At 59.9% G+C, this 461,373-nt stretch carries 392 protein-coding genes, 4 tRNA genes and 5 pseudogenes (2 of these 401 running past the window's edge); 219 read left to right on the top strand and 182 right to left on the bottom strand.

The genetic code is table 11. From position 1 onward, the window contains the following. The 9 genes from B1722_RS03915 to B1722_RS03875 form a co-directional block, all read left to right on the top strand. A protein-coding gene (locus B1722_RS03915) for a carbon-nitrogen hydrolase family protein (RefSeq protein WP_086791439.1) crosses the window boundary here: on the top strand, positions 1-454 show its 3' portion. Its footprint begins 308 nt before the window's first position; 454 of the gene's 762 nt are visible here — the last part of the coding sequence; its start codon lies off the left edge, out of view; it ends in the stop codon at positions 452-454. After that, positions 451-894 (top strand): N-acetyltransferase, encoded by a 444-nt coding sequence (locus B1722_RS03910; RefSeq protein ID WP_086791424.1) that lies wholly within the window; start codon positions 451-453, stop codon positions 892-894. The genes B1722_RS03915 and B1722_RS03910 overlap by 4 nt, the downstream gene beginning before the upstream one ends. Before the next feature lie 127 nt (positions 895-1,021). Further along, positions 1,022-1,663: a UvrY/SirA/GacA family response regulator transcription factor gene (gene uvrY, locus B1722_RS03905; protein ID WP_024012761.1), complete on the top strand. Its 642-nt coding sequence runs from the start codon at positions 1,022-1,024 to the stop codon at positions 1,661-1,663. A gap of 2 nt (positions 1,664-1,665) precedes the next feature. Next, positions 1,666-3,489, top strand: coding sequence for an excinuclease ABC subunit UvrC (uvrC, locus tag B1722_RS03900; RefSeq protein ID WP_086791422.1), 1,824 nt, complete (start codon positions 1,666-1,668; stop codon positions 3,487-3,489). A 32-nt stretch (positions 3,490-3,521) separates the two neighbouring features. Further along, positions 3,522-4,082 carry a CDP-diacylglycerol--glycerol-3-phosphate 3-phosphatidyltransferase gene (gene pgsA / locus B1722_RS03895; RefSeq protein ID WP_003225417.1) on the top strand — a complete coding sequence of 187 codons (561 nt, stop codon included), beginning with the start codon at positions 3,522-3,524 and terminating at the stop codon, positions 4,080-4,082. Positions 4,083-4,142: 60 nt separating this feature from the next. After that, a tRNA-Gly gene (locus B1722_RS03890) sits at positions 4,143-4,218 on the top strand. Positions 4,219-4,264: 46 nt separating this feature from the next. Then, positions 4,265-4,338: transfer RNA gene (locus B1722_RS03885), tRNA-Cys, on the top strand. A 194-nt stretch (positions 4,339-4,532) separates the two neighbouring features. Then, positions 4,533-4,619 (top strand) — tRNA-Leu (locus B1722_RS03880). Between the two features lie 340 nt (positions 4,620-4,959). Then, positions 4,960-5,400: a hypothetical protein gene (locus tag B1722_RS03875; RefSeq protein ID WP_041064518.1), complete on the top strand. Its 441-nt coding sequence runs from the start codon at positions 4,960-4,962 to the stop codon at positions 5,398-5,400. Positions 5,401-5,552: 152 nt separating this feature from the next. Here B1722_RS03875 and B1722_RS29545 read toward each other — a convergent pair whose 3' ends face one another. The 11 genes from B1722_RS29545 to B1722_RS03825 form a co-directional block, all read right to left on the bottom strand. Continuing rightward, the gene (locus tag B1722_RS29545) at positions 5,553-5,714 is read right to left on the bottom strand and encodes a hypothetical protein (protein WP_174376922.1); all 162 of its coding nucleotides are present in this window, start codon (positions 5,712-5,714) and stop codon (positions 5,553-5,555) included. A gap of 200 nt (positions 5,715-5,914) precedes the next feature. Further along, positions 5,915-6,421, bottom strand: coding sequence for a peptide-methionine (S)-S-oxide reductase MsrA (gene msrA / locus B1722_RS03870; RefSeq protein ID WP_041064515.1), 507 nt, complete (start codon positions 6,419-6,421; stop codon positions 5,915-5,917). Positions 6,422-6,629: 208 nt separating this feature from the next. Continuing rightward, positions 6,630-6,914 (bottom strand): hypothetical protein, encoded by a 285-nt coding sequence (locus B1722_RS29730; RefSeq protein WP_041064512.1) that lies wholly within the window; start codon positions 6,912-6,914, stop codon positions 6,630-6,632. Positions 6,915-7,021: 107 nt separating this feature from the next. Further along, entirely contained in the window at positions 7,022-7,252 is a 231-nt protein-coding gene (locus B1722_RS03860; RefSeq protein ID WP_007964939.1) for a hypothetical protein, read from the bottom strand. A gap of 121 nt (positions 7,253-7,373) precedes the next feature. Then, positions 7,374-7,604, bottom strand: a complete 231-nt coding sequence (locus B1722_RS03855; RefSeq protein WP_086791420.1) for a hypothetical protein — start codon at positions 7,602-7,604, stop codon at positions 7,374-7,376. Between the two features lie 192 nt (positions 7,605-7,796). Beyond that, a complete protein-coding gene (locus B1722_RS03850) occupies positions 7,797-8,825 on the bottom strand; it encodes a DNA topoisomerase IB (protein ID WP_086791418.1) in 1,029 nt (342 codons plus the stop codon). A 69-nt stretch (positions 8,826-8,894) separates the two neighbouring features. Next, entirely contained in the window at positions 8,895-9,974 is a 1,080-nt protein-coding gene (modC, locus tag B1722_RS03845; protein WP_086791416.1) for a molybdenum ABC transporter ATP-binding protein, read from the bottom strand. A gap of 3 nt (positions 9,975-9,977) precedes the next feature. Continuing rightward, complete coding sequence (gene modB / locus B1722_RS03840) at positions 9,978-10,658, bottom strand: molybdate ABC transporter permease subunit (RefSeq protein ID WP_041064496.1); 681 nt, start codon at positions 10,656-10,658, stop codon at positions 9,978-9,980. After that, positions 10,659-11,426: a molybdate ABC transporter substrate-binding protein gene (gene modA / locus B1722_RS03835; RefSeq protein WP_041064493.1), complete on the bottom strand. Its 768-nt coding sequence runs from the start codon at positions 11,424-11,426 to the stop codon at positions 10,659-10,661. Between the two features lie 166 nt (positions 11,427-11,592). After that, positions 11,593-12,657: a nitronate monooxygenase family protein gene (locus B1722_RS03830; RefSeq protein ID WP_041064490.1), complete on the bottom strand. Its 1,065-nt coding sequence runs from the start codon at positions 12,655-12,657 to the stop codon at positions 11,593-11,595. Between the two features lie 114 nt (positions 12,658-12,771). Then, the gene (locus B1722_RS03825; protein ID WP_086791414.1) at positions 12,772-15,231 is read right to left on the bottom strand and encodes an autotransporter; all 2,460 of its coding nucleotides are present in this window, start codon (positions 15,229-15,231) and stop codon (positions 12,772-12,774) included. Positions 15,232-15,420: 189 nt separating this feature from the next. Between B1722_RS03825 and B1722_RS03820 the strand changes: the two genes are divergently transcribed. Together B1722_RS03820 and B1722_RS03815 are read left to right on the top strand one after the other, a co-directional pair. Then, positions 15,421-16,404 carry an MDR family oxidoreductase gene (locus B1722_RS03820; RefSeq protein WP_041064484.1) on the top strand — a complete coding sequence of 328 codons (984 nt, stop codon included), beginning with the start codon at positions 15,421-15,423 and terminating at the stop codon, positions 16,402-16,404. Between the two features lie 62 nt (positions 16,405-16,466). Further along, entirely contained in the window at positions 16,467-16,925 is a 459-nt protein-coding gene (locus B1722_RS03815) for a GyrI-like domain-containing protein (RefSeq protein ID WP_086791413.1), read from the top strand. Here the strand turns inward: B1722_RS03815 and ada are convergent. From ada to B1722_RS03790, 5 genes are all read right to left on the bottom strand, one after another. Beyond that, entirely contained in the window at positions 16,922-17,989 is a 1,068-nt protein-coding gene (ada, locus tag B1722_RS03810; protein ID WP_041064478.1) for a bifunctional DNA-binding transcriptional regulator/O6-methylguanine-DNA methyltransferase Ada, read from the bottom strand. The genes B1722_RS03815 and ada overlap by 4 nt on opposite strands. 86 nt (positions 17,990-18,075) lie before the next feature. Next, entirely contained in the window at positions 18,076-18,741 is a 666-nt protein-coding gene (gene alkB / locus B1722_RS03805) for a DNA oxidative demethylase AlkB (protein ID WP_086791548.1), read from the bottom strand. Between the two features lie 5 nt (positions 18,742-18,746). After that, positions 18,747-19,457, bottom strand: coding sequence for a 2OG-Fe(II) oxygenase (locus tag B1722_RS03800; RefSeq protein WP_086791411.1), 711 nt, complete (start codon positions 19,455-19,457; stop codon positions 18,747-18,749). A 94-nt stretch (positions 19,458-19,551) separates the two neighbouring features. Next, positions 19,552-19,728, bottom strand: coding sequence for a hypothetical protein (locus B1722_RS29535; RefSeq protein WP_162531605.1), 177 nt, complete (start codon positions 19,726-19,728; stop codon positions 19,552-19,554). A gap of 23 nt (positions 19,729-19,751) precedes the next feature. Continuing rightward, the gene (locus tag B1722_RS03790; protein WP_041064472.1) at positions 19,752-20,054 is read right to left on the bottom strand and encodes a DUF1883 domain-containing protein; all 303 of its coding nucleotides are present in this window, start codon (positions 20,052-20,054) and stop codon (positions 19,752-19,754) included. A 212-nt stretch (positions 20,055-20,266) separates the two neighbouring features. On the opposite strand from B1722_RS03790, the gene B1722_RS03785 reads away from it, so the two are divergent. Beyond that, positions 20,267-20,623, top strand: a complete 357-nt coding sequence (locus tag B1722_RS03785; RefSeq protein WP_041064469.1) for a hypothetical protein — start codon at positions 20,267-20,269, stop codon at positions 20,621-20,623. Positions 20,624-20,695: 72 nt separating this feature from the next. Next, positions 20,696-20,926 carry a hypothetical protein gene (locus B1722_RS03780; RefSeq protein ID WP_027612691.1) on the top strand — a complete coding sequence of 77 codons (231 nt, stop codon included), beginning with the start codon at positions 20,696-20,698 and terminating at the stop codon, positions 20,924-20,926. Between the two features lie 2 nt (positions 20,927-20,928). Here B1722_RS03780 and B1722_RS03775 read toward each other — a convergent pair whose 3' ends face one another. Both B1722_RS03775 and B1722_RS03770 read right to left on the bottom strand, forming a co-directional pair. Further along, a complete protein-coding gene (locus B1722_RS03775; protein ID WP_084234123.1) occupies positions 20,929-21,216 on the bottom strand; it encodes a hypothetical protein in 288 nt (95 codons plus the stop codon). 152 nt (positions 21,217-21,368) lie between these two features. Further along, positions 21,369-21,554 carry a hypothetical protein gene (locus B1722_RS03770; RefSeq protein ID WP_007964653.1) on the bottom strand — a complete coding sequence of 62 codons (186 nt, stop codon included), beginning with the start codon at positions 21,552-21,554 and terminating at the stop codon, positions 21,369-21,371. Positions 21,555-21,812: 258 nt separating this feature from the next. Here B1722_RS03770 and galU point away from each other — a divergent pair, with 258 nt between their 5' ends. After that, on the top strand, positions 21,813-22,652 hold the full coding sequence (galU, locus tag B1722_RS03765; RefSeq protein WP_007912230.1) for a UTP--glucose-1-phosphate uridylyltransferase GalU: 840 nt from the start codon (positions 21,813-21,815) through the stop codon (positions 22,650-22,652). A gap of 342 nt (positions 22,653-22,994) precedes the next feature. On the opposite strand, the gene B1722_RS03760 is transcribed toward galU, so the two are convergent. Next, positions 22,995-24,743 carry a phosphoethanolamine transferase CptA gene (locus tag B1722_RS03760; RefSeq protein WP_086791409.1) on the bottom strand — a complete coding sequence of 583 codons (1,749 nt, stop codon included), beginning with the start codon at positions 24,741-24,743 and terminating at the stop codon, positions 22,995-22,997. Positions 24,744-24,942: 199 nt separating this feature from the next. Then, positions 24,943-25,125: a DUF6026 family protein gene (locus tag B1722_RS03755; RefSeq protein ID WP_041064455.1), complete on the bottom strand. Its 183-nt coding sequence runs from the start codon at positions 25,123-25,125 to the stop codon at positions 24,943-24,945. 249 nt (positions 25,126-25,374) lie between these two features. On the opposite strand from B1722_RS03755, the gene gnd reads away from it, so the two are divergent. Genes gnd through B1722_RS03740 form a run of 3 tightly spaced genes read left to right on the top strand, consistent with a single transcriptional unit; the run spans position 25,375 to position 28,702 of the window. Then, a complete protein-coding gene (gnd, locus tag B1722_RS03750) occupies positions 25,375-26,379 on the top strand; it encodes a phosphogluconate dehydrogenase (NAD(+)-dependent, decarboxylating) (RefSeq protein WP_305809626.1) in 1,005 nt (334 codons plus the stop codon). Then, a complete protein-coding gene (zwf, locus tag B1722_RS03745; protein ID WP_041064450.1) occupies positions 26,376-27,899 on the top strand; it encodes a glucose-6-phosphate dehydrogenase in 1,524 nt (507 codons plus the stop codon). The genes gnd and zwf overlap by 4 nt, the downstream gene beginning before the upstream one ends. Beyond that, positions 27,896-28,702 (top strand): Cof-type HAD-IIB family hydrolase, encoded by an 807-nt coding sequence (locus B1722_RS03740; protein WP_041064449.1) that lies wholly within the window; start codon positions 27,896-27,898, stop codon positions 28,700-28,702. The genes zwf and B1722_RS03740 overlap by 4 nt, the downstream gene beginning before the upstream one ends. A 101-nt stretch (positions 28,703-28,803) precedes the next feature. Here the strand turns inward: B1722_RS03740 and nhaB are convergent, their stop codons facing one another. The 3 genes from nhaB to B1722_RS03725 all read right to left on the bottom strand — a co-directional run bounded on the left by nhaB (position 28,804) and on the right by B1722_RS03725 (position 32,209). After that, on the bottom strand, positions 28,804-30,306 hold the full coding sequence (nhaB, locus tag B1722_RS03735) for a sodium/proton antiporter NhaB (RefSeq protein ID WP_086791407.1): 1,503 nt from the start codon (positions 30,304-30,306) through the stop codon (positions 28,804-28,806). A 68-nt stretch (positions 30,307-30,374) separates the two neighbouring features. Beyond that, positions 30,375-31,664, bottom strand: coding sequence for a hypothetical protein (locus tag B1722_RS03730; protein ID WP_041064447.1), 1,290 nt, complete (start codon positions 31,662-31,664; stop codon positions 30,375-30,377). Positions 31,665-31,942: 278 nt separating this feature from the next. After that, a complete protein-coding gene (locus tag B1722_RS03725) occupies positions 31,943-32,209 on the bottom strand; it encodes a hypothetical protein (RefSeq protein ID WP_041064446.1) in 267 nt (88 codons plus the stop codon). Positions 32,210-32,554: 345 nt separating this feature from the next. On the opposite strand from B1722_RS03725, the gene B1722_RS03720 reads away from it, so the two are divergent. Beyond that, complete coding sequence (locus B1722_RS03720; protein WP_041064445.1) at positions 32,555-33,880, top strand: sigma-54 dependent transcriptional regulator; 1,326 nt, start codon at positions 32,555-32,557, stop codon at positions 33,878-33,880. Between the two features lie 86 nt (positions 33,881-33,966). Here the strand turns inward: B1722_RS03720 and B1722_RS03715 are convergent, their stop codons facing one another. From B1722_RS03715 to B1722_RS03675, 9 genes are all read right to left on the bottom strand, one after another. Further along, a complete protein-coding gene (locus B1722_RS03715) occupies positions 33,967-35,289 on the bottom strand; it encodes a hypothetical protein (protein ID WP_041064443.1) in 1,323 nt (440 codons plus the stop codon). A gap of 45 nt (positions 35,290-35,334) precedes the next feature. Further along, entirely contained in the window at positions 35,335-36,081 is a 747-nt protein-coding gene (locus B1722_RS03710; protein WP_041064441.1) for a hypothetical protein, read from the bottom strand. A gap of 44 nt (positions 36,082-36,125) precedes the next feature. Next, entirely contained in the window at positions 36,126-36,806 is a 681-nt protein-coding gene (locus tag B1722_RS03705) for a C39 family peptidase (protein WP_041064439.1), read from the bottom strand. 63 nt (positions 36,807-36,869) lie between these two features. Then, on the bottom strand, positions 36,870-37,868 hold the full coding sequence (locus B1722_RS03700; RefSeq protein ID WP_086791405.1) for a heme utilization protein: 999 nt from the start codon (positions 37,866-37,868) through the stop codon (positions 36,870-36,872). Between the two features lie 73 nt (positions 37,869-37,941). Beyond that, positions 37,942-38,517 carry an adhesin gene (locus B1722_RS03695; RefSeq protein WP_086791403.1) on the bottom strand — a complete coding sequence of 192 codons (576 nt, stop codon included), beginning with the start codon at positions 38,515-38,517 and terminating at the stop codon, positions 37,942-37,944. 1 nt (position 38,518) lies between these two features. Beyond that, positions 38,519-38,968, bottom strand: coding sequence for a hypothetical protein (locus B1722_RS03690; RefSeq protein WP_041064432.1), 450 nt, complete (start codon positions 38,966-38,968; stop codon positions 38,519-38,521). Between the two features lie 323 nt (positions 38,969-39,291). Then, the gene (locus B1722_RS03685; protein ID WP_086791401.1) at positions 39,292-39,828 is read right to left on the bottom strand and encodes an AAA family ATPase; all 537 of its coding nucleotides are present in this window, start codon (positions 39,826-39,828) and stop codon (positions 39,292-39,294) included. After that, positions 39,825-40,388 (bottom strand): nicotinamide riboside transporter PnuC, encoded by a 564-nt coding sequence (pnuC, locus tag B1722_RS03680; protein ID WP_041064427.1) that lies wholly within the window; start codon positions 40,386-40,388, stop codon positions 39,825-39,827. Before pnuC ends, B1722_RS03685 begins: the two co-directional genes overlap by 4 nt. 195 nt (positions 40,389-40,583) lie before the next feature. Further along, positions 40,584-42,218, bottom strand: a complete 1,635-nt coding sequence (locus B1722_RS03675; protein WP_086791399.1) for a methyl-accepting chemotaxis protein — start codon at positions 42,216-42,218, stop codon at positions 40,584-40,586. Positions 42,219-42,520: 302 nt separating this feature from the next. On the opposite strand from B1722_RS03675, the gene B1722_RS03670 reads away from it, so the two are divergent. Both B1722_RS03670 and B1722_RS03665 read left to right on the top strand, forming a co-directional pair. Further along, entirely contained in the window at positions 42,521-43,351 is an 831-nt protein-coding gene (locus tag B1722_RS03670) for an undecaprenyl-diphosphate phosphatase (protein ID WP_041064421.1), read from the top strand. Further along, entirely contained in the window at positions 43,348-43,776 is a 429-nt protein-coding gene (locus B1722_RS03665; protein WP_086791396.1) for a DUF1294 domain-containing protein, read from the top strand. Before B1722_RS03670 ends, B1722_RS03665 begins: the two co-directional genes overlap by 4 nt. 113 nt (positions 43,777-43,889) lie before the next feature. Here the strand turns inward: B1722_RS03665 and B1722_RS03660 are convergent, their stop codons facing one another. After that, complete coding sequence (locus B1722_RS03660) at positions 43,890-44,249, bottom strand: MmcQ/YjbR family DNA-binding protein (protein ID WP_041064415.1); 360 nt, start codon at positions 44,247-44,249, stop codon at positions 43,890-43,892. Then, positions 44,246-45,154 carry a LysR substrate-binding domain-containing protein gene (locus tag B1722_RS03655; protein WP_047294719.1) on the bottom strand — a complete coding sequence of 303 codons (909 nt, stop codon included), beginning with the start codon at positions 45,152-45,154 and terminating at the stop codon, positions 44,246-44,248. The genes B1722_RS03660 and B1722_RS03655 overlap by 4 nt, the downstream gene beginning before the upstream one ends. A 125-nt stretch (positions 45,155-45,279) precedes the next feature. On the opposite strand from B1722_RS03655, the gene B1722_RS03650 reads away from it, so the two are divergent. Both B1722_RS03650 and B1722_RS03645 read left to right on the top strand, forming a co-directional pair. Then, positions 45,280-45,891 carry an FMN-dependent NADH-azoreductase gene (locus tag B1722_RS03650; RefSeq protein ID WP_041064409.1) on the top strand — a complete coding sequence of 204 codons (612 nt, stop codon included), beginning with the start codon at positions 45,280-45,282 and terminating at the stop codon, positions 45,889-45,891. A 238-nt stretch (positions 45,892-46,129) separates the two neighbouring features. Then, positions 46,130-47,167: a dienelactone hydrolase gene (locus tag B1722_RS03645; RefSeq protein ID WP_041064406.1), complete on the top strand. Its 1,038-nt coding sequence runs from the start codon at positions 46,130-46,132 to the stop codon at positions 47,165-47,167. Between the two features lie 65 nt (positions 47,168-47,232). Here B1722_RS03645 and B1722_RS03640 read toward each other — a convergent pair whose 3' ends face one another. Both B1722_RS03640 and B1722_RS03635 read right to left on the bottom strand, forming a co-directional pair. Continuing rightward, positions 47,233-48,420: an MFS transporter gene (locus B1722_RS03640; protein WP_086791394.1), complete on the bottom strand. Its 1,188-nt coding sequence runs from the start codon at positions 48,418-48,420 to the stop codon at positions 47,233-47,235. A gap of 222 nt (positions 48,421-48,642) precedes the next feature. Next, positions 48,643-50,229: an ABC-F family ATPase gene (locus B1722_RS03635; protein ID WP_041064399.1), complete on the bottom strand. Its 1,587-nt coding sequence runs from the start codon at positions 50,227-50,229 to the stop codon at positions 48,643-48,645. A 396-nt stretch (positions 50,230-50,625) separates the two neighbouring features. Between B1722_RS03635 and B1722_RS03630 the strand changes: the two genes are divergently transcribed. The 3 genes from B1722_RS03630 (at position 50,626) to lpxO (ending at position 53,152) form a co-directional block, all read left to right on the top strand. Next, entirely contained in the window at positions 50,626-51,093 is a 468-nt protein-coding gene (locus tag B1722_RS03630; RefSeq protein ID WP_041064396.1) for an anti-virulence regulator CigR family protein, read from the top strand. Between the two features lie 176 nt (positions 51,094-51,269). Continuing rightward, positions 51,270-51,779, top strand: coding sequence for a hypothetical protein (locus B1722_RS29720; RefSeq protein WP_256578836.1), 510 nt, complete (start codon positions 51,270-51,272; stop codon positions 51,777-51,779). A gap of 473 nt (positions 51,780-52,252) precedes the next feature. Further along, positions 52,253-53,152, top strand: coding sequence for a lipid A hydroxylase LpxO (gene lpxO / locus B1722_RS03620; RefSeq protein ID WP_041064672.1), 900 nt, complete (start codon positions 52,253-52,255; stop codon positions 53,150-53,152). A gap of 135 nt (positions 53,153-53,287) precedes the next feature. On the opposite strand, the gene B1722_RS03615 is transcribed toward lpxO, so the two are convergent. After that, on the bottom strand, positions 53,288-54,160 hold the full coding sequence (locus tag B1722_RS03615; protein ID WP_086791543.1) for a Ku protein: 873 nt from the start codon (positions 54,158-54,160) through the stop codon (positions 53,288-53,290). A gap of 192 nt (positions 54,161-54,352) precedes the next feature. On the opposite strand from B1722_RS03615, the gene B1722_RS03610 reads away from it, so the two are divergent. Both B1722_RS03610 and B1722_RS03605 read left to right on the top strand, forming a co-directional pair. After that, positions 54,353-54,694: a hypothetical protein gene (locus B1722_RS03610; RefSeq protein WP_086791392.1), complete on the top strand. Its 342-nt coding sequence runs from the start codon at positions 54,353-54,355 to the stop codon at positions 54,692-54,694. Positions 54,695-54,746: 52 nt separating this feature from the next. Beyond that, the gene (locus B1722_RS03605) at positions 54,747-55,892 is read left to right on the top strand and encodes a PQQ-dependent sugar dehydrogenase (protein WP_086791390.1); all 1,146 of its coding nucleotides are present in this window, start codon (positions 54,747-54,749) and stop codon (positions 55,890-55,892) included. 130 nt (positions 55,893-56,022) lie between these two features. On the opposite strand, the gene B1722_RS03600 is transcribed toward B1722_RS03605, so the two are convergent. Further along, positions 56,023-57,141: a peptidase C39 family protein gene (locus B1722_RS03600; protein WP_041064387.1), complete on the bottom strand. Its 1,119-nt coding sequence runs from the start codon at positions 57,139-57,141 to the stop codon at positions 56,023-56,025. Between the two features lie 92 nt (positions 57,142-57,233). Between B1722_RS03600 and B1722_RS03595 the strand changes: the two genes are divergently transcribed. The 3 genes and pseudogenes from B1722_RS03595 to ilvA form a co-directional block, all read left to right on the top strand. Continuing rightward, on the top strand, positions 57,234-58,808 hold the full coding sequence (locus B1722_RS03595) for a RimK family protein (protein WP_041064384.1): 1,575 nt from the start codon (positions 57,234-57,236) through the stop codon (positions 58,806-58,808). Positions 58,809-58,815: 7 nt separating this feature from the next. Further along, a complete protein-coding gene (locus B1722_RS03590; protein ID WP_041064381.1) occupies positions 58,816-59,739 on the top strand; it encodes a magnesium transporter CorA family protein in 924 nt (307 codons plus the stop codon). A gap of 340 nt (positions 59,740-60,079) precedes the next feature. After that, positions 60,080-61,081: pseudogene (gene ilvA / locus B1722_RS03585) on the top strand (threonine ammonia-lyase, biosynthetic); the annotation flags it as partial. A 24-nt stretch (positions 61,082-61,105) separates the two neighbouring features. Here the strand turns inward: ilvA and B1722_RS03580 are convergent. Continuing rightward, on the bottom strand, positions 61,106-61,411 hold the full coding sequence (locus B1722_RS03580; protein ID WP_003225174.1) for an NIPSNAP family protein: 306 nt from the start codon (positions 61,409-61,411) through the stop codon (positions 61,106-61,108). A gap of 21 nt (positions 61,412-61,432) precedes the next feature. Further along, on the bottom strand, positions 61,433-61,918 hold the full coding sequence (eco, locus tag B1722_RS03575) for a serine protease inhibitor ecotin (protein ID WP_041064378.1): 486 nt from the start codon (positions 61,916-61,918) through the stop codon (positions 61,433-61,435). A gap of 370 nt (positions 61,919-62,288) precedes the next feature. On the opposite strand from eco, the gene B1722_RS03570 reads away from it, so the two are divergent. After that, positions 62,289-62,558, top strand: a complete 270-nt coding sequence (locus B1722_RS03570; protein WP_041064375.1) for a DUF1652 domain-containing protein — start codon at positions 62,289-62,291, stop codon at positions 62,556-62,558. Here B1722_RS03570 and B1722_RS03565 read toward each other — a convergent pair. The 5 genes from B1722_RS03565 to tssI all read right to left on the bottom strand — a co-directional run bounded on the left by B1722_RS03565 (position 62,555) and on the right by tssI (position 68,455). Then, positions 62,555-62,953, bottom strand: coding sequence for a hypothetical protein (locus B1722_RS03565; RefSeq protein WP_041064372.1), 399 nt, complete (start codon positions 62,951-62,953; stop codon positions 62,555-62,557). The two genes, B1722_RS03570 and B1722_RS03565, sit on opposite strands and share 4 nt — an antisense overlap. Positions 62,954-63,043: 90 nt before the next feature. Further along, entirely contained in the window at positions 63,044-63,313 is a 270-nt protein-coding gene (locus B1722_RS03560; protein ID WP_041064369.1) for a DUF2790 domain-containing protein, read from the bottom strand. 465 nt (positions 63,314-63,778) lie between these two features. After that, positions 63,779-64,903 carry a type VI immunity family protein gene (locus tag B1722_RS03550; protein ID WP_086791388.1) on the bottom strand — a complete coding sequence of 375 codons (1,125 nt, stop codon included), beginning with the start codon at positions 64,901-64,903 and terminating at the stop codon, positions 63,779-63,781. A 12-nt stretch (positions 64,904-64,915) separates the two neighbouring features. Beyond that, positions 64,916-66,208, bottom strand: a complete 1,293-nt coding sequence (locus tag B1722_RS03545; RefSeq protein WP_086791386.1) for a VRR-NUC domain-containing protein — start codon at positions 66,206-66,208, stop codon at positions 64,916-64,918. Positions 66,209-66,211: 3 nt separating this feature from the next. Next, positions 66,212-68,455 (bottom strand): type VI secretion system tip protein VgrG, encoded by a 2,244-nt coding sequence (tssI, locus tag B1722_RS03540; protein WP_256578835.1) that lies wholly within the window; start codon positions 68,453-68,455, stop codon positions 66,212-66,214. Positions 68,456-68,829: 374 nt separating this feature from the next. On the opposite strand from tssI, the gene B1722_RS03535 reads away from it, so the two are divergent. Continuing rightward, positions 68,830-70,131 (top strand): OprD family porin, encoded by a 1,302-nt coding sequence (locus tag B1722_RS03535; protein WP_086791384.1) that lies wholly within the window; start codon positions 68,830-68,832, stop codon positions 70,129-70,131. Between the two features lie 111 nt (positions 70,132-70,242). Here B1722_RS03535 and B1722_RS03530 read toward each other — a convergent pair whose 3' ends face one another. From B1722_RS03530 to B1722_RS03475, 12 genes are all read right to left on the bottom strand, one after another. Further along, positions 70,243-70,860: a hypothetical protein gene (locus B1722_RS03530; protein ID WP_371260334.1), complete on the bottom strand. Its 618-nt coding sequence runs from the start codon at positions 70,858-70,860 to the stop codon at positions 70,243-70,245. A 46-nt stretch (positions 70,861-70,906) separates the two neighbouring features. After that, positions 70,907-71,845, bottom strand: coding sequence for a carbohydrate kinase (locus B1722_RS03525; protein WP_086791382.1), 939 nt, complete (start codon positions 71,843-71,845; stop codon positions 70,907-70,909). 13 nt (positions 71,846-71,858) lie between these two features. Beyond that, positions 71,859-73,355 (bottom strand): xylulokinase, encoded by a 1,497-nt coding sequence (gene xylB / locus B1722_RS03520; protein WP_086791380.1) that lies wholly within the window; start codon positions 73,353-73,355, stop codon positions 71,859-71,861. 152 nt (positions 73,356-73,507) lie between these two features. Continuing rightward, positions 73,508-74,983, bottom strand: a complete 1,476-nt coding sequence (locus B1722_RS03515) for a mannitol dehydrogenase family protein (protein ID WP_086791378.1) — start codon at positions 74,981-74,983, stop codon at positions 73,508-73,510. 17 nt (positions 74,984-75,000) lie between these two features. After that, positions 75,001-76,104 carry an ABC transporter ATP-binding protein gene (locus tag B1722_RS03510; RefSeq protein WP_041064336.1) on the bottom strand — a complete coding sequence of 368 codons (1,104 nt, stop codon included), beginning with the start codon at positions 76,102-76,104 and terminating at the stop codon, positions 75,001-75,003. 118 nt (positions 76,105-76,222) lie between these two features. Continuing rightward, on the bottom strand, positions 76,223-77,053 hold the full coding sequence (locus tag B1722_RS03505) for a carbohydrate ABC transporter permease (RefSeq protein ID WP_034154211.1): 831 nt from the start codon (positions 77,051-77,053) through the stop codon (positions 76,223-76,225). Positions 77,054-77,061: 8 nt separating this feature from the next. Then, on the bottom strand, positions 77,062-77,988 hold the full coding sequence (locus B1722_RS03500; protein WP_041064327.1) for a carbohydrate ABC transporter permease: 927 nt from the start codon (positions 77,986-77,988) through the stop codon (positions 77,062-77,064). 173 nt (positions 77,989-78,161) lie between these two features. Further along, the gene (locus tag B1722_RS03495) at positions 78,162-79,472 is read right to left on the bottom strand and encodes a sugar ABC transporter substrate-binding protein (RefSeq protein WP_086791376.1); all 1,311 of its coding nucleotides are present in this window, start codon (positions 79,470-79,472) and stop codon (positions 78,162-78,164) included. A 233-nt stretch (positions 79,473-79,705) separates the two neighbouring features. Further along, entirely contained in the window at positions 79,706-80,611 is a 906-nt protein-coding gene (locus tag B1722_RS03490) for an AraC family transcriptional regulator (protein WP_041064319.1), read from the bottom strand. A gap of 68 nt (positions 80,612-80,679) precedes the next feature. Continuing rightward, positions 80,680-81,549: a phospholipase gene (locus B1722_RS03485; RefSeq protein WP_086791374.1), complete on the bottom strand. Its 870-nt coding sequence runs from the start codon at positions 81,547-81,549 to the stop codon at positions 80,680-80,682. Between the two features lie 145 nt (positions 81,550-81,694). Beyond that, entirely contained in the window at positions 81,695-82,987 is a 1,293-nt protein-coding gene (locus B1722_RS03480; RefSeq protein ID WP_086791372.1) for a glycosyltransferase, read from the bottom strand. A gap of 82 nt (positions 82,988-83,069) precedes the next feature. Then, a complete protein-coding gene (locus tag B1722_RS03475) occupies positions 83,070-83,432 on the bottom strand; it encodes a response regulator (protein ID WP_041064307.1) in 363 nt (120 codons plus the stop codon). Between the two features lie 260 nt (positions 83,433-83,692). Here B1722_RS03475 and B1722_RS03470 point away from each other — a divergent pair, with 260 nt between their 5' ends. From B1722_RS03470 to B1722_RS03450, 5 genes are read left to right on the top strand one after another with little or no spacing between them, the layout of a single operon-like run. Further along, a complete protein-coding gene (locus B1722_RS03470; RefSeq protein ID WP_086791369.1) occupies positions 83,693-87,193 on the top strand; it encodes a response regulator in 3,501 nt (1,166 codons plus the stop codon). Beyond that, positions 87,193-88,026, top strand: a complete 834-nt coding sequence (locus B1722_RS03465) for a protein-glutamate O-methyltransferase CheR (protein ID WP_041064296.1) — start codon at positions 87,193-87,195, stop codon at positions 88,024-88,026. Before B1722_RS03470 ends, B1722_RS03465 begins: the two co-directional genes overlap by 1 nt. Continuing rightward, positions 88,023-88,616 (top strand): chemotaxis protein CheB, encoded by a 594-nt coding sequence (locus tag B1722_RS03460; RefSeq protein WP_047294607.1) that lies wholly within the window; start codon positions 88,023-88,025, stop codon positions 88,614-88,616. Before B1722_RS03465 ends, B1722_RS03460 begins: the two co-directional genes overlap by 4 nt. Beyond that, positions 88,610-89,824 carry a hybrid sensor histidine kinase/response regulator gene (locus B1722_RS03455; RefSeq protein WP_041064291.1) on the top strand — a complete coding sequence of 405 codons (1,215 nt, stop codon included), beginning with the start codon at positions 88,610-88,612 and terminating at the stop codon, positions 89,822-89,824. The genes B1722_RS03460 and B1722_RS03455 overlap by 7 nt, the downstream gene beginning before the upstream one ends. A 44-nt stretch (positions 89,825-89,868) precedes the next feature. Then, positions 89,869-90,246, top strand: a complete 378-nt coding sequence (locus B1722_RS03450; protein WP_016774860.1) for a response regulator — start codon at positions 89,869-89,871, stop codon at positions 90,244-90,246. 114 nt (positions 90,247-90,360) lie between these two features. Here B1722_RS03450 and B1722_RS03445 read toward each other — a convergent pair whose 3' ends face one another. The 8 genes from B1722_RS03445 to B1722_RS03410 form a co-directional block, all read right to left on the bottom strand. Further along, positions 90,361-92,031: an ATP-binding protein gene (locus B1722_RS03445; protein ID WP_041064284.1), complete on the bottom strand. Its 1,671-nt coding sequence runs from the start codon at positions 92,029-92,031 to the stop codon at positions 90,361-90,363. Next, positions 92,028-93,530 (bottom strand): ATPase domain-containing protein, encoded by a 1,503-nt coding sequence (locus tag B1722_RS03440; RefSeq protein ID WP_041064281.1) that lies wholly within the window; start codon positions 93,528-93,530, stop codon positions 92,028-92,030. Before B1722_RS03440 ends, B1722_RS03445 begins: the two co-directional genes overlap by 4 nt. A 140-nt stretch (positions 93,531-93,670) precedes the next feature. Next, complete coding sequence (locus B1722_RS03435) at positions 93,671-94,726, bottom strand: tetratricopeptide repeat protein (RefSeq protein ID WP_086791367.1); 1,056 nt, start codon at positions 94,724-94,726, stop codon at positions 93,671-93,673. 257 nt (positions 94,727-94,983) lie between these two features. Beyond that, a complete protein-coding gene (locus tag B1722_RS03430; protein WP_041064275.1) occupies positions 94,984-96,405 on the bottom strand; it encodes an efflux transporter outer membrane subunit in 1,422 nt (473 codons plus the stop codon). Then, complete coding sequence (locus tag B1722_RS03425) at positions 96,405-99,593, bottom strand: efflux RND transporter permease subunit (RefSeq protein WP_041064272.1); 3,189 nt, start codon at positions 99,591-99,593, stop codon at positions 96,405-96,407. The genes B1722_RS03430 and B1722_RS03425 overlap by 1 nt, the downstream gene beginning before the upstream one ends. 15 nt (positions 99,594-99,608) lie before the next feature. Further along, the gene (gene mexE, locus B1722_RS03420) at positions 99,609-100,862 is read right to left on the bottom strand and encodes a multidrug efflux RND transporter periplasmic adaptor subunit MexE (protein WP_086791365.1); all 1,254 of its coding nucleotides are present in this window, start codon (positions 100,860-100,862) and stop codon (positions 99,609-99,611) included. A gap of 273 nt (positions 100,863-101,135) precedes the next feature. Beyond that, positions 101,136-101,588, bottom strand: coding sequence for a DUF805 domain-containing protein (locus B1722_RS03415; protein ID WP_041064266.1), 453 nt, complete (start codon positions 101,586-101,588; stop codon positions 101,136-101,138). Positions 101,589-101,603: 15 nt separating this feature from the next. Continuing rightward, positions 101,604-101,951: a DUF4190 domain-containing protein gene (locus tag B1722_RS03410; protein ID WP_041064263.1), complete on the bottom strand. Its 348-nt coding sequence runs from the start codon at positions 101,949-101,951 to the stop codon at positions 101,604-101,606. A 264-nt stretch (positions 101,952-102,215) separates the two neighbouring features. Between B1722_RS03410 and B1722_RS29525 the strand changes: the two genes are divergently transcribed. Together B1722_RS29525 and B1722_RS03400 are read left to right on the top strand one after the other, a co-directional pair. Further along, positions 102,216-102,413 carry a hypothetical protein gene (locus tag B1722_RS29525; protein WP_086791363.1) on the top strand — a complete coding sequence of 66 codons (198 nt, stop codon included), beginning with the start codon at positions 102,216-102,218 and terminating at the stop codon, positions 102,411-102,413. Positions 102,414-102,605: 192 nt separating this feature from the next. Continuing rightward, positions 102,606-103,784 (top strand): sugar transporter, encoded by a 1,179-nt coding sequence (locus B1722_RS03400; RefSeq protein WP_041064260.1) that lies wholly within the window; start codon positions 102,606-102,608, stop codon positions 103,782-103,784. 916 nt (positions 103,785-104,700) lie between these two features. On the opposite strand, the gene B1722_RS03390 is transcribed toward B1722_RS03400, so the two are convergent. Genes B1722_RS03390 through B1722_RS03380 form a run of 3 tightly spaced genes read right to left on the bottom strand, consistent with a single transcriptional unit; the run spans position 104,701 to position 106,656 of the window. Beyond that, positions 104,701-105,156 (bottom strand): MaoC family dehydratase, encoded by a 456-nt coding sequence (locus B1722_RS03390; RefSeq protein WP_041064257.1) that lies wholly within the window; start codon positions 105,154-105,156, stop codon positions 104,701-104,703. Between the two features lie 16 nt (positions 105,157-105,172). Then, positions 105,173-106,006: a 3-methyl-2-oxobutanoate hydroxymethyltransferase gene (panB, locus tag B1722_RS03385; RefSeq protein WP_041064254.1), complete on the bottom strand. Its 834-nt coding sequence runs from the start codon at positions 106,004-106,006 to the stop codon at positions 105,173-105,175. A gap of 14 nt (positions 106,007-106,020) precedes the next feature. After that, positions 106,021-106,656, bottom strand: coding sequence for a LysE family translocator (locus B1722_RS03380; RefSeq protein ID WP_217436761.1), 636 nt, complete (start codon positions 106,654-106,656; stop codon positions 106,021-106,023). Between the two features lie 117 nt (positions 106,657-106,773). Between B1722_RS03380 and B1722_RS03375 the strand changes: the two genes are divergently transcribed. Next, on the top strand, positions 106,774-107,229 hold the full coding sequence (locus B1722_RS03375) for an Lrp/AsnC family transcriptional regulator (RefSeq protein ID WP_041064251.1): 456 nt from the start codon (positions 106,774-106,776) through the stop codon (positions 107,227-107,229). Between the two features lie 292 nt (positions 107,230-107,521). On the opposite strand, the pseudogene B1722_RS03370 reads toward B1722_RS03375, so the two are convergent. Next, positions 107,522-107,993, bottom strand: a pseudogene (locus B1722_RS03370) (LysR substrate-binding domain-containing protein); the annotation flags it as partial. Positions 107,994-108,047: 54 nt separating this feature from the next. Here B1722_RS03370 and B1722_RS28705 point away from each other — a divergent pair. The 7 genes from B1722_RS28705 to B1722_RS03340 all read left to right on the top strand — a co-directional run bounded on the left by B1722_RS28705 (position 108,048) and on the right by B1722_RS03340 (position 116,333). Beyond that, positions 108,048-108,350, top strand: a complete 303-nt coding sequence (locus B1722_RS28705; RefSeq protein ID WP_368040840.1) for a hypothetical protein — start codon at positions 108,048-108,050, stop codon at positions 108,348-108,350. Positions 108,351-108,429: 79 nt separating this feature from the next. Continuing rightward, entirely contained in the window at positions 108,430-109,302 is an 873-nt protein-coding gene (locus B1722_RS03365) for an AraC family transcriptional regulator (protein WP_086791358.1), read from the top strand. Positions 109,303-109,450: 148 nt separating this feature from the next. Further along, on the top strand, positions 109,451-110,719 hold the full coding sequence (locus B1722_RS03360) for a DUF1479 domain-containing protein (RefSeq protein ID WP_086791356.1): 1,269 nt from the start codon (positions 109,451-109,453) through the stop codon (positions 110,717-110,719). 58 nt (positions 110,720-110,777) lie between these two features. Further along, positions 110,778-112,058 carry an ABC transporter substrate-binding protein gene (locus B1722_RS03355; protein WP_086791353.1) on the top strand — a complete coding sequence of 427 codons (1,281 nt, stop codon included), beginning with the start codon at positions 110,778-110,780 and terminating at the stop codon, positions 112,056-112,058. A gap of 280 nt (positions 112,059-112,338) precedes the next feature. Beyond that, a complete protein-coding gene (locus tag B1722_RS03350) occupies positions 112,339-113,676 on the top strand; it encodes an aromatic acid/H+ symport family MFS transporter (RefSeq protein WP_041064238.1) in 1,338 nt (445 codons plus the stop codon). A gap of 23 nt (positions 113,677-113,699) precedes the next feature. After that, positions 113,700-114,962 carry a gallate dioxygenase gene (locus B1722_RS03345; protein WP_086791351.1) on the top strand — a complete coding sequence of 421 codons (1,263 nt, stop codon included), beginning with the start codon at positions 113,700-113,702 and terminating at the stop codon, positions 114,960-114,962. A gap of 123 nt (positions 114,963-115,085) precedes the next feature. Then, entirely contained in the window at positions 115,086-116,333 is a 1,248-nt protein-coding gene (locus B1722_RS03340) for an OprD family porin (protein ID WP_041064230.1), read from the top strand. On the opposite strand, the gene B1722_RS03335 is transcribed toward B1722_RS03340, so the two are convergent. Beyond that, positions 116,308-117,543: a LysR family transcriptional regulator gene (locus tag B1722_RS03335; RefSeq protein WP_041064227.1), complete on the bottom strand. Its 1,236-nt coding sequence runs from the start codon at positions 117,541-117,543 to the stop codon at positions 116,308-116,310. The genes B1722_RS03340 and B1722_RS03335 overlap by 26 nt on opposite strands. 155 nt (positions 117,544-117,698) lie before the next feature. Between B1722_RS03335 and galB the strand changes: the two genes are divergently transcribed. The 3 genes from galB to B1722_RS03320 are packed head-to-tail and all read left to right on the top strand — an operon-like array spanning position 117,699 to position 120,237. After that, positions 117,699-118,433: a 4-oxalmesaconate hydratase gene (gene galB, locus B1722_RS03330; protein ID WP_086791349.1), complete on the top strand. Its 735-nt coding sequence runs from the start codon at positions 117,699-117,701 to the stop codon at positions 118,431-118,433. Continuing rightward, positions 118,430-119,146, top strand: coding sequence for a 4-carboxy-4-hydroxy-2-oxoadipate aldolase/oxaloacetate decarboxylase (locus B1722_RS03325; protein ID WP_041064221.1), 717 nt, complete (start codon positions 118,430-118,432; stop codon positions 119,144-119,146). Before galB ends, B1722_RS03325 begins: the two co-directional genes overlap by 4 nt. Before the next feature lie 2 nt (positions 119,147-119,148). Beyond that, entirely contained in the window at positions 119,149-120,237 is a 1,089-nt protein-coding gene (locus tag B1722_RS03320) for a 4-oxalomesaconate tautomerase (protein ID WP_041064218.1), read from the top strand. Between the two features lie 832 nt (positions 120,238-121,069). Here B1722_RS03320 and B1722_RS03315 read toward each other — a convergent pair. After that, positions 121,070-121,984 (bottom strand): LysR family transcriptional regulator, encoded by a 915-nt coding sequence (locus B1722_RS03315; RefSeq protein WP_041064215.1) that lies wholly within the window; start codon positions 121,982-121,984, stop codon positions 121,070-121,072. Between the two features lie 269 nt (positions 121,985-122,253). Here B1722_RS03315 and B1722_RS03310 point away from each other — a divergent pair, with 269 nt between their 5' ends. The 4 genes from B1722_RS03310 (at position 122,254) to pgm (ending at position 128,480) form a co-directional block, all read left to right on the top strand. Then, the gene (locus B1722_RS03310; protein WP_041064212.1) at positions 122,254-123,276 is read left to right on the top strand and encodes a zinc-dependent alcohol dehydrogenase family protein; all 1,023 of its coding nucleotides are present in this window, start codon (positions 122,254-122,256) and stop codon (positions 123,274-123,276) included. A 548-nt stretch (positions 123,277-123,824) separates the two neighbouring features. Next, positions 123,825-125,288, top strand: a complete 1,464-nt coding sequence (locus B1722_RS03305; protein WP_086791541.1) for a hypothetical protein — start codon at positions 123,825-123,827, stop codon at positions 125,286-125,288. A gap of 48 nt (positions 125,289-125,336) precedes the next feature. Then, positions 125,337-126,737: a GntR family transcriptional regulator gene (locus tag B1722_RS03300; protein WP_086791347.1), complete on the top strand. Its 1,401-nt coding sequence runs from the start codon at positions 125,337-125,339 to the stop codon at positions 126,735-126,737. Positions 126,738-126,833: 96 nt separating this feature from the next. Further along, a complete protein-coding gene (gene pgm, locus B1722_RS03295) occupies positions 126,834-128,480 on the top strand; it encodes a phosphoglucomutase (alpha-D-glucose-1,6-bisphosphate-dependent) (RefSeq protein ID WP_047294570.1) in 1,647 nt (548 codons plus the stop codon). A 179-nt stretch (positions 128,481-128,659) separates the two neighbouring features. Here pgm and B1722_RS03290 read toward each other — a convergent pair whose 3' ends face one another. Next, on the bottom strand, positions 128,660-129,355 hold the full coding sequence (locus B1722_RS03290; RefSeq protein WP_086791345.1) for a pirin family protein: 696 nt from the start codon (positions 129,353-129,355) through the stop codon (positions 128,660-128,662). Positions 129,356-129,633: 278 nt separating this feature from the next. Between B1722_RS03290 and B1722_RS03285 the strand changes: the two genes are divergently transcribed. Beyond that, positions 129,634-132,108: a UvrD-helicase domain-containing protein gene (locus B1722_RS03285; protein ID WP_086791342.1), complete on the top strand. Its 2,475-nt coding sequence runs from the start codon at positions 129,634-129,636 to the stop codon at positions 132,106-132,108. A gap of 58 nt (positions 132,109-132,166) precedes the next feature. Here B1722_RS03285 and B1722_RS03280 read toward each other — a convergent pair whose 3' ends face one another. Then, complete coding sequence (locus B1722_RS03280) at positions 132,167-132,439, bottom strand: DUF1652 domain-containing protein (protein WP_025109621.1); 273 nt, start codon at positions 132,437-132,439, stop codon at positions 132,167-132,169. Positions 132,440-132,702: 263 nt separating this feature from the next. On the opposite strand from B1722_RS03280, the gene B1722_RS03275 reads away from it, so the two are divergent. The 15 genes from B1722_RS03275 to B1722_RS03205 all read left to right on the top strand — a co-directional run bounded on the left by B1722_RS03275 (position 132,703) and on the right by B1722_RS03205 (position 155,147). Continuing rightward, a complete protein-coding gene (locus B1722_RS03275) occupies positions 132,703-133,518 on the top strand; it encodes a nuclear transport factor 2 family protein (RefSeq protein ID WP_086791340.1) in 816 nt (271 codons plus the stop codon). A gap of 52 nt (positions 133,519-133,570) precedes the next feature. Continuing rightward, positions 133,571-134,977, top strand: coding sequence for an FAD-binding oxidoreductase (locus B1722_RS03270; protein ID WP_086791338.1), 1,407 nt, complete (start codon positions 133,571-133,573; stop codon positions 134,975-134,977). A gap of 32 nt (positions 134,978-135,009) precedes the next feature. Beyond that, positions 135,010-135,354: a cupin domain-containing protein gene (locus B1722_RS03265; protein ID WP_041064185.1), complete on the top strand. Its 345-nt coding sequence runs from the start codon at positions 135,010-135,012 to the stop codon at positions 135,352-135,354. A gap of 54 nt (positions 135,355-135,408) precedes the next feature. Continuing rightward, a complete protein-coding gene (locus tag B1722_RS03260) occupies positions 135,409-136,494 on the top strand; it encodes a polyamine ABC transporter substrate-binding protein (protein WP_041064182.1) in 1,086 nt (361 codons plus the stop codon). 136 nt (positions 136,495-136,630) lie between these two features. Next, on the top strand, positions 136,631-136,882 hold the full coding sequence (locus tag B1722_RS03255; protein ID WP_041064179.1) for a hypothetical protein: 252 nt from the start codon (positions 136,631-136,633) through the stop codon (positions 136,880-136,882). Between the two features lie 474 nt (positions 136,883-137,356). Next, the gene (locus B1722_RS03250) at positions 137,357-138,820 is read left to right on the top strand and encodes a serralysin family metalloprotease (protein WP_041064176.1); all 1,464 of its coding nucleotides are present in this window, start codon (positions 137,357-137,359) and stop codon (positions 138,818-138,820) included. A 92-nt stretch (positions 138,821-138,912) separates the two neighbouring features. Continuing rightward, on the top strand, positions 138,913-139,341 hold the full coding sequence (locus B1722_RS03245; protein ID WP_152620430.1) for an AprI/Inh family metalloprotease inhibitor: 429 nt from the start codon (positions 138,913-138,915) through the stop codon (positions 139,339-139,341). A 203-nt stretch (positions 139,342-139,544) separates the two neighbouring features. Beyond that, positions 139,545-141,320 (top strand): type I secretion system permease/ATPase, encoded by a 1,776-nt coding sequence (locus B1722_RS03240; protein ID WP_086791335.1) that lies wholly within the window; start codon positions 139,545-139,547, stop codon positions 141,318-141,320. Then, complete coding sequence (locus B1722_RS03235; protein ID WP_007963525.1) at positions 141,317-142,666, top strand: HlyD family type I secretion periplasmic adaptor subunit; 1,350 nt, start codon at positions 141,317-141,319, stop codon at positions 142,664-142,666. Before B1722_RS03240 ends, B1722_RS03235 begins: the two co-directional genes overlap by 4 nt. Positions 142,667-142,668: 2 nt before the next feature. Beyond that, on the top strand, positions 142,669-144,033 hold the full coding sequence (locus B1722_RS03230; RefSeq protein WP_047597221.1) for a TolC family outer membrane protein: 1,365 nt from the start codon (positions 142,669-142,671) through the stop codon (positions 144,031-144,033). 172 nt (positions 144,034-144,205) lie between these two features. Further along, a complete protein-coding gene (locus B1722_RS03225) occupies positions 144,206-147,157 on the top strand; it encodes an autotransporter serine protease (protein WP_086791333.1) in 2,952 nt (983 codons plus the stop codon). A 303-nt stretch (positions 147,158-147,460) separates the two neighbouring features. Continuing rightward, complete coding sequence (locus tag B1722_RS03220) at positions 147,461-150,547, top strand: autotransporter serine protease (RefSeq protein WP_086791330.1); 3,087 nt, start codon at positions 147,461-147,463, stop codon at positions 150,545-150,547. Positions 150,548-150,603: 56 nt separating this feature from the next. After that, complete coding sequence (locus tag B1722_RS03215; protein ID WP_086791327.1) at positions 150,604-152,292, top strand: polyurethanase; 1,689 nt, start codon at positions 150,604-150,606, stop codon at positions 152,290-152,292. A 370-nt stretch (positions 152,293-152,662) separates the two neighbouring features. Beyond that, entirely contained in the window at positions 152,663-154,516 is a 1,854-nt protein-coding gene (locus tag B1722_RS03210; protein ID WP_086791310.1) for a polyurethanase, read from the top strand. A 256-nt stretch (positions 154,517-154,772) separates the two neighbouring features. Beyond that, on the top strand, positions 154,773-155,147 hold the full coding sequence (locus B1722_RS03205; protein ID WP_041064152.1) for a hypothetical protein: 375 nt from the start codon (positions 154,773-154,775) through the stop codon (positions 155,145-155,147). Between the two features lie 120 nt (positions 155,148-155,267). Here B1722_RS03205 and B1722_RS03200 read toward each other — a convergent pair whose 3' ends face one another. Continuing rightward, positions 155,268-155,492, bottom strand: a complete 225-nt coding sequence (locus B1722_RS03200) for a YgdI/YgdR family lipoprotein (protein WP_086791308.1) — start codon at positions 155,490-155,492, stop codon at positions 155,268-155,270. Between the two features lie 205 nt (positions 155,493-155,697). On the opposite strand from B1722_RS03200, the gene B1722_RS03195 reads away from it, so the two are divergent. From B1722_RS03195 to B1722_RS03180, 4 genes are all read left to right on the top strand, one after another. Next, the gene (locus B1722_RS03195) at positions 155,698-157,350 is read left to right on the top strand and encodes a VRR-NUC domain-containing protein (protein WP_086791306.1); all 1,653 of its coding nucleotides are present in this window, start codon (positions 155,698-155,700) and stop codon (positions 157,348-157,350) included. Continuing rightward, positions 157,347-159,638, top strand: a complete 2,292-nt coding sequence (locus tag B1722_RS03190) for an ATP-dependent DNA helicase (RefSeq protein WP_086791304.1) — start codon at positions 157,347-157,349, stop codon at positions 159,636-159,638. The genes B1722_RS03195 and B1722_RS03190 overlap by 4 nt, the downstream gene beginning before the upstream one ends. 76 nt (positions 159,639-159,714) lie before the next feature. Beyond that, complete coding sequence (locus B1722_RS03185) at positions 159,715-161,637, top strand: PAS domain-containing sensor histidine kinase (protein WP_086791539.1); 1,923 nt, start codon at positions 159,715-159,717, stop codon at positions 161,635-161,637. 66 nt (positions 161,638-161,703) lie between these two features. After that, positions 161,704-162,240 (top strand): hypothetical protein, encoded by a 537-nt coding sequence (locus tag B1722_RS03180; RefSeq protein WP_041064140.1) that lies wholly within the window; start codon positions 161,704-161,706, stop codon positions 162,238-162,240. Between the two features lie 54 nt (positions 162,241-162,294). Here B1722_RS03180 and B1722_RS03175 read toward each other — a convergent pair whose 3' ends face one another. The 4 genes from B1722_RS03175 to B1722_RS03160 form a co-directional block, all read right to left on the bottom strand. Further along, positions 162,295-162,591 carry a hypothetical protein gene (locus tag B1722_RS03175; RefSeq protein ID WP_086791537.1) on the bottom strand — a complete coding sequence of 99 codons (297 nt, stop codon included), beginning with the start codon at positions 162,589-162,591 and terminating at the stop codon, positions 162,295-162,297. A 187-nt stretch (positions 162,592-162,778) separates the two neighbouring features. Beyond that, positions 162,779-164,122, bottom strand: a complete 1,344-nt coding sequence (locus B1722_RS03170) for a sodium:proton antiporter (RefSeq protein ID WP_086791302.1) — start codon at positions 164,120-164,122, stop codon at positions 162,779-162,781. 6 nt (positions 164,123-164,128) lie between these two features. Further along, positions 164,129-164,986 carry a glucose 1-dehydrogenase gene (locus B1722_RS03165; RefSeq protein ID WP_086791300.1) on the bottom strand — a complete coding sequence of 286 codons (858 nt, stop codon included), beginning with the start codon at positions 164,984-164,986 and terminating at the stop codon, positions 164,129-164,131. Positions 164,987-165,192: 206 nt separating this feature from the next. Next, complete coding sequence (locus B1722_RS03160) at positions 165,193-166,347, bottom strand: MalY/PatB family protein (RefSeq protein ID WP_086791298.1); 1,155 nt, start codon at positions 166,345-166,347, stop codon at positions 165,193-165,195. Positions 166,348-166,667: 320 nt separating this feature from the next. Here B1722_RS03160 and fdnG point away from each other — a divergent pair, with 320 nt between their 5' ends. The 7 genes from fdnG to B1722_RS03120 all read left to right on the top strand — a co-directional run bounded on the left by fdnG (position 166,668) and on the right by B1722_RS03120 (position 175,739). Beyond that, a complete protein-coding gene (gene fdnG / locus B1722_RS03150; RefSeq protein ID WP_140395979.1) occupies positions 166,668-169,733 on the top strand; it encodes a formate dehydrogenase-N subunit alpha in 3,066 nt (1,021 codons plus the stop codon). Beyond that, positions 169,734-170,669, top strand: a complete 936-nt coding sequence (gene fdxH, locus B1722_RS03145) for a formate dehydrogenase subunit beta (protein ID WP_041064120.1) — start codon at positions 169,734-169,736, stop codon at positions 170,667-170,669. Continuing rightward, positions 170,666-171,331 carry a formate dehydrogenase subunit gamma gene (locus B1722_RS03140; RefSeq protein WP_086791292.1) on the top strand — a complete coding sequence of 222 codons (666 nt, stop codon included), beginning with the start codon at positions 170,666-170,668 and terminating at the stop codon, positions 171,329-171,331. Before fdxH ends, B1722_RS03140 begins: the two co-directional genes overlap by 4 nt. A 3-nt stretch (positions 171,332-171,334) precedes the next feature. Beyond that, positions 171,335-172,261: a formate dehydrogenase accessory protein FdhE gene (fdhE, locus tag B1722_RS03135; protein ID WP_086791290.1), complete on the top strand. Its 927-nt coding sequence runs from the start codon at positions 171,335-171,337 to the stop codon at positions 172,259-172,261. Positions 172,262-172,310: 49 nt separating this feature from the next. Beyond that, positions 172,311-173,723, top strand: a complete 1,413-nt coding sequence (gene selA, locus B1722_RS03130; protein ID WP_086791288.1) for an L-seryl-tRNA(Sec) selenium transferase — start codon at positions 172,311-172,313, stop codon at positions 173,721-173,723. Further along, entirely contained in the window at positions 173,720-175,636 is a 1,917-nt protein-coding gene (gene selB, locus B1722_RS03125) for a selenocysteine-specific translation elongation factor (protein WP_041064108.1), read from the top strand. Before selA ends, selB begins: the two co-directional genes overlap by 4 nt. 7 nt (positions 175,637-175,643) lie before the next feature. Then, a tRNA-Sec gene (locus tag B1722_RS03120) sits at positions 175,644-175,739 on the top strand. A gap of 152 nt (positions 175,740-175,891) precedes the next feature. Here B1722_RS03120 and B1722_RS03115 read toward each other — a convergent pair. Further along, entirely contained in the window at positions 175,892-177,184 is a 1,293-nt protein-coding gene (locus B1722_RS03115; protein ID WP_086791286.1) for an OprD family porin, read from the bottom strand. 194 nt (positions 177,185-177,378) lie between these two features. Continuing rightward, complete coding sequence (locus B1722_RS03110) at positions 177,379-178,761, bottom strand: aspartate aminotransferase family protein (RefSeq protein ID WP_086791285.1); 1,383 nt, start codon at positions 178,759-178,761, stop codon at positions 177,379-177,381. A 159-nt stretch (positions 178,762-178,920) separates the two neighbouring features. Here B1722_RS03110 and B1722_RS03105 point away from each other — a divergent pair, with 159 nt between their 5' ends. Next, the gene (locus B1722_RS03105; protein ID WP_041064099.1) at positions 178,921-179,526 is read left to right on the top strand and encodes a TetR/AcrR family transcriptional regulator; all 606 of its coding nucleotides are present in this window, start codon (positions 178,921-178,923) and stop codon (positions 179,524-179,526) included. 172 nt (positions 179,527-179,698) lie between these two features. Then, positions 179,699-181,321, top strand: coding sequence for a mechanosensitive ion channel family protein (locus B1722_RS03100; RefSeq protein WP_041064095.1), 1,623 nt, complete (start codon positions 179,699-179,701; stop codon positions 181,319-181,321). Between the two features lie 23 nt (positions 181,322-181,344). On the opposite strand, the gene B1722_RS03095 is transcribed toward B1722_RS03100, so the two are convergent. Together B1722_RS03095 and B1722_RS03090 are read right to left on the bottom strand one after the other, a co-directional pair. Continuing rightward, positions 181,345-181,986, bottom strand: a complete 642-nt coding sequence (locus tag B1722_RS03095) for a DUF3313 domain-containing protein (protein WP_371260331.1) — start codon at positions 181,984-181,986, stop codon at positions 181,345-181,347. A gap of 66 nt (positions 181,987-182,052) precedes the next feature. Beyond that, complete coding sequence (locus tag B1722_RS03090; RefSeq protein WP_041064083.1) at positions 182,053-182,376, bottom strand: hypothetical protein; 324 nt, start codon at positions 182,374-182,376, stop codon at positions 182,053-182,055. 165 nt (positions 182,377-182,541) lie between these two features. Here B1722_RS03090 and B1722_RS03085 point away from each other — a divergent pair, with 165 nt between their 5' ends. The 6 genes from B1722_RS03085 (at position 182,542) to B1722_RS03060 (ending at position 189,146) form a co-directional block, all read left to right on the top strand. After that, positions 182,542-183,252, top strand: coding sequence for a response regulator (locus tag B1722_RS03085; protein WP_041064082.1), 711 nt, complete (start codon positions 182,542-182,544; stop codon positions 183,250-183,252). Beyond that, positions 183,249-184,577, top strand: coding sequence for an ATP-binding protein (locus B1722_RS03080; protein WP_041064080.1), 1,329 nt, complete (start codon positions 183,249-183,251; stop codon positions 184,575-184,577). The genes B1722_RS03085 and B1722_RS03080 overlap by 4 nt, the downstream gene beginning before the upstream one ends. A gap of 62 nt (positions 184,578-184,639) precedes the next feature. Beyond that, positions 184,640-185,824, top strand: a complete 1,185-nt coding sequence (locus tag B1722_RS03075) for a DUF2252 family protein (protein ID WP_086791283.1) — start codon at positions 184,640-184,642, stop codon at positions 185,822-185,824. Between the two features lie 93 nt (positions 185,825-185,917). Continuing rightward, the gene (locus B1722_RS03070) at positions 185,918-187,207 is read left to right on the top strand and encodes an FAD-binding oxidoreductase (protein WP_041064075.1); all 1,290 of its coding nucleotides are present in this window, start codon (positions 185,918-185,920) and stop codon (positions 187,205-187,207) included. 13 nt (positions 187,208-187,220) lie between these two features. Beyond that, entirely contained in the window at positions 187,221-187,778 is a 558-nt protein-coding gene (locus B1722_RS03065) for a helix-turn-helix domain-containing protein (RefSeq protein WP_041064072.1), read from the top strand. 21 nt (positions 187,779-187,799) lie between these two features. Beyond that, positions 187,800-189,146 carry a glutamine synthetase family protein gene (locus B1722_RS03060; RefSeq protein ID WP_041064069.1) on the top strand — a complete coding sequence of 449 codons (1,347 nt, stop codon included), beginning with the start codon at positions 187,800-187,802 and terminating at the stop codon, positions 189,144-189,146. A 28-nt stretch (positions 189,147-189,174) separates the two neighbouring features. On the opposite strand, the gene B1722_RS03055 is transcribed toward B1722_RS03060, so the two are convergent. Both B1722_RS03055 and B1722_RS03050 read right to left on the bottom strand, forming a co-directional pair. Next, on the bottom strand, positions 189,175-190,485 hold the full coding sequence (locus B1722_RS03055; RefSeq protein WP_086791535.1) for a glycosyltransferase family 39 protein: 1,311 nt from the start codon (positions 190,483-190,485) through the stop codon (positions 189,175-189,177). 376 nt (positions 190,486-190,861) lie between these two features. Further along, entirely contained in the window at positions 190,862-191,776 is a 915-nt protein-coding gene (locus B1722_RS03050) for a LysR family transcriptional regulator (protein WP_086791281.1), read from the bottom strand. Between the two features lie 109 nt (positions 191,777-191,885). On the opposite strand from B1722_RS03050, the gene B1722_RS03045 reads away from it, so the two are divergent. Together B1722_RS03045 and B1722_RS03040 are read left to right on the top strand one after the other, a co-directional pair. Further along, entirely contained in the window at positions 191,886-192,698 is an 813-nt protein-coding gene (locus B1722_RS03045; RefSeq protein ID WP_086791280.1) for a phytanoyl-CoA dioxygenase family protein, read from the top strand. A gap of 86 nt (positions 192,699-192,784) precedes the next feature. Continuing rightward, positions 192,785-193,753: an ABC transporter substrate-binding protein gene (locus B1722_RS03040; RefSeq protein WP_086791533.1), complete on the top strand. Its 969-nt coding sequence runs from the start codon at positions 192,785-192,787 to the stop codon at positions 193,751-193,753. 29 nt (positions 193,754-193,782) lie between these two features. On the opposite strand, the gene B1722_RS03035 is transcribed toward B1722_RS03040, so the two are convergent. The 3 genes from B1722_RS03035 to B1722_RS03025 form a co-directional block, all read right to left on the bottom strand. Beyond that, complete coding sequence (locus B1722_RS03035) at positions 193,783-196,404, bottom strand: EAL domain-containing protein (RefSeq protein WP_086791278.1); 2,622 nt, start codon at positions 196,402-196,404, stop codon at positions 193,783-193,785. A 137-nt stretch (positions 196,405-196,541) separates the two neighbouring features. Continuing rightward, positions 196,542-197,282 (bottom strand): anti-sigma factor, encoded by a 741-nt coding sequence (locus tag B1722_RS03030; protein ID WP_086791276.1) that lies wholly within the window; start codon positions 197,280-197,282, stop codon positions 196,542-196,544. Continuing rightward, a complete protein-coding gene (locus B1722_RS03025) occupies positions 197,275-197,787 on the bottom strand; it encodes a sigma-70 family RNA polymerase sigma factor (protein WP_041064046.1) in 513 nt (170 codons plus the stop codon). Before B1722_RS03025 ends, B1722_RS03030 begins: the two co-directional genes overlap by 8 nt. Before the next feature lie 153 nt (positions 197,788-197,940). Here B1722_RS03025 and B1722_RS03020 point away from each other — a divergent pair, with 153 nt between their 5' ends. The 8 genes from B1722_RS03020 (at position 197,941) to B1722_RS02985 (ending at position 205,375) form a co-directional block, all read left to right on the top strand. Continuing rightward, a complete protein-coding gene (locus tag B1722_RS03020) occupies positions 197,941-198,909 on the top strand; it encodes a metallophosphoesterase (protein WP_086791274.1) in 969 nt (322 codons plus the stop codon). A 14-nt stretch (positions 198,910-198,923) separates the two neighbouring features. Further along, entirely contained in the window at positions 198,924-199,232 is a 309-nt protein-coding gene (locus B1722_RS03015) for a plastocyanin/azurin family copper-binding protein (RefSeq protein ID WP_041064040.1), read from the top strand. Between the two features lie 271 nt (positions 199,233-199,503). After that, positions 199,504-200,172 (top strand): GntR family transcriptional regulator, encoded by a 669-nt coding sequence (locus B1722_RS03010; protein WP_041064037.1) that lies wholly within the window; start codon positions 199,504-199,506, stop codon positions 200,170-200,172. Between the two features lie 78 nt (positions 200,173-200,250). Continuing rightward, complete coding sequence (locus tag B1722_RS03005) at positions 200,251-201,057, top strand: ABC transporter substrate-binding protein (RefSeq protein ID WP_041064034.1); 807 nt, start codon at positions 200,251-200,253, stop codon at positions 201,055-201,057. Positions 201,058-201,068: 11 nt separating this feature from the next. Continuing rightward, positions 201,069-201,845, top strand: coding sequence for an amino acid ABC transporter permease (locus tag B1722_RS03000; RefSeq protein WP_007967116.1), 777 nt, complete (start codon positions 201,069-201,071; stop codon positions 201,843-201,845). 2 nt (positions 201,846-201,847) lie between these two features. Next, entirely contained in the window at positions 201,848-202,627 is a 780-nt protein-coding gene (locus tag B1722_RS02995; protein ID WP_041064030.1) for an amino acid ABC transporter ATP-binding protein, read from the top strand. Positions 202,628-202,647: 20 nt separating this feature from the next. After that, positions 202,648-203,739 carry a polyamine ABC transporter substrate-binding protein gene (locus tag B1722_RS02990; RefSeq protein ID WP_086791272.1) on the top strand — a complete coding sequence of 364 codons (1,092 nt, stop codon included), beginning with the start codon at positions 202,648-202,650 and terminating at the stop codon, positions 203,737-203,739. 25 nt (positions 203,740-203,764) lie between these two features. Beyond that, positions 203,765-205,375, top strand: coding sequence for a gamma-glutamyltransferase family protein (locus B1722_RS02985; protein ID WP_086791270.1), 1,611 nt, complete (start codon positions 203,765-203,767; stop codon positions 205,373-205,375). Positions 205,376-205,507: 132 nt separating this feature from the next. Here the strand turns inward: B1722_RS02985 and B1722_RS02980 are convergent, their stop codons facing one another. The 4 genes from B1722_RS02980 to B1722_RS02965 form a co-directional block, all read right to left on the bottom strand. Further along, positions 205,508-206,221 (bottom strand): hypothetical protein, encoded by a 714-nt coding sequence (locus B1722_RS02980; RefSeq protein ID WP_218186287.1) that lies wholly within the window; start codon positions 206,219-206,221, stop codon positions 205,508-205,510. Positions 206,222-206,308: 87 nt separating this feature from the next. Then, positions 206,309-207,868: an arylsulfatase gene (locus B1722_RS02975; RefSeq protein WP_086791268.1), complete on the bottom strand. Its 1,560-nt coding sequence runs from the start codon at positions 207,866-207,868 to the stop codon at positions 206,309-206,311. 136 nt (positions 207,869-208,004) lie between these two features. Further along, on the bottom strand, positions 208,005-208,679 hold the full coding sequence (locus tag B1722_RS02970; RefSeq protein ID WP_041064016.1) for a DUF3313 domain-containing protein: 675 nt from the start codon (positions 208,677-208,679) through the stop codon (positions 208,005-208,007). A gap of 47 nt (positions 208,680-208,726) precedes the next feature. Continuing rightward, positions 208,727-209,986 carry an OmpP1/FadL family transporter gene (locus B1722_RS02965; protein WP_052510576.1) on the bottom strand — a complete coding sequence of 420 codons (1,260 nt, stop codon included), beginning with the start codon at positions 209,984-209,986 and terminating at the stop codon, positions 208,727-208,729. A 498-nt stretch (positions 209,987-210,484) separates the two neighbouring features. Between B1722_RS02965 and B1722_RS02960 the strand changes: the two genes are divergently transcribed. After that, on the top strand, positions 210,485-212,344 hold the full coding sequence (locus B1722_RS02960) for an ABC transporter ATP-binding protein (RefSeq protein WP_041064014.1): 1,860 nt from the start codon (positions 210,485-210,487) through the stop codon (positions 212,342-212,344). On the opposite strand, the gene gabP is transcribed toward B1722_RS02960, so the two are convergent. Next, on the bottom strand, positions 212,335-213,741 hold the full coding sequence (gabP, locus tag B1722_RS02955; protein WP_041064012.1) for a GABA permease: 1,407 nt from the start codon (positions 213,739-213,741) through the stop codon (positions 212,335-212,337). The two genes, B1722_RS02960 and gabP, sit on opposite strands and share 10 nt — an antisense overlap. A 407-nt stretch (positions 213,742-214,148) precedes the next feature. On the opposite strand from gabP, the gene B1722_RS02950 reads away from it, so the two are divergent. Beyond that, positions 214,149-214,604, top strand: a complete 456-nt coding sequence (locus B1722_RS02950) for a VOC family protein (protein WP_086791266.1) — start codon at positions 214,149-214,151, stop codon at positions 214,602-214,604. A 755-nt stretch (positions 214,605-215,359) separates the two neighbouring features. Here the strand turns inward: B1722_RS02950 and B1722_RS02940 are convergent. Beyond that, entirely contained in the window at positions 215,360-216,391 is a 1,032-nt protein-coding gene (locus tag B1722_RS02940; protein ID WP_086791264.1) for a GNAT family N-acetyltransferase, read from the bottom strand. A 205-nt stretch (positions 216,392-216,596) separates the two neighbouring features. On the opposite strand from B1722_RS02940, the gene B1722_RS02935 reads away from it, so the two are divergent. Further along, complete coding sequence (locus B1722_RS02935; RefSeq protein ID WP_041064004.1) at positions 216,597-217,061, top strand: DUF3429 domain-containing protein; 465 nt, start codon at positions 216,597-216,599, stop codon at positions 217,059-217,061. A 94-nt stretch (positions 217,062-217,155) separates the two neighbouring features. Here B1722_RS02935 and B1722_RS02930 read toward each other — a convergent pair whose 3' ends face one another. The 9 genes from B1722_RS02930 to B1722_RS02890 all read right to left on the bottom strand — a co-directional run bounded on the left by B1722_RS02930 (position 217,156) and on the right by B1722_RS02890 (position 225,653). Then, positions 217,156-218,205, bottom strand: coding sequence for a 3-oxoacyl-[acyl-carrier-protein] synthase III C-terminal domain-containing protein (locus tag B1722_RS02930; protein WP_041064001.1), 1,050 nt, complete (start codon positions 218,203-218,205; stop codon positions 217,156-217,158). 180 nt (positions 218,206-218,385) lie between these two features. Next, entirely contained in the window at positions 218,386-219,279 is an 894-nt protein-coding gene (locus B1722_RS02925) for a LysR family transcriptional regulator (protein WP_086791262.1), read from the bottom strand. Between the two features lie 81 nt (positions 219,280-219,360). After that, on the bottom strand, positions 219,361-220,413 hold the full coding sequence (locus tag B1722_RS02920) for an alpha/beta hydrolase (RefSeq protein ID WP_086791260.1): 1,053 nt from the start codon (positions 220,411-220,413) through the stop codon (positions 219,361-219,363). Between the two features lie 50 nt (positions 220,414-220,463). Continuing rightward, positions 220,464-221,408: an alpha/beta fold hydrolase gene (locus B1722_RS02915; protein ID WP_174376813.1), complete on the bottom strand. Its 945-nt coding sequence runs from the start codon at positions 221,406-221,408 to the stop codon at positions 220,464-220,466. Positions 221,409-221,529: 121 nt separating this feature from the next. Continuing rightward, on the bottom strand, positions 221,530-222,306 hold the full coding sequence (locus B1722_RS02910) for a carboxymuconolactone decarboxylase family protein (protein WP_174376759.1): 777 nt from the start codon (positions 222,304-222,306) through the stop codon (positions 221,530-221,532). 225 nt (positions 222,307-222,531) lie between these two features. Then, the gene (locus B1722_RS02905) at positions 222,532-222,999 is read right to left on the bottom strand and encodes a cupin domain-containing protein (RefSeq protein ID WP_086791256.1); all 468 of its coding nucleotides are present in this window, start codon (positions 222,997-222,999) and stop codon (positions 222,532-222,534) included. 60 nt (positions 223,000-223,059) lie between these two features. After that, a complete protein-coding gene (locus B1722_RS02900; protein WP_086791254.1) occupies positions 223,060-224,052 on the bottom strand; it encodes an aldo/keto reductase in 993 nt (330 codons plus the stop codon). A gap of 24 nt (positions 224,053-224,076) precedes the next feature. Then, on the bottom strand, positions 224,077-224,667 hold the full coding sequence (locus B1722_RS02895; protein WP_086791252.1) for a flavodoxin: 591 nt from the start codon (positions 224,665-224,667) through the stop codon (positions 224,077-224,079). Then, positions 224,664-225,653 (bottom strand): aldo/keto reductase, encoded by a 990-nt coding sequence (locus B1722_RS02890; protein ID WP_041063987.1) that lies wholly within the window; start codon positions 225,651-225,653, stop codon positions 224,664-224,666. Before B1722_RS02890 ends, B1722_RS02895 begins: the two co-directional genes overlap by 4 nt. Before the next feature lie 282 nt (positions 225,654-225,935). Here B1722_RS02890 and B1722_RS02885 point away from each other — a divergent pair, with 282 nt between their 5' ends. Continuing rightward, a complete protein-coding gene (locus B1722_RS02885; RefSeq protein WP_371851361.1) occupies positions 225,936-226,652 on the top strand; it encodes a lipopolysaccharide kinase InaA family protein in 717 nt (238 codons plus the stop codon). A gap of 142 nt (positions 226,653-226,794) precedes the next feature. Here B1722_RS02885 and B1722_RS02880 read toward each other — a convergent pair whose 3' ends face one another. Next, entirely contained in the window at positions 226,795-227,547 is a 753-nt protein-coding gene (locus tag B1722_RS02880; protein ID WP_041063981.1) for an SDR family NAD(P)-dependent oxidoreductase, read from the bottom strand. A 109-nt stretch (positions 227,548-227,656) separates the two neighbouring features. Here B1722_RS02880 and B1722_RS02875 point away from each other — a divergent pair, with 109 nt between their 5' ends. Continuing rightward, on the top strand, positions 227,657-228,574 hold the full coding sequence (locus B1722_RS02875) for a LysR family transcriptional regulator (protein WP_086791248.1): 918 nt from the start codon (positions 227,657-227,659) through the stop codon (positions 228,572-228,574). Positions 228,575-228,711: 137 nt separating this feature from the next. Further along, positions 228,712-229,122, top strand: coding sequence for a nuclear transport factor 2 family protein (locus B1722_RS02870; protein WP_086791246.1), 411 nt, complete (start codon positions 228,712-228,714; stop codon positions 229,120-229,122). A 452-nt stretch (positions 229,123-229,574) separates the two neighbouring features. Here B1722_RS02870 and B1722_RS02865 read toward each other — a convergent pair whose 3' ends face one another. Next, complete coding sequence (locus B1722_RS02865; RefSeq protein ID WP_041063976.1) at positions 229,575-229,844, bottom strand: hypothetical protein; 270 nt, start codon at positions 229,842-229,844, stop codon at positions 229,575-229,577. 293 nt (positions 229,845-230,137) lie between these two features. Here B1722_RS02865 and B1722_RS02860 point away from each other — a divergent pair, with 293 nt between their 5' ends. Continuing rightward, positions 230,138-230,380, top strand: a complete 243-nt coding sequence (locus B1722_RS02860; RefSeq protein ID WP_086791244.1) for a hypothetical protein — start codon at positions 230,138-230,140, stop codon at positions 230,378-230,380. Positions 230,381-230,423: 43 nt separating this feature from the next. Here the strand turns inward: B1722_RS02860 and B1722_RS02855 are convergent, their stop codons facing one another. Both B1722_RS02855 and B1722_RS02850 read right to left on the bottom strand, forming a co-directional pair. Beyond that, the gene (locus tag B1722_RS02855; protein ID WP_086791242.1) at positions 230,424-231,326 is read right to left on the bottom strand and encodes a bestrophin family protein; all 903 of its coding nucleotides are present in this window, start codon (positions 231,324-231,326) and stop codon (positions 230,424-230,426) included. Between the two features lie 164 nt (positions 231,327-231,490). Next, complete coding sequence (locus B1722_RS02850; RefSeq protein WP_086791240.1) at positions 231,491-232,777, bottom strand: carbohydrate porin; 1,287 nt, start codon at positions 232,775-232,777, stop codon at positions 231,491-231,493. Between B1722_RS02850 and B1722_RS29715 the strand changes: the two genes are divergently transcribed. Beyond that, complete coding sequence (locus B1722_RS29715) at positions 232,776-232,898, top strand: hypothetical protein (protein WP_256198910.1); 123 nt, start codon at positions 232,776-232,778, stop codon at positions 232,896-232,898. The two genes, B1722_RS02850 and B1722_RS29715, sit on opposite strands and share 2 nt — an antisense overlap. Here B1722_RS29715 and B1722_RS02845 read toward each other — a convergent pair. Together B1722_RS02845 and B1722_RS02840 are read right to left on the bottom strand one after the other, a co-directional pair. Continuing rightward, the gene (locus tag B1722_RS02845; RefSeq protein ID WP_041063968.1) at positions 232,883-235,288 is read right to left on the bottom strand and encodes a glucose/quinate/shikimate family membrane-bound PQQ-dependent dehydrogenase; all 2,406 of its coding nucleotides are present in this window, start codon (positions 235,286-235,288) and stop codon (positions 232,883-232,885) included. The two genes, B1722_RS29715 and B1722_RS02845, sit on opposite strands and share 16 nt — an antisense overlap. A gap of 367 nt (positions 235,289-235,655) precedes the next feature. After that, entirely contained in the window at positions 235,656-236,525 is an 870-nt protein-coding gene (locus tag B1722_RS02840; RefSeq protein ID WP_041063966.1) for a LysR family transcriptional regulator, read from the bottom strand. Positions 236,526-236,673: 148 nt separating this feature from the next. Here B1722_RS02840 and B1722_RS02835 point away from each other — a divergent pair, with 148 nt between their 5' ends. Both B1722_RS02835 and B1722_RS02830 read left to right on the top strand, forming a co-directional pair. Then, a complete protein-coding gene (locus B1722_RS02835; RefSeq protein ID WP_086791238.1) occupies positions 236,674-237,657 on the top strand; it encodes a hypothetical protein in 984 nt (327 codons plus the stop codon). Positions 237,658-237,713: 56 nt separating this feature from the next. After that, on the top strand, positions 237,714-238,481 hold the full coding sequence (locus B1722_RS02830; protein ID WP_041063962.1) for a TSUP family transporter: 768 nt from the start codon (positions 237,714-237,716) through the stop codon (positions 238,479-238,481). Positions 238,482-238,533: 52 nt separating this feature from the next. On the opposite strand, the gene B1722_RS02825 is transcribed toward B1722_RS02830, so the two are convergent. From B1722_RS02825 to B1722_RS02785, 9 genes are all read right to left on the bottom strand, one after another. After that, positions 238,534-238,977 (bottom strand): TspO/MBR family protein, encoded by a 444-nt coding sequence (locus B1722_RS02825; RefSeq protein WP_041064643.1) that lies wholly within the window; start codon positions 238,975-238,977, stop codon positions 238,534-238,536. A gap of 59 nt (positions 238,978-239,036) precedes the next feature. Further along, the gene (locus B1722_RS02820; RefSeq protein ID WP_041063960.1) at positions 239,037-241,226 is read right to left on the bottom strand and encodes an ATP-binding protein; all 2,190 of its coding nucleotides are present in this window, start codon (positions 241,224-241,226) and stop codon (positions 239,037-239,039) included. Positions 241,227-241,384: 158 nt separating this feature from the next. Beyond that, entirely contained in the window at positions 241,385-242,923 is a 1,539-nt protein-coding gene (locus B1722_RS02815) for a cryptochrome/photolyase family protein (protein WP_086791236.1), read from the bottom strand. A gap of 25 nt (positions 242,924-242,948) precedes the next feature. Then, entirely contained in the window at positions 242,949-243,254 is a 306-nt protein-coding gene (locus tag B1722_RS02810; protein WP_041063956.1) for a DUF6482 family protein, read from the bottom strand. 14 nt (positions 243,255-243,268) lie between these two features. Then, the gene (locus B1722_RS02805) at positions 243,269-243,979 is read right to left on the bottom strand and encodes an SDR family NAD(P)-dependent oxidoreductase (RefSeq protein WP_086791233.1); all 711 of its coding nucleotides are present in this window, start codon (positions 243,977-243,979) and stop codon (positions 243,269-243,271) included. Continuing rightward, on the bottom strand, positions 243,976-244,518 hold the full coding sequence (locus B1722_RS02800) for a DUF3833 domain-containing protein (RefSeq protein ID WP_086791230.1): 543 nt from the start codon (positions 244,516-244,518) through the stop codon (positions 243,976-243,978). Before B1722_RS02800 ends, B1722_RS02805 begins: the two co-directional genes overlap by 4 nt. A 106-nt stretch (positions 244,519-244,624) precedes the next feature. Further along, the gene (folE, locus tag B1722_RS02795) at positions 244,625-245,185 is read right to left on the bottom strand and encodes a GTP cyclohydrolase I FolE (RefSeq protein ID WP_041063950.1); all 561 of its coding nucleotides are present in this window, start codon (positions 245,183-245,185) and stop codon (positions 244,625-244,627) included. A 238-nt stretch (positions 245,186-245,423) separates the two neighbouring features. Continuing rightward, the gene (locus B1722_RS02790; protein WP_086791228.1) at positions 245,424-246,548 is read right to left on the bottom strand and encodes an alkene reductase; all 1,125 of its coding nucleotides are present in this window, start codon (positions 246,546-246,548) and stop codon (positions 245,424-245,426) included. A gap of 95 nt (positions 246,549-246,643) precedes the next feature. Beyond that, complete coding sequence (locus B1722_RS02785; RefSeq protein ID WP_041063946.1) at positions 246,644-247,321, bottom strand: type 1 glutamine amidotransferase domain-containing protein; 678 nt, start codon at positions 247,319-247,321, stop codon at positions 246,644-246,646. 197 nt (positions 247,322-247,518) lie between these two features. Between B1722_RS02785 and B1722_RS02780 the strand changes: the two genes are divergently transcribed. Continuing rightward, entirely contained in the window at positions 247,519-248,112 is a 594-nt protein-coding gene (locus tag B1722_RS02780; protein ID WP_086791529.1) for a TetR/AcrR family transcriptional regulator, read from the top strand. 44 nt (positions 248,113-248,156) lie between these two features. Here the strand turns inward: B1722_RS02780 and B1722_RS02775 are convergent, their stop codons facing one another. The 9 genes from B1722_RS02775 to B1722_RS02735 all read right to left on the bottom strand — a co-directional run bounded on the left by B1722_RS02775 (position 248,157) and on the right by B1722_RS02735 (position 259,644). Then, the gene (locus tag B1722_RS02775) at positions 248,157-249,062 is read right to left on the bottom strand and encodes an amino acid ABC transporter substrate-binding protein (RefSeq protein ID WP_086791226.1); all 906 of its coding nucleotides are present in this window, start codon (positions 249,060-249,062) and stop codon (positions 248,157-248,159) included. A 48-nt stretch (positions 249,063-249,110) separates the two neighbouring features. Beyond that, a complete protein-coding gene (potE, locus tag B1722_RS02770; RefSeq protein ID WP_086791224.1) occupies positions 249,111-250,451 on the bottom strand; it encodes a putrescine-ornithine antiporter in 1,341 nt (446 codons plus the stop codon). Positions 250,452-250,518: 67 nt separating this feature from the next. Beyond that, the gene (locus tag B1722_RS02765) at positions 250,519-251,946 is read right to left on the bottom strand and encodes an efflux transporter outer membrane subunit (protein ID WP_086791222.1); all 1,428 of its coding nucleotides are present in this window, start codon (positions 251,944-251,946) and stop codon (positions 250,519-250,521) included. Then, on the bottom strand, positions 251,947-255,156 hold the full coding sequence (locus B1722_RS02760; RefSeq protein ID WP_086791220.1) for an efflux RND transporter permease subunit: 3,210 nt from the start codon (positions 255,154-255,156) through the stop codon (positions 251,947-251,949). Further along, positions 255,153-256,238 (bottom strand): efflux RND transporter periplasmic adaptor subunit, encoded by a 1,086-nt coding sequence (locus B1722_RS02755; RefSeq protein WP_052510577.1) that lies wholly within the window; start codon positions 256,236-256,238, stop codon positions 255,153-255,155. The genes B1722_RS02760 and B1722_RS02755 overlap by 4 nt, the downstream gene beginning before the upstream one ends. Before the next feature lie 223 nt (positions 256,239-256,461). Next, positions 256,462-257,652 (bottom strand): sodium:proton antiporter, encoded by a 1,191-nt coding sequence (locus B1722_RS02750; RefSeq protein WP_086791218.1) that lies wholly within the window; start codon positions 257,650-257,652, stop codon positions 256,462-256,464. A gap of 115 nt (positions 257,653-257,767) precedes the next feature. Further along, the gene (locus tag B1722_RS02745; protein ID WP_086791216.1) at positions 257,768-258,187 is read right to left on the bottom strand and encodes a DUF6691 family protein; all 420 of its coding nucleotides are present in this window, start codon (positions 258,185-258,187) and stop codon (positions 257,768-257,770) included. Positions 258,188-258,189: 2 nt separating this feature from the next. After that, positions 258,190-258,624: a YeeE/YedE family protein gene (locus tag B1722_RS02740; RefSeq protein WP_041063930.1), complete on the bottom strand. Its 435-nt coding sequence runs from the start codon at positions 258,622-258,624 to the stop codon at positions 258,190-258,192. Positions 258,625-258,720: 96 nt separating this feature from the next. Next, positions 258,721-259,644 carry a LysR family transcriptional regulator gene (locus tag B1722_RS02735; protein WP_041064637.1) on the bottom strand — a complete coding sequence of 308 codons (924 nt, stop codon included), beginning with the start codon at positions 259,642-259,644 and terminating at the stop codon, positions 258,721-258,723. 201 nt (positions 259,645-259,845) lie between these two features. Here B1722_RS02735 and B1722_RS02730 point away from each other — a divergent pair, with 201 nt between their 5' ends. Next, the gene (locus tag B1722_RS02730) at positions 259,846-260,058 is read left to right on the top strand and encodes a 4-oxalocrotonate tautomerase family protein (protein WP_041063923.1); all 213 of its coding nucleotides are present in this window, start codon (positions 259,846-259,848) and stop codon (positions 260,056-260,058) included. 46 nt (positions 260,059-260,104) lie between these two features. Next, positions 260,105-260,818, top strand: a complete 714-nt coding sequence (locus tag B1722_RS02725) for an SDR family NAD(P)-dependent oxidoreductase (RefSeq protein WP_041063921.1) — start codon at positions 260,105-260,107, stop codon at positions 260,816-260,818. Positions 260,819-260,890: 72 nt separating this feature from the next. Here B1722_RS02725 and B1722_RS02720 read toward each other — a convergent pair whose 3' ends face one another. From B1722_RS02720 to B1722_RS02710, 3 genes are all read right to left on the bottom strand, one after another. After that, positions 260,891-261,550 carry a carbonic anhydrase gene (locus B1722_RS02720; RefSeq protein ID WP_041063919.1) on the bottom strand — a complete coding sequence of 220 codons (660 nt, stop codon included), beginning with the start codon at positions 261,548-261,550 and terminating at the stop codon, positions 260,891-260,893. Between the two features lie 292 nt (positions 261,551-261,842). Next, positions 261,843-262,358: a cupin domain-containing protein gene (locus tag B1722_RS02715; RefSeq protein ID WP_086791214.1), complete on the bottom strand. Its 516-nt coding sequence runs from the start codon at positions 262,356-262,358 to the stop codon at positions 261,843-261,845. Positions 262,359-262,501: 143 nt separating this feature from the next. After that, positions 262,502-263,398 carry a helix-turn-helix domain-containing protein gene (locus tag B1722_RS02710; protein ID WP_086791212.1) on the bottom strand — a complete coding sequence of 299 codons (897 nt, stop codon included), beginning with the start codon at positions 263,396-263,398 and terminating at the stop codon, positions 262,502-262,504. 161 nt (positions 263,399-263,559) lie between these two features. On the opposite strand from B1722_RS02710, the gene B1722_RS02705 reads away from it, so the two are divergent. The 5 genes from B1722_RS02705 to B1722_RS02680 all read left to right on the top strand — a co-directional run bounded on the left by B1722_RS02705 (position 263,560) and on the right by B1722_RS02680 (position 269,873). After that, positions 263,560-264,918 (top strand): glutamine synthetase family protein, encoded by a 1,359-nt coding sequence (locus B1722_RS02705; protein ID WP_041063837.1) that lies wholly within the window; start codon positions 263,560-263,562, stop codon positions 264,916-264,918. 156 nt (positions 264,919-265,074) lie between these two features. Next, positions 265,075-266,163, top strand: a complete 1,089-nt coding sequence (locus B1722_RS02695) for a polyamine ABC transporter substrate-binding protein (RefSeq protein WP_041063835.1) — start codon at positions 265,075-265,077, stop codon at positions 266,161-266,163. Beyond that, positions 266,160-267,461, top strand: coding sequence for an FAD-binding oxidoreductase (locus B1722_RS02690; RefSeq protein WP_086791208.1), 1,302 nt, complete (start codon positions 266,160-266,162; stop codon positions 267,459-267,461). Before B1722_RS02695 ends, B1722_RS02690 begins: the two co-directional genes overlap by 4 nt. Positions 267,462-267,652: 191 nt before the next feature. After that, complete coding sequence (locus B1722_RS02685) at positions 267,653-269,308, top strand: intermembrane transport protein PqiB (protein WP_086791206.1); 1,656 nt, start codon at positions 267,653-267,655, stop codon at positions 269,306-269,308. 16 nt (positions 269,309-269,324) lie between these two features. Then, positions 269,325-269,873: a membrane integrity-associated transporter subunit PqiC gene (locus B1722_RS02680; protein ID WP_086791204.1), complete on the top strand. Its 549-nt coding sequence runs from the start codon at positions 269,325-269,327 to the stop codon at positions 269,871-269,873. Here B1722_RS02680 and B1722_RS02675 read toward each other — a convergent pair. Further along, a complete protein-coding gene (locus B1722_RS02675; RefSeq protein WP_086791202.1) occupies positions 269,834-271,141 on the bottom strand; it encodes a HAMP domain-containing sensor histidine kinase in 1,308 nt (435 codons plus the stop codon). The genes B1722_RS02680 and B1722_RS02675 overlap by 40 nt on opposite strands. Positions 271,142-271,455: 314 nt before the next feature. On the opposite strand from B1722_RS02675, the gene B1722_RS02670 reads away from it, so the two are divergent. The 6 genes from B1722_RS02670 to B1722_RS02645 all read left to right on the top strand — a co-directional run bounded on the left by B1722_RS02670 (position 271,456) and on the right by B1722_RS02645 (position 279,520). Beyond that, complete coding sequence (locus tag B1722_RS02670; protein ID WP_086791200.1) at positions 271,456-272,136, top strand: histidine phosphatase family protein; 681 nt, start codon at positions 271,456-271,458, stop codon at positions 272,134-272,136. Between the two features lie 294 nt (positions 272,137-272,430). After that, positions 272,431-274,152: a lipid IV(A) 4-amino-4-deoxy-L-arabinosyltransferase gene (gene arnT, locus B1722_RS02665; protein WP_041063823.1), complete on the top strand. Its 1,722-nt coding sequence runs from the start codon at positions 272,431-272,433 to the stop codon at positions 274,150-274,152. Next, positions 274,149-275,666 carry a glycosyltransferase family 39 protein gene (locus B1722_RS02660; RefSeq protein ID WP_086791198.1) on the top strand — a complete coding sequence of 506 codons (1,518 nt, stop codon included), beginning with the start codon at positions 274,149-274,151 and terminating at the stop codon, positions 275,664-275,666. Before arnT (B1722_RS02665) ends, B1722_RS02660 begins: the two co-directional genes overlap by 4 nt. Positions 275,667-275,852: 186 nt before the next feature. Further along, a complete protein-coding gene (locus tag B1722_RS02655) occupies positions 275,853-276,866 on the top strand; it encodes an iron ABC transporter substrate-binding protein (protein ID WP_086791197.1) in 1,014 nt (337 codons plus the stop codon). Between the two features lie 3 nt (positions 276,867-276,869). Continuing rightward, positions 276,870-278,465, top strand: a complete 1,596-nt coding sequence (locus B1722_RS02650; protein ID WP_086791195.1) for an iron ABC transporter permease — start codon at positions 276,870-276,872, stop codon at positions 278,463-278,465. Continuing rightward, a complete protein-coding gene (locus tag B1722_RS02645; protein ID WP_086791193.1) occupies positions 278,462-279,520 on the top strand; it encodes an ABC transporter ATP-binding protein in 1,059 nt (352 codons plus the stop codon). The genes B1722_RS02650 and B1722_RS02645 overlap by 4 nt, the downstream gene beginning before the upstream one ends. Here the strand turns inward: B1722_RS02645 and xerC are convergent, their stop codons facing one another. Continuing rightward, positions 279,521-280,411 carry a tyrosine recombinase XerC gene (xerC, locus tag B1722_RS02640; protein WP_086791191.1) on the bottom strand — a complete coding sequence of 297 codons (891 nt, stop codon included), beginning with the start codon at positions 280,409-280,411 and terminating at the stop codon, positions 279,521-279,523. 438 nt (positions 280,412-280,849) lie between these two features. Here xerC and arnB point away from each other — a divergent pair, with 438 nt between their 5' ends. The 14 genes from arnB to B1722_RS02570 all read left to right on the top strand — a co-directional run bounded on the left by arnB (position 280,850) and on the right by B1722_RS02570 (position 296,523). Continuing rightward, positions 280,850-281,998, top strand: a complete 1,149-nt coding sequence (arnB, locus tag B1722_RS02635) for a UDP-4-amino-4-deoxy-L-arabinose aminotransferase (RefSeq protein WP_086791189.1) — start codon at positions 280,850-280,852, stop codon at positions 281,996-281,998. Then, a complete protein-coding gene (gene arnC / locus B1722_RS02630) occupies positions 281,995-283,026 on the top strand; it encodes an undecaprenyl-phosphate 4-deoxy-4-formamido-L-arabinose transferase (protein ID WP_086791187.1) in 1,032 nt (343 codons plus the stop codon). Before arnB ends, arnC begins: the two co-directional genes overlap by 4 nt. Then, positions 283,023-285,014: a bifunctional UDP-4-amino-4-deoxy-L-arabinose formyltransferase/UDP-glucuronic acid oxidase ArnA gene (arnA, locus tag B1722_RS02625; RefSeq protein WP_086791185.1), complete on the top strand. Its 1,992-nt coding sequence runs from the start codon at positions 283,023-283,025 to the stop codon at positions 285,012-285,014. The genes arnC and arnA overlap by 4 nt, the downstream gene beginning before the upstream one ends. Next, on the top strand, positions 285,014-285,898 hold the full coding sequence (gene arnD, locus B1722_RS02620) for a 4-deoxy-4-formamido-L-arabinose-phosphoundecaprenol deformylase (RefSeq protein WP_041063807.1): 885 nt from the start codon (positions 285,014-285,016) through the stop codon (positions 285,896-285,898). Before arnA ends, arnD begins: the two co-directional genes overlap by 1 nt. Next, complete coding sequence (gene arnT, locus B1722_RS02615) at positions 285,895-287,544, top strand: lipid IV(A) 4-amino-4-deoxy-L-arabinosyltransferase (protein ID WP_086791184.1); 1,650 nt, start codon at positions 285,895-285,897, stop codon at positions 287,542-287,544. The genes arnD and arnT (B1722_RS02615) overlap by 4 nt, the downstream gene beginning before the upstream one ends. Continuing rightward, positions 287,541-287,885 carry a 4-amino-4-deoxy-L-arabinose-phosphoundecaprenol flippase subunit ArnE gene (arnE, locus tag B1722_RS02610; protein ID WP_086791181.1) on the top strand — a complete coding sequence of 115 codons (345 nt, stop codon included), beginning with the start codon at positions 287,541-287,543 and terminating at the stop codon, positions 287,883-287,885. Before arnT (B1722_RS02615) ends, arnE begins: the two co-directional genes overlap by 4 nt. Beyond that, positions 287,882-288,295 carry a 4-amino-4-deoxy-L-arabinose-phosphoundecaprenol flippase subunit ArnF gene (gene arnF, locus B1722_RS02605; RefSeq protein ID WP_086791179.1) on the top strand — a complete coding sequence of 138 codons (414 nt, stop codon included), beginning with the start codon at positions 287,882-287,884 and terminating at the stop codon, positions 288,293-288,295. The genes arnE and arnF overlap by 4 nt, the downstream gene beginning before the upstream one ends. Continuing rightward, positions 288,292-289,671, top strand: a complete 1,380-nt coding sequence (locus B1722_RS02600) for a UDP-glucose/GDP-mannose dehydrogenase family protein (RefSeq protein ID WP_086791177.1) — start codon at positions 288,292-288,294, stop codon at positions 289,669-289,671. Before arnF ends, B1722_RS02600 begins: the two co-directional genes overlap by 4 nt. Next, complete coding sequence (locus B1722_RS02595) at positions 289,668-291,266, top strand: glycosyltransferase family 39 protein (protein WP_086791175.1); 1,599 nt, start codon at positions 289,668-289,670, stop codon at positions 291,264-291,266. The genes B1722_RS02600 and B1722_RS02595 overlap by 4 nt, the downstream gene beginning before the upstream one ends. Positions 291,267-291,345: 79 nt before the next feature. Further along, a complete protein-coding gene (locus B1722_RS02590; RefSeq protein WP_086791173.1) occupies positions 291,346-291,864 on the top strand; it encodes a GNAT family N-acetyltransferase in 519 nt (172 codons plus the stop codon). A 141-nt stretch (positions 291,865-292,005) separates the two neighbouring features. Continuing rightward, a complete protein-coding gene (locus B1722_RS02585; protein ID WP_086791171.1) occupies positions 292,006-293,184 on the top strand; it encodes an MFS transporter in 1,179 nt (392 codons plus the stop codon). Positions 293,185-293,338: 154 nt separating this feature from the next. Next, positions 293,339-294,025: an HPP family protein gene (locus B1722_RS02580; RefSeq protein ID WP_086791169.1), complete on the top strand. Its 687-nt coding sequence runs from the start codon at positions 293,339-293,341 to the stop codon at positions 294,023-294,025. Positions 294,026-294,261: 236 nt separating this feature from the next. Further along, positions 294,262-295,368, top strand: a complete 1,107-nt coding sequence (locus B1722_RS02575) for an enoyl-CoA hydratase/isomerase family protein (RefSeq protein WP_041063773.1) — start codon at positions 294,262-294,264, stop codon at positions 295,366-295,368. A 3-nt stretch (positions 295,369-295,371) separates the two neighbouring features. Beyond that, positions 295,372-296,523, top strand: coding sequence for an acyl-CoA dehydrogenase family protein (locus B1722_RS02570; protein WP_086791167.1), 1,152 nt, complete (start codon positions 295,372-295,374; stop codon positions 296,521-296,523). Positions 296,524-296,710: 187 nt separating this feature from the next. Here the strand turns inward: B1722_RS02570 and B1722_RS02565 are convergent, their stop codons facing one another. From B1722_RS02565 to B1722_RS02540, 6 genes are all read right to left on the bottom strand, one after another. Continuing rightward, positions 296,711-297,484, bottom strand: a complete 774-nt coding sequence (locus tag B1722_RS02565; RefSeq protein ID WP_086791165.1) for an enoyl-CoA hydratase — start codon at positions 297,482-297,484, stop codon at positions 296,711-296,713. Positions 297,485-297,603: 119 nt separating this feature from the next. Next, positions 297,604-298,731, bottom strand: a complete 1,128-nt coding sequence (locus tag B1722_RS02560; RefSeq protein WP_086791163.1) for an acyl-CoA dehydrogenase — start codon at positions 298,729-298,731, stop codon at positions 297,604-297,606. A 147-nt stretch (positions 298,732-298,878) separates the two neighbouring features. Next, a complete protein-coding gene (locus tag B1722_RS02555; RefSeq protein ID WP_041063768.1) occupies positions 298,879-300,072 on the bottom strand; it encodes an acetyl-CoA C-acyltransferase in 1,194 nt (397 codons plus the stop codon). A gap of 12 nt (positions 300,073-300,084) precedes the next feature. Next, positions 300,085-300,846: an SDR family NAD(P)-dependent oxidoreductase gene (locus B1722_RS02550; protein ID WP_086791161.1), complete on the bottom strand. Its 762-nt coding sequence runs from the start codon at positions 300,844-300,846 to the stop codon at positions 300,085-300,087. A gap of 15 nt (positions 300,847-300,861) precedes the next feature. Continuing rightward, positions 300,862-302,526, bottom strand: coding sequence for an AMP-binding protein (locus B1722_RS02545; RefSeq protein ID WP_086791159.1), 1,665 nt, complete (start codon positions 302,524-302,526; stop codon positions 300,862-300,864). Positions 302,527-302,772: 246 nt separating this feature from the next. After that, the gene (locus tag B1722_RS02540; RefSeq protein WP_086791157.1) at positions 302,773-303,789 is read right to left on the bottom strand and encodes an AraC family transcriptional regulator; all 1,017 of its coding nucleotides are present in this window, start codon (positions 303,787-303,789) and stop codon (positions 302,773-302,775) included. Between the two features lie 291 nt (positions 303,790-304,080). Here B1722_RS02540 and efeU point away from each other — a divergent pair, with 291 nt between their 5' ends. The 4 genes from efeU to efeO (B1722_RS02520) are packed head-to-tail and all read left to right on the top strand — an operon-like array spanning position 304,081 to position 308,309. Further along, positions 304,081-304,935: an iron uptake transporter permease EfeU gene (efeU, locus tag B1722_RS02535; RefSeq protein WP_086791155.1), complete on the top strand. Its 855-nt coding sequence runs from the start codon at positions 304,081-304,083 to the stop codon at positions 304,933-304,935. An 8-nt stretch (positions 304,936-304,943) separates the two neighbouring features. Continuing rightward, on the top strand, positions 304,944-306,143 hold the full coding sequence (gene efeO, locus B1722_RS02530) for an iron uptake system protein EfeO (protein WP_086791153.1): 1,200 nt from the start codon (positions 304,944-304,946) through the stop codon (positions 306,141-306,143). 17 nt (positions 306,144-306,160) lie between these two features. Then, the gene (efeB, locus tag B1722_RS02525; RefSeq protein WP_086791151.1) at positions 306,161-307,459 is read left to right on the top strand and encodes an iron uptake transporter deferrochelatase/peroxidase subunit; all 1,299 of its coding nucleotides are present in this window, start codon (positions 306,161-306,163) and stop codon (positions 307,457-307,459) included. Between the two features lie 25 nt (positions 307,460-307,484). Then, complete coding sequence (gene efeO, locus B1722_RS02520) at positions 307,485-308,309, top strand: iron uptake system protein EfeO (protein WP_041063755.1); 825 nt, start codon at positions 307,485-307,487, stop codon at positions 308,307-308,309. A gap of 109 nt (positions 308,310-308,418) precedes the next feature. Here the strand turns inward: efeO (B1722_RS02520) and pssA are convergent, their stop codons facing one another. Continuing rightward, positions 308,419-309,762 (bottom strand): CDP-diacylglycerol--serine O-phosphatidyltransferase, encoded by a 1,344-nt coding sequence (gene pssA / locus B1722_RS02515; protein WP_086791149.1) that lies wholly within the window; start codon positions 309,760-309,762, stop codon positions 308,419-308,421. 204 nt (positions 309,763-309,966) lie between these two features. On the opposite strand from pssA, the gene B1722_RS02510 reads away from it, so the two are divergent. The 4 genes from B1722_RS02510 (at position 309,967) to B1722_RS02495 (ending at position 312,694) form a co-directional block, all read left to right on the top strand. Then, positions 309,967-310,530 carry a TetR/AcrR family transcriptional regulator gene (locus tag B1722_RS02510; RefSeq protein WP_086791147.1) on the top strand — a complete coding sequence of 188 codons (564 nt, stop codon included), beginning with the start codon at positions 309,967-309,969 and terminating at the stop codon, positions 310,528-310,530. Between the two features lie 56 nt (positions 310,531-310,586). Continuing rightward, positions 310,587-311,066, top strand: a complete 480-nt coding sequence (locus B1722_RS02505; protein WP_007963424.1) for a nuclear transport factor 2 family protein — start codon at positions 310,587-310,589, stop codon at positions 311,064-311,066. Positions 311,067-311,288: 222 nt separating this feature from the next. Then, complete coding sequence (locus tag B1722_RS02500) at positions 311,289-311,810, top strand: hypothetical protein (protein WP_041063752.1); 522 nt, start codon at positions 311,289-311,291, stop codon at positions 311,808-311,810. 104 nt (positions 311,811-311,914) lie between these two features. Further along, positions 311,915-312,694, top strand: coding sequence for a TSUP family transporter (locus tag B1722_RS02495; RefSeq protein WP_041063750.1), 780 nt, complete (start codon positions 311,915-311,917; stop codon positions 312,692-312,694). Here the strand turns inward: B1722_RS02495 and nudC are convergent. From nudC to B1722_RS02480, 3 genes are all read right to left on the bottom strand, one after another. Continuing rightward, complete coding sequence (nudC, locus tag B1722_RS02490; RefSeq protein WP_041063748.1) at positions 312,662-313,492, bottom strand: NAD(+) diphosphatase; 831 nt, start codon at positions 313,490-313,492, stop codon at positions 312,662-312,664. The genes B1722_RS02495 and nudC overlap by 33 nt on opposite strands. 6 nt (positions 313,493-313,498) lie before the next feature. Further along, on the bottom strand, positions 313,499-314,311 hold the full coding sequence (locus tag B1722_RS02485) for a crotonase/enoyl-CoA hydratase family protein (RefSeq protein ID WP_086791145.1): 813 nt from the start codon (positions 314,309-314,311) through the stop codon (positions 313,499-313,501). 219 nt (positions 314,312-314,530) lie between these two features. Then, positions 314,531-315,304, bottom strand: a complete 774-nt coding sequence (locus B1722_RS02480) for a class I SAM-dependent methyltransferase (RefSeq protein ID WP_086791143.1) — start codon at positions 315,302-315,304, stop codon at positions 314,531-314,533. A gap of 175 nt (positions 315,305-315,479) precedes the next feature. Between B1722_RS02480 and B1722_RS02475 the strand changes: the two genes are divergently transcribed. The 4 genes from B1722_RS02475 (at position 315,480) to pncA (ending at position 317,994) form a co-directional block, all read left to right on the top strand. Beyond that, positions 315,480-316,013 carry a tetratricopeptide repeat protein gene (locus tag B1722_RS02475; protein ID WP_041063742.1) on the top strand — a complete coding sequence of 178 codons (534 nt, stop codon included), beginning with the start codon at positions 315,480-315,482 and terminating at the stop codon, positions 316,011-316,013. Between the two features lie 90 nt (positions 316,014-316,103). Continuing rightward, the gene (locus tag B1722_RS02470; protein ID WP_254616355.1) at positions 316,104-316,562 is read left to right on the top strand and encodes a sigma-70 family RNA polymerase sigma factor; all 459 of its coding nucleotides are present in this window, start codon (positions 316,104-316,106) and stop codon (positions 316,560-316,562) included. Then, positions 316,559-317,317, top strand: a complete 759-nt coding sequence (locus tag B1722_RS02465; protein ID WP_086791139.1) for an anti-sigma factor — start codon at positions 316,559-316,561, stop codon at positions 317,315-317,317. The genes B1722_RS02470 and B1722_RS02465 overlap by 4 nt, the downstream gene beginning before the upstream one ends. Positions 317,318-317,367: 50 nt before the next feature. Next, positions 317,368-317,994, top strand: coding sequence for a bifunctional nicotinamidase/pyrazinamidase (pncA, locus tag B1722_RS02460; RefSeq protein WP_086791137.1), 627 nt, complete (start codon positions 317,368-317,370; stop codon positions 317,992-317,994). A gap of 156 nt (positions 317,995-318,150) precedes the next feature. On the opposite strand, the gene B1722_RS02455 is transcribed toward pncA, so the two are convergent. Further along, positions 318,151-319,452 carry an ATP-binding protein gene (locus B1722_RS02455; protein ID WP_086791135.1) on the bottom strand — a complete coding sequence of 434 codons (1,302 nt, stop codon included), beginning with the start codon at positions 319,450-319,452 and terminating at the stop codon, positions 318,151-318,153. A gap of 4 nt (positions 319,453-319,456) precedes the next feature. Beyond that, on the bottom strand, positions 319,457-320,158 hold the full coding sequence (locus B1722_RS02450) for a response regulator transcription factor (RefSeq protein ID WP_041063735.1): 702 nt from the start codon (positions 320,156-320,158) through the stop codon (positions 319,457-319,459). Positions 320,159-320,435: 277 nt separating this feature from the next. On the opposite strand from B1722_RS02450, the gene B1722_RS02445 reads away from it, so the two are divergent. The 8 genes from B1722_RS02445 to B1722_RS02410 all read left to right on the top strand — a co-directional run bounded on the left by B1722_RS02445 (position 320,436) and on the right by B1722_RS02410 (position 331,026). Further along, complete coding sequence (locus B1722_RS02445) at positions 320,436-321,593, top strand: efflux RND transporter periplasmic adaptor subunit (protein ID WP_086791129.1); 1,158 nt, start codon at positions 320,436-320,438, stop codon at positions 321,591-321,593. Positions 321,594-321,608: 15 nt separating this feature from the next. Next, complete coding sequence (locus B1722_RS02440) at positions 321,609-324,707, top strand: efflux RND transporter permease subunit (protein ID WP_086791127.1); 3,099 nt, start codon at positions 321,609-321,611, stop codon at positions 324,705-324,707. Between the two features lie 135 nt (positions 324,708-324,842). Continuing rightward, positions 324,843-325,484: a DUF1345 domain-containing protein gene (locus tag B1722_RS02435; RefSeq protein WP_086791125.1), complete on the top strand. Its 642-nt coding sequence runs from the start codon at positions 324,843-324,845 to the stop codon at positions 325,482-325,484. Positions 325,485-325,650: 166 nt separating this feature from the next. Beyond that, positions 325,651-326,679, top strand: a complete 1,029-nt coding sequence (locus B1722_RS02430) for a LacI family DNA-binding transcriptional regulator (RefSeq protein ID WP_086791123.1) — start codon at positions 325,651-325,653, stop codon at positions 326,677-326,679. A 179-nt stretch (positions 326,680-326,858) separates the two neighbouring features. After that, positions 326,859-327,641 (top strand): AP endonuclease, encoded by a 783-nt coding sequence (locus B1722_RS02425; RefSeq protein ID WP_086791121.1) that lies wholly within the window; start codon positions 326,859-326,861, stop codon positions 327,639-327,641. Next, positions 327,634-328,692, top strand: a complete 1,059-nt coding sequence (locus B1722_RS02420; RefSeq protein ID WP_086791119.1) for a sugar kinase — start codon at positions 327,634-327,636, stop codon at positions 328,690-328,692. The genes B1722_RS02425 and B1722_RS02420 overlap by 8 nt, the downstream gene beginning before the upstream one ends. A gap of 43 nt (positions 328,693-328,735) precedes the next feature. After that, positions 328,736-330,034, top strand: coding sequence for an MFS transporter (locus B1722_RS02415; protein WP_086791117.1), 1,299 nt, complete (start codon positions 328,736-328,738; stop codon positions 330,032-330,034). 14 nt (positions 330,035-330,048) lie between these two features. Next, complete coding sequence (locus B1722_RS02410) at positions 330,049-331,026, top strand: D-glycerate dehydrogenase (RefSeq protein ID WP_086791116.1); 978 nt, start codon at positions 330,049-330,051, stop codon at positions 331,024-331,026. A gap of 141 nt (positions 331,027-331,167) precedes the next feature. On the opposite strand, the gene B1722_RS02405 is transcribed toward B1722_RS02410, so the two are convergent. From B1722_RS02405 to B1722_RS02390, 4 genes are all read right to left on the bottom strand, one after another. Continuing rightward, positions 331,168-332,355 carry a pyridoxal phosphate-dependent aminotransferase gene (locus B1722_RS02405; protein WP_086791114.1) on the bottom strand — a complete coding sequence of 396 codons (1,188 nt, stop codon included), beginning with the start codon at positions 332,353-332,355 and terminating at the stop codon, positions 331,168-331,170. Positions 332,356-332,396: 41 nt separating this feature from the next. Continuing rightward, complete coding sequence (locus B1722_RS02400; protein WP_041063716.1) at positions 332,397-334,022, bottom strand: methyl-accepting chemotaxis protein; 1,626 nt, start codon at positions 334,020-334,022, stop codon at positions 332,397-332,399. 334 nt (positions 334,023-334,356) lie between these two features. Next, positions 334,357-335,499 (bottom strand): glycerate kinase, encoded by a 1,143-nt coding sequence (locus B1722_RS02395; RefSeq protein WP_086791113.1) that lies wholly within the window; start codon positions 335,497-335,499, stop codon positions 334,357-334,359. 246 nt (positions 335,500-335,745) lie between these two features. Next, positions 335,746-336,867, bottom strand: coding sequence for a sugar diacid recognition domain-containing protein (locus tag B1722_RS02390; protein ID WP_086791111.1), 1,122 nt, complete (start codon positions 336,865-336,867; stop codon positions 335,746-335,748). A 172-nt stretch (positions 336,868-337,039) separates the two neighbouring features. On the opposite strand from B1722_RS02390, the gene B1722_RS02385 reads away from it, so the two are divergent. The 4 genes from B1722_RS02385 to rarD all read left to right on the top strand — a co-directional run bounded on the left by B1722_RS02385 (position 337,040) and on the right by rarD (position 341,652). After that, positions 337,040-338,350 (top strand): MFS transporter, encoded by a 1,311-nt coding sequence (locus tag B1722_RS02385; protein WP_041063709.1) that lies wholly within the window; start codon positions 337,040-337,042, stop codon positions 338,348-338,350. A gap of 179 nt (positions 338,351-338,529) precedes the next feature. Next, positions 338,530-339,429, top strand: coding sequence for a LysR family transcriptional regulator (locus B1722_RS02380; protein ID WP_086791110.1), 900 nt, complete (start codon positions 338,530-338,532; stop codon positions 339,427-339,429). Between the two features lie 68 nt (positions 339,430-339,497). Continuing rightward, positions 339,498-340,511 carry an aldo/keto reductase gene (locus B1722_RS02375; RefSeq protein ID WP_086791109.1) on the top strand — a complete coding sequence of 338 codons (1,014 nt, stop codon included), beginning with the start codon at positions 339,498-339,500 and terminating at the stop codon, positions 340,509-340,511. Positions 340,512-340,770: 259 nt separating this feature from the next. Continuing rightward, positions 340,771-341,652 carry an EamA family transporter RarD gene (gene rarD / locus B1722_RS02370; RefSeq protein ID WP_086791527.1) on the top strand — a complete coding sequence of 294 codons (882 nt, stop codon included), beginning with the start codon at positions 340,771-340,773 and terminating at the stop codon, positions 341,650-341,652. Positions 341,653-341,771: 119 nt separating this feature from the next. Here rarD and hppD read toward each other — a convergent pair whose 3' ends face one another. Then, entirely contained in the window at positions 341,772-342,848 is a 1,077-nt protein-coding gene (hppD, locus tag B1722_RS02365) for a 4-hydroxyphenylpyruvate dioxygenase (protein ID WP_041067161.1), read from the bottom strand. A gap of 245 nt (positions 342,849-343,093) precedes the next feature. Beyond that, positions 343,094-344,041 (bottom strand): DMT family transporter, encoded by a 948-nt coding sequence (locus B1722_RS02360; protein WP_041067158.1) that lies wholly within the window; start codon positions 344,039-344,041, stop codon positions 343,094-343,096. Between the two features lie 78 nt (positions 344,042-344,119). On the opposite strand from B1722_RS02360, the gene B1722_RS02355 reads away from it, so the two are divergent. The 3 genes from B1722_RS02355 (at position 344,120) to B1722_RS02345 (ending at position 347,243) form a co-directional block, all read left to right on the top strand. Beyond that, a complete protein-coding gene (locus B1722_RS02355) occupies positions 344,120-344,992 on the top strand; it encodes a LysR family transcriptional regulator (protein ID WP_086791108.1) in 873 nt (290 codons plus the stop codon). Between the two features lie 115 nt (positions 344,993-345,107). Beyond that, on the top strand, positions 345,108-346,643 hold the full coding sequence (locus B1722_RS02350; RefSeq protein WP_086791106.1) for an EAL domain-containing protein: 1,536 nt from the start codon (positions 345,108-345,110) through the stop codon (positions 346,641-346,643). 234 nt (positions 346,644-346,877) lie between these two features. Continuing rightward, entirely contained in the window at positions 346,878-347,243 is a 366-nt protein-coding gene (locus tag B1722_RS02345) for a histone-like nucleoid-structuring protein, MvaT/MvaU family (protein WP_003224630.1), read from the top strand. Positions 347,244-347,460: 217 nt separating this feature from the next. On the opposite strand, the gene B1722_RS02340 is transcribed toward B1722_RS02345, so the two are convergent. Then, a complete protein-coding gene (locus tag B1722_RS02340; protein WP_174376815.1) occupies positions 347,461-347,979 on the bottom strand; it encodes a DUF4946 domain-containing protein in 519 nt (172 codons plus the stop codon). Positions 347,980-348,118: 139 nt separating this feature from the next. Between B1722_RS02340 and gloA the strand changes: the two genes are divergently transcribed. Then, positions 348,119-348,640 carry a lactoylglutathione lyase gene (gene gloA, locus B1722_RS02335; protein ID WP_007963339.1) on the top strand — a complete coding sequence of 174 codons (522 nt, stop codon included), beginning with the start codon at positions 348,119-348,121 and terminating at the stop codon, positions 348,638-348,640. A gap of 126 nt (positions 348,641-348,766) precedes the next feature. On the opposite strand, the gene ahpF is transcribed toward gloA, so the two are convergent. From ahpF to B1722_RS02320, 3 genes are all read right to left on the bottom strand, one after another. Further along, on the bottom strand, positions 348,767-350,329 hold the full coding sequence (gene ahpF / locus B1722_RS02330) for an alkyl hydroperoxide reductase subunit F (RefSeq protein WP_041067149.1): 1,563 nt from the start codon (positions 350,327-350,329) through the stop codon (positions 348,767-348,769). A 132-nt stretch (positions 350,330-350,461) separates the two neighbouring features. Continuing rightward, the gene (gene ahpC / locus B1722_RS02325; RefSeq protein WP_003224621.1) at positions 350,462-351,025 is read right to left on the bottom strand and encodes an alkyl hydroperoxide reductase subunit C; all 564 of its coding nucleotides are present in this window, start codon (positions 351,023-351,025) and stop codon (positions 350,462-350,464) included. 136 nt (positions 351,026-351,161) lie between these two features. Further along, entirely contained in the window at positions 351,162-352,100 is a 939-nt protein-coding gene (locus tag B1722_RS02320) for a site-specific integrase (RefSeq protein WP_086791105.1), read from the bottom strand. Between the two features lie 177 nt (positions 352,101-352,277). Here B1722_RS02320 and B1722_RS02315 point away from each other — a divergent pair, with 177 nt between their 5' ends. Further along, on the top strand, positions 352,278-353,294 hold the full coding sequence (locus B1722_RS02315; protein ID WP_086791104.1) for a DNA-binding protein: 1,017 nt from the start codon (positions 352,278-352,280) through the stop codon (positions 353,292-353,294). On the opposite strand, the gene gorA is transcribed toward B1722_RS02315, so the two are convergent. Then, positions 353,291-354,649, bottom strand: coding sequence for a glutathione-disulfide reductase (gene gorA, locus B1722_RS02310; protein ID WP_086791103.1), 1,359 nt, complete (start codon positions 354,647-354,649; stop codon positions 353,291-353,293). The two genes, B1722_RS02315 and gorA, sit on opposite strands and share 4 nt — an antisense overlap. Beyond that, the gene (locus tag B1722_RS02305; RefSeq protein ID WP_086791102.1) at positions 354,633-354,860 is read right to left on the bottom strand and encodes a hypothetical protein; all 228 of its coding nucleotides are present in this window, start codon (positions 354,858-354,860) and stop codon (positions 354,633-354,635) included. Before B1722_RS02305 ends, gorA begins: the two co-directional genes overlap by 17 nt. Between B1722_RS02305 and B1722_RS02300 the strand changes: the two genes are divergently transcribed. Beyond that, the gene (locus B1722_RS02300) at positions 354,847-357,093 is read left to right on the top strand and encodes a TonB-dependent siderophore receptor (protein WP_086791101.1); all 2,247 of its coding nucleotides are present in this window, start codon (positions 354,847-354,849) and stop codon (positions 357,091-357,093) included. The two genes, B1722_RS02305 and B1722_RS02300, sit on opposite strands and share 14 nt — an antisense overlap. Before the next feature lie 204 nt (positions 357,094-357,297). Continuing rightward, the gene (locus B1722_RS02295; protein WP_041067133.1) at positions 357,298-357,507 is read left to right on the top strand and encodes a hypothetical protein; all 210 of its coding nucleotides are present in this window, start codon (positions 357,298-357,300) and stop codon (positions 357,505-357,507) included. An 84-nt stretch (positions 357,508-357,591) separates the two neighbouring features. Here B1722_RS02295 and B1722_RS02290 read toward each other — a convergent pair whose 3' ends face one another. The 5 genes from B1722_RS02290 to B1722_RS02270 all read right to left on the bottom strand — a co-directional run bounded on the left by B1722_RS02290 (position 357,592) and on the right by B1722_RS02270 (position 362,158). Next, on the bottom strand, positions 357,592-358,089 hold the full coding sequence (locus B1722_RS02290; protein WP_041067176.1) for a GNAT family N-acetyltransferase: 498 nt from the start codon (positions 358,087-358,089) through the stop codon (positions 357,592-357,594). Positions 358,090-358,241: 152 nt separating this feature from the next. Next, positions 358,242-358,823, bottom strand: a complete 582-nt coding sequence (locus B1722_RS02285; RefSeq protein WP_086791100.1) for a DinB family protein — start codon at positions 358,821-358,823, stop codon at positions 358,242-358,244. 17 nt (positions 358,824-358,840) lie between these two features. After that, the gene (gene zapE / locus B1722_RS02280; RefSeq protein WP_086791099.1) at positions 358,841-359,959 is read right to left on the bottom strand and encodes a cell division protein ZapE; all 1,119 of its coding nucleotides are present in this window, start codon (positions 359,957-359,959) and stop codon (positions 358,841-358,843) included. Positions 359,960-360,090: 131 nt separating this feature from the next. Continuing rightward, positions 360,091-361,050, bottom strand: coding sequence for an agmatinase (gene speB, locus B1722_RS02275; protein WP_086791098.1), 960 nt, complete (start codon positions 361,048-361,050; stop codon positions 360,091-360,093). Positions 361,051-361,066: 16 nt separating this feature from the next. Next, positions 361,067-362,158, bottom strand: coding sequence for a polyamine ABC transporter substrate-binding protein (locus B1722_RS02270; RefSeq protein WP_086791523.1), 1,092 nt, complete (start codon positions 362,156-362,158; stop codon positions 361,067-361,069). Between the two features lie 99 nt (positions 362,159-362,257). On the opposite strand from B1722_RS02270, the gene B1722_RS02265 reads away from it, so the two are divergent. The 3 genes from B1722_RS02265 to B1722_RS02255 all read left to right on the top strand — a co-directional run bounded on the left by B1722_RS02265 (position 362,258) and on the right by B1722_RS02255 (position 365,371). Then, positions 362,258-363,151, top strand: coding sequence for a LysR family transcriptional regulator (locus B1722_RS02265; protein ID WP_041067122.1), 894 nt, complete (start codon positions 362,258-362,260; stop codon positions 363,149-363,151). A gap of 215 nt (positions 363,152-363,366) precedes the next feature. Next, positions 363,367-364,833, top strand: coding sequence for a nucleobase:cation symporter-2 family protein (locus tag B1722_RS02260; RefSeq protein ID WP_086791097.1), 1,467 nt, complete (start codon positions 363,367-363,369; stop codon positions 364,831-364,833). Positions 364,834-364,897: 64 nt separating this feature from the next. After that, the gene (locus B1722_RS02255) at positions 364,898-365,371 is read left to right on the top strand and encodes an LEA type 2 family protein (protein ID WP_086791096.1); all 474 of its coding nucleotides are present in this window, start codon (positions 364,898-364,900) and stop codon (positions 365,369-365,371) included. A gap of 141 nt (positions 365,372-365,512) precedes the next feature. Here B1722_RS02255 and B1722_RS02250 read toward each other — a convergent pair whose 3' ends face one another. Beyond that, positions 365,513-366,436, bottom strand: coding sequence for a carbon-nitrogen hydrolase family protein (locus tag B1722_RS02250; RefSeq protein ID WP_041067114.1), 924 nt, complete (start codon positions 366,434-366,436; stop codon positions 365,513-365,515). A gap of 84 nt (positions 366,437-366,520) precedes the next feature. On the opposite strand from B1722_RS02250, the gene B1722_RS02245 reads away from it, so the two are divergent. Next, entirely contained in the window at positions 366,521-367,435 is a 915-nt protein-coding gene (locus B1722_RS02245) for a LysR family transcriptional regulator (RefSeq protein ID WP_041067112.1), read from the top strand. Between the two features lie 8 nt (positions 367,436-367,443). On the opposite strand, the gene B1722_RS02240 is transcribed toward B1722_RS02245, so the two are convergent. After that, entirely contained in the window at positions 367,444-367,698 is a 255-nt protein-coding gene (locus B1722_RS02240) for a hypothetical protein (protein WP_003224595.1), read from the bottom strand. A 153-nt stretch (positions 367,699-367,851) separates the two neighbouring features. On the opposite strand from B1722_RS02240, the gene B1722_RS02235 reads away from it, so the two are divergent. Continuing rightward, positions 367,852-368,169, top strand: coding sequence for a YqjD family protein (locus B1722_RS02235; protein WP_007961870.1), 318 nt, complete (start codon positions 367,852-367,854; stop codon positions 368,167-368,169). A gap of 164 nt (positions 368,170-368,333) precedes the next feature. On the opposite strand, the gene B1722_RS02230 is transcribed toward B1722_RS02235, so the two are convergent. Next, positions 368,334-369,374 carry an Ldh family oxidoreductase gene (locus B1722_RS02230; RefSeq protein WP_086791095.1) on the bottom strand — a complete coding sequence of 347 codons (1,041 nt, stop codon included), beginning with the start codon at positions 369,372-369,374 and terminating at the stop codon, positions 368,334-368,336. A 233-nt stretch (positions 369,375-369,607) separates the two neighbouring features. On the opposite strand from B1722_RS02230, the gene B1722_RS02225 reads away from it, so the two are divergent. After that, positions 369,608-374,425 carry a DUF6543 domain-containing protein gene (locus B1722_RS02225; RefSeq protein ID WP_174376811.1) on the top strand — a complete coding sequence of 1,606 codons (4,818 nt, stop codon included), beginning with the start codon at positions 369,608-369,610 and terminating at the stop codon, positions 374,423-374,425. A gap of 54 nt (positions 374,426-374,479) precedes the next feature. Here B1722_RS02225 and B1722_RS02220 read toward each other — a convergent pair whose 3' ends face one another. Beyond that, positions 374,480-374,749 carry a PepSY domain-containing protein gene (locus B1722_RS02220; RefSeq protein ID WP_007961867.1) on the bottom strand — a complete coding sequence of 90 codons (270 nt, stop codon included), beginning with the start codon at positions 374,747-374,749 and terminating at the stop codon, positions 374,480-374,482. A 152-nt stretch (positions 374,750-374,901) separates the two neighbouring features. Here B1722_RS02220 and B1722_RS02215 point away from each other — a divergent pair, with 152 nt between their 5' ends. Next, positions 374,902-375,903: a FecR family protein gene (locus B1722_RS02215; protein WP_086791093.1), complete on the top strand. Its 1,002-nt coding sequence runs from the start codon at positions 374,902-374,904 to the stop codon at positions 375,901-375,903. Positions 375,904-375,992: 89 nt separating this feature from the next. Here B1722_RS02215 and B1722_RS02210 read toward each other — a convergent pair whose 3' ends face one another. Further along, positions 375,993-378,338 carry an acylase gene (locus tag B1722_RS02210; protein WP_086791092.1) on the bottom strand — a complete coding sequence of 782 codons (2,346 nt, stop codon included), beginning with the start codon at positions 378,336-378,338 and terminating at the stop codon, positions 375,993-375,995. 288 nt (positions 378,339-378,626) lie between these two features. On the opposite strand from B1722_RS02210, the gene B1722_RS02205 reads away from it, so the two are divergent. Beyond that, positions 378,627-379,010: a fe2+ zn2+ uptake regulation protein gene (locus tag B1722_RS02205; RefSeq protein WP_041067102.1), complete on the top strand. Its 384-nt coding sequence runs from the start codon at positions 378,627-378,629 to the stop codon at positions 379,008-379,010. Between the two features lie 18 nt (positions 379,011-379,028). On the opposite strand, the gene B1722_RS02200 is transcribed toward B1722_RS02205, so the two are convergent. Further along, positions 379,029-379,217: a hypothetical protein gene (locus B1722_RS02200; RefSeq protein WP_041067099.1), complete on the bottom strand. Its 189-nt coding sequence runs from the start codon at positions 379,215-379,217 to the stop codon at positions 379,029-379,031. Positions 379,218-379,760: 543 nt separating this feature from the next. Between B1722_RS02200 and B1722_RS02195 the strand changes: the two genes are divergently transcribed. From B1722_RS02195 to B1722_RS02175, 5 genes are read left to right on the top strand one after another with little or no spacing between them, the layout of a single operon-like run. Next, positions 379,761-381,026 (top strand): MdfA family multidrug efflux MFS transporter, encoded by a 1,266-nt coding sequence (locus B1722_RS02195; protein WP_086791091.1) that lies wholly within the window; start codon positions 379,761-379,763, stop codon positions 381,024-381,026. Further along, on the top strand, positions 381,026-382,156 hold the full coding sequence (locus tag B1722_RS02190; RefSeq protein ID WP_041067092.1) for an acyl-protein synthase: 1,131 nt from the start codon (positions 381,026-381,028) through the stop codon (positions 382,154-382,156). Before B1722_RS02195 ends, B1722_RS02190 begins: the two co-directional genes overlap by 1 nt. A gap of 1 nt (position 382,157) precedes the next feature. Next, positions 382,158-384,560: an acyl-CoA reductase gene (locus tag B1722_RS02185; protein WP_086791090.1), complete on the top strand. Its 2,403-nt coding sequence runs from the start codon at positions 382,158-382,160 to the stop codon at positions 384,558-384,560. 49 nt (positions 384,561-384,609) lie between these two features. Beyond that, positions 384,610-385,899: a phenylacetate--CoA ligase family protein gene (locus B1722_RS02180; protein ID WP_086791089.1), complete on the top strand. Its 1,290-nt coding sequence runs from the start codon at positions 384,610-384,612 to the stop codon at positions 385,897-385,899. Further along, positions 385,899-386,822, top strand: a complete 924-nt coding sequence (locus B1722_RS02175; protein ID WP_041067082.1) for a GNAT family N-acetyltransferase — start codon at positions 385,899-385,901, stop codon at positions 386,820-386,822. Before B1722_RS02180 ends, B1722_RS02175 begins: the two co-directional genes overlap by 1 nt. Before the next feature lie 45 nt (positions 386,823-386,867). On the opposite strand, the gene B1722_RS02170 is transcribed toward B1722_RS02175, so the two are convergent. Further along, positions 386,868-387,395 (bottom strand): hypothetical protein, encoded by a 528-nt coding sequence (locus tag B1722_RS02170; protein WP_041067079.1) that lies wholly within the window; start codon positions 387,393-387,395, stop codon positions 386,868-386,870. A gap of 380 nt (positions 387,396-387,775) precedes the next feature. Between B1722_RS02170 and B1722_RS30020 the strand changes: the two are divergent. From B1722_RS30020 to B1722_RS02085, 18 genes and pseudogenes are all read left to right on the top strand, one after another. Beyond that, a pseudogene (locus B1722_RS30020) lies at positions 387,776-388,906 on the top strand (cache and HAMP domain-containing protein); the annotation flags it as partial. A gap of 333 nt (positions 388,907-389,239) precedes the next feature. Then, a pseudogene (locus B1722_RS30015) lies at positions 389,240-389,767 on the top strand (methyl-accepting chemotaxis protein); the annotation flags it as partial. A gap of 277 nt (positions 389,768-390,044) precedes the next feature. Further along, positions 390,045-390,491 (top strand): DUF411 domain-containing protein, encoded by a 447-nt coding sequence (locus B1722_RS02160; RefSeq protein ID WP_086791088.1) that lies wholly within the window; start codon positions 390,045-390,047, stop codon positions 390,489-390,491. Then, a complete protein-coding gene (locus B1722_RS02155) occupies positions 390,491-390,925 on the top strand; it encodes a YqaA family protein (RefSeq protein ID WP_041067067.1) in 435 nt (144 codons plus the stop codon). The genes B1722_RS02160 and B1722_RS02155 overlap by 1 nt, the downstream gene beginning before the upstream one ends. A gap of 86 nt (positions 390,926-391,011) precedes the next feature. Next, positions 391,012-392,061: an alpha/beta fold hydrolase gene (locus B1722_RS02150; RefSeq protein ID WP_086791087.1), complete on the top strand. Its 1,050-nt coding sequence runs from the start codon at positions 391,012-391,014 to the stop codon at positions 392,059-392,061. A gap of 13 nt (positions 392,062-392,074) precedes the next feature. Next, positions 392,075-393,028: a D-2-hydroxyacid dehydrogenase family protein gene (locus tag B1722_RS02145; RefSeq protein WP_086791086.1), complete on the top strand. Its 954-nt coding sequence runs from the start codon at positions 392,075-392,077 to the stop codon at positions 393,026-393,028. Positions 393,029-393,602: 574 nt separating this feature from the next. Next, entirely contained in the window at positions 393,603-395,189 is a 1,587-nt protein-coding gene (gene glgA, locus B1722_RS02140; protein ID WP_041067060.1) for a glycogen synthase GlgA, read from the top strand. Between the two features lie 18 nt (positions 395,190-395,207). Next, on the top strand, positions 395,208-397,010 hold the full coding sequence (gene treZ / locus B1722_RS02135; RefSeq protein WP_086791085.1) for a malto-oligosyltrehalose trehalohydrolase: 1,803 nt from the start codon (positions 395,208-395,210) through the stop codon (positions 397,008-397,010). After that, positions 397,007-399,085 (top strand): 4-alpha-glucanotransferase, encoded by a 2,079-nt coding sequence (malQ, locus tag B1722_RS02130; RefSeq protein WP_041067055.1) that lies wholly within the window; start codon positions 397,007-397,009, stop codon positions 399,083-399,085. The genes treZ and malQ overlap by 4 nt, the downstream gene beginning before the upstream one ends. Beyond that, a complete protein-coding gene (locus B1722_RS02125; protein ID WP_086791084.1) occupies positions 399,082-401,850 on the top strand; it encodes a malto-oligosyltrehalose synthase in 2,769 nt (922 codons plus the stop codon). Before malQ ends, B1722_RS02125 begins: the two co-directional genes overlap by 4 nt. A 27-nt stretch (positions 401,851-401,877) precedes the next feature. Beyond that, positions 401,878-402,198 (top strand): DUF2934 domain-containing protein, encoded by a 321-nt coding sequence (locus B1722_RS02120; RefSeq protein WP_041067049.1) that lies wholly within the window; start codon positions 401,878-401,880, stop codon positions 402,196-402,198. Positions 402,199-402,441: 243 nt separating this feature from the next. Next, positions 402,442-404,601 (top strand): glycogen debranching protein GlgX, encoded by a 2,160-nt coding sequence (gene glgX, locus B1722_RS02115; protein ID WP_047294185.1) that lies wholly within the window; start codon positions 402,442-402,444, stop codon positions 404,599-404,601. A gap of 1 nt (position 404,602) precedes the next feature. Continuing rightward, positions 404,603-405,601, top strand: a complete 999-nt coding sequence (locus B1722_RS02110; protein WP_086791083.1) for an acyl-CoA dehydrogenase family protein — start codon at positions 404,603-404,605, stop codon at positions 405,599-405,601. After that, positions 405,598-406,371, top strand: coding sequence for a PIG-L deacetylase family protein (locus B1722_RS02105; protein ID WP_086791082.1), 774 nt, complete (start codon positions 405,598-405,600; stop codon positions 406,369-406,371). Before B1722_RS02110 ends, B1722_RS02105 begins: the two co-directional genes overlap by 4 nt. Then, positions 406,368-406,967: an SAM-dependent methyltransferase gene (locus B1722_RS02100; RefSeq protein ID WP_086791081.1), complete on the top strand. Its 600-nt coding sequence runs from the start codon at positions 406,368-406,370 to the stop codon at positions 406,965-406,967. The genes B1722_RS02105 and B1722_RS02100 overlap by 4 nt, the downstream gene beginning before the upstream one ends. Continuing rightward, a complete protein-coding gene (locus B1722_RS02095; protein ID WP_041067035.1) occupies positions 406,964-407,650 on the top strand; it encodes a glycosyltransferase family 2 protein in 687 nt (228 codons plus the stop codon). The genes B1722_RS02100 and B1722_RS02095 overlap by 4 nt, the downstream gene beginning before the upstream one ends. 157 nt (positions 407,651-407,807) lie before the next feature. Beyond that, on the top strand, positions 407,808-408,566 hold the full coding sequence (locus tag B1722_RS02090; RefSeq protein WP_041067032.1) for a PIG-L deacetylase family protein: 759 nt from the start codon (positions 407,808-407,810) through the stop codon (positions 408,564-408,566). Between the two features lie 332 nt (positions 408,567-408,898). Then, positions 408,899-411,661 (top strand): Ig-like domain-containing protein, encoded by a 2,763-nt coding sequence (locus tag B1722_RS02085; RefSeq protein ID WP_086791080.1) that lies wholly within the window; start codon positions 408,899-408,901, stop codon positions 411,659-411,661. Between the two features lie 251 nt (positions 411,662-411,912). On the opposite strand, the gene B1722_RS02080 is transcribed toward B1722_RS02085, so the two are convergent. Next, positions 411,913-412,272 carry a DUF6124 family protein gene (locus B1722_RS02080; protein ID WP_086791079.1) on the bottom strand — a complete coding sequence of 120 codons (360 nt, stop codon included), beginning with the start codon at positions 412,270-412,272 and terminating at the stop codon, positions 411,913-411,915. A gap of 140 nt (positions 412,273-412,412) precedes the next feature. Then, positions 412,413-412,786 (bottom strand): annotated as a pseudogene (locus B1722_RS02075) (DUF6124 family protein). 545 nt (positions 412,787-413,331) lie between these two features. Between B1722_RS02075 and B1722_RS02070 the strand changes: the two are divergent. After that, on the top strand, positions 413,332-414,114 hold the full coding sequence (locus B1722_RS02070) for an endonuclease/exonuclease/phosphatase family protein (RefSeq protein ID WP_041067024.1): 783 nt from the start codon (positions 413,332-413,334) through the stop codon (positions 414,112-414,114). A gap of 147 nt (positions 414,115-414,261) precedes the next feature. Here B1722_RS02070 and glgB read toward each other — a convergent pair whose 3' ends face one another. The 3 genes from glgB to B1722_RS02055 all read right to left on the bottom strand — a co-directional run bounded on the left by glgB (position 414,262) and on the right by B1722_RS02055 (position 422,018). Then, positions 414,262-416,493 (bottom strand): 1,4-alpha-glucan branching protein GlgB, encoded by a 2,232-nt coding sequence (gene glgB, locus B1722_RS02065; protein ID WP_086791078.1) that lies wholly within the window; start codon positions 416,491-416,493, stop codon positions 414,262-414,264. 2 nt (positions 416,494-416,495) lie between these two features. After that, a complete protein-coding gene (gene treS, locus B1722_RS02060; protein ID WP_086791077.1) occupies positions 416,496-419,837 on the bottom strand; it encodes a maltose alpha-D-glucosyltransferase in 3,342 nt (1,113 codons plus the stop codon). Positions 419,838-420,020: 183 nt separating this feature from the next. Continuing rightward, positions 420,021-422,018, bottom strand: coding sequence for an alpha-1,4-glucan--maltose-1-phosphate maltosyltransferase (locus B1722_RS02055; protein ID WP_086791076.1), 1,998 nt, complete (start codon positions 422,016-422,018; stop codon positions 420,021-420,023). A 217-nt stretch (positions 422,019-422,235) separates the two neighbouring features. Here B1722_RS02055 and B1722_RS29520 point away from each other — a divergent pair, with 217 nt between their 5' ends. Beyond that, complete coding sequence (locus B1722_RS29520; RefSeq protein WP_008087190.1) at positions 422,236-422,394, top strand: hypothetical protein; 159 nt, start codon at positions 422,236-422,238, stop codon at positions 422,392-422,394. A 116-nt stretch (positions 422,395-422,510) separates the two neighbouring features. Here B1722_RS29520 and B1722_RS02050 read toward each other — a convergent pair whose 3' ends face one another. Further along, positions 422,511-423,023, bottom strand: a complete 513-nt coding sequence (locus B1722_RS02050) for an MgtC/SapB family protein (RefSeq protein WP_086791075.1) — start codon at positions 423,021-423,023, stop codon at positions 422,511-422,513. A 123-nt stretch (positions 423,024-423,146) separates the two neighbouring features. Between B1722_RS02050 and B1722_RS02045 the strand changes: the two genes are divergently transcribed. The 3 genes from B1722_RS02045 to mapR all read left to right on the top strand — a co-directional run bounded on the left by B1722_RS02045 (position 423,147) and on the right by mapR (position 426,599). Beyond that, the gene (locus tag B1722_RS02045) at positions 423,147-423,395 is read left to right on the top strand and encodes a DUF3203 family protein (protein ID WP_041067006.1); all 249 of its coding nucleotides are present in this window, start codon (positions 423,147-423,149) and stop codon (positions 423,393-423,395) included. Positions 423,396-423,590: 195 nt separating this feature from the next. Beyond that, entirely contained in the window at positions 423,591-425,021 is a 1,431-nt protein-coding gene (gene ccoG, locus B1722_RS02040) for a cytochrome c oxidase accessory protein CcoG (protein WP_086791522.1), read from the top strand. Between the two features lie 168 nt (positions 425,022-425,189). Next, complete coding sequence (gene mapR / locus B1722_RS02035) at positions 425,190-426,599, top strand: GntR family transcriptional regulator MpaR (protein ID WP_008087199.1); 1,410 nt, start codon at positions 425,190-425,192, stop codon at positions 426,597-426,599. 79 nt (positions 426,600-426,678) lie between these two features. Here the strand turns inward: mapR and B1722_RS02030 are convergent, their stop codons facing one another. The 8 genes from B1722_RS02030 to B1722_RS01995 all read right to left on the bottom strand — a co-directional run bounded on the left by B1722_RS02030 (position 426,679) and on the right by B1722_RS01995 (position 440,339). After that, on the bottom strand, positions 426,679-427,425 hold the full coding sequence (locus tag B1722_RS02030) for an SDR family oxidoreductase (RefSeq protein WP_047294160.1): 747 nt from the start codon (positions 427,423-427,425) through the stop codon (positions 426,679-426,681). 152 nt (positions 427,426-427,577) lie between these two features. Then, a complete protein-coding gene (locus B1722_RS02025; RefSeq protein ID WP_086791074.1) occupies positions 427,578-429,659 on the bottom strand; it encodes a bifunctional diguanylate cyclase/phosphodiesterase in 2,082 nt (693 codons plus the stop codon). 254 nt (positions 429,660-429,913) lie between these two features. Further along, complete coding sequence (locus tag B1722_RS02020) at positions 429,914-431,374, bottom strand: efflux transporter outer membrane subunit (protein ID WP_086791073.1); 1,461 nt, start codon at positions 431,372-431,374, stop codon at positions 429,914-429,916. Continuing rightward, positions 431,371-434,478, bottom strand: a complete 3,108-nt coding sequence (locus B1722_RS02015) for an efflux RND transporter permease subunit (protein WP_041066991.1) — start codon at positions 434,476-434,478, stop codon at positions 431,371-431,373. The genes B1722_RS02020 and B1722_RS02015 overlap by 4 nt, the downstream gene beginning before the upstream one ends. A 136-nt stretch (positions 434,479-434,614) precedes the next feature. Further along, entirely contained in the window at positions 434,615-437,716 is a 3,102-nt protein-coding gene (locus tag B1722_RS02010) for an MdtB/MuxB family multidrug efflux RND transporter permease subunit (RefSeq protein ID WP_086791072.1), read from the bottom strand. Continuing rightward, positions 437,713-439,020, bottom strand: a complete 1,308-nt coding sequence (locus tag B1722_RS02005; protein WP_086791071.1) for an MdtA/MuxA family multidrug efflux RND transporter periplasmic adaptor subunit — start codon at positions 439,018-439,020, stop codon at positions 437,713-437,715. The genes B1722_RS02010 and B1722_RS02005 overlap by 4 nt, the downstream gene beginning before the upstream one ends. A 175-nt stretch (positions 439,021-439,195) precedes the next feature. Then, positions 439,196-439,696 carry a thiol peroxidase gene (tpx, locus tag B1722_RS02000; protein ID WP_041066982.1) on the bottom strand — a complete coding sequence of 167 codons (501 nt, stop codon included), beginning with the start codon at positions 439,694-439,696 and terminating at the stop codon, positions 439,196-439,198. A gap of 211 nt (positions 439,697-439,907) precedes the next feature. After that, the gene (locus B1722_RS01995; RefSeq protein ID WP_256578834.1) at positions 439,908-440,339 is read right to left on the bottom strand and encodes a hypothetical protein; all 432 of its coding nucleotides are present in this window, start codon (positions 440,337-440,339) and stop codon (positions 439,908-439,910) included. Positions 440,340-441,150: 811 nt separating this feature from the next. Between B1722_RS01995 and B1722_RS01990 the strand changes: the two genes are divergently transcribed. From B1722_RS01990 to B1722_RS01925, 14 genes are all read left to right on the top strand, one after another. Then, positions 441,151-441,576, top strand: a complete 426-nt coding sequence (locus B1722_RS01990) for a YciI family protein (RefSeq protein WP_041066976.1) — start codon at positions 441,151-441,153, stop codon at positions 441,574-441,576. A gap of 294 nt (positions 441,577-441,870) precedes the next feature. Beyond that, positions 441,871-442,662 (top strand): hypothetical protein, encoded by a 792-nt coding sequence (locus B1722_RS01985; protein WP_086791069.1) that lies wholly within the window; start codon positions 441,871-441,873, stop codon positions 442,660-442,662. 10 nt (positions 442,663-442,672) lie between these two features. After that, positions 442,673-444,124, top strand: coding sequence for a DUF1254 domain-containing protein (locus B1722_RS01980; protein ID WP_086791068.1), 1,452 nt, complete (start codon positions 442,673-442,675; stop codon positions 444,122-444,124). A 13-nt stretch (positions 444,125-444,137) separates the two neighbouring features. Then, on the top strand, positions 444,138-445,541 hold the full coding sequence (locus B1722_RS01975) for a DUF1254 domain-containing protein (RefSeq protein ID WP_086791067.1): 1,404 nt from the start codon (positions 444,138-444,140) through the stop codon (positions 445,539-445,541). Between the two features lie 12 nt (positions 445,542-445,553). Then, positions 445,554-446,504, top strand: a complete 951-nt coding sequence (locus B1722_RS01970) for a transporter (RefSeq protein ID WP_086791066.1) — start codon at positions 445,554-445,556, stop codon at positions 446,502-446,504. Positions 446,505-446,526: 22 nt separating this feature from the next. Next, positions 446,527-447,507: a MoxR family ATPase gene (locus B1722_RS01965; RefSeq protein WP_086791065.1), complete on the top strand. Its 981-nt coding sequence runs from the start codon at positions 446,527-446,529 to the stop codon at positions 447,505-447,507. Beyond that, a complete protein-coding gene (locus B1722_RS01960; protein WP_086791064.1) occupies positions 447,504-448,439 on the top strand; it encodes a DUF58 domain-containing protein in 936 nt (311 codons plus the stop codon). Before B1722_RS01965 ends, B1722_RS01960 begins: the two co-directional genes overlap by 4 nt. After that, positions 448,436-449,038, top strand: a complete 603-nt coding sequence (locus tag B1722_RS01955; RefSeq protein WP_086791063.1) for a DUF4381 domain-containing protein — start codon at positions 448,436-448,438, stop codon at positions 449,036-449,038. Before B1722_RS01960 ends, B1722_RS01955 begins: the two co-directional genes overlap by 4 nt. Further along, positions 449,025-450,017: a VWA domain-containing protein gene (locus B1722_RS01950; RefSeq protein ID WP_086791062.1), complete on the top strand. Its 993-nt coding sequence runs from the start codon at positions 449,025-449,027 to the stop codon at positions 450,015-450,017. Before B1722_RS01955 ends, B1722_RS01950 begins: the two co-directional genes overlap by 14 nt. 1 nt (position 450,018) lies before the next feature. Continuing rightward, entirely contained in the window at positions 450,019-451,599 is a 1,581-nt protein-coding gene (locus B1722_RS01945) for a VWA domain-containing protein (protein WP_086791060.1), read from the top strand. Further along, positions 451,596-453,029, top strand: coding sequence for a BatD family protein (locus B1722_RS01940; RefSeq protein ID WP_086791058.1), 1,434 nt, complete (start codon positions 451,596-451,598; stop codon positions 453,027-453,029). The genes B1722_RS01945 and B1722_RS01940 overlap by 4 nt, the downstream gene beginning before the upstream one ends. Continuing rightward, a complete protein-coding gene (locus B1722_RS01935) occupies positions 453,026-454,060 on the top strand; it encodes an HAD family phosphatase (protein ID WP_086791056.1) in 1,035 nt (344 codons plus the stop codon). The genes B1722_RS01940 and B1722_RS01935 overlap by 4 nt, the downstream gene beginning before the upstream one ends. 75 nt (positions 454,061-454,135) lie before the next feature. Then, positions 454,136-455,725, top strand: a complete 1,590-nt coding sequence (locus tag B1722_RS01930) for an arylsulfatase (protein ID WP_086791054.1) — start codon at positions 454,136-454,138, stop codon at positions 455,723-455,725. Between the two features lie 211 nt (positions 455,726-455,936). Further along, positions 455,937-458,441, top strand: a complete 2,505-nt coding sequence (locus tag B1722_RS01925) for a fused MFS/spermidine synthase (RefSeq protein WP_086791052.1) — start codon at positions 455,937-455,939, stop codon at positions 458,439-458,441. Positions 458,442-458,549: 108 nt separating this feature from the next. On the opposite strand, the gene B1722_RS01920 is transcribed toward B1722_RS01925, so the two are convergent. Beyond that, on the bottom strand, positions 458,550-459,224 hold the full coding sequence (locus B1722_RS01920) for a DUF3313 domain-containing protein (RefSeq protein WP_041066938.1): 675 nt from the start codon (positions 459,222-459,224) through the stop codon (positions 458,550-458,552). 213 nt (positions 459,225-459,437) lie between these two features. On the opposite strand from B1722_RS01920, the gene B1722_RS01915 reads away from it, so the two are divergent. After that, positions 459,438-461,373: the 5' portion of a tetratricopeptide repeat protein gene (locus B1722_RS01915; protein WP_086791050.1), read on the top strand. It continues 425 nt past the right edge of the window; the window shows 1,936 of its 2,361 coding nt (coding positions 1-1,936); the start codon lies at positions 459,438-459,440; its stop codon lies off the right edge, out of view.

Here is a 461,373-nt window from a genome sequence, read left to right as displayed (position 1 = left end):
CAGGGATGGTTCTCTTGAGGTTTACAGCAAACAACATCTGCACAGTGGCGAAGAGCTTTTCTATGCCACAGGTGCTGGTGGTTCGTCCTTGCGCATAGGCGGCGATACCGTCGCGCTGGCGGTCTGCGCTGATTTTACCCACGCCAGCCACGTGGCAGCGGCTGCCGTTGCTGGCGCCGACCTGTACGCAGCAGGCGTGCTGATTGGCGAAAAAGGTTATGGCGTGGATAGCGCGATATTGCAGGGCTATGCACAAAAGCACTCGATGGCGGTTCTGATGGCCAATCACGCCGGGCTCACGGGTGGATGGCAATCGGCGGGTCGCAGTGCCGTCTGGTCTGAAGACGGCACGCTGGTTGCCGCCGCGCCAGGGCCTGGTGAATTGTTAGTCGTTGCGCGACGTGATGCCGGCGCATGGCAGGGGCGGGTAGTTCCGGTGGTGGCGGGGCAATGACCTACCATTTGCGTCGCGCCGAACTGGCTGATCGGGTATTTGCCCGAGAGCTGACGTGCCAGAACATGCTGCGCTATTACATTGGCCACGATCTGCTGTGGCAGGACCAAGCGTTCGAGGTTGCCTGGGATGGACGGGACAATTGGCTGATCATGCTTGGCGAAGTTCCTGTGGGATTTTTCAGCCTCAGTCGGGATCGCCGGGCGTTGTATCTCCGCGAGCTGCAAATAGGCGAGGCGTTTCGCAGGCAGGGTGCTGGATCCTGGGCGATTGATCAGGTTATCGCCATGGCCCGCGCTGACGGACTGCCGGCGCTGCGTCTGACCGTATTCAAAAATAATCCTGCGCAAAGCCTGTATAAGAGAAAAGGCTTGCATGTGTGTGGCGAGGACGAGTGTTTCCTGAGGATGCAGCTCGATTTCGGTACACCTGTGCTCTGAAACCCACGGCCGGCAAGCCTTCGATGATGAATTGAAACTTTTTAAATGACGCTTGCCGCTAGGTCTGTCTGGCACTTTTTGCTAAGGTGTCCGGCATCCCAATAAGACCATATCGCGAGGTGTCTGCTTGATTAGGGTGCTAGTGGTCGATGACCATGATCTCGTTCGTACAGGCATTACACGGATGCTGGCCGATATCGATGGCTTGCAGGTGGTTGGACAGGCCGAGTCCGGGGAAGAATCCCTGATCAAGGCCCGTGAGTTGAAACCCGATGTGGTCCTGATGGACGTCAAGATGCCCGGTATCGGTGGTCTCGAGGCCACGCGCAAGCTGTTGCGCAGTCATCCGGACATCAAGGTTGTCGCTGTCACGGTGTGTGAGGAGGATCCATTCCCTACACGTCTGTTGCAGGCAGGTGCCGCGGGCTACCTGACCAAGGGCGCGGGTCTGCCGGAGATGGTTCAGGCCATCCGCCTGGTGTTTGCCGGCCAGCGTTACATAAGCCCGCAGATAGCCCAGCAACTGGCGATCAAATCGTTCCAGCCAACCAATGACTCACCGTTCGATGCCTTGTCCGAACGGGAAATCCAGATTGCGTTGATGATTGTCGGCTGCCAGAAGGTGCAGATCATCTCCGACAAGCTCTGTCTGTCGCCGAAAACCGTTAATACCTATCGCTACCGGATCTTCGAAAAACTGTCGATCAGCAGCGATGTCGAGTTGACGTTGTTGGCCGTGCGCCACGGCATGGTTGATGCCAGCGCCTGATCATGACTGAAATATTCGATTCCGGCGCCTTCCTGGCGACTGTCAGTGGGCGTCCCGGCGTCTATCGCATGTTCGACAACGAGGCACGCCTGCTGTATGTCGGCAAGGCCAAGAACCTCAAGAAGCGACTTGCCAGCTATTTCCGCAAGACCGGGCTGGCGCCGAAGACCGCTGCTCTGGTGGGGCGTATCGCACAGGTCGAAACGACCATTACCGCCAATGAAACCGAGGCGTTGCTGCTTGAACAGACGCTGATCAAGGAGTGGCGGCCGCCGTACAACATTCTGTTGCGCGACGATAAGTCTTATCCCTATGTATTTCTGTCTGACGGCCAGTTCCCGCGGCTGAGCATCCATCGTGGCGCGAAGAAGGCGAAGGGCAAGTATTTCGGCCCATATCCGAGCGCCGGGGCCATTCGCGAAAGCCTCAGCCTGCTGCAAAAGACCTTTTTCGTCCGGCAGTGTGAGGACAGTTACTACAAGAACCGTACGCGCCCTTGTCTTCAATATCAGATCAAACGCTGCAAGGCACCTTGTGTCGGCCTGGTCGAACCGGAAGTTTATGCCGAGGATGTGCGTCACTCGGTGATGTTTCTTGAAGGGCGCAGTCACGCGCTGACCAATGAGCTGTCAACGGCGATGGAAGAGGCGGCGATCAATCTCGAGTTCGAACGCGCCGCCGAGTTGCGTGACCAGATTGCCTTGCTGCGCCGGGTCCAGGATCAGCAAAGCATGGAAGGCGGTACCGGCGACATCGATGTCATCGCAGCCTTCGTCAACCCGGGCGGCGCGTGCGTTCATTTGATCAGCGTGCGCGGTGGGCGAGTGCTGGGCAGCAAAAACTTCTTTCCACAGGTGGGTATTGAAGAGGAGGTGGCCGAAGTCATGGCGGCGTTCCTCGGCCAGTACTATATCAGCAGCCCGGAGCGCGACCTGCCGAGCGAACTGATCGTCAACGTCGTGCCCGAAGACGCCACGGCCCTGATCGATGCCATCCACGAGTTGCGCGGTCGCGAGCTGAGCATCAGCCACCGGGTGCGTGGCACGCGGGCGCGCTGGCAGCAGCTGGCGGTCACCAATGCCGAGCAAGCGCTGGGCGCACGCCTGGCCAACCGTCAACACACGGCTGCGCGCTTCGACGCGCTGGCAGAAGTACTGAACCTGGATGAACCACCGCAGCGCCTCGAATGCTATGACATCAGCCACTCCAGTGGCGAGGCGACTGTCGCCTCTTGTGTCGTGTTCGGTCCGGAAGGTGCGATCAAATCCGACTATCGTCGTTACAACATCGAGGGCGTCACAGCGGGCGATGACTACGCGGCCATGCACCAGGCCCTGACCCGGCGCTTCAGCAAACTGAAGGACGGGGAGGGCAAGCTGCCGGATATTTTGCTGGTGGACGGCGGCAAGGGACAATTGTCGATGGCCCGCGACGTGCTCAACGAATTGGCAGTACCGGATCTGATCCTGCTGGGTGTGGCCAAGGGCGCAACCCGCAAGGCAGGGTTCGAAACTTTGTATCTTAATGATGCCGCCCATGAGTTCACTTTGCGTGGCGACTCACCCGCGCTGCACCTGATCCAGCAGATTCGCGACGAGGCACACCGGTTCGCGATCACTGGCCACCGTGCGCGGCGCGGCAAAACCCGCCGGACGTCGACGCTGGAAGGCGTTGCAGGCGTAGGGCCGGCCCGGCGTCGGGACTTGTTGAAACATTTTGGTGGATTGCAGGAGCTGTCTCGTGCAAGCATCGAAGAGATCGCCAAAGCACCGGGGATCAGTAAAAAGCTCGCAGAGTCGATTTATGCAAACCTGCATAGCGAGTAGAATGCCAACTCACCTCGTAGCCAGTTGTGCCGATGAATATCCCGAATCTGATTACCGTTCTACGCGTTCTGCTCATCCCGATCTTCATTTTGCTGTTTTACCTGCCTTATCAGTGGAGCTACATGGCCTCCGCCTCGGTGTTCGCCTTTGCGGCGGCCACTGACTGGCTCGACGGCTATCTGGCTCGTCGCCTGGAACAAAGCACGCCGTTCGGAGCCTTTCTCGATCCGGTTGCCGACAAGCTGATGGTGGCTGTCGCTTTGGTATTGCTGGTTCAGGAACACGGCAATTTGTGGCTGACACTTCCCGCAGCCGTCATCATTGGCCGTGAGATTGTCGTCTCGGCCTTGCGTGAGTGGATGGCAGAACTCGGTGCTCGCGCTCATGTAGCGGTGTCCAATCTCGGCAAGTGGAAAACCGCAGCGCAGATGCTGGCGCTGGTGATCCTGCTGGCCAATCCAAGAGACTTCAGTTTCTGGGTCTTGCTGGGTTATGCCTTGTTGATGATCTCGGCAGGCCTGACGTTGTGGTCGATGGTTCAATACTTGCGGGCCGCCTGGCCGCATCTGAAAACCGACGTTGAAAAGAAATAAAACTTTTTTGAATCAAAGGGTTGACGGGGCTTCTGAAATCTATAGAATGCGCCACACCAAGCGGGAATAGCTCAGTTGGTAGAGCACGACCTTGCCAAGGTCGGGGTCGCGAGTTCGAGTCTCGTTTCCCGCTCCAAGTTTGTACGCGGTTGTTGTGGTGCTACTAAACAGCGATCGTTTGAGGCCGAGTAGCAAAATGGTTATGCAGCGGATTGCAAATCCGCCTACGCCGGTTCGATTCCGACCTCGGCCTCCACTATAAACAAGCTCCGTAGATCCATGATTTACGGAGCTTTTTTATTTCCAGTGCGCTGCAAGATTTAGTCTTGAAATCAACCACTGTGAACTTGCTTCACCGGGACGTGATGTATATATTTCCCGCTCTGCTTTACAAGGCTTAACGCTGTCAGGTTTGCTGATCGACTGCTTTGAGCACTACACCGCGCTACCGCCCGAATGGCGAAACTGGTAGACGCATGGGACTTAAAATCCCCCGCTCGTAAGGGCGTGCCGGTTCGATTCCGGCTTCGGGCACCATCTTAAATCAAGGGTTTGCGGGCGAAAGCTGATGCAGACCCTTGTTTGTTTTCAGGGCACCATTTTTAAATGGCTCGTCGTCAATTCTTCCATGTCCTCTTCTTCCTGTTTGCAAAGACCGTTGGTCACTTCTTGATGCAATCAATCCTGCGAGCGTCTACGTTTGTGGCTTGGTCGAAGATATCAAAAGTTATTGAGTGAACATTTGAGCTTGACCCGATGGCGTTGATATCAGGATGGATCTTGATCAAGGCGCGGTACATCGCTCAGGCGATGGGCATTCAGACGGCCTGTCTGTTACGCCAGACCCGCCATTTTTGACGTGTTAAGGAGAACACCGATGGCAATCAATCAAGTGCACGCAGCAACCGATAAAACCGCTCTCGTCGAAGCCGAGGTGTACCGTTGGTACAATCTCTTCTTTCCGTGGTCGCGCGGTATGTCTTCCCGGTCGGAAGGGGCCATCAAACCCCTGTACGACGCGTTGGCGAATGACTTTCGTGTGGTACTCACCGACGGACAGATCATGAGTCGAGCGGATTATTGGGAGCGACTTTGGGGTTTGTATGGCAAGCGTGCTGGAAGCCCTGAATCGCACATCACCAACCTCTCGATCACATCGCTTCCAGGGGACTGCTTCCTGGCCGTCTTCGATCTTGTCAAAGACGGCATCACCAAAAAGAAAGTCGATTCGGCGCTTATGCGCCTCGACCAGACCTCGCCATCCGGAATTTCATGGGTTTACGTGCATGAAAGCGAGCACGAAAGGGCTCTTGCGTAAGTCACTTGAGTTCTACTCTTGTGGCTGAAAAGCCTGCATGTTTTAACGTTGACGAACAATCAGGCCCAGCCCCGTGCTGGGCTTTTTTGTATCTGCTGTTCAGTCAGAAAACAACAAGCCCAGGCATGCCCGGGCCGGTTTAGGGAATACATTCAGCGTGAATCAACCTCTTTTGCAGCCTGGGCGTTTAATCGTTCCTTGCGCCTGCGCAGCCAGCTGAAGAATGCATGTACCGGGTGCAAAAACGCAGCCAGTACGCACAGCAGCATGATGGTGAAAATGGCAATCAGCGGGATGCTTTCGTGCGAGAACATGGTGGGGTACTCCTGTAGGCACTATGTTGGAACCCGCAGGCTAGACGCTTAGAGCCATGCTTGCGATGAACGTATGTTCATCCTCGGGCGCTTGAACTGTGCTACGGAGGGTTCACCAAAATGATCAATTCCAGAGCTGCGCAAGCGCCGGCCTCAGCAGAGGCCAGCGCCGTGCGTGAAGTGATTACGCAGGTGTGTTTTCAGCTGCGTTTCGGCAGCTTCCAGTTCGGGCGGATGAAATGGCAGGTGTAACCATTCGGTATCCGCTCTAGATAGTCCTGGTGCTCGGGTTCCGCTTCCCAGAAGGGGCCCGCCGGTTCGATTTCAGTGACCACGCGCCCCGGCCACAACCCGGATGCATCGACGTCGGCCGCGGTGTCTTCAGCAATGTCGCGTTGCTGTTCGTTAAGGTAGTAAATCGCCGAGCGATAACTGGGGCCGAGATCGTTGCCTTGTCGGTTGGGTGTGCTGGGATCGTGGATCTGGAAAAAGAACTCAAGGATTTGCCGGTAGCTGATCACGGCAGGGTCGAAGACGATTTCGATGGCCTCGGCGTGGTTGCCGTGGTTGCGGTACGTGGCATTCGGTACATCGCCACCGCTGTAGCCGACTCGCGTTTGCAGCACGCCGGGATAGCGTCGCAGCAGGTCCTGCATGCCCCAGAAGCAGCCTCCGGCGAGAATCGCGGTTTCGGTCTTTCCGGTCATGATCTTTTTGCCTCTCGGTGACGGTGGATACGGATCTGGTTATGAGGGCGCGTTGGCTATTTGCAAGCTTGACTCAGGGTGAAGGGCTGCTCGAAACGGTGTTTTCAATAAAATGCCCTGACGATAAGGTCAGGGCATTGATGGTTTCGAGCGGTGAACTCGTGGCAATTCGCGCTGAGTGATGGACGAAAACCAAGACATCAAGCGGTTACACAAACGCTTGCCCGAAAAAGCCCCGTGGCAGGCGTTGCGGACCCGCCAGAGCGGTCAAGCGTGCGATCCATTCCGAGCGCCAGTTCGATGCACCGTGATCAGCCTGTGTGTGGCGCGCTACGCGTCGAGCAGCATTGCGCTGGGTTTTGCGCGCATTTTTGTAGGCATCGGTGTTACGGCAGCTGCGGCATTTGACGCGATTGAGTTCCTGGCTCGAGGCAAGGTTGTTGCCTTTGTGACCACAAGCCAGGTGTCCGTCTACTTTGAAATGGATAACCATGGATCAGTCTCCTGGTGACGTGTACAGGTTATGACCTCCCACGACTGCGGGTGTTCGCCGGGTCGGCCAGGCGGTACGCGTTGAGACTGTCGTTTATTGCCATCCGGTCATCTGAAACGAGGCAGTGGCCGCTCGACAGGTTGCAGCGAAGACAGGGTGCTGCGAATCAGCGGCGTATCTTTTTCGATGTCGTTCAGGCGATCACGTATGCGCAGGGCGGTCGGATGGCCGCCTTGATGATCGACCCAGTCGGCAATTTCCTTGCAGGCCGCAGCCAGGCGCGCCTGACGGGAGTCAAGTAGGGTGAGGAGGGTGGTGATGGACTCTTTTTCGGACATGGAGCACCTCCGTTCAGAAAACCGTTGAGAGGCAGCAAAAAGCCCGCAGGCTGCGAGCTCTCTGCCGTTGGGGCGCTGGTCCGTCAGCTGTTTTGAGTATAGACCCCGCCTGTCAATTGCATCAGCCGGCCGATTGTCGCGCCGGTCGCGGCGAGCTGGCCGCATTGAGCCTTTGGCATTCGCGCCGGGCATCTTCTTCAAGATCATGGCCGTCACCGATGAAGCCTCCGGTTCGGGTGTCATTGATCCGAAACCAGCTGCTGGATTCGGCAGGTTCATGCTGACTTTCCCCGGCGCGACGGCCGTGAATGATGATCTTGTTGCAGCGCTTCACGACAAAGATGTCTTCCATGGCGTCACCACAGCAAATAGGTGTCAGATCAACTATAGAAGCCTTGGCCGATCGTGCAAAAAATAGCCAGTCAGTTCGTCGGTTGCAGCCGCCACTCTGTGGCATGTCAATCCAGGCGATGCGTCGGCTTCAACGCCTGTAGAAACTCAGGATCGTGAGAAACCGCGATTGATTGCTCGGCTACCAGTGCGATCAAGACGCGTCCATCATTTGCTCGAGAAACATCGCCAGCGCCACTTCCTCGGCGCGCAAGCCCTTGCGCACCCTCGGGCGTGGCAGTTCGGCCAGTGCACCGAGCAGGAAGCGCTCGACCACGGCCGGATGGATGTAGCACTTGCGGCAAACGGCTGGGGTGTTGCCCAGCTGTTTGGACACGCTCTTGACCATCTCCACCACATGCCGTTTCGCCTCGGCTTCCGACTCCCATTGCAGTTCGCGCAATACCGCCAGGGCCAGCGCGCTGCCGGCCCACGTGCGGTAATCCTTGGCAGTGAAGTCGGCGCCGGTAAGGGTTTGCAGGTAGCTGTTGACGTCGTGGGAGCTGACGGTGTGCCGCTCACCATTTTCATCCAGATACTGAAACAGATTCTGTCCCGGGATTTCGAGGCAGCGCTTGATGATGCGCGCCAGGCGACGATCCTTGACGGTGATTTGGTGTTCTATGCCGCTTTTACCGCGAAACTGAAACAGGATCGCGCTGCCGTTGACCTCGACATGCCGGCTGCGCAGGGTGGTCAGGCCATAGGAGCGGTTGTCCCGCGCGTATTGAGTGTTGCCGACACGAATCAGCGTGGCGTCGAGCAGCGTGATGACCGTGGCCATGACCTTGTCGCGACTGAAACCGGGGGCGTCGAGCAGGGTTTCAAGCTGTTTGCGCAACTTCGGCAGCGCCAGGCCGAACTCCCGCAGGCGCGAGTACTTGTCGGCGTCGCGCACCTCGCGCCAGCGCGGGTGATAGCGATACTGCTTGCGGCCACGGGCATCGCGGCCGGTGGCCTGCAAGTGGCCACGCGGATCGGCGCAGATCCACACGTCGGTATAGGCCGGCGGCACTGCCAGCGAATTGATCCGTTCGATCTCATCGGGGTCGTTGATGCGCTGCCCGGCCGGATCGAAGTAGGCGAATTTGCCACGCAGTTTTTTACGGCGGATGCCGGGTTGGGTGTCGTCGACGTAATGCAGGTCGGGCGGTAAGACGTCGGTTAGTACGGTGTCGGGCATGGCGGTGTCCTTGGCGAATCGCTCTGTTACAGCGATTGACCGCGGGCCGTAGCCGTCGTGCCAACCAATTCAGGCCAACACGGCGACGGCCTTGATCTGCGCCCACAAATGCTGGCCCGGGTGGATGCCGAGCTGATCCCGGGAAAATCGCGTGATCCGTGCCAGCAGCGGTGTGCCGCCGGCATCCAGACGAATCAGCACGTGCGCGGCGTTGTCCGCCGCCAGCTCGCTGACCACGGTCACCGGCAAGCGATTGAGGATGCTGCTGGCTTCGCTGTTGTGCAGGGCCAGACTGATGTCGCGGGCGTGTACCTTGCAGCGCAAGGCTTGACCGACCGCCATCGGCGCGTGCGTCACGCGGATGTTCATGGCCGTGGCCGGCAATTGCAGACTCAGCAGTTGGTACTCGGCATCGTAGGCGCTGACCTGGCCTTCGATGATCACCCCGGCGTCATCGCCCAGTGCCATTGGCAGGTCCAGCCGCGCGAGGGTCTCGCCAATCGGGCCGCTGGCCAGGGCCTTGCCGTCGCTAAGCAACACCAGATGATCGGCCAGCCGCGCCACCTCATCCTGCGCGTGGCTGACATAGAGCACCGGAATGTCCAGTTCATCATGCAGGCGTTGCAGGTACGGCAGGATTTCGTTTTTGCGCTGGCTGTCGAGGGCCGCCAACGGCTCATCCATCAGCAGCAGTTTCGGGCTGGTCAACAGCGCGCGGGCGATACCGACACGCTGGCGTTCGCCGCCGGACAGGTGCTGCGGATGGCGCTCCAGCAGATGGCCGATGCCCAGCAGTTCGGTGGCTTGCGCCATGTCGACCCGGCGCTGGGCCTTGGCAATGCGCTTGAGACCGAACTGCAGATTGGCCTGCACTGACAGGTGCGGGAACAGACTGGCTTCCTGGAACACGTAACCCAGCGCCCGTTTGTACGGCGGGACAAAAATCCGGCGTTCGCTGTCCTGCCAGACTTCGTCGTTGATCTGGATGAAACCTTGCTCGGCGCGCTCAAGCCCGGCGATACAGCGCAGGCAGGTGGTTTTGCCCGACCCGGAATGACCATACAGCGCAGTCACGCCACGCCCCGGCAAATGCAGATCAACATCCAGGCTGAAACCCGGATAAGTGATTTTCAGACGTGCATCAATCATCGATCAGCTCCAACCCGCGCGGGTCTTGCGGCTGGAGTAGAGCGCCAGCAACACCAGAAACGAAAACACCAGCATCGCCCCGGCCAGCCAATGGGCCTGAGCATATTCCATCGCTTCGACATGGTCGTAGATCTGCACCGAAACCACGCGGGTCTTGTCGGGAATGTTGCCGCCGATCATCAGTACTACACCGAATTCACCGACGGTATGCGCGAACCCGAGGATCGCCGCGGTTACGAAACCGGGGCGGGCCAAAGGCAGGATCACGCTGAAGAAAGTGTCCCAGGGATTGGCGCGCAAGGTCGCGGCCACTTCCAGTGGACGGGTGCCGATGGCCGCGAACGCGTTCTGCAACGGTTGCACCACAAACGGCATGGAATAGATCACCGAACCGATCACCAGCCCGGTAAAACTGAAGGTCAGCGTGCCCAGGCCCAGCCATTGCGTGAAGTGGCCGAGAAAGCCATTGGGCCCCATTGCCAGCAGCAGATAGAAGCCGATCACGGTCGGCGGTAGCACGAGGGGCAGGGCGACGATTGCGCCAATGGGGCCGCGTAGCCAGGAACGACTGCGCGCCAGCCACAGGGCAATCGGAGTGCCGACGACCAGCAGGATCGCGGTGGTCAGGGACGCCAGTTTCAGGGTCAGCCAGATCGCCGCGAAGTCGGCACTCGAGAGCGACATTTAGAGCTGGTAACCGTAGGACTTGATCACCGCAGCGGCTTTCGGGCCTTTGAGGTAGTCAACCAGCGCTTTGGCGGCGGCGCTGTCTTTGCCTTTGTTGAGGATTACCGCGTCCTGTTTGATCGGGTCGTGCATGTTCGCTGGAACGACCCACGCCGAACCGCTGGTGACCTTGCCGTCCTTGTAGATCTGCGACAGTGCTACGAAGCCCAGTTCCGCATTACCGGTGGACACGAACTGGTAAGCCTGGGTGATGTTCTGGCCTTCAACGATTTTGGCTTTGGTCGCTTCCGTCAGCTTGAGTTTTTCCAGCACCTGAGTGGCGGCCAGCCCGTACGGTGCGGCTTTCGGATTGGCGATGGAAAGGTGCTGGTATTCATTTTTCTTCAGCACTTCGCCTTTGCCATCGACGTAACCTTCTTTCGCCGACCACAGCGCCAGAGTGCCGATGGCGTAGGTGAAGCGCGAGCCCTTGACGGTATCGCCTTCTTTTTCCAGTTTTTCCGGAGTGGTGTCGTCCGCCGAGAGGAACACTTCGAACGGCGCGCCGTTCTTGATCTGGGTGTAGAACTGGCCGGTGGCTCCGTAGGCGGCGACCAGTTTGTGCCCGGTGTCTTTTTCGAAGTCGGCAGCAATGGCCTGGATCGGCGCGGTGAAGTTGGCGGCAACCGCCACCTGCACCTCATCGGCGTGAGCGGCGCCAAAGGCAAATACCGCCAGCAAAGAAGCCAGGCAAGTGGGGGCAAAACGTGAGGCACGAATGGTCATAACAGCTCCGTTATTGGCGAGTGCAGAGGGCAGTTATTGTTGGAGGTGGACTGCACCGATGCGAAGGGTGAAACGCTATATAGCGAAATATATAGCGAAATGCCGCTAAACAGGAAGTGCTGTTGTATGCAGGATGAGGCTGCGCCGTGCCTCATCCTGGATCGGGTCAGTGTCGGACCAGTTTTATCAGCGCGCCTTGCGCCAGTTCCCGGGTCAGTTCGGCGCTGCTCAGCTCCTTGCCCAACGGAAAAGCCTGACCGGCCCAGAGGTTGCTGAACTGCGCTTCGCTTTTTGCACGCAAGGGCATCAGCGCTCCGCCGGCCAGCGGGAAGGCTGGGGCTTTCGCTGACATCGGGCCGATTTCGCGCATCACCCGATTGAGAATGCCGCGAGCCGGGCGGCCGGTGAACAGGTTGGTAATCGCGGTTTCGCTTTCCTTGGCGGTGCGCAGCGCTTGGTGATGGGAGGCGCTGACTCTCGCTTCCGGGGTGAACAGATACGCGGTACCGACCTGCGCTGCCGATGCACCGAGCATGAATGCCGCGGCCACCCCGCGCGCATCGGCAATGGCGCCGGCAGCGATCACCGGTACTTTCACCGCATCGACAATCTGCGGCACCAGGGCAAAGGTACCGACCTGACTGCTCAGGTCATCGCTGAGAAACATCCCGCGATGACCACCTGCCTCGTAGCCCATGGCGATGATCGCGTCGCAACCGTTTTGTTCAAGCCACACTGCTTCATCGACAGTCGTGGCAGACGAGAGGATTTTCGCACCCGTGGCCTTGACTCGATCCAGCAGGGATTTCTCCGGCAGGCCGAAGTGAAAACTCACGACTTCAGGACGAAACTCTTCCAGCACGGCGCACGCTGCCGCATCGAAGGGTGCCCGGTTGGACACAGGCGTCGGTGCATCGAAATCGACACCCAGTTCGCGATAGTACGGCTCCAGCAGGTTTTTCCAGTCCCGCGCGCGCTGTTCATCGGCAGCCGGTGGCTGATGGCAGAAGAAATTGACGTTGAACGGCTTGCGAGTGTGCTCGCGAATGGTCTGCAGTTCTTCGCGCAGTTGCTCGATACTCAGCATTGCGGCGGGCATCGAACCCAGGCCGCCGGCGTTGCACACGGCGATCACCATGGCCGAGTTCGTGGCACCGGCCATTGGGCCCTGGATGATCGGCAGCTCGATGCCGAGCAGGTCAAGAATGCGAGTGTCAGGCCATTGGCTCATGGAAGCGGTTCTCCGAACGATGAAACGGGGCAGGGACGGCAGAGCCGGTTTTTTAACAGCAAAACCGGACTCAGGGCCAGCGCGAATTTTCCGCGCACGGACAGCCATGCGCCGTCAGCGTCGATGAAAACCACCGCCACCGCCGCCAAATGAACGGTTCATGACTTGCGAGGAGTTGTGAAAGTTGTTGGTGCGCTGGTTGCCGAAGTTGCGCGCTGCAGATTCACGATTGAGGTTTTGCAGCTGGGCAGTGTTGTTGACCGGTGCCGTGCGGGTCGCGCTGCCCTTGACCATTGATTGCCAACCGTTGTCGGTTTTCTTGTAGACGTTACCGTCGTGCCCGGCATAGACGTTGTCGCCAACCCGTGCGGCGCCGCTGTTGCGTCCCTTGACCCCAGCATATTGCGTGGTCTTGTCGGTGTTGGGGTTGTACACCGCGCCACGGTTGGCGGTGACTTGCGTGCCGTTGCGTGCGTTGCCCGCCGTCACTCGGCCGCCGGCAATGGCGCCACCGTTCGGCCCGACCACCTCACCACTGCGTCCGGCCGCGTAGTTGCCGTTGTACGCATTGTGTACGGCGCCGCGCTGGCCCGCCGCAGCAATCCCGGTGCGCGAGTTATAGGACGAACCGACCTGACCGGCCCAGCGATTGCCGGTCCAGGCGTTGTAGCCGGCGCCGTAACGACTGACGGTCGCGCGGTCGCCCCACTGACGATAAATGTTGCCGGTGGTGCCGGCCCAGCCACCGGGCCCCCAGGCCACGGCACCGCCGCGATAGCCGTAAGCGGCGCCGCCCCAGGCCAGCGGCGCAGGATACAAGCGCGGCCCCCAGGCATAACCCCAGCCGTAATTGCCCCACCACGGATAAGCACCCCAGCCCCAACCCATTGCCACGGTGTTGCCGCCCCAGCTCCAGCCGAAGCCGAAACCGAAGGTCCAGCCGGTCCAGGGTGTATAGCGAATCGCGACGCCGAAACCGTAGGTCACGGGCGGCCCATACCAGACACTGCCAACCCACGGCGTGTACGGGTATCCGGTGCCGTAAACCACCACACCCGTGGCCGGATCCAGGTTCGACCCTTGATACCCCGGGGTGTAGCCAACCACCACCGTGTCGCCGCTGGACTCATAGACTTTGACGTAAGTGAGGTAATGCATCGGCGAACTCGGCGGGATGGAATAGATCACCGACGGTACCGAACTGGCGACGACCCACGGTCCGCTGACTGTCGTTGCGCTGAACCAGATGCCGTTCTCCACGGCATACCAGCTGTCGTTGTCGACACGAATGATCGGCGTCGCGCTGTTGACCACATATTGCAGCGACGTGGTGTTGATCGGTTTGAGTTGCGGCTCGCCGTCGAACTGCGGCGCGGTCATTTTCACTGCACTTTTCTTGATCGCCGAGGTTTGCGGGATGGTGGCGGCAATCGCGGCTTCCTTGGCCTGCGGCGTACCGGCGACGGAGGCCTTGACGTTCTCTTTCGGGCTGTCGTCGGGGATGTTGGCGAAGTCGGCAGGCAATTTGTCCGCCGGAGTAAACGTCCACGGCCCGTTCATGTCGGCGGCCCGGAACCAGCGTCCGGAAATCAGCACGTAGCTGTTCTGGTCGCCGATTTCCTTGAAGATGTGCCCTGTGGTGTTGCTCACGTAGAGCAGGCTGGTGCCCTGGATCGGCGACCACTGCGCAGCCCCGTCGGTAACGATCAGCTCGGTGGGGGTGGTGGCGATGAAAATTTTCGGCTGCGGCGGCTTGGCCAGATTTGGCACCTTGTCTTTCGGATCACTCTGCCCGGTCAGCAGATCGACCTGACGGCTCTGGATCGCCGCCTGTTTGGCCCTCTCCAGATCGGCCGGCGGTGTGGTCAGACGCGTGTATTCGCCGCTGAGGTTGTCAGCGACCATCCAGCCATCAAACACATGCAAGTAGTGCTTGCCCTCGGCGTCCTTGAGCAATAACGGGCGGGTGTTGATCACCCGCTGCAACGCGGTGCCCTCGACCGCGCGATACGCCGCGTCGCCGTCAATATAGACAAGCAGGGCGGGGACGTCGGAACTGATGATCGCCGGCGGGGTATTTTCCAGTGGCGCGCTGTCGGCTTTCTGCTCTGCCGACAGCACACCGACGGCGGCCTCGAGCTGATCGAGGGAAATGGTCTTCTTGCGGCTCTGGGCATCCTTTTGCAGTGCCGCGAGCCAGACATCCGCCTGACTGGCATCGGCGGGGAAGTCGGCCTTGATGATCTTGTATTGATCCAGTGCGACCCAGCGCGTGGCTTTGTCGACCAGCGTGTGCGCACTGAACTGGACAATACCGTAGGTGGGTTTGCCGTCGGCGCCGGTGGCTTCGACCGCCGCCCGGGCATTGAGTGTGTAGCCATCCCAGCTGTCGAGTTGCGGCTGGTACACGGTCAGCCTGGCCTTGCCGCTGGTGATCACTTGCGGCCACGTCGGCGCGCTGGGGGCGGCGTCGGCAGCGGCGGGTTTGTCGGCAGTGGCCGGGGCGGCCCACGGGTTGCCGGCGGTCAGCAGGCACAGCATGAGGATTGCAAGCCATGAGCGCGGGTAAGGCATTGTCAGCTCCATCGACAGAGGCCGCTTTCAGCAGGGGGGCAGCGAAAGCACGACCGTCGAAAAAGCATAGTCGCCCGCTCTGGAATCACTGGGCGGATTTGCGAATTGGCGCAAAGTCGGGTGGGGCAATGCGTTGCTTTGTGTTATTTCAAGGCGCGAGGATTTGAATACATTGAGTGAGAGGCAGCCATGTTCAACGGCATTTTGATCGACAAAGACGACAGCGGTTACCGCGCCAGCCTGCAACAGATCGATGAAGCGCAGTTGCCCGAAGGCGACGTGACGGTGCAGGTGGCGTACAGCACGCTGAACTTCAAGGATGGTCTGGCGATTACCGGCAGCAGCCCGGTGGTACGCCAGTTTCCGATGGTGCCTGGGATCGACCTGGCGGGCACGGTCGAGGTCAGTTCGCATCCTGACTATAAGGTGGGTGATCAGGTGCTGCTCAATGGCTGGGGCGTGGGCGAAAGTCACTGGGGCGGCCTGGCACAAAAGGCGCGCCTCCGTGGCGATTGGCTGATTCCCTTGCCCGAGGCCTTCAGCGCCGCGCAAGCGATGGCCATCGGTACCGCCGGCTACACGGCGATGCTGTGCATTCTGGCGCTGGAGCGTAACGGCGTGACGCCGGATCAGGGTGAAGTGCTGGTGACCGGAGCCAATGGTGGGGTGGGCAGTTTCGCCATCGCCTTGCTCAACAAACTTGGGTATCGCGTGGTGGCGTCCACCGGCCGGGTGTCCGAGCATGAGTACCTGAAGCAACTGGGCGCCAGCGAGATCATCCACCGCGCATCCTTGTCGGAACCGGGCAAACCGCTGGCCAGGGAACGCTGGGCCGGCGTGGTCGACTCGGTCGGCAGCCACACCCTGGCCAATGCCTGTGCCAGCACCCGCGCCGAAGGCACGGTGGCGGCCTGCGGTCTGGCCCAGGGTATGGATTTTCCTGCGTCGGTGGCGCCGTTCATTCTGCGCGGCGTGACCCTGGCCGGCATCAACAGCGTGACCCAACCCAAGGCCCGGCGGATCGAGGCCTGGAAACGTCTGGCCAAGGATCTGGACTTCGCCTTGTTGCCTTTGATCAGCCACGAAATCGCCCTGAGCGAAGCCATCGACGCGGCACCCAAATTGCTCGCCGGACAGCTGCGTGGCAGGGTTGTGGTCGACGTCAATCGCTGACAGAGTGAGCACCATTGCGGCCCTGTATGGCCGCACTTCTATTACAGGGAGCGGCATTTTCGATGGATTTGAAACGACAGCAAATCGACGCCTTCACCGTGGCCGGCCTGCGGGTGCGCACGACCAACGCCGCAGAGCACCAGCCCCAGAGCGCAAAGATCGGCCCGATGTGGGGCCGGTTTTTCAGTGAAGAACAGGCCGAGAGTATTCCCGGCAAGATCCCCGGCTCAGCAATTTATGGTGTGTATTCGGCCTATGAATCCGATGCCTCGGGTGCGTTCGATGTCACCGCGGGGGTCGCGGTCAATGCACGACCAAAAGGCTATGAGACCGTACAGATCGAAGCCGGCGAGTATCTGGTGTTCGAGGCGCAGGGCCCATTGCCCGACGCGGTCATTGCGACCTGGGGACGGATCTGGACCTTCTTTGAGGAGAACCCTCAGATTCAGCGCCGTTATGCCACCGACTACGAGGCCTATACCGGCCACGAGTCCGTGTCGGTCTACATCAGCGTGCGCTAAGGCTGGGTTTCGCGATCCAGCAACTGGCGCTTGCGCTCCACACCCCAGCGATACCCCGAGAGATTGCCATCGCTGCGCACCACGCGATGGCAAGGGATTGCCACGGCCAGACGGTTGGCGCCGCAGGCTTGCGCCACCGCGCGCATGGACGTCGGCGCGCCAATGCGTTGTGCGATTTCGGCGTAACTGGCGGTGCGACCCACCGGGATTTCCCGCAACGCCTGCCACACCCGTTCCTGAAACGCTGTGCCACGCACATCCAGTGGCAAGTCGAGGCCCAGTGCTGGGGCTTCGATGAAGCCCACCACTTTGGCAATCAACTGTTCGAACCCGGCGTCGGCGCCAATCAAGTTGGCCTGACGGAACTGATCCTGCAGATCGCACACCAGTTGATGCGGATCGTCGCCCAACAGGATCGCACACACCCCGCGTTCGCTTTGCGCCACCAGAATCGCGCCAAGTGAGCACTGGCCAACCGCAAAGTGAATGTCGTTGTTGCGCCCTGCAGCGCGATAATCACCGGGCTTCATGCCCAGTAGCTTGTCGGCCGATTCGTAAAAGCGGCTGTTGGAATTGAAGCCTGCGTCGTACAGCGCATCGGTCACCGAGCCGCCATTCGCGAGCCGTTCCCGCACCCGGCGCGAGCGATGCGCCGCCGCGTAACTCTTTGGTGTCAGGCCGGTTGCGGCCTTGAACACCCGATGAAAATGGAAAGGACTGAGGCCGGCGGTTTCGGCGAGTTCATTGAGCGCGGGCACTGTTTCACTCGACTCGATCTGCCGACAGGCCATCGCCACGGTCGCGGCGTGCTGGCTGGCGACGTCAGTCTGATCCTTGCTCGTGCGTTTGCTTGGGCGGTAGCCCGCCGCTTCGGCAGCTTCGGCGCTGTCGAAAAATTCGACATTTTGCGGCTTGGGCAAACGCGAAAGGCTGCTCGGGCGGCAATAGATGCCGGTGGTTTTTACCGCATAGACAAACTGCCCGTCGGCTCGCGGATCCCGCGCGATCACGGCGGCCCAGCGTGGATCGGTTTCAACATTGATGATCGGTGAAAGCTTTTTCATGGCGAGTAGTCCGTTGACCTGTTTGATTCAGGTTAACCAGCTGCAATGTGGGTAACACTCCGGGCCTTGCGGTCAAACTTTTCAGATCACCCGGCGACCCGGAAGGTCAGATTGATTCGCCGCTCGCCCAGACGCGGATGCTGGCCGGGCTTGATCGGCAGCACACCGTGAAAACGCAGGCGATCGACCCCGCCCCAGACCACCATGTCGCCGTGCAACAGAGGAATGCGCTGGCTCTTGTCGCTGCGGACAAAACCACCGAACAGGAACATTGCCGGCAACCCCAATGACAGCGAAACGATCGGCGCCGCGTAGGCATGTTCGTCTTTGTCCTGGTGCAAAGACATCTTGGCGCCGGGGACATATTGGTTGATCAGGCAGGAATCCGCGTGAAATCCGGCAAATCCTGCGCGCTGCGCCGCTCTCTGTGCCAGTTCGAACAGCACTTGGGGCATTGCCGGCCATGGTCTGCCGCTCAGCGGATCCAAGGAGCTGTAGCGATAACCGCTGCGATCGGTGATCCAGCCCAGCGCTCCGCAGCTGCTGGTGCCCACTGACATGCTGAAACCGCCCGGGGTCATCATGTGACGCAATGGCGCTGCGGCGAGAACGCCGTCCAGTGCCGGCAACAGTTGATCGATCATCGGCAGGGCGAACCCGCGCAACACCCACGATTGTTCGCCGATTTGCTCGGCGCGGGGTTGTTGCTCGGGTTCGTGGTCGGCGAACAGGTCGAAGTGGCTTGGTTGCATGCTGCTCATATTGCGTCGTGGAAGATGATGCCCAGAGTATGCCGGTTTCCGCTGTGCAGGCGACTGACGCCATGACGCATGGTCACTCGATAATCGCCGCGTGTGCCGCTGACCGGGCGCTGGTTGACCGCGAATATAACAGCGTCACCCTTGTGCAGGTCCACGACGTGTGGTCGCGACTGCAGGCGTGGACGCTGCTCGGTCAGGACGAACTCTCCACCGGTAAAATCCTGTCCGGGCTCCGACAGAAGAATCGCCACTTGCAGTGGGAAAACCAGTTCTCCGTACAGATCCTGATGCAGGCAATTGTAGTCCTGCGGGCCGTATTGCAACAGCAATGGCGTCGGCCGCAGCTGGCCGGCATCGTGACAGCGCTGCACAAACCCGGCATGGGTTGCGGGAAAGCGCACGGGCAGATTCATGCGTTCGTACCAGCGGTTGGCCAGCGGCACCAGGCGCGGGTAAAGCGCAGTGCGCAGACGTTCGATGGTTGTCGGCAGGGGATAGCTGAAGTACTTGTATTCCCCGCGACCGAAACCGTGGCGGGCCATGATGACCTGCGAACGAAACGGTTCGGTCTGCGAATACAGGGCGCTCAAGCGCTCGCAGGTTTGCGCCGACAGCAGCGAGCGGACGATGGCATAGCCATATTGATCCAGATGCTGTTCGAGGCACGCCCAATCGAGCGCATCCAGCCGAGACGGGGACATTGACATTCTGACTCCTGAACCCTTTGGTCGAGGCTGTCAGTCTGGGCAAATCCCGGCGGCAGAACACTCCGTCGCTTGCGGTCGAATCCGGGTTGATTGGTTACAGGGCTTTGCTGACGGCGATATCGCTGATCACATCTTCAGTCTGGCCGTGGATGGCATCCAGTGCAGCCTTGGCTTCTTCCACGGTGCCGTTTTGCAGTTGCGCGAACTCGAAGCGGCGTTCACCGTTGAGCTTGTATTTGATGACGTATTTGGTCGTTTGGGCCACGGTCATGCTTACCTTTGCGTTGGGGCGACTCAGCTCAGTTTGGAACTGGAGCGGCGGATGATCTTGATCGAGTGGGTAAGGGTCGGTTTGCGCGTGACGCTGATGGCGCGCCGGCTGACGGTGTCGATGGTGATGTTCCAGAAACCGGTGCTCGGCGCGGTGATGCGCGCAGGAAACGTGTCGAAAGCTCCGCCGTGGTAGGTGTGGCGACCGCCGTTCTTGAACGCGCGGAAGTTGGCGTCGTTCATCAAACGGATGTTGCAGGTTTGCGAGCATTGGATGACGACAATGTCGTCTTCGTTGAGGTGCTCGCGCTGGTGAATGAATTTCATGGGCGCCTCCAGAAGGGCTTTTTCTACTAAATCAAAACGATAGCATGTGCGATTGGCGCAGTTTATCAGCCCGAACGGGTTATTATCCCGCCGTCGAGCGCTGCTTTGACAATTAAAAACGGTTATTCGCGATTCGCTGCGGGTTTAATGGAGTAAGCCTCGGAGAAAAATGGCATTACTGCTGTCCGAGGGTCTTTATGGGAGGTATTTGTATGAAGTGGGGTGTGGTGTGTCTGCCGTTGGTGTTGGTCATGGGTGGTTGCGCGAGTGTTTCCGAAATCAATGAAACCTTGCCCACCATGAGCGTGATTTCCGGCAAGAAACCCCATGAGTATGCGCAGTGCCTGGCGGACAAGCTGGCCAACAGTCGCGGCGCACTGCAGATGCAGCCGCACAAGGATGGCGTGCGGGTGATTGTTCCCGGGAAATTTTCCACTGGCGCGGCAGCGGTGTTTGATATCGACGATCGTTCCGGCGGCAGCAGCATCAAGTTGCATGAGCGCATGTCCAATGTGCCGATTCGTCCTCGCGACGTGCAAAACGCCGCCAATGCCTGCATTTCCGGCTGATAGAATAGCGGCCATCAGCACCAGTGCCGCCACAGTCATGCTGTGGCGGCATTTTCATTTTCGGAGTCGCGCATGAAGCGAGAGCAAGTACGGGAACGGCATGCAGAGGGCCTTATCTCTGCCACGCATGTGATTCAGAATCCGGCGAACTCGGGTGAGTGGATCGTGTTTTTCAAGAAGAGCGCCGGTCGCAGCTATTTTCTGGTCGACGATAACGACGAAGTCGAATCCTTCGCCCGGCTCGATGACCTGATTGAGATCGTGCGCGGGCTCGGGATCAAATTCGCCGAGATCCACATGTAGGTCTATTTGCAGACCACCACCACGCTGCGATTCTTGTAGTTGCCGACATCGACTCCCAAGGTCTTGTCGCTGTCCTTGGGTGCAGGCGTGCCGTCGGTACCGACAATGCGATAACCGGTGCCCGCGCAGGAGGCATCGGCTTTTTCGTAGCAGGTGGCCCAGGAGTTGGCTTCCCCGGAGCAGTCGATACTCAAACCCTGTTCGCCGTTGTTCAGGTAGGTGGTTTGCGAGGTGGCACAGCCACCCAGGGCCAATACCGCGATCAGCGGCAGCAATCTGTTCATGTTCATAAGTGTGTCGTCTTCAGCGAGGGAGGGGCTAAACGCTCTGACAGCGCCGGAGTGAAAAGGTTATAGCGATTGGCCACTTGTTTTCATCGGGTTTGCGAGCGGCCACAAAAAAGCCCTGCGCAAGGGCAGGGCTCGGCGCGTGTCGCAACCGGTCAGTCCTGATCTTTGCCACGGCGTTTGGACGACGCAGGGGTGTCAGTGAACACCGACGCCACATCAGTCGCCAGCTGCTCGCTGTCGAAAGGCCCGGCGATGTGTTCGCCATTGGTTGTGGTCAGGTTCCACTTGCCGTCTTTCTTGTCGATCACATACCCATTGATGATTTTTACCGCGGCCATCTATCTGTCTCGTTCGCTGGTTCAAAGGCGCCATGATACCGACAAATCCTCACATTGGGGGATGATGAGCGTAGAGTGATGCGGCGCATTTGCGTGTTTGAGCTACTCTGTTTTCGCGGGTCGAAGTCGCCAACGGAACTATCGGCGAGAATATTTCTCTATGTTGGCATCGGTTAGCCAGTGCGGGGCATTGTAAGGTGCACGCCGCCTGATTAGACTGCGCCGAAACTCGTACACACAGCCCTTTCAAGGACTTATATGATCAAGAAATGCTTGTTCCCAGCAGCCGGTTACGGTACTCGCTTCCTGCCAGCGACTAAAGCCATGCCCAAAGAAATGCTGCCGGTGGTAAACAAGCCACTGATCCAGTACGGCGTTGAAGAAGCTCTGGACGCTGGCCTGACTGAAATCTCGATCGTGACCGGTCGTGGCAAGCGCGCTCTGGAAGACCACTTCGACATCAGCTACGAGCTGGAAAACCAGATCAAGGGCACCGACAAAGAGAAATACCTGGTCGGCATCCGCAAGCTGCTGGACGAGTGCTCGTTCTCCTACACCCGTCAGACCGAAATGAAAGGTCTGGGCCATGCGATCCTCACCGGTCGCCCGCTGATCGGTGACGAACCCTTCGCTGTGGTACTGGCGGACGACCTGTGCGTCAACCTCGAGGGCGACGGCGTACTGACCCAGATGGTCAAGCTGTACAAGCAGTTCCGCTGCTCGATCATCGCCATTCAGGAAGTTGACCCGCAGGAAACCAGCAAGTACGGCGTGATCGCCGGCGAGATGATCCGCGACGACATCTACCGCGTCCACAGCATGGTCGAGAAGCCAAAGCCGGAAGATGCGCCGTCGAACCTGGCGATCATCGGTCGTTACATCCTGACGCCGGACATCTTCGACCTGATCGAGCAGACCGAGCCAGGCAAGGGCGGTGAAATCCAGATCACCGACGCCCTGATGAAGCAAGCCCAGAATGGCTGCGTCATGGCCTACAAGTTCAAGGGCAAGCGTTTTGACTGCGGTGGCGCTGAAGGCTACATCGAAGCGACCAACTTCTGCTTCGAGAACTTCTACAAGACCGGCAAGGCTTACTGATAACGCCGGATCAGCAACGCGAAGGGTGTGAAAGCACCCAAGCGAATGCACCCACAAACGCCCCGACTTGTTCGGGGCGTTTGCTTTTGTGCTGGAAAAAACCTTGGACCTGGCGGCGCGATTGGCTGACGCCCTGTGGGCGCGCTGGCTGCTTTTTCAAGGGGGAGGGGGCGTGCGAACATGCTGGCCGCTCCGATTTCCCGCAGGCGGCACAGCAGAGCCCCGTAAAAGCAGGCAACCTGACCGCCCAGAACGAAAAAAGCTCCGTATCTTGCGATACGGAGCTTTTTCTTTATGCGTTACTCCGATTGCGATCTCTCGTAACCGGCGCCTTCCAGGCGGTTACTGCTGCACGACATTCGCTGCGGTGGGCTCGACCTTTTTCGGCTTCATCAGGCTGAAGTCGATCAGGGCGCGCTGCTCGCGTTCATACGGGTTGCCAATCATCAGCGGACGCTGTTTGAAGCTGTCGCTGACCAGGCTCTTGCTGCGGTCCAGTTCATCGAAACTCAAACCGGCCATGTCCGCCCACGTGTGGATCAGATGCGAGCTGCTGTACGGCCGGCTCAGGTCGGCGGCAAAGTTCCAGTCATGGTTCTCGCGCCATTTCGGCGAAGCCCAGGCCATGAACGGGATGGTGTACATCGGTGCCGTCGGTTTGTTCTCGTTACGGCCGAGGGTGTTGTGGCCGACCGAGTCAAACACATCTTCACCGTGGTCGGAGAGATACAGCAGGAAACCATTCGGATCGGACTTGGCGTAGTCCTTGATCAGGCTCGATACCACGAAATCGTTGTACAGCACGGCGTTGTCGTAGCTGTTGTAGGTCGGCACCTGATCGTCACGCACACCGGCCGGCACGCCGGTACGGTCCTGGAACTTGTCGAAGGTCGGCGGATAGCGGTACTGATAGCTCATGTGCGTGCCGAGCAGATGCACGACGATCAACTTGCGCTGCGCCGGGTCGCTCAGCGCCTTGTTGAACGGCTCAATCACGTCACCGTCGTACTGCGCGGCGTTCTGGTTGCGGTTGTTGTTCAGGTACACCTGCTCGTCGGCCTGTTCGGAGAAGGTCGTGAGCATGGTGTTGCGCTTGGTCATGGTCTGCTGGTTGGTGATCCAGAAGGTCTTATAGCCGGCCTGCTTCATCATGCTGACCAGTGACGGCGTGGACAGGTACAAGTCCGGATTCTCTTCGTCGGCGAAGGTCAGCACCTGCTGCAACGCCTCAATGGTGTACGGGCGCGGGGTGATGACGTTGTCGAACACCGCGAGCTGATCCTTGAGCTTGTCCAGTTCCGGCGTGGTCTTGCGGCCATAGCCATACAGGCTCATGCGCTGGCGGTTGGTCGATTCGCCGATCACCAGTACCAGCGTCGACGGTTTATCCGCGTCGGCAGCCTTGAGGTTATGCAGCGGCGGGACCTTGCTTGCACTGTGCAGCATGTCCTGCATGCCGGCCAGAGTGTCGAGGTATCGGTGGTAAGCCACGGCCATTTGCCAAGGCACCGCTGGCTCGATGCGGTCTTCGAACTTCTCGAAGCCGCCGGCGAAACTGCCGGTACGCTGGGTCTGTTTGATCAGCGGGTAGCCGACTACGGCGAAGACGATCGCGATCGCAGCCACGAACGCACGGCCTCGGGGCATGTACACCGGGCGCAGGCGGGTCCACAGGAAATAGGCGAAAGCGGTATGGGCGAGGAACGCCGGGATCATCCACCAGGCAAAGTACTGGGTCATGTACTCGCCGGCTTCCGACACGTTCGACTCGAACATGATGAAGATGACGCTTTGCGAGAACTCCTGCTGATAGATGAAGAAGTAGCCCAGGCTGGCCATGGAGCAGGCCCACAGGACGATACCGATCAGCGCAGCCAGCAATTTGGTACGTTTGGGGAACGCCAGCATCGGGGCGAGCCACAGCGCACTCATCACGAAGGCCTGACGGAAACCGCTGAAACCGGAGGTCCCTGTCAGTTGAATCAACAGTTGGGTGATGCCCGAGAAGTACCAGAAAAAAGCAAAGAGCCAGAGAACCCCGGCCCAGTCGAAACCTGTCGCAGTCGTTTTGCTGCGTTTGAACAATGCCATTCAGCACTCCAGCTCATCGTCACTAACCACCGCCGGAACACTACATCAAACCGACGAACGGAAGCCGCGCGCAAACGCACGGCCAGAATGGGCGCGAGTATCACGAACGTAATGTGAAAACTTCGTTAGTTGCTGATTGTTGGCAGGAGCGGATCATGACGGGAACGACGGGCGCCGTTCCCGAAGCTGGCGGGGCAGGTCAGGCGTGCGGTTGACGCTGGACTACCGGCAGAGGTTTGGGCTGAGCGCCCTGGGTCAGCGAGCGCAGTTGCGCCAGCTCCTGCTTCAATTGGTCGCGCTCGTCCTTCAACTGGCGCAATTCATCGCGACGGATCGTGACATACAGGGTTTGTGGCGGCATTGCTGTGTGTACTGTGCCCATTGCTCACCTCGCAAATGGCGTGTCTCAACTGCAGATTGTCCCGGTGCCGGGCTACTGATCTGCTATCGGCGCCAATTTTGATTTCTTTTGCCCATGAATGGAACTTTTTTATTTTTCATGGTCGGTGTGTCTTCGGCATGATTCGGGGCGTTATCAGTCTGGATCGGGCACAATGCCCGGAAACTTCGGCCCGACGCTCTGGACTAACCTCCATTAGTCGCGTTGGGCTATAACCAATGACACACATTTATTTGTAGTAAGGAGCATCAGCACATGCAACTCGGGATTATTGGACTGGGCCGCATGGGCGGCAATATTGCGCGGCGTCTGATGCTCAACGGTCACACCACCGTTGTTTACGACCGCAATACCGCCTTTGTCGACACCCTGGCCGCCGAGGGCGCCACAGGCGTTGCCGATCTGCCTGCGCTGGTCGCCGGCCTGGCCAAGCCACGTGCCGTGTGGGTCATGCTGCCGGCCGGTGCGCCGACCGAAGACACCATCAACACCCTGAGCGATTTGCTGGAAGCCGGCGACACCATCATCGATGGCGGCAACACCAACTATAAGGATGACATTCGCCGGGCCAAGACCCTCGCCGAAAAAGGCCTGCACTACATCGACGTTGGCACCTCCGGCGGCGTCTGGGGCCTGGAGCGCGGTTACTGCATGATGATCGGCGGTGATGCCGAGACCGTGAACCGTCTCGACCCGCTGTTCGCCGCTCTGGCGCCGGGCATGGGCGAGATTCCACGCACCAAGGACCGCAAGTCCGAGGATCACCGCGCCGAACACGGCTACATCCACGCCGGTCCCGCTGGTGCCGGGCACTTCGTGAAGATGATTCACAACGGCATCGAGTACGGCATGATGGCTGCCTTCGCCGAGGGCTTCGACATCCTCAAGACCAAATCCAGCGAACGCCTGCCGGAAGATCAGCGTTTCGACCTGAACGTGGCCGACATCGCTGAAGTCTGGCGTCGTGGCAGCGTCGTTTCCTCCTGGCTGCTCGACCTGACCGCCGACGCGCTGGCCAGCGATCCGAAGCTCGACGGGTTCTCCGGTTCGGTGGCGGACAGCGGCGAAGGTCAATGGACCATCGAAGCGGCCATGGAACAAGCGGTGCCGGTACCGGTGCTGTCCAACTCGCTGTTCTCGCGCTACCGCTCGCGCGGCCAGGGCACGTTTGGCGACAAGATTCTCTCGGCCCAGCGCTTCGGCTTCGGCGGCCACGTGGAGACACCGAAGAAATGACCCATACGATCCGCAGAAAATCCAAGGCAGAACCCGCACCACCGACCACGCTGTTTCTGTTCGGTGCCCACGGCGACCTGGTCAAGCGCTTGCTGATGCCGGCGCTGTACAACCTCAGTCGCGACGGCTTGCTTGACGAAAATCTGCGGATCGTCGGCGTTGATCACAACGCCATTACCGATGAGGCCTTCGCGCAAAAACTCGAAGACTTCATCCGTACCGAAGTGGCGGCGAAGGTCGGCAAGGGCGATCAGATGCTTGATCCGGCCTTGTGGGCCAAGCTCGCCAAAGGTATCAGCTACGTCCAGGGCGATTTCCTGGACGACAGCACTTATTCCGCGCTGGCGGCAAAAATCGCCGACAGCGGCACGGGCAACGCGGTGTTCTACCTGGCCACCGCGCCACGTTTTTTCAGTGAAGTGGTGCGCCGTCTCGGCGCCGCCAAACTGCTCGAAGAAACCCCCGAAGCGTTCAGAAGGGTGGTGATCGAGAAACCGTTCGGTTCCGACCTGCACACTGCCGAAGCCTTGAACGCCTGCCTGCTCAAGGTCATGTCCGAGAAACAGATCTATCGGATCGACCATTATCTGGGCAAGGAAACCGTGCAGAACATTCTGGTCAGCCGGTTCTCCAACAGCTTGTTCGAAGCGTTCTGGAACAACCATTACATCGACCACGTGCAAATCACCGCCGCGGAAACCGTCGGCGTTGAAACCCGTGGCAGTTTTTACGAGCACACCGGTGCGCTGCGCGACATGGTGCCCAACCATCTGTTCCAGTTGTTGGCGATGGTTGCCATGGAGCCGCCGGCCGCGTTTGGCGCTGACGCTGTGCGCGGTGAAAAGGCCAAAGTGGTCGGCGCGATCCGCCCGTGGAGCGTCGAAGAGGCGCGGGCCAATTCGGTACGCGGTCAGTACAGCGCCGGCGAAGTCGATGGCAAAGCGTTGAATGGCTATCGCCAGGAAGCCAACGTGTCGCCTGACAGCAACACCGAAACCTATGTCGCGCTGAAAGTCATGATCGACAACTGGCGCTGGGTGGGCGTGCCGTTCTACCTGCGCACCGGCAAGCGCATGAGCGTGCGCGATACCGAAATCGTCATCTGCTTCAAACCGGCGCCGTATGCGCAGTTCCGCGACACCGAAGTCGATGAACTGCAGCCGACTTATCTGCGTATCCAGATCCAGCCCAACGAAGGCATGTGGTTCGACCTGCTGGCAAAACGGCCGGGACCGGCGTTGAACATGGCCAACATCGAGCTGGGGTTCGCGTACAAGGATTTCTTCGAAATGCAGCCGTCCACCGGTTACGAAACGCTGATCTACGACTGCCTGACCGGCGACCAGACGCTGTTCCAGCGCGCCGACAACATCGAGAACGGCTGGCGCGCGGTGCAACCGTTCCTTGATGCCTGGCAGCAGGACGCGAGCGTGCAGACTTACGCCGCCGGGGAAGACGGTCCACAAGCCGCCAACGATCTGCTGACTCGCGATGGTCGCGTCTGGCATGGTCTGGGATGAGTGAGTCGATCCGTTTTTTATTGAGTGACATGGACGGCACGCTGTTGCTGCCCGATCACAGCCTGAGTCAGCGCACCATCGATGCGGTGCGTTCGCTGCGCGAGGCGGGCGTGTTGTTCAGCCTGGCCACCGGGCGCCCGCCCAAGGCCATGCTGCAGCAGATCGAAGCCTTGGGGGTCGATCTGCCGACCGCCGCCTTCAATGGCGGCACCATCGTCAATCCGGACGGCAGCGTGTTGGTGGCGCATTACCTGCCGGTACCGACGGCGTTGATTGCCCTGGCGTTGTTCGCCGATCAGCCGGAAGTGGAAATCTGGGTGTTCAGCGGTGGCGACTGGCTGCTCAAGGATCCGCACGGGCCGATGGTGCCGCGCGAACAGCACGGCCTCGGTTATCCGCCGGTGGTGGTCGAGAGTTTCGAGCCGTTTCTGGAGCGCATCGACAAGATCGTCGCGACCAGCAACAACACGGATTTGCTGATTGAACTTGAGGCGCGCCTGCTGCCCAAGGTCAACGGCATGGCTCAGGTGTCGCGTTCGCAGCCGGTTTATCTGGACGTGACGGCGCTGGAGGCCAACAAGGGCACCGCGCTGTCGACGATTGCTGCGCATCTGGGCATCCCGCTGGTGCAGACGGCGGCGATTGGCGATGGCGGTAACGACCCGGCGATGTTCCATTGCGCGGGATTGTCGATAGCCATGGGGCAGGCGGAGGAGGCGGTCAAGCGGCAGGCTGACGTGGTGACCGCGCCAAACACCGAAGATGGCGTAGCCCTGGCGATCGAGAAGTACATCCTCCCGTAACGCTTGTAGGAGCTGCTGCAGGCTGCGATCTTTTGATCTTGTTTTTTATGCAGCAAGATCAACAGATCGCAGCCTTCGGCAGCTCCTGCATGAGGTTGTTGTCAGAGCCAGTAGCTGACGGCGTACCAGCCCAGCAAGCCCATCACCACGGTGTACGGCAATGCCATCCACACCATGCGCCCGTACGACAGGCGTACCAGTGGGGCAATCGCCGAGGTCAGCAGGAACAGGAACGCAGCCTGACCGTTTGGCGTCGCCACGCTCGGCAGGTTGGTGCCGGTGTTGATCGCGATGGCCAGGGTCTCGAAATGCTCGCGGCTCATGTGCCCGGACAGGAAGGCCTGTTTCACTTCGGTGATGTAGATCGTGGCGACGAACACGTTATCGCTGATCGCCGAGAGCAGACCGTTGGCAATGAACAGCATGCCCGGCTGTTGATCCGCCGGCAGTGCCAGCACCCATTGGATCAACGGGGCAAACAGCTGTTGATCATGAATCACTGCCACCACGGCAAAGAACACCACCAGCAACGCGGTGAACGGCATGGCGTCCTTGAATGCGTTGCCCAGACGGTGTTCGTCGGTGATGCCGGTAAACGCGGTGATCAACACGATCACCATCAGGCCGATCAAGCCGACTTCGGCAACGTGAAACGCCAGGCAGCCGATCAGAATCAACGCAGCAGTGCCTTGCACCAGCAGCGCGGCACGCTGACGTGGAGTGCGTTCGGCGTCATCTTCGGCGGCGTAGTTAGCCAGTACAGTACGCACGTTGTCCGGCAACAGGGTGCCGTAGCCAAACCAGCGCAGTTTTTCCAGCAGTACGCAGGTTGCCAGCCCCGCCACCAGCACCGGCAACGAGACCGGTGCGACTTTCTGGAAGAACGCCGCGAAGTGCCACCCCATCTCATGGCCGATCAACAGGTTCTGCGGTTCGCCCACCAAGGTGCAGACGCCGCCAAGTGCGGTGCCCACAGCGCCATGCATCAGCAGGCTGCGCAGAAACGCCCGAAACTGTTCCAGGTCGTCATGGTGCAGCACCGGCAAGTGTCGGTCGTCGCTGAATTCACTGTCCTGACGCGGATCGTTGCCCGAGGCCACACGGTGGTAAACCGAATAGAAGCCGACGGCGGCGCTGATGATCACCGCCGTCACGGTCAGGGCATCGAGAAACGCCGACAGAAACGCCGAGAGGAAGCAGAACATCAGCGCCAGAATCGCCTTGGAGCGTACGCCCAGCAGCAGCCGCGAGAACAGAAACAGCAGCAGATCCTTCATGAAGTAAATGCCTGCGACCATGAACATCAGCAGCAGGATCACCGGGAAGTTGTGCACCAACTCATCGTATAGCGCCTGCGGCGTGGTCATCTTCAGCAGCAGGGCTTCAATCAACAACAAGCCGCCGGGCATCAACGGATAGCACTTGAGGGCCATGGCCAGAGTGAAAATGAATTCGATCACCAGCAGCCAGCCAGCGGCGACCGGGCCGACGGTAAATAGCACCACGGCATTGAGGATCAGGAACCCGACGATGCACGCCTTGTACCAGCGGGGCGAATGCCCGAGGAAATTATGCGCGAAGGCCTGGGCCAGTGAACCGGACATCGGTTGCTCCTTGTATTAAGAAGCGCGCAAAGTGCCGCAAGTGACTGGCAAGTTCAAGTCTCGGGGGATTATTGATTCAGATAGCGGGCAACCATGGCCCGGTAGTTGCCGTCCAGAGAATAGCCGCCGACCAGGATGTGTCCGTCGGCCTGCACCGCCAGTGAGTTGGCGATATCCAGGCTGCGTCCCAGTCGCGTGCGCAACCAGCCGTGGCCGTTACCGAACTCGCGGTCGAGTTGACCGTCGGCCAGATAGCGCGCGACGATGAAATCGGCCTCGATACCGCCAATCGTCGCGCCCACCGCGATGATGCGGCCATCGGTCATGCACTGCGCCGCGCTCCACTGGCAGCCACTGGGGCCGATCTCCAGCAGATGCGGGTGGCCGGCATTGTTGCGCAACTCCGGGCGACCGTTGGGGTGCAGGCTCAGCGCCATGCAGCGGATCGGGTCGCGGCTGCTGCCAAAGCAGTGCAGGTGTTCCATCGAATGCAGCACCTGACTGACCATCGCGCTTTGTCCGTGGGCCTTGAAGGCGAGGAAACCGTCCACCGCGAAGCGCTCATCCAGACGTCCGTCAGGTAGATAACGTGCCACCAGACCTTCCTGAGGAAAGTCGATGGCGCCGGCAACGATGATGCGCCCATCCTCTTGCAGCAGCAGGCTGTTGAGCCAGGTGTTGAGCAGCAGGTGACGGATCATCACGAATCCACGGCCATTGAAGCCGGGATCGAGGGTGCCGTTTGGAGTCAGACGAATCAGCATGCCGGCATGGTCGGCCAATTCGAAGTGGTGATTGGCGATCAACAGAATGTGCCCGTCGTCCTGCACCGCGAAGTCGCATGCTTCGGCCCCCGGCACGCCGGGCGGAAGCCAGCTATCCCGAGAGCCGACGGACAGGTCACCCGGCAGGCGCACGACTTGTCGACCATTGTCGCCAAACGATGGGTCGGGCAAGCCGTCAGCCGTGAATCGGGCGAAGGCGGGCAGGGTGCGGTGAGCGTTCTCATAATGCAGACCGGCCAGCAGAATGCGTCCGTCTGGCAACACTTGCACCTTTGCGCCCATGGCTTCGAATCCGGGGGCGAATTCGCCGATCACACTGCCTTGAGCGCCGAAGCCGAGATCGGCAGAACCGTCGGGAAGCATTCGCGCCAGCCCAAAACGGCTGCCATCGGCAGTGCCAATCTTGGCAGCCACCAACACCCGGCCTTGTGAATCCAGAGCCAGGCCTTGAGTCATGCTCGACACGCTGCCGGCGAAATACACTTGAGCAATGCCGAAGTGGGCAAAATCTCTGTCGAGTTGCCCGGCGTTAGTCTTTGGCGGCGGGAGCGCAATGGCGTTCTCGGGGGACATGCATGCTTCTCCTTGCAAGTTGACCAGGTCCGAATCGGGCGGGTAACTGCATGAGCGAAACATTCAATCCCTGAATACGCCGAAGTACAACTGACATAACTAACAGGTGGAGGGTCGCACTGTGCCAGAACAGTGTCTTTTTGAACCAAATGAAAGCCTGCCAAGCAGTGTCGCCTGACGCTTTAAGGAAAGTTGTACAAAAGTACTGGAGATAAACAGCAACAGATCAATAAAAAGAGCGGGGCGGACGACTGGAAGTCGTCCGCATTACCTTCTGATCAGTGCGGCATCGACCACGATTGCAACAGGTAACCTTCTTCGCTGAGTTCGGCGCGTGCCTGCTGCAGCAGTTGTTCCAGTTGCGCCGGATCGGAGTAAGCGCTGCTTGGAATCTGCTTGCGGCCGATGTGCGAGTTGGTACGGTCGATGACGGTCAGGTTCAGTTCGCCGTTGCCGTCTTGTGGGGCCCAGGCCACGCACTGGAAAGGTTTAAATGCGTGGTTGGCAATCAAAAGAGCTTCGTTGATACGGAGCGGGGCGGTCATGGGGTCTTCTCTCTGTCGTGCCCAATCAAGTGATGTGCCGTCGGTTGGGCTTACCGTTCGGCTGGTTACTTGTACTGATGCACGCAACCCCGAAGCAGGTCACACACGAAACGGAGAAATTTCAACTTTATTGCTTATGCTCAAGATTTCGACAGTTTTTGAAAGCCTGGCGAAAGAGAGCAACTCGATAGCTAACTAATAACCCGGCTTCTTATAACTCTTTAGCTTGTACGCCTATAAGCAATCGATACAAGCCCCTGTCAATTTCTTGCTAATGTTACAGTCGGGTCTGCCAAATGACTGTTTTTACAATAATTTCCTTAAATTTGGCGCCAAGGAACAGTCATGATCGAAGCGCCAGCGTTACGACGTTTATTGGTAGTCGACCCCTGTGACGACTGCCACCGCCTGTTACCCGGATTGCGCGCGGTCGGCTGGGATGTCGACAGCTGTACCTTGGAAAATGCCGCCGATCGGCCATGCGACGTCGGCCTGCTCAGACTGCAACCTTTTCACCTCGAGCGCCCGGAAGCCGTCAAGGAACTGATAAGCCGCAGCGGCACCGAGTGGATCGCGGTGTTGAATCAGGAGGTCCTGCGGTTGCAGAACGTTGGCGACTTCGTCTGCGAATGGTTTTTCGATTTCCATACATTGCCGTTCGATGTCTCGCGGGTCCAGGTGACCCTTGGGCGCGCGTTCGGCATGGCGCGCTTGCGTGGACAAGGCACGATTCATGTCGATCAGCCGGAACACGAGTTGCTCGGCGACAGCAAGCCGATCCGCGAACTGCGAAAACTGTTGAGCAAACTGGCGCCGACCGAGTCCCCGGTACTGATTCGCGGTGAAAGCGGTACCGGCAAAGAACTGGTTGCGCGCACGCTGCACCGCCAGTCCCAGCGCCACAGCAAGCCGTTTGTGGCGATCAATTGCGGGGCGATTCCCGAACACTTGATTCAGTCCGAACTGTTTGGCCACGAAAAAGGTGCCTTTACCGGTGCCCATCAGCGCAAGGTCGGGCGCATCGAAGCGGCCAACGGTGGCACGCTGTTTCTCGATGAAATCGGTGATTTGCCGCTGGAGTTGCAGGCCAACCTCCTGCGTTTCCTGCAGGAGAAACACATTGAGCGTGTCGGTGGCAGCCAGCCGATTCCGGTGGATGTGCGCGTCCTCGCGGCCACCCACGTCGACCTGGAAGCCGCCATCGAGAAAAAACGTTTTCGCGAAGACCTGTATTACCGTCTCAATGTGCTGCAAGTGGTGACCGCGCCATTACGCGAGCGACACGGTGATCTGTCGATGCTGGCCAACCACTTTTCTCATTTCTACAGTCATGAAACCGGCCGCCGTCCACGCAGCTTCAGCGAGGATGCGTTGATCGCCATGGGCAAGCACGACTGGCCGGGTAACGTGCGCGAGCTGGCCAATCGCGTGCGACGGGGTCTGGTGCTGGCGGAGGGGCGGCAAATTGAAGCCCGGGATCTGGGGTTGATCAGTCAGCACTCAATCGCCACGCCGATGGGCACGCTTGAAGACTACAAGACCCGGGCCGAACGCCAGGCCTTGTGCGATGTATTGAACCGGCACAGCGACAACCTCAGCGTCGCAGCGAAAGTGCTTGGGGTCTCCCGGCCAACGTTTTATCGCCTGCTGCACAAACATCAGATTCGCTAGAAACCAAAGATCAAAAGATCGCAGCCTGCGGCAGCTCCTACAGTTGTAATCCCTGTAGGAGCTGCCGCAGGCTGCGATCTTTCGCGTTAGAAGTAGTACGGGAATTTCAGGCTGAAGGAGAAGTCCGGGGCATCCGGGGTCATGCCGATCGACAGGTTGGGTACGATGGTCAGGTTGTCCGTGGCGGCAATGGTCATGCCGACGTTGAAGTAACCCGCGTTGGCGTCACTGGACACCACCGATTGCCAATCCCCGCCATCGGGTTTGAGTTTGCTGCGGCGTTGCACCAGATCAGACATCGAAAACGACATACTCATCTTTTCGTTGAGTGCAAACGCGATACCGGCGCCGATCTGGAAGCTGTCGCCAATGCTGACCTTGCCTGGCGTTTTCTGATTGACGGTGGCACTGATGTCGTCGAACGACTCCTCCAGGTTGTGGGTGTAGGACAGGCTGCCGAACAACACGGCCGGGTCGAACGTCTTGACCAGCGAAACCCCGGGGGTGATCGACCAGACGCCGTTACCGGTGGGCAAGGTATCAGGCACGAACAGGTTGGAGTTGGCATCGGTCTGGCGCAATTTGATCCCGAACGGATCCTTGCCGGTTGGCGCCTTGACTCGCAGGGTGACCACGGCGTCCGGGGTGTTGACCGACTCGTCGAGGAACTTGTAGGCGATACCGAAGTTGACGTCGCCGATGGTTGGATCACGCGAAACATCCTGTTCCGTCGTGACGTTCGACGCACCACCGTTGCCGCCGCCGGACTGGTAGGTCGACTCGCGGTAGACCACCGGTACGTTGACGTCGAACTGCCAGCGGTTGTCGAAGTTGTAGCGGCCGGTCAGGTCCAGCGTCCAGGTGTCGGCCTTGATCCGGTCGAGGTTGATGTTGCCCAGAAAGATCGAGTCCAGTGCGAGGAAGCCGTTGAGAATCAGCTGCCGGGTGTCGTAACGCGAGTAGGTCACACCGGTTTCAAAGCTGAACTTGCCACCACCGAAGAAGCCGCTGGCCTCGTCGTAGAGGTTGGACACACTCTGTGCCGGTTGCGAATCGTCGGCCAGCGACTGGCCGTAAGACGCGCCACTGCCCCCTGCTGCGCCCCCCGACGCTGCTGCCGCCCCAGTCCCGGGCGCGCCGGTGCTGGTAGCGACTCTTGGATTGCCTTTCATGTCAGACGGCGACTTGGCCAGCCGTTTGGGTTGCGGCGCTGCCGGTTGATCTTCAACCTGACGGACCCGTTGTTCGAGCACCGCCAGGGCCTTTTGTTGTACTTCGTATCGTTGCTTCAGCTCCAGAAGTTCCTGTTTCAGGGTCTCCACATCTGCGTCGGGTGCTGCTTGCAGCATCGCCGCAGGTAGAAGAGTACTCAGACATACAGCGGCACGCAGTGATACTGATCGATACATGAATAAGCCGTCCCTTTAAGCCCAATGATCGAGACTCAGCGTAGTTCAATATCCGATATTGCGTAGTGCCCTGAGTTGAGTCAGGTTGCAGTCCAGTGCGCCGGGGCTGATGCCGTTATTATTAAGTACAACATTGAGTTGGGTCATGTTGTTGACCACGTTGGCGCTGCCCAGCAGGCGTGTGTTCTGCAGCAGGCCGCCCTGGGCGATTTGTTGCAGGGCAGTGCCCTGATTTCCCGAGGCCTGGATCGCCATTTGCACGCCACTGCTGCTGGCCGAAACGGCGACGTTGCCAGCGGCATTGCTGGCACCGATGGTTTGCCCGGCGATCAGGGCCTGGCCTTGTGCAGGGGCCAGTGGAGGAGGGGTGTTGGCCTCTTTTACGTTGATCGCCACGTTGTTGTTGGCGGTGTTGCCGTCGCCGGCGGCGCGTACGCTTTGGGTTACGCCCTGGCTGCTGTTGAGTGCCGCACCACCAATGACATTGCCAGTACCCGGCGTCGGGGTGCTGCCGTTGCCCTGTTCCTTGATGGTCGAGACATAAAATTCCGGTTTGATCGTGGCGGCCTGGATTTGCATCGACGTCGCAGCGCCGATCAGATCACCGCTGGCGTTGCGCCAGGTACTGCTCATGACAATGCCGAAGCTGATGATCCGCCCCGGCATGACGTAACGACCTCGAAGCTGTGACAGCTCCTGATCCTGGATTTCGATAGGTTTGAACCCTGCATTGGCATAGCCTGACGCGCTCGCTGCCAGGCAGGCGGCGGCCAGCCAGTATGAGGTTTTCATCTGCTGCTCCCGGGACATCCAGCCCCATTCTTTATAATCGGCGATTAAAAGAAGTCGCTCTGTATGAACCCGAAGTCCATCAATTCAGCATCTTTGACAGGGTTGAAGTTATCCAGCTTGTTCTTGGCCGTCAGCGGGGTCGGTGGTGAGCGCAATGCATTGGTTTTGTCATAACCGGGGCCGACGATGGCGAAGACGATGCCGTTCCAACCTTTGACAAAGTCATCATGGGTGTAGCGTTTGTGGCCTAAGACGGGATCTCCGATGTAAACCCAATCCTTGTCCGAACGCTGCAGTACCACGAAATGCTTGTAGCCGCGAATTTCCAACAGTACCACCACCGGGATTGTGACTGCGTCGAGCTTCTCCGGTGGAATCTTGTAACCCCTGGCGCGCATGCCGATGCTTTCTACGTAGCGCTTCATGTCCAGCATGGAAAAACCCTGAGTGCGAACAAGGTCCTGGTCGGCGTTGACCAGCATGCCTTTGATGATGTGCTCCTCATCGACGTCGAGCCAATAGGCCTGGCGCAATACCGTGGCCAGTGCGGCGGCGCCGCAGCTGAAATCGGTTTTCTGTTCGACAATGTCGGCAAACTTGCGCTCACGGATACTTTGCACGTTTTTGTAGACGAGTACGCCGCCGGGCAGGGCAGCGACGGGCATCTGGGCAGCCTGGGTCAGGCCGGACAGGCAAAGCAGGGCGATAAAGGCAGTCTTACGCATGATCGATACGCCTTTGCGGACTGAGGAAAAGCCCCGTTTCCGGGGCTTTCGTTTCGATCGCGATTACATGCAGGCTTTGCAACCTGCAGCGATGGACAGCGAGTTGCTTTGTTGGTTGCCCACACCGGAGGCGTTGTTGAAGCCACCGTTGCCCGACCAGTTGTTGCCTACGTTGGTCATGCTGGCAGTGTTGGTGACAGGGTTTTTCCAGCCGTCTGGGGTCAGCACTTGTTGAGTGGTCACACCCGCCAGGCCGAAGGCACCGACAGCTTCGAAGGTAGCTTTTTGATCTTTGCTACCGCCATTGCCGCCATGGCCTCTGTCGTCATTGCCGTAACCGCCACCGCCGTGGCTGTCACCCTTGATGGTAGCTTCGCCCACGGCGCCGAACACGCCGACGGCGGCGACGGTGCCAGTGAGGGTATCTTTCTTGAAGGTCTGAGTGCCGTTGTTGCCGACTTGCAGACCGGTAGTGCTTTGGTTGGCAGCGGCAGCGGCTTGCGCTACACGGCCACCGGACACAGCGATTGCCAGGTTGTTTTTCTGTTGGTTGAAGTTGCCGGCAGCGTTGTTCACGCCAATATTACCCGAGCCACTGTTGCCGACATTGTTCATGTTAGCGTTGTTGGTGGCGGAGTAGTTGCTAACGGCGTTGTTGCTGTTGACTTGAGTGGCGCTGGAAGCGGACACCGCAGAGCCGAAGATGAAGCTTTCGTCGGCAGTTGCCAGTGCAGCGGCGTTGTCTTGCTGGTTGCCGTCACCGGCCACGTTGTTTGCGCCGACGTTACCGTTGGCGCCGTTGAGCGAGCCGCTGATGCCGGCGTTGTTTTGAGTGCCCTGGTTCAGGACGGTGTTGTCGGCATTGTTCTGCACGTCGAGTACTGCGGCACCGGCACCTGCGCCGATTTGCAGCAGTTCTTCCAGGGTAGGGCCTTTTGGTGGAGGAGGGTTGTGACCGTGACTACCATTGTTACCATGATCATTACCGCCTGCTTGAGCCGCCATTGCCATTACTGCTGCAAGTGCGAAAACCAGTGGTTTGAGAGCCATTGTAGTTTTCATGGTGTTTCTCCATCGTGCTTATTAGTTGGTTAAGTGTTGGTACTTTCTAATTGCACTGCTTTTGTTGTTTGGGTCAGTCAGCGACCCGGATGCTCAGGGTGTTAGCCATACGGTTCCCCACCCCGGCACTCTGGTTCACCTGGATTACCCCTCGGCTGCCGGTGAAGGCCTGATCACTTGTCGTGACCTGGCGACTGCCGGGTGAGGTACCAGTTGCTCCTGAGCTCGGTAAAAGCGCCACGTTCTGTTGCGACAGGGCGCTGTCGTCAACGCTTTGCGGGGCAGCACTGATGCTGACGCGCGTCACGTTGGCCATCTGGTTGTTGGCCCCGGCACCCTGGTTCACGCCCAGGATTCCGTTGCCATTACTGAAAGAGGTGCCGCCAATGGTGGCGCTGGCGTTCATCGACGGGTTGGCTGGGGTATCCAGCTTTTGCCTGACGATGGTTGTGGCGCTAGCGTTGGTGCCGATGGCGATCGCTTTGGTATTGGTCTGTTGCATCTGGTCGCCAGCGGCCTGGTTGACGTTGAAGTTGCCGCGGTACTGCACACCGGTGTCCTGAATGTCGGCGTTGTTGACTGACCCGGGCTCGGCGGCCATGGCGCTGGCGCAGCCGAAGAGAGCAAGCAGCAGCAGGGAATGATTCATCTCATTGACCTCCAGCCATGCGGGTCAGCGGTGCCAGACCGGTACTCAACGAGCGATTGATCGTGTTGGAGATCGTGCCGCCACCGCCGCCACCATGACCGGCACTCATGCCTGGCAGGCCGTTGGGGTTGGTGAGCACATTCATGCCGGGCATGTCCGAGTTCGGCGTGATCATGTTGCTGCGGATCGAAGCGCCACTGGCGACACTGGCGAACTCACCGTCACTGAGTTCGGTGCTGGTCATCGCTTGATGGATTCGATCGGAAGGGTTGGCATTGACCGTGGTGGGATAGGGGTCTTTGCCACCGCTGCGTCCGATTGGAATGGGCTGGACGTCGCGGTTGAGAACGATCACGCCATTGCCTTCGGCCTGAACGTTGAAACTGATGAAAGTGCTGGCGGCTGATCCAATCAGCAGAAGGCAGGTCAGGCCTTTATTGAAATTCCCCACGGCGGCAATTCCTTCTTCAGTGGGCTGGCTCTTGTCAGCGTTGGGAAGGAGAGAGCGAAAGCTGTGCCGCTTTTGAGTTGTTGTTGATTTTCAACGGGTTGGCGATGGGCCGCGCAGGGTTGATACAGAAGCTGTTTCAACGCTGAAACAGTCGTGCAGACGCCCACAGGTTGCATGGCGGCGCAAAGCTCTGGGACAAGGGTTTGCCGGGGACTGTTTCACTGGCGAAACAGATGTCCTGACAAAATGATGAAGGCCATTGAACTGGCCGCTTTGCGCGCAGGGAGGTGTTTCAGGAATGGACACTTTCGTCCTGAATGGAGCTATTCGATGGATCCATCAGCCAATAACCGGGCGACGGCTTCAAAGGTCTGAACGCGGCGTTGATCCCAATCGCCCTGAATGATCTGCAACGGCTGCTTGTGCTGTTCCAGCCAGTCGCGGGTGGCCTGAAAGAACGCCAGGCGTTCGCTCAGTTGGGGCTGGCAACGTTGGCCGTCGTCGGTCCAGTCGATCTGCTTCGGGGACAACAGCAGGTGCAAGTCGTAATGCCGCGCCAGCAGCTGGGGCTCCAGCCATGTCGGACAGTCGCCGAACAGGGTACGGCTCCACAGGATGTTGCTCAGCAAATGGGTGTCGAGAATCAGTAACTGCGGTTGCTGCGTCCGCGCCTGATCTTCCCACTGCAACTGCCCGCGAGCGATAGCGGGGATGTCGTCGAGGCAGGTATCACGAGGGTTTTGCTCGATGAACCAGCGCACGTATTCGTCCACCCGCAGGCCGCCGAAGTGCTCCTGTAGGCCAGCGGCCAGCCAGCTCTTGCCGGTGGATTCCGGGCCGGTGAGGACAACCACCTTCATCGCTGCAACGCCGGATCGGCGCGCCATTCTCGCCAGCCTTGCACCGCAATCAGGGTGAACAGGGCATACAGCGCGGCGGTGAGGTACAGGCCCTTGTAAAGAAACAGGCCGACGAAAATCACATCCAGCACGAACCACAGCGCCCAGCATTGCAGGCGTTTCTGCGCCATCCAGAGTTGTGCGACGAGGCTGAAAGCAGTCAGTGCGGCATCAAGCCATGGCTGTGCGGCGTCGGTCCAGTGCGCCATGGCCGCGCCCAGCAGCAGGCTGCCCAGTGCGCCCACACTCAGACCGAGCAGGATCGAGCGCCGATCCAGACGCGTGACGTCGCGTCCGTCATGCATTGTCCCGGCGCGGGTCCATTGCCACCAGCCGTAGACTTGCAGCGCGGCGTAAATCACTTGCAGCAACATGTCCGAGTACAGCTTCACGTCATAGAAAATCCAGCTGTACAGCAACACCATGACCAGGCCGATCGGCCAGCACCATGGATTCTGTTTGACCGTCAGCCACACGGCAATCACACCGAGGGCGGCGGCAAACAGTTCAAGCCCGGACATGGGGGTTCCTTGAGGGAGTTGAGGAGGGAGCGGATTGTACCCAAAAACCTGTGGGAGCGAGCCTTGCCGATTTTGACGGGGCACCTGGCCCACCTGTGGGAGCGAGCTTGCTCGCGAAAGCGTTTTATCAGTAACGACTCTATCGACTGACACCAAGCCTTCGCGAGCAAGCTCGCTCCCACAGAGGGGGTTAGGTCAGACGCGGAACTGGCGCAGAAGCTGGTTCAGCTGTTCACTCAATTGTGCCAGCTTCACGCTCGCCGCACTTGACTGCTCCGCCGCCAGCGCAGTGCTGTGAGACAGGCCGGCCGCCTGTGTGACGTTCTGGTTGATGTCCTCGACCACATGCGCCTGTTGCAGCGTCGCGCTGGCAATCGAGGCGTTCAGACCGTTGAGATTACGCAGCGCCTGGCCGATGGCATTCAGGCTCGCGCCGGCCAGTCCCGCCTGCTCGATGGTCAGTTGCGAGGCCTTGCTGCTGTCACCGATGACCTTCACGGCCGCTTCGGAATGGTTCTGCAGGCGCTCGATCATGGTCTGTATTTCCGCCGTCGACTTTTGCGTGCGCTGCGCCAGCAGTCGCACTTCATCGGCCACCACCGCAAAGCCCCGGCCCTGTTCACCGGCACGGGCCGCTTCGATGGCCGCGTTGAGGGCCAGCAAGTTGGTCTGCTCGGCAATCGAGCGGATCACCTCCAGCACACTGCCGATCTGCGTGCTTTCGGCGGCGAGGGTGCGGATCACTTCGACCGCCTGGTCAATGGTGCCGGACAGTCTGTCGATCTGTTGCAGGCTGCCGTCGATGTTGATCTGGCCCTGCTGCGCCTGGGCTTCGGCATCGCGCATTTCAGCGGCAGCATGCTCGGCATTCTTCGCCACATCCTGCACGCCGTAGGTGACTTCGTTGATCGCGGTCGCCACCAGCTCCATCTGCTGCGATTGCTGCTGGCTGCGTTGTTGGGCCTGGGTCGCATCGTTGCCCAGTTCGCTGGACGATTGGCCCAGGGCGCTGGCCGAGATCTGCAGGTCACCGATGACCCGGCGCAGCTTGGCGGTGAAGGCGTTGAAGTGATGCGCCAGCTGTGTGACTTCGTCTTGGCCATGGGTATCGAGGCTGCGCGTCAGGTCACTTTCGCCGCTGGCGATATTGGCCATGGCGTTCACGGTTTCCTGCAACGGACGCACGATGCTGCGGGCAATCAAGATCACCAGCAGGGCCATGATCAGCGCAATCGCCAGGCCGATTACCGAAGCCTTGATCAACTGACCGCGAAACTCGCTCTGCACATCATCGACGTAAACCCCGGAACCAAGGATCCAGCCCCACGGCTCGAACAGTTTTACATAGGACGTCTTCGCGACCGGTTCGCTGGCGCCGGGCTTCGGCCAGCGGTAATCGACCATGCCCGCGCCTTTGCTTTTGGCGATCGCGACCATCTCGTTGAATACCGCAAAACCGTCCGGATCGCGGATCGCCGAGAGGTTCTGGCCTTCGAGTTTGGGGTTGGTCGGGTGCATGACCATCACGGGGGTGAGGTCGTTGATCCAGAAGTAGTCGCTCTGGTCGTAGCGCAGTCCGCGAATGGCGGTCAGTGCCTGCTTCTGTGCGGCGTCGCGGGTGAGGGTGCCGGCGGTTTCCAGGTCGTGGTAGTAGCTCAGCAAGCCGCTCGCGGTCTGCACCACGTGCTGGGTTTTCTGCGCCTTGGCGTGGTAGAGGTCATCGTGGATCTGCTTGAGCATCAACACACCCAAGGTCAACAACATGACCACGGCCACAATCAAAATGAGCCACAAGCGTCGGCTGATCGACACACTGCGCAAGCTGTTCATAACGCTGCCACTCCGATTTCTTTTTCTTGTAATAAATCAACGCCAGCATCCAACCACGTTTGAGTGGTCGGGCATACGCGACCCAAGTCGTATAACGCCGCAGCACTATTAAGGCTTGTCTGTTAGGATTTCGGCCCCGCGCGCGAAAACCTGAATCCAAGTTGATATTTCACGGAATTTTGACCGTTTCGTGTGGATGCTGTGCGCGCGGAATCGGTACAGCAATAAACAGCTACGCTGATCGCAGTGAACGTAAAAATATTATCGGGGCATGCCAGCGTGCATCGCTCTTTGGGGGACTGATGGATCTTTGGATCGCCTTGCAGGCACTGATTCTTGGAGTTGTAGAGGGGCTGACGGAGTTTTTGCCCATTTCCAGTACCGGACACCAGATCATTGTTGCCGACTTGCTCGACTTCGGCGGCGAACGGGCCATGGCGTTCAACATCATTATTCAGCTCGGCGCGATCCTCGCGGTGGTCTGGGAGTTTCGTCGCAAGATTCTCGATGTGGTGATTGGCTTGCCGACCCAGCCGAGTGCACGGCGTTTTACCGCCAACCTGCTGATCGCGTTTCTGCCGGCGGTGGTGCTGGGGGTGATTTTTGCCGACCTGATTCACCAGTACCTGTTCAACCCGATCACCGTCGCGACCGCACTGGTGGTGGGCGGCGTGATCATGTTGTGGGCAGAGCGCCGCCAGCATGAAGTGCACGCCGAAAGCGTGGACGAGATCACTTGGAAAGACGCGCTGAAGGTCGGGTTCGCCCAATGTCTGGCGATGATTCCCGGCACCTCGCGTTCCGGTTCGACGATTATCGGTGGTCTGCTGTTTGGACTGTCGCGCAAGACCGCGACCGAGTTCTCGTTCTTCCTGGCGATGCCGACCATGGTCGGTGCGGCGGTGTACTCCGGTTACAAGTATCGCCACCTGTTCGTGCCGGCGGATTTTCCGGTATTCGCCATCGGCTTCATCACGGCGTTTATCTTTGCCATGATTGCCGTGCGCGGTCTGCTCAAGTTTATCGCCAGCCACAGCTACGCGGCGTTTGCCTGGTACCGGATCGTCTTCGGTCTGGTGATTCTGGCGACCTGGCAGTTCGGCTGGGTGGACTGGTCGGCGGCCAAACCATGAGTGATTCCCGCGCACGCCGCCCGGATGGACGCCCGTCCGGCGGCGGCATTCAGCATCTGAAACTGAAACTGGCGGTGCTGCTGATTGTCTGCACGCTGCCGCTGTTCGGCTCGCTGTCGATGTGGCTGCGCGGCATCTCGCTGGTGCCGTTGACGGCTTATGGGGTCGTCAGTGTGCTGGCGTTTTTCATGTACTGGGCAGACAAGCGCAAGGCCCGCACCGATGCCTGGCGCACGCCGGAGAACATCCTGCATGCGCTGGAACTGGCCGGCGGCTGGCCCGGCGCGCTGATCGCCCAACAGGTATTCCGGCACAAGACGCGCAAGGTGTCGTTTCAGATTCTGTTCTGGGTGATTGTGGCGCTGCATCAGGTGTTCTGGATCGATCAGTTGTTTCTGGGTTCGAACCTGCTGTCACTCTTCTGAATCACCGCAAATCCCCCTGTAGGAGCTGCCGCAGGCTGCGATCTTTTGACTTTGATCGTTGAAAAAGCAAGATCAAAAGATCGCAGCCTGCGGCAGCTCCTACAGAGGCGGGTTTAGAGCAGTAATCCGATTTGAGTTTTTTTGGGCAATTTGCCCACCACCAACTGATGCGAACGCGTCAGCAATCCTTGCAGTTCCTCGGCGCCCAGCGGGTAGGGCGGGTGCATGATGATCCACTGTGCCCGCGCCAGATAAGGCGCCGGGTGAATACCCGGACGGTCGCAATGGCCGAGAAACAGGTCCTTGTCGACCTTGAACGCCAATGAATCCCCGCGCAGCCCTTGCAGGGCAAACATCTTGTTGCCGGCAATCGAGAACACCCGCACGCCGCCCCATTTGTAATCCTCCCGCGCGCCCGGCAAGGCCAGGCAGAAGGCGGCGACATCCGCTTCGTTCATCTTTCCCTTGCTCATAACAGCCGCTCCCCGCACGCATTGAACGATTCGACCAGATGGTCGATCCACGCCCGCACCGCCGGCATCACCCCGCGCCGGTGCGGATACACCGCCTGCAACCAGCCGCCGGGCAACGACCACTCGGGCAACAGTTGCACCAGCGCGCCGCTTTCAAGATCGGCTTCGCAATACATCATCGGCAACAAGGTGAAGCCCTGGCCGGCGAGCACGCAGGCTTTGCGCACGATAAAGTCATCGATGCCCAGGCGCGCTTCCATATTCAGCTCGACGCTATTGCCTTGCTGATCAAGCAAACGCACGTGGACCATGCGGTCGGCTTCCAGCGCCCCAAGTACCGGCAGGTTTTTCAGATCCTGCGGGTGGGCAATGGTCTTGCCTTCGACAAAGGCCGGGCTGGCCACCACCACCATTTGCGCCTGCCGCAGACGGCGGGTGACCAGCAATGGATCCTCATCGCCGAGTTCACGTACGCGCAGCGCCACGTCGAAGCCCTCGGCGACCAGATCCACGCGGCGGTTGAGCAGCACCACCTCCAGCTGCACCTGGGGGAATTTGCCCAGAAATTCGCTGATTACCCATGGCAACATTTCTCGCGCCAGCCCGGTCGGACACGATACCCGCAAGCGCCCGCGCGGTTCACTGGACATGCTGGCAACGGCTTCGTCGGCCATCTCCGCTTCCAGCAACATCGCCTGACAGTGGCGCAGATAGCGTTCGCCGACAGCGGTCAGATTCAACTGGCGCGTGGTGCGCTGCAGCAGGCGTGCGCCCAGGCGTTCTTCGAGTTCAGCGATTCGCCGCGACAACCGCGACTTGGGAATGCCCAGTAAGCGGCCGGCTGCCGCAAAGCCACCGGCCTCGACCACCTTGGCGAAATAGTACAGATCGTTGAGATCCTGCATGAAAAGTCCACCGTTCTATCAGTGGGACGAACTATCGCATTGTCGGCGGCTAATCAGCTATTGGTTTCTTCCGTAGGATTGTCTCCATTCCGTCGCCGCCGGCGATTCTTTCCAGGAGATTCCACATGAAACTGCTGCACATCGATTCGAGCATTCTGGGCGACAACTCCGCTTCCCGTCAGCTGAGCAGCCAGGTCGTCAAAGCCTGGCAAGCCGCAGAACCTGCGGCCGTGGTCACCTACCGCGACCTGGCCGCCGACGCCATCAGCCACTTCTCGTCGACCACTCTGGTGGCTGCCGGTACCACCGCTGAACTGCGCGACGCCGCGCAACAGCACGAAGCCGAGCTGAGCGCTTCGACCCTGGCTGAATTCATCGCTGCCGACGCCATCGTCATCGCCGCGCCGATGTACAACTTCACCGTGCCGACCCAGCTCAAGGCCTGGATCGACCGCGTCGCCGTTGCCGGCCAGACTTTCCGCTACACCGAAGCCGGCCCTGAAGGCCTGTGCGGTGGCAAGAAAGTGGTGATCGTCTCCACCTCCGGTGGCATCCATGCCGGTCAGGCGAGCGGCATCGCCCACGAAGAATATTTGAAGCTGGTTCTCGGTTTCCTCGGCATCACCGACATCGAAATCGTCCGTGCCGAAGGTCTGGCCTACGGTGATGAAGTGCGCAACAACGCAATGAGCGCCGCTCAGGCGAAGATCGCCGAGCAACTGTTCGCCGCTGCGTAAGCATTGCGTAAAGACCAGCTGCCGTTCAGGTAGCGCCTCAAAAAACTCTGTATTCTGGTTCTGCAAGGGCCAGGTGCGGAGTTTTTTGTTTCAGACTGTTGCATAATCTGGCCCGGGTTATGCAGTCAAACGATCAACGTCTGAGTGCAACGCCACGCCGGATCACCGAACCTCAGGGTTACGGGCGTGTCGGAACACAAAGGATCTTTCGATTGAGTAACACAGGGTGGGCCATCCGATGATGCGTCTTTGTGCAACGTTACTGATTTGCCTGCTTGGCAGCCTCGGTTCAGTGCATGCCGCGCCCGGGCGACACCCTGTCTGGAGTGTCGGTTACCACGAGATGACATTCCTCGATCCGCTGGATCTGCAACCGATGCGCGCCATCGCCTTCTATCCCTCCAGCGACCGCGAGCACAGCAGCCTGCTTGAGGGCTACACCGTCGAGGCGGGCGCCGACACCAAGGTCGCGATCGGCCGCTTCCCGATGCTGATGCTGTCCCACGGCAACACTGGCACGCCGCTGGCGCTGCATGACCTTGCCACCTCGCTGGCACGCAAGGGCTTTGTGGTGGTCGCGGTGATTCATCCCGGCGACAACTCCAAAGACCACAGCCGCCTCGGTACCCTGAGCAATCTGTATGGGCGGCCAATCCAGATTTCCGAAGCGATCACCGCCACCCTCGGCGACCCGATGCTCTCGCCGTTCGTCAACGCCGATCAGGTTGGGGTGATCGGCTATTCGGCCGGTGGCGAAACCGCGTTGATTCTCTCTGGCGCGCAGCCGGATCTGGATCGCCTGCGCCGGTACTGTCAGGAGCGCCCGGACGACCGTGACGCCTGCAACACTCAGGGCGAACTGATCGTCGATCGTGATGACTTGCAACCGGTGGCCGATCCGCGCGTGCATGCGCTGTTGCTGATGGCGCCGCTGAGCCTCAAATTTGGTCGTCACACCCTCGCGGACGTGCATGTGCCAGTGCTGCTGTACAGCGGCGATGGCGACAAACTGGTGGCCTTCGACAAAAACGCCGCGGCGCTGGCCCGCAAACTGCCGACCGCGCCGGACTTCAAATTGCTGGCCGGGGCAGGGCACTTCGTGTTCATGGCGCCGTGCAACGAAGAGCAGATCCGCGCCATGCCGGCGCTGTGCACCGACGCTGACGGCGTGGATCGCGAAGACATCCACCGCAACCTGATTTCCGAAGCCGGACAGTTTTTCTCGCGCACGCTGGGCAGGCCGAGCCGGGCGGGGATGCAGACCGCGGATCAATAAAGTTCAAAGATCAAAGATCGTCCGATCGCGGCCCGAGCCTTCGGACGATCTTTTGATTTCGTTTTTCAGCTCACCGCCCCGCGCTTGAGCAACAAGGTCAACCCCAACCCGAGCACCGACAACAGCGCCGCACTGAAGAAAATCCACGCATATCCCAGGTTCAACGCCACCGCGCCCATCAACGGCCCGGCAATCGCCAGTGCCAGATCAAAGAACACCGCATAAGCCCCCAGCCCCGAGCCACGGCTGGAACTGGGCACCTGCTTGATCGCCTCGACCCCCAGCGCCGGATACACCAGCGACAGGCCAAACCCGGCCAGCCCCGCGCCGATCAAGGCGAACGCGGTCGACGGTGCCAGCCACAGCAGCACCAGGCCGACGGTTTCGATGCTCATGCAGGCGATGGCCGAATTGAACCCGCCAAAACGGCTGATCGCCGAAATGAAGAGCAACCGCGACAGGATGAAGCACACGCCGAATACCGTCAGGCAATACGCGGCGCCGCTCCAGCCACGGTTGAGGTAATAAAGGGTGATGAAGGTGGTCAGCGTGCCGTAACCGATCGACGCCAGACTCAAACTGGCCCCATACGGTGCGATGCGCCCGAATACCGCCCAAAAAGGCAGCCGTTCGCCGCGCACCACCGGTACCGAGGGTTTATTACGGATGATCACCAGAGCGGCCGCCGCCAGTACCGAAAGGGCAATGCCCAGGCTGGTAAAGCCGTAGTCGGCAACCATCACCACGCCCAGCGGCGCGCCAATCGCAATCGCGCCGTAGGAGGCAATGCCGTTCCAGCCGATCGACCTTGCCGTGTGCTCCACGCCGACCTGGCCCATGCACCAGCTGATGGTGCCGACGCCGATCAAACCCTGTGCAACGCCGAGCAGCAGCCGACCGATGATCAGGATAATCAGGCTCGGCACCGGGAAATCCTGCAGCAGCGTCGAAATCAGCGTCAGCAGCCCGCTGAGCACAATCCCCGACAAGCCATACACAATCGCCCGTTTGGTGCCCAGCGTGTCCGACATGCGCCCGGCCATCGGTCGACTGAGCAAAGTCGCCAGATATTGCGAGCCGATGACCAGTCCGGCAACGATCGCGCTGAATCCCAGTTGCTCGTGAACATAGCCGGGTAACACTGCAATCGGCAGGCCGATGCACAGGAAAGCGACAAAGGTATAGAAAACGATGGAGACGATCTGCAGGGTGATCGCCAGGGAGCTTTGCAAAGGCTGTTGCTGCGCAGGCATGTGGACTCGTTCGCGGGCGGCGGTGGGAGAGTCGGCATCATGGCTGGGTGCTGAAATAAAAGGAAGCAGGCTAACTAATTTACTAGAAGTCGGTGGTGCTTTTGAGGGCCTGCTCGCGAAGGGCTTCGCAGCACAAAATCACGATCCCTTGAAATGCAAAAAGCCCTGTCACACCGACAGGGCTCTCGCTTGAAGCTTGGAGCGGGAAGCTCGCCGCTATCTTTAGAACACCACACCCTGACTACGCAGGTAGTCATCATAAGTGCCGCTGAAGTCAGTCACGCCGTTCGGGCTCAGCTCGATGATGCGCGTGGCCAGAGACGATACGAACTCACGGTCGTGGCTGACGAAGATCAGCGTACCCGGGTAGTTTTCCAGCGCCAGGTTCAGCGCCTCGATCGATTCCATGTCGAGGTGGTTGGTCGGTTCGTCCATCACCAGCACGTTCGGCTTTTGCAGGATCAATTTGCCGAACAGCATACGACCTTGCTCACCGCCGGAGATGACCTTGACCGACTTGAGAATCTCGTCGTTGGAGAACAGCATGCGACCCAGGGTGCCACGAATCACCTGCTCGCCCTGCGTCCACTGACCCATCCAGTCGAACAGGCTGACATCGTCTTCGAAGTCGTGGGCGTGATCCTGAGCGTAGTAGCCCAGCTCCGCGCTCTCGGTCCATTTCACAGAACCGGCGTCGGGCGTCAGCTCGCCCATCAGGGTGCGCAACAGTGTGGTCTTGCCGATACCGTTCGGGCCGATGATCGCCACGCGCTCGCCGGCTTCAACGGTGAAGCTGAAGTTCTTGAACAAAGTTTTGCCGTCGAAGCCCTTGGACATCTGCTCGATGGTCACGGCCTGGCGGTGCAGCTTTTTAGTCTGTTCGAAACGGATGAACGGGCTGACACGGCTCGATGGCTTGACCTCGGCCAGCTGGATCTTGTCGATCTGCTTGGCGCGGGAAGTGGCCTGTTTGGCTTTCGAGGCGTTGGCCGAGAAGCGGCTGACGAACGTCTGCAGTTCGGCAATCTGGGCTTTCTTCTTGGCGTTGTCCGACAGCAGTTGCTCGCGGGACTGGGTCGCGGCCGTCATGTACTCGTCATAGTTGCCCGGGAACAGACGCAGTTCGCCGTAGTCCAGGTCAGCCATGTGGGTGCACACGCTGTTAAGGAAGTGACGGTCGTGGGAAATGATGATCATGGTGCTGTTACGCACGGTGAGAATCGATTCCAGCCAGCGAATGGTGTTGATGTCCAGGTGGTTGGTCGGTTCGTCGAGCAACAGCACTTCCGGATCGGAGAACAGTGCCTGAGCCAGCAAGACCCGCAGCTTCCAGCCTGGCGCCACTTCAGACATCGGGCCGAAATGCTGTTCCAGTGGAATACCCAGACCCAGCAGCAGTTCACCGGCACGGGATTCGGCGGTGTAGCCGTCCATCTCGGCGAACTCGGTTTCCAGCTCGGCCACGGCCATACCGTCTTCTTCGCTCATTTCCGGCAGCGAGTAGATACGATCGCGTTCGGCCTTGACCTTCCACAACTCTTCGTGACCCATGATCACGGTGTCGATCACGGTGAATTCTTCGTAGGCAAACTGATCCTGACGCAATTTACCCAGGCGAACGTTCGGCTCGAGCATGACCTGACCGCCGGACGGCTCGAGATCGCCACCGAGGATTTTCATGAAGGTCGACTTGCCGCAACCGTTGGCGCCGATCAGACCGTAGCGGTTGCCGCCGTTGAATTTGACCGAAACGTTTTCGAAGAGCGGCTTGGCGCCGAACTGCATCGTGATGTTAGCTGTGGAGATCAATTGCTTTACCTATCAATGGGTTGCGAGCCGCACATTTGGCGCTTGGGCCATTTCTGGGGCATTTTGGAGCGTTTTTTTCCCTACCCGGTCAGTGTTGGCGGTAGCCAGCAGGCGAGGGGTGAGAGCAGCAACTGGACACGGCGTCCAGGCTGTTGGGCATTAAAGGCGGGATTCATGCCAGACATTGCGCGCATTGTCGCATAAGTCATGCGGCAGTTGTATGGCGGAGGCTGACGAACCGGCAGACTGCCTGCATCGGGGAGCGTGAAATGCGCGTTCACGCCGTGGTCTATCGAATTCACGAGTGTCGATGCGGGCTCCCAACAATCATGGGAAGAACTAAAACGCCTGATGTCGTCTACATTTCATCGAGGAGTTTCCGATGAGAGGACGGCCATGTTTAAAAAACGCTTACTGGTTGCGTCTGTTACTTGTCTGGCCTTGGCGGTGAGTTCTGTAACGGCATTGGCCGATCCCGGAAATGGCAATGGCAACGGCAAAGGGAACGGCAAGGGCGGCCCGCAGAACAGCCAGGGACATGGCAATCAAGGGGGCAAAAACAAAGGATCCAGTTCGGGCAACTGGGATCATGCACCTGTGGTCGATCGAAGCGGTGTGCTGACCGTGCTCAACGGCTACAGAGACTACTGGAGCCCTGGTCCGGCGTTGCCTCCCGGTATTCAAAAGAATCTGGCGCGCGGCAAACCGCTGCCGCCGGGCATCGCCAAAAAACTGGATGGACGTCTGGCGGGGCGACTGCCTCATTACGACGGATATGAGTGGCAGCAGGCGGGCACCGACTTGATTCTGGTGGCCATTGCGAGCGGGCTTATCTACGAAGTGCTGAATGGCGCTTTCGATTAGTCTGATGGCAGGTCAATGAACCTGATTTTTTGAATCTGTTCACCTAAGGTAAAAGCAATACATTCTCACCCACCTTATATATAAGGCGATTGGCTTCCGCTGATCGCTTGTGGGTGAACCAGATCTAAATGAATGCATCTCAGATGGCAGTAAAACCAACCCCTGTGGATGCCGTCATGCGTTTTAAAAAGAAAAATCTGGTTGCCGTCATGTCCTGCGTAATGATGTTTGCTGCTGCGCCGTTACTGCCTGCTCAACTGTCCATCATGGCCTCTGCCCACGCCAAAGATGGTGGGGGTGGTGGTGGTGGTGGTGGTGGTGGTGGTGGTGGTGGTGGTGGTGGTGGCGCCGGTGGCGCTGGCGGTGGAGGCAGTCACGGCGGCGGTGCCGGCAGCGCTGGCCGTAGCGGCGACAGTGCCGGGCACTCAGGCAGCGTCTCCAGCAATGGCCGCGCTGAAGGCCAGGAAACGGATCATGACGGCAGGGCCGTACGGGATCATGGCGTCAGTGGCCAACATATTGGACGCGACCACAATACCGACCGCGGGCACGGCCTGGCGACTTCAGGTGTAGCGCATTCCAAGGACACCAAGGGGTTGTCGAAAGCCACGGCGGTCTCCGCCACGACGCCAGGCGATCACAATACCAAGGGATTGAGCAAGGCGAGCCTTTCCACCGATAAATAAGCCCTTACTCGCAACCCGCCAGGTGTCATGCTCGGTTGAGCTCCAACCTGGCGGGTTTCGCTTCATCCTTTCAAACTCATTTCTCATTGCCCGCGGACCATTTTCAAGTCAGGTGCGGATTACATCTGGCTTGGTACGCAGCGGCTGAAACGTACACGTCAAAGCTCAGCGCAAACGCTGCGGCGCTTCCCGGAATAACCGCTGTTTTGCTCTGCGTCAGCACTCATGCGCCTGCACGAGCGTACTGTCGCGTCTGCCGTTTGGCAGATTCAGCCGACAGTTTTTCACAGATCAGGTTCACCATTGGTTACAAAGTATGGCTAAAATGCCATCCGATTACCCAATAGCCGCTCACGGCATGGGCTCAAGGAAGTGCCACCGGGACAGTATTTGTATTCATGCCACTGCATCAGACCCTGGGCCTTTGGCCGGCAGGCGCGCAGTTTGTTCACTTTTGACGTGTGACGATTTCCGTGAAACTCATCATTGCCGCTATTTATGTCATTTCCATTGCATACGTTCACCTTCGTGGTCGTGTGCGTCACAAACTGGGCCGTCAGTTGAGCGACCACTCGACGTTTCTGGCGCCGATCAACTGCTTTCTGTACCTGTTTTCAAAGAAACCAAACAAGCCCTATCTCGATCCGTCCGAGTTTCCGGACCTGAGCCCGTTGCAGGCGCATTGGGAAGAAATTCGCCAGGAAGGGCAAGACCTGCTGCGTGCCGGTGAGATCAAACGCTCGAATCAGTACGACGATGTGGGTTTCAACTCGTTCTTCAAAAGTGGCTGGAAGCGTTTCTACCTCAAGTGGTACGGCGAGAGTCATCCGTCGGCGATGAAACTGTGCCCGCGCACCACAGAACTGGTGCAGAGCATCGGTTCGATCAAGGCCGCGATGTTTGCCGAACTGCCACCGGGTTCGAAACTGGTTCGTCACCGTGACCCGTATGCGGGCTCCTATCGCTACCACTTGGGCCTGGATACGCCGAACGACGCGGGTTGCTACATCAACGTCGACGGTGATAGCTACCACTGGCGCGACGGTGAAGCGGTGATGTTCGATGAGACTTACATCCATTACGCCGAAAATACCACCGACAAAAACCGCATCATCCTGTTCTGCGACATCGAGCGTCCGATGAAATATCGCTGGGCGGCAGCGTTCAATAGATGGTTCAGTCGCACCGTGATGTCGGCGGCAGGCGCGCCTAACGATGCGGGCGACCGTACCGGCGGGATCAACCGTCTGTTTACCAAGATCTACAAAGTGCGACTGCGTGGCAAAGAGCTGAAAAAGCGCAATCGCGCACGTTACTACATGGAAAAATGGGCGATCTTTGGCGGTTTGCTGGCGATCTTCATTCTGATCTGACTGTTGTGTCGCGCCTGTTTGTCATTACCGAAGACTGGTTTCCACAGGGGAATGCATTTCGAACCGTGGGAGCCAGCCTGCTGGCGATGACTGTCTCAAAAGCAACCTGTCAGTTACCTGACAGGTGTTGAATATTCATTCCCCAGAGGCTTTTTTGGTTTTCCTTGCCGGCGTGGACTTCGTGGGTTTCTCCGATTTAGCCTTGGACTTGGCCGGCGCTTTCCCACCCAGACTGCGTTTAAGCAGCTCGGTCAAGTCGATCACATCCGCAGACTTGCGCTCCTCTTCGCCACCCACGGTTTCGACATCCTCGATCTTGCCTTCGTGGGCCTTTTTCTCGACCAAGGCCATGATCTTGTCCTCAAACTCGTCCTTGTAGTCCTCCGGGTTCCAGTCGCCGCTCATGTCCTGCACCAGACGTTTAGCCATGTCCAGTTCGCCTTTGGCCAGTTGCGGCTTGGTCACCTCGCTGCCCAGTTCCAGCTCATCAAGGCCGCGCACCTCCTGCGGCCAGCGCAGTTTGACCAGCACCAATGCCGATTCCAGTGGCATCAGTGCCGCCAGATATTGGCGAGTGTGCAGGACGACGCGGGCAAGTGCGACCTTGTTGGTTTTGCTCAATGTTTCGCGCAGCAGGGCGTAGACCTTGCCGCCGCGTTTGTCTGGGGCCAGGTAATAAGGCGTGTCGATGTTCTGCAGTGGAATCTTCTCGGCATCGACGAAGGAGAAAATGTCGATGGTCTGCGTGGACACCGGGTGCGCCGAGCGGATTTCTTCCTCGCTGAGCACCACATAGCGGCCCTTCTCATAGGCCACACCTTTGACGATGTGCTCTTTGGTGACTTCCTTGCCGGTGACTTTGTTTACCCGTTTATAACCCACCGGATCCATGCTGCGGCTGTCGAGCCAGTCAAAGTCGACGCCGTGCGAAGACGTTGCCGACACCAGCGCAACGGGGATATGCACCAGTCCGAAACTGATTGCGCCTTTCCAGATTGCCCGAGCCATGGTGAGTCCTCCGCGAATGATGTTCAGGTGACCTGCAGCCGGCGGCGAAAGTTTCCAGCGTTTGCCGGAGACAGCAGTGCTGTCGGTCAAGCCGTGTTACATCTTGTTTAAGGGCGATGGGTTAACAAATCCGAACCCGGGGCGTAGCGTGGACTCGAAGGCTCTATCACTTGTGCATCGAGAGGCCATCCCATGAACCGAATATTGCCCGGCATGATCGTTCTGCTCCTTGGGGCAGGTCTTGCACATGCCGAGGTCACGGCACCGTCCGCGCCGCTGTTGCTGGCACAAAGTCCCACCGGCAACAGCAACAATCCCTACAACAGCCCGATTCGCCGCGCCAATCCCAACAGCATGCAGGGCACGCAGCCCAGTGCGCCGGTGATTCGCGGACCGAATACAGTGCCGGTGCCCAGTACGCCCACCGTTGGCAATGGCGGCATCGGCAATGGTCAGCAGCAACGCTCGGTACCGAGTACACCACCCAGATTCATTCCCAACCCACCGCCGCGTGATGGAGACAGCAACCGTTGAACATCAGGCCTGAGCGCCTGTCAGCCTTCGAAACGAACAAAAGGAATCGTGCATGTTGCGTAAAACCCTTCTAGCCACGCTGTGCGCCGGCGCGTTGATCAGCGTGCCAGCCTTCGCCGCGCCCCCCAAAGAGCTGCAGAGCGAGCAGGGCGCCCTTGAAGTCACCACGATTACTCAAGGCCTGGAGCATCCGTGGGCGCTGGCGTTTCTGCCCGATCGTCAGGGCATGCTGGTGACCGAGCGTCCGGGTAACCTGCGGGTGATTACCGCTGATGGCAAGCGTTCCGAGCCCGTCAGCGGCGTGCCCAAGGTCTGGGCCAAAGGCCAGGGCGGTTTGCTCGACGTGGTGCTGTCGCCGGACTTCAAACAGGATCGATTGGTCTACCTGTCCTACGCCGAGGGCGGGGGCGCCGGGGATAAGGCCGGGACGGCGGTGGGGCGAGGCCGGCTGTCGGACGATTTGAAGACGATTAGCGATTTCAAGGTGATTTTCCGTCAGGAGCCGAAGCTCTCGACCGGTAACCATTTCGGTTCACGTCTGGTGTTTGACCGCGATGGCTATCTGTTCATCACCCTCGGCGAAAACAATGATCGGCCGACCGCGCAGGATCTCGACAAACTGCAGGGCAAGGTCGTGCGGATTTTCCCCGACGGCAAGGTGCCGGATGACAACCCGTTCGTGGGCCAGTCCGGCGTACGTCCGGAAATCTGGTCCTACGGCCACCGCAACCCGCAGGGCGCGGCGCTCAATCCGTGGAACGGTACTCTCTGGGAGAACGAACACGGTCCCCGTGGCGGCGATGAGGTGAACATCATCGAGCGTGGGAAAAACTACGGCTGGCCGCTGGCGACCCACGGCGTCAACTATTCCCTGCAACCAATACCCGAAGCCAAGGGCAAAAGTGTCGAAGGTGCGGTTGACCCGCACCATGTCTGGGAGAAATCACCGGGTGTTTCCGGCATGGCGTTCTATGACGCTGATCGCTTCAAGCCGTGGCAGCAAAATTTGTTCATCGGCGCGCTGGTCAGTCAGGAGCTGATCCGCTTGCAGTTCGATGGGGACAAGGTGGTGCACGAGGAGCGGCTATTGGGCGAACTTAAACAGCGGATTCGTGATGTGCGGCAGGGGCCGGATGGCTATCTGTACGTGCTGACGGATGAGCAGGACGGTGCGCTGTACAAGGTCGGCCTGAAATAACTTCACTTCTAATTTTCACTGATGTCCTGTGGCGAGGGAGCTTGCTCCCGCTGGGTTGCGCAGCAGCCCTAAGCTCTTATGAGCACTACGAACTAATGCGGGAGCAAGCTCCCTCGCCAAAAAAAAACCTCTAGGGCCTGACGATAGTTGGCGTAGCGCGGGCATACAAAACCACCGCCGCGCGCAATTTCCCACGCCCAAACCGACTCATCTTCTCAAACTCGCCATGGCTGACCGGCACATGCTGGCAGTCCATCGGTTGACGATGCTGGCTGTGGTCGACATCCGGATCGTGCAGATACACAAAGTCTTTATCGCAATCGGTGACCACCACCCAATGCGGGGACTTGGAACGGGTCAGGCGATAGCTGCTGATCAGCACCAGAGGCTGTCCGCCAGCCTGCAGCAGGCGCGGTAAATCCAGATGGTTGCCAATTTTGCGCTCGATATCGGTCTCGTGCATTTGTGCGCTGAACTCCTCATGCACCAGGCGCATGACGTCTTTTTTATGCTCATCGCGCACGCCATCGAGAAACAATGGCCCGGCCATGCTGAGCTGCAAACGCACTTGGAAACCTCGACGCCAAGCGGCCAGTGCCAAGCCCTGAGGACTGCAGCCACCATGGCCGGACGTCATGAACACCGTGGTCGCCTCACGCCAGATCTGCAATTCTTCACGTCGCTCCAGTGAGCGCGCCGACTGCAACGCGCCCATGGCCATCAATAGACAGGCCGGGCCACAAGTGAAATCGGTGGTTTGCAGGTAATAGGGCACCTTGATATTGCGCGAATCACGGTGCTGAACAATGCGCTTTTCCAGGCGCAGCGCATCGGCGTGGTCCTCGTAGTAATCGTGAATCAACGCAAAGCGCCGATAGCCGTTGCGCTCGTAAAGCGCGATGGCGCTGGGGTTGTCGATGCGCACCTCAAGACGCAGGTACGCGCAGTCATGCTCCACGGCGCAGGCCTCGATACGTTGCAGCAGTTGTTTTCCCAGCCCAGTACCGCGAGCTTCGCCGGCAATGGCGATGGAATACAGGCGCGCCAGTGATGTGCCGCGATGAAACAGCACCAGGGCGTAGCCGAGCAATCGACCGTCAAGTTCGGCGACCAGCAGTTGCGCATGGGCGCGGGTGATCATCCATTGAAAGCTGCGACTGGTGAGCCGGTCGCTGGTGAAACATTGCATTTCCAGAGCCAGCAGCGCTGGCAAATCTTCAACTACCGCCAAACGAAAAACAGCACTCATATGACCACCGTAAAAGTTGCGTAACGAAACGGGACTTTCGAAAAACTTCGTGCTTAATAGAAATGGTCTTGTTCTCCAACGGATCAATCTCTATGTCAGCGGTACAGGGTCATTGGCGCGAAGTATCCGAGCAAAGTTTGCCGGCGGCAACTTTTTTAAATTCAGCCATCAGAACTTCCAGTCAAGTGTTGATCATCGTCGAACGCAAGGAAGATTGGGCCTCGTACTTCCCCAGCGAGGACATCGTCACCGCTCAGGAATACCTCGAGCAAACCCGTGACAACGAGCCGGGCAAGCGCGTGCAGGTGATCAATCTGTGCCGCAGCTACAAGTATCTGGGGCACGGTTACTACTGCTCGCTGCTGGCAGAAGCCCGCGGCCACAAGGTGATTCCATCGGTGCGCACCATCAGCGAACTGACGAAAAAATCGCTTTACGGTCTGGCACTGGACGATCTCGATAAAACTCTGGAAAAAGCCCTCACTCATCATCTGTACAGCGATACCGAAGGTTTCACCCTGACGCTTTACTTCGGAAAAACGCATATCGAGCCACTACAGGATCTGGCTCGACAATTGTTTGAAGTGTTTCCGTGCCCGATTCTGTTAGTTGAGTTTCGGCGAACTAACGGTTGGCACATCGAAGGCATTAAGTCCGGTGCCCTGCATAAGTTGCGCGACGATCAGGAAGATCAGTTCGCCAATGCGCTGGACGGTTTCAGCCGTAAAGTCTGGCGAGCACCACGCTCGCCGCAAGTGGCGCGTTACGACCTGGCGATCCTGCACGATCCGCAGGAGGCCTTGCCGCCATCCAACGCCAAGGCACTGGAGAATTTCGTCCGGGTCGGCAAGCGTATGGGCATCGACGTCGAGCTGATCGAGCGCAAGGACTATGCGCGGATCGCTGAGTACGACGGCTTGTTGATTCGCGAGACCACCAGCGTCGACAACCATACCTACCGCTTTGCCAAGAAGGCTGAAAGCGAAGGCCTGGTGGTGATGGACGACCCGACGTCGATCCTGCGCTGCACCAACAAGGTCTACCTGACCGACCTGCTCAACAGCCATCAATTGGGCATGCCCGCCACGGAAATTCTCTACAAGGAGCGACCGGAAGATTTCGAACGGGTCGGTGAACGCCTCGGTTTTCCGCTGGTGTTGAAGATCCCCGACGGCTGTTTTTCTCGCGGAGTGATCAAAGTCGAAAGTCAGCAGGCGCTGCTGGAGGCCACCGCCGAACTGTTCGAACACTCGGTGTTGCTGTTGGCTCAGGAGTTTTTCTACACCGAGTACGACTGGCGGATCGGCGTGCTCAACCGCAAGCCGATCTTCGCCTGCCAATACTTCATGTCCAAGGGCCACTGGCAAATCTACAACCACAAAGCCAAGGGCCAGGACGTCAACGGCGAGTGCCGTACCCTGGCCGTGCACGAGGCGCCGCGAGCGGTGGTGGAACTGGCGGTGAAGACCGCCAACCTGATTGGCGATGGCCTCTACGGCGTGGACTTGAAACAGGCCGGCGACAAAGTGGTGGTGATCGAGGTCAACGACAACCCGAACCTCGACGCCGGCATCGAGGATGCCTATTTGCAGGACGATCTGTATTCACTGGTGCTGGAGGAGTTTGTGCGACGATTGGAGCTCAAACGTCGCGGCCAGGCCTGGTGAAGCGCCGATGATCAGCAGTTTCGCACTGACTCATGGCGCGCTGCAGCGGGTCGAGCGGCTGGACGCCGAAGTGATGCTGTTCAGCAACCCGGATGCGGCCGAGCGCGATTTGCTCCACAGCCACTACAAGGTCGACGAACACGCGTTGGCCTCGGCGCTGGACCCGGACGAAGTCTCGCGAATCGAGTTTCACCCTGATCATTTGTTTCTGATCTGGAAGCGCCCGGAAAACTATTCCGGCGGTGGCAGCCTGGCGTTTGAAGTGTCGTCCTGCGGCCTGCTGTTTGCGCCCGGTCAATTGCTGGTGATCGCCACCGACGACACGCCGCTGCACGGCATCGGCACGCGCCAGCCGCTCAATGCGCCGCTGGATGTGTTGCTCGATCTGCTGTTCAACAACATCCACCATTACCTCGGCCATCTGAAGGTGATCAAACTGGTCGCCCGCGAGCTGCAACAGAAGTTCAACGCCTCGATGCAGAACCAGCATCTGGTGCAGATGTTCAACCTCAGCGAAAGCCTGATCTATTACATCAATGCCTTGCACAGCAACGGCGCGGTGTTGACGCGTCTGCGCAATCATGCGGAAAAACAGCATTTCGGCAGCGAGGCGATCGGACTGATCGACGACCTGATCATCGAAAACAACCAGTGTTACAAGCAAGCGGAGATCTACTCCACGGTGTTCTCCGGGTTGATCGATGCGCGCGGCAACTTGATGAACAACAGCATGAACAATCTGCTGCGCAAACTGACGTTGATCAACGTGGTGTTTCTGCCGTTGAACCTGATTGCGAGCATTGGCGGGATGTCGGAATTCAGCATGATGACGGCGGGCACGCCGTGGTGGATTTCCTACCCGGTGTTTCTGCTGGTGATGTTGTTGGGGGCCGGGGGGATGTTGTTTGGGTTGCGGCGGTTGGCCAAGTGATCCGTGGTGACTTGGTCGACGCCAGCCTATAACGCCAGTGTCAAATAAGCCATTGACTCGCCGCTCGCCGCCGGGCTAACTTCAGGCCCATGACTTCCACCGTATTGCGCTGCCAGCCAAGCATTATTACCGCCATTCCTCATTTGGCGGGCTAGCTCACGACTGCAGCACCCAACCCGCCCTAGAGGCGGGTTTTCATTTTCTGTCTCCTGGGTTTTACCAACGAAGGCTCCCTGTAGGAGCTGCCGAAGGCTGCGGTCTTTTGATCTTGCTTTGGATTTGAGAAAAACAAAGTCAAAAGATCGCAGCCTTCGGCAGGTCCTGCACAGAGCGCCCGGAGATGACGATGAAATACAGCCCTGACCAGCAAACCCTGCTTGAACAGTACGTGAAAAAGATCCTCGCCGCGCCGGTCTACGACATCGCCGTGCGTACGCCGTTGCAAGCGGCGCCAGCGCTGTCCGAGGCGTTGGGCAATCGGGTTCTGCTCAAGCGCGAGGACCTGCAGCCAACGTTCTCCTTCAAGATCCGTGGCGCCTACAACAAACTGGTGCAATTGAGCGATGCGCAGAAAGCACGCGGGGTGATCACCGCTTCGGCGGGCAACCATGCGCAGGGCGTGGCGCTGGCGGCGCGTGAACTGGGGGTCGCGGCGACCATCGTCATGCCCTCGACCACGCCCGAACTCAAGGTGCTTGGGGTGCGAAGTCGGGGTGCCGAGGCGCTGCTGCACGGCGAGAGTTTTCCGTTTGCCCTGGCCCATGCGCTGCAACTGGCCGAGCAGACCGGGTGCACCTTCGTCTCGCCGTTTGACGACCCGGAGGTGATCGCCGGCCAGGGCACGGTGGCCATGGAAATCCTCCGTCAGCATCAGGGACCGCTGGATGCGATCTTCGTCCCGGTGGGCGGTGGCGGCCTGATCGCCGGCATCGCGGCGTACGTCAAATACCTGCGGCCAGAGGTACGGATCATCGGTGTCGAATCGGAGCACTCGGCCTGCCTTAAGGCGGCGCTGCACGCGGATGCGCGGGTGGTGCTGCCCAGTGTCGGTACGTTCGCCGATGGTGTGGCCGTGGCGCAGATCGGCGCTTATGGATTTGAGGTGTGCCGGTTTTGCGTGGACGAGGTGGTCACCGTCAGCAATGACGAGCTGTGCGCGGCGATCAAGAATATCTACGACGATACCCGCTCGATCACCGAGCCTTCCGGGGCATTGGCGGTGGCCGGCATCAAGCAATACGTGGCGCGCAGCGGTGTTCGCGAGCAGACCTTCGTCGCGGTCGACTCCGGCGCCAACATCAACTTCGACAGCCTGCGCCACGTCGCCGAGCGCGCCGCGATGTGCGGCGTCCCGGCGTGATACCGCTCAGGGCAGCAACGGGCGCAGGAAACTGCGCTCGTAGCTGACGATGAATTTCTTCTGCACCAGTGATTCCACCAGCGCCGTGCTTTCCGGGTCGGTCAGCGCGATGTGCCGGTAGCTTTCGTAATCGGCCAGCGAAGGAAAGCTGAACAGGCAATAGGCGATGTTGCTCGCGCCCTCGGAGGGCAGGAAGTAGCCGTGATGGGTGCCGCCCAAGCGCTCGACGATGCCCAGCCAAGCCTTGGCATAGGCTTCGAACTCGGTCAGTTGGTACGGATCGATCACGTATCGCACATGGCAAGTAATCAAGTTTGGCGCTCCTGTTTCAGGTCATTCCGCGATGGCGGTACCGACCTTGTCCGAAGCCGACCAGATGCGGTAACGCACTTCGACGTCCTTGGGCGCGTAAATCACCAGCGGCAGCTTGCTGTTGTAACGCAGCATGAAGCCATCACCGACGACCGGGACAAAGGCGCGCTTTTTCTGGCTGCCGGGCGGACAAGCCATCAGCGTACTCATCGGCCCGATGACTTTTTCCAGCCGGTAGAACGGGTAGCCCCAACCTTCGAGATTTTTCTCGTCCAGAACACCACCCAGACGTTGGCGATTGCAGTCGACTTCCAGGGTCTTGCCGGCAAGGACTTCAACCTGGAAGTTCTCTTCCTGATCCTGTTTGGGCAGGTAGATGACTTGGCGGGTGAAGCCGTTTTCCGCCTTGGGATACGGCGCGACGTCTTCGAGTTTGGCCGCGTGGGCGAGGGTGGACAGGCCGGCAATGAGCAGACCGATTGTCGCGCGAGCGCGTAAAGAACCCATGAAAGCCTCCTGGCGGGTGTAGGGTGGATGTCGGGCATTCTCACTGTCATCAGCGATGAATGCAAACCGGCGTCGACTTGCAAATTGCAGTGCGCAGAAGGCCCGATCTTGCATTTTGCAACTGGCCAACTGCTGGCCACCGCGCCAAGTGCTTGATTTCATGAGGGTCGAAATGACCCGATGAAAGGCACGTTTTATGCGTCGCTTTGGTGCAGCGCACCGGCTTCGGGCGCCTACACTCCAATGGGCATTTCGCAGTACAACCGTTTGCCGCACCAGGGAATCAGCGGGGACACACCCGTGCAGGGGCAGCAAAAGCGGTCAACGTGAAGAGTTGATTGGCAGTTTCATCAATAAGGAGAGGTTCACCATGTTTCTGTCTGCCTTGGAACTACGCAATATCATTGAAAGCAGTTTTCTGCCTAAACGCTGCCAGTGCACGCTGTCACCAGACCTGTCGATGACCGTCAAGGTCTTCGGCGACCACCAGACTGACCAGGTTGATCTGCACGTCAGCGGTATCGACGCCAGCCACCTCAACGGCTGTCGCGAGATCAATGAACTGATTGCCGGCCTGCGTTCGGATCTGGCGCAACAAACCACACTACAGCATTACAGTCCTCGCTCCAGAGCGCTTTAACTCACCGTTTCACCCAGTTCGACCGTCACGCGCCGGGCCTGCACAAAGCCGAGGCCCAGCGCGAACTCGACCAGCACCGCGAGCAGAATCCCGGGGCCGGCATGGCCGTTAAGCCATTCGCCAAACCCCAGCACCGCCAGACCAAAACAACCGACGATAAACCCGTTGCTCAGGGCATTGCGACCCAGCGACGGAGGCGCGCTGCGCACCAGATAAAACATCACCCCCAACGCCGCAAACAGCACCGCACTGCGCCGCGCGACAAAACCGACCGAGCTCGAATACTCAATGCTCCAGATCGCCAGCAACACCTCCGGGAAAAAGCCCCAGACCAGCGCGAGTACAAAACACAACGAAGCGGTGATGATCGACAGTGTGCGAAACGACAACTGCATGGCGAGTCCTTGCGGCAGTAAGAAGGGACCCCGAGCATAACCCGCGAAGCCTTCATCGCCTACCGCAAAGCCGCAAATCAGAGCCTTCTGTCAGTTCTGCTCGCTGCAGGCGTCAGACATTTTCCGGTAGGTGATTTCCGCAGGCTTGCCGGCATTGTCGATGTACTTCATATCAGCGCTCACGACCTTGCATTGGCGCGTGGGCTGCTCGGTCATGGAGATCACTTTGTTCACATGCAACGGCATGCCGTACTGGTAGGGAACGGACTTGGTCGTAGCGGTGGTGTCATTGGCCTGGGCCAGCCCGGCGAATGCGCTGCAGGCGAGGGCGGAGGTGAGCAATAGCGTGCGAATGTTCATGAATCAGACTCCCGTGCGACGGAATGAGCGTTCGGCGCCATACGGCCGAACCTGCCGCACTCGGCGTCAACCAGGGGCTGAGGTGTGCGGTTCAGTACAGTCTTGGACTGCGGCGTTAAGCGATGGTTAACCTGGCTGAACGCCGGCTGTCTGGCGGAGGGAGGATTTCTCGGGGATGCGGTGCCGATTCCTACAAGGGGTGATGCCTTGTCTGCTTTCGGCGGCGGGAGCGGGGCGGGTATGGTTTGGCGTCGCTGCAAAATCAGCGGCTCGGGTTTGGTCACCTGAGAATAATCGATTGCATATGTGCCATCATTTGCACCGCGGAGTTCTTTGACCGTGTAGTGCATTGCTGTGGTGGCCGTGTGCAGGACGCCTTCGGGCGAGCTGAGTTCGGCACGAAGGGTAGCCCAGCCTTATATACTCAGCGCCTGAAAGTTGGCGCTGAGTAAGTAGCTAGGTTACTTATTCTTCGCCTGACCAATACCAAAGAGTATCGCCCCAACTCGAGCCGCTGAAGCTCGGTAAAATTTCCCCCTGATTGAAGTGTCGACGAGAATCTTTTTGTGCAGGGGTGAACCAGTAACCGGCAACACTGCAAGGTTGACCTGCCTCAAGCCGAGCGGGTGATTTAGAAAAGCTGTCGTCCTGATCGAACCGAGCGTACCAACGTACAGTGCTGTCTTCTTCGAAACAATTCCCATACGGAGTATATGTATGCAATTGATTAGGTGTGGGGATGCGCAGTGGTTTAAAAACGCGATTTACTGCGACATACGCCGTCGGCAATGGCTCATTAATAGGGCCTAGATCGGGAAGTTCACCGGCGCGAACAATCAAACCATATTGATATTTAATTACTTCTACGTCGCCACGACCGCTAAACGAATGACTTATCGCATCTATACCGCCCAACTGTTCCGCAAATCGATTGCCTACGACGGTATACCAATTTACTCCTTTAATATGGTCAAGCAGTTCTCGTTTGAAGTTTGTCACCAAAGAGTCAACTTCAAGGCCAGTGTATTGCTGAGCCAACTGGTACTCCATGGGCATATAGCTATCGAAGTCAAAGGGCAAGATGCTGGATAGTCCGCCATATCCATGCTCAGCCTTGACTTTGTCGGCTAGGTAAACAATCCAGTCTCGATAGCGTGCAGCTCCGTCGGGAGCTTGCAGTATGCTCCATGGCAATGTCATTTTGATAAATGAGCGTTTTTGATCGCCATGAGCTTCAAAAGAATTCAGTGCGGACAGGTTGTACTCGCCGGCTTCGTTAGCCGTCGCAGCGCTACTGATGTGCCATTCGTACTGCTCATTTGGACCCGTCTCGAGGATTTTAGAGACTTTTTTATTGAAGCTCGCATCAGTAAGCTTTTTATATCGATCATCAAACTGACCTTTAAGGTGCTGACCAAATTCCTCTTTGAATCTTGCGAAACACTGCATGACGGCCTGTTTGCTTTGCAGCGTATAGCCTTCTTTGAAGTATAGGGTGACGATCAATCCTAATCTGACAACCGGAGTACCATCCGGTAATTCAAACATCAGGTCAGGAGCTCGCTTAGTCAGTTTTTCCAATGTGTTCATAGTTTTCTCTGTTTATCCGGCAGACACCGCTGCAGTGACGGCCGCGCCACCCAAAATACTCGCTAACAAGGCCCAAGACACTTGTGCTAATCGGACAATAACCAGTATGGCGCCAACTATTGCAGCAGGAACCCCTGCTGCTACGAGTGCGGTCCCAATGGCGAAGGCAACGACCACCGTGGCTACAATGGTTCCGACACCAATCAATACTTGCATCCAGTCAATTTCTTTTAGCTTTTCAAGGGTCAGATCTGTGTAATGCTGAATCTCTTTCCACGCAGCGCGAAGTTGTTCATCCGTCCAACTAATGATTTGAGCGCCCGTTTCACTGACCCACTCCCAGGCTTTTTTAGACTCGCGTCTAATCCATTGCCCTTTAACTCCAAGCCAGATGGCAGCATCTTCCAGGTGTTGTTGAACCTCATTCGAAAGCGTACGAATGCCTTTAGCTCCCTGTTCCAGTAGTCCATCTACAGCCTCTTGTACCTGCTGGGTCCAACTCTCAACGTGTGCGGGTTTGGGGGTAGCTGTCGGACCGTACGCCGGCACCGGAACAGGAGCCGGTCGAGGTGCTTGTCTTGGTCCACCTGCAGGTGGTAGTAAAACCGGCCATTGTAGAGGATTAAACTCTCCGGTCGGTTTATTTTCTTTATTGTATTGTCTATCGCGTTCACGTTCACCGTCATCACGACAATCATTTATTTCCAAGACCGAGAAACGATTAGAGTCGCCTGCTATGTCTAGATAGGCTTCACGCTGAGCCAGACCAAGAACATCTCCGGGAAATTTCACTTCTACAAGTCTTGCCAGATTATCTGGGTGTTGAACGCCTTGATGGTCTACTCCGGCTCGTCCGGGCCAGCGCAGGCTGCGACTTTTGACGATTATGACGTCCGGGCGCCGTAATAGTCCTTTCACTGATCCTTTCGGAAAGGGAAATAGAGTGTGTCGCCTCAAAGGATCAGGATTCGTGTCGTTACCAACCCATGATGAACTCAGAAATGGTTTGGGAGGAAGGGATGCCATGTCAAAGCAAACTTCTGCTTTGTAGTCCCAAAGAAAATCCCAGCGGTATTCGTCTGCGCGAATCAATCCGCTCATAACAAGTTGTTTAAGCTCCAAGCCTGTGACGCCACCATCTTTGGCTTTCTTTATAGATAATTTTGGAAATCGCGAGGCATAGTTCGCTTTCTCCATCAAATAAGGCTTATTGTCAGGGTTAGGCAGTGGAGCCTCTTTGATCGTACCTTCAATACTGGTGCTTGTGCATCCTTGCGGCGTCTGAGGTGGTTGCATGATTGCCATGTGTCAGCCCTCCAAGTTGGCGTTTTTGAAGTCCAGGATCATTTCCTTTGGCGCACTTTCACCTGCCCTTATCAGTTGCTCTTCCGGCTCAGGCTTACGAATTGGTGTTAACAGTTCTACTTCAGTTGGTTCAGCACTATGAGCCAGGAAAGTTTTTCCTTCTTTGTTTGTGTAGCCAGAAATCAGCGTGCCGTCGGCCAACTTCAATGTGTAAGGGCTTCCTACTAAAGGCTTTCCAGTTTTCTCGTCCTGAAGCAGATACCTCGCTTTGTGACTGCGCGGGGCACTCTCAAGTAACTTCCCGAACCTATCCTTGTCCGCCAACCCCGGAATCAACGGCACCAAAATCCCGATCCCGGTCCCCACACCCGGCGCACCACCGGTATTCACCTTCACCTCAGCCCCGCTGATGGTCACGCCACCTGCATCCACCTTTACAAAACTCCCGCCCGCCTTGGCGGTCAGCTCCATGCCACCCTCGATCACCACTTTTTCACCCGCGTGATAGTGAATCTCCGTCCCAGCCTCGACAAACTGTGCCGTACCGACCTTCACATGCTGCGTCACGCCCACCGTCAGGTGATCATCCGCGCGCATCTCGCTGACGCGATCCAGATGGGTAATCCGGTGCTCCTCAACCTTGAACTCGCTAAGGGTGTTGGCCTCAACCGTGTCATGCCGCTCATTGCCCACGCGAATCTTCTGGTCGTGCTCGATGTTCTCGTCCCAATCGCGCTGCGCATGGATGTAGATCTGCTCGGCACCCTTTTTGTCTTCAATCCGAAACTCGTTGTAGCCCTTGCCGCCCGGGGAGCTGAGGGTTTTGAAGGTGCTGCGGGTCTTGTTTGCCGGCAGGTCGTAGGGGACGACGTTTTCCTTGTGGTACAGGCAGCCGGTGACGAGGGGCTGGTCGGGGTCGCCTTCGAGGAAGGTGACGAGGACTTCCATGCCGATGCGCGGGATGGCGATGCCGCCGTAGGCGGCGCCGGCCCAGCCGCTGGCGACGCGCAGCCAGCAGGTGGTTTTGTCGTCGGACTGGCCGTCGCGGTCCCAGTGGAACTGGACTTTGATGCGGCCGTACTGGTCGCAGTGGATTTCTTCACCGGCCGGGCCGGTGACGACCGCGGTCTGGCTGCCGAGGACTTTGGGTTTCGGGTGTTCGAGGGCAGGGCGGTAGTGCGCGTCCCACGGGGTGGCGAGGAAGCTGTTGCGGTAGCCCTGGTGGAAATCGCTTTTGTTGTCGGTGACGTCGCTGGTGACGTTTTCACCGAGCACTTGCGGTTGTTTGCCTTCGTGGAAGACTTCCAGCAGCAGCCACAAGTCGTTCCATTCGGCGCGCGGGTGGTCGGCCAGGGTCAGGAAGTGGCCGCTGGTCAGGGTTGGTTCGTCACCTTTGCCTTCGGCGAGTTTGTAGTCGCTGCGATGGCGTTCGAGGGCGCGGGTCGAGAGGAATTTGCCGCGCTCGCGGGTGGTGAAACGACCGGGGTAATCGTAGTCCTCAAGATCCGGGGCGAACTCGGATTTGACCGCGCCTTCGGGCAGGATCTTCGGTTTTTCGAAGTCGTAGTCGCGGCGGCTGACGCGGGTGGTGCGGGTTTCCAGGCGCAGGTTGAAACGCTTGATCACCGGTTTGTCGGCGCTCATGCCGGAGTCTTGCTGGTAGCTCACGGCCTTGAGTTTGCGGAACACCGTCTGATCGTCGCCGAACACCAGTTTGTGGCCGCTGCTGCTGTGCTGGAAGTGGAAGTGAATGCCTTCCTCTTCGCACAGGCGCTGGATGAAGTGCAGGTCGGACTCGTCGTACTGCACGCAGTAATCGCGCTGCGGGTACTCGGCTTTGAGCTGGAAGCTGTAGGCGTCGGCCAGAATGCCGCGATCTTCCAGCACTTGGGCGATGATCTTCGGCACCGTGAGGTTCTGGAAAATCTGCTGGTCATGGTTGTGCCGCAGATAGGCCAGCTGCGGCACCAGGCTGATGCTGTAGCGGGTCAGGGTCTTGCCGGAATCGCCTTGCTCGATGCGGTACACCAGGCCATGAATCTTGCCTTCGCCGGTGGCGCCGAAGGTCAGGACGCCGGGCTTGTGCAGCAGCTCTTCGAGTTTCAGGTCGGGGCGGGCGCTGACCAGTTCGAGGTCGAAACGGAAAGGCTCGTTGAGGGCTTCGCGACCGGTGAAGCTGAGCACTTGCAGGTCGGCGGAGGCGCCCTCGAGGGTAAGGGTAATGTGGGTAGCGTTGGCGTCCAGCATGCCTTGAATTCCGTCCATTGAATAAGCAGGTGACGGATGATGGAGGATTAGACCGCCTCGTTCAAGGCGCAAATGCCGTAGGCGCGGGAGCTGCGACGTATAGGGAAAACCCTTAGATCGGCGTTTCGAGCCAGTGAAACCGCGGGTTGCGCCGTTCTGAAGGAGCCGGCAATGCGTGGTTCAGAGCGGTTCAGTGCTTGAGAATCGCCAGTCAGTTTCAGACTAAAGTCGCCTTCAGGCCGTCAAAGCCATCTGCCATCATTGTCGCTCACCCCTGCGTGTCCACTTCTTCCCGGCTGTTTCTGATCCGGGACGGGAGCTATTTTTCTGGCTGACTGCGCCCTGGCGCAAACGCTGTACTGTTGGAGTTTTTCATGCGTCCCCCATTCCCTCTCATCACCCCGCGCCAGTCGTTTGGCTTCGGAGCCGCTTTGCTGTGCGCCGGTTTTGCCGCGCAGGTTCAGGCCAGCGGTTTTCTCGAAGACACCACGGCGAAAATCGAATCGCGCACAGTGTATTTCAACCGCGATTTCCGTGATGGGCACACCTCAAGCGACCAGGGCGCTTCCAAGCGTGAAGAGTCGGCGCAAGGCTTTATTCTCAATCTGCAATCGGGTTACACCGAGGGCACGGTCGGCTTCGGTATCGATGCGCTGGGCATGCTCGGTTTTCAGCTCGATTCCAGCCCTGATCGCAGCAACAGCGGCTTGCTGCCGTCCAGCGGCGAGAACCCGCGCGGCTCGAAGGGTCAGTACGCAAAAATGGGCCTGACCGCCAAGGTCAAGGTCTCGGACACGGTGTTGAAGTACGGCGCACTGCTGCCGGATCTGCCACTGCTCAAGTACAACGACGGCCGCTTGCTGCCGACCATGTTCAACGGTGCGATGCTGACCTCCAAAGAAGTGAAGGATCTGACCTTCATGGCCGCGCGTCTGGACAAGTACACCGCGCGCGATTCCACCGATTCGCAAGACATCCGCGTGCACTGTAAGAACAAGCGCTACGCCTGCAACACCACCGCCGATCATTTCGACATGTACGGCATCGATTACAAGATCAACGATCGCCTGACCGCGCAGTATCACTACGCCGAGCTGGAAGACATCTACCGCCAGCACTTCATTGGCTTGCTCGGCAACCAACCGCTGGGTGACGGTGTGCTGAAGGCCGATGTGCGTTTGCTGAAAAGCGCCGACAGCGGTGATGCCAAGGCCGGCTCCATCGACAACCGCGCGTTGAGCGGCATGCTCTCCTACGGCATCAGCGGCCACACCTTCAGTGCCGGTTGGCAGCGCATGAACGGCGACAACTCGATGCCGTACCTCGATGGCAGCAATCCGTATCTGGTCAACTACGTGCAGGTCAACGACTTCGCGGCGGCGCAGGAGCGCTCCTGGCAGCTGCGTTACGACTATGACTTCAAGGCCATCGGCATCAACGGCCTGAGCTTCCTGACCCGTTATGTCAACGGTGACCACATCAAAGTCCCGGGCAGCGATCAGGAAGGCAAAGAGTGGGAACGCGACAGCGAGTTGAAGTACGTGATCCAGACGGGCACGTTCAAGGATGTCAGCCTGCGCCTGCGCAATGCGACTTACCGCACCAATTATGAGAAATTTGCGCGGGATGTGGATGAGACCCGGTTGATTGTGAGTTACAACTTCTCCGTCCTGTAAACCTCACCCCCTGTAGGCGTTGCCGAAGGCTGCGATCTTTTGATCTTGATTGTAAAAAACAAAATCAAAGATCGCAGCCTGCGGCAGCTCCTACAGGGGGACTGCGGCGGCCTACAACCAATGCCAGAACCGGCTCCAGAAGCCGCGATTCAGATCCTCTTTGCACCCGGCATACTGCCGCGCATACACATCGGAACGTGCCTGCACCTTGCGCGCAGTCGGCATCAACCAGGCTTTGCTGGCGTAGGTCTTGTTGCGGAAACCGCCCCAGCCTTCGTGGTAGTTCAGGTACTGGTTATAGGCATCGTATTTGTACACGCCGTTGATCGAGGTGGTCTTGTCCATGTACCAGCCGACGAAGTCGATGGCGTCGTCAAAGTCTTCGCGGTCAGCCCAATTGCGCCCGGTGCTCTTCTGGTAATCGGCCCAGACCTCATCCTTGGCCTGGGCATAGCCGGCGGCCGTCGACACCCGGCCCCACGGAATCACCCACAACAGGTATTTGCGCGGCGTCTTGGCGTCGTAGCGGTAGCCGGACTCCTGATACATGATCGCGAAGGGCACCTGGATCGGCACGCCCCAGCGCTTTTGCGTGACTTGCGCCGCGTCGTACCAGTCGCTTTTTTCGCGGAAGATTTCGCAGATGTCTTCCGGCGAACGCGGCGGCGAGGTGCCGCAGCCGCTGAGTAATCCCGCCAGTATCAAAAGTCCCGCCGTCCGCCCCGACATCAAACCGTCATCCCCATGCGCGCAAAAAGGCCGACAGTCTACGCGCTCAGCTCAACTGGTGACGATAGGGCAAATCCGGACCGGTCTTGCTGCACGTCAGGGCGGCCGCCTGTACGGCAAACTTGAGCATCGCGTCGATCTGTTCGCGATTGAGTTCCCGAACCCCTTCGACCGAATCCAGTGCTTGCTCGGTCAACCAGGTAATCAGCGCTGCTTGAAAGGTATCGCCTGCGCCGACGGTATCGGCGATTTGCACCGAGCATGCTGGTACTGACCACGAGCCATGGGCGCGGCTGAACACCGTTGCGCCTTCGCCGCCACGGGTCAGGAACACCAACTGGCAGCGATGCTGCAGCCAGCCTTCGATCACGCGCTGCGGGTCCTGCTCGGGATACAACAGGCTCAGGTCTTCGTCGCTGACCTTGATCATGTCGGCCAGTTGCACCAGGGTCGCCACGCGTTCGCGCCAGAGGTCGATGTTCGGTTCCGGGTTGAGGCGCACGTTGGGATCGAGGGTGATCAGGCGCTTGCCGCTTTCGCGCTGCACCAGGGTCAGCAGGGTGTCGGCGATCGGCTGCACCACCAGCGAGAACGAGCCGATGTGCAGACCACGGACTTCAGCGCCCAGTTGCGGCAGATGGGCGAGGCTTAATTGGCGATCAGCACAGCCCTCGCCGCGAAAACTGTAATGCGGCGAACCGTTGGCACCGACCGCGACCATCGCCAGCGTGGTTGGCGCGGCGAAGTCGATCAGGTAGTCCGCCCGCACGCCTTCATCCCGCAGCACTTGCTGCAACCGTCGGCCGAGATAGTCGGTGGACAGCCCGGCAAACAGCGCCGAATCCACACCCAAACGGCGCAAGCCGACCGCGACGTTGAACGGCGAGCCGCCGGCAATCGCCTTGAAATTGACCTTCGAAGCCAGACCGCTGGCATCGTCTTCGCTGAAAAAATCGAACAGGGCTTCGCCACACACCAAATACATGATTGTTTGCTCTTTATAGGGTCGCGACATGCTGTTGATAGCGTTCATAGGCCTGCTGGAACGCCGCGACATGGGCGGCGACCGGCAGGGTTTCACTGTGCAGATCGAGCTTCACGCAGCGCTGGCACAGATCCGCCAAAGTGTCTTCGTGGCCGTTCGACCATGACTTGCACCACGCCGCCTGAATCGCCGCGCCGAGGGCTGCGGCTTCGCTGTGTTCGGTGCAGATTACCGGGGTGTCCATGATGTCGGCGACGATCTGCCGCCACACCGCACTTTTCGAGCCGCCGCCGATCAGGCAAATGCTGCGGCTTTGTAAACCATTGTGGCGCAACAGATCCAGTCCATAACGCAAACCGAAGGTCGTGCCCTCGACCACGGCGCGACATAGATTGGCCTGGATCAGGTTGCTCAGGGTCAAGCCGTGCAGGCTGCCGGTGGCATGGGGCAGGGCGGGGACGCGTTCGCCGTTGAGGAACGGCAGCATGCTCACGCCTTCCGCGCCAATGGGCGCCTGGGCCACGAGTTGATTGAACTGCTCCAGGTCGAGGTTGAACAGCTCGCGGATCGCACCGGTGGCGTTGGTCAGGTTCATGGTGCAGATCAGCGGCAGCCAGCCGCCGCTGGACGAGCAGAACGTGGCGACCGAAGCATCCGCGCTGACCTGTGGCGCCTCGGCGTAGGCGTACACCGTGCCGGAGGAGCCGAGGCTCATGGTGATCGCCCCGGGTTGAATGTTGCCGGTGCCGATGGCGCCCATCATGTTGTCGCCACCGCCGCTGGCGACCAGCGCATTCGGGTTGAGGCCGAGCTGTTCGGCAATCGCCGGCAGCAGGGTGCCGACCGCCTGATGCGCGTCGATCAGCTCCGGTAACGCGGCTTGCAGGCGACCGGTGGGGTCAATGTCACGCAGCAACTGCAAGTCCCACTGGCGGCTGCGCACGTTGAAATAGCCGGTGCCGGAAGCGTCGCCGTACTCGCTGCAGGCGCGCCCGGTGAGCCAGAAATTCAGGTAATCGTGGGGCAGCAGGATGCGTGCGATGCGCGAGAACACCTCAGGATGCTGTTCTTTAGTCCAGAGTAATTTCGAAACGGTGTAGCCCGGGGCGATGACCACGCCGAGGCGCTCAAGCGAGCCTTTTTCGCCGCCGAGGTGTTTGAGCAGACGATCGTTTTCATCCGTGGTTTCGGTGTCGCACCACAGTTTGGCCGGGCGCAGCACCTGGCCCTGATCGTCGAGCAGCACCAGGCCGTGTTGCTGGCCGGAGACACCGATGCCGAGGATCGCCTGCCCGTCGACATTGGCTGCGAGCAGGGCGCGGCGGGAGGCGAGGGCGAAGGCGTCGAGCCACTGTCGGGTGTCCTGCTCGCGCCGACCATTGGCGCCGCTGATCATCGTGTGCGTGGCGGCGCCTTCGCCGAGCACCTGACCGCTGGCCGCATCGAGGATGATCGCCTTGGTGCCCTGGGTGCCGCAGTCGATGCCGAGGAAGAGTTGTCGGGTGGTCACAGTGAGGTCCTCAGGGTGTCAGGTGAGTCAAGGTGAAGCCAATCGCTGGCAAGCCAGCTCCCACAGGTTCTCGGGTGTACGCAAAATTCATCAACGATTGAAAATCCTGTGGGAGCTGGCTTGCCAGCGATGGCGTCGGTGGTTTCACCGCATCACTCAGCCAGCACCCGCTCCAACGTGCGCGTCACACCCACCTCACGCAAGCTGTTGCAGCACCACTCAAACGCCGCCACAAATGCTGCCGAACGTGGAATCGCCGTACCGAAAATCTCCTCGACCGCCAACAAGCGCTGAGTGATCAACGCATCATCCGCTACCAGCCCCTGACAGAATTCCGCCCGTGGATCAGGAATCGAATAAGTGTCGCCATTTTCATCCACGCCTTTCAGATACAACGCCCAGGCAGCCACCACCAACGCTGCGCGCCTGGTTTCCTGGCCATCGGCAATCAAGCGATTGATCGTCGGAATGGTGAACTTGGGAAACTTCGATGAACCGTCCGAACACACCCGTTCCAGTTGATCGGCAATCGCCTGATTGGAAAAGCGCGCCACCAATGTGTCTTTGTAGTCGGTCAGGTCGATGCCCGGCACCGGCGCCAGTTGCGGGGTGACGTCGAGGTCCATGTAGGCGCGCATGTAACGTACGAACAGCGGGTCGTTCATGGTCTCGTGGACGAAGCGATAGCCCTTCAAAAAACCCAGGTAAGTCAGGGCCAGGTGGCTGCCGTTGAGCAGCTTGATCTTCATCTCTTCGTAGGGTGAAACGTCATCGGTGAACTGCACGCCGACCTGTTCCCAGGCCGGGCGACCGTTGACGAATTTGTCTTCCAGCACCCATTGCACGAACGGTTCGCAGACCACCGGCCAGGCATCGTCGACGCCGTGTTTGTCGGCCAGTTGCAGGCGATGCGCGGTGCTGGTCATCGGTGTGATGCGATCGACCATGGCGTTGGGGAAACTGACGTTCTGCGCGATCCAGTCACGCAGCCGCGGGTCACGCAGGGTGGCGAAGGCCAGCAACGCCTTGCGGGTCACCGCGCCGTTGTGCGGCAGGTTATCGCAGGACATGATCGTGAACGCCGGTGTGCTCGTGTCACGGCGCTTTTCCAGTGCTGCACAGAGGAAGCCGAACACGGTTTTTGGCGCCAGCGGATGGGCCAGATCGTGCTGGATCTGTGGCAGGTGCGCCATGAACTCGCCGTTGCTGTCGTCGATGCAATAACCGCCCTCGGTGATGGTCAGCGAGACGATGCGGATTTGCGGATCGGCGAGTTTGTCGATCAGCGCCTGCGCGCCGTCTTCGGCCAGAAGCATGTCGCGAATCGCACCGATCACCCGCACTTCGGTGTCGTCGCTGTCGCCGAGTTCGAACAGGGTGAACAGGTAATCCTGCTCTTTGAGATCGTCGCGGGCACGGCGGTCTTCTGTGCGCAGGCCGACGCCGCAGATTGCCCACTCCAGCGCCTGACCGGTATTCATCAGTGCATCGGTGTAATACGCCTGATGCGCGCGATGGAAGCCGCCGACGCCAATGTGCGCGATGCCCTGGCGGGTGTCGCTGAGGCTGTAGGCCGGCAGTTGCACCTCGGGGGCGAGGCGCTGCAGATTTTGCTTATTGAGTTTCATCGGACAAGTCTCGAGGTTCAAGCCGCGGCGCGCAGCGGGCGGGTCAGCGCCACGCCATTGGCGTCGAACAGGTGGCAATGGCTGGCGTCCAGGTGCAGGTTCAGTTGCTCGCCGTAGCGGCTCGCCAAGTCACCGCGCACACGCATCGTCAGGGCTTCGCCGGCGTTGGTGGTGACGTGGCAGAAGGTGTCGCTGCCCAGGCGTTCGCTGACGTCGGCGGTGACTTGCAGGGTGCAGTCGCCCGGTTGCGCCAGCTCCAGATGTTCCGGGCGAATGCCCAGGGTCACGGCGCTGCCGACGCTCAGATTGGCGGCGTTGAACGGCAGGGTGATGCGTGTACCGGCGTCCAGCGAGACTTCGCAGCTCTGGCCGTCGATGCGGGCGATCTTGCCCTTGAGGAAGCCCATTTTCGGCGTGCCGAGGAACCCGGCGACGAACACGTTGGCCGGGTTGTGATAGAGGTCCAGCGGCGAGCCGACCTGCTCGATCTTGCCGCCATTGAGCACCACCACCTTGTCGGCCATGGTCATCGCTTCGACCTGATCGTGGGTCACGTAGATCATGGTCGCCTGCAGGTCCTTGTGCAGACGCAGCAGCTCCAGACGCATCTGCACGCGCAGGGCGGCGTCGAGGTTGGACAGCGGTTCGTCGAACAGAAAGATCTTCGGATTGCGCACGATGGCGCGGCCGATGGCGACCCGTTGCCGTTGGCCGCCGGAGAGCTGTTTCGGCTTGCGCTCGAGCATCGGTCCGAGCTCGAGAATGCGCGCCGCTTCGCCGACTTTTTTCTCGACTTCGGCTTTTGGCACACCGGCCAGATCGAGGGCGAACGACATGTTCTTTTTCACGGTCATGTGCGGGTACAGTGCGTAGGTCTGGAACACCATCGCCAGATCGCGCTTGGCCGGACTGACTTCGGTGATGTCGCGGCCATCGAGTTCGATGGTGCCGCCGCTGACTTCTTCCAGCCCGGCGATCAGCCGCAGCAGGGTGGATTTGCCGCAGCCGGACGGGCCGACGAAGACCACGAATTCCTTGTCGTTCACCTCAAGGTCGATACCCTTGATGATGGAGAAACCTTCGAAGCCTTTTTGCAGATTCTTGATTTTCAGGTTGGCCATGGTGATGGGCCTCCGCATTGTTGTTTTTTTTAAGATCAAAAGATCGCAGCCTGCGGCAGCTCCTACACAGTGCCCCTGTAGGAGCTGCCGCAGGCTGCGATCTTTTGCTTTTAAATCTTCATTTCACGGCACCGAATGAGAGGCCGCGCACCAGTTGCTTCTGGCTGATCCAGCCGAAGATCAGGATCGGCGCACAGGCCAGGGTCGAGACCGCTGACAACTTGGCCCAGAACAAGCCTTCGGGGCTGGAGTACGAGGCGATCAATGCGGTCAGTGGCGCGGCTTTCGACGAGGTCAGGTTCAGCGACCAGAAGGCCTCGTTCCAGCACAGGATCAGCGACAGCAGCACGGTGGACGCGAGGCCGCCCTTGGCGATCGGCAGCAGCACGCGGACCATCTCCTGCCACAGCGTGGCGCCGTCAAGGCGGGCGGCTTCGAGGATGTCTTTGGGGATGTCCTTGAAGTAGGTGTAAACCATCCAGACCACGATCGGCAGGTTGATCAGCGTGTAGATCACGATCAGCGCGATGCGCGTATCAAGCAGGCCGAAACTCTTGGCCAGCAGGTAGATCGGCATCAGCACACCCACCGGCGGCAGCATCTTGGTCGAGAGCATCCACAGCAGCGTGCCTTTGGTGCGCTGGGTTTCGTAGAACGCCATCGAGTAGGCAGCCGGCACCGCGATCAGCAGGCACAGCGCCGTGGCACTGAACGAGATCACCACCGAGTTCCAGGCAAAACTGAAGTAGTCGCTGCGCTCGTTGATGTGCAGGTAGTTCTCCAGCGTCGGCGTGAAGATGAACTGCGGCGGCGTGGCGAACGCGTCGATTTCGGTTTTGAAACTGGTCATCACCATCCAGAAGATCGGGAAGAAAATCACGATCGCGATGGCCCAGGCCAGGGTGCCGAGCAGCAGGCTTTGCAGCCGGCGGGATTGTTGAAGGGTCATGGCAGGCCTCAGGCTTTGTCAGTCAGGTTTTTGCCGATCATTCGCACCAGAATGATCGCGGCGATGTTGGCGATGACCACGGCAATCAAGCCGCCCGCCGAGGCCATGCCGACGTCGAACTGCACCAGCGCCTGGTTGTAGATCAGGTAGGCGAGGTTGGTCGAGGCGTAGCCGGGGCCGCCGTTGGTGGTGGTGAAAATCTCGGCGAACACCGACAGCAGGAAGATCGTTTCGATCATCACCACCACGGCAATCGGCCGCGCCAGGTGCGGCAGGGTCAGGTGCCAGAAGATCGCGACGGGACCGGCGCCATCCAGACGCGCGGCTTCCTTCTGTTCCTGGTCGAGAGACTGCATGGCGGTCATCAGGATCAGGATCGCGAAGGGCAGCCATTGCCACGAGACAATGATGATGATTGACAGCAGCGGGTAGTGCGCCAGCCAGTCCACCGGCTCGGCGCCGAACAGCCGCCAGACGTAAGCGAGAATCCCCGAGACCGGATGGAAAATCAGGTTTTTCCAGATCAGCGCGCCGACCGTGGGCATGATGAAGAACGGCGAGATCAGCATCACCCGCACGATGCCGCGACCGAGAAACTCGCTGGCCTCGAGCAAAGCGCTGATCAACACGCCGAACACCACGCTGATCAGCAGCACGCTGCCCACCAGCAACAGGGTATTGGTGGCGCCGGGCAGGAAACCGGAGTCGGTCAGGAAGTAGGTGAAGTTCTCCAGCCCGACGAATTCGTTCACCCCCGGATCGAGCAGGTTGTAGCGAATCATCGAGAAGTAGAGGGTCATGCCCAACGGCACGATCATCCACAGCAGCAACAGGGCCACCGAAGGGCTGACCAGAAACCAGCCGGGATTGCGTACGCGGACTTTGCGCTGGGGTTGCGCGAGGTCGAGGTGGGCTTTGGCAGTTGAAGTATTCATGGTGATCACAACCGTTTGGGTGCAGATACATGTTCAGGAAAGACAACCGTCCTGACATCGACGCGAATCCTGTGGGAGCTGGCTTGCCAGCGATGAGGCAGGCACATCCGACATTGATGTTGGCTGCTCAATCGCCATCGCTGGCAAGCCAGCTCCCACAGGTCAAGTAGTGGTTACTTGGGATAACCCGCGCGCTTCATCTCGCGTTCGGTGGTTTGCTGCGCGGCGGCCAAGGCCTGATCCACCGTGGTCTGGCCGATCAGCGCCGCCGAGAACAGCTTGCCGACCTGGGTGCCCACGCCCTGGAATTCAGGAATGGTCACCAGTTGAATGCCGATGTACGGCACCGGTTTCAGCGTCGGTTTGCTCGGATCTGCCGCTTTCAACGATTCCAGCGTGACTTTGGCGAACGGCGCCGCGCTCATGTAAGCATCGCTGTAGGTCGAGGCGCGGGTGCCTGGCGGCACGTTGGCGATGCCGTCGGTCTTGGCCACCAGCTCGCCGTATTCCTTGGAGGTCGCCCACGCACTGAAGGCCTTGGCGGCGTCCTTGGCCTTGGAGCTGGTCGGAATCGCCAGTGCCCACGAATACAGCCACGCCGAACCTTTGTCAGTGACCTGATGCGGGGCGAAGGTGAAGCCGACGTGATCGGCGACCTTGCTCTGGGTCTTGTCGGTGACGAACGAACCGGCGACAGACGCATCCACCCACATCGCGCACTTGCCACTGTTGAACAGCGCGAGGTTCTCGTTGAAACCGTTGCTGGAAGCGCCCGGCGGGCCGGATTTCTTCATGGTGTCGACGTAGAAGTTCAGCGCGTTTTTCCACTCCGGTCCATTGAATTCCGGCTGCCATTTCTCATCGAACCAGCGCGCACCGTAGGCATTGGCGACGGTAGTGATCAGCGCCATGTTCTCGCCCCAGCCGGCCTTGCCGCGCAAGCAGATGCCGTACTGCTCTTTGTCCTTGTTGGTGAGTTTTTCGGCGAAACCGGCGATCTGTTCCCAGGTCGGACGCTCGGGCATGTTCAGGCCGGCGTCCTTGAACAGGTCGGTGCGGTAATAGGTGATCGAGCTTTCGGCGTAGAACGGCAAAGCGTACAGCGAGCCCTTGACCGAGAGTCCTTCGCGCACAGACGGGAACACGTCGTCGAGGGCGTAACTGGCCGGCAAGTCCTTCATCGGTTCCAGCCAGCCTTTGGCGCCCCAGAGTGCCGCTTCGTACATGCCGATGGTCAATACGTCGAACTGCCCGCCCTGGGTGGCGATGTCGGTAGTCAGGCGCTGACGCAGGACGTTTTCTTCCAGCACCACCCAATTGAGCTTGATCTCCGGATGCTCGGCCTCGAAGGTTTTCGAGAGCTTTTGCATGCGGATCATGTCGCTGTTATTGACGGTGGCGATGGTCAGGGTCTGGGCGCCAAGGCTGACGCTGCTGAGGGTCATGCAAGTGAGGGCAAGCAGAGCTTTTGCAGTGGGTTGCATCGTGCACTCCTTTTCTACGTCCGTTGGGAAGCAGAAGGACAGTTATTGTTTTTGTGTCTTCCTGTGCAGGAAGAATGTGTGCTGATTACAGCCCTCTATCGACGGACTGACAAATCATCCATCGCACTTGAACCGATACTTTTTTGCACTGGCAAAAAAGATCGCAGCCTGCGGCAGCTCCTACACCGATTCCTGTAGGAGCTGCCGCAGGCTGCGATCTTTTGATGTGGCTATCAAGCGTGATTCTGTTCGGTCAGGCGCTGCACCGCGAGGCGTCGATAGTGCGACGGCGTCATGCCCTTGAGTTGCTGGAAGCGCCGATTGAAGTTGGAAATATTGTTGAACCCCGACTCGAAACACACCTCGGTCACCGGTTTGTCGCCGTCGGCCAGCAGTTCGCAGGATTTGCTGATGCGCAGACGATTGACGAACTCGATGAAGTTGCGGCCGGTGGCCTGTTTGAATACGCGACTGAAGTAGGTCGGCTTCATCCCCAGATGCTCGGCGACTTCTTCCAGCGTCAGCTCCCGGGCGTAATGGTCGAAGATGAAATCGACGGCGCGGTTGGTGCGGTCGATGTTGTGCTCGTCGGCCAGTTGCGTGTTGGTGGCGCCGGACAGCAACTGATAGTCGTCTGTCGCCGCGAGCAATTCCATCAGAATGAAAAAATGCCCCAGACGAGTGATACCGCGCGTATCGGCAATTCGCTGCATCAGCGTCATGGCCTGGCGGATCGTGTCTTTGTCGCGAAACTCGATGCCGTATTGCGCGCGCTCCAGCAGCGGCGCCAGAGTCTTGAGTTCGGCAAATACCTGGTGCCCGCTGTCGAACAACTCATCGGTGAAGTTCACCAGCATGTCGCGCTTTTCCACCACTTCGTCTTCGGCCACCTGGCTGATCCAGTTGTGCGGCAGATTGGGCCCGGTAAGGAACAGCGTTTGCGGATAAAAGTTGCCGATGTAGTCGCCGATGAAGACCTTGCCGGAACTGGCGACGATCAGGTGCAGTTCGTATTCCTTGTGAAAATGCCAACGCACTAAAGGGCAGGGAAAACCATGCTGACGGTAGATGATGGACAACCCGTTGTGATCGTCCATCAGCTCGTAGGAGGGATCAGTGATTCTGGTTGCCCGAGTCATGTCCGATACGTTCTGTTGTTATGTCCGGATGCTCATCATGCACGCGCGTCACGGACAGTGCCAGCACCTCAGCCCCGAGCCTTGACCAGGCCTTTGGCATGGTTGATCTGCTGGCAATATTCCGCGAGCCGCGTGGCACCGACGAAATCGGCATTGATAATGCTGCACTTTGGCGCCCAGCCCGAGTCCGGGCCAAACCATTGATTGAGTTCGTGGGTGATCCGCTTTACGCCGGCCAGTTCGCCATAGCTGGTGGCCGATAATGACCAGAGGCTGCCGGACGGCGGCGGATTGGCCAGTGTTCGTGTGATGTGTTGCTTGAGTTGCTCGGCAGAGGTGATATCTGAACCGCTCCACTCATGACGGATTTGCGGCCAGTACAGGGGCGACCTGAAATCCGGATGCGAGTCGCTTGCCAACACCACTCGTTGTATCGGACTGATCTTTTTAAGTTGTTCAATGGTCAGCTGGCTGTTGTTTCTGGGAATAAGCCGCGAACCCAGCTCCGTGGTGATGACTTCGTGCAAGCCCTTGTAATCGAATGGTTGATTATTGATGGCCTTGAGTTCATGTATGTCCAATACGATGAACTCGTTCGGGTTGTCAGTCAGGAAGACCTTGAGACTTTTTACAAGTTCGCTCAAGGCACGCCCCCGGAACAGTTTCACGCCATGAAACGTATGGAACTTCTTGATGCCCAGCCAGTGTTCATCGGCATGCAGACGCACGTCGAAAACGCGCACGCCTTCATTAAGTTGCTGAATGAACGGGCCATCCTGGCAGACAAACCAGTTTTTCGCCGGCTGCACATACGCCGGGTACGAAAAGTCGTAATCCAGCCCGGCGTTATGGGCTCCAGGCCAGACCACTTCACCCAGCGTCAGTTGGTCGATACCGGGTGCGGACGCCATCCAGTTTTTTAAAGGGTAGTTGCTCATGATGCATTCCGTTGCAGATAAAGTTTTATTCCGACCAGTCACATTACTCGGTCAGTTCGGAAGTTATTCTTTGATGCAGTCGGAAAAAGTACAAGTCAGCACTCTTTGCAAAGTGTTGGTACTGGGTTTTCGCGATTTTGGCTTATCAACTTTTCTGATTTTTGGCTTCGATCCACTGCGCCATGTATTGGGTACTTTTGTGCAAGTGGTGACGCAGCATGCTGCCAGTAAAGTTGGCGCGCCTTAATGCCGGCAAGTTATCGCGACAATGCTGCAGGCGAGCGATCAGCGCAGGGCCGTGATCAGTCTGCCGATAACGCGCGTCCAACAATGTGACGCCGGCCTGTTGTGCGGCGGTCCAGCGCTGTTGGTCTTCGTGCAGGGCGACTGCGGCATCGGCCAGGGCCTGGGCCGAAAGGGCCACTTCACCCGGCCATGACAGCGCACCGCACATGCCTTCGGCGCCGATGGGCGTGGTGACATTGGGCGTACCGCAGAGCATCGCATCGACGAGCTTGCCCTTGATCCCCGCGCCAAAGCGCAAAGGCGCCAGGCAAACCCGCGCTTGCGCCATCACTTGCAGTGCATCTTCTGCCCAGTTCATCACATGAAACCCCTGCGCCGCATTGTGCAGGGCTGTGGCCTTGGGCGGCGTATAGGCACCGTAGATATGCAGTTGGGCACTGGGCAATTGCTGGCGGATCAGCGGCCAGACGGCGGTCTTCATCCACAGCACGGCGTCCCAGTTGGGCGCGTGACGGAAGTTGCCAATACTCAGAAAGTGCGCGCGCTCTTCAAAGGGAATGAACGAACCGCGCGGCGGTTCGAGCATCAGCGGGCACCAGTGCAGCAGGTCGCCAGGGACTTGAAACTGTTCGACCAGCAACTGGATTTCCACTTCGGAAATCATCAGATTCAGATCGCAGCGGTACAACGCGGCGATTTCCCGTTTGGCCAGGTCCGTATCGGCCATCAACTCGAACTCTTCGCGCAGCGCCGGCGCGAACAGAGCGCTGAAGTCCTGATTGTCCGGGTCGTCTTTCAAATGCTCCTTGAGCCGTTGGTGGCGGGCGTGGCGCAGGCTCTGCAGGTCGGAAGTCTCCAGCACCCGCAAGGCATTCGGGCATTGCTTTTCGACGCGCCAGCCGAACTGCTCTTCCATCATGAATTGGTCGAACAGCACGATATCCGGGGCCAGTTCACGGATGAAAACATCGAAGCTGCTGTTGTTGAGTTCGATCGGCACCTCACGGATGCCCAGCGCGGTCAGGTCGGCCTTGTGCTCGCCCGGGCCGGCCGGGCTGCTGAAGGTGATGTCCCAGCCTTGCTGCAGGAATGTATCGAGGATCTGCATCACGTGCCCGCTGGCTGCCGAAGAGCGCGGTTCGGGCCAGACGTAACCGATGACCAGAACTTTGGTGGCGGGGGATGCAGTCATTGACAGGTGTTCCTTGCAGGCAGGCGGCTAAAAATGGCGCGCAATTAGACCACATCTGCAGCCGCTGCCGGATCAAGGCCAATCACTGGCCCAGGATGCCCTTGACCTTGTCACGCAATTGATCGATGGAGAACGGTTTGCCGATCACGTGCATGCCGGCAGGTACGTCGATGTTTTCGGCGTAACCGCTGGCGAACAAGACGGGCAGGGTGGCGCGGAGTTCACGTGCCTTGCCGGCCAGTTCACTGCCTGTCATGCCCGGCAGGCCGTAATCGGTCATCATCAAGTCGATACCCTTGCTCTGATCCCCGAGAATATTCAGCGCAGACTCACCGTCGTCCGCCTCCAGCACACTGAACTCCAGTTCCTCCAGCACATCGACGATGAGCATGCGTACGATGTCGTCGTCTTCTACTACAAGGATGGTGGGCGCTGGGGTGGACATATTGGGGCTCTCAAAAAAGGAAATCGGAATGGCGGCCGGTCGAAAATGCCGGGCTCTTGCATGAGTAAGTGGCGCATGGCCACAAGTTCCCGATTCAACGGAAAAAAGATTAGCTGCTCTTCGCGGCGCAAGGATAACGGTTGGTGCTCGGTAAGCGCAGGAAAATGTAGGAAATTGCTGCCAAAGCAGTCAGAAAAATGGATCCATACGACGGTTTTGGGGCAAACTCCCGGGTTTCGACAGTTCGACAAGGCCGCCCCATGCCCACTCCGTCTTCGATTGATGAAACACGGTTTCGCAAACTCCTGACGCGCAACATCGGATTGCCGCTGGGCGTTGGCGCGCTCAGCGCCGTGTTCTTTGTATCCCTGATTACTTATCTGCTGTCGGTGATCCAGTGGGTGGAGCACACCGATCGCGTCATCAATAACGCCAACGAAGCGGTGAAACTCACGGTTGATCTGGAAACCGGCATGCGCGGCTTCCTGCTCAGTGGCGATGAGCATTTCCTCGACCCGTACGAGACCGCCAAGCCGCGGATCAACGTGGCCCTCAACACCTTGCTCGAACTGACCGCCGACAACCCGGTGCAGACCGATCGTCTGCGTCGTTTGCAGGCGCTGCAGACCGAGTGGGCCAACTACGCACAATCGATGATCGATCTGCAGCGCTCCAGCGGTGATTACCGGGGCGCGGTCAAGGCCGGGCGCGGCAAGCGCTTGACCGACGAGATCCGCAAGCAATTCGAAGACGTGATCGACATGGAGCAGCAGTTGCGCACCACGCGCAACGAAGAGGTGCGCCGCACCACAATCTGGAGCATCACCCTGTACCTGCTGTTTATCGCCGGGATCAGCGGTTTGCTGGCGTATGTCGGTCGCCGTGATCTGGTTCGTTTGTCTGACAGCTACAGCGCCACTCTCGCCGCGCAACAGGCCAGCGCCGAGCGGCTGGAACGCCAGGCATGGATGCGCAGCGGCCAGACCGAGCTGGCGGAGCAGGTGCTGGGGCAACTGACGCTGAACCTGCTGGGGCGCAATATTCTGCAGTTCTGCGCGCAATACCTCGGCACGGCGGTGGCGGCGCTGTACGTGCGTGAAGAACACGGCGGCCTCAAGCGCGTGGCGTCCTACGGGTTCTCCCGCGAGCAGGAAGAAAAGGATCAGCAGATCTACAGCGGCGAAGGCATCGTCGGCCAGGTGGCCCAGCAGGGGCAACTGATTCGGCTGGATTCGGTTCCGGCCGACTACTTCAAGGTCAGCTCCGGCCTGGGCGCGGGCCTGCCGCACAGTGTGCTGGTGGTGCCGACCAGTGATGACGACCGGGTCAACGGCGTGATCGAGCTGGGCTTCCTGCGTCCGCTCACCGACCGCGATATCGATTTGCTGGAACTGATTGCCGGCAACATCGGCACTTCGATCGAAGCGGCGCGTTATCGCCAGCGTCTGCAGGAAGTGCTGGCCGAAACCCAGCAGCTCAACGAAGAGTTGCAGGTGCAGCAGGAAGAGCTGAAAACCGCCAACGAAGAGCTGGAAGAACAGTCGCGGATTCTCAAGGAATCCCAGGCGCATCTGGAAACCCAGCAAGTCGAGCTGGAACAGACCAACGAGCAGTTGGCCGAACAGGCGCAAACCCTGGCCGAGCAGCGCGACGCCATGGACCAGAAGAACACCGAGCTCAATCAGGCTCAGGTGCAGCTTGAAGAGCGCGCCGAGGAGCTGCAGCGCTCGAGCAAGTACAAGTCCGAATTCCTCGCCAACATGTCCCACGAACTGCGCACGCCGCTGAACAGTTCGCTGATCCTCGCCAAGCTGCTGGCCGAGAACCCGCAGGACAACCTGACGGCCGAGCAGGTCAAGTTCGCCGAGTCGATCTATTCCGCCGGCAACGATCTGCTGAACCTGATCAACGACATTCTCGACATTTCCAAGGTCGAGGCTGGCAAATTGGAAGTGATCCCGGAAAACACCAGTGTCGCACGGCTGGCCGACGGCCTGCGCCGCGTGTTCGAGCCGCTGGCGGCGGACAAGCAATTGACCTTCAGCGTCGAGTTGCAGCCGGATGCGCCGATCATGCTGTACACCGACCGCCAGCGCCTGGAGCAGGTGATCAAGAACTTGCTGTCCAACGCCGTGAAGTTCACCGAGCACGGCGCGGTCAGCCTGACCATCGCCGGCCAGCCAGACGAGCGCATTGCCTTCATCGTGCGCGATTCGGGGATCGGTATCGCCGCGGATCAGCAGGAAAGCATCTTCGAAGCGTTCCGCCAGGCTGACGGCACCACCAACCGCAAGTACGGTGGCACTGGCCTTGGTCTGTCGATTTCGCGGGATCTGGCGGCCTTGCTCGGCGGCTCGATCAGCGTCAGCAGCGCGCCGGGGCAGGGCAGCGTGTTCACCCTCGTGTTGCCACAGCAATACAGCGAGCCGGGCGACTCACCGTCCGCGCCGTTGTCCTTTACGCCGCCGCCGGTATCGAGCCCGGCCCCGGTGGCGCCGCCGTCGATTGCGGTGTCGCCCATGGCCCCGGTGCACATCCCGCGCTTTGCCGATGACCGTGGCAAGGCACCGTTCGCCACGCGCTGCATTCTGGTGGTGGAAGACGAGCCGAATTTCGCCCACATCCTTTACGACCTGGCCCACGAACTGGGTTATCAGTGTCTGGTGGCGCACGGAGCGGATGAAGGTTATGACCTGGCCCGCGAGTTCGTGCCGGACGCGATCCTGCTCGACATGCGTCTGCCGGATCACTCCGGTCTGACCGTGCTGCAACGCCTGAAAGAACACGCCGAAACCCGGCACATCCCGGTGCACGTGATCTCGGTCGAAGACCGCGTTGAAGCGGCGATGCACATGGGGGCGATCGGTTACGCAGTCAAACCGACCACCCGCGAAGAGCTCAAGGACGTGTTCGCCCGTCTCGAAGCCAAGCTGACCCAGAAAGTCAAACGTGTGCTGCTGGTCGAAGATGACGATCTGCAGCGCGAAAGCATTGCCCGCCTGATCGGTGACGATGACATCGAGATCACGGCCGTCGGCCTGGCGCAGGATGCGCTGGAGAAACTGCGTACCACGATCTACGACTGCATGGTGATCGACCTGAAGTTGCCGGACATGCTCGGCAACGATCTGCTCAAGCGCATGTCCACCGAGGACATCTGCTCGTTCCCGCCAGTGATCGTCTACACCGGGCGCAATCTGACCCGCGATGAAGAAGCCGAGCTGCGCAAGTATTCGCGTTCGATCATCATCAAGGGCGCGCGCTCGCCGGAACGCCTGCTGGATGAGGTGACACTCTTTCTGCACAAAGTCGAATCGCAGTTGTCCCATGAACGGCAGAAGATGCTCAAGACCGCCCGCAGCCGCGACAAGGTCTTCGAAGGCCGCAAGGTGTTGCTGGTGGACGACGACGTACGCAACATCTTCGCCCTGACCAGTGCGCTGGAACACAAAGGTGCAGTCGTGGTGATCGGCCGTAATGGTCGCGAAGCGATTGATAAGTTGAATGAAGTCGAGGACATCGATCTGGTGTTGATGGACGTGATGATGCCGGAGATGGACGGCTTTGAAGCCACCATTGAAATCCGCAAGGATCCGCGCTGGCGCAAACTGCCGATCATCGCGGTGACGGCCAAGGCCATGAAAGACGATCAGGAGCGCTGCCTGCAGGCGGGCGCCAACGATTACCTGGCCAAGCCCATCGACCTGGATCGCCTGTTCTCGTTGATTCGCGTGTGGTTACCGAAGATGGAACGCATTTAGTGGACAGCAGTCACTCCGTGGAGCGCAACAGCGAAATCGAATTACGCTTGTTGATTGAGGCGATCTACCTCAAGTACAGCTACGATTTTCGTGATTACTCGGGCGCTTCGATCAAGCGCCGGGTGCAGCACGCCTTGAGCCAGTTCGAGTGCGCGACGATCTCGGCGTTGCAGGAGAAAGTGCTGCACGATCCGACCGCGTTCATGCAGCTGCTGCAGTTGCTGACGATTCCGGTCAGCGAGATGTTTCGCGATCCGTCGCACTTTCTGGCGATTCGCCAGGAAGTGGTGCCGCTGTTGCGTACCTACCCGTCGCTGAAGATCTGGATTGCCGGGTGCAGCACCGGTGAGGAGGTCTATTCGATGGCGATTCTGCTGCGCGAGGAAGGCCTGCTCGAGCGTACGATCATCTACGCCACCGACATCAACCCGCGCTCGCTGGACAAGGCCAAGCAGGGGATTTTCTCGATGGAGAACGTGCGCGCCTACACCGCCAATTATCAGCAGGCCGGCGGCCAGCGCTCCTTCGCCGATTACTACACCGCCGCCTACGGCTACGCGATTTTCGACAAGAGCCTGTGCGAGAACGTGACCTTTGCCGATCACAGCCTGGCGACCGACAGTGTGTTCTCCGAAACTCAATTGATTTCCTGCCGCAACGTACTGATTTACTTCAACAAGAAACTTCAGGACCGTGCCTTCGGTCTGTTTCATGAATCGCTGTGCCACCGTGGCTTTCTGGTGCTGGGCAGCAAGGAAACGCTGGATTTTTCCGGCTACTCGAATCAGTTCGAGCCGCTGGTCAAACAAGAACGGATCTACCGCAAATTATGAACGACGCCTTGGATTTGCCTCGTGTCGAGGCCATCGTGGTCGGCGCTTCGGCTGGTGGGGTCGAGGCCCTGCTGACCCTGCTCGCGCCGCTGCGCCAAGGCTATGTGCTGCCAATCATCGTCGTGTTGCACCTGCCGGAAGAGCGCCGCAGCCAGTTGGCCGAAGTATTCGCCCGACGGCTGATGCTGCCGGTGGAAGAGGCGACCGACAAACAGGACATCGCTCCCGGTACGGTTTACTTCGCGACACCCGGTTACCACCTGTCGGTTGAGCAGGATCGCAGTCTGTCGCTGAGTCTTGAAGACCGCGTGCACCATTCCCGGCCAGCCATTGATTACCTGTTTGAATCCGCCGCTGATGCTTACGGCGCAACCTTGGCTGCCGTGTTGCTGACCGGTGCCAATCACGATGGTGCTCGCGGTCTGGCGCAAGTCAAACGGCGCGGCGGACTGACCATTGTTCAAGACCCGCAGGACGCGCAGGTCGCCACCATGCCTCTGGCTGCGCTGAAGATTCAGCAGCCTGACCATGTCCTACCCATTCACGGCATCGGCCGTCTGCTTGTCGAGCTGGAACGAATCGCATGCTGAGTAATATCCAGGCCAAATTGCTGATCGTCGACGATCTGCCGGAGAACCTGCTGGCCCTCGAAGCGCTGATCAAGCGCGAGGACCGCACGGTGTACAAGGCGCTGTCGGCGGACGAAGCACTTTCGCTGCTGCTGCAACACGAGTTCGCCATGGCCATCCTCGATGTACAGATGCCGGGCATGAACGGCTTTGAACTCGCCGAGTTGATGCGCGGCACCGAGAAAACCAAAAATATCCCGATCATTTTCGTCAGCGCCGCCGGCCGTGAACTCAATTACGCGTTCAAGGGCTACGAGAGCGGGGCGGTGGACTTCCTGCACAAGCCGCTGGATATTCACGCGGTGAAGAGCAAGGTCAACGTGTTCGTCGACCTGTATCGCCAAAGCAAGGCCATGAAGCAACAGGTCGAAGCCCTGGAGCAGGCCCGCCGCGAGCAGGAAGCGCTGCTGCAACAGCTGCAGAGCACTCAGTTGGAACTGGAGCAGGCGGTGCGTATGCGCGATGACTTCATGTCAATCGTCGCTCACGAAGTACGCACGCCGCTCAATGGCCTGATACTCGAAACCCAATTGCGCAAGATGCACCTGGCCCGGGACAACGCCGCCGCGTTCACCCTCGACAAGATGCACGCGATGGTCGATCGCGACGAGCGCCAGATCAAAAGCCTGATCCGCCTGATCGAAGACATGCTCGACGTCTCGCGGATTCGTACTGGCAAGTTGTCGATCCGTCCGGAGCGTTTCGATCTGGTGCAACTGGTGAGCAACCTGCTGCAGAATTTTGCCCAGCAGATAGAGGCCGCCGAGACCGAAGTGTCGTTCACTGCGTCCGGGCCGGTGGAAGGTTATTGGGACGAGTTCCGCATCGAGCAGGTGGTCTCCAACCTGCTGACCAATGCCTTGCGCTACGGTGGCCGCAGCCCGATTCAGGTGCGCGTGTACCGTGAAGGCGACGAGGCGCGGGTTGAGGTTCAGGACCGGGGCATCGGCATCAGTGAAGAGAATCAGAAACGTATTTTTCAACAGTTCGAACGGGTTTCCGCCAAGACGGTAGTGGCTGGTCTCGGGCTGGGTCTGTTCATTTCCGAGCAGATCGTCGCCGCCCATGGCGGTTCCATCGTCGTCGAGAGTCAAATCAACGAGGGCGCCCTGTTTCGCGTTTGTCTGCCAATCCAGGAAAACGGCATATCCGACGCAACCTCTGAGTGACCGCACGGTCGTATCAGCAGCTATTGACCGAACAAAGGCTTCCCATGAGCGTAGATGCACAAGATGTAGTACTCGTCGTCGAGGACGAACCGGTTATCTTGATGGTGCTGACAGACTATCTGTCGGGGCAGGGTTACCGCGTGTTGCAGGCCGAAAACGGCGAGCAGGCGTTCGAGATTCTCGCGAGCAAACCGCATCTGGACATGCTGATCACTGACTTCCGCCTGCCGGGCGGGATCTCCGGCGTGCAAATCGCCGAGCCGGCAGTCAAGCTGCGTCCGGACCTGAAAGTAATCTTCATCAGCGGCTACCCGCAGGAAATCCGCGAGACCGGCAGCCCGATCACCAGCAAGGCGCCGATCCTGGAAAAACCGTTCGATCTGGACGTGTTGCAGGAAAAGATTCAGGAACTGCTGGCCTGATCAAAAAACACTGAAATGCCCCTGTAGGAGCTGCCGCAGGCTGCGATCTTTTGATTTTAAAAAACAAGATCAAAAGATCGCAGCCTGCGGCAGCTCCTACAGGTGTTTTTGGGATCAGTTCTTGATCATCTCGCGGACCTTGGCGGTCAGCAGATCAAAGGTGAACGGCTTGGTGATCATCTGCATGCCCGGGTCGAGGAACCCGCCGCGCACAGCGGCGTGCTCGGCATAACCGGTAATGAACAGCACCTTCAGCCCCGGCCGGTACTGCCGACCGATTTCCGCCAGTTGCCGGCCGTTCATGCCCGGCAGGCCGACGTCACTGATCAACAGATCAATGCGCTGCGTCGAGTTGAGGATCGGTACCGCGCCGTCGGCATCGCCGGCTTCGACAAACGCATAACCCAACTCACTGAGCACTGCGCTGACCAGCACGCGCACGGCAGGGTCGTCTTCGACGATCAACACCGTCTCGCCGTCCAGCGCCTCCGGAGCCTGTTGAATAGCGGACACCGGATGCTCCAGTTCCTCGCCGCGGAAGCGCGGCAGGTACAGTTTGACCGTGGTGCCCTGATCGATTTCGCTGTCGATTGAGACGTGACCACGGGACTGTTTGCTGAAGCCATAGATCATCGACAAGCCTAAACCGGTGCCCTGGCCGATGGGCTTGGTGGTGAAGAATGGATCGAACGCGCGGTTGATCACGCTCTGTGGCATGCCGCTGCCGTTGTCGGTGACGCTGAGCATGACGTACTCGCCAGGTTCGAGGTTGGTGTAGGCCTCGGTGAATTCCTGTTTAAGGATCTGATTGCTGGTTTCGACCACCAGTTTGCCACCCTCGGGCATCGCATCCCGGGCGTTGAGCACCAGGTTGAGCAGGGCGCTTTCTAGTTGATTGGGGTCGGCTTCAGCGACCCACAAATCGTCGTTCAGGCGCATGTCGAGCTGAATGCTTTCGTTGAGGCTGCGTTGCAGCAACTCGCCCATCGACAGCACCAGGGTATTCATCTGCACGGCTTTGGAGTCCAGCGATTGCCGGCGGGAAAATGCCAGCAAACGGTGGGTCAGGCCGGCGGCGCGGTTGGCTGAGGTGACACCCAGATCGATCAGGCTGTCGAGGTCATCAAGGCGCCCGCGAGCCAGTCGTCGGCGCAGTAATTCAAGGCTGCCGATGATCCCGGTGAGCATGTTGTTGAAGTCGTGAGCAATACCGCCGGTAAGCTGACCGACCGCTTCCATTTTCTGCGACTGACGCAAGGCTTCCTCGTTGTGGCGAAGCTGCGCGGTGCGTTCCTCGACTTGCTGCTCGAGGGTTTCAAGGGTTGATTGCAGGCGCCGTTCACTTTCACTCAGATCGATCAGGCGATCACGGGCTTCGTACTGTCGTCGTCGCCCGCGCAGGGCGGTGGACACCAGACTGACCAGGGTCGCCGGATGAAACGGACGCTCGAGAAAGGTCACGTTGCCCAATAATTCACTCAGGCGTGAGGAGGGGCCTTGTTCGGGGCCGCCGTGGTGCGTCAGCAAGACGATCGGCAGATCCGACCAGGCCGGTTGCTGCTCCAGAAAATGCAGAAGCGTTTCCAGTTCCGGGCCGCGCAACGCTTCGGTAGCAATCAACAAGAGCCCGGCGCCAGGTTCCAGTTCTGTGCACAATGCGCCCAGATCCGGGGTGATGACCCCACCGTAACCCGCCTCATTGAGGATCATCAGCGCCACTTGGCTGTCGCGGCCCATGGGCGCGAGAATCAGCGCCCGTTCCGGCAGTGAAACGGAGGCTGTCACAAGGCTTCTTCCCGCAACAGCGGATTGCTGGCGCCAAGGTAAGTCGGTACGCCCCGCAACACACCCTGGAATGCTTCCAGCGGTTCGCCAATGGTCATGCCCTGGCTTGAAATGCGGTATTCACGGATGGTCGACTCGTGGTTGCCGGTGCGTTTCTTGATGATGGAAATGGCTCGGCGGACTTTGCCGATGGCTTCGAAGTAGCGCAGCAGGATCACCGTGTCGGCCAGGTAAGTGATATCGACCGGCGCCTGCATGTCGCCGACCAGACCGTGCTGGGCAACCGTCATGAATGTCGCCGCACCTTTGCGGTTCAGATACAGCAGCAACTCGTGCATGTGCAGCACCAGCGCGTTTTCTTCGGGCATCGCGGCCTGATAGCCGTTGATACTGTCGATCACGACGGTCTTGATGTTGCCCTCATCGACGCAGCGACGCACCCGGTGCGAGAACTCGCCGGGGGACAGTTCGGCGGCGTCCACCTGATCGATCAGCAGGTTGCCGGTCGCTTGCAGGGCCTTGAGGTCGATGCCGATATTTTTCATCCGCTCGAAGAGCAAACCCAGCTCTTCATCAAAGATGAACAGCGCCGCTTTTTCGCCGCGTGCTACGGCAGCGGCGGCGAAGATCATTGAAATCAGCGATTTGCCGGTACCGGCCGGGCCCAGGATCAGTGTGCTGGAACCGGTCTCGATGCCACCACCGAGCAGGGCGTCCATTTCCTTGATGCCGCTGGTCAATTGCAGGCGAGGATAGTCGCCACGGTGTTCGGCAGCGACCAGGCGCGGAAATACATGGACCCCATCGCCCATGATGGTGAAGTCATGGTAACCGCCACGGTACTTCTGCCCGCGGTACTTGATGATGCGTACGCGGCGGCGCTCGGCACCGTAATTGGGGGTCAGCTCTTCGAGGCGGATGACGCCGTGGGCGACGCTGTGCACGGTCTTGTCGAGGGACTCGGTGGTCAGGTCGTCAAGCAGCAGGACCGTGGCGTCGTAACGCACGAAGTAATGTTTGATCGCCAGAATCTGCCGACGGTAACGCAGCGAGCTTTGCGCCAGCAGGCGGATCTCCGACAGGCTGTCGAGCACCACGCGGGTCGGTTTGAAGCGCTCGACCACTTCGAAAATCTGCTTGGTGGCTTCACCGAGCTCAAGGTCTGAGGAATACAGCAGGCTTTGCTGATGTTCGGCGTTGAGCAGACTTTCCGGCGGTGTCAGCTCGAAAATCTCGATGTTCTCGTTCAGTTCCCAGCCGTGAGAGGCTGCGCCCTGGCGCAGTTCACGCTCGGTTTCCGACAGTGTGATGTACAGACAGCGTTCGCCGGCACGAGCGCCCGCCAACAGGAAATGCAACGCGACGGTGGTTTTGCCTGTACCGGGTTCACCCTCGAGCAAAAACACATGCCCTCGGGACAGACCACCGGCGAGGATGTCATCCAGGCCAATGATGCCGGTGGCGGCTTTTGCACTGATCAACTCGTTGGACGTAGACAAAGAATGCCCTCTCATGACTAGGGGAATCGAGGCAGCAGGCTGTACCAGCCGTTGTGCTCTACCTGATTACTTGACCGCTGCCGCTCATGACGGTTCCGAGGTTTCGATAGCAAAGTGTCATTGAATCAGCGGCCAACGGCTCAAAGTCCCTGCTGCAGGGCCGGGTCGTCGGGGTTCATCTGCTCCAGTTGCGCCAGCAGAATCTGCACGTTCTGCAACTGGCCGCTTTCCTTCCAGTAATTGATCAGCAGCACTCGCGCCTTGCGGTCGGCTGGGTGGCGCTGGACGACTTCCTGCAACTGCTTTTGCGCCGCTTCCAGCTCTTCGGCAGCGTGCAGGGTGGTGGCGAGGTCGTAGCGGTAATCCTTGTTGTCCGGCTCCAGCTCCACCGCTTTGGATAAGCCGAGCAGGGCGAATTCACGCTGGCCGTGGTGCAACAGCCACAGTCCGAGCGCGTGTTGCAGGTAGGCGGAATCCGGTTGCGCCTGCAACTGTTTGGCGAGCAACTGGCGGGCGGCGTCGCTCTGGCCCTGACGGTCGAGGACATCGATCTGCATCACCAGTGCCGGCAGGTTGCCCGGTTCCAGCCGCAGGGTGTTGTCCAGCGCTTGTTGGGCCTGTTTGAGTTCGGCGTTGTGCAGATACAGGCGTGCCAGTTGCGCATAGGTGGCGGCGTTTTCCGGCTGTCCCTTGAGCGCTTGTTCCCAGCCATCGATCGCCTGCTGCAGCGGGGCGAAATACAGCCCCAGTTCATCCGGCGTCAGACCGAGGAGGGCGTTGATCGCGGCGAACCGTACGTTTTGGTCCTCATCGTCGAGCATCGGCCCGAGCAGCAGGCTGCGTTGCCCGCCGGGCACCAGCCCGACCACACTTTGAATCGCTGCCAGCCGGACTTCGGGGGCTTCGTTCTGCAGATGGGCGTCGGCCAGCTTCAGCGCTTGTGGGCTTGGATAGTTGGGCAGTTCGGCCAGCAGCCAGACGCTGCGCTTGGCCGACAAGTCCGGGCGCCCCAATTGCTGGTACAACTGCCGTGCCGCCCCGGGCTGCCCGGAGCGGGCCGCCGTCAGGGCTTCGCTGTAGCCGCGCTTGATCGCCTCGGGCACTACCGGGGCGGTGGAGCGCAGAGATAACCAGGCAACGACGATGATCAGCACGAGGCCAAGGCTGATGAGCAGGTAGCGGCGGGACTGAGGCATGCGATTTCCGTGAACGGGTGTTCTTTAGCAGAGGGGCAAGCTTCGGTCAGAGAAGGCCATGAGTCAAACCCATGCTGCGAATTGGCCTGTAGGAGCTGCCGCAGGCTGCGATCTTTTGACTTTGATGTTCAAGATCAAAAGATCGCAGCCTGCGTCAGCTCCTATAGGGGCGGGCACAAAAAAGCCCCGCGACCGAATGATACGCGGGGCAAAAAATTGGTTGGTTGCGGCCAACCAAAGGAGCGCTTTGAAAACTTTTACTTGCTGGCGACGGTTTCTGGCTGCCAGCCACCACCCAAGGCTTTGTAAATCGCGACGATGCCGCGATACAGATCAACCTCGGCCTGGGCCTGACTGTCTTCGGCGTTCAGCCGTTCACGCTGGGCGTCGAGCAGCACGAGGAAGTCGGTGGTGCCTTCGCGGTAGCGGATTTCAGCCAGGTCGGCAGCCTTGCGGCTCGATTCACTCTGACGAATCAGCGAGATCAGCCGTTGCTGACGCTTGCCGTAATCGCTGAAGGCGTTTTCCGATTCCTCCAGCGCCAGCAACACTTGTTGCTCGTAGGTCGCCAGTGCGCCTTCGGCATCGGCATCGGCACCCCGCAAGCGGGCGCGCACGCTACCCAGATCGAACGCCGCCCAGGTAATGCTCGGGCCGAGTGCCCAGGCGTTGGCCGCCGAGGAGCCGATCTGCGAACCACGCCCGGCCGTCCAGCCCAAGAACCCGCTGAGGCTGACCCGTGGAAACAGGTCGGCTTTCGCTACGCCGATCCGCGCGGTGGCCGAGGCCAGTTTGCGTTCGGCGCTGAGGATGTCCGGGCGGCGTTGCAGCAGCTCACCCGGATCACCGATTGGCAAAGCCTTGGCAATTGCCGGCAAGTCTTTCGGGCTCAAGTCCACGGTCATTTTGTCCGGACGCTCACCCAAAAGGGTGGCGATGCGGTTTTTCTGCCGTACCTGTTCCGCCTGCAGTTGCGGCACGCTGGCTTCGACCGAGGCCAGACGCGCATCGGCACGTTCGACGTCGAGCTGATCACCGACGCCGGCGTCACGCAGGCTGATGGTGATCTTGCGCGACTCCTGCTGGTTTTCCAGGTTGGCCACGGCGATTTTCTCGCGCAGTTGCGCACCGCGCAGTTGACCGTAGGCGTCGACCAGTTCGGCAATCATCGTGACTTGCAGTTGATACAGATCGGCTTCGGCCGCCTGCTGGTCGGCGTCGCTGGCTTCCAGATTGCGCTGGATCCGGCCGAACAGATCAAGCTCCCAAGCCATGTCCAGGCCCAGATCGTAGCGCTCGCTGTTGACCCGCTTGGTGGTCTGGCCGGGAATTTGTCCCTTGGCCAGATCACTGCTGGCGCGGCTGGTGATGGTCGGCATCGCATCGTTGCTGACGTCGTCGCGGATCGCCCGGGCGGCTTTCCAGCGGGCGAACGCCACACGCAGTTGACGGTTGCCTTGCAGCGATTGAGTCACCAACTGGTTGAGGGTCGGATCGTCGAATTGCTGCCACCAGATGCCTTCGAATTTCGAACGGTCAAAGTTCTTTTGCCCGGCGGCGCCATCGGTGGCGGCCGTGATATTGGCCGCCTCCGTGGCTGGGGTCTTGTAGTCGGGGCCGACGGCGCAGGCGCTCAGCGCCAGCACCAGAAGACTCGGCAGGAAGACTTTCAGACTCATTATTGCGCCTCCAGTGGCTTTTGAAGAGCGTGCGCTCTGGCCGCTTTGCGGGCTTCCCCGCGTTCGACAAAGTTACGGATCAACACGTAGAACACGGGCGTCAGCAACAGACCGAAGAAGGTCACCCCGAGCATCCCGGAGAACACGGCCACACCCATGGCGTGACGCATCTCGGCACCGGCACCGCTGGAGAACACCAGTGGCACTACACCCATGATGAACGCGAACGAAGTCATCAGGATCGGCCGCAGACGCAGACGGCAGGCTTCCAGTACCGCAGCCAGCGGGTCGAGGCCTTCCAGCTGTTTGTCCTTGGCGAATTCGACGATCAGAATCGCGTTTTTACAAGCCAGGCCCACCAGTACGATCAAACCGATCTGGGTAAAGATGTTGTTGTCGCCGCCGGAGACAATCACCCCGGTGATGGCCGACAGCAGGGTCATCGGTACGATCAGGATCACCGCCAGTGGCAGGCTCCAGCTTTCGTATTGAGCCGCGAGTACCAGGAACGCCAGCAATACGCAGAGCGGGAACACGAACAGTGCGGTGTTGCCGGACAGAATCTGCTGGTAGGTCAGGTCGGTCCACTCGTAGGTCATGCCGTTCGGCAATTCATCCTTGAGCAGTTTCTCGATGGCTTTTTCGGCCTGGCCGGAGCTGTAGCCAGGGGCTGCCGCACCGTTGATTTCAGCGGTGATAAAGCCGTTGTAGTGCATCACGCGATCCGGGCCCGAGGTGTCGCTGACCTTGATGAAGGTCGCCAGCGGGATCATTTCGCCCTTGTTGTTACGCACTTTCAGCTGACCGATCTGATCGGATTCGAGGCGGAACTGCTGTTCAGCCTGAACGTTGACCTGATAGGTGCGCCCGAAGCGGTTGAAGTCGTTGGCATACAGCGAACCCAGGTAGATCTGCAGGGTGTCGAAGATGTCGCTGACGGCCACGCCGTGAGTCTTGGCCTTTTCGCGGTCGATGGCGGCATCGACTTGCGGCACGTTCACGGTGTAGCTGGTGAACAGTCCGGCCAGTTCCGGCACGTTGTGGCTCTTGGCGATGATGTTCATGGTTTCCTTGTACAGCTCGTCGTAGCCCAGGTTGCCCCGGTCTTCGATTTGCAGGCGGAAACCACCAATGGTGCCCAGACCTTGTACCGGCGGTGGCGGGAAGATCGCCATGTACGCTTCCTGAATGTTCGCGTACTGACCGTTCAAGGCCCCGGCGATGGCACCGGCGGACATGCTCGGGTCTTTACGTTCGTCGAACGGTTTCAGGGTCACGAACACGATGCCGGCGTTCGGGCTGTTGGTGAAACCGTTGATCGACAGGCCCGGGAATGCTACGGCGCTTTCCACGCCCGGTTGTTTCAACGCCAGGTCGGACATGCGCTTGATCACGTCTTCGGTGCGATCCAGGCTCGCGGCGTCCGGCAGTTGCGCGAAGGCCACCAGGTATTGCTTGTCCTGGCCGGGTACGAAACCGGTTGGTGTGCTGGAGAAACCGAAGAACGTCAGCACCATCAGGCCTGCATACAGCAGCAGAGCGATGCCGCTGCTGCGGATCACGCGGCGCACCGTGCCGACATAGCCATGGCTGGCTTTGTCGAAGAAACGGTTGAACGGGCGGAACAGCCAGCCACCGAAGATCTTGTCGAGAATCCTGGAAAAGCGGTCTTTCGGCGCGTCATGCCCTTTGAGCAACACGGCGGCCAGCGCTGGCGACAGCGTCAGCGAGTTGAACGCCGAGATCACGGTCGAGATTGCAATGGTCAGCGCGAACTGCTTGTAGAACTGCCCGGTGAGGCCGGAGATGAATGCCGCTGGAACGAACACTGCACACAGCACCAGTGCGGTCGCGATGATCGGGCCGGTCACTTCACCCATGGCCTTTTTGGTCGCATCGAACGGGTTGAGCCCCAGTTCAATGTTGCGCTCGACGTTCTCCACCACCACGATGGCGTCGTCCACCACGATACCGATCGCCAGCACCAGGCCGAACAGCGACAGGGCGTTGAGCGAGAAGCCGAACAGGTGCATGACCGCAAACGTACCGATCAACGACACCGGCACCGCCACCAACGGAATGATCGAGGCGCGCCAGGTCTGCAGGAACAGGATCACTACCAGCACCACGAGGATCAGCGCTTCGAAGAGGGTGTGAACCACCGCCTCGATCGAGCCGCGCACGAAGATCGTCGGGTCATAGACGATGCTGTAGTCCATGCCTTGCGGGAAGCCTTTCTTCAGCTCTTCCATCTTGCCGCGAACTTCGTTCGAAATATCGATGGCGTTGGAGCCTGGACGCTGGAAGATCGGGATCGCTACCGCTGGCTGGTTATTCAGCAACGAACGCAGGGCGTACTGGCTGGAACCCAGCTCGACGCGCGCGATGTCCTTGAGGCGAGTGATTTCACCGTTGTCGCCGGAGCGAATGATGATGTTTTCGAACTCTTCCTCGGACACCAGACGGCCCTGGGTGTTGACCGACAGCTGGAAGCTCTGGGCATTCGGCGCAGGGGGCGCACCGAGCTGACCGGCAGCAACCTGACGGTTCTGCTCACGAATCGCCGTCACCACGTCGGTGGCAGTCAGGTTGCGCGAAGCGGTCTTGTTCGGATCGAGCCAGACCCGCAGCGAGTAGTCGCCCATGCCGAACAGCTGCACGTCACCGACACCGCCCAGACGCGCGAGCTCATCCTTGATGTTGAGGATCGCGTAGTTGGACAGGTAGAGCATGTCGTAGCGTTTGTCCGGCGAGGTCAAGTGCACAACCATGGTCAGGTCGGGCGAGGCCTTGTCGACGGTGATACCGATGCGCGTCACTTCCTCGGGAAGTTTCGGCTCGGTACGGGTCACCCGGTTCTGCACCTGTACCTGCGCGTTATCCAGGTCGGTGCCCAGCGCGAAGGTGATGGTCAGGGTGATCTTGCCGTCAGCGGTGGACTGCGAGGACATGTACAGCATGTTCTCGACGCCGGTGATGGCCTGCTCCAGCGGAGCGGCCACGGTTTCACCGATGACTTTGGGGTTGGCACCCGGGAAGTTGGCGCGTACCACCACGGTCGGTGGCACCACTTCCGGGTATTCGCTGATCGGCAACTGGAACAGCGAGATCGCACCGGCGATCAGGATCAGCAGCGAGAGCACCGCTGCGAAGATCGGCCGTGAAATGAAGAATTGGGAAAAATTCATCGGAGTTGTCGTCCCTTAACCGCGTGGGGTCGTAGCGGCCAGCTTCACAGCCGTACCCTGTGCACCTTTGGCAGGTGCGATTTTGGGCAGGTTGCTGGCTTCCAGCGCTTGACGTTGTTGAGCCAGAGCGGCAATGGTCTGCTCGCTGGCCATCGGGATCACTTCAGGCGTCACCGGCGAACCCGGACGAACCCGCTGCAGGCCCTTGACGATGATCGTGTCGTCCTTGTTCAGACCGGTGCGCACGATGCGCAGGCCTTCGATCTTCGGCCCCAGTTCAACGGCGCGATAAGCGGTCTTGTTGTCCGCATCCATCACCAGCACGAACTTCTTGCCCAGGTCGGTACCGACCGCTTCGTCGTTGATCAGCATGGCGTTGTAGGTGCCGCTGCCGACCAGTTTCAGCCGTGCGTACAGGCCCGGGGTGTAGGTGCCGTCGCTGTTGTCGAACACTGCGCGACCACGGATGGTGCCGGTTTTCGGATTGACCTGGTTGTCGACGAAGTTCATCTGACCGAGGTGCGGGTTGCCGTCTTCGTTGGACAGGCCCATGTACACCGGCGTGGTGGCGCCACGTTGGCCGTTGCGGGCGAGTTGGGTGTATTTGAGGAACACACGCTCGTCGGCGTCGAAGTAGGCGTAAACCTTGTCGGTGGAGACTACGCTGGTCAGCGCGGTGGTGTCGGCGGTCACCAGGTTGCCGGCGGTGATTTCGGCGCGACTGACGCGGCCGCTGATTGGCGCGGTGACGCGGGTGAAACTCAGGTTCAGTTTGGCCAGATCCAGTTGCGCTTGCAGGGCGCCAACGGCGGCGCGGGCCTCTTGTGCAGCGCTGGTGCGCGAGTCGGCCAGTTCAGCGGAGATCGCGTTGCTGGCGCGCAGACGTTCGCCGCGACCGGCTTCGTTTTCACTGCGGGTGGCATTGGCGCGCGCCTGGGCTACCAACGCTTCGAGCCGGCGAACTTCTGCCTGGAAAGGACGCGGATCGATCTGGAACAGCAGGTCGCCTTTCTTGACCAGCGCGCCTTCGGTGAACGCCACCTCGTCGATCTGGCCGGAGACCCGTGGACGGATTTCAACGGTTTCCGGCGCTTCGAGGCGCCCGGTGAATTCGTCCCACTCGTTGACCGGTTGTTCCAGCACCTTGGCCACGCTGACTTTGGCAGCGGGCATGGTGGCGGCAGTCTCCGGAGTCTTGCCGCAAGCGCTCATCACCAGCACGGCCAACATGGCCAAGGGGAAGCGCAAATGTTTGAGTGACTGTTCCATGGAATCATCCGCCAATGTATTGAAGATGGGCGGATGATGCTCGGCGGGCTGTGATGGCACGAATCGAATGAAGCAAAGGTAACTATCATTCGGAATGATATAAGAGCGATTCGAGCCCTCTAGCATGCACCTTTCGTTAGGGTGCTATCAATTGGTTTGATGACAAATGTGTGTTGCGCCGCCAGTAAAAATCCAGCGGCGGCTTCAGGAACAGAATTCACAAACAAAGAGACGGCCATGAAGGCCGTCTCGTTCAACGTGATGCGAAGTGACTCAGTTGTTGCCTTTGCGGTTCGGCCCGAAACGGTTCGGACCTGGCTGGCTGTCTTGCACCAGGAACACCAGGTTGACGATCGGCAGCAGCAACCACCAGCCGCTACGGTCAGTGTCGTGCATACGGCGCGCGCCCACTGCGATGCTCGGCAGCAACATCGCCAGGCTGTACAGGTTGTAGAGCAAGCCCTTGGTGTTGAGCATGGCGTCGAGAACGCCCATGACAATGCAGATACCCATGTTGATCAGCACAAACATCCAGTACTCGCGGCGGGTGGCGCGGCCTTTGAATTCGGCGTAATTCTTCAGCGCTTCCACGTAAGGATTGCCCGTCGTAATGGCGGGGCCGCTTGCATAGGACGGTTGAACAGCCTGAGGTGCACCGCACTGTGGGCATGCCACGGCCAGGCTACTAATTTCCTTGGCGCAACCACGGCAGAAAACCAAGCTCATATTTTTTCCCTAAAATTATTCAATCGATAGACAGGACAAAACGAACGCGGCAAGGCCAGACAAAACGATGCCGGCGATCGCGAGGTTTCTTCCTGGGTGTTTTTGGTTGATACAGACGATGCCGCAAGTGAGGCCCGCAAGGCTGAGGATGCCCACACCGACAATCGCATCCCTGTCCCATTCGGAATCATCAAACAGGTTGAGTGCGCTGATAATCCCGAGGATCAATGAAACGATGGCCAGCCAGGGTGTTTCGGCTTGCGTTTGCGGCACGGAGGCCTGTTGGGGCGCCCCGCATTGGGGGCAGGTGAGCGCCGTTTCGTGTAGCTCCTTGGCGCAAGCACGACAATAGACCATTGCCATCGTTTTCCTTAACTGAGTGCAAATGCCCGATCCTCCAGCGGTCGGGGCGGCGGTAAGTTAAACTTTATTACCGGATTTGTCATTATCACTTTGCCATCATTGCTGCCGTGGCTGTGCGGGGACTCAAGGACTGAAGGCTATCGGGATTGTGCAAGCGTCTGGAGCCGTGCCTGCCAGCGAGGCCATTTACCGCTTCGGCATGGTCGAACGCTTCACCGGCTCCTTGCTGCTCAAGATACGTCGCGCAGCACGAACCGCATTTTCATGCGCGGTATCCAGCACGATATAGCTGAATGCCAATATCAGGCCAACGCTGCGACCGCCAGCTACCTTTCAACCCCGGCAGCGAACGATAAAACCCACGGCATGGGCAGTGCCGTGGGTGACGGGATGATCATCGCGCAGAAACAGATCGACCTGAAGAATGACTGCATGCAGGGCAACGTTTACTTGGGCCAGTGAACAAGGCAGCTTGTTTGATCAAGACCTCGTATGCTTCTACCGCATTGGATCAGATCAGTGTGGCTTGACCCTCTGATGATGCGTCCCCCTAAACGTCGAAACATTCGGCAATCGGTACCAAGACACCGACAGATGGGCACAGATCGCTTGCGTACATTCACGCGCGATCATCGACGAGTAATACGACGTTCAATGAGTGATTCTACGGCGACAAACACCGGCAACTGGTACGCAGTCATTGCCCTGGCATTGGCCGCGTTTGTGTTCAACACCACCGAGTTTGTGCCTGTCGGGCTGTTGAGCTCGATCGGCAGCAGCTTCGACATGTCGACGGCGCAGGTCGGTCTGATGCTGACCATTTACGCGTGGGTGGTGTCTCTGACGTCGCTGCCGATCATGCTGCTGACGCGCAACGTCGAGCGACGCAAACTGTTGCTCGTGCTGTTCGCTATGTTTATCGCCAGCCACATTCTGTCGGGTCTGGCGACCAGCTTCGGGGTGCTGCTGGTGAGCCGGATCGGCGTGGCGCTATCGCATGCGCTGTTCTGGTCGATCACCGCTTCTCTGGCCGTGCGTCTGGCTCCACCGGGCAAGCAGGTTCAGGCGCTGGGCTTGCTCGCAACCGGTACTTCGCTGGCGATGGTGCTGGGCATTCCTCTCGGCCGCTTGCTGGGCGAGGCGATGGGGTGGCGCACAACCTTTATCGTGATTGCGGGCTTCGCGGCGGCGCTGGTGTTCTGTCTGGCGAAGGTGCTGCCGTTGCTGCCCAGCCAGAACTCGGGCTCGCTCAAGAGCCTGCCCATATTGCTGAAGCGACCTGCGCTGGTAGCCGTTTATGTCCTGACAGCTCTGGTGGTGACTGCACAGTTCACCGCCTACAGCTACATCGAGCCGTTCGTACTGACCGTGGCCAACATGAGCGGTGATGTGGTGACGCTCCTGCTGTTGTTATTCGGCGGCGCCGGCATATTCGGCTCGCTGCTGTTCAGCTATTTGCACAGCTATAACCCGCAACGTTTTCTGATCATCTGCGTATCGGTGCTCGCCTTGTGCCTGGCGTTGCTGTTGCCGTTCAGCGGCAACGTCTCATACCTCGGCGTGCTGAGTGTGTTCTGGGGCATGGCGATCATGGGCTTCGGGCTGGCGCTGCAGTCGAAAGTCCTGGTGCTGGCGCCGGACGCCACCGACGTGGCGATGGCGCTGTTTTCCGGGATCTACAACATCGGCATCGGCGGCGGGGCACTGGTGGGGAGCTGGGTCGGCAGCCAGTTCGGCTTTGCTTACGTCGGGCTTGTCGGCGGGATGCTGGCGGCGTTGGCGTTGTCGTCTTTCTGCGTGTCGATCTATCGCATCAGCCGGCCCAGGACTTGAGCCTTTGGCTGCCTGCTTAATGTGCAGGCAGCTCAAGGCTGTCCGGATCACCGAAAAACATTTTTACTTGGCTCTAGGAAGCTGTTTTCAGACGGAGAAAATTCAACTGTGCCCCCAGTTTTGCCCCCACTGGCGCGGGATATACGAGCGATCGAGATTGGCGATCTCTGAGGCGTGCCAGGGTGGTCGTCGATGGCTTTCAGTGTTGCTCCTCATCGGATCTGGGTGGGAGAGGGCAGGGCTCAGGAAGGACCAGCTAATCCGCTCTAGGTCGACAACAGCAACTCCGATCGGCTGTGTTCGACCGAATATTTGTATCCGCGTAATTGGTTTGCTGGGCTTGGAGGTTTCTACGGAACCAGTGGCGATTCAGGAGGTGGAACGACAGCTGACCGTTGCACTACGTCAACGGCTCAGCGAAGCGGCTCAAGTGTCCAGCGACGATTTTGGATTTGTATTAGACGAACGCTAAAAGTATACCGATGTCATTCGGCCGGCATGATGGTTAAAGCGTCCTCTGCTATCAGCCAAAAGCGGTAATCTGCGTTTTATAAAGTGCGAGTTAAGCAGCAAGCCTTTCGCAGGCTTTAGGTGATTATTCCAGTTTGATCGCCTCTATCCCCTCATGCTACGGCTCATTAGGCGTTGGTCTCTCAGAGGGTAGAGGCACCAAGCTTGGGGTTCGCCACGTGAAATAAAGCATCAGGGTCGCGACTAGTGCAAAGGGCAATCCCTCCCATAGCGATACCTTGTAGGCCAGTAATACTCCCGCAGCGCCACCAACGAAAGCAGCTAGCAGGAGAAAGTAGGCGTCTTCAATTCCCCTTCCTGGTCTAACAATAAATGTTACTAAGTCTTGCATGCGTGGTTCCTATATAAGAGGTGTTTTTGGCATGTCTTGGCCACCGCTATAAATCTAAGTTTCATCAATTTTTATTGATGCGAGTAGATTCCTCTCGGTGTCAGTGGGGATCAGCCCTGTTGTGTCTGCGAGCAAGACAGCCTGGCCGTTAATGTTGTTCACGGTTACCTCGGCTCGCGCTCGATTACCGTCATCAATCCCCATGATTTTCCACACGCAAGTCAGCTCATCACCAATGTAAACGGGGCGCTTGAAGCGAAAATTCATAGAGGTGGCCAGCCACCCCAATTGCCCTCCAATTTCCGTAATCAGCGTCGCAGTCAGCAAGCCATGAGCGATGACACCATCAAAGCCTTTTGCTTCCGCGTACATAGCGTTGGAATGCACCGGGTTGTGGTCGCGCGATAGCACCTCAAACTGAACGATATCTGCGTGCGAAAAAGTGCGTTTGATTTCGAAAGTATCGCCTTCCTTAAGTCCTTCAATTGCTTTCTGGCGCATTGCGTTCATTGGCATCTCCGACGATTTAAAACGTATGGTCAATCCCTGGGAATGAGCCAGACTCGACGTCTTTAGCAAAGGCTTGTGCAGCGTCACCCATCACCTTTCTCATATCCGCATACTGTTTGACGAATCGCGGCAATTGACCATCACGAAGCCCTACCATGTCCTGCCAGACGAGTACCTGGGCATCGCAGCCAACACCTGCACCGATTCCGACGGTAGGGATGGAGACTGTCTCGGTGATCCTCGTAGCCACGTCTCCTGGCACCATTTCAATAAGCAGGCCAAACGCCCCTGCACGCTCGAAGGCAACGCTCAAGTTAATCAAACTCTGAGCGTCCTCGCCCTTGCCTTGAATGCGGTATCCGCCCAGCTGGTGTTCTGCCTGCGGGGTAAAACCGATATGAGCCATAACTGGAATGCCTGCGCCTACCAACTTCTCAACCTGCGCAAGCATTTCGATCCCACCTTCGAGCTTTACGGCATGAGCGCCGCCTTCCTTCATGAAACGGGCTGCGGTATGGAAACACTGTTCAGGCGATCCCTGATAAGAGCCAAAAGGCAAATCCGCAATGACCAACGCCCGCTCAGTAGCGCGCGAAACCGCCCTGACCAGAGGCAGCATCTCGTCAACTGTTACCGGCAACGTCGAGTCGTGCCCATAAACGTTGTTGGCGGCGGAATCGCCTACGAGCAGTACCGGAATTCCTGCTGCCTCAAACACCGACGCGGCGTACATGTCATAAGCAGTCAACATGGCCCATTTTTGACCCCGTGCCTTCATGTCTTGTAAATGTGGAATTCTTACCCTGCCGAGACGAGGGCTGTTATAGGGGGCGGTGATTTGATCAGACATTTTGCTTCCTTAATTCAAATGGTCAGCCGTTCGGCAGCAAGAACCACAGCAATGACGATCATCGCGGCTCCCGATATCCGGCTCACATAGGTAGCCGCTGCTGGACGTGAAGCAAGCACCGCTCCGGCGCCGTAGCCAACCGCAAGATAGATGACGCCGCAACTGAAACCGTGGATCAAACCTAACGCGATAATCTGAGCCCCTACTGGCCACCCCGCTGACGCATCAGTGAACTGAGGTAGCAGTGCCAGGAACAACAAAAGAACTTTCGGGTTGAGACCGCTGACGCACAGTCCTTTTATCGCCCAGGCCATCCAGCTACTGTCACCGCTGGATGCTCCTTGAGCAGGCAACGAAGGCTTTAGCAACATGTTGAAGCCGAGCCATAGGAGATAGGCCGCCCCCATTAGCGTTAATGTCAGCAACGCATGGGGTATTTTGACCAACACCCCGCCCACGCCTCCAGCGACGATCAACGTGGCCAAAAGGTGACCGGAAAGCATGCCGACTACGGCGGGTAGAACACGACCTCGCAGACCTGCCGATATCGAGTAGGCCCAGTCGACTCCAGGCGTGATAACAAACAAAAATGATACGGCCCAGAAGGCCATCATCAAAGACACTGTCACGATCAAATCCTTCTTTTTCATCAGTTCAGTGCGCCGTTTACCGCCCTGAAACACTGTCTTGGAAGGATAAAGAATGCCACGTGGTATTATCTTTCGAAGATATACGCAAAGGCGGACTTAATTAGAAGGTTTTTCTGAATGGATCGAATTGATAAGAAGATTCTTGCGCAGCTACAGCAGGATGGTCGCCAGTCGCTGACAGAATTGGCAGACCGCGTAGGTCTCAGTTTGTCTCCATGCCATCGACGTGTTCGGGCGATGGAGGACGCAGGCGTTATCAAAGGGTACCGTGCTCAGCTATCGGCGACCGAGATAGGTCTGAATTTCTCGTCCCTGGTATTCGTAACCCTTCGAGAGGGGCACCAAAAGGCGGTAGCAGATTTCGAAAATGCTCTACCGCGAATTCCTTATATAGTCCAAGCACAAAGACTTTTTGGCGATCCTGATTATCTGCTGATGGTGGTGACAGCAGATCTCCCAGCCTTTCAGAAGCTTTACGATGAAGAACTGTCTAGGCTACCTAACGTACAGCGTCTCACATCGACGTTAGTGATGAAGCACGTCATCACAGACCGTCCTCTGCCTCTAGAATAAGAGCTCAAGCAATACGGGAGAGTCAGTGGGAAGCAGTCATACGTTTGTCGAATCGTCCGATGCTGAGATACGACTACTTGTCTCGAACAAAGACTGTTGCATAGGGTCGTCTATGGCTGATAGCTGCTGCTGTTGAACGACCGGTTGAACCTACAGCCAATAGCTACCACTCAAAGTCAGCAGTAATCGCCCTATTGCAGCCGGTCGCTTCCGGCTGCAACCGATCAAAAGCATTTGCTCATTTACGGGGTTATGGGGCGGATAAAGCTCATGCGCCTTGAAGGTCGATGACTCAGCGCTTGTAGAGTAACGCTTCAACTACAACACCAAACGCTGATGAATGTTCACGACGATTCGGGTAGTAAAGGTGGTAACCGGCAAAAGGTTGGCACCAGTCCTCAAGTACCCCCAACAGTGTGCTGTTGGCCAACTGGCTCATGACCATATCTTCCGGTAGAAACGCGAGCCCCCAGCCTGCCTCCGCCGCACGCCAGATCGGCATGCTGCTGTTGAACGTCTATTGCCACTCAACGCGCACCTTGAGTTCGTGGCCGTCTTTTTCAAATCAGGCTGCCATGGGTAGGCAGGCGCAGATTGATGGAGTTGTGCGCAGCCAGATCGCTCGGTCCCTTCGGGATCAGTCGGTGCTTGAAATACTCGGGAGAACCTACTACCGCGATGCGCAATGACGGGCCGATCGGCACGGCAATCACGTCCTTCTCCACCTGATCGCCCAGACGCACGCCGGCGTCATAGCGCTGTGCATTACCACCGGCACTGCGGAAAGCCTATATCAACCCGATGGCATTCATGGGTGTATGAGTCACATTCTATTGCCCATCCACGATGGGATGTTTCGCTACCTCGGATTCGAGGTTCTTCCTCCTTTTGTCGCATGGATGCCTGGCAGCGTTTCACTTGAGGTGCGCAACGATTACCTGGCTGCTTACGAAACCAGGGTGCGAGTACTTCCAGCTACGCAAACACTGTTCTTCCACCCACGCGAGGATTACGGTAGCGACCAGCGATTGAAACCAAGCGTGCTGGCGCGCTCTGGTTTTCAATGGAATCCTTCTGCAGGTCAATGTCATGATCAGGCGGCCGACGATTTTACGCGTTGAGATCTCGTCAGCTCACTGCAGAAGTAGTGGGTGTTACGATGATGGCGATACAAGTCCCTTGCTAGGCCGAGTCGATGTCATGAAACCCAGCTTCGAGAAAGTACCCACAGAGGCTGCAACCTCTTGGACGCTATTGAACAGGCGTTTGCCGGATGCGATTCCATTCGAGTGGCATAATCATCCCGAATATGAGTTGACACTCACGCTCAATAGTCGCGGCCATCGCTACATCAGTAATGACGTAGCGCGCTATGACGATGGAGACCTGATTCTTGTAGGGCCGAATATTCCTCATAGCTGGTCTTCAGCGGAGCGTATTGATGAGGATCAGCCGCATGTTGCCTTGGTTATCTGGTTTTCCGCTGCTTGGGCCGACTCGCTTGTGACATTGTTTCCGGAAATGGCTGCGGTTCGCCCATTGCTGGCGGCAGCTCAACACGCGGTGAGTTTCAGTGGTAGGGCCTCCAGTGAAGTACGCTCCTCCATCGAGGCAATGGTCAATCAGACGCCGCCCCAGCGCTTGATCGCATTGCTAACGGTGCTCGACAGGCTGGCAAGAGACGCTGATGCTACTCGGATCCTGCCGACGCCAGGCGGGCAGGCCGGTGATCAGATTGTCGAAGACGCGCGTATTCATCGAGTTCTGCATTACCTACATGGTAACTACGCCCGGGCAATCAATGTTGCCGAGTTAGCAGAGCTGGCCTGCGTCAGTCTGTCTGCTTTCCATCGAATGTTTCGCCGGCATACACGCTGTACCGCCTTGGACTATATCGTTCGACTGCGCATCGGCCATGCCTGTGCGTTGCTGATGCAGGGCGACTCGCCGGTATCGATAATAGCGGAGGAGGTGGGCTACTCGTCGCTGGCATTATTCAACCGCCAGTTCAAGGCGTTGAAAGGGCTGACACCTTCCGCGTTTCGTCAAACGCACAGCCATCATTTTCAGTGAAGGTCAGAAATCTAGTGGGTTGATACTCCGATCGTATTGGCTCAAAACGCCATTATCGTACTAGTCGACGCTTCAAATGAGGCTGCCGTGTGCTTATTTAAAAGTGGTTCCATACCTGCATGAATAACAAAAACAGCAGGTAGTTCCCATGAGTAAATACCGTGCCTTCGAAAGCGAAACGCTTCCGCAAGATTATCGAGACAGCATCGTCAAAATGAAGCGCGCCTTGCGCGCGCTGATCGGCGACGTTGAATCTTTGTTTGAACAAGTTAGCGAATTCATCGTTGCTGAAATCGACTCAATCAAGGCGCAGGAGGCGCTAACCGGTTCGGCTTGGCCGATCCTTGAGTTCGAGGATATCGCGGTCGGGAAAGTGAGTGCGGACCAGTTGGCGCTAATCAAGCGGCGTGGTTGCGTCGTGCTCAGAAACCATTTTCCTCGAGAGCAGGTTTTGGGGTGGGACGAGAGGCTTTTGGATTACCTTGACCGCAATCACTTCGATGCAATTTATCGTGGTCCAGCGGACCAGTTTTTCGGAAGCCTGGAGGCATCGCGTCCAGAAATTTTTCCGATCTATTGGTCGGAGTCGCAGATGCAGTTGCGTCAGGATGAGCGCATGGGGGCCGCACAATCTTTTCTGAATCGTCTTTGGAAGATCCATTCTCAAGGGCGGCAATGGTTCAACCCTGATATCAATGCCCTATACCCGGATCGAGTACGGCGTCGACCTCCGGGAACACATTCAAAAGGTCTCGGGCCACACACCGACTCGGGCGCCTTGGAGCGATGGCTGCACCCAGCCTACCTGAAGGTATTCGACAAAATTTACAGCAACGATTTCAGCGCCTACGACCCTTGGGACGCAGCCTTCCGTACTGAAGTTGATGAGTACGCCTACAAAGATACGGTCAAGTGCTCTGCGTTCCGCACGTTTCAAGGCTGGACCGCGTTATCGGATATGAACGCCGATCAGGGGGTACTGCATACCTTGCCGATCCCCAAGGCGATGGCTTACATGCTGCTGCGGCCACTGCTGGACGATGTACCTGAGGATGAGCTGTGCGGGGTTGCGCCGGGCAAGGTACTTCCGGTGTCCCGACAGTGGCATCCACTGCTGTTCGAAGGGCTGAGTCCGATTCCGGATGTCCGTGCGGGCGATTCGGTGTGGTGGCATTGCGATGTAATTCACAGTGTCGCACCCGTGGCAAATCAACAAGGCTGGGGCAATGTTATGTACGTTCCGGCTGCACCTATGTGTCAAAAAAACCTGCGTTACGCCAAGGATGTGTTCAGGGCATTCGCGCAGGGTGCATCACCCGACGATTTTCCTCGGGAAGACTATGAAACAACTTGGGAAGGTCGTTTCACCTTGGAGCGTCTGAACGCGCTCGGACGTGCCGGTCTGGGGCTCGAATGATTGCGTGAGACTGAGCGAATAGCCCACTACCTCGATAAAAAAACAATAAGGTACTGACATGAACTCAATGAACCGCCTTGCAGCCATGGTTTCTCTTGCCGCTTTATTTCCTCTTGTGATTCAGGCCGCTGAAACCAAGGGAAACGTTGAAGTCGTTCACTATTGGACCTCCGGGGGCGAGGCCAAATCGGTGGAAGTTTTGAAGAAAATCATCGAGAAAGATGGATTCACTTGGCAGGACAGTGCAGTCGCTGGCGGCGGAGGCAGTGCGGCCATGACTGTGCTGAAAACCCGTGCTGTATCGGGCAATCCTCCCACCGCCGCGCAGATAAAAGCGCCAGATATTCAGGAATGGGGTCGCCTCGATCTTCTTGCCAGCATTGACGACGTCGCCAAGGCGAATAACTGGGACAGCCTGCTTCCCGAGTCCGTCGCCCAAATAATGAAGTACGAGGGGCATTACGTTGCGGCACCGGTGAATATTCATCGCATCAATTGGCTTTGGCTTAACCCTGTCGTTCTGAAGCAGGCGGGTATCTCCGATGTGCCGACCACTCTTGATGAACTTTATGCTGCTGGGGATAAGCTCAAGGCGGCAGGGTTCATAGCTATCGCACATGGCGGTCAGGCCTGGCAGGACACGACAATCTTCGAAAACCTCGTGTTGAGCGTGATGGGCGTTGATGGTTTCAAGAAGGCCTTTATTGATGTCGACGACAGTGTTTTCACCGGGCCGAAAATGATTGAAGTATTCAATGCGCTGCGAAGAATACAGAGTTATCTGGATCCCGATGGCAACGGTCAAGACTGGAATCTGGAAACAGCCAAGGTCATCAATGGCAAAGCAGGCATGCAAATCATGGGGGACTGGGCGAAAAGTGAGTGGAGCGCGGCGGGCAAGTTTGCCGATACAGATTACATTTGTGTGCCATTTCCCGGCTCGCAGGGTGCTTACAGCTATACCATTGATTCACTGGCGATGTTCAAACTTGCCTCGAAGAATGACACCCCTGGCAATATTGCAGCCCGCAACGACCTGGCCAAAGTAGCGCTGGAGCCGTCGTTTCAATATGTTTTCAATCAAAACAAGGGGTCAATACCCGTCATCAAGGGTTTGGACATGAGTCGATTCGATAGCTGTGCACAAGCCTCTGCAAAGGATTTCGCTGCTGCCGAGAAGACTGGTTCACTCGCTCCGAGCATGGCATTCAACATGTCGACTTCTCAGGCGGTGCAGGGCGCTGTGTTCGATGTCGTGACCCACTTCATGAATGACAAGTCCGCCGATGCTGGTAAGGCTGGCAGGCAGTTGCTGGCGGCGATCAAGGCCGCACAATAAATTGCTTTAGTTTTGAGCTGCTCCGTATACCGAATACGGAGCAGCTATTGACGATGCATCTCCTACTAGCGGCTGCTCGTGCCGCAATCATCACCCCCGCTCTACCACGCTCTGTTTATCTCTGTTGATTCCCCGATAAGAAAAATCGATACCCGGTTAATAATTTCCCAGAGGCGAGCGGTATACCTGCGGCTTTACAGTCACCTCCATCGTTTAGCGTGGACGGTCCAATTACAGGCCTCGTCCGTCGGGACTTCTACAAAAATAAGAAGGTGAGAGCATGAGTAGTGAAAGGGTGGATATCAAAGCGTGGATTGACAACCGAAAACTGGTGCCGTACCAGTGGCTGATTATGGGTTTATGTTTTTTCATAGTGCTTTTCGATGGCTTCGACGTCGCGGTGATGGGATTTATTGCCCCCTCGCTGATTCAAGAGTGGGGGCTTTCGAAAGCGGCGTTTGGCCCGGTGATGAGCGCGGGCATGATTGGGCTGGCGATCGGTGCGCTGACCGCTGGCCCTTACGCCGACCGAATCGGCCGCAAAAAAGTACTACTGACGGCGGTGACTGGCTTCAGCGTGCTAAGCCTTGCATGCGCCTTTGCACGTAATCCCTACGAGCTGGCTGCCTTGCGTCTGCTGACCGGTGTGGCGCTGGGCGCAGCATTGCCAAACACCACCACACTGCTTTCCGAGTATTTGCCGGAACGCAATCGGTCACTGTTCATCACGATCATGTTCACCGGATTCAATATGGGGTCGGGGTTGGGCGGATTTCTCGCTGCGTGGTTGATTCCCCATCACGGCTGGCAGTCGGTGTTGCTCGCCGGCGGGATTCTGCCGATGTTGCTGCTGCCCTTGATGTGGCTGTTGCTGCCTGAGTCGGCGCGTTTTCTCGCCGCACGCAACGCGCCCGCCAGCCAGATTGCCAAGGTGCTGAACAAGCTGGGGGGCACGTTCAGCGCAGCGACGAAATTCGTCATTGCCGAACCGCAGACTCAGCAAAAAGCACCGCTGCGCTTGCTCTTCACCGATCACTATCGTTTCGGCACTCTCGCCTTGTGGGCAACTTACTTCATGGGGTTGCTGGTGATCTACCTAACCATGGGCTGGATGCCGACCCTGCTGCGTGAAGGTGGGCTGTCCATCGAACGGGCCGCGACCATCACCGGACTGTTCCAGATTGGCGGTACTGTCGGCGCCATCGTGGTTGGGTGGGCGATGGACCGGCGAAATCCGAACGCGGTGATTGCCACGTCTTACGCTCTGGGTGGCGCTTTCATTCTGCTGCTGGGCGCCTTCAGCCTTGAATCGGGCCTGCTGGCATTCGGCGTGGTGGCGGCAGGTTTCTGTATGAGCGGCGCGCAAACCGGCCTCAATGCTTTCGCACCCGGTTACTACTCGACGGACTGCCGCGCCACGGGCGTCAGCTGGATGCTGGGTATCGGCCGCTTCGGGGCTATCTTTGGTTCGCTCATCGGTGGCGCGGTGCTCAGCCTCGGGTTGGGGTTGCCGCTGCTGTTTGCCCTGTTGAGCGTGCCTGCCTTTATCGCTGCACTGGCGATCCTGGCCAACGGTCATGCACGGCGCCGAGTCAGTCGGGCCTTGCTGGCGCATTAATCTTTTCAATAAAGGAACTCGTTATGGCACGCATCATTGGTGGCCTCGCTGTATCTCACACCCCGACCATCGGCTTTGCAGTCGATCACGATAAGCAGCATGAGGCCGCCTGGGCGCCGATCTTCCGTGGCTTTGAGCCGATCAAGGTGTGGCTGAAGGAGCAGCAACCGGATGTGCTGTTCTATATCTTCAATGACCACGTGACGTCGTTTTTCTTTGATCACTATGGTGCCTTTTCCCTCGGTGTCGATGATCGCTACGAAGTCGCCGATGAGGGCGGCAATCCACGTGAGTTACCGGGGATCGCTGGTCATGCGGCGCTGTCGCGGCACATCGGCGAGAGCCTGGTGGCGGATGAATTCGACATGAGTTTCTTCCGCGACAAACCGCTCGACCATGGCTTCTTCTCGCCGATGTCGGCGCTGTTGCCGTGCGAGCCGGACTGGCCGGTGGAGATCGTGCCGCTGCAGGTTGGCGTGTTGCAGTTCCCGGTGCCGAGTGCGCGGCGTTGCTACAAGTTGGGCCAGGCGCTGCGCCGGGCGATTGAAAGTTACCCCGAGGATCTGAAAGTGGCCATCGTCGCGACCGGCGGTGTTTCCCACCAGGTGCACGGCGAGCGCTGTGGTTTCAACAACCCGGAGTGGGACCAGCAGTTCATTGATCTGTTGGTCAATGATCCCGAGCGGCTGACCGAAATGACCCACGCCGAGTACGCCGCGCTGGGGGGCATGGAAGGTTCGGAAGTGATCACCTGGCTGATCATGCGCGGCGCGCTGTCGGCCACGGTGAAAAACCTGCACCAGGATTACTACCTGCCGTCGATGACCGGCATTGCCACACTGCTGCTGGAAAATCAGGATCGGCCCGTTCCCGTCGACGTCAACGCGCGGCACTTGCTGCACATGCAGCATCAGTTGGCGGGTATCGAGAGGCTCGCAGGCACCTATCCGTTCACCCTGGAACGCAGCGCCAAGGGCTATCGGTTGAACAAGTTTTTGCATCGCATGATCGAGCCGCACTGGCGTCAGTGTTTCCTCGACCAACCCGAAGCGCTGTTCGATCAAGCAGGGCTGAGCGATGAAGAGCGGGATCTGCTGCGACGCCGCGACTGGCGCGGATTGATTCACTACGGGGCGATTTTTTTCGTGCTGGAAAAACTCGCTGCCGTGGTCGGGGTGCCGAATCTGCAGATATACGCGGCAATGCGCGGACAAAGCCTCGAGGAATTCATGAAAACCCGTAATCAGCAGGTGCTCTATTCGGTAGCGGGCAAGGCCCCACACTAACGACACGGCGTCATCGGCGGCTCGCTCCGGGCCGCTTCGCAACACCCTTGAATGACTTCACTGCGCCCGGCTCATGCGGGCGTAGCGGACTGCTTCATCCCAAAAAAATGGATAACAATAACAATGAAAATCACCGCCAATACACGCGTAGTCTTCACGCTGTCCGCCGTTTGTGCTCTGCCTGTCGAGGCGAGCGCTGCAGGCTTTGTGGAAGACGCCAGGGCCAATCTCAACCTGCGCAACTTCTACATCAATCGCAACTTCACCAACCCGGCCAATGCGCAGGGCAAAGCCGAGGAATGGACGCAGAATTTCATTCTCGATTTCCGCTCTGGATTCACCCAAGGTGCAGTCGGATTTGGTGTGGATGTGCTGGGCCTGTATTCGCTGAAGCTTGACGGCGGGCAAGGCACGGGAGGCACGCAATTGCTGCCGCTGGACAGTGATGGCCGACCTGCCGATCAATTTGGGCGCCTGGCTGTCGCCGGGAAAATGAAAATCGGCAAGACCGAAATCAAGCTCGGCGAGTGGATGCCAGTGTTGCCGATATTGCGTTCCGACGACGGTCGCTCATTGCCACAAACCTTTCGTGGCGGTCAGGTCACTTCACAGGATATCGCCGGGTTGACCTTGTATGGCGGTCAGTTCCGGCAGAATAGTCCGCGCAACGATTCAAGCATGGAAGACATGTTCATGCAGGGCAAAACCGCGTTTACCTCTGACCGTTTCAACTTCGTCGGCGGCGAATACGCGTTCAACGAAAAGCGCACGATGATCGGCGTGTGGAATGCTCAGCTAAAGGACATCTATCAGCAACAGTATCTGCAACTGGTTCATAGCCAACCACTGGGTGACTGGACGCTGGGCGCCAATCTTGGCTACTTCTGGGGTCGCGAGGATGGCAGTGCCCGCGCAGGCGATCTGGACAACCGCACGTTCTCGGCATTGCTGTCGGCACGCTACGGCGGCAACACGTTTTACCTCGGTTTGCAAAAGCTCAGCGGCGATGATGCCTGGATGAGAGTCAACGGCACCAGCGGCGGAACCTTGGCCAACGACAGCTACAACAACAGCTACGACAATGCGCGGGAGAAATCCTGGCAACTACGCCATGACTACAATTTCGCCGTACTCGGCGTGCCCGGTCTGACCCTGATGAACCGTTACATCAGCGGCGACGACGTGCACAGCGGGGCCGTCACCGACGGTAAGGAATGGGGGCGCGAATCCGAGTTGGGCTACACACTGCAAAGCGGTGCGTTGAAGAACCTCAACCTGCGCTGGCGCAACTCGAGCATTCGCCGCGATTACAGCAGCAATGAGTTCGACGAGAATCGCTTGATCATCAGCTATCCGTTGAACCTGCTTTAAGCGCCTCAGCGGCCTGTGCCTGGATCACCTGGCGGATCATTTCCATCAACGCCTGCGCCACCGGTGAGTGCAGGCAGCCGCTGCGGTAGGTCAGGCCAATGGCTCTGGCGGTCTGTTTCAACTCCAGCGGCAAAATGCACAACTCGCCGCTAGTGATTTCCTGTTCCAGTTGATGCGCTGAAACGGCCGCGAGCATGTCCGAGCGTAACAACAGTCCGCGAATGATCGCCATGTCGGCGCTTTCCACCACCGGGGAAGGCGCCGGAATGCCGAAACCGGCGAAGCATTCCTCGAGCATCGTCCGCGCCGGTGAGCCAGCACGAGGCAATACCCAGCGCGCGTTGCCCAGATGATTCTGCAAATCGCCGTTGCCGCAGAGCGGATGATCACGCCGCGCAAGCACGACCATTTCTTCCGTCAGCAGTGACTCGCCGACCAGGTCGCTGGCATAGGTCGATGAACGCAGCGCACCCAAAATGAAATCCACATCGCCGGCACGCAACTCGGTCGCCAGCAGGTCGAAGGGACTTTCATTGGTGATCACTTGAATGCCGGGATGCTCTGCCATCAGGCGCACGATGGCCTCGGGCAGAATGCGCGTGCGGCCGAGGGGCAGGGCACCGACGTGCACAACACCGTGCAAGGCGCCGCGAAGGGCGGTGATATCGGTGTCGATATGGCGCAACTCGTTCAGCGCACGGCGGATTGCAAACAGGATGTCATGACTGGCGCGGGTCGGCTGCAAGCCGCGTGGCGTGCGCTCGAACAGCGATTGGCCGCAGCCGTTTTCCAGCACTTTCAGCGTCGAACTGACGGCCGGTTGGCTCAGGCCCAGCAGACTGGCCACGGTCTGCATATGGTGGGTTTCACAGAGTTTGATGAACACTTGCAGGCGTCGCGCCTGGAACAGATAAAGCGGTTCAATCGCGGCTTTTTCGCCTAGGCCGAGCAATGTAGGCACGCTCCCAAGCTCCGCCAGCACCCGTCGCGCTCGGGGCAGCAAACGCTCTCCGAAATTGGTCAGACGCATACCGTTGGCATGGCGCTCGAACAGCATTACGCCCAGCCGTTCTTCGAATTCGGAAATGGAGCGGGTGACCACCGATTGCGCCCGGTACAGCGCGACTGAAGCCTTGGAGACGCTGCCGTGATCAGCCACGCGGACGAAGGCGCGCACGTGCATCAGGCTCGGCAGTTCAAGGTTTTCCATGGACAAGGGCTCTGCGGGTCGGCGAATTCGACGACTATGCCGCCGATATTTTCGAGTGGCAATAAAAAAAACGCATACCTCGAACACTCGAACGCATTACTCCGTCGGCGGGGTGCGATGCGATGCTCTTTCGCAACGCTAAAGGAGAATCCGCAATGATCGATTCAACCAGAAACGCGCTGGTCGTCAGCGCCCACTCAGCCGATTTTGTCTGGCGTGCCGGTGGCGCCATCGCTCTGCATGCCCAGCAGGGTTACCACGTTCACATTGTCTGCCTGTCGTTCGGTGAGCGCGGCGAATCCGCCAAGCTGTGGCGCAAGGGCGAGATGAGCGAAGACAAGGTCAAAGCCGCACGTCGCGAAGAGGCTCAGGCCGCCGCCGATATTCTCGGGGCCAGTGTCGAGTTCTTCGATATCGGCGATTACCCGATGCGCGCCGACAAGGAAACCTTGTTCCGCCTTGCCGATGTGTTCCGCCGGGTGCAGCCGGAGTTCGTCCTCAGTCACTCGCTCAAGGACCCGTACAACTACGATCACCCGCTGGCCATGAACCTGACGCAGGAGGCGCGCATCATCGCCCAGGCCGAAGGCTATAAACCGGGTGAGAAAATCGTCGGCGCACCGCCGGTCTACAGTTTCGAGCCGCACCAGCCCGAGCAATGCGAATGGCGCCCCGATGTATTGCTCGACATCACGGAGGTCTGGGACAAGAAGTACGCGGCCATCCAGTGCATGGCCGGTCAGGAACATTTGTGGGAGTACTACACGCGCGTTGCCCTGCAGCGCGGTGTGCAAGCCAAACGTAATGTCGGGATCACCTCAACCCGCAACATCGTCTATGGCGAGGGTTATCAGAGTATTTTCCCGCGTGTCACGGAGAATCTGGGATGAGCGAACATATCGGCAAGACTGGCGTTGTCGTGCGCAATATTCAGCGGGCCGAAGCGGCGCTGGTCGATGAGTTGAATCGCTTCGGGGTGGCGACTATTCATGAAGCACAAGGCCGCAAAGGACTGTTCGCGGCTTCGATCAGACCAATTCAACAAGGCTCGGTAATCAGTGGTTCAGCCATCACGGTACTCGTCGCTCCGGGCGACAACTGGATGTTCCATGTGGCCGTCGAACAATGCCGGCCCGGTGATATTCTGGTGGTTGCGCCGAGTTCACCTTGCACAGACGGCTACTTCGGCGACCTTTTGGCCACCTCGCTCAAGGCTCACGGCGTTCGGGCGCTGGTAATTGATGCGGGCGTGCGCGACACCCACACCCTGCGCGAAATGGGCTTCCCGGTCTGGTCCCGCGCCATCAGCCCCCAAGGCACAATCAAAGAAACCCTGGGCTCGGTCAACCTGCCGCTGGTGTGCGGCGGGCAACTGGTGCACCCGGGTGATGTGGTGGTTGCGGATGACGATGGTGTTGTGATCGTGCGACGTACCGAGGTGCAGCAAGTCGTCGAAGCCAGTCGCGCCCGGGCCGACCTGGAGGAACAGAAGGCCTTGCGCTTGGCCAAGGGCGAACTGGGTCTGGACATCTACAACATGCGCGCGCGCTTGGCGGAAAAGGGTTTGCGTTACGTCGACAATCTTGAAGAGCTGGGAGACTGAGCATGGCGCAGACCCGCATTCCCTGTCTGTTGATGCGCGGCGGTACGTCGAAAGGCGCTTACTTTCTGGCCGACGATTTACCGCAAGAGCCTGCGCTGCGAGACCGCGTGTTGCTGGCGGTGATGGGCTCGCCGGATGCGCGGCAGATCGACGGCATTGGCGGTGGTGATTCACTGACCAGCAAAGTGGCGATCATCAGACCGTCAAGCCGCGCGGGTGCAGATGTCGATTACCTTTTCGCCCAGGTGCTGGTGGATGAGCCGCGCATCGATTACGGTCAGAACTGCGGAAACATCCTCGCCGGTGTCGGCCCGTTCGCCATCGAGCGCGGGTTGGTGGCGGCGATAGCCGACGTCACCCCAGTGCGGATCTACATGGAAAACACCGGACAGATCGCCATCGCCCATGTACCAACCTCTGATGGTGAGGTGCGCTATGACGGCGACGCGCGTATCGACGGCGTGCCAGGACAGGCCGCACCATTGATTGTCGAATTCAAGGATATCGCTGGCGCCAGTTGCGGCGCCCTGTTGCCGACCGGCAGCGCCCGGGACGTGATCGACGGCGTTGAAGTGACCTGCATCGATAACGGCATGCCCGTAGTGCTGATCAACGCGCAAGAGCTTGGTTGCAGTGGCTATGAGAGTCCTGCGCAACTCGACGTCAATGCTTCACTGAAACAGCGTCTGGAGTCCATTCGACTGCAAGCGGGGCGACGTATGAACCTGGGAGATGTGAGCCAGCGCAACGTGCCGAAGATGTGCTTGATTGCACCACCGCAAATAGGTGGGGCCATCAGCACACGCAGTTTCATTCCCCATCGATGCCACACCAGCATTGGTGTGTTTGGCGCCGTCAGTGTAGCTGCTGCCAGCCTAATTGAAGGCAGTGTTGCGGAGGGCATGGCAGTTGTGGAGGAAGGTGATATGAAGCGCTTGTCGATCGAACACCCGACGGGCGAGTTTACTGTTGAAGTAGGGTTAAAGGATGGGAAAATAGCGGACTGCGGGTTGATGCGCACCGCCAGACTTTTAATCAGCGGCATCGTATTCGTTCCGTCAGGTCTATGGCGTGATATGCCAATCGGTTAAATTCGACCCTCCAATTAAGATCAACCGAGCGATCCTGTAGACACGGTTGTTAGTTTTGGTTGCGGAAACCGAACAAATCATGCGGAAAGGATTTACGAAATCCGCGATTACAATCGCTTACCTCACAAACGACAAAGCCCTGAATAATCATGGCTTTGTCGTATCAAATACGGATGAGGCGGTGGGATTCGAACTCATGGACTTGTTACAGTTGACTGTTTCAATTCCATGACTATAACAAGTAGTTTCAATGGGTTATGGCCCAAAGTATTCCGCTTTGATCGTGTGCAAATGTCACTCGGTACGGCCGCTAACGGGCCAGAGTGTGTAAATAATGTCAGATTGGGTTTTCAGGACATCGAAAATGCTCTAGAAAAAATCGTAGAGACAGGAATTTTCGAGTCTGGCGACATCGTGGATCAGTATGCTCTGGAAGCAGCTCTAACTTAGCTCTGGATTATTTCCGCGCTCATTGCCTGTGCCGACTGAACGGCATCGCTAGACTGCCATCTACGGCGACTGACTCATGTCGACCCAAAGCTGTCATCACTGCTTACGACAATCGGTTTAGAACAGACATCGAGACTAGTAGAGTAGAGCCTACACTCTATTGCTACTGATCAAAACAGTTCGTGCGATGGTGGTTGCGAGCAGTAGCGTATGCCTTTTCCGAGAAGGGGCTGTCGAACCTTAGGTTGGGGGCATCCTTTTCAAACCATCCAAAGCATGCCCTCAGATGTGCCCCCAATGTAGCAATTCTCTGTAAGTGGATGGATCTCCATGGTCTATGAAAAGGCAGAAATGATCAGCCAAACAGCCTGCCCGGCGACGCCTAGAGACTCTCAGGGTCGCCAAAAAACATCTGAATCCGCGACCGCAACCAGCGCTCCCCTGGATCGTTGTCCTGCGATCCACGCCAGGCCATGTGCAGCTCAAACGTGCGCGTCGGCAACGGTGGATCTTCTGCGCGCACACCGCCCGCCGCCGTCAGCGCATCCGCCGTGTAATCCGGCACCGTCGCGACGATGTCGGTTCCGGCCAGCAACGTGCTCAAGCCGTTGAACTGCGGCACGGCCAGCACCACGTGGCGCTTGCGCCCGAGTTTCTCCAGCTCTTCATCAATGAAGCCACTGAGGTCGCCGGCGAACGACACCAGCGCATGGGGGCGGGCGCAGTAGTCGTCGAGGCTCAGTGGGCCGGGCACCGTGTCGGCGCGCAGCAGTTTCGGCTGGCTGCGCCGCAAGACCTTGCGCTTGGCATTGGCCGGCAGGTCGGTGGTGTAGCTGACACCGATGGAAATTTCGCCGGAGGCCAGCAGGCTTGGCATCAATATGTAGTTGACCCGGCGCACGACGAGGACAATCCCCGGTGCTTCGGCGCGCAGGCGCTTGAGCAGCATCGGCAGCAGGGCGAACTCGACGTCATCGGACAGGCCGATACGAAATACCGAGGTGCTGGTGGCCGGATCGAATTCCGCCGCGCGGCTGACAGCGGTGGAAATCGAGTCGAGTGCCGGCGAGAGCAGGGCGAAGATTTCCACGGCGCGTGCGGACGGTTCCATGCTGCGTCCGGTGCGCACGAACAACGGGTCATCGAACAGGCTGCGCAGGCGCGAGAGCGCCGCACTGATCGCCGGCTGGCCGAGAAACAGCTTCTCGGCGGCGCGGGTCACGCTGCGTTCGTGCATCAGGGTTTCGAACACGATCAACAGGTTCAGGTCGACACGACGCAGGTCATTACGATTCATCTGGAGTCCTGGCAGAGTCATCAAGCTTGACGAGAGCGACCATATGAGAACAATGGCCGGCATGAATATTACGGGGAAAGGCTGGTACTCTGCACCGCTAAATTCAGCTTTACCGAGCCGGTTGCGGCATTTTTTCATCGATTTTGCCAATGCCGTTCATACTGCGGAATCAATGACAGGCATGTCGACTATTAATAGCCACTGATAGTCTTGGGTCAAAAGCCCAGATAGAGTTCAGGGCATTAGAGGTTACTTTGACGAGGTTTGCGATGTCCCGCACGATCCGTTTTCACAAGTTTGGTCCGGCCGAGGTGCTCAAATGCGAAGAGCATGCGGCCGCTCAGCCAGGTCCTGGCGAAGTGCAGGTGCGTGTCGAAGCGATCGGCATCAGCTGGTATGACATTCTCTGGCGTCAGAACCTGGCCTCGTCCCAGGCACGCTTGCCGTCCGGTCTCGGCCATGAAATGGCCGGCGTGGTCACCGCGATCGGTGACGGTGTCGACGACCTGTCGGTTGGCGACAAGGTGGCCAGTTTTCCCGCCGAAAGCCCGAACGACTACCCGGTGTACGGCGAGCAGATTGTTTTGCCGCGCACCGCGCTGACTCGCTATCCGGATGTGCTCAGCCCGATCGAAGCCAGCGTGCATTACACGCCGCTGTTGATCGCCTATTTCGCCTATGCCGATCTGGCGCGGGTCAAACCCGGGCAGTTTGCCCTGGTCACTGACGCCAGCCATTGCGCCGGTCCGTCCTTTGTCCAGTTGGGCAAAGCCATGGGGGTGAGGGTGATTGCCGCGACGAAAACCGCAGATGAGCGTGAATACCTGCTGTCGCTGGGTGCCGAGAAAGTCATCGTCACCGAGGAAGAAGATCTGTTGATGCGAATCAACAAAATCACCGACAACCGTGGTGTCGATGTGGTCTTTGACGGTCTTGGCGGCCCGCAGATGTCGTTGCTCGGTGATGTGCTTGCGCCGCGTGGCAGCCTCGTTTTGTATGGCCTGCAAGGCGGTAATCAGACACCATTTCCGGCCTGTGCGGCCTTTCAGAAGAACATCCAGTTCTTTGTGCACTGCATCGGCAATTTCACCGGCAAACCCGAGCTCGGTATCACTCAGGACCACGTCGCCTTGCAGCGGGCCCTGCGTGACATCAACCAGCTCACCGCCGACCGCGTATTGCTGCCGCTCAAGACTCGGGTCTTCCCGTTCAACGAGTTCGTTGAAGCGCATCGTTACATGGACGAATGCCCATGCCGCGAGCGGGTCGCCCTGCAGGTCGAACCCGCGTAACTCCCCCTCCGATCAGAGTCCGTGGCCCCACGGACTCCAGCGTGTTGCTCCCTTGCCATCACAACAGTTGCCGGATTCAGTGCCTGGCTGCCTGTGCATCTGAACCGGTTTTTGCTCGCGATCTGTATCTTTTAATCGCCCTCTAAGCCCTGATAATTGAATGATTACTTTCATCTCAAGGAATGAGCCATGTCTGTGCATTCTGTTTTCTATTCCGTGTTGAATAATTCATCTCGCGAGCGATATGCCGGTTTCTGTTTAATCGGTGTAGGGTCTTTCCTATTATCGTTCTGCTTTTCTTGTACTCAATGTCCGTGGGACGCTGTAAGAAGTTTCCTCAGATGTTTTTCTGCCAGGGAAAACCCAGCGCTGGCAGGGGTTTACGTCACTTAGGGTGGCGTTATTGTCGACTTCTCAGGTGCAAGTGTTTCAAATAACTTCAAAATCATAAGTGTTAGTATTTGATCGTCTATTACTTATTGATGAATTATTGCGCCAGTGTCTTCACTGATGTGCGATACGAATTTTTTACGCCGGGTAAAGTACTGATGAGCACGATCCATGATCAGGCAATGAACTATGTCTACCAGCAAGTACTGCAACGCTTGCTGAGTTTCTTTTCCAGAGCCGAACGGACTGCGCTGCAGTTGCTGATCCAGCGGCTGATGGTCGCCGCTGGCGGAGCGGAACGCATGGGGGACTACAAGGTTCTGGTGACATCGTCCGGTACTCGTGACAGCTGCTACACCCTGGCGTTGTTGCGCGCCGCTCAGCTGAGTATCGCCGGCCGCGCACCCGCCACCTTCCAGTTGCGTGTCGCCGTCCTGCGCAGCGGCAGCATGGGCGGTGCCGCACTCGACAATCTGCACCGCAGCTTTGCTGCACTGTTTCTTTATGATGACCCCCGGGTCGAAATGCTGATGGTGGATCATCGTCAAGTACTGCCGTTCAATCACCAGAAGTCACCCGACAATGACAGTGCGGATGCCAATCGCATTAATCTTCTGATGATGGGGCATCGCCGGGCAAGGGACGAGCCACTTGAATTGTGGGACGACGTTTGCCTGGCGCGGGCCGAGTTTTGCGGCCAGATTGCCCGCTGGAACAATGGTGTTGACGCCTGGGTTGCCAGTGAGTCGCCGCGGCGCCAGAAGCAATTCATCAATGATCTCGCGCGAGCGGTGCAGAAAGCCGGCCTGGAGGCTCTGCCATCCAATGCAGTCTCATTCGACGACTTGTTCGCGGTTCTCGACGGCCTGGGAGGGGATCTGTATCGCGGTCTTTACGCCGAATCCCAGTTATTGCGCTGGCGTCCCGAGGACGGATTCGAGTCTTGCCGTCGCACTACATTCGTCGATATTCACGACATGGCGGTGGGCAAACTGGAGGAGCGCTGGCCTTTGCTTAGCGAGTTTCTCGGGTTTCAGGCGGAGGAGTGGGTATTTCACCAGGGCGAAGGTGAATACGCCGATCCTTTGATTGAGGCTCATCTTCGCGGCCTTGAGGCCGAGTTCATTGACGGAAGCGGTTATGAATGCGGTTTTGCGGAACATGTTCAGCGCACGCTGGTAAGAATGCAGCAAATGCAAGTGCCGGATCCGGTTTGTGAGCAGATGATCGCGAGGCTAGGGTTACAGCAGACTGAGGAGTTGCGTGAAGAGGCGGCAACAGCTCTGCACCAGACCTACGGTCTTAACGAAGCGCAATGGGTGTGTTTGCTGTTCACGCCGTTCATCGAACGGGGGGCCGGGCTTGAGCGGTTTCTGCGCAGTTGTCATCCCGGCATGTTGGTGGCATTGCCCGATTTGCACCGGGCCATGCAAGGGTTGCACGGCCCCGAGCAAGTGTTGCAATGGATGACGGATGTCAGCGGGCTGCCGATCAGGCTGATCGGGCATCTCTACGCCATGGAGCCACTGCCGGCCCGTGGTGCTGCCCGGTCGGCAGGAGGCGCGGCGGAGGATGCTGGTAATGCCGACACCGGCGTGGGTGGCCGGTCAGCGGAGCGTTGAGGTGAGTGATTCATCCTTCAGAGCGACTGTCGTCCCGGTATCGGGCTCATGAAAGGGGTACGAGAGCCCGGTTTCGCTTATCAGGCCGTTTATCGTTACTTGATGCGATTGATGGCGGAGACGGCCGGTAATGACAGCACCAGGCTACCGTCGCTGCGTCAGCTGGCAGAGCGTCTGAATGTGTCGATTTCGACCATTCAATATGCTTATTCGTTGCTGGAGAAAGAAGGGCGGGTCTATTCAGTTGCCAAGTCCGGTTATTACGCCCGGGCGTTAGCGGATCTGTCGTCTCCAGCCGTTGGCAATGATCTGCTTGAAACCCTCTACGTCAATGCGCGGCGCCCGGGAATGCGGCTGTTGAGCGCCGAAGACCCGGTCTCCGTGCAATCGCTGGACAGCCCGTTGCTATTGCTCGAACGCGAACTCCTGCGGCAGTACCCCCGGCAACCAACGCCGCTTGATCAGCCTTGCGGTGAATTTGAATTACGCACGGTCGTGGCAGCCCGCTATACCACTTCACCGCAGCAGTGCTGGCACGCCGAGGATGTCTACATCGGTGCGGATCTGCGCGGGGTGCTGGAAATTCTGGTTGCCGTTCTACAGCTCAAACACGCAACGGTTCTGGTTGAATCGCCCTGCGACTGGGTCATACTGCGGCTGCTGCAGGCAGCAGAGGTACGCGTAATCGAGTTGCCCCTGCAGGCCTGCGGCGGTCTGGAACCGCAACGCCTGGAAGCGCTGCTCAACACTGAACATGTCAGGTTGGTGGTGCTTTCTTCGGGGTTGAGTATGCCGCGTGGCACACAGGTTCCTGCAGGCAATCGCAGCCGCATCGCCGGGCTGCTTGTCAAACACGGCGCCTGGGTTCTGGAAAACGATTGTTATGGTGAGCTTGGCGAAGTCATGGACGGCGATTGCCTGCGTGACTTGCTGGATCCAGATCGACTGCTGGTCTTCTCCACGTTCGAAAAATTCATCGGAATCGAAGCACCTTACGGGTTCGTGTTGTCGCGCCAATGGAAGAGCGAATTACTGCGACATTTTCTGATGCGTTCGTTCCGACTGTCGCCCATCCGCCAGAAGGCTATCGCTCGACTGTATGGAAACGGTCGGATCGATCAGCATCTGCATGTCCTTCGCCGGCTGCTCAGGGAGCGTCGAACGCCCATGATCCATTTGCTGCGCGAACGCTTGGGCGATGCACTGCAGGTCGTTGAGCCGCAAGGCGGCGCGACTGTCTGGGTGCGGGCAAGGCGTCCGGTGGACATGCGCGACGTGTTTCAGCGCCTGCTCAGACAACAGATTCTGATCGCGCCGGGGGCGCTGTTCAGTTTGCAGGGTTTGCACCGTCGGCATCTGCGTCTGAACCTACTGGATCAGGGGGAAACCGGCTTGAGCGGAGCGATTGCAATGCTGGGGGATGCATTGCGACTGGCTGCTGTGGAATGAACGTTGGAAAGCGTCGGATAGATCCCGTCGCGCTGCGGTCAAACTGCCAGTAAACTGCGCTGTATTTCCTGAACCACTCTATTTCAGAGGTTTTGCATGACTATCAGTCCTTTTGCGGGCAAACCGGCACCGGCAGAATTGTTGGTCGATATCCCGCGACTGGTAACGGCTTATTACACCGGCCAACCGGATGCTTCTATTTCCACCCAGCGTGTGGCGTTTGGTACTTCCGGGCATCGGGGCAGCTCCTTTGACCTGAGCTTCAATGAGTGGCACGTTCTGGCGATCAGCCAGGCCATCTGCCTGTATCGCGAAGCACAGGGCATTGATGGCCCGTTGTTTGTCGGTATCGACACTCACGCACTGTCGACCCCGGCAGGAGCCAGTGCGCTGGAAGTGCTGGCGGCCAACGGCGTGACCGTGATGATCGCCGAAGGCGACGAATACACGCCGACGCCGGCGGTTTCGCATGCGATTCTCTGCTACAACCGTGGCCGCACCTCGGGTCTGGCCGATGGCATCGTGATTACGCCGTCGCACAACCCGCCACAAAGCGGTGGCTACAAATACAACCCTACCAATGGCGGCCCGGCCGACACCCATATCACCAAGTGGATCGAAGCCAAGGCCAACGAACTGCTGGCCAACAAGCTGGCGGGTGTCAAACGCATCAGCTACGAGCAGGCGCTCAAGGCGAGCACCACGCACCGCCATGACTACCTCAACACCTACGTCGCCGACCTGATCAACGTGATCGACTTCGATGCCATTCGTGGCGCCAAGTTGCGCCTGGGTGTCGATCCGCTGGGTGGAGCAGGGGTGCGTTACTGGTCGGCGATTGCCGAGCATTATCGTCTTGATCTGGACGTTGTTAACAAACAGGTCGATTCGACGTTCCGTTTCATGACAGTCGATTGGGACGGTCAGATTCGCATGGACCCATCGTCCAGCCATGCGATGCAAGGATTGATCGGCCTCAAGGAACGTTACGACGTGGCCTTCGCCTGCGACCCGGATCACGATCGTCACGGCATCGTCACCCCGTCGGGTGGTCTGCTGGCACCGAACAACTATCTGGCGGTATCCATCGATTACCTGTTCCAGAACCGCCCGCAATGGCGCGCCGACGCTGCCGTGGGTAAAACCGTGGTCAGCAGTGGCCTGATTGATCGTGTGGCCAAGCGCCTGGGTCGGCGCTTGTATGAAGTCCCGGTCGGTTTCAAATGGTTTGCCGATGGCCTGTTCGACGGCTCATTGGGTTTTGGTGGCGAGGAGAGTGCCGGCGCTTCGTTCCTGCGCAAGGATGGCGGCGTCTGGAGTACCGACAAGGACGGCCTGATTCCAGCTCTGCTGGCGGCTGAAATGACCGCGCGTACCGGTCGTGACCCAAGCCAGGCCTATCGCGCCCTGACCGATGAGCTGGGCGAACCGTTCTCGGTGCGCGTCGATGCCAAGGCCAACCCTGAGCAGAAAGCCCTGCTGAGCAAACTGTCGCCAGAGCAAGTGACGTCGACCGAACTGGCGGGCGAGAAGATTCAGAGCATTCTCAGCCATGCGCCGGGCAACGATCAGGCCATCGGCGGTTTGAAGGTGATGACCGAAAACGGTTGGTTCGCCGCGCGTCCTTCGGGCACCGAAGACATCTACAAGATCTACGCTGAAAGCTTCATTGGCGACGACCACCTAAAGCAGCTGGTGGCTGAAGCGCAAACCTTGGTGGATGGTGCTATTTCCACGAAATAGTAGTAATCACCAAAGAAACTGTGGCGAGCGAGCTCGCTCCCGCTCCGCTGCAAAGCGGTCGCAAAACAGGGACGCTTCGCGCCCCAGCGGGAGCAAGCTCCCTCGCCACAAGGTTGGCAGCCGTTAAATCCTGTGTAAAAAGGGTGATCCAATTGGTCACCCTTTTTCATACCCGCAATCTAAGCCAGATCCACCAAAACGATTTCGCTGTCTTCGAGTGCCGTCACCGTCAGTACCGCCTCCTGCTCGACGGCAACGCCATCTCGAGCTTGCGCACGCAAGCCATTGACTTCAATCAGGCCGGTGGCGGGCACCAGATACGCACGGCGTCCTGCATCCAGTTGATACTCAGCGGTTTCTCCCGCCTTGAGATTGGCTGCAACCAATCGCGCATCGGCGCGAATGCGCAAGCTCTGATCATCGCCATCCTTGCCGCTGGCCAGGGTGACAAAGCCTTCGCGCTGACCTTTGGGGAACGGTTTGGCACCCCACGATGGCGGCGCCCCGATTTCCGTCGGCAGAATCCAGATCTGAAAGATTCGGGTCTCCTTGTCTTCCAGGTTGTATTCGCTGTGTGCGATGCCGGTACCGGCGCTCATGACCTGCACGTCGCCGGCTTCAGTGCGTCCCTTATTACCAAGGTTGTCCTGGTGAGTAATCGCACCTTCACGCACATAGGTGATGATTTCCATGTCGCGGTGCGGGTGTAACGGGAACCCGGTGCCGGCGGCGATCACGTCGTCATTCCACACCCGCAGATTGCCCCAGTTCATGCGTTGCGGGTCGTAGTATTCGGCGAACGAAAAGTGGTGATGGGCATCCAGCCAGCCGTGATGAGCGCCGCCCAGCGTGTTGAAAGGTCTGAGTTCAAGCATGATCGTCTCCTCAAAAGGTCCGTCATGGGGCGCAACGCCAGAGCCACGAAGCGAGACCGTCGGTTAATGACGGGCATCATCCATCAGTCAATCATCGAGAAAAAGCGTAAAAAGTGCGGCATTCTCATCGAATCCGTTGATGAGAAGCGGGTTCGAAACGATCTCACCCCACTTTCACTTCATCGCCTAAACCAATGAGCTGTAAGCATTTCGCTAGAACTCAGGGGCAAATAAAGACACCATAGCCGCAACAGCCTCACACACTGGAGCCCCTCAGCGTGGCGCAACACACTCCCGATCTGCCTCCCGAACTCCGTCCACTGGCCGAGATGCCATGGTTCAAGCGTCTCGCCGCGCGTTTCTTCGGCCACGGCCTGACACGCTTGCGCGCTCAACACCGTGCGTCGTGGCTACACGGCCAGGCGGACGGTTTTCGCAGCGGACACACCGCTGGCGTGGAGTACGGCATCAAGGAGGGGAAACTCGAAGGCCTGGAAGAAGGCCGGCAGGTGCTGTTGATTCGTGACAGTCGCAGCACCGAGCATCGTCCGCCGAGCGTCGATAATCATCTGTTCGACGACTGGCGTCTGCCACTCAGCGCCGACCTGAAGAAGCGCATGAAAGCCGATGTGGCGCGCCTGCTGCCCGCGCATGCCCAGCCAAGCCTCGCTCAATGGAAGATGATTTTCAGTGACACTCCCTCGACCTCGGTGATCGCCGGGGCCGGGGCAGGCAAGTCGACCACGTTGGTGCTGCGCATCCTGTTGCTCACGCATTATCTGGGGTTTGAGCTGGATTCGATGACCGTGGTGACCTTCACTCGTGAGTCGCGCAAGGACTTCATCAATAAGCTGATCGAGATGTTCGCGCTCTGGGGCCAGCCATTGAGCCTGCAACAGGCGCGGGAACTGGTGCGCACCTTTCACTCACGCATTTTGCCGATGGTACGCAGTCTGCCGGGGTTCGAACGCTTGCAGGCTTTTGAAAATCTAAGCAATCGGCCACAAGGCACTGACGAGGAGGTCGACAGCAACCCGTTCGATCTGCGAATCAATGATGCCCAGCGCCAGCAGCTCAACGCGTGCTACCACCGGTTATTCAATCAAGACGAACGTTTCAGCCAGTTGATTCAACCACTGGCCAAAGCAGCATTGCAGCTCAAGGAGCTTGAGCGCGATCACCCGGACGTGCAAAAGCGCATGGCGGTGACCGAACTGGCGGCCAAACGCGACGAAGAACTGTGCGATGCCATCGAAGACCTGTGGTTTCGCGCCGGTGCCTGGCCGATCAAGGGCATTGAGCCCAGCCGGCAGACGTTCGAGATCAACGGTTCGACCTTTCACTGCCACGGCTACATTCCCAGCCTCGATGCCTGGGTGGTGCTCGGCTTCGATCCCCGGGAAAACCCGCAAATCTGCCGCCCCAACGCCAAGCTCAGCCTGCGCGCTGAATGGGCCGTGAAACGCACCCTGTTTCAAGCTTTCTGTCGTAAGCCATTGATTTGGTTGGATAGCTACGAAGCATCGAAGCGGGTGTTGGCGACATTGGCCGGCGACGCGAGCGCCGGTCCGGGCTTCGATTACAAGGTCAAAGGTGAACTGGTTTCGGCGCCGTTACTGGACTGTTTTGTTGCGGCGGCCGGCTTTATCGAAAACCTTGGGCTGGACGTGCCGGATGCCGTCGGCCGCATGAGTTTTGCCAAAGACGACCCCGACCGATTCTTCTTTGAGGCGCTGAGCCTGTTCTGGCGTGCCCTCGAAGATCACTTGCTCGATCAGAAGCCGCCGGTGATGACCTACAACCGAATGTTTGCGCTGTTCAGCGAGCACTCGCCGGAGAACCTGAAGCTGCTGAGTGATGAGCTGCTGCGGCCTATGTCGCACTTGATGATCGACGAGTTTCAGGACGTATCGCCGCAAATCGTCTCGTGGATCCGCGCCAGCCTCGCGGAAATCCGCAGTCGCGGCCCGGCCATGCATGTCGGGCGGGGTGCGCAGCGTTCTTCGTTGCTGTGTGTCGGCGACGATTGGCAGTCGATCTACGGCTGGCGTGGCAGTTCGCCGAGTTACTTCATGGAGTTCAACAAGGAATTTCCGTCGCCGTGCACTACTCGGGTGATGCTCAGTGACAACTATCGCAGCCATCAGCACATCATCGATGCTGCCGAACACATCGTCCGCGCCGCGCCGGCAATCCCCGGCAAGAAGGCCAAGGCCAGCGGTGCTCCCAAGGCAATGCAGCCAGTCAATGTCCTGGAGCGCGATGACCAGGCCATGGGGCAGCGCTTGGCCGAACATTACAATCGTGGCGATTCGATCTTGATGCTCTATCGAAAAAGCAGTGATAAGTCATTGATTGAGCAGCATATTCAGTCGGTAGTTAATGTCGATTCGAGCTTGCCGTACGAAGCGCGACGGCTGAAACAGCTGACTTACCACAGCGCCAAGGGGCTGCAGGCGGATGCGGTGTTCCTGCTCGGTGACTGCCAGCACCTGACCAGTTCGCCCTACAAGAACCAGGTGTATCGGATGGCTGGACTGGGTAAGGCTGGCGACAGCGAGCCTTATGATACGGCGCAAAATGACGAGATTCTGCGGCTGGCCTACGTTGGTATCACCCGGGCGGTCAGCCATTGCTACTGGTACGTCGAGCCGCAGGAAACTCAGGCCGTGAACATGCCAAGGGCGTCCGATCGGGTTGCTCAAGGCAAGGCGTTCTTCGCTGATCACCGGAAACAGCCGCAAAACGCGTAGCACGCAAGCACAAAAAAGCCCGCCTGAATTAGCGGGCTTTTTTATATAAAACAATAGTTTATGCGTAACTCTTGAGAGACTCCGGAGGAATGAAAGCCTCCAGTTCGTCTTCCACAGCCTCAATGATGCGCTCGACATCGGCCGCGTTCATCACCGTCGCACAAGGAATACCGGCGATGGCGATCATGGTTTCACCGCTGGCACGATCAAACAGACGGGCAATCATGCTGCCCGGCGCATCCATCGTCGCTTCGAAACCCATGGGATGAAAGTGCCAACGCATCAGTTGGCACGCATTGGGAAACGTGACTTTACTGGAGCCTTTATTCATGTGTTGCCCGCCTTCTTCATCGAGCGCTTCCTTTTGCTCACGTTAGGTGGGAAGAGCCTTCATTGGCTCAACCGGTCAGTGACGTTAAAAGTAGCACCCGCATGTGAATTTTCCGTGAGATTTTTCAGTTCATTTTGCGATTGCTGCGCGTTTTTTGATGTAAGTCACGCCTTGAACAGTCATCGCCAAAAGGCCACTACGGTTTGCTCGTTGATCGTTTGGATGAAGTTGGGCAAGCTCGGTTCTTTTGCTCAGAGCCCTTTATGCATGTCGACGACGACGGCCCAGAACAGACCCCGGCCACGGCCGCTACGGTCATGCGCTATCACTTGAGCTGGAAACATCGCGACCTGGACAGCGTCATGGCGTTGTACCACCCGGACGTTCAGTACAACGATTTCTTTCAGAACCGGGTGCTCGGTTTTGATGAGTTACGTGAGTACGTGCGTGTCAGCATGCCGCGAGAATCCGACGAAGCGCTGGAGCATTGCGACCGGATCCGCGTGGATGGCAACACTGCCTACATTCAGTACGAAGTGACCTTGCGCGGTGGCGACGGACTGGTGTCGTTCCGTTCCAGTGAAGCGATCACGGTGAAGGACGGCCTGATCTGGCGGGTCAACGAATACGCCTCGCTGGTTCGCACGCCAACCAGTGGCACCGTCGCTCCCAGCCAGCGTCCGGCGGTGAGTCGACTGGGCCTGTCACCGCGCCAGATCAGTTTCATGGCCGAAGACCTGCAGCAATATTTTGAACGGCAACAGCCTTACCTCGATCCCGAGCTGGATCTGCAACGGGTGGCGAAGGAGTGCGGGTACAGCCGCAATCAGATTTCCTACCTGCTCAATCAGGTGCTGGGGCAGAGCTTCTATCGATACGTCAACCAGGCGCGCCTGCAGCATTTGCTCAAGTCACTGGATCACGCCACGCCACCGCTGCGTATCGATGAGCTGGCATTTGCCGCCGGTTTCAACTCGCTGTCGGCGTTCTACAGTTGCTTTCGCCAGCACACCGGCCAGTCGCCGAAGGCCTACGCCAAACAAATTTCTTTGCGGGCACGCGCGCAAGACAGTGATTGAAGTCACGCACTAGGATCGACGCCATCGAAGGTTTTCAGTGGCGGAGTCTTGCATGCCGGCGTGGCGCACTATCAGTTTGTGGATGGATCAACTCGACGAGCCGCTGATCGCGCGGCCGGCGCTGGAACAGGATCTGGATGTCGACGTCGCCATCATCGGCGCCGGCTACACCGGGCTGTGGACCGCGTACTACCTGAAAAAACTCGCGCCGGGTCTGGATATCGCCATCATCGAGGCGCAAACCGCCGGTTTTGGTGCGTCCGGGCGCAATGGTGGCTGGCTGATGGGCAATCTGCTGGGCGAGGATCGACTGCTCGCCGGCCTCTCGCCACAACAACGCCGCGCCTCTTTTGATCTGCTGCACAGCATCCCCGATGAAGTGGAAGTTGTCCTCGAACGTGAGGGTATCGACTGCGATTATCGCAAGGGCGGGGTGCTGTACTGCGCCGCTCGCTACCCGGAACAGGAAGCCAGCCTGCGCGAATACCTCGACAAACTGCACGCCCAAGGCCTGACCGACAACGATTACCGCTGGCTGAGCCGCGAACAACTGGCGCAACAGATTCGCGTGGCAAAACCTTATGGCGGCATCTATGCGCCGCACGTGGCGACGATTCACCCGGCGAAGCTGGTGCGCGGTCTGGCGCGTACCGTGCAGAACATGGGCGTGAAGATCTACGAAAACAGCCCGGTCACGCACTGGCAGTCCGGTAGTTTGCGCACGGCCAGGGCCAGTGTGCGCAGCCGCTGGATCGTGCCGGCCGTTGAAGGCTATTCGGTAACGCTGCCGCCGCTGGGCCGCTATCAGTTGCCGGTGCAAAGTCTGATTGTCGCCACCGAACCGCTGTCGGCTGCGACCTGGGATGAAATCGGCCTCAACCGTGGCCAGGCCTTCAGCGAGTTCAGCCGTCAGGTCACTTATGGCCAGCGCAGTGCCGATAATCGCCTGATCTTCGGCGCTCGCGGCGGCTACCAGTTCGCCGGCAAGTTGCGCCACAACTTCGATCTGACCCGCGATGAAGTCGAACTGCGGCGCTATCTGTTCGGCGAGCTTTTCCCGCAACTGAAAAACGTGCAAATCACCCACGCCTGGGGCGGCAACCTCGGCATGTCACGGCATTTCAAGCCGCACATGCTTTGCGATCGGGCCAATGGCATCGCGTTGTCCGGCGGTTATGGCGGGGAAGGCGTGGGTGCCAGCAACCTCGGCGGCCGCACCCTGGCCGATCTGATTCTGGAGCGCGACACCGAACTGGTGCACCAGCCGTGGGTGCTGCAGGACGGCGGGATTCATGCGTTGCGCGCCTGGGAGCCGGAACCGTGCCGCTGGCTCGGTTACAACGCGATCATCAAAAGTTTTGTCCACGAAGACCTGACCCTGGCCAATCCGGCCACCGCACCGTGGCGGCGCAAGCTCGCCAGTCAAGTCGCGGGCTTCATGGAAGGTTTCATGCACTAACCGCCGTTTTCTTCACAAGACAGGTCACACCCATGAGCATTACGCAGTTCAAGAACACCGCCAGCCTGCAACTGGACGAATCCAACCCGGTCGCCGTGCCGATCGGCGAGCCGGTCGCGATGGCCTCGACCACCAGCGTCGAGCGCGACGACGGTGTCGAAACCGGCGTCTGGGAATGCACCCCGGGGCGCTGGCGCCGGCAGATCACCGCGCAGGAGTTCTGCCATTTCATTTCCGGGCGTTGCACGTTCACCCCGGACGACGGCGGTGAAACCCTGCACATACAAGGTGGCGACGCACTGATGTTGCCGGCCAACACGCTCGGTATCTGGGATATCCAGGAGACCGTGCGCAAGACCTACGTGCTGATTTTCTGATTTTTCGATCTTTGATTGCCTGCCAACAAAAATAGCCACCACAGGAATCACCTCATGATCCAGAAAACCCTCGCTCTGGCGCCGCTGCTGCTGGCTGCCTCCATTAGCCATGCCGCCGAAACGGTGAAGATTTACAACTGGTCCGATTACATCGCGCCGGATACCACGAAAAACTTTCAGAAAGACACTGGCATCGGCGTCACCTACGACGTCTATGACAGCAACGAAACCCTCGATGGCAAGTTGATGACCGGTAAATCCGGTTACGACGTCGTGTTCCCGTCCAACCACTTCATGGCGCGGCAGATCCAGGGCGGGGCGCTGAAGAAGCTCGACAAGAGCCAGTTGCCGAACTGGAAGAACCTCAACCCGGTGTTGCTCAAGGCCTTGCAGGTCAATGACCCGGATAACGAGCACGGTTTTCCGTACCTGTGGGGCAGTACCGGGATCGGCTACAACGTCGCCAAGGTCAAAGCGGTGCTGGGCGACAACGCGCCGGTGGATTCCTGGGACCTGATTTTCAAACCCGAGTACATGGAAAAGCTGCAGAAGTGCGGTGTCGCGATCCTCGACAACGGTCCGGAATTGTTGCCGGCGGCACTCAACTACCTGGGTTTGCCACCGCATAGCAAGAACCCCGAGGATTACAAGAAAGCCGAAGCACTGCTGATGAAAGTGCGGCCGTATGTCAGCTACTTCCACTCCTCGAAGTACACCAGCGACTTGGCCAATGGCGACATTTGCGTGGCGGTCGGCTTTTCCGGCGACATCCTGCAAGCGGAAAATCGCGCCAAAGAAGCGAAGAACGGCATCGACATTGGTTACGCGATTCCCAAAGAGGGTGCGGCAATCTGGTTCGACATGGTCGCCATGCCCGCCGATGCGCCGGACGAGAAGGCCGGTTACGCGTTCATGAACTACCTGTTGCGCCCGGACGTGATGGCCGGCATCAGCAATTACGTGCACTACGCCAATGGCAACCAGCAGGCCGACGGCCTGATCGACCCGGCCATCAAAAGTGACACCAAGGTGTACCCGAGCCCGGAGATGATGGGCAAACTGTTTGCGCTGGAAGCCATGCCGCTGAACATCGACCGGATTCGCACGCGGGTGTGGAACAAAATCCGTACCGGCAGTTAACGCAAATCAGGGTGCTTTTCCAGTATTCGCGCCGATTTCTTCGTGCGTCTACCTGATAGATCTGACAGTAGAACTTTCGCGACGGCGTTTGTAGGGTGATGCTTCATCCACATCTCGTCTGCAAAGGAGCTACATCATGACGAAGTCAGATCTGCGGGCTTACGTTGAAGAGCAAATCAATCAAGCCGCTCGGCGCATTATCGACAAGGGAACGACTTCTGATGACTTGGCAGTCAGCCGATTGAACGTGCTGCTCTCATTGCGTCGTACCTTGGACAGTAAAACCACAAATGAGGATCTTGCTGTTTGGGGCACCGTCAACGATGTCCTCCAGCAGATCGGGATTCTCTCTGGTAAAGAAACGATCTTTACCAGGCTGCAAGCCTGACCATCGGTCACGAATCTGTGATCTGCGGTTGTCGAGCACAACGACGCTACGATCTTTTGATCTTGTCTGTTCAGAAAGCAAAGTCAAGAGATCGCAGCCTCGTTTCACTCGTCAGCGCCGACAGTCTGGGTGTGCCATTTGGTTGATATCAATACAGTCTCATTGCACTAATAAAGTGCGGAAAAGTGAGACGTATCTAACAAAAAGCAACTTAGCCATATTTAATATTTAAATAGAAAATCGTCAGACAATTAGGCAAGGCCCCGCCCGTTAAAATATTCTTTCGACCCCGCGCGCATTGTTTACGGGAGTTTCCCGGAACAGCCAGATTGGATCTCAAAAAAATCCTTTACGACAGATTTCAAATTGTGTCAGGTTCGTTACGCCTTCATTGGGCGAGTGATAGGACGATCTCGCCAGGGATCGTCGCTATCTGACAAAAACTGTTCCATTGCTAAACAAGGAAGTGTGTTTATGTCGAAAGTAAAAGCTAACGCTATTGATATCACCGCAGACACATTCGTGCCTGTGGGTGCAGTGCAGTCTCTGGCGGCAACCAGTTCCGCCTGGAATCAGATCAATAGCTTCAGCCATCAATACGATCGTGGCGGCAACCTCACGGTCAATGGCAAACCCTCCTTCTCGGTGGATCAAGCCGCCACCCAACTGCTGCGAGACGGTGCTTCCTGGCACGACCTCGACAACAGCGGCAAGATCGAACTGACCTACACCTTTCTGACCGCCAAAACCGCTAACTTCAGCGGTCTGGGCGTCACCGGTTTCAGTCAGTTCAGCTCCCTGCAGAAGGCCCAGGCCGTGCTCGCCATGCAATCCTGGGCGGATGTCGCCAACGTGACGTTCACCGAAGCTTCCCGTGGTGGCGACGGTCACATGACCTTCGGCAACTACAGCGGCGGCCAGGAAGGCGCGGCGGCGTTTGCGTTCCTGCCAGGCACCGAGCCAGGTTATGACGGTCAGTCCTGGTACCTGACCGGCAGTGGCTACGACGTCAACAAAACCCCGGGTCTGAACAATTACGGGCGTCAGACCCTGACGCACGAAATCGGCCACACCCTGGGCCTGTCTCACCCTGGCGACTACAACGCCGGCGAAGGCAACCCGACTTACAAGGATGCTTCCTACGGGCAAGACACCCGCGGTTACAGCCTCATGAGTTACTGGAGTGAAAGCAACACCGCCCAGAACTTCAGCAAGGGCGGTGTGGAAGCCTATGCCTCCGGCCCGCTGATGGACGACATTGCCGCGATCCAGAAGCTGTACGGCGCCAACCTGACCACCCGTACCGGTGACACCACCTACGGCTTCAACTCCAACGCCGGTCGCGATTTCCTCAGCGCCTCGTCGTCGAGCGACAAGCTGGTGTTCTCGGTGTGGGATGCGGGCGGCAAGGACACCTTCGACTTCTCGGGTTTCACCCAGAACCAGAAGATCAACCTCAATGAAGCCTCGTTCTCTGACGTGGGTGGCATGATCGGTAACGTATCCATCGCCAAGGGCGTGACCATCGAGAACGCCATCGGCGGTTCGGGCAACGACCTGCTGATCGGTAACAGTGCGTCCAACGAGCTCAAGGGCGGTGCCGGCAACGACATCATTTACGGCGCCGGTGGTGCGGACAAACTGTGGGGCGGTTCGGGTTCGGACACTTTCGTGTTCGCCTCCAGTTCCGACTCCAAGCCGGGTGCAATCGATCAGATCCTCGATTTCGTCAGCGGTCTGGACAAAATCGACCTGAGCGCCATCACCAACGGGTCCGGCCTGCACTTTGTCAGCAGCTTCACCGGTTCGGCCGGCGACGCGATCCTGACCTCGTCGGGCGGCAACAGCCTGTTGTCGGTGGACTTCTCCGGGCACGGCGTGGCGGACTTCCAGGTCAGCACCGTTGGCCAGGCAGCGACCAGCGACATCGTGGCGTGATGTAAACGGGAAAGCGGCGCTTCATGCGTCGCTTTCTTTGCTTGCATCGTGTTGATGGCTGGGCAAGGCTAGGTGCCGGAGCGAATTTTCTGATGATCCGTAAAGTTTTTACCTACAAGGGAATGGCGTGGCTTTCGGCGGCGCTGATCATGATTTCTGGAGAAGCAACCATGGCAAGCAGCCTCAGACTTGAAGACCCCTCCGTGTTCGCCGGGCAGTGGCAGGCGATTCTGACTGCGCCCGATGACGCCCCAGAGGCGCAGGCATTGCAGGATAAACCCTCGAACACCTGTCTGATCGATCTGGAACCCAATCAGACACTGGGCAAGGGCGCCGAATGCCTGGGGGCATGGCTTGAGCAAGCGCCAGTCGGCTGGTTTCCTGATCCGGACGGCCTGTCGATCACCGGCAAGGAAGGTTCAAGAATCCAGTTCTTCAGCCGACAACGTGATGGGCTTTATCTGAGCACTTTGAAGTCGGGACTGGTGATTACGCTGACGCGCCATACACCGCAGCTGTGAACAACGCCACCGACTGAACCGTTGACTATAAGGTTTGATGTTGCAGTTATAAGCAACAGCTCAATGCAACGAGTGGCGTTGAACTGTTGAAAGTTGTTATTGAAGTGTAAGTGCAAGTTGCAAGAACCCGTCCGGTCTGTGCACGGATAATTAATAGAAGCGTCTCGCCAAAGAATGGCGGGGATTACATTCAGGAATAATCAATGAAGATGGCGAAGGCCCCAGCCACCGCTCCCTTATTCAAGGCTCTGGGTGACTATAAAAGCATTCTGATCAGCGTCGGGTGCTTTACCGCACTGATTAACGTGCTGATGCTGGTGCCCTCCATTTATATGCTGCAGGTCTACGACCGCGTGCTGTCTTCGCAGAACGAAACCACCCTGGCGATGCTGTCCTTGATGGTGGTCGGCTTCTTTGCCTTCATCGGCATGCTGGAAGTGGTGCGCAGTTTCATCGTGATCCGCATCGGCAGCCAACTGGAGCGCCGCTTCAACCTGCGGGTGTATCAGGCAGCGTTCGAACGCAACCTGTTCAAGGGCGAGGGTAATGCCGGGCAATCGCTGGGCGACCTGACCCACATTCGCCAATTTGTCACCGGGCCAGCCCTGTTCGCGTTTTTCGACGCGCCGTGGTTCCCGGTCTACCTGTTCGTGATTTACCTGTTCAACGTCTGGCTCGGGGTCCTCGCCACGGCGGGTGCGCTGCTGCTGATCGCGCTGGCGTGCCTCAACGAATACATGACCAAGAAACCGCTGGGCGAAGCTGCCGGTTACTCGCAGAAATCCAGTCAACTGGCGACCAGTCACCTGCACAACGCGGAAACCATTCAAGCCATGGGCATGCTCGGTGCGTTGCGCAAGCGCTGGTTCGGCGTGCATTCGCGCTTCCTCGGTCTGCAGAACCAGGCCAGCGACACCGGTGCGGTGATCAGCTCGATCAGCAAGACCCTGCGTCTGTGCCTGCAATCGTTGGTGCTGGGTCTTGGCGCGTTGCTGGTGATCAAGGGCGACATGACGGCCGGGATGATGATCGCCGGTTCGATCCTGATGGGCCGGGTGCTGAGCCCGATCGATCAGTTGATCGCCGTCTGGAAACAGTGGAGCGGGGCGAAGCTCGCCTACCGCCGTCTGGATGCCTTGCTGCAGGCGTTCCCACCGAGCGACGAGGCCATGGCGTTGCCTGCGCCAAAAGGCCAGATTGCCTTTGAGCAAGTCAGTGCCGGCCCTCCGGGGCAGCGCGCGGCGACCCTGCACATGGTCAACTTCGCGATTGGCGCGGGCGAAGTGCTGGGCGTGCTCGGTGCTTCCGGGTCCGGCAAGTCGACCCTGGCCCGAGTGCTGGTCGGCGTGTGGCCGACCCTGGGTGGCACCGTGCGCCTGGACGGTGCCGACATCCATCGCTGGAACCGCGACGAGCTCGGCCCCTATATCGGCTACCTGCCACAGGACATCGAACTGTTCAGCGGCAGCATCGCCGAAAACATTGCCCGGTTCAGTGAAGCCAACCCGGAAAAGGTCGTGGCTGCCGCGCAACAGGCTGGCGTGCACGAGATGATTCTGCGGATGCCGCAAGGTTATGACACACAGTTGGGCGAGGACGGCAGCGGTCTGTCCGGCGGACAGAAGCAGCGTGTCGCATTGGCGCGCGCCCTGTATGGCGACCCGAGCCTGGTGGTGCTGGATGAGCCGAACTCCAATCTCGACACCGTCGGTGAGGCCGCGCTGGCCAGCGCCATCGCCCAGCTCAAGGCCAAGGGCACGACCGTGGTGCTGGTCACACACCGCTCTTCGGTACTGGCCCAGGCCGACAAGTTGCTGGTGCTCAACGACGGTCGTCTGCAGGCATTCGGCAACAGTCAGGACGTACTCAGGGCGCTGTCCGGCGCTCAGGAACAATCACGGGAAAAATCTGCGCAGGCACCGGGCGGGCTCAGCATGAGCCGGCAGTACCAGCCCACGACAAGGAATTCGGGTGTATGAGCAGCGCCAGCATGAACACTGAAAACGAAGCCTCCATGGAACACGCATACGTCACCGAGCGCCCGGAGCGCGATGCGAAATTCTTCGCGCGCATGGGCTGGATTCTGGCCATCGTCGGCGCCGGCAGTTTCTTCACCTGGGCCGCACTGGCGCCGCTGGATCAAGGCATTCCGGTGCAGGGCACCGTGGTGGTGTCGGGCAAGCGCAAAGCCGTGCAGTCAATGAGTGCCGGCGTGGTCAGCCGGATTCTGGTGCGCGAAGGCGAGATCGTGAAACAGGGCCAGCCACTGTTCCGCCTCGACCAGACCCAGGTCGCGGCCGACGTGCAGTCGCTGCAAGCCCAGTACCGCATGGCGTGGGCCAGCCTCGCGCGCTGGCAGGCCGAGCGCGATAACCTCAAGCAGGTGACCTTTCCGGCAGAGTTGAGCAATGATCCGGATCCGCGTCTGGCGCTGGTCCTTGAAGGCCAGCGTCAACTGTTCAGCAGCCGCCGTGAAGCGTTTTACCGCGAGCAGGCCGGTCTGCGCGCCAGCATCGAAGGTGCCACCGCGCAACTGGCGGGCATGCGTCGCGCCCGCACCGACCTCAACGCCCAGGCCGATTCGCTGCAGCAACAACTGAGCAACCTGCAGCCGCTGGCGGACAACGGCTACATCCCGCGCAACCGCTTGATGGAGTACCAGCGGCAGCTGTCGCAAGTGCAGCAGCAACTGGCGGAAAACACCGGTGAAAGCGGCCGGGTGGAGCAGGGCATCCTCGAATCGCGCCTGAAGCTGCAACAGCATGGCGAGGAATATCAGAAGGAAGTGCGCACGCAACTGGCCGACGCGCAGCTCAAAAGCGTGACCCTGTCGGAGCAACTGACTTCGGCCGGTTTCGACCTGCAGCACAGCGAGATCCTCGCCACCGCCGACGGCGTGGCGGTCAACCTTGGCGTGCACACCGAAGGCGCCGTGGTGCGTCAGGGCGAAACCCTGCTGGAGATCGTCCCGCAAGGCACCACCCTGGAAGTCGAAGGGCACTTGCCGATCAACTTGATCGACAAGGTCGGCACGCATCTGCCGGTCGATATCCTGTTCACCGCGTTCAACCAGAGCAAGACCCCGCGCGTGCCGGGTGAGGTCAGCCTGATTTCCGCCGACCAGATGGTCGACGAGAAAACCGGCGTGCCGTACTACGTGTTGCGCAGCAGCGTCAGTGATCAGGCGATGGAAAAACTCCATGGCCTGGTGATCAAGCCCGGTATGCCGGCGGAAATGTTCGTGCGTACGGGCGAACGTTCACTGCTCAACTACCTGTTCAAACCGCTGCTCGATCGGGCCGGCTCCGCGTTGACCGAAGAATAAGGATGTTCGGCTGTATGAATAAGCTTTCGATGTTGGGGGCGGCGTTCGCGCTGCTCGCAGGAAACAGCGCACTGGCGGCCATGGGACCATTCGAGGTCTACGAACAGGCATTGCGCAACGATCCGGTGTTCCTCGGCGCGATCAAGGAGCGCGACGCGGGCCTGGAAAACCGCATCATCGGCCGCGCCGGACTGTTGCCAAGACTGGGTTACAACTACAACCGGGGTCACAACACCTCGAAGGCCACGCAACTGACCGCTCGCGGCAACCTGACCGAAGACCGCAACTACAACAGCTACGGCTCGACCCTGACCTTGCAGCAACCGTTGCTCGACTACGAAGCTTATGCGGCGTATCGCAAAGGCGTGGCGCAATCGCTGTTCGCCGACGAGGCGTTTCGCGGCAAGAGTCAGGAGCTGCTGGTACGGGTGCTGGACAACTACACCAAGGCCTTGTTCGCCCAGGATCAGATCGATATCGCCCAGGCCAAGAAGAAGGCTTACGAGCAGCAGTTCCAGCAGAACGAACACATGTTCAAGCAGGGCGAGGGCACGCGCACCGACATTCTGGAAGCCGAGTCGCGCTATGAACTGGCGACTGCCGAAGAGATCGAGGCGCGCAACGAGCAGGACGCCGCGCTGCGTGAACTGGGCGCGCTGGTCGGCGTGCAGACGGTGGATATCAGCGAGCTGGCACCACTGGATCAGAACTTCCAGACCTTTGCGTTGATGCCGGCCAACTACGACACTTGGCATGAGCTGGCGATCAGCAACAACCCCAACCTGGCGTCGCAACGGCAAGCGGTAGAAGTGGCCAAGTACGAAGTCGAGCGCAACCGCGCCGGGCACCTGCCGAAAGTCAGTGCCTATGCGTCGATCCGCAAGACTGAATCGGACAGCGGCAACACCTATAACCAGCGCTATGACACCAACACCATCGGCTTTGAAGTCAACGTTCCACTGTATGCCGGTGGCGGGGTGTCGGCCTCGACCCGTCAGGCCAGCCGCACCATGGAGCAGGCGGAATACGAACTCGACGGCAAGACCCGCGAAACTTTGATCGAACTGCGCCGCCAGTTCAGCGCCTGCCTGTCGGGCGTCAACAAGTTGCGTGCCTACCAGAAGGCCCTGGCGTCGGCTGAAGCGCTGGTGGTGTCGACCAAGCAAAGCATTCTTGGCGGTGAACGGACGAACCTCGATGCGCTGAACGCCGAACAGCAACTGTTTACTACCCGCCGCGATCTGGCTCAGGCGCGCTATGACTATTTGATGGCCTGGACCAAGCTGCATTACTACGCGGGGACCTTGAACGAACAGGATCTGGCGCGGGTGGATGAGGCCTTCGGACAAGGCCCGAAAACCCAGTAACACTGAAAATCCTGTAGGCGCTTGAAGCAGAGCAAAAGATCGCAGCCTGCGGCAGCTCCTACATTGAGCAAGAACTGGCTGAACAGTAATCCCTGTAGGAGCTGCCGAAGGCTGCGATCTTTTGATCTGGCTGTCAGTGCCTGCAAAACAATAAGAAAAGTGAGTGGTGAACATGGACGTACGCATCAAGCCGGCAGCGGTCGGCACCCTGTTGCTCGCAGTTTCCATCGCGCAAGCCCATGCGCAGTACCTTGAATCCGGCAAGCCCGGCGATCCCGCCAGTTGGCGCAGCGCCGAATTCCAGCGCGACTGGGGCCTGGCGCGGATGCAGGCCGATCAGGCTTACGCCGCCGGTATCACCGGCAAAGGCGTGAAGATCGGCGCCCTCGACTCCGGCTTCGATGCCGCCCACCCTGAGTTCGCCAGCGACCGCTACCACCCGGTGCTGGCCTCCGGCAGTTACGTCGACGGTTCGCTGTTCAGCGTCAATGGCACCCTCAACCCCAACAACGACTCCCACGGCACCCACGTGGTCGGCACCATGGGCGCCAGCCGTGACGGCACCGGCATGCACGGCGTGGCCTACAACGCACAGATCTACGTCGGCAACACCAACAACAACGACAGTTTTCTCTTCGGCCCCAAACCCGATCCGCGCTATTTCAAAGCGGCCTACGACGCTCTGGCCGCTGCCGGCGTACGTGCGATCAACAACAGTTGGGGCAGCCAGCCGCCGGATGTCAGCTACCGCACTTTGGCCGATCTGCACGCCGCATACGCTCAGCACTGGAATCAGGGCACTTGGCTCGACGCGGCGGCGGACGTCTCGCGCCGTGGCGTGATCAACGTGTTCAGTGCCGGCAACAGCGGCTACCCGAACGCCAGCGTGCGCTCGGCGTTGCCGTACTTTCAGCCGGATCTGGAAGGCCACTGGCTGGCAGTCTCCGGGCTGGACCAAAGCAATCAGCAGAAGTACAACCAGTGCGGCATCGCCAAATACTGGTGCATCACCACGCCGGGTGCGAAGATCGACAGCACCATTCCGGGCGGCGGTTATGCGATCAAGTCCGGCACTTCGATGTCCGCGCCGCACGCCACCGGGGCGCTGGCGCTGGTGATGGAACGTTATCCGTACATGAACAACCAGCAGGCGCTCGACGTGCTGCTGACCACCGCCACGCAACTCGACGGTTCGGTCACCGATGCGCCGACCGAGCGGGTCGGCTGGGGCGTGGCCAACCTCAATCGGGCGATGCACGGGCCGGGACAATTGCTCGGCGCGTTTGATGCCAATCTGGCCGCCGGGCAGAGCGATGTGTGGAGCAATGACATCTCCGACAAGGCATTGATTCAGCGCCAGCGCGAAGACCTCGCCGAACACCGCGCCTGGCAGCAGACCCTGCAGGACAAAGGCTGGCAAAACGGTATTCCGGCCGGCGCCAGTCAGCAGGATCAGACTGACTACGCCGTGGGCATGGCCCGTGATGCTGCAGCGGCGACGCGGGTCTATCAGGGCAGCCTGATCAAGTCCGGGGCAGGGCGTTTGCTGCTGACCGGTGACAACACCTTCCGCGGCGCGACCACGGTCAATGGCGGCTTGCTCAGCGTCAACGGCTCGCTGGCCTCGGCGGTGACGGTCAATGACAGCGGCACCCTCGGCGGTTCGGGGCGGATCGCCTCGTTGAACGCCAACAGCGGCGGCCGCGTGGCACCGGGCAACTCCATCGGCACGTTGAACGTTGCCGGTGACGTGACCTTCGCCCCAGGCTCGACCTACGCGGTAGAGCTGTCGCCGATCAGCAGCGACCGCATCGTCGCCGGCGGTAGCGCGAGCGTCAGCGGTGCCACGGTCAGCCTGTCGCTGGAAAACAGCCCGACCCTGCTCAGCACCACTCAAGCGCGCAGCCTGCTTGGGCATTCGTACGACATTCTGCAAGCAGCCGGCGGCATTCAGGGTCAGTTCGGCGCGGTGCTGCCGGACTATCTGTTTATCGGCGGCAACCTCGACTACGCGGCCAACGCCATTCAGCTCGACATCCAGCGCAATGCGACCTCGTTCGCCAGCGTCGGGCGGACCCCGAATCAGCGTGCGGTGGCGACTGCAGTCGAAGGTTTGGGCGCCGGCAACTCGGTGTACGAAAGCTTGCTGCTGTCAGCGTCTGCCGCTTCGGCGCAACAGGCGTTCCAGCAACTCAGCGGGGAAATCTACCCGGCACTGGGCTCGATGCTGATCAATGACAGCCGCCAGTTGCGCGACGCGGTCGGCGAACGTCTGCACGATGCCAACGCCACGCCAGGCAATGGCTGGATCAAGGCCCTTGGCGCCTGGGGTTCGACCGACGCCGGTAACGACACTTCGCGCTACAGCACCTCGATCGGCGGCTTGCTCGCCGGTGTAGACGGCGCGCTGGATGAGCAGACGCGCATCGGTCTGGTCACCGGTTACAGCGACAGCTCGCTGAACATGGGCTCGGACACGCACTCGTCGGCCAAGGTCGACAGCTATCACCTCGGCGCTTACGCCGGTCACGACATCGGCGCCTGGCGCCTGAGCACCGGCGCGGCCTACAGCTGGCATCGCGCCGATGTGAAACGCGATCTGCAATACGGCGACGTCAGCGCCAAACAGAAAGCCAAGGTCGATGCAGCCACCACGCAGGTCTTCGGCGAAGCGGCTTATCGGCTGAATCTGCAACCGCTGGCGCTGGAGCCGTTTGCCAACCTTGCTTACGTGCATCTGGATACCGAAGGCTTTACCGAAAAGGGCGACGCTGCGGCACTGAAAAGCTCGGGCGATCAGCACGACGCAGTGCTCAGCACTCTCGGTGTACGGGCGGTCAAGCGCTTCAATCTGTCGACTCAACAGTCGCTGGATGTCAGTGGTCGTCTCGGCTGGCAGCACAGCCTGAGCGACATCGACGCCGAACAGCATCTGCGCTTCGCCAGCGGCAGCACACCGTATTCGGTCGAGAGTTCGGCACTGGTGCGTGATGCGGCGCTGGTCGGCGTGCAAGCCAGCCTGGCGTTGAGCAAGGACGTACGGGTCAACCTCGATTACAACGGACAACTGGCCAACCGCGAGAAGAGCCACGGCGTGGGGTTGAGCCTGAACTGGCAGTTCTGACGGAGGGCGTGCGCGTATCCCTGTAGGCGCTGCCGAAGGCTGCGATCTTTTGACTTTGATTTTTTAACAACAAGATCAAAAGATCGCAGCCTGCGGCAGCTCCTACAGGGGGATGTGAGCACACACCTGTGGTGAGGGGATTCATCCCCGATGGGACGCGAAGCGGCCCCGATAGTCGTCCGGGTGTGCGACTGCTGCGCAGTCGATCGGGGATAAATCCCCTCGCCACAAGCGTTATTTCCCAGGCCCGGGTGTGGGCCTGGTACACGGATTTTTCGCAACAACACTAAGGAAGGTCGCTGGATGAATAACAACAATACCCCCGCGCAAACGGGCGGTCGCTTCGCCATGAAAACCCTCAACTGCGCCGTACTCTGTGCGTTGACCACCTGGGGCACCGCGCACGCGGCGCCTTATGTGGAAAACGGCCGCAGCGGTGATCCCGCCAGTTGGCGCAGCGCCGAGTTCCAGGCGGAATGGGGCCTGGGCGCCATCGGGGCGGATTCCGCTTACGCTGCCGGCTACACCGGTAAAGGCGTCAAACTGGGAATCTTTGACCAGCCGGTGTATGCCGCGCACCCGGAGTTCTCCGGCCCCAACAAAGTCGTGACCCTGGTCACCAGCGGGATCCGCGAATACACCGACCCTTACATTCCGGTCAAAGCCGGGGACGCGTTCCGCTATGACGGTTCGCCCTCGGTCGGTTCCGACGGCAAGCTCGGCGCCCACGGTACTCACGTCGGTGGTATTGCCGCCGGCAGCCGTGACGGCGGGCCGATGCACGGCGTGGCGTTCGGTGCGCAGATCATCAGCGCCGACAACGGCGACCCGGGCCCGGAAGACGGCATTGTCCGTGGCAACGACGGCGCGGTGTACAAGGCCGGCTGGGATGCGCTGATCGCCAGTGGCGCGCGGATCATCAACAACAGCTGGGGCATCGGCATCACTGACCGTTTCGACCTCGGCGGCCGCGACCCGGCGTATCCGCACTTCACCGTCAACGACGCGCAATTGCAGTTCAACGAAATCCGCACGCTGCTCGGCACCAAGCCCGGCGGCGCCTACGACGGCGCCATCGCCGCCGCCCGCAGCGGCATCGTGACGATCTTCGCCGCCGGTAACGATTACAACCTGAACAACCCGGACGCCATCGCCGGCCTCGGTTACTTCGTGCCGGACATCGCGCCGAACTGGATCACCGTCGCCGCGTTGCAGAAGAACCCGGATCTGGCCAGCGCCAACCCGTACATCATGAGTACGTTCTCTTCGCGTTGCGGTTACACCGCGAGCTTCTGCGTTTCGGCACCGGGCACCAAGATCTTCAGCTCGATCATCGAAGGCACCAATGCCGACAACCTGACCACCGGCTACAAAAACTACAACGGCACCTCGATGGCGGCGCCGCACGTGGCCGGCTCGATGGCGGTGTTGATGGAGCGCTTCCCGTACATGACGGGTGACCAGGTCGCCACGGTGCTGCGTACCACCGCCACCGACCTCGGCGCACCGGGCATCGATGCCTTGTACGGCTGGGGCATGATCAACCTGCGCAAGGGCATTGATGGCCCGGCGATGTTCGTGACCGAGCAGGACATCCCGGAAGAGTTCCGCATTCAGGGGGCCTACGGTTCCGGTCAGTTTGTCGCGGACTTGCCGGGCATCGGCGCGATCATCGACAAGGGCAAACCGACCGAGCGCGTCTGCACCGACATCACTTGCGGCCTCGACACCTGGCGCAATGACATTTCCGGTCACGGCGGCCTGACCAAGCAGGGCATCGGCACGCTGGTGCTGACCGGCAACAACACTTACAGCGGCCCGACCCTGGTCAATCAGGGGCGCCTGGCGATCAATGGCTCGCTGGCGTCGGCGGTCACGGTCAACGACAGCGGCATCCTCGGCGGTAACGGCCGCATTGGCGCACTGACCGCGAAAAGCGGCGGTACCGTGGCGCCGGGCAACTCGATCGGCACGCTGAATGTCGCCGGTGACGTGACCTTCGAGCGAGGGTCGACCTACGCGGTGGAAGTCTCGCCGACCAGCAGCGACAAGATCGTTGCCGGTGGCAAAGCGCTGATCGATGGCGCCACGGTCAGTCTGTCGCTGGAAAACAGCCCGACCTTGCTGACCACGACTGAAGTGAAGAGCCTGCTCGGTTCGCAGTTCAACATCCTGCAAGCGGCCGGTGGCATCCAAGGCCAGTTCGGGCAAGTGCTGCCGAACTACGCGTTCCTCGGCGGCACTCTGGCGTACTCGGCAAGCGGCGTGCAACTGGACGTCGGGCGCAACGGCGCGTCGTTCGCCAGTGTCGGCCTGACGCCGAACCAGCGTGCGGTTGGCGCGGCTGCCGAGGGTCTGGGCGCGGGCAATGCGCTGTTCGAAACCCTGCTGCTGTCGCCGAATGCGGCCTCGGCGCAACAAGCCTTCCAGCAACTGTCCGGCGAAATTCACCCGGCCATCGGTACGATGCTGATCAACGACAGCCGCTACCTGCGTGAAGCGGTGGGCGAGCGTCTGCGTGAGCGTGATCTGTTCAATGCCGACGCACCGACCGACGACCGCAGCAATGCCTGGGTCAAGGTGCTGGGTTCGTGGGGCAAGAGCGATGGCGGCCATGAAAACGCCGACGCCAACAGCTCCATCGGCGGCTTGCTGGCCGGTGTCGACGGCTTGATTGCTGAAGATACCCGTCTGGGTTTCGTTACCGGTTATAGCGACAGCTCGTTGAACATGGGCAGCGGCACGCATTCGTCGACCTCGGTCGACAGCTACCACCTGGGTGCGTACCTGGGGCATCAGATTGATGCGCTGCGTCTGACCGCCGGTGCGGCTTACAGCTGGCACCGCGTGGACGTGAAGCGTGATCTGCAGTTCGCGGGCGTCAATGGCAAAGAGAAAACCAAGCACGATGCCGCGACCACTCAAGTGTTCACCGAAGCGGCTTACGATCTGCGTCTGCAACCGATGAATCTGGAGCCGTTCGCCAACCTGTCGTACGTGCACTTGAACACCGAGAGCTTCACCGAGAAGGGTGATGCCGCGGCGCTCAAGGGCGGCGAAGACAATCGCGACGTGGTGCTGTCGACCCTTGGTGTGCGTGCCAAGCGCAGCTTCGCGCTGTCGGACAAGCATCAGCTGGAGCTGGGCGCGACCCTCGGCTGGCAGCACAATCTGAGCAGTGTCGATGCTGACAGCCACTTGGCCTTCGCCAATGGCAACAGCGCCTTCACCGTACAGAGTGTGTCGATGGATCGTGACGCGGCGGTGGTCGGCGTACGCGCCGGGCTGGCGCTCAATCGCGATGTCCGGGTCAACCTGGACTACAACGGACTGATCGGTAATAACGAGAAGGACCACGGTGTGGGTCTGACCCTCGACTGGCAGTTCTAAACGCGTGCCGGCAGTCCCTTGCGGGCTGCCGGTTTTGAAGGAAGAGAGAGCACAACATGGGATTGTTCGATTACAAAAATGCCGATGGCAAAGCGTTGTACAGCGATGCCATCGCCCTGACGCTGTATGCCTACACGCCCACCGGCCAGCCTTTGCCGGCCACCGCCTGGAAACCGCTCAGCGCCACGGCACTGGGGTATCAGGGCAAGGTCGGCGCGCAAGGCACGTTCTTCGGCGAGAAGGACGGCTTCACCAGCGCCGAGGCCGAAGTGCTTGGCAAGTACGACGCCGGCGGCAAATTGATCGGCATCGGCGTGGCCTTTCGCGGCACTGGCGGGCTGGGCTACAGCGACACCTTCGGCGACATGAAGAACAATTTGCTCGCCGCCATCGGCCCATCGGATTACGCGAGCAACTACGCGAAAAACGCCTTCGACAATCTGCTCAAGGCCGTCGCCGCGTTCGCGCTTGCCAACGGCATTGCCGCCAAGGACGTGCTGTTCAGCGGTCACAGCCTCGGTGGCCTCGGGGTCAACAGCGTAGCCGAGTTGAGCGCCAGCAACTGGGGCGGATTCTTCAAGGACGCCAACTACATCGCGTTCGCTTCACCGACCCAGAGCAGCACCGGCAATAACGTGTTGAACATCGGTTACGAAAACGATCCGGTGTTCCGCGCACTGGACGGCACCACGTTCAGCAGCGGGTCGCTGGGCAAGCACGACGGGCCGCATGAGTCGACCACCGACAACATCGTCAACTTCAATGACTACTACGCGTCCACCGCGCAGAACCTGGTGCCGTTCAGCATCGTCAATCCGCTGAGCTGGTCGGCCCACGGCTCGTTGGGGTATGCCGATGGCTTGAACCGGGTAATCGACTCGAAGTTCTACAACCTGACGCACAAGGACTCGACCCTCATCGTCTCCAACCTGGAGGAATCTTCCCGGGGCAAGACTTGGGTCGAGGACTTGGGGCGCAGCGGCGAGCCGCACACCGGCAGCACTTTCATCATCGGCACCCAGAGCGGCGACTGGCTCAAGGGCGGGGCGGGTAACGACTTTCTCGAAGGCCTGGGCGGTGATGACCGGTTCCGCGATGACGGTGGCTTTAACATTCTGCTCGGTGGTCAGGGTCACAACACGTTCGAGCTGCAGAAACCGCTGCAGAACTTCAGCTTCGCCAACGACGGTGACGGCACGCTGTACGTGCGCGACGCCTACGGCGGCATCAGCATGACCCGCGACATCGGCGCGCTGGTGAGCAAGGAGTCGGGGTCGTGGTGGGGCAGCAAGGACATCACCTGGGGTGTCACGGCCAAGGGGTTGACCAATGGCAACGAACTGACCCAGTACACCCATTCGCTCAACGGCGATGGGTACGGCAATGCGCTGCACGCCAGCGCCGACGGTGACTGGCTGTTCGGTCTGGGGGGCGATGACAAGCTGATCAGCGACAAGGGCCACGTGACCTTCGTGGGCGGCGCCGGCAATGACGTAATGACGGCGGTGGGCGGCAACAACACCTTCCTGTTCAGCGGCGCGTTCGGTTTCGACGCGATCAATGGCTACCAGGGCAGCGACAAACTGGTGTTCATGGGCGTCGAAGGCGCGGGGCAGGGCTATGACTACAAGCAGCATGTTGCCCAGTCCGGCGCTGATACGGTGCTGAAGATTGGCGAGTATGCCGTGACCCTGATCGGGGTGGGAGTGGCTAACCTGTCGGACTCGGCGTTCGTCTTCGCCTGATTAACCAGCCTCTGTAGGAGCTGCCGCAGGCTGCGATCTTTGATTTTGATTTTCAAGATCAAAAGATCGCAGCCTCGTTTCACTCGACAGCTCCTACACGGATTTATGGATGTAGGAGCTGTCGCAGGCTGCGATCTTTTTTTTTTGATTTTCAAGATCAAAAGATCGCAGAGTCGTTTCACTCGACAGCTCCTACACGGATTTATGGATGTAGGAGCTGACGCAGGCTGCGATCTTTGATTTTGATTTTCAAGATCAAAAGATCGAAACCTTTATGCAAGTAGTACTGAAATGCTCCGGGGCGTGCCCGTGAGGGGCGCCCTGGCTGTGAGCTATCTCTGACAATTCCAACAAAAGAGAGGCAATAGCAATGGGTGTGTATGACTACAAGAACTTCGGTACAGCCGATTCCAAGGCATTGTTCAGCGATGCCATGGCGATCACGCTGTATTCCTATCACAACCTCGATAACGGCTTTGCCGCCGGTTATCAGCACAACGGTTTCGGCCTCGGCCTGCCCGCCACGTTGGTGACCGCGCTGCTCGGTGGCACCGATTCGCAAGGGGTGATCCCCGGCATTCCGTGGAACCCCGACTCGGAAAAACTCGCCCTCGACGCGGTGAAAAAGGCTGGCTGGACACCGATCACCGCCTCGCAACTGGGCTACGACGGCAAGACCGACGCGCGCGGAACCTTCTTCGGCGAGAAGGCCGGTTACACCACCGCTCAGGTGGAAATTCTGGGCAAGTACGACGCTCAGGGCCATCTCACGGAAATCGGCATCGCTTTTCGCGGCACCAGCGGCCCGCGGGAAAACCTGATCCTCGACTCCATCGGCGACGTGATCAACGACCTGCTGGCAGCTTTCGGCCCGAAGGACTACGCCAAGAATTACGTCGGCGAAGCGTTCGGCAATCTACTGAATGACGTGGTGGCGTTCGCCAAGGCCAATGGCCTCAGCGGCAAAGACGTGCTGGTCAGCGGCCACAGCCTCGGCGGGCTGGCGGTCAACAGCATGGCTGACCTGAGTGGCGGCAAGTGGGGCGGATTCTTCGCCGATTCCAACTACATCGCCTACGCCTCGCCGACCCAAAGCAGCACCGACAAGGTGCTCAACGTCGGTTACGAAAACGATCCGGTGTTCCGCGCCCTCGACGGCTCGACCTTCACCGGCGCCTCGGTCGGCGTGCACGACGCGCCCAAGGAATCGGCCACCGACAACATCGTCAGCTTCAACGATCACTACGCCTCGACCGCGTGGAATCTGCTGCCGTTCTCGATTCTTAATATTCCGACCTGGATCTCGCACCTGCCGACCGCTTACGGCGACGGCATGAACCGGATCATCGAGTCGAAGTTTTATGACCTGACCAGCAAGGACTCGACGATCATCGTCGCCAACCTGTCGGACCCGGCGCGGGCCAACACCTGGGTACAGGACCTGAACCGCAACGCCGAAACCCACAAGGGCAGCACGTTCATCATCGGCAGCGACAGCAACGACCTGATCCAGGGCGGCAGCGGCAATGACTACCTCGAAGGGCGCGCCGGCAACGACACTTTCCGTGATGCTGGCGGTTACAACGTGATTCTCGGTGGCGCCGGCAACAACACCCTCGATTTGCAGCAGTCGGTGAGCAAGTTCGACTTTGCCAACGACGGCGCCGGCAACCTGTACATCCGCGACGCCAATGGTGGGATCAGCATCACCCGTGACATCGGCAGCATCGTCACCAAGGAGCCAGGCTTCCTCTGGGGCCTGTTCAAGGACGACGTGACCCACAGCGTCACGGCCAGCGGTTTGAAGGTCGGCAACAACGTCACCCAGTACGAGTCCAGCGTCAAAGGCACTAGCGGCTCCGATACGCTGAAGGCGCATGCCGGTGGTGACTGGCTGTTCGGCCTGGACGGCAACGACCACTTGATTGGTGGCACGGGTAACGACGTGTTTGTCGGTGGCGCCGGCAATGACCTGATGGAGTCCGGGGGCGGCGCGGATACGTTCCTGTTCAACGGCGCGTTCGGTCAGGATCGGGTGGTGGGTTTTACGGCCAACGACAAACTGGTGTTCCTTGGCGTACAGGGTGTGTTGCCCAATGATGACTTCCGCGCACATGCCTCGACGGTGGGGCAGGACACGGTACTGAAGTTTGGCGGTGACTCGGTGACGCTGGTTGGGGTGGCGCTGAATAGCCTCAGCGCCGATGGAATTGTGATCGCCTGAGGTTGAAGCGGCGTCTGTAAGGACGCCATCGCGGGCAAGCCCGCTCCCACAGGGTTTTGCGGCGTACACAAGCTTTGTGAACGGCCTATAACCTGTGGGAGCGGGCTTGCCCGCGATTGAAGGATTACTCGGTATCAAAAGTGACTCGATAGCCACACCCTGACTCAAAAGCTGTGCAAACAGCAAAAGCGGCCTAAAGCCAGCACGTGCCCACACGTTCTATAGCCAGCCGCCATTGAGTACAGGAGATGCACACGTGAGAAGGGTCAAGGGGTATGTCGGACTTGTCGGACTGGCGCTGTTATCGGCCAATGCCTGGGCCGATCTGCCGCCAACCTCGATTCTGAGCCGCTATGGCATCAGCAGCGATCAACTGCCGAAACCGGCGAAGACGGAAGCAATCGAACCGGTTGAAGAGAAAAGCCTGTTTCAGATCCAGCCCGAACAGCCGTTCGTGACCATTCGCCTGGGTGACGGTAAACAACAGCAGGCCACTGGCAATCTGAGCATTGACCGCATGACCCAGCAGGATCTGGAGCGCTGCCGACGTCTGCAAGCCGAGCTGGCGCGGCGCGGTGAGCAGTATTTCAGCTGTGATCACAGCCTTGTGGGCTTGCCTGCTTTCGAATAACCCACACAGATCACGCTCTCCCTGTAGGAGCTGCCGCAGGCTGCGATCTTTTGATCTTGTTTTTAAAATCAAAATCAAAAGATCGCAGCCTGCGGCAGCTCCTACAGGTAAAACGGGGTGTCAGTCTTCCTTGCGTACGGTCGCTACTTCATCGGAGCGGACCTTCACCTTGGTCCCGGAAATGTCCTCGAACTCATAGAATCCGTCCTTGTTCTTGGTTTTCGGCATGTCCTTGGTCAAATACTGGGTGCCGTTCTGCAAGGTCACCACGGTCGGTGTCGAGCAACCGCCCAATGCCAGTAAGGCGACTACCGCCAGGGGAAGACCCAGAGTCTTGATATTCATACCCACCTCAAATACCTCATTCCATATGAATTGACCGTATCCGGTCTCTAACGCGGTTGGTGCCATCGAACCGAGAAAAGTTCGATGTCACCCTGAAAAAATCCCGATTGCCGCTGCCATTGATCTTTTTCCGTTTGCACGCGACCGGGCAGAGCTGGTATCTGTACGCATAACCAGTACTCGCTCGCCATGGCCCTGAATTCCCGTGACTGCCAACCCACTCGACGATCCGTTCTATTACCTCAACAACTTCCGGCAAGTACTTGATTGGCTTGAGCTTCGCTATGCCGATGTGATGAGCGAATCCGAGCATGGCTTCATCCGCGACTTCAAGATCTTGCCGCGCGCTTCGCAGGGGCTGCTGGTGCGCATGGTCATGCGCAAGGGCGTGCATTTTCGCCTCGGCAAACTCAACTACCCGGAAATCGGCGACATCAGCGACGCTGCGCAGCCATTGTTGAGTCACGGCTGGCTCGACGATCAGGCTCTGTTGAGCGTGGCCGAGGTGTTCGACGTGTTGCTCAAGGCTGAACTGCTGCAGGCGTTCGGCCAGTTCATCGAACAGCCCAAGGGGCGCAAGGACGACTGGCTGCCGGCGCTCGCCGAGCAATTCAGCGAGTCGCGCAGCCTCTCCGATTGGGCACCGACGCTCGGCGACCGCTTGCTCAGCCTGACCATCATGGACCTGTGCGACCGTCTGCGTCTGATGTTCTTCGGCAACCTGTACCAGGACTGGTCGGAATTCGTCCTCGCCGACCTCGGCATCTTTACCTACGAAAAAGTCGAATTCTGCGCCGACTCCCGTGGCCTGCGCAGCCGCGAAGACGTCGACGCCTGCCTGTTCTTGCATCAGTGCCAGCAACGCTTTGAAGCGGGTGAGCCGTTGGAAGCCATTGTCGAGCAGGTCAGCGCACTGCAATTCGACAACCCGTGGCTGCAACGGCGGCGCGGCAAGGTGTTGTTCCAGATCGGCCAGTATTGCGAACGCATCACTGAGTTCGCCCTGGCGCTGAGCATTTACCGCGATTGCGCCTATCCCGGCGCCCGTCAGCGAATGATCCGCGTGCTGGAGCGCTGCGGCGAATACGCACGGGCGCTGCAGCTCGCGACGCTTGCCGAACAGGCGCCGGAAAGCGCCGCTGAACAACAGAGCCTGCAACGGATGTTGCCACGGCTGCGGCGCAAACTCGGCGGGCCGCCGCTCAAGCGGGCAGCGCCACGCCCGGTCGAGCGCCTCGATCTGCAACTGCCGCGCACTGATCCGGGATTGTCAGTGGAGTTCCATGTGCAAGCGCATCTGCACGAAGACAGCGGCCCGGTGCATTACGTCGAGAACAGCCTGATCAACTCGCTGTTCGGCCTGCTGTGCTGGCCGGCGATATTCGCGCCGCTGCCGGGGGCGTTTTTTCATCCTTTTCAGCGCGGGCCGGTGGACCTGCTCAACGAAGACTTTCAGCCACGCCGCGCCGAACTGTTCCAGGCCTGCCTCGATCAGCTCGACGATGGCCGTTACGCCGCAACCATTCGTGAGCGGTTCGTCGCCAAATGGGGCGTGCAGTCGCCGTTCGTGTTCTGGGGCGCGTTGAATGAGCAACTGCTGGAGCAGGCGCTGGCGTGCTTGCCTGCCCAGCACCTCAAGCACTGGTTCAATCGCCTGCTGCTCGACATCAAGGCCAACCGCGCCGGTATGCCCGACCTGATCCAGTTCTGGCCGCAGCACAAGACCTACCGGATGATCGAAGTCAAAGGCCCGGGTGACCGCCTGCAGGACAACCAGCTGCGCTGGCTGGAGTTCTGCCACCAACACCAGATGCCGGTCGCCGTGTGCTACGTGCAATGGGCGGAGCAGAGCGCTTGAGCTACAGCATTGCCGTCCGCGCCCTGTGCGAGTTCACCGCCAAGACCGGCGACCTCGACCTGCGTTTTACCCCTTCGCCGACAGCGCTCGAAGGCATGCTCGGGCACCGTACCGTGGCTTCACGGCGCAGCGATAAATACCAAAGCGAGGTGGCGCTGGAAGGCGAGTTTCTGCAATTGAAAGTCAGGGGCAGGGCGGACGGCTACGACCCGGCGCAGAACTGCCTGGAAGAAGTCAAAACCTATCGCGGCGACCTCAGCAAGCAACCGGCCAACCATCGCCAGTTGCATTGGGCGCAGGCGAAAATCTACGGCTGGCTGATTTGCCACAAGCTTGAACTTGAACAGATCAATCTGGCGCTGGTGTATTTCGACATCGTCAGCGAAAAGGAAACCTGTCTGGTCGAGGCCTTCAGTGCGCCGGTCTTGCAGGCGTTTTTCGAACAACAATGCCGGTTGTTCCTGAACTGGGCCGAGCAGGAAATGGCCCATCGCGAGGCGCGCAACCTTGCCGCACAGCAATTGGCCTTTCCCCATGCCGACTTTCGCCCCGGCCAACGGCATCTGGCCGAATCGGTGTTCAAGGCGGTCAGCACCGGCCGTTGTCTGATGGCCCAGGCGCCCACCGGGATCGGTAAGACCCTCGGCACGTTGTTCCCTCTGCTCAAGGCGCTGGCGCCGCAGCAACTGGACAAGGTGTTTTTTCTGACCGCGAAGACCCCGGGGCGCAAACTGGCGCTGGATGCCAGTCAGGTGTTGTTCGATCAAGCGCAACATTTGCCGCTGCGGGTGCTGGAGATGGTCGCCCGGGACAAGGCTTGCGAACACCCGGACAAAGCCTGTCACGGCGAATCCTGCCCGTTGGCCCAGGGCTTCTATGATCGCCTGCCCGCCGCCCGACAAGCGGCCAGCCGGATCAATCTGCTCGATCAGGCGGCGATGCGCGAAGTGGCCCGTCAGCACACGGTTTGCCCGTATTACCTGAGCCAGGAGATGGCGCGCTGGGCCGACGTGGTGGTAGCGGACTACAACTATTACTTCGATTTCAGTGCGCTGCTGTTCGGTCTGGCTCAGCTCAACCAGTGGAAAGTCGCGGTGCTGGCCGATGAAGCGCACAACCTGGTCGAACGCGGGCGCTCGATGTACAGCGCCAGTCTCGATCAGGCCGCGCTGGCCAGCGTACGCAAGTCCGCCCCCGAAGCCTTGAAGAAATCCCTGCAACGGGTCAACCGCGAGTGGAACGCGCTGCATCAGCCGCAACTGGCGCCGTATCAAGCCTACGACAAAGCCCCGGAGAAACTGCTGCAAGCCGTGTCCCTGTGCAGCGCGGCCATTGGCGATTACCTCAATGATCATCCGCAGGGGCTCGACAGCGCGCTGCAAACCTTCTATTTCGACATGCTGCAGTTTGGCCGGGTCGCGGAGCTGTTCGACGAGCATTACCTGTTCGACATCAGCAAGCGCGACCTCGAGCGTAAACGACCGCTTTCGCAACTGTGCCTGCGCAATGTGGTGCCGGCGGCGTTCCTCGGCCCGCGCCTGAAAGCGGCGCGCAGCAGCGTGCTGTTCTCGGCGACACTTAGCCCGCGGCGCTATTACGCCGATCTGCTCGGCACGCCCGCCGACACGGTCTGGATCGATGTCGAATCGCCGTTCAGCGCCGAACAGCTGCAGGTGCAGATCGTCAGCCGCATTTCCACGCGCTTCAATCATCGGCAGGCGTCGCTGGAACCGATCGTCGAGCTGATCGCCCGCCAGTTCAGTGAACGCCCAGGCAATTACCTGGCGTTCTTCAGCAGCTTCGATTACCTGCAACAGGTGCTGACGCTGCTCGCCGAACGCCATCCGCAGATCAATCTGTGGCAGCAGTCCCGGGGCATGGCCGAAGGGCAGCGGCAGGCCTTTCTCGATCAGTTCACCGCCGACAGCCAGGGCGTCGGCTTCGCCGTGTTGGGCGGTGCGTTCGGTGAGGGCATCGACCTGCCCGGGGCACGGCTGATCGGCGCGTTCATTGCGACTCTGGGGCTGGCGCAGCTCAACCCGGTCAACGAACAGTTGAAACGGCGCATGGCGGCGATTTTCGGTGCCGGTTACGACTACACCTATCTGTATCCGGGCGTGCAGAAGGTGGTGCAGGCTGCCGGGCGGGTGATCCGCACGCGTGAGGATCGCGGCGTGGTGATGCTGATCGATGACCGCTTCGCCGAACCCAGGATCCAGCAACTGTTGCCACGCTGGTGGTCGCTCGGCACAGACGCGCCCTCGATCAATCCGCTGATCACGCCGTGAATTGAAGCGCGTTTACACCTTCCCATGGCGCCGGATTGCCGCATACTTGCGCTAATGAAAACCAGCGGTGAACCTGATGAGTGACAACCCGAGCAAAACTGCCGCGATCGAGGAGATGCGTTTCCGTCTGCTGATCGATGCGGTGGTCGATTATGCGATTTACATGATCGATCCGGACGGCATCATCACCAGCTGGAACACGGGGGCCAAACGCTTCAAGGGCTACGAGAAGCAAGAAATCATCGGCGAGCATTTCTCGCGTTTCTACACCGAGCAGGATCGCGCGGCGGGCTTGCCGCAACGGGCGCTGGACACCGCAATCCGCGAGGGCCGATTCGAAGGCGAAGGCTGGCGCGTTCGCAAGGACGGTACGCATTTCTGGTGCCATGTGGTGATCGACCCGATCATCGATCCGGACGGCACGCTGCTGGGCTTCGCCAAGATCACCCGCGACCTGACCGACCGCAAAATGGCCGAAGAAACCCTCAAGCAAAGCGAGCAGCAGTTCCGTCTGCTGGTGCAGGGCGTCACGGACTACGCGCTTTACATGCTCAGCCCCGACGGTCGGGTATCCAACTGGAATCAGGGCGCCCAGCGGATCAAGGGGTATCGGCCGGAAGAAATCATCGGCGAGCATTTCTCGGTCTTCTACACCGCTGAGGACCGCGAGCGCGGCGAGCCGCAACGGGCGCTGGAAATCGCGGCGCGGGAAGGGCGTTTCGAAAACAAAAGCTGGCGAGTGCGCAAGGACGGCAGCCGATTCTTCGCCCATGTGGTGGTGGATGCCATTCGTGGCGAGACCGGGACATTGCTCGGCTTCGCGAAAATTACCCGTGACGTGACTGAGGTCCATGAATCGCAGCAGGCGCTGGAGAAAACCCGCGAGGCATTGCTCCAGGCGCAGAAGATGCAAGCCATCGGTCAGCTCAGCGGCGGCATTGCCCACGACTTCAACAACCTGCTGACCGTGATCCTCGGCAACCTGGAGATTGTGCGCAAGCGTGTGGGTGACGACCCGAAAATCAATCGCCTGCTGGAAAATGCCACACAAGGTGCGCTGCGCGGCGTCTCACTGACCCAACGCATGCTGGCCTTTGCCCGGCGTCAGGAGCTCAAGACCGAACCGGTCGACATCGTGCAACTGGTGCAAGGCATTACCGGGCTGTTGCGCAGTTCGCTGGGGCCGGGGATCAGTATCGAAACCTCACTGCCCGACGGACTGGAACCGGTAATGGCCGATACCAATCAACTGGAACTGGCGGTGCTCAATCTGGCGACCAATGCCCGCGACGCCATGCCCGATGGCGGCAACGTGGTGATCAGCGCCCGGGCGGAAGTCGTCCTTGAAGCGGGCGATTCGACCATGGCGGCGGGACGTTATGTGTGCCTGAGTCTGCGCGACACCGGCGAAGGCATGGACGAGCACACGCTGGCCTCGGCCCGGGATCCGTTTTTTACCACCAAAGGCCTGGGCAAAGGCACCGGGCTGGGGCTGTCGATGGTGCATGGATTCATTGAGCAGCTCGGTGGCCGTTTCATCCTCAAGAGCGAGAAGGGACGAGGCACGGCAGCCGAACTCTGGTTACCGGTCGCGGTGGATGGCGCACTGGCTCCACGGGTGCAGCCCGGCAGCGCCCCCATCACGGTGCCACGCCTCAGCGTGCTGGTCGTCGACGACGATTCGCTGGTGTTGACCAGCACCACGTTGTTGCTCGAAGACCTTGGCCATCGTGTGGTCAGCGCGACCTCCGGTGCCAGGGCGCTGGCGTTGTTCGAGCAGGGCGAAGTCATCGATCTGATGATCACCGACATGGCCATGCCGCAGATGAGCGGCGCGCAATTGGCGCACGCAGTGCGTCTGCTCAAACCGGATCTGCCGATCGTCCTCGCGACCGGTTACGCCGAACGTCTGGAGGGTTTTGCCGCGCAATTGCCGCGTCTGCCCAAGCCGTTCACCCAGTTGAACCTGATGGAAATCATCGCCCGGTCGATGAAGTGAATCCGCCTGAACTTGTCCGGGGCAGGGGCCTTCTAACAGGTTTCCCCGCCCCGGAGCGTGCGTCCCTTGCCTCGCATACTGACTCAGCCCAGCGCTGAAGAACACCTGACCGAACACGATGCCAAGATGTTCGGCTCACCCAAGGAACGGCTGGATTTCTATCGCAAGGAAATTCAGTACGAAACCAGCATTCTGGCCAACCGCACCGATGCCTATCTGGCCGCGCAGTCGTTTCTGGTGATTGCGTTTGCTTCGTGCATGTCCAACCTCAACCCCGAGTGGGGCAAACTGTTCACGCTGGTGGTGCCGCCGTTTCTGGCGTTGCTCGGGCTGCTCAGCTCGCTCAATGCGTGGCCGGGGATTCGTGCCGCGTACGACATCATTGACCACTGGCATTACAAACAGAGCGAGTTGTTGCGCAGCGAACCGATCATGGGCATGGCTTACGACGAGTCGCCACTGTTCAGCGAGATGGAGTCAAGCCATAAGGGCTATCGCAAATCGCTGTTGTTTTCGGTGCGCACGCCGTGGATTTTCGCCACATTCTGGATCCTGCTGGGCGCTTATGCGGTGTTCATTCAGGTGACCAACCCGGGGGGCTGAGCGCCACCCAAAGAAAAAGCCCGGACTTCGCAGCCGGGCTTTTTCTTGTGCGCTTTATTCGACGGTTTCTAGCTGCCGACGCAATGCCTGCGAGTGATGCGGGGACATCGGAATCGGCGGAAAGTCCTCGTTGAGCACGCACAAGTGATCGATGGCTTCTTCGAACTTCATATCGGCTTTGCGGCGCAGTGCTCGATAGTGCTCAAACTGCTCAAGGTCCAGATTGTCCGCTTCCAGCAGCTCGTAAGCGGCGCGGTTGAGGGCGTGGGCATCTTCGAACAGTTGACGATTGCGTTCCAGGGCCAAAGCCCTGCAAGCCTTGATATGTGCCGGATTCGAGCATTCTTTCATGACCGTGACCTTGTTATCCAAAGATTCCTCTTCATGGGCTGCAAGCCGCAGGGGAACCGAACCTGCCGGACCCCGCCGAGTGCATCCAGCGAGGGGTTATGGTTGTGACTGTCGGAATCTGAAGAGGGATCCATTTATTTTCAGAAAAAACTTCGATGGATTTCCCAAGATAATCCCACCGGAAAAATCAGCTTTTTCGTTTTTGCCGTTGCTCATAGCGCGCCAGCAACGGCTGAGTGCTGATGCCATGCAGCAAAATGCTCAGTGCCACCACCGACAACGTGATGTGGGTGCACAACGTCGCGACTGAAGGACTCAGACCATGGTTCAAGGCATAAAACAGATAAAACAGACTGCCGATTCCGCGAATGCCGAACCAGCCGATCAACAGGCGCTGACCACCATCCAGCAAGTTACCCCAGGGCATCAGCGCGACGCAGACCGGACGTACCACGCAGAACAACACTGCGCCAATGATTAATGCCCGCCAGTCCCAATAGGGCACCAGTACCACGCCGAGCAGCGTTACCAGAAACACTTCCATGGCCCGTTCCACCAGGCTGCCGAACGAGAGCATGTCGCCCATCATGATGCCGGCGGCGACCTGACTGCTTTCCAGTCGTTCGGTATCGCCGTGCACCGCGTCCTGCGGTTCGATGTTCTGATGGCCCACCACCGGTTGCACCAGATGCTCGGCCGGCGGTTGGCTGGCGCCGGTGGATTTGACTTCCTCCTGGCGCAAGCCGAGACCGGCAGCGAACACCGACAGAAAACCATAACCGCCAATCGCCTCTGCGCCGACGTAAGCCAGGGCAATCAGTGACAGCGCAAGGTAGTCATTCGGGCTCAGGGTGCTGTCGTCGTTACGAATGCGCAGCGACAGGGTCAACCGACCGATACTGCGACCCATCCAGTAACCGCTCAGCAGTCCGACCGGCACCGCCCAAAGCAAACCGTGCAGCACCCAATCGGTCAGTGCGCCGGGTTGCGTGTCGGCCTTCAACAGCAGCAAACCGAGCATCACGAACGGAAACGCGATGCCGTCATTGAGCCCGGCCTCACCGGACAGGCCAAAGCGCACACTGTCGACGTCCCGCGCATCGTTGACCTGTACCAGCGCCGCCAGCACCGGATCGGTCGGCGCCAGCATCGCCCCGATCAGCAGCGACGGGCCCCACGACAGTTGCAGGCCCCAATGCAGCAATACGCTGACCCCGGCGATGGTCAGCACCATCACCGGGCCGGCCAGCCCGAACGCAATCCGCCAACGCCTGTCGCGCAGTGGCAGGCGCAGCTTGAGGCCGCAGACAAACAGCGAAAACAGCACCGCCACTTCCGTGAGGTGTTCCATCCACACCGAGGCGTCTTCCAGTGACAGCTTCAGCAGGTCCAGACCGCTGGGACCGATGCCGATCCCCAACAACAGGCACACGGCCGAAGTGGTAACCGGCATCCAGCGCAGGTACGACGAGGTCAGCGCCAAGGTCAGCAACACGGCACCCAGTACCGCGACCCAGATGGCAAAGCTCATGGAGGCTTACAACATCGGCTTGCCGCCGGTGACGCCGTATCGCTGCCCGGTGATGTAACTGGCTTCATCCGAGGCCAATAGCACGTAGATCGGCGCCACTTCCACCGGTTGTCCGGGACGACCGAGCGGGGTTTCGCGGCCGAAGTTCTGCACTTCCTCATCGGGCATGGTCGAGACAATCAACGGCGTCCAGATCGGCCCCGGGGCCACACAGTTCACGCGGATTTCTTTCGGCCCGAGTATCTGCGCCAGACCGCCGGTGAAGTTGGCAATCGCGCCTTTGGTGGTGGCGTAGGCGAGCAGGGTGGGTTTGGGCATGTCCGAGTTGATTGAGCTGGTGTTGATGATCGAGGCGCCGGGGCGCATGTGTTTGATCGCCGCCTGGCACAGGCGGAAAATCGCGGTGATGTTGACGTCGAAAGTCATCACCCATTCTTCATCGGGGATTTCTTCGAAGGTTTCGTGGGTCATCTGGAACGCCGCGTTGTTGACCAGAATGTCGATGCGCCCGAAGCGTTCGACCGTCTTGTCCACCAGTTCCTGGCAATGGGCCTTGTGTGCGAGGTCGCCGGACAGCAGCAGGCACTGACGGCCCGCCTGTTCGACCCAGCGCGCGGTCTCTTTGGCATCGTCATGTTCATTCAGATAGGCCACGACCACGTCAGCGCCTTCACGGGCGAAGGCAATCGCCACCGCGCGACCGATACCGCTGTCGGCGCCGGTGATCAGCGCAATCTTGCCAGCCAGCCGCCCGGAACCGACGTAGGTCTGCTCGCCGCAATCGGGGTAGGGCTGCATGTTGCTTTGCGAGCCCGGCACGGCTTGAGCTTGTTTGGGGAAGGGTGGTTTTGGGTAATCGGTCATCACAAATCTCCGAGGTTCTCAGGGCGGGTATGGGCGGTTGACCCGGACGGTTTGCCGTGAGTTCGATCGGATTTGCGCTGCACACCAACAGCAAACGCAAACCCCCTGTAGGAGCTGCCGCAGGCTGCGATCTTTTGACTTTGGTTTTTTAAAACAAGATCAAAAGATCGCAGCCTGCGGCAGCTCCTACAGGGGAGGTGGTGTTTTCAGGTATTGCGCTGGGTCAGGGCGCGCTCCATGCGGCTGATACCCTCTTCGAGCAACGACCGCGGGCAGCCGAAGTTCAGGCGCACGAATTGTTGGTGCTGATCGCCGAAATCCAGCCCGGCGCTCAGACCGACCCTGGCCTGTTCAAGGAAGAACTGCTGCGGATTGTCCAGGTCCAGCGCCGAGCAATCGAGCCACGCCAGATAGGTCCCTTGCGGCACATTGATCGTCACGCCCGGCAAGCGGCTGCGCACCGCAGCCACCAGCCAGTCGCGGTTGGCCTGCAGATAGGTTTTCAGCTCGGCCAGCCACGGCGCACCTTCGCTGTAGGCGACGCGGGTGGCTTCCATGCCCAGCGGGTTGACGCTGTCGACCATGCCGCAACGGGCGTGGTTGACGCGCTCGCGCAGGGCGGCGTCCTGGATGATCATGAACGAGGTTTTGAGGCCGGCGATGTTGTAGGCCTTGCTCGCCGACATCAGGGTGATCGTGCGCTTGGCGATTTCCGGGCTGAGGGACGCGGTCGGAATGTGCACGCGGCCGTCGAAGCACAGCTCGGCGTGGATCTCGTCGGAGATGATCCAGGCGTCCTGTGCCGCACAGATATCCGCTACGGCTTGCAGTTCTTCACGGCTAAACACTTTGCCGATCGGGTTGTGCGGGTTGCTCAGGAGCAGGGCGCCGCCACCATTCAGCGATTCGCGCAGGGTCTCCAGCGGGGTGGCGTAGCTGCCATCGGCCTGAGGGATGAATTCCAGCTCGACCTTGTTCAGCCCCCAATGCCCCGGCGCATGCCGCAGCGGCGGGTAGTTCGGCACCTGCACCACGACGTTTTGCTGCGGCTGCACCAGCGCTTTCAAAGCCATGTTGAAACCGGATTCAACGCCCGGCAGGAAGATCAGCTCCTGCGGTCTGACCTGCCAGGCGAACTTGTTCCACAGGTCGGCGACGATGGCTTCACGCAGATTGTCCTGCGCCACGCTGTAGCCCACCAGCGGGTGCAACAGGCGTTGTTGCAATGCCTCGATGATCACCGGCGGCGCGGCGAAATCCATATCAGCGACCCACATCGGCAACACATCGGCCGGGTAGCGGCTCCATTTGGTGCTGCCGGTGTGGTGGCGGTCGAATACCTGATCAAAATCGAAAGTCATGCGCGGTCTCGTGAAGGCGGGGTTGGTTCTGGGCGCCATTCTAAGCCCAACGCGACCCCTGTGGGAGCTGGCTTGCCAGCGATGGCGTCGTCACTGTCGCTATTAGTGTTGACTGATCCACCGCTTTCGCTGGCAAGCCAGCTCCCACAGGGTTTTGCGTTCATTGGCCAATAGACCGACAAACGGCCGACGGTCGGTTTTCACACAGAGCGTGTGGTCATTGTCTACAGTGAAAAAGCCGGCAGCCATTCTGCCGTAACCGTGTTTGTCCAGAAAAAGCCCGGCTCAAGTACCGGGTTCCACCTGATCAGGAGTGCACGATGGATCTCAGCCGTCGTCAATTCTTCAAGGTCGCCGGTATCGGCCTTGCAGGCTCTAGCCTGGGCGCGTTGGGCATGGCCCCGACGCAGGCCTTCGCCGAGCAGGTGCGTCACTTCAAGCTTGCCCACACCCATGAAACCCGCAACACCTGTCCGTATTGCTCGGTCGGTTGCGGGTTGATCATGTACAGCCAGGGCGATGCCGCGAAGAACGTCGCGCAAAATATCATTCACATCGAGGGCGACGCCGACCACCCGGTCAACCGCGGCACCCTGTGTCCAAAAGGCGCGGGCCTGCTGGACTTCATTCACAGCCCCGGCCGTTTGCAGTACCCGCAAATGCGCAAGCCCGGCAGCAGCGAATGGACCCGGATCGGTTGGGATGAAGCGCTGGATCGCATCGCCGATCTGATGAAGGCCGACCGCGACGCCAACTTCATCGAGAAAAATGCCACCGGGCAAACGGTGAACCGCTGGCTCACCACCGGGTTTCTTGCCGCGTCGGCAGCGTCCAACGAAGCGGGCTACATCACCCAAAAGGTGATTCGCAGTCTCGGTATGCTGGGGTTCGATAACCAGGCGCGTGTCTGACACGGCCCGACGGTGGCAAGTCTTGCCCCGACGTACGGCCGTGGTGCCATGACCAATACCTGGACCGATATCGCCAACGCGAATCTGATCCTGGTGATGGGTGGCAACGCCGCAGAAGCGCATCCCTGCGGCTTCAAATGGGTGACCGAGGCCAAGGCGCACAACGCTGCCCGGCTGATCGTGGTCGACCCGCGTTTTACCCGGACTGCTTCGGTGGCCGACTATTACGCGCCGATTCGCACCGGCACCGACATCGCCTTCATGGGTGGGCTGATCAATTACTTGCTGACCGAGGACAAGATCCAGCACGAGTACGTGCGCAACTACACCGACGTTTCGTTCATCGTCAAAGCCGGGTTCAGCTTCGAAGACGGTCTCTTCAGCGGCTATGACGCGGCCAAGCGCAGTTACACCGACAAATCCGGCTGGGGTTACGAGCTGGGCGAGGACGGCTTCGTCAAGGTCGACCCGACCCTGCAGGACCCGCGCTGCGTCTATCAGTTGATGAAGCAGCATTACAGCCGCTACAACATTGATCTGGCGAGCCAGATCTGTGGGATGCCGGTCGAGGCGATGAAAAAGATCTGGGAAGAAATCGCCACTTGCTCGATCCCGGGCAAGACCATGACCATTCTCTACGCCCTCGGCTGGACGCAGCACTCGATTGGCGCGCAGATCATCCGCAGCGCGGCGATGGTGCAATTGCTGCTGGGCAACGTCGGCATGCCCGGCGGCGGTGTGAATGCCTTGCGCGGCCACTCGAACATTCAAGGCCTGACCGACCTCGGGTTGTTGTCCAACGCACTGCCGGGTTATCTGACCCTGGGGGGCGATGCCGAGCAGGACTACAACGCCTTCATCAAAAAGCGCACGCAAATGCCACTGCGTCCGGGGCAGTTGTCCTACTGGCAGAACTACAGCAAGTTCCACGTCAGTCTGATGAAGTCGTGGTACGGCGCCAACGCCACTGTCGAGAACAATTGGCTCTATGACCATTTGCCGAAACTCGACATTCCCAACTACGACGTGCTGAAAATGTTCGACCTGATGAGCCAGGGCAAGGTCAACGGCTACATGTGCCAAGGCTTCAACCCCATCGCCGCGCTGCCGGACAAGAACCGGGTCATGGGCGCACTGGCCAAACTCAAGTGGCTGGTGGTGATGGACCCGCTGGCCACCGAGACCTCGGAGTTCTGGCACAACGTCGGGCCGTACAACGACGTGAAAAGCGCGGAGATCCAGACCGAAGTGATTCGCCTGCCCACCACTTGCTTCGCCGAGGAGGACGGCTCGCTGGTCAACAGCAGCCGCTGGCTGCAATGGCACTGGAAGGGCGCTGACGGCCCGGGCGAAGCGCAAACCGATATCCGCATCATGAGCGAACTGTTCCTGCGCCTGCGCAAGCGTTATCAGGCCGAGGGCGGCAAATTCCCCGATCCGCTGCTGAAACTGTCGTGGCCGTACAAGATCCCCGACGAACCTTCGCCGGAAGAACTGGCGAAGGAAATCAACGGCAGCGCCATGGCCGACTTCACCGATGCCAGTGGCGCGACGGTCAAGGCCGGTTCGCAACTGGCGGCATTCGCTCAGCTCAAGGACGACGGCAGCACCGCGTCCGGTTGCTGGATCTTCGCCGGCAGCTGGACCGAGGCCGGCAATCAGATGGCCCGGCGTGACAACGCCGACCCGTATGGCATGCACCAGCATCTGGGCTGGGCCTGGGCGTGGCCAGCCAACCGGCGGATTCTCTACAACCGCGCTTCGGCAGACGTCGCGGGCAAACCGTGGGATCCGAAAAAACGTCTGGTGTGGTGGAACGGCAAGGCCTGGGGCGGCACCGATGTGCCGGACTACAAGGCCGATGTACCGCCGGAAGCCGGGATGAACCCGTTCATCATGAACCCCGAAGGCGTGGCGCGGTTCTTCGCCGTCGACAAGATGAACGAAGGGCCTTTCCCCGAGCACTACGAGCCGTTCGAAACGCCCATCGGCATCAACCCGCTGCACCCGCAGAACAAGAAAGCCACCAGCAACCCGGCGGCGCGGATCTTCGACTCGGTCTGGGAAAGCCTCGGCGAAGCCAAGGACTTCCCGTACGCCGGCACCAGTTACCGGCTGACCGAGCACTTCCACTTCTGGAGCAAGCATTGCAAGTTGAATGCGATTGCCCAACCCGAGCAGTTCGTCGAAATCGGTGAAGTGCTGGCGAAGGAGAAGGGCATCGCTGCCGGAGATCGGGTACGGGTCAGTTGCAAGCGCGGGTTCATCGAGGCGGTGGCGGTGGTGACCAAACGCATCCGGCCGCTGCAGGTCAACGGCCAGGTGGTGCATCAGATCGGCATCCCGCTGCACTGGGGATTCACCGGCCAGACACGCCACGGTTACCTGACCAACACCCTGGTGCCGTTCCTCGGCGATGGCAACACACAGACCCCGGAATCCAAGTCATTCCTGGTCAACGTGGAGAAACTGTAAATGGCCAGCCAAGACATCATTGCTCGCTCGGCCACCACCACGGTGCCGCCCTCGGTGAGGAATCAGCAGGAAGTCGCCAAGCTGATCGACACCACCAAATGCATCGGTTGCAAGGCCTGCCAGGTCGCCTGCTCGGAATGGAACGAGCTGCGCGACGAGGTCGGCCACAACCACGGGACCTATGACAACCCGCAGGACCTTAGCGCAGAAACCTGGACCTTGATGCGTTTTACCGAACACGAAACCGACGCCGGCAACTTGGAGTGGCTGATCCGCAAGGACGGCTGCATGCATTGCGCCGAGCCGGGGTGCCTGGCGGCTTGCCCCAGTCCGGGGGCGATCATCAAGCACGCCAACGGCATCGTCGATTTCGATCAGGATCACTGCATCGGTTGCGGTTATTGCATCACCGGTTGCCCGTTCAACATTCCGCGGATCTCGCAGAAGGATCACAAGGCCTACAAATGCACCTTGTGTTCCGACCGCGTCGCGGTAGGGCTGGAGCCGGCCTGCGTGAAAACCTGCCCGACCGGCGCCATCGTCTTCGGCAGCAAGGAAGACATGAAGGAGCACGCTGCCGAACGCATCGTCGACCTGAAAAGCCGTGGCTTCGACAATGCCGGGCTGTATGACCCGGAAGGCGTCGGCGGCACTCATGTGATGTACGTGCTGCACCACGCCGACACGCCGAAAATCTACGCCGGGTTGCCGGATACGCCAGCCATCAGTCCGCTGGTGGGCTTGTGGAAAGGTATCAGCAAGCCGCTGGGCTTGCTGGCAATGGGTGCGGCGGTGCTCGCCGGGTTCTTCCACTACGTGCGTATCGGGCCTAATCGCGTCGAGGAGGATGAACATCCGACGCCGCCGGATACTTCGGTGCACGTTGTCGACCCGGCGGTGCACACCTTCGATCCACGCGGGGAGGACCGGCCATGAGCAACAAGACGATCCTGCGCTACACCGCCAACCAGCGCACCAATCACTGGCTGGTGGCGATTCTGTTCTTCATGGCCGGGCTGTCGGGGCTGGCATTGTTTCATCCGTCGATGTTCTGGCTGACCCACCTGTTCGGCGGCGGGCCGTGGACGCGGATTCTGCACCCGTTCATGGGCGTGCTGATGTTCGTGTTGTTCCTCGGCCTGGTGTTCCGTTTCTGGCGCGCGAACTTCTTTATCAACAACGACGGGAAGTGGCTGCGCCGCATCGACCGGGTGCTGGTCAACGATGAAGAAAGCGTGCCGCCGGTGGGCAAATACAACGCCGGGCAGAAGCTGCTGTTCTGGACTTTACTGCTGTGCATGCTTGGCTTGCTGTTCACCGGGCTGGTGATCTGGCGCGCGTATTTCAGCGCGTACTTCGGCATCACCGTGATTCGCTGGGCCATGCTCCTGCATGCGCTGGCGGGGTTTGTGCTGATCCTCAGCATCATCATTCACATCTACGCCGGGCTGTGGATCAAGGGCTCGGTGGACGCGATGCTGCATGGCTGGGTCAGTCGCGCCTGGGCCAGGAAACACCACGAGCTCTGGTATCGCGACATCACCCGTAATGAACGCAATCCGGACGTGCCGGAGCGACCGATCACCAAAAAGGGCTGACTTTTGCCAACCATTCTTGAACCCGGGGAAATCGAGGCGGCGGCCAGTTCGCCGCCGTTTCTGCACCTGCCGCCGCACAACCTGTTCACCTTGCGCGCCCAGCGCCTGGAGCAATTGGCTCACGGGCATCCGCTGGCCGATTACCTGCGACTGATCGCCGGATTGTGCCGGGCTCAGCAGCAGGTTTTCGATGATCCGCCGCTGACAGCACCGTTTGATCAGCAAAGGATCGAAGCCTGCCAGTTGCATGGTTTGCCGCCGTTTGCTGCCGACACACTGGTTCGCGAAGACGCTTGGCAGGCTTATCTGGATGCTTTATTGCAACGTTACGTGGCGCCCGAGCAACCCGCCGTAGTCGACGCGCTCGCCACATTGCGCGGTGCCAGTGTCGGGCAATTGCGCGCGTGGGCCGTGGCGCTGGTCAGCGGTCAGTATTCAATGGTGCCGGCGGCGCTGGTGCCGTTCCTCGGCGCCGGCCTGCAAGCGGCGTGGAGCCATTGGCTGCTCAGCGCAGCGAACCTGCAACTGAAACCCGGCGACAGCCTCAGCCAATGCCCGGGCTGCGGCTCACCGGCGATGGCCGGGGTGATCCGCCATCGCGGCAAGCACAACGGTCTGCGTTATCTGGTGTGTTCGCTGTGCGCCTGTGAATGGCATGTGGTGCGGGTCAAGTGCGTGTATTGCGAGTCAAGCAAGGGGCTGGATTACCTGAGCCTTGAGGATGATCGCCACGCCGCCAATCAGGCGCCGATTCGGGCGGAGGTGTGCCCGAGCTGCAACAGCTATCTGAAGCTGGTGTACCTGGAAAACGATGCCGAAAGCGAAGCGCTGTCGGCGGATCTCACCAGCCTGCTGCTCGACATGCGTCTGGCGCAGGACGGTTATCAGCGCCTGGCACCGAATCTGTTGCTGGCGCCGGGAGACGAATGACCAGAACGTCTACACTCGCCGGACAGTCTTGTTTTTTCGGGAGTGGCTGATGTCCGCAAGTGTGGCCCCGCGTTTACCTTCCATTGATGGGTTGTTACGTCACCCGGCCTGTCTGCCGCTGGCCGAGCGTTATGGCCGTGAGTCGTTGCTGGCCGGTTTGCGCCAGTTGCTCGATGAGTTGCGTTCCAGCGTATTGAACGGCCAATTGTCGGCGATCGAAATCAGCCCCGACGTGCTCGCCGGCCGCGTCGGCGAACGTCTGGCCCAGCAGCAGCGCAGCAACGTACGGCGGGTGTTCAACCTGACCGGCACGGTACTGCACACCAACCTCGGCCGGGCGTTGTTGCCCGAAGAAGCCATCGACGCGGTGCAGATGGCCGCACGTTATCCGCTCAATCTGGAATTCGATCTGGCGACCGGCAAGCGCGGTGATCGCGACGACCTGATCGAAGGCCTGATCCGCGAACTGACCGGCGCCGAAGCCGTCACCGTGGTCAACAACAATGCCGCTGCGGTGTTGCTGACGCTCAACAGTCTCGGCGCGCGCAAGGAAGGCATCATCTCGCGCGGCGAACTGATCGAGATCGGCGGCGCGTTCCGCATCCCCGACATCATGGCCCGCGCCGGCGTGCGCCTGCACGAAGTCGGCACGACCAACCGCACCCACGCCCGCGACTACGAAGCCGCGATCAGCCCACGCAGTGGCTTGATCATGCGCGTGCATGCGAGCAACTACAGCATCGAAGGCTTTACCGCCCGGGTGCCCACCGCCGAACTGGCCGAGCTGGCGCATCGGCATGGTTTGCCGTTGCTGGAAGATCTGGGTAGCGGCAGTCTGCTCGACCTGACTCGCTGGGGCCTTCCAGCGGAGCCGACAGTAAGGGAGGCGCTGCTTGATGGCGCGGACATCGTCACCTTCAGTGGCGACAAATTGCTCGGCGGGCCGCAGGCCGGGTTGATTGTCGGGCGCAAAGACTTGATCGCGAAGATCAAAAAGAATCCGTTGAAGCGCGCCTTGCGGGTCGACAAGTTGACCCTGGCCGCACTGGAAGCGGTGCTTGGCCTGTATCGCGATCCGGATCGCCTCGCCGAACGTCTGCCGAGTTTGCGGCTGTTGACTCGTCCGCAAGCCGAGATCCTCGCCCAGGCTTGTCGTTTACAACCGGCGATGGCTGAGGTCTTGGGCGAACCTTGGCAGATCAGCGCCGTGCAGGCCTTGGGCATGATCGGCAGCGGCAGCCAACCGGTGGCGCGGTTGCCGAGTGCGGCGCTGTGTCTGCGCCCGCAGGTGTCGAAACGCATGCGCGGGCGTTGTCTGCTGACTCTGGAAGCGGCGCTGCGCGGGTTACCGATCCCGGTGCTCGGGCGTATTGACGATGATGCGCTGTGGCTCGATCTACGCCAACTCGACGATGAACCGGCGTGGCTGGCGCAGTTGCCGCAGTTGCAGGTCGAGTCGTGATCGTCGGCACCGCCGGGCACATCGACCACGGCAAGACTTCCTTGCTGCAAGCCCTGACCGGGCAAACCGGCGACCGCCGCCCGCAGGAGCGCGAGCGCGGGATGACCATCGACCTCGGTTATCTCTACGCGGAGCTGGAGCCCGGTGCCGGGCTGACCGGGTTCATCGATGTACCGGGCCACGAAAAATTCACCCACAACATGCTCGCCGGCGCGCAGGGCATCGATCTGGTGTTGCTGGTGGTGGCGGCGGACGACGGGGTGATGCCGCAAACCCGTGAGCATCTGGCGATTGTGCAGTTGCTGGGCATTCCCCGGGCACTGGTGGCGATCACCAAATGCGACCGGGTCGAACCGGGCAGGGTGGAAGAGGTTGAACGTCAGGTACTCGACCTGCTGGAAACCGGGCCGTTTGCCGAAGCACCGATGCTGACGGTGTCCAGCGTGACCGGGCAGGGCGTCGATGAACTGCGCCAGAACTTGCTGCAGGTTCAACGTGAAGTCCATGAGCGCAGCCGCGAAGGTGGTTTTCGCCTGGCCATTGATCGCGCCTTCAGCGTGGCGGGCGCCGGGATCGTGGTGACTGGCACCGCGTTGTCGGGCGCGGTTTGCGTCGGCGATAAACTGGCCCTCGGGCCGTCCGGTAAAGCGGTGCGGGTGCGCGGGTTGCACGCGCAGAATCAAGCCGCCGAACAAGCCTTTGCCGGGCAACGGGTGGCGCTGAATATCAGTGGTGACCGGTTGACCCTGGAGCAGATTCATCGCGGCCAATGGCTGCTGGCCGAATGGCTGCACGCGCCGACGCAACGGGTCGACATTGAATTTCAACTGCTGCTTGGCGAGCGCACGTTTGAACACTTTCACCCGGTGCACGTGCACCTCGGCACTCAGGACGTCATCGCCCGTGTGGCATTGCTTGAAGGCCCGCGTTTGCGTGCCGGCGAGCGCATGTTCGCGCAATTGCTGATCAACGCCCCGGTGCACGCGGTGAAGGGCGATCGCCTGATCCTGCGTGACCAGAGCGCGCAACGCACCCTCGGCGGCGGTCAGGTGCTCGACCCGTTCGCCCCGGCCCGGCAGCGCCGCAGCCCGGAACGGTTGGCACAGCTGCAAGCGCTGGCCGACAGCGACAGTCTTGAGCAAGCGCTACCACTGCTGCTCGACCACAGCGCGGGCGGCCTCGATCCGCAACGGCTGGAGCGTCAGTTCAATCGCCCGCGTGAAGACTGGTCACTACCGGCCAACGTGCGCCTGATCGATACCCGCCAAGGCCCGGTGCTGTTCAACGTGCAGCGCTGGGGGCAATTGAAGTTCACCCTGTTGGAGCAGTTGGCCAGACTGCATGAGCTGGAACCGGACCAGATGGGACCGGATCGCGACCGTCTGCGACGCTTCAGTGGTCTGGCGCTGGAGCGCTCGACCTTTGCCAGCCTGCTGGAAGAACTGCGCAGCGCCGGATCGATCAACGCCAGCGGGCCGTGGCTGCATCTGCCAGATCATCAGGTGCGTTTGAATGCCGAAGACGAAACCCTGTGGCAACGCATGCAGCCGCTGTTCGAAGAGGCCGGCTACGATCCGCCGTGGGTGCGCGATGTTGCGAAAATGCTCGGTGAAGACGACGCGGCGGTGCGCCTGCTGCTGCGCAAACTGGCGCGCCTGGGGCTGATGCACCAAGTGGTGCGCGATCTGTTTCTGTCTGCCGGGCAACTGCGGCGCATGGCCGACGTCCTGTTGCAACTCGAGCAGGAAAATCCACAGATCCAGGTGACAACTTTTCGTGATGCGCTAGGCTTGGGACGCAAACGCTGTATTCAGTACCTGGAATACTTCGACCGCGTCGGCCTGACCCGACGCATTGGCGAATCCCGCGTGATTCGCCACGATAATGCGCTGGCCAGTGCCGACGCACCCTGAGTTCAAAGGAAGGCAATCGCGCCCGGTGGCGCGGCCGGGCTTCAAACCCGGTTGGGGACGGCATCCGTTCCCGGGCAGGTTCGACTCCGGCTGCCTTCCGCCAATTACCGCAGCATTCACGACGCACTGAATCCCCTGTGGGAGCGAGCTTGCTCGCTCCCACAGGGGGGGCGTTGTCGGCGGCTTCGTGGAGTCTTTCCAGTCGATGGATTCGTAGGTGACGTCGGCTCTGAGTCTGGGTTTGACCACCCGCCATCAAAACCCCAGCGGATACTGAATCACCACATAAATCCGGTCGATATCATCGCCGGCCTGTGCCTCATTCGCTCGGTGCGAGACATGCGACAGCTGCACCGACAAATCCTTCGCCGCTCCCGATTGCACGATGTATTTCAGGTCGATGTCCCGTTCCCAATGCTTGCCGCCAGCGCCTTGCTGCGGCTGATAGTCGCCGGTGTCGGCATCGAACAGGTTGTACGCGCCGCCCTTGGGCGCGTGGGTGCCGTCGATGTGGCTGCCGCGAACATATCGGGTCATGAAGGTCAGGCCGGGGATGCCGAAGGCGCCGAGGTCAAGGTCGTAGCGTGCTTGCCAGGAACGTTCGCCGGCGCCGTTGAAGTCGGCGTATTTGATCGAATTGGCGAGGTAGATCGAGTCGCCGCCCACGAAATCGAACGGTGTATCGCCATTGATGCGTTGCCAGCCGAGCATCAATCCATGCGGGCCAAAGTTGTACTTGCCGGACAGGCTGAACGCCGTGTTATCGATGGCGCCGGCCAGCGCGCGGCCGGTATCGCGGGTGTGGTAGAGGTTGGCGTCGAGCAGCAGGCCGGACTGTTTGACGTGCAGATTGGCGTAGTACTGATGCCAGGTGTCTGTCAGTTCCGAAGCGTACAGCGAACCACCGACGGAGCTGTCGCCGTATAGATCGGCGCCGAGAAAACTGATTCCGCCGGCCTCGGTGGTGGCGCCGTAGCCGGAAAAGTCGCCGTGGCTCGAAGAGCTGTCCTGATTCTTGAACGCGGTGAAGTGTCCAGCCGTGAGGTTTACGTTATCGATTTCACGGCTGTTCAACAGTAAACCTGTGGCGTATTCCGGTTGCAGGCGTTTGTCCGAGGTGTCGAATACCGGGGTTTCCACAGTCATCTCGCCGAACGCGAGGGTCGTTCGCGAAACCTTGAGTTTGAACGCGCCGCCGGCGCTGGAGTAGTTCGGTTCACTGCGACCGCTGCTGTCGACCGGCAACAGCCCCGTGCCGGAATGACCTTTGCCGCCGTCGAGTTTCAGGCCGAGAAAGGCGTGGGCATCGATGCCAAAACCGACGCTGCCCGGTGTGTAGCCAGAGGTGAACGTGCCAATAAAACCCTGGGCCCATTCCTGCTTATAGTTTTTGCCGGAGGGCGAGGGCGAGCGGTAGTCGTTGCTCAGGAAGAAGTTGCGGCTGAGCACGTCGGTTTTGGCTTCGTTGAAGAAGTCGCTGGCGAAAACCGTGTCGGTCGCTGCGCAAAGCAGGGCCAACAGTGCAAAGCGTGGTGTCGAGGGAGCCATCGAGGGAGACCGACAATCAGGGAAGGTCTCCGATGATGGGCACGATCAACCGGGCCGGATTGAGCCGATGTGCTGAGTTCAACCGAGTGCCCTTGTGGGAGCTAGCCTGCTAGGGAAGGCGGCCTGCCAGTCGACATTGATGTTGAATGACACTCCGCTTTCGCTAGCCGGCTAGCTCCCACAGGGGCTATGGGTTACAGGCGGCCGTATTCGCGAGCGGTGCGATCCACGGCGATGCGCGTTTTGTCGACCAACTCATCCAGCTCCGCCCGCGTAGCGATCAATGCCGGGGCCATGATCATTCGGCCCAGCGTCGATCGAATGATCAGGCCTTCCTCAAAACCAATGGTGCGGCAGCGCCAGGCGATGTCGTTCTCGCTGGCAAAGCGCTTGCGGGTGGCTTTGTCTTCGGCGAATTGCAATGCCGCCACCAGCCCGACGCCCTGAATCTCGCCCACCAGCGGATGGTTGCCGAACACTTCGCGCAGGCAGCTTTGCAGGTACGGACCGGTGTCGTTTTTGACCTGCGTGACCACGCCTTCATCGCGCAAGGCCTTGAGGTTGGCGATGGCCACCGCAGCCGCCACCGGGTGACCGGAATAGGTCAGGCCGTGAGCGAACACGCCGCCTTTTTCCACCAGCGCTTCGGCCATGCGTCGCGACAGGATCAGGCCGCCCATGGGGATGTAGCCGGAGGTCAGGCCTTTGGCGATCGATAGCGTGTCCGGTTCAAAACCGAAGGCCTGGTGCGCAAACCATTCGCCGGTGCGGCCAAACCCGCCAATCACTTCGTCGGCGCACAGCAACACGTCGTACTTACGGCAAATGCGCTGGATTTCCGGCCAGTAAGTGGCGGGCGGGATGATCATGCCGCCAGCGCCCTGGAACGGTTCGGCGACGAACGCAGCGACCTTGTCGGCGCCCAGTTCAAGAATCTTGTCTTCCAGTTGCCGCGCTGCCTGCAGGCCGAACTCTTCGGGGCTGAGGTGGCCTTCGTGGGCGAACCAGTATGGTTCGTCGATGTGCGCGACGTCAGGGATGGTGCCGCCCATTTCGTGCATGAATTTCATGCCGCCCAGCGCCGTCGCGGCGAGAGTCGAGCCGTGGTAGCCGTTCCAGCGGCCGATCATGATTTTCTTCTCGGGTTTGCCCATCACCTGCCAGAACTTGCGCACGGTGCGGATCAGCACTTCATTGGCTTCGGAGCCGGAGTTGGTGTAGATCGCGTGGCTGTAGTGCCTGGGCAGCAGGCTGAACAGCAGTTCGGAGAGCTCGATCACCTGCGGGTGAGTGGTGTGGAAGAACATGTTGTAGTAGGGCAGTTGTTGCAGCTGCGCGGTGGCCGCGGCGGCCAGATCCTTGCGTCCGTAGCCAAGGTTGGTGCACCACAGGCCGGACATGCCGTCCAGATAACGTTTGCCGTCGTTGTCCCACAGCGCCAGGCGATCCCCGCTGACCATCACCCGCGGGCCTTCCTCGTTGAGCGCCTTCTGGTCGACGAAGGCGTGAATGTGGTGGGCGGCGTCGGCGGCCTGGTAATCGCGGGTGCTGCGGGTCGGATCGAATTCGGCGGACATGGCGGTTCTCCAGAGAAACGGGGCAAGTGAGTGCGCGTTCATTCCAGCGGTGCACGGCTAATATTTGTCACTTAAAAATATTTTTGTAAAGAAAATATTTGTCGATAAAAAAAGAAAACCGTAGGCTGACGTCCATCAGCGAGACAGGACACCAGCACCATGAGCGGGCTCAGAGAACGGCAAAAGGAACAGCGCAGGGAAGTCATTGCGCAGGCGGCGCTGGAGCTGTTCATCAGTAACGGCTTCGGCGCGACCACGCTGGAGCAAATCGCCAATCAGGCCGGGGTTTCCGCGCCAACGGTGGTCAATTATTTCGGCGGCAAACAGGAAATTTTGCTGGCCTTGCTCAAACAGCCGGACGAGCAGGCGATGCGTGATGCGCGGGCCAATCTGGACGACGACAGTGATCCGCTGGAGGCGCTGTGCGAGTTTGAAGGCTTGATGACCGACTACCAACTGCAAGCGATGCCGGCCTCGCTGTGGCGTGAATTGGCGCCGTTTCTGCTGACCGGCGAGCTGGCTCAGGCGTTGAGTCCGTGGAATGCGGCGGTGATCGAAGAAACCAAAGCGCTGCTCGGGCATTTCCAGACGCAGGGCAAACTGCGTGCGTCGGTCGATCTGGACGTGGCGGCAACGCTGTTCAACCAGTACGCGAACATGGCGTTTATCCGTTTGGCGACCCAGGAAGTGCCGGACCGACCGGCGCATGCCTTGCACATGCGCGGGGTGTTGACGCTGTTGTGTCACGGCATGCTGGAAGGTTGAACGGACTGACAGGTCCGACCCGTCAGAGGCGAAGGCTGTCCGCAGAGTGAATGGCAGCAATGAAGAAATACTGTCATCACCCTCATCCTGCAAGCCGATCTGACAACCGTTCAGCGCTCAACTACGCTGCCTTACGTATTCCTCTGACACCCGGGCGTAAGGAAACACGCGCATGCGAAGCAGGCTGCTGGCAGTAGCGATGACGGTGTGTGCCTTGCTCGGGTCCGCAGGTGGCTGGGCGCTTGAGGAGACGGCAAAGCCTGCGAATGAAGCGGTGGAGCTGAAGGTCGCCAACCGCAGCATCATGCTGTTTCGCGCGACGCTGCTGGGCGAATCGCCGGCGACGCGAGTCAAGCGAGCGAAGACGGTCATCACCGAGGCGCTGGACGAGTCGGAGAATCTGACGGTCTCGATCGACCCGATCCAGAACAGTTACATGGTTTTACTGGGCGACAAGCGCGCGTTCATCGTCGCGCCCAAGGACGTTGATGGCCTCGAATACGCCTCAGTGCAGCAGGCTGCCGAAGGCGCGGCCGAGAAACTGCGCCAGGTGGTCACTGAAACCGGGGAGGCGCGCAGCCTGCACCTGATCCTCAGGTCTCTGGCGCTGGCGGCAGCGTCCACTGTGATCTATGTCGGCTTGCTCTGGTGCCTGGCCTACCTGCGTCGCAAGTTGCTGAGCAAATTGCCCGAGTTGATGGAGCGCCATACCCAGGTGCTGAAAGTCGGGCGGGTGCAGTTGATCGACGCCAATTTCCTTTATCCGTTGGTCAGTCGCCTGCTGTTGGTGTTGCGTTGGCTGGTGATTGCGCTATTGACCTATGAATGGCTCGGGTTTGTCCTGTCGCGATTTCCCTACACCCGGCCGTGGGGTGAAAGCCTCAACAACTACCTGTTCGAGTTGGCCGGCTATCTGCTGGATGGCATTGTCGGGGCGATTCCCGGGCTCGGCGTGGCGCTGGCCATTTTCTTTATAGCCCGTGGGGTGACGGCGTTTGCCCGGCGCATTTTGCGGCGCATGGCGACCCCGGGCACCTTCAGTTGGCTGAACCATGAGACCCTGCAACCGACCCAACGCCTGACCTCGCTGGCCATCTGGCTGTTTGCCCTGGCGATGGCGTATCCGTATCTGCCGGGCGCCGGCACCGATGCGTTCAAGGGCTTGTCGGTGCTGATCGGCCTGATGATTTCCCTCGGTGCCACCAGTGTGGTGGGGCAGGCGGCAGCCGGATTGATCCTGACCTACACGCGCACTTTGCGCCCCGGCGAGTTCGTCAGGATCGGCGAATATGAGGGCACCGTCACCGAGCTGGGCATGTTCACCACACGCATCCGCACGGGGTTGGGTGAAGTGCTGACGCTGCCCAATTCGATGATCACCGGCACCGTCACCAAAAACTACTCGCGCACCGTGAAGGGTCCCGGTTACGTGGTCGATACCGTGGTCACCATCGGTTACGACACCCCGTGGCGGCAGGTCGAGGCGATGTTGCTGGAGGCGGCCCGCCGCACGCCGGGTGTTCTGGAAGACCCGCCGGCTCAGGTGTTCCAGACTGCCTTGTCGGATTTCTATCCCGAATATCGCTTGGTGGCGCAGGCCATTCCGAGCCAGCCGCGCCCGCGTGCGGTGTTGCTGAGCATGCTTCACGCCAATATTCAGGATGTGTTCAACGAATATGGCGTGCAGATCATGTCGCCGCATTATCTGGATGACCCGCAGCAAGAGAAGCGAGTGCCGAAGGACAAGTGGTTCACGGCCCCCGCACAAAAACCGGAGGGTCAGGATTTGCCTTAGTCAGTGCCGTTCTTTGGGGGGCGTCAGCGCCGGATCGCGGCATACGACTTGCCCAGATCGCTGGCCCAGCCGTCCAGCACGCCTTTGACGTCATCGGCAGTCAGCACTTGTTTGTCGTTTTCCAGCGGCACGCCGGTACCCTTGCGCACCACTTCGGCGACCACTTCGCCGGTGGAGCCGTCCTCGAACGAGACTTCGGTGGTGATTTCGCTGTCCTGATCGCGGATGCCGGTGGCGGTGCTCACGCCGGCGGCAACCAGGGTCACTGGCAGCCATTCATAAAAGCGCAAGCCTTGGGTGCTGGCGGCGACGCGGGTAATCGCTGGTCTGACGGTCAGGGTATTCGGCCCGGGTTGCGATACCAGGTGCATGACCTTGCCCAGTTCCAGCCTGAGCGCGGCGTCGTAGTAGTCGGTGACGCCGGACAGCGTGCTCAGCGGAACTCGCTCGGTCGGCGCGACGCTGGGGTAGAACTGACTGGGCGCCAGATAGGCCTGGGTGTAACGCCCTCGGGCCAGCGCCGGGCTGACCCAGCCCAGCACGGTCTGCCCGGATGGCGATGTGTGCTCGCTCAGCACGCTGTAATCGTGCAGAAATCCCGTGTACTTCTGCGGTTCAACGGTTTTGCTGCTGCAGGCCGACAGGCTCAGAGACGCTGTGCACATCAGTGTCATCAAGCAATGGCTTTTTATCATGCGAATCCTTGTTTTGCGCTTTTTGACCCGCGTCGTTCAAGCGCGGGCAGTGATTGGGGAGGAGAGCGGCGGGGTGTTGTCCGAGCATTCGATGTGCAGCTGGCCGTGGCTCATGATCCACTGGATGAGGTCGGCGGTCGGAATCGAATGCACGTACTCCACCCATCGGGCGTCTGCCGGGTCGTACTGTTCGAAATAGCGGCGCAGGACGATACGGCTTTGGTCATCTGACAGGCCCAGGCAGAACTCCTGAAACAGCAACGGCGTATTCTGATCAGGCGCGCTGGTGCGCTGGCTGAGAATCAACGGATAGCGGGCGTCGTGGCCCTCGGCGGTGTACCTGTCGTGCAATGCGCTCATTGAATGCCCCCCGGTTGTCGATGGCGAGCAGAGTGCCTGAGGGGTTTTGCCGCAGCATGTCCGCTTGATGTCCGCGACGAAGGAATGTTGCTCGATTGAAATATATGACCTGGCGGCCAGAATGGTTTTAGATGCGTTCTTTTTTGGCCTGAGGATCCTGTGCCCGTGAGCAGACTGCTGATCGTCGACGATGACGTGGAAATTCTCGCCCTGCTGAAGAAGTTCTTCGTCCAGCACGCCTACGAGGTCGATGTCGCCGCTGATGGCGCAGCGATGTGGGCCGCGATTGCCCAGCAGCGCCCGGACACGATCATTCTCGATCTGATGCTGCCCGGTGAAGGCGGCCTGAGCCTGTGCCAGAAAGTGCGGGCGCAGATGGGCATTCCGATCATCATGCTGACCGCCATGGGCGAATTGAGCGACCGGATTGTCGGCCTCGAACTGGGCGCCGACGACTACGTCACCAAACCGTTTGCCCCGCGTGAACTGCTGGCCCGTCTGCGCGCCGTGCAGCGTCGTGCCGGTGAGCAGGTCAGCCCTGTCAGCGAACCTTCGCGACCGGTGATTGCTTTCGCCGGTTGGCATCTGGATATCACTTGTCGCGAACTGCGCTCCCCGGAAAACGTGATGATTCCGCTGTCCGGTGGCGAGTTTGATCTGCTGGTGGTGTTTCTCGAACACCCGCAACGCATTCTCACCCGCGAGCAACTGATCGACCTGTCTCGCGGCCAGGGCCACGACGCCTTTGATCGCAGCATCGACGTGCAGGTCAGCCGCTTGCGCCGCAAGATCGAGCCGGACAGCAAGCGTCCGGACCTGATCCGCACCGTGCGCAACGGCGGTTACCTGTTCACCGCCAAGGTCACGCGCGCATGATCCGTCGCTTCCTGCGCCGTGATCCGCTGAGTCGGCGGATCGCCCTGACCATCGTCGCGGCCATGCTGGCTTCGCTGGCGCTCAATTTTCTGTTCGTGGAGGTGGCCGGGACCTGGGCGCGGCCACCGATTGAGCGCACCGGGTTGCTGGAGCAGATTGCGGCGACCGTCAAGGTGATCGAGGCTGCACCTGCGCCTTTACGCCCGAAACTCGCGCACGCGGCAACCGGCCCGACGCAGGAGGTGACGTGGAGTGCGCAACGTGACGAACTTGGATTGCCAGCGGGTGGTACGCAGCTCATCGCCAACAAGACGTCGGGGTTGCATCAGTTGCTGGGTGATGAGCGAGACATTCGGGTGTTCAATCCCGCCGACTGGCCGAGCGGAAGTCCGCTGGCGCGCTACGCGGCGCTGATTCAACTGCCGGATGCCAGCTGGTTGTTGTTCTCTTCGCCTGAGCGCTCCTGGGGCCTGGACATCGGCACACGCATCGCGATCATCATCGCCCTCGGTCTGATCGCCACCGTGCTGGTGGCCTGGCTGGCCACGCAGCAACTGGCCAAACCGCTGCAACGCTTTGCCAGTGCCGCCCGCCGCTTTGGCGGTGATCTGCGCGCGCCGCCGATAAAAGTCGAAGGCCCGGACGAGATCCGCCAGGCAATCATCGCTTTCAACACCATGCAGGCGCAGATCCAGCATTACATCAGCGAGCGCACGCACATGCTCGCGTCGATCTCCCACGACTTGCGTGCGCCGCTGACCCGCATGCGCCTGCGCAGCGAGTTCATGGAGGACTTTGATCATCAGGGCAAACTGATCCGCGACATTGAAGAAATGCAGTCGATGATCAACGCTGCGCTGGCGTTCTTTCGGGAAGACACTCAACCGGAGCAAAGCACTGCGTTCGACCTGTCGGAGTTGCTGCAGACCATCATCGACGACTACCGCGACCAGAACATCGCCATCGATTTCCATGGCCCGGCGCATCTGGTCTACGAGGGCCGCCCGCTGGGAATCAAGCGTGTGATCGTCAATCTGCTGGAAAACGCCGAAAAGTACGCGCAGCAGCCGGCCATTACCTTGAGCAGCGATGGCTACAGCGTTTGCGTTGACGTCAGCGACGAGGGGCCGGGGATTCCCGAAGCGTCGTTGCAGCGGGTGTTCGACCCGTTCTTCCGCCTGGAAACCTCGCGCAACCGGGAAACCGGTGGCGTCGGGCTCGGGCTGTCGGCGGCGCGGGCGATCGTGCGCGAGCAGGGCGGCGAACTGACGTTGAGCAATCGCAGCAGCGGCGGCTTGCAGGCTCGGGTTGAGCTGCCTCTGTAATACTTTGAAACATTTGCGCGTGACGGACGGTCAACAGGACACATTCTCTGCAAGAAGCGTCCATGAAAACCCCACGGCCCTCCGCACGCCTCGTACCGCTTTCACAACTTCGCAATCTGAAAATGGCCCGTTCCGCGCACGCTTATGTGCGCGGCAGTACGGTGCAGTTTTATGAGTGGCTGCACAGCCAGCCCGGGCGCCGCCTGCCGAAAGGGCCGGCGGTGTGGATCTGCGGCGATTGTCATGCCGGCAATCTGGGTCCGACCGGTGATCTGAAAGGGCGCATCGATATCCACATCCGCGACCTCGACCAGACGGTTATCGGCAATCCCGCGCATGACCTGGTGCGACTCGCACTGTCGCTGGCGACTGCCGCCCGGGGTTCCGATCTGCCCGGTGTGGCCACCGCACGAATGCTCGAGGAGATGATGCGCGGCTATGAGCAGGCGTTTGAAGACGACGTCGACAAAGAGCCGCCACGCCCCGCGCAAGTCAAGGCCGGGATGCGCAGCGCAGTGCAACGCACGTGGAAGCATCTGGCCCAGGAACGCATCGAAAACACCAAACCGACCATTCCGCTGGGCAAGCACTTCTGGTCGCTGTCACGCGAAGAGCGCAGTGCACTGAAGACCCTTTGCGCCACGCCAGACCTGCACACGCTGGTGACCTCATTGAAGGGGCGCAACAAGGACAACCGGGTGAAAATGCTCGACTCGGCCTATTGGGTCAAAGGCTGCAGTTCGCTGGGACTCAAGCGTTATGCGGTGCTACTCGGTGTGGGCGAGGGTGATGACGAGGAATATTGCTTGCTCGACATCAAGGAGGCCGTTGCCGCCGCAGCGCCGCGGGTCGCCCGCGCCGCGATGCCCCGCGACAACGGCAAACGTGTGGTCGAAGGCGCGCGTTTTCTCTCGCCGGGCCTGGGTAACCGGATGATCGCCACCCGGCTGCTCGACCATGGCTTCTTCATCCGCGAACTGCTGCCACAAGACATGAAACTGGAGCTCGATCAGTTGAGCCAGACCGACGCGATGCTCGCCGCCGGCTATCTGGCTCGCGTCGTGGGGCTGGCCCATGCCCGGCAGATGGACATGAGCACCCGCGCCTCATGGATGCGTGAACTGCAGGCGTGTCGCTCGAAGACCCTGGATGCACCGTCGTGGCTGTGGTCCAGTGTCGTGCAATTGGTGGGTCGTCATGAGAAAGGCTATCTCGAACATTGTCGGCGTTATGCGCTCGAGCATTGATCTGTGTGAGTGAAACAGTTGCCGGTTGCCGATATGAAATTTGTTCTGTAGATTTTCATGAAATTATAAGAAATAAATTTCATGAGGCGCCGAATGTTTCAGCAATCCCAGCAGCATGTCGCCAGTTATTACGCCCACAGTTGCGCCGATGTTCTCAGTACGCGGCCGGCGCTGGAAGGCGCGCACGACACCGACGTGGTGATCATCGGCGCCGGATTCAGCGGGCTGCACACCGCGCTGCGTCTGGCTTTGGCCGGCAAGCGCGTCACTGTGCTCGAAGCCAGTCGCGTGGCCTGGGCCGCGTCGGGACGCAATGGCGGGCAGGCGATTCTGGGCTGGTCGTGCGACATGCCGCCGCTGGAAGCTGCGCTCGGCTATGAGCGCGCCCGTCGCCTATGGGACGGCATGCGCTGGGCCGCGCAGGAACTGCGTGAATTGCCCGGGCGGCATGGTTTCGATTGCGACTATCGCCCCGGCCATTTGTGGACTTCGGTGATGCCGCGTCGGGTCAGCCTGCTGACTGAATGGCAACACGAAGCCAGTCACAAATGGGGCCATGACGGTCTGCAATTCATTCCCCGTGAAGACCTGCCGCAATGGGTCGCCAGCGAACGCTATCAGGCCGGTCTATACGACGCCGAAGGCGCGCACCTCAATCCGCTGAAACTGGCGCTTGGCCTGGCCGCCGCCATCGAGCGTGCTGGCGGGCGTATTCATGAGCAAAGCAAAGCGTTGAGTTATCAGCAGGAGGGCAATGGCTTCCGGGTCAATACCGAGCGCGGTTCGGTGAAGGCCGATGTGCTGGTGCTGGCCTGCAATGCCTATCTCGATGAACTCGATCCGCAGCTCTCCCGTTGCATCCTGCCGGTCGGCACCTATCAAGTCGCCACCGCACCGCTGACGCCTGAGCAAGCCACCGCGCTGCTGCCGAGCAACGTCTGCGTGACCGACAACCAGTTCGTCCTTGATTACTTCCGCCGCACGCCGGACAACCGCTTGTTGTTCGGCGGCGGCTGCACCTATCTGGGTGGCATGCCCAAGGACATTGCGGCGGCGACCCGGCCGTTTCTCGAACGGGTGTTCCCGCAACTCAAGGGCGTTGAACTGCAATTCGCCTGGGGCGGGCACATCGACCTGACCATGAACCGTACGCCTGATGTCGGCGGCGAGGGCAACCGTTATTGGCTTCAGGGTTATTCGGGGCACGGCGTGCTGCCGACACTGGCCGCCGCCCGTGCGGTGTCCGATGCAATTCTCGGCGAGACGGATGAATTGGCGTTGTACCAGGGCCTGAGCAGTGGCCGTTTCCCCGGCGGCAAGCACTTCGCCGCACCGCTGGAGGCCATCGGCAAGGCCTGGTATCGGCTGCGCGACAGTATTTGATGAGATTTTGACCATGAACAAGCAAGAAGAAATCGCGGCGCTGGCGATCCTGATCCACGACCTGCGCAAGCACAAGAAATGCACCCTCAAGGAGCTGGCGGACAAAATCGGCCGTTCGGTGGGGTTTCTCTCGCAAGTCGAACGCGGCCTGTCGCGCCCGACCGTGGCCGACCTCACCGCGATCAGCGAAACCCTCGGCGTGCCGACCACCTATTTCTACAGCTTGCCCAAACCCAGACAAGTGCCGTGGGTCACCCGTCCGGACGAGCGCCGCACGCTGTATTACGCCAGCGGCATTACCGACATTCTGGTGTCGCCGCAGATGCGTGCCTCGTTCTCCATGCTCGAAAGTCATCTGGAGCCGGGCGCGAGCAGCGGCGACCGCCACATGAACGACAGCTCGGAGCAGGGCGGTTATGTGCTCGAAGGCGAACTGACCTTGTGGCTGGGCAACGACGACGATCCGGTCACCTTGAGGGCCGGCGACAGCTTTCAATTCGACAGTCACACCCATTGCCGCTACGGCAACCTCACCGGGCAGCTCACTCGCGTGCTCTGGGTCTACACCTGATAACAACAAAGGAAATCCAAGATGGACGCTGTCTGCTCTGACCTGCTCGCCGAAGTGCGCGCGTTTCGCCAACGCTACCCCGAGGTGCGTTATGTCGACCTGATTTCCCTGGACATTCCGGGGCATTTTTACGGCAAGCGCTATCCGGTGGACATGCTCGAAAAAGTCGCGGCGGGAAGCGCTTTGAAACTGCCGCAGAACTGCGTGTTGCTGGGCGTACAGGGCGGTCTGTTCAAGATCGGCGATTACTGCTTCAACGACGGTGATCCGGACGCTTTGCGTCGCTTGGTGCCCGGCACACTCAAGCCCGTGACCTGGGAAAGTCAACCGCTGGGGCAAATGCTGATCACCTCCGACGGCACCGCCAAACCGATCGAATTCGAACCCCGCGAGGTATTGGCGAAAGTGCTGGATCGACTGGCAGCCAAGGGTATTCACCCGGTGGTGGCCTTCGAACTGGAGTTCTACTTATTCGACAAAAAACTTCGCGACGGGCTGCCGCAATTCCCTCGCGACGAGCTGACCGACGACGCCGATGATCAGCCGAACATGCACATCGAACGCCTCTCGCGTTTCGCCCCGGTGCTTGACGACATGGTTGAAGCGACGCGGGCGCAGGGCATCGATGCCACGGTGATTACCGCCGAGCTGGGGCCGGGCCAGTTCGAGATCAATTTCGGCCATCTGGATGACGGTTTGCGCGCCGCCGACTGGGCGGCGCTGTTCTGTCGCAGCACCCGCGGCGTTGCGCTCAAGCACGGCTATCGCGCCAGTTTCATGGCCAAGCCGTACGTGCAGCATCCGGGCAGCGGCATGCATGTGCATGTCAGCCTGTATGACGCCGCCGGCAACAATCTGCTGGCCGCCAATCACCAACAGCCGCTGCGCCATGCAGTGGCCGGTTGCTTGGATCTGCTGCCGCACAGCATGCCGATTTTCGCGCCGAACCAGAACGCCATGCGCCGTTTGAGCGGCACGGTGAACACTGCGACCAAAGCGAGCTGGGGTTACGAGGATCGTGACGCCTGCCTGCGCATCCCCGAGTCGGACACGAAAAACCTGCGCATCGAATACCGACTGGCCGGCGCTGACGCCAACCCGTATCTGGTGCTGGCGGCGATTCTGGTAGGCCTGGAACATGGTCTGGAATCAGGCAAGGAACCGATCCCGCCCCTCAACGACGACCGCAACAGCGGCATCGACTTTCCGACGGAGATCCTCGACGCGGTGCGCGCCTTGCAGCATCAGCCACAACTGCGTGCGGGACTGGGCGCCGAGTTTGTCGACGTGTATTGCGAGAACAAACGTCAGGATCACCTGGCATTCATGCAGGAGATCAGTGCGCGGGAGTATCGCTGGTATTTGTGATCACTGGTTCAGTGACTTCTTCAGCCCTTCACCAAAACCAATACGGCAAAAACTTCGGTGTGGGTTCGATCATGAGTTCCAGGTGATAGGTGATCGGGTTGAAGAAAAACATATCCAGTATCAGAAATGCCGCTACGCCAAACGACAGCGTCATGAGCTCGCGATAGGGATGCTCGGCGAAATACTGGTGTTTGCCATGGTAGAAGCTCAGTAGCGCAGACAATCCCAAGACTACGCCCAGGTAGTTGGGTTGTAACGAAACATCGGCGAAGTTGTTGTAGACCAGCACCGCCACCAGCATCCCCAACCCAAGCAGGGGCAACTTCAGGCAGACGTTGAGCAGGCCGTTTTTGGCGCGGACGAAGGCGGCTTCCTTGCTGACGAAGAGGTAAGCGGCCAGCAGTGAAATTGCCGGGGTGATTGCCAGGATATAGCGTGCTTTCTTGGAACTCGGAAGAGTGAACAGCACCAGCAGCACTAGCAGCCAGCCGGTTAGATAGCGCAGCAGGTCGATGTTTCTATCGCGGTTCGAACGGAAGAACAGTTTGTACTTCTTGAGAATGACGTTGATGGCGTAAAACACCGTGATGCCGTAGGTCAGCAGACCTGCCGAGAAGTAGAAGTAATAGCGTGGCGCGTGGTCGGAACCGAAGCGTGCGATGCCCTGCATGTTCAGCACTTCGTCGAGGAACGCTGGCCCTCCTTGCACGTAGGCCGCCCAGGCCAGTAACACCACCCCAACAGTCAGAATCCCCCCCGAGAGCAGTGAAAACAGCAGCAACATGCGCCACTGCCGGCTCAGTAAGTAATAAGCGCCAATGACACTCGCAGGTCCGATCAAGCCGATAGGCCCACGAAAAGCGAAACCCAGTGCCAGCCCGACGTACAGAAACACTACGCGGCGCGGGTCTTTTTTGATCTCGGCCGTATAGGCAAAGTAGAAGCACATCACCGTTAACAGCGCCGGATAGATATCCAGTGCCAGCGAGTTGACGCCGTCGAGAAAAGCCCAGGTCAGCAGACTGAAAAGAACGCCGTACGCCCCCCACTTCTTGCTGTGCAGCGCGCCCAGTCGATAAATGAATACCAGCATCAGCGACGCGGCCACGCAGGACGGAAAACCCATGGAAAGAACGGATACCCGGCCGAATGGCAAGGACACCAGGTAGACCAACAAGGTATTGAGGACCGTGTAGTCGGGATAGGGTTTGAGGTCGTCGGCAATCGGGAACAGTGTGATGCCGTGCAGCAACATGTAATCGGCAAAGTCGACAAAGCGTGTTGTGTAGTTGAGGACCGCGGGTTTGTACTGCAATGCCATGAACACGGCCAGTGTCATGAAAAAAATGCTCAGGCATGGATTTCTTGCAATCAATCCTTTCAGCAACACTGCCCGCCAAGTGCGCTCGACCACAAGCGGGGCATCATATCGATCCATCGTTAATCCTTTGCTGCAGTTGTTCTTTTTGCCCGTAATCCTGGAAGCGTGGTAACGCCGGAAGTGAAGTTATGTGTTTCGCAAAATTGGATTTTGAGCCTAGTCCAGGGTGGGGACTATTCAAGCATGACGTGCCTAAACACACCCTGAACAAGACGGGTTAAAGTCGATGAAAACGTCATTAACAAAGAGCGTGCTATAGGGCTTTGCGTGCGGGAAATTAACCAGGCCATAGCGCCGCTGCTTCTGGTGTTAAATGGCATGCCTCAGGTAGACGTCAGCTTGTGGTAAACGGCTGCCGCTCCTTGAACCACGTCAGCGCCTGTTGCTTGAACGCCTCGGCTGGCGGCGTCAGCGGATAACGCTGGTCGTGGGCAAGCACGATGCGTTGCACCGGCAATGGCTCGCGAATGGGGCGGCAAACCAGCGGTTGGCCGTCGTAACTGTGATCGCCGAAGGGCCGGGTATAGGTCAACGCCACGCCAAATCCGTTGGCCACCAGACTGCGCTGAAACTCGAAGCTGTGGGTGTGCTGGACGCTGGCCGGGGCATAGCCATGGAAGTTGAACAAGTCCAGCACGTGCTGCCAGCTGTGGATCTGATCCGTCACCACCAGAGGGCATTCGCTCAGCGCTTGCAGGCTGACCTCGGCCGCGCTGGCCAGAGGGTGATCAGCCGGTAGCAAGGCGTGTGCGCGCAGCTGACAGAGCTCGACGCATGTGGTGTTGGCCGGCAAGCCCAGATCGTAGGTCAGCGCCAACTCGAGCGTGCCCTCGGCCAGACGCTTGCCGAGATATTCGAACTCGCCTTCGCGCATGTCCACCGTGACCTGCGGGTGCACTTGCTGCAAGCGCCGCAGGATCTGCGGCAAGCAGTAAGGTGCCAGATCCGCATAGCAGCCGAGCACCAGTACTCCGGAAAAATCCGCGCTGTCAGCACCGATGTCGGCGAGTGCCCGCGCCTCGCTCAGCACGCGTTTGGCCTGAGTCATCACCGTGCGCCCGAACGGCGTCAGCGAGACCCCGAGGCCTCGTTGCCGAACGAACAACGGCTGGCCGAAAAGCTGTTCAAGTTCGGTAATGGCGGTGGAGATCGAGGGCTGTGAAACATGCAGTTCCTCGGCCGCCATTGTCAGGTTGCCGTGCTTGGCCGCAGCGAGTGAGTAACGCAGTTGTCGCAGGCTGAACTTCATAAGATTTTCTTCGGTGACAGATCAAGACATATTATTTTCTCTTGGCTGAGTGTCATGGAATATTTGCCCTGCGCCTACTTTTATTTCTTGCGTGAGGGAGTTTCAGGTCATGACAGCCAGCGCTTACACCGTTAATGAAAAAGACATCGAAGCCTTCCAGCGCGATGGTGCGGTTTGCCTGCGCGGAGTGTTCTCCGGGTGGATCGACACGATTGCCTCCGGCATCGAGCGCAACCTCGCTGAACCGGGCGTGTATGCGAGCCGCTACGTTGAAAAAGATGACCAGCCGGGCGGATTTTTCGACGACTACTGCAACTGGCAACGGATCCCGGAATTTCGCCACATGGTCGAGCAGTCTCCGGCCGCGGCGGTCGCCGCTGCGATCATGCGTTCAAACTCGGCACAGTTCTTCCATGACCATGTGCTGGTCAAGGAGCCGGGCGCGCAGAAGGCCACGCCTTGGCACCAAGACATCCCCTATTACTTCGTCGAAGGCAGCCAAAGCGTGAGTTTCTGGATTCCGGTCGACCCGGTTCGCGAGTCGACGTTGCGCCTGCTGGCCGGGTCGCACCACTGGGAAAAAGGCATCAAACCGGTGCACTGGGCTGATCAGAGTGACTTCTACCGCGATGCCGATGGCTATCGTGAAGCGCCTGATCCGGATTCGGAGGAGGGCATGCAAGTGCTGGAGTGGGAGATGCAGCCGGGCGATGCGGTGCTGTTCGATTTTCGCACCGTGCACGGCGCCCGAGGCAACGCGTCGGCGCAGCGCCGCCGGGTGCTGTCGCTGCGCTGGCTCGGCGATGACATGCGCTACTTCGAGCGGCCGGGGCGGACTTCGCCGCCGTATCCGGGGCATGCGATGCAAACCGGTCAACGACTGCGCGAAGACTGGTTTCCGACGATTCATCGGCAAGCCTGAGTTGTGAATTGCTGACAGGTGCCCGTCACGTCGTGATGAGCACCTGCACCGCCATAATCCTGTTCACTGAGTTGGAGCGTGCGATTGTGAAAAGAACAAACAGCCTGTTGGCCCCCCTGTTTTCCATCGGCCTGTTGGCCGTCAGTGCGTCGAGCCAGGCCGCCGGTTGGTGCGAGTCGGGCAAACCGGTGAAGTTCGCCGGGCTCAATTGGGAAAGTGGCATGTTGCTCACCGAGGTGCTGCAGATCGTGCTCAAGGATGGTTACGGCTGTGCCGTCGACACGCTGCCCGGCAACTCCATCACCATGGAAAGCGCCTTGGGCAGCAACGATATCCAAGTGTTGGCGGAAGAGTGGGTCGGGCGCAGCGAGGTCTGGAACAAGGCCGCCAGCAGCGGCAAGGTGGTGGGTGTCGGTGCGCCGATCATTGGCGCCACCGAAGGCTGGTATGTGCCGCGGTATCTGGTCGAGGGCGATGCCAAACGCAACCTCAAGCCCAAAGCGCCGAACCTGAAAAACATCGCCGATCTGCCGCAGTACGCCGCGCTGTTCAAGGATCCGGAAGAACCGGGCAAGGGCCGTTTCTACAACTGCCCGGCCGGTTGGACCTGCGAACTGGAAAACAGCGAGATGCTCAAGAGCTACGGCCTGCAAGCCAGCTACACCAACTTCCGCCCCGGCACCGGCCCGGCCCTCGATGCGGCGGTGCTGTCGAGCTACAAGCGCGGCGAGCCGATCCTGTTCTACTACTGGTCGCCAACCCCGCTGATGGGGCAGGTCGATCTGATCAAACTGGGCGAGAAACCCGGCGTCGATAAACAGATCAGCATCAAGGTCGGCCTGTCCAGCGTGTTCCATGCGCAGGCACCCGAACTGGTCGGGGTACTGGAAAAGGTCAATCTGCCCATCGATCTACTGAACCAGAACCTGGCCCGCATGACCAACGAGCACATCGACTCGCCGAAACTGGCGAAGATATTCTTCAAGGAACATCCGGAAATCTGGCACACCTGGGTCAGCGATGCAGCGGCGAAAAAGATCGACGCGACGCTTTAGTTCGAATCCGGGCAGGGACGCCCGCTTGGCTAGATGACGCGACCTTTCTTCGACGGCGAATGATCGGCCGGCCTGGTTCTGGCGGCTTGCAGCAACCGGGCAAATGCCGCTTTGTCGATCGGCCGACTCATGAAATAGCCCTGAACCTCGTTGCACTGATCCTTGCCCAGAATCGCCAGTTGCTCCTCGGTTTCCACGCCTTCGGCGGTGACGGTCAGGCCCATGGCTTTACCCAGGCCGATGATCGCCTGGACCACGGCGCGATCGTTGGCGCCGTTGCTGATTGAGGCGATGAAGCGCTTGTCGATCTTGATCCCGTCGAACGGGTAGGCGCGCAGGTAGCCGAGGGACGAATAGCCGGTGCCAAAGTCGTCCATGTTCAGGCGCACGCCGAGTTGCTTGAGCGCATTCATGGTGGCCAGCGCGCCGTCGGTGTCGACGAGCATCACGTTTTCGGTGATTTCCAGTTCCAGGCGACTGGCCGGGAAACGGGTCTGGATCAGCACTTCGCGCACGTCTTCGACGACATCGCTGAGGACGAACTGTGCCGGGGACAGGTTGACTGACAGGAGGATGTCTGACGGCCATTCGAGTGCGGTTTCACAGGCTTCGCGCAACACCCAGCGTCCCAGCGCGACGATCAGGTCGGTCTGTTCCGCCAGGCCGATGAACACGTCGGGGCCCAGCAGACCCTTGGTCGGGTGCTGCCAGCGCACCAGCGCCTCGACCGAGACGATGTGCTTGCCATCGACGGTGTAGCGCGGCTGGTAATGCAGAATGAATTCGTCGTTTTTCAGCGCGCCGCGCAGGTCGCTTTCCATTTGCCGGCGGGTCTGGATCTGGTCGTTCATGTGCGCTTCGAAATAGCACCAGGTGTTTTTGCCCTCGGACTTGGCCTGATAGAGCGCGATGTCGGCGCAACGGATCAACTCGCTGGGCACGAAGCCCTGGCGGCGGCTCAGGGCGATACCGATGCTGGCCCCGACGTGCAACGGATGGTGCTCGAAGAGCATCGGTTGATGCAGGCTCTCGACCAGCCGGGTACAGAACCGGTCGACTTCCTGCCGAGTGTCCATGCCATTGAGCACCACGACGAATTCGTCGCCACCCAGGCGTGCGACGATGTCGTGCTCGCGGGTGCATTCGCGCAGACGACTGGCGACTTCCTGCAACACCGCGTCGCCTGCCGGATGGCCGAGGGAGTCGTTGATCGGCTTGAAGTTGTCCAGGTCGATCACCAGCAGCGACAGCGGCGCCGCGTGCTCCTTGAGCAGCAGCGCTTCATCCAGATAACGCGCCAACTGGTTGCGATTGGGCAGGCCGGTGAGGGCGTCGTGCATCGACAGGTGCTGGATCTGCGCATGGGCGGCGACTTCGTCGGTGATGTCGCTGGCGGTGCCGCGATAGCCGACCACGGTTTGCTTCTCGATAATTGGCCGCGCCGACAGTCGACAGTGGCGTTGCTGCCCGGCGTGATCGCGGTAGGTGCAACGCAAGTCGCTGGCATTACTGTCTTCGGTGAGTTTCTTCAGCCACAGCTCCAGCGGCGTGGTATCGCACGACACCAGTTGCCCGATGCCCTGGCCCAGCCACTCGCTTTGCGGGTAGCCGGTCACTTCGCTGAAGCGCGCCGAGAGATAGGTCAGGCGCAAGTGTCTGTCGACTTCCCAGATCCAGTCCGACGCCGCTTCGGCGACCGCGCGAAACCGTTCTTCACTGGCTTCCAGCGCATGGTTGGCCGCCTCCAGTGCCTGATTCGAAGCCTGCAGCGTGCTGAAACTGTGGTCGACGTAGGTTGAAGATCGCACGGCGTGACGCAAGAAATAGGCGGTCAACAGCATCAGCACGGCCAGCACGGCGCCAAGCGTGGGCAGCAGTGACCACAGCAGTTGCCGGCCGGGACGTTCGAGGTCTGCGCTGAGGCTGTAACCGGTGTTGTTCAGCGACACCCGAGGCTGTTCGTCGGCAAGCGTGTCATCCGCCGTAAGTTTCAGGTTTTGCAGGCCATAGGCAGTGCCGATCGCCTGCAGTTTGGCAGGCGTCAGCTTGTCGACGAACACCAGCACCGAGGTCTGTGTCGGATCGCCCACCGGACGTTCGTCGTTGGGCAGAATTGCCGCTGCCGTAACCAGTGCCGGCCACCCGTCGAACAGCGAATAGGTATTGATCGGTACAGTCAGATCAGCCTGGTTTTGCACCTGATCAATCAATGACGCGGCAGAAGCCTTGAGCAAACTGCCGATGTCCACGTCGGCGAGTTGTCCTTGCACGACGGCGTACTTCGTGCGGCTGCGATCCAGCACAAACACGCCGTCGTAACCGTCGCTGGTGAACAGGGTCTTGCCGATGTTCTGCTGGGTGTAGGCCCAGTCGGTATCGACGTGGGTGTGCAAGTGTTCGTAAGCCGTGGTCCAGTCGGCATAGCTGGTGATGTAGCTTTTGGAGGTCGCGATGCGATTTTCCAGGGCGCGGGCCGTATAGAAGCGGGTTTGCTCGACATCCTCGCGATCCAGGCGAGCGGCAATGCTGAGCAGGGTGCCAATCGCAGCAATCACCCCGACGATAAACAGCGTGGCAACCGCAAATGCCAGGCGGCGGGTAATGGCGCTTTGCTGAGGCGGAACCGGCGTGGCAGGAGCGAAACTGTCCATATGCTCGTCCTTGGTAGCTAGGGTTTGCTCATCTGGAACAGCGGCCCGAGCGCATTGTTCAATCTGTTGTTGGCAATGGCGCTGCGGCGGATTTCTCAAGCGTAGTGAATACGCGGGGATTTTGCTTTGGCGCAACGTCATTGCGCTCTGAGCAACTGCCCCAAGACCTCCAATTCTCCTTTCTCTACATCCGACACCAGCACGAAACGCATATGAGCGGCCTGCCACGAGACCACGTTGAATCCGCGCACGCTGCGACTCTGCACAGCTTGGTCCGCCTCGTTCGTCGGCAGGATGAACAGGTTGATGATGTGCTTGGCATGCCCGTAGCTCAGGGCGGCGGTGGTCTGGTGTTGCAGGTAATCCAGACGCCCGCCAAGCAAGGGGAAGCCTTGCGCCGTGTAGTCGAATACCGGCGGCGAGAAATCGAGTTTGCCGGTGAACCACGGTTTGACGGTGTGGCGATCGGACGACACCACGTCGTTGAGGTGTTCGCCCATCAACGAGCGTACGTGGCTGGACACGGCCTCGTCGATCAAGGGTTGCTCGCTGCCGGGAGTGGCGACATACAGCACCAGCGCCAGAGCCAGCACGGCGGCGGAAAAGGCCGGGGCCAGCCATTTTTGCCAGCGCTGGATGAACCCCGGCTCAGGTTTGTCTGCGGCGAACACGCTCGCCGCCCATGCGGCGGGCGCGGGGTAGTAGGGTACATGGCGCTTCACGCTGACCTTGAGCAACTTCGCTTGCTCGTGCAGCTGCGCGCATTCGGCACAGGTGCTCAAGTGCGCGGTCACTTGCGCCGCCGTCGCCGGATCCAGTTCCTGATCCAGATAGCCGTGCAACTGTGTCTGGAAAACCGCGCAGTCGAGTTCATTCATGATCGTGCAACTTCAGTAGTTCGAGCTTGAGCAGGGCACGTGCCCGAGCCAGTCTGGACATGACGGTGCCAATCGGAATATCGACCACCAGGGCGATGTCCTTGTAAGGCATGTCTTCGAGTTCCTTGAGCACAATCACCTCGCGAAACACCGGCGGCAGGGCACTCAGCGCCTGCTGGAGCAAGGCGGCATTTTCCATGTGAATGGCCAGCAGTTCCGGGGTCTGGCTGTGGCTCAGCGGGCCTTCGTCAGCGACCCGGTCGTCATCGATGGCGACCCAATGGCGCCCGGCCGAAGCCTTGAGCCAGGTGTAGCTTTCGTTGCGCACGATGGTCAGAAACCACGCCTTGGCGTTGCCGTCGGCGAAACGTTGCAAAAACCGGAAGGCGCGCAGGGCGCTTTCCTGCACGACGTCGCGCGCAGCGCTGTCGTTGCCGGTAAGCCAGCGCGCAAGGTTGTAGGCCGCGTCCAGATGGGGCGCAATCAATTCCTCAAATCGCTTCATGGTCGGTTCCGCACCGTCACCCCCCTGTAACCGCGCTGCGGCGGGTTTTATTCGCGCCAGAACATTTATTTTTTGCCGTGGAATAAAGCCACACGCCACAAGGTTTACCTCGTGTCAGCTACCTCACTGTAGTTCGCCCGCGAGGACACATCGATGGACATTCAAGCAAAACACCCGCTGCGCACCGACGGCCCGCTCAACCCGGACCGGCGAACCCTGCTCAAATGCTCGGCGTGGGCCGGGGCCGGGGTTCTCTGGGCCCTGAGCGGCGGCATCCCCAAAGCCTTTGCGCTGGATGACGCAGGCAACGTCAGCGATCCCAAGGCGTTGGACAGCACCTTTCACTTCGTGCAGATCAGCGATTCGCACATCGGCTTCAACAAGGAAGCCAATCCCGAACCGGTCAAGACCTTGCAGGTGGCCATCGACAAGGTCATCGCGCTGCCCAGACGGCCATCGCTGATCTTGCACACTGGTGACATCACCCACCTGTCCAAGCCCGAAGAATTCGACACCGCCGCACAGTTGCTCAAGGGCCTGCCATCCACCGTGCATTACGTCCCCGGCGAACACGACACCCTCGACGAGGGCGGCGGCAAGCTGTACCTGGAGCGTTACGGCAAGGGCACCAAAGGTAACGGCTGGTATAGCTTTGATGATCATGGCGTGCATTTCATCGGGCTGATCAATGTCTTCAATTTCCAGGCCGGTCATGAAGCCACCCTCGGCGCCGAGCAACTCGCCTGGCTGGCCGATGACTTGCGCGCAGTCAGCAGCAGCACGCCCATCGTCGTGTTCACCCACATCCCGTTGTGGACGGTTTATCAGCCGTGGGGCTGGGGCACCGAGGACGGCGATCAGGCGATCGCGATGCTGCGCAAGTACGGCTCGGTGACGGTGCTCAACGGGCACATCCATCAGGTGATCCAAAAAGTCGAGGGCAACATGACCTTCCACACCGCCCGTGGCACCGCTTATCCGCAGCCGGCACCGGGCGCAGCACCGTCACCGGGGCCTATGACGGTGGCGGCGGATCAGCTGCGCAATTACCTGGGGATCACCGACGTGCGCGCGACCCAGGGCGATCACCCGCTGGCCCTGATTGATTCGACACTGGTGTAACCGAGGGCAAACCGATGAAAACGCGACTATTGGCACTGGTGGGCCTGTTGCTGGCGATGCCGGTGTGGGCAGCGGAAGTGAAGATCGACATCAAGGAATTCATGTTCGCCCCCAAGGACCTGACCGTGGCCGTCGGCACCAAGGTGACGTGGGTCAATGATGATCAGATTCCGCACACGGTGGCGGAAACCCACAAAGTGTTTCGCTCGGGTGCGCTGGACACCAACGACAGCTTTTCCTGGGTGTTCGATACGCCGGGGGAGTTTGAATATTTTTGCGTGTTGCATCCGCAGATGATCGGCAAGGTGGTGGTGACGCAGTGAACTGGCTCGTGATCTGCTGAATACGTACCGCGAAGGTGTCGCTGGCCTGAGTGTTACTCAGCTACCAATCTGCACCTTTGCGGGGCTTGCCATGGGCTATCGGGTAGCACTGTTCTAGCTTCGGGCGGCAGGATTAAATCGCTGTTCGTTGTGAATTCGTGAGTTAAATCATTCAAATCAAGCGCTTGGCACGGTGCGGAGAAATCTGGCATGCATCGTGCTTTTTTTGTATCCGTGGATAATTGGATACAAAAAGACAAAAGGTGCTGCCATGCAATTCGCTCCTGCCTTCGATCAACGTCAACCGATGACCGCCGAAGAAGAGGCCTACAACTTTCTGTTGGAGGGCATCTGCGGTGGTCGGTACCGCAAGGGCGACCGGTTGATCGCCGAGGACATCGCCAGTGAAATCGGCATGAGCCGCATGCCGGTGCGCGAAGCGTTTCGCCGTCTCGATGCGCAGGGTCTGGTGACGCTGAGGCCCAATCGCGGCGCGGTGGTCAGTGGTCTGGATGTCGAGCAGATGCATGAAGTGTTCGAGATGCGCAGTGCGCTAGAGGGCCTGGCGATTCGCATCGCGGTGCCCAAAATCAGCGAGCGTCAGTTGACGGCGCTGGAACGGCTTCTCGATGAAATGGATGACTACCGCGACGAGAGTGCGGCGTGGGTCAGCCGCCATCGCAAGTTCCATGAATACCTGTGCAGCCTCAGCGAACGCCCTCGGTTGCTCAAGCAGATCAGCGCCCTCTACGCGCTGATCGAAGCGCCCATGCGCCTGTGGCTGCAGCACATCGAAAAGCCCCTGAGTGCGCGCCAGGAGCACCAGATCATCCTTGATGCGATTCGCGCCGGCGACGCCAGCAAAGCCGAAGCCGTGGTGCGCGAGCACATCGAAGGCACGGTGCCCGAGCTGATCAAATTTTTGCAATCGGAAAAATAACCACAGAGCGGAACACGAGTCCGCCGATGTTTTGACGTTGAGTACTGCCCGTTACTAACCGAACTGGAGTGTCTGGTCATGCATACGTCTCGCCTGTTATTGGCTGCAATTTCCCTCGGACTCTGTTCGCAATGGGCGCTCGCCGCACCCACGGTGCCGGAGCGTCTGGTCAAGGTCGACAAACTGACCTATTGCTCGGGCATGGATTCGCCGCCGCTGGTGTCTTTCGATGAAGCGCAAAAGCCCAAAGGACTGACCGTCGACCTGGGCCTGGAAATCGCCAAGCGCCTGGGCGACAAGAAGGTCGATTGGCGGGTGATTCCGTTTTCCGGACTGCTCCCGGCCTTGCTTGCCAAACAGTGCGACATGATCGTCGACCAGCTGTTCGACAAGCCCGAGCGCCGCGAGGTGATCGACATCGTCAATTACATGTATTCCAGCCAGGCGGTGGTGGTGCCCAAGGGCAATCCGAAGGCGCTGAAAACCCTGGCGGATCTGAGCGGGCACAAGATCGCGGTGCTTAATGGTTCGACCATCAAGACCTTGCTCGATGCGGAAAATGAAAGCCTGACCAAGGCCGGCAAGCCACCGATGAAACTGGTGGTCTACAACACCGACACCGATGCCTTCCAGGCCTTGCGCATCAATCAGGTCGACGCTTACGGCACCACGGTGGAAACCGCCGGTTATTACGCGGCGATGGCTCCGGATCTGTTCGAAGAAGGCGTCCCGGCCTTCAGCCGGATTCTCACCGGCCTGGGCATCCGCAAGGACGATGCGCAACTGAGCGCTGCGGTGCAGCAGATCATCACCGACATGCGCAGCGACGGCAGCTACAACCAGCTTCTGAGCAAATGGCACGTTTCCAGCGACACACTCGATTGAGGTAAGCGTTGATGAACTTCAATTGGGATGTGTTCTGGCAATACCTGTTGCAGCCGAGCGGGGTTTATCTCACCGGGCTCTGGCTGACCTGCCTGATCAGTGTGCTGGCAATGCTGCTGGGCTGTGTGCTGGGGTTGGCCGCTGCATTGTTGCGTTTGTCGAAGAACCCGTTGCTGCATCTGCCCGTGCGTTTTTATGTGTGGCTGATGCGCGGCACGCCGTTGCTGGTGCAGATCGTTTTCCTCTACACCGCGCTGGCGGCGGGCGGGATTTTTCGCTTCGAAGACATTGAGCTGTTCGGGCTGGTGGTGCCCGGCAACATTCAGGCGGCGATCATTGCTCTGGGGCTCAACGAAGGCGCGTACATGGCCGAGATCATCCGCGCCGGTATCGGCGCCGTGGACAAGGGCCAGTACGAGGCCGGGCGTTCGCTGGGCATGACCTTCGCCAAACTGATGCGCCGAATCGTTCTGCCGCAAGCGTTCCGGGTGATCGTGCCGCCGCTGGGCAACGAGTTCAACGTGATGCTGAAAAACACCACGCTGGTCAGCGTGATCGGCGTGCAAGAGCTGTTGCTCAGCACGCAGATGGTCACCTCGGCGACTTTTCGGGTGTTCGAGTTGTACCTGGTGGTGGCGATTTATTTCCTGTTGCTTACCACGCTGTGGGGCTTCTTTCAGCGCTGGCTGGAGAACCGCTTCGGTCAGTCCGACCGACCTTCTGCGCCACCGCCGGCCTCCAGTCGGATGTTCGGTCGCAGCACTCTGAAACTGCTGAGGGGACGCTAATCATGGCGCAGCCAAATGACGAACTGATCATCGAAGCGCTGAACATTCACAAGGCCTTCGGCGATCTACAGATTCTCAAGGGCATCTCGCTGCAAGTACGCCGTGGCGAAGTGGTGGTGCTGATCGGCGCTTCGGGCTCGGGCAAAACCACGTTCATCCGCTGCATCAACCTGCTCGAAGACATTCAGGGCGGGGAGATCCGGGTCAGCGGTCGGCCCATGGGCTATCGCACCCGGGCGGACGGCAGTCTGGTGCGTGATTCGGAACGCAACATCGCTCGCCAGCGCCGCGACATCGGCATGGTGTTCCAGCGCTTCAACCTGTTCCCGCACATGACCGCTTTGGAAAACATCATCGAAGCACCGATTCAGGTGTTGGGTGTGCCACGCCAGGCTGCGCTGGAACAGGCGCGGGCCTTGCTCAAGCGAGTCGGGCTGGCAGACAAGGCCGGGCATTACCCGTCGATGCTTTCCGGCGGCCAGCAGCAACGAGTGGCGATCGCCCGAGCGTTGGCGATGAAACCGCAGGCGATGCTGTTCGACGAACCCACCAGCGCCCTCGACCCGGAAACCGTCGGCGAGGTTCTGCAAGTGATGAAAGAGCTGGCCGAGGAGGGCATGACCATGGTCGTGGTCACCCATGAAATGGGCTTTGCCCGCGAGGTCGCCGACCGGGTGGTGGTGCTCGATCAGGGCGAACTGATCGAACAAGGCCCGCCGGAACAGATCTTCAGCCGTCCGACTCATCCCCGAACCCAGGCCTTCCTCAGCCGCGTGCTGTGAATTTCACAAGGAAATCGACGATGCGTTTATCGAATGTGTTCGCGGCGCTGTGCTGCGCCGCCGTGGTCCCCATGCTTCAGGCCGCCGACTCGGTGGTGAAGGTCTACAACTGGTCCGATTACATCGGCCCCGATACGCTGAAGAACTTTGAAAAGGCCAGCACGATCAAGGTTCAGTACGACATTTTCGACACCAATGAAATGCTCGAAGCCAAGTTGCTCTCCGGGCATTCGGGCTATGACGTGGTGGTGCCGTCCAGCCAGTTTTTGTCCAAGCAGATTCGCGCCGGCGCCTATCAGCCGCTGCAACGCGGATTGCTCGATAACTGGAAGCACCTCGACCCGCGTTTGATGCAACGTCTGCAGGCTGCCGACCCCGGCAACCAATACGCCGTGCCGTACATGTGGGGCACGGTAGGCATCGGCTACAACGAGGAGAAAGTCCGCGCCGTGCTGGGCAAGGATGTGCCGCTCGATTCCTGGTCAATGGTGTTCGACCCGCAAAATCTCGCCAAGCTGAAAAGCTGCGGCGTGGCGTTCCTCGATGCGCCGGTGAAGATCATTCCCCAGGCCCTGCTTTATCTGGGACTGGACCCCAACAGCGTCAAGCCGGACGACTACAAACAGGCCTCTAAACTGCTGATGACGTTGCGGCCTTCGGTGACCTATTTCAACTCGTCGAAGTACACCGCCGACCTGGCCAACGGCGATATCTGCGTGGCGATCGGCTATTCCGGTGACGTGATGCAGGCCCAGACCCGGGCGCGCGAAGCGGGGAAAAACATCGACATTCGTTACCTGATTCCCAAGGAAGGCGTGAACCTCTGGTTCGACATGCTGGCGATCCCCAAAGACGCCGCTAACGTCGCCAACGCCCATGCGTTTATCAATTACCTGCTGCGCCCAGAGGTGATTGCACCGGTCAGCGATTACGTCGGCTACGCCAACCCGAACAAGGATGCCACGGCGCTGATGGACCCCAAGGTCAGCGGCAATCCGGGGATCTACCCGACTGACGACGTGATCAACCACGCCTTCGTCTCCGCCGATCTGCCGGAAAACATCCAGCGTCTGATCACCCGCGAATGGAACCGGATCAAGTCCGGCCAATGAATTGCTGATTTGAAGAGCCTTTGCCATGTTGAAATTTTCTGCTCACGAATACCCTTATCCGTCGCAACGCCAAAGCGTCTTCGCCCGTCGAGGCATGGTTGCGGCGTCCCAACCTTTGGCCGCGCAGGCCGGTATCGAGATGCTGCAGAAGGGCGGTAACGCGATTGACGCGGCCATCGCCACGGCGGCGGCGCTGACCGTGGTCGAGCCTACGGGGTGTGGTCTGGGCGGCGATGCGTTTGCGCTGGTCTGGTTCAAAGACCAGTTGCATGGCCTCAATGCTAACGGTCACGCCCCGGCCAGTCTGAGCATCGAAGCGGTGAAGGCGGCCGGCCATGAGCAAATGCCGTTGTATGGCTGGACGCCCGTGACGGTGCCCGGTTGTCCATCCGCCTGGGCCGAGCTGTCGCAGCGTTTTGGCGTGCTGCCATTTGCCGATCTGCTGCAACCGGCGATCGGTCTGGCCAGAGACGGTTTTCCGTTGTCGCCGGTGGTTGCCCATCAATGGCAGATCGCGCTGGATGAGTTCAGTCCCCATCGCAATGAAGGGCTGCAGGCCTGGTTCGACACGTTCTTGATTGACGGTCGCGCGCCCAGGGCCGGAGAGATTTTCCGTAACCCGGCGCAGGCGCGAACCCTCGAAGAACTGGCCCTCACGCGTTGCGAGAGTTTGTATCGCGGCGATTTGGCGCAACGCCTGGATGCGCATTCGCGGGCAACGGGCGGCTATCTGCGCGCCACGGATCTTGAGCATTACCGCGCGCAGTGGGTCGAGCCCATCCACGTCAATTATCGCGGCGTGGATGTCTGGGAAATCCCGCCGAGCGGGCAGGGGCTGGTGGCGCTGATGGCGCTGAAGATTCTTGAAGGCTTCGACTTCGACCACCGTGACAGTCAGCAGACCTGGCACCGCCAGCTGGAAGCGATGAAACTGGCCTACAGCGATGGCCTGCATTACATCACCGATCCTTTGCACATGCGCGTGGCCGTGGCCGATCTGTTGAGTGACGAGTACAGCACCCGCCGCCGTGCTCAGATTGGCGATCAGGCGCAGCCGCCGAAGCCGGGCGATCCACACGCCAGTGGTACGGTGTACCTGGCCACCGCGGACGGGCAGGGCAACATGGTCTCGTTCATCCAGAGCAATTACCACGGCTTCGGCTCCGGCGTGGTGTTGCCCGACAGCGGCATCGCCCTGCAAAACCGAGGGCAGGAATTCAGCCTTGATCCCGAGCATGCCAACGCGTTGGCGCCGGGCAAAAAGACCTTTCACACGATCATTCCCGGCTTCCTCACCAAGGATGGCCAGGCGCTGGGGCCGTTCGGTGTGATGGGCGGCTACATGCAGCCGCAAGGCCATGTGCAGATGGTCATGAACCTGGTGGATTTCGGCCTGAACCCGCAGTCGGCACTGGACGCGCCGCGCTGGCAGTGGCTCGGCGGCATGAAGGTCGGCATCGAGCAGGGCGCTTCAAGGGATCTGGCCAATGCGTTGGCGCGTCGTGGACATGAGGTGCAGATCGCCAGTGACCTGACGGATTACGGACGCGGGCAGATCATTTTGCGTGATCCGGTGACGGGCGTGCTGTGTGGCGGGACTGAGCCGAGGGCGGATTCGCATATCGCGGTTTGGTAAAGCAGGTTGATTGCCAGGAATTGGCGAATTTTGCCCCTCTGACCGTCTGCGCGGAGAACGGTCAAAGGGGCGAAGTTACAGGTAGGTTGACCAATACACATCTACTTTCTAGCCACACCTACTTCTAGCGTTTTAAGGTTTCAGTTCCCACGCTTTGAGTTTTTTCGCAGCGGTGCCGAAAGGCCCCAACTGGTAGACGGCCGCGCCGGCCGGGGAGAAAACAAACGACTGGAATGCCTCGGTATTCATCTTGTCGAGATAGACACGAGGCGCAATGCCCGTGCTGACGTGTGGATTGAAATTCTCACCCGACATTTTCGGAACAAATGTTGATACGTATTGGATGAGCGCCGCGTCATTGGCGGGGTTGTCGTGCGCAGCAGTAAAAGCGTCAATAGGTCCGGATTCCACCGCAAAGGGCTTTACAGCGGCAATGATGTCCGCTTGCAACTTGATGATTTCCGGCGTTGGCTTCACGCAAATACCTGCGACCCCGACCGCTCCAACGGGAGCGTAGTAGTACTTGAACGCCTCCAGCTTCATCGCGTTCACATTGGCGCTGACGAGGACCTTCTCGGCAGCGGCATAGACCTTGCCGAGATCCTCTGTGCGGACGAAACGCTGAATCAGCGTGATATGTGGACGGTGTTCGGCATCCAGGGCGAAACCCTTCGGGAACACAGCAAGCAGGCGTGCGTTATTGGCGTCGGAGTATCTAAGCATCGTGCTGTCTGGTTCCAACAGGATGTCGATGGCGATGACTTTGGACTGTGCGCTGGTCGCTATCGATGCAAGTACGCTAACCACTACGGCGACCAGGACCGTTTGTATGCGCATAGTATTCATGGGGGCGACTCTCAAAAATAGAAGTCGCACCCAGTGAAACGGGTGCGGCTCGGTTAGCGGGCTCAGCGTTTCATTTTGTGAACATCATTATTGTTTCCCTGCTGACATGTCTTCGATCTGTTTCTGCATCTTTGTCAGATTGAATGAGCCGGGCGTCTGGCTAGGCGGGTAGTCCTTTATGGTCATCAGGAATTTGCCGACCATTTCGGTGATTGGCACGATCGCGTAAACGTGATCGATCCACCAATCGTTGTAGGTATTCGAGTTATGTTGAGCTTTTTCGAACGGGTCGCGGCGCAGGTTGAAGATCAATGGCGCACGCAGTTCAACGAATGGTTCGCGCCAGAGATTCATGGTTTCTTCGCGGTTTTCCATGAAGACGACCTTCCAGTCCTGGAAGCGAGCGGCGACGATCTCACCAATGTCATTCACATAGATGAACTCTTTGCGCGCAGAGTCTTTCGTCTTGCCAGTGAAGTAATCGAGCTGGTTGTAGCCATCGATGTAGTTTTTGTAATGACGGCCATTAAGGTCCGTGCCTTTAAGCAACTGTTCCTTGATGTCCGGCACACCGGCAACGGCAGCGAAGGTCGGCAGCCAGTCTTCATGTGCAACGATGCCGTTAAGCGTGGCGCCTGCCGCAAAATGGCCGGGCCAGCGCACAAACATCGGCACCCGGTAAGCGCCTTCCCAGTTGGTGTTCTTTTCACTGCGGAAGGGAGTGGTGCCTGCATCAGGCCAACTGTTGTAGTGCGGACCGTTGTCCGTTGAATACTGAACAATCGTATTGTCGGCGAGGCCGAGGTCATCAATGACCTTGAGCAGTTCGCCTACTTGCATATCGTGCTCGACCATGCCGTCACTGTATTCATCCTGCCCGGAAATACCGCGATGTTCGGCCTTCACATGGGTACGAAAGTGCATGCGTGTGCCGTTCCACCAGACGAAGAACGGCTTGCCGGCTTTGGCTTGAAGCGTAATAAACTCCTTGGCGGCCGTGACGGTCTCTTCATCAATGGTTTCCATACGCTTCTTGGTGAGCGGGCCGGTGTCCTGGATGGTCTGGCCACCCTTGCCGTCAGCGAACGTGTGGAGCACCCCGCGCGGTCCGTATTTCTTCAGGAATGCAGGGTCTTTCGGATAGTCCAGATTCTCTGGTTCTTCTTGAGCGTTCAAATGGTAGAGGTTGCCGAAGAACTCATCGAAGCCATGCATGGTGGGTAGATGCTCGTCCAGGTCGCCCTGGTGGTTCTTGCCGAACTGGCCAGTGGCGTAGCCCTGACTCTTGAGGATCGTGGCCATGGTCACATCAGTCTTCTGCCAGCCTTCCTTCGCGCCGGGCAGGCCAACCTTGGTCATGCCGTTGCGAATGGGGACGGAGCCACCGATGAAGGCAGCACGTCCGGCGGTGCAGCTTTGCTGAGCGTAGTAGTCAGTAAAGCCCAGGCCTTCCTTGGCGATGCGGTCGATGTTAGGCGTCTGGTAGCCCATCATGCCGCGGTTGTTGTAACTGATGTTCTCGATGCCGATGTCGTCTCCCCAGATGACCAGGATGTTGGGCTTTTTGTCAGCCGCGTGAGCCATGGCTGATAGGAGGACAATCCCGACGACGGCAAATAGCCTGCTCGGGGTTCGTTTTAACGTCATGTGATTTCTCCTTGATTGACTCAGCAATCAAATAATGAAGTCTCGTTTTAGTGCGGTATGACTCCTTGTGTTTATTGCCCGTCAGCGCGGAAACAATTGCAGGGGATTGGCTTACATGCGCCTTTAAGCCGAGTTGCTATTTGAGCAGTGCGCTCATATCGTCCGTGACGCCTTTGATGGCAGCCTTGAAGTCATTGGCGGTAATCGCCTGACTGTTGTTCTCCAGGGTTTTGCCGAACACTTTGCGCACCACTTTTACAACCGGTAAACCGGAGGTGGCATCCACAAAGTAGGCCTCGACATACAGTTCGGTATTCTGATCACGATGACCCGTGGCGGCAGAAACCCCACCCACAACGGCCGCGATCGGCACTATTTCATACCAGTGCATGCCCTCATTGGAGGCTGAAACGCCTGTGATCGCCGCCCGCATGATCAAGGTACGTGAACCGGCAGGTGCGGCTTGCAGGGTGGGTACGACTCTGTATCTTTGCGACAGGGTGTTTTTTACGCTGGTGCTGGCGTAGACCTGCAACGACTGCAGGGTTTGCATGTTGACTCGCTCAGTCGGTTTCGGCGTCGGGTACATTTCCAACTGATTGAAAACCACGGTGTCATAAGCACTCGGTTTGAAGCCTGGAGCCATCCAGCGCATGGTTTTCTGACCGCTCGGAGTCGAGACTTCCTTTAAACCGTCATAACTGGGCAAGAACCCTGAATACTGGTTTTGCTCGGTCACTTTCGAGACGCAACCCGCGAGTAGCAGGCCGCTCAACGCAACACCAATAAATAACGTGCGAGACATGTTCATTTGACGTGGTACTCCAGGGTTGCTTTTTGTTATTCACTGGTCAGGCGCTAGAAGCGCCAAGTCATATTGCCGGTCAAGGTTTGAATCCAGGCATTACTGAACTGGCCGGAAGTACGTTGGCCAGACAAGGACTTAGTTTGATCAACTGGCAAGTCGCCCATCCAGACCACATCCCAGCTGAAGTTCAGGAGGGTGCTTTTATCCAGCGCATAGCTGGCGCCAGTACCCAGGCGCCATGTGGCACCCACCGGCACAACCAGGCTTCGATTTGCGTCGGATACTGCGGAGGTGTCATATGCAACGCCCACATTCCACAGCAACTTTGGGGTTGCCTGATATTGCGCACCCAGCGCCAGTTGGTAGGTGTCTTTGAAGTTGGCATTGACAGTGGTCGACTGTGCACCGGCGGCATTGGTGTCAACCTGCAGGGAAATTTCTCCTAAACTTGACCAGTCCTGCCAGTTGACGGTAGCCAACAACGCCCATTGCAGATCGAGCTGCTGATAAAGGCTGAGCGTGGCTGTTTGCGGCACACTCATACCGATCCTGGTGCTCAGACCGTCCAGATTATTTAACAATGGCCCCGAGCTTTTAACGTCCAGACGATCTTCGAAATCAAGATCGACTTCGCTCGTGTAGGCCAGACCGATCCGGGTAGCTGCCTGAGGTGAATAGATCACACCCAGGTTAGCGCCATAGCCCCAGGTGCCGTCTTCATACTTGTATTGGCCATCGCTGCGGTCGAGCAAACCGAGGGGCGCGCGATTAATCGCTGTCTGCGATTTCAGCATGCCGTACATGGATTTCAGGCCAACGCCCAGCGACCACTGATCATTAAAGCGATAAGCCACACTGGGAACCAATGACAGGCCGACAATGCTGGCGTCCTGCACGTAATAACGGCCAGTCCAGCTATTACCAAAACTTTCCGCCAGACCGAAGTCGCCATAGGAGCCAAATCCGATACTCCATTGATCATCCAGTTTATGGCTGATAAAAAAGCTGGCCCCCGGTGTCAGGCCCAAACCGTTGTCGCCATTACCCCCGCTACTGGTGGTAGACGAATCTTGATCAAAACTCACATTGCCAAACAGCAGTTGGGCACCGGCACTTATTTGTGTGCCCTCCAGATAGCTCATACCTGCCGGGTTGCTGGCGATAGTCGACGGACCTTGAGCCCGTGCAGCAGCGCCGGCATTGACCAGTCCCGTATTATCGCTGCCGACTTCATACAACATGATCCCACCGGCGTGTGCCCACGAAGAGACACAAAGGCACAACGTGCCGCAGATCAGTTTCTTGGCCATCTGAGCGTCCCTGGATTTTTTCAATCCACTGTTATTAGTCTTATCGGAATCAGGCTAAAGATTACGAGGACCGATGAACGTGATCTCGCTGAACGTTCCGAGCACTTTGTTGACGCCCTTCAATGAGGAGTGTCGATGAACGCGGGTCGACCGAGTTGATAAATATCAAGTAACCCCTTCGTTCCCCTCAGGCTGACGCCAACGCACTAGTTCCTCGTTGCCGTTGCCCCGAGGCGCCACTTTCAGCCGTGGGAAACCCTTGAGCGCATGGCGTCGCCTATGTTGTAGAGTTTGCGCATTTATTTGGAATCAAACTCTTCCTGATGAGGCGCATTGACGCTCTGGTATCAACCCGAGGTTGAAACCGCGTGATCTCGATTCGTCATGTGGACGACCATCAAAGGGAGTCATCCAGATGAGAACATACTTCTTCACAAAGACCTCCCGAGATCCAATCGATGGCAGAATCTCCCTGACTTGACTGTTTTGGAGAACACCATGCTTCGTGTGTTTGAACGAAGACTCGATCCATTCCCGCCTGACGAGTTGCCACCGCCGCCCAACGGTCTGGCCAGGTTTCTCTGGGCCTGCACTCGGGGGGCGCGCGGCTACGTCCTAGCGCTGGCGTTGCTCAGCGCCGCCGTGTCGATTTATGAAGCGTGGCTGTTTTCCTTCCTCGGCCAGGTCGTCGATCTGCTCTCGACCTGGCAGGCGGGCGGGGAAGCGGCTGCGCAGGAGCGTCGCGTGTTGTGGGGCATGGGCATCGTCATGGTGCTCAGTGTCGGATTGGTAGCGTTGCGTACCATGGTTCAGCACCAGATTCTGGCAATTAACCTGCCACTGCGCCTGCGCTGGGATTTCCATCGGCTGATGCTGCGGCAAAGCCTTTCGTTTTTCTCCGATGAGTTTTCCGGACGGGTCACGACCAAGGTGATGCAGACAGCGCTCGCGGTGCGCGACGTGCTGTTCACCATGATCGAGATCCTGCCCGGGATCGGCGTGTACTTCATTGCAATCATTGCCTTGGCCGGCGGTTTTGCGCTGAAGCTGATGCTGCCGTTTCTCGCGTGGGTCGTGTTGTTCGGGCTGGCCATGGGGTACTTCGTGCCGCGGCTGGGCAAGGTCGGCCAGGAGCAGGCCAACGCGCGCTCGATGATGACCGGGCGTATCGCCGACGCGTACACCAACATCACCACGGTGAAACTGTTCTCCCACTCCAACCGCGAAGCGCACTTTGCACGGGCGGCGATGGAGGATTTCAAGCAAACCGGTTTTCGCCAGATGCGTCTGGTCAGCCTGTTTGAGATCGTCAATCAGGCCCTGGTGGTGGCATTGATCATGTCAGCGGGCGGCTATGCCCTGTGGCTGTGGCACCAGGGCGATGTCGGCGCCGGCGCGGTGGCGGCGATCACCGCCATGGCGTTGCGGATCAATGGCATGTCGAACTGGATCATGTGGCAGATGACCTCGCTGTTCGAAAGCATCGGCACCGTTCAGGACGGCATGGCGACCCTGACCCAGGGCACCAAGGTGCAGGACGCGCCGGATGCCGGCGTGTTGGTGACCTCGGGCGGCGCTGTGACGTTCGACAAAGTGAAATTCAATTACGGTGGCGAGCGTCAGGTGCTCGATGGCTTGAGCCTGAGCATCCGCCCCGGGGAAAAGATCGGTCTGGTGGGCCGCTCCGGTGCCGGCAAATCGACGCTGATCAACTTGCTGCTGCGTTTCTATGATGTCGACAGTGGCGAGATTCGGATCGACGGCCAGAACATTGCGCACGTGACTCAAGACAGCCTGCGCAGTGCCATTGGCATGGTTACGCAGGACACTTCGCTGCTGCACCGCTCGATTCGCGACAACATTGCCTACGGCCGGCCCGATGCCACCGACGCGCAGATCCGCCGCGCGGCGGCCAACGCCCAGGCTGACGAATTCATCAGCCAGTTGAGTGATCGCCAGGGTCATACCGGTTACGACACTCTGGTGGGCGAGCGCGGGATCAAGCTGTCCGGCGGCCAGCGCCAACGGGTGGCGATTGCCCGGGTGATGCTGAAGAACGCACCGATTCTGCTATTGGACGAAGCCACCAGTGCGCTGGATTCGGAGGTTGAAGTGGCGATTCAGGAAAGCCTCGACGACATGATGCAGGGCAAGACCGTGATCGCGATCGCCCATCGACTGTCGACGATTGCGGCGATGGACCGGCTGATTGTCATGGATGACGGACGCATCATCGAGCAGGGCACCCACGCCGAATTGCTGGAGAAAAACGGCGTGTATGCACGGCTGTGGGCGCATCAGAGCGGCGGCTTCCTGGGTGAGGACAAAGGCGTGATCGAGGCGGTGGATCAGGCCTGACCCACCGACGTTGCTCGTGCCGTCGGGGCAGGGTGACGCGACGTCATCAGGCCGATAAAGGAGATTGCCAGCGCCAGACCAATAGTGGTGGTGACTTCGGTGCGGTGCTGCGGGGTGATCATCATGACCGCCAGCGCCGCACAGATGAAGCCGATCACCAGCCACGTCAGCCAGGGAAACAGCCACATGCGGAAGGTCAGCTCGACCTTGCGCTGTTGCAATATCCGCCGCATGCGCAGCTGCGACACCGCAATCGCCAGATACACCAGCAAGGCAATCGCCCCGGAACTGGCCAATAGAAACTCGAACAGCCCGGCGGGCATGAAGTAGCTCCATACGGTGATCGATGCGCCCAGCACGGTGCTGGCGATCACGGCGGCCCGTGGCACGCCAGCCGCGGAAGTCGCCTTCAGCGCTTTTGGTGCATCGCCTCTACGACCCAGCGAGTACAACATGCGCGAGGCAATGTAGATCGAGGAGTTCATGCAACTGGCCACGGCGATCAGGACGACGACGTCGACCATGAACTTGGCATTTGGAATGTTCATGATTTCCAGGGCGCGCTGATACGAGCCCACCGAGGCCAGCAACGGATCATTCCAGGGCACTACGGAGATGACCACGAAGATCGACAGCAGGTAAAACACGCCAATGCGCCAGATCACCGAGCGGGTGGCCTTGGCGATGTTCTGCGCCGGGTTATTCGATTCGGCAGCGGCAATGGTCACCGCTTCAGTGCCGATGAAGCTGAACATGATCGTGATGAAAGCGCCGACCACCGCCGACAAGCCGTTGGGCGCAAAACCGCCGTGCGTGGCCATCAGACTGCTCAATCCGCTGACTTCACGGTCGGGAACCCAACCCATCAACACGGCAAAACCGACACCGATGAAGCCGATGATTGCCACGACCTTGGCCATGGCGAACCAGAACTCGAACTCACCATATTTGGACACGCTGAACAGGTTGGTCACCACCAGCGCAATGATCGATCCCAACGCGAACAGCCAGGCATCGACCTGCGGAAACCATTGGTTCAACACATGCCCGGCTGCCAGCGCTTCGATAGGAATGACCAGCACCCAGAACCACCAGTACAACCAGCCGATGGTAAAACCGGCCCAGCGGCCGATGGCCTGGTCGGCATAGGTGGAGAACGAACCGGTGTCCGGATTGGCCACCGCCATCTCGCCGAGCATGCGCATGACCAGCACGACGAGCAAACCGGAAAACAGATAGGCGAGCAGCACGGCCGGCCCCGCTGCGGCAATGGCGTGCCCTGAACCGACGAACAAACCGGCGCCGATAATCCCGGCGATGGACAGCATTGTGACGTGACGAGGCTTGAAGCCCTGCGCCAATTGGCTACTCGAATCCATGGAGTTCGGGCTGATCATCGGTATTTTTATTCTCTGCTGATCGACATTTAAGCGAATTGAACGGGCACCCGATCGAGCACCATCGTTGCCTGCTGAAACTCCCGAAAGAAGCCCGTCCAACCGCCGCAGTTCTTATCAACCCCATGATCCGAGCGGGGTCATTTGATACGAAGACACGGCACCTTAGCCGGCCTTGTCGCTGATTCAGTAGCCTGATTGCGCCATGATCGTGTCTGATATCGACATGTGAATACCATGGGGTCGTATTGGAATTTTCTACGAATCTCTCAGCTATTCGACCGAACCGCGCATCAGCAGGGAAAAGATCGATGCGAATATGTCAACATTCAGGGCGGTAGATCAGATAGCGTCCGCCGGCGAGTGGCTGACTATTACGATGGGGGCTTTTGGACAGGGGCTATGCAATGGATCTGAAGTTCAGTCATGTAGATGTACTGGTCAATAATCTCGAGGAAGCCTGTGCTTACTACGCACACATACTAAACGCCAGGATTTCCAAAACGCTTGTCTGGGAGCGGGGCGGTCTGCATGTTCGCTACGCGATTGCACTGATAGGTCAAGAACGTTTCATGCTGGTGCAACCGTTGGCAGGCAATCTGAAAGAACTTTTGGATTCTTCAGGTGAAGGCATGATTTACCGCCACTGCTACTCAACGAAAGATATCGAAAAAGCCTATGACGAGCTGATGGACGCGGGTGTTCAGCCTCAAGACGAAAATGGAGCGCCATTGCCTCGCGCGAATCTGCAATCCCCGGCCGGCACACGCATTATCTGGTTACCAAAGCGCTTCGGGCATTTCTCTATCGAGATACTCGAAGAAAAGGCGCTGGAAGCGTTTATCGAGACTGCGTTTATCTGAAAAATAGCGGCCACTCCTGGATTAAGTGACTTGGCAATGGCGGCGAGCTGTGCAGTGCCAACGCCAGCTTTTATTCGATTGCAGCCCTTCGCTAACAGGCAACAACTGGGATAGGTCGGCCAAAAGCAGCCGTTAGGGAAAGACGGATCTACAAAGCAGGCACTGCCTGCCATCGGATCAAGTTCGCTTGAGTTGGAACGCAATCTTAATCGCGGCTTCAGCCTGGCCAGCGAGCAAAGCTATTTGCGGGGGGATGAGAACCTCGCCCCAAGACAAGTTTGTCGCGACGGACACAATCAAATGCAGCTCGTAATGGCGTCCGTTTAACTCGGTTTTGACCCAAGCAAGAGTGCTACCTAGAGTGTCAACTGTTACTGGGATAGAGATAAACCTGCTTTGGTCCGTCGGTCGCACACCGCCGCGACGACATTCAAAGTGAACAGCCATCCGTTCATAGGTCTGAGCGTCAATGCCATGCACGACGACGAAATAGTTTGAGCAATCATATTGGTCCACCGTAGTAATCATAAATTTACAGTCCAGTGCAGAGACCAATCTGTGTTGATATCTAAGCAGCAAAAGTTTTCTTGGGGCCGGTTTCTGCCATTATCCATTATTGACTGACTGCCTTGGGTCCGTAATCAGTCGACCGGTTGAATCCGCAGCCGATAGCTGCCACCCACAAACAACTGTCATAGGCCAAAAGCCGCCCACCAGCAGCCAATAAATCTGCCGTCCTCACTCGCCACAAAGCGTTACTCACCAAGCCACCATTCAAGTACCGGCAGTTGCCGGGGCTCGCCACACACCGGGCGCGATACATTGCGCACATGCCGGGCACCGAGTCGCTCGTAGAAGGCTTGGGCCGACGGATCGGACTCCACCGACAAGGTGGACACGCCCAGGCCGCGTGCCACAGCCAGTGCATGCTCCACCAGGCGTCGTCCGTGGCCTCCGTTCATGGCCGACGGGTCGACCCAGCAATGCTCCAGTTGCCAGCCATCCTCGTCGCGCTCCAATCCATAGAATCCCAGTGGCGGGCCATCCGCCGCGACCAGCACCGCGTAATGGCCGGTCAGATGTGCCGGGGTTAACGTCAGCGCCGGTTCCCAGGCCTCCATCCATGCTTCGGGATAACCCCAGTGGGCCTTGCTGCGCCGGGCCAGGGCACTCAGCGCCGGTGCATCCGCGCCACGGCATAGCCGCAGGATCGGCGTCTCGTCCGCCAATAACGCTCGCGCCGCCGGGTCAGTGGCCAGCAGGCTGTACTGGTGCAGGCTGAGGAAGCGCTCGTCCTTGTACTCCAACTCCCGCAGGGTTCCCTCAAACACGAAACCGAGCCGCTCCAGCAGGCGGGCGCTGGCGGGGTTTTCCGGCTCGACGTCGGCGTGAATGCGGTGGACGCCGAGGTTGCTCAAGGCGAAGCGCAGAAGGGTGGGCAGGCAAGCCTGCATCAGACCTCGCCCCCAGTAGTCCGGCATCAGCCAGTAGCCGATATCCAGGCTGCGATCGGCATGAGACCAATCATTGAAGCCACAGGCGCCCACCAATTCATCGCGCCCCGGCAGTGCGATGCCCCACCAGATACCCCGGCGTTCTTCCAGCAATGCGTCGTACCAGCGCATCTGTTCGTCCGTCGCTTCGAGGCTGTTGTAAGACACGCCATAGTGGGCAATCACCTGCGGGTGAGACAGCCCGGCGAAAATCGCATCGACATCACGACGATGAATTCGCCGCAGCGTGCAGCGTGGCAGGAAAAACTCGGGGAAATCAGCAATAAGGTCCATCAAATTCACTGCGCCAGGTGAGTGCAGGAATACTCGCAGCAAAGTGGCCAGACGCACAGATACAGTCAGGGAAGGGCTGGGCGTAACAGACTGACACTCATGCCGAACTGCTGGAGAGGAAGGGCGTTTATACGCGGCGGCGTGCGCATCAGGTCGGAGCTTTTGGGTCTACAGTCTTGTGTATCGGGCACTGGAAGCAATTGAAATGAACCTGTCATCTTCGCTCTCACCGCCAAGGTATGTCTGCCTGCTGGGCTATGGCGGTTTACTACCGTTTATTGGCCTTGTGCTACTCATCCTCACATCTTTGGAATATCGAATGTTTTGGGCGGTAGCGCTGGTCAACTATGGCGCTGTCATCCTCAGCTTCATCGGCGCCTTGCACTGGGGGTTCGCCATGTCAGTGCAAAACATGAGTGACGAACTGCGCCGCGACCGGCTTATGTGGAGTGTCATGCCGGCCCTTGTCGCTTGGCTCAGCACGTTACTGCCGGTGCCAGTGGGTTGCTTGCTGTTGATCATCGGATTTGTCGTGCACTTCTGGCAAGACCGGCAGTTGGTTCGGGTTGTGAGCCTGCAAGCCTGGTACCTGCCAATGCGATTGCGCCTGACGGCCGTGGCGTGTGTTTGCCTGCTGACTGGCGCAGTTGCTGTAGTCATTCATTCGTGAAACCGCGCCTGCCCGAATCGTCTGCAGTGAGAGTGTCTTAACAAGATCATGGATGAGCAACTTGCCGCCTCACGACGGCAAGTTGCATCAGGCCCTACAAGGTAAACGACAGCGCGGAGAAAACCATCCCGCCGCTGCCCGCCCAGCCCATGCAAAACTGCCCGGTCTCGGCTTCGCCACGACTCATCGCATCGAAGATGCCGTAGGGGATGGACGCGGTAATGATGTTGCCGGTCTTATGCCCGACGTGGTGCAGCTTGTGATCAATACCGATCAGTTGCCCAATGTGCTCCCACATCTTGGGTGAACCGGTATGAATAAATACTTTATGAACATCCGCCGCAGAGACGTTTTGCAAGTTGAAGACTTTTATCGCTTCGTTGCGACCGTCTTCATGCAAGGCTGCTGCGTAGGAATTGAATTGATACTGGCCGCCGGTCGGTGAAATACGCGGAATATCTTCCTCATTACAGAACAGTTTCCAGTCCGGCAGGGAGATGGTCGACAAGTCACTCAAGTCCGGCCGGTTGATGTACGAGAACTTGAAGTTGCCGGGGGCTTCATGACTGAGGATGGTGACCGTGACAGCTTCGCCAATGGTAAAACTCGGAAACTTGTAAGCCAGTTCCGCCGACGACTGTAAAGAGAAGTTCTTGGGCATCACCGGCCCGCCAGCAGACATGCCAAATTCCATATTGACGATCGCCGCGTAGCGAATCTCGCCGGCCTGCATTTTACTGTTGATGACATCCATGGCGGTCACCCAGCCGTTGCAGGCGTCCACCACATCGAAGTTTCTGCAGCTCAGCCCCAGCGCCTTGGCGATGAAGGTACTGTTGGCCGGCTCGATGAAGCCTCGCGTGACGTTCGGATAGATCAGCAGGTCCAGATCGGCCTTGTCGATATTGGCTTGGGCGAGCGCGGAGTTGAATGCTGTCTCCATGAGTTCCATCGGCGTCTCGTCGGCGCCCAGCCAGTGCCGCGTGCCGCTGCCGCTTTTTTCAAGCAACTTGCTGATGGTCTTCAAGGTTTTTGGCAAGTCTTCCTGGAACGTATCTTTAGAGTGTTCCTCGACCAGGTTTATAACGTCTTGATTGCTGATAATGCGTGACGGGAGAATCCCGGACAGCCCAACTATTTTCATATGACTTCCTTGTTGAAAGTATGCATCCGTGGGCAATGGCTGCGGATGAGCAAACCCTTACTCATCCCTGTAAGGAGCCACTGGCGGCAATACTTTTAGCACAAAGAAAATGCGGATCAAGAAAGTTGTTGGTTATTTTCCTCAATCGAATTGAATCATGATCTGAGTCAATTTAACGCGTCATTCCTTATAAACGAGCGCATCCACCACAACCCCGAACGCGGACGAATGTTCACGACGATTCGGGTAGTAAAGGTGGTAACCGGCAAACGGTTGGCACCAATCCTCAAGTACGCGCACCAGTGTGCTGTTGGCCAACTGGCTCATGACCATGTCTTCCGGCAGAAACGCCAGCCCGCAGCCTGCCTCCGCCGCACGCAGGATCGGCATGCTGCTGTTGAACGTCCATTGCCCCTCGACGCGCGCCTTGAGTTCGTGACCGTCTTTTTCAAAATCCCATTGCATCAGGCTGCCGTGGGTGGGCAGGCGCAGATTGATGCAGTTGTGCGCAGCCAGATCGCTCGGTGCCTGCGGGATCGGTCGGTGCTTGAAATACTCGGGAGACCCCACTACCGCGATGCGCAATGACGGACCGATCGGCACGGCAATCATGTCCTTCGCCACCTGATCGCCCAGACGCACGCCGGCGTCATAGCGCTGTGCAACGATGTCGGAAAGGGCATAGTCGACCGTGATTTCGACCTTGATGTCCGGGTAGTCGGGCAGCACCTTCAACAGCTTCGGCCAGAGGATATTGTTGGCGGCATGTTCGGACGCCGAGATCCGCACATTACCGACCGGGGTGTCGCGAAATTCACTGACCGCAGCCAGTTCCAGTTCGATCTCATCGAAGCGCGGCGCCATCGACTGATACAAGCGCTGGCCGGCCTCGGTCGGCGAAACGCTGCGTGTGGTTCGCGTCAACAGGCGCACGCCCAGCCGAGCTTCGAGGGCGCGCATGGTGTGGCTCAGCGCCGACTGCGAGACACCCAGTTGTGCGGCTGCGCGGGTAAAACTGCCTTCGCGGGCGATCACCACGAAGGCTTGCAGGTCGTTGAGGTTGGCGCGGGACATTGATGAGGGCCTCTCATGAGGGACGCGGGATTATTCCATGAAAGCAGGTTGCGCATGGATGCGCGACCCTCAAGGCGCTCATCACAGGGTGCGTGCGTAAAATTCGCTGAGCTTGCCAATCGCCGCATCAACATATTGCGGCACCCAGTAGGTTTCGATATGCGTCGCGCCATCGAGAATGAACACTTCCTTGTCCGAGGTGCCGGTGGCTTTGGGGAAGGCATCCTGAGTCATGTACAGGCTGTCGGCCTTGCTGCCGGCGATCATCAGCAAGGGTTGATTGATCAGTTCAATGTGGTCGGTGGCGTCGAAACGCATCAAATCCAGCAAGCTGCTGGTGGTGTATTTGAAGGTCGAGTTGGGGTGTGCGTGGGTTTTCCAGTAGTACTCGTAGCCCTGGCGATACAGTTCGAAGGGCAGTTTGGCTATCTGCTCATCGGTGAGGTTGGCATCGCCCGAATACAGCACTGCACCGCCGGCCGCTTCCTGCGCGCGGGCTGCTGATGCCTGTTGCAAACGTTGCTGGATGCTGTCGATTTGCGAGTCGTTGTAGCCGTTGCGGCGTACCCGGCCCGAGTTGAACATGCTTACGGTCGCCAGCGATTTGAAGCGTTTATCGGTTTGCGCCGCCGCCAACGAATAGCCGCCACCGCCGCAGATGCCAAGCAGGCCCAGACGCTTGTCATCGACACCGGCAAACTGGCTGATGAAGTCGGCCATGCCGTGGATGTCCTCGATGCGATACGCCGGTTTATCGATGCTGCGCGGCTGACCACCGCTGGCGCCCTGATAGGCCGCATCGGCCGTGATGGTGATGTAGCCCTGTTCCGCCAGGCGCTGGGCATACAGACCGGCAACCTGTTCTTTGACGCCGCCATTGGGGTGTGCAACGACCACGGTCGGGTAAGTCTTCTGCGCGTCGTAGTTGGCCGGGGTGTACACGTTGGCGGCGATGTCCAGACCATTGAGCGAGTACTTGACCGGGTGGATATTGACCTTGCCCGGTTCGTTCTTGCTGATCGCGCCGTCGTAGGCGAGGGTGAAAGGGTTCTTTTTGTAGTCGGCGGCCAAGGCCTCGCCCGCCGAGAGGCCGACCAATGCCGACATGAGCGTGGCTTTGAGAGTGTTCTTCACGTGAAGCTCCTGAGCAATCAATTAGGGCGGCAGTTGCAAAAGTGTTGGGGTCAGTCCAGCTGTTTTTCTTTGAGGAATTGCGCGACCAGGTCAGCGATCTGCACGTTGTTCAGATCCGACATGGGGAAGTGGGTGTTGCCGTGAATGCCAATCTCCGGCAGGTGGATCAGTCGCACATCACCGCCATGTCGATTGACCGCGTCACGCCAAAGCCGGGCCATTTTCAAGCGTGCGCGCCAACTGTCCTGAGCAGGCAGGTCGACGGCCTGTTCCGGGATGTTATCGCCGTAGAGGATCAGAATCGGAATGCGCGTCAGCGCCATGAATTGCTCCATGGGCACCGCTGCGCCTTGCACCGTGTCGAACGCGCTGGGAATCGGCGCCGGCACTTCACCGTCAGCAAACACGAAACTGCTGCCCGGTTCGAATGCCACGATGGCTTTGACCTTGTCGTTCTTGATCGCCGTCAACCAGCCCGGCCCGCCACCTTGCGAATGGGTGAACAAAATCCCCGGGCCGATTTTGTCGAACAGCGCCGACACGCCGTCGGAGACCACGCCCATGTCGAACGGCCCGGTGTTTGGCGTCATCGCCCGGAAAAACTGCTCGCGGGTTTGTGCGTCCTGTGCCACTTGTACGCCATTGAAGTAGTTGGGCCATAGGCCGATGCGGAACTGGTTGAACCACAGTTGTTCGTCAGGCACAGGCTTGAGTGTGGTCTCGACCATGCTGCGTCCGGCATCGCCACGCCGAGGCTGATCGATCAGATAGACGCCGTAGTGCCGGCGCAGAAAGATGTTCTGAAACCCCTCGCGGCCATCGGCAGTGGTTTCCCAGGTCTTGGAAAATTGTCCCGCGCCGTGCCACATGACGATGGGCAGTTTTCGCGCATCGACCGGGATCTGATAGAACGCGTAGGCGTGGTCACCGTGGTAAGTCTGGCCGTTGGGCGCCATCGGTTGGCGCGGGTTGAAAGTGCCCGGTGCCGTGATCATCGTTCCGCCAGCGGCGAAGCTGCCTTGCTTCTGGATCAGCAGCGGGCCTTCGGAAGGGTTTGCGCAGGCCGCCAGCAGGCTCAACAGTGAGAGGCACAGCAAATGTTTTGCAGCTTTCATGTCATGCCCCCGAAGCTGCGAGGGCTTGGGTCAGCGCGGTGTCGGCACGTTCAGCCGTCTGCGCATCGCCGTGTTTTTTCAGCAGCTCGGTAACCTGGCGCAATTGTGCCGCGCTGAGACCGACGCGCAGGCTCGCCGCCATGTGCGAGCGCAGCTGCGATTCCACCCCAGGCGTGGCTGCCAGCGCCCCGACAGTCGCCAGTTCGCGGCTTTGCCAGTCGAGGTTGTCGCGCTCGAAGATGTCGCCGAACAAGTGTGTTTGCAGGAAGCGGTTGATCACCGGAGCAAACTCGAACACCGGGCCTTTGACCGGGCCGCCGGAGATTCTGGTTTGATTCGCGGTGCCGGCGGCCAGCAGTTCGTCACCGGTCGGGATAGCGCGGCCCGGCTCGCGTCCCGGCGCATCATCGATGCCGCGCTGTTGGCGCGCCTGCACCACCGTCATCAGCTCGTTCAAGGCGTTGAGGCTGCGCGGGAAGCCGACATACGCGTAGAGCTGCACCAGAATTTCGCGGGTTTCGCTGATGGTCAGGCCGGCATCGAGTCCCTGGTTGAGCGCGGTGTTGAGGTGAGGCATGTCACTGGTCGCCATGAAAGCCGCGATCAGTGAAATCGCTTGTTGTTGGCTCGACAATGTCGTTGCGCTGGCGGGTGTGTTGGTCATGGTTTGCGCTGCCTCGGCTGCTTGAGTGGTAACGCTGAAGATCGCCGCAACGCCCAGACAAAGCGCCATGAGTGCGGAGAGGGCGGTGCACTTGCGTGCGTCAGTGGTCATCATGAAAGGTTCCATCCATTGCAGGTCACTGCGGTGTTGCTGGATCGTACGGAGGATGGTTGTGGCGATTAACCCCGAAAAGGCGCATGGACTCCTGAGCAAAACTCATGAGTCAACGTTGCCATCACCGCTGGAGTCCTGACTCGGCCCCGCTGTTACGGGGCCCGGAGGTCAGATGATGGTTTGCCGGAAGAGTCCGAACGAACAACTTCGACACATTCTGTAACTTCATTGGCCGGCGTATTGCGCCTCCGAGACTTGCTCGGCCCAGGTGACGGTCTGGCCGTCCTCGGCTTCAGCAATGGCGATGTGGGTCATGCCACTGTTGGCCGTGGCGCCGTGCCAGTGCCGGGTGTTCGGCGGAATCCAGACAGTGTCGCCCGGACGGATTTCCTGACGCGGGCCGCCCTCTTGCTGCACATAGCCAACGCCAGCGGTGACGATCAGCGTTTGCCCCAGCGGATGGGTGTGCCACGCCGTGCGTGCGCCAGGTTCGAAGGTCACCGTGCCGCCGGCGATGCGCGCGGGCGCGTCACCTTTGAACAAGCCATCGACGCGCACAGCGCCGGTAAAGTTTTGCGCCGCGCCCTTGATCGAGGGCTGGGTACCGTTCGGGGTAACGCGGATTTCACTGGCAGCCTGGGCTTCTGCGGTCATGAGTGAGAAAGCCACGAGTGGCGCGATCAATCGGTTCATCGGATCAACTCCGGTCAGGCAATGAAAGCGGCGCCGCACGCAGCGCCGCGTTGGGCAGACTCAAAGTCCGGTCATTTTCAGTGCCGACTCCGGCAGGCGTTCACCGTGCACCTGAATTTGCGCCATCTGCTCGTTGATCACGCGCAGATCATCTGCGCTCAATGGCAACTCGACCGCGCCCAGGTTTTCTTCCAGGCGATGCGGTTTCGTCGTACCCGGGATCGGCACAATCCACGGTTTCTGTGCGAGCAACCAGGCCAGGGCCACTTGTGCCGGCGTGGCGTGTTTGCGTTGCGCGACGGCTTTCACCACATCGACCAGCGCCAGATTGGCCCTGCGCGCTTCAGGGGAAAAGCGCGGGACGACATTGCGGAAATCGCTTGCGTCGAACTGCGTGTGCTCGTCGATCTGACCGGTGAGGAAACCGGCGCCCAGCGGGCTGAACGGAACGAAGCCGATCCCCAATTCTTCCAGCACCGACAGCAGTTCCAGCTCCGGGCCGCGCCAGAACAGCGAATATTCGCTCTGTACCGCCGTGACCGGTTGCACCGCGTGAGCCCGGCGTATGGTCTCCACACCCGCCTCAGACAGGCCAAAATGCTTGACCTTGCCCTCGGCGATCAGCGCCTTGACCGTGCCGGCGACGTCTTCGATGGGTACCTGCGGATCAACGCGGTGCTGATAAAACAGGTCGATGCAATCGGTGCGCAGACGCTTCAACGAGGCCTCGGCCACGGCGCGGATATGCGCCGGGCGGCTGTTGGTGCCGCCGCCGCGTGCGCCGGTGATCAGGTCGATATCGAAGCCGAATTTGGTAGCAATGACGACTTGCTCGCGGATCGGCTGCAAGGCCTCGCCCAGCAGTTCTTCATTGGCGAACGGGCCATACGCTTCAGCGGTGTCGAACAAGGTGACGCCTTGCTCGTGGGCCGAACGAATCAGCTTGATCATGCTGGTTTGGTCGGCAGCCGGCCCGTAGGCCGACGTCATGCTCATGCAACCAAGGCCCAGTGCGGACACTTTCAGGCCATTGCCCAACGTGCGGATTTTCATGATGTCACTCCGTACAGAATTCGATTAACGCGTGAGGGGGTGATCGCTCAGCCAGCCATTCACGCGCTCCATGGTCTTGCGCTCTTGCTCACCCTCCATCACAAAACCTTCCAGAACCTTAGTCTTCGGCGCGTGCTTGACGAGCACGCTGCGACTGTTGCCCAAGCCATAACCGCCGTGGGTGTTGAAGGGGATGAGGGTCTTGCCGGTCAGGTCGTGGGCGCTGAGGAAGGTGCGCACGATCGGCGGCGCGGTTTCACCCCAGATCGGAAAGCCGAGATAAATCGTGTCGTAGTCGCTGAGGGCGTGAACCTTGTTTTGCAGTTCGGGTTCGAAGCCGCTGTCACGCTCCTGACGCGCCTGTTCCACGGTTTGCAGATAGTCCTCGGGGTAGGCGTGGGCCGGGCGAATCTCGAACAGATCGGCACCCAGCCCACGCTGGATCAGCCCGGCAACCACGCGGGTATTGCCCGAGCGCGAAAAGTACGCGACCAGAATCCGCGAGCCTGAGCGCGGTGTTGCACTGGCGCCTTGCGTGTCGGCGAGCGACAGCAGCGGAGCGCTGGCCAGTGCGGCGATCACCGTGCGCCGCAGCGGATCGTGATCGTTGCTCATCGACCGACACGCGCTTTAAGGGCCTCGGGATAGCGCTCGCCTTCGATGCGGATCTGCGCCAGCGCAACATCAATCGCCTTCAGCTCGGCTGCATCGAGGGTGATGTCGGCGCCGCCGAGGTTTTCTTCCAGGCGATGCAGCTTGGTCGTGCCCGGAATCGGTACGATCCACGGTGCCTGCGCCAGCAGCCAGGCCAAAGCGATCTGCGCCGGTGTTGCGTGTTTCTGCGCGGCGATCTGGCGAATCAATACCACCAACCCCTGATTGGCTTGCAGCGCCGATTGGCTGAAGCGCGGCACGATGCTGCGAAAATCGTCGCTGCCGTAAGTGGCCTCCGCCGACACCGTGCCGGTGAGAAAGCCCTTGCCCAAAGGGCTGAATGGCACGAAGCCGATGCCCAACTCCCAAAGCGTCGGCAGGATTTCCTGTTCGGGCTCGCGCCACCACAGCGAGTATTCGCTTTGCAGCGCCGTGAGCGGCTGCACCGCGTGCGCACGGCGAATGGTCTGTGCACCGGCCTCCGACAGGCCGAAATGCTTGACCTTGCCTTCGCTGATGAGGTCTTTCACCGTCCCGGCGACGTCTTCGATCGGCACGTCCGGATCGACGCGGTGTTGGTAAAGCAAATCGATGTAATCGGTTTTCAGTCGGCGCAGCGAACCTTCGACGGCGACCCGAATACGTTCGGGCCGGCTGTCCAGAGTCTGCTTTGTGTTGTCAGCACCGACGGCGAAGCCGAATTTGGTGGCGATCACGACCTGGTCACGAACCGGGGACAGCGCCTCGCCGACGACTTGCTCATTGAGATAAGGGCCGTAAAACTCGGCGGTATCGAAGAAGGTGACGCCTAGATCAACGGCCTTGCGAATCAGCGAGATCGCTTGCGGCGTTTCTGTCGCTGGACCGTAGCCATGGCTCAAGCCCATGCAGCCAAAGCCCAAAGCTGACACTTGCAGTGAACTGTTTCCGAGTGTGCGCTTGTGCATGTCGATCTCCCGTCAGACGTTGGGAGCACAGTAAGCGAGCGTGAGTAAGGGCACTAGACGGGTAAATCGGCAAGGGTTTATGAGGCTCACTCATCAGTCACTCGATGTGTCGACCGCGCTCTGCCGGCATCTGAATGTGACGTTGCGAGCAACGGTCTCCCAGAAGGGATAAATACCTTCCATGCCAATTTCTGTCACATCGTTGCGTAAAAGCCTCAAGATGGCCCTAACATCCACGATAAATAGGGAACTATTAACGTCCACAAATAGACTGAGCTGCTGTTGCGACGTCGCACGAAACAATTTCTACAAAAAATGGAGCACACAATGGGCAGGGCACGCGATGAGTTTGATTTCTGGTGGGGTACGTCCGGGTCGTGGGTGGAGCCGCCGAATGTGCGCCGCAGCGGCACCAGCGGTGTCCAGCTGATTGTTCAAGGTGACAAGACGTTTTTTGTAAAGCGTCAGACCGGCCATTTGTTCCGCAGTCTGCGTTACCCCACTGGCCGACCCACCGCATTGCGTGAAGGCGTTGCCCTCTCAAGACTCGAGCAACTGGGCGTGAATGCGCCAAGGCCGGTATTTTATGGCGCGAGAAAAGTCGACGGCCTATGGCAGGGTGTTCTGGTGACCGAAGACCTGGGTGGCTTCATCGATCTGGATACCTGGTATGGCCAGGGCGCTGCAAGCCTGTTGACCACAGCGCAACATCTGCGACTGCTTGAACGTTTAGCGCAAATGCTGGCGCGGCTGCACTCGGGCAAATGGCAGCACGGTTGCATGCGTTCCAAACACATCTTTATCAAGGCGTCGATTACTGACGCTGACTTCGATTTCGAACTGGCGCTGCTGGACCTGGAGAAGTCTCGCGGTCGTGCTACGGCAATGGGCGCGGCGCGTCACGACATTCCTCAACTCAGACGGCATTCTTTCTGGGATGAGTCGCAGTGGCGGCATTTCCTTTCCTGCTACGAGCAAGCCCTTGGCAGAACTTTGTAAGAAGGTTGTGCGGCAGTGACACCCGCTCAATCTGCGTGTCCCACGGCGCCTGACAATAGCACCAGCGAACGCCGTCCGGATTGGTACTGGGCGCGCTCAGGCGTGGGTTGGCGGGCGACCGCAACAGTCGCCCGCTGACTGCTCAGATTTGCGCCTGGCCGCCGTCAACAAACAGCTCGATACCGTTGACGAAACTGGCGTCATCCGAGGCCAGAAACAACGCCGCACTGGCAATTTCATCAGCCTCACCGACACGCCCCATGGGAATCAGCGACGCCAGGTAGTCGAGCAAGCCCTGCTGTTGAGCGGCATCAGGGCCGGCCAAATCAACCAGGCCAGGCGTGCGGGTGGCGCCGGGGCTGATGGTGTTGACGCGCACCTGGCGGTCTTTCAAATCCAGAATCCAGTTGCGGGCAAACGAGCGCACGGCGGCCTTGGACGCGGCGTACACACTGAAGGCGGCCGTGCCCGAACTGCCTGCCGTAGAGCCGGTGAGAATCACCGAGGCTTTTGGAGCCAGCAGCGGCAGCGCCTTTTGCACAGTGAACAGCACGCCTTTTACGTTGCGATTGAAGGTGTCGTCGTACTGCTGTTCCGTGATGTCACCCAGCGGCAGCATGGATCCACCGCCAGCATTGGCGAACAGCACGTCGATTCGGCCGTGGGTCGCGCCAATCTGGCGATACAACGCGTCCAGCTGATCAAGGTTGGTGGAGTCCACCTGCACGCCGGTGGCGTTGCCAACTGCGGTAACAGCGGCGTCCAGTTCTGCTTGGCGACGGCCCGTGATATAGACGTGAGCGCCTTCCTGAGCGAAGCGTTTGGCGGTGGCCAGACCGATGCCTGTAGTGCCGCCGGTTACCAACGCAATTTTGCCTTCGAGTTTGTTAGTCATGGTGTTTCTCCCGTATTTCGATTGAGTGAGTTGCGGTGTGGGAGAAGCTTATCGACGGGGAAAAACTTTCAAAATAGAATTGCCTGAAACCTATCGTTGCAGAAATGAAATGAGCAGACTTCCGGATTTCGAAGGGTTGGCAATGTTTGCCAAGGTGGCCGAAGAGGGCTCGTTCGCCGGCGCGGCGCGCGTCATGAGCGTGTCGGTGCCGACGGTATCGCGGGCGGTCGCGCGGTTGGAGGCGCGCCTGGGTGGGCGCTTGTTCAACCGTACGTCGCGGCAACTGGCACTTACTGAATTCGGCGCGAGCATGGCGGCCAAGGCGGGTGAGATTTATCGGCAGGCTGAAGAGGTGGAAAGCGAGGCTCAGGATTTATCGGTCCAGCCCCGCGGCCAAGTACGCTTGGCGATACCCATGTCGTTTGGCTTGCGTTGGGTGGCACCGCTGATGCCGCAATTGCTGCGCCAGTATCCCGAGCTGTCGATTGACTTGCACCTTTCAGATGCCTCGGTAGACCTGATCGCCGAGGGCTTCGATGCCGCCTTGCGCATCGCCGTATTGCCGGATTCCTCGCTGGTTGCACGGCGACTGTGTGCCGTCACTCAATACCTGGTCGCTTCACCGGCTTATCTGGACGCTCATGGCCATCCTGGCCACCCCCGCGAACTGGCGTCCCGCACGTGCCTGAGTTATGCCTACCGGGCCCGCAGCCAAGTGTGGCGGTTCACCCATAAAGACGGCAGCGAAGAAGACGTGGTGCCCAGCGGCCCGCTGAGAGTGACCAACTCGGATGCGTTATTGCCGGTGTTGCTTGAGGGCTTGGCTATCGCCGAACTGCCGGAATTTATCGCCAGCGAATACTTGAAAGACGGGCGCTTGGTGGTGGTGTTACCGCAATGGAGCATGGCCCGTGGCGGTTTGTATTTCGTCACTCCCTCGGCGCGTACACGGCCAGTGAAAATCAAAGCGCTGTCGGACTTTTTTGCCGAACATCTAAGCCAGCCTGAATGGCGATGGCCGTCATGAGACGTTGCGCACATGGCTTTCAATTATGAAACGATGATTTTCATTAACGTCTGTTTTTGAAATCGAAGGGGTCCCTTAACGTAGTCAGGTCAGCACCGCAGTGTGCCCGTCCCTTATGCGTTTCGGAGAAAGTCGTCATGAAAAATGCCGTGGAGTTACTGCAAAATTACCTGGATGCCATTCAGACGCCGTACCTGGCGGCAGCACTTTTCGCGGAGGATGGCGTGCTCGAGTTGCCGTACCTGGCGTCGCTGGGCATACCCCATCGCGTTCAAGGCCCTGCCGCCATCGAGGGATTCATCGGCTCGTTGCTCGGTAAAGTGCCGGATTTCAAATTTCGCAATGTGCGCTTTTTGATCGACACACCCGATCAGGCGTTTGCCGAATACAGCGTAGAGGCCTTGGTGCCTGCCACTGGGCGCCTCTACCGGCAAATGTACGCCGGCCGCCTGGTGGCCAAGGACGGCAAAATTCAGCTGCTGCGCGAATCCCTGGATACCGTGGCCGCTGCCAAAGCGTTCGCGCCGGTTGATTCAGAGCGAGGCTAATAAGTCGCGATTATTCCGGTATGGCGGGCAGGGATTGTGCGCTTCTGGCCGCCATTGGCCGCTCACGGATGTACGCTTTCGGCCCAGAGTTTTTAAAAACTCTAGTTACCATCCTGTAAAGCCAGTTCAGGGAGCCTGACCTGTGGGGCCCAGTTTGGCTTCATCGTCGAACTCAGACACCCATCTCAAATGTGAATGAAGGGTTGTCTCTGTACCATTATTTTTGCGTATTCATTTGCAAGGGAAGCCAATGAAACGGGGCGCATCAGAACGAGGGTTTCTGGGGCAGGGCAGAGGCGTGGTTGCGGCCATGGGTCAGGCATGAGTGCCCGGGTCAATCAACAGGCGCAACGTCTATTGGAATGCTGATGGTTGCGAGAGTGACAAGTTGGCTAAAACAGGCGCTGGTGCGTGCTCAGCACATAAGTCACGCACCAGACTCGTTTGAATAATTACCACTGACCGCTTCCGAGACAGGCGATTATTTCCCAGCCACTGAATTCCCACCAGGAATAGCGCTCATCGGAGCAACTTCTGGCCAGACTGGCCGTCTGGATTTCTCCGGCTTTTCGCTGGGTTGCGAAAGGCGTGTCAATCGAGGCGGTCGCCTGCTTGACCGTCTGTGGAGCAGTGATGGTCGTTGGATGCACGGCAGCGTTTGTGACGGTTGCGGCGAAAGCAAGCGTCGCGCAGATGGCCAGAGTTGTCATGGGCTTTTTCATGTTCGAATCCTTTCAGTTAACTGACAGCGGGCTTATACAGCGGCCCCGACCTGCCTTCTGAACAGATCGGGCATTCGCGTAATGTGACGCCAGAAAAGCCTATCACTGCGCTATCTCCAGAACAGTCGCACAACTTTGCTATTGACAACTTGTTGAACGGCCAGTCTTCGTCAAGGGCGCTGGATCGAGTCAAATAATCTGAACCCCGCCTGAACGCCCACGCCTAACGATCAGCTTGTGTTTATTCGCACAGGCCCGGTGCCAATACCGGCACATTTCGAGAGGTTGTCAACGTGGCTAAAGACGAGAAGAAAAGCAAAAAAGACGATGCTTCGAAAGCCAGCAAGGACTTGAAAGACAAAAAGTCCTCGCCGGAAAAGAAATCGGCGGCAGCCTCGACGCTTTCCAAGTCTTCCGACAAGAAAGACAAGAAGAAAGACGCCGAACCGAAAAAGTCTGCCAAGAAAGCCGATAGCAAGCCGGAAAAGGCCAAGGATGCAAAGAAGGCTGACAAGCCGGCGAAAAAGAAGAAGTAATACCTGCGACTCGCCAGGGCATTGCGCCCTGGCGTGCATCTGTTCAAACAGTCTCTTCAGCCCTGCGCGCATCCCCCAACGAATCACGCTGCATCGACTGCAGGTTTTTCTCGATGGTTTCGCACAGGGCCTCCATCTGAATCTGGTGCTCGCTGTGGCGAAACGGGCTTTGCAGGTCGGTGCCGATGCGCTCGATGGCCAGCAACATGAAGCCCACCACGGTCGAGGCGAGCGGGGTGAACCAGCCCAGCGACTCCACCAGTCCAACTGGCACAATCAGGCAGAACAGCGAAATAAACAGGCGCGGGAAATACACATAAGGGTAGGGCAGCGGGGTATTGGCGATCCGCTCCATCCCGCCCTGGCTGTTGGACAGATCAACCATGGTCGATTCCAGCCGCGCCAGCCGAATGCTGTCCAGACGCCCGGCCTTGTATTCCCGGGCCAGCAACGATGCGGAGCCGGTGAGGATGTCGTTGGCGAAGTTGTTGGTGGTGCCGCTGCGGGCGAACTCATCTGCCGGGATAAACGCGCGGACCTCCTCCGGGCAAGGCTGACCTTGCAGGTGCGCGGCGAGGCAATTGACGTACGCCACATGGCGGCGCAACAGCGTCGCCTTCACCGGGTTCACTTCGTTATCGGGATCATCCAGCAGCGTCAGCACCTGCCGGGCGAAGCTGCGCGAGCTGTTGATCATCATGCCCCACAGCGTGCGCGCTTCCCACCAACGGTTGTACGCGCTGCTGTTGCGGAAACTGATCAGCACCACCAGCGCTGAACCGAGCAAAGTCAGAGGCATCAGCGGCAGGTTGATCTTGGCGTTGAGGAACAACATGAAGTCGACGGTGACGGCGATGTCCCAGAGCAACAGCCAGAACAGCGACCAGCCCACGTAGCCCATGGTCTTGATGATCAAACGGTATTTTTTGACGATGGCTGCTTTCAAACGGAAACCTCGTGGCGAGCGGTAAGCGTTAACGCCCTAGCTCCGACGCAGGTTTGGGGGTAAAGGTTCGGTGTTGACTGAGCATCTTGGTTACGACAATTGTCAGGCAATAAAAAACCCGGTCATTACGCCGGGTTTTTTATTGCCTGCAGTTCTGCCAGAAGTCAGAGCGAAGCTTTCACCTGCAAGCCAAACACCAACGCATTGTCGATGTCCTGCCCGGAAAAGGCCCCCGGCTCGATGATGTATTGCAGGTTCGGGCGCAGTGTCAGCCAAGGCGTGGCCTGGTAGCCGTAGCCGAGTTCGATCAACTGCTCGCCACTGTCCAGGTTCGGGAACTGCGTGCCATTGGCCATGGCAGCGTCCTGTTGTACGTCGCGGCTGCGCGGGTTAGGTACGGCGCGGCCGTAGCCCAGAGCGACGGTGTCACGCGGGCGACCTTCGAACGGCTTGTACAGCACCAGACCGGTGCCATACCACTTGCTGAATGGCGAAGCCGCCTCGCTGGCTGCCGAGTATTGGCCGAACGCATGCAGGCTGCGGCCCTCGGACGATTGCGAACTCCATACCGCCTGATCAATCAGCAGGTAATGCCCGCCACGCCCGGAGACTTCTTTGTCGCTGCCGATGCGTTTCACGTCCGAGCTGTCGTAGTAGTAACCCAGCTTGTATTCGCCGGGCAATTGGCCCGCGTGCTTGTACACCAGCTCGATCGGCACCACGGTGCCGGTGGTGTGTTTAGGGCCCAGATGCCAGGCGCGGCTGGAGTTGCCGTTGCTTTCCGGGTCGACGTTGAACGCGGCCACGCGCAGTTGCCACGATGGGGACAAGTCGTACTTCACCCGCACGCCCAGGTGCGCGTTGGGGTAGTTGGTCCAGCCACTGCCGCCGGACATGTTCAGCGGATGGCCGCAGAAACCGGCGTTCATGAAGTTGCACAGAATGCCGCTGTCCAGACCACCGAGGTCGTTGCCCATGGCCATGTAGCCGAGTTTTACGTTGAGCGCCGGGGTGAACAGACTGCGCTCGTAGCTCAGTTCGGTCAGGCGGGTGTAGAGGCCGCCGTAGTTTTCCTGGATCGGCAGACGGTTGCCAACCAGGTCTTCGGAGGCGCTGTTGCCGCGGCGGTCGTTGATGGTCAACTGGACCTTGCCGGCGTTCTCCACGCCATACAACTTGCTCAGATCAAACTGGGCGCCGAGCTTGATGTTCTGCGAGTAACGGCCGGAGCGATGCAGGCCGCCATCGGCGTTGTAAGCCATTTCGCCGGTGTAATCGCCGGTGAACTTGATCCCGTCCTGGTCCATCTGGTGGCGCAGGCCACCCCAGTCACCGGTCAGGGTATTGCGGGTCAACAGGTTCGAATCGGTATCGGCGAAGGCGGGCAGGGTGGTGCAGGTCAGGCCCAACAGCACGCCGTTGACCCAGCCGTTACGAGTAAAACCAAACATGGAGATCTTCCTGCTCAAAGCGGTAGCGATATCGGAAAGCGGCGCGGCACCCTCAGGTGCCGCGCGCAAAAAGAAAGCGCCCGTGTTCAACACGGGCACTGCGGTTTACGGCAAGGCGTAAGCCATCACGTAGTCGCCGCGATCGGTCGACTGACGCGCGCCGCCAGCGGTGACAACGATGTACTGCTTTCCGGTTTTCGGCGAAACGTAGGTCATCGGACCGCCCTGGCTGCCGACCGGCAGACGCGCTTTCCAGATTTCCTCACCGTTGCCGCTGTTGAAGGCGCGCAGGTAGAAGTCCTGAGTACCAGCGATGAAGATCAGGCCACCTTGGGTCGACAGGGTGCCGCCCAGGGTTGGCAGGCCGATCTTGATCGGCAGGTGCATGCGGATGCCCAGCGGACCGGTGTCTTCAACGGTGCCGACCGGAACCTGCCAGGCGACTTTCTGGGTCTTCATGTCGATCGCGGTCAGGGTGCCGAACGGTGGAGCCTGGCAAGGAATGCCGGCCACCGACAGGAAGCGGTTTTTGTTCACCGCATACGGCGTGCCTTTGAGCGGTACCGCGCCCATGCCGGTGTTCAACGCTTCGCCACCGGACGAGGCTTGAGCCTTGTTCTGCGACGGAATCATCTGGATCCACAGACCCAGGCGCATGTCGTTGACGAAGATGAAACCGTGGACCGGGTCAGTGGAGAGGCTGCCCCAGTTCATACCGCCCAGCGAACCCGGGAAGCTCAGCGATTTGTCGGTACCCGGCGCGGTGTACAGGCCGTCGTAACGCATCGATTTGAAATCGATCCGGCACAGCAACTGGTCGTACGGGGTGGCGCCCCACATGTCCGACTCAGTCAGGTGCTGGGCACCGATCTGCGGCATGCCCACCGATTTCGGCTGGGTTGGCGAGTACGGTTCGTTCGGGATGTTCGCGGCTTTGACCGGGACTTCTTTAACGTCGGTCAACGGCTTGCCGGTGGCGCGGTCGAGCACGTAGATCTGCCCGGCCTTGGTGCCGATGACCAGCGCCGGAACGGTTTTGCCGTCCTTGGTGAAGTCGATCAGGCTCGGCTGCATCGGCAGGTCGAAGTCCCAGAGATCGTTGTGCACGGTCTGGAACACCCAGCGTTCATCACCGGTGGTGGCGTCCAGCGCGAGCACCGAGGCGCCGTAGGTGTGATCGAGTTTGCTGCGCTCGACACCATAGATGTCGGTGGACGAGCTGCCCATCGGCAAGAACACGGTGTTGGTCGCCGGGTCGTAGGACATTGGCGCCCAGCTGTTCGGCGTGCTGCGCACATACGTGCTGCCATCGGCCGGGGCCTTTTTATCCTGCGGGTTGCCCGGGTCGAACGCCCAGCGCATGGCGCCGGTAATCACATCAAAACCACGGATCACGCCACCCGGCATGTCGGTTTGCACGTTGTCGGCCACACGACCGCCGACCACCACGGTGGTACCGGCCATCAGCGGAGCGGAGGAGAGCTGATAGTAGCTGTCCGGCACATCGCCCAGACCGGCCTTCAGATCAACCTGACCGTTGTTACCGAAACCCTGGCAGAACTCGCCGGTGTCGGCATCGACCGCGATCAGGCGAGCGTCGATGGTGTTGGTCAGCAGACGGCGCTGGCAATTGGCGGCAGGCGCCGGTTTGGCTTCGATGATGCTCGAATTGCTTGGCTGAGCGATGGCCTTGGTGGCATCGAAATAGGCCATGCCACGGCAACGCTGCCAGACTTTCGATTTGGCGTTGATCGCGTTCTTCCACAGCTCTTTGCCGGTGTCGGCATCCAGCGCGATCAGGTTGTTGTGCGGGGTGCAGATGAACACCTTGTTGCCGATTTGCAGCGGGGTGAGCTGGTCTTCGGCACCGTTGCCATCGCTCTCGGCGACGTCACCGGTGTGGTAGGTCCACGCCACTTTCAGTTTGTCGACGTTGTTGCGGTTGATCTGGTCCAGCGCAGCAAAGCGGCTGCCGCCTTCGGTATTACCGTAATGCGCCCAGTCTTTTTGCGCCTTGTCTGGCTCAACCGGCGTCAGGCCCGGGCCCGTGCCGGTGGCAGCGACAGTCGGATGCGCGACGAACATGTTGCCGGCAGCCACCGCCAGCCCCACGGCCAGGACAGCGGCAACGCCGTAAGCGCCACGCCCCGGCACGCCACCGTTGGCACGCTTGAGCAGCGGGTAAACCAGCGCCACCACCAGGCCTACGGCGCTGAACATGAACAGGCGCGAGAACACCGGCCAGAACACCAGCCCGGCATCGCTCACCGCCCAGATCGCGGTCCCGACCAGAAATGCCGCGAACAGCCAGGCGCCGGCCGTCTTGAAGCGAGCGATCAGCAGACCGGAAACGGCCATCACCAGACCGCCCACGAGGAAGTACCACGACCCTCCCAGGCTGACCAGCTTCACTCCGCCAGCCGCAAGTGCCAGGCCGAGCAGGGCGATGATCACCCCCAGCCCGACCAGAATGAATTTTGATATGCCCGAGAGGCCTTGACTCTGCTTCACGTTGAATGTCCCGTTGAAATGAGGCGTGCATTATATAGTTAGGTAACTACCTAGTTAAATCACTAATTCAGAATGAAGCATAGAACAACGCCGCTACGCAGGTTTGCGGGCAGGCGTGAGCGCTCACGGGACCGGCAAGGGCTGGTGGAGCGTGAGGCAAAGTCGCTATATCGACTGAACAAATGGGATTTTTGACAGGTATAAATCAAAAGGAGGGAGAGTGAATCGATAAACGCCGATTCGACATGCCAGTCATCAACCGACGTACGGCTGCTGCCGTTTCGACTCACGAGAACGAAGGCAAAGAAAGGACAACACGTCGGGCAGACACTGAGATCAGTGGGCGCGCAATACTGTAAAAATGACGTCAGACGTCCTTGAATTCCTCTACGAGCAGCTCCGCAAATTTTTCTTTTGCTCGATGAGGTCCACTGTTTTTATTCCATATAAAATAATTCTGTATTGGGTGCAGGTCGTCAAATACATGGCCGCTTATGTCACCGATCCTGCGAAACTGTTCAAAAACGCCTCTGGGCACTAACGAAACACCCGCTCTTGAGCTGACACACCCAAGAATGGTTCCATAACTGGCAATGCTAGTTATGGGGCTAACAACACCATGCGCTTGCAGCCAGTTTTCCAGCGCCTTTCTATAAGGACAGCCTTCAGGCCACATGAATATATCCGTGCCACTCAAGTCCTGCGGATTATGCACGTGCCCCGCAGCTGAAGAGGCAATCAATACCAGTTCTTCCATGTAGATTTCGATACTTTCAATATCAGGATGATCCTGATTGACAGCAATGATGGCACCGTCGAGTTTATGATCAACCACATCATTCAATAACTGCGACCAGTCACCGGTGCTGAACTGCATTTGCACAGATGGATAGAGTTGATGAAACTTTGAGAGCAACTTTGGCAGTCTGCCGGTGGCCGATGACTCTATTGCCCCGATCTTCAGGAGTCCTGATGGCGCCGCCGCAGGATCGAGCGCTCTTTGTGATTCCTGGCATAAAGACAGGATTTTGTTTGCATACCCAAGAAACAATCTACCGGAAGGGCTGATAACAAGCCCTCGACCTTTCCTGATAAACAAAGATACCCCAAGTTCTTTTTCCAGAAGTTTGATTCTGTTGGTAATGTTGGACGGCACACAGTGCAGTAATTCAGAGGCGCGAATGATACTTCCGTGATCCGCTACAGTCTTGAACATAGTAAGTTGAGAAAGCTCCATGCCATTGCTCACTTATAATGAAGGGTTTGATCATTATAAGTCACTTGTCGAAACCCTTCAAGTCACATATTGTTTAAAGCCTGATCTGATTGTGGAAGTTTAAATCAGCGGATTAACTCGGCATATCTTTAGGGAGAAGGATAAGCTCATGAACTCAACCATGTTGCAGAGTCGCGTTGACGCATTTAATAGTTACAGATCCATGCAAGAGTTTGGTGAAGCTTTTATAGACGCTCTGCCAAAGCATATCAGGAATTTGAAAATACCTGGTCGAGTGATATTGCAGAATCAGCGCAGACAGCCCGTATTGGCAAACGTCACGCATATCCCTGACATTCAGGATGCCATGCTGGAAGTGCTTAATCATCCCATTACCCAGGATGCCCAGCGCCATGCCGAGAACGCATTTGAAGCGTTTCTTGAAAAGGCCGCAATGGATTCGGCTGTTCTGAAATTCTTTAATGGATGGAATGAAACACATAAAACCACCAGCTTGGTCTCTGCAAAAATAATTATGCGACTCTCAGCAGACGCACTATCCGTATCTGCTGAAAGACACATCGAATATCTGAATGTCATGGCACACATGCATGAAGTTGCGAAAGACGACTTCGGGCTCGGGCACCCTGGGCATGATGGCATGTTCGAATACATGACTTCAGCTTTTAACGCGACTGCCTGGATTGAAAATCAACACAAAGTTCGAGAATGCAATGAATTCTCAGATTTTCTTTACAGTACTGGAATCTCAGAACACAAATCAGCTCTGAATTCGATAGAGCACAAGAGTTCAATCATGGATGCCATGATGGTTTCTATCGCTTCAGAACTTTGGAATGGTCGTGAATATAATTTCATCGCTCAGTACATTGAAGCAAAGTTGCTTGAAGTCAATCCTCTGCTAAAAACAGATATTCAAGCTCTACGTAACGCTAAAGGTTATGTGATGGGGCACTCAGGCGAAGTCGAAAACAAACATGGTCTTCATGCGTTGGCGGCCGCGCAAGCGTACGGCCGAGCGATGGATATACCTTTCAAGCTCGGTCGCATGAAAGGCATCATGCTCAACTATAATGAGCGCGTAGGAAGAGCTTTCGAGGCCATGCATCGATATCTTACTGCGGAAAATTAACCTGGAGAATGTTGTGATACTTTGCGGAGAACTTCAGTCCCGAAAGGATCTCCTGAATGGATTTTGAACAAGCGTTGTTCGCTTTAGGCTTTTTTGCATTCTGTGGTGGTTTGATAGATGCAGCGGTAGGTGGTGGCGGGCTTGTACAGCTGCCAGCACTTTTGCATGCGCTTCCTCAATATAGTTTGGCAACCGTATTTGGAACCAATAAGCTGGCAGTTCTTGCGGGCAATCTTTCTTCGATATACAGCTATACCAAAAGAATAAAAATTGTCTGGAAACTGATGTTGCCCACCATGCTGTCGGCATTCGTTTTTGCGTTCATTGGCGCGTTTTCAGTGTCAATCGTTCCCAAAAAAATCATGGAGTTCGTTGTTTTTTTTGTTTTGATAGCGATGGCGATCTATACGTTCGCGGAAAAAAGATTAGGCCTGATCAGCACTGAATTTCATTGCGGAACAAAGGAAATTGCGTGGGGCATTTTTTTTGGTGGCTTGATTGGTTTTTATGACGGCGTCTTCGGTCCGGGTAGCGGCAGCCTTCTGCTATTCATTTTCGTCAAATATTTTGGCTTTGATTTTTTAAATGCCTCCGCCTCCGCAAAGCTGGTGAATCTGGGCACATTCTGCGCGGCGCTCATGTTTTTTGTACCAACGGGAAATGTTCTGTGGGCGGTAGGTGGCGTCGTAGCACTGTGCAATATTGCCGGCTCGCTGACTGGCGTTTTTCTGGCACTGCGGTATGGCAGTGGCTTTATTCGGATCTTTTTCCTGATTCTGCTGGTTTTCCTGATTGGCAGAATGGGGCTGTCTCTATTTTCATAGATGAAATCCAGCCCCATTCAGCACTCCAATGAACATTGGCTGGTGCGTTTGATCACCCACGGTTATTGCGCAGAATCGAGAAATTCAACGCCGCTGCCACACACAACCAGGCCAGATAAGGAAACAGGATCAGCCCGGTGATCACATCCAGGCGCAACGCCATAAACACCATCACCGCAACCACCAGCCACAACACCAACAGAATCACCATGGCGGCCAACACCTGATGCGCGCCGAAGAACACCGGCGTCCACAGTGTGTTCAAGGCGATCTGCGCGGCCCACAGTGCCAACACGGTCTGACTGCCGGGAATCAGGCTCAAGCGATAACCGGCCCAGGCCAGCAATAGATAGATAATCGTCCAGGCCACCGGAAACGCCCAATTGGGTGGGGTAAATCCGGGTTTATTCAGTCCTTCGTACCATGACCCGGGTTTGAAAATCACCCCGGTACTCGCTGCAGCACCGCACGCGATCAGGAAAATCAGAAACGTCACCATTTATTACTCCTTGGCCGCAGCCACTCTCTCTGGGATTACAGCGCCGCAACGGTCGCTCATTCGGATTTCATCGCCAGCAGGTCGCTGACCCGCGCCACCAGCGTGTCGACGGCGAAAGGCTTGGTCAGCACCTGCATGTCCGGGCCAAGCTGACCGGCACCAATCACCGCGTTTTCCGCGTACCCGGTAATGAACAGGGTCTTCAGGTTCTGGCGGATTTCCCGGCCGGCATCGGCCAGTTGCCGACCGTTCATGCCACCCGGCAAGCCGACGTCGGTGATCAGCAAGTCGATGTGAATGTCCGAGCGCAACATCTTCAGCCCGACCACGCTGTCAGCAGCCTCTATCAAGGTGTAGCCGAGATCGCCGAGCACGTCAGTCAGCAGCGCACGCACCGTAGGCTCGTCGTCCACCACCAGAATGGTCTCGCCTGCCTTGGGCACGGCGGCCGGCGCGTTGTCCTTGTGATCCTGATTCGGCAGCGGTTCGCCATGATAGCGAGGCAGATAAATGCACATTTCTGTGCCCCGGCCGACCTGCGAATGCACGCGCACCTGGCCGCCGGATTGCTTGGCGAAACCATAGATCATCGACAGTCCCAGCCCCGTGCCCTGGCCCAGCGGTTTGGTGGTGAAGAACGGGTCGAAGGCCTTGGCGATGACATCGGCGGTCATGCCGGTGCCGGTATCGGTCACGCACAGGCACAGGTATTCGCCCTCTGGCATGTCCAGGGTGCGCGCGGTCTCGCCGTCCAGCGTGCGGTTGGCGGTTTCGATGGTGATGCGCCCACCGTCCGGCATCGCATCGCGCGCGTTGATGCACAGGTTGAGCAGAGCATTCTCCAACTGACTGGCATCCACCAGCGTTGGCCAAAGCCCCGGCGCGGCTCGGGTTTCCAGGACGATGCTGGGGCCAACCGTACGCTGGATCAGTTCGGTCATGCCGGTCATCAGCGTGTTGACGTCGGTGGGGCGCGGATCGAGGGTCTGGCGTCGGGAGAACGCCAGCAGCCGGTGGGTCAGGGCGGCGGCACGCTTGACCGCGCCTTGGGCGGTCATCATGTACTTGTCGACTTCGTTCAGTCGTCCCTGGCTGATGCGTGCGCCCATCAACTCCAGTGCGCCGGAAATGCCGGCCAACAGATTATTGAAGTCATGCGCCAGGCCCCCGGTCAGTTGGCCGACGGCTTCCATTTTCTGTGACTGACGGAGTTTCTCTTCGGCTTGCATCAACTCTGCAGTGCGCGATGAAACGCGTTGCTCCAACGTATCGTTGAGCGCGCGCAATGCAGCAATGGCGCGGTCGCGCTCCGCTTCGACATTGCGTCGCTCCTCGACATCGATCAGTACACCGGGAAAGCGCAGCGGCGTTCCATCATCAGCACATTCAACCCGGCCGTTGGCCTCGATCCACTGGTACTTGCCGTCCGTGCGACGCACGCGGTACTGATGGGAGTAGGCGCCACCGCGGCCGATGGCTTCGTTGATCGCGCTGGTCAGTCCATCGCGGTCTTCGGGATGCACGGTCACCATCACTTGTTCGAGGCTGAGCCCTTCGCGGCCCAGCGCCGGGTCGAGGTCAAACACCCGGGCGAATGCTTCGTCCACGGCGAAACGATCGGTGAGCAGATCCCAGTGCCAGGTGCCGATAATGGCCCCCGCGGCGAGCGCCAGTTGCACACGCTCGACGTTCTCCCGCGCGATGGCCTCACTGGCTCGCAAACGCTCCTCGGCGTCACGCCGCTGGGTGACGTCGTTGAACAGAATGGCGATCTGCCGGTCGGCCGGATCGCCGACACGCACGGCGCGCACGTCGAACCAGCGCTCGAAGGTGTTGGCGTAATTCTCGAAGTTCGCCGGTTCCCCGGTCTTGGCCACATGGCCGTAGGTTTCAAACCAGAAGCTTTCCAGATTGGGCGCGAACTCGGTCACCCATTTGCCGCGCAGGTTGACGCCGCACTGGTGTTCGAACGCCGGATTGGCTTCGACAAAGTAGTAATCGACCGGCTTATCGTCAGCGTCGAACTTGACCTTGACGATGGCAAACGCCGATTCGATGGTTTCCAGAATGGTGATGAAGCGAGCCTCGCTGCGGGCGAGGGCATCCCGACTGGCTTGCAGCTGCGCCGCCATGTCGCGCTCGAGGTCAACGTCCTGTGTGTCGACCTGAGTGCTTTGAAGCGCCGCACGCAATCGCCTGACTTCTGACTCGAGCGCTTCGCGACTAAGGTGTTCAAGGGTATCCATGTGACCTGCTTTGTTGAATGTTCAGGGGCTGGCTGCATAGAGCGCGTAAGCACAACACGGGCAGTGTCATTGCGCTCTCAGGGGACTCGAGCGCCGATCATCCGTTGACCGGGCGCGTTGTGCTTAAGTTTCACCGCCGGCGCAAGCGAGCGCTGATTTCAGATCGATTCGCCGTTATCCAGACGCGCCAACAGGTTCTGCCCGCGTTGCCACAGCGCCTCCAGCTTGGCTGACGGCATGCGGTCGAGGTTCTTGTACATCATCGCCATGCGCTGATTGCCGCGCAGCTGTTCACCGTGGCGCATCAGAAAATGCCAGTACAACGCATTGAACGGGCAGGCATTGTCCGCCGTACTTTCGCTGACCTTGTAGGCGCAGCCGCGGCAGTAGTCAGACATGCGATTGATGTATTGGCCACTGGCGCAATAGGGTTTGGAACCGAGGTAACCGCTGTCGGCATGCATGACCATGCCCAACGTGTTGGGCAGTTCGACCCAGTCGAAGGCGTCCATATAGATCGCCAGGTACCACTCACAGATCTGGCTCGGCGCAATGCCAGCGAGCAGGGCGAAATTGCCGGTGACCATCAGCCGCTGAATGTGGTGCGCGTAGGCATGCTGCAGACTCTGGCCGATGGCCTGGCGCATGCAGTTCATCTGCGTGGCACCGGTCCAGTAGAACTCCGGCAGTGCACGGCTGTTGCCGAAGGCGTTGCCCAGTGCGTAGTCCGGCATTTTCAGCCAGTACACGCCGCGCACGTATTCCCGCCAGCCGATCAGTTGCCGAATGAAGCCCTCGGCGGCATTCAGGGCAATCCTGCCGGCCCAATAGGCCGACTCGACGTCGCTGCACAACCGCCGCAAATCCAGCAGGCCGATATTGAGCGCGGCGCTGATGCGTGCATGAAACAGGAACGGCTCGTCACTGGCCATGGCGTCCTGATAGTCACCGAAACCCGCCAGGCCATAATCCAGAAAATAGTCCCACAGCGCCTGCGCGTCGGCATGGGTGACCGGGTAGTTGAAATCATCGAGTGCACCGTAGTGCTGACTGAAGCGCGCCAGCACCAGATCCAGCACCTCGCCGGTGATGGCGTCGTTACTGAAACGGATCGGGTAGGGGGCTTTCACACCTTTGGGCAGGGACTTGCGATTCTCGGCATCGAAGTTCCACGCACCGCCCACCGGCGTGCCATCGCCATTGAGCAGCAAGCGACTCTTGCGGCGCATCTCGCGATAAAAGAACTCCATGCGCAACTGCTTTTTCCCCGCAGCCCAGGCGGCGAACTCGGCGCGACTGCACAAAAAACGCGAATCGGCGTGCCAACAAACGGGCAGGCCACAATCCTTGATCGCTTGTTCCAGGCGCCAGTCACCGCACTCGGTGACGTGTACTTGCTCAACCTGCAAGCGCTGTTGCCAGCGGCGTAATTCCCCCGGCACCGAACCGCTGTTGTGCGGATCATCCAGCGTCACATATTCGACACGAATGCCCTGGTCTCGCAACGACTGGGCGAAATGGCGCATGGCGCTGAAGATCAGAGCAATCTTTTGCGGATGGTGCGGTACATGGCTGGCTTCTTCCATGACCTCGACCAGCAGCACGGTGTCGCGCTCGCTGTCGAGCGTCTGCAAGGAGGCCAGATCGAACGACAACTGATCGCCCAGCACCAGGCACAACCGACGATTCGGGTTCATTCAGTGCGGTCCGGCAGGATTCGTTTCATAACGGCGTGGCCATCGAAAACGGAATGCGCAGCTCTTCGACCGGCCCGGTATCGCGGCCACACATTTCGTCGTGCACGCATTGCTGCACCAGCACGCACGGGAATGCCGGCACGGTCTGCAGCAAGTCACGCAGATGGGTGATTGAACGCAGGTGCATGGGTTTGGCCGCGTCGTCGAGCAAGGTGAACTGACCGTGATCCAGGCGAACCCGGGCCAGATAAAAACCACCTTCAAGCGACAGCAACTCCAGCTCACGAATTTCGCTGTTGGCCGCGCGTTCGGTCAGGGTTTGCAGATTCATGCTTCACTCCTTGCCTACCAGGGCAGGCGTTGTCCATCGTAGGCAAAGAACTGGCCACTGTCGGCCGGCGTCAACTGGTCAATCAGGTTCAGTAGCTGTTCAGCGGCAACGTCGGCGGGGCGGGCGCTGGATGCCCCGCGAAAAGGTTGCGACAACCTAGACACGACCGTGCCCGGGTGCAGACTCAGCAAGCGGCTTTGCGGGCGGGTGCGGGCCAGTTCGATCGCTGCGGTCTTGATCAGCATGTTCAGCGCCGCCTTGGAGGCGCGATAGGCGTACCAGCCGCCCAATCGGTTGTCGCCGATGCTTCCGACCTTGGCCGAGAGCAGCGCCATCGCCCCTTGGGGATCAAGCAGCGGCAGAAAATGCCGCAACACCATCGCCGGCCCCAGCGTGTTCACTTGAAACACGGCTTGCAGCGCATCGGCTTCGATCGCGCTGTAGCTCTTTTCCGGCTTGATCCGCTCACGATGCAGCAGGCCGGCAGCGTGCACGATCAACTGATAGGGCGCTTCTGCGGCCAATTCGGTGCCTGCGCTAGCGATCGATTCTGGCTGCTCGAGATCCAGCGCTGGAACGGTATGGCGCCCCAGTTCACGAACGCCGGCACAGCGCGGGTCCTGACTGAGCTGCTGGCAAAACGCGCGGCCGATGGCACCACTGGCGCCGATCACCAGGGCACGATAATCATCGCCCAGGGACGTCATGCTGAACGCGCTGTTCATTGACTGACTCCGGCACCCTGACGGCGGAAGAACAAGGTCACCTGGCCAACTTCAACCCCGAGCTTGGACATGCGGGTGCGATTGATCAGCGTGTCCTCGTCCATCTGGTACATCCAGTCGTCCATGCTCATTTCATAGGTCGAGCCATCAACCGGCAGGTTCAGGCGATACCGCCAGTGCAGCGCATTGCCGGCCACCTGACCTGTGGCGACGCCCACTACATCACCTGCGCGCCCGCTCCAGCGTCCCTGGCCGTCGGGCGTCAGGGTCCAGACGCGGCGTTGGCGCGTACCGTCGCTGTACAGGAAGCGCTCATCAAGAATCAGGTTGTCACCTTCACGATGGCTGACGATGTTGACCTCGAAGCGCTTGACCACTTCCCCGGAACGCTTTTGAAACATCCCCCAGGCTTTCACCGGCTGGCTGAAAAAGCGCTGCAGATCCAACGCCGGTTGCTGATCGGCGTAGCGACTGACATCCACGCTGCCGCAGCTCGCAACGCCGAGTATCAGAGCCAGCAAGAGCACAATTCGGGTCATTGACGTTCTCCCTGAAGGCACAGGCAGGAGGGTGAAATTGGAAAGATCATGCTTGTACAGCCTACTTTCGCTGTACAGGTTTATCGTACCCATCGAGGGTCGAACATCAACTTCGCCGCCCGATCAATTGCAGGAACTCTTGACGCGTGGTGGTGCTGTCACGAAACGCCCCGAGCATCACCGAGGAGGTCATGACCGAATTCTGCTTTTCAACGCCGCGCATCATCATGCACATGTGCCTGGCCTCAATGACCACGGCCACGCCGGCGGCATCGGTGATCTGCTGGATGGCCTCGGCAATTTGCCGGGTGAGGTTTTCCTGGATCTGCAGGCGCCGGGCGAACATGTCCACCACGCGCGCCACTTTCGACAGCCCGAGCACCCTGCCGGTGGGGATGTACGCCACGTGCGCCTTGCCGATGAAAGGCAGCATGTGGTGCTCACACAAGGAATAGAGCTCGATGTCACTGACGATGACCATCTCATCGCTTTGCGATTCGAACAGTGCGCCGTTGGTGACGTCTTCCAGGCTCATCGTGTAGCCGTTGCACAGATACTGCATCGCTTTGGCCGCACGTTTGGGCGTGTCGAGCAGACCTTCACGCTCGGGGTTTTCTCCGACGCCGACGAGAATTTCACGGTAATGGCTGGCTAGTAGTGGGTTCATTCAGAGGACTCGCAGCAGTGCTGTGCGTGAGGGCCAATCCGTAGCGCAAGAGTTGTACGCAATTAAGTTCTTTGTATAGGTTTTACTCAAGATAGGCTGAAAAAATCCGCCTGACAATCAATCGGCAATCTTTTTTATGCAGATGCGAACACCTCACATCGCAGCGTGCGAGGTTGCGCGTTTGGCGCAGAGGGGAAAGCGCTCCCGGGCAGTGGGAGCGCTGGGCGAATTCGCGGAATTATTCGCTGTAGGTCGGGTAATCCACATAGCCTTCGGCATTGCCGCCGTAGACCGTGGCGGGGTTCAGCGGATTGAGCGGCCAGTCATTGGCGATGCGCGCCGGCAGATCCGGGTTGGCCATGAACGGACGGCCGAACGCCACCAGGTCCGCCAGCCCCGATTCGAGCAATTGCGCTCCGGATTCAGCGTTGTAGCGTCCGGCGTAAATGATGGCGCCGCTGAAGGTGTCGCGCACTGCGCGGCGGAACGTTTGCGGCATCGCGGGCGCGTCGTCCCAGTCCGCCTCGGCGATGGACAGGTAGGCAATCCCCACGTCCTCAAGCACCTTGATCGCTTCAATGTAAGTGGTGTGCGGGTCTTCCTCGACCATGCCCAGATAAGTGCGTGCTTCATCGGTGGTGGTGAACAGCGGCGCGAACCGCACGCCGACTTTTTCCTTGCCGATGCACTCGGCGACACCCGACACCACTTCGCGCAGAAAACGCAGGCGATTGTGCAGCGAGCCACCGTATTGATCGGTGCGCACATTGCTGTGCGCAGAAATGAACTGGTTCACCAGATAGCCGTTGGCACAGTGCAATTCGATCCCGTCAAAACCGGCATCCATCGCATTGCGCGCCGCCTGAATATAAAGCTGAACCAGTGCCTGGACTTCATCGGTGCTCAGCGCTCGCGGTGCGGATGGCTTGACCAGCTCTCCAGCGCCCGGCGTGGTTTCAATGAACACGCTGACCCGTTCAGTCGCGATGGCGGAAGCGGATACAGGGGCCGCGCCGTCGGGTTGCAATGCGGTGTGGGACACACGTCCGACGTGCCACAGCTGGGCGAATATCACGCCGTTCCGGGCATGAACCGCTTCGGTGACAATGCGCCATCCGGCAATTTGTTCAGGCGTGTGAATCCCGGGGGTCCAGGCGTAGCCCTGACCGCGAGGCTCGATCTGCGTGCCTTCGGTGACCAGCAGACCGGCGCCGGCGCGCTGCTGGTAATACTCGGCCATCAATGCGTTGGCGTCATTGCCCGGTTGCGTGCTGCGCTGGCGGGTGAGGGGCGGCAGGACGATGCGGTTTTTCAGGGTGTGCTGGCCCAGGGTGAAAGGCGTGAAGAAAGGGCTGTTTTTCATGGAATTCCTGTTTTGGCCTTATTAGACCAGTCGACTAGTAATGCGGCAAAAAAAACACCGTGCGTGATGCGCACGGTGTCCGGGAGGCTGGTGGCTCAGGCCAACAGCTTCAACAACGTTTCAGCAACGGCTGCCGAGCTGGCAGGGTTTTGACCAGTCACCAGTTGGCCATCGATCACCACGTGAACCTGCCAGTCAGCCACTTTGGAGTAGCGCCCGCCAAGACGCTGGAACTCGTCCTCGATCAGGAACGGCACGACATCGGTCAGGCCCACAGCGGCTTCTTCAGCGTTGGTGAAACCGGTGACGTCCCGGCCTTGAATCAACGGCTTGCCATCGGCAGCCGTGACGTGGCGCAGCACACCCGGCGCATGGCAGACGAAACCGTGGGGTTTGTTGCTGCGGTCGAAGGCTTCGATCAGTGCGATCGAGTGTTTGTCCTCGGCCAGATCCCACAGCGGGCCATGGCCACCGGGATAAAACACAGCATCGAAATCCTCAGCGCTGACATCCGCCAGACGCCCGGTGTTGGCCAGTGCCTGTTGGGCAGCAGGGTCCTTGCGAAAGCGCTCGGTTTCAGCGGTTTGCGCATCGGGCTCATCGCTTTTCGGATCGAGCGGAGGCTGGCCGCCAGCCGGCGATACCAGGGTGATCTGTGCACCGGCATCCTTGAAGGCGTAGTAGGGGGCCGCGAACTCTTCGAGCCAGAAGCCGGTTTTCTTGCCGGTGTTGCCAAGCTGATCGTGGGAAGTCAGAACCATCAAGATTTTCATAGAGCGCCCTGTGGTGGTCGGGTGTCCTCGACGGGTTCGTCTGCGACACCTTGGAAGGAATGACGGGCACAGCATAGATTCATATTAGACCGGTCGTCTAGTAAATTTTTTACGGCGGTGTTTCCGCGCGATCACTGTGGCAAACTCCTGCTCATCAGAAATATACGACTGGTCTAATGTTTGGTATTTTGCGCCCCATGAAACCGACCTACGACGATACCCGCCAACACCTGCTCGACACCGGCCACCGCATGATGGCCGAAAAGGGCTTCACCAGCGTTGGCCTGAGCGAGATCCTGCAGACCGCCGGTGTGCCCAAGGGCTCGTTCTATCACTACTTCAAATCCAAGGAACTCTACGGCCAGGCGTTGCTGGAGGATTACTTCGTCGGCTACCTCGCAGATATGGAGCGACGCCTGACACTGCCGGGGCTCAGTGCCTATGAGCGGCTGATGGATTACTGGCAGGGCTGGCAGAACCGCTGCACCCTGGAAGGTCACGGCGATGAATGCCTGGTGGTCAAGTTGAGCGCGGAAGTCGCCGACCTGTCCGAGTCGATGCGCCTCACCTTGCGTGACGGCGCCGAGCGCATCGTTGCGCGGATCACGACGTGCCTGGAAGCAGGGCAGCTGGATAAAAGTGTGCCGGATGCTGATGCTCGTCAGCTGGCGGAAACCCTTTACCAGCTCTGGTTGGGCGCCAGTCTGCTGAACAAGCTGCAGCGCACCGGGCAGTCATTGCAGACCTCGATGGTGATGACGAAGCGGCTTTTGCAGCGGCCATCAAACTGAAGCGCCAGGCCTGTTGAGCGCCCCCGATTCTGGTGGCCTCGCCCTCAAGGTAGCGCGTAGATCTTGAACAGCTTCTTCGCCGCTTCGCCGGCGCCATCCAGGTATTTGTCGTACGCCTGCTCGATGTCGCCGGCGCGGTACATTTCACTCAGCGCAGTGTCGACCAGCAGACGGAAATCTTCGTCGTTTCGATCCAGTGCCATGGCCGTCGGCGCGTACTCGAAAATCCGCTCCAGCAGCACCAGGTGACCTTCCGGGTCATTCCTGCTCAACAGATGCTTGAGCACCATGCGCTCAGCAAAGAACGCACTGGCTTTGCCATCGGCAACCTGTTTGAGGCCTGCATCGGCATTCTCCACCGTGACCAGCGTGGCCACCACGCCGAGCAAACGCATCTGCTGGTGTATCCACGCCTCGGTCACACCGCCGGCGATGGCAGCATACGTTTGATTGGACAGCCCAAGGTTTGCGGTGGCACGCCACGTTGGCCCGGTATGGGCCACCTTGCCATTGAGCACATTAAGCAACGGCTGGGAGGCGTCCTCGCGCACCACGGCCGAGAGACCGGCGGTGTAGACCGGCACCGAGTAGCTGACCTGCGAGCGCCGCGCCAGTGTCGGAGGGGTCGGTGTACAGAGAATGTCGATCTTCCCCGAATTGACGGCATTGATTTCGTCGTTGAGAGATACAGGCTGGTACGCAATCTTCAGCGCGGGCAACGCCAGTTCGCTTTTGACCTTTTCGGCGATTTTCAAACAGAGGTCGATGGCATATCCGCTGGCTTTATCGGCGACCTGCTCGCTGAACGGCGCGAAGTCAGGCAAGTAACCGAGGGTGAACGTATGGCTCGTGCGGATGCGCTCAAGCGTGCTGCCATGGGCCATGACTGGCAATAGCGTCAGTAGGCAGACGAGTAGCAGCGGGTGGGATTTGCTCAGTTTCACGTTCATGTGCGGGTTCCTCGAATTCAGCTGTCTGAGCCGTCACGATGACGGCGGTCAAGGATTGTCGGCCCGCGGGGGAACCGGCACAGGCACGTCGACAAAACGTTTGGCGAGGAAGCCGTAGAGCAGGTAGCCGAACACCAGAACCAGAATGCCGCCGAACACCGCATCTTTGCCGCAGGCATACAACGCGTAGAGGGAGTACGCCACGGCCACCACCAACAGCAAGGTATTGCGGGTGTACACGCTGGCACTGACCTTGACTTTGTACATCATGACCAGCAGCCCGGTGGCTGCCGTTACATAGGGAATCAGGTTGGTCACCGCGGCGAGGCTGACCAGTTTGCCGAACTGCGCACTGGCGTTCGGCGAAATGGTCGACAGCGCCATCAAGGTCTGCAGCACGCCGCAGACCAGCATCCCGACGATGGGGGCATTGCGGGCGCTGACCTTGCAGAACAGTTTGGGAAACATGCCTTGGTCAGCCGTCATCTTGGCGGTTTGTGCCAGGGTGAACTGCCAGCCCAACAGCGAGCCCACGCATGCCATCACTGCCAACGCCATGATGATGTGGCCGACCGTCGGGTTGAACATATGCGCATAAACCAGCGCGAACGGCGCGGACGAGTTAGCCAGCTCGGCATTGGGAATGATCCCCTGAATGACGGTCGTCGAGAGCACGTAGACAACCGCCGCTCCCAGTGTGCCGAACAGGCAGGCCAGCGGCACCGTACGCGTGGGGTTTTCCACCGCGTCAGAGGCCTGGGCGGCCGATTCCATGCCGAGAAAGGCCCAGAGTGTCAGCGGAATTGCTTTGCTGATCGCTTCGGAAATGGGCAGGTGGTAAGGGTTCCAGGCGGCGATCAGCAGATCGGGTTTGAACCAGAACCATCCGATAAGGCTCAAGCCGGCGACCGGAATGATCACGCCCCAGACCGTAATCGCACCGATCTTGCCGGTAACGCCGGGGCCGCCAAAATTTGCCACGGTGGTTATCCAGAGCAAGCCGACCGTTCCGATGAACAAAGGAATGGCGCCGCTTCCCAGCCAAGGCATGAACGACGTCATGTATCCCACTGCGGAGATGGCCACCGCCACGTTGGCGATGGCCAGTGACAGGAAATACAGATACGAGCAGAGGAAAAATCCCGACTTTGCGTGCGCCTCTTCGGTGTAGGCGGATAACCCGCCCGAGCGCAGACAAAAGATGCCGCACTGGGAAAAACAATATGCAATGGCCATGGAACCGACAGCGGTGACGATCCATGACAACAGCGAGACCGCCCCGAGTTGCGCCATGCTGGTCGGCAACATGATGATGCCCGAGCCCATCATGTTGACGGTCACCAAAGTGGTGAGTCCCGTCAGGCTCATTTTCTTGTTGGTGTCGGTCATCGAAACCCCCTCGATCGGCGAAGTGCATCCGCGCCCAGCCCTTGAACGCACTGCAGCGTGGTCATGGTCAATGTTCGCCGACGGTTGAGGTCAACGTGTCTGCCTTGTTTATCCAGCCTCCGCCCGTTGCCTTGTAAACATCGATCATGGCGGTGAACACCGAACCCCGGGTCCGGGTGTAGGTCAGCTCGGCGTCGAACAGACTGCGCTCGGCATCCAGCACTTCTATGTAGCTGGTATAGCCGTTGTCGTAACGCAGCCGGGCAAACCGGGTGTAGGTGCGCAAGGCTTCGACCTGATTGCCTTGAGAAGTCATTTGCTCGCGGGATTTGCTCGCGGCAACCAGGGCGTTTTCAACATCCCTGAAGGCTGACTGGATCGACTGTTGGTAAGCCAGCAAGGTTTGTTTTTGAACGGCCTCGGCCTGTTGCACCTGGCCGGCGATCCCGCCAGCGGTGAAGAGCGGCATGCTGGCCGCGACCCCGTAAGACCAGGTGGCGGCCGGCCCGGTGAACAGGTTGGACAGTTGGTTACTGACCGAGCCCAACAATCCGGTCAGCGATATCGTCGGGAAATACAGTGCCTTGGCCGCACCGATTCGGGCGTTGGCGGAAACCAGATTCAACTCGGCTTGCCGCAGATCGGGGCGGCGCTCAAGCAAGTCCGAAGGCAGCCCGGCGGGCACCAATGGCAGCGACAGTTGTGTCAGCTCACGGCCTCTGATGATCGGCCCCGGATTGCGCCCAAGCAGCACCGCCAGATTGTTTTCCTGTTGCGCCACCAGTGACTCGAATTGCGCAACGGATGCCTGGGTGCGCTGGAATTCCGAAAGGTTTTGCGCCAATTCCATTTCAGAAATGGTCCCGGCACCGAAACGCAGCTTGAAGATTTCGTAGGAGTCGCCACGGGCCTTGGCCGTGGTGCGGGCGATTTCCAGTTGGCGGTCAAGATCGCGCAGCGCGATGTAACTCGATGCCACCGACGAGACCAGGCTGAGTATCACCGTCCGCCGACCTTCTTCCGAGGCCAGCAAGTCAGCCCGCGCCGACTCATTGAGTCGCCGCAAGCGCCCCCAGACGTCAAGCTCCCAGCTCACACTCAGGGTGGCCTGATAATTCTGGTAAATCGGGTCGACGCTGGAGTCCAGCGGTACCGGGCCATTGTCGCGTGGCGCGCGGGAACGACTGCCTTGCGCGGCGGCGCCGATTTGCGGAAACAGCTGCGAACGCGCCACACCGTAACGGCCCTGAAACTCCTCGACCCGGGCGGCGGCGATCTTGATGTCTTTGTTCTGCGCCAGCGCGCTGCGGATCAAGTCATTGAGCACCGGATCGTTGAACTGTTCCCACCACAACGCGTTGGACAGGTCGTTGGCCTCTTGCTCTGCGTAGCGATAGGCCGGCGGGGTGTCGGTGGCCGGGCGCTGGTAATCCGGGCCGAGCATGCAGCCGCTGAGCCCCAGACAAATCAACCACGACAAATGGCATGTGCGCATTCATTCCCCCTCATGTCTGTGCAGGGGAGCGCCACCGGGGATCTCTCCGGGCGATGTGAGCGAAGGCGGCGGGGTGGTCTGTTGCGGCGCGCCTTTTTTCTCGGTCAAGCGTTCAACCAGGTAGTAGAACAGCGGGATGAAGAAAATGGCGATGACTGTTGCCGCCAACATCCCGCCGATGACACCTGTGCCGATCGAGTGTCGGCTGTTTTCCGATGCGCCGACGGCAATGGCCAATGGGACACACCCCAGAATGAACGCCAGGGACGTCATCACGATAGGCCGCAGCCGCTCCCTGGCGGCGGTCATTGCCGCATCGTAGGCAGACATGCCGCTTTCCCGGTTCAGTACCGCAAATTCGAAAATAAGGATGGCATTCTTCGCGGCCAGGGCGACCAGCATGGTCAAGCCGATCTGGAAGTAAACATCGTTGCTCAACCCGCGAATCAGTACCGCGAGCAGGGCACCGAACAACGCAAAGGGCACCGCCAGCAATACCCCGACGGGCAGGGACCATTTTTCGTACTGCGCGGCCAGGATCAGGAACACCATGACCAGGCCGAAGATGAACACCTGAGAGGAAGCGCCCCCGCTTTTTTTCTCCTCGAAGGCCTCGCCACTCAGGGCCAAGGCATAGTCATTGGTCATGATTTCAGCGCTGATCTCTTCCAGCGCCTTGAGTGCCTGACCGGAGCTGTAGCCGGGCGCGGCGTTGGCGGTGAGCTTGACTGCCGGGAAGTTGTTGAAGCGCGTCAGCAGGTCGGGGCCGATGACGTAGCGGGTGGTCAGCAGCGCTTTGAGCGGCACCATCCCCAGGTTCTTGCTGCGCACATAAATCTGCTGCAAGTCTTCAGCCTTGAGTCGGTAGCTCGGTTCAGCCTGCAGAATCACCTGCCACAAGCGGCTGTACTTGTTGAATTGAGACACATACAGAGAACCGAACATGGTTTGCATGGTGCTGTACACGTCTTCCACCGGCACCCCCAGCGTCTCGGCCTTTTCGCGGTCGACATCGACCAGCAATTGCCGGGAAAACACATTGAAGGTCGAGGTGATGGCGCCGAGTTCCGGACGCTGCCTGGCTTTTGCGACAAGCATGCCGACCATCTCGGCCAGTTGCCCGACGCTGGCGTCGCCCTTGCTTTGAACCCACACCTCCATGCCGCCCGTGGTACCGAGGCCCGGTATGGATGGCGGGTTGACCGGCAAAATGATCCCGCCCTGTACTGTGGAAAAGGCCCGGGCCGCTTTCTGGATGAGCGCTGGAGCACTCTGTTCCTTGATGGTTTGCGAGTCCTTGTAACGCTCTTCGAAATCCTTGAACCCGACGAAAAAGGCACCGGCATTGTTCTTGTTCTGGCCATCGAGCAGGCTGTAGCCGTTAACGATTGCGACACCCTCGACGGCCTCGTCATGCATGAAGAAATCACTGGCGACCTTGCCCACTTCAGCGGTGCGATCCAGGCTGGCGGCATCGGGCATGATCAGCGCGCCCAGCAGATACCCCTGATCCTCCGGTGGCAGAAAGGCACTGGGAATGCGCTGCGCCATCAGCGCAATCAAAACGATCATGCCGGCGAACAGCAGCAACGCCAGCACAAAGCGTTTGATCATGAACGCCACGGCACGCGAATAGCCTTCGGTCATGCGTTCGAAGCTACGTTCGAACCAGCGGAAAAAAGCGTTCTTTTCGCCTTGGTGAGGTTTGAGCAGCAGGGCGGCCAAGGCCGGTGAAAGCGTCAACGCTACCAAGCCGGAGATCACCACGGAGATGGCGATGGTGATCGCAAACTGTTTGTAGAGCTGCCCGGTGATGCCCCCCATGAAAGCCACCGGCACGAACACCGCACACAACACCAGCACGATCGCGACCACCGGGCCGGCCACTTCATCCATGGCGCGTTTGGCGGCGTCCTTGGGGTTCATCTTGTGTACGTGCATATTGCGTTCGACGTTTTCAATCACCACGATCGCGTCGTCGACCACGATGCCGATCGCCAGCACCATGCCGAACAGCGTCAGCATATTCACCGAAAATCCCAGGGCGGACATGCCGATAAAGGTGCCGACAATCGACACCGGTACGGCGAGTACCGGGATCAGCGTGGCGCGCAGACTCTGCAGAAAGATGAACACCACCACGACCACCAGCACCAGCGCTTCGAAAAAGGTGTGAATCACCTCGGAAATCGATGCGCGGGTGAACGCGGTAGTGTCCATCACGATCTTGTATTCGATCCCTTCGGGAAATGTCGTTTTCATTTGTGCCAGGGTCGACGTCACCGCTGCCGAGACATCGAGGGCGTTTGCCCCCGGTTGCTGATACACCGCAATCAGCGTGGCGGGACGTCCCTGATAGGTGCTGCGCAGCGAATAGTCCTTCTGCCCGAGTTCGGCGCGCCCCACGTCCTTCAGACGGACGATGGCCGCGCCGTCGTTGCTGGCGCGCAAGATGATGTTCTCGAACTCCGCAGGCTCCGTCAGGCGGCCCTTGGTGGTCACCGCGAACGATTGCTCCACGGCCTGGCCGGTCGGCGATTGCCCGACACGGCCGACGGCGAATTGCTGGTTCTGGTTGGCGACCGCTGTCTGTACGTCAGCGGCGGTAATGCCCAGTTGCGCCATGCGATCGGGTTTGAGCCAGATCCGCATGGCGTAGTCCGGCGTGCCGAAAATGCTCGCCTGGTTGGCCCCCGGAATGCGCTTGATTGCATCCAGAATGTAGAGGTTCGCGTAGTTGGCGACATAGGTGCTGTCATAGCGCTCGCCGGCAGAATACACGGCAAGCACCATCATGAACGCGGAAGATTTTTTCTGTACCTGAATGCCTTGGCTCTGGACGGCGGAGGGCAGTTGCGGCAAGGCCAGATTGACGCGGTTTTGCACATCGACCTGGGCAAGGGACGGGTCGGTGCCAATCTCGAAGAACACGTTGAGGGTCATGTTCCCCGTCGCCGAGCTCGACGAGTTCATGTAGATCATATTGTCGGCGCCGTTGACCTGTTGCTCGATCGGCGCTGCCACGTTATTGGCCACCACTTGGGCATCGGCGCCGGGGTAGGTTGCCGAAACGGTAATTTGCGGTGGGGTAATATCCGGGTACTGGGCCACCGGCAATTTGGCCATGGCCACCGCGCCGGCCAGGGTGATGATGATTGAGATCACCGAAGCGAAAATGGGGCGATCAATGCAGTAGTGGGAAATACTCATGGGCTGTGCCCGGTGTCTTGCTGCGTGCTGGCAGCCATCGGTTTTGTCGGCGTCTGGTTAGCTGGCGGGGCAGGAGGGGCAATGATGTTCAGCGGCCCTCCGGGCGTGACTCTGATCGCACCGTCGACCACGATCCGTTCACCGGCCTGCAACCCTTGGGTAATGAACCAGTCATCGCCGTGCCAATCACCCACTTCGACCACTCGTTGCTCGGGCTTGCCCGCAGCATTGATCACCCAGACGAAGTGGCTCTTGGCCCCCTCCAGAACGGCTTTTTGCGGTACGACGATGGCGTTCGGCCTGGTAGCGCCGATGGCCCGCGCCCGCACGAACTGGCCGGGACGCAATTGGCCGTTGGGATTGGCGACCACGGCGCGGACCAGAAAGGTGCCGGTGTCCTGACTGTAGGAGGGCGCGGCAAAATTCAGTCGCCCCTGTTCGGGCAGCACCGAGCCGTCGGCCAATACCACTTCCACGACAAATTCACTGCGCAGCGGGAATATGAGGTGCCCGGAAGCAATCTCTTCGCGGAACTTGAGCGTCTCGTTTTCCGAAAGACTGAAGTTGACGTAGATCGGGTCCATCTGCGAGACGGTGGTCAGCAGTCCGGACTCACCGGGTGTGACGTAACTGCCTTCCTGCTTTTTGGCAAAGCTTGAAAGACCGGTAAGCGGGGAGGCGATGGTGGTGTAACTGAGGTTCAGCTGTTCGGTTCGCACCGACCCTTCGGCGGCCAGCACGGCGGCTCTGGTCTGACGCTCATCGCCGACAGCATTGTCCAGGTCCATCTTGCTGACAGCATTCTGCGCCGCCAGCGGCCGGACACGGGCGAGGGTGGCTTTGGCCACCTCCCAGCGTGCCTGCTGTTGAGCCAGTTGCCCCTGGGCCGAGAGCAACGAAGCTTCAAAGGGCTTGCGGTCCATCTGAAACAGCGTCTGCCCGGTTTTTACCAGGTCGCCTTCGGTGTACAGCCGTTTTTCCAGGAACCCGGCAACCCGGGCGCGGATCTCCACTTCGCGGGAGCTTTGGGTTTGCGCAACGAACTCGAAGGTCACCGGTGTCGTGCGTGCGGTGACCGTCATGATCGTGACATCAGGCGCTTGACGGGCGAGGGTCGGGGGTTCTTTGCCGCAGCCGGCGAGCAGGCTCAGGCTGCCGACGATAATGGCGACGGGCAAGCCGAGTTGCCTGCCAACACTCATGTTCCTGCCCATATTCTGCTCCGTGAAGGTTTCTCGGACAGACGCTTAGCCATTTGTTGATCACAACGCTAGCACCGGCATTCAGTGGCATTTCTGACAATTATCAAAGAACACGATTTGCCAGCCGCGAGACCCATGGGTTGGCACTCAAACCATGGAGCAGCACACTCAGTAAAACGGTACAGGCTGCTACAGCCACCAACGTACGACCGACTTGCAGAGGGTAGTCCAGAATCATCACGGCGAAGACAATACTTGCCAGGCCGCGCGGGCCGAACCAGCCGATGAACAGCCGGGTTTCGAAGTCGAAGTCAGTCCCTGCCAGACTGATGAGCACAGGCAGTACGCGAACCACGGTCAGGCTGAGCACTGCATACAACCAGATATTCAGCGTGAAACTGCTCCAGGCCCAAGGGATTACCTGCGCGCCAAATACCACCCAGGTAATGACGGAAAGCAGGCTGGCGAACTCTTCACTGGCCTTGAGCAGATCATGCTTTTGTTCAGCAAACAGATAACTGGCGAGCAGGCCGCCAACGAACGCCGCGATAAACCCGCTACCACCTGATGCTTGCGCGGTGGCAAAGCAAACCAGCGCCAGTCCGGGTAGCGTCAGCTGCGACCACATGGGTGTTTGCCAATGGCGCTTCCCGGCGTAACGCTGCAACAACCAGGCGATCAACGTCAGGGCGACGCCGACGAGCGCGCCAATGCCAAGCTCCTCGGCAACCAGCTCCACCGCCAGCGAGACGGGCGACCGCGTCTGTTCTTCGATCAACAGGGCCAGGAACATCAACAGCACCGGCACGCAGATGCCGTCATTGAGCCCGCTCTCCACGTTCAGTCCTTCACGCACGGATGCCGCCACCTTCGGGTTGCTCACGACAGCCTTGCCCAGTGCGGCATCAGTGGGCGCCAGAAGAGTCGCCAAGATGGCCAGTTCGATCGAGGGAATCTGCGGAAACAGCCAGATGCCGACCAGCCAGCCACCGAGCATGGTCAGCGGCAGCCCGATCAACAACAAGCGTAGCGGTAATCCTTCGTGGGCTTTCAGCACCTTGAGATCAGCGTTGGCGGCATCGCTGAAGAGCACAATTGCCAAGGTCAGTTCGGCCAGGATCCGGAGGCCGTCCTTGTCGATCCGGGGCAGCAGCAGGCCCAGGAATGCCGGGCCAAGCATCAGCCCGGCGAGCATGAACATCAGAGGCCCATTGAGCAGGCGCGACTCGAAACGTCCGGCAAACAGGCTATAGACAAGAAGGAAGGCGGCAAGCAGTGCCAGGTTCTGATACATCGGTCACCTGCCTGTCCGGGTTCAGAGAGAAGGGATAAGGCAGGTTTAATTCATTGCTCGTAGCGTCTTCTGATAAAAATCAATGGATGTGAGGATTCCCCAATCGACTACCTGATCAACTCCTGCGTCGACGTTCCAATAGAGAGAACAGGTACATGCCGGCCAGCATGGCCAACACGAATACGATGATTTGCCCGTGCCCGGTAAGCAGAATAGCGACGGCTGGCCCAGGGCAGATTCCCGCCATCCCCCAACCGATGCCGAACAGCAGGCTGCCGCCAATCAGGCGGGCATCCAGCTCCCGTTTCATCGGTAGCTGCATGGGGGCTCCCAGCAAGGATTGCTTATTGTTCCGCGCCCAGTTCAGCGGGATAACCGCCACGGCGATGGCGCCTCCCATCACCAGTGCAAGTGACGGATCCCAGGCCCCGGCCACATCCAGGAAAGCCAGTACCTTGGCGGGGTTCGCCATGCCTGCCAGGAGCAGCCCAAGGCCGAAGATCAGTCCTGCGAAAAAAGCGCTGAGCTTGATCATTTTCAAGCCCCCACGACATGACGAATGACGTACACCGTTGCAAAACCGGCGAACATAAAGCACATCGTTGCCGTGATGGATCGAGCAGACAGTCGAGAGATCCCGCAAACCCCATGACCACTTGTGCAGCCAGAGCCGTAACGGGTGCCCACGCCGACGAACAGTCCCGCAATGATCAGCGTCGGCCATTCTGCCTTGATCTCGATCTGCGGCAGTACGGCAAACACTCCCCACAACAGTGGCGCGAGCATCAGGCCAAGAAGAAACAATGCCTTCTCGCTCCAGCCCTCACTGCCAAATTGCATCACGCTGCCAATCAAGCCACTGATGCCGGCGATGCGACCATTGGCGAGCACGAATACCGCGACCGCCAGGCCTATCAAGGCCCCTCCGCCCAAGGCAGTCCAAGGCGTAAAGTTCAGCCAATCGATGCTCATTTTGTAGCTCCTGCACAGAAGTGCTGATTAAAAGCCAAACATCACCGCGCGTGCCGTGGAGCTGTTGATTCGCTTGCCGGCGTGTTTTGCGTCATTTCAGGTGGCCGCCCAATCGGTTCGATGCTGCAGCAGAAAATCGACGAATGCCCGGACCCGCTGAGGAACGTAGCGGCCATGAGGGTAGAGCAGGGTGTAAGGCCGGGAGCGCCCATTGTAGGGCTGGAGTACCTCGACGAGGCGCCCATCGGCCAATTCGTTCTCGACAATGAATCGGTAAGTCTGGAACAGACCAGCACTGTGTTTGGCCAGAGTAACGCCGCCCAGCACATCGTCCGAGCAGCAATAGCGGCCCTCTGTGAAAACCTCCCGATGTTTGCCATCGACCTCGAACAGCCATGAGATGCGACGACCGCTGCTGGGCAGTTCAAATTGAATGCACTCGTGAGTGACAAGGTCATCCAGTGTCGTTGGCGTGCCGGCTCTGGTCAGGTATTCAGGTGTCGCGACCACGACCAGTTGTGCGTCCTCCAGCAAGCGGGCGATCAGGGTCGAGTCCGGTTGAGCTCGGACCCGAATCGCCAGATCGTAGCCTTCCGCCACAAAGTCGATATTTCGGTTACCCAAATGGATATCCACGCTGACGTCTGGATAAAGCGCCCGAAACTTCGGCAGAAGCGGCAGGATCCGGTGATGCCCATACGTGGTCGGAAGACTGATGCGCAGCCGCCCTGAAGGCGTCGATTGAGCGCCCATGACTTCTTGCTGTGCTTCCACCAGTTGCGTCAGGGCCTGTCGGCATTGTTCATAGAACACCCGGCCGGGTTCAGTCATCCGGATGCTGCGTGTGGTTCTGACGAAGAGACGTGATCCCAAACGCTCCTCAAGACGCAAAATCGTGCGGCTTACTGCTGCAGGCGTCACACCGGCTACCTGCGCGGCTGCTGTGAAACTGCCCGTTTCCGAGGCCAGGCAAAATAGCTCGATGCTTCCTAGCTGCAGGTCATCAAAATGACGCTTCATATTCATCACACCGAGTATTCGCGAAGTGCCCAAAGCATACCGAGGTCGATGACGCAGTGGCGAGGACCGCGGCTTTTATTCATTACATGGCGTCATAAATGAAGTAACCGAGCGCGCATTTATTCATTCAAGGCCAGCTTTTAGAGTTCATTCCACTTGCGGTCTCATCATGCCGATGAGACGCGAACTGGAGACTTTTCCGTGCCTTTCATCAACGTTCGTATCACCCGTGACGGCGTTACCAAAGAACAAAAAGCACAGGTGATCGCCGAGATCACCCAGACCATGCAGACGGTGCTCAACAAAGACCCGCACCTGACGCACATCGTGATCGAGGAAGTCGATACCGATAACTGGGGCTACGCAGGAATATCCACGACCGAGTACTGCCAGTCGCTGGTGGAGCCCAGGTAATGCTGAGGCACCTGAAACCGCTTTTTTAAACTATCGAGGCATTATCATGAGCCATTCAAAAAAAGTCGTTGTGGTCACTGGCGCATCCCAGGGTCTGGGCGCGGGCATCGTCGAAGGTTTTCGTAAACTCGGTTATCAAGTGGTGGCGACTTCGCGCTCCATACAGCCGTCATCGGATCCGGACATCCTGACCGTCGCCGGTGACATTGCCGATCCGGCGACGTCCGAGAAAATCATTCGCGAAGGTGTAGCGCGTTTTGGCCGCATCGACACGTTGGTGAACAACGCCGGGATCTTCCTCGCCAAGCCGTTCACGGCCTATACCCGCGAAGAGTATGTAAATACCGTGGCCACCAACATGGGCAGCTTCTTCCATATGTCGCAGCAGGCGATTGCCCAGATGGAGAAGCAAGGCGAGGGCGGTCACGTGGTCAGCATCACCACATCGCTGGTCGATCACGCCATCGAGGGCGTGCCATCGGTGCTGGCGTCGCTGACCAAAGGTGGGATGAACGCCGCGACCAAATCCCTGGCGATCGAGTACGCCAAGCGCGGCATCCGCGTTAACGCGGTCTCGCCGGGCATCATCAAGACCCCAATGCATGGCGAGGAAAGCCACGCCGCACTGGGCCGCCTGCATCCGGTCGGCCACATGGGCGAAGTGCAAGACATTGTCGCAGCGGTGTTGTATCTGGACAGCGCCCACTTCGTCACGGGCGAAATCCTGCACGTCGATGGTGGTCAAAGCGCCGGCCACTGATGGAAACGGCGGCCTGGCTAACCAGGCGACCGGCAATCTGAAGCAAGAAGCCGCCATTGGCGGCTTCTCCCATCACATTTGAGGGGCGTTGCGAGCAGCGATCGCGACGGTGGTCGGCGAATCTGCAAGTGGGACGAATTGCCGTGTCGCGCCATCAAGTGCATCGATGCATCCGGCTTCGATGTCGTAAACCCAGCCGTGCAGATTCAGCCGCCCTTGCTCGAGCGCGAGGGCCACTGATGGATGCGTACGCAGATTCGCCAGTTGCGCGATCACGTTTTCACGCACAAGGCCATCGAGCTTGGCGCCGGGCGTATCGAACTCATGCGCCGCGTTAATCGCTTTCGCGGCGTCCGCGTGACGGAGCCAGTTAGCAACCGCTGGCAGGTGGTCCAGACAAGTGCAGCGCGAAATCGCGCCCATCGCGCCGCAGTCCGAATGGCCGCAGATCACTATGTCCTGGACGCCCAGCACCGCGACCGCATATTCGACGGTGGCCGAAACGCCGCCGGGCTCGGGGCCGTAAGATGGCACAATATTGCCGGCGTTACGAATCACGAACAGTTCGCCCGGTTCACGCTGCGTAAGGAGTTCCGGCACAACACGACTGTCCGAGCAGGTGACAAACAGCGCCTTGGGATTTTGTGCCGTCGCGAGCTGCTTGAACAGCTCGACACGCTGCGGATAAACCTCGCGCTGAAAGCGCAGAAAGCCGTCAATGATGTCACGCATGAAGTTCTCCAAACCCGATTAACAGATGGGGGCACAAGCACTCGATGTGCTGTCGCGCCGCGGTGGCCGGTATTATCGCAAACGTTGCGCGTGTTAGCTGTACTTGACTTGATGTCTGCAATCTACAGGCATTGGTGCAGGAGGGACGTAACGTAATACGCTATTTAACATAATATACATTACACGTAACAAGATGTTTCCGAATCAGCCCGGTTGCACGCCACATTCAATCCAGAGGCTCACCTGAAGCCGCATTTTCCAAAACCTCGGTATGGCCTGAAATTTGTGAGCATCAATCAGCATCCCGCGTCAGCTTTTCTATCAGTATCCGGTGCTGTGGAAATTGCGCAGTCAGTCTGCGTCTGTCACCCATCTCCATATCCGCGAAATCAAATCCCGGCGACACGGTTTCGCTGATCAAACCAAATCCATATTCACCCTCAAGCAGTCGCGATGCTTTCCAGATGCCACCAGGCACGTGCATTTGCAAAAGCTGTCCCGCCAGAATATCGCTACCCATCACCAATGTTTGAAGCGAACCGTCACCTGCGATCATGCTGTACTCGATGGGATCGCCCAAATGGTAGAAATGCAGGATGTCCGATTGGTTGAAATGAAACTGGCCCACCGGCGAATCTTCAGTCAGCAAGTAATAGATCGAAGTCACCAAGTAACGTGGGCCACGGGTGGTTTGCAGCATGGCACGATGATCTGTTTGAAAAGTCCTGCGAAAATAGCCGCCTTCAACATGAGGCTGCAGATCCAGTGCAGCAATCACGTCCACGATCTCTGTTTTCCCTCGATTCATGGCCTGCTCCATTGATTGAAAGGCAGATAGGCTGATAGCTCTACTAAACGGCTATTTAGTGGAGTTAACAGTATTTCGACGAATATCGAAGACAATTGCCTCCAATTCAACGATGTAACGCATGCCCACGTCAGGGACAATCGCTAGCGCTTCAGCGTCTCGCTCGGCAGCTCTTTGAACAGCGCCCGATAACTGTTGGAAAACCGCCCCAGATGCCAAAACGACCAGTTCATCGCCACTTCGGCCACGGTGGTTTCCGTGGGCCGACGATTGAGTAATTCGCGGTGTGCACTGTTAAGCCGGCGCAGGCGCAGCCAGTGGCTCGGGGTCATACCGGTGTAAGCCTTGAACGCCTGCTGGAATTGACGCAACGGCACCCCTGCCACCTTCGAAAGCTCAAGCAGGTTGACAGTCTCTTCCGGCGAATCCGCTGCCCATTCCCCTACTCGCTTCATGATCGTCCGCTCTTCAGTACGACGCTGCAAACCGCCTCGATCAAGACGGGTGTGAGCGTTGTCGAGAATGAACAGACAGTCTTCGAGCAGTTGCTGAGTCAATGAGTTTTTATCAAACGGATCAACAGCTTGCGACAACTTCGTGAGCGTTGAGCTTAACCAGCGACTGAACAAGGCGTTCTGCCCGCAGTTAAGCGGCGCCATGAACAGTCCCTCGAGTTTCGCCACATCCAGACCGTGTTCCCGGACGAATTGCGGGCCGAACACCACGGCAATTTCCTGGTAGTTCTCCGGGGTGATCCAAATGTTGCGGCTGTCTTCGTTAAGCAGGTAAAGCGCGTTGTCACTGCGATCAAAACAGAACGCTAACGCACCCGATGGCGCACTGAATGCCTGCTCGACGCGGGTGTTCATCTGTTCTTCGTAGACCTGCACACCTTCCAGATCCAGATAGCGAATCTGCCCGGCGAAATGCCCGGGCGACATCTGCTGGTAATGCTGAACCCAACCCGGCGTAGCGCGGATTTGTTCGGTGACATCAGCGGTATTGAACGCCTGAACCTGAAGCGGATTACACGTTGTCATGGGAGACCTTGCGCACTCTTTTGGTGCGCTTTGGTGCTGCTTAAAGTGGATAGATGGAACTACAAGGCACGCCCAAGATAGTCGTCAACGCGCCACAGGGGAAGGGGCGGAAGATGAAACCCGCCCTCCCCGGCGTCTATAAAACCAATAACGAGGTCTTTATGAATGCCCCTTTCGATCAGCTGTTCACATGGCTGAAAGATCACAAGATTACCGAAGTTGAATGTGTGGTCAGCGACCTGACCGGCATTGCCCGCGGCAAGATCGCACCGACCAACAAGTTCCTGCATGAGCGAGGCATGCGCCTGCCGGAAAGTGTGCTGCTGCAAACGGTAACCGGGGATTTTGTCGACGACGACATCTACTACGACCTGCTCGACCCGGCCGACATCGACATGGTCTGCAAACCGGTGAGCGATGCCGTGTATGTGATTCCATGGGCCATCGAGCCGACCGCCATCGTCATCCACGACACCTTCGACAAGTTCGGCAATCCAATCGAACTGTCGCCGCGCAACGTGCTGAAAAAAGTCCTGCAGCTGTACACCGACAAGGGCTGGAAGCCGATCGTTGCACCGGAAATGGAGTTCTACCTGACCCAGCGCTGCGAAGATCCGGACCTGCCACTCAAGGCACCACTGGGGCGTTCGGGCCGTGCCGAAAGCGGTCGGCAGTCGTTCTCCATCGACGCCGCCAACGAGTTCGATCCATTGTTCGAAGACGTCTACGACTGGTGCGAGCTGCAAGGTCTGGATTTGGACACGCTGATCCACGAAGACGGCCCGGCGCAGATGGAAATCAACTTCCGTCACGGCGACGCCCTGGATCTGGCCGATCAGATCACCGTGTTCAAACGCACCCTGCGCGAAGCGGCGCTCAAGCACAACGTCACCGCGACGTTCATGGCCAAACCGATTGGCGACGAACCTGGCAGTGCCATGCACCTGCACCAGAGCGTGGTGGAAATCGCCACGGGCAAGCCGATTTTCGCTGATGCCGACGGCAAGATGAGCGACTTGTTCCGCCATCACATCGGCGGCCTGCAAAAGTACATTCCTAAAGTACTGCCGATGTTTGCGCCCAACGTGAACTCGTTCCGCCGCTTCCTGCCGGACACCTCGGCACCGGTCAACGTCGAGTGGGGCGAAGAAAACCGCACTGTCGGTTTGCGTGTACCAACCTCCGGGCCGGAAGCCATGCGCGTGGAGAACCGTTTGCCGGGCGCCGACGCCAACCCGTATCTGGCGATTGCCGCGAGCCTGCTGTGTGGCTACATCGGCATGGTCGAAGGCATCGAACCGAGTGCCGCCGTCGAAGGCCGCGCCTACGAACGCCGCAACCTGCGCCTGCCGATCACCATCGAAGACGCGCTGACGCAAATGGAAGAGTGCGACACCGTTGCCCGATACCTTGGCAACAAGTTTGTGCGCGGCTACGTCGCGGTCAAACGCGCCGAGCATGAAAACTTCAAGCGCGTAATCAGCTCCTGGGAGCGCGAGTTCCTGCTACTGAGCGTCTGAGCAACACCCACAAACCCTGTGGGAGCTGGCTTGCCAGCGATTACGTCGGCACAGTCGACATCATTATCGACTGTCCCACCGCTATCGCTGGCAAGCCAGCTCCCACAAGGGGCCGTGCTCACCCGAAAAACTCCAATAACTCCAAGAGGTGTCGATATGCGTCTATTGAAATCCATGGTTCCCGCCGCACTGGCGCTGTTGTGCAGCACCGCAGCCCTGGCCCAGCCCCAGGTCAGCGTCTACAACTGGACCGACTACATCGGTGAAACCACCCTCGCCGACTTCCAGGCCAAGACCGGGATCAAGGTGATCTACGACGTGTTCGACTCAAACGAAACCCTGGAAGGCAAACTCCTCGCCGGTCGCACCGGCTACGACGTGGTGGTGCCGTCCAACCACTTTCTCGCCCGTCAGGTAAAAGCCGGCGCGTTCCTCAAACTGGATCGCGAGCAGCTACCGAACTGGAAAAATCTCGACCCGAAATTGCTCGAATTGCTCGAAAAGAACGACCCGGGCAACCAGCACTCGGTACCGTACCTGTGGGGCACCAACGGCATCGGCTACAACGTCGACAAGGTCAAGGCAGTGCTTGGCATTGATCACATCGATTCCTGGGCCGTGCTGTTCGAGCCGGAGAACCTGAAGAAGCTCACCCAATGTGGCGTGTCGATGATGGACTCGGCGGACGAAGTGTTCCCGGCGATCCTCAACTACATGGGCATGGACCCACGCAGCGAGAACCCGGAAGACTACAAAAAAGCCGAAGCCAAACTGCTGAGCATCCGCCCGTACATCACTTACTTCCATTCCTCGAAATACGTTTCCGATCTGGCCAATGGCGACATCTGCGTAGCCTTCGGTTACTCCGGCGACGTGTTCCAGGCGGCCAACCGCGCCAAGGAAGCCAAGAATGGGGTGAACATCGCCTATGCGATTCCGAAAGAAGGCGCCAACCTGTGGTTCGACTTGCTGGCGATCCCGGCCGACGCCAGCAACACCAAGGAAGCCCACGCCTTCATCAACTACCTGCTTGATCCGCAAGTGATTGCCAAGGTCAGCGCTTCGGTCGGTTACGCCAACCCGAACCCGGCCGCCAAGCAGTACATGGACCAGGCGCTGGTGAACAATCCCGAGGTGTACCCGTCCCAGGCAGTGCTGGACAAGCTCTACATCTCCTCTACCCCGCCCCAGTCGATCATGCGTCTGATGACCCGGTCCTGGAGCAAAGTGAAGTCGAACAAATGAATCAGTACACGCAAGAACACGCCCGCTCCTATTACGCGGCTTCGGCCCGGGCCAGTACGCCCTGGCCGGCACTCGACGGTGACCTCACCGCCGATGTCTGCGTGATCGGCGGCGGCTTCACCGGGGTCAACACCGCGATTGAACTGGCGCAGCGCGGGCTGTCGGTGGTGTTGATCGAAGCCCGGCGCATCGGCTGGGGCGCCAGCGGACGCAACGGCGGCCAGTTGATTCGTGGCATTGGTCACGAGGTCGAAGGCTTTGCCCGTTACGTCGGCAACGACGGCGTGCGTTATCTGCAACGCGCCGGTATCGACTCCGTGGAACTGGTGCGCCAGCGCATCACCGAGCATGCCATCGAGTGTGACCTGCGTTGGGGCTTCTGCGAACTGGCCAACACCCCGGCGCAGTTCGCGGCGTTCAAGGACGAACAAGTCAGCCTCGACGAACTCGGCTACCGCCATGAAACCAAGCTGGTCGGCCCCGAGCAAATCCGTCAGCAAGTGGTCAACGCCGACGGCTACGCCGGTGGTCTGATCGACATGGGCTCCGGCCATCTGCACCCGCTGGATCTGGTGCAGGGCGAAGCGCGTCTGGCGGCGTCCCTCGGTGTACGCATTTTCGAGCAGAGCCCGGTCCAGCAGATCATCCACGGCGAAACGGTTGAAGTGCGCTGCGCCACCGGCAGCGTCCGCGCCGGCAGTCTGGTGCTCGGTTGCAACGCGCATCTGGATGAACTCGAGCAGCAACTCAGCGGGAAGGTCCTGCCCGCCGGCAGTTACATCATCGCCACCGAGCCGCTGTCCGAGGAACGTGCCGCGCAATTGATCCCGCACAACCTCGCGTTGTGCGACCAGAAAGTCGGCCTCGACTATTACCGGCTCTCGGCGGACCGACGCCTGCTGTTTGGCGGCGCCTGTCACTATTCCGGTCGCGATCCGGCGGACATTGCCGCCTACATGCGCCCGAAAATGCTCAAGGTCTTCCCGCAACTGGCGGACGTGCGCATCGACTATCAATGGGGCGGCAAGATTGGCATTACCGCCAACCGTTTTCCGCAGGTCGGGCGGCTCAAGCAACAGCCGAACGTGTTCTACGCTCAGGGTTATTCCGGTCACGGTCTGAATGTCACGCATTGGTGCGCCAAGCTGCTGGGCGAGGCCATTCACGCCGGCCACAGTCAGGGCATGGACGTGTTCAGCGCGGTACCGCACATGACCTTCCCCGGCGGCCCGGCCTTGCGCTCACCGCTGCTGGCACTGGGCATGTTCTGGTATCGCCTGCGCGAAATCCTCGGCTAACGCTCGCCCCTGCAGAAGCTGCCGAAGGCTGCGATCTTTTGATCTTTAAAATCAAGAGATCGTAGCCTGCGGCAGCGCCTGCACAAATCCGCATCAGCCCGTGAATTTGCTCTATCGCCAAGCACTTCTATATTGATGAAGTGCTTTTGCGTTCCTGACGCTCAGCATCCACAAAACCGAGGAGGACATGGATGAAGTCGTCAGCCGCCGATGAACCACGAGCACCGGGCCACGCGCCGATCAAGACCCGGCGTTTCAGCATCTCCCTGGTGTGGATCGTCCCGGTCGTCGCGGTGCTGGTCGGCATATCGCTGGTGGTGCACAACCTGCTGCAGGAAGGCCCGACCATCGTCGTCAACTTCAAGACTGGCAGCGGCCTGGTTGCCAACAAGACCGAGGTCAAATACCGCAGTGTGGTGATCGGTCAGGTGACGGATGTCGAATTGAGCGGCGATCAGAAGAGCGTCGACGCCACAATCAAACTGGCCAAACAGGCCGAAACCTTCACCCGCGAAGACTCGGAGTTCTGGGTTGTGCGCCCACGCATCGGTGCCGGCGGCGTTTCGGGCATCGATACCTTGCTTTCCGGCGACTATATCGGCGCCGACATCGGCCAGGCCAACAACCGCGCCAAGCACTTCAAGGGGCTGGAAAATCCGCCGCCGATCACTTACGGCGAACCGGGCAAGCGCTTCATGCTGCATGCCTCGGATCTCGGCTCGCTGGATATCGGTTCCCCGGTTTACTACCGCAAGATTCCGGTGGGCCAGGTCGTGACCTACACCCTCAATCCCGAGGGCAAAGGCGTGGACATCGAAGTGTTCATTCACGCACCGAACGACGCGTTCGTTACCGAAAACACGCGCTTCTGGAACGCCAGCGGCATCGACATCAATGTCGGCGCCAATGGCTTCGCGGTGAAGACCGAATCGCTGTCCACCATGCTGGTTGGCGGCATTGCCTTCCGCGCGCCGGATTACAGCCCCAACGATGTGGCCGCCAGCGAAGACAAGGATTTCGAACTGTTCGCCGATCAGCAGACCGCCCTCGCCCCGCCCAACGGCAAGGCGCAATACATGGTGTTGCGTTTCGAGCAGTCGTTGCGCGGGCTCAAGGTCGATGCGCCCGTCGAGTTTCTCGGCATGGAGATTGGCCGGGTCGTTGGAATCAACCTCGACTTCGACGCGAAAAAACGCACTTTCCCGCTTAACGTCGGGATCGTCATTTACCCGCAGCGCCTCGGCCAGGCTTACAAAAAGATGCTGACCGAATTCAAGCACGATCCCAACGACGAAGCGGCCGGCATTCGTCTGCTCGGCACGTTCGTCGACAACGGTCTGCGCGCTCAGGCCCGCAGTGGCAACCTGCTGACCGGGCAGTTGTATATCGCGCTGGATTTCTTCCCGAAAGCCGAGAAAGTTGCATTCGACGCAACGGCCCGACCGGTCGCCTTGCCCACCGTGCCCGGCAGCCTCGAACAATTGCAGGAAAAACTCGAAGCGGTGGTCGACAAGCTCAACAAACTGCCGGTCGAGCGGATTGCCGGCAACCTCGACAGCAACCTCGTCGAGCTGCGCAAAGGCCTGCAACAGTTCAATGCGAAAACCCTGCCGGGCGTGCAAACCACATTGGCCGACGTCAGCAAGACCTTGCAGTCCGCCAGTTCGACCCTGGCCGAGGATTCACCGCAGCGCGAGAAACTCACCGAGACCCTCGACGAACTCGGGCGCATGTCGCGTTCGCTGCGTGAGCTGTCGGACTATCTCGGTCGCCATCCGGAATCGCTGATTCGCGGTCGTCCCGACAACGCAGCGCCGCTGGATCTGAAAGGACCGCCACGCAATTGAGCCCAGGAGCTATCCCATGGCTGTACCGCTGAAGATCACCGTGCTCGCTGCGTTCATGCTCCTTGGCGCCTGCCGCAGCGAGCCGATCAACTTTCACACCCTGACGCTGGTGGAGCTGTCGGCGTCCCGGGCCGGCGCGCAGATTCCGATCGAGGGGATCAGCGTGCCGCCGCAAGTCGACCGCCCGCAAATCGTCATCCGTCAGGGCAACAATGGCCTGGCGATTCTGGAAACCCAATGGTGGGGAGCGAGTCTGGCGGATGAGTTGCGCAGTGCCTTGAGCGATCAACTGAGCAATACCGGCAGTCGTGGCAATGTTTCGGTGCGTATCGATGTGCAGCGTTTCGACTCGATCCCCGGACACTATGGGCTGATCGACGTCAAATGGCGCCTGCGCCCGAGCGGTGCGGCGGACAACGCTCTGCTGACCTGCCATTCAACCTTGCAAACACCCTCCGGCCCGAGCATCGACGAACTGGTGGCCGCGCAACAGAACAACGTCAAACGCCTGGCAGCCCTGATCAATCAGGCAGCGGGCAACGCTCGCTGCCCGTCAGCCTCCTGAGCCGCCGACAGCGTGACCGTGAAACGGCAGCCATTAGGCTCGCGAGTGACCAACTGAACCTGCCAGCGTTGATGGCTGCAGATCCGCTGCACCAGCGACAACCCCAGCCCAAGGCCTTCACCGCGCTGTTCGTCACCGCGCACGAACGGCTGGAACATCGCGTGACGTTTTTCTTCCGGAATACCGATGCCGCTGTCCTCGACCACAAAGCTGTCTTCGAGCAGGGTCAACCGGACAAAGCCCTGATCGGTGTAATGCCAGGCATTGCGCAGCAGATTGCCCATGACCGACTGCAAGAACGTCAGGTCATAACGCGCGCTGCCCGCCAGTTGCGGCTCGTAGATAAACTCCAGACCCTTTTCGCCAATCAATCGCCCCCAGATTTCTACCTGGGCGTCGGCGATAGATTTGAGTGTGCAAGTGGATTCGGTGCCGAGCTCCTCCGGCTTGCGCGCCAGCATCAAGAAGGTCTCAACCAGTTGGCGCATTTCTGCGCTGGCCCGGGCGATGCGTTTGACTTGTTGGGTGGAGCGCGCATCCAGCGAAGGGTTGGCCAGCAACAGCTCGCAGGAACTGGCCAGAATCATCAGCGGTGTGCGCAGTTCATGGCTCACGTCACTGGTGAAAAGCTTTTCCCGGTTCAGGGTTTCGCGTAACCGGCCGAGTGTCTGGTCGAAAGACAGCGCCAGCGCCCCAACCTCGTCATCGGCGTAATCCGGATGCAGCGCCGGTGCCAGTGCGATCAACTGGTCACGATGACGCACCTGCCCCGCCAGGCGAATCACCGGCGCCATGACTTGCCGCGCCAGCAGCCTGCCGAGCGCGACCGCCAGCATGACGCTGAGGATGAACCCGACTATCACCACCACGAACAGCAGGTGTTCACGTTGTTCGAAGCTTTCCTGATTGCGCAACAGCACATATTTACGGCCGCCGACCGCCTCGACCATCGCATAGAAGTCGTCGCCGTTGAACGTGATCTCTTGAAACCCCACGGGCAGTTCCGCCAGTTGCGGTGTCAGCGCCATGGGCCCGGGGCCGTTCTCGAAAAAAAACAGTTCGCTTTTTTCCGGCTCGTGGCGCCACTGGTTGATGTCGTCCATCGCCAACAACCGGCGCAAGCCACCGCTGAGGGCGGTCATGGTCAACTTGTGCTCCACGACATGCACGGTAGCCACAATGCCCATTGCGAAGACACCGGCCACCACCGCGCTCATCAAGGCGAACACAATCACAATCCGATTGGCGAGGCTTTGCTTGAGGTCCATCCGGTTCAACGACTCCAGTGCTGAGGTAAGGCGGCAAGGGCCCGCGCGACGCCATTGCCCAAAGCTCGCAGCTTCGCCTTGCCCGGCGCTCTTGTTAAGTACTTAAAATAACAAAACGCTTATTTGAGTTTAGTTATCAAATAGGCGTTTCCGTTAATACCTGCTCTTGCCTCGCAAATTTTTCACATGTTCTTCACTGCTCCGCCACGACTCTGAACGTAGTGTTCAGCAGCCATTCAAGCAGACCACCGTAAAGTAACTAACCTCCTGGAGCTTACGTTGCACTTTGCGTGTGAACTGAATGGAACTCGGGAATGACAAGGGGCAACGTCGTGGTTGAATTAGCACAAGTACAATCAGCACCCAAGAGGTCGTACCTCTCGCGTCCGCGTGCCTGGGCAGCCATCGTAGTCGGCGTGCTGGTGATCAGTCTGATTTGTGGCTTTGTCTGGCTGCAGCGTTCACCGGCCAACCTGCGCTATGTCAGCGCATCTGCCACCCAGGAGTGGGTCAAAGCCTGGCAGGCTGGCGAGGTCGTCGCGCTGGTCCGCCATGCCGAGCGTTGTGACCGCTCGAGCAATGTTTGCCTGGGGCCGGCAGACGGTATCACTCAGCTGGGCAGTGCCTCTGCAGCCACCGTGGGCCGGGCCTTTACGCAACTGGGAATGCAGCAGACTCAGGTGTTCACCAGCCCGCTGACGCGCACTGCACAAACGGCTCACTACATGTTCGGTCGCGACGCCGTGGCCGCGGAATGGCTGGAAACCTGTGGCCCAACGATGCGCAATGAGGTGGTGGCGCACAAGACCGCAGGACAGAACATGATCCTGGTGACCCACAGCGGCTGCATCGCCGATTTCGAACGGCAAACCGGTTACCCACGCGCGGTCGCCGCCGAATATGGCAGCACGGTTTTAGCTCGAATAGATGCGCAAGGCAAACTTGAAGTAATCGGCATCATGAACCCTGAAGGCTGGCAACGATTAGCCAAGTAATCTTCCGACTTGATCAAGTAAAAAACACTCGGGCAATGCTCTGGCACAGGCTATTGGTGCTTATGAAATTGTAATAAGAAATTTTTTTCACTTTGAAAAACTGGAAATATTTCATTTTAAAGCTTGTCTTTTCGAGGAGAACTTAACGCTGGAAGCAGACCCGTTCTCTGAATACAGGACACGCCCTTCGGGCGTGCTCGCCTCTGCATTCATTCAACCCAGTGCCGCGCCTGCAACGGATATCGCCAGGCGCAACACTGAAACGCACACTTTGTACTGCACCAAGGTCCAGTCATGACGTCTGAGAACAAACCGTTGCACCATGCAGCGTTGAATTTGCCGCGCCTCCACCAGAGCACTCTGATCGAACGCTTTGCGATACCCGGGCTGGTGCTGGCATTCGTGATGTTTTATCTGCTGCCGCTGATGACCCACGGCCTGTGGATTCCCGATGAAACCCGCTATGGGCAGATCAGCCAGGAAATGCTGCAGAGCGGCAACTGGGTGGCGCCGCACTTCATGGGCATTCGCTATTTCGAAAAACCGATTGCCGGCTACTGGATGATTGCCATCGGCCAAGCCATTTTCGGTGAAAACCTGTTTGGCGTACGCATCGCCTCGGCGCTCAGCACGGGCGTGAGCGTCTGGCTGGCCTATCTGCTGGCCCGTCGCCTGTGGAACAACCCGCGCATCAGTGCCGCTTGTGCCCTCCTTTATATGAGCTTCGGCCTGATCGCAGGGCAGGCTGGCTATGCCAACCTCGATCCGCAATTCACCTTGTGGGTCAACCTCAGCCTGGTGGCGATCTGGTTTGCCATCGACAGCAATACCCCGCGCGCGCGTCTGGGCGGCTGGGCATTGTTGGGATTCGCTTGTGGCATGGGTCTGATGACCAAAGGTTTCCTCGCTCTGATGCTGCCGGTGCTGATTGCCCTGCCCTACATGATCTGGCAGCGACGCTTTGGCGAGTTGGTGCGTTATGGCCTGGTCGCCGTTGCGGTGGCCGCGCTGGTCAGCGTGCCATGGGCACTGGCCGTGCATTACCGTGAACCGGATTTCTGGCGATTCTTCTTCTGGCACGAACACATCCGGCGTTTTGCCGCCGGCGAAGATGCACAGCACGCACGGCCATGGTGGTTCTACCTGCCGTTGCTGTTTGCTTCTACCTTGCCATGGGCCCTGCTGTTGCCTTCGACGCTGCTGCGCACCTGGCGCGAAAAACGCGATCCGAAAATCGCCTTCCTCGCCTTGTGGTTCCTGCTGCCGCTGGCATTTTTCAGCGCGAGCAGCGGCAAACTGCCGACCTACATCATGCCGTGCATGCTGCCGTTGGCCCTGTTGATGGGCTACACGGTAATGAACTGGATAGCTGACCAGAACGGGCGCGTCTTGCGCATCAACGGTGTGGTCAACGTGGTGCTGGCCATTGCTGCGCTGGTTGCACTGATCTACCTGCAAGCGACCCGTGAAATTTACGAACACACCGAAATGTTCAGCCTGTCGCTGGGATATATCGTGTTGCTCGGCTGGCTCATTGCCGGCGCGCTGCAAACCGTGCGCCCACTGACGCTGTGGGCGATGCCGGCGCTGGGCATCGGCTTGCTCGTCGCACTGCTGCCTGCCGCCATGCCGGCGACCATCGTCAACAGCAAGATGCCGGATCAGTTCATTGCCGAACACCAGCAGGAACTCAGCCAGACCCGCTCGTTGCTGAGTAACGACCTGGGGGCGGCTTCTGCGTTGTCATGGCGCTTGCGTCGCCCGCAAGTCGACCTGTTCAACACCGTTGGCGAGCTCAAGTACGGCCTCGATGACCCGGCCATGGCGTCACGCAAGGTCAGCCTCGACGGTGTAGGCGAGTGGATGACCGAAGCGCGCAAAAAAGGCTCGGTGGGTGTGGTGATGCGCGTCAACAGCACCTCCGACGAACAACAACTCGAGCTGCTGCCAATAGACGGCAAGCACTACCGCCGTGGGCAAATCGAAATCCTCATTTTCAGCCAGAGCCAGCCATGACCCAGACCAGGACTGAACGCAGGCAGTTGCTGCTTCTGCTGGCCGCGACTGCCCTGCTGTTATTGCTCGGTCTGGGCAGTCGCGAGCTGTGGGGGGCGGAAACCCGCTGGGCCAATATCGCCTTGCAGATGCTGCAGAGCGGCGACTATTTCGATCCCTATCTCAAAGGCAGTCCTTATTACGACAAACCGCTGCTGTCGTACTGGCTGATCACCGCCACCGCCTGGTTCACGGGTGGACTGGGGCCTTGGTCGTTGCGCCTGTCATCGGTGATTTCCGCGTGGTTCAGCGTGTGGCTGGTGTACCTCATCGGCGAGCAACTGTTTCGCAAAGGCACCGGGCTGATTGCCGGATGGATGCTGGCGACCACGTTCTACTTCGTGTTCTGGGCCCGAGTCGCCACTGCCGACATCCTCACCGTTTGCGGTGTACTGGCGGCCGTCTGGTGGTACTGGCGCGGCCCGGATGACACCCGCTTCTGGCGCTACGTAGTGTTCTTCGGCCTGCTGTCGCTGACCTCGCTGTTCAAGGGCCTGATCGGTTTCATCCTGCCGGGGCTGGTGCTGCTGCCACACCTGCTCAGTGAGCACCGCTGGAAACGTCACCTGAACCTGCGACTGTTCGCGGCGATAGTGATCGCCGGGGCGTTTTACATGACGCCGTTCGTGCTCTCGCACTTCTACGGCGCGCCCAACTACGAACAAAGCGGCCTGGGGCTGGTACTGCGTGAAAACGTTGTGCGGTTTTTCCAGCCGTTCGATCAGTTCGGGCCGATTTACACCTACTTGATCTACCTGCCGGTCTACACCCTGCCCTGGGCGCCGTGCTGGTTGATCGCCTTGTGGGTGGCCGCGCGCAACTGGAAGCACATCGAACCGGATACCCGCTGGCTGATTCAAGGGCTCGCGTTGCTGATGCTGTTCTTCACCGCCAGTGGCAGCCGCCGCAGCTATTACGTCTTGCCGCTGGTGCCCCTCGCGCAACTGCTGGGTGCCTGGTGGGTGACCCGGCGCATGGCCGCTCGCCACAGCGAAGGCCGCGGGCTGAAGATCGGTTTCGCTGTCACCACCGTGTTGCTTGCCGCGATATTGGGTGTGCTTTACCCGTGGACCAACAGCGGCGGCGGTGTCATCCGCTTCGGCGAACAGGTTCGCGAGCAGGCCAGTCAGCAGGCACCGTTGAATCAATGGCGCATGGTCATGGTCGAGGTCGACAACAAAGTGCCGATGTACCTGCAAACCGGTGGTGCACCGTTCTACTACGTGCCGGAAACGATCCAGGACTTTCCGCACAATGGCGACACAGCAACGCTGATCGCCTGGCTGGAACGCACCAGCGGAGAACGGTGGGACCCGCAACGCACAATTTTCGTGGCGCAATACCGTTCCGGTGACGCCGTGCCGCTCGATGCATTGAAGGCTGACCATCAGGTCATTACCACCACGCCCACCCGTGGCGAGCAGGTCTTTCACGGGCGGGAAGACCAGAGCGTGGCTTACATCCCCCACTCCTGAGCGATGACGTTAAGACAAAAGTAGAGAGTCGCGGTAAATTTGAATGGCAATGACAACTATTAACGGCTTCTTTGACGTTTTTTTCTCATTTGCCACCCTACATTGCCGCGACTCGACACTTGCAAATCGTTCGCATTGTTTCCTGCGAGGGTTTGCTCATAACGTCTGAAAACAGGAGCTGCCCGAATGAATCCACGCTTTCCATCCTTCTTCAAGCGCGCATTGCTGGCCACCGCGTTGCTCGGCACCGGGCATGCTGTTGCCGCCGACTCGGTGGGTCTGGTGGTTTACAACGCGCAGCATGAAACGCTGACCAAGGCCTGGGTGGCCGGTTTCACCGAGGAAACCGGAATCCCGGTGACCATTCGCAACGGCGATGACACCGAGATGGGCAACCAGCTCGTGCAGGAAGGCGCCGCCTCGCCGGCAGACGTATTCCTCACCGAGAACTCCCCGGCGATGGTGCTGGTGGACAACGCCAAATTGTTTACGCCGCTGGCGCCCGCGACCCTTGAACAAGTCGACGCTGCCTACCGTCCGGCCCACGGCAATTGGGTCGGCATCGCTGCCCGTTCCACCGTGTTCGTCTACAACCCGAACAAGCTGACTGAAAAAGACCTGCCCAAATCCCTGCTCGACCTCGCCACCCCAGCCTGGAAAGGCCGATGGGCCGCCTCCCCGGCTGGCGCGGACTTCCAGGCGATCGTCGCCGCTGTGCTGCAACAGAAAGGCGAAGCCGCCACGCTGGAATGGCTCAAGGGCATGAAGACCAACGCCACGATCTATCGCGGCAACAGTGCGGTACTGAAAGCGGTGAACGCCGGGCAGATCGACAGCGGCGTGATTTACCACTATTACAGCTTCGTCGATCAATCCAAGACCGGCGAGAACAGCAAAAACACCCAGTTGTACTACTTCAAACATCAGGATCCGGGCGCGTTCGTCAGCACCTCCGGCGCCGGCGTGCTGGCATCGAGCAAGCATCAGGATGAAGCGCAGAAGTTCGTCAAATACATCACCAGCAAGGAAGGTCAGGAAGTGCTCGAAACCGGCACCTCCTTCGAATACGCCGTGGGTAAAGACGCGCCGTCCAATCCGAAGCTGACCCCGCTGAAAACCCTCGATGCGCCGAAAGTCGATGCGTCGACCCTCGACAGCAAAAAAGCCGTCGAGCTGATGACCCAGGCCGGGTTGCTCTAAGTGATGCCCGAAACCTTGCCTGCACCGGCCGTTGCGACGGCCCCCGCCAGTCTCCTCCACCCGCCCCGCACGCTGGCCGGGCGCGGCAGTTCGTGGGTGGTGAGCTCGGCGGTGCTGGTGTCGTTGCTGTCACTGCTGCCGATTGCCTTCGTGATCGGCGTGGCGTGGTACACCGGTTGGGCGACCCTCGAAGCCCTGGTGTTTCGCCCGCGGGTCGGCGAGTTGCTGATCAACACCGTGCTGCTGGTGCTGATCACCTTGCCGCTGTGCATTGTGCTCGGGACAACCCTGGCCTGGCTGACCGAACGCAGCAATCTGCCCGGCCGGCGTCTGTGGTCGCTGCTGGCGGTTGCGCCACTGGCCGTGCCGGCGTTCGTCCACAGTTATGCGTGGGTCAGTTTGATTCCGTCGATCCACGGTCTGCCGGCCGGCGTGCTGGTGTCGGTGATCGCCTATTTCCCGTTTCTGTATTTGCCGATTGCCGCGACCTTGCGCCGTCTCGATCCGGCGATTGAAGATGTCGCTCAGTCCCTCGGGCTGAAGCCGTGGGCGGTGTTTTTCCGGGTGGTGTTGCCGCAATTGCGCCTGGCAATCTGCGGTGGCGCGTTGTTGGTCGGTCTACATTTGCTGGCCGAATACGGCCTGTACGCGATGATCCGTTTCGACACGTTCACCACGGCGATCTTCGATCAGTTCAAATCGACCTTCAACGGCCCGGCCGCCAACATGCTCGCCGGGGTTCTGGCGCTGTGCTGTCTGGCGATGCTCACGGCGGAATCCGCTGCTCGTGGCCAGGCGCGTTATGCGCGGGTCGGTTCCGGCAGCGCCCGGGATCAGCGCAGTGTGCAACTGGGGCGTGGCGCGACAACCTTGGCGCTGCTGCTGCAAACGCTGACGTGCTTGTTGGCACTTGGTGTGCCGTTGCTCACGCTGGGCCGCTGGCTGGTGGCCGGTGGTGCGCAGGTCTGGCAAGGCGACGAGCTGTTGCCAGCCTTGCTGCAAACCCTGTCGTATGGCGTGGCCGGCGCATTGTTGACCAGTGTCGCGGCGATTCCCATTGCGTGGCTGTCGATCCGCTCTCCGGGCAAGCTCCAGCGCTTGCTGGAAGGCTGCAACTACATCACCAGTTCACTGCCCGGCATTGTCGTTGCTTTGGCGCTGGTCACCGTGACCATTCATTTCGCCCGGCCGATCTACCAGACCACCATCACGGTGCTCTTGGCCTATCTGCTGATGTTCCTGCCGCGGGCGCTGGTCAGTCTGCGCGCCGGTTTCGCGCAAGCCCCGGTCGAGCTGGAAAACATCGCACAAAGCCTTGGCCGCTCGCCGTTGCGCGCATTGTGGCTGATCACTGTGCGCCTGGCGGCTCCCGGCGCGGCGGCAGGTGCGGCGCTGGTGTTCCTGGCAATCACCAATGAGCTGACCGCAACCCTGCTGCTCGCGCCCAACGGCACGCGCACCCTCGCTACCGGTTTCTGGGCGATGACCAGCGAAATCGATTACGCCGCCGCAGCGCCTTACGCGTTTTTGATGATCCTGCTTTCACTGCCGCTGACGGCCATTCTCTATCACCAATCCAGGCGTACCGCTGGCCGATGAACGCTCTCGAACTGCACAACCTCAGTAAAACCTTCGGCGCGCAGAAGGCGCTCGACGACGTCAGCCTCAACGTGCCGACCGGCAGCCGCACGGTGATCGTCGGCCCCTCCGGTTCCGGCAAAACCACGCTGTTGCGGATGATCGCCGGGTTCGAATTCCCCGACAGCGGCAGCATTACGCTCAACGGCCAGACGCTGGTCGATCGCAGCCACGCGGTGCCGGCCTATCAACGGCAGATCGGCTACGTGCCGCAGGACGGTGCGTTGTTCCCGCACATGACGGTGGCGGCGAACATCGGCTTCGGTCTGGCCCTGACCGGTGCGGCCCGCACCCAGCGCATCCTCGAGTTGATGGACAGCGTGGCGCTCGACGCCAACATGGCCCACCGTTGGCCGCATGAGCTGTCGGGCGGCCAGCAACAGCGGGTCTCGCTGGCCCGCGCTCTGGCGCAACAACCACGACTGATGCTGCTGGATGAGCCGTTCTCCGCCCTCGACACCGGCTTGCGCAGTGCCATGCGCAAAATGGTCGCGCGCCTGCTCGAAGACGCCGGCGTCACCACCATTCTGGTGACTCACGATCAGAGCGAGGCGTTGTCGTTTGCCGATCAATTGGCCGTGATGCGCAGTGGCCGGCTGGTGCAGTCCGGGCATCCGATGGATCTCTACCGCTATCCGGAGGATGAACAGACCGCGCACTTTCTCGGCGAAGCGGTGGTCCTGCCCGCGCAGATCGAGGCGGGTTGGGCGCATTGCGACCTGGGTCCGGTGGCAGTGAACAGCAACGGTTTCAGTGGCGCCGCGCAAATCATGCTGCGCCCCGAACAACTGCAGATCGCCGAGGTGGCCTCTGACAGTTACGGCTGCCACGCGCGGGTCACCGACCGTGATTTTGCCGGCAACACCTGCACTTTGACGGTTGAACTGAGTTCATCCGCGACTCAGGATCCGGCCCGTTCGATTCTGGTGCGCAGCACCGGCATGCACGCACCGCCCGCCGGCAGCGCGGTGCAGCTGTCGGTGCTCGGTGCGGCGCATGTGTTTGGCCTGAACTGATCAGAGATCGAAGCGATCCACCGCCCGCCGCCGCTCGTTGTCATCGCGCACATCGTAGTTGGCGGTGGTCTGGATGTTGCTGTGATGCGCCAGTTTCTGCGCAATCGACAGGTCGTGCTCCTCGATCACCCGAGTGATGAACGAGCGACGGAAATCGTGGGGCATGATCTTCACCCCGACCTGCATACCCCGTTGGCGGGCAATGTAGTAGATCGCATGCTTGGTAATGCGCTCGCGGGTGATGTGGCTGCCACGGCGAATGCGGTTGAACAGAAAGGCATCGTCGCTCTCACCTTCCTTGAGCTGCGAACGGCGCAGTTCGAGCCACGCATCGAGCTTGCTGAATGCCCACGCCGGGGCGTACTTGATCAACTGCTTGTTGCCCTTGGCGGTGACGCACAGGCTGCGCTCTGTGAAGTCGACCTGATTCAGGTCCAGGTCCACCGATTCCGACTTGCGCATACCGGTGCCGTACAGCAACGCGATGATTGCCGCATCGCGCAGGCCCTGCGGGCGCGGGTCGGCAGCGCAGACTTCCATCAATTCGTGAATCAACGTGCGCTTGAGATTGCGCCCCTGGGACAACCGTGTGCCGGCAATGCCCTTGACCGAGCGCATCTTCAAAAGATGTTCCTGGCTGATCAGGCTCATGCGCCAGGCCTCGTTCATGACGCCGCGCACCGCATTCACATACAACGAAGAAGTGTTCGGTGCGTAGTTGTCTGCGCGTAATGCAGCAACCAGTGCAACAACATCTTCTGGTTGCAAGGCATGCCAGGGAATCTCTTCGACATTCATGTCTTCAAAGCCCAGGCGATCGGCCGCATCTTGCAGCACGTAACGCATGGTCAATTGGCTGGAGGGCGCCAAACGCGCGAGGTACAGGCTCATCGGGTTGGTTTTTGGAGCGTCGGGGGTTGCAGCAACTAAATCAATCAAACGTTAAACCTTGAGTAAAAAATGTACAGCACTACAACAACTAACAAATGCAATGTACTTGAAGTAAAGAAGGTACTTGAGCGGCACTGTCGGACAAAAAACTGCGATGGACGGCAGAAGCCTGAACAGCGGCTGTATAAGTGACAGATAAACGATTCGCCAACCGGTTTTTCATGTTCCTTTCACAAAAACCGGCATAACCTTAATTCCCATAGGTTCGGTAGTGGCTATGCCCCAACCTGCCGGGCAAATCGTGAAAAGTCAATCAATCCCCGACGTCATGCTTTTTTTGCCAAGTTATTGATGCAGGAGCGCTTTTCTGTGTCTACGCTGTGGTTGGATCCAACAGTTGCGTGAGTCCATCCTTTTATTTTTTGCAATGAGGTGCCCATGAGTCAGGCGTTTCTCCCCTTCTCTCGCCCCAGTATCGGCGATGAGGAAATTGCCGCTGTCGAGCAGGTGTTGCGCTCGGGCTGGATCACCACGGGGCCGAAAAACCAGGCACTCGAAGAGCAATTTGCGCAGTACGTGGGTTGCAAGCACGCGGTGGCCTTGTCTTCGGCCACCGGTGGGATGCACATCACGCTGCTGGCCCTGGGCATCGGCCCGGGCGACGAAGTCATCACCCCGTCGCAGACCTGGGTCTCGACCGCCAACATGATCTCCCTGCTGGGCGCCAAACCGGTGTTCGTCGATGTCGACCGCGACACGCTGATGACCGACGCTGCACGCATCGAAGCGGCCATCACCCCGCGGACCAAGGCAATCATTCCGGTGCACTATGCCGGCGCAGCATTCGATCTCGATCCGCTGTATGCCCTGGCCGACAAACACGGCATCCCGGTCATCGAAGACGCCGCCCACGCAGCCGGCACGCGCTACAAGGGGCGTCACGTCGGTTCGCAAGGCACGGCGATCTTCTCGTTCCACGCGATCAAGAACATGACCTGTGCCGAAGGCGCGATGTTCGTCACCGACGACGAAGCCCTCGCCAGCCGCGTGCGCATGCTCAAATTCCACGGCCTGGGCGTCGACGCCTATGACCGTCTGACCGGTGGCCGCAAGCCGCAGGCACAAGTGATGGAGCCGGGCTTCAAATACAACCTGGCCGACATCAACGCCGCGATTGCCCTCGTGCAGTTGCAGCGCCTGGACGAAATCAACGCCCGCCGCACCGAACTGGCCACGACCTATTTGCAAAAGTTCGAAGGCCTGCCAGTGCAACCGCTGGCCCTGCCCGACTACGCCCAGCAACACGCCTGGCACCTGTTCATCCTGCGCATCGACAGCGAGCGTTGCGGCATGGACCGCGAAGCCTTCATGAAGGCGTTGCAGGATCAGGGCATCGGCACCGGTATCCATTTCATCGCCACCCACTTGCACACCTGGTATCGCCAGCGTGACCCCGACCTCTACCTGCCCAACACCGAATGGAACTCGGCGCGGCTGTGCTCGATTCCGCTGTTCCCCGACATGACCGGTCAAGACCTTGACCGGGTGGTCGGTGCCATCGCACACATCATGGAAAAACGCCTGTGAAACCTTATCCAATCCGTAGCGTGTCGATCGTCATCCCGGTCTACAACGAACAGGAAAGCCTGCCCGAGTTGCTGCGTCGTACCGAGGCGGCCTGCCGCCAGTTGCATCACGATTTCGAAATCGTGCTGGTCGACGACGGCAGCCGCGACGAATCGGCAAACATGCTTGAAGAAGCCGCCGGGCGTGAGAACAGCCCGTTCGTGGCGGTCATTCTCAACCGCAACTATGGTCAGCACGCCGCGATCATGGCCGGTTTCGAACAGTGCAAGGGCGACGTGGTGATCACCCTCGACGCCGACCTGCAGAACCCGCCGGAAGAAATCCCGCGACTGGTGGCCGAGGCCGAAAAAGGTTACGACGTGGTCGGCACCGTGCGCGGCAATCGTCAGGATTCGGCGCTGCGCCGTTATCCGTCGAAGCTGATCAACCTTGCCGTGCAGCGCTCCACTGGCGTTGCCATGAGCGACTACGGCTGCATGCTGCGCGCCTACCGCCGCACCATCATCGACGCGATGCTCGCCTGCCGCGAACGCAGCACGTTCATCCCGATCCTGGCCAACAGCTTCGCCCGTCACACCACCGAAATCGTCGTGGCCCACGCCGAGCGTGAACACGGCGACTCGAAATACAGCCCGATGCGCCTGATCAACCTGATGTTCGATCTGGTGACCTGCATGACCACCACGCCGCTGCGTCTGCTCAGCATCGTCGGCTTCGCCATGGCCGGTCTGGGTGTGCTGTTCGCCGTTGCGCTGATCGTTCTGCGTCTGGCCTTCGGTGCCGGTTGGGCCGGTGACGGCATGTTCGTGCTGTTCGCCGTGCTGTTCGTGTTCACCGGTGGCCAGTTCATCGGCATGGGCCTGCTGGGTGAATACCTGGGCCGCATGTACAGCGATGTCCGCGCCCGTCCACGTTTCTTCATCGAAAAGGTGTTGCGCAGCCAGCCGGCCGCTCCGGCCCCTGCCGTCACCGTTGATGGTCTTTCTTCTACCGCTACTTCTTCCACTTCCGATCAGGTTCTCTCATGAGTGCAAAAACTGTTGTCTTCGCCTACCACGATATTGGCTGCGCCGGCATTGAAGCCCTGCTCAACAGCGGCTATGACATTGCAGCAGTGTTCACTCACGCCGATGATCCGAAAGAAAACGCGTTCTATGCCTCGGTTGCACAGCTGTGCGCCAACAAAGGCATCCCGGTGCACGCCCCGGAAGACGCCAACCACCCGCTGTGGATCGAGCGCATCGCCAAGCTGGACCCGGAGTACATTTTCTCCTTCTACTACCGCAACCTGCTGAGCGAGCCACTGCTGGCCCTGGCCAAAAAAGGTGCATTCAACCTGCACGGTTCGCTGTTGCCGCGCTACCGCGGCCGCGCTCCGGCGAACTGGGTGCTGGTCAACGGCGAAACCGAAACCGGCGTGACCCTGCACCGCATGGTCAAGCGCGCTGATGCCGGCGCCATCGTTGCCCAGCAGCGCGTTGCCATCGACCGCAGCGACACCGGCCTGACCCTGCACGCCAAACTGCGCACCGCCGCCAGCGACCTGCTGCGCGATACCCTGCCGAACATGCTGCAAGGCAAGATCACTGAAACCCCGCAGGACGAATCGAAAGCCACCGTGTTCGGTCGTCGCACCCCGGCGGACGGCAAACTGGTCTGGGCCAAACCGGCCGAAGAACTGTTCAACCTGGTGCGCGCCGTGACCCGTCCTTACCCGGGTGCGTTCTGCGCCGTGGGCGAGCACAAACTGATCGTCTGGAGCGCCGACGTCGTCAAGGGCAACGAAGGCCAGGCGCCAGGCCGCGTGATCAGCGTCGATCCGCTGCGCATTGCCTGCGGTCAGGACTCGCTGGTGATCAACGCCGGTCAGCGCAACGACAACGGTCTGTACCTCAGCGGCCCGCAACTGGCCAACGAACTGGGTCTGGTGGATGGCTCGCTGCTGCGCGGCGCCGAATCCGGGCGTGCGCCACGTCGTACCCGCGTGCTGATCCTCGGTGTCAACGGCTTCATCGGTAACCACCTGTCCGAGCGCCTGCTGCGTGACGACCGCTACGAAGTCTACGGTCTGGACATCGGCTCCGACGCGATCGACCGCCTGCGCAGCCACCCGAACTTCCACTTCGTCGAAGGCGACATCAGCATTCACTCCGAGTGGATCGAGTACCACATCAAGAAGTGCGACGTGGTCCTGCCGCTGGTGGCCATCGCCACGCCGATCGAATACACCCGCAACCCGCTGCGCGTATTCGAACTGGACTTCGAAGAAAACCTGAAGCTGGTTCGCTACTGCGTCAAGTACAACAAGCGCGTGATCTTCCCGTCGACCTCCGAAGTCTATGGCATGTGCCAGGACAAGAACTTCGACGAAGACAGCTCGAACCTGATCGTTGGCCCGATCAACAAGCAGCGCTGGATCTACTCGGTCTCCAAGCAACTGCTGGACCGCGTGATCTGGGCTTACGGCGCCAAGGGCCTGAACTTCACCCTGTTCCGTCCGTTCAACTGGATGGGTCCGCGTCTGGACCGACTGGATTCGGCCCGTATCGGCAGCTCCCGCGCCATCACCCAGTTGATCCTCAACCTGGTGGAAGGCACGCCAATCCGCCTGTTCGACGGTGGCGAGCAGAAGCGTTGCTTCACCGACATCGCTGACGGCGTTGAAGCACTGGCGCGCATCATCGACAACGACAACGATGTCTGCAACGGTCAGATCATCAACATCGGCAACCCGGACAACGAAGCCAGCATCCGTCAACTGGGCGAGGAGCTGCTGCGTCAGTTCGAAGCACACCCGCTGCGTCACAACTTCCCGCCGTTCGCCGGTTTCCGCGACGTGGAAAGCAAGGCGTTCTACGGTGCCGGTTACCAGGACGTGGAGCACCGCAAACCAAGCATTGCCAACGCCAAGCGCCTGCTGAACTGGGAGCCGACCGTGGAAATGCGCGAGACCATCGGCAACACCCTGGACTTCTTCCTGCGTGAAGCCATGCTCGAAATCGCGGACAAGAAGTAATGCAGGCAGGTCTTCGTATCGATGTCGACACCTACCGCGGCACCCGAGAAGGTGTGCCGCGTCTGTTGGAGATGCTCGACGAGGCACAGGTCAAGGCAACGTTTTTCTTCAGTGTCGGCCCGGACAACATGGGCCGGCATCTGTGGCGCCTGATTCGCCCGCAGTTCCTCTGGAAAATGCTGCGTTCCAACGCTGCCGGCCTGTACGGCTGGGACATTCTGCTGGCCGGCACCGCCTGGCCCGGCAAACCGATTGGCCGTGATCTCGGGCACCTGATGCGTCAGGCCCGGGACGCCGGTCACGAGGTTGGCCTGCACGCCTGGGATCACCATGGCTGGCAGGCCAATGCCGGTCGCTGGAGTGACGCGCAACTGATCGAACAGATCCGTCGCGGCGTCGACACCTTGAGCGACATCCTCGGCGAAAAGATCCAGTGTTCGGCCGCCGCCGGTTGGCGTGCGGACGAGCGCGTGATCGAGGCCAAGCAGACTTTCGGCTTTCGCTACAACAGCGATTGCCGTGGGCAGAGCCTGTTCCGTCCGCTGCTGGCGGACGGCACACCGGGCACGCCGCAGATTCCAGTGGACCTGCCGACCTTCGACGAAGTCGTCGGCCCGCACGTGGCGGCGAAGGACTTCAACGCCTTCATCCTCGACCGGTTCCAGTCGCAAGCACTCAACGTCTACACCATTCATGCCGAAGTAGAAGGGATTCTGATGGCTCAGGACTTTCGTCAATTGCTGGCCGATGCACGCCAGCGCCACATTGACTTCCAACCCTTGGGCAACTTGCTGCCCGAGTATTTCAACACCTTGCCCGTGGGCCGCGTGCAACGCGGTGCGCTCGAAGGCCGCGAAGGCTGGCTGGGAGTGCAAGGCGCATGACCAGACGCTGGGCACTGCCGCTGTTGGTCGGCCTTTGTCTGCTGGCCTATCTGTTGCCGTTGAGCACCCATGGCCTGTGGATCCCCGACGAAACCCGTTACGCACAGATCAGCCAGGACATGCTGCTCAGTGGCAACTGGGTGTCGCCGCATTTCATGGGCCTGCGTTATTTCGAGAAGCCGATTGCCGGCTACTGGATGATCGCCATCGGCCAGGAACTGTTCGGGCAGAACCTGTTCGGCGTGCGCTTCGCGTCGGCCCTCAGCACGGCTTTGAGTGTGTTGCTGGCCTACCTGGTCGCACGCAGGCTATGGAACGATCCGCGCAAGAGCTTCGTCTGCGCCCTGCTCTACATGAGTTTCACAGTCGTCGCCGGTCAGGCCGGGTACGCCAACCTCGATCCGCAATTCACCTTCTGGGTCAACCTGAGTCTGGTGGCGCTGTGGTTTGCGCTTGACAGCAAAAGCACCGGGCACCGCCTGGGCGCCTGGGCGCTACTGGGGCTGGCCTGCGGCATGGGCTTCATGACCAAGGGCTTTCTCGCCTGGTTGCTGCCGGTGCTGATCGCGTTGCCGTGGATGCTCTGGCAGAAACGCTGGCGTGAATTGCTGGTGTTCGGTCCGGTGGCCATCGCCATCGCGATCGTCGTCAGCTTGCCGTGGGCACTGGCGGTGCACGCACAGGAACCGGATTACTGGCGGTTTTTCTTCTGGCACGAACACATCCGCCGCTTCGCCGGTGACGATGCGCAGCACGATGCGCCATGGTGGTTTTACCTGCCGCTGCTGGTGGCGTTCAGTCTGCCGTGGGTTGGCCTGTTGCCGACCGCGTTCAAGCAAGCCTGGCAAACCCGGGCCCAGCCGAACATGGTTTTCCTGCTGTTGTGGCTGTGGTTGCCGCTGGGCTTTTTCAGCCTGAGCAACGGCAAGCTGCCGACCTACATCCTGCCGTGCCTGCTGCCATTGGCACTGCTGCTGGGCAATGCGCTGGCTGATCGTCTGCGTCTGGAACAAGGTCGGGCGCTGGGGATCAATGGTCTGCTGAACCTGCTGCTGGGTGTGGTCACGCTGATCGCACTGGTTTACCTGCAACTGAACAAACCGGTGTACGACCACGAACTGCACAGCATGGTGCTGGTGTTCATTGCCTTGATCGGCTGGATCATCGCCAACCTGGCGCAAGCGTTCCTGCCGCTGCAATGCTGGGCGGCACCGGCGCTGGGCAGCCTGCTGCTGGCCGGGATCCTGCCGGCGGCGTTGCCCAAATCGGTGGTGGCCAACAAAACCCCGGATCAGTTCATCCGCCATCACGTCACTGAACTGTCCGGTGCCACGCACTTGCTGAGCAACGATCTGGGCGCCGCAGCGGCACTGGCCTGGCGCATGAAACAACCAGAGGTCGCGCTGTACAACACGGTCGGCGAACTCAAATACGGTCTGTCCTACCCGGAAGGTGCTGAACGCCGACTCACCAAAGACAACGTTCAGCAATGGGTACGTGAAGCGCGCCGCAGCGGCTCGGTCGGCGTGCTGATGCGCGTCAAGGGTCAGGACGAACTTGAAGAACTCGATCTGCTGCCTAAAGACGGTACCCGTTACGAATCGGGCAATCTGGTGATCATGGTGCTGCCCAAGGATCCGTCATGAGTTGGTTGCTGTTACTGACGGCGTGTCTGCTGACGTGTCTGGGGCAAGTCGCACAGAAATTCGCCGTGGAGAGCTGGCGCGGCGTTGAGTCGTCGTGGGCTGACAAACTGCGTTCGCCGTGGTTGTGGCTGGCGCTGTTTTCACTCGGCAGCGGGCTGCTGGTCTGGCTGCTGGTGCTGCAACGTCTTGAAGTGGGCATCGCTTACCCGATGCTCAGCCTCAACTTCGTGCTGATCACCCTGATCGCCCGCTTCGTCTTTCGCGAGCCCATCGACCGCCAGCATTGGCTGGGCGTGGTGCTGGTGATCGGTGGCGTGGTTTTGCTGGGGCAACAGTCATGAACCAGGCACGAGGTATCGGTTTTGCGCTGGCCAGCGTGGGTCTGGTCAGCGCTGCCCAGTTGGGGATGCGCTGGAGCATGACGCGCCTGCCGCAACCGGAACAATGGCTGGCGGCGTTGAGCACTGGCAGTGTCGATCTGTCGGCACTGGCCGTGGTGGTGGCGGCAATTTTCGCCTACGCCCTGTCGATGCTCTGCTGGCTCGCGGCCTTGCGCGATCTGCCGCTGGGGCGGGCCTATTCACTGTTGAGCATCAGCTATGCGCTGGTGTACCTGCTGGCGGCCAGTCTGCCGCTGTTCAACGAATCGTTCAGTTTCACTAAATCGCTGGGCGTGGCACTGGTCATGCTCGGGGTCATCACTATTAACACTCGTCCGTCTCGTGCGCCCGAATTCAGGAGTGCTCCATGAAAATCACAGTATTTGGTAGCGGTTATGTCGGTCTGGTGCAGGCCGCCGTGTTGGCCGAAGTCGGTCACGACGTCGTGTGCATGGACATCGATCAGAAGAAAGTCGAACTGCTGCGCCAGGGTCACGTCAGCATCTTCGAACCGGGCCTGTCGAGCCTGGTGCGCGAAGGTCTGGACTCCAGCCGCCTGCATTTCACCTCGGATGAAAAACTCGCCGTGCAGCACGGTCGTGTCGCATTCATCGCCGTGGGTACACCGTCCAGCGACGATGGCTCGGCTGACTTGAAATACGTGCTGTCGGTGGGTGACGCGGTGGCGCGCCACCGTGAGCAGCCGCTGATTCTGGTGGAGAAATCCACCGTACCGGTTGGCACCGGCGACACCCTGCGTGCGCACATTCAAGCCGCGCTCGACAAGGCCGGTCGTGAGCTGCAGTTCGATATCGTCTCCAACCCGGAATTCCTCAAGGAAGGTTCGGCGGTGTCCGACTGCCGTCGTCCGGACCGCATCGTCATTGGCTGCGAAGGTGACGACGTGCGCGATGTGATGCGCGACCTGTACTCGCCATTCAACCGCAACCACGACCGTATCATGTTCATGGACCTGCGCAGCGCCGAGCTGACCAAATACGCCGCCAACTGCATGCTGGCGACCAAGATCAGCTTCATCAACCAGATCGCCGAACTGGCCGAACACCTGGGCGCCGACATCGAATCGGTCCGTCAGGGCATCGGTGCCGACACGCGCATCGGTTACCACTTCATCTACCCGGGCTGCGGTTATGGCGGCTCGTGCTTCCCCAAAGACATGCGCGCGCTGATTCACAGCGCCGAGCAGGCGCACTGCTCCAGCGACCTGCTGCAAGCGGTCGAAGCGATCAACGAGCGGCAGAAGCACAAGCTGTTCGACCGTATCAACGCGTTCTATAAGGGTGACCTGCGCGGCAAGACCTTCGCCCTGTGGGGCCTGGCGTTCAAGCCAAACACCGACGACATGCGCGATGCGCCGAGCCGCGTGCTGCTCGATTCGCTGTTCGCCGCTGGCGCCAGTGTGCGCGCGTTCGACCCGGAAGCCATGCAGGAAACCCAGCATCTGTACCCGAACGAAGAAAAACTGATGCTGATGGGCACCCCGGAATCGGTGCTGGCCGGTTCCGATGCGCTGATCATCTGCACCGAATGGCAGCAATTCAAGGCGCCGGATTTCGACCTGATCGAGCAACGCCTGAAAGCCCCGGTGATCTTCGATGGCCGCAACCTGTACGACGCCGAGCGTCTGGCGCGCAATGGCTTCAAGTACTTCCCGATCGGCCGAGGCGATTCGCGCAAACTGCCGATGCCACTGCAGCAGTGGCCTAACAAAGCGGAAGTCGCTTGATCACGTTGTCGCCTGTCATCCGCCGGCAGTCCCTGATCGCAGGGCTGCTGGCACTGCTGTTGTTTATCGCCGGGGTTTACGGACAGGCTCCCATTGGCTTCGATTCACGTTTTGTGCTGTTTGCCCAAGAGATGCTCAGGCACGGGCCAACGGTATTCCCGACGACCTACGGGCAGCCGTACGCCGATTATTCGGCGCTCTCGACGCTGTTCATCTGGCTGTTGTCGCTGCCCTTCGGCGCGATCAATACCCTGACGGCGTGGCTGCCGAGCGCCATTGCCGGCGGCGTGATCGTGACGTTGATGTACCGCTTGCTGGCGGTGCATTCGCAGCGTTGGGCGTTGATCAGCATTGCGCTGCTGATGCTCACCAGCACCTTCGTCACCGAAGTACGCGCGGTGTCGCAAGACCTGATGCTCGCAGCCGTGGCGCTGTCGGTGTTTTATCTGGGTTACGCGCACGACCACTTTGGCTCGCGCCGACGCTGGCCGCTGATCTTTGTCCTGTTGCTGCTGGGTTTTGGTATCCGTGGGCCGATCGGCCTGGTGGTGCCGACCGGCATGCTCTGCAGTTACTACCTGCTCAATCGTGAGTGGAAACGCCTGTTGGTGTTCGGTGTGCTGGCGTCGATCCTGCTCGCCGCGTGCGTGGGGCTGCTGTTGTGGCTGGCCAGACTCAGTGGCGGCGAAGCGTTCCTGCAAGACGTGATCCGCATGCAGTTCATGGGGCGCATGGACGGCAGTGAAGGCGTCAGCGGTTCGCTGTATTACTTCACCAGTTCCATGGGCAACTACGCACTGGCGTATCCGCTGGCGATCCTGGCGTTGGCGGCGACCTGGCTGAGCAAACCGCATCAGCGCGGGCCGGCCTTGCGTCTGGTGCAATACTGCGCGGCTGCCGGGCTGATCGTCATGGTTGGCCTGTCGATTCCGCAGGCGAAGAAGGCGCGTTACCTGCTGCCGATGTTGCCGATGGCGGCGATCATCGCGGCGTACCCGTTTCAGGTGCTGCACGGTCGGGTGTTCCGCGTATTGCGTGGGTTGATCCAAGGCATTTGGCTGGTGACGCCGGGACTGTTGATGGTGGCCCTGCTGGTTGCCAAACGCCGCTTCCCCGAGCAGCTCGACGGTCTGACTCTGGTGCTGATCGTACTCGGTGTTCTGCAATTGCTCGCGTTGTCGCGCCTGTTGATGCCGCGTTGGCGTGCCGAAGTGCTGGCGCTGTGCTCGGTGCTCGCATTGTGGATGGTGTATGCCGCGGTGTTCGAACCGGTGGAGCGACGCTTGTACGACACGCAGGCGTTCAGTCGCGACGCGTTCGCGCAGGTGCAGCAGAACCCGGCACCGCTGGTGCTGCACGGCATGGGCAAAGACGCCAAGGCGATCAAGTTCATGGTCAACGTCGAGCAGGACCTGCAACCGCAGTTCACCGAAACGGTGCAGCAACTCGAAGCCCTCAAAGGCCCGGCCTGGCTGATGATGGACAGCAAGGACCTGCAATCGCTGCAGGGCACCTCGCTGGCGGGTCTGCAACCGGTACTGACCGGCCGTTTCGACAAGAACGATTACGTGCTGCTGTACCTGAAACCCTTGTAGGAACTGATTGAGGCTGCGATCTTTTGCGCTTTCGGGAAAAAGATCGCAGCCTGCGGCAGCGCTTACAGGGACTTTTACCATGAGTTTTGTTGTACGCCGGGCGCGGCAGAGTGATGCCGACGCCCTCCCCGCCATTGAACGCTCGGCCGCCGAGCTGTTTCGCACAGATCCGACCCTCGCCTGGCTGGCCGACACCGACGTGGCCAGCGCCGCGCAACATCGCCAATTCATCGACCATGCCCACGTCTGGGTCGCCGAAACCACCTCGGCGCAGCTCGCAGGGTTTATCCGCGCGCAGGATGTTGGCAAGCAACTGCACATTGAGGAACTGTCCGTCGGCCTGGTGTTTCAGGGTCAGGGCGTGGGCCGTCAACTGCTGCTGGCCGCGATTGAACATGCCCGCCGCGAGCAGATGCGCGCCGTGACCCTGACCACGTTCCACGACGTGCCGTGGAATGCGCGGTTTTATCAGCGGATGGGGTTTGTGGAAGTCGCACCCGGTGAGCACGAAGCGCATTTGCTCAATGCCCTGCAGAACGAAATCGAACAGGGTTTTGCCGCCGAGCGACGCTGCGCCATGCAGCTGAGTTTGCCCTGACAGGACAAATCCCTTGTAGGAACGAGCCCGCTCGCGATAGCGTCCTGTCAGTCAACTGCGTTGGCGCCTGACACTCGGTATTTGTGGGCAGGCTCGTTCCCACACGGGTTTCATCATAAAAATAAGGACATTTGCACTGCCGTGGCCACCTACTCCCGCCTGATACGCCGACTGATGATCACCTCGCTGAGCATCGTCATCAGCCGTGCCCTGATCAGTCCGCTACTGACCCTGTTCCTCAGTAACAAACTGGGCCTCAACCCGCAGGACGTCGGTCTGCTGTTGGGCATCGCCGTGTTCAGTGCCACGCTGTTGTCGCTGTACGGCGGCTACATCATCGATCGCCTCGACAAGCGTCAGCTGTTGATCCTGACCATGCTCTCCAGCGGTGTCGGCCTGATGCTGCTGACGTTCGCGCAGAATCTGTACCTGGTCACGCTGGTGCTGATCATCAGTGAAACGGCGTCGGCACTGTTCCTGATCTGCTCCAAAGCGATGCTCAGTGAAAACCTGCCGGTCGGCCAGCGGGTCAAGGCGTTTTCACTGAACTACACGCTGACCAATATTGGCTACGCCGTTGGCCCGATGATCGGTGTTGTGATTGCCGGGGTTCAGCCTTCAGCGCCGTTTATCGTCGCCGGGCTGATTGCCGCCGGCAGCGTTTTCCTGCTGCTGGGCGTGTCCCGCGAGACCAATACGCTGTCGCAGGCCAGCCCACCACAGAGTTTCCTGAACACCCTGATCATCCTGAAAAACGACCGCACGATGATCCTGTTCACCCTCGGTTGTCTGCTCAGCACCCTGGTTCACGGGCGCTTTACCCTGTACCTGTCGCAATACCTGCTGGTGACCCATACCCAAGAACAGACACTCGACACCATGGCCGCCCTGCTGGCCTGCAACGCGATCACGGTGATCCTGCTGCAATACCAGATCGGGCGCTTTCTCAAGCGCGAGCACCTGCGGTTCTGGATTGCCGGCGGCACGGCGTTGTTCATCGTCGGTCTGATCGGTTTCAGCCTGGCGGACAGCCTCGTCGGCTGGTGCGTGGCGATGTTCATCTTCACCCTCGGCGAGATGATCATTTACCCGGCGGATTTCCTCTTCGTCGACACCCTCGCGCCGGAGGCGCTGCGCGGCAGTTATTACGGCGCGCAGAACCTCGCGGCACTGGGCGGTGCGCTGAGTCCGGTGATGTGCGGGTTTCTGCTGATGCACACGCCGGCGCCGAGCATGTTCTACGCCCTGAGCGCTTTGGCCGCGCTGGGTGGGTATCTGTGTTTTGTCAGTGGACGCCGCGTGGCCATAATTCAAAAATAATGCACTGAAGCAGCATTTATATGAATTTGTCAGCATCGAATTTGCACGGCACACTGTGCGCGTTCCTCCCCCAATAGTTGGAACGCTTCGAGGACTTTCCGAAACGGACAAGTCCTTTTTTTTGCCCCGAATTTACTGCAAGGACCCGATTCACATGCTCGCTCGCTGGTTCCCCGCCGCCATCAACACCCGCCCCACCGAATGGAGCCGCGCCGCCATCGGTATGGCCTTGGGCACCTTGTTCAGTGTCTGGGCGTGCAGTCAGGTATTCGGCCATGAAGTGGCGTATCACCTGATCGGGCCATTGGGCGCTTCGGCGGTGCTGTTGTTCGCCGTGTCCTCCGGTGCGCTGGCGCAGCCTTGGTCGATCATCGGCGGCTATCTGTGCGCCAGTGTCATTGCGTTGCTGGTGGCTCATGTTCTTGGGCGAACCCTGGGCAGTGCCTGTCTGGCGGCAGGCATGGCGCTGATTCTGATGTGCTGGTTGCGTTGCCTGCACCCACCGGCCGGCGCACTGGCGCTGACACTGGTGCTGGCCGATCCCGCCACCATTGCCCTGGACTGGAAAGCCATGGAACCGGTGATGCTCGCCGCCGCCTGCATGCTGCTCAGTGCGCTGGCCTACAACAACCTGACGCGCATCCGCTATCCGAAGCGCCCGGCCGAACCCGCGCCGCTGCAGACTCCCGTCGACAGTCAGTCAATTATCGCCGAGGATTTGAAACGGGCACTGGCTGAGATGGAGGCCTTTATCGACGTCACTCCCGAAGACCTCGAACAACTGATCCACGCCAGCGAGCTGCACGCCAAACGCCGCAGCATCGGCGAAGTCTTCACCTGACACCTCACTCTCCCTGTAGGAGCTGTCGAGTGCAACGAGGCTGCGATCTTTTCAAGATCAAAAGATCGCAGCCTTCGGCAGCTCCTACACAAGCACATCCGATTTTTCCCTAAGGCAAAAACGCAAACTCCCCCTGCACATATCCCCGTTGTACACGGCAAATTTGCACTGTTACGATCCGTCAACGCTCGCGCGCGAGCTTCTCGAATAAAGACAATAAAAGCAGGGAGTTAGTGATGACTGCTCAGGCTTCATCCCCGCGGACGCCGTCCATGGATGCCACGCAAAACGACGTGCTGGCCGAGGTTCGCAACCACATCGGTCACCTGACCCTCAACCGCCCCGCCGGTCTCAACGCCATCACCCTCGACATGGTTCGCCAGTTGCAGCAGCAACTCGATGCCTGGGCCGCTGATGCCAATGTGCACGCGGTGGTACTGCGCGGTGCCGGTGAAAAAGCTTTCTGCGCCGGTGGCGATATTCGTTCCCTGTACGACAGTTTCAAAAGCGGCGCTACGCTGCACGAAGATTTCTTCGTCGAGGAATACGCCCTCGACCTGACGATTCATCACTACCGCAAACCGGTACTGGCGTTGATGGACGGTTTCGTCCTCGGCGGCGGCATGGGCCTGGTGCAAGGTGCGGACCTGCGGGTGATCACCGAGAAGAGCCGTCTGGCGATGCCGGAAGTGGCCATTGGTTATTTCCCCGATGTCGGCGGCAGCTATTTCCTCTCGCGCATTCCCGGTGAACTGGGGATCTATCTGGGCGTCAGCGGTGTGCAGATTCGTGCGGCGGATGCGCTGTATTGCGGGCTGGCCGACTGGTTTGTCGACAGCCGCCAACTGGCGAGCCTCGACGAACAACTTGATCACCTGGAATGGCATGACACGCCGCTCAAGGATCTGCAGGGCCTGCTGGCGAAAAACGGCGTGCAAACCCTGAGCGATGCGCCGCTGGAGAAGTTGCGCCCGGCCATCGACCATTTCTTCGCCCTGCCGGACGTGCCGAGCATTGTCGAGCAACTGCGCGCAGTCACTGTCGCCGACAGCCATGAGTGGGCGACGACCACCGCTGACCTGCTGGAGACCCGCTCGCCGCTGGCGATGGCCGTGACCCTGGAGATGCTCCGTCGCGGTCGGCAACTGAGCCTGGAACACTGCTTCGCCCTCGAACTGCATCTGGATCGTCAGTGGTTCGAACGCGGCGACCTGATCGAAGGCGTACGCGCTCTGCTGATCGACAAAGACAAGACACCTCGCTGGAATCCGCCGACCCTCGCCGCGCTGGACGCCGGGCACGTCGCGAGTTTCTTTAACGGTTTTGATGAGAGCGGGAGCTGAGCCATGCACGATCTCGAACTGACTGAAGAACAAGTAATGATCCGCGACATGGCCCGGGATTTTGCCCGTGGCGAAATCGCACCTCACGCACAAGCCTGGGAAAAGGCTGGCTGGATCGACGACGCGCTGGTTGCGAAGATGGGCGAACTCGGTTTGCTCGGTATGGTGGTGCCCGAGGAATGGGGCGGCACTTACGTTGATTACGTCGCCTATGCGCTGGCCGTCGAAGAAATTTCAGCCGGTGACGGCGCGACTGGCGCATTTATGAGCATCCACAACTCGGTGGGTTGTGGGCCAGTCATGAATTACGGCAGCGAAGAACAGAAACAAACCTGGCTGGCCGACCTCGCCAGCGGTCAGGTCATTGGCTGCTTCTGCCTCACCGAACCGCAGGCCGGCTCCGAGGCGCACAACCTGCGCACCCGCGCCGAACGGCGCGACGGCCAGTGGGTGATCAACGGCGCCAAACAATTCGTCAGCAACGGCAAACGGGCGAAACTGGCGATCGTGTTTGCGGTGACCGACCCGGATCTGGGCAAGAAAGGCATTTCTGCGTTCCTGGTGCCCACCGATACGCCGGGTTTCATCGTTGATCGCACCGAACACAAGATGGGCATCCGTGCCTCCGACACCTGCGCAGTGACCCTCAATAACTGCAGCATTCCCGAGGCCAATCTGCTGGGGGAACGCGGCAAAGGCCTGGCGATTGCCCTGTCCAACCTCGAAGGCGGCCGCATCGGCATTGCTGCGCAAGCCTTGGGCATCGCCCGGGCGGCGTTTGAAGCGGCGCTTGTGTACTCCCGTGATCGCATCCAGTTCGGCAAGCCGATCAACGAACACCAGAGCATCGCCAACCTGCTGGCCGACATGCACATGCAAATCAACGCGGCGCGCTTGATGATCCTGCACGCGGCGCGTCTGCGTACGGCGGGCAAGCCGTGTCTGTCGGAGGCGTCGCAGGCCAAACTGTTCGCCTCGGAGATGGCCGAAAAGGTTTGCTCGTCGGCGATTCAGATTCATGGCGGGTACGGGTATCTGGAGGATTATCCGGTCGAGAAGTACTACCGCGATGCGCGGATCACCCAGATCTATGAGGGGTCGAGCGAGATTCAGCGGATGGTGATTGCGCGGGAACTGAAGAACTACCCACTGTAAAAGCAAAAAGATCGCAGCCTTCGGCAGCTCCTACAGGAAACCGGTGTAGGAGTTGCCGAAGGCTGCGATCTTTTGATGTTGCCTCAAAAGCTTCGCGAGCAGGCTCGCTCCCACAGGGGATTTGTGTACGACATAAATCCCCTGTGGGAGCGGGCTTGCCCGCGATAGCGTCAGTGAGAACGCAACATTACTTACCGGTAAACTCCGGCGCGCGCTTGGCCACAAACGCCGCCATCCCTTCCTTCTGATCCTGCGTCGCAAACGCCGCGTGGAACACCCGGCGCTCGAAACGCACGCCTTCAGTCAGGTTGACCTCAAACGCACGGTTGACGCTTTCCTTGACCATCATCGCAATCGGCAGCGACTTGCTGGCGATCACCGCGGCGACCTTCAGCGCCTCGTCGAGCAGTTCATCGCTCGGTACGATCCGCGCAACGATGCCGCAACGTTCGGCCTCCACCGCATCGATCATCCGGCCGCTGAGGCACATTTCCATGGCCTTGGCTTTGCCCACCGCGCGGGTCAGGCGCTGGGTGCCGCCCATGCCCGGGAGCACGCCGAGGTTGATTTCCGGTTGACCGAATTTGGCGTTGTCGCCTGCCAGAATGAAGTCGCACATCAACGCCAGTTCACAGCCACCGCCAAGAGCGAAACCGTTGACCGCAGCGATGATCGGCTTGCGGCGGTTGGCCACGCGGTCGCTGTCGCTGAACAGGTCGTCCATGTAGATTTGCGGATAGCTCAGCTCGGCCATTTCCTTGATATCAGCGCCGGCGGCGAAGGCTTTCTTCGAACCGGTGATGACGATGCAACCGATGTTCGCGTCTGCTTCCAGAGCATCAAGGGCGTGGTTCACTTCGCTGACCAGTTGCGCGTTCAACGCATTCAGCGCCTGCGGACGGTTCAGGGTGATCAGGCCGACGCGGCCATGGTTTTCCAGCAGAATTGTTTCGTAGCTCATACATGACTCCTGAATTTGTACCCTGTAGGAGCTGCCGCAGGCTGCGATCTTTTGATCTTGTTTTTAACAATCAAAAGCAAAAGATCGCAGCCTGCGGCAGCTCCTACAAAGGGTTGGGGTTAAAGGTTGCGTGAGATGACCATGCGTTGAATGTCGCTGGTGCCTTCGTAGATCTGGCAGACGCGCACGTCACGGTAAATGCGTTCCAGCGGGAAGTCGTTGAGATAACCGTAACCGCCCAGCGTCTGCAACGCCATCGAGCAGACTTTCTCGGCCATTTCCGAGGCGAACAGTTTCGCCATCGAAGCCTCGACCAGCGCCGGCTGACCGCTATCGCGCAGCGCGGCGGCGTAATGCACCATTTGCCGGGCGACGGCGATCTGCGTGGCCATATCGGCGAGGCGGAAGGCCACGGCTTGGTGTTCGATGATCGGTTTGCCAAAGGTGTCGCGCTCGCGGGCGTAGTCGCGGGCCGCTTCGAACGCGGCACGGGCCATGCCCACCGCTTGCGAAGCGATACCGACACGTCCGCCTTCAAGGTTGGCCAGGGCGATTTTGTAGCCTTCCCCCTCTTCACCCAGCCGATTGCCCACCGGCACTTTCACGTCTTCAAACAGAATCTGGCAGGTGTCCGACGCGTGCTGGCCGAGTTTGTCTTCGACCCGTGCGACTTTGTAGCCCGGTGAATCGGTGGGCACGATGAACGCCGTGATGCCGCGCTTGCCGGCACTCGGATCGGTCACCGCAAACACGATCACGATCCCGGCGTTCTGTCCGGAAGTGATGAACTGTTTGCAGCCGTTGAGCACGTAGTGATCGCCCTCCAGACGGGCGCGGGTTTTCAGGCTGCTGGCATCGGAGCCGGCCTGCGGTTCAGTCAAAGCGAAGGCACCGAGCATGGCGCCGCTGGCCAACGGTTTGAGGAAGCGCTCGCGCTGGTCGTCGTTGCCGAACTTGAGGATCGGCACGCAGCCGACCGAGTTGTGCACGCTCATGATGGTCGAGCAGGCGCCGTCGCCGGCGGCGATTTCTTCCAAGGCCATGGCGTAGGCCAGGTAACCGGTGTCACAACCGCCCCACTGTTCCGGCACGAGCATGCCGAAAAAGCCCAGCTCGGCCATTTCGCCGATGGCTTCCTTGGGGAAACGATGTTCGCGATCCCACTCGGCGGCGAACGGTTTCAGCCGTTCCTCGGCGAACTGCCGGGCCATGTCGCGGATCTGGGTTTGGTCTTCGTTGGGAATCATGGTGGATCCTTAACTTAAATCCGGGTTACCACACAGAATCCTGTGGGAGCTGGCTTGCCAGCGATGGGGCCGTGTCAGTAAACATATTGACTGTGTGACCCACCGCCATCGCGGGCAAGCCCGCTCCCACAGGGTCCGGTGCCAACGTTAATACACGCATTCCACGGCCATCGCTGTGGCTTCACCGCCGCCGATGCAAATCGCCGCAATCCCGCGTTTCAGATTTTTCTGGCGCAGGGCCGAGAGCAAGGTCACCAGAATCCGCGCGCCCGAGGCACCGATCGGATGGCCCAGCGCGCAGGCGCCGCCGTGCACGTTGAGCTTGTCGTGGGGGATTTCCAGGTGGGTCATCGCGGCCATCGCTACCACGGCGAACGCTTCGTTGATTTCGAACAGATCGACCTCGTTCAACGCCCAACCGGTCTTCTTCACCAGCTTCTTGATCGCGCCAATCGGTGCCACCGGGAACAGGCCCGGCGTGTCGGCAAACGCAGCGTGACCGTGAATCACCGCCAGCGGTTTCAACCCGAGTTTCTGCGCCTGCGACTGACGCATCAGCACCAGTGCCGCCGCGCCGTCGGAGATCGAGCTGGAGTTGGCCGCTGTCACCGTGCCGCCTTCGCGGAACGCCGGTTTCAGCGAGGCGACCTTGTCCAGCTTGGCTTTCGGCGGCTGCTCGTCGTTGCTGATCAGCCGCTGTTCCTTGCCGACGGTCACTGTGAGCGGAACGATCTCGGCTTTGAAGCTGCCGTCCTTGATCGCCTGCTGGGCGCGGGTGGTCGAGGCGATGGCAAACGCATCCTGGGCTTCGCGGCTGAAGTCGTTGGTTTCGGCACAATCTTCGGCGAAGGTGCCCATCAGACGGCCCTTGTCGTAGGCGTCTTCAAGGCCGTCGAGGAACATCGAATCGAGCACGCGGCCATGGCCCATGCGGTAACCGGCGCGGGCGCGGTCCAGCAGGTACGGCGAGTTGGACATGCTTTCCATGCCGCCAGCGATCACCACGTCGGCGCTGCCGGCCAGCAGCATGTCATGGGCGAGGATGGTGGTTTCCATGCCCGAACCGCACATCTTGTTGACCGTGGTGCAACGCGTGGATTTATCCAGCCCGGCGCCCAGAGCCGCCTGACGGGCCGGTGCCTGACCGAGGCCGGCGGGCAATACACAACCGAACAACACTTCGTCGACCGCGTCGTTGGCGACGCCGGCCCGTTCAACTGCGGCCTTGATCGCGGCGGCACCGAGTTGCGGCGCGGTGAGGCTTTTCAGTTCGCCCTGAAAACCGCCCATCGGGGTACGGACGGCACTGACGATAACAATCGGATCGTTGGCAATAGTCATGACAAATCCTCCTTACTTGGCGGCCATGCGCAAGGCGCCGTCGAGACGGATCACCTCACCGTTGAGCATGCTGTTTTCGATGATATGCCGAACCAGCGCGGCGTACTCGGCAGGTTTCCCGAGGCGCGGCGGAAAAGGTACGCCAGCGGCCAGCGACTCGCGCACTTCCGGGGTCATGCCGGCCATCATCGGGGTTTCGAAAATGCCCGGAGCGATGGTCATCACGCGGATGCCGAAACGTGCCAGTTCACGCGCGGCCGGCAGGGTCAGGCTGGCAATCGCGCCTTTGGAAGCAGAATACGCCGCCTGACCGATCTGGCCATCGAACGCCGCGACCGAGGCGGTATTGATGATCACCCCACGCTCGCCATCGGCATTGGCTTCGCTCTCGGCAATGGCCGCTGCGGCCAGTCGCAGCATGTTGAAGCTGCCGATCAGATTGACGTTGATCACTTGGGCAAAACTCGACAGCGCATGCGGGCCGTTCTTGCCGAGGATCTTTTCGCCACGGACGATACCGGCGCAGTTGACCAGTCCGTTGAGGCTGCCGAAGGCTTTAACGGTCGCCTGCACGGCGGCTTCGGCAGCGGCTTCATTGCTGATATCGGCCACCACACTTTGCGCGCCAAGGCGCTGGGCCTGCGCGGCGACGGCTTCGGCATTCATGTCCACCAACATCACTTTGGCGCCGGCGTTGACCAGCAATTCGGCGGTGGCGGCACCCAGGCCGGACGCGCCGCCGGTGACGATAAAAACCTTGTTCTCGATCTGCATGACGGACTTCCTGATTCAAGCTGAAACGTTGTGCGCCGCGGCCTCTTGAGCCTTGGCGATTTCCTGGTTGCGCAAGATAAAGCGCTGCAATTTGCCGCTTGGGGTTTTCGGCAATTCGCTGACAAATTCGATTTCACGGGGGTACGAATGCGCGGCCAGACGCTTGCGCACGTGTTGGCGCAACTCTTCGGCCAGCGCCGGTTCGGCGCGGTATTGCGGGTTGAGCACGACGAAGGCCTTGACCAGTTCGGTGCGCTCCGGATCGGGCTTGCCGACCACGGCCGCTTCGACCACTGCCGGGTGCTCGATCAGCGCGCTCTCGACGTCGAACGGGCCGACGCGGTAGCCAGAGGTGGTGATCACGTCATCACTGCGCCCGACGAAGCTGATGCTGCCGTCCGGGTTCCATTCCACCGTGTCGCCGCTGAGGTAGTAATCGCCGACGAAGGCCTTGGTCGGCACACCCTCGTAGCCGCCGAACCAGCACATCGGCGACTGCGTGCGGTCGATCGCGAGGATGCCCGGCTGGCCGACGCCGAGTTCGTTGTGGTGCTCGTCGAGCACCACGATGCGATGGCCTGGTGAAGCGAAACCGGCGGCGCCGAGGTGGATCGGATGCTGCAGACCGTGGTGGTTGCACAGGACCATGCCCAGTTCGGTCTGGCCGTAATGGTCATGAATCACTACGCCGAGGTTGTCGGCGAACCAGCGAATCACTTCCGGATTGAGCGGTTCGCCGGCGCTGCTGACAATGCGCAGCTTGCCCTTGATCGACTTGGCGAATTCGTTGCCACCGGCAATCAGCAAGCGGTACGCGGTCGGCGAACCGGTGAGATTGGTGATGCCGTATTTGTTGATTACCCGGCAGGTGCTTTCGAGGGTGAACGGGCCATCGTAAAAGGTGATCGGATGCCCCATCGACAGCGGGCCGGTGACGCCGAAATAGATGCCATAGGCCCAGCCCGGATCGGCGACGTTCCAGAACGAATCTTCAGGGCACAGATCCACCGCGTCGCGGGTGTAGCTCTGGAACGCGACGATGGCCTTGAGCGGCACCGACAGCGCTTTCGACGGGCCGGTGGTGCCCGAGGTGAACATCAACAGGAACGGATCGTCACCCGTCAGCAGGACCGGTTCGCAAACGCTGGAATAGTTGGCCAGCTCGGCCCAGAAACTGAAGTCGCCACGGACGATGCCCTGGCCCTTGGCGCCGCCGACGCTGACGATGGTCGGGCATTCGCTGACTTCAGCGAGTTTCGGCCGGTTGACCGCGTCGGTGACCACCACTTTGGCGCCGGAACTGTTCAGGCGATGCTCGATGGCCTTGGGGCCGAACGCGGTGAACAGCGGCTGATACACCGCGCCGATGCGCCAGGTGGCGAACACGGTGATGAGCAATTCGATGTTGCGTGGCAGCAGGCCGGCGACCTTGTCGCCCTTCTGCACGCCTTGTTCGAGAAGGAAATTGGCGAAGCGCGCGGCTTTGTCTTGCAGTTCGCTGAAGGTGTACGTGGCACTGGCACCGTCGCGGCCTTCCCAGAACAGCGCGATGCGCCCCGGCAAGGCATGGCGGTCGCAACATTCGACGCAGGCGTTGAGCGCCTCCAGCGTGCCGCTGAGCGCCGCGTCCACGGTGTGCTGATAGTTGAACTGTTTGGTGGCAGACAAGTAATCGCGCATTGCCAGAATCCCTCGGTGTTTTTATTAGGCTGGGAACCGTAAACAACACAGGGATAGTCGCGCTGCGGCGCTGAAGCGGCAATGGTCAAAGCCATCAAAGTGGCTGACTGGTTTGGCCATGTTTCAAGGGATGTGTTGCCTTGACCGGCCCTATCGCTGGCAAGCCAGCTCCCACAGGGTTAGCGCAAACTCTGTGGGAGCTGGCTTGCCAGCGATGGCGCCGGGCCAGGCGACAGATGCTCTGAATCAGACCACTTCATTAAGGATCAACGTACGGTAATGCCCCGGATTGGACCCCGACCACTTGCGAAACGCCTTGTAGAACGAACTCGCATCGGCAAACCCCAGCCGCGTGGCGATCTCGACGAAGCTGATCGACGGCTCCGCCAGCCAACTGATCGCCAATTCCTTGCGCACGCTGTCCTTGAGACCCTGATAGGTCTGCCCTTCCTCGGACAAACGCCGGCGCAGAGTCGAAGCGGACATGCACAGTTGCTGCGCCAGCGCCTCGGTCTCCGGCCAATGTTCGGCGGGCAACTGCCGCAGATCCTGCTTGATCCGGCTGGCAAGGCTCTCAGGATCGCGGTACTTCACCAGAATGTTCGCCGGCGCATGGGCCAGAAAGCGTTTCAGTTCTTCAGCCGTACGCTTGATCGGCAGGTCGAGGCAGTCAGCAGCAAAGATCATCCGCGTGCGCGGACGCTCGAAGCGCAGGTTTTCCGAGAACATCACCCGATAGTCGTCGCAGAAATCCGGCTCGGCGCAGCGCAATTCGATCGCCAGAATCGGAATCCGGCGCCCCGCCAGCCAGCAGGCCACGCCGTGGACGATCATCCAATAGGTGAAATAGGTGAACGCGCGGCGCGGTTCCGGGTCGTCTTCGAGCAGGACGATTTCCGCCAGGCTCTGCTGATGCACCAGTTGCGCGGGCATTTTTTCCAGCATCAGCGAGAGAAAACTCAGGCCCATGTTCAGGCCGGCGGCCAGCGTCGATTGCGCCATGGCGCTGCGGCAGAGGAATTCGAGGCTGCCGGACCTGAGCCGGCGCGGATCCATGCCAAAGAACTCGTCATCGCCGCGCCGGGCCAGCAGACGCCAAAGTCTGGCGTATTGCGAGGCGGGCACCCTGCCCTGTTCGCTGTGCAGCAGGGCCGGCGCAACCCCGACCTTGTTCAAGACTTCATCCGTGGCCACGCCCGGGGCACAACTTTGCAGCAGCGCTTCACGCACCAGCTGCACGGCGATGGTGTCTTTTTCCGACATGGAGCGAGGCAGACCTTGTGGTTTTCGAGTGACGGGCATCTTAACGCAGGATGCGAATTCAGCACGAATCCCCTGTAGGAGCTGCCGCAGGCTGCGATCTTTTGACTTTGATTTTTAAAAAAAAGATCAAAAGATCGCAGCCTTCGGCAGCTCCTACAGGGGGGGCTGTGCGGGGGACGAAAAACAGGTCGTTCAGCGAACGTTCAGGTAAATGTCAACCATCCCCATTTGGGAATGTGTGTCATTATGTTACAACTTAGCCACCTATCTAAATTACTCGTGGTTGCCTGAATGCTCGTTCCCTTTCTGATCATGCTGCGCGAAGGCATTGAAGCCGCGCTGATCGTTGGCATCATCGCCAGCTACCTGCAACAAACCGGTCGTGGCCAATGGCTGCCGGCGGTGTGGATCGGTGTCTTCCTCGCCGCGGCGCTGGCGCTGCTGGTCGGCGGCGGCCTGGAACTGGTCAGTGCCGAATTCCCGCAGAAACAGCAGGAATTGTTCGAAGGCATTGTCGGACTGGTCGCTGTGGGCATCCTCAGTTCAATGGTGTTCTGGATGCGCAAGGTCGCGCGTTCGATCAAGCATTCATTACAGGCCTCGCTGGATCACGCCTTGACCTCGTCAAAGCATCAAGTAATCGCACTGATCGCCATGGTGTTTTTCGCCGTGGCTCGCGAAGGACTGGAAACCGTGTTCTTTCTGCTCGCGGTATTCCAGCAGAGCGAAGGCCCAGGCGCGCCGATCGGTGCCCTGCTCGGCCTGGTGCTGGCAATCGTCGTCGGTTTCCTGATCTACAGCGGCAGCATGCGCCTGAACCTGTCGGCGTTCTTCAAGTGGACCGGGTTGTTCATTCTGGTGGTCGCCGCCGGAATCCTCGCCAACTCGGTGCAAGCCCTGCATGAAGCCGGTGTGTGGAACCACCTGCAAAGCGTGCTGTTCGATTTCAGCGCGACGCTGCCGATGGACGGCCCGCTGGGTTCGGTGCTGACCGGCATGTTCGGGTATCAGGATGCGCCGACCGTCAGCACCCTCGGTGCGTACCTGATCTATCTGGTGCTGGCGCTGGTGATGTTTTTCTACCCCGCCGCGCCGGCCTCAAGCGCAGACACAGCCGGCAAATCGTCTTCCGTTTCCAGCCAATAAGGGCACCCATGTCAACGCCTAATACTCCTCAGGCCTCGCCTCCCCGCGCCTTGCGCTGGGCGGTGGCTGGTTCGGTGGTCGTGATGATCGCCGCCGGCGGCTTGTTCTACTACGCCTCGAAAATGGCTGCGGCCAAGCGTCAGCACAACCATGATGAAGTCGTGGTCAACATCAACGCGCACAGCTGCGATCCGAATGAATTGACGGTTCCCGCCGGCCGCGCCAGTTTCCGCATCGTCAACCGCTCCGACCGCGCGGTGGAATGGGAAATCCTCGACGGCGTGCTGGTGATCGAAGAGCGCGAGAACATCGCCCCGGGCCTGAGCCAGGTGATCAACGCCAACCTGCAACCCGGCGACTACGCGATCACTTGCGGGTTGCTGAGCAACCCGCGCGGCGTGCTTCACGTAACGCCGACTGCGGCCTCCGACGCTGCCGCCAAGGCCAAGCCGTCGATGGTCGCTTTCGTCGGGCCTTTGTCGGAGTTCCGCGTGTATCTGGCCACTCAGGGCAGCGCGCTGATCAAAGCCGTGACCGCGCTGAATCAGGCAATTGCCAGCGGCGACCTGGCGCAGGCGCAAGCGCTGTACCTGCCGGCCCGTGCCGCTTACCAGCGTCTGGCACCTGCCGCGCAACGTCTGGCGGAACTGGACAACAGCATCAACGCTCGCGCCGATTACTTCGAAAAACGTGAGCAGGATCCAGCGTTCGTCGGCTTCCACCGCGTCGAATATGCGCTGTTCCAGCAGCGCAGCCTCGACGGCTTGGTCCCGGTCGCCGAGCGTCTGCTGGCCGACGTCACCACGCTCAAGCAACAACTGCTGGCCCAATCGCTGCCGCCGGAACAGCTGGTGAGCATCGTGGTGCGCAACCTCAACACCCTGGCCGACGTGCGCGCCGCCAGCGGTGAAGAGGAACGCTACAGCCACGCCGATCTCAACGGTTTTGCCGGCAATCTGGAGACCGCGCACAAAGTGGTCGAGCTGCTGCGGCCGATGCTGAGCAAGTCGGCGCCAGAGCTGCTGCCGAAAATTGACGCAGCGCTGAGTGATTTCGCCAGCGTACTGAACAGCTTCAAGGTCAAGGACGGCTACGCCACATACGACACGGTCAGTGGCGCACAACGCAAACAGATCGCCGACAAGGCCAAGGCACTTGCCGACGCTCTGGATGGCATCGACCCCGCCCTCGGCCTCTCCGGCCTGTAAGCAGAAGACGAATACTGATGAAAGAATTGCAAAACCTCGATGTGCAACGTCGCCGCCTGCTGCTGGGCATGGGTGTCGCCGGTGTCGCCCTGGCCGGGTCGGCCCTGAGCTGTCCAGCCATGGCTGCAGCCCCGGCGCAAGTCACCGAAGCGCCGAGCAGCGACAAGACCGAAGACCGCCACGACTTCCACGGCCTGCACCAGACCGGCATCGTCACCCCGCGCCCGGCGTCCGGCATGTTCGTGTCGTTCGACGTACTGGCCAGCGATCGCGAAGACCTTGAGCGGCTGTTCCGCACCCTCAACGAGCGCATCGCGTTCCTGATGAAGGGCGGCCCGGTGGCACAGGTCGATCCGAAACTGCCACCGCCGGATTCCGGCATCCTTGGCCCGATCGTGACCCCGGACAACCTGACCATCACCGTCTCGGTGGGCGAGTCGCTGTTCGACGAGCGCTTCGGCCTGGCCGCCGCCAAACCGAAGCGTCTGCAACGCATGGTCGGCTTCCCCAACGATGCACTGGAGGCCGATTGCTGCCACGGCGACTTGAGCCTGCAATTCTGCTCGAACACCGCCGACACCAACATTCACGCCCTGCGCGACATCGTCAAAAACCTGCCTGATCTACTGCTGGTGCGCTGGAAACAGGAAGGCAGCGTGCCGCCGCAAGCCCCGGTCAAACCGGGTGTGCCGGCGCAATCGGCGCGTAACTTCCTCGGTTTCCGTGACGGCTCGGCCAACCCCGATTCCAACGACGCCAAGGCCATGGACAAGATTGTCTGGGTGCAACCGGGCAGCGATGAACCGGCCTGGGCGGCGCACGGCAGCTATCAAGCGGTACGGATCATCCGCAATTTCGTCGAGCGCTGGGACCGTACGCCGTTGCAGGAACAGGAAAGCATCATCGGTCGGGTCAAAACCACGGGCGCGCCGGTGGGCGCCCACCATGAAACCGAGGTCCCGGATTACAGCAAAGACCCGCAAGGCAAGCTGACCAAGCTCGACGCGCACATCCGCCTGGCCAACCCGCGCACCGCCGCGAGTCAGGCCAACCTGATCCTGCGCCGGCCGTTCAACTACTCCAACGGCGTAAACAAGAACGGCCAGCTCGACATGGGCCTGCTGTTCATCTGCTATCAGGCCGACCTGGAAAAAGGCTTCATCACCGTGCAGACCCGCCTCAACGGCGAGCCGCTTGAGGAGTACCTCAAACCGGTCGGCGGCGGTTACTTCTTCACCCTCCCGGGTGTCACCGGCGACAAGGATTTCATCGGTCGCTCGCTGCTCAACGCCACCCAACCCAAAACAGCTGCCTAACCATAAAAAACCTCGGAGCCGCTCCATGAAAAAGTCGCCACTCGCGTTATTGCTGACCCTCGGTTTACTCAACACCCCGTTGTCGGCGTTCGCCGCAACAGCACCGCTGGATCTGGTCGGCCCGGTGTCGGACTACAAGATCTACGTCACCGAGCAACTGGATGAACTGGGCAGCCACACCAAGCAGTTCACCGATGCGGTGAAGAAAGGCGATCTGGCCACCGCGCAAAAGCTCTACGCGCCGACCCGCGTTTACTACGAGTCGATCGAGCCGATTGCCGAGCTGTTCAGTGACCTTGATGCGTCCATCGACTCGCGCGTCGACGACCACGAAAAAGGCGTGAAGGCTGAAGATTTCACCGGTTTCCATCGCCTCGAATATTCGCTGTTCTCGGAGAAGAGCACCGAAGGCCTGACGGCGCTGGCTGACAAGCTGGACAGCGACGTCAAAGACCTGCAGACCCGCGTCGCCGGCCTGACCTTCCCGCCGGAGAAAGTCGTCGGCGGTGCGGCCGCGCTGTTAGAAGAAGTTGCCGCGACCAAGATCTCCGGTGAAGAAGATCGCTACAGCCACACCGACCTGTATGACTTCCAGGGCAATATCGACGGTGCGAAGAAAATCGTCGACCTGTTCCGTCCGCAGATCGAAAAGCAGGACAAGGCGTTCGTTGCCAAAGTCGACAAGAACTTCGCCACCGTGGACAAGATCCTCGCCAAGTACAAGACCAAGGACGGTGGTTTCGAGACGTATGACAAGGTGAAGGACAATGATCGCAAGGCGCTGGTTGGCCCGGTCAATACGTTGGCGGAAGACCTGTCCACGTTGCGTGGCAAGTTGGGGCTGAACTGACGGATTTGAGTCGCCAGTAAAAAAGATCGCAGCCTTCGGCAGCTCCTACAGGGTGTTCACATACCCAATGTAGGAGCTGCCGGAGGCTGCGATCTTTTGCTTTTAACGGTTACAAAATCCGGTAAAGCAACCGCTCAATCCGCACCCGACTGACCCGCTTGAGAAACTTCGCCACTCCCGCCGGGTACTCCGGCAAGGTTTCCAGATTCTGGAAGCTGGCAATCCGTGTGGTGTTGCGGAAAATCTCTGCCTGCTCCTTCGCCCGTGGCTCAAGCCACTCGCCTTGCGGATCATCGATCAGCAGCGCGTTTTCCAGGTCGAGACGAAACGCCCGCGGGTTGAGATTGTTGCCGGTCAGCAGCGTATAGCGCTGATCCACCCACATGCCTTTGAGGTGATAGCTGTTGTCGCCGTCACGCCAAAGATGCAGGTTCAACTGGCCGCTGTCGATGTTGCGCTGATGACGCTTGGCGAAGCGGCGCAGGCTGATTTCGTACAGGTACGGCAGCGCCGCAATCACCTTGAACGGCTCGCTCGGCGGAATGTAGAAATCGTTGGCGGTTTTGTCGCCGACCACGATGTCGATCGTCACCCCACGGGCCAGCGCGCGGTTGATCTCGCGGATGATCGGCAGCGGCAGATTGAAATACGGGGTGCAAATCGTCAGCTGCTGTTGCGCACTGGCGATCAGTTCGACAATCACCCGGTTCAACGGGTTGTTCTTGCCCACGCCCAGCAGCGGACTCACCGACAGGCCGCTATGCGCGGTACTGCCGGCGCTGGTGTCGTACGCCGCGTATTTGAGACGGCTGCGCAGGTCGCCGATGTCGTTGCGCAGGCTGCGGGTGGTCGGCAGGTTCGGCAGGTCGAGGCGATGCACAGCCTTGGATTCGATCAGACCGTGTTTGACCAGATGATTCATCGAGTCCGCCAGTTCGCGGCTGTGCAGTACGTGGTAGCGGTCGAAGCGGTACTTGTCGAACTTGTGCAGGTAGACGTTGTTCAGGCTCGCACCGCTGTAAACCACACAGTCATCGATCACGAAGCCTTTCAGATGCAGGACGCCGAACAGTTCGCGGGTCTGCACCGGCACGCCGTAGACCGGCACTTCACTCTGATGCGTGCGGGTCATTTCCTGGTACCACGCCGAGTTGCCCGGCTGTTTGCCGGCACCGATCAACCCGCGCTGGGCGCGCAGCCAGTCAACCACCACGACGATCTCCAGCTCCGGGCGCTTGAGCTTGGCGGCGTGCAAGGCATCGAGGATTTCCTGACCGGCCTCGTCGTGCTGCAGATACAGCGCAACGATGTAGATGCGCCGGGTCGCCTCGGCGATTTTCTCCAGCAGGCAACGACGGAACTCGGCGGCGCCGGACAGAATGGTCACGGCCTCGGCAGTCAGGGGAAAGCTGCGCAGTTTGGGCAGCAAAGAGCGTTTGAAAAGCAACGGCATAGGGCTCGCAATGGGTCGAATCCGAAGAACCCGAGAGCTTACACCATCAACCGGTTCGGGTCTTGTGAGTGTCTGTAAAGAGATCAAAAGATCGCAGCCTTCGGCAGCTCCAACAGGGATCATTGTAGGAGCTGCCGAAGGCTGCGATCTTTTGATATTAAAAATAGCTTGCGAAAGGAGAACGATCGTTCTACTGTTCGCCACATGAACGAAATCACTGACACCTCGACCCGCGACATCATTCTGGATGTCACCGAAAAGTTGATCTACAAAAGTGGCATTGCGGCCACTGGCATGGATCTTCTGGTGAAAACCGCCGGCGTCTCCAGAAAAAGCATTTACCGCTACTTCGCCAACAAGGAGGAGCTGACCGTCGCCGCCCTGCAACGCCGCGACATGCGCTGGATGCACTGGTACCGCAGCGCTGTCGATCAGGCCGAAACCCCGGCCGACCGCCTGCTCAACCTGTTTACCGTGCTCAAAAGCTGGTTCGCCTCGGAAGGCTTCCGCGGCTGCGCCTTCATCAATACCAGTGGCGAGACCGGTGACCCCGAGGACCCGGTGCGCCAGGTCGCCAAAGACCACAAACAGAAGCTGCTCGACTACCTGTGCGAGCTGTGCACCGAACATGGCGTCGAAGATCCGCAACGTCTGGCCAGGCAGTTGCTGATCCTGATTGACGGCGCCATTACCGTAGCGCTTGTGATGGGTGATCACAGTGCCGCTGATAATGCGCAATGCATGGCGCGTAAGTTATTGGACCTGTAACGCCTTAAATAAGCCTGAACCGTTGTTTAATCGTTTATTAGATCGGGAGACTGACAATGTCGACTGCTGCCCAAGTGCGTCCACCGCTACCGCCGTTCAATCGTGAATCGGCTATCGAAAAAGTTCGACTGGCCGAAGATGGCTGGAACTCCCGCGACCCGGAGAAGGTGTCGCTGGCTTACACACTCGACACGAAATGGCGCAACCGCGCCGAGTTCGCCAACAACCGTGAAGAAGCCAAGGCGTTCCTGACCCGTAAATGGGCCAAGGAACTGGATTACCGCCTGATCAAGGAACTCTGGGCCTATTCGGATACGCGGATTGCCGTGCGCTACGCCTATGAGTGGCGCGACGATTCGGGCAACTGGTTCCGTTCCTATGGCAATGAAAACTGGGAGTTCGATGAGCACGGCCTGATGTTCCAGCGCTATGCCTGCATCAACGACATGCCGATCAAGGAAAGCGAACGCAAGTTCCATTGGCCGCTGGGTCGGCGTCCGGATGATCATCCGGGGCTGTCGGACCTGGGTCTGTAAGTTCACGGCAATCCCTGTCGCAGTATGCGGAGGCTGCGAGATATTGGCTTGTTCGAAAGCAACAAGGTCAATGGATCGCAGCCTTCTTCCTGTTTCAAGATGATCGCCATCGATTTATCGCGAAAATGTCTAACTGACTGTCATTTATGACAGTAGTCACAAGTCTTGATTGACTGAATGATCGGAGCGTACCGCCAACTTCATGATCGTTGAGGACTCTCTATGAAACAGACCAATCGCATCAAAAATGGTGATTTCAGCAGCGGCAACTTCGACTACTGGCGTCCCAGGGGATATGACACGCCAATAACCGTAGAACTTCGCGAAGGCAACTTTGCCGCTCGAATGGTCGGCGGCAGAAATCAAGGACAAAATCTGGCTGCTGAAATTTTCAGCGTTAAGCCCGGAGCTTTCAAGTTCGATTTCGACATCGAGGCACCCGATGCCGTGCCTCTTGAAGACACCCAGCATAGAACCTTTCACATCCAGGGCCGCGAGACGGCAGACAACCCGCTGATTAATGCATTCGTCGTTTATACCATCTGGATGACCAATGCTCAGGGCGAATCAACTATCTGGACCAGCTGGCGATACGTCGATCGGCAATCACAGACAATTACGGTGGAAGGCATTACGCCAGAGGGTTACGGCCGGGTGGATATTCAGGTCGCCATACCCAGTGATCCGTTCGGCAACAAGGGCTGTTATTTTCTCGACAATTTTCAGTTTTTGACCCTCGACTAAAGTGAAATCCCGACGCCCATGACGAGAACTGATCCGTGTCGCAGGAGGCCTGTGTTACGGGCTATGATGACGCCCCGTTCCTTCCTGCCACACAAGCCGATTCCATGCCTTTCGAACTCAGCGTTGACCTCACTACCCTGGCCGTTCTGGCCCTTGTCGCTTTCATTGCCGGCTTCATCGACGCCATCGCCGGCGGCGGTGGTCTGCTGACCACGCCCGCGCTGCTGACGGCCGGCCTGCCGCCGCACCTGGTGCTGGGCACCAACAAACTCAGTTCGACCTTCGGCTCGGCCACCGCCAGCTTCACCTTCTACCGACGCAAACTGTTCCATCCTCGGCAGTGGATGCACGCGATCGTCGGCACCCTGGTCGGTGCGCTGACCGGTGCTGTCGTCGCGCACTACCTGCCGGCGGAATGGCTGAACAAGATGCTGCCGGTAATCGTCTTCGCCTGCGGCCTCTATCTGTTGTTCGGCGGTACGCCAAAAGCGCCGCTGGACAGCGACGCGCCAATCAAGAAGAAATGGCAATCGAGCCAAGGCTTCAGCCTCGGTTTCTACGATGGCGTGGCCGGCCCCGGCACGGGTGCGTTCTGGACCGTCAGCAGCCTGCTGCTCTACCCCATCGACCTGGTCAAGGCCAGCGGTGTGGCGCGCAGCATGAACTTCGTCAGCAACATTGCGGCGCTGTCGGTGTTCATGTTTTCCGGGCAAGTGGACTGGATCATCGGCCTGAGCATGGGCCTGTCGGTGATGGTCGGCGCATTCTTCGGGGCGCGCACCGCAATCAGCGGCGGCGCCAAGTTCATTCGTCCGGTGTTCATTACCGTGGTGCTGGGCCTGACCGTGCGCCTAGCCTGGCAACACTGGTTCAGCGTGGCCTAAACGGCGCGCCACGTAGACGTCGATCAGGTAACGGGCAATCGATTTTGACGCCGGCAACGGCGGCAGATCGTGCACGTTGAACCACTGGGCGTCTTCGATCTCGTCTTCCTGGCAGACGATCTCGCCACCGGCATATTCGGCATGGAAGCCCAGCATCATCGAATGCGGGAACGGCCAGCACTGACTGCCCATGTACTGGATGTTCTTCACCTCGATGCTGACTTCCTCGCGCACCTCGCGAATCAGACAATCCTCGGCCGATTCGCCCGGCTCGGCAAACCCGGCCAGCGTGCTGTAGACCCCGGTGACGAAACGCGGTGAGCGCGCCAGCAGGATCTCGTCACCACGGGTGACCAGCACGATCATGCTCGGCGAAATCCGCGGATAACTGCGCAGCTCACACGGCTGGCAATACATCGCCCGCTCCCTCGGCACCTGCATCATCGCCTGGCCACAGTTGCCGCAGAAGCGATGTTCGCGCGCCCAGGTGCCGATCTGCGCGGCATAACCCAACACCTTGTAGACGGTGTGATCGCCATCGAGCATGAACGCCCGTAGCCCCTTCCAGTTGCAGCCCGGCACTTCGCTGTGACTGTGCAGCTCCAGCAGATACACCGGCTCGCCATCGAGATGGCCAATGCCATGCTCGGCGAGGATCGACAAGTCCTGACGCTTGAGCCATTCCCGCGGGAACAGCGCGCCGTTGTCATCGAACAGAAAGCCTTCGGGGCTGCGCGCCACGGCCCAGCCGCCGGGTTGATCGGTGTCCAGTACTGCAGTGGTCCAGCGAGCTGTCATGGTTTCTCAATCCAGAAATTCGGGTTTCTGTTTACTCATATGGGCGGCCATGGCCACGCGCAAGTCGGTGGATTGCAACATGGCGGCGTTCCAGGTGGCAACGTATTCGAGGCCGTCGTCGATGCGATGGTCACGCATGTAGCTGATCATTTCCTTGGTACCGGTGACCGCGATGGGCGATTTGCGGGCGATGTCGCGAGCAATGTCCATCACGCCTTCAAGCAGCAGCTCCTTGTCAGCATAAACGCGATTGACCAGACCGAGGCTGCGCGCTTCATCGGCACCGAACGTACGACCGGTGTAAGCCAGTTCACGCAGCATGCCGTCACCGATGATCCGTGGCAACCGTTGCAAAGTGCCAACATCGGCGGCCATGCCGATATCGATTTCCTTGATCGAGAATTGCGCGTCCTCGGCAGCGTAACGCATGTCGCAGGCGGCGATCAGGTCGATGGCACCACCGAGGCAATAGCCCTGAATCGCCGCCAGCACCGGTTTGCGGCAATTATCGACGGCGTTGAACGAGGCTTGCAGGGTCAGGATCTTGCGCCGCAGCAGACGCGCATTACGGCCGACGTCCTTGCCCAGCTCATTGGCGACGCCGGCGAGCATCATCAGGTCGATGCCGGAGGAAAAGTGTTTGCCGTTGCCGCTCAGCACCACCACTCGCACTTCATCGGTGTCATCGATCCACTGGAAAATCTCGACGATCTCGCTCCAGAACGCGGCGTTCATCGAGTTGATCTTTTCCGGACGATTGATCTGCACGTGCGCGATGTTGTCGGCCAGTTCGACGCTGAAGGCGGTGTATTGAGTCATGGCAGTGATCCTTTACCGGGCAGAAAATGAGGCCCGAACTATAACAAGGCATCACGAGGGCGGTTCGGCCAAATGCGGGACTGGGTCGAGAGATGCAATGTCAGGGCTGGCCTCTTCGCGGGCAAGCCCGCTCCCACAGGGTCAGGTTTGATCACAGACTTTGTGATCCGCCCAAGACCTGTGGGAGCGTGGCTTGCCCGCGATAGGCTCACCGCCGATCTAACTAACCTTCACCGCCACATAAGCCGCCGTCTCATAAGGCACCGTCAGCACATGCCGCCCACGCAACGCCGGCTCCGAGGCAATCAGCGCGCGAATCTGCTCATCGACCTTGTCCCGCTGCGCCTGCGGCAACGCAGCAATGAAACTGGTGGAGCGCACCCGATTGAAAATCACGTCCTCCGGCGAGCCGGTATGTCCATGGTGGAACTGCTGCAATTGCAGCGGCCCGAACGCCGGATGCGGAAACACCTGACGCCATTGGCCGGTGTAGTAACGCGGCGTGTCGCCTTCCAGCGCGTTAACGATAGCATCGAGTTTCGGCACCCAACTGACTTGCGTGTCGCGCAGGTTCCAGATCAGGCCAAGCTTGCCGCCGGGCTTGAGCACCCGGGCGATTTCGCTCAAGGCCTCGGGCGTGGCGAACCAGTGAAACGCCTGCGCGCAGACCACTGCATCCACCGACGCATCCGGCAGTGGCAGATCGGTCGCCGTACCGCTCACCGCCAGCACCTGCGGCCAGGCGGCGGAAAGTTTTTCCAGCATCTGCGCCACCGGTTCCACGGCGATCACCTGCGCGTCGGTCGCCACCAGCCGGCCGGTGAACTTGCCGGTACCGGCACCCAGATCGATGACCGTCTTGTGACTGTCCAGACCCAACGTCTGGGTCAACCACTGGCTGACCTGCGGCGGGTAGTCCGGGCGGCCCTTGATGTAGGTGTCGGCGGCAGTCTTGTAGCCGGCAGCAGCGGAGTGATGGACCTGATCTTTCATGGCAGTTCCTCGTATGGCAGCGCGGTGGCATCGTCAGGCGCTGGATGGACGGCTGGCGTTCTTGAGCATAACGCCACAATTTGCGCTTACCTTGAACAGAGCCTGACAAAGCAATGAATAAAAAGCCGTGCTGTGGTGTTCAAAGTGAAACATAACCTTCTGTGGAGCCTTGCCCATGACTATCCGTTCCGTTATGTTCGCCGCCCCGTTGCTGCTGGTGACCACGCTGTCTGCATCGATGGCGTTTGCCAACGGTGATGAAAGTGCGCCCGTGCAGAAACCCAATTGCCCCAAAGGCCAGGTCTGGGACAGCAAATCGCAGAAATGCGTGATGCAGACCAGCCGTGCCGTGCCGGATGCCGACCGTACCGATTACGCCTACAGACTGGCCAAGGACGGTCGATACGAAGAAGCCCTGGCCCTGCTCGACACCCTCAAACAACCGAACACCGCCAAAGCCCTCAACTATCGCGGTTACGCCACGCGAAAACTGGGGCGTACCGATGAAGGCATCGGCTATTACCTGCAATCGGTGAAACTCGATCCGCAGTACGCGCAAGTGCGTGAATACCTCGGCGAAGCCTATGTAATCAAAGGCCGCGTCGACCTGGCGCAGGAACAGTTGCAGCAGATTAAATCGATTTGCGGGACTTCTTGCGAGGAATACCAGGACCTGGCTGAAGCCATCAACGATTCATCGAAAACCTGAAACAGATAAAGGAACGCCATCATCGTCAGCGATCAGGCATTCAGAGCGGAACTCGGACAGCATCTGGCGCGACTGTGGCGCTACGGCCTGCTGTTGTCGCGCAATCGGCACGTGGCCGAGGACCTGGTGCAAGCCACATGCGTGCGGGCTCTGGAACGTGCCGGGCAATATGTAGCCGGCACGCGCATGGATCGCTGGTTGCTGAGCATCCTGCATTCGATCTGGCTCAATGAAGTGCGCGCCCGCCGGGTGCGTCAGGGTGCAGGCCAGGTCGATGCCGACGGGCAACTGGCCTTCGACGGCGAATACGCCGCACAAACCCACGTCATGGCGGCGCAGGTGATTCGCCGGGTCGATGCGTTGCCGGAAACCCAACGCGAAACCGTATACCTGGCTTACGTCGAAGGCCTGTCCTACCGCGAAGTCGCCGAGATCCTGCAAGTGCCGATCGGTACGGTGATGAGTCGTCTGGCCACCGCGCGCCTGAAACTGGCCGAATACCCGCCGCTGCAAGCCGTGCCGACAACCACCGGAGGTGACCGCCCATGAACAAGCCCTCCGACGAACAACTGGTTGCCTACCTCGATGACGAGCTGGACCCCGCGTATCGCAATCAGCTCGACAGCGCAATTGCCGACGACCCGTTGCTCAGCCTGCGCGTGCAATGGTTCGAACGCAGCAGCCTGCCGTACAAGGAAGCCTATGACGAACTGGCGCAACAGGCACCGCTGGAACGTTTGCAGGCGCGCCTTGATGCCATCCCCGCCCCCCAGCGGCCGGGCCTGAGTCGGCGCTGGTTTATCGGTGCGGCCGCCGCGAGTCTGCTGGCGGGCGGCGTGTTGGCCGATCGCCTGTTTCTCGCTTGGCAGTCACAGCAGGCGCATAACTGGCGCGCCTTGGTGGGCGACTATATGGCGCTGTATGTGCCGCAGACGCTTGATCATTTGCCGGGCGACGAAGCCAGCCAACGCGCGCAATTGCGTGCGGTTGACGCGCGGCTCGGTCTGAAGCTGTCACCGGCGCTGGTGAAGTTGCCGGGCGCCGAACTCAAACGTGCACAAATGCTCGAGTACGACGGCGTACCGATTGCGCAACTGACCTATCTGGACGCCAGGCATGGGCCGCTGGCCTTGTGCGTGACCCGCTCCAATAGCGGCAGCCGGCCACTGGCGCACGAACGGCGCCATGAAATGAACGTGGTGTACTGGACCGAAGGCGAGCATGCGTGGATGTTGATCGGGCGCAACCCGGCGCCGGAACTGGAAGATCTGGCCTGGCGCTTGATCGAACGGTTGAGCGCATGAGAGTCGCTGCCACTATGCTGAGCGAGTGATTATCCAAGGAGGAACCACCGATGCAGATTTCACCCCGCAGCGCCCTGTTGGTCATTGACGTGCAGAACGACTTCATCCCCGGCGGCCAGTTGGCCGTGCCCGAGGGCGATCAGATCGTGCCGCTGATCAATCGCCTCAGCGGTCTGTTCAAACAAGTGATCATTGCCCAGGACTGGCACCCGAGCGGCCACGCGTCATTCGCCTCCAGTCACCCCGGGCGCAAACCGTATGAGGTGATTCAGTTGCCCTACGGCGAGCAGACCCTCTGGCCGGATCATTGCGTGCAAGGCAGCGCCGGTGCCGAGTTTCACCCCGACCTGAAAATGCCTCATGCGCAACTGATCATCCGCAAAGGCTGCAACCCGGACATCGACAGCTATTCGGCATTTCTCGAGGCGGACCGGCGCACCACAACCGGGCTGGCCGGATACCTGAAAGAACGCGGTATCGACACGGTGTACATGGTTGGTCTGGCACTGGATTTCTGTGTGATGTTCTCGGCGCTGGACGCGCGGGCGGCGGGGTTCAATACGTTTGTGGTGCTGGATGCCTGTCGCGCGATTGATATGGAGGGCTCACTGGCGACGGCCATGGAGCGGATGCAGACGGCCGGGGTTGGCTTGATTCAGTCAAACCAACTCATCTGACACAGCAACCGCATCCCCGTGGCGAGGGAGCTTGCTCCCGCTCGGCGGCGAAGCCGTCGCAAAAACGACAAATGCCGCCTGGCGGCAGATTGTCCAGGGCCGCTCCGCAGCCCAGCGGGAGCAAGCTCCCTCGCCACAGGTTTTCCTTCACTTTATTCAGGCGGCAGTGGGCAACCACAACCTGAACCGCGCCCCACCCAGCGGCGAGCTTTCCACCGTCAGTGTCCCGCCCTGCGCCTCCAGCGCCCGGCGGCTGATGGCCAGGCCCAGACCAAAACCACCGGTAGCGCGGTCGCGGCTGCGATCCAGGCGATAAAACGGCTCGAAAATTCGCTCCCGTTCGTCATCCGGGATACCGATCCCATCATCGTCGACCCAGATCCCGCAGCCATCAGGGCTGACCTGCACGCCAATCTGAATGCGTTTCTCGCAATAGCGCATGGCATTGCGCAGCAGGTTCTGGATCGCCCGCGCGGTCAGGCGCGGATCCAGCGTGAAGCGTTCGAGCTGACCGTGCAGCAGCACGTCGATGACGATGTCCGGCGATTCCAGCTCTTCATCGACGCTGCCCAGAATGCTGTCGATGAACTCATCCAGCGAAACCTCAACCTGTTCCGGTAATTGCGCCGGATTCTGCAGGCGGCTGTAAGACAACAGTTCCAGCACCAGTTCATCCAGTTCACGAATGTGTGCCACCAGCCCTTGCAGGCGCTCGCGACTGGTCGCCGGCAAATCATCGGACAGTGCCAGGGCCAGACCGAAATCCAGACGGGTCAGCGGCGTGCGCAATTCGTGAGACACCGCATTGAGCAGGTCGCGCTGCTGGTTGAGCAAATCCTCGATATCGCCGGCCATGGTGTCGAAGACATTGGCCAGGCTGCCGATGTTGGAGCTGGCGGGAATCTGCGTACGCTCGCTCAAGTGGCCTTTACCGAAGCGTTCGGCGGCCCCCTTGAGGCGCTCCAGATCACGCCAGTGCGGGCGAATCCACAACAGCAGGCAGGCGAGCATGGTCGCGCCGATCAGCACGTTGATGCTCCAGTACAACAGATTGACGTCCAACGGATCCGGCGGCACCACCATTTGCACCGCGACATCGTCGTTCAGCGGCGTGACCGCCAAGGTGCGCCATCCCCAATCGCCAATGCGCACCACGTTTTCCCCACGGCGCAAACGCGCCTGCTCGGGGGCGGTGAAACCGGCGTCGTCGATGCGCGCCAGAACGATGTGCAGCGGCTGGAAGTCCTTGTCCATCGACTGCGCCAAGGCTGGCCACTGGTCCTGTGGCACCGCGTGAAACTGACGGGTGATCAGCGATTGCAGGCCGCGCGAGTAGTCGAGGTTGTAGGTGATGAAGCGCTCGCGGAACGCCATGATCACCAGATCCGGCACCAGATAGATCGCCGCGCTGTAGGAGACGATCGTCACCAGATACAGGCGAAACAGGATTCTGAACATCAGCTCAGCATTCCCATTCGGAACGGCTGAACAGGTAACCCTTGCCCCACACGGTCTTGATCTTGCGCGCCTCGCCCGCGTGGTCGTCGAATTTGCGCCGCAGCTTGGAAATTGCCACGTCCACCGAACGATCGGTGCCGTTGAACTCGATGCCGCGCAGACGCTGCAGAATCTGATCGCGGCTCAGCACTTCACCGGCATGCCGGGCCAGCACCACCAGCAAATTGTATTCGCCGCTGGACAGCTCTACCGGCTGCCCGCGCCAGGTCACGGTGCGCTCGGACAAATCGATGCACAGATTGCCCATGACGATGCGGTCATTGACCGTCATCGGTTCACCGAGGCTGCTGCGTCGCAGCAAGGTGCGCACCCGGGCCAGAAGAACCCGTGGCTCGCAGGGCTTGGTGACGTAATCGTCGGCGCCCATTTCCAGGCCCAGCACCTGATCGTGGCTGTCGTCGCGGGCGGTCAGCATCAGGATCGGCAGCGTCGCCGAATCGGCCCGCAGCAGACGGCAGACTTGCAGGCCGTCGAGCCCCGGCAGCATCAGGTCGAGAATGACCAGATCCGGCGGATTGATCCGTGCCCGTTCACGCACATGGTCACCGCGACCGATCACGCTGACGGAATAGCCGTTGCGCTCCAGGTAGCTGGAAATCAGTTCGGCGAGGGCGGTGTCGTCTTCGACCAGGAGGATGTTGGGCATGGGGGTGTTCCAGATATTGCTGTGGTGGATGTCAGACCCTCTTCGCGAGCAGGCTCGCGCCCACATCGATTTTGCGTCGTTCACAAAACCTGTGTGGGGGCGAGCCTGCTCGCGAAAGCGGTCCAACCGTCACAAAAGAATTCAAGGCGTAAAGGATATACGCCCTCACCCGTCCCTGAGTAAAACCCTTACACAATTTCACACAGCGCCTACAAAGCTTCACCGCTACCCTCGGCGTCTGGCCTTAGGATGCGGGCTTCAATATTGGGGGTGGTACATGTCGAAAAAACTTCTGGCCGGGCTCGGCCTGATCGCTGTTGCGTCGTTGCTGAGCGCCTGTGATTCGTCTTCGAAGGCCGAAGAAGAAGCGCCGCCGGCCACCGTGCGCATCGAGACCATCGAGGCCCGCCCCCTGTCGATCAGCAGTGAACTGAGCGGGCGCATCGCCGCACCGCGCATCGCCGAAGTGCGTGCCCGGGTTGCCGGTGTGGTGCTGCAACGAACCTTTCGTGAAGGCAGCGACGTGAAAAAGGGTGACGTGCTGTTTCGCATCGATCCGGCACCGTTCAAGGCTGATCTTGATAGCGCCGAAGCTGCGCTGCGCAAGGCCGAGGCCAACGCCTTTCAGGCGAAGTTGCAAGAGCAGCGCTACGCGCAGTTGATCGACGACAAGGCCATCAGCGCTCAGGACTACGACAACGCCCGCGCCAATGCCCGGCAAGCCGCCGCCGATGTGGCCGCCAATAAAGCCGCAGTAGAGCGTGCGAAGCTGAACCTCGGCTACGCCACCGTCACCGCGCCGATTTCCGGGCGGGTCGGCCGTGCTCTGGTTACCGAAGGCGCGCTGGTCGGGCAGAACGAAACCACGCCACTGGCGCTGATCCAGCAACTCAATCCGATCTACGCCGACTTTACCCAGTCGACCCGTGAACTCAACGAACTGCGTCGCGCGTTCCGTTCCGGGCAGTTGCAGGCAGTCGGTCAGGATCAGGTCAAGGCCACGCTGATTCAGGATGACGGCAGTCTCTACCCGTTACCGGGCAAGTTGCTGTTCAGCGACATCACGGTCGATCCAGGCACTGGCCAGATCATCCTGCGCAGCGAGTTCCCCAATCCCGATCTCGACCTGTTGCCGGGCAGTTTCATTCGCGTACGCCTGCAACAAGCGACTGTGCAGAACGGCATCACCGTACCGCAACGTGCAGTGCAGCGTGACAGCGCAGGTATCGCTCAGGTGCTGACTGTCGACCAGCAGATGCGCGTGGCGCAGCAACCGGTGCAACTGGGCGCAGTGCAAAACGACCGCTGGATCGTCACCGGCGGCCTCAAGCCCGGCGACCGTATTGTCATCGAAGGCCTGCAACACGCCCGTCCCGGCGAAAAAGTGCAGATCGACGACACCCCTCTTCCCCTTGCCCAGACTTCTGGTCAGTAAGCAGGACGCTCTTCTATGCCGCAGTTCTTTATCGACCGCCCGGTGTTCGCCTGGGTTGTCGCCCTGTTCATCCTGTTGGCCGGTGCGCTGGCCATCCCGCAATTGCCGGTGGCGCAGTACCCCGACGTCGCGCCGCCACAAATCGAAATCTACGCGGTGTACCCCGGTGCCTCGGCGCAAACCGTCGATGAAAGCGTGGTCAGCCTGATCGAAGAAGAGCTCAACGGCGCCGATCACCTGCTGTACTTCGAATCGCAGAGCAGCCTCGGCAGCGCGACGATCAAGGCCACGTTCCAGCCGGGCACCAACCCGGAACTGGCCCAGGTTGATGTGCAGAACCGCCTCAAAGTGGTCGAGTCGCGCCTGCCGCAAGCGGTCAATCAGCAAGGTCTGCAGGTGGAAAAAGTCTCCGCCGGCTTCCTGCTGCTGATCACCCTGACCTCCAGCGACGGCAAACTCGATGACGTAGCGCTCAGCGATTACCTGGCGCGCAACGTGATGAACGAAATCAAACGCATCGACGGCGTCGGCAAGGCCCAACTGTACGGCGCTGAACGCGCGATGCGGATCTGGATCGATCCGCAGAAGCTGATCGGTTTCAACCTGACCCCGGCCGACGTCAACGCCGCCATCGTCGCGCAGAACGCCCAGGTATCGGCAGGCAGTATTGGCGATTTACCCAACCCGTCTACGCAGGAAATCACCGCGACCATTCTGGTCAAGGGTCAGTTGTCGACGCCCGAAGAGTTCGCCGACATCGTGCTCAAGGCCAACCCCGATGGTTCTACCGTACGCATCGGCGATGTGGCGCGGGTCGAGATCGGCAGTCAGGAATACCAGTTCGGCACGCGCCTGAACGGCAAGCCGTCCACCGCCGTTGGCGTGCAACTGGCCCCGGGGGCCAATGCGCTGGCGACCGCCACGTTGATCCGGGCGAAGATGGACGAGCTGTCGCGCTACTTCCCGGCCGGCGTCGAATACAAGATTCCCTACGACACCTCGCCATTCGTCAAAGTCTCGATCACCAAAGTCGTCTACACCCTCGGCGAAGCGATGCTGCTGGTGTTTGCGGTGATGTTCCTGTTCCTGCAAAACATTCGCTACACCCTGATTCCGACGCTGGTGGTGCCGGTGGCGCTGATGGGCACCTTCGCCACCATGCTCGCGCTGGGTTTCTCGATCAACGTGCTGACCATGTTCGGCATGGTGCTGGCGATCGGCATTCTGGTGGACGACGCCATCGTTGTGGTGGAAAACGTCGAGCGCATCATGGCCACCGAAGGCTTGTCGCCAAAAGACGCCACGCGCAAAGCGATGAAGCAGATCACCGGGGCGATCATCGGCATTACCCTGGTGCTGGTGGCGGTGTTCATTCCGATGGCTTTCATGCAGGGTTCGGTGGGCGTGATTTACCGGCAGTTCTCGCTATCGATGGCGACGTCGATCCTGTTCTCGGCGTTCCTGGCACTGACGCTGACGCCTGCCTTGTGCGCCACGCTGCTCAAGCCGATTGTCAAGGGCGAGCATCATGAAAAGAGCGGTTTCTTCGGTTGGTTCAATCGCCGCTTCGAGCAACTGACCGATCGCTATCAAGGCTGGGTCGGTTACGCGCTGAAGCGCAGCGGACGTTATCTGTTGATCTATGGCGTGCTGCTGATCGGCATGGGGTTGTGCTTCGCGCGGCTGCCCTCCTCGTTTCTGCCGGTCGAGGATCAGGGTTACACCATCACCGATATTCAGCTGCCGCCGGGCGCGAGCAAGAACCGTACGGTGCAGGTGGTCGAGCAGATCGAGGCGCACAACGCCAGTGAACCGGGGGTGGGCGACAGCACGGTGATTCTCGGCTTCAGTTTCTCCGGTAGCGGGCAGAATGCGGCACTGGCGTTCACCACCCTGAAAGACTGGTCGGAACGCGGCAGCGACGATTCGGCCACTTCGATTGCCGACCGCGCCAACATCGCCCTGAGCCAGATCAAGGACGCCATCGCGTTTGCGGTATTGCCGCCACCGGTTGACGGTCTCGGTACTTCCAGCGGCTTCGAATTCCGTCTGCAGGATCGCGGCGGTCTCGGTCACGCGACGTTGATGCAGGCGCGTACCGAATTGCTCGCCGCCGCCGAGAAAAGCCCGATCCTGATGAACGTGCGCGAAAGCGCGCTGGCCGAAGCGCCGCAGGTGCAACTGGAAGTGGACCGCAAGCAGGCCAACGCGCTGGGTGTGTCGTTCGCCGACATCGGCAACGTGCTGTCCACCGCCGTGGGTTCTTCCTACATCAATGACTTCCCCAATCAGGGGCGCATGCAGCGGGTGGTGGTCCAGGCCGAAGGCGATCAGCGCAGTCAGGTCGATGATCTGCTGAAAATCCACGTGCGCAATAACGCCGGGCACATGGTGCCGCTGTCGGCGTTCGTCCAGGCGAAATGGACCCAAGGCCCGGCGCAACTGACCCGTTACAACGGTTACCCGGCGATTGCGATTTCTGGCGAACCGTCGCCGGGGCACAGTACCGGTGAAGCGATGGCAGAGATTGAACGACTGGTCGCCCAAGGGCCGAAAGGCCTGGGTCAGGAATGGACCGGGCTGTCGCTGCAGGAACGGTTGTCCGGCAGTCAGGCACCGATCCTGCTCGGCCTGTCGCTGCTGATCGTGTTCCTGTGTCTGGCGGCGCTGTACGAGAGCTGGTCGATTCCGACCTCGGTGCTGCTGGTGGTACCGCTGGGCGTACTCGGTGCGGTGCTGGCGGTGACCTTGCGCGGCATGCCCAACGACGTGTTCTTCAAGGTCGGGCTGATCACGATCATTGGTCTGTCGGCGAAGAACGCGATCCTGATCATCGAATTCGCCAAGAGCCTGTATGACGAAGGCCACGACCTGATCGATGCAACGTTGCAGGCAGCGCGCCTGCGTCTGCGACCGATTGTCATGACTTCGCTGGCGTTCATCCTTGGCGTGGTGCCTTTGGCCATCGCCACCGGTGCCAGTTCGGCGAGTCAGCAGGCGATCGGTACCGGGGTGATCGGCGGGATGATCACGGCGACCCTGGCGGTGATTTTTGTGCCGTTGTTTTTCGTGGTGGTCATGAAGCTCGTCCAACGCTTCAGCAAACACCCTTGATCCCACTGCAGGAGCTGCAGGCTGCGATCTTTTGATCTTGATAGAACAGAATCAAAAGAATCGCAGCCAGCAGCGCCTACAAAAGCACGATAGCGTGCGCTAAGGTGCAGGGATCGATCATCACTGTGAATCCCCATGCGCTTTCTCGCCCGCACCCACCCTCGCCTGTCCGCCGCCGCCCTGGTTGGCCTTGCCACCGGCCTGCTGGTTCCTGCCGACGCCATCGTCAGCAAAATCCTCATCGGCTGGAATGCGGGCGTCTGGACCTACCTGATCCTGATGTTCTGGTTGACCGTTCGGGCGAAGGCGCCGGACGTCAAACGTATTGCTGTCATCGAAGACGAAAACGCCGGGCTGGTGCTGTTCGTGGTGTGTATCGCAGCCCTGGCGAGTCTCGCCGCCATTACCCTGGAACTGGCCGGTAGCAAGGATCTGGATACCCATCGCAAACTTCTGCATTACGCCTTCACCGCCGTCACCGTGGTAGGTTCGTGGCTGGTGATCGGGGTGATCTTCTGTGTGCACTACGCACGCCTGTTTTACACCTGGGACGGCAAGGAACCGGCCCTGCGTTTTGCCGAAGGCCTGACCACGCCCAATTACTGGGACTTCCTGTATTTTTCCTTCACCATCGGCGTGGCGGTGCAGACGGCCGATGTCGGCGTGGCTACCCGCGACATTCGCAAGATCGTCCTGGCGCAGTCGTTGATCGGGTTTGTGTTCAACACCGCGATTCTGGGCTTTTCGATCAACATTGCTGCCGGCCTGTTTGGCTGAGCATTGCGCAGATACCTCAATAACGCTGAGCACCGCCCGTCGGCGCCACGTTGAAGTACCACGCGCATTCACTTGACGGAGCGTCGGCTTCTGGTGTTTCCTGAAACCGGTTTCAGCGCCATCGCGGCGCACGAAACGAATAAATCCAATAATAAGGTTTCACACCGTGAACGACTTTTCCGCCGCCCAGCGCAGCCGCGTGACCATGCTCGATGTTGCCGAACGCGCCGGCGTGTCCAAGGCCAGCGTCTCGCGCTTCATCGGCGATGACCGCGCCCTGCTCTCCGACGCCATCGCCCTGCGTATCGAGCAGGCGATCAGCGAACTGGGTTACCGCCCGAACCAGATGGCCCGTGGCCTGAAACGCGGGCGCACGCGCCTGATCGGCATGCTGGTGGCCGATATCCGCAACCCTTATTCGATTGCCGTGATGCACGGGGTGGAAACCGCCTGCCGTGCGCATGGCTACAGCCTGGTGGTGTGCAACACCGACCGCGATGACGAGCAGGAACGCCAACACCTGGCGTTGTTGCGCTCGTACAACATCGAAGGGCTGATCGTGAACACCCTCGGTCATCACCGTGACGAACTCCACGAACTGCACCGGGAAATGCCGCTGGTGCTGGTGGATCGCAAGGTCGATGGCCTCAATAGCGACATGCTCGGGCTGAACAACGCGCAGGCTGTCGAGATGGCCCTGACGCACCTTGAGCAGCGCGGCTATCGCGATGTGTTGATGGTGACTGAACCTTATGACGGCACCAGTTCGCGGATCGAGCGGGTCAGCAGTTTTCAGGCGCAGATTGCCCAGCGTTCCGAATTGACCGGGGCCGTGCTGGAAACCGGCGACACACTCGCCACTGATCTTCAAACCTTTTTGAACACACCGGCTACCGGGCCTAAAGCACTGTTCTGCGCCAACGGCGTGGCGGCGCTGGCCTGCACCCTCGCCTTGCGCGAAATCGGTTGCGGGTTATTCGCGGATGTCGGGCTGATTGCCCTGGATGACCTGGACTGGTACCCGTTGGTGGGCAGCGGGATTACCGCCCTCGCCCAGCCAACGGCCGAGATTGGCGCACGGGCGTTTGAGTGTTTGCTCAAGCGTTTGCGGGGGGATGTCGAGGTAGCGCGCAGAGTGGATTTTGCGCCGGTGCTGATTGAGCGCGGTTCTACCCGAGGGAATGGTGGTGTGTGAGCTGACGCCTTCGCTGGCAAGCCAGCCCCCACAGGTGTTTGTGGTGTTAATGCAATCCATCCAATACCCCAGAACATTGTGGGAGCTGGCTTGCCAGCGACAAAGCCCGAAAGGCCATCACAGAACCACCTGATATTTTTTTTGAACAAAAATGAAACCGGTTTCAGAGGCAGATAACAATGAATAAACCCGCCGTTTCCATCAGCCTGTCCAGCTACGGCGCCGAGCTTGTGCGCCAACGCGGGCAAGATTTCTTCATCGACGTGCTGGCCGCCGCCGGTGCCGATCGCATCGAATGGCGCGAAGAGTTGCTGACCCGCGAAGTGCCTGCACAATTGCAAGCCGCCACCCAGGCGCAGGGGCTGCAAAGCATCTATTCGTCGCCGACCGAACTGTGGCTCGCCGGTCAGGCGCGGCCCAATCCCGAATTGATCAACGCCCTGCAACACGCCCAGGCGTTTGGCTCAAAATGGCTGAAAGTCTCACTCGGCTATTTCACCGACAACTGTGATTTGCAGGCGCTGCAGCAACTGCTGGGCAACAGTCCGGTGCAGCTGCTGGTGGAAAACGACCAGACCTTGCAGGGCGGCCGCATCGAGCCGTTCCAGCGCTTTTTCGCGGCGGTCGAGCAGCATGATTTGCCGATCAAGATGACCTTCGACATCGGCAACTGGCAGTGGCAGGACCAGTCCGCCGCCAACGCCGCACGTCTGCTCGGACGGCATGTCGGCTACGTGCACTGCAAAGCCGTGGCCCGGCGCGCCGACGGCAAACTGATCGCCGTGCCGCCCGCCGTCAGCGACCTGCATTTGTGGGAACAACTGCTGCGGCACATGGCCCAAGGCGTTATGCGCGCCGCCGAATACCCACTGCAGGGCGATGACCTAGTGGCAATTACCACCGAACATGTCGCCGCCCTCGCCCGCCTTGGCCAATCGCGTCTGGAGCCTGCCCATGTCTGAGATCGATATTCTGTCGTTCGGTGAAACCATGGCGATGCTGGTCGCCGAGCAGACCGGTGATCTGGCGGCGGTCGAACATTTTCACAAACGCATTGCCGGCGCCGACAGCAATGTGGCGATCGGCTTGTCGCGCCTGGGTTTCAATGTGGCGTGGCTGAGCCGGGTCGGCGCCGATTCCCTCGGACGGTTCGTGGTCCAGACCTTGATCGAGGAAGCTCTGGATTGCAGTCACGTCGCGGTCGATGACCAGCACCCGACCGGTTTCCAGTTCAAATCCCGTAACGACGATGGCAGCGACCCGCAGGTCGAGTATTTCCGCCGTGGCTCGGCGGCCAGTCATCTGTCCGTGCAGTCGATCAGCGACACTTTGCTCAGTGCCCGCCACCTGCACGCCACCGGGATTCCACCGGCACTGTCGGCCAGCGCTCGGGAAATGTCGTTCGAACTGATGACTCGCATGCGCCATGCCGGGCGCAGCGTGTCGTTCGACCCCAATCTGCGCCCGAGCCTGTGGGCCTCTGAGCAAGAGATGATCCGCGAAATCAACCGCCTCGCCGCCCTCGCCCACTGGGTACTGCCGGGTTTGAGTGAAGGTCGCTTGCTGACCGGCTTCGAAGATCCGGCGGACATCGCCGCGTTCTATCTCGATCAGGGCGCCGAAGCCGTGGCGATCAAGCTTGGGCCGCAAGGCGCTTATTACCGCACGCAACTGGATCAGGGGTTTGTCGCCGGAGTGCCGGTGGCCAACGTGGTCGACACCGTGGGTGCGGGCGACGGATTTGCCGTCGGCATGATCAGTGCCCTGCTTGAACATCAGAGCTTTGCCGAGGCGGTGCAACGCGCCAACTGGATTGGTAGTCGGGCGGTGCAGAGTCGCGGGGATATGGAGGGGTTGCCGACCCGGTCTGAGCTCTCCAGCGAATTCGAGGCCGCCATCGCTGGCAAGCCAGCTCCCACAGGGTTCGGCGGTGGGGATGCAATAGTCGACTTACCCGAGATACCTGTGGGAGCTGGCTTGCCAGCGATGAGGCCCGCTCAGACAACCCATTAATTGAACCTGCTGCGACAAAAACAACAAGCTCAGGAGCAACACCATGAAAACCACAACCCTCGCCGCCCGCCGCTGGTGGTACATCATGCCGATCGTGTTCATCACCTACAGCCTGGCGTACCTCGATCGTGCCAACTACGGCTTCGCCGCCGCGTCCGGCATGGCCGCCGACTTGATGATCACCCCGGGCCTGTCTTCATTGCTCGGGGCGCTGTTCTTCCTCGGCTACTTTTTCTTCCAGGTGCCCGGGGCGATCTACGCGCAAAAGCACAGCGTGAAAAAACTGATTTTCTTCAGCCTGATCTTCTGGGGCGGGCTCGCCACGCTGACCGGCGTCGTGTCCAACGCCTACTGGCTGATCGTGATTCGCTTCATGCTCGGCGTGGTCGAAGCCGCAGTAATGCCGGCGATGCTGGTCTACCTGTGCCACTGGTTCACCCGTGCCGAGCGCTCGCGGGCCAACACTTTTCTGATCCTCGGCAACCCGGTCACGATGTTGTGGATGTCGGTGGTCTCGGGCTATCTGGTGCAGCACTTCAGTTGGCGCTGGATGTTCATCATCGAAGGTTTGCCGGCGGTGATCTGGGCGTTTATCTGGTGGAAGCTGGCCGATGATCGTCCTGCTCAGGCCAAGTGGCTGAGCGATCAGGAAAAGCACGATCTGGAAAGCGCTCTCGCCGCCGAACAGGTCGGGATCAAAGCGGTGAAGAACTACGCCGAAGCCTTCCGTTCGCCGAAGGTGATCATTCTGGCGCTGCAGTTTTTCTGCTGGAGCATCGGCGTCTACGGCTTCGTGCTGTGGCTGCCGTCGATCCTCAAGGCCGGCGCGCAAATGGACATGATCGAGGCCGGCTGGCTGTCGGCGCTGCCGTACCTGGCGGCGGTGATCGGCATGCTCGCGGTGTCGTGGGGTTCGGACAAATTGCAGAAGCGCAAACGCTTCGTCTGGCCGCCGCTGCTGATCGCCTCCATCGCGTTCTATGGCTCTTACGCCTTGGGCGCGGAACATTTCTGGTGGTCCTACACGCTGCTGGTGATCGCCGGCGCCTGCATGTACGCGCCTTACGGGCCGTTCTTCGCCATCGTTCCGGAGATCCTGCCGGCCAACGTTGCCGGTGGGGCTATGGCGCTGATCAACAGCATGGGCGCGCTCGGTTCGTTCGGTGGCTCGTACCTGGTCGGTTATCTGAACAGCTCCACCGGTTCGCCCGGCGCTTCGTATTTGCTGATGAGCGGCGCGTTGCTGCTGTCGGTGGTGCTGACAATTTTTCTCAAGCCCGGCGCCAGTGATCGTGTCGTGGCCAAAGCCGTTGCCACGCGTCCTGTGCCGGCGCATTCCTGAAGAGATTTTTGCCCATGAAAAAGCAAGTCGTGCTGTACAAGAAACTGTCGCCAGCGCTGATGGCGCGCCTGCAACAAGCGTGTGAAGTGACGCTGATCGAAAGCCTCGATGCCGACGGGCTGATGAAGCTGCGCGACGCCTTGCCGAGCGCCCACGGTTTGCTCGGTGCCAGCTTGAAACTCGACGCCGCGCTACTCGATCTGGCACCGCAACTGCAGGCGATTGCCAGCGTTTCGGTGGGCGTCGACAACTACGACATCGACTACCTGAGCCGACGCAAGATCCTTCTCAGCAACACCCCGGATGTGCTCACCGAAACCACCGCTGACACAGGTTTCGCGCTGATCCTCGCCACGGCCCGGCGCGTGGTGGAACTGGCGAACATGGTGCGCAGTGGCCAGTGGCACCGCAACATCGGCCCGGCGCATTTCGGCACCGATGTGCACGGCAAGACCCTGGGCATCATCGGCATGGGTCGCATCGGCGAGGCGCTGGCGCAGCGCGGGCATTTCGGTTTTGGCATGCCGGTGCTCTATCACAGCCAGTCGCGCAAACCGGCAGTCGAGGAACGTTTTGCGGCGCAGTACCGCAGCCTGGAAGCGCTGCTGCAAGAGGCTGATTTCATCTGCCTGACCCTGCCGCTGACTGCGCAGACCGAAGGCCTGATTGGCGCCGAGCAGTTTGCGCTGATGCGCCCCGAGAGCAACTTCATCAATATCTCGCGCGGCAAAGTGGTGGATGAGGCAGCGCTGATCGACGCGTTGCGCCACCAGCGGATTCGCGCAGCGGGGCTGGATGTGTTCGAGCGTGAGCCGCTGAATCATGATTCGCCGTTGTTGCAGTTGAACAATGTGGTGGCAACCCCGCACATGGGTTCGGCGACGCATGAGACGCGGGAGGCGATGGCCAGGTGTGCAGTGGACAATCTGCTGGCGGCTTTGGCTGGGGAGAAGCCGGTGAATCTGGTGAATCCGGTGGCTTGGCAAGGCTGATATCTTCAGTGCCTGTTCTGGCCAAATCGCTGGCAAGCCAGCTCCCACAGGTTCTTCAGTGTTCATTACATTTCAGAACGACACAAAACCCTGTGGGAGCTGGCTTGCCAGCGATGAGGCCGGGACAGGCAACACAAACCATCAGGCACTACGCGCCTGCAACAGCTGCACCGCACACAACGCAATCCGCGCACAGGCATCCGCCAGCTGCACCCGATCCAGCACCAGCCCGATGCGAATATGCCCCGCCGCACTGGGCCCGAACGCCTCACCGGCCAGGACCGACACCCCGTAACCTTCCAGCAGCCGCTCGGCAAATGCCTGCGCACCAAACCCGGTCTGGCGCACATCGACCATCACGAACATCCCGCCATCGGGCCGGATCGGCTGCAACCCCGGGCAGCCGCGCAAATGCTCGCAGACCAGATCGCGGCGCAACCGATATTCCTCGCGCATCTGCGTCACCTCCGGCAGATCACCTGCCAACGCGACCTCCGCTGCTTTCTGCACGAAATCCGGCAGACCGAACAACATGCTCAACGACAGGTTCACCAGATGCTCGGCCAGCGCTTTCGGCCCGATCGACCAGCCGATGCGCCAACCGGTCATGGCGTGGGATTTCGACAGGCTGTTGATGGTCGCCGTACGTTCGGCCATGCCCGGCAGACTCGCCGGGCTGATGTGCTCGCCCTCGTAAAGCAGATCGCTGTAGACCTCGTCGCTGATCAGCCACAAATCGTGACGCATGCAGAGCGCCGCCAGTTCCTGCCAGATCAGCAGGGACAGGCTCGCGCCGGAAGGATTATTGGGACTGTTGAGCAACATCGCGCGGGTCTTCGGCGTGATCCGCGCGGCGACATCGGCGGGGTCAACGCGAAAGCCATTTTCCGGCCGTACCGGCACCGGCACCACCGTCGCGCCGCACGCGCCGAACACACCCTCGTAGGTCACGTACATCGGCTCGGCGACGATCACCTCGTCACCCGGATCCAGCAGGCATTGAGCGACCGAATACACCGCGCATTGCGCGCCGGGCAGCACGATCACGTGCTCGGCATCCACCACTTGACCGCTGCGCCGCTGGTGGCGAGCGGCGATCAGCTTGCGCAGCGCCAGTCGGCCACGCACTTCGGAATAATGGGTATCGCCAGCCAACAGGCTGTCGATGGCGCCGTGGATGATCGGCAGCGGCGTGTCGAAATCCGGATCACCCACGCTCAGCAGCAGAATGTCGACTCCCTCGGCGCGCAACGCCAGCGCGCGGTCATGAATCTGCCAGGCCGCTGCGCCCTCCCCGGCGATGCGTTGGGTCAAGGCTGAATAGCGCATGTACGTCTCCTGATGGCGCGGTCTCCAGCCTTCACCCTAGGTCAAATCACAAACCGCGCCACCATCGCATTCAAATCCACCGCCAGACGCGACAGTTCATGGGTCGCGGCGCTGGTCTGGTTGGCCCCGGCGGCCGATTGCGTGGCCAGATCACGGATGTTGACGAGGTTGCGGTCGACCTCACGCGAGACCTGCGCCTGTTCTTCCGAGGCGCTGGCGATCACCAGGTTGCGTTCGTTGATCTGATGGATCGACTGGGTAATCTGCTCCAGTGCCACGCCAGCGGCACGAGCCATTTCCAGGGTGGTCTGGGTGCGCTGGTTGCTTTGCTGCATCGACGACACGGCTTCACCGGTGCCGTTCTGAATACCGGCGACCATTTTTTCGATTTCCTGAGTCGATTGCGCAGTGCGATGGGCCAAGGCACGTACTTCGTCCGCTACCACCGCAAAACCGCGTCCGGCCTCACCGGCACGCGCCGCTTCGATCGCCGCGTTGAGGGCCAGCAGGTTGGTCTGTTCGGCGATGGCGCGGATCACATCGAGCACCTTGCCGATGTCGCGGCCCTGTGCGGCGAGGCCTTCGATCATTTGCGCAGTGCTCTGCACGTCATGGGTCATGGTCTGGATCGCGTCGACGGTTTTCACCACTTGATCGCGACCTTCGCGGGCGGCCTGGGTCGACTGGTTCGACGCTTCGGAGGTCGACACCGCGTTGCGTGCCACTTCTTCCACCGCGGCGGTCATTTCGTTGACGGCGGTGGCGGCTTGTTCGATCTCGTTGTTCTGCTGTTGCAGGCCACGGGAAGCTTCTTCGGTGACCGCGCTGAGTTCTTCGGCTGCGGCGCCCAATTGAGTGGCGGAGCCGGCGATCTGTTCGATGGTTTTGCGCAGATTGGTCTGCATCGTCGACAAGGCTTGCAGCAATTGTGTGGCTTCGTCTTTGCCATCCACTTCAATCGACTGGGTCAGGTTGCCGCCAGCGATGGTTTGCGCCGCCTGCACGGCACGGTTCAGCGGGGTGACGATGCTGCGAGTCAGCAGCAGGGCCAGCAGGACGGTGGCAAGCGCCGCGACAACAGCCACAATGACGATACCGGTAATGGCGCTGTCGTAGTGCTCACCGGCCTGCGTGGAGGCGACTTTGGCGCCTGCAGCGTTGATTGCGATCAGCTTGTTGAGCTGTTCGCCCATCTGGTCAGTGCCGTCCTTGATTCGCGTGTTGATCAAGGTGCGCATCTCGTCGACCTTGTCCTGACGCGACAGCTCCATCATCTGGTTTTGCGCTTGCAGGTAGTTGTCGAGCGTGGTCGCGAACGTCTGATACAACGCACGCTCTTCGCTCTCTGCCGGCAACGCGGCGTAACTGGCCTGAGCACTGCGCACCTTGTCCACCAGCACGCCGATGCGGGTTTGCGCTTCTTGCAGGCCTGCCGGGTCGCGGTTGACCAGAATCCGGAACGACAGGATCCGCAGGCGCAAAACGTTTTCCGTTACCACGCCAAGGTAGGTGACGCTGGGCAGTTGATTGGTCTCCATGTCGATGGAGGCCTGGCGGATGGTCGACATGCGGTTGACGGCGAACACGCCAAGGACAATCACCAACAAGGCGATAAAGGCAAAACCGAGGAAAGCACGAGGCGCGATATTCAGGTTACGCAGGGACATGGTTGGACTCTCGATAGAGGTAACTGCGAGCGTCCTTGCCGTCATCACTGGCCCTTGAGCGGGATCAGTCCGGCGGCACTGTTCGAGGGAATCTGTGTGCGCCTGACCTCTGTATCGGCTGGGCTTTAGGAAGATTTCGTGTAAAGCGAAAATATTTTTCAAGGTGTTTCACCACTGAAACACCCTGACACCAACCCTCTGTGGCGAGGGGATTCATCCCCGATCGGCTGCGCAGCAGTCGCAAAATCTCAAAACCGGTTGTTAGCGAAAAACGCAGGAGGCTGCTTCGCAGCCCAGCGGGGATGAATCCCCTCGCCACAACATCTTCACGCAGTCAGTTATTGACTTTGGCCATTTGCCAGACCCGGGCGATGTCCGTCGCCCGCTCGCGCAACAAGCGTGGAGCTTCGGCGCAGGCCTGCTCCAGGGTCATCGGGCCGCTGGTGACGGCGAATGCGGCGTCGATGCCGTGCTCGTAGAGTTCCTGATAACCCTCACCCAAGGTGCCAGCGATGACGATTACCGGGACATCGTGTTTTTTGGCGATCCGCGCCACACCAAACGGCGTTTTGCCGCGCAGGGTCTGCGCGTCGAAGCGGCCTTCGCCAGTGATCACCAGATCGGCGCCGTTGACCGCTTCAGCCAGGCCCACCAGCTCGGCCACCACGTCCACGCCTGCTTGAAATTGCGCGCCCAGAAACGCTTTCGCCGCAAAGCCCAGCCCGCCGGCCGCGCCGCTGCCCGGCTCATCGCGAACGTCTTTGCCCAACGCTTGCGCGCAGAAGTCGGCGAAGTGACCGAGGGCCTGATCCAGTTGTTGCACCTGTACCGGTGACGCGCCCTTTTGCGGGCCGAAAATCGCCGAGGCGCCATGCGGCCCGCACAGTGGATTGTTGACGTCGGCGGCGATGTCGAAGCGCACTTGGGCCAGACGCGGATCAAGCTCGCTCAAGTCCAGCCGCGCCAGTTGCGCCAAGGCCAGGCCGCCCGGTACCAGCACCTGACCTTGTGCATCGAGCAATTTCACCCCCAGCGCCTGCATCGCGCCGGCGCCGCCATCGTTGGTGGCGCTGCCGCCAATGGCCAGAATCACCCGTTGCGCGCCGGCATCCAGTGCGGCGCGAATCAGTTCACCGGTGCCGAAGGTGCTGGTGATGCAGGCATCGCGCTGCCCCGTAGGCACCAACTGCAAACCACTGGCCTCGGCCATTTCAATGATCGCGGTGTGGTTGTGCGGCAGCCAGCCCCATGCCGCATCGACCGGAGTGCCCAGCGGCCCGCGTACCCGAGTCCTGCGCAGTTCGCCTTCGCAGGCAGCAAGAATCGACTCCACCGTGCCCTCGCCGCCGTCAGCCATCGGGCATTTGACCAGCGTGGCGTGCGGCCAGACTTGCGCCAGGCCCAAGGCAATGGCCTCGGCAACGCCTTGGGCACTCAGGCTGTCCTTGAACGAATCGGGGGCGATGACGATCTTCATGCGAATTCTCCAGTTCCAATGCGCTTCATGCTGCCAGTCGGCACGCGCATTGACGCCTGTCCGCTGCACAAGGGCGGTTGGCGTTTATTGTTCATTTCTACAAAAGCCTTGGACTTGATGCCGAATGCTCTGGCCTCATCGCTGGCAAGCCAGCTCCCACAGGGATCTTCAGTGGCTACATAACTTGTAATCACCTTGTAAACCTGTGGGAGCTGGCTTGCCAGCGATGGCGGCCTTAAGAACAACTCACACCGCCGGATCAGTCTGCGGCAGTAATTGCACCCCAAGGTACAACGCCAACATCCCGTCCAGCCGCAACGGATCAACTCCGCTGATCTCGGCAATCCGCTCCATCCGGTAACGCAAGCTGTTGCGGTGAATGCCCAGCGCATCGGCACAGGCCTGGCTCTGGCCGTCGTGTTCACACCAACTGCGCAGGGTCGCGAGCAACTGGCCGTTGCCGTCCTTGGCGATGACCTTGCGCAACGGTTTGAGCAACTCATCCAGCGCATCATCGTTGCGATGGCGCCAGAGCATCACCGGCAAACGATAGCGATTGAGCGTCAGCAGTCGCGACTGCGGCAGCACCTCACGCCCATACGCCAGCAGATCGCCGACCCGTCGATAACAGCGGCGCAAACCGGCCAGCCCATCCGCCTGCCCGCCCACGGCGATGCGCAGAATGTTCCAGCCCAGGCCATCCAGCTTTTCCAGCAAACGATCATGCTCAACCGTCTGACTTGCGGGCCGGCACCACAGCAGCGATGACTTGGCCGAACTCACGCACCAGCTGTCCGGGTAGCGCGAGGTCAACCATGCGCTCAATGCCTCGACGGTTTGTCCCGGCCCTTGTTCCAGGCCCAGCTCGAACAGGTACGGCACCCGGGTCAACTGCGGCTTGAGCCCCAGTTGCTGCGCCTCATCGACCAGCCGCGGCGAGTCGCCGGCGTCGCTCAACAGCAACGCCAGCAGGTCATCGCAACGCTGGCGCCGCCATTGCTGCTCGGCCTGCTGATTGCGCTGACCAACGAGCATTTCGGCAGTCATGCGCACCAGTTCGGCGTAGGTGCGCAGTTGCTCCGGCTCGCCGGTAATGCCGAGTACGCCAATCAGGCGCTGATCGAGTAACAGCGGCAGGTTGATCCCCGGCTGCACACCTTTGAGATGCATCGCCGTTTGCGCATCGATTTCCACCACGCGGCCGTTGGCCAGCACCAGTTGCGCGCCTTCGTGACGGGTGTTGATGCGCTCCGGTTCGCCACTGCCGAGGATCAGGCCCTGGCTGTCCATGACATTGACGTTATAGGGCAAAATGGCCATGGCCCGGTCGACGATATCCTGAGCGAGGTCGTGATCGAGTTCGAACATGATCGGCAAAATCCTTAAGCAACGGCGGCGGACGGTTGTTCACCCGCACAGGGTCTGGCGGCAAACCCTGTGCTCAGGCACAAAGACAATCCGGCCAAAGGTGGCCGAGACTCTCAGGGCGATCAACGTTAACCTGTGCATCGCAAAAAATCATAATAAAGAGAGAGCCGCTATGTCGCAGAGCGCCGCAGCTACCCAGACCATCGACGACGGTAAAAACGCCGTCTACAAACGCATCACCCTGCGTTTGATTCCCTTCATTTTCATCTGCTACCTGTTCAACTACCTCGACCGGGTCAACGTCGGCTTTGCCAAGCTGCAGATGCTCGACGCGTTGAAATTCAGTGAAACCGTGTACGGCCTCGGCGCCGGGATCTTCTTCATCGGCTACGTGCTGTGCGGCGTACCGAGCAACCTCGCGCTGACCAAGTTCGGTCCACGGCGCTGGATCGCGCTGATGATGATCACCTGGGGCACGCTGTCGACCTGCCTGTTGTTCGTCACCACCCCGACCCAGTTCTACACCCTGCGCCTGTTCACCGGTGCGGCCGAAGCCGGGTTCTTCCCAGGTGTGGTGCTGTACCTCTCGCAGTGGTTCCCGACGTTCCGCCGTGGACGGATCATGGCGCTGTTCATGTCGGCGATCCCGGTCTCCGGCCTGCTCGGCAGCCCGTTTTCCGGTTGGATCCTCAACCACTTCGCCGCCGGCCAGGGCGGCCTGGCGGGCTGGCAGTGGATGTTCCTGCTGCAAGGCATTCCGACCGTGATCCTCGGCGCCCTCGCCTATTTCCTGCTGAGTGACAGCTTTGCCAACGCCAAGTGGCTGAGCCCGCACGAGCGCGCGGTGCTTGAAGCCGATCAGGCCGAAGACCTGGCGAACAAACCGAAAACCACCTCCGACTCGTTGCTTGCGGTATTCAAGAACCCGGCGATCTGGGCGTTTGGCCTGATCTACTTCTGCATCCAGAGCGGCGTGTACGCGATCAACTTCTGGCTGCCGTCGATCATCAAGAACCTCGGTTTCAGCGACAACCTGGTGATCGGCTGGTTGAGCGCGATTCCGTATCTGCTGGCGGCGGTGTTCATGCTGCTGGTCGGGCGTTCGGCGGACTTGCGCAAAGAGCGTCGCTGGCATTTGGTGGTGCCAATGCTGATGGGCGCCCTCGGCCTGCTGATCGCGGTGAACTTCGCCGCCAACCCGGCCATCGCGATCCTCGGCCTGACCCTTGCAACCATGGGCGCGCTGACCGGTCTGCCGATGTTCTGGCCAGTGCCGACTGCGCTGTTGAGCGCAGGCGCCGCGGCCGGCGGACTGGCGTTGATCAACTCGATGGGGCAGATGGCCGGTTTCCTCAGCCCGTACCTGGTGGGTTGGGTCAAGGACAGCACCGGGTCGACCGATGCCGCGTTGTATCTGCTGGCGGGTGTGATCGTTGGCGGCAGCTTGCTGGCGTTGCGCATGACGAGGACTCTGCGGGCTTAATCATCACGCTTTAAGATCAAAAGATCGCAGCCTGCGGCAGCTCCTACAGGAAAACGCGTATTTCCATGTAGGAGCTGCCGCAGGCTGCGATCTTTTTTCTTTACTGATTGCAACGCCCGAACTTGCCAATCACGGAAAAATCCCGCAAAAACGCACAGATCTTTAAAGGATTTTTACCAATGAGCTCGATTCTCGATCTGGAGATCTTCGTCCGCGTGGCCGACTCCGGCAGCATCTCCGCCGCCGCCCGCGCCCTGGAACTGACGCCGGCCGCCGCCAGCATTGCGTTGAAGCGCCTGGAAACCCGTCTCGGCATTCGCCTGCTCGCGCGCTCCACCCGCAGCATGCGCTTGACCGAAGAAGGTCGGCGCTATCTCGACAGTGTACGCATCGCCTTGTCCGCCTTGGCCGAAGGCGAACAAGCGCTCAAGCAACACGGCGAAGGCCTCAGTGGGGTGCTGCAACTGGCGGCGCCGTCGGATTTCGGGCGCAACGTATTGTTGGCATGGCTGGATGAATTCAAACGCGAACACCCGAATATTCAATTGCAACTGCTGCTAAACGATCGGCACGCCGATCTGTTTCGCGAAACCGTGGATGTCGCGCTGCGCTTCGGCGTGCCCAGCGACTCGACGCTGGTGGCGCTGCCGATTCTGCCGGCGCATCGACGAGTAGCCTGCGCCAGCCCGGACTATCTGGCTCGCCATGGCACCCCGCAACATCCCGGCGAACTGAACGAGCACAGCGCCGTGCTCTATTTGCGCAACGGCCGGCCTTACAACACCTGGCGCTTCAGTCGCGAGGACGAAACGCTGGAAGTTGAAGTCCACGGTGACTATCTCAGCGATGACGGCGAAGTCGCGCGGCGCTGGGCGCTGGCCGGGCATGGCATTGCCTACAAAGCCTGGCTGGACGTCGCCGAGGATGTGCGCGGCGGACGCCTGCTGACGCTGTTCGATGACTGGCATGGCGAGAGCGTGCCGTTCAATCTGCTCTGCCCGCATCGGGTCCAAGTGTCCGAACGCGTTCGGGTGTTACAGGCGTTTTTACAGACGCGTTGCGCAGCACTGAGCCGATAATTCACTTTGCCCCGTCGGATGCTTCTGGTATTTGATTGGGGTTTTCCCACCGATAAAAGGATTTCGGCATGAGCTATCGCACACTGGGGCACTCGGGGTTGCAGGTGTCCAGCCTCACCCTCGGCACGATGATGTTTGGCGAACAGACCAGCGCCGAGGATTCGCTGCGCATCATCGACAAGGCCTGGGATCAGGGCATCAATTTCATCGACACCGCGGACGTCTACACCAACGGCCGCTCGGAAGAAATTGTCGGCGAGGCGATCGCCCGCCATCGGCACGACTGGGTGTTGGCAACCAAGGTCGGTTTCGGCCCGGCGGACGGCGTGCCAAACCGCAGCGGTTTGAGCCGCAAGCACATCTTCAACGGTCTGGAAGCCAGCCTCACGCGCCTCGGTACCGACTATCTCGACATCTATTACCTGCACCGCGAGGACCACAACACCCCTCTGGAAGTAACCGTGTCGGCGATTGGCGATCTGATTCGTCAGGGTAAAATTCGCTATTGGGGCTTGTCGAACTATCGCGGCTGGCGCATCGCCGAGGTGATTCGCATCGCTGACAAGCTCGGTATCGACCGCCCGGTGATCAGCCAGCCGCTGTACAACATCGTCAACCGCCAGGCCGAGACCGAACAGATCACCGCCGCGCAGACCTATGGCCTCGGCGTGGTGCCTTACAGCCCGCTGGCCCGTGGCGTGCTCAGCGGCAAATACGCACCCGATGTCACTCCGGATGCCAACAGCCGCGCCGGGCGTCAGGACAAACGTATTCTGGAAACCGAATGGCGGGTTGAATCGCTGCGCATTGCTCAGCAGATCCAGCAGTACACCCAGGGCCGTGGCGTGGGCATGGTCGAATTCGCAATTGCCTGGGTGCTGAACAACAATGCGGTGACTTCGGCGATCGTCGGGCCGCGCACCGAGCAGCAGTGGGATGCTTACACCAAGGCGCAGGCGGTGCAGATCACGGCGGAAGATGAAGCGTTTATCGACTCGCTGGTGACCCCGGGGCACGCGTCGACACCGGGGTTCAATGATGTGAGCCATTTTGTGTCGGGCCGTAAACCGCGCCAGGCCTGAAAGCCTCACAAGCCGGGCATCAGCGGCGTCAGCAGATTACGAGGGCAACACCAATCCATTGTGGCAGCGAGCCTGCTCGCGAAGAGGCCGGCACATTCAACATCTGCGTTGTCTGGCACACCGCTTTCGCGAACAGGCTCGCTCCCACAGGTTTTGTGCTTATCTTCAGAATGTGGGAAATATTGAGCACTCGGCCAATATTCAGCACAAAAACCACGTATCCTGCGCGCCCTGTTTGATCACCCACCGCGAGGACAGTTTGTCTAAAGGTATCGCTCTATCGGTTTCAGCGTCAGTGCTGTTTGCCGTCATGTATTACTACACCTCGCTGCTCACCCCGTTGAGCGGCGTGGAAATCTTTGGCTGGCGGATGCTGCTGACCGTGCCATGCATGACCGTGTTCATGCTGGTCTCCGGTGAATGGCGGCGGGTGCTGGAATTGCTGCGGCGCGTGGCCGGCCCTCCGAAGCTGTTAGGTGGCCTGATCGTTTCGGCAGCGTTGCTCGGCGTGCAGTTGTGGCTGTTCATGTGGGCGCCGCTCAACGGTTATAGCCTCGACGTGTCGCTGGGCTATTTCCTGCTGCCGCTGGCGATGGTGCTGACCGGGCGCATCGTCTACGGCGACAGCCTGTCGTACCTGCAGAAAATCGCGGTGTTCTTTGCCACGCTGGGTGTGGCGAACGAGCTGTATCGGGTCGGCGGTTTTTCCTGGGCGACCCTGGTGGTCGTTGTCGGTTACCCGCTGTACTTCGTGCTGCGCAAACGCCTGAAGACCGACAACCTCGGCGGTCTGTGGGTCGACATGACGCTGATGCTGCCGGTGGCGTACTGGTTTGTACGCGGTGGCGAGCAAGGCTTTGCCGTGTTCGATCAGTATCCGGGCTTGCTCTGGCTGATCCCGCTGCTCGGTTTGATCAGTGCGTCAGCGCTGGTGGTGTATATCATTGCCAGCCGCTTGTTGCCGTTCAGCCTGTTTGGTCTGCTCAGCTATGTCGAGCCGGTATTGCTGCTCGGTGTCGCGCTGTTGCTCGGTGAAAGTATCAAGGCCGGTGAATGGCTGACTTACATCCCGATCTGGCTGGCGGTGGTGGTGCTGGTGTTTGAAGGCTTCAAGCACTTGATGCGGCAACGCCGCTCTTAAAAGCAAAAGATCGCAGCCTTCGGCAGCTCCTACATTGGATACATTCTCTGTAGGAGCTGCCGAAGGCTGCGATCTTTTGATCTTGAAAAAACCTGGCATAAGCCAGGCTTTTTTATGGCTTACTCGGTCGCGAGTACACCACGGCGCACCTGGTCACGCTCGATCGATTCGAACAGCGCCTTGAAGTTGCCCTCGCCGAAACCATCGTCGCCCTTGCGCTGGATGAATTCGAAGAACACCGGCCCCATCAGGGTTTCCGAGAAGATCTGCAGCAGCAGACGCTTGTCATCCGGGTTCGACGAGCCGTCGAGCAGGATGCCACGCGATTGCAGTTGATCCACCGGCTCGCCGTGGTTCGGCAGACGGCCTTCGAGCATTTCGTAATAGGTGTCCGGCGGCGCGGTCATGAAGCGCATGCCGATCTTCTTCAACTGATCCCAGGTCTTGACCAGATCGTCGGTGAGGAACGCCACGTGCTGGATGCCCTCGCCGTTGAACTGCATCAGGAACTCTTCGATCTGCCCGGCGCCCTTGGACGACTCTTCGTTCAGCGGGATGCGGATCATGCCGTCCGGTGCGGTCATCGCTTTCGAAGTCAGGCCGGTGTATTCGCCTTTGATGTCGAAGTAGCGGATCTCACGGAAGTTGAACAGCTTCTCGTAGAAGTTGGCCCAGTAGGCCATGCGGCCGCGGTACACGTTGTGGGTCAGGTGATCGATGATCTTCAGGCCGGCACCGACCGGGTTGCGGTCAACGCCTTCGATGAACACGAAATCGATGTCATAGATCGAGCTGCCTTCGCCGAAACGGTCGATCAGGTACAGCGGCGCGCCGCCAATGCCTTTGATCGCCGGCAGGTTCAGCTCCATCGGCCCGGTTTCGATATGAATCGGCTGAGCACCCAATTCCAGGGCGCGGTTGTAGGCTTTCTGCGAATCCTTGACCCGGAACGCCATGCCGCACACCGACGGACCATGCTCGGCAGCGAAGTACGACGCTACGCTGTGTGGTTCATTGTTGAGGATCAGGTTGATCGCGCCTTGGCGATACAGGTGCACATTCTTGGAACGGTGGGTCGCGACTTTGGTGAAGCCCATGATCTCGAAGATCGGCTCCAGGGTGCCAGGAGTCGGCGATGCGAACTCGATGAACTCAAAGCCCATCAGGCCCATTGGGTTTTCGTATAAATCTGCCATGGTGACGCCTCATCATTCTTATCAATTAACCAGAGTTAGTTGTCAGTAATGCTGAGACCGGCGGGTGGTGCGCAGGAGATGCCTCGCACACTGCGGGCGAGGAAGTCACCGTAGATCAGTTGAAACCCGAATATCTTCATTGTCGACCCAAGGCTCTTGCGGGCGAGGCTTCTGCTGCCAGAAGACGTTTATTATTGTATGCGTAACCGGATTCTACACAGCGTAAATAGGGTTGTCTGCCCTCTCTATAAAATCCGCCTTTTTCGCATCGGTGCAAGGGGTTTGTTGCACAGGTAAATTCCCGCCAGCACCAGCGCGCCGCCAAAGCACAGAGTCAAGGTCAGTTGCTCGCCAAGCAACAGCGCGCCGAGCAGCACTGCGGTCAGTGGATTGAGGGCAATGAACACGCCGGAACGGGTCGCACCGATTTTGCGGATGCCGTCGTAGTAGCCGATGTAAGCCAATGCCGAGCCGAACACACCGAGGTAGATCAGGCTCAGCCATTGCGGCGTGTCGAGGTTGAGCAAGGCTGCCGCGCTGACCTCGCCACGCAGCATTGCCAGCGCCCACAGCATCACGCAGCCGATCAATACCGAAAACGTCACCGTCTGCAGCGGGCCGAGTGCCTGATTCAACTCGCGGGAAAACAGCGAGTAAATACCCCAGCCCGCTACGCAACCGAGAATCAACAAATCGCCGATCCAGGCATTCGGTGTCACGGCGAGCAATTGCGGGTTGCGGCTGACGATCACCAGACTCGCGCCGCCAATGCACAGGGCGATGCCGGCGACTTTCACCCGGCCCAGGCGCTCCTTGAACAACAGCCAGGAAGCCAGGCCGATCACGGCCGGATTCAACGCGACGATCAACGAAGCGCGCGAGGCATTGATGTACTGCAGGCCATAAAAGAAACAGAGGTTGTAGAAAAAGATCCCGAAGAACCCCAGCAGCGTCAATTGCAACCATTGCCGAGGCGTCGGTCGTGCCAGCGGGATACGCGCAATCCATACAAACCCAAGCAACGCCACGCTGGCGAGCAGGAAGCGCAGGCTGGCGGCGAACAGCGGGCTGAGGCTGCCCGCCAGAAAACGCCCGGCGACAAAGGTCCCGCCCCAAATCATGGTCACGGCTGCCAGCGTCAGATAAACCGACCGATCAGAAACGTTATTGCGAGTTTGCTCCACGTTGCGCATGACGCTCCAAACCAGAGAAGCCAAAGGATGGCGTATCATTTACTTCATTCCCTCTCATCGTAAAATGAGCAAACACTCATGACCCTCACGCAACTGGAGATCTTCTCACTGGTCGCCGAACTGCGCGGCTTCACCCTCGCCGCCCATCGTCTGGGGATTTCGCAGTCAGCGGTATCCCACGCCATGAAATCCCTGGAGCAGGAGTTGGGCGTCGAGTTGTTGCGCCGACACCCGTCGCAGGTGGAGCTCACCGATATCGGCGAGCAGTTGCTCCAGCGCGCACGCGCCATGCTCGGCCTGGCCAACACTCTGCGCCAGGAGGCGGCCGATGCGCGGGGTATGAAAAGCGGTACGCTGCGCATTGGCTCGTTCGGCCCGACGGCGTCGATCAAGTTGCTGCCGAGAATTCTGCAGCGCTATCGCCAAGTCCATCCCGGCATAGAAGTACACATCGATGAGGGGCCGGACCGGCAGGTACTGCAGTGGCTGGAAGAGCGGCGAATCGACGTCGGTTTCGTGGTGTTGCCCGAGGATCGCTTCGACACTTTTGCGCTTGTCGAAGACCAGATGGTTGCCCTGCTCCCGCTCGGTCATCCACTGGCCGCAAGCGCGGCGCTGAGCCTTCAGGATTTATGTGCCGACCCGTTTGTGCTGACCGAGGCCGGTTCAGCGGAACTGGTTTCACGCCTGTTCACTGCCGCGCGCCTGCAACCGAACATTCGCTACCGCTGCTCGCAATTGCTCAGCACCCTTGACGTCGTCAGCCGGGGCGATGCAGTCACGGTCGTCGCCGAAGGCTCATTGCCAGACGAGCCAGCGCCGCGCTACGTGAAGAAGCCGCTGTTGCCGGCGGTGCAACGTCTGATCGGCCTCGCTGTTCTCGATCAGCGTCAGGCTTCGCCCGCCACGCGGGCATTTATCGAACTCGCCAAGCAGATCAATCAGCCGTGAGCGGCACAAGCGCCAGCGGCCATCTATCATCCCTTCTGACTCCGCTGTTCCTCACCGGTGCGCCGTTGCCAGGCCTGCATTCGAGCGTTCCACCTCATCGCAACAGGATGCGCCTATGCCCTTGACCGTCAGACCCCGCCGCAAACGTAGCGTACGCATTTTGGTGACCCTGCTTTGCGGAGTATTGCCCGTCCTGCTGGGCGGCGGGATTCTGTATATGCAAGCCGAACGGGCCTTGCAGCAGAGCACGCAAAACACCGCCGATGAGGCGTTGCGCCAATTCGAGCTGATGCTCGACAACACCGCCCAGGCTGCCAGCGAGTTATTGCCCCTGGCTGGCCAGCCCTGCGAAAGCGTAAAACTGGCTTTGCGCGAACAGGTGACCCGCCGGCCTTTCGTGCGCTCGACCAACCTGGTGTGGGACAACAACCTCTATTGCAGCTCGCTGTTCGGTGATTTCAAGGAAGCCGTGAATCCGGGCGACTATGCGCAAGGCAAACTGTGGTTGATGAATGGCAACCCCGTCACGCCCGACACCGCGCTGCTGGTGTATCGGCTCAGCGAAGGTCGTGGTGGCGCGCTGACTACGCTCGATGGCTATCACTTGAGCAACATACTGCGCTTGATCGGTCGGCAGACGCAGTTGGTGCTGCAGGTCGGCGACAACTGGCTGTCGGCTGATGGCAAAGTGCATCAGGGCGCCCTCCCGCCGCTGCCGATAGCGCAAAGTACGTTGGTGTCTTCACGTTATGCCTTCAGTGTCAGCGCAGGGTTCGCGCAAGGGCAAACGTGGCGCTACATGGCCGCCGAATACCCACCGCTGTTCAGCCTGCTGATCTTTTTCGGGGTGATCTCGGGCGCGATCGCTCACGTCCTGCAACGACGCGCCACCTCGCCCAGCCATGAAATGCTCCGCGCTCTGGAGGCCGGCGAGTTCATCCCTTACTTTCAGCCAGTGGTGCATGGTGACAGCAGGAAATGGTCCGGCGCCGAAGTGCTGATGCGCTGGAAACACCCCAAGGAAGGCCTGGTGCGCCCGGACCTGTTCATCCCGTTCGCTGAACATTCGGGGCTGATCGTGCCCATGACCCGCTCGCTGATGCAACAGACTGCCGCCCTGCTTGGCCCGCTTTCTGTGGACTTCGACCAACCGTTCCATATCGGCATCAACATCACCGCCAGTCACTGCCAGGACCTGGAGCTAGTGGAGGACTGTCGCGAATTTCTCGCGGGGTTTGCCCCCGGCAGTATCAACCTGGTGCTGGAGCTGACCGAGCGCCAACTGATCGAGCCGACCGACGTTACGCACCAGTTGTTCGAGCAGTTGCACACGCTCGGCGTAATGATCGCCATCGACGACTTCGGCACCGGGCATTCAAGCCTGGGCTACCTGCGAAAATTCAATGTCGATTTTCTCAAGATCGACCAGAGTTTTGTCGCGATGATCGGCATCGATGCGCTGTCGCGGCATATTCTGGACACGATTATCGAACTCTCGGCCAAGCTTGATCTGGGTATTGTTGCCGAAGGTGTAGAAACTCCGGCACAGGCTGACTACCTGACCGCACACAACGTCAACTTCCTGCAAGGCTATCTGTTCGGAAAACCCATGCCCGGCGCCGACTTCATCGCTGCATTAAGTGATCGTTAACTAAAAATAAATTAAGCCCGACGCTTCGACCCGACGCACCAAATTGATACAAAACACCACTGTTGTTACATGACGACAAGATCAGGATTTACTCTTGGCGCATTAACTACTACAATTTTTTCAGCCTGTGCAAGATTGACAGGTGAGCCATTATCACCGAGTCGCTTCAAGGCTCTTGGCTTATAGCTTTGTTTGCGGTTGGTATCAGCCAAACACACTATTGGAGTAAAGATATTGTCCAGACTCGCTGAATTTCGTGCAGCTGAAAAGGCCCTTCAGGAACAGCTCAAGCAGCTGGAATCGCTGAAGAACGATGCCGGGCTCAAGAAAGAAATCGAATTCGAAGAAAAGCTCCAGGGGCTGATGAAAACCTACGGCAAAGGCCTGAAAGACATCATCGCCATTCTCGATCCGAACCCGTCCAAGTCCGGCTTGCAAGTGTCCGCCGCACCAAAAACCCGCCGCGCTCGCGTGGTCAAGGTTTATCAGAACCCGCACACCGGTGAACTGATCGAAACCAAGGGCGGCAACCACCGTGGCTTGAAAGCCTGGAAGGAACAATACGGTGCAGCCACCGTTGATTCCTGGTTGCGCGGTTAATATTGCGCCAACAAACAAGCCCTGCTGTATGCAGGGCTTTTTTTTGACAATATCTAACAAAAGCAACGATTTCCCCCGCGCTAGTTATCAATCCGCTTTAACACCCACAAGACGTGAGGCTGAAAAACTCATGCCGGGATGTTGCGACGGTCACCGCTGCTAAACTTTGTGCTTAATGCCTTCGAGGTATCTAACCTGGCCGAGGTGAAACAGAGGCTTAAAGTTTCAAGCTGTTTCTCACGGCGACTATTTCGTCAGCGCTGGCCTTATAAATCTCAGCCTGACCCGCGTAAGAAAGTACATAAGCCTTATCCGCCCCGACCGCCGCAACCAATGTTTGCGACAACACATGTCGGCCATTTTCAGTGATCGTACAGGTGGTTTCCAGTGCGTCCAGAGCGCCGAGTTTCGCCGGGTGCACCTTATTGCACACACTCTGATAACCACCCTGGAAAAAGTCTTTCTGAATCGACTTGCGCATCTCCAGCAGCACGCCCGGCACATTGACCTGATGACCAGCTTCAACCTGAGTCATGGTCAACTCCATCACCATGACCTGATTGCCATCGGCGTCGTTTTTCACCGCACGCTGGCGCGACACCTGCGGCGGTGTGTCGGGCAATGCCTGGATTTCCCACCCCGCAGGCCAGGTGATACTCGGCTGATCGGCCCATGCCGGAGCGGCCAGCAGCGACGAGAAAAGGCAAACGAATAGCACGTTGAACGGTCGGATCATTACCAGAGGCACTCGCAGATTGAGCAGCAAAGTCTGAGGCCCGGTCGCCCCCAGAGCAAGCCGCGCATTCGGTTTGGCGATGCCGCCCCGCATGCGTATCATTGCGCCCATTTACTCGCCCCATTGTTACGGAGGGCCTATGAGCCTGCACGAACTGAACACTTTCCCCGGCGTCACTGCCACGCCAGACAGCGCAACCCGCAACTTCGTCTTCAACCACACCATGCTGCGTGTGAAGGACATCACCAAGTCCCTGGACTTCTACACCCGCGTTCTGGGCTTCTCGCTGGTTGAAAAGCGTGACTTCCCGGAGGCCGAATTCAGCCTGTACTTCCTCGCCCTCGTCGACAAGGCGCAGATCCCGGCCGACGCCGCGGCCCGCACCGAGTGGATGAAGTCGATTCCCGGCATCCTCGAACTGACTCACAACCACGGCACCGAAAACGACGCCGATTTCGCTTATCACAACGGCAACACCGACCCGCGCGGTTTCGGTCACATTTGCATTTCGGTGCCGGACATCGTTGCGGCTTGCGCGCGCTTTGAAGAGCTGGGCTGTGACTTCCAGAAGCGCCTGACCGATGGCCGCATGAAAAGCCTGGCGTTCATCAAGGACCCGGATGGCTACTGGGTTGAAATCATTCAGCCTGCGCCGCTGTAAAAAGATCGCAGGCCTCGCCAGCTCCTACACATCCTCTGTAGGAGCTACCGCAGCCTGCGATCTTTTGCTTCACCCATAAAAAAACCCATGATCGCTCATGGGTTTTTGCGTTTCAGCGACTGATGCTTACGCCGGCGCAGAAGTGCGGATCAAGTGATCGAACGCGCTGAGGGAAGCCTTGGCGCCCTCGCCCACTGCAATCACGATCTGCTTGTACGGCACGGTGGTCACGTCACCCGCCGCGAAGATCCCCGGGATCGACGTCTCGCCACGGTTGTCGACGATGATCTCGCCACGTGGTGACAGCTCGATGGTGCCTTTGAGCCAGTCAGTATTCGGCAGCAGACCAATCTGTACGAAGATCCCTTCCAGCTCGACGTTGCGCAGTTCGTCAGTTTTGCGATCCTTGTAACGCAGGCCGTTGACCTTCTCGCCATTGCCGGTGACTTCAGTGGTTTGCGCACTGGTGATCACGGTGACATTTGGCAGGCTGTGCAGCTTGCGTTGCAGCACCGCGTCGGCACGCAGTTGCACGTCGAACTCCAGTAGCGTCACGTGGGAAACGATACCGGCCAGGTCGATGGCCGCTTCGACGCCGGAGTTACCGCCGCCGATCACCGCCACACGCTTGCCTTTGAACAGCGGACCGTCGCAGTGCGGGCAGTACGCCACGCCCTTGTTGCGGTATTCCTGCTCACCCGGCACGTTCATTTCACGCCAGCGTGCGCCGGTCGCCAGGATCACGCTCTTGGCTTTCAGGGTCGCACCGCTGGCGAAATGGACTTCGTGCAACTCGCCGTTCTTGCCGGGAATCAGCTTGTCGGCGCGCTGCAAGTTCATGATGTCGACGTCGTACTGCTTGACGTGTTCTTCCAGCGCCGTCGCCAGTTTCGGACCTTCGGTTTCCTGCACGGAAATGAAGTTCTCGATGGCCATGGTGTCCAGCACCTGACCGCCGAAGCGCTCAGCCGCAACCCCGGTGCGAATGCCTTTACGGGCGGCATAGATAGCAGCCGAAGCACCGGCCGGGCCACCGCCAACTACGAGGACATCAAAGGCTTGTTTGGCGCTGATCTTCTCGGCCTGACGCTCGATGGCGCCGGTGTCGAGTTTGGCGAGGATTTCTTCCAGGCCCATGCGGCCCTGACCGAAGTTTTCACCGTTAAGATAGATGCTCGGCACGGCCATGATCTTGCGATCGTTGACTTCGTCCTGGAACAACGCGCCGTCGATGGCGACGTGACGGATGTTCGGGTTCAGCACGGCCATCAGGTTCAACGCCTGGACCACGTCCGGGCAGTTCTGGCACGACAGCGAGAAGTAGGTTTCGAAACTGAACTCACCCTTGAGCGAGCGGATCTGTTCGATCACTTCAGCACTGGCTTTCGATGGGTGGCCGCCGACTTGCAACAGGGCCAGCACCAGCGAGGTGAATTCATGGCCCATCGGGATGCCGGCGAAACGCAGGCTGATGTCGGCACCCGGGCGATTGATCGAGAACGACGGCTTGCGGGCATCGGTGCCGCTGTCGATCAGGGTAATTTGGCTCGAAAGACTGGCAACGTCTTTGAGCAGGTCAAGCATTTCCCGGGATTTCGCACCGTCGTCGAGGGAAGCAACGATCTCGATCGGCTGGGTGACCCGTTCCAGGTACGATTTCAACTGGGCTTTAAGATTGGCGTCCAACATACGGGCGATCTCCTGTGTCTTTATTCAAGGCGAAAAAAAGCCCGAGCGAATCTCGCCCGGGCTTTTTCAATGGGCGGTGCAGCTTACTGAAGTAGGTGCGGAGTCCCGCCCTGTGTTGCGTGCGTCACAGACTTAGATCTTGCCGACCAGGTCCAGGGACGGGGCCAGAGTGGCCTCGCCTTCTTTCCACTTGGCTGGGCAAACTTCGCCTGGGTGAGCAGCAACGTACTGAGCAGCCTTGATCTTGCGCAGCAGCTCGGAAGCGTCACGGCCAACGCCGCCATCATTCAATTCAACGATTTTGATCTGGCCTTCAGGGTTGATCACGAAGGTGCCACGGTCAGCCAGACCAGCTTCTTCGATCAGCACGTCGAAGTTGCGGGAGATGACGTGGGTCGGGTCGCCGATCATGGTGTATTCGATTTTGCCGATGGCTGGCGAAGTGTTGTGCCAGGCAGCGTGGGCAAAGTGGGTGTCGGTCGAAACGCTGTAGATTTCCACGCCCAGTTTCTGGAACGCAGCGTAGTTGTCGGCCAGGTCTTCCAGCTCGGTTGGGCAAACAAAGGTGAAGTCGGCTGGGTAGAAGAACACTACGGACCATTTGCCTTTCAGGTCAGCGTCCGAGACTTGTACGAAGTCGCCGTTTTTGAATGCGGTAGCTTTGAACGGTTTTACTTGGCTGTTGATGATAGGCATTGATGACTCTCCGTCAGGGTTGTGAATTCGATGGGTGAATCCTACCCACTCACTCGACGGATGGCTCATTGGCAAACCTGATGCTGCTGATTTGTTTTCGCTATTAGCTGACTGTATTAATAGAAGAAAACCATATCTACGACGAAGCCGGCTTATCCGTAATCCGAGCCATCCCGTGAAAGGGGCTCGCTTCAACATAGCGCATGGCTGACTTCATATCCTTCCAGCCGACATAGCTCATCAAGGATTTCAAATCCCAGCCACTTTGATGCGCCCAGGTGGCAAAGCCGCGACGCAGGGAATGACTGGTGTAGCGCTCGGACGGGATGCCGGCGCGCTCCAGCGCCTGACGTAGTAATGGAATGACACTGTTGGCGTGCAAGCCCTCCTCGCTCAGATGTCCCCAGCGGTCGATGCCGCGAAACACCGGACCGCGTACCAGCGCCGCCTCGGTGATCCAGTCGATATAAGCCTGCACCGGGCACAGCTTGAGCAGCGCCGGCGCCTGATACGTCTGCCCGAGGTTCTCGCGGTCGCCCTTGCTGCGCGGCAGATACAAGGTGATGCCGCTGCCGGCATGCGCTTGCACATGCTCGATCTGCAAGCGGCACAACTCGTCGCTGCGGAAGCCACGCCAGAAGCCCAGCAAAATCAGCGCCCGGTCGCGACAGGCCTTGAGCAACTGCGGGCGATCTTGCTGCTGCCGCGCACTGCGGACTTCCTGTTCAAGCCAGTCGACCACTTGTTGCAGATCGTGCAATTGCAGCGGCTCGGCCTGTTTTTCCTGCGCCGGATGCAGTGCGCGAATGCCTTTGAAGACCTTGCGCACCACTGGCGCCTTGGTTGGGTCGGCAAAACCCTGGCTGTTGTGCCACTGCGCCAGCGCCGACAAACGCAGCTTCAGCGTATTGATCGACAGCACGCCGGCATGCTCGACCAGATAACGCGCAACGCTATCGGCCGTCGCCGGCAGGAATCCACCCCACTTGACTTCAAAGTGTTCAATCGCCGAACGATAGCTGCGGCGGGTGTTGTCACGGGTGGCGGCTTGCAGATAGCGATCAATCTCGCTCATGGACAGTGTTCTCGCTGGCGTACTGATTCAGGGCGCAAAAAAGCAATTTAATCACCTGACATTGGGTAATACCAGTATATCCCGCCTGTTATTAATCAAACATTTAACTTTATTTTCAGCGTGGTACACTGCGTACTTTGGTGGCATGTACCACAGTACGAAACGGTAGGAGTTCACATGGCCCGTGGCGGCGTAAATAAGGCAGTGGTGCAGATCGCGCGCGCAGCGATTCTGGCCCGAGGCGAACACCCCAGCATCGATGCTGTACGCATCGAGCTGGGCAACACCGGTTCGAAAACCACGATCCATCGCTATCTGAAAGAGCTCGATGACGGCAGCCAACCGGTCGTAGCGTCCGCAGAACCGATCAACGATGAGCTGACGGCGCTGGTCTCACGCCTCGCCCAGCGCCTGAAAGAACAGGCACAAGAGCCCATCGAACAAGCGCGCGAGCAGTTCGAAGAGCAGCGTGAAACCCTGGAAGCGGAACTCAAACAGGTACGCCAGGCACTCGAACAACTGGAGCATCAGCACGACATCCAGGGCGCAGCACTGGCCCGGGAGTCCGAGGCGTTGAAAGAAACCCGCTCGATGCTGCAGACCGAGCAAACCCGCAACGCCGGACTCAATCAGGCACTGGCCGACTTCGAGTTGCGCCTGCAAGACAAGGACGAGCAGATCCGCTCGCTGGAAGAAAAACATCTGCACGCCCGCGATGCTCTCGAACATTATCGCAATGCCACCAAAGAGCAGCGCGAGCAGGAACAGGCACGTCACGAAGGCCAGCTTCAGCAATTGCAGATGGAGCTACGTCAGGCGCAACAAAGTGCACTGGTGCGTCAGGACGAGATCACCCAGCTGCATCGCGACAACGAACGTCTGCTCACGGAAAACCGTGGTACCCAGCGCGAACTGAGCCTGATGCAGGACCAGCTCAAGCACAGCAACCAGCGTCAGGATCAGTTGCTGGAGCAAGCCACTCGCGTCGACAACGAACGCACCCTCCTCCAGGAACGCTTGCGCGTGGCCCTGCTGGAGAGTCAGACGCTGAAACAGGATGCCGACGAACAGCGGCAGCTCAATCAGTCACTGGAGAAGGAATTGACCAAGACTCAAGCGAGTCTGGAAGACAGCTTGCGTCTGGCGGCTACCGTTGCGGCAGCGCCAGACACAGCCAAGGCGAAAGACGCTTAAGCGCCGACCGGCGTACGCATAGTGACGAACTCTTCGGCGGCCGTCGGGTGCACCCCGATTGTGTCGTCGAAGTCACGCTTGGTCGCGCCAGCCTTCAGAGCAATCGCCAGACCTTGCACGATCTCACCCGCGTCCGGGCCGACCATATGGCAGCCGAGCACTTTGTCGGTCTTGCCGTCGACCACCAGTTTCATCAGGGTTTTCTCCTGACATTCGGTCAGCGTCAGCTTCATCGGGCGGAAGCGGCTCTCGAAAATCACCACTTCGTGGCCCGCTTCCCGCGCCTCTTCTTCGGTCAAACCGACAGTGCCGATGTTCGGCAGGCTGAACACCGCCGTCGGGATCATCTTGTAATCCACTGGACGATATTGCTCCGGCTTGAACAAGCGCCGCGCCACCGCCATGCCTTCGGCCAGTGCAACCGGCGTCAGTTGCACGCGACCGATGACATCACCCAACGCCAGAATCGATGGCTCACTGGTCTGATACTGCTCGTCGACCTTGATAAAACCCTTGTCGGTGAGCTGCACATCAGTGTTTTCCAGGCCCAGGTTGTCCAGCATCGGACGGCGGCCCGTGGCGTAGAACACGCAGTCGGCCTCCAGTACGCGGCCATCCTTGAGGGTCGCCTTGAGGCTGCCGTCAGGCTGTTTGTCGATGCGCGCGATGTCGGAATTGAATTGCAGATCCATACCGCGCTTGGTCAGCTCTTCCTGCAAATGCTTGCGCACCGAACCATCGAAACCACGCAGGAACAGATCACCGCGATACAGCAGCGTGGTGTTGGCGCCCAGGCCGTGGAAAATCCCGGCAAACTCGACCGCGATGTAACCACCACCAACCACCAGTACCCGCTTCGGCAGCTCTTTGAGGAAGAACGCCTGATTGGAGCTGATCGCGTGTTCGTGCCCCGGAATCTCCGGAATCTGCGGCCAGCCACCCGTAGCGATCAGGATGTTCTTCGCGGTAAAGCGCTCACCGTTGACCTCGACCTCATGCGGGCCGACGATCTTCGCGTGGGCTTCGTGCAGGGTGACGCCGCTGTTGACCAGCAAGTTGCGATAAATGCCGTTGAGGCGATTGATCTCGCGGTCTTTGTTGGCGATCAGGGTCGTCCAGTCGAAATTGGCTTCACCCAGGCTCCAGCCGAAACCGGACGACTGCTCGAAGTCTTCGGCGAAATGCGCGCCGTACACCAGCAGTTTCTTCGGCACGCAGCCGACGTTGACGCAGGTACCGCCCAGATAACGACTCTCGGCCACCGCCACTTTCGCGCCGAAACCGGCCGCGAAGCGCGCTGCACGTACACCGCCGGAACCGGCACCAATTACATAAAGGTCAAAATCGTAGGCCATTGCTATCTCCTCGGCAGGCCAACAGCATACCCGCCGCCGTCCATTGGGCAAGCGCCGTGCGCAGCTTTTCGCCCGTCTCGGCGAAGTCGGGAAACATGTCCAAATAATAATATTTCTTGTTTGATACTAAATCGTCGGGCTGCACCTCGTCTTTGAACCAACGGATTTTTTCCCTCGAAGACAAGGAGTCGGCTGCGATGTTCGCGCCCATTACCCGTTCCATGACCCTGACTGTCGGCTTGTTCAGCATGGCGTTGAGTCCCGATCTGCTGGCTGAAACCGACCCTGAAACAGCGCCACAATCCGCCGCCCAGGCGCTGGAACTGGACGCCACCAGCGTCAGCGCTGAAGGCCTCGGCCTCAATACCGAAAACACCCATTCCTACTCCACCGGCGCGATGAGCACCGCAACGCGGCTGAACCTGTCGATCAAGGAAACCCCGCAATCGGTGTCCGTGGTCACGCGCCAGCAGATGGATGATTTCAAGCTCGGTACCTTGTCCGAAGCCATGCGCCAGACCACCGGCATCGTCGTGCAACACAACGACTCGGACCGAGTCAGCTATTCGGCGCGGGGTTACCCGATCAACAATTTCCAGATCGACGGCATGCTCAACACCTTCGGGCGCATGAAGTCAGACTCGGACACCATCATCTACGACCGCATCGAAGTGGTCCGCGGCGCGACCGGTCTCACCACCGGCGCCGGTGATCCCTCCGCCACCATCAACATGGTGCGCAAACGCCCGACTGCCCAGTGGCAGGCATTGGCCGGGGTCAGCGGTGGCAGCTATGACAACTATTACAGCTATGTCGATGTTGGTGGGCCGCTGGCTTTCGATGGCCGGCTGCGCGGGCGCACGGTGCTGGCCTATCGTGACAGCCAGTCGTTCCGTGACAAATACGCGCTGCAACGCGAAGTCGGCTACGGCATTCTCGAAGCTGATCTGACCGATTCCACGGTGCTAGCCGTCGGTTACGACTATCAGGACAAGCAGGTACAAGGCACCTCCTGGGGCACCGTGCCGTACTGGAACGCCGACGGCAGCAAGGCGGGCCTTGGCCGGTCAACGAACATGGCGACCTCCTGGAGTTCCTGGCCGCTGAAGGACAAGACCGCATTCGTCACCCTGGACCAGCAATTGGGTGATGGCTGGAAGCTGAAAGCGGCCTACACCCACCGCGAAAGTGATACCGACGGCAAGGTTTATTACGGCGGCAGCGGATTCCCCGAGGCCGACCGCAGCGGCATGACGGCCTACATGGGGCACATGCTCGGCACGCAGAAAATGAGCGTGTACGACTTCAACCTGGCGGGGCCGTACCAGTTGTTCGGCCGCGAACACGAGATGATGTTCGGCTACGGCGAGGCGGAAAACCGCTCGACTTCGCCCTACGCCTTCAACAGCCCCCAAGCCGCCGACTACGGCAAGATCCGCGACTGGAAATACATGGGTGACATCGGCAAATTCGCCGACACCGTTACCGGCCTGCCGGGCGCGCGAGGCATCACTCGGCAAAAGGCCGGTTACCTCGCGACCCGCCTGAGCCTGACCGATGAGCTGCATGCCGTCATCGGCAGCCGCTATGGCAGCTGGGACGAATCCAGCACCGATTACTACTATGACGCGCAGCAAAAACTGAGCAGCACCGATGCCACCCATCAGCGTCAGAACGATATCTGGACGCCCTACGCCGGCCTGCTTTATGACCTGACGCCGGAGTACACGGCTTACGTGAGCTACACCGACATTTTCAAACCGCAGAGTAAACGCGACAGCAACCGCAATTACCTCGACCCCGTGGTTGGCAGCAACTACGAAGTCGGGCTCAAGGGCAGCCTGCTCGACGAACGCCTGAACCTGGCGACAGCAGTGTTCTGGAGCAAACAGGACAACGTCGCCGAGCGCGACAACTCGGTGCCACCAGACCCGGTGAGCGGCGAGGAGTTTTTCAAGTCCGGCGGCAAGGGCAACAAGGTCAATGGCTTCGAGGCCGAAGTGTCCGGCGAAATCCTCAATGGCTGGAACATGACCGCCGGGTACACCTACACCCATTCCGTCGACGGTGAAAAACAGCGCAGCAACACCGCTCAACCGCTGAACATGCTGCGGCTGTCCACGGCCTATCGCTTGCCGGGCAACTGGCACGCACTGACTGTCGGTGGCGCGGTGAACTGGCAGAGCGAGGTCTATGGCGCGGCCAACCGCCCGATCGGGCGCGGCGCCAACGGCCGAATCATCACCGAACCGGCGCGTATCACTCAGCAGGCCTACAGCGTGGTCAAGCTGATGTCGCGTTATGAATTCGACAAGCACCTGTCGGCATCGCTGAACGTCGATAACCTGTTCGACAAGAAGTATTACGACAACGTCGGCTTCTACAACGGCGTGTACTGGGGCGACCCGCGCACGGTGACGCTGAGCCTGGACTGGAAGCTCTGACCCATCCAATCAAACCAAACCCTGTGGTGAGGGGATTCATCCCCGATGGGTCGCGAAGCGGCCCCACGCTCGAGGTGACGCGCAATGCGTCACCCAATCCCCTCACCACCGCTGTTAACCCCGAGTTAATGCCGCGCCGGGACACTGTGCCCCGAGATCTGCTTCATGGACGAACGGCTCCCACGTTTTTCAGTAGGAGGCACCATGAAAACCACCACCGCCATTCTTGCCGGGCTACTCGCCCTCGGTTCCGCCAGCGCCTTTGCCGAGGGCGGCGCCGAACGCATGCGGCATTACTACGACAACTTCCCGGTCCACCACGCGCCAAGCGAACAGCCGACCGATAGCAAAGCAGCGGAACTGAAGGTTCCGAACGATCAGACCGCGCAAGTCACCGAGTCTTATCGCAACTGATTCACCGAGCAACCGATGGACCTCCGATGGCTCCGCTCTGGCCTCGGAGACGACAGTTGGGCGCCCTGTCCCGGGCGCCTTTTTTTATGCCTGCAGATCCTTGATCCAGAACAGCATACGGCCATGTTCCGGGTCGAACATGCCGGGGGCGAAGCCGAACTTTTGATAGGCGTTCTGCGCCACCGCATTGCCTTCGAGCACTTCCAGGGTGATCTTGCAGCAGCCGCGCTGGCGGGAAATCTCCTCGACCTTGCGCAGCATTTTCTGGCTCAGCCCGAGGCCGCGAAATTTCGCCAGCACTGACACATCGTGAACATTGACCAGCGGTTTGCAGGCAAACGTCGAGAACCCTTCAAAGCAGTTCACCAGCCCTGCCGGCTCACCACCGACAAACGCCAGCACGCTGAACGCGTGGGGCCGGCGGGCCAGCTCTTCAGGTAGACGACGCAGCAGCTCGGGGGCAATCGGCTGACCGCCGCCCATCGGATCTTCTGCGTAATGATTGAGCACAATGCCGATGGCTTCGGCGTGCAGTGGATTGGTGTAGCTGGCTTGCAGCACAAGTATTTCTGCGGAATCCATTTCCATCCCCGATCAAAGCCCCGGCGTGCAAGGTGCGCACCTGAAAGGCACCTCGACCTTAACGCGAGGCTGCCTGGGTCACAACCGGAGAAACGCTGATAGCAAACGCCTGCAGGAGCTGCCGCAGGCTGCGATCTTTTGATTTTCCAGCGTCAGCGCCCCCAGATCAGCTCCTCGGTCCAACCCAGTTCGACAAAATCCTGAGCACGCAAGCCGCTCTCGCCAGCGCAGAAAAACTCATCCAGCTGCGGCGGTTTCACCGAAGTTGCGCTGAGCATCGCATGCACTTGCCCACGATGATGGATCTGATGCTCGAACAGGTGCGAAAGCATGCGCAGGCGACTGTCGTGCTGCGGCGTTTCCCGGGCGATGGTGACGATCCGCCCCAGATCGGCATCGCGCAGTTGCTCACAATAAGCGATCAACCGACGGTCCACGTGCGCCTGCTCTTCACGCAGCGCAGAGGCCTCGGTAAAAGGCTCGTCACGGTTGAAAAACACATAGCAGTCGGGATGCGGCTCGTCACCGCGCAACTCGCGTTCCAGCGCGTCGACGTAGAACCAGTCGCACGTCAGGATGTGATTGAGTGTGAGGCGGATGCTCGGAAAAAAACTCACCCGTGGCGCTGCCAGAGCCTCAGCGTCGAGCTGGGCCCAAGCGTTGCCAAGGCGGTGATTGGCCCACGCGTTCTGGTAGGCCATGGTCAGTAAATGATGCGACAGCGGTTGGCTCATGTTCGCGCCCTCTTCGCTCAGGATTCGGCAAAACGCTGCAGCTGCATCTCCTGCAATCGGCTGAGGGTGCGCCGGAACGGGAATTCCAGATAACCCTCGGTGTACAGCGCTGCCATCGGCACCTGCGCCTCGATGTACAGCGGGACTTTACGGTCGTAACACTCGTCGACCAAGGCGATGAAGCGACGCACGCCGTCGTCGTGCACCGACAGTTGCGGCAGTTCGCGGTCGCCGGCCACCACCTGCGCCGAGCCGTCCTCGGTACCCCGCGCGATACGCCCTTCGCGTTTCTGTGCGCTGAGGTTCGGCACGTCGCTCAACAGAATAGACCGATAGCGGTCGCACAGCGCGATGAAGTCCATCGCGGCAAACGGTTGCTCGCAGAGATCGGCGTAGCGGCACCAGAGCACCGATTCGCTGGCCTGCACCACGTTCAACAGGCGATGGCCGACGGGCACCGGCGCGTTGCTGGCGGGCTGCCCGGCGTTGAGCGACTGGAAGACCTGCTGCAGCGCGCTGTCCTGCCCCGGCGCGACGACAAAATACCGCTGCAGACCCGCACCCGGATGCAGGCGATGATCCTCGGCACCGTTCACCGCCACCACTTGCATATGCGCCTTGATCGCGGCAATCGCCGGGACAAAACGATCACGGTTGAAGCCGTCGGCGTACAGCTCATCCGGCGGCAGGTTGGAGGTGCAGACCACCACCACGCCTTCGTCGAACATCACCTGAAACAGCCGCCCGAGAATGATCGCATCGCCGATGTCGTTGACGAACAGCTCATCGAAACACAGCACGCGCACTTGCGCCGCCAGCTCTTTTGCCAGCGCTCGCAGCGGATCGGCGATCCCGGTCAACTGGAATGAGCGCTGGTGCACCCAGCCCATGAAATGATGAAAGTGCTGCCGTCGGGCCGGCACCCGCAGGCTCTGATAGAACTGATCCATCAACCAGGTCTTGCCGCGCCCGACCGGGCCCCACAAATACACGCCGGCGACCGAACGGGCACCGGCATGCAAGGCTTCATGGCATTTTTGCAGCGCCCAGACCGCATGTTCCTGGGCTTCATCCTGGATGAAGCCCTTGTGCTCGATCGCGTGTTGCCAGGCGCTTAAAGGAGAGTCGAAAGTCATGCGCGGCAGTATATATCCCTGCAGGAGCTGTCGAGTGCAACGAGGCTGCGATCTTTTGATTTTGTTTTTCAAGATCAAGATCAAGATCAAAAGATCGCAGCCTTCGGCAGCTCCTACAGGGAATTGTGTTTTTAAAGGTCGACTTTGTGTCGGGCGGCGTAGAGGCAGAGCATTTCCATGGCCAGGGTGGCCGCTGCCAGCGACGTCACGTCCGCATGATCATAGGCCGGTGCCACTTCCACCACGTCCATGCCCACCAGATTGATTCCGCGCAAACCACCGAGGATTTCCAGCGCCTGCAGCGTGCTCAACCCGCCACACACCGGAGTGCCGGTGCCCGGGGCAAAGGCCGGATCGAGGCAGTCGATATCGAACGTCAGATACACCGGGTGGTCGCCAACCCGTGCGCGAATTGCCTCGACAATCGCCTCGCAACCCCGCCGATGTACCTGACGTGCATCAAGCACGGCAAAGCCCTGATGATCGTCATTGGTGGTGCGCAAACCGATCTGCACCGAGCGCGCCGGATCCACCAGCCCTTCCCTGGCCGCATGCCAAAACATGGTGCCGTGATCGACACGTTTGCCGCCCTCGTCCGGCCAGGTGTCGCTGTGCGCATCGAAGTGGATCAGCGACAGCGCGCCGTGTTTGCGGGCATGGGCCTTGAGCAACGGATAGGTGATGAAGTGGTCGCCGCCAAACGTCAGCATCGCGCTGCCGGCATCAAGAATGCGCTCGGCGTGGGCCTCGATGCTTTCCGGAATCGTGTGCGGCGAGCCGTAATCGAAGTCGCAGTCGCCGTAGTCGATCACCGCCAGATGATCAAACGGATCGAACGCCCACGGCCAGTGGCGTTCCCAGGCGATCCCGGTGGAGGCGGCGCGAATCCCCCGAGGCCCGAAACGCGCGCCCGGGCGGTTGCTGGTGGCCGTGTCGAACGGAACCCCGCTGACGGCCACGTCGACGCCGCGCAAATTACGGCTGTAGCGGCGACGCATGAAACTGGTGATCCCGGCGTAAGTGCTTTCGGCGGCAGTCCCGTACAGGCTGTCACGGGTCATGGCTTGGTCGTTGAGCATCGGCACGTCCATCGGTGTGCTCCTTTGATTATTGATGGCTACGGAAAGTGGTCCACAGACGCGTGCGCTGACGCATGTCCTTGAGGCTCATGCTGCGGTCGGCGTACAAGCGCTCGCGCATTTCGGCGGGTGGATAGATGTCCGGATCATTGCGCACCGCCTCGTCCACCAGCGGCGTTGCAGCCTGATTGGCGGTGGCGAAAAACAGCGTGTTGGTCAGCTCGGCGACCGATTCGGGGCGCAGCATGAATTCGATGAACGCCCGCGCCGCCTGCGGGTTCGGCGCGTCCTTGGGAATCGCCAGGTTGTCCTGCCAGATCAACGTGCCTTCGCGCGGAATCCGGTAAGCGACCTCGTACGGTTTGCTGGCCTTGTGCGCCTGATCGGCTGCCATGCTCACATCGCCGTTGTAGGTCAGCGCCAGGCATACGCTGCCATTGGCCAAATCGTTGATCTGCCGGCCGGTGGCGACGTACAGCACTGACGGCTGGAGTTTCTGCAACAAGGCTTCGGCGGCGGCCAGATCATTTTTGTCGGTGCTGTAGGGATCCTTCCCGAGGTAATGCAGCGCCAGACCAATGACCTCCTGCGGCGAATCGAGCACAGCAATTCCGCAGTCCTTGAGCTTGCTGGCGTACTCGGGTTTGAACAGCAGGTCGAGGCTGTTGAGTGGCACATCCGGCAAACGCTTTTTCACCGCCTCGACGTTCAGCCCCAACCCGAGCGTGCCCCAGGTATAAGGCACGGCGTAGCGATTACCGGGATCGACGGCGGCAAGTTTTTCCAGCAGATCGGGATCAAGGTTGGCGTAACCCTTGAGGCCCTCATGGGGAATTTCCTTTAACGCGCCCGCCGCCAATCCACGGGCCAGCACGCTGGACGACGGCACCACCACGTCATAACCGCTGCCACCGGTGAGCAGTTTGGTTTCCAACACCTCGGACGTATCGAAGGTGTCGTAGCGCACATGAATGCCGGTCTCCTGCTCGAAACGCTGCAGCGTCTGCGCCGGCACGTAATCGGCCCAACTGTAGAGGTTGAGGGTCTTGTCCTCGGCCTGTGCCTGGATGACCACGGACAACAACAGCGCGGGAAAACACAGCTTGAATACGGGAGCCATGACGAACACCTGACCGGAGGAAGTGGTGGCAGGATGCGCCGTCGGATACATTGCAGAAATAACAAGTTTGTTAACCTGACTTTATCCGGGAGTAATGTGATGCTCGGTCAGCTTCACGACGTCGACCTGCAGTTGCTGCGCCTGTTTGTGCGGGTCGTGGAATGTGGCGGCTTCAGCGCGGCGCAAGGTGAGCTGGGTCTGAGTCAGTCGAGCATCAGCCAGCAAATGGCCAAGCTGGAAACCCGCCTCGGTTATCGTCTGTGCAGCCGGGGCAAGGGTGGTTTCAGCGTGACGCCCAAGGGCGAGCAATTGCTGATCGCGATTCGCACGCTGTTTGCATCCATCGAGACCTTCCGCCATCAATCCAACGGCGTCGCTGGACGGTTGATCGGTGAGGTGCGGCTGGGCCTTTCCGAAGCCGTCGATCAGTCGGTACTGCTGCGGGTGGCGGATGCAATCCGGCGCTTTCGCGAACGCGACGAGTCGGTGCGCATCGAGTTGATCAGCGCGATGCCTGGGGAGATGGAGCGCCTGCTGCTGCAACAGCGGCTGGACCTGGCCATCGGTTATTTCTCACAGGTGCAGAGCGCTTTCGATTACCGCGAACTGTTCCAGGAAACCCAGCATTTGTATTGCGCGCAGGGGCATCCGCTGTTCCGCGTGGATGAGCCGGATGATGCAGCGTTGCAGGCCTGCGACCGGGTCGATCATCCGTATCGGTTCATGCGCCGTGGCGAGCCGTTTGCGGACCAGCGCTGTTCCGCGCGTTCGGAGCAGGTCGAAGGTACCCTCGCGTTCATTCTTTCCGGCAAGCACATCGATTATTTGCCCGATCACTATGCGCGGGTCTGGGAGGACAAGGGACTGCTGCGCGCGCTGCGGCCTGGGGAACTGAGTTTCGAAGTGGCGTTTCATCTGGCACGACACCGCGCACAGGTGCCGGGGGATGCGCAAAAGGCGTTTGAGGAGGATTTGCTCGCAGCCTTTGTTTAAAGATCAAAAGATCGCAGCCTGCGGCAGCTCCTACAGGAATGCAAAATGTAGGAGCTGCCGCAGGCTGCGATCTTTTGATTTAAGGGGAAATCCTTTTCAAACCCAATAAAACCTGACCTTTCAGGCAATTTTTGCTCGTTGCCCTCGCCGCCCTCTTCCGGCATCCTGCGCCTCCATTTTCTGACCCGGCCCCGCCTCACGGCGCGCAAAACACCATGACCGCCTCTGAAAAAGTCCCGCGCAACAACGATCTGATCTACGGCCTCAACGACCGACCGCACTTGACCGCCACGGTGTTCGCCGCACTGCAACACGTGCTCGCGAGCTTCGTCGGCATCATTACCCCGACCCTGATCATGGGCGGCGCCCTGGGCCTGCAAAGTGAAATTCCTTACCTGATCAGCATGGCGCTGTTCGTCTCGGGCCTCGGCACGTTCGTTCAAGCCAAGCGTTTCGGCCCAGTGGGTTCCGGTCTGCTGTGCCTGCAAGGCACCAGTTTTTCCTTTATCAGCGTGATTCTCAGCGCCGGTTTCATGGTCAAGGCACGTGGCGGCGGTACCGATGAAATTCTCTCGACCATTTTCGGTGTGTGTTTCTTCGCGGCATTCATCGAAGTGGTGCTCAGTCAGTTCATCGGCAAGCTCAGGATGCTGATCACTCCGGTGGTCACCGGCACCATCATCACGTTGATGGGCCTGTCGCTGATCAAAGTAGCGATGACCGACATCGCCGGCGGTTTCGGCGCGCCTGATCTGGGCGCAGCCAGCCATGTGTTCCTGGCCGCATTGGTGATCGGCACCATCGTTGTGCTGAACCGCGTCGACGTGCCGTTTCTGCGCCTGGGCGCGATCGTCATCGGCCTGACCCTCGGCTACGTGGTCGCATGGCTGATGGGCACCGTGGATTTCGCCTCGATGCCCGAAGTGCCGCTGGTCAGCGTGCCGGTGCCGTTCAAGTACGGCTTCAATTTCGACTGGGTGGCGTTCGTGCCGGTGGCGGTGATCTTCCTGGTTTCGCCACTGGAAGCCGCTGGCGACCTGACCGCCAACTCGATGATCTCGCGGCAACCGGTCAAGGGCCCGCTGTACATTCGCCGGATCAAGTCCGGTCTGCTCGCCGATGGCCTCAATTCGGCCATGGCCGCTGTGTTCAACAGCATGCCGATGGTGACCTTCGCGCAGAACAACGGCGTGATCCAGTTGACCGGCGTCGCCAGCCGCTACGTTGCATTCTTCATCGCCGGCCTGTTGGTGCTGCTGGGGTTGTTCCCGATGATCGGCGCGGTGCTGCAACTCATGCCCAAACCGGTGCTCGGCGGCGCCGAACTGGTGATGTTCGGCACCGTGGCCGTGGCCGGGATCAAGATCCTCGCCGAGGCCGGCCTGCATCGGCGCAACATGCTGATCGTGGCGATCTCCGTGGGCATGGGCCTGGGCATCGCCGCCGTGCCGGAAGTGCTGCGCGAGTTGCCGCAAGCGCTGCGTAACATCTTCGAATCGCCGATCACCGTCGGTGCGTTGTGCGCTATCGTGCTGAATATCTTCCTGCCGGAAGAATTCATTGAGCTGGAAGAAGACGATTTCGATCCGGAAGCGTCGATTCTGCAGGTCATGGAAAACCCCGATCTGCCGGCCAAAGCTGAACCTGCAAGCGCAGCGGCGGTCGCACAGTTGAACCGCTGACGCGACGCCATGAAAAAAGGGCTGAACCGGCAACGGTTCAGCCCTTTTCGTTGAGAGACTGTTTATGCGCCGCGTCCACGCCGTCATCCTGTCCCTGCTGCTGTTGTCCCTGAGCGCCTGCGCGCTGTTTCCCAACCGCGATCCGGTAAACATCAACGTGGTCGGCCTCGAACCGTTGCCGAGCCAGGATCTGGAAGTGCGTTTCGCGATCAAGCTGCGGGTGCAGAACCCTAATGAAACGGCCATCGATTACAACGGTATCGCCCTGGATCTGGAGGTCAACGGCCGCCCCTTGGCCTCGGGCGTCAGTGATCAGACCGGCTCGATCCCGCGCTTCTCGGAAACCGTGGTCAGCGTGCCGGTCAGCGTTTCCGCGTTCTCGGTACTGCGCCAGACTCTGGGTTTGAGTCAGACACAAACCCTCGATAACCTGCCTTACGTCTTGCGCGGCAAACTCGCGGGCGGGGTGTTCGGCACCATGCGTTTTGTCGACAGCGGCAAGCTGAGTTTGCCAAAGGCCACTGCTGCGACGTGGTAAATACACAATTTTGCGACCGCTCATAAATACCTGTGGGAGCTGGCTTGCCAGCGATAGGGTCGCGTCAGCCAATATCGTCGTTGCTGACAGTCCGCCATCGCTGGCAAGCCAGCTCCCACAGTTTTTTCAATCAGCTCGACGTTATGCGGTGAACCGCACGCCGGGTTTGGCGCGTTCATCAACCGACAGCTCAAACACATCCGGCCGCGCATAGTGGCCAACCACGTCGTAGTCATAGCGCGCCCGAACCAGCTCATCAGTATCGATCTCAGCCGTGAGCAGCCCCGCCTCGCCACGTAACGGCCCGGCCAGCACATCGCCCATCGGCCCGACAATCACACTGCCGCCGGCAATCAACGGCCGATCCGCCGGCCAGTTGGCAATCTCCACGCCCAGCGCGTTCGGTGAAGCCTGCACCTGACAGGCACTGACCACAAAGCAACGGCCCTCATGGGCGATGTGGCGCATGCTGACCTGCCACATCTCGCGCTCGTCCACGGTCGGCGCGCACCAGACCTCAATGCCTTTGGCGTACATCGCCGTGCGCAGCAGCGGCATCATGTTTTCCCAGCACACTACCGCACCGAGTTTGCCGACCTGCGTGTCGAGTACCGGCAGCGTCGAGCCGTCGCCCTTGCCCCAGATCAGTCGCTCGGTGCCAGTCGGCATCAGTTTGCGATGCTTGGCCACCAGCCCTGCCTGCGGATCGAAATACAACGCCGTGCAATACAACGTGCTGCCGGCGCGCTCGATCACGCCGATCACCAGATTGGCCCCGGTGCGTGCCGACAAACCGGCCAGTGCTTCAGTTTCTGCCCCCGGCACGTCAATGGCGTTGGCGAAATAGCGTGCGAAGGCCTCGCGCCCCTCGGGCAGGCGATAGCCCAACTGAGTGCCAAAGCCCTCGCCTTTCGGATAGCCACCGAGCAACGCTTCCGGCATCACCACCAACGCCGCGCCGGACTCGCTGATCGCGTCTTCCCAACTGAGGATCTGTTCCAGGGTTTCACCCTTGCCACCGGGCAAGGCGCCAATCTGCAGGGCGGCGACGATTGATTTGGGCATTGCAGTCACTCCATCAGGTTCAAGTGTTGCCGATTCTGCGGCGGCGCGGGATCATGAATAAAGACCGATTCACTGCTGAATGATATGAGCCAAATGAATATCGCATCCGTCGACCTCAACCTGCTGAAAGTCTTCGAAGCCTTGCATGAGGAGTCCAGCGCCAGCCGTGCGGCGCTGCGTCTGGGCGTGACCCAATCGGCGGTCAGCGCGGCATTGCGCCGGTTGCGCGACGTGTATGGTGATCAATTGTTCGTGCGCACCGGACGCGGTCTGGCACCGACGCTCAAGGCCAATCAACTGAAGCCGGTGGTCAGCGAGGCGCTGAACAAATGCCGGCAAAGCCTGGCGATGGTCGACCCGGCGGCCCATCACTATGACGGCCGTTCGGTGACGGTAGGCCTGTCGGATGACTTCGAAATTGCCTATGGCCGGCGCCTGATCGAAGAAATCGCCCGCTGTGCACCCAAGCTGCGGCTGATCTTCCGCCAGACCCACAGCCAGATCGTCGCTCGCGCCCTGATGGAGCGCAGCATCGACCTGGCGATCACCGCCGGCGGGTTTGCCGAGCGCTTGCTCAGTCGTCTGGTATTGGGTGAAGGGGATTATGCCTGCCTGGTCGATCCGGACAGTCTGGCGCCCGGTCAACAGGGCATCGATTTGCCGGAGTTCGTCGCTCGCGAGCACATTCTGGTGTCCTCGGGCGGTTTTATCGGCATCACCGATGAGGGGCTGGCGGCGCTGGGGCTGAGCCGGCGGGTCTGCGCCTCGACCACCCACTTTGCCGCGCTGCCGCATCTGCTCAAGGGCAGCGACGCCGTGGCAACCATCCCGACCCATGCCGCCCAGGCCATTGCCGGGCTCAGCGGACTGATGCTGCTGCCCTGCCCGCTGGCGCTGCCGCGTTACCCGATCGAACTGGGCTGGCGCACCAGCACGCAGATCGACCCGGTGGTGATCAAGGTGCGTGAGGCGATTGTCGGGTGTTTCAACGCGGACTGAGGCGCATGTTACTTGTTGGCTGCCATCAGGCGATTGACTTCACTGCGCACCATGTTGGCGAATTCCGGCGGGGACATGCCATCCAGCTCGGCGCGCACCCACTCGGCCCATTTGCCCTTGCGCTTGGAGCGTTCGCCGAACAACCGCGCGGCTTCGCCTTTGGCTTTGCCCAGATTGTTCTGCCAGAGTTCGAACAGACGGGATTTCTCGTCTTCCAGCGCAGCGCGCTCGGCGAGGGATTTGTCGGCCAGATTGAAACTCATGGGGAAATACCTGCTGCGTAAAATGGCGACATCTTACACGCTCGGCGGAAATCTCCCGCGCAGGTTTTTCTTTCGCACCTAAAATCAGTGCAACTTTTCCGTCAACGCCACACTCCATTGATCACTGTTCATCCATCTGCAAGGAGTCACCCAATGGCCCGCAAATCCCGCGTGCAAGCCGTCGAAGACCAAATCAAGGATCAGGCGTTCAGCGAACTTCAGGCTTTGATCGAAGAGTCCGACAAACTGCTCAAGAGCAGCGCCTCACTGGTGGGCGAAGAAGCCGAGACCCTGCGCGGACAGATCGCTCTGAAACTGCAACAGGCGCTGGACTCGGTCTCCAGCGTGCGTGAGCGCACCAAACCGGCGGTCGAGGCCACCGAGAGCTACATTGGCGGCCATCCGTGGCAGACCGTGGCGATTTCCGCCGGTTTTGGCCTGGTGGTGGGCTTGTTGCTCGGTCGTCGCTAAGCGACGTTCGCCAGAGCGCATTGTTCAAGGCCTGACAATAAATCTGTGGCGAGGGAGCTTGCTCCCGCTGGACTGCGCAGCAGTCCCCTATTCTCAAGCAGACAAAGGGGCCGCTTCGCAACCCAACGGGAGCGAGCTCCCTCGCCACATTGCTTATCTGACCATTATTCCCCCGCCAGTTCTCGCAACTGCGCCAGCGTCTGCTCATCCAGAACGATGCCTTCGGTCAGTGATCTCGCGCGCTGCAAATGCCGACGATCGCCCGGCAAACGTTTCAACCCCACACCGTGCATCTGCCGCACCAGCTCTTCGCTGCGCTCGGCAAACGGTTGCCCGGCAGCTTTGCTTGGATCGATGACGATCAGCAACTGCCCGGTCCACGGTGTTTTGGCCCCGGGATGGTTCGACCAGTCGAATTCGAAAGAAAAGTTCCCGCCTGTCAACGCCGCGGCCAGCAGCTCGACCATCATCGACAGCGCCGAACCTTTGTGGCCGCCAAACGGCAACAGTGCGCCGCCCTCAAGAATGGCCTTCGGATCCTGCGTCGCCTGACCCAAACCGTCCACACCCATTCCGGCGGGCAGCCGTTCACCCTTGCGTGCGGCAATCTGCACGTCGCCGTGAGCAATGGCGCTGGTCGCCAGATCAAACACGATCGGTGCTCCGCCTGCGCGGGGCGCGGCAAAGGCAATCGGGTTGGTGCCGAACAGCGGTCTGTCGGCGCCATGGGGCACCACGCAGGTCATGCTGTTGACCACGCTGAGCGCCACCAGGCCTTCCTCGGCGAACGGCTCGACGTCCGGCCAAAGCGCCGCAAAGTGATGGGAATTGCGAATCGCCAACACGGCAATCCCGGCGTTGCGCGCCTTTTCCACCAGCAGCGACCGGGCAGCGGCCAGCGCCGGCTGGGCAAAACCATTGCCGGCATCGACTCGCACAAAACCGGAGGCCACGTCCTCGACCACCGGCACCGCCTGACCATTGACCCAGCCACTGTTGAGGGTCGAGACATAACCGGGGATACGGAACACGCCATGACTGTGTGCCCCGTCACGCTCGGCACCGGCGCAGTTGGCAGCCAGGGTGCGGGCGACGGACGCCGACGTACCATGGCGCAGAAAAACCTTTTCAAGCAATTGCGTCAACGCTTCGAGCGAAAGTGTGGACGCAGCGAGGGAAGACAGGGGTTCGTGTGGCGCAGACATCTGAAGCTCCAGACTAATTATTGGAGGGAACAACAGCGTACGAATATCCAGCCCACCGATTAACCACGTCAGACACGGGTGCTGTCAACCGTTGCGGTGAAGGCGTGTCGCAGCAAGCACACGGCGCTGCCGCTTGTGCGGTAACTATGTACCACCCGCGTCATCTGGCCGGTCATTAGTCTCGAGTCTCAATTTACCGGTGCACCGGACGGTGCCCTGAACGAGACCCGATGATGCCTGCTCCCCTGCCTCCCCTGCTGTTCCTGTCCTTTCTCGACTCCCCCGGATTGTGGCGTGAACTCGGCAATGTCCATCACTTGTCCATCGCTGACTTCCATTGGCTGAACCACGTGCAACTGGCCACCCATGCATTGCGCAGTCAGCAAATCCCGCCCATGCTTGCCCATCGAATCCTGCTCAACACCGACGATACGCCTGCAGTGCCTCTGGCCGGCAGCTTCATACTCAGTGCCACCCCCGAGGATCGCGGCGTCATGTTGTACACCCCCTTCGACGGGCTGAAAAAACATGCCAGCCTCGCCAGCCTGACCGCACACCTGGAAGAGCGCCTGAACCGTGTCACCGAAGATGACCGGCTGCTGGCGTTGCTCGCCCTGTCACAGCGCAAACGGCTGGTTGAGCGACGCGCTGTCAGCGTGTCCTACCAGCTTGTCGAGGGCGATATCTTCGAAGATCAACGCGCTGCCATCGAACACTGCTTGCGACTCAACGCTCAGGCAATGCTCGATGAATTGATGCAACTGCCCGAACTAGACAGCCTGCTCCAGAGCATACTGGACGTACTCCTGACGCCGACCATGCGTGGCGTCGACCAGACCCGCACACGCGCGAACCATTACACAGCCGCCGCAGCAAGCGGTCCGGCATCGGCCGACCGTCCTTCACGGAGTGGGTTTGAAGCGCTGTCACTTGGCGATGCGCTGCTGTTGCACTATCGCCACACCGGCTGGCCGATTGGCCAGACCCATGAGTTTTCGCACCCGGACCGGACAGTCCAGGCCAGTGATCAGCAACACTGGGAAACAGCCATCACCACGGCTTCGGGCAAACTGCTGGTATTGCTGTATCAGCAAATGGAGCGCTATTGGAATGGGCCCAGCGCTGGCGGGGGCCCGCGGCGCAGCGTATTTGCGCAAAGCATTCGACAGCAGGCGCTGGCTGACTTTTTGCTCAAACGCGAAGCTGGCATTATCGAGCAGCACACCTTCGACAGCCTGCTGACCTCGTTGGGTTTCAGCGACGGTCCGGCACGCCGCGCGACGCTGGAAACCGTGCGCTTGTGGGAGCATCAGGCAAACTTCGTGGAGCTGGCCGGCGCGCTGATGATCAGCCATTCCGACAGTTGCCTGTATACCCCGACCCACGGCTTGCAGGTGCTCAGGGATTACGAAGATCTCAAAGCCATGCTGCTCAGCAAATTTGCCAGCACCGGGCACGAAGACGAACTCTACGGCCTGTTGAATCTCGATGAGCGGCAACGCTTCCTCGGTTTCGACAAGCCGCAGGTTTCCGGCCAATCGATTGCCGGAGATGTTTTCAGCGTGCTGCTCGAGTTGATCATCACCAAGCAGCGACAGAACATCGACTATGCCCTGCAGTGGTATCGGCACAGCGACGGCGCCGTGGATATTCGCGCGCTGTTCGACAAGGCCCTGGACATCCGTTCGATGCTCCACGAGCGGCTTGAGACCCTGGATGCCCACGGGCGCTGGAGCACCCGGCCAATGCTCACCGGCAACCAATTACCTTCAAGGGTGCTGGCGGACACCGCCGCGGGCGAAGTGCGCAAGTTCGGCAGCATCATGCCCACCCTCGCCGCCGACTTCGCCGCCCAACCGCTGACCGTCACGGCGCTGCAGCGCACCTACCTGCAAGGAATCGCCGCGAAGCTGGCGCACGCCCTGTCTGTCGGCATCACAGGTGAAGCACGGTTGAGAGTCCTGAACGGGACGCTGAGTCGCCATGAGCAAGCGCTGGTCGACACCGTGTTCAATCCGGATCAACCGGATCGCAGCCGCCGCAGGGCACTCAACGGGTTTCAGCCGGATGCCTGGTCATTGACGTTGCAGGTCGCCGGGCAAAGCGAAATGCTGCCGCTGGCCAACTGCGTCCTGCTCACGGAACGCGGTGGCCGCGATACGCAGCACTCAGGACGCGCGATGGTGTGGACACCAGCCCTGGGCCTGGAAGTCTTCCGCTCGATCGAGCATGCCAGACAGGTTTTGGACCAGCGACTGGCGGATCCGCAAAAACGCCTGACGCTGTTGGAAAACCTTTCCCCCCGGCACCAAGGGTTCCATCAACGCTACACGCTGGGACAGTGGCAGCTGATCAGCCGCAGTGTCCTGCTGGATCGGACCGAGTCGGCGATCGAACATTTTCTCCAGCGCTGTGAACAGGTACGGGGCCGTCAATGGCCAAAGCCGCGGGAAACTCAAATCCTCAGGACGCTGAGTGAGCAAGTCGTAGAGACCAATCTGCAGCGCGCCACCGCTCTGGCGCGGGCGATCGGCAAACAGCATTCGTTGCCTGCCTGGCTGGGCATGGCCACACTTGAAGCGCAGCAGTTGCATCTGGAGCTGCTGGAACAGTGGCGCCACAGCGTCATTGACGATCAGGATTATCTCCACGCCCTGCCAACCGTGCGTGACTACATCAGGCAGACCCTTCAAACGCTGTTGAGAACCCGCTTGCAGAGGCAGGATCTCGACCCCGACCAGATCACCATCACCCCGGCACAGACGCTGATCGGGCCTGCGATGTGCCTGACCGATTTCGCCTTGAACCATGCACATCTCGCACAGAGCACGGCATTCACCCTCAGCTCGGGTACCGACCGGGCGCTGCCGACAGGGCTTGACCAGCAAGCCGTCAGGAGCCTGCTGCTGTCCCTGAACGTAGCAACGACGTTTGCCGATAAAATCATCTCGGCGTTGTCCGCCAGTGACGTCGCCGCGGCACAACGCAAACAGCGTTTCCTCCACCAGCTGCCGTGGCAGTTGCTGCAGCATGCCCATCAGTTACAACTGCAACAGCGCTTGTCGCCGAAGGCCTTCGGCTTGATTGCTCAGGTGTTCGACATGCCCGACGCCGTGGCCCGCGCGACCGTGCAAGGGGCCGATGCCATTGCCCGGCCGCTGGCGCTGATCAAGACCGCCGGGGCTGCAGCGGTCAAGGCGTTGGGCCTGTACTTGATCGGACCCGCAGGAAAACCCGGTCCCCAAGTGTTGTATGCGCCCTACCATGGTGAATACGCATTCAGTGAATTCGAGGATGAGGCGTCAGTCATCGCCGCGCTGAATACGCCGGGCTCACTGCAGGACTTGTTGCTGCGCCGCTTGCCGGAAACTCAACGTTCGATCTTCAGCGCGTTGTTCAACGCAAGCAGCGGCCAGGCGAGCGAGATGACCCTGGCCACCACCCCGGTCAACGGTAACTGGTTGCTGCAGTTGTTCGACGATAACCTGGCCTTGCTGCCACGCTTGCTGAGCGGCCATTCAATGCCGTCGGCGCAGACGGACTGGGACGCCGCAAAGCACCTGTTCAGTTCAGGCATCCAGTTGGTCCGGGGCGTGCTGCCGGGCAAACTCGCCTGTGCGCAGTTTCTCTGGCAAAGCTACAAGGATTTCAAGGGCTCGGCCGAAGCGTTGCAGGATCACCACTGGAAACGTGCACTGGAAACCTTTACCGCCGGCGCAGCGGAAATGATCAGCCTCGGGCGGCTGGCTCTGGAGTCACGTCTGGAATCTCAAGAGGCGGTGCCGCCGCAGCCAACCGCGCCGAGCGCCCCCGTCCTTGCGCAGATCAAGCCGACCGATCCGCAGCGCACCGCGTTGCAGGCATTCGAAACCTCGAAGATCGCCCTCAAGGATCTGACCCATAATGCTGCCGAGGGCACGTATCAGGACCTGAAAACCAAAGCGACCTACGCCCCCATTGCCGGCAAAGTCTATCCCGTGGAGCGGCCGGGAGTCGTCTGGCAAATCAAGGGCGCCGGCCAGCCCGGTTCAGTGTTGCAGCACACCGCTACGCGGCAGCTGGTGCTGGATCCGGATCGCCATACCGTGCATTTCGGCAAGGCCTTGTCGAAGATGGTCAACCATTACACCACCCATCGCCAGGCCCGGTACATGCTGAATATCGAAGCGCAAGGCATGGAAGAAATCCGCGCCCGCCATCCGGAAAAAGCACTCATGTTGATCGAGGCAATTGATCTGGCCCGGCATTACGCGTTCAACAGCCTGCACAATCTTGTTCAGTTAAGAAACGATGTGCCGGGCACCCGCCTCGATACTTTTCTCAAGTCGTTTTTTGACGTGCAACGGATTGATGCCGACATGCTCCACAAGTTGAAGCTGTCCATCGTGCCGATCTGTAATGCATTGGTCGATCCAACAGAAGACCTGTTGAATACTCGTCGCTTTGTGGTCGGCTCGAACAGACAGCCCGACTCGGGTGTAATCGCCTTTGTACTGGATGGCGATTTACTCAAGAAAGTCCATTTCACCGAAAAATTCTTCAATCAAGAACTGGAGTGGTACAACACCGGGCTGACCGAGCCCTTCAATGTCGAAGGGCATGCACGGGCCGCGACGCTCATCCACGAGTTTTCCCATCAGTTCAGCAAGACCGTAGATATTGCCTCGCTGGAAGCGCGGCGCCCGTTTGCTGATCTGATTGCTACGGTGACCGGTTACGGAGCTTCCCGCAAACAGTTGCAGACACGTTTTCAACGCGAAGCTCTGTCACTGTCTACCCCCCGTGAAGAGCTGTTCTCGCGCTGGAGCCATGAACTTCAGGAGTGGCTGGATATCGACATGATTGAAGGCATGAATCATGTACGCAAGGAAATTCTCAAGACCACGCGTACCACGAATCTGGATGACGCGCGGACGGCTTTTCTCAACCCTTCCAACCCGACTCCACGCATCGACACGATATTGCGCAATGCCGATTCGATCGCCTTTCTGATCTGTGAAATGGGCCGCCAGCTGGATCCAGTAACCCAACCTCACGGAGGGCTCAACTGAGGTAAAAAAAATGCGCAGGCGGTTGGCCTGCGCATTGTTTATCGCGGGGTAAGGTCAGTCTTTCTGGTCGCGCAATACATTGCCCGAGGCACCATCGATACGGAATTCATACACCGAACCATCGGCCTTGCGTCCCTCACCTTTCCAGTAGCCGTCATTGTCGGCCTCGATTTCATAGACTTCGACGTAACCGGCCTTGGTTTTCACGATCTCGATAGCCTTTTCGATGGTGACCCAGCCCGCACCGGGACGGTCAGCCATGGCAGCACCGGCACTGAACAAGGCGGCGGTGGCGATTGCAGCGGCCAAGGTTTTTTTGATCATTTTTTCACTCCATTTGTGGATGATGTTCGTCTAACGTCCTGTTTTTGGGCGCCACACGGAAAAATAAGTTCCACTTTGCTGGGCAATTGCCATGACGGATGTTCTCGGCACCCGACCCGCAAGGTTAGAATGCAGCAAATCAGGACGAGTCAATGACCCAAGAATCCCTCTCGGAAGCCGAATATGATGCAATCACCGATGCCGCCGCGCACTGGTGCATGCGTCTGCACGCCGCAGACTGCTCCACCGAGGAGCGTCTGGCTTTCGAGCAATGGCGCGATGCGCATCCGCTGCATGCGTTCGAATATGACGCCATGCTGGAAATCTGGGACGTTGCCGAGCACTTGCCCCGTCCGCAGGCGCTGCCGAATGTACCGCTGAATAAAGCGGTTCCCGCCTGGCGTCGCTATGCAATTGCGGCGAGCGTGTGCGCACTGGCCTTGCCACTGGCCGCGTACAGTGGCTGGAATCTGGGCTGGTTGCCCAACAGCTATCAGCACTTCGAAGCCACCGACAATGTCCGTCAAGTTACCTTGAACGATGGCAGTCAAGTCGAACTCAACCTCAACACCGAGCTGACTTTCAGCAATTACAAGGACGAACGCCGAGTCACCCTGAAAAAAGGCGAGGCGTTTTTCGAAGTCAGTCATGACCTCTCCCACCCGTTCGTGGTCAGGGCCGGCGAAGGCAAGATCCGCGTGACTGGCACCCGCTTCAATGTCTGGCTCTACGAAGATCAGGTGCGGGTCAATCTGATCGAAGGCTCGGTGCTGGTAACCAGCAACGCCGCACTGCCCGGCGACGGTCTGCGCCTTGGGCCCGCCATGCAGGCGCAGTACCGGCATGGCGATTACATGCCACAGATCAGTCAGACCTACGCCAACGACAACGCTCTGGCCTGGCGCAGTGGCAAACTGGTGCTCGACAACCTGGCACTGAATGAGGCCTTGCCGCTGATCAATCGCTATCTGAGCAAACCGTTGAAACTGGCTGACGCCAGTACCGGTGCCATCCGTGTCGGCGGTGTCTACAACGTCAAAGAACTCGGCGGCCTCGTCAACACCCTGCCCAAAGTGTTGCCGGTCTACCTGACCCGTAATACCGAGGGTGATCCGGTAATCAATTCGATGCCGCGGCAGCCGCCGAAGACCTGAAACCCGACACCACCTGCCAGGGTGAACCCAGCGCAATAAAAAGCCGCTGTCCCCATTCAGGGGGCAGCGGCTTTTTCGTTCAGGCTGACTTACTGCGCAACCACCTCAGCGCTCTTGCCCGCGACTTCGCGAACAGTCTGCAGTTGATACTGCGGATCGGCAGCAATCTGCTGCTCAGTGAACGGCAACACGCTCCACTGCTTTTTCGAAAACGCCTGGGTCTGATCCCGGGAATATTTCGACTCGGGGTCGCTCGACAGCGAGAACGCCAGCAGCCCCTGAGCATGCGGACCGTTGTCGTCAAAGCTCACCACTTGCAGATAACTGGTACCGCTGATCACTTCGAGTTTGCCGTCTTCACGCGGCACGCTCTGGATCGCGTTGTAGATTCCCAGCGTCCCGGGCCCGCCGTGGATCGCAGTTTGTCGAGCGCCGCTGCTCACCACCTGAATATCGCCCCAGCGGGTTTCAGGCTTGAGACCCATTTTCTGCGCAGTGGCAGCCGACGCCAGCAGCGCTTCACGCAGTTCCTTGCTCACGGCCGGTTGCTCGATCGCCAACCCGCGTGGCGTATGTTGCGGGTCTTTTGGATCGAACGGCACCCGCCAGACATCCGGCGACGCTTGCAACGCCTGCATGATGTTCTGGAAGTGCACCAGACCAATGCCCGAATCCAGATTCGCCCGGCCATCCCAGCCCTTGAGGCTGACGCAAACCGGCTTCAACGCGGCCGCGTCCGCCCCCAGATCCGCAGCGCAGAACTTCAACAGATCGGGCAGCACCTGGGTTGCCAGATAGACGTTGTCGTCCATCACCATCTGCTGCAGATCCTTGACCGCCAGCGGCCCCTTTTTGCCCAGCGCACTCAGACGCTCCAGCGCAAATCGTGATCGCAGCCCCAGTGGTTGGCCTTCCTGACTGATCAGTGGCGAGAACCCGGTCAGCGGTTGTGCCGGGTTGGCCAGCCACGCGGAATCGTTGGAGTGCTGAACGAAGTCCTTGCGCAACAGTTGCGGCAGCTGGTTGGCGGCATAGATGCCCTTCTGCGCCGCTTGCGGATCGGTATCCCAGGCGCAAGCGCTGTTGGAACCGTCGAGCACAATCATCTGCAAGCCGATGCGTGGGTCGCTGCACTTGGCCAGTTTGTCGGCGCTGACGTTCGGCACCACCGACAGGTTCATGTACAGCGTTTGCCCCTTGTCATCCACGGCCAGCGTGTTGACCCACGGGATGCCCTGGATCTTGTGCACTGAATCCTGCAGAGCCTTGAGGCTTGATGCCTGGTTCATCGCGTACCACTGCGTCAGCACGCGATCATTGTCCAGATTGGCGTCGCGCAGGCTGTAAGCGTACTGATGATCCCAGTCGAGTTTGCCCGGCCACTGTACGATCGGGCCGAACTGCGAGTTGTAGACATCGCGCGAAACCGGCACCACTTGGCCATCCACCTGTTTGACCTGCACGGTAACGGTCTGCTTGTTCAGCGGCAACGATTTACCATCGAGCAGGTAGCGGGTCGGGTCTTTCGGGTCGAGTTGCAGGCGATACAAAGTGAAGTGTTTGGATGAATCGACCGTGTGGGTCCAGGCCAGATGCTGGTTGAAACCGATGTTGATCATCGGCAGCCCCGGCAAGGCGGCGCCCATGACGTCGAGTTTGCCGGGGATGGTCAGGTGCATCTGGTAAAAGCGCATGCCGCCGACCCACGGGAAATGTGGGTTGGCCAGCAACATGCCGCGTCCGTTGAATGAGCGTTCACTGCCAACCGCCACGGCGTTGCTGCCGCGATCCAGAGCGAAGCGCTGCAGGCGCGCGTCCGCCAACTGATAGGCCTGCGCCTTGCTGTCGAACTGCGCCGTGGCCTGCGGCGGGGTCGCGCCCGCCAGGGCTTCGGCGAACTGCCCGACACCGCCCTCGACCAACAAGCGCCGAGTGAGCTTCACCAGATCTTCGGCAGCGATATCGCGCACCCACTCGCCCTGGCACTGTTGCGGCAGACCTTGCTCGCGGCGTTCGGCCAAATAGCGGTTGTAGCCGGCGGCATAGCCTTCCACCAGATCGTGCACCTGCGCCGGTTGCGCGTCCCAGAAGGCTTTCACCGCTTCGGAGGTGTTGAGCCAAGTGAAGAACAGGTCGCTGACGCGATTCTCGCGTTGTTCGACAGTGAACTGCTCCGGCCCGAAATAGCGCGAGCGCTGACCGTTGACCGTGACAATCTCGTTGGCCAGCAAGCACAGGTTGTCCTGCGCGTAGGCGTAACCGATGCCGAAACCCAGCCCGCGCTCGTTCTCGGCACGGATGTGCGGTACGCCAAACGCGGTGCGGCGGATATCGGCACTGGCTGGCGTGGCGGGACTGAATGCATGGGCCGACAGACTGAGCCCGAGAAACGCGCTGGCGAGGGCCAGCCCGGTTAACTGCCTGGAAATAATCACACTCGCTCCTGATCGATAGGACACGGTTCGACGCGTGCTTTGCGCAAGGTCCGAACTCGGTCTGAAGTTGACGCCTGCGCCTGGGCGCAAGGTGGCTGTTCAGAAAACGAATGCAGCAAAAAAATATTTAGCCCGTTTGCCCAAGTGACAAACCGCCGATGACGGGAAAACAACGAATAACCGACAAAATTTCTACATATTTCCTTTCATGATTTGTCGTGCTGAAACGTCTTGTTTACTGAGAGCAGCCAAAACGTTTCCTGAACAGGCTCTGCAAAGGAGTAACCCATGTACAACTCGCAACTACCAACGGACGGTAGCCAGGCGTCACAAGGAGCTTCCATGAGTCCCCGCGCGAGCAGTTTCGCACCCAGCCCCAGCCCCGAGCGCCAGGGCAATGAGCGCATTCGCCTGCTGCTCAAAAGCTTCGGCCTGCGCACCAGCCTGATTCGCCTGAAGGTCATCGACGCGCTGTTGGTCGCCGCGCAAAACGATCGACGCCTGGGCGTACGCGGTGTGCACAGCCAATTGCTGGACCTGGATATTCCGTTGTCCTTTCTCAGCGTGCGCGAAGTGTTGAAGCGTCTGTGTGCCGAAGGTGTGGTCACCTTCAACCCGGACAAGAGTTACAGCCTGCATCCACAGGCTGCTGCCGTGCTCAATCACGATTGAAGCGTCCCGCGATCGCCGTCAGGGTTTGACCTTGCGGCGCATCACCCCGTTGATCACCACCACGACCACCGCCACACCGATGGCGATGTACTGGAACGTCTTCTCGCTGATCATCCCGGCATTTTGCAGCCACGACAGGCCGAGCATGATCGCCAGCACCGACAGCGCGATCAGTATCGAATATTTCAAACGTTGCTTCTGGGTCATTGCGGGTTCCTGAACCTTTCAAATGTATCCGGTTTGTATCCGGTTGCATGCCATGCACATACCGTGTTGCGGGGATGGGCTTTGATAAACGCGGTCTCATGTTACAGCCGATGAAGAGTTTTGGCTTCATGACGGCGTAACCATGAGGATTTTTGAAATGTTCCGTCGAATCACCTGGCTGATTCCCGTCCTTGCCGTACTGACCTTGAGCGGCTGTATCATTTTCCCCCACGGCGGCTGGCATGACGACCACCATCGGTACCAGGAAGGTCCCGGTTATTACCAACATCGATAGGCGATGACTCCCCGCATAAACGTTAAAAACTGTGTTCCCGGAACGACCGCGCCTGCTGAATAGCAGGCGCTTTCTGCCTTTAATGTGACCTGCGCGTGTAAGACGCTGAACAAGCTTTTGTAAGACTCTTCGAGCTGCAACGTTTTGCGCTTTTTTGATATTTCTGCTCATACCTTCCTGGTGTAAATCCCCCTCCCCACCACCCTACCCTCTGCGCTCCTGATGCCCAACCACGAGCACACCCGCGCATGCAACGAACACTTATCGATATCAGCCCCGGACAGGCCCTCGGCTTCTGTCTGGCCGTCTCCCTGTTTGAACTGCTGACCTACATGGCCAGCGACCTGATCATGCCGGCAATGCTGGCCGTTACCCTGGAATTCGAAGCAGACACGCAGCATGTTCCCTACGCATTCAATCTGTACCTGATCGGTGGTGTCTGCCTGCAATGGCTGATGGGGCCACTCTCCGACCGATTTGGCCGGCGGCGGCTGCTGTTGAGCGGGTGCCTGTTGTTCGGCGTGGCCTGTGCCGCGACCTTTGGCACCAGCAGCATTGAGGCGTTCAACCTGCTGCGGCTGATGCAGGGGATGGGCCTGGGCTTCGTCGTGGCCGTCAGTTATCCGGCCCTGCAGGAAGTTTTCCGTGAAGCGGATGCCGTGCGCCTGATGGCGTTGTTGGGCAATGTGGCATTGCTGTCGCCGCTGCTCGGGCCATTGCTTGGCAGCCTGCTGCTCGAATGGCTGAGCTGGCGGACGCTGTTTCTCGGCCTGGGCCTGGCGGCGGCTGTTGCCTGGCTGGGGCTGTATGTCTGCATGCCCGAGACCATCGGCGTCATGCGCAACGACGGCCAACAACAGGCACCCGTTGCGTTCAACGCACGGCAAGTTGGGCAGCGCTATCTGACGTTGCTCGGCAACCGCCACTTCCTGTACGCCAGCCTCGCACTGGGCTTGATGAGCCTGCCCCTGATTGCCTGGATCGGGCTGTCGCCGCTGCTGCTGATGCAGTTGCTGGGCCTGTCCTCGCGCGAATACGGGCTGTGGCAAATCCCGATCTTCGGCGCCGTGATTGTCGGCAATCTGATCCTTGATCGTTTGCTCGCCAGCCACTCGTTGACCCGGGTCATTCGCATTGCGCTATGGCCACTGTGCCTGGGCCTGATCGCATTGATCGGCACCGCCCTGTCCAGCGCTGCGCTGCCGCTGTTGATTGCCAGCCTGTCGTTGTATGCCATTGGCTTGGGCATGAGCAATGCGGCGCTGTACCGGTTGGCACTTTTCGCCAGCGATGACAGCAAGGGCCTGGTTTCCGCGACGATCGGCATGCTCTCGATTGTCGTAATGGGCACGGGCGGTTCGCTGATCGCCGCTGTTGGCGGTGCCGACAGTCTCGAGGGTTTCGCCCTGTGCGCGGCACTCGCTGGTTTGCTGTGCCTGCCGCTGATCCAGCGTTTTGTGCACCTGTCGAAGCCACTCAACCTTGCACCGGCTACACCTGAGGAGGCCCGCTAATGCACCTTTTCCCTCACAGTGACGCACTCTGTGCATCCACGGCCGCCTACTGTGCGGACTTGTTGGCGCCCGGTCTGTTTGATCGGGCCATGCTCGAAATCACCCGTTTTCACATCGAACAGACCCCAGGTTATGAGCACTGGTTGAACGCCAATGGCATTGCAGCCAAAGACCTCGAGACCCTGGAGGACTGGTCGCACCTGCCACCGATTTTTGCCAATTTCTTCAAACAGCATTTGCTGCTCAGCCCCACTGGCGAGGACGCACTGGAACTGACGTCCTCCGGCACCAGCGGGCAGAAGAGCCGCATGCGTTATGACGCGCGCAGCCTGGGTGCGGCGCAGTACATGGTCGAGCGGATCTTTGCGCAGTACGGCTGGATTACACCGCATACGCCCTGCAATTACCTGTTGCTGAGCTACGAACCCCAGGCGCGAATCACCTTGGGCACATCGTTCACCGATCAGTTTCTGTGTGGCTTCGCCCCCGTCAATCGGGTGGTGTATGCGCTACGGGCCGACGGTGACGGTCATCGGTTCGATCTGTTCGGCGTGATTACGGCCCTGCAAGCGTTTGCTGAAGAAGGTTTGCCGGTGCGCATCTTCGGTTTCCCGGCTTTTCTGTGGGAAACCCTGCAACGCATGCGCGCCACCGGCGCGACGGATCTGCAACTGCCGGCCGGGTCGCTGGCGTTCTTTGGTGGCGGCTGGAAAACCCGTGCCGCCGAAGAAGTCCCCAAGCAACAGTTGTACGCACGGATCCAGCAGCAATTGGGCATGGATGCCAAAGACTGTCGCGATGGCTACGGCGCCGTCGAGCACGCGGTGCCTTACATCGAGTGTGCCCACCACCATTTTCATGTACCGGTCTATTCGAAAGTGTACGTACGCAGCCCCGTGGACTTTTCGGTCCTGCCCTATGGGCAGTGCGGTCTGCTCAGTCTGGTCTCGCCTTACATCTCGTCAAGTCCCGCCCACGCGGTGGTCATGAGCGACCTCGCCACGCTGTATCCCGCTGCAAGTTGCGGTTGTGGTCTGGCGAGCGACTGGTTCCAGTTGCATGGCCGCGCCGGCACGACGGCCGCGAGGAGCTGCGCCATGGCCGCTTCCGAATTCCTGGGGAAACACTGATATGTACTTGATCAACGGAAAACTGCGCTGCGACTGCGATCTCGACAGTGCGCTGCAACAACTTTACCCGCAACTGCCAAATCGGCTGCAGACACCCCTTGAGACCTCCACTTTACTGACCGCTGCGCGGGCGTTCGCCGAACGCCTGCAGCATCAACCTCTGGAGCTGTCACTCGACACCAGCCAACGCCAGGCCCTGATCGACTTCTGCCAGCCTGCGACGCTGCAGGCCAAGCTTGATCGTGAGCTGGGCCTGCAACCCGACTCCCTGCGCCGCATCGACTATCGGCAGTCGCGTTTCGAGCGCTGGAGCCCTCTGGGACTGGTGGTTCACATCACGCCGGCCAACGCGCCGTTGCTGGCGTTCTGCGCAATGCTGGAGGGTCTGTTGAGCGGCAACGTCAACTGGCTGCGGCCCAGCAGCAGCGACGGCGGACTCACTGCGCGCCTGCTCCAGAAGTTGCTGGAATGTGACCCGAGCGGGCAACTCGATGGATACGTCGCGGTGTTGCCGACAACGACCGGACAAATCGGTCAGCTGTGCAAACACGCCAACGGTGTCTCCGCCTGGGGCGGCGAAACCGCGCTGCAAGCCATCCGACTGCAGATCCCGCCAGGCTGTCGCTGGATCGACTGGGGTCACCGCATCAGCTTCGCCTACCTGACCCCGGATGCGGCATCACCCGCCGTCCTCGATGCCATTGCCGATGAAGTCTGCCGCCTCGATCAGCAAGCCTGCTCCAGCCCGCAATGGTTGCTGGTCGACAGCGACGATGCGAGCGTATTGAACGATATCGGGGCGCAACTGGCTGCCGCGTTCGAGCGTCGCACCGGGCACTGGCCGGCGCTCACCCCGACGCTCGAAGAAGCCTCACAAATCACCACCAGTGCGGCGATGGCGCGGCTGGCGCAGAGTTTTGGCGGGCAAAGCGGCCGGGTCTGGAATACGCCGCACTGGCGGGTGATCTGGAGCCATGACCGTCAGCTCGAACCTTCTGCGCTGTTTCGCAGCCTGCTGCTCAAACCCCTGCCCCGCGAACTGCTCGGCGCTACGTTGTTGCCGTGGCGCAACGTACTGCAGAGCTGTGCCTTGCTGTGTCCTGAGGTGCAAATCGCCGAACTGGCGCAGACGCTGATCGCCGCCGGTGTGACCCGCATCGCCCCGATTGAAGCCATCCACGACGGCTACGACGGCGAACCCCATGACGGTGTTTACGCCCTGCAGCGCCTGAGCCGTCGCGTGTCGGTCAGCCTGCCGCCGGACGCGCTGGCGGGTCGTGCCACGCTTGACCGCCAGCCTCCTGAGCCAGCGCTATCAGGGGTTTCGATCATGGACAAGGCGACATTTGCAAGTCAGCCACCGAATGCCAAGGCACAACTGTACTTTCGGTCCGGCGGCAGCAGCGGTACGCCCACACTTTCCGCTTTCAGTTACCACGATTTCCAGCTTCAGATGCGTGCCACCGCCGACGGTCTGCTCGCCGCCGGCCTCGATCCGGCGCAAGACAACGTCATGAACCTGTTCTTCAGCGGCGGGCTGTACGGTGGGTTTTCAAGTTTTGCCAAGGCGCTGGAACAACTGGAGGCCCGACACTGGCCGATGGGCGCTCCAGCGGATGACGATTACCGGGAGATCGCGCAACTGATCGTGCAACAACGGATCACCGTGCTGATCGGCATGCCCAGCACCGTGCACCGGTTGTTTCTCAACGAACAGCAGACACTGCAGCGCTACGGCGCCATCGACAAGGTTTTTCTCGGTGGCGAGCACGTGAGCGCGCCCACCCGCGAGTTGTTGCAAAGCTGCGGAGTCAGGCTGATCCGGTCGGCGATTTACGGCAGTGTCGATGCCGGTCCGCTCGGCCATGCCTGCCAGGCCACGGCAGACGGTGTGTTCCACCTGATGAGCGACATCCAGCACCTGGAAATTGTCCATTTCGATCAGGATGCGCCGGTCGATCACGGTGAGTCGGGGCGTCTGCTGGTGACCTCCCGGGCGCGTCAGGGCCAGTCCGTGCAGCGCTATGACATCGGTGACAGCGGACGCTGGCTATCCGGCCCATGTCCCTGCGGTCTGACCTCACCGCGCTTCGAGCTGCTGCAACGGCACGGCAAATTGCTGCGCATCGGCACTGACTTCATCTCGCTGACAACGCTGGAGCAGCACCTGCAAGCACCGTTTCAACTGATCCTCGACCACGGCCCTGACGGCCGGGAGCGCATGCGACTACGCAGTCCTCTGGAGCCGGCTCAGGCCCACCTTCAGCTGCAGAACTATCAAACGCTGAGCACGCTGGTGCAGACCGGACTGCTAACCGTGGACGTCGAGCAATGCGCCGTTGCGCAATTTGTCCGCAACAAACACAGCGGCAAAACACCGACAGTGGTTGATTCACGCCGCTGAAGATGGGCGCCTGCTGGCGCCCCACCGCTCCTTTGCATATGAAACCACCATGAACACCATCAAAGATTTGAATGCCTTGCTCGATTTTGCCCGCCAACATTCGCCTTATTACCGTGAACACTTCAAGGACGTTGCAGGTCCCCTCAGCAGCTTGAACGAGTTGCCTCTGGTCGATCCCGGGCAGTACTGGCACGGCAGCCAGCCCCTGCAGCAGTGGTCGCCGTTGACCGGCCCGACCGCGGATGCGCTGGTCCTCCAGACCGGGGGGACCACCGGTTCAGGCAAACTGTCGCTGTTCACCCGCGGCGAATGGCAAACCCTGACGCGCGATTTCGGCAACCACCTCACAGCACAACTGAACCCCGGAGACCGAGTCGCCAATCTGTTCTTCGTCGGTGACCTGTATGCAAGCTTCATTTTCGTCCACGATGCCCTGACACATGTCGAGACGCCCGTCAGCGAGTTTCCGTTCGCCGGGGCCGTTGATAGCGCCGTACTGGCCAAATCGATCGTGGCGAACCGGATCAACGTGCTGGCTGGCGTGCCGGCGCAACTGTTGAAATTTGCCGCCTGGCTCGAGCGCCGGTCGCAGGTTCTGGAGGGCGTCGAAACCCTGCTCTACGGTGGCGAGAGCCTGTTCGGCGCACAGCTGCAAGTGCTGCGTCGGGTGCTTCCGAACGCGCGTATCGCCTCCATCGGTTACGCCAGCGTCGATGCCGGATTGATCGGCGTCAGCACTCGCGATTGCGCTCTGGGCGAACACCGAATGCTGGAGCACCACAGCATGCTGGAGATCATCGATGAGGTGAGCGGCGCAGTCATCGAAGAATGCAACCGTAACGGCAAACTGGTCATGACCAATCTGACCCGTCGCCTGATGCCCGTCATCCGCTATCCCGTCGGTGATCTGGCGTGCTGGCGTGAACCGCCCGGCACGCCCATGCGCAAATTCGCACTGATGGGACGCAGCATGAGCAGCCAGCGAGTGCGGGTGGGCGTTTTGAGTCTGGACATTCGTGACATTGGCGAACTGGTGCAAAGCCTCGGTACCAGCGCCGACTGGCAATTGGTCATCGAGCAGCAGGGAAAAAAAGACCTGCTGAGTCTCAGATGGGTACCCGACAGGCACATGACTGATATCGCCCAGGCCAGCGCAAACCTGCGCAGCACGCTGATCGAGCAATATCCGTTGATCGAGAAGCTGCACCGCGAGCAATTGCTCGATCTGCATGTGATCGCCTGCGCCAGCGATGAACTGACGTGTCACCCACGTTCCGGCAAGCATCAGCGGGTTGTGGACCGGCGCGACTATCAGACTCCGTGCGAGCAGCAAGCCTGATGGCCAAGACCCTCCTGCGGCGTTATCGCATCACCGACGCACCGGCAGTCAATGGCCTGTTCGAAGCCATTTACAGCACTCGTTATCCTCAACCGCATGTATATCTGCCGTGCATGATCAATCAGAACCACAGTGACGGGCGCTGGCACTCGCTGGTGGCGGAGGTGAACGGGCAGATTCGCGGGCATGCCACCCTGTTTCGCCGGTCTGGCAGATCCTCACTGGCAGAACTGGCACTGACGGTGGTACATCCGGATGCCCGCGGGCAGAACATCGCCACACGGTTGGGCCGGCAATTGCTGATTCATGCCCAGGCCCTGGATAGCCGGGGCGTCACCATCAAGCAGGTCACGCACCATCCGTACACTCAGCGTATGGCCGCCAGTCTCGGCTTTCACAGCTGCGGTCTGTTGCCGGATTACGCCGCTTCGCCCTTCGAAGGACAGGACCGAGAGACGATCGTTGTCGGCCACTACGACATCGAGGGTTTTCGACGCCCACTGCCCGCGCTGGTCTGGCCAGCGGATTGCGGCGAATTGATGTCGCATCTGGAGGGGGCGTTTGGTACCACCGACAAAGCCGCGCCCTGGAGAGGCCCGAAGGTCCGTGTCGAACATGCCTCGGGGCGCTATGACATCGTGCTCAAGGAGCTCGATGACAACCTGCTCAGGCAACTTGAGCGACTGCCGGTGCAATGGCTGGTTTCGCTCAGGCTCAGGCTCGCCCAGGGTTTTCCCGCCGCAATGGGCCAACTTGCCGATGTAGGTTTCGCTTTCACCGGGATCGTCCCCGATGAGCGTAGCGAAGGCTGGCTGGCGCTGTTTCATCGCGGCTACCAGCCGTCAACGCTGACATTGCACTGTCCGCACATGCAACGCTTGCAGGACCAGGCCCGCCGCGCCGGGGAAATGTACCGAGGCTAAAAAAACGGCCCGCCCACAAAAAAATGGGCGGGCCGTTCTCAAGATTCAGGCCTTGGCTTTGACGCCTTGATCCACCGGTTTCGGCGCGTTGCCTTCACCGTAGGTTTTCAGGTTCTGCAGCACATAGATCGCCTTTTTGAATTCGGGGATCAGGTTCTTGCCGTAAGCGTTGCCATTGAGGCCATTGCTCTGGATCGCGTCGAGCTGGGTCGCGAAATATTCCAGTGCGTTGAATTTGGCATCGACGTCTTTGGTCACGCCGAACCGGTCGAACTTGTCGCCAGCATTGAGCAAGGTGAACGAGGTGATCTCGGAGATCAGCCCGCGGCTGCGCAGGAAAACGCTCAGATTGCCCAGTTGTTTGACCGAAGTGTTCGACGGGTCGAAGCCCTTGATGTTCTTGCGCAGGCCCTGCTTGTCCATTTCCGCGGTATTCAGCGCGTTCGGATCGTTGCCGACCATGGTCAGCATCTGCTGCACCTTGACGCTCTGATTCACCTGCTTTTTCGCGCCCGTATTGCGAACCAGCACCCCTGCCTTGCTTTCCCAACCACCGACAATGCCGATCGTCATGAGAAGACTCCCTGTGAAATAACCATGAAATGTCCTTGGTGACACTTTGAATGACGCGAAGTATCTACCGGCCAACTAGTGGCACCAACCCTTTTAGTGCAGTCGCTTACAATTTCTGTACATTCTCGATACAAATCACCGCAAGCTCACTATCACTGGGCTTCATGGCAGTTTGACGATGGCTGGCGATGCTTTTTCCGTACCGGTTAAACAGGTGGTCAAATCATTTGTATCAGGGTCGATACGCCCCTTCTGTCAGCCAGAAACTTTCTTGCACGAAAGTACCTAAAGCTTCCCCGTTCGCCGACGATACGCTGGTGTGACCCCGCCGTTTTTCCCTCGACCCCACAATAAGAATCGCAGCTCAAGGACCGGTCTCCATGCCCGCATTCCGCACCATTCAGGCTCGCTACACGTTATTTCTGGTTCTGTTCATCCTGCTGCTGTCGGTGCTGACCGTGGTCGGTATCAGCCAATTGGTTGCACCCAAACTGCGGCATACCGAAGAACAGGTGGTGCTCAACCGGATTGCCGAAGTCGCCGAGCAGATTCAGGGCGAACTCAATAAGGTTCAGTCGCAGCAGCGCAGCATCACCCAGACCATTCCGCTGCTCGACAGCGCGGCCATCGACACGGTGTTGCCGGGGTTGGTGGATCAGTACGGCGAACTGAAAGTGTTTGGTGGCGGGATCTGGCCGTTGCCGGGTCAGCGTGAAGCCGGACGTAACAAGTTCAGCACGTTCTGGCACCGCGATGCCTCGGGCAAACTGGCGGTGAACACTTTCTGGAACAGCGACGCGGCGCCGAACTACTACGATCAGAGCTGGTACAAGGGTGGCATGCAGACCCCGCGCGGCCAGTGCGCCTGGGCGGCCGCCTATAAAGACGACGCCAGCGCCGAACCGCGCACCAACTGCGCCATGGCGATCCAGAAAAACGGTGCGGCCTGGGGCGTGTCGACCATCGACGTGACGCTGGGCTTCTTCAACGATCTGGTGGCGCGCAAGGAAAAAGACCTCAACGCTGAAATGCTGATCGTCGAGGCCGACGGCAAGATCATCAGCAACAGCTCGCGCATCAGCGGCCCGATCGTGCTGAAGAACATCAGCGAGCTGGCCGCCGGTTCGACCTTCGCCAGTCAGGTCAAAGCGGGTCTGCAAAACCGTGATCAGGCGCAACGCGTCGAGTTCGACAACAATGGCGAGGCCAGCACGTTCTTCATGCGCCCGATCGAAGGCACGCCGTGGTTCCTCGCCACCGCCCTGCCAACGAAAATGCTCACCGCCCAGCGTGACGACGTGCTCAGCAGCCTGAGCCTGCTGCAGATTCCGCTGGTGATTCTGCTGGTGCTGTTGCAGGTGTATGCGATCCGCCAACTGGTGTCGCGAATGAAGGCGCTCAAGGCCAATATCGATTCGTTGTCCAGCGGCGATGCCGATCTGACCCGGCGCATCACCATCCGCGCCGAAGATGAACTGGGCGCCATCGGCCACTCGGTCAACACCTTTATTGCCTACTTGCAGAACATGATCGGTGAAGTGACGCAGGCCACCGGCGCGATGGCCTCAAGCCTCGACGATCTGCAACGCACGTCGGCCAACACCAGCCAGATTCTGCTGCGCCATGCATCGGAAACCGATCAGACCGTTACCGCCATCACCGAGATGAGCTCGACGGCCGAAAGCGTCGCGCAGAACGCCGCAGAAACCGCAGCGTTCACCCAGCGCGCCAACGAAAACGCCGACCGTTCGCGGGTGGTCGTCGGTGAAGCCACCAACAGCGTGGTGGCCTTGATCGATGAAGTGGCCAGCGCCACCAAAAAAGTCGAGAACATGCAGCAGGACGCGCAGCGCATCACCGAGATTCTCGGGGTGATCGGCGCCATCGCCGGCCAGACCAACCTGCTGGCGCTCAACGCCGCCATCGAAGCCGCCCGGGCCGGTGAACAGGGTCGCGGCTTTGCCGTGGTGGCTGACGAAGTCCGCGCCCTCGCCGCCCGCACTCAGGCCAGCACCTCGGAGATCAACGAAATGCTGACTCGCCTGACCCAAGGCGTGAGCTCCTCGGTCAGCGCCATGGAAAACACTCAGGCCAGTTGCCAGTCCGCCGCCGACGCCACGGCGCGGGTCAACTCGGGTCTGGATGAAATGGCCGGTTCGGTCAGTCACATCAACAGCCTCAGCACGCAGATCGCCACCGCTGCCGAACAGCAGAGCGCAGTCACCGAAGAGATCAACCGCAGCATGGTGCAGATCCGGCACATGGTCGAAGAACTGGTGCACAGCGGCCAGGCCAGCGAACGCAACACCCACCAGCTGCTGGAGGCCAATAACCGGGTGAGCGCGATCATGGGGCGGTTCAAGGTTCGGTGATCCCCCATTCTCCTGTAGGAGCTGCGGCACGCTGCGATCTTTTGATCCTGGTTCATAAAAATCAAAGTCAATAGATCGCAGCGTGCCGCAGCTCCTACAAGGGATCGCGTGGTGTCTGACAGATTTGTAATCTCCCGCTCAGCAGGCTGTCAGGCTTGATCCATGATCATCCTGCCAGCCTGTCTTGTATCAACTTGAAACACTCCGTTGATGCCGGGCAGGATAATCCGGTCAAAATGCTTTCCTTTTTGATCGTCATCCGAGCCGAGAATCCATTATGCGAACCTCCCTGCGACTGACCGCCCTCAGCGCCCTGCTTCTCTCCTCCCTGGCCCAGGCGGCCGACCTGATTCCGATCGAAGTGCATCGCGATGCCAATTGCGGCTGCTGCAAAAAATGGATCAGCCACCTCGAAGCCAACGGCTTCAAAGTCGAAGACCACGTCGAAAGCGACATGAGCCGCTTCAAGCAGCAACACGGCGTACCACCGCGCCTGGGCTCGTGCCATACCGCGCTGATCAACGGCAAGTTCGTCGAAGGCCACGTGCCGGCTGAACAAGTACTGGCCCTGAGCAAGCGTGACGATCTGTTGGGTATCGCCGCACCGGGCATGCCTATGGGTTCGCCGGGCATGGAAATGGACGGCATGAGCGATGCCTATCAAGTGATCGGCCTGAAAAACGACGGCACGGACGTGGTGGTGGCGGACTACCCGGCACACTGATGGCTGCCGGTTACCTCGGGCTGTTCGCGGCAGCGTTCGGCGCTGCGACGCTGCTGCCGCTGCAATCGGAAGCGTTGCTGGTCGGCCTGATCGCCAGCGATCGTTACTGGCTCTGGGGTCTGTTAGGCGCGGCGACGCTGGGCAATGTCCTCGGTTCGCTGGTCAACTGGTGGCTGGGGCGTGGCCTCGAACGGTTTCAGGATCGACGCTGGTTTCCGGTCAGCGCGAAACACATGGCCACCGCACGCAAACATTACGAGCGTTACGGTCACTGGTCACTGCTACTCAGTTGGCTGCCGGTGATCGGTGATCCGCTGACCCTGATCGCCGGCGTCATGCGCGAGCCACTCGGGCGCTTTCTATTGATCGTCACCCTGGCCAAGGGCGCGCGCTACGCGGTGGTGGCGATGCTGACCCTGGGCTGGCTCGGTTGAACATTCCGCTCGCGGCGTTGCCTGTCGTTAACGTCGCCCTAATCCGGGCGTTCCAGCATCGGCCGATTTTCATGGAGTTTGTCCCTATGTCCGTCACGCTCTCCCGCTGGCTGCCCGGCCTGTTCCTCAGCGCCGCGCTGCCGCTGTTTGCCCATGCCGCCGCAACTGAAGCAGCCCCCGCCGACGGCCCGACCTATGGTTCGGAGCTGCAGGGTTTTCAGTATCCCTACACACTCAAGCACTTTGCCTTTCAGTCCCAGGGGAAATCCCTGCAGATGGGTTACATGGACGTCGCCGCCCATGGCAAGGCCAACGGCCGCACCGTGGTGCTGATGCACGGCAAGAATTTCTGCGCCGCCACCTGGGACAGCTCGATCAAGGCCTTGAGCGAGGCCGGTTACCGCGTCGTCGCGCCGGATCAGATCGGCTTCTGCACCTCGAGCAAGCCCGACCACTATCAGTACAGCTTCCAGCAACTGGCGACCAACACCCAACAACTGCTCAAGGCCCTCGGCATCCAGAAAGCCACGCTGCTCGGCCACTCCACCGGCGGCATGCTCGCCACCCGCTACGCGCTATTGTTTCCGGAACAGGTCGAACAACTGGCGCTGGTCAACCCGATCGGTCTGGAGGACTGGAAAGCCCTCGGCGTGCCTTATCGCACCGTCGATCAGTGGTACCAGCGCGAACTCAAGGTCACCGCCCAAGGCATTCGTGACTACGAACGCAACACCTATTACGACGGCCGCTGGAAACCCGAATTCGACCGCTGGGTCGACATGCTCGCCGGCCTGAGCAATGGGCCAGGCAAGACCCAGGTGGCATGGAACTCGGCGCTGATCTACGACATGATCTTCACCCAGCCGGTGTACTACGAGTTCAAGGACCTGAAGATGCCGACCCTGTTGCTGATCGGCACGTCCGACACCACCGCCATCGGCAAGGATCTCGCCTCCCCCGAGGTCAAGGCGAAAATCGGCCACTATGAGGTGCTCGGCAAGCAGGTCGCCAAACTGATTCCACAGTCGACGCTGGTGGAGTTTCCCGGCATGGGCCACGCGCCGCAGATGGAAGAACCGGCGAAATTTCACCAGGCCTTGCTCGGCTGGCTGAACAACCCCAATCCCGTTCGTTGATGAGGTAAGGCTGATGGCGGTGCAGATTGCAGTGATCGATGACTGGCAGGACGTGGCGCGGGACGTGGTCGACTGGTCGGTGCTCGACAGCATCGGCGAAGTGACGTTTGTGCACGACTACCCGGCGGACAACGCCACACTGGCCGAACGTCTTGGCCAGTACCAGGTGATCTGCGTAATGCGCGAGCGCACGCGTTTCGATCAGGACCTGCTGCAGCGCCTGCCCAACCTCAAGCTGCTGGTCACCGGCGGCATGCGCAACGCGGCGCTGGACATGCAGGCGGCTGCCAGGCTCGGGATCCAGGTCTGCGGCACCGACAGCTATAAGCACGCGGCGCCGGAACTGACCTGGGCACTGATCATGGCCGCCACGCGCAATCTGGTGAATGAAGCCAATGCCCTGCGCGCCGGCGGCTGGCAGCAAGGGCTGGGCGGTGATTTACACGGCAAAACCCTGGGCATTCTTGGTCTGGGCAGCATCGGTCAAAAGGTCGCGCAATTCGGTCAGGTGTTTGGCATGCGCGTAATTGCCTGGAGTGAGAATCTCACCGCCGAACGCGCTGAAGCCGGCGGCGTGACCCGGGTCAGCAAACAGCAACTGTTCGAGCAGGCCGATGTGCTGTCGGTGCATCTGGTATTGAGCGAGCGCAGCCGTGGGCTGGTCGACGCACAGGCGCTGGACTGGATGAAACCCGGCGCGCTGCTGGTCAACACCGCCCGCGGGCCGATCGTCGATGAAGCGGCGCTGATCAAGGCATTGCAGAAACGCAAGATCGCCGCAGCGGCGCTGGATGTGTTCGATCAGGAACCATTGCCTGAACTGCATCCGTTTCGCACGCTGGACAATGTGCTGGCCACACCGCATGTGGGGTATGTCAGCCGGCAGAACTATGCGCAGTTCTTTTCGCAAATGATCGAGGATATTCAGGGGTGGGCGGCCGGCAACCCAATCCGAATCCTCAACTGACCCCGTGCAGGAGCTGCCGAAGGCTGCGATCTTTTGATCTTGTTTTTTTAGATCAAGATCAAAAGATCGCAGCCTTCGGCAGCTCCTACAGGTGCATACGTGTTCAGCAGATCAACAAACTGACCGCACCACAACAGTGCGCTTCGCCTTTCCGCTAGCACAAAATCGTGACCGGCCAGTCACCGTTTTAGCCCTCTCCATCAAAAAAACCTGCCCTTCGTCGGTGCGTTCCCGCTTGAACACCACGGTTTTCGCTGCCTGCAAACCGATTGTCGAACAATTTACCCGTTTGCTCTCGCCCGCTCTAGGATCTGGCCTAGACTGATTTTCGCGGGTTAAAACCGGCCAGTCACAAAGCCGAAAAATTGTCGAAACTTTTGCCGATGGCGGCGGGTCATCTGAAAGGCAGGGTCAACGCGACTGGTGCAATCCTTGCAACGGCCCTTTCACCCATTCTGCTTGCGCGTGTTGGGTAGCGTTTGCTCACCGATGCGTGGCGCGTTTGCGCCCGGCCACAGGATTTGGCCACAGCTTGTTCGATACAAGAATCAGATCAACGACACGGGAGATTCATATGATCAGTGCGGCATTGGATATTCAGGGAGAGCGTGCTCAGCAGGCGGTTGGTGAATCGAGCACCATGAGTCTTCCCGGCAGCCGGTCGATCAGCGTCCCGGGCACCAAAACGCTGACGCCAGTCGCCAGCCAGAATCCGAACAAGAAGAAAGTGCTGTTCGTCACCTCGGAAATTGCCGATCTGGTGAAGACCGGCGGTCTGGGTGACGTCTCCGCCGCCCTGCCCCGCGCCATGGCGCACTTGCACGATGTGCGGGTGTTGATCCCCGGCTACCCGCAGGTGATGCACAGCGAGAACCCGATCCATATCATCGGCGAACTCGGCGGCCATGCCGCACTGCCCCCGTGCAAGATCGGGCGCATGGACATGCCGGACGGACTGGTGATCTACGTCCTGATCTGCCCTGAACTGTATGAACGTGAAGGCTCGCCCTACGGCGCCAACAATGGCCGCGACTGGCCCGACAACCATATCCGTTTCGCCCGCCTGGGTCTGGCCGCTGCCGATATCGCCGCCAACCTCGCACAGATTCACTGGTGCCCGGATCTGGTGCACGCCCACGACTGGCCGGCCGGTCTGGCTCCTGCCTATATGCACTGGCGCGGGCAGCGCACGCCGACCCTGTTCACCATTCACAACCTGGCCTATCAAGGCGTGACCAGCCTTGGCTCGTGCCCGGAACTCGGCATCCCGACCCATGCTCTGCAACAGGAAGGCATGGAGTTTTACGGCAAGATGTCGTTCCTCAAGGCCGGTATGGCCTATTCGAGCCACATCACCACCGTCAGTGCGACCTATGCGCAGGAAATCACCACCCCGGATTTCGGCTGCGGTCTCGACGGTTTTCTCGCCGCCAAGACCCAGCAAGGCTTGCTCAGCGGCATTCCCAACGGCATCGACGAAAGCTGGGATGCGGCGACGGATCCGCACCTGTTCGCGCCGTTCGCCATCGGCGACTGGGAAGGCAAAGCGATCAACGCCGCCCATGTGCGTGAACTGTTTGGCCTGAGCGACTCCAGCGGCCCGCTGTTTGCCGTGGTTTCGCGACTGGTCTATCAAAAAGGTCTGGACCTGACGCAAGCCGTCTCCGAATACATCGTGCAGAACGGCGGCCAGATCGCAATCATCGGCCGTGGCGAGCCGGAAGAAGAACAGGCCATGCGTGAGCTGGCGCTGCGCTTCCCCGGGCAGATCGGCGTGCGCATCGGCTTCAATGAAACCGACGCCCGCCGCATGTTCGCCGGCAGCGATTTCCTGCTGATGCCGTCGCGTTACGAGCCTTGCGGCCTCAGTCAGATGTACGCCCAGCGTTTCGGCTCGTTGCCGGTGGCGCGCAATACCGGCGGGCTGGCCGACACCATCGAGAATGGCGTCACCGGTTTCCTTTTCGACGAATCCACCGCCGACAGCTACCGCGAAGCCCTGAGCCGTGCGTTCAAGGTCTTCGCCTTCCCCGAATTGCTCAACGCGATGCGCTGCCGGGCCATGGCCGCGCCGTTCAACTGGTGCAAAGCGGTCGAACCCTACGCCGAACTCTACGAACGACTGGTCGCCAAGGCGCTGGGTAAAGCCGGCCACAAATAACTCAGGGAGCTTTTCACGATGCCGTTACGGACCCAAGAAAACTGGCCCCACGGCGCGATCATGCAGGACGCCGAACACACTCAGTTTGCGCTGTGGGCACCGGATGCGTTTTACGTCAGTGTCGAACTTGAAGACGGCCAGTCCCTGCCGATGTTGCCGCAGGGCGATGGCTGGTTCGTGATCAAGGCCCGGTGCCCGGCGGGCACCCGCTACCGCTTCAATATCGACGGTGAACTGGAGGTGCCCGACCCGGCCTCCCGCGCTCAGGACGGTGACCTTGACCGCCACAGCGTGGTGGTCGATCCGCTGGCCTATGACTGGCGGCACACCACCTGGCACGGCCGGCCGTGGAGCGAAGCGGTGATCTACGAGCTGCACGTCGGCGCACTCGGCGGTTTTGCGGAAGTCGAGCAGCATCTGGCGCGTCTGGTCGAGCTGGGGATTACCGCCATCGAACTGATGCCTGTCGCGCAATTTCCCGGTACCCGCAACTGGGGTTACGACGGCGTACTGCCTTTCGCACCGCAAGCCTCCTATGGCACCCCGGAACAACTCAAACACCTGATCGACAGCGCCCACGGCCATGGTCTGGCGGTGATTCTCGACGTGGTCTACAACCACTTCGGCCCCGACGGCAATTACCTCGGTCGCTACGCCAAAGGTTTTTTTCGCGAAGACAAGCACACGCCCTGGGGGACGGCGATCGACTTCCGCCGCCGTGAAGTGCGGGACTTCTTTATCGAAAACGCGCTGATGTGGGTGCTCGAATACCGTTTCGACGGTCTGCGCCTGGACGCAGTGCATGCGATCGAAAGCCCGGATTTCCTGCCGGAGCTGGCACAACGCATCCGTCAACAGATCGATCCGACGCGCCACGTCTGGCTGACCGTGGAAAACGAGCTCAACCAGTCAAGCCTGCTCGAAGAGGATTACGACGCGCAGTGGAACGACGACGGGCACAACGCCCTGCACGTGCTGCTGACCGGCGAAACCGATGCCTATTACGCTGACTATGCGCTGCAACCCACTGAGCAACTGGCCCGCTGCCTGAGCCAGGGCTTCGTGTTTCAAGGCCACATCACCCGCCACGGCGAACCTCGCGGTGAGCCCAGTGAACACCTGCCCTCCACCGCTTTCATCCTGTTTCTGCAGAACCACGACCAGATCGGCAACCGGGCCTTCGGCGAACGCCTGCATCAATTAGCCGACCCACGCGCCGTGCAGGCCGCCACCGTACTGTTACTGCTGTCACCGATGATTCCGCTGATGTTCATGGGCGATGAGTTCGCCGCCGAGCAACCGTTCCTGTTCTTCACCAGCCACCACGGTGAACTGGCGGATCTGGTGCGCGAAGGTCGGCGCAATGAGTTCGCCGCGTTCAGCGCCTTCACCGATCCGCACCAGCGCGAAAAAATTCCCGATCCGAATGCTGAAAAGACCTTCCACGCCTCACAGCCACGCTTGATCGGCAGCGGCAGCGCAAAACAGCAGGAAACCCTCGCGCTGTACCGACGCCTGCTGCAATTGCGCCATCAATACATCATTCCCAACCTGTCCGGCACCCAGGCGCTCGGGGCGCACATGCTCGGTCGTGGCGCGGTTAGTGCGCGCTGGCGCCTGGGCGATGGCAGTGAGCTGCGAATTGACCTGAACCTCAGCGACACGCCAGTGGTCAACCCAGCACAGAGCGACGCTGTGTGGCTGTTTCAGCAACCGCCCGCCGTTGCCCTGTCGGAACCGGGCCAACTGCCCGCGTATTGCGCGCTTGTCAGCCTCACGGCCGCAACCCCCTTGCAACCTCTGGATGGAGAGCGCCTATGAGCGATGCGCAACTGGAAATACTCGCAAGCCGCGCCGGCCTCGCCGTCGACTGGATCGACGCCAATGGCCGCCCGCAGAAAGTCGCCCCGGCGGTACTGCGCAATGTCCTTACCGGGCTGGGTCATCCGGCCAACACCGCGCAGGAAATCGATGCCAGCCTGCTGCAACTGCAACAAGTACAGCAAGATCGCCACTTGCCGCCGCTGTTGACCGCCGATGTCGGGGTCGGCGTTGATCTGGCTCGCTATTTCGAGCCCGAGACGCCTTGCGAAATCCACCTCGAAGACGGTTCCCGCCTTAACCTCAAACTCGACGCCGAAGCGAAACTGCCCGGCTTGATCCCGGTCGGTTATCAGCAGGTGCATATCGCCGATCAGTATTTCACTCTGGCCGTGGCCCCCGAGCGTTGCTTCAGCGTGGGCGATGCGGTAGACAACCCGATCCCTCGCGTCTGGGGCCTGAGCGCGCAGCTGTACAGCCTGCGTCGCCCCGGCGACTGCGGCTTTGGTGACACCCAGGCACTGGAGGAACTGGCTCGTGTGGCCGGCGAACGCGGCGCCGATGCGCTGGCGATCAGTCCGTTGCACGCGATGTTCAGCGCCGACACCGGGCGCTACAGCCCTTATTCGCCCTCCAGCCGTCTGTTTCTCAACCCCCTGTATGCCGCACCGGGCGCCATCCTTGGCGAACGGGCCTTGCGCGATGCGATCGACGCCAGCGGGCTGGCGGAACAATTTCGTCAACTGGAAGATTCGAAACTGATCGACTGGCCGACCGCCGCCAACGCCAAACAGGCATTGCTGCAAGCCTTGTACGATGGTTTTGTCACCGGCGAGCATCCGTTGCACCCGGACTTCGCCAGTTTCCGTCATGCCGGTGGCGAAGCGCTGGAAAATCACTGCCGCTTCGAAGCGATTCAAGAAATGCGCGCTGCCCGTGGCGAAAGCCTCGACTGGCGGGAATGGCCGGAACACTGGCACGACCCGCGCGGTGCCGCCCTTGAAGCCTTTGCCGAGGAATACGCCGAACGCATCGGTTACTTCGCCTTCTGCCAATGGCTGATCCACCGCTGCCTGGAGCGCGCGCAGACGGCTGCCCGTAGCGCCGGCATGGGCATCGGCCTGATCGCCGACCTCGCGGTCGGTGCCGACGGCGCCGGCAGTCAGGCCTGGAGCTTTCAGGACGAATTGCTCGCCTCGCTCACCGTGGGCGCGCCCCCGGACATTCTCAACCGCTCCGGTCAGGGCTGGGGGATTTCCGCGTTTTCCCCCGAGGGCCTGATACGCAACGGCTTTCGCGCGTTCATCGACATGCTCCGGGCCAACTTCGCCCATGCCGGCGGACTGCGCATCGATCATGTGATGGGCCTGCAACGCCTGTGGGTGATCCCCAATGGCGCCGTTCCGGCCGATGGCGCTTATCTGTATTACCCGTTCGACGACCTGCTGCGCCTGCTGACCCTCGAATCCCATCGGCATCAGGCCATCGTCCTCGGCGAAGACTTGGGCACGGTGCCCGAGGGGCTGCGAGAAAAGCTCAGCGCACGTTCGATTCTCGGCATGCGCGTGCTGTTGTTTGAGCAGGACAACACCCGTTTCAAGCCGATCCTCGACTGGCCGGACAACGCGCTGGCGACCACCAGCACCCACGATCTGCCAACCCTCAACGGCTGGTGGCACGGCCGTGACATCGACTGGAATGCGCGCCTGGGCTTTGTCGATGCCAACGGTGAAATCGACTGGCGCCGTCATCGCCAGCGCGAACGCGAAGGCCTGCGCGGGGCCCTGAGTCAGGACCCGCAGAACTTTCGCGAAGAGTCCCACGAAGCCGATCAGGTGGTGGACGCCAGCGTGCGTTTCCTCGGCCACACCCGCGCGCCGCTGGTGTTGCTGCCGCTGGAGGATGCGCTGGGCATCGACGAACAAGCCAACCTGCCGGGTACCATCGACAGCCACCCGAACTGGTCGCGGCGCCTGCCCGGCAACAGCGAAGCGTTGCTCGACGGCACCGATGCCGCGCGGCGTCTGGAACTGCTGGCCTGTGCCCGCCTGCAAGCTGCCGAGCGTGACCAATGAACCAGACGCTTATCCAGCCTCTACGCGCCACCCTGCGCCTGCAATTTCACAAGGGTTTCACGTTGGAACAAGCGGTGCCGCTGGTACCGTACTTTGCCCGCCTGGGCATCAGCCACCTCTACGCCTCACCGCTGCTCGCGGCCCGCGCCGGCTCCATGCACGGCTACGACGTGGTCGACCCGACCCAGGTCAATCCAGAACTCGGCGGCGAACCGGCACTGCGGCGTCTGGTCAGCACCCTGCGCGAACACAACATGGGGCTGATCCTCGACATCGTCTCCAACCACATGGCCGTCGGCGGCGGGGACAATCCGTGGTGGCTCGACCTGCTGGAATGGGGTCGACTCAGCCCTTACGGCGAGTTCTTCGACATCCAGTGGCACTCGCCAGATCCGTTGATGGAAGGCCAGTTGCTGCTGCCGTTTCTGGGCAGCGATTACGGCGTCGCGTTGCAGGAAGGTTCGCTGAAACTGCACTTCGACGCACGGCAAGGGCGCTTTTACGTCGAGCATTACGAACACCACTTCCCGATCTGCCCGAATGACTACGGTGAACTGCTCAAACCCATTGAGAGGCTGAAGTCACTGGCTGATCGTTTCAGTGCGTTGAGCTACCAGAACGACGCGCACGCGCTGGCGATGCCGCTCAAAGCTGAATTGAAGGAGCTGGCAAGCGATCCGCAGATCTTCGCCGCGATCGAGGAAAGTCTCGCGCAATACGATTCCACCACTGCCGAAGGTTTCGACAAGCTGCACCAATTGCTCGAACGCCAGAGCTACCGTCTGGCCAGTTGGCGCACCGCAGCGGATGACATCAACTGGCGGCGCTTTTTCGACATCAACGAACTCGGCGGCCTGCGTGTCGAACGCCCGGCGGTGTTCGAAGCGACTCACGGCAAGATTTTCCAGTTGATCGCCGAAGGGCTGGTCGACGGTTTGCGCATCGACCACATCGACGGCCTCGCCGATCCGCGCGGTTATTGCCGCAAACTGCGTCGGCGCCTCGACTTGCTCGCGCCGGGTCGGCACTTGCCGATCTACGTCGAGAAGATTCTCGGTGCCGGCGAAACCCTGCGCACCGACTGGGCAGTGGATGGCAGCACCGGTTACGAGTTCATGAATCAGCTCTCGTTGCTGCAACACGACCCCGATGGCGAATACGTCCTCGGCGATCTGTGGCAGCGGCGCACCGAACGTCCGGCGGCGTTCATCGAAGAAGCGCAACTGGCGCGCCAGCAGATTCTCAATGGCTCGCTGGCCAGCGACTTCGAAAGCGTCGCTCAGGCGCTGCTGCAGGTTGCCCGGGACGACCTGATGACCCGCGACCTGACCCTCGGCGCGATTCGCCGCGTGTTGCAAGCGCTGATCGTGCATTTTCCGGTGTATCGCACCTACATCAGCGCACTCGGTCGTTCGGCGCAGGATGAGCACTTCTTCCAGCAAGCCATGGACGGCGCCCGGCAGACCCTGAGCGAAGGCGACTGGCCGGTGCTCGACTGCGTGGCCGCATGGCTCGGTGGCACGCCGTGGCGGCACACTCCGCGCGGACGCTCACGCAAGATTCTCAAGCACGCCTGCGTACGTTTCCAGCAACTGACCTCCCCTGCGGCGGCCAAAGCCGTGGAAGACACCGCGCTGTACCGCTCGGCGGTGCTGCTGTCGCGCAACGACGTCGGCTACAACACCGAACAGTTCAGCGCACCGCTGAGTGACTTCCACGCGATCAATCAACAGCGCATGGAGGCGTTTCCCGACAACTTGCTGGCCACCGCCACCCATGACCACAAACGCGGCGAGGACACCCGTGCGCGGCTGGCGGTGCTCAGCGAGCGCTGCCACTGGTACGCCGAACAGGTCGAGTTGTGGCGCGCCCTCGCCCGTCCGCTGCGTGACGATGATCAACAGCCCTCGTCCGCTGATGAACTGATCCTCTATCAAGCCCTGCTCGGCAGTTGGCCGCTGCACTTGCGCGATGATGATCAGGCCGGCTTGGCCGATTACGCCGAGCGGATCTGGCAATGGCAGCAGAAAGCCCTGCGCGAAGCCAAGCTGCAGAGCAGTTGGAGTGCACCGAATGAAGCCTATGAAAACGCTGCGCAGACGTTCACTCAACGCCTGCTCACCGGTGCAGAAGGCGAGCTGCTGCGCGCCGCGCTGAGCAAGACCGTGAACAGTATCGCTGCGGCCGGCGCCCTCAACAGTCTGGCGCAAACCTTGCTGCGCATGACGGTGCCGGGGGTGCCGGATCTGTATCAGGGCAACGAGTTCTGGGATTTCAGCCTGGTCGATCCGGACAACCGCCGGCCGGTGGACTACGCCGCTCGCGAGCAGGCCCTGCATCAACGCATTGAAGTCGAGACTCTGCTGGCGAACTGGCGTGACGGGCGTATCAAGCAAGCGTTGATCGCCGAGGTGCTGAACCTGCGCGTCGAACACGCCGAGCTGTTCCGGCGCGGCGCGTACCAAGCCTTGGAGGTACTGGGCAGCCAGGCGCACAACGTGCTCGCGTTTGCCCGTGAGCACGAGGGGATGTACGCCATCGTGATCGTCCCGGTGCGCTGCGCGACGCTGCTGGAAAACGGTGCCGTCCCTCAAGTTGATGCGCTGCGCTGGGGCGATACACGGGTGGTTTTACCGTTCGCCGCCTCTGACACAAACCTGAAGGGACTTTTTCACAGCAGCGCAGTCACAAAAAACAGGGAGCTGAACGTCAGCGCCGCGCTGGGGGATATCCCGGTCAATCTGTTTATCCAACTCTTTACGTAACGACGAGTTCAGTTCAGGAGCATTGCGATGAGTACCGACGATAAACGCATCCGCGAGTTCGCCTATCAGATCTGGGAATCAGAGGGCAAACCTGAAGGTCATGAAGCACGCCACTGGGAGATGGCGCGCAAACTGGCTGAAGCCGAAGCTTTGGCACCGAAGAAAGCGCCGAAAGCGGCGGGCAGCAAAACCGCCGGCAAAGGCACCGACAGCAAGGCTGCGGCGACCAAGCCCAAGGCGCCCGCGGCCGCCAAGGCCAAACCGGCAGGCGCCGCCAAGGTCGTCCCGCCGGGTGAAAAAGCCGCCGAGAAAAAGCCCCGCGCCCCACGCAAGCCCCCGGCCAACTGACACACCCGGATTGTTGAACTGAATGACCGTGTGGCGGGTTCGCCCGTCACGCAGGGACAACTCGTCCTCAAAAAACCTGATAACCCCTGTCAGGGAGAGATGTCTGTGGTGAGGGGATTTATCCCCGATCGGCTGCGAAGCAGTCGCAGGGCCGCTGCGCGACCCATCGGGGATAAATCCCCTCACCACAGATTCTTTTCCCACAGTTGATTATTCGAACCAACCCGTTTTGCAGGAGCAATCATGACCAGTCCAAAAAAAGCCGAGCCCGCAGCGCACGCTGAACCGTCGAGAATCCGTGAAGGCCTGCCCTTCCCGCTCGGTGCGACCTGGGATGGTCTGGGGGTCAACTTTGCGCTGTTTTCCGCCAATGCCACCAAGGTTGAGTTGTGCATATTCGACGACGCCGGAGAAGTTGAACTCGAACGTATCGAACTGCCGGAATACACCGACGAGATCTATCACGGTTATCTGCCCGACGCCCACCCGGGGCTGATCTACGGCTACCGCGTCTATGGCCCGTATGACCCGGCCAACGGCCACCGCTTCAACCACAACAAACTGCTGATCGACCCCTATGCCAAACAACTGGTTGGCGAGTTGAAATGGTCCGAGGCGCTGTTCGGCTACACCATCGGCCATCCCGACGCCGACCTCAGTTTCGATGAGCGCGACAGCGCTCCCTTCGTGCCCAAATGCAAAGTCATCGACCCGGCGCATACCTGGGGTAACGACCATCGCGTCAGCGTGCCGTGGGACAAAACCATCATTTATGAAACCCACGTGCGCGGCATCAGCATGCGTCATCCGTCGGTGCCGGAGAACGTGCGCGGCACCTTCGCCGGGTTGATGGTCGATGATGTACTCGAACACATCCGCAAACTCGGCGTGTCGTCGGTGGAACTGCTGCCGATTCACGCCTTCGTCAATGACCAGCACCTGCTGCACAAGGGCATGACCAACTACTGGGGTTACAACAGCATCGCCTTCTTCGCCCCGGATCCGCGTTACCTGGCCAGCGGCAAGATCGCCGAGTTCAAGGAGATGGTCGCGCACCTGCACGAGGCCAACCTGGAAGTGATCCTCGACGTGGTCTACAACCACACCGCCGAGGGCAACGAACAAGGCCCGACCCTGTCGATGCGCGGCATCGACAACGCCTCGTATTACCGGTTGATGCCGGACGACAAGCGCTACTACATCAACGATTCCGGCACCGGTAACACCCTCGACCTGAGCCATCCGTGTGTGCTGCAGATGGTCACTGACTCGCTGCGTTACTGGGCCAGCGAAATGCATGTCGACGGTTTCCGCTTCGACCTGGCGACGATTCTCGGGCGTTATCACGACGGTTTCGACGAGCGTCACAGCTTCCTCGTCGCATGCCGTCAGGACCCGGTGCTGCGCCAGGTGAAAATGATCGCCGAGCCATGGGACTGCGGCCCCGGCGGCTATCAGGTCGGCCACTTCCCGCCGGGCTGGGTCGAGTGGAACGACAAGTTCCGCGACACCGTGCGCGCGTTCTGGAAAGGCGACGACGGCCAGGTTGCCGACTTCGCCAGCCGCATGACCGCGTCCGGCGAGATGTTCAACCAGCGTGGGCGACGGCCGTATTCGTCGGTGAATTTCATCACCGCCCACGACGGCTTTACCCTCAACGATCTGGTGTCGTACAACGACAAGCACAACGAGGCCAACGACGAGAACAACCAGGACGGCAGCAACAACAACCTGTCGTGGAACCACGGCGTCGAAGGCCCGACCGACGATCCCGAGATCAACGCGCTGCGCCATCGGCAGATGCGCAACTTCTTCGCCACGCTGCTGCTGTCGCAAGGCACGCCGATGATCGTCGCCGGCGACGAATTCGCTCGCACGCAGGACGGCAACAACAACGCCTATTGCCAGGACAGCGAGATCGGCTGGGTCAACTGGGACCTCAGCGAAGACGGCAAGGCGCTGCTCAAGTTCGTCAAACGCCTGATCAAGTTGCGCATGGCTTATCCGATTCTGCGCCGTGGGCGTTTCCTGGTCGGCGAGTACAACGAGGACATTGGCGTCAAGGACGTCACCTGGCTGGCGCCGGATGGCACCGAGATGACCACCGAACATTGGCATGACGCGCATAACCGTTGCCTGGGCATGCTGCTCGATGGCCGTGCGCAGGAGACCGGGATCCGCCGCAAGGGTGCCGACGCGACGCTGCTGCTGGTGGTCAACGCCCATCACGACATCGTCAATTTCAGCCTGCCGGAAGTGCCGGAAGGCAGTTTCTGGACCTGCATGATCGATACCAACCAACCGGCCATTCGCGGTCAGGAGCGCTTCGAGTTCGGCCATGAATACTCGGTCACCGGCCGTTCGCTGCTGCTGTTCGAACTGCAACGCGAAGAAGAAGACTGATATGGACCTGCAGCACTATCTGGCGCGCCGCCCGCCGGACTACGCCGACACCGCCGCCCTCGGCCACTGCCTGCGAGCGTTGGTCGAAGCCGGGCTCGATCAACTGCCGTTACCGGGCAGTGGCCTTACGCTGGAGCGTTTTCAGCGTCTGGCCGAAGTCGGCGGACACGACTTGGGCTTGTGCAAACTCTATGAAGGCCACACCGACGCACTGGCGATCATCGAACAACTGGGGGGGACGCCCACGCCGGGCAGCACTTGGGGCATGTGGGCGGCGGAACCGCCGCAGGCGCGGGTGCAAGTGCGCCCGGCCGGGCACATGGTGCGCCTTGACGGGCGCAAGGCCTGGTGTTCCGGTGCGGCGGTGCTCAGCCACGCACTGCTCACGGCGTGGGACGCCGAAGATCGCCAGCAACTGGTGGCGGTGGGGCTCGATCAACCGGGGGTGACCATCACCGATCAGGGCTGGCAGGCGGTCGGCATGGGTGCCACCGGCAGCGTCGAAGTGTTGTTCGACGGCGCCGAAGCCCAGGCCATCGGCGAGCCCGGTGACTACCTGAATCGCCCCGGTTTCTGGCAAGGCGGGATTGGCATTGCCGCATGCTGGTACGGCGCGGCACGGCAGATCGCCGAGGCACTGCGGCAACACTGCGCGCAACGCCAGGAGCCACACGCCCTCGCCCACCTCGGTGCGGTCGATGCGGCGTTGTACGCAGCGGCGAATGTGCTGCGTTTCAGTGCTCTGCACATTGATGCGCACCCCGAAGCCGATGCCCGACTGTTGGCCCAGCGCGCCCGCGCTGTGGTCGAACAATCGGCTGAGCAAGTGATGCGCGATGTCGGCCGGGCGCTGGGCGCCGGGCCGTTCTGCAAGGATCGACACTTCGCCCGGTTGAACGCCGATCTGCCGGTGTTCCTGCGCCAGAGCCATGCCGAGCGTGATCTGGCGGCCCTTGGCCAAACGCTGGCTGAACACCCCGAGGAGGCCTGGACGCTATGAATGCCGTGAACAAACCCGATCCGATCATCGGCCACCAAGGGACTTCCCTGTTGCAATGGCAGCATTCCCGGCACCTGGCGGCGCTGGACAGCGTCGATGTCCTCAGTCTGGTGCCGCCGGGCGCGCGGGCGGTGATTGTCGCCCCGCACCCGGACGATGAAGTGCTTGGCTGCGGCGGGATGTTGCAGTTACTGGCCGCCGCCGGGCGTCAGTTGCAACTGATCTCGGTCACCGATGGCAGCGCCAGTCATCCCGGCTCCGAGCGCTGGCCGGTCGAACGCCTGAGCGTGGTGCGCCCGCAGGAATCGGCGGAAGCCCTGCGTCGCCTCGGCGTGCCACTGCACCGGATGAAATGGCTGCGCGGCGGTTTCAGCGACAGCCAGGTTGCCGCGGATGAGCCGTCGCTGGTCGCGTTCATCGAACGCCACCTGCGCCCCGGCGATGTGGTGTTCAGCACTTGGCGCGAGGATGGCCATTGCGATCACGAAGCCGCCGGTCGCGCCAGTATCGAAGCCGCACGCCGGGTCGGCGCCACCTGCCACGAACTGCCGGTATGGACCTGGCACTGGGCCTCCCCCGAAGACGCCGCAGTGCCGTGGCAGCGCGCGCGCAAGATTCTGTTGTCACCCGAGCAAGTGGCGCGCAAACGCCACGCGGTGCATGCCTTTGCCAGCCAACTGGAAGGCGACCCGCAAGCCGGGCTGCAACCGGTGCTGGCGCCGTACGTGCTGGATCGTCTGCTGCAACCCTTCGAAGTGGTGTTCCTGTGAGTGTCGATGATCGCTACTTCGAAGGCCTGTTCCGCGCCAGCGATGACCCTTGGGCGTTTCGCGAGCGCTGGTACGAACAACGCAAACGCGCGATCACCCTCGCCGCCCTGCCCCGCGCGCATTATCGGGCGATCTTCGAACCCGGTTGTGCCAATGGCGAACTCAGCGCCGAACTGGCTGGCCGCTGTGACCGTCTGCTGTGTTGCGACACCGCCAGTGCGGCGGTGAACCTGGCGCGCAATCGATTGAGCCTGTTTGACCACGCCGAAGTCCGCCAGAGCCGCCTGCCCGGCGACTGGCCGGAGGAAAAATTCGACCTGATTGTATTGAGCGAAATCGGCTACTACCTCGATGCCCAGGATCTGACAGACGTGATCCGGCGCATCAGCGATTCCCTGACCGCAGACGGGCAATTGCTCGCGTGCCACTGGCGCCCGTCCATCGAAGGCTGCCCGCTCAATGCCCGCCAGGTGCATGACTTGATTCACGAACAATTGCCGCTGCCGCGTCTGGCGCTGCATCAGGAAGCCGACTTCATCCTTGAGGTCTGGAGCCGCGAGCCGCGCTCGGTGGCCGCACTGGAGGGCCTGCGATGATCGGCATTCTGATTCCCGCGCACAACGAAGAAGACTTGCTCGAGCAGTGCCTGACAGCCGCTCTGCGTGCCAGCAAACATGGACTGCTGGCCGGTGAACCGGTGGAGGTGCTGGTGGTGCTCGACAGTTGTACCGACCGGTCGGCACAGATTGTCAGCGGCTTTCCGGTGCTGAGCCTGCACATCGACGCTCGCAACGTCGGCCAGGCCCGTGCCGCCGGCGCGCAGGTTTTACTGGAGCGTGGTGCACGCTGGATCTCCTGCTCCGACGCCGACAGCCGCGTGGCCGACGACTGGCTGGTGGCGCAGTTGGGCCTGGGCGCCGACGCGGTATGCGGCACGGTAACCGTCGAGCACTGGGATCAATCGTTCGACGAAGCCGCGCAAATCCGCTATCACAGCCACTATCAGGCGCGTGACGGGCATCGGCACATTCACGGTGCCAACCTCGGAATCAGCGCAGACGCCTATCGTTGGGCCGGGGGGTTCAAACCTTTGGCCTGCGATGAAGATGTCCAACTGGTGCGGCAACTGGAGCTGTCCGGCGCCGACATCGCCTGGAGCCATCGCCCGCAAGTGCACACCAGCGCCCGTCTGGACAGCCGAGCCCGGGGCGGATTCGGTGATTACTTGCGAAAAATGGTACAGATAGACATAAAAAAAGCGGATCAGATTGATCTGTGACGCGACGAACCGGTTTTCATGAGCAATACTCTGCTGCGCGGCAATCCAGGGTTCGGAGCGTCGCACAGCAATCCATCCGCCTTCACAGGTCGCGCGCGCCTGATTTTCCACGGTGCAGACACGACTGAGGGCCAGACACAACAAGGACGTCATACCCATGAAACCGTTATTCCTCAGCGAACACTCGCTGCCGGCGCAGATATGGAACAGCGCTGCGCAGCTGGACAACATTCCCGTCATCAACACCCACAGCCTCGTTCCCCCCGGTGCCCGCGCCGTCGTGGTCGCCCCGCATCCGGGTGATGAAGTGGTGACCTGTGGCGGTCTCCTGCAACTGCTTTCCAGCCTCGGTCATCCGCTGCAACTGCTGTCGATCACCGACGGCAGCGCCAGCCACCCGGGTTCACGACAATGGTCGGAAAAACGCCTGAGCGTATTCCGTCCCCAGGAAAGCGTCGAAGCCCTGCGCCGGCTCGGCCTGCCGATGCACAGCCTGAAATGGGTACGCGGCGGGTTTACCGACAATGCGCTGCTCGACTGCGAGGCTGACATCACCCACTTCATCGCGCGCTACCTGCGCCCCGGCGACGTGGTGTTCAGCACCTGGCGTAACGACAGCAATGACGACCATGAAGCGGTCGGCCGTGCCAGTGCCCAAGCGGCTGCGCAAGTCGGCGCGACCTTCCATGACGTGCCTGTCTGGGCCTGGCACTGGCCGGAGCGCGAGCAGAACCTGATCCCCTGGGAACGTGCGCGCAAACTGCGCCTCGACACCTGGACCGTGGCGCGCAAAAGCCACGCCACCCATGCCTATGCCAGCCAGCTCAAGGGCGAACCGGCGATCGGCATCGCGCCGATGCTGCCACGGGTGATCCTCGAGCGCATGCGCTTGCCGTACGAAATCGTCCTCATCTGAAACACTTTTCCCCTGTGGGAGCGGGCTCGCTCGCGAATAGGCAGTGTCAAGCGCTTAAATTGCTGACTGATACACCGCATTCGCGAGCAAGTCCGCTGCCACAAGGGATTTTCGTCAGGGCAGATCCAGTTTAAAAAAAAGTCTCTTGCTAAAACGCCCTGTGACACGAGGTGAGATCGACACCCCAGTATCATTGGCCGAGAATCATCCCCGTCGAAACATCTACCACTCATCGAAAACCCCTCCCGACCTGTCAGATCTGACAGTAGGCAGCTCCACTCCGTCAGGCTTTAAATCACTCAGTCCCCCAGCCCTCGACCGGAGCACCTCCCGTGGCCTCATCCCCTTCCCCCGACGAGCACACCAACCTCTTGCGCGAGCTGGGCATTCCCGGGCGCACCAAGGAGCCGATCTCCACCAGTCCTGATGTGTGGGGCCTGAACATTGCGGCGGTGCTGGACAATTTCCCGCGCCACGGTCTGCAATGCACGGCCGGCCCCTGGGGCCCCATGGGGCAAGGCGACAGCCTGGTTATTTTCTGGGAGCCCGACAATCGGGTACTGCAAAAGACCGTGGAGAAAAATGAGGTCGGCACCCAACTGCAGTTATTCGTAGAGCCACGGCACATCCTGGCCGGTAACTTCGATGTCTCCTACAGCGTGACCCGCCTGGGCCAGACGGCCGAGCCCTCAGAAGTGATGAAGGTGTTCGTCAAGCTCACCCGCCCCGGTGGCCATGATGACAACGAAGAACCGGGCCATTCCAAGCTGATCATGCACATTCCCCGCGAGATTCTCGAAGGTGGCATCGATAAGGACAACGTGGCTGCGGGTGTCGACATCAGGATTGAGCCTTACCCGAACATTTTCTCCGGTGACGTCATCCGCCTGAGCTGGGGCGGGGTCTTCGTGTCGAGCCTGCCACTGACCCAGGACCAGGTCGAAGGCAAAACACCCATCGTCATCCATGTCGACGAAGCCACGATCCGTGACGCGGGGGACTCTGACAGCACCGGGCTGGCGGTGGCGTTCGAACTCTACGACAAGGTCGACAACCGTTCCGAGGACTGGAGTGTCGCCCAGCGAGTGGTGGTCAGTATCGACACGGCGCGCCCACTGGCGCCCCTGCTCAAGGAAACGCTGAACAACGTGCTGGATCTCGATAAGCTGGGCGATGCCAAGGGCACCGGGCAGGTCGTTGCCATGGACGGCAAGTGGTTCGCGAAGGGCGACACCGTGTTCCTCCAACTCAAAGGCACGCCGGTAGAAGGGACACCGATCGACCACGAACTGCCGGGCGTGATCGTGGAGAGCGTACCGAGCATCCTTGAGATACCGATCGACAATGCCCTGCTGCGCCGTTTTGCCAAGGTCCAGATGGTGCTGCTGTACCGTATCCAGAAAGCCGATGGCTCGGCCGACATTTTGTCCAAAGGGCAGTTCATCAGCGTCATCGGTCAACTCCAGCGTCTGAAGGCGCCAATCGCCGAAGACGCCGAGCAAGGGGCACTCGATCCGGACCTGCCGCGTACCCGCATTGAAATCCCTTGGGATGACTCGTTCGAGTCCGGTCAGGCAATCAAACTGTTCTGGCTCGGCACCCTGCCGGATTTCACCCCGTACCTGCCCGACCTGCCATTCCGACCGATCACCCATGGCGACGTCAACGATAAAGTGTCTTTGTACATCACTGTCGACAGTGCCCATATCAAGGTTGTGGAAGGTGGCACGCTGGAGCTCTATTACCAATTGCTGAGCGACGACGGCGTACTGGCGAAGCTGGATCGCTACAGCGCGATCAATGCGGTCCGCGAGTCCGAACACGCGCCGCTGCTCGCGGTTGGCGAGCCACGCCTGGAATTGCCGATGCCGAAGGTAGAGGGTGTGGTCGACAACGTCCTCGACCCGGATCGCAACGGCACCACGCTCAGCGCCACCTGGCTCAATACCCTGGTCGACGACAAGGTGACACGAGAGTGGGTGGGCTCGAAAACCGGCCTGGACAGCGACTGGATCACACTGAACTCGTTCACCGCCGGTAGAGAGGTGCCGTTCTCCATCAGCGCCAATTTGATCAAGGGCAACGAGGACGGCACGGTCCAGGCCAGGTACTTCGTTGAACGTGCGGGAGAGCGCACCCGGTATTCGCAGCCACTGGACTTCAATGTGGGCGCTGCCCAGGAGCTCGACCCGCCGACCATCACCCAAGCCGTAGACTCCAAAGGTGCGCCAATTGCCAACGGCGGGACGACCGTCGATACCACGGTCACGTTGTCAGGGGCCGGGGCCAAAGGTCAGAAAGTGCAGATCAAGGATGGCACCAGCGTCAAAGGTGAAGCCACGGTTAACCTGACGACCGGCCTGTGGGAACTGACCGTGACAGGCTTGAGCGTGGCCGCTCACAGCTTCACCGCTATCGCGCTGTATGGCAGTGGGCAGGTGTCCGCAGCGTGGACATTAAACGTGGTGGAAGCAATAACGATCGTCGCGTCCCCCATGGTACTTGCGGGGCCGCACCTCGTCCCGGGCCCTGCGCCCTATACCCCAAGATGGGACAGAACCGCTTACATCCCACCCGGCGCAACAGGTACGCGCGTTGCAACTGGGGGCGTTCCACCTTATACATACACTTCTGCAGACAATGACATCTGCACCGTTAATTCCAATACGGGTGCAGTAGTTTCCGTACGTAATGGAACAACCAACATTGTGGTGACGGACACTACGGGGGCTCGTGTTCAATATCCCGTACAGTGCAGTGGGGTTTATGAGTTATTGCATGGTCAAACCGGAATGGATTATGACGCAGCCGTGACATTCATAAGCACCATTCCGGGCGCACGACCTTTCACCCTTGGTGATGCGGGTGACGATCGGATTAGGTTGGTAATGTATCTTTCATACCAAAAAAAATCCCAGGCAATAGCAGCGTCCTGGGGCTGTCTACAGGGTGCAGACGGCAACGTTCATTACTTCTTATCCACCCAACAAACGGCTACATGGCCACCTGCACCTGAAGTCCATGGCGTCAGTTGGCGCGAGACAGTCAATAAAAAATCAAACTACTATCCTTTAGGCATCCGATCCAGGGGCTAGTCGCGCTGACTGATAAATCGTTGAGAGGACGAGTAGTCTCAAAGACTTCGAAGGAGCTGCCGCAAGGGGCTGCGTTCGGCTGGCTCCCTTCACGGGTTTTGTCGTTTGGTGATCAGGGGACGCATTTATTTAATGGCAATCGCGAGTCGGCTCTCCCCTACATTGGATCTTTACCGGGCACATAACCTGTGACCAACGCAAATCCACTGTAGGCCTTCGCCTCCTCGCGATGAGGCCATTACTGCTTTCGCCTATTCCTTCGGCACAACATTATCCAGCGCCTGATTCACCGCCAGCTCCCCCAGCATCACCACCTGCGCGATACCCAACACCGTATTACGACTCGGCCCTTCCAGCGTGCCGGCGAAATCGCCGAGCATGACCGTGGCCGAGGCCAGGGATTCACAAGCGTTGGCCAACAGGGATTCGGTGTCGGTTTGCGGGTTGACGAGGAACATGCTGCTGGGGGTATACGGTGTGGCCATGATGTGCGCGGGCGCGAGGTAGTGGTCGAGGGCGCGTTCGGCGGCTTCGTGGAGTTTTCTGGAGTTGAGGGATTCGTACGGCGTTACCGATTCTGTGATCGGCGGATTGGGTGGGGTTTCTGACATCAGCTGGAACTCCGATCAAGGCACTTTGAAAGAATGATGACCTGTAGGAGCTGCCGAAGGCTGCGATCTTTTGATCTTGTTTTGAAAAGCAACATCAAAAGATCGCAGCCTGCGGCAGCTCCTACAGGGGGACCGGGCAGTTAGTTCGGCACGCGGCGGCCGTCCAGTACTCGGTTGACCATCAGTTCACTGAGCATGATCACCTGATGCAGCATCAGCATGGCCCGGCGCTGTGGGTGGTCGACGGTGTCGCTGATGTCGCGGGCCATGTCGCGGGCGGCGGCTAATGATTCGCAGGCTTCGACGAGTAAGGTTTCCTCGTCCACGGTGGGGTCGATGAGGAAGATTCTGCTGGATTTGCGTGACGAGGCTGAAGGGATCGAGATCTTCAGTGCGTCGGGGTTGAGGTAGAAATTGATGGCGCGGTCGGTGGCCGCTTTTATCTTCTGCGGGTCGAGGGCTGGGTCGTACGGGATCGGGTCGACGTCTGGGGGTTGGGTGTGGCTTTGAACATAAATATCTAATTCCTGATTGAGGGCCGCGACCGTTCTCTACTAAAAGAAGGGTGGCGGCTGTGCACAGGTTAGTAGACCGGAGGAATTAGCAAGACCGGCGCGCTCGAGAGCGCCCTGCGCACAACCACCATCGAAGTGCAGGCAATAGATACGCCTGGCTCAATGGGACTCATGCACTTACTAAAACCATACGGGCTACTAAACCCGACCACCGATGGGCAGTGGCAGGAAAACGATATAGCGCAGGGTATGGTCGTGTAAGCCGGCGGATTCTGGCGTACGCGTAGGTAACGGCGCAAGGCGTTGTAGCCGCTATGGCGTAACGATTCGTGTACTTTAAACGTGGCTGCGGGTTTACGTTTATGTCCGAGGACTGCTCGGTTTTTTTGATGTCGTCGGGTCGAGCGCTTTCGCGAGCAGGCTCGCTCCCACAGGTTTTCTGGCGGCTCTGGGGATTCGTGTTACGGCCTGAGGCATCTGGAAGGAACTGCCCGCGCACAGACCAGTCGCATGAACAGGAAGCCGTTTTTTCAGAGGAGTGAACGTGTCCAGCGATCCCGAGCGTCACGTCGTCGACGCACCCGTCATCCATCGCCTGCGCGTGCTGACGGTCAATACCCACAAGGGCTTCACCGCCCTCAATCGGCGCTTCATCTTGCCGGAACTGCGCGAAGCGGTGCGCAGCACCTCGGCCGATCTGGTGTTTCTGCAGGAGGTAGTGGGCGAACACGAGCGCCATTCCAATCGTTACAACGAATGGCCGCAAACCTCGCAATACGAATTTCTTGCCGACAGCATGTGGAGTGACTTCGCCTACGGACGCAACGCGGTTTACCCCGATGGTCACCACGGCAATGCCCTGCTGTCAAAATACCCGATCCGCGAATACCGCAATCTCGACGTGTCGATCACCGGCCCCGAACGCCGTGGCCTGCTGCATTGTGTACTGGACGTGCCGGGCCACGCCGAAGTCCACGCCATCTGTGTGCACCTGAGTCTGCTGGAAAGTCACCGCCAATTGCAGTTGCAGCTGCTTTGCCAGTTGCTCGAATCCTTGCCCGAGGACGCGCCGGTGATCATTGCCGGTGACTTCAACGACTGGCAATTGCAAGGCAATGCCGCCCTCGCCCGCCGCGATTACCTGCACGAAGCGTTCGAACGCCACCATGGGCGTCCGGCCAAGACCTATCCAGCGCGTTTTCCACTGCTGCGCCTGGACCGCATCTACCTGCGCAACGCCAGCAGCCACGACCCGCAGATCCTCGGCAACAAACCATGGACGCACCTGTCGGACCACTTGCCATTGGCGGTGGAAGTGCACCTGTAATCCTGCTGCGGCAGCGATCCCCGGATCACCGAAAACGCCTGTGGGAGCAGGCTTGCCCGCGATGACGGCGGATCAGGCAACAGAGATGTTGAATGTTCCGACCTCTTCGCGGGCAAGCCCGCTCCCACAGGGTTAGCGGTGGCTGGACTAGCCCTCCGGCTTGAGAATCAACACCGCCAGCGGCGGCAGATTCAGTTCCAGCGACAGCGACTGCCCATGGCTCGGCACCTCTTCGGTAAACGCCCCGCCGCCATTGCCATAGTTGGACCCGGCGTAGGTGTCGGCATCGCTGTTGAGCAGTTCATTCCAGCGTCCGGCAAACGGCACGCCGACGCGGTACGACTGACGCGGCACCGGGGTGAAGTTGGCGACCACCAGCACCGGTTTGCCGTCCTTGCTCCAGCGCAGCCACGCGTACACGCTATTGATCGCGTCATCACCGATCAACCACTGGAAGCCCTGCGGCGCATCGTCCTGATCGTGCAGCGCCGGTTCTTCGCGATACAGGCGATTGAGGTCGCCGACCAGTTTCTGCACGCCTTTGTGTTCCGAATATTGCAGCAGGTACCAGTCCAGTTGCTGATCGTGGTTCCACTCGCGCCACTGGCCAAATTCGCAGCCCATGAACAACAGCTTCTTGCCCGGGTGAGTCCACATGAAACTCAGATAGGCGCGCAGGTTGGCAAATTTCTGCCAGCGGTCGCCGGGCATCTTGTCGATCAACGAGTGCTTGCCGTGCACCACCTCGTCGTGGGAGATCGGCAGGATGAAGCGCTCGGACCAGGCGTAGACCAGACCGAAACTCAGTTCGTTGTGGTGGTGCGCGCGGTACACCGGGTCCTGCTGAATGTAATGCAGCGAATCGTGCATCCAGCCCATGTTCCATTTGTAAGCGAAACCGAGGCCACCCTGCTGGGTGCTCTGGCTGACGCCCGGCCAGGCGGTGGACTCTTCGGCAATCACCAGCGCGCCCGGCGCCTCCAGCTCGACCACATCGTTCAAGTGCCGGAGGAAATCGATCGCCTCAAGGTTCTCGCGCCCGCCGTGGCGGTTCGGAATCCACTCGCCGGCCTTGCGCGAATAGTCGCGATACAGCATCGAGGCCACCGCATCGACGCGCAGGCCATCCACGTGAAAATGCTTCAACCAGTGCAGCGCCGACGCCAGCATGTAGCCGTGCACTTCGGTGCGCCCCAGGTTGTAGATCAGCGTGTCCCAGTCCTGATGGAAGCCTTCCAGCGGGTTGCCATATTCGTACAACGCCGTGCCGTCAAACTGCGCCAGGCCATGGGTATCGGTAGGAAAATGCGCTGGCACCCAGTCGAGGATCACGCCGATATCGGCGCGGTGGCAGGCGTCGACGAACTCACCGAACTGCTCCGGCGTGCCGTAACGGGCGCTCGGGGCGAATTGCGAGAGCAACTGATAACCCCAAGAACCACCAAACGGGTGCTCCATGATCGGCATCAGTTCGATGTGGGTGAAGCCCAGTTCCTTGACGTAAGGAATCAGCCGCTCGGCCAGCTCCGGCCAAGTGTACTGACGGGCGACTTCGCCCAGATCGTCCAGCTCGCACTGCCACGAGCCGGCATGCAATTCGTAGATCGACAGCGGCGCTGAATGTTTCTGCCGCTCGCGGCGGCCGTTCATCCAGTCCTGATCCTGCCAGTTGATCTGCAGCAGCGCGGCGACTTTCGACGCGGTGTCCGGCGGCAGGCTGGTGGCCAGCGCCATCGGGTCGGCCTTCAGCGGCAGGATGCCGTGGGCGCCGAGGATTTCGTACTTGTACAACTCCCCCGCTTGCAGGCGTGGAATGAACAACTCCCAGACCCCGGACGGATGGCGCAGGCGCATCGGATGGCGGCGACCGTCCCACACGTTGAAATCACCGACCACCGACACCCGCCGGGCATTCGGCGCCCACACGGCAAAACGCACACCGTCGACGCCATCGACCGTGGTCAGTTGCGCGCCGAGGCAACTGCTGAGGTCGCGGTGATTGCCTTCAGCGAACAGATACAAATCCATTTCGCCGAGCAACTGGCCGAAGCTGTACGGATCTTCCGCCACTTGCTCGCCGCCGGCCCAGCGCGTGCGCAGCAGATAGGGCCGGGCCTGGGCGAAGTGCCCGACAAACAGCCCCGGGGTTTCGGTGGCGGTCAGTTCGCCACGTTCTTCACCGCTGTCCTTGTCCAGCACTTCAACTTTCAACGCACCCGGCAAATAGGCGCGGATGAACTGCCCGCCGGCACCATCACCGTGCGGGCCGAGAATGGAAAACGGGTCGTGATGTTCCGCACGTACCAACGCGTCGATGTCTTGCGCCGTCGGCAATAACGCTTCTTTAGCGTGACCCTGTTCCTTGTTTGAGACACTCATGACTACTCTCCACCAAGATCGGAAAAGGGTTTAAGCCCCGTCAATAACCCATACAAACCGTGCAACGGCACGGGCAGCCACGTGGGGCGATTTTCGGCTTCATAGGCCACTTCATAGGCCGCCTTCTCCAGGCCGAACAGCGCGAGCGCTGCGTCGGCACCCGCAGGATCCTGCCAGGCATGATCAAGACTAGCCGCCGCTTGGCGATATGCCTGAACAAATGTCTCGCGTGCCTCACGCAGGTAGCGCTCGGCAACCCGATGCCGGGCCGCTTCCGACTCCGCACTGTGATCGACGTTATGCACGTTGATGGTCATGGCCGCCGCGTAATCGAAGGACCGCAGCACGCCGCTGACGTCCTTGTACGGACTGTGTTTGCCACGCCGTTCGTGCAGCGGCCGCGCCGGTTCACCTTCGAAGTCGATCAGATAGGCATCGCCCTTGATCACCAGCACTTGGCCCAGGTGCAGGTCACCGTGGACCCGAATGCGCAGGCCGCCCACGGCTTTCTGCGCGAGTTCCTGCACATGGCCGAGGATGATTTTTTTGTTGTCCAGCAGCCGCGCGACCATTTTCTGATCCGCCGCGCTCAGATGACTTTGATGTTGCTTGAGCAGCTTCAGCGCATGCTCGACCTGCGCGGCAACGTCCTTGCCGGTGGCTTGGGCGTCTTTGGCACTGCTGGTTTGCGGGGCGAAATCGGGATTGTCGCTCGGCGCCGCGAGTACTTGATGCATTTCGCCCAGACGCTGGCCGAGCATGCCGGCAAAGTCCTTGAGCTCGCCGAGGGCGTTGTAATGCTGTTCCTGCTCGGACATGGCGTCGGCCAGTTCATCGCGCAGCGCCCGTTCGAGGTTGTTCTGCGTCCATTCCCAGGCATCGCCCTGATTGCTCAGATAGCCTTGGGCGATCATCAGCAGATTGTCTTCGCCTTGGGCATCACGGCGAATCACCGAACCCAGCAGCGGCGAGATGTTCTCGAACCCGGCCTCGGTCAGGTAGGCGCTCATTTCCAGTTCCGGGTGCACCCCCGAGGCGACTTTGCGGATCAGCTTCAGCACCAGGCTATTGCCGATCACCACCGAACTGTTCGACTGCTCGGCCGACAGATAACGCACCTCGGATTCAGCGCCGAGGCCAAGTTTTTCCAGCTGCGCAGTCGGTGCGAAACGTATCTCGCCCTGTTCGGAGTTGAGCACGGTGCTGCTCTGCATGCCTTGCAGCACGGCGTGCACAAACGTTTCGAGGCTGAACGCATCAGTGATCAGCCCCACCTGACGTCCGCGGCGTACTCGGGACAAGGCCAATTGCTGCGGCAGCGCCGCCCCGACCTGATCTTCCGAGATAAACCCGAACGGCAGTTGATAGCGGCTGGGCTGCCCGGCGCTGGTGACTTCGATCTCGCTGAGCAGCACCGGATGCTGCGCATCGCCAAAACGCACGCCGTAGGCCAGATTGACCTGCTCGATGGCCGCGTCCTTGCCGGCGAACCAGCGGCGGTTCTGCAGCCAGCTCGGCAGGATGCTCTGCTCCAGGGTGTTGCGGGTCGGCGCTTCAAGCAGTTCTTCCATGCGTTTTTTCAGCACCAGGGTGGTGAAGTCCGGCAGGCTCTGCGCCGGTTCCACGTGCCAGCTCGGCATCTGGTTTTCCGCCGCGAGGGCGAACCAATAGAAGCCATACGGCGCCAGGGTCAGCAGGAAGTTCAACTGGCCGATGGGCGGGAACGCGTTACCGCCAAGCATCTCCACCGGGACCATGCCGACGTAGGCCGACAGATCGAGTTCTGCTGCCTGCGCGCTGCGCGAGACGTTGGCCACGCAAAGAATGATTTCGTGCTTGCCGTCAGCGTCGGTGAACTCGCGGGTGTAGGCCAGGATGCGTCGGTTGCTCGGCGAGAGCATCTTCAGCGTGCCGCGCCCGAAGGCCTTGGACTGCTTGCGCACGGCGAGCATGCGCCGCGTCCAGTTGAGCAGCGAATGCGGATCACCGGCCTGGGTTTCGACGTTCACCGACAGGTAACCGTATTGCGGGTCCATGATCGGTGGTAGCACCAGGCTCGCCGGATCGGCGCGGGAGAAACCGCCATTGCGGTCAATCGACCATTGCATCGGCGTACGCACGCCGTCGCGGTCGCCGAGGTAAATGTTGTCGCCCATGCCGATTTCGTCGCCGTAATACAGGGTCGGCGTGCCGGGCATCGACAGCAGCAGGCTGTTGAGCAACTCGACGCGGCGACGATCACGCTCCATCAACGGTGCCAGACGCCGACGAATGCCAAGGTTGATCCTCGCGCGACGGTCAGCGGCGTAGTAGTTCCACAGGTAGTCGCGCTCTTTATCGGTGACCATCTCCAGCGTCAGCTCATCGTGATTGCGCAAGAAAATCGCCCACTGGCAATTGGCAGGAATTTCCGGGGTTTGCCGCAGAATGTCGGTGATCGGGAAGCGATCTTCCTGGGCCAGCGCCATGTACATGCGCGGCATCAGCGGGAAGTGAAAGGCCATGTGGCATTCGTCACCGTTGACGCCCTCGGCATCGGTGTCGCCGAAGTACAGCTGAGTGTCTTCCGGCCATTGGTTGGCCTCGGCCAGCAGCATGCGGTCCGGGTAGTTGGCGTCGATCTCGGCCCGGATCTGCTTGAGGACGTCATGGGTCTCGGGCAGGTTTTCATTATTGGTGCCGTCGCGTTCGATCAGGTACGGAATGGCGTCAAGGCGCAGACCGTCGATGCCCATGTCCAGCCAGTAGCGCATCACCGACAACACGGCTTTCATCACTTGCGGGTTGTCGAAGTTGAGGTCGGGCTGGTGCGAATAGAAGCGGTGCCAAAAGTATTGGCCGGCGACCGGATCCCAGGTCCAGTTGGACTTTTCGGTGTCGAGAAAGATGATCCGGGTGCCGTCGTACTTCTGATCGTCATCCGACCACACATAGAAGTCCCGCGCCGCCGAGCCGGGTTTGGCCTTGCGCGCCCGCTGGAACCACGGGTGCTGATCGGAGGTGTGGTTGATGACCAGCTCGGTGATCACCCGCAAGCCACGTTTGTGCGCCTCGGCGATGAAGCGCTTGGCGTCGGCCATGGTCCCGTAGTCGCTGTGCACGCCGCGGTATTCGGCGATGTCGTAACCGTCATCCCGGCGTGGCGACGGGTAGAACGGCAACAGCCAGATGGTGTTGACGCCGAGTTCGGCGATGTAGTCGAGTTTGGCGATCAGGCCGGGAAAGTCGCCGATCCCGTCATTGTTGGAGTCGAAAAACGATTTGACGTGAACTTGATAGATCACCGCATCCTTGTACCAGAGCGGGTCTTTGATAAAGGTGGCTGCCTTGGGTTTCTTCGCCATGTGAAACTCCTGTTCAATTCTGGAAAGCCACGCGGCTAATACCTGTGGCGAGGGAGCTTGCTCCCGCTGGGTTGCGAAGCAGCCCCATTGCATTTGTTCTGATGCACCGCATTCACTTGGGTTACGACTGCTGCGCAGCCGAGCGGGAGCAAGCTCCCTCGCCACAAGGTTCTGTGCACGACCTTAAGCGGCAGTAATCCGCCAGATCCCGAACGGCTGGTACGCCGGGTCAATGCGCATGAACTGATACTTGCCGTGCCAGTCCCAGCGATGCCCGTTCATCAAGTCCTCACCGTGGGTGGTTGCATCGTCGGGCAGGCCCATCTCCCACAGCGGCAATTCGAAATTGGCTTCCTGCACGTTGTGCGGATCGAGGCTCACCGCCACCAGAATGAAATTGCTGCCATCAAAGCTGCGCTTGCCGAAATACAAAATGTTGTCGTTCCAGGCGTTGTAGATTTTCAGGCCCAGGTGCGTGTGCAGCGCCGGGTTCTGCCGGCGGATGCGATTGAGCTGGGCAATTTCGGCAATGATGTTGCCGGGTGCATTGAAGTCGCGGACGCGGATCTCGTACTTCTCCGAATCAAGGTATTCCTCCTTGCCCGGCACCGGCGCCGATTCACACAGCTCATAACCGGAATACATGCCCCACAGGCCCGAACCCATGGTCGCCAGCGCCGCGCGAATGAGAAAGCCCGGACGCCCCGACTCATGCAGGAACGCCGGGTTGATGTCCGGCGTGTTGACGAAGAAGTTCGGCCGGTAGCATTCACGCCATGGCGACTCATTGAGCTCAGTGAAATAGGTCGCCAACTCGGACTTGGTATTACGCCAGGTGAAATAGGTGTAGCTCTGGCTGTAACCGACCTTGCCCAGCCGCGCCATCATCGCCGGCGTGGTGAACGCCTCGGCGAGGAAGATCACTTCCGGGTGCAGCGCCCGCACATCGGCAATCAGCCATTGCCAGAACGGCAGCGGTTTGGTGTGCGGATTGTCGACGCGAAAGATCTTCACGCCTTCGTTGACCCAACCGACCACGATATCGCGCAGCTCGACCCACAGACTGGGGATCGCGTCAGGCGCATAGAAGTCGACGTTGACGATGTCCTGGTATTTCTTCGGCGGGTTTTCCGCGTATTTGATCGTGCCGTCCGGGCGCCAGTTGAACCAGCCCGGATGCTGCTTGAGCCACGGGTGATCCTGGGAACACTGGATGGCGAAATCGAGGGCGATCTCCAGACCATGCTCAGCGGCGGCGGCAACCAACCGGCGGAAGTCTTCGCGGGTGCCGAGCTGCGAGTGAATCGCTTCGTGCCCACCCTCCTCGCTCCCGATCGCGTACGGGCTACCGGGATCCTCGGGACCTGCGGTCAGGGAATTGTTGCGACCCTTGCGATGGGCGCGGCCGATGGGGTGGATCGGCGTGAAATACAACACGTCAAAACCCATGTCCTGAATCATCGGCAGGCGCGCGTGCACGTCGTTGAACGTGCCGTGACGCTTGGGATCGTCGGTGATCGAGCGCGGAAACAGCTCATACCAACTGGCAAACTCGGCCAGTTCCCGTTCAACATCCACCGGGAATTCGGCACTCAAGCTCAGATAGGCACGGTGATCGGCCTGCGCCATCAATTGCGCACTGCGCGAGTGCAGAAACAGCGCCACCTGCTCGGTTTCGAGCAGACCGGACAATTCATGATGCAGTGCGGCGAGTTGTTCGCTGAGCTGACCGTCGCTGCGCTCGGCGGCCTGCAGCACCATGCTGCGCCCTTCCTGCAGTTCGAGCGACACCGGGACGGCGGCGTTGTGCTTTTTCTCCAGTTCGTACTGGAAACTGGCGAAGTGATCAATCCACGCTTCGATGCAATACAGGTAGCGACCCTGGCGTTCGGGACGAAACTGCCCCTGCCAACTGTTATTGCCCAGCTCGTTCATCACCTCGCTGTGCCAGCTCTCTTCGCCCTCCGCGAGCCAGCGGATGCGCACCGCCAGCTTGTCGTGGCCGTCGGCAAAGACCTTGCTGGTGACGATCACGTCACGCTCGACGATCGACTTCACAGCAAACTGCCCGCCATCGAGGGTCGGCATGGTGTTTTCGATCACGATGCGCGGCAGCAGCAACGCCTGCGACAGCGGCATGTGCGGGTTGTAGCTCTGCTCTGAAGGTTTTTCAGCGGACATCGAGCCTCTCTCCTTTACGCCCCAAGGACGCTCTTGTGCCGGATCCGTGTCCACAAGGAGGCACCGGCCCCGACATGAACTCACTTAGGTTCCGAGCGACCGGCGCGGGGAAAAGTTCACAGGGATTTGCCTGGGCAAAAAAGCGGATCGAATTCGCCAGCAGGTGGTCAATCCACTTAAGCACTTCTCACGCCATGTGCCACACGGAGGTCTACAGATGAACATCCCGATCCCGGCAGAAACGCCTGATCCGAACATCGACAAACCCACCTTGCCCGAGACCGAACCGCAGCCGATTCCCGAGCAGGAACCCCCAGGCACCACGCCACCGCCGAAGGAAGAACCGCCGACAACGATGCCGCCCGTCATCCTCTGAGCAACACGTCCCCCCCTGTAGGAGCTGCCGCAGGCTGCGATCTTTTGATCTTGTTTTTAAAAATCAAAGTCAAAAGATCGCAGCCTGCGGCAGCTCCTACAGGTTGTTCGCGGTGTTCACAGATGCTGGTTTTTCTCGTCTTCTTTCTCGAACAACCTGACCACCCGTGGCATTACGCTGAAAATCCCCAACGCCAACAACGTGCTGAGCAGTGCAGTCGCTTCCCTGCCCAACCCCGCCGCCACGCCGATCGCCGCCGTCATCCACAACCCGGCTGCAGTGGTCAGTCCTTTGACATGGCCCTCATCGCCTTCCTTGTTTTTCAGGATGGTTCCGGCGCCAAGAAAACCGATCCCGGCGATCACGCCCTGCAACACCCGGCTCATGGCATCGGACTCCGCCCCGCTGGTTTGCGGCACCAGCACAAACAGCGCAGCGCCGAGTGCCACCAACATGTGCGTGCGCACCCCGGCGGCCTTGCCTTTGTGCTCACGTTCGAAACCAAGAATCCCGCCGAGCACCGCCGCCATCAGCAGGCGCACGGTGATGCGCGTCAGTTGCGAAGCGTCGCCGACATCGGCGAACTCCGCTTGCAGCGTTACCCACACTTCATGCCACCAAGCGTTCATCGCTCCGTCCTTTTTATTTGTCGTTAATGGATGGACAGCAGCGACCATTAATCAGTTGCGCAGAACGATCGGCCACGCGCGCGCCCTAACCTCTCAGGTACCCATGAAAAAAAGGACAGCCTCATGCCCGTTCGAATCGATGAATCCAACCCCGAATCAAAAGTGTGTTTTTTCACCGTCGAAAATGGCGAAGAAATTCGTATCTGCGACACCCTGGAAGTCAAAACGGATAGCGAAAAAGCCATGTCGTTCGTGGAAATTGAAAGCCGGCGCGTTTACATCACTGAAGCAGAGGCCGATGCCTTGACCGTCGCCGGCGCGAAAGACGGCCGCAAGCACCTGAAGGCTGACGAGAGTGATTCGGTGATTTGACTGACCCTGATCAACACCCGGTGCAGACGCCTGCGATAGGCGTTTGCGCCTGCGCGTGCGGGCTGCTTCAAGTTGTCGCAGGGCGTCGCTCAGACGCCATCTGATCCGCTTTTTATTCAAATAGCTGAGTCTGTTATGCAAACAGATCGGCGCTCATAGTTCGTTCGCCTGATGGAGGCTGATGAGCGAATGACCATGAGCGAACAAATCCCCGTCCGAACCGTAGAAGCAAGCCCCACCATTAAAAATGTGCCAGGTCGCCCAATGAAGGCGAAGGCCGGCTCCACCGACAAGCAGATCCACACGCGCAGTTTCACCGGGCTGTTCCGCCGCCTGCGCATCAGCGGCGCAGGGTTTCTGTTTTTGCTGTTTTTCGGCACCGTGTGGTTGAACTGGGGCGGTCGTCAGGCCGTACTGTGGGACCTCGCCGAAAGCAAATTCCACATCTTCGGCGCGACCTTCTGGCCACAGGATTTCATCCTGCTCTCGGCGCTGCTGATCATTGCTGCGTTCGGTCTGTTCGCCATCACCGTGTTCGCTGGCCGGGTCTGGTGCGGTTACACCTGTCCGCAGAGCTCGTGGACATGGATTTTCATGTGGTGCGAGAAAGTCACCGAAGGCGAGCGCAACCAGCGCATCAAACTGCAAGCAGCGCCGTGGGGCCTGAACAAACTGGCGCGGCGCGCCGCCAAGCACACCTTGTGGCTGGCGATCAGCGTGATGACCGGGCTGACCTTCGTCGGCTACTTCACACCGATTCGCCCGCTGGCCGAAGAGCTGTTCACCCTGCAGATCGGCGGGGTCAGCCTGTTCTGGGTGTTGTTCTTCACCGCTGCCACGTACATCAACGCCGGCTGGTTGCGCGAAGCGGTGTGCATGCACATGTGCCCGTATGCGCGATTCCAGAGCGTGATGTTCGACAAGGACACCCTGGCGATTTCCTATGACGCGGCCCGTGGCGAAAACCGTGGCCCGCGCAAACGCGACGTGAAGCCCGCCGAAGCCGGTCTCGGCGATTGCATCGATTGCCATTTGTGCGTGCAGGTCTGCCCGACCGGCATCGACATCCGCGACGGTTTGCAGATGGAATGCATCGGCTGCGCGGCGTGCATCGACGCCTGCGATTCGATCATGGACAAAATGAATTACCCGCGCGGCTTGATCCGCTACAGTTCCGAGCGCGAATTGCAGGGTGGCAAGACCCACCTGCTGCGGCCAAGGCTGATCGGCTACGTCGCGGTGCTGCTGGTGATGATCGGCGCACTGGCACTGGCTTTGGTCGAACGGCCCATGGTCTCGCTGGACGTGACCAAGGATCGCGGACTGTTCCGCGAGAACGGTCAGGGACAGATCGAAAACATCTACACCCTGAAGGTGATCAACAAGACCCAGCAGCGCCAGGACTACACCCTGAGCCTGGTGGATGGCGAGGGCTTCCAGTTACAGGGCAAGACCGAACTGAGCCTGGCGCCGGGTGAGATTGTCGATGTGCCGGTATCGGTGGCGATGACCACAGAACGCCCGGCCAGCAGCTCGCAGACCTTGAGCTTCAAGATCGCCGACAGCGACGAGCCGCAGATTTATAGCGTGGCGAGAAGCAGGTTTGTGGCGCCGATGAATCGCTGAACCTTTAAGATGCAGCTCTCTTTTGACACTGCGATACCTGTGGCGAGGGAGCTTGCTCCCGCTTGAGTGCGCAGCACTCACAAGCTTATGGGGCCGCTGCGCAGCCCAGCGGGAGCAAGCTCCCTCGTCACAAAAAGCAATCCGAATTCAGTCCATCGCGGGATACCGATGAAACGCTACGAAAAATTCGCCGACGACATCGCTGAACTGATCCGCTCCGGCGTCCTCGGCCCCGGGCAGCGAGTGCCGTCGGTGCGCTACGCCAGCCAGACTTACGGGGTCAGCCCGTCCACGGTGTTCCAGGCCTATTACCTGCTCGAACGTCGCGGTCTGATCCGCGCGCGGCCGCGCTCCGGCTACTTCGTCAACACCCACGCGCCGAGTCCGTTTTCCGAGCCGGTGATCAGTAGCCACGTCAACGACTCCACCGAAGTCGACGTCAGCGAACTGGTGTTCTCGGTGCTCGAATCGATCAAGGACCCGAGCACCGTGCCCTTCGGCTCGGCGTTCCCCAGCCCGACCCTGTTCCCGTTGCAGCGTCTGTCGCGCTCGCTGGCCAGTGCAGCGCGGGAGATGGACCCGCGCATGGTGGTCACCGACATGTCGCCGGGTAATCCGCAACTGCGTCGGCAGATTGCCCTGCGCTACATGGTCGGCGGGCTGATGCTGCCCATGGAAGAACTGCTGATCACCAACGGCGCCCTCGAAGCGCTGAACCTGTGCCTGCAAGCAGTGACCGAACCGGGCGATCTGGTGGCCATCGAAGCCCCGGCGTTCTACGCCAGCCTGCAAGTGCTGGAGCGCTTGAAACTCAAAGCCGTGGAAATCCCCGTGCACCCGCGCGATGGCATCGACCTCGGCGTGCTCGCCCAGACCCTGGAACGCCATCCGATCAAGGCCTGCTGGTGCATGACCAGTTTCCAGAACCCGATGGGCGCGACCATGCCCGAGGCGAAGAAACAGGAACTGGTGGAACTGCTGCGCCGACATCAGGTGCCGCTGATCGAGGACGATGTCTACGCCGAACTCTATTATGGTCAGCAGGCACCGAAACCGGCCAAGGCGTTCGACACCGAAGGGCTGGTGATGCACTGCGGTTCGTTCGCCAAGAGTCTGGCCCCCGGCTACCGCATTGGCTGGGTCGCTGCCGGGCGCTATGCACAGAAAATCGAACGGCTGAAACTGATGACCTCGCTGTGCGCTTCAATGCCGGCGCAAGCGGCGATTGCCGACTACCTGCAACACGGTGGCTACGACCGCCATCTGCGCAAACTGCGCTATGCCTTGGAAGAACAGCAAAGCGCGATGCTCGCGGCGATTGCCCGCTACTTCCCGGCGCAGACCCGGGTCAGCCAGCCGGCGGGGGGCTACTTTTTGTGGCTGGAATTGCCGCCGCAGATGGATTCCTTGAAGTTGTTTCAGATGGCATTGGCGCAGGGCATCAGCATCGCGCCAGGGCCGATCTTCTCGCCAACCCAGCGCTTCAGGAATTGTATTCGCTTGAATTACGGCAGCCCGTGGACCGAAGATTCGGAAAAGGCGATGGAGACGCTGGGGCGGATTGTGCGGTCGTTCTGACAGCCCGATATTGCCTGTGCTGGCCCTATCGCTGGCAAGCCAGCGATGAGGCCAGATCAGCCAGCACAAATCCCAAAGATCAACGCCCACCACCCAGATCAACAAACGTCCCCGTCGCATAAGAAGCCTTGTCCGACAGCAACCAGACAATCGCCTCCGCCACTTCATCCGGGCGCCCGCCCCGAGCCATCGGAATCGCCGACTCAAGCTTGCTGACCCGATCCGGATCGCCGCTCAGCGCATGGAAGTCGGTGTAGATGTAGCCCGGACGCACCGCGTTGACGCGAATGCCCTCGCCCGCCACTTCCTTGGACAGACCGATGGTGAAGGTGTCGAGCGCGCCTTTGGACGCGGCGTAGTCGACGTACTCGTTCGGCGAGCCCAGGCGTGCGGCGACCGAGGAGACGTTGACGATGCTGCCACCCTGCCCGCCGTGCTTGGGCGACATGCGCAGGATCGCGTGCTTGGCGCAGAGGATCGGCGCCAGGACGTTGGTTTTCATGATTTTGAGAATGCGGAATTCGGACATTTCATCGACCCGCGACTTATGGCCGACGGTGCCCGCATTGTTCACCAGTGCGGTGACCCGTCCCAGCTCGGTGTCGACCCGGTGAAACAGTGCGATGACTTCGTCTTCGATGCTGACATCGGCGCGCACCGCAATGGCTTGCGCCCCCAGCGCCCGCACTTGCTCCAGCACGCTTTGCGCGGCCTGTTCATCCGACTGATAGTTGATGCAGATCCGATAGCCCTGCCCGGCAGCCAACAACGCCGTAGCGGCGCCGATTCCGCGCCCGCCACCGGTGATTACCATGACTTTATCCATGCTGGCCCTTCCCCCAATGCACACGTGACAGTCGGGGTGAAGAATAACCGTCATTGGGCGGTTTTGCATGGGCTCTGTCCAAGACAAAACCCTGCATGAGACTGAGATGTTTTTTGTGGTGAGGGAGCTTGCTCCCTCGCCACCGTTTGCAGTCAGACAGCCGCCTGAGCCTTTCCACGGGTGAGGTTCTGCATGAACGCGTCAGCCGGCATCGGATGGCCCAACAGATAGCCCTGCAACGAATCACAGCCCAACTGCGTGAGGAAGTCCTGCTGTACGCCAGTCTCCACGCCCTCGGCAACAATGCGCAAACCGAGTGCCTGCCCCAGCGCCACAATCGCCGAGACGATGGCCGCGTCATCGCTGTCGTGCTCCAGATCGCGGACAAACCCTCGGTCGATCTTCAGTTCGTTGGCCGGCAAACGCTTGAGGTACATCAGGCTCGAATAGCCGGTACCGAAGTCGTCGATCGACAGGTCGACGCCCATGTCCGACAACTCCTGCAACACCGTCATGCTGGCATCGGCGTCACTCATGGCCGTGGTTTCAGTGATTTCCAGCGTCAGGCTGTTGGCCGGCAAATGATGCGTGGCCAGCGCCCGGGCCACGCTCTGTACCAGCCCCGCGTGGCAGAACTGTAACGCCGAGAGGTTCACTGCAATGCGCCAGTCGGTGTAACCGAGCACATACCATTCGCGCATCTGCCGGCAGGCCTCGTTGAGCACCCAGTCGCCGATGGCGATGATCAGGCCAGTCTTCTCCGCCAGATCGATGAACTTGTCCGGCAGCAACATGCCCTGGGTCGGATGCTGCCAGCGCAGCAACGCTTCGGCCCCCACCGGACGACCGCTGGCAGCGTCGAATTTGGGCTGGAAATACAGGCTGAACTGCCGGTGCTCCAGCGCGGCGCGCAGATCTTGCAGCAGCTGCAGCTGCTTGCGTGCGTTGCTGTTCATCGAGGCATCGAAGAAGCTGTAGCCGTTTTTACCGCCGCCCTTGGCGTGATACATCGCCGCATCGGCGTTCATCAGCAGTTCCTGAGCGCTCTGGCCATTACCCGGGTACAGGGCGATGCCGACGCTGGCGGAAATCTGCAACTCATGCTCGGCCACGCGAAATGACTGGCCGATCAGGCCGACCTGGCGCGCTGCCAGGCTCAGGGCATCGTTGGGCTCGGTCAGACGCACCAGCAGTACGAACTCGTCGCCGCCAATTCGCGCCAGCGTGTCCTGACTGCGTAAATCCTCACGCAGGCGCACCCCGACTTCGCGCAGCAACTGGTCGCCCATGTGGTGGCCAAAGGCATCGTTGACTGGTTTGAAACCGTCCAGATCGATGAACATCAACGCAAAACAGCCGCCCTGCTCCTCGACCTTCTTCATCGCCTGATTGATCCGGTCGTCCAGCAGCATGCGGTTCGGCAGGCCCGTCAGGGTATCGTGCAACGCCAGTTGCGTCAGCTCACGGTTGGCCAGGGTCAGCGAATGCGCCAGATCGGCGGTGCGTGCTTCGAGGCGAGCATCGAGAATCGAGGTCAGCAAGGCGATCGACAGCACCGCCAGCGTGGTGATCAGCACCAGATTGTCGAGGCCGTTACCCTTGAGGCCGGCGAGCGTCGCGCCGCAGAAACTGCCTGCGGGAAACTGCGCCGCAGCCATGCCGGTGTAGTGCATGCCGACAATGGCAATGCCCATGATGATTGCCGCACCGCCGCGAATCAGGCGCACATAAGGCGAGTGCTGGCGCAGGCGAAAGGCGATCCATAACGCCGCCGCCGAAGCACCGACCGCAATCAGCAATGAGGCGCCGAACAGGGTCGGGTCGTAATCGATGCCCGGCGTCATGCGCAGTGCCGCCATGCCGGTGTAATGCATGGCGCTGATGCCGGCGCCCATGATCAAGGCACCAAAACCCAACTGCAGAATCGGCAGTTTCGGCTGGCTGACCAGCCACAGGGCAAACCCGCACGACAGAACGGCAATCAGCAGCGACAGCGCGGTCACCGGAATGTCGTAGCCCAGTTCGATCGGCAACTTGAACGCCAGCATGCCGATGAAATGCATCGACCAGACGCCAACCCCCATTGCCAGTGCGCCGCCCGCCGTCCAGAAATGCACCGCGCGCCCACGGGCACTGGCAATGCGCCCGGTCAGGTCGAGCGCGGTGTAGGACGCGAGGATCGCCACACACAAAGAAATGAAAACCAGGGTGAAGGAATAATTACCGATGAGCATGAAGATTCTCGCGACCACCCGCACCGTACTGCGTCCATTCTCGGCCGGGCAAATGCGGCGATTGTACTGATTGCGCGGAAGAACGCACTGACAAAGTAATCATTTTGCCATCAACCCGATGAAACGCTTGTTTGATGGTTTTGCGAGGCTCTGGAGCAACCATCACAACCTGTAGGAGCTGCGGCACGCTGCGATCTTTTGACCTTGTTTTTTTAAGATCAAAAGATCTCAGCGTGCCGCAGCTCCTACACGATTTATTCGGTGGCCAGTTGACCGTCCCAGCCGCCACCCAGCGCTGCAATCAATTGCACACTGGCGATCAGCCGGCTCTGCAGGATATTGAGCACAGTGCGCTCGTTGCTCAGCGCCGTGGCTTGCACCACAACCACATCGATGTAGGCAATCAAGCCGGCCTTGTACTGATTCTGGGTCAGACGCAGCGAGTCGCGCGCCGCATCCAGTGCTTCCTGACGCACCGCCGCCTCGTCTTCATACACCTTCAGTTGCACCAGATAGTTTTCCACTTCACGGAAACCATCGAGCACCGTCTGGCGGTACTTGGCGACAGTCTGGTCGTACACCGCCTCGGTACGGTCAACCTCGGCCGAACGGATGCCACCGTCGAAGATCGGCAAGTCCAGTTTCGGCCCGACCGACCAGAAACGGTTGGGTATGGTCAAAAGATTTTTCGAGGTACTGCTGCTGTAGCCGCCGCTCATGCTCAACGTCAGATCCGGGTAATACGCGGCTTTGGCCACACCGATATTGGCGTTGGCAGCGATCACCGAGCGCTCCGCCGAGGCGATGTCCGGGCGGCGCTCCAGCAACTGCGACGGCAGGCTCAGAGGAATCTGCGGCAGGTTCGGGATGTTCTGGGTCTCGGCGATGCTGAACTCGGCCGGCGCCTGCCCGGTGAGCACGGCGATGGCATTTTCGAATTGCGCCCGTTGCCAGATCAGGTCCACCAGATCGGCCTGGGTGGTTTTCAACTGGGTCTGTGCCTGCGCCACCGCATCGCGCCCGGAGATCCCGGCGCGGTACTGGTTCTGGGTCATTTGCAGGGATTTCTCGTAGGCCGCGACCGTGGCCTCAAGCAAGCGTTTCTGCTGATCGATCACCCGCAGTTGCAGGTAGTTCTGCACCAGTTCCGACTGCTGGCTCAGACGCATCGCGGCCAGATCGGCGAAGCTCGCCTGGGCGCTGGCCTCGTTGGCCTCCAGGCCTCGGCGCAATTTGCCCCAGATATCCGCTTCCCAACTCACGCCCAACTGCGCGTTGTAGGTATCGCGAATCCCGCTGGAAGAACTGCTCAGGCTCGAACTGCTGCTGCCGGTGCCCTGACTGGAGCGGGTCTTGCCCACGCTCAGGTCGACACTGGGGTAAAACGCCCCACGGGCACTGCGCACCAAGGCCTGGGCCTGACGGTACTGCGCTTCGGATTGCGCCACGGTCTGGTTGGAGCTGTTGAGTTTCTCGATCAGGCCATTGAGCTGCTGATCGCCATACAACTCCCACCAGGCACCGCGCGCCAGCGCGTCACTCGGATTGGCCTGGCGCCAGCCCTCGGCCTCTTTGTACTGTGCAACCTCGGCAGTCTGCGGGCGCTGATAGTCCGGGCCGACGGCGCAGGCACTGAGCATCGCCACGCACAGCGACAGGCTCAACAGGCGCGAACCGCGCGCAGTGGCCAGATTGAGAAGCGAACGGTCGGTCATAGCGGAGTTTCCAGAGCAGCGTCAGTACGCACGCCACGCCACTTGTTGAAGCGATGGCGCAGCTTGTCGAGATAGAGGTAAACCACAGGCGTGGTGTAAAGGGTCAGGACCTGACTGAAGATCAGGCCGCCGATGATGGTCAAACCCAGGGGCTGGCGCATTTCCGCGCCTTCCGCACGGCTGAGCAACAGCGGCAAGGCACCGAGGATTGCCGCCAGGGTGGTCATCAGAATCGGCCGCAGCCGTTGCAGACAGGCGCTGCGGATCGACTCCAGCGGCGACAGGCCCTGATGGCGTTCCAGTTGCAGAGCCAGGTCGATCATCAGAATGGCGTTTTTCTTCACCACCCCGATCAGCAGGAACAATCCGAGCAGCGAAATCAGGCTGAACTCGCCGCCCAGCGCGTAGATCGAGAGCAACGCGCCGACCCCGGCCGACGGCAAGGTCGAAAGAATCGTCAGCGGGTGAATGTAGCTTTCATATAGCACACCGAGCACCAGATACACCGCGAGCAATGCACCGAGGATCATGAACGGCTGGCTCTTCTGCGTCGCGGCAAAGGCATCGGCGGTGCCGGCCATTTTCGCGATCACGTCTTCCGGCAGACCGACCTTGGCAATCGCCCGCTCGATGGCGGCACTGCCCTGCTCCACAGTCACCCCTTCGGCCATGTCGAAGGCAATGCTTTCGGAGGCGAACTGGCCTTCGTGGCTGACGCGGTCGTCCTCCAGGCTGTTTTCGTAATGGGCAATGGTCGACAACGGAATCCGCGCACCGTCAGCGGTAATCACCTGCACCTGATTGAGGGTGACCGGATCCTGCGCGTACTTCTGATTGACCTCCATCACCACCTGATACTGGTTGAGGCTGTCGTAGATGGTCGAAATCTGCCGCTGGCTGTAGGCGTTGTTCAGCACCGCCGTGACCATGTTCATGTCGACCCCGAGGCGCTTGGCCTGATCGCGGTCGACGATCAGCGTCACCTGCTGCGCACCGCGTCCTTCGCGGGCATCAATCGCAGTCAGCTCCGGCAGTGCGCGCAGCGCGGTCACCACTTTCGGGTACCACTCGCGCAGGGCGCCCAGGTCCCCGCTTTGCAGGATGTAGCTGTATTGCGAGGTGGTCTGTTCGCGGCCGCCGCCGAACTGCAGGTCCTGATCCGCCATCAGCATCAACTGGGCGCCGGGGACCTTGGGCATCTCCTTGCGCAGGCGTTCGATGACTTTCTGCGCCGACAGGTTGCGTTCCTTGATTGGCTTTAGGCGCACCAGCATGAACGCGTTATTGGTGCCGTTGGTGCCACCGATGAACCCGGCCACGCTCTCGACCGCTTCGTCCTTGAGCACGGCGCGGCGGAAGGTTTCCATTTTCGGCTGCATCACGCTGAACGACAGGCCGTCGTCGCCCCGCACGAAACCGATCAACTGGCCGGTGTCCTGCTGCGGCATGAACGTCTTCGGCACCACCACGTACAGCGCGACGTTGACACCTACGGTGATGATCAGGCTGAGCAAGGTCAGGCGGCGGTGGCGCAACACCCAGTCGAGGCTGGTCGCATATTTGCCGACCATCCAGTCGTTGGTCTTGCGGCTCCAGCGTTGCAAACGGTTTTCCTGGCCCGGCGTATGCGGCTTGAGCCAGCGCGCGCAGAGCATCGGCGTCAGCGTCAGCGAGACCACCAGCGACACCACGATCGCCGCCGCCAGGGTGATGGAAAACTCGCGGAACAGGCTTTCGACAATACCGCCCATGAACAGGATCGACAGGAACACCGCCACCAGCGACACGTTCATCGACAACAAGGTAAAACCGACTTCCTTGGCCCCGAGGTACGCGGCCTGCATCGGTTTGACGCCTTCGTCGATGTGCCGGGAAATGTTTTCCAGCACCACGATGGCATCGTCCACCACCAGCCCTGTAGCCAGAATCAACGCCATCAGCGACAGGTTATTCAGTGAAAAACCGTAGAGGTACATCACCGCGAACGTGCCGACCAGCGACACCGGCACCGCCAGCGTCGGAATCAGCGAGGCGCGGAAGTTACCCAGGAACAGGAACACCACCAGAATCACCAGCGCCACAGCGATCAGCAAGGTCATTTCCGCTTCGTGCAGCGTGGCCTTGATCACCGGCGAGCGGTCCATCGCCAGATTCAGCTTCACGCTGGCCGGCAGCACCGCTTGCAAGGCCGGCAACTGCGCCTTGATCTCGTTGACCGTCTCGATGATGTTGGCGCCGGCCTGGCGGTTGATCACCAGCAGCACCGCCGCATCATCGTTGAAGAAACCGCTGTTGTAACGGTCTTCGACGCCGTCGCTGACCTTGGCCACGTCCTTCAGACGCAGAGCCGCGCCGTCCTTGTAATGGATGATCAGCGACTCGTAATCCTTGGCTTTCTCCAACTGGTCGTTGGCCTGGATCTGCCACAGGCGCTCGCCGTCTTCGACCGAGCCCTTGGGCCGGCGTACGTTGGCCGCGGCGATGGTCTTGCGTACATCGTCGAGCGCCACGCCGTACTGGTTCAGCGCCTGCGGTTCGAGTTCGATACGCACCGCCGGCAGCGAACTGCCACCGATCTGCACCTCACCCACGCCCTGCACCTGGGACAGGCTCTGCGACAGGATGGTCGAGGCCAGGTCGTAGAGCTGGCCTTTTTCCAACACGTCCGAGGTCAGCGACAGCACCATGATCGGCGCCTGCGACGGGTTGACCTTCTTGTAGGTCGGCATGCTGCGCATCCCGCTCGGCAACAGGTTGCGCGAAGCGTTGATGGCTGCCTGCACCTCGCGCGCCGCGCCGTTGATGTCGCGGTCGAGGTCAAATTGCAGAATGACCCGGGTCGAACCCTGGCTGGAACGGCTGCTCATGGTGTTGACGCCGGCAATCGCGCCGAACGAGCGTTCCAGCGGCGTCGCCACCGTGGACGCCATCACTTCGGGACTGGCACCGGGCAGACTGGCCTGGACCACGATCACCGGGAAATCCATTTGCGGCAGCGGCGATACCGGCAACAGACCGAAACTGACACCGCCCAGCAACATGATCGCCAGGCTCAGGAGCATGGTCGCGACCGGGCGCTTGATGAAAGGACCGGAGAGGTTCATTCAGGCCAGCTCCAACCACCAACCCCTGTGGGAGCGAGCTTGCTCGCGAAGAGGCCGGCACATCCAACATCGTCAGTGACTGACTTACCGCTTTCGCGAGCAAGCTCGCTCCCACAGGTCATTTGGTGCTGCAAATTCATACAGCCACCTCATCACGGTCGGCATTGGTCTTGCCAAAGCGCCGACCGAGGCGATCGAAGTACAGGTAGATCACCGGCGTGGTGAACAGCGTCAGCACCTGACTCACCAGCAGACCGCCGACCATCACCAGACCCAATGGCTGACGCAGTTCAGCCCCGGAACCGGTGGCGAGCATCAACGGCACGGCGCCGAACAGCGCCGCCAGCGTCGTCATCAGAATCGGCCGGAAGCGCAGCAGCGCCGCCTGATAGATCGCCTGTTCCGGCGCCATGCCCTGGGTGCGTTCGGCGTCGAGGGCGAAGTCGATCATCATGATCGCGTTCTTCTTGACGATGCCGATCAGCAGGATGATGCCGATGATCGCGATCATGCCCAGGTCATTGCCGCTGAGCAGCAACGCCAGCAAGGCGCCGACCGCCGCCGACGGCAGGGTCGAGAGGATGGTGATCGGGTGAATGTAACTTTCGTAAAGCACGCCGAGTACGATGTACATGGTCACCACCGCCGCCAGAATCAGCAGCAAGGTGCTCGACAGCGAGGCCTGGAATGCCTCGGCCGCGCCCTGGAACTGGGTCTGCACGCCAATCGGCATGCCGATGTCCTTCTGCACCTGTTCGATGATGTCCACCGCATGCCCCAGCGCCACGCCGGGCGCCAGGTTGAACGACATCATCACCGCCGGGAACTGGCCGATGTGGGTGATCGCCAGTTGCGCCTGACGCTCCTCGACATGGGCCAGACTCGACAGGCGCACCTGCGCACCGTCAGTGGTCTTGACGTGAATCTGGTCCAGCGCCGCCGGCCCGATTTTCTCCCCGGCCTGTGCCTGCAGCACCACGCGGTACTGGCTGGCCTGGGTGTAAATGGTCGAGATCTGCCGCTGGCCGAATGCGTCATACAGCGCATCGGTGATGTTCTGCACCGAAACGCCGAGGCGTGAAGCCGCATCGCGGTCGATCACCAGATAGACTTGCAAGCCTTTGTCCTGCAAGTCGCTGGCAACGTCGGTCAATTCCGGTTGCTGCGCCAAGGCTTCGACCAGACGCCCGCTCCACTGGCTGAGCAATTCGGCGTCCGGTGAGGACATGCTGAACTGGTACTGGGTACGGCTGACCCGATCCTCGATGGTCAAATCCTGCACCGGTTGCATGAACAGACGGATGCCGACCAGTTTGTCCAGTTGCGGCTGCAGGCGCGCGATCACCTCGGTGGCGCTCAGGTCACGCTGGCCGTGAGGCTTGAGGTTGATCAGCAGACGACCGCTGTTGAGCGTGGCGTTGTCGCCGTCGACACCGATGTAGGACGACAGACTCTCCACCGCCGGATCTTCAAGAATCACCTTGGCCAGCGCCTGCTGACGCTCGCCCATCGCCGCGAAGGAAATCGACTGCGGTGCTTCGGAAATACCCTGGATCACCCCGGTGTCCTGTACCGGGAAGAAGCCCTTGGGCACCACCATGTACAGGAACACGGTCAGTGCCAGCGTCCCGATGGCCACCAACAGGGTCAGCGGCTGGTGTTTGAGCACCCACTGCAACTTGCGCCCGTAGGCGGCGATCATCCAGTCGATGAAGCCGCCGCTGGCCCGGTAGAAACGGCCCTGCTCGTGGGCTTCTGGCTCTCGCTTGAGCAGGCGTGCGCACATCATCGGCGTCAACGTCAGCGAAACCACCAGCGAAATCAGGATCGCCACCGCCAGGGTGATGGCGAACTCGCGGAACAGCCGCCCGACCACGTCAGCCATGAACAACAACGGAATCAGTACCGCGATCAGCGACAGGGTCAGGGAAATCAGGGTGAAACCGATCTGCTTGGCGCCTTTGAGTGCCGCCTGCATCGGGCTGTCGCCCTCCTCGATGAAGCGCGCGATGTTTTCCAGCATCACGATCGCGTCGTCGACCACGAAACCGGTCGCGATGGTCAGCGCCATCAAGGTCAGGTTGTTGACCGAGAAGCCGGCCAGGTACATCACGCCAAACGTACCGATCAGCGACAGCGGCACCGCCACCGAAGGGATGATCGTCGCACTGGCACGCCGCAGAAACAGGAACGTCACCATCACCACCAACGCGATGGCGATCAGCAGTTCGTGCTGCACGTCGGTGACCGAGGCGCGGATGGTCTGGGTGCGATCGGTGAGTACGGTGACGTCGAGGCCGGCCGGCAGGTTGTCGGTGATGCTCGGCAGCAAGGCCTTGATCCGGTCGACCACCTCGATCACGTTGGCGCCCGGCTGACGCTGGATGTTCAGCAGCACGGCCTGATTCTGGTTGGCCCAAGCGGCGAGACGTTCGTTCTCGGCGCCGTCGACGATTTCCGCCACATCCTTCAGGCGCAGCGGCGCGCCATTCTTGTAGGCGAGAATCAGGTTGGCGTAGTCCTTGGGCGACGTCAGCTGGTCGTTGGCATCGAGCATCGAGACCCGGGTCGGGCCGTCGAAGTTACCTTTCGGCTGGTTGACGTTGGACGCACCGATCAGGGTGCGCACGTCTTCCAGGTTCAGGCTGTTCGCCGCCAATGCTTCCGGGTTGACCTTGATCCGCACCGCCTGACGCTGACCGCCGGCAATACTGACCATGCCGACGCCGCTGATCTGGGCGATCTTCTGCGCCATGCGCGTGTCGACCAGGTCATTGAGCTTGGGCAGCAGCATGGTTTTCGAAGTGATCGCCAGGGTCAGCACCGGGGTGTCCGCCGGGTTGACCTTGTTGTACACCGGCGGTGCCGGCAAGTCTGTCGGCAGCAGGTTAGTCGCGGCGTTGATCGCGGCCTGCACCTGCTGTTCGGCGACGTCCATGTTGATGTCGAGGCTGAAACGCAGGGTCAGCACCGAAGCGCCGCCGGAGCTGGTCGAGGCCATTTGCGTCAGGCCCGGCATCTGCCCGAACTGACGTTCGAGCGGCGCGGTGACGGCACTGGTCATCACGTCGGGACTGGCGCCGGGGTACAGGGTCATGACGCGAATGGTCGGGTAATCGACCTGCGGCAACGCCGAGACTGGCAGCAAGCGATAGGCAATCAGGCCGGCCAGAACAATGGCCAGCATGCTCAGGGTGGTGGCTACCGGACGGAGGATGAACAGCCGCGAAATGTTCATGCGCCCTTCTTGGCCTTGTCAGCCGCGGCAGCGTCCGGTGCACTGGCGGCGGGTTTGCCTTGCAGGTGGCCGGTCGGGGTGGTCGGCACGTCATTGCTGTCGTTGACCACTTCCACTTCACTGCCTTCCTTCAGACGGTCGGTGCCTTCCAGCACCACGCGATCGCCCGCGGCGAGGCCTTCGGTGACCACGGTGTTGGTGCCGTCACTGGCGCCGATCTTCAGTTGGCGGATGGTGACTTTCTTGTCGCCGTCCAATGCGTAAACGAACGTGCCGTTGGTGCCGAACTGAATCGCCGCCGACGGTGCCAGTACCACGCCTTTCAAGGTATCGGCCAGCAGATGGACGTTGACGAACTGATTGGGGAACAGCGACTGGTCGCGGTTATCGTAACGGGCCTTGAATTTCAGGGTGCCGGTGGCGACGTCGATCTGGTTGTCGAGACTTTGCAGGACGCCGCTGGCCTGGATCTTGGTATCGCCGCGATCCCATGCCTCGGCCGGCAGTTTGGCGCCGCTGTGGTAGCGCGCCAATACGGTTTCGAGACTGTTTTCCGGCAGGGTGAAGACCACGCTGATCGGTTGGGTCTGAGTGATCACTGCAAGGAACGTGGTGTCGTTGGCCGCAACGAGGTTGCCGACGTCGACCTGACGCAGACCGACGCGACCGGCAATCGGTGCGCGGATCTTGGTGAATTCGAGATTCAGCTTGGCGTCGTTGACCGCCGCCTGATTGGTCTTGACCGTGCCCAGGTACTGGCCGACCAGTGCTTCGGCGGTGTCCAGGGTTTGCTTGGCAATGCTGTCTTCCTTGTACAGGCCGCGATAACGCTCGACGTCGACCTGCGCATTTTTCAACTGCGCCTGGTTCTGCAGCAAGGTGCCTTCAGCCTGGAGCAAGGCGTTCTGGTACGGACGCGGATCGATCTCTGCCAGCAAGTCGCCGGCCTTGACCATCTGTCCTTCTTCGAAATTGATCTTCACCAACTCGCCGCCGACCCGGCTGCGCACGTTGATGGTGTTGAGCGCGGTCACCGTGCCCAGCGCCTTGTAATACAGCGGGAAGTCGCCCGTGACCGCCGGGGCCACCCGCACCGGAATCGGCCCGGCCGCGCCGCCGAAGCCCGGCCGCATCATCCCCGAACGCCCGGCATGACCGCTCGCCGTCCTGTCGGCGCCCTCCTTGTGGGCCGAACCGGCGGGCCAGAACTTCCAGCACAGGACGGCGATGACCAACAGGACGAGCAGGCTGATCAGCCAGCGACGGGCGTTGCGAGGGGACGATTGCATGGATTGATTAACCATTGGGCGCGTGGGCTTCTTTTACGGGAGGCTGAACGATAAGCACTGATGGGATTTAAGCAAAGCAGCTTTACCGGCAATTTACCTTCAACTTACGTTTCAAGGTGTGAGGCAAAACACTGATACACAAATGAAAACGGCCTGGACAGGGCCAGGCCGTTAACAATTGTAAAAGCGCTTATTTGAGTACGGCGAGTGCTGCGTCGTAGTTCGGCTCTTCAGCGATTTCCTTGACCAGTTCGCTGTGCAGCACGTTGTCGTTCTCGTCCAGCACCACCACGGCACGGGCGGTCAGGCCTTTGAGCGGGCCGTCAGCGATGGCTACGCCGTAGTTTTCGATGAACTCGGCACCGCGCAGGGTCGACAGGTTCTGCACGTTTTCCAGGCCTTCGGCGCCGCAGAAACGGGCCTGGGCGAATGGCAGGTCAGCCGAAATGCACAGCACCACGGTGTTGTTCAGTTCGTTGGCCTGAGCGTTGAACTTGCGTACCGAAGTCGCGCAGGTCGGGGTGTCGACGCTTGGGAAGATGTTCAGCACTTTGCGCTTGCCGGCGAAGTCTTTCAGGGTGACGTCGGACAGATTGCCGGCAACCAGGGAAAAGGCTGGCGCCTTGGAACCGGCTTGTGGCAACTGGCCGTTGACTTGAACCGGGTTGCCTTTGAGGGTGACTTGAGCCATGACTTTAGTCCTTCTGAACGTGGTGATTGAGCATGCAAGAGGCCGAAGTTAACCACGAAATTGTCCGACGACCTATGCCCTGACAGAAAATTGTCAGCGGCCTGCACAAAAAATTGTATACAACCCTCCTGTAGGAGCTGCCGCAGGCTGCGATCTTTTCATCAAGATCAAAAGATCGCAGCTTCGTTTCACCGACAGCTAAAAGAATTGGTCAGTCGGGCATGGATCGAATGATGTCGGCTAGATCGTCCTTGGTTATTTCATTGGCCTTGATCGCAGCGGCAATATCGGTTTTGGAGAGCGGGAACCGTTTGAAAATTTCTTTCAAGGTTTCCTCATCGACATTGGCCAGCCAGAGCGGATCTATAAATGAACCGCCATACTCAGGCTTCATGGGTACTTCTTCGTGTGCAATTGCACCTTTATGATTGAGATACACCACATAACGGTCATGCCCTTCAGGAAAGCTTTTATCGTGATAAAGGGTAGTACCCAAAGGCAGGACATAGTAATTCTCGTCGCCATTTGGCCCTTCAATCAGCAACGGTTCTTTAGTTTTGATCATTTTCATATTGGGCGCTTTCGCAATATCGCCAAAAATCAGAAAAGCCAAAAAAATCGCATTGACGGATAAAACTGCCACCAGCCATAGGCCAATACACCTATTTGTAAACATTTTTCTTATCACAGGGGGCCTCGGTATTCGCTTCGAGCATGGCTTGTAAATCCGCAGGCATGAAATACCGTCCTTCGAACTACTTTGCGTACGCGCTGCCTGTCTTTCGATGAAAGACCTCGCATCTCATTGAATTTCGCCGGGTTCTGCACAATTGACTTTCCCGAAACCTTTGCTCCTGCAATTGTCACGGTTGTGCAGTTATTCGTAGTCGGATGATAGGTGTAACTCCACTGAATAGTCGGAGCTGCCCCCTTCGGTTTCCGGACGAAGAGGTGGCAGCTGTACGCAGGTTGGAAACCCGGGCAGCGGCGACCCGGACGACCCGAAGATCCCCCGCGCACAGCCGCCATAACGGAGTGCACACATTCGAATGTGCGCAAGGATACGGTATGAAAGGCGTGTACGTGCCACTAATACCCATCGGGGTTTCCAGTCCCGGTCGCTGAATTGGCAGCGACGAACACAGGCTAGAGACCCGACGTCCGACGGACAACCTGAAACCTTGTGGGAACGTTCCGCAAAATCGAAACAACGTTTAAACATCCTGAATTGAAATACGCACGGGGAGCTGCCGCAGGCTGCGATCTTTTGATGTTGGTATTTAACGACAGGAGCAAAAGATCGCAGCCTGCGGCAGCTCCTACCTTGGCAGTGCAGCGTGTCGGATTGCGTTTGTTAAAACGCCGGACTGCATCTTTTATTCAGAGACCTGTCGATTCACGCCCTGCCCGTTCGACTAAGCAGTGAATCAACCCCATTCCCTGGAGAAACCACCATGCGATTCATGATCCTTGTCAAAGCCAGCGCCGACTCCGAAGCCGGCATCATGCCCAGTGAAGAGCTGATCACTGCCATGGGCAACTTCAACGAAGAACTGGTCAAGGCCGGCGTTCTCATCGACGGCAATGGCCTGCACCCGAGCAGCAAAGGCACCCGCGTGCATTTCTCCGGCGACAAGCGCACCGTCATCGACGGTCCGTTCATCGAGACCAAGGAGTTGGTGGCCGGGTACTGGATCTGGGAAGTGAAGTCGAAAGAAGAAGCTATCGAGTGGGTCAAGCGCTGTCCGAACCCGATGCCCGGCGATTCTGACATCGAGATCCGCCAGATCTTCTCGGCAGAGGATTTCGGTGCCGAGTTCACGCCTGAGGCGCGGGCGCAGGAAGAGCGTGTTCGCGAGCTGGCAAAGAAAAACCTGTAATCCCCGCCCCTGTAGGAGCTGCCGCAGGCTGCGATCTTTTGACTTTGCTTTTTAAAAACCAGATCAAAAGATCGCAGCCTGCGGCAGCTCCTACAGGGTCGTAAAAATTCAGCGCCCACCTTTAGTTTGACTCTGTAGACAAAACCAAAGAATTAATCCCTTCGACTGGCTAACTCCCGATTAGCTGCTAGCGTCATTCAGACGTGTCCTACAGGCTTGATAAAAAAGGAAATACGTCCAACGGCCGAGAGGCGCCGGGACGTCCATGCAGTAGCCACCAGGGAAACGGGGACCATGTCAAAAAAATTGGGGATTCACGCCTTGCTGCTGGCGAGTTCGCTGGCGCCTGCAGTTTGTGCCTTGGCGAATAACGCCGAAGAGGCCAACAAAAGCAACAACCCGCTGAACCTGGCGCCCGGCGCCAACCTGCAGGATTACTACACGCCGAAGCTGTTCGACAGCAACCTGCACACCAACGACGCTCTGCTGCGCGGCACTTTGCCGATTGCGCCCAACGATTTCATCGGCGTACCGCAACTGCTGCGCGCAACGATGCCGATCAGCACCCGACCCGATCCGCACGGCGGCTACAGCACCGGCATCGGCGATCTCAATCTGTTCGACATCTTCCTGCTCAAGACCGACGGCGTGCAGTTGGGCATCGGCCCGCAAATCACCGCACCGACCGCTGCCGAAGATGAGCTGGGCACCGGCAAGTGGCAGGCCGGCCTCTCGGCGGTGGCGATTGATTCGTCACCGCGTGGCCTGCTCGGAGCGCTGGTGCAGTACCAGAGTTCGTTCGCCGGCGACCACGACCGTGCACACGTCGAAAGCGCAACCCTGCAGCCCTTCATCATCCATAACCTCGACAAGGGCTGGTACCTGCGCTCCACCGGCATCTGGACGTTCGACCTGAAGAACAACACCCACTACGTCCCGATCGGACTGGGTGCGGGCAAGGTCTGGAAGTCCGGCAGCAACATACTCAACGCCTTCCTCGAACCGCAGTGGACCGTCGAGCGTAAAGGCGACGGTGTGCCGCAGTTCACCCTGTTCGCCGGGATCAACGTGACATTCGGAAAATAAGGACATCGCCATGCACATCGCTTTACGCGCAGCCGGTTTCAGCCTGATGACCCTGTTCGCCAGCTGCGGCGTCGGTGCTCAGGAGCTCGACACCCGTATCGGCAAGATCGCCATGGAGGGCGAACTGCCGGCCCATGAGTCGATTGCCAAACTCTACGCCGAGCTGGATTTCCAGCAGGCGACCCAGAGTTACCTGTGGGCCTTGCCACTGGTGTCCTACGCGCAGTGGCAGGAAGAGTTTCGCGACAAGCTTGGCGCACGCAGCGGCGATCTGCTGGTGCTCAACAGCTACGAAGACAAACTCGGCGTGATCACCGCCAACGCCACCACGCCGTACATTCTCGGCTTCGTCGACCTCAGCGAAACCGGGCCGCTGGTGATTGAACTGCCACCGGGACCGACCGCCGGCGGCATTGGCGATTTCTGGCAGCGGGCGATCATCGACATGGGCCAGACCGGCCCGGACAAAGGCCAGGGTGGCCAATACCTGGTGCTGCCACCGGGCGCGGAACCACCCGCCGACGCCGACAAGTATTACCTGGCCAAATCGGAAACCATGAACGTGCTCGTGGGCTTCCGGGTGCTGGATCCGGATCCGGCCAAGGGCAAGGCACTGGTCGAAAAATTCAAGATGTACCCGTACGCCAAACGTGCCGAGCCGAGCAAGACCCGCCTGCTGTCGCCTGACGGTAAAAAGTGGTCGGGTACCCAGCCACGCGGCATCGCTTACTGGCAGCGGCTGCACCAGATCATCCAGAAAGAGCCGGTCAATGAACGTGACCGCTTCTACATGGCGATGCTCGCCAGTCTCGGCATCGAGAAGGACAAACCCTTCAACCCCAACACCCAGCAGCGTCAGGCTCTGGAGTCCGGCGCGCAGGTCGGTGAGCTGATCGCCAAGGCCAACACGTTTGCCAAGCGCTTTCCTGACGCACAGTACTGGCCCGACCGACATTGGGACACGGTGCTGAACATCGCCGAACCGTCGCAACGCGTGGCCTATTACGACCAGTTGTGGGAACGCAGCGCCTGGTTCTACGAGGCCGTCACTAACACCAAGGGCATGGTCTCCAAAACCCCGGGCCTCGGCCAGACTTACCTCGGTGCCTACACGGATGCCAAGGGTGACTGGCTCGACGGCGGCAAGACCTACCGCCTGCACGTTGGCGCCAACCCGCCGGCCAAGCAGTTCTGGTCGATGACCGTGTACGACATCGACAGCCGTTGCCTGATCGACAATCCGCAGCGCAAGGCCGACCTGTCCTCACGCCAGGATCTGAAGAAAAACGCCGACGGCTCGGTGGACCTGTACTTCGGCCCGAGCGCGCCCAAAGGCTTCGAAAACAACTGGGTGCAAACCGTGCCCGGCAAGCACTGGTTCAGCTACTTCCGCCTGTACGCGCCGACCGAAGCCTATTTCGACAAGAGCTGGAAACTCGACGACATCACGGTAGTGCAATGAATAAGGACGCCGCATGAACACACGCAATCTATGGCTGATCGGTATCACCCTCGCCCTGAGCAGCAGCGCCTGGGCCGATTTCAGCGCCAGCCCCGAAGAAGCCCGAGGCATCGCCAAGGACGCCTACTTGTATGGCTTCCCGGTAGTGGAAATGTACAAGACCCTGTACACCCAGGCCGTGGACCGCAAGAGCCCGAACTTCAAGGCACCGTTCAACCAGATCGGCAACACCGCCAAGGCCTTCACCGCCAAGGACACCGCGTTCGTCACACCGAACGCCGACACGCCCTACTCGTTTGTCTGGATGGACCTGCGCAGCGAGCCATTGATCCTGACCTTGCCGCCGATCGAAGAGCACCGTTACTACTCGGTGCAACTGATCGACGCCTATACGCAGAACTTCGCTTACCTGGGCACCCGCAGCACCGGCAATAACGGTGGTCATTTCATGATCGCCGGGCCTGACTGGCAGGGTCAGCAACCGATCAACATCGACCGCCTGGTGCGCAGCGAAAGCAACATCGCCTACGCGCTGTACCGCACGCAGCTGTTCGACGAAAAAGATCTGGGCAAGGTCAAGCAGATCCAAAAAGGCTACGCGGTCGAACCGCTGAGCCACTACGTAAAACAGAAAGCCCCGGCGCCGGCACCGAAAATCAGCTGGCCGAAACCGACGCCGACCATGAGCGAAACCCCGGAGCTGTTCCGCTACCTGAACTTCATGCTCGCCTTCACCCCGCCGCAGGACGTTGAAAAAGACCTGCTCGCACGCTTCGCCAAAATCGGCATCGGTGCCGGTCAGCCATTCGACCTGAAAAAGCTCAGCACCGAGCAACGCAAGGCTCTCGAAGACGGCATCAGTGACGCCAAGGCTGAATTCGCCGCGTTCAAGAAAGACAAGGTCGACACGCACGAACTCAGCAGCGGTGACTTGTTTGGCACCCGTGATCACCTCAAGGGCAATTACCTGTATCGCTACGCCGGCGCCAACATGGGCATCTTCGGCAACTCTGCCGAAGAGGCGAACTACATAGGCTATTTCGTCGACAAGGACGGCCAGCCGGCCGACGCAGCGAAACACGACTACACCCTGCATTTCGACAAGGGCGCCCTGCCCCCGGCCGACGCCTTTTGGTCGCTGACCATGTACGACGGCAAGAGCAAATTGCTGGTGGCCAACCCGCTCAATCGCTACCTGATCAATTCGCGGATGCTGCCCGACTTGAAGCTCGATGCCGACGGCGGATTGACCCTTTACGTGCAGCACGCCAATCCCGGCAAGGACAAGCAGGCCAACTGGCTGCCGGCACCGAACGGGCCGTTCTACGGCGTGTTGCGCCTGTACCTGCCGAAACCGGAAGTGGCCAGCGGCGAATGGAAGATGCCGCAGCTCGACCCGGTCAACTCAAAACAATAAACGGAGCCAGTGATGATCAAGCCTTACGTTGTGCGTCCGCTGCTGGCGCTGTGCATGATCGGCAGTCCTCAACTCTATGCAGCCGAAGGTGGTGTAGGCCGGCCGATCACCGGGCAACAGGTGTTTTCCAACGCCGGGATCATCCCGCCCGAACCGGGCTGGGTGGTCTCGGTCACCAGCATCTGGTACGACGGCTCGCTCAAGGGCAGCCGCGGTGCGCCGATTTCCGGTGAAGTCAGTGCCGGGATCGACATGAAAGTCTCCTACACCATGACCAACCTGACCCACATCTGGGACACCGGCAAAGGTCCCTGGAACTTCGCCTCGGCAATCGGTGTTCCACTGCAGTACACCGACATCGACGCGGCCATCACCGGCCCGCGCGGGCGCACCCTCGGCACCAGCGATTCCGGCACCCAGTTCGCCGACGCGCTGGTCACCCCGATTGCCGCCGGCTACCACTTCGACGAACTGAATCACATCGCGTTCTCCCTGCCGATCTACGTGCCGACCGGCGCCTACAACGACAATCGCCTGGCCAACCCGGGGCAGAACAATTACACGTTCATGCCCACCGTGGCCTTCACCCATCTGGACGGCAAGGGGGGCGAGTTCACCCTGTCCAGTGGCCTGGAGTTCTACACCGAAAACACTGCCACCGATTATCGCAACGGCAACATCTTCACTCTCGATGCCTTGTGGACTCACGGCTTCGGCAGTGGCTGGAGCGCAGGTCTCGCGGCCGGTTATATCCAGCAAGTCACCGACGACAAGGGTCAGACCGCCGACAGCCTCAATGGCTTCCGTGGCCGCTCCGTCGGCGCCGGGCCGGTGGTGGCCTGGAGCGGCAAATTCGCCGATGCCCAAGCCAACATCAGTGCGCGCTGGGTGCCGGAGTTCGACACCAAGAACCGCCCTGAAGGCAACGGCATTGCCGTCAACATGACCCTGGCGTTTTTCTAGACCGGCCACAAAGGACTGTCCCATGACCGCACTCACCGACCTCAACGCCCTGCAAGCGAGCATCGCTGAAGCCGTACTCGGCCAGGATCAGGTCATTCGGCAGATCCTCCTTGGCCTGCTGGCCAACGGGCATTTGCTGCTGGAAAGCCTGCCGGGGCTGGCCAAGACGCGCACGGTCAAGGCGCTGGCCACCCATCTGGACGCGAAGATGAGCCGCATCCAGTTCACCCCCGACTTGCTGCCCTCGGACATCACCGGCGCCGAAGTGCTGCATCAGGTCGCCGGGCAAAACGAGATCCGCTTCCAGCCCGGCCCGCTGTTCGGCAATCTGATCCTCGCCGACGAGATCAACCGCGCCCCGGCCAAGGTGCAGGCGGCGCTACTGGAAGCCATGGAAGAACGGCAGATTACCGTGGCCGGCACCAGCCATTTGCTGCCGGAGCTGTTCATTGTGGTCGCCACACAAAATCCGATCGAGCAGGAAGGCACTTATCCGTTGCCGGAAGCGCAGATGGACCGGTTCCTGATGAAGGTGCTACTGGATTACCCCAGCGCCGACAACGAAAGCCAGGTGCTGCGCCTGTTGCGCGCCGAAGAGTTTGCCCAGGGCGCGAACACCGCGCCGGGCAAGGGCTTCAGCCTGTCACAGGAAGTGATTTTCGCCGCGCGCAAGGAGGTCAGCGCGGTGCACGTATCACCGGCCATCGACCGCTATCTGATCGACTTGATCAACGCCACTCGCCACCCGACCGATTACGACGAAGACCTCGGACGCTGGATCAGCCTCGGTGCCAGTCCCCGTGGCGGCATCGGCCTGGATCGTTGCGCGCGGGCCGACGCGTGGTTGCAGGGCCAGGATTTCGTCTCGCCGGATAACGTGCGCGCGGTGGTGCACCCGGTGCTGCGCCATCGCCTGCAATTGAGCTACGACGCAGTCGCGGATGGCGTGACGGCCGATCAGGTGCTCGACCGTTTGCTGGATAAAGTAGCAATCCCGGCATGAACACGGAGGGCCTGGTCTACGTTTCTCTGGCGCAATTGATGGCGCTGGAATTCAAGGCCCGTGACCTGAGTTTTCTGGCGCGCCAGCCCCAGGGCAGCATTCTTGCTGGCAACCATGCTTCGCGCTTGCGCGGCCGTGGCTTGAACTTCGATGAGCTGCGCCGCTACCAGCCCGGTGATGATTTACGCCACCTCGACTGGCGCGCTTCGCTGCGCACCGGCAAACCGGTGGTACGCACTTTTACTGAAGAGCGCGACCGCCCGGCATTGATCGTGGTCGATCAGCGCATGTCGATGTTCTTCGGCTCGCAACGCAGTTTCAAATCTGCCCTCGCCGCTGAACTCGGCGCACTGGCGGCGTGGATGGTGTTCAACGCTGGTGACCGGGTCGGCGGTCTGGTGTTCAACGATCAACGCATCGACAGCATTGCACCGCTACGCAGCCGCAAACGGGTCGAAGCCTTGCTCAGCCGCGTGGTGCAACAGAATCAGGCGCTGAACGCGTCCAATCCCGATGCCGAAGACGAAGACCAACTGGACAAGGCCTTGCAGCGTTGCCTGGCGCTGGCCGGTCACGACCATTTGATCTGCATCGTCAGCGACTTCGCCGGGGCGGGTGAACGTACCTTGCAGTTGATGCGGCAACTGCGCGCGCATAACGACGTGATTGCCCTGCAAGTCTACGATCCACTGGCCTTGAAGCTGCCGAGTGATGGCCGGCTGCTGGTCACCCAAGGCCAATTGCAGGTGGAACTGGCTGTCGAGAAACGCAGTGTGCATCAGCCGTTGGGTGATTATCTCGGTGGCCGCCTTAAGGACGTCGCCACCCTGCTGCGCCGCAGTCAGGTGCCGCTGATGATGTTCAGCACCGCCGAAGAGGCCCACGCGCAATTGCGCGCCGAGCTTGGCAAGTCTGCCGGCCCACGGCGATGAACCCGACTATTCCTGACATCAGCCAGCTCAAGGAGCTGAGCCTGCCGGCGCCGGTGAGTTATGCGCCGCAGACCTGGGGCTGGTGGCTGTTGCTGGGGCTGTTGGTTGTGCTGGCACTGGTGGTTGGCGTGCGGCGCTATTGGCAATGGCGACGGGATCGATATCGGCGCGAAGCGTTGGTGCGGCTGGCACAGTTGCGTGAGCGCAGTGATGATCTCAATGCCCTGCGCGAGCTGCCCGAGTTGCTCAAGCGCGTGGCGCTCTCGATGCCCCTACCGGAGGCTCGCTGGTGGAACACAATAACGGTGGGAGCTGGCTTGCCAGCGATGAGGCCATCTCCTGCAACATCCGAGCTGACTGACACGACGCCATCGCTGGCAAGCCAGCTCCCACAGGGTCCTGCGGCGTTGGGAAGATCGGATTGGCAGGCCTTTCTGCAGCGGCACAGTAAAAAGAAACTACCCGACGACTTCAGCGATCAACTGGCCCTACTCGCCTACGCCCCCGACGCCACCCTGCGCGCCCTCCCCGCCGAACAGCGCGAGGCGCTGTTTGACACCTGTCAATACTGGATGGAGCAGCACCATGTGGCAGCTTGATTACCCGTGGTTGTTGCTGCTGTTGCCGCTGCCGTGGCTGACCTTGCGTTATCTGCCGGCGTATCAGGAAGCCCGCAGCGCCGTGCGGGTGCCGTTTTTCGGCGCCATGAGCCGCGCCGTCGGGGAAGCGCCGAGCCGGGTCGGCAATCGTCAGAACCCCTGGCAGCGGTTGCTGAATCTGTTGGTGTGGATGTTGATCCTGCTCGCCGCTGCGCGCCCGGTGTTCGTTGAAAAACCCATCGAGCGCCAGCAACCGGTGCGCGACCTGATGCTCGCCATCGACATCTCGCAATCGATGGAAACCGAAGATTTCAGCAATGCCGACGGCCAGACCATCAATCGTCTCGCCGCCGTCAAACAGGTGGTGCAAGGGTTCATCGACAAGCGCAAGGACGACCGCATCGGCCTGATCGTGTTCGGCAGCGGCGCCTATCCGCAGGCGCCGCTGACCCTTGATCACGCCAGCCTGTCGCTGTTGCTGGCCGATACCGGCATCGGCATGGCCGGGCCGAACACTGCCATCGGTGACGCCATCGGCTTGAGCCTGAAGCTGCTCGACCAGGCTGACGAGGAGCAGAAAGTGCTGATCCTGCTCACCGACGGCAACGACACCAACAGTGCGATCACTCCTGACCACGCCGCCGAAATGGCCGCCAACAAGGGCGTGGTCATTCACACCATCGGCATCGGCGACCCGACGGCTTCCGGCGAGGCGCAGGTCAATCTGCGCGGGCTGCAACAGATCGCCCAGACCACAGGCGGGCAGTTTTTCCGCGCCGAAGACCGCGCAGCGCTGGATCAGGTCTACAGCACCCTAGACCGCCTCACGCCGCATCAGGTGAAAACCCTCAGCCATCAGCCGCAACGCGAGTTGTTCCACTGGCCGTTGGGCATGGCGCTGGGGTTGTTGGCGCTGTATCACCTCGGCGCCCTGCTGCGCCCGCGCCTGGCGCTTGCCCGCCAGCGGCAGGAGGCCTGAGATGGAGATCAATCTCGGTGATTTCCACTTCCTGCGCCCGCTGTGGCTGCTGCTCGCGCTTTTCGCCGCGCTACTGCCGCTGCTCTGGCGCCGCAGCCGCGACCTGCAGCGCCGGCTACGCAACAACATCGCCGAACATTTGCTGCCGCATCTGCTGGTCACGCCAAAGGATCTGCAGCACCTGCGCCCGGTGCACTGGCTATGCGCGATGCTGCTCATCGGCGCCATTGCCGCCGCCGGGCCGACCTGGGAGCAGGATCGCCCGGACTTTCTGGAGAATCGTGCGCCGCTGATCGTCGCCATGGACCTGTCGCCGTCGATGGACGCCAACGACGTTCAGCCGACGCGGCTGGAAGCGGCCAAGCATAAACTGCACGACCTGATTCAGCGTCGCGCCAGCGCCCGCACCGCGCTGATCGCCTATGCCGGCAGCGCGCATCTGGTGTTGCCGCCGACCGACGATCCGGCGTTGCTCGACACCTTCATTCAGGCGCTGGGCACTGGCCTCATCGACAAACCCGGCAAGGACGTCAGCGCGGTCATCGAGCAGGCCAAACGCCTGCTCCGTGCCGAGAAAAACCCGGGCAGCCTGCTGCTGATCACCGACGGTGCCGACACCGCGCAATTCGATGGCCTCGACAAACAACTCGATGACAGCCAGTTGCAGGTGCTGGTACTTGCGGTCGGCAATGAGGACGGCGGCATGATTCAGGGAGCCGGCGGACAGCCGAAAGTCGACAGCAACGGGCGCCCGGTAGTCGGCCGCTTCGATATGGCGGCGCTCAAGCAACTGGCCGCCGTCCTCGACGCGCCGCTGGGCAGCCTCACCCTCGACGACGATGATCTGGACTGGATCGAGTTGCACGCGCAACAACACTTCCAGAGTGCCAGCGCCGAACAACAGCAATTGCACTGGAAGGACGCCGGTTACTGGTTGTGCTGGCCCCTTCTATTGTTGGCGCTGCTCGGTGTGCGCAAGGGCTGGAGCGTCAACTGGGTGCCGGCGCTGCTGTTGGCCACAAGCCTTGGCTGGCCCGCCGCGCCAGCCCAGGCCAGTGCACTGACCGATGCATTCTTCACCCGCGATCAACAAGGGCGCTGGGCCGCCGAGCATGAGCATTGGCCGCAAGCGGCGGCGCTGTTTGTCGATCCGTACTGGAAAGGCGTGGCGGCCTATCACGCGGCGGACTACGACCTCGCGCTGGCAACCTTTGCCCGCCTGGACACAGCGCAAGCATGGTTTTATCTGGGCAACATTTACGTGCGGCGTTTCAAGTTCGATCAGGCGATTGCCGCTTACACCCAGGCCCTGCAAAGACAACCGCAATTTCCCGAGGCCACGGCCAATCTGGCGCTGGCGCAGGCGTTGCTCAAGGACACCGACAGCGCCGAAAAAAATGCCCCCGAGACCAAACCGGATGAAGTGAAATTCGACAAGGCGCCGGGCAAGGGTCAGAGCAAAAAGGTCGAGACCGAACAGGCAGCGTCCGACGCGTTGTGGCTGCAGAACCTGAACACCTCGCCGGCGAAGTTTCTCAGGCAGAAGTTCAGTTTGCAGGATCAGTCGGGGGCCAGGCCATGAACCGGGTTGGCTTCATCGCTGGCAAGCCAGCACCCACAAGGTTTTGCGCTGTTAACTCGATTGGCGATAACACAAGCCCCCCCTGTGGGAGCTGGCTTGCCAGCGATGAGGCCAGATCTGCCAGCAAAAAAATCTGCACCTTGCTCATAACCAGCTTGCTCAGCCTGAATGCCTCTGCCGCCGAACCCCAACTGAAAATCCACGCCCACCTGCAACCCGCCGAAGGCGCCATGGTCGGCGGTCTGGTGGAGCTGCAAGTCGACGTGCTCACCGACACCTGGTTCACCAGCGCCGCGAGCCTGCCCGAACTGAAACTCGACGGCGCCCTGGTGACGCCGCCCGATGGCCGGGCCCAACACCTGAATCAGACGATCGACGGACAATCCTTCAGCGGCTTGCGCTACAGCTACCTGATCACCCCGAATGTCGCCCGCCGCTTCGACATCCCGCCGTTGACGGTCTCCGCGACACCGGGTCAGGCCAGCACTGCAATCTATGCACACAGCCAACCCTTGCACTTCAGTGCCGCCCAGCCGCCAGGCTTCAAACCCGGAGAAACGCCGTTGGTGGCCAGCGATGTGCGCCTGAGCCAAAGCCTGATCAACTCGGCAACCCCGTTGAAAACCGGCGACAGCGTGACCCGCCAACTGACCCTGCAGGCCGATGGCGCACTGGCGATGGCGCTGCCGATTCCGCCACTGGGTGAGGTAGACGGTCTGAGTCGTTATCCGCAGACACCACAAGTCAGCCGTCTGGATGACGGCCGCGGCAACGTGCTCGGTGGTCAGCGGATCGACGCTGTCACCTACCGTATCGACAAGGCTGGCGCCTACACCCTGCCGGACATCGCGGTGAAATGGTGGGACGTCAAAACGCAGCAGAGCCGCATTGCGCAAGTGCCCGCCGTGACCTTCGAAGCCGCAGCCAACAGCGCCTACAAACCGGTGTTTTCGATCACCGACGATCTCCAGCAGCTCGGCCGCAACAACCCGCACTTTTCCACACGCTGGCTGTTGTGGCTGGCGCTACTCGCCGTGTGCACTGGCGTCGGTTATTGGCTGCGTCCTGCCCTGTTGCGCGCCCGGCGCCAATGGCAGGTACGCAAGCACGCGCGGCAACTGGCCTGGGAGCAATCGGCGGACTTCGCCTGGCAACAGATCAACCCGCAACTGCAAGCTCATCCGACGCAATTGAGCGCGGTGTATCTGTGGCTGCGCCGCCGTCGCCTCGGGCTGCGACTGGTGAATGCCGGCCCGCGCTTGCAGGGCCTGTTGCGCGGACTTTACGGACGTGATCCGCAGACTGCACAAACACTTGCTCAACTGCAGGAATCGTTGACTACGCTTCACAGTCAGGCCGAACAACAGCCGCACAAACCGGCGTCGGCCCTGCGCCCACTCAACCCTGTTCAGGAAAGGGAATTCCCATGACCACCCCGCCGCCGCAGCGTCAACGTTTCAGCCTTGCGCTGGTGTTTGCGCTGGTGTTTGCGCTGGCATTGCCACTGCTGGCCCAGGCCAGCGAGCCACTGCCGTCATGGAACGACGGCCCGGCCAAAAAACACATCATCGAGTTTGTGCAAGCCGTTACCGATCAGTCCGGCAAAGACTTCGTCAAACCCGCCGATCGCATTGCCGTGTTCGACAACGACGGCACCCTGTGGAGCGAGCAGCCGATGTATTTCGAGTTGCTGTTCGCCCTCGACGAGGTCAAGCGCAATGCGCCGCAGCACCCCGAATGGAAAACCACCCAGCCATTCAAAGCCGTGCTGGAGAACGACCACAAGGCACTGGCCGCCGCCGGCATGGACGGGATTATCAAGATCTTCGGTGCCACCCACACCGGCATGACCACCGAGGCTTTCGACGATTACGCCAAAACCTGGCTGAGTCAGGCGCGGCATCCGAAGACCGGCAAGCCCTACACCGAAATGATCTTCCAGCCGATGCTGGAAATGCTCGACTACCTGCGCAGCCAGGACTTCAAGACCTACATCGTTTCCGGCGGCGACACCGGCTTCATGCGCGCCTTTGCCGAGAAGGTCTATGGCATCCCGCCGGAACAGGTGATCGGCACCACGTTCGTCACCGCGTTCCAGTTCAAGGACGGCCAAGCCTCAATCCTGCGCACGCCAAAACTGGCGCACAACGACGACGGCCCGGGCAAACCGGAGAGCATTGATGCGGTGATCGGCAAACGCCCGATTCTCGCGTTCGGCAATTCCGACGGCGACCTGCAAATGCTGCAGTGGACCGCCGCTGGCCCCGGCAAACGCTTCATGGGGCTGGTGCACCACACCGACGCCAGACGCGAGTGGGCCTATGACCGAAAATCCGATATCGGGCGGCTCGACAAAGCCCTCGACGAAGCAAATTCCCGTGGCTGGACCGTGGTCGACATGGCGACCGAATGGCGCCGGATCTACCCGTACGATCCACCGGCAACCGGGCAGGTGCAATAAGAAAAAGCGTGACGCAGGACTGCAGTAAACGTAAGTCGCAGCAAGCGACACCCCCGCGCAAAAGGAGCAAGTCAGATGACTCGCATACGCAAGTGGCTACCGAAACTCGCCCTGGTGGCAACCTCGGTGATGGCGCTGTCGGCAACCGCCACAGCGGCTGAGAAACCCAACATTCTGGTGATCTTCGGCGACGATATCGGCCAGACCAATATCAGCGCCTATTCCATGGGCGTGGTTGGCTACAAGACCCCGAACATCGACCGGATTGCCAAAGAAGGCATGATGTTCACCGACTACTACGCGGAGAACAGCTGCACCGCCGGACGATCGTCGTTCATCACCGGCCAGACGCCACTGCGTACAGGTCTGTCGAAGGTCGGGATTCCCGGCGCTCCGGTCGGCCTGCAAAAACGCGACATCACCATCGCCCAGGCGCTGAAGGGTCTGGGTTATGCCACCGGGCAGTTCGGCAAGAACCACCTGGGTGACCGCGATGAGTACCTGCCGACCAACCACGGTTTCGACGAGTTCTTCGGCAACCTGTACCACCTCAACGCTGAAGAAGAGCCAGAGCGTCCGTACTGGCCCAAGGACGATGCCGAATTCGTCAAGGCCAATACCCCGCGAGGGGTGATCCACAGCTTCGCCGACGGCAAGATCGAAGACACCGGCGCCTTGACCACCAAGCGCATGGAAACCATCGACGACGAAACCACTGCCGCCGCGCAAGCGTTCATCGAGAAACAGGCCAAGGCCGACAAGCCGTTCTTCGTCTGGATGAACACCACGCGCATGCACGTGTTCACCCATGTACGTGATTCGATGAAGGGCCAGAGCGGCATGCCCGGCAACGAATATGCGGACGGCATGCTCGAGCACGATGCCGATGTCGGCAAACTGCTGAAAACCATCGATGACCTGAAAATCGCCGACAACACGATCGTGGTCTACACCACCGACAACGGCCCGAACCAGTTCTCCTGGCCGGACGCGGCGACCACGCCGTTCCGCAACGAGAAGAACTCCAACTGGGAAGGCGCGTACCGGGTGCCGGCGATTGTCCGCTGGCCCGGCAAGATCAAGGCCGGCGAAGTCTCCAACGAGATGTTCTCGGGGATGGACTGGTTCCCGACCCTGCTCGCTGCTGCCGGCGATGCCGACGTGAAAGACAAACTGCTCAAGGGCTGGGCGCCGACTTCCGGTGGTACCAGCTTCAAAGTGCATCTGGACGGCTACAACCAGTTGCCCTACCTGACCGGCCAGCAGCCCAAAGGCGAGCGCAACGAGTTCTACTACTTCAACGACGACGGCATGCTGGTCTCGATGCGCTTCGACAACTGGAAAGTGGTGTTCTGCGAACAGCGCCAGCCGGGCGGTTTCCGGGTCTGGAGCGAGCCGTTCGTGTGCCTGCGCGTGCCGAAAATCCTCAACCTGCGGATGGATCCGTATGAGCGGGCGGATGTGGTGTCTGACCAGTTCTATGACTGGAACACCAAGAACGTCTATCTGGCCGGCGTAGCGGTGACCAAGTCTGCGAAGTTCCTACAGACCTTCATCGAGTACCCGCCAAGCCAGAAACCGGCCAGCTTCAGCATCGACCAGATCCGTGCTGCGGTTGACGCCAAAATCGCTGAAAAAATGAAAGCGGCTCCGGCTGCACAGTAAGACCGTTGAACTGCCGCCCGCCCTCATCGGCGGGCGGCCCTGATTTTCACCTGAGACCGTGCCGGCCCCAATCGCTGGCAAGCCAGCTCCCACAGGTATTTCTGTCGACCACAACATGAGTGTTCACTGAAGATCCCTGTGGGAGCTGGCTTGCCAGCGATGAGGCCCGCACCGTCACAGATATTGTGTGATTTGAACAAGGCCCCCCCGCATGTCCTCACGTATCGCCAGCAAGCCGTCGGCCATACCCACCGCGCAAGCCGCCACCCCGGCGCTGCTGATCCCTGCCCTGCTGTTGTGCACCTCCGGCGCCGCCGCGCTGGTGTATCAGGTGCTGTGGATCAAGCAGTTGTCGCTGGTGGTCGGGGTCGAGGTCTACGCCATCACCACCGGCATCAGCGCCTTTTTCGCCGGTCTGGCCATTGGCGGCTGGCTGTTCGGGCGCTGGGCTGATCGCTTGCAGCAACCGGTGCTGCTCTACGCCGGGCTGGAAGTGCTGGTGGCGATTCTTGGCGTTGGCGCCACGGTTGCGATGAGCCTGGCGGCGAGCCCGTTTGCCTGGTTGCAAAGCCATGTCGGCCTGCTGGCCTGGCTATTGCCATTCGCGCTAGTGGGGATTCCGGCGGTGTTGATGGGCGGCACACTGCCGGTGCTGGTGCGCTCGCTGGCGGCTGACCCGGGCAAGGCCGGCGGTCAGCTGTATGCGGCCAACACCCTCGGCGCAATTGTCGGCACCCTGCTCGCCGCGTTCGTGCTGATCGCCACCCTCGGCGTGCGCGGCAGTGCGCTGTTTGCCGCAATGCTCAATCTGCTGGCCGCAACCGCTGCGCTGTGGCTGCAACGTCAGCGTCCGACGCCAGTTGCAGCCCCCGTCAAAGCTCACACCGGGAAAGCCGCAGACCGCACCGCCCTGTGGTTATACGCCATCGCTGGCGGCGTGGCGCTGGGGTATGAAGTGGTCTGGTCGCAGTCGATCGTGCAGTTCATGAGCACCCGCACCTACGCGTTTGCCGTGGTGCTCGCCACATACCTGACCGGACTGTTCATCGGCAGCACTCTGCTCGCTCGTCGCGTCGAGCGCATTCGCGATCCGTGGGGCGTGTTCGGTCTGCTGATAGCCGGTGCCGGGCTCATCGCTTTGCTGGAAATTGCTGTGCTCGGGCGTTGGCTGGTGTTGGCGCAAAGTCAGGCCGAGTACTGGGTGCTGACGTTCGGCGCGAGCGAACTGGCCGGCATGAGCGCACGTTTTGCAGTGGCGGCACTGAGCATCGTGTTCGTCCCGACGCTGTTGCTCGGCGCGGCGTTTCCGCTGGCACTGCGCTTGAGCGTGGGACGTGAACGCGTCGGGCGCGATGTCGGTGCCGTGGTCGCGTTCAATACGCTGGGCGGGATTGTCGGGGTGATGCTCTGCGGTTTTCTGCTGATTCCGCTGCTGGGGCTGGTGCGCACGCTAGGCCTGCTGGCAATCATCGCGGCCGGCACTGGCTACGTGGCTGTGCGCAAGGGTCACCACGTCAAAAAAGGCCGACGTCAGGCGGTGGTCGCGTTGGGGCTGGTATCGGTGGCATTGGCCGTACTGACGCCGGTCGACAAAATCGCTAGTCTGCTGCCCGGTGCGCGCAACGGCACGCTGGCGTTCTACGAGGAAGGCCGAGGCGGCACCGTGGCGGTGGTCGCTCAGGGCCGTGGTGAAAACACCTTCCACCGCTTGTACATTCAAGGTGTGTCGAACACCGGCGATGCCATGCCGTCGCTGCGCTACATGCGCATCCAGGCCCTGCTGCCGTTGCTGATCCACAACGGCGAGCCACGTTCGACACTGGTGATCGGTTTCGGCACTGGGATCACCGCCGGCGCCCTGCTGCGCTATCCGGGCCTGGAACATCGGGTGGTTGCCGAGTTGTTACCGTCGGTGGTCAAGGCTGCGCCCCTGTTCAACGGCAACTTCAATGCCGCCAGCGATCCGGGAATCGATGTGCGCCTTCGCGACGGTCGCCAGGAACTGCTGCGCAGCCCGCAGACTTACGACCTGATCACCCTCGAACCGCCACCACCGTCGGCAACCGGCGTGGTCAACCTGTACTCGCGAGACTTCTATCAGTTGGCGGCCAGTCGGCTGGAGCAACACGGCATCGTCGCGCAGTGGTTACCGTTGCCGACCCAGAACATCGACGACTCGCGCGCACTGGTACGCAGCTTCCTCGATGTGTTCCCGTATGCCTCGCTGTGGACCAGCGAGTTCCACGAGATGCTGCTGGTCGGTTCGCTGCAGCCGATGCAACTGGACGCGGCGAAAATCACCGAGCGTTTCCAGCAGGCCAGCGTGCGCAGCACTTTGCAGGATGTCGGGATTGGCTCGGCGGCCGCGTTGCTCGCGACCTGGGTCACCGACCGCGCAGGCCTTGAACGTTTCGCAGCCAATGCCCCGGCGGTCACGGACGATCAGCCCCGGATCGAATACGCGCCGTGGGTGCGCAGCAAGGAAATCACTCGGGTGTTGCCGGCACTGCTGGACTTGTATCAGCCACCACCACTGGTGAATGCCGATGCCGGGTTCACTGAGCGACTGGAGACACACCGTCAGCGCCTGATGCAGTTCTACCGCGCCAGCCTGCATGCGTATGACGGGGATCGGGATGCGTGGGGACGAGATATGCGTGAGGTGATGCGCGGGGATGGCGGCAACCCGTACTTCAGCTGGTTTACCGGGCAGTAACGCTGCCCCCTGTAGGAGCTGCCGAAGGCTGCGATCTTTTGATCTTGTTTTTAAAAAATCAAAGTCAAAAGATCGCAGCCTGCGGCAGCTCCTACATGGGGTCCCGGGTTATTTACTGGCCTTGAGCTTCAGATACATCTGATGCATGTCATTGGCCCAGCCATCAATCACCGGTTTGACGTCAGTGGCCTTCATGGCTTGCGTGTCGTTCTCCAACGGTTTGCCGGTGCCTTTGCGCACCACCTGTGCCACGACTTTGTTGCTCGCACCGTCGAGGAACACCGCTTCGGTGGCCAGCGTGGTTTCCTGATCGCGGATACCGCTGGCAGTGCTGACGGCTGCTGCCACCAACGCCACCGGGATCACTTCATAAGCGTGCAGGCCTTCGGTCTTGCTGCTCACAGCAGTGATGGCCGCACGCACCACAATCACGCCTGGGCCAGGGCCGTTGGCCAGCGGCAGATCCTTGCTGATTTCACGCTTGAGCGCCTGATCGTAATAGGAGGTGATGCCGTTGAGGGTCTGTTGGGAAATCTTCGCGGTCGGTTGCGGCTTTGGATAGAGCTGGGTCGGCTCGATGTACACGCTGGTGAATTTGCTGATATCCACCTTCGGATCGATCCAGCGCATCACCTCGGCACCGGACGGCGATTTGGCCTCCTTGAGCTGGCTGTAGTCCTTGAGAAAGCCGGAATACTCATCGGGAGCGACGGTTTTGCTGGAGCAACCCACCACGCCAAGGGTGGCAATGCAGAGGGTGCCCATCATTACTGCTAGCTTCATGCTGTAACTCCTGTCAGAAGGCCTGAATGTATTGCGTTGGGGGGAGTTACAGGTATAGCTAAAACCGCGGCAATTGCGCTGAAAACCAGAAAATTCACACAACACCGGGCGCCGCGTCACAACTGACGTTTGACAGACGCCGGGCATCCGGCAAAGCTGCATCAAGCTTGAACGCATGCCAGCAGGCCAATGCATCTGACCACGGAAGTCGTAATGCCCAAGCATAAAAATAAAGTCGCACCGCCTGAACCTGATTCGTCCCGACCGTCCCTTTCGCGTTTTCTGTTCCCTCTCACTATTGGCGTGCTGCTGGCCGCTGTGGCGGGCATTGGCTGGTTTCTGTTCAGCACTGCGCCCGCGCCATACACGGCCCCGCCGATCAGCGCGGCGGCGCCTGTCGTCGCAAGACCGCAACCAGTTGCACAGAAACCCGCCAGCATGGTCGATGAGCAACAATGCCAGGGCTGCCACACCGAGCAGGTCAAGGACTGGCAAGGCTCGCATCACCAATTGGCGATGCAGCCAGCGAATGCCGACACCGTGCTTGGCGACTTCAACAACGTCACCTTCAGGGCCGAAAACGAGACCACCCGGTTCTCCCGCAAAGACGACCAGTTTCGCGTCAATACGCCGGGTATCGATGGCAAGAACGCTGACTTCAAAGTCGCCTTCACCTTCGGCATTGCACCGTTGCAGCAATACCTGATCGACGTCGGCGAAGGCCGTTTGCAAGCGCTCGGTGTGGCGTGGGATACCGAGAAACACCGCTGGTTTCACCTCTATCCCGGCCAAGGCGTGAATTTCAAGAATCCGCTGCACTGGAGCAAGCCCAGCCAGAACGCCAACTTCATGTGCGTCGAATGTCACACCACTGGCTTCAAGCGCAATTTCGATGCGGCCAGCAACACGTTCAACAGCCAGTGGAACAGCCTCGGGGTTGGCTGTCAGGCCTGCCACGGCCCGGCCTCGAATCACCTGGAGTGGACGCAGAAAAAAGACGACCTGATCCACAAGGGTTTTGCCGTCGACCTCAAGGACAAGAATGCTACCGTCGAAATCGAAACCTGTGCCCGCTGCCATGCGCGCCGTGCGCCGCTGGGCGATGGCTACACCGTCGGCAAGCACTTGATGGACGACTACCTGCCGAGCACTCTCACCCGCGAACTGTATGCGCTGGACGGCAAGATCAAGGATGAGGTGTTCGAGCACGGCTCGTTCCTGCAGAGCAAAATGTTCGACAAAGGGGTGCGCTGCAGCAATTGCCACAACCCGCACAGCAGCGAACTCAAGGCGCCGGGCAACGCGGTGTGTCTGCAATGCCACAACACGGCGGGCAAGACCTCGGTCGAAGGTGTCGATGGCAAGGGCCTGCAAGCGAAGAACTACGACTCCATCGAACACACCCGCCACACCCCGGGCCAGCCCGGCTCGCAGTGCGTGGATTGCCACATGCCCGGCAAGTTCTACATGGGCAACGACTGGCGCCATGACCACAGCTTCAGCATCCCCAACCCGGAACGCGCGCAAAAACTCGGCACGCCCGACGCGTGTCTGAGCTGCCACCAAGGCAAGGCCGGTGACAAGATCACCGCGCAATTCAAGGTGTGGAACGCCTCCGCGGCGACCCCACAGGCACCGCGCTATGACGAGAGTCTGTGGCTGATTCGCAACGGTCAGCCCGGCGCCGCAAACGCTCTGTATGAGCAATTGCAGCGCAGCGATGTGCCGGCGATTCAGCGGGCAACGTTGCTGGCTGAACTGCCGCTGTATCCGAGTGATCAGGCTTTGAAACTGGCGACTCAGAATCTGAAAGATCCAGCGCCGCAGGTTCGCGAAAGCGCGGTGCGCGCCATCAGTGCCTTCCTGCCGCCCGCCGAGCGCGCCTCGTTGCTGACACCGCTGCTCAGCGATCCGGTGAAAGCCGTGCGCATCGTCGCGGCGCGGGACCTGCTCAGCGTGGCGCGCAACAACGGCCTCGGCGCCGCACAGCCCCATTGGGACGCGGCGATTGCCGAGTATGAGGCGGTGCAGAACAGTCTCGCGGAACGGGCCGAGGCCAACCTGAACCTGGCAATGCTGTATCAGGCCAGTGGCCGTGCTGCCGAGGTCGAAGGGTTGCTGCGCACCGCACTCAAACGCGATCCGGATT

The sequence above is a fragment of the Pseudomonas sp. SCPG-7 genome (assembly GCF_002156405.1).
In the GTDB taxonomy this organism is placed as follows: Bacteria; Pseudomonadota; Gammaproteobacteria; order Pseudomonadales; family Pseudomonadaceae; genus Aquipseudomonas; species Aquipseudomonas parakoreensis.
This window is presented reverse-complemented; position numbering and strand designations above follow the sequence as displayed.

Bases quoted from the DNA above. Each gene is read 5' to 3' on its own strand.
- B1722_RS03910 (WP_086791424.1), top strand. From the start codon at position 451: ATGACCTACCATTTGCGTCGCGCCGAACTGGCTGATCGGGTATTTGCC.
- uvrC (WP_086791422.1), top strand. From the start codon at position 1,666: ATGACTGAAATATTCGATTCCGGCGCCTTCCTGGCGACTGTCAGTGGG.
- pgsA (WP_003225417.1), top strand. From the start codon at position 3,522: ATGAATATCCCGAATCTGATTACCGTTCTACGCGTTCTGCTCATCCCG.
- B1722_RS03875 (WP_041064518.1), top strand. From the start codon at position 4,960: ATGGCAATCAATCAAGTGCACGCAGCAACCGATAAAACCGCTCTCGTC.
- B1722_RS29545 (WP_174376922.1), bottom strand. From the start codon at position 5,714: ATGTTCTCGCACGAAAGCATCCCGCTGATTGCCATTTTCACCATCATG.
- msrA (WP_041064515.1), bottom strand. From the start codon at position 6,421: ATGACCGGAAAGACCGAAACCGCGATTCTCGCCGGAGGCTGCTTCTGG.
- B1722_RS29730 (WP_041064512.1), bottom strand. From the start codon at position 6,914: ATGGTTATCCATTTCAAAGTAGACGGACACCTGGCTTGTGGTCACAAA.
- B1722_RS03860 (WP_007964939.1), bottom strand. From the start codon at position 7,252: ATGTCCGAAAAAGAGTCCATCACCACCCTCCTCACCCTACTTGACTCC.
- B1722_RS03855 (WP_086791420.1), bottom strand. From the start codon at position 7,604: ATGGAAGACATCTTTGTCGTGAAGCGCTGCAACAAGATCATCATTCAC.
- B1722_RS03850 (WP_086791418.1), bottom strand. From the start codon at position 8,825: ATGCCCGACACCGTACTAACCGACGTCTTACCGCCCGACCTGCATTAC.
- modC (WP_086791416.1), bottom strand. From the start codon at position 9,974: ATGATTGATGCACGTCTGAAAATCACTTATCCGGGTTTCAGCCTGGAT.
- modB (WP_041064496.1), bottom strand. From the start codon at position 10,658: ATGTCGCTCTCGAGTGCCGACTTCGCGGCGATCTGGCTGACCCTGAAA.
- modA (WP_041064493.1), bottom strand. From the start codon at position 11,426: ATGACCATTCGTGCCTCACGTTTTGCCCCCACTTGCCTGGCTTCTTTG.
- B1722_RS03830 (WP_041064490.1), bottom strand. From the start codon at position 12,657: ATGAGCCAATGGCCTGACACTCGCATTCTTGACCTGCTCGGCATCGAG.
- B1722_RS03825 (WP_086791414.1), bottom strand. From the start codon at position 15,231: ATGCCTTACCCGCGCTCATGGCTTGCAATCCTCATGCTGTGCCTGCTG.
- B1722_RS03820 (WP_041064484.1), top strand. From the start codon at position 15,421: ATGTTCAACGGCATTTTGATCGACAAAGACGACAGCGGTTACCGCGCC.
- B1722_RS03815 (WP_086791413.1), top strand. From the start codon at position 16,467: ATGGATTTGAAACGACAGCAAATCGACGCCTTCACCGTGGCCGGCCTG.
- ada (WP_041064478.1), bottom strand. From the start codon at position 17,989: ATGAAAAAGCTTTCACCGATCATCAATGTTGAAACCGATCCACGCTGG.
- alkB (WP_086791548.1), bottom strand. From the start codon at position 18,741: ATGCAACCAAGCCACTTCGACCTGTTCGCCGACCACGAACCCGAGCAA.
- B1722_RS03800 (WP_086791411.1), bottom strand. From the start codon at position 19,457: ATGTCAATGTCCCCGTCTCGGCTGGATGCGCTCGATTGGGCGTGCCTC.
- B1722_RS29535 (WP_162531605.1), bottom strand. From the start codon at position 19,728: ATGACCGTGGCCCAAACGACCAAATACGTCATCAAATACAAGCTCAAC.
- B1722_RS03790 (WP_041064472.1), bottom strand. From the start codon at position 20,054: ATGAAATTCATTCACCAGCGCGAGCACCTCAACGAAGACGACATTGTC.
- B1722_RS03785 (WP_041064469.1), top strand. From the start codon at position 20,267: ATGAAGTGGGGTGTGGTGTGTCTGCCGTTGGTGTTGGTCATGGGTGGT.
- B1722_RS03780 (WP_027612691.1), top strand. From the start codon at position 20,696: ATGAAGCGAGAGCAAGTACGGGAACGGCATGCAGAGGGCCTTATCTCT.
- B1722_RS03775 (WP_084234123.1), bottom strand. From the start codon at position 21,216: ATGAACATGAACAGATTGCTGCCGCTGATCGCGGTATTGGCCCTGGGT.
- B1722_RS03770 (WP_007964653.1), bottom strand. From the start codon at position 21,554: ATGGCCGCGGTAAAAATCATCAATGGGTATGTGATCGACAAGAAAGAC.
- galU (WP_007912230.1), top strand. From the start codon at position 21,813: ATGATCAAGAAATGCTTGTTCCCAGCAGCCGGTTACGGTACTCGCTTC.
- B1722_RS03760 (WP_086791409.1), bottom strand. From the start codon at position 24,743: ATGGCATTGTTCAAACGCAGCAAAACGACTGCGACAGGTTTCGACTGG.
- B1722_RS03755 (WP_041064455.1), bottom strand. From the start codon at position 25,125: ATGGGCACAGTACACACAGCAATGCCGCCACAAACCCTGTATGTCACG.
- zwf (WP_041064450.1), top strand. From the start codon at position 26,376: ATGACCCATACGATCCGCAGAAAATCCAAGGCAGAACCCGCACCACCG.
- B1722_RS03740 (WP_041064449.1), top strand. From the start codon at position 27,896: ATGAGTGAGTCGATCCGTTTTTTATTGAGTGACATGGACGGCACGCTG.
- nhaB (WP_086791407.1), bottom strand. From the start codon at position 30,306: ATGTCCGGTTCACTGGCCCAGGCCTTCGCGCATAATTTCCTCGGGCAT.
- B1722_RS03730 (WP_041064447.1), bottom strand. From the start codon at position 31,664: ATGTCCCCCGAGAACGCCATTGCGCTCCCGCCGCCAAAGACTAACGCC.
- B1722_RS03725 (WP_041064446.1), bottom strand. From the start codon at position 32,209: ATGACCGCCCCGCTCCGTATCAACGAAGCTCTTTTGATTGCCAACCAC.
- B1722_RS03720 (WP_041064445.1), top strand. From the start codon at position 32,555: ATGATCGAAGCGCCAGCGTTACGACGTTTATTGGTAGTCGACCCCTGT.
- B1722_RS03715 (WP_041064443.1), bottom strand. From the start codon at position 35,289: ATGTATCGATCAGTATCACTGCGTGCCGCTGTATGTCTGAGTACTCTT.
- B1722_RS03710 (WP_041064441.1), bottom strand. From the start codon at position 36,081: ATGAAAACCTCATACTGGCTGGCCGCCGCCTGCCTGGCAGCGAGCGCG.
- B1722_RS03705 (WP_041064439.1), bottom strand. From the start codon at position 36,806: ATGCGTAAGACTGCCTTTATCGCCCTGCTTTGCCTGTCCGGCCTGACC.
- B1722_RS03700 (WP_086791405.1), bottom strand. From the start codon at position 37,868: ATGAAAACTACAATGGCTCTCAAACCACTGGTTTTCGCACTTGCAGCA.
- B1722_RS03695 (WP_086791403.1), bottom strand. From the start codon at position 38,517: ATGAATCATTCCCTGCTGCTGCTTGCTCTCTTCGGCTGCGCCAGCGCC.
- B1722_RS03685 (WP_086791401.1), bottom strand. From the start codon at position 39,828: ATGAAGGTGGTTGTCCTCACCGGCCCGGAATCCACCGGCAAGAGCTGG.
- pnuC (WP_041064427.1), bottom strand. From the start codon at position 40,388: ATGTCCGGGCTTGAACTGTTTGCCGCCGCCCTCGGTGTGATTGCCGTG.
- B1722_RS03675 (WP_086791399.1), bottom strand. From the start codon at position 42,218: ATGAACAGCTTGCGCAGTGTGTCGATCAGCCGACGCTTGTGGCTCATT.
- B1722_RS03670 (WP_041064421.1), top strand. From the start codon at position 42,521: ATGGATCTTTGGATCGCCTTGCAGGCACTGATTCTTGGAGTTGTAGAG.
- B1722_RS03665 (WP_086791396.1), top strand. From the start codon at position 43,348: ATGAGTGATTCCCGCGCACGCCGCCCGGATGGACGCCCGTCCGGCGGC.
- B1722_RS03660 (WP_041064415.1), bottom strand. From the start codon at position 44,249: ATGAGCAAGGGAAAGATGAACGAAGCGGATGTCGCCGCCTTCTGCCTG.
- B1722_RS03655 (WP_047294719.1), bottom strand. From the start codon at position 45,154: ATGCAGGATCTCAACGATCTGTACTATTTCGCCAAGGTGGTCGAGGCC.
- B1722_RS03650 (WP_041064409.1), top strand. From the start codon at position 45,280: ATGAAACTGCTGCACATCGATTCGAGCATTCTGGGCGACAACTCCGCT.
- B1722_RS03645 (WP_041064406.1), top strand. From the start codon at position 46,130: ATGATGCGTCTTTGTGCAACGTTACTGATTTGCCTGCTTGGCAGCCTC.
- B1722_RS03640 (WP_086791394.1), bottom strand. From the start codon at position 48,420: ATGCCTGCGCAGCAACAGCCTTTGCAAAGCTCCCTGGCGATCACCCTG.
- B1722_RS03630 (WP_041064396.1), top strand. From the start codon at position 50,626: ATGTTTAAAAAACGCTTACTGGTTGCGTCTGTTACTTGTCTGGCCTTG.
- B1722_RS29720 (WP_256578836.1), top strand. From the start codon at position 51,270: ATGCGTTTTAAAAAGAAAAATCTGGTTGCCGTCATGTCCTGCGTAATG.
- B1722_RS03615 (WP_086791543.1), bottom strand. From the start codon at position 54,160: ATGGCTCGGGCAATCTGGAAAGGCGCAATCAGTTTCGGACTGGTGCAT.
- B1722_RS03610 (WP_086791392.1), top strand. From the start codon at position 54,353: ATGAACCGAATATTGCCCGGCATGATCGTTCTGCTCCTTGGGGCAGGT.
- B1722_RS03605 (WP_086791390.1), top strand. From the start codon at position 54,747: ATGTTGCGTAAAACCCTTCTAGCCACGCTGTGCGCCGGCGCGTTGATC.
- B1722_RS03600 (WP_041064387.1), bottom strand. From the start codon at position 57,141: ATGAGTGCTGTTTTTCGTTTGGCGGTAGTTGAAGATTTGCCAGCGCTG.
- B1722_RS03595 (WP_041064384.1), top strand. From the start codon at position 57,234: ATGTCAGCGGTACAGGGTCATTGGCGCGAAGTATCCGAGCAAAGTTTG.
- B1722_RS03590 (WP_041064381.1), top strand. From the start codon at position 58,816: ATGATCAGCAGTTTCGCACTGACTCATGGCGCGCTGCAGCGGGTCGAG.
- eco (WP_041064378.1), bottom strand. From the start codon at position 61,918: ATGGGTTCTTTACGCGCTCGCGCGACAATCGGTCTGCTCATTGCCGGC.
- B1722_RS03570 (WP_041064375.1), top strand. From the start codon at position 62,289: ATGTTTCTGTCTGCCTTGGAACTACGCAATATCATTGAAAGCAGTTTT.
- B1722_RS03565 (WP_041064372.1), bottom strand. From the start codon at position 62,953: ATGCAGTTGTCGTTTCGCACACTGTCGATCATCACCGCTTCGTTGTGT.
- B1722_RS03560 (WP_041064369.1), bottom strand. From the start codon at position 63,313: ATGAACATTCGCACGCTATTGCTCACCTCCGCCCTCGCCTGCAGCGCA.
- B1722_RS03550 (WP_086791388.1), bottom strand. From the start codon at position 64,903: ATGAACACATTGGAAAAACTGACTAAGCGAGCTCCTGACCTGATGTTT.
- B1722_RS03545 (WP_086791386.1), bottom strand. From the start codon at position 66,208: ATGGCAATCATGCAACCACCTCAGACGCCGCAAGGATGCACAAGCACC.
- tssI (WP_256578835.1), bottom strand. From the start codon at position 68,455: ATGCTGGACGCCAACGCTACCCACATTACCCTTACCCTCGAGGGCGCC.
- B1722_RS03535 (WP_086791384.1), top strand. From the start codon at position 68,830: ATGCGTCCCCCATTCCCTCTCATCACCCCGCGCCAGTCGTTTGGCTTC.
- B1722_RS03530 (WP_371260334.1), bottom strand. From the start codon at position 70,860: ATGTCGGGGCGGACGGCGGGACTTTTGATACTGGCGGGATTACTCAGC.
- B1722_RS03525 (WP_086791382.1), bottom strand. From the start codon at position 71,845: ATGTATTTGGTGTGTGGCGAAGCCCTGTTCGATTTTTTCAGCGAAGAC.
- B1722_RS03515 (WP_086791378.1), bottom strand. From the start codon at position 74,983: ATGAAACTCAATAAGCAAAATCTGCAGCGCCTCGCCCCCGAGGTGCAA.
- B1722_RS03510 (WP_041064336.1), bottom strand. From the start codon at position 76,104: ATGGCCAACCTGAAAATCAAGAATCTGCAAAAAGGCTTCGAAGGTTTC.
- B1722_RS03505 (WP_034154211.1), bottom strand. From the start codon at position 77,053: ATGACCCTTCAACAATCCCGCCGGCTGCAAAGCCTGCTGCTCGGCACC.
- B1722_RS03500 (WP_041064327.1), bottom strand. From the start codon at position 77,988: ATGAATACTTCAACTGCCAAAGCCCACCTCGACCTCGCGCAACCCCAG.
- B1722_RS03495 (WP_086791376.1), bottom strand. From the start codon at position 79,472: ATGCAACCCACTGCAAAAGCTCTGCTTGCCCTCACTTGCATGACCCTC.
- B1722_RS03490 (WP_041064319.1), bottom strand. From the start codon at position 80,611: ATGACTCGGGCAACCAGAATCACTGATCCCTCCTACGAGCTGATGGAC.
- B1722_RS03485 (WP_086791374.1), bottom strand. From the start codon at position 81,549: ATGAGCAACTACCCTTTAAAAAACTGGATGGCGTCCGCACCCGGTATC.
- B1722_RS03480 (WP_086791372.1), bottom strand. From the start codon at position 82,987: ATGACTGCATCCCCCGCCACCAAAGTTCTGGTCATCGGTTACGTCTGG.
- B1722_RS03475 (WP_041064307.1), bottom strand. From the start codon at position 83,432: ATGTCCACCCCAGCGCCCACCATCCTTGTAGTAGAAGACGACGACATC.
- B1722_RS03470 (WP_086791369.1), top strand. From the start codon at position 83,693: ATGCCCACTCCGTCTTCGATTGATGAAACACGGTTTCGCAAACTCCTG.
- B1722_RS03460 (WP_047294607.1), top strand. From the start codon at position 88,023: ATGAACGACGCCTTGGATTTGCCTCGTGTCGAGGCCATCGTGGTCGGC.
- B1722_RS03455 (WP_041064291.1), top strand. From the start codon at position 88,610: ATGCTGAGTAATATCCAGGCCAAATTGCTGATCGTCGACGATCTGCCG.
- B1722_RS03450 (WP_016774860.1), top strand. From the start codon at position 89,869: ATGAGCGTAGATGCACAAGATGTAGTACTCGTCGTCGAGGACGAACCG.
- B1722_RS03435 (WP_086791367.1), bottom strand. From the start codon at position 94,726: ATGCCTCAGTCCCGCCGCTACCTGCTCATCAGCCTTGGCCTCGTGCTG.
- B1722_RS03430 (WP_041064275.1), bottom strand. From the start codon at position 96,405: ATGAGTCTGAAAGTCTTCCTGCCGAGTCTTCTGGTGCTGGCGCTGAGC.
- B1722_RS03425 (WP_041064272.1), bottom strand. From the start codon at position 99,593: ATGAATTTTTCCCAATTCTTCATTTCACGGCCGATCTTCGCAGCGGTG.
- mexE (WP_086791365.1), bottom strand. From the start codon at position 100,862: ATGGAACAGTCACTCAAACATTTGCGCTTCCCCTTGGCCATGTTGGCC.
- B1722_RS03415 (WP_041064266.1), bottom strand. From the start codon at position 101,588: ATGAGCTTGGTTTTCTGCCGTGGTTGCGCCAAGGAAATTAGTAGCCTG.
- B1722_RS03410 (WP_041064263.1), bottom strand. From the start codon at position 101,951: ATGGCAATGGTCTATTGTCGTGCTTGCGCCAAGGAGCTACACGAAACG.
- B1722_RS29525 (WP_086791363.1), top strand. From the start codon at position 102,216: ATGCGCGGTATCCAGCACGATATAGCTGAATGCCAATATCAGGCCAAC.
- B1722_RS03400 (WP_041064260.1), top strand. From the start codon at position 102,606: ATGAGTGATTCTACGGCGACAAACACCGGCAACTGGTACGCAGTCATT.
- B1722_RS03390 (WP_041064257.1), bottom strand. From the start codon at position 105,156: ATGAACGCAATGCGCCAGAAAGCAATTGAAGGACTTAAGGAAGGCGAT.
- panB (WP_041064254.1), bottom strand. From the start codon at position 106,006: ATGTCTGATCAAATCACCGCCCCCTATAACAGCCCTCGTCTCGGCAGG.
- B1722_RS03380 (WP_217436761.1), bottom strand. From the start codon at position 106,656: ATGAAAAAGAAGGATTTGATCGTGACAGTGTCTTTGATGATGGCCTTC.
- B1722_RS03375 (WP_041064251.1), top strand. From the start codon at position 106,774: ATGGATCGAATTGATAAGAAGATTCTTGCGCAGCTACAGCAGGATGGT.
- B1722_RS28705 (WP_368040840.1), top strand. From the start codon at position 108,048: ATGAGTCACATTCTATTGCCCATCCACGATGGGATGTTTCGCTACCTC.
- B1722_RS03365 (WP_086791358.1), top strand. From the start codon at position 108,430: ATGAAACCCAGCTTCGAGAAAGTACCCACAGAGGCTGCAACCTCTTGG.
- B1722_RS03360 (WP_086791356.1), top strand. From the start codon at position 109,451: ATGAGTAAATACCGTGCCTTCGAAAGCGAAACGCTTCCGCAAGATTAT.
- B1722_RS03355 (WP_086791353.1), top strand. From the start codon at position 110,778: ATGAACTCAATGAACCGCCTTGCAGCCATGGTTTCTCTTGCCGCTTTA.
- B1722_RS03350 (WP_041064238.1), top strand. From the start codon at position 112,339: ATGAGTAGTGAAAGGGTGGATATCAAAGCGTGGATTGACAACCGAAAA.
- B1722_RS03345 (WP_086791351.1), top strand. From the start codon at position 113,700: ATGGCACGCATCATTGGTGGCCTCGCTGTATCTCACACCCCGACCATC.
- B1722_RS03340 (WP_041064230.1), top strand. From the start codon at position 115,086: ATGAAAATCACCGCCAATACACGCGTAGTCTTCACGCTGTCCGCCGTT.
- B1722_RS03335 (WP_041064227.1), bottom strand. From the start codon at position 117,543: ATGGAAAACCTTGAACTGCCGAGCCTGATGCACGTGCGCGCCTTCGTC.
- galB (WP_086791349.1), top strand. From the start codon at position 117,699: ATGATCGATTCAACCAGAAACGCGCTGGTCGTCAGCGCCCACTCAGCC.
- B1722_RS03325 (WP_041064221.1), top strand. From the start codon at position 118,430: ATGAGCGAACATATCGGCAAGACTGGCGTTGTCGTGCGCAATATTCAG.
- B1722_RS03320 (WP_041064218.1), top strand. From the start codon at position 119,149: ATGGCGCAGACCCGCATTCCCTGTCTGTTGATGCGCGGCGGTACGTCG.
- B1722_RS03315 (WP_041064215.1), bottom strand. From the start codon at position 121,984: ATGAATCGTAATGACCTGCGTCGTGTCGACCTGAACCTGTTGATCGTG.
- B1722_RS03310 (WP_041064212.1), top strand. From the start codon at position 122,254: ATGTCCCGCACGATCCGTTTTCACAAGTTTGGTCCGGCCGAGGTGCTC.
- B1722_RS03305 (WP_086791541.1), top strand. From the start codon at position 123,825: ATGAGCACGATCCATGATCAGGCAATGAACTATGTCTACCAGCAAGTA.
- B1722_RS03300 (WP_086791347.1), top strand. From the start codon at position 125,337: ATGAAAGGGGTACGAGAGCCCGGTTTCGCTTATCAGGCCGTTTATCGT.
- pgm (WP_047294570.1), top strand. From the start codon at position 126,834: ATGACTATCAGTCCTTTTGCGGGCAAACCGGCACCGGCAGAATTGTTG.
- B1722_RS03290 (WP_086791345.1), bottom strand. From the start codon at position 129,355: ATGCTTGAACTCAGACCTTTCAACACGCTGGGCGGCGCTCATCACGGC.
- B1722_RS03280 (WP_025109621.1), bottom strand. From the start codon at position 132,439: ATGAATAAAGGCTCCAGTAAAGTCACGTTTCCCAATGCGTGCCAACTG.
- B1722_RS03275 (WP_086791340.1), top strand. From the start codon at position 132,703: ATGCATGTCGACGACGACGGCCCAGAACAGACCCCGGCCACGGCCGCT.
- B1722_RS03270 (WP_086791338.1), top strand. From the start codon at position 133,571: ATGCCGGCGTGGCGCACTATCAGTTTGTGGATGGATCAACTCGACGAG.
- B1722_RS03265 (WP_041064185.1), top strand. From the start codon at position 135,010: ATGAGCATTACGCAGTTCAAGAACACCGCCAGCCTGCAACTGGACGAA.
- B1722_RS03260 (WP_041064182.1), top strand. From the start codon at position 135,409: ATGATCCAGAAAACCCTCGCTCTGGCGCCGCTGCTGCTGGCTGCCTCC.
- B1722_RS03255 (WP_041064179.1), top strand. From the start codon at position 136,631: ATGACGAAGTCAGATCTGCGGGCTTACGTTGAAGAGCAAATCAATCAA.
- B1722_RS03250 (WP_041064176.1), top strand. From the start codon at position 137,357: ATGTCGAAAGTAAAAGCTAACGCTATTGATATCACCGCAGACACATTC.
- B1722_RS03245 (WP_152620430.1), top strand. From the start codon at position 138,913: ATGATCCGTAAAGTTTTTACCTACAAGGGAATGGCGTGGCTTTCGGCG.
- B1722_RS03240 (WP_086791335.1), top strand. From the start codon at position 139,545: ATGAAGATGGCGAAGGCCCCAGCCACCGCTCCCTTATTCAAGGCTCTG.
- B1722_RS03235 (WP_007963525.1), top strand. From the start codon at position 141,317: ATGAGCAGCGCCAGCATGAACACTGAAAACGAAGCCTCCATGGAACAC.
- B1722_RS03230 (WP_047597221.1), top strand. From the start codon at position 142,669: ATGTTCGGCTGTATGAATAAGCTTTCGATGTTGGGGGCGGCGTTCGCG.
- B1722_RS03225 (WP_086791333.1), top strand. From the start codon at position 144,206: ATGGACGTACGCATCAAGCCGGCAGCGGTCGGCACCCTGTTGCTCGCA.
- B1722_RS03220 (WP_086791330.1), top strand. From the start codon at position 147,461: ATGAATAACAACAATACCCCCGCGCAAACGGGCGGTCGCTTCGCCATG.
- B1722_RS03215 (WP_086791327.1), top strand. From the start codon at position 150,604: ATGGGATTGTTCGATTACAAAAATGCCGATGGCAAAGCGTTGTACAGC.
- B1722_RS03210 (WP_086791310.1), top strand. From the start codon at position 152,663: ATGGGTGTGTATGACTACAAGAACTTCGGTACAGCCGATTCCAAGGCA.
- B1722_RS03200 (WP_086791308.1), bottom strand. From the start codon at position 155,492: ATGAATATCAAGACTCTGGGTCTTCCCCTGGCGGTAGTCGCCTTACTG.
- B1722_RS03185 (WP_086791539.1), top strand. From the start codon at position 159,715: ATGAGTGACAACCCGAGCAAAACTGCCGCGATCGAGGAGATGCGTTTC.
- B1722_RS03175 (WP_086791537.1), bottom strand. From the start codon at position 162,591: ATGAAAGAATGCTCGAATCCGGCACATATCAAGGCTTGCAGGGCTTTG.
- B1722_RS03170 (WP_086791302.1), bottom strand. From the start codon at position 164,122: ATGAGCTTTGCCATCTGGGTCGCGGTACTGGGTGCCGTGTTGCTGACC.
- B1722_RS03165 (WP_086791300.1), bottom strand. From the start codon at position 164,986: ATGACCGATTACCCAAAACCACCCTTCCCCAAACAAGCTCAAGCCGTG.
- B1722_RS03160 (WP_086791298.1), bottom strand. From the start codon at position 166,347: ATGACTTTCGATTTTGATCAGGTATTCGACCGCCACCACACCGGCAGC.
- fdxH (WP_041064120.1), top strand. From the start codon at position 169,734: ATGGCCAGCCAAGACATCATTGCTCGCTCGGCCACCACCACGGTGCCG.
- B1722_RS03140 (WP_086791292.1), top strand. From the start codon at position 170,666: ATGAGCAACAAGACGATCCTGCGCTACACCGCCAACCAGCGCACCAAT.
- selA (WP_086791288.1), top strand. From the start codon at position 172,311: ATGTCCGCAAGTGTGGCCCCGCGTTTACCTTCCATTGATGGGTTGTTA.
- B1722_RS03115 (WP_086791286.1), bottom strand. From the start codon at position 177,184: ATGGCTCCCTCGACACCACGCTTTGCACTGTTGGCCCTGCTTTGCGCA.
- B1722_RS03110 (WP_086791285.1), bottom strand. From the start codon at position 178,761: ATGTCCGCCGAATTCGATCCGACCCGCAGCACCCGCGATTACCAGGCC.
- B1722_RS03105 (WP_041064099.1), top strand. From the start codon at position 178,921: ATGAGCGGGCTCAGAGAACGGCAAAAGGAACAGCGCAGGGAAGTCATT.
- B1722_RS03100 (WP_041064095.1), top strand. From the start codon at position 179,699: ATGCGAAGCAGGCTGCTGGCAGTAGCGATGACGGTGTGTGCCTTGCTC.
- B1722_RS03095 (WP_371260331.1), bottom strand. From the start codon at position 181,986: ATGTGCACAGCGTCTCTGAGCCTGTCGGCCTGCAGCAGCAAAACCGTT.
- B1722_RS03090 (WP_041064083.1), bottom strand. From the start codon at position 182,376: ATGAGCGCATTGCACGACAGGTACACCGCCGAGGGCCACGACGCCCGC.
- B1722_RS03080 (WP_041064080.1), top strand. From the start codon at position 183,249: ATGATCCGTCGCTTCCTGCGCCGTGATCCGCTGAGTCGGCGGATCGCC.
- B1722_RS03075 (WP_086791283.1), top strand. From the start codon at position 184,640: ATGAAAACCCCACGGCCCTCCGCACGCCTCGTACCGCTTTCACAACTT.
- B1722_RS03070 (WP_041064075.1), top strand. From the start codon at position 185,918: ATGTTTCAGCAATCCCAGCAGCATGTCGCCAGTTATTACGCCCACAGT.
- B1722_RS03065 (WP_041064072.1), top strand. From the start codon at position 187,221: ATGAACAAGCAAGAAGAAATCGCGGCGCTGGCGATCCTGATCCACGAC.
- B1722_RS03060 (WP_041064069.1), top strand. From the start codon at position 187,800: ATGGACGCTGTCTGCTCTGACCTGCTCGCCGAAGTGCGCGCGTTTCGC.
- B1722_RS03055 (WP_086791535.1), bottom strand. From the start codon at position 190,485: ATGACACTGGCCGTGTTCATGGCATTGCAGTACAAACCCGCGGTCCTC.
- B1722_RS03050 (WP_086791281.1), bottom strand. From the start codon at position 191,776: ATGAAGTTCAGCCTGCGACAACTGCGTTACTCACTCGCTGCGGCCAAG.
- B1722_RS03045 (WP_086791280.1), top strand. From the start codon at position 191,886: ATGACAGCCAGCGCTTACACCGTTAATGAAAAAGACATCGAAGCCTTC.
- B1722_RS03035 (WP_086791278.1), bottom strand. From the start codon at position 196,404: ATGGACAGTTTCGCTCCTGCCACGCCGGTTCCGCCTCAGCAAAGCGCC.
- B1722_RS03030 (WP_086791276.1), bottom strand. From the start codon at position 197,282: ATGAATGAACTCGACTGCGCGGTTTTCCAGACACAGTTGCACGGCTAT.
- B1722_RS03025 (WP_041064046.1), bottom strand. From the start codon at position 197,787: ATGAAGCGATTTGAGGAATTGATTGCGCCCCATCTGGACGCGGCCTAC.
- B1722_RS03020 (WP_086791274.1), top strand. From the start codon at position 197,941: ATGGACATTCAAGCAAAACACCCGCTGCGCACCGACGGCCCGCTCAAC.
- B1722_RS03015 (WP_041064040.1), top strand. From the start codon at position 198,924: ATGAAAACGCGACTATTGGCACTGGTGGGCCTGTTGCTGGCGATGCCG.
- B1722_RS03010 (WP_041064037.1), top strand. From the start codon at position 199,504: ATGCAATTCGCTCCTGCCTTCGATCAACGTCAACCGATGACCGCCGAA.
- B1722_RS03005 (WP_041064034.1), top strand. From the start codon at position 200,251: ATGCATACGTCTCGCCTGTTATTGGCTGCAATTTCCCTCGGACTCTGT.
- B1722_RS03000 (WP_007967116.1), top strand. From the start codon at position 201,069: ATGAACTTCAATTGGGATGTGTTCTGGCAATACCTGTTGCAGCCGAGC.
- B1722_RS02995 (WP_041064030.1), top strand. From the start codon at position 201,848: ATGGCGCAGCCAAATGACGAACTGATCATCGAAGCGCTGAACATTCAC.
- B1722_RS02990 (WP_086791272.1), top strand. From the start codon at position 202,648: ATGCGTTTATCGAATGTGTTCGCGGCGCTGTGCTGCGCCGCCGTGGTC.
- B1722_RS02985 (WP_086791270.1), top strand. From the start codon at position 203,765: ATGTTGAAATTTTCTGCTCACGAATACCCTTATCCGTCGCAACGCCAA.
- B1722_RS02980 (WP_218186287.1), bottom strand. From the start codon at position 206,221: ATGAATACTATGCGCATACAAACGGTCCTGGTCGCCGTAGTGGTTAGC.
- B1722_RS02975 (WP_086791268.1), bottom strand. From the start codon at position 207,868: ATGACGTTAAAACGAACCCCGAGCAGGCTATTTGCCGTCGTCGGGATT.
- B1722_RS02970 (WP_041064016.1), bottom strand. From the start codon at position 208,679: ATGAACATGTCTCGCACGTTATTTATTGGTGTTGCGTTGAGCGGCCTG.
- B1722_RS02965 (WP_052510576.1), bottom strand. From the start codon at position 209,986: ATGGCCAAGAAACTGATCTGCGGCACGTTGTGCCTTTGTGTCTCTTCG.
- B1722_RS02960 (WP_041064014.1), top strand. From the start codon at position 210,485: ATGCTTCGTGTGTTTGAACGAAGACTCGATCCATTCCCGCCTGACGAG.
- gabP (WP_041064012.1), bottom strand. From the start codon at position 213,741: ATGATCAGCCCGAACTCCATGGATTCGAGTAGCCAATTGGCGCAGGGC.
- B1722_RS02950 (WP_086791266.1), top strand. From the start codon at position 214,149: ATGGATCTGAAGTTCAGTCATGTAGATGTACTGGTCAATAATCTCGAG.
- B1722_RS02940 (WP_086791264.1), bottom strand. From the start codon at position 216,391: ATGGACCTTATTGCTGATTTCCCCGAGTTTTTCCTGCCACGCTGCACG.
- B1722_RS02935 (WP_041064004.1), top strand. From the start codon at position 216,597: ATGAACCTGTCATCTTCGCTCTCACCGCCAAGGTATGTCTGCCTGCTG.
- B1722_RS02930 (WP_041064001.1), bottom strand. From the start codon at position 218,205: ATGAAAATAGTTGGGCTGTCCGGGATTCTCCCGTCACGCATTATCAGC.
- B1722_RS02925 (WP_086791262.1), bottom strand. From the start codon at position 219,279: ATGTCCCGCGCCAACCTCAACGACCTGCAAGCCTTCGTGGTGATCGCC.
- B1722_RS02915 (WP_174376813.1), bottom strand. From the start codon at position 221,408: ATGATCACGGCACCGGGCACTTTCAACCCGCGCCAACCGATGGCGCCC.
- B1722_RS02910 (WP_174376759.1), bottom strand. From the start codon at position 222,306: ATGATGACCACTGACGCACGCAAGTGCACCGCCCTCTCCGCACTCATG.
- B1722_RS02905 (WP_086791256.1), bottom strand. From the start codon at position 222,999: ATGAACCGATTGATCGCGCCACTCGTGGCTTTCTCACTCATGACCGCA.
- B1722_RS02900 (WP_086791254.1), bottom strand. From the start codon at position 224,052: ATGAAAATCCGCACGTTGGGCAATGGCCTGAAAGTGTCCGCACTGGGC.
- B1722_RS02895 (WP_086791252.1), bottom strand. From the start codon at position 224,667: ATGAGCAACGATCACGATCCGCTGCGGCGCACGGTGATCGCCGCACTG.
- B1722_RS02890 (WP_041063987.1), bottom strand. From the start codon at position 225,653: ATGCACAAGCGCACACTCGGAAACAGTTCACTGCAAGTGTCAGCTTTG.
- B1722_RS02880 (WP_041063981.1), bottom strand. From the start codon at position 227,547: ATGACTAACAAACTCGAAGGCAAAATTGCGTTGGTAACCGGCGGCACT.
- B1722_RS02875 (WP_086791248.1), top strand. From the start codon at position 227,657: ATGAGCAGACTTCCGGATTTCGAAGGGTTGGCAATGTTTGCCAAGGTG.
- B1722_RS02870 (WP_086791246.1), top strand. From the start codon at position 228,712: ATGAAAAATGCCGTGGAGTTACTGCAAAATTACCTGGATGCCATTCAG.
- B1722_RS02865 (WP_041063976.1), bottom strand. From the start codon at position 229,844: ATGAAAAAGCCCATGACAACTCTGGCCATCTGCGCGACGCTTGCTTTC.
- B1722_RS29715 (WP_256198910.1), top strand. From the start codon at position 232,776: ATGGAGATCTTCCTGCTCAAAGCGGTAGCGATATCGGAAAGCGGCGCG.
- B1722_RS02850 (WP_086791240.1), bottom strand. From the start codon at position 232,777: ATGTTTGGTTTTACTCGTAACGGCTGGGTCAACGGCGTGCTGTTGGGC.
- B1722_RS02840 (WP_041063966.1), bottom strand. From the start codon at position 236,525: ATGGAGCTTTCTCAACTTACTATGTTCAAGACTGTAGCGGATCACGGA.
- B1722_RS02835 (WP_086791238.1), top strand. From the start codon at position 236,674: ATGAACTCAACCATGTTGCAGAGTCGCGTTGACGCATTTAATAGTTAC.
- B1722_RS02830 (WP_041063962.1), top strand. From the start codon at position 237,714: ATGGATTTTGAACAAGCGTTGTTCGCTTTAGGCTTTTTTGCATTCTGT.
- B1722_RS02820 (WP_041063960.1), bottom strand. From the start codon at position 241,226: ATGGATACCCTTGAACACCTTAGTCGCGAAGCGCTCGAGTCAGAAGTC.
- B1722_RS02815 (WP_086791236.1), bottom strand. From the start codon at position 242,923: ATGAACCCGAATCGTCGGTTGTGCCTGGTGCTGGGCGATCAGTTGTCG.
- B1722_RS02810 (WP_041063956.1), bottom strand. From the start codon at position 243,254: ATGAATCTGCAAACCCTGACCGAACGCGCGGCCAACAGCGAAATTCGT.
- B1722_RS02805 (WP_086791233.1), bottom strand. From the start codon at position 243,979: ATGAACAGCGCGTTCAGCATGACGTCCCTGGGCGATGATTATCGTGCC.
- B1722_RS02800 (WP_086791230.1), bottom strand. From the start codon at position 244,518: ATGACCCGAATTGTGCTCTTGCTGGCTCTGATACTCGGCGTTGCGAGC.
- folE (WP_041063950.1), bottom strand. From the start codon at position 245,185: ATGAACCCACTACTAGCCAGCCATTACCGTGAAATTCTCGTCGGCGTC.
- B1722_RS02790 (WP_086791228.1), bottom strand. From the start codon at position 246,548: ATGAAAAACAGCCCTTTCTTCACGCCTTTCACCCTGGGCCAGCACACC.
- B1722_RS02785 (WP_041063946.1), bottom strand. From the start codon at position 247,321: ATGAAAATCTTGATGGTTCTGACTTCCCACGATCAGCTTGGCAACACC.
- B1722_RS02780 (WP_086791529.1), top strand. From the start codon at position 247,519: ATGAAACCGACCTACGACGATACCCGCCAACACCTGCTCGACACCGGC.
- B1722_RS02775 (WP_086791226.1), bottom strand. From the start codon at position 249,062: ATGAACGTGAAACTGAGCAAATCCCACCCGCTGCTACTCGTCTGCCTA.
- potE (WP_086791224.1), bottom strand. From the start codon at position 250,451: ATGACCGACACCAACAAGAAAATGAGCCTGACGGGACTCACCACTTTG.
- B1722_RS02765 (WP_086791222.1), bottom strand. From the start codon at position 251,946: ATGCGCACATGCCATTTGTCGTGGTTGATTTGTCTGGGGCTCAGCGGC.
- B1722_RS02760 (WP_086791220.1), bottom strand. From the start codon at position 255,156: ATGAGTATTTCCCACTACTGCATTGATCGCCCCATTTTCGCTTCGGTG.
- B1722_RS02755 (WP_052510577.1), bottom strand. From the start codon at position 256,238: ATGACGGTCACCGCACGCACGACACCGGTGACCTTCGAGTTCGTTGCG.
- B1722_RS02750 (WP_086791218.1), bottom strand. From the start codon at position 257,652: ATGTATCAGAACCTGGCACTGCTTGCCGCCTTCCTTCTTGTCTATAGC.
- B1722_RS02745 (WP_086791216.1), bottom strand. From the start codon at position 258,187: ATGATCAAGCTCAGCGCTTTTTTCGCAGGACTGATCTTCGGCCTTGGG.
- B1722_RS02740 (WP_041063930.1), bottom strand. From the start codon at position 258,624: ATGAGCATCGATTGGCTGAACTTTACGCCTTGGACTGCCTTGGGCGGA.
- B1722_RS02735 (WP_041064637.1), bottom strand. From the start codon at position 259,644: ATGAAGCGTCATTTTGATGACCTGCAGCTAGGAAGCATCGAGCTATTT.
- B1722_RS02725 (WP_041063921.1), top strand. From the start codon at position 260,105: ATGAGCCATTCAAAAAAAGTCGTTGTGGTCACTGGCGCATCCCAGGGT.
- B1722_RS02720 (WP_041063919.1), bottom strand. From the start codon at position 261,550: ATGCGTGACATCATTGACGGCTTTCTGCGCTTTCAGCGCGAGGTTTAT.
- B1722_RS02715 (WP_086791214.1), bottom strand. From the start codon at position 262,358: ATGAATCGAGGGAAAACAGAGATCGTGGACGTGATTGCTGCACTGGAT.
- B1722_RS02710 (WP_086791212.1), bottom strand. From the start codon at position 263,398: ATGACAACGTGTAATCCGCTTCAGGTTCAGGCGTTCAATACCGCTGAT.
- B1722_RS02705 (WP_041063837.1), top strand. From the start codon at position 263,560: ATGAATGCCCCTTTCGATCAGCTGTTCACATGGCTGAAAGATCACAAG.
- B1722_RS02695 (WP_041063835.1), top strand. From the start codon at position 265,075: ATGCGTCTATTGAAATCCATGGTTCCCGCCGCACTGGCGCTGTTGTGC.
- B1722_RS02690 (WP_086791208.1), top strand. From the start codon at position 266,160: ATGAATCAGTACACGCAAGAACACGCCCGCTCCTATTACGCGGCTTCG.
- B1722_RS02685 (WP_086791206.1), top strand. From the start codon at position 267,653: ATGAAGTCGTCAGCCGCCGATGAACCACGAGCACCGGGCCACGCGCCG.
- B1722_RS02680 (WP_086791204.1), top strand. From the start codon at position 269,325: ATGGCTGTACCGCTGAAGATCACCGTGCTCGCTGCGTTCATGCTCCTT.
- B1722_RS02675 (WP_086791202.1), bottom strand. From the start codon at position 271,141: ATGGACCTCAAGCAAAGCCTCGCCAATCGGATTGTGATTGTGTTCGCC.
- B1722_RS02670 (WP_086791200.1), top strand. From the start codon at position 271,456: ATGACAAGGGGCAACGTCGTGGTTGAATTAGCACAAGTACAATCAGCA.
- arnT (WP_041063823.1), top strand. From the start codon at position 272,431: ATGACGTCTGAGAACAAACCGTTGCACCATGCAGCGTTGAATTTGCCG.
- B1722_RS02660 (WP_086791198.1), top strand. From the start codon at position 274,149: ATGACCCAGACCAGGACTGAACGCAGGCAGTTGCTGCTTCTGCTGGCC.
- B1722_RS02655 (WP_086791197.1), top strand. From the start codon at position 275,853: ATGAATCCACGCTTTCCATCCTTCTTCAAGCGCGCATTGCTGGCCACC.
- B1722_RS02650 (WP_086791195.1), top strand. From the start codon at position 276,870: ATGCCCGAAACCTTGCCTGCACCGGCCGTTGCGACGGCCCCCGCCAGT.
- B1722_RS02645 (WP_086791193.1), top strand. From the start codon at position 278,462: ATGAACGCTCTCGAACTGCACAACCTCAGTAAAACCTTCGGCGCGCAG.
- xerC (WP_086791191.1), bottom strand. From the start codon at position 280,411: ATGAGCCTGTACCTCGCGCGTTTGGCGCCCTCCAGCCAATTGACCATG.
- arnB (WP_086791189.1), top strand. From the start codon at position 280,850: ATGAGTCAGGCGTTTCTCCCCTTCTCTCGCCCCAGTATCGGCGATGAG.
- arnA (WP_086791185.1), top strand. From the start codon at position 283,023: ATGAGTGCAAAAACTGTTGTCTTCGCCTACCACGATATTGGCTGCGCC.
- arnD (WP_041063807.1), top strand. From the start codon at position 285,014: ATGCAGGCAGGTCTTCGTATCGATGTCGACACCTACCGCGGCACCCGA.
- arnT (WP_086791184.1), top strand. From the start codon at position 285,895: ATGACCAGACGCTGGGCACTGCCGCTGTTGGTCGGCCTTTGTCTGCTG.
- arnE (WP_086791181.1), top strand. From the start codon at position 287,541: ATGAGTTGGTTGCTGTTACTGACGGCGTGTCTGCTGACGTGTCTGGGG.
- arnF (WP_086791179.1), top strand. From the start codon at position 287,882: ATGAACCAGGCACGAGGTATCGGTTTTGCGCTGGCCAGCGTGGGTCTG.
- B1722_RS02600 (WP_086791177.1), top strand. From the start codon at position 288,292: ATGAAAATCACAGTATTTGGTAGCGGTTATGTCGGTCTGGTGCAGGCC.
- B1722_RS02590 (WP_086791173.1), top strand. From the start codon at position 291,346: ATGAGTTTTGTTGTACGCCGGGCGCGGCAGAGTGATGCCGACGCCCTC.
- B1722_RS02580 (WP_086791169.1), top strand. From the start codon at position 293,339: ATGCTCGCTCGCTGGTTCCCCGCCGCCATCAACACCCGCCCCACCGAA.
- B1722_RS02575 (WP_041063773.1), top strand. From the start codon at position 294,262: ATGACTGCTCAGGCTTCATCCCCGCGGACGCCGTCCATGGATGCCACG.
- B1722_RS02570 (WP_086791167.1), top strand. From the start codon at position 295,372: ATGCACGATCTCGAACTGACTGAAGAACAAGTAATGATCCGCGACATG.
- B1722_RS02565 (WP_086791165.1), bottom strand. From the start codon at position 297,484: ATGAGCTACGAAACAATTCTGCTGGAAAACCATGGCCGCGTCGGCCTG.
- B1722_RS02560 (WP_086791163.1), bottom strand. From the start codon at position 298,731: ATGATTCCCAACGAAGACCAAACCCAGATCCGCGACATGGCCCGGCAG.
- B1722_RS02555 (WP_041063768.1), bottom strand. From the start codon at position 300,072: ATGACTATTGCCAACGATCCGATTGTTATCGTCAGTGCCGTCCGTACC.
- B1722_RS02550 (WP_086791161.1), bottom strand. From the start codon at position 300,846: ATGCAGATCGAGAACAAGGTTTTTATCGTCACCGGCGGCGCGTCCGGC.
- B1722_RS02545 (WP_086791159.1), bottom strand. From the start codon at position 302,526: ATGCGCGATTACTTGTCTGCCACCAAACAGTTCAACTATCAGCACACC.
- B1722_RS02540 (WP_086791157.1), bottom strand. From the start codon at position 303,789: ATGTCGGAAAAAGACACCATCGCCGTGCAGCTGGTGCGTGAAGCGCTG.
- efeU (WP_086791155.1), top strand. From the start codon at position 304,081: ATGCTCGTTCCCTTTCTGATCATGCTGCGCGAAGGCATTGAAGCCGCG.
- efeO (WP_086791153.1), top strand. From the start codon at position 304,944: ATGTCAACGCCTAATACTCCTCAGGCCTCGCCTCCCCGCGCCTTGCGC.
- efeB (WP_086791151.1), top strand. From the start codon at position 306,161: ATGAAAGAATTGCAAAACCTCGATGTGCAACGTCGCCGCCTGCTGCTG.
- efeO (WP_041063755.1), top strand. From the start codon at position 307,485: ATGAAAAAGTCGCCACTCGCGTTATTGCTGACCCTCGGTTTACTCAAC.
- pssA (WP_086791149.1), bottom strand. From the start codon at position 309,762: ATGCCGTTGCTTTTCAAACGCTCTTTGCTGCCCAAACTGCGCAGCTTT.
- B1722_RS02510 (WP_086791147.1), top strand. From the start codon at position 309,967: ATGAACGAAATCACTGACACCTCGACCCGCGACATCATTCTGGATGTC.
- B1722_RS02505 (WP_007963424.1), top strand. From the start codon at position 310,587: ATGTCGACTGCTGCCCAAGTGCGTCCACCGCTACCGCCGTTCAATCGT.
- B1722_RS02500 (WP_041063752.1), top strand. From the start codon at position 311,289: ATGAAACAGACCAATCGCATCAAAAATGGTGATTTCAGCAGCGGCAAC.
- B1722_RS02495 (WP_041063750.1), top strand. From the start codon at position 311,915: ATGCCTTTCGAACTCAGCGTTGACCTCACTACCCTGGCCGTTCTGGCC.
- nudC (WP_041063748.1), bottom strand. From the start codon at position 313,492: ATGACAGCTCGCTGGACCACTGCAGTACTGGACACCGATCAACCCGGC.
- B1722_RS02485 (WP_086791145.1), bottom strand. From the start codon at position 314,311: ATGACTCAATACACCGCCTTCAGCGTCGAACTGGCCGACAACATCGCG.
- B1722_RS02480 (WP_086791143.1), bottom strand. From the start codon at position 315,304: ATGAAAGATCAGGTCCATCACTCCGCTGCTGCCGGCTACAAGACTGCC.
- B1722_RS02475 (WP_041063742.1), top strand. From the start codon at position 315,480: ATGACTATCCGTTCCGTTATGTTCGCCGCCCCGTTGCTGCTGGTGACC.
- B1722_RS02465 (WP_086791139.1), top strand. From the start codon at position 316,559: ATGAACAAGCCCTCCGACGAACAACTGGTTGCCTACCTCGATGACGAG.
- pncA (WP_086791137.1), top strand. From the start codon at position 317,368: ATGCAGATTTCACCCCGCAGCGCCCTGTTGGTCATTGACGTGCAGAAC.
- B1722_RS02455 (WP_086791135.1), bottom strand. From the start codon at position 319,452: ATGTTCAGAATCCTGTTTCGCCTGTATCTGGTGACGATCGTCTCCTAC.
- B1722_RS02450 (WP_041063735.1), bottom strand. From the start codon at position 320,158: ATGCCCAACATCCTCCTGGTCGAAGACGACACCGCCCTCGCCGAACTG.
- B1722_RS02445 (WP_086791129.1), top strand. From the start codon at position 320,436: ATGTCGAAAAAACTTCTGGCCGGGCTCGGCCTGATCGCTGTTGCGTCG.
- B1722_RS02440 (WP_086791127.1), top strand. From the start codon at position 321,609: ATGCCGCAGTTCTTTATCGACCGCCCGGTGTTCGCCTGGGTTGTCGCC.
- B1722_RS02435 (WP_086791125.1), top strand. From the start codon at position 324,843: ATGCGCTTTCTCGCCCGCACCCACCCTCGCCTGTCCGCCGCCGCCCTG.
- B1722_RS02425 (WP_086791121.1), top strand. From the start codon at position 326,859: ATGAATAAACCCGCCGTTTCCATCAGCCTGTCCAGCTACGGCGCCGAG.
- B1722_RS02420 (WP_086791119.1), top strand. From the start codon at position 327,634: ATGTCTGAGATCGATATTCTGTCGTTCGGTGAAACCATGGCGATGCTG.
- B1722_RS02415 (WP_086791117.1), top strand. From the start codon at position 328,736: ATGAAAACCACAACCCTCGCCGCCCGCCGCTGGTGGTACATCATGCCG.
- B1722_RS02410 (WP_086791116.1), top strand. From the start codon at position 330,049: ATGAAAAAGCAAGTCGTGCTGTACAAGAAACTGTCGCCAGCGCTGATG.
- B1722_RS02405 (WP_086791114.1), bottom strand. From the start codon at position 332,355: ATGCGCTATTCAGCCTTGACCCAACGCATCGCCGGGGAGGGCGCAGCG.
- B1722_RS02400 (WP_041063716.1), bottom strand. From the start codon at position 334,022: ATGTCCCTGCGTAACCTGAATATCGCGCCTCGTGCTTTCCTCGGTTTT.
- B1722_RS02395 (WP_086791113.1), bottom strand. From the start codon at position 335,499: ATGAAGATCGTCATCGCCCCCGATTCGTTCAAGGACAGCCTGAGTGCC.
- B1722_RS02390 (WP_086791111.1), bottom strand. From the start codon at position 336,867: ATGTTCGAACTCGATCACGACCTCGCTCAGGATATCGTCGACCGGGCC.
- B1722_RS02385 (WP_041063709.1), top strand. From the start codon at position 337,040: ATGTCGCAGAGCGCCGCAGCTACCCAGACCATCGACGACGGTAAAAAC.
- B1722_RS02380 (WP_086791110.1), top strand. From the start codon at position 338,530: ATGAGCTCGATTCTCGATCTGGAGATCTTCGTCCGCGTGGCCGACTCC.
- B1722_RS02375 (WP_086791109.1), top strand. From the start codon at position 339,498: ATGAGCTATCGCACACTGGGGCACTCGGGGTTGCAGGTGTCCAGCCTC.
- hppD (WP_041067161.1), bottom strand. From the start codon at position 342,848: ATGGCAGATTTATACGAAAACCCAATGGGCCTGATGGGCTTTGAGTTC.
- B1722_RS02360 (WP_041067158.1), bottom strand. From the start codon at position 344,041: ATGCGCAACGTGGAGCAAACTCGCAATAACGTTTCTGATCGGTCGGTT.
- B1722_RS02355 (WP_086791108.1), top strand. From the start codon at position 344,120: ATGACCCTCACGCAACTGGAGATCTTCTCACTGGTCGCCGAACTGCGC.
- B1722_RS02350 (WP_086791106.1), top strand. From the start codon at position 345,108: ATGCCCTTGACCGTCAGACCCCGCCGCAAACGTAGCGTACGCATTTTG.
- B1722_RS02340 (WP_174376815.1), bottom strand. From the start codon at position 347,979: ATGATCCGACCGTTCAACGTGCTATTCGTTTGCCTTTTCTCGTCGCTG.
- gloA (WP_007963339.1), top strand. From the start codon at position 348,119: ATGAGCCTGCACGAACTGAACACTTTCCCCGGCGTCACTGCCACGCCA.
- ahpF (WP_041067149.1), bottom strand. From the start codon at position 350,329: ATGTTGGACGCCAATCTTAAAGCCCAGTTGAAATCGTACCTGGAACGG.
- ahpC (WP_003224621.1), bottom strand. From the start codon at position 351,025: ATGCCTATCATCAACAGCCAAGTAAAACCGTTCAAAGCTACCGCATTC.
- B1722_RS02320 (WP_086791105.1), bottom strand. From the start codon at position 352,100: ATGAGCGAGATTGATCGCTATCTGCAAGCCGCCACCCGTGACAACACC.
- B1722_RS02315 (WP_086791104.1), top strand. From the start codon at position 352,278: ATGGCCCGTGGCGGCGTAAATAAGGCAGTGGTGCAGATCGCGCGCGCA.
- gorA (WP_086791103.1), bottom strand. From the start codon at position 354,649: ATGGCCTACGATTTTGACCTTTATGTAATTGGTGCCGGTTCCGGCGGT.
- B1722_RS02300 (WP_086791101.1), top strand. From the start codon at position 354,847: ATGTTCGCGCCCATTACCCGTTCCATGACCCTGACTGTCGGCTTGTTC.
- B1722_RS02305 (WP_086791102.1), bottom strand. From the start codon at position 354,860: ATGGGCGCGAACATCGCAGCCGACTCCTTGTCTTCGAGGGAAAAAATC.
- B1722_RS02295 (WP_041067133.1), top strand. From the start codon at position 357,298: ATGAAAACCACCACCGCCATTCTTGCCGGGCTACTCGCCCTCGGTTCC.
- B1722_RS02290 (WP_041067176.1), bottom strand. From the start codon at position 358,089: ATGGATTCCGCAGAAATACTTGTGCTGCAAGCCAGCTACACCAATCCA.
- B1722_RS02285 (WP_086791100.1), bottom strand. From the start codon at position 358,823: ATGAGCCAACCGCTGTCGCATCATTTACTGACCATGGCCTACCAGAAC.
- zapE (WP_086791099.1), bottom strand. From the start codon at position 359,959: ATGACTTTCGACTCTCCTTTAAGCGCCTGGCAACACGCGATCGAGCAC.
- speB (WP_086791098.1), bottom strand. From the start codon at position 361,050: ATGGACGTGCCGATGCTCAACGACCAAGCCATGACCCGTGACAGCCTG.
- B1722_RS02270 (WP_086791523.1), bottom strand. From the start codon at position 362,158: ATGGCTCCCGTATTCAAGCTGTGTTTTCCCGCGCTGTTGTTGTCCGTG.
- B1722_RS02265 (WP_041067122.1), top strand. From the start codon at position 362,258: ATGCTCGGTCAGCTTCACGACGTCGACCTGCAGTTGCTGCGCCTGTTT.
- B1722_RS02260 (WP_086791097.1), top strand. From the start codon at position 363,367: ATGACCGCCTCTGAAAAAGTCCCGCGCAACAACGATCTGATCTACGGC.
- B1722_RS02255 (WP_086791096.1), top strand. From the start codon at position 364,898: ATGCGCCGCGTCCACGCCGTCATCCTGTCCCTGCTGCTGTTGTCCCTG.
- B1722_RS02250 (WP_041067114.1), bottom strand. From the start codon at position 366,436: ATGCCCAAATCAATCGTCGCCGCCCTGCAGATTGGCGCCTTGCCCGGT.
- B1722_RS02245 (WP_041067112.1), top strand. From the start codon at position 366,521: ATGAGCCAAATGAATATCGCATCCGTCGACCTCAACCTGCTGAAAGTC.
- B1722_RS02240 (WP_003224595.1), bottom strand. From the start codon at position 367,698: ATGAGTTTCAATCTGGCCGACAAATCCCTCGCCGAGCGCGCTGCGCTG.
- B1722_RS02235 (WP_007961870.1), top strand. From the start codon at position 367,852: ATGGCCCGCAAATCCCGCGTGCAAGCCGTCGAAGACCAAATCAAGGAT.
- B1722_RS02230 (WP_086791095.1), bottom strand. From the start codon at position 369,374: ATGTCTGCGCCACACGAACCCCTGTCTTCCCTCGCTGCGTCCACACTT.
- B1722_RS02225 (WP_174376811.1), top strand. From the start codon at position 369,608: ATGCCTGCTCCCCTGCCTCCCCTGCTGTTCCTGTCCTTTCTCGACTCC.
- B1722_RS02220 (WP_007961867.1), bottom strand. From the start codon at position 374,749: ATGATCAAAAAAACCTTGGCCGCTGCAATCGCCACCGCCGCCTTGTTC.
- B1722_RS02215 (WP_086791093.1), top strand. From the start codon at position 374,902: ATGACCCAAGAATCCCTCTCGGAAGCCGAATATGATGCAATCACCGAT.
- B1722_RS02205 (WP_041067102.1), top strand. From the start codon at position 378,627: ATGTACAACTCGCAACTACCAACGGACGGTAGCCAGGCGTCACAAGGA.
- B1722_RS02200 (WP_041067099.1), bottom strand. From the start codon at position 379,217: ATGACCCAGAAGCAACGTTTGAAATATTCGATACTGATCGCGCTGTCG.
- B1722_RS02195 (WP_086791091.1), top strand. From the start codon at position 379,761: ATGCAACGAACACTTATCGATATCAGCCCCGGACAGGCCCTCGGCTTC.
- B1722_RS02190 (WP_041067092.1), top strand. From the start codon at position 381,026: ATGCACCTTTTCCCTCACAGTGACGCACTCTGTGCATCCACGGCCGCC.
- B1722_RS02185 (WP_086791090.1), top strand. From the start codon at position 382,158: ATGTACTTGATCAACGGAAAACTGCGCTGCGACTGCGATCTCGACAGT.
- B1722_RS02180 (WP_086791089.1), top strand. From the start codon at position 384,610: ATGAACACCATCAAAGATTTGAATGCCTTGCTCGATTTTGCCCGCCAA.
- B1722_RS02175 (WP_041067082.1), top strand. From the start codon at position 385,899: ATGGCCAAGACCCTCCTGCGGCGTTATCGCATCACCGACGCACCGGCA.
- B1722_RS02170 (WP_041067079.1), bottom strand. From the start codon at position 387,395: ATGACGATCGGCATTGTCGGTGGTTGGGAAAGCAAGGCAGGGGTGCTG.
- B1722_RS02160 (WP_086791088.1), top strand. From the start codon at position 390,045: ATGCGAACCTCCCTGCGACTGACCGCCCTCAGCGCCCTGCTTCTCTCC.
- B1722_RS02155 (WP_041067067.1), top strand. From the start codon at position 390,491: ATGGCTGCCGGTTACCTCGGGCTGTTCGCGGCAGCGTTCGGCGCTGCG.
- B1722_RS02150 (WP_086791087.1), top strand. From the start codon at position 391,012: ATGTCCGTCACGCTCTCCCGCTGGCTGCCCGGCCTGTTCCTCAGCGCC.
- B1722_RS02145 (WP_086791086.1), top strand. From the start codon at position 392,075: ATGGCGGTGCAGATTGCAGTGATCGATGACTGGCAGGACGTGGCGCGG.
- glgA (WP_041067060.1), top strand. From the start codon at position 393,603: ATGATCAGTGCGGCATTGGATATTCAGGGAGAGCGTGCTCAGCAGGCG.
- treZ (WP_086791085.1), top strand. From the start codon at position 395,208: ATGCCGTTACGGACCCAAGAAAACTGGCCCCACGGCGCGATCATGCAG.
- malQ (WP_041067055.1), top strand. From the start codon at position 397,007: ATGAGCGATGCGCAACTGGAAATACTCGCAAGCCGCGCCGGCCTCGCC.
- B1722_RS02125 (WP_086791084.1), top strand. From the start codon at position 399,082: ATGAACCAGACGCTTATCCAGCCTCTACGCGCCACCCTGCGCCTGCAA.
- B1722_RS02120 (WP_041067049.1), top strand. From the start codon at position 401,878: ATGAGTACCGACGATAAACGCATCCGCGAGTTCGCCTATCAGATCTGG.
- glgX (WP_047294185.1), top strand. From the start codon at position 402,442: ATGACCAGTCCAAAAAAAGCCGAGCCCGCAGCGCACGCTGAACCGTCG.
- B1722_RS02110 (WP_086791083.1), top strand. From the start codon at position 404,603: ATGGACCTGCAGCACTATCTGGCGCGCCGCCCGCCGGACTACGCCGAC.
- B1722_RS02105 (WP_086791082.1), top strand. From the start codon at position 405,598: ATGAATGCCGTGAACAAACCCGATCCGATCATCGGCCACCAAGGGACT.
- B1722_RS02095 (WP_041067035.1), top strand. From the start codon at position 406,964: ATGATCGGCATTCTGATTCCCGCGCACAACGAAGAAGACTTGCTCGAG.
- B1722_RS02090 (WP_041067032.1), top strand. From the start codon at position 407,808: ATGAAACCGTTATTCCTCAGCGAACACTCGCTGCCGGCGCAGATATGG.
- B1722_RS02080 (WP_086791079.1), bottom strand. From the start codon at position 412,272: ATGTCAGAAACCCCACCCAATCCGCCGATCACAGAATCGGTAACGCCG.
- glgB (WP_086791078.1), bottom strand. From the start codon at position 416,493: ATGAGTGTCTCAAACAAGGAACAGGGTCACGCTAAAGAAGCGTTATTG.
- treS (WP_086791077.1), bottom strand. From the start codon at position 419,837: ATGGCGAAGAAACCCAAGGCAGCCACCTTTATCAAAGACCCGCTCTGG.
- B1722_RS02055 (WP_086791076.1), bottom strand. From the start codon at position 422,018: ATGTCCGCTGAAAAACCTTCAGAGCAGAGCTACAACCCGCACATGCCG.
- B1722_RS29520 (WP_008087190.1), top strand. From the start codon at position 422,236: ATGAACATCCCGATCCCGGCAGAAACGCCTGATCCGAACATCGACAAA.
- B1722_RS02050 (WP_086791075.1), bottom strand. From the start codon at position 423,023: ATGAACGCTTGGTGGCATGAAGTGTGGGTAACGCTGCAAGCGGAGTTC.
- B1722_RS02045 (WP_041067006.1), top strand. From the start codon at position 423,147: ATGCCCGTTCGAATCGATGAATCCAACCCCGAATCAAAAGTGTGTTTT.
- ccoG (WP_086791522.1), top strand. From the start codon at position 423,591: ATGAGCGAACAAATCCCCGTCCGAACCGTAGAAGCAAGCCCCACCATT.
- mapR (WP_008087199.1), top strand. From the start codon at position 425,190: ATGAAACGCTACGAAAAATTCGCCGACGACATCGCTGAACTGATCCGC.
- B1722_RS02030 (WP_047294160.1), bottom strand. From the start codon at position 427,425: ATGGATAAAGTCATGGTAATCACCGGTGGCGGGCGCGGAATCGGCGCC.
- B1722_RS02025 (WP_086791074.1), bottom strand. From the start codon at position 429,659: ATGCTCATCGGTAATTATTCCTTCACCCTGGTTTTCATTTCTTTGTGT.
- B1722_RS02020 (WP_086791073.1), bottom strand. From the start codon at position 431,374: ATGACCGACCGTTCGCTTCTCAATCTGGCCACTGCGCGCGGTTCGCGC.
- B1722_RS02015 (WP_041066991.1), bottom strand. From the start codon at position 434,478: ATGAACCTCTCCGGTCCTTTCATCAAGCGCCCGGTCGCGACCATGCTC.
- B1722_RS02010 (WP_086791072.1), bottom strand. From the start codon at position 437,716: ATGAACATTTCGCGGCTGTTCATCCTCCGTCCGGTAGCCACCACCCTG.
- B1722_RS02005 (WP_086791071.1), bottom strand. From the start codon at position 439,020: ATGGTTAATCAATCCATGCAATCGTCCCCTCGCAACGCCCGTCGCTGG.
- tpx (WP_041066982.1), bottom strand. From the start codon at position 439,696: ATGGCTCAAGTCACCCTCAAAGGCAACCCGGTTCAAGTCAACGGCCAG.
- B1722_RS01990 (WP_041066976.1), top strand. From the start codon at position 441,151: ATGCGATTCATGATCCTTGTCAAAGCCAGCGCCGACTCCGAAGCCGGC.
- B1722_RS01985 (WP_086791069.1), top strand. From the start codon at position 441,871: ATGTCAAAAAAATTGGGGATTCACGCCTTGCTGCTGGCGAGTTCGCTG.
- B1722_RS01980 (WP_086791068.1), top strand. From the start codon at position 442,673: ATGCACATCGCTTTACGCGCAGCCGGTTTCAGCCTGATGACCCTGTTC.
- B1722_RS01975 (WP_086791067.1), top strand. From the start codon at position 444,138: ATGAACACACGCAATCTATGGCTGATCGGTATCACCCTCGCCCTGAGC.
- B1722_RS01970 (WP_086791066.1), top strand. From the start codon at position 445,554: ATGATCAAGCCTTACGTTGTGCGTCCGCTGCTGGCGCTGTGCATGATC.
- B1722_RS01965 (WP_086791065.1), top strand. From the start codon at position 446,527: ATGACCGCACTCACCGACCTCAACGCCCTGCAAGCGAGCATCGCTGAA.
- B1722_RS01960 (WP_086791064.1), top strand. From the start codon at position 447,504: ATGAACACGGAGGGCCTGGTCTACGTTTCTCTGGCGCAATTGATGGCG.
- B1722_RS01955 (WP_086791063.1), top strand. From the start codon at position 448,436: ATGAACCCGACTATTCCTGACATCAGCCAGCTCAAGGAGCTGAGCCTG.
- B1722_RS01950 (WP_086791062.1), top strand. From the start codon at position 449,025: ATGTGGCAGCTTGATTACCCGTGGTTGTTGCTGCTGTTGCCGCTGCCG.
- B1722_RS01945 (WP_086791060.1), top strand. From the start codon at position 450,019: ATGGAGATCAATCTCGGTGATTTCCACTTCCTGCGCCCGCTGTGGCTG.
- B1722_RS01940 (WP_086791058.1), top strand. From the start codon at position 451,596: ATGAACCGGGTTGGCTTCATCGCTGGCAAGCCAGCACCCACAAGGTTT.
- B1722_RS01935 (WP_086791056.1), top strand. From the start codon at position 453,026: ATGACCACCCCGCCGCCGCAGCGTCAACGTTTCAGCCTTGCGCTGGTG.
- B1722_RS01930 (WP_086791054.1), top strand. From the start codon at position 454,136: ATGACTCGCATACGCAAGTGGCTACCGAAACTCGCCCTGGTGGCAACC.
- B1722_RS01925 (WP_086791052.1), top strand. From the start codon at position 455,937: ATGTCCTCACGTATCGCCAGCAAGCCGTCGGCCATACCCACCGCGCAA.
- B1722_RS01920 (WP_041066938.1), bottom strand. From the start codon at position 459,224: ATGAAGCTAGCAGTAATGATGGGCACCCTCTGCATTGCCACCCTTGGC.